Annotated in this window: 429 protein-coding genes and 3 pseudogenes (2 of these 432 only partly in view); 68 read left to right on the top strand and 364 right to left on the bottom strand. The window is 46.1% G+C overall.

Annotated features, from left to right (window positions below; all coding sequences use genetic code 11):
- From AC3ITG_RS12980 to AC3ITG_RS12965, 4 genes are all read right to left on the bottom strand, one after another.
- Nucleotide 1 carries a 1-nt sliver of a metallophosphoesterase family protein gene (locus tag AC3ITG_RS12980; RefSeq protein ID WP_413379601.1) on the bottom strand. Its footprint begins 731 nt before the window's first position, so only 1 of the gene's 732 nt is visible here; the start codon is cut by the window's left edge — 1 of its three bases falls inside, at nucleotide 1; its stop codon lies off the left edge, out of view.
- Between the two features lie 113 nt (nucleotides 2-114).
- Nucleotides 115-1,122 carry an LLM class flavin-dependent oxidoreductase gene (locus AC3ITG_RS12975; RefSeq protein WP_489253950.1) on the bottom strand — a complete coding sequence of 336 codons (1,008 nt, stop codon included), beginning with the start codon at nucleotides 1,120-1,122 and terminating at the stop codon, nucleotides 115-117.
- Between the two features lie 182 nt (nucleotides 1,123-1,304).
- Nucleotides 1,305-3,242, bottom strand: coding sequence for an LTA synthase family protein (locus AC3ITG_RS12970; RefSeq protein ID WP_489253949.1), 1,938 nt, complete (start codon nucleotides 3,240-3,242; stop codon nucleotides 1,305-1,307).
- A 104-nt stretch (nucleotides 3,243-3,346) separates the two neighbouring features.
- On the bottom strand, nucleotides 3,347-5,617 hold the full coding sequence (locus AC3ITG_RS12965) for a putative PEP-binding protein (protein ID WP_489253948.1): 2,271 nt from the start codon (nucleotides 5,615-5,617) through the stop codon (nucleotides 3,347-3,349).
- Between the two features lie 251 nt (nucleotides 5,618-5,868).
- On the opposite strand from AC3ITG_RS12965, the gene AC3ITG_RS12960 reads away from it, so the two are divergent.
- A complete protein-coding gene (locus AC3ITG_RS12960) occupies nucleotides 5,869-6,246 on the top strand; it encodes a VOC family protein (RefSeq protein ID WP_053779906.1) in 378 nt (125 codons plus the stop codon).
- 252 nt (nucleotides 6,247-6,498) lie between these two features.
- On the top strand, nucleotides 6,499-7,167 hold the full coding sequence (locus tag AC3ITG_RS12955; protein ID WP_413377879.1) for an SOS response-associated peptidase: 669 nt from the start codon (nucleotides 6,499-6,501) through the stop codon (nucleotides 7,165-7,167).
- 493 nt (nucleotides 7,168-7,660) lie between these two features.
- Here the strand turns inward: AC3ITG_RS12955 and AC3ITG_RS12950 are convergent, their stop codons facing one another.
- The 16 genes from AC3ITG_RS12950 to sbnA all read right to left on the bottom strand — a co-directional run bounded on the left by AC3ITG_RS12950 (nucleotide 7,661) and on the right by sbnA (nucleotide 27,857).
- Nucleotides 7,661-9,205: a helix-turn-helix domain-containing protein gene (locus tag AC3ITG_RS12950; protein WP_489253947.1), complete on the bottom strand. Its 1,545-nt coding sequence runs from the start codon at nucleotides 9,203-9,205 to the stop codon at nucleotides 7,661-7,663.
- A 211-nt stretch (nucleotides 9,206-9,416) separates the two neighbouring features.
- Nucleotides 9,417-10,418, bottom strand: a complete 1,002-nt coding sequence (locus AC3ITG_RS12945) for an ABC transporter substrate-binding protein (RefSeq protein ID WP_489253946.1) — start codon at nucleotides 10,416-10,418, stop codon at nucleotides 9,417-9,419.
- A gap of 180 nt (nucleotides 10,419-10,598) precedes the next feature.
- Nucleotides 10,599-10,973: a hypothetical protein gene (locus tag AC3ITG_RS12940; protein WP_489253945.1), complete on the bottom strand. Its 375-nt coding sequence runs from the start codon at nucleotides 10,971-10,973 to the stop codon at nucleotides 10,599-10,601.
- Nucleotides 10,966-11,658 carry a 3'-5' exonuclease gene (locus AC3ITG_RS12935; RefSeq protein ID WP_489253944.1) on the bottom strand — a complete coding sequence of 231 codons (693 nt, stop codon included), beginning with the start codon at nucleotides 11,656-11,658 and terminating at the stop codon, nucleotides 10,966-10,968. The genes AC3ITG_RS12940 and AC3ITG_RS12935 overlap by 8 nt, the downstream gene beginning before the upstream one ends.
- A gap of 46 nt (nucleotides 11,659-11,704) precedes the next feature.
- Nucleotides 11,705-12,292: a histidine phosphatase family protein gene (locus AC3ITG_RS12930; RefSeq protein ID WP_489253943.1), complete on the bottom strand. Its 588-nt coding sequence runs from the start codon at nucleotides 12,290-12,292 to the stop codon at nucleotides 11,705-11,707.
- Complete coding sequence (locus AC3ITG_RS12925) at nucleotides 12,289-14,598, bottom strand: class I SAM-dependent methyltransferase (protein WP_489253942.1); 2,310 nt, start codon at nucleotides 14,596-14,598, stop codon at nucleotides 12,289-12,291. Before AC3ITG_RS12925 ends, AC3ITG_RS12930 begins: the two co-directional genes overlap by 4 nt.
- A gap of 43 nt (nucleotides 14,599-14,641) precedes the next feature.
- Nucleotides 14,642-15,454 carry a phosphotransferase family protein gene (locus tag AC3ITG_RS12920; RefSeq protein ID WP_489253941.1) on the bottom strand — a complete coding sequence of 271 codons (813 nt, stop codon included), beginning with the start codon at nucleotides 15,452-15,454 and terminating at the stop codon, nucleotides 14,642-14,644.
- Nucleotides 15,455-15,530: 76 nt separating this feature from the next.
- Entirely contained in the window at nucleotides 15,531-17,129 is a 1,599-nt protein-coding gene (locus AC3ITG_RS12915; RefSeq protein ID WP_489253940.1) for a helix-turn-helix domain-containing protein, read from the bottom strand.
- Nucleotides 17,130-17,174: 45 nt separating this feature from the next.
- Nucleotides 17,175-18,182, bottom strand: a complete 1,008-nt coding sequence (locus tag AC3ITG_RS12910) for a FecCD family ABC transporter permease (protein ID WP_489253939.1) — start codon at nucleotides 18,180-18,182, stop codon at nucleotides 17,175-17,177.
- Entirely contained in the window at nucleotides 18,179-19,180 is a 1,002-nt protein-coding gene (locus AC3ITG_RS12905; protein WP_489253938.1) for a FecCD family ABC transporter permease, read from the bottom strand. Before AC3ITG_RS12905 ends, AC3ITG_RS12910 begins: the two co-directional genes overlap by 4 nt.
- 292 nt (nucleotides 19,181-19,472) lie before the next feature.
- Nucleotides 19,473-20,444, bottom strand: a complete 972-nt coding sequence (locus tag AC3ITG_RS12900; RefSeq protein WP_489253937.1) for an ABC transporter substrate-binding protein — start codon at nucleotides 20,442-20,444, stop codon at nucleotides 19,473-19,475.
- A 141-nt stretch (nucleotides 20,445-20,585) separates the two neighbouring features.
- The gene (locus tag AC3ITG_RS12895) at nucleotides 20,586-22,646 is read right to left on the bottom strand and encodes an IucA/IucC family protein (protein WP_489253936.1); all 2,061 of its coding nucleotides are present in this window, start codon (nucleotides 22,644-22,646) and stop codon (nucleotides 20,586-20,588) included.
- Between the two features lie 24 nt (nucleotides 22,647-22,670).
- Entirely contained in the window at nucleotides 22,671-24,545 is a 1,875-nt protein-coding gene (locus tag AC3ITG_RS12890) for an IucA/IucC family protein (RefSeq protein WP_489253935.1), read from the bottom strand.
- Between the two features lie 43 nt (nucleotides 24,546-24,588).
- The gene (locus AC3ITG_RS12885) at nucleotides 24,589-25,812 is read right to left on the bottom strand and encodes a type III PLP-dependent enzyme (RefSeq protein ID WP_489253934.1); all 1,224 of its coding nucleotides are present in this window, start codon (nucleotides 25,810-25,812) and stop codon (nucleotides 24,589-24,591) included.
- Nucleotides 25,803-26,822, bottom strand: coding sequence for a 2,3-diaminopropionate biosynthesis protein SbnB (sbnB, locus tag AC3ITG_RS12880; RefSeq protein ID WP_489253933.1), 1,020 nt, complete (start codon nucleotides 26,820-26,822; stop codon nucleotides 25,803-25,805). Before sbnB ends, AC3ITG_RS12885 begins: the two co-directional genes overlap by 10 nt.
- 27 nt (nucleotides 26,823-26,849) lie before the next feature.
- Nucleotides 26,850-27,857 (bottom strand): 2,3-diaminopropionate biosynthesis protein SbnA, encoded by a 1,008-nt coding sequence (gene sbnA, locus AC3ITG_RS12875; RefSeq protein ID WP_489253932.1) that lies wholly within the window; start codon nucleotides 27,855-27,857, stop codon nucleotides 26,850-26,852.
- Between the two features lie 232 nt (nucleotides 27,858-28,089).
- On the opposite strand from sbnA, the gene AC3ITG_RS12870 reads away from it, so the two are divergent.
- Both AC3ITG_RS12870 and AC3ITG_RS12865 read left to right on the top strand, forming a co-directional pair.
- Nucleotides 28,090-29,391 carry an MFS transporter gene (locus AC3ITG_RS12870; RefSeq protein ID WP_489253931.1) on the top strand — a complete coding sequence of 434 codons (1,302 nt, stop codon included), beginning with the start codon at nucleotides 28,090-28,092 and terminating at the stop codon, nucleotides 29,389-29,391.
- A gap of 24 nt (nucleotides 29,392-29,415) precedes the next feature.
- Nucleotides 29,416-31,260 carry an IucA/IucC family protein gene (locus tag AC3ITG_RS12865; protein WP_489253930.1) on the top strand — a complete coding sequence of 615 codons (1,845 nt, stop codon included), beginning with the start codon at nucleotides 29,416-29,418 and terminating at the stop codon, nucleotides 31,258-31,260.
- A 181-nt stretch (nucleotides 31,261-31,441) separates the two neighbouring features.
- On the opposite strand, the gene AC3ITG_RS12860 is transcribed toward AC3ITG_RS12865, so the two are convergent.
- Both AC3ITG_RS12860 and AC3ITG_RS12855 read right to left on the bottom strand, forming a co-directional pair.
- Nucleotides 31,442-32,032, bottom strand: a complete 591-nt coding sequence (locus AC3ITG_RS12860) for a GNAT family N-acetyltransferase (protein ID WP_489253929.1) — start codon at nucleotides 32,030-32,032, stop codon at nucleotides 31,442-31,444.
- Nucleotides 32,033-32,037: 5 nt separating this feature from the next.
- Entirely contained in the window at nucleotides 32,038-32,484 is a 447-nt protein-coding gene (locus AC3ITG_RS12855) for a RidA family protein (protein ID WP_489253928.1), read from the bottom strand.
- Between the two features lie 365 nt (nucleotides 32,485-32,849).
- On the opposite strand from AC3ITG_RS12855, the gene AC3ITG_RS12850 reads away from it, so the two are divergent.
- A complete protein-coding gene (locus AC3ITG_RS12850; RefSeq protein WP_489253927.1) occupies nucleotides 32,850-33,719 on the top strand; it encodes a glycosyl hydrolase in 870 nt (289 codons plus the stop codon).
- 242 nt (nucleotides 33,720-33,961) lie between these two features.
- Here AC3ITG_RS12850 and AC3ITG_RS12845 read toward each other — a convergent pair whose 3' ends face one another.
- The gene (locus AC3ITG_RS12845) at nucleotides 33,962-34,846 is read right to left on the bottom strand and encodes a helix-turn-helix domain-containing protein (protein WP_413377853.1); all 885 of its coding nucleotides are present in this window, start codon (nucleotides 34,844-34,846) and stop codon (nucleotides 33,962-33,964) included.
- Between the two features lie 125 nt (nucleotides 34,847-34,971).
- Between AC3ITG_RS12845 and AC3ITG_RS12840 the strand changes: the two genes are divergently transcribed.
- The 7 genes from AC3ITG_RS12840 (at nucleotide 34,972) to AC3ITG_RS12810 (ending at nucleotide 44,673) form a co-directional block, all read left to right on the top strand.
- On the top strand, nucleotides 34,972-36,261 hold the full coding sequence (locus AC3ITG_RS12840) for a Gfo/Idh/MocA family oxidoreductase (RefSeq protein ID WP_413377851.1): 1,290 nt from the start codon (nucleotides 34,972-34,974) through the stop codon (nucleotides 36,259-36,261).
- 108 nt (nucleotides 36,262-36,369) lie between these two features.
- Nucleotides 36,370-38,187: a sensor histidine kinase gene (locus tag AC3ITG_RS12835; protein ID WP_489253926.1), complete on the top strand. Its 1,818-nt coding sequence runs from the start codon at nucleotides 36,370-36,372 to the stop codon at nucleotides 38,185-38,187.
- Nucleotides 38,159-39,724, top strand: coding sequence for a response regulator (locus AC3ITG_RS12830; RefSeq protein WP_489253925.1), 1,566 nt, complete (start codon nucleotides 38,159-38,161; stop codon nucleotides 39,722-39,724). Before AC3ITG_RS12835 ends, AC3ITG_RS12830 begins: the two co-directional genes overlap by 29 nt.
- 123 nt (nucleotides 39,725-39,847) lie before the next feature.
- Entirely contained in the window at nucleotides 39,848-40,762 is a 915-nt protein-coding gene (locus tag AC3ITG_RS12825; protein ID WP_063563343.1) for a carbohydrate ABC transporter permease, read from the top strand.
- Between the two features lie 5 nt (nucleotides 40,763-40,767).
- Complete coding sequence (locus AC3ITG_RS12820; protein ID WP_063563342.1) at nucleotides 40,768-41,607, top strand: carbohydrate ABC transporter permease; 840 nt, start codon at nucleotides 40,768-40,770, stop codon at nucleotides 41,605-41,607.
- A gap of 79 nt (nucleotides 41,608-41,686) precedes the next feature.
- Nucleotides 41,687-43,003, top strand: a complete 1,317-nt coding sequence (locus AC3ITG_RS12815) for an ABC transporter substrate-binding protein (RefSeq protein ID WP_413377846.1) — start codon at nucleotides 41,687-41,689, stop codon at nucleotides 43,001-43,003.
- Nucleotides 43,004-43,026: 23 nt separating this feature from the next.
- Nucleotides 43,027-44,673: an MGH1-like glycoside hydrolase domain-containing protein gene (locus tag AC3ITG_RS12810; RefSeq protein ID WP_489253924.1), complete on the top strand. Its 1,647-nt coding sequence runs from the start codon at nucleotides 43,027-43,029 to the stop codon at nucleotides 44,671-44,673.
- Between the two features lie 162 nt (nucleotides 44,674-44,835).
- Here the strand turns inward: AC3ITG_RS12810 and AC3ITG_RS12805 are convergent, their stop codons facing one another.
- Nucleotides 44,836-45,180, bottom strand: a complete 345-nt coding sequence (locus tag AC3ITG_RS12805) for a hypothetical protein (RefSeq protein ID WP_413377843.1) — start codon at nucleotides 45,178-45,180, stop codon at nucleotides 44,836-44,838.
- Between the two features lie 120 nt (nucleotides 45,181-45,300).
- Here AC3ITG_RS12805 and AC3ITG_RS12800 point away from each other — a divergent pair, with 120 nt between their 5' ends.
- Entirely contained in the window at nucleotides 45,301-45,702 is a 402-nt protein-coding gene (locus AC3ITG_RS12800; RefSeq protein WP_413377842.1) for a hypothetical protein, read from the top strand.
- 231 nt (nucleotides 45,703-45,933) lie between these two features.
- Here AC3ITG_RS12800 and AC3ITG_RS12795 read toward each other — a convergent pair whose 3' ends face one another.
- From AC3ITG_RS12795 to pepF, 9 genes are all read right to left on the bottom strand, one after another.
- A complete protein-coding gene (locus AC3ITG_RS12795; RefSeq protein ID WP_489253923.1) occupies nucleotides 45,934-49,107 on the bottom strand; it encodes a bifunctional cytochrome P450/NADPH--P450 reductase in 3,174 nt (1,057 codons plus the stop codon).
- A gap of 379 nt (nucleotides 49,108-49,486) precedes the next feature.
- Nucleotides 49,487-50,041, bottom strand: a complete 555-nt coding sequence (locus AC3ITG_RS12790) for a glutathione peroxidase (RefSeq protein WP_489253922.1) — start codon at nucleotides 50,039-50,041, stop codon at nucleotides 49,487-49,489.
- A 259-nt stretch (nucleotides 50,042-50,300) separates the two neighbouring features.
- Nucleotides 50,301-51,026: a LutC/YkgG family protein gene (locus AC3ITG_RS12785; protein WP_489253921.1), complete on the bottom strand. Its 726-nt coding sequence runs from the start codon at nucleotides 51,024-51,026 to the stop codon at nucleotides 50,301-50,303.
- A complete protein-coding gene (locus AC3ITG_RS12780; protein WP_413377837.1) occupies nucleotides 51,016-52,533 on the bottom strand; it encodes a LutB/LldF family L-lactate oxidation iron-sulfur protein in 1,518 nt (505 codons plus the stop codon). The genes AC3ITG_RS12785 and AC3ITG_RS12780 overlap by 11 nt, the downstream gene beginning before the upstream one ends.
- Nucleotides 52,530-53,258, bottom strand: coding sequence for a (Fe-S)-binding protein (locus AC3ITG_RS12775; protein ID WP_413377835.1), 729 nt, complete (start codon nucleotides 53,256-53,258; stop codon nucleotides 52,530-52,532). Before AC3ITG_RS12775 ends, AC3ITG_RS12780 begins: the two co-directional genes overlap by 4 nt.
- A gap of 74 nt (nucleotides 53,259-53,332) precedes the next feature.
- Nucleotides 53,333-54,094 (bottom strand): DeoR/GlpR family DNA-binding transcription regulator, encoded by a 762-nt coding sequence (locus AC3ITG_RS12770; protein ID WP_489253920.1) that lies wholly within the window; start codon nucleotides 54,092-54,094, stop codon nucleotides 53,333-53,335.
- A 1-nt stretch (nucleotide 54,095) separates the two neighbouring features.
- Complete coding sequence (locus tag AC3ITG_RS12765; RefSeq protein WP_489253919.1) at nucleotides 54,096-55,589, bottom strand: rhamnulokinase; 1,494 nt, start codon at nucleotides 55,587-55,589, stop codon at nucleotides 54,096-54,098.
- A gap of 240 nt (nucleotides 55,590-55,829) precedes the next feature.
- The gene (locus tag AC3ITG_RS12760; RefSeq protein ID WP_413377829.1) at nucleotides 55,830-56,345 is read right to left on the bottom strand and encodes a DUF2500 domain-containing protein; all 516 of its coding nucleotides are present in this window, start codon (nucleotides 56,343-56,345) and stop codon (nucleotides 55,830-55,832) included.
- A gap of 109 nt (nucleotides 56,346-56,454) precedes the next feature.
- Nucleotides 56,455-58,257 carry an oligoendopeptidase F gene (gene pepF / locus AC3ITG_RS12755; protein WP_489253918.1) on the bottom strand — a complete coding sequence of 601 codons (1,803 nt, stop codon included), beginning with the start codon at nucleotides 58,255-58,257 and terminating at the stop codon, nucleotides 56,455-56,457.
- Nucleotides 58,258-58,806: 549 nt separating this feature from the next.
- Between pepF and AC3ITG_RS12750 the strand changes: the two genes are divergently transcribed.
- Together AC3ITG_RS12750 and AC3ITG_RS12745 are read left to right on the top strand one after the other, a co-directional pair.
- The gene (locus AC3ITG_RS12750) at nucleotides 58,807-59,127 is read left to right on the top strand and encodes a transposase (protein WP_489253917.1); all 321 of its coding nucleotides are present in this window, start codon (nucleotides 58,807-58,809) and stop codon (nucleotides 59,125-59,127) included.
- Nucleotides 59,124-59,987, top strand: coding sequence for an IS3 family transposase (locus AC3ITG_RS12745; RefSeq protein WP_489254457.1), 864 nt, complete (start codon nucleotides 59,124-59,126; stop codon nucleotides 59,985-59,987). The genes AC3ITG_RS12750 and AC3ITG_RS12745 overlap by 4 nt, the downstream gene beginning before the upstream one ends.
- Before the next feature lie 71 nt (nucleotides 59,988-60,058).
- On the opposite strand, the gene AC3ITG_RS12740 is transcribed toward AC3ITG_RS12745, so the two are convergent.
- The 4 genes from AC3ITG_RS12740 to AC3ITG_RS12725 form a co-directional block, all read right to left on the bottom strand.
- Nucleotides 60,059-60,418: a winged helix-turn-helix transcriptional regulator gene (locus AC3ITG_RS12740; protein WP_413377825.1), complete on the bottom strand. Its 360-nt coding sequence runs from the start codon at nucleotides 60,416-60,418 to the stop codon at nucleotides 60,059-60,061.
- 284 nt (nucleotides 60,419-60,702) lie between these two features.
- Entirely contained in the window at nucleotides 60,703-61,266 is a 564-nt protein-coding gene (gene hxlB, locus AC3ITG_RS12735; protein WP_489253916.1) for a 6-phospho-3-hexuloisomerase, read from the bottom strand.
- Between the two features lie 5 nt (nucleotides 61,267-61,271).
- A complete protein-coding gene (hxlA, locus tag AC3ITG_RS12730; protein ID WP_062324534.1) occupies nucleotides 61,272-61,904 on the bottom strand; it encodes a 3-hexulose-6-phosphate synthase in 633 nt (210 codons plus the stop codon).
- Between the two features lie 403 nt (nucleotides 61,905-62,307).
- A complete protein-coding gene (locus AC3ITG_RS12725) occupies nucleotides 62,308-63,390 on the bottom strand; it encodes a lactonase family protein (protein WP_489253915.1) in 1,083 nt (360 codons plus the stop codon).
- 216 nt (nucleotides 63,391-63,606) lie between these two features.
- Between AC3ITG_RS12725 and AC3ITG_RS12720 the strand changes: the two genes are divergently transcribed.
- Nucleotides 63,607-64,536, top strand: a complete 930-nt coding sequence (locus tag AC3ITG_RS12720) for an AEC family transporter (protein WP_489253914.1) — start codon at nucleotides 63,607-63,609, stop codon at nucleotides 64,534-64,536.
- Here the strand turns inward: AC3ITG_RS12720 and AC3ITG_RS12715 are convergent.
- The 6 genes from AC3ITG_RS12715 to AC3ITG_RS12690 all read right to left on the bottom strand — a co-directional run bounded on the left by AC3ITG_RS12715 (nucleotide 64,514) and on the right by AC3ITG_RS12690 (nucleotide 69,567).
- Entirely contained in the window at nucleotides 64,514-65,104 is a 591-nt protein-coding gene (locus AC3ITG_RS12715) for a DUF2062 domain-containing protein (RefSeq protein ID WP_063563324.1), read from the bottom strand. The genes AC3ITG_RS12720 and AC3ITG_RS12715 overlap by 23 nt on opposite strands.
- A 58-nt stretch (nucleotides 65,105-65,162) precedes the next feature.
- Nucleotides 65,163-65,621, bottom strand: coding sequence for an OsmC family protein (locus AC3ITG_RS12710; protein WP_489253913.1), 459 nt, complete (start codon nucleotides 65,619-65,621; stop codon nucleotides 65,163-65,165).
- Between the two features lie 19 nt (nucleotides 65,622-65,640).
- The gene (locus tag AC3ITG_RS12705) at nucleotides 65,641-66,408 is read right to left on the bottom strand and encodes a DeoR/GlpR family DNA-binding transcription regulator (RefSeq protein WP_489254456.1); all 768 of its coding nucleotides are present in this window, start codon (nucleotides 66,406-66,408) and stop codon (nucleotides 65,641-65,643) included.
- Between the two features lie 150 nt (nucleotides 66,409-66,558).
- Complete coding sequence (locus AC3ITG_RS12700; RefSeq protein ID WP_489253912.1) at nucleotides 66,559-67,689, bottom strand: NADH-dependent flavin oxidoreductase; 1,131 nt, start codon at nucleotides 67,687-67,689, stop codon at nucleotides 66,559-66,561.
- Between the two features lie 250 nt (nucleotides 67,690-67,939).
- Nucleotides 67,940-68,617 (bottom strand): SOS response-associated peptidase, encoded by a 678-nt coding sequence (locus AC3ITG_RS12695; protein WP_413377807.1) that lies wholly within the window; start codon nucleotides 68,615-68,617, stop codon nucleotides 67,940-67,942.
- A 110-nt stretch (nucleotides 68,618-68,727) separates the two neighbouring features.
- Nucleotides 68,728-69,567 carry a helix-turn-helix transcriptional regulator gene (locus AC3ITG_RS12690; RefSeq protein WP_489253911.1) on the bottom strand — a complete coding sequence of 280 codons (840 nt, stop codon included), beginning with the start codon at nucleotides 69,565-69,567 and terminating at the stop codon, nucleotides 68,728-68,730.
- Between the two features lie 192 nt (nucleotides 69,568-69,759).
- On the opposite strand from AC3ITG_RS12690, the gene AC3ITG_RS12685 reads away from it, so the two are divergent.
- Nucleotides 69,760-71,754, top strand: coding sequence for a beta-galactosidase (locus AC3ITG_RS12685; protein ID WP_489253910.1), 1,995 nt, complete (start codon nucleotides 69,760-69,762; stop codon nucleotides 71,752-71,754).
- Between the two features lie 104 nt (nucleotides 71,755-71,858).
- Here the strand turns inward: AC3ITG_RS12685 and AC3ITG_RS12680 are convergent, their stop codons facing one another.
- From AC3ITG_RS12680 to AC3ITG_RS12665, 4 genes are all read right to left on the bottom strand, one after another.
- A complete protein-coding gene (locus tag AC3ITG_RS12680; RefSeq protein ID WP_489253909.1) occupies nucleotides 71,859-73,823 on the bottom strand; it encodes an AraC family transcriptional regulator in 1,965 nt (654 codons plus the stop codon).
- 147 nt (nucleotides 73,824-73,970) lie between these two features.
- The gene (locus tag AC3ITG_RS12675) at nucleotides 73,971-76,520 is read right to left on the bottom strand and encodes a beta-mannosidase (RefSeq protein ID WP_489253908.1); all 2,550 of its coding nucleotides are present in this window, start codon (nucleotides 76,518-76,520) and stop codon (nucleotides 73,971-73,973) included.
- A gap of 258 nt (nucleotides 76,521-76,778) precedes the next feature.
- Nucleotides 76,779-77,804: a LacI family DNA-binding transcriptional regulator gene (locus AC3ITG_RS12670; RefSeq protein WP_489253907.1), complete on the bottom strand. Its 1,026-nt coding sequence runs from the start codon at nucleotides 77,802-77,804 to the stop codon at nucleotides 76,779-76,781.
- 203 nt (nucleotides 77,805-78,007) lie between these two features.
- On the bottom strand, nucleotides 78,008-78,955 hold the full coding sequence (locus AC3ITG_RS12665; RefSeq protein WP_489253906.1) for a DMT family transporter: 948 nt from the start codon (nucleotides 78,953-78,955) through the stop codon (nucleotides 78,008-78,010).
- Nucleotides 78,956-79,120: 165 nt separating this feature from the next.
- Between AC3ITG_RS12665 and AC3ITG_RS12660 the strand changes: the two genes are divergently transcribed.
- Nucleotides 79,121-79,996: a LysR family transcriptional regulator gene (locus AC3ITG_RS12660; RefSeq protein ID WP_489253905.1), complete on the top strand. Its 876-nt coding sequence runs from the start codon at nucleotides 79,121-79,123 to the stop codon at nucleotides 79,994-79,996.
- Here AC3ITG_RS12660 and AC3ITG_RS12655 read toward each other — a convergent pair.
- The 7 genes from AC3ITG_RS12655 to AC3ITG_RS12625 form a co-directional block, all read right to left on the bottom strand.
- Complete coding sequence (locus AC3ITG_RS12655; protein WP_489253904.1) at nucleotides 79,993-80,196, bottom strand: hypothetical protein; 204 nt, start codon at nucleotides 80,194-80,196, stop codon at nucleotides 79,993-79,995. The two genes, AC3ITG_RS12660 and AC3ITG_RS12655, sit on opposite strands and share 4 nt — an antisense overlap.
- A 47-nt stretch (nucleotides 80,197-80,243) precedes the next feature.
- Nucleotides 80,244-80,726: a tetratricopeptide repeat protein gene (locus AC3ITG_RS12650; RefSeq protein ID WP_489253903.1), complete on the bottom strand. Its 483-nt coding sequence runs from the start codon at nucleotides 80,724-80,726 to the stop codon at nucleotides 80,244-80,246.
- A gap of 183 nt (nucleotides 80,727-80,909) precedes the next feature.
- Complete coding sequence (gene cyoE / locus AC3ITG_RS12645; protein WP_489253902.1) at nucleotides 80,910-81,767, bottom strand: heme o synthase; 858 nt, start codon at nucleotides 81,765-81,767, stop codon at nucleotides 80,910-80,912.
- Between the two features lie 158 nt (nucleotides 81,768-81,925).
- Nucleotides 81,926-82,489 (bottom strand): hypothetical protein, encoded by a 564-nt coding sequence (locus AC3ITG_RS12640; protein ID WP_489253901.1) that lies wholly within the window; start codon nucleotides 82,487-82,489, stop codon nucleotides 81,926-81,928.
- A 234-nt stretch (nucleotides 82,490-82,723) separates the two neighbouring features.
- On the bottom strand, nucleotides 82,724-83,077 hold the full coding sequence (locus AC3ITG_RS12635; RefSeq protein WP_489253900.1) for a DUF3243 domain-containing protein: 354 nt from the start codon (nucleotides 83,075-83,077) through the stop codon (nucleotides 82,724-82,726).
- A 116-nt stretch (nucleotides 83,078-83,193) separates the two neighbouring features.
- Entirely contained in the window at nucleotides 83,194-83,748 is a 555-nt protein-coding gene (locus tag AC3ITG_RS12630; RefSeq protein WP_489253899.1) for an MFS transporter, read from the bottom strand.
- A complete protein-coding gene (locus tag AC3ITG_RS12625; RefSeq protein ID WP_489253898.1) occupies nucleotides 83,745-85,145 on the bottom strand; it encodes an FAD-binding oxidoreductase in 1,401 nt (466 codons plus the stop codon). Before AC3ITG_RS12625 ends, AC3ITG_RS12630 begins: the two co-directional genes overlap by 4 nt.
- Nucleotides 85,146-85,319: 174 nt before the next feature.
- On the opposite strand from AC3ITG_RS12625, the gene AC3ITG_RS12620 reads away from it, so the two are divergent.
- Nucleotides 85,320-85,508 carry a hypothetical protein gene (locus tag AC3ITG_RS12620; protein ID WP_413377777.1) on the top strand — a complete coding sequence of 63 codons (189 nt, stop codon included), beginning with the start codon at nucleotides 85,320-85,322 and terminating at the stop codon, nucleotides 85,506-85,508.
- A 134-nt stretch (nucleotides 85,509-85,642) separates the two neighbouring features.
- Here AC3ITG_RS12620 and AC3ITG_RS12615 read toward each other — a convergent pair whose 3' ends face one another.
- From AC3ITG_RS12615 to AC3ITG_RS12490, 26 genes are all read right to left on the bottom strand, one after another.
- The gene (locus AC3ITG_RS12615) at nucleotides 85,643-86,572 is read right to left on the bottom strand and encodes an NAD(P)/FAD-dependent oxidoreductase (protein ID WP_489253897.1); all 930 of its coding nucleotides are present in this window, start codon (nucleotides 86,570-86,572) and stop codon (nucleotides 85,643-85,645) included.
- A gap of 196 nt (nucleotides 86,573-86,768) precedes the next feature.
- Nucleotides 86,769-88,400 (bottom strand): S-layer homology domain-containing protein, encoded by a 1,632-nt coding sequence (locus tag AC3ITG_RS12610; protein ID WP_489253896.1) that lies wholly within the window; start codon nucleotides 88,398-88,400, stop codon nucleotides 86,769-86,771.
- A gap of 150 nt (nucleotides 88,401-88,550) precedes the next feature.
- A complete protein-coding gene (locus AC3ITG_RS12605) occupies nucleotides 88,551-89,153 on the bottom strand; it encodes a nitroreductase family protein (protein WP_489253895.1) in 603 nt (200 codons plus the stop codon).
- Nucleotides 89,154-89,293: 140 nt separating this feature from the next.
- Nucleotides 89,294-89,539 carry a hypothetical protein gene (locus tag AC3ITG_RS12600; protein ID WP_163760440.1) on the bottom strand — a complete coding sequence of 82 codons (246 nt, stop codon included), beginning with the start codon at nucleotides 89,537-89,539 and terminating at the stop codon, nucleotides 89,294-89,296.
- A gap of 180 nt (nucleotides 89,540-89,719) precedes the next feature.
- Nucleotides 89,720-90,490, bottom strand: a complete 771-nt coding sequence (locus AC3ITG_RS12595) for an acyl-[acyl-carrier-protein] thioesterase (protein ID WP_489253894.1) — start codon at nucleotides 90,488-90,490, stop codon at nucleotides 89,720-89,722.
- A gap of 54 nt (nucleotides 90,491-90,544) precedes the next feature.
- Nucleotides 90,545-91,405 carry a helix-turn-helix domain-containing protein gene (locus tag AC3ITG_RS12590; protein WP_163760435.1) on the bottom strand — a complete coding sequence of 287 codons (861 nt, stop codon included), beginning with the start codon at nucleotides 91,403-91,405 and terminating at the stop codon, nucleotides 90,545-90,547.
- Between the two features lie 159 nt (nucleotides 91,406-91,564).
- Nucleotides 91,565-92,113 carry a glutathione peroxidase gene (locus AC3ITG_RS12585; RefSeq protein WP_489253893.1) on the bottom strand — a complete coding sequence of 183 codons (549 nt, stop codon included), beginning with the start codon at nucleotides 92,111-92,113 and terminating at the stop codon, nucleotides 91,565-91,567.
- A 172-nt stretch (nucleotides 92,114-92,285) separates the two neighbouring features.
- A complete protein-coding gene (locus AC3ITG_RS12580; RefSeq protein WP_449009022.1) occupies nucleotides 92,286-93,086 on the bottom strand; it encodes an HAD family hydrolase in 801 nt (266 codons plus the stop codon).
- Between the two features lie 7 nt (nucleotides 93,087-93,093).
- The gene (locus tag AC3ITG_RS12575) at nucleotides 93,094-93,606 is read right to left on the bottom strand and encodes a DUF6886 family protein (protein WP_489253892.1); all 513 of its coding nucleotides are present in this window, start codon (nucleotides 93,604-93,606) and stop codon (nucleotides 93,094-93,096) included.
- Between the two features lie 28 nt (nucleotides 93,607-93,634).
- Nucleotides 93,635-94,147 (bottom strand): GNAT family N-acetyltransferase, encoded by a 513-nt coding sequence (locus AC3ITG_RS12570; protein ID WP_489253891.1) that lies wholly within the window; start codon nucleotides 94,145-94,147, stop codon nucleotides 93,635-93,637.
- A gap of 38 nt (nucleotides 94,148-94,185) precedes the next feature.
- Nucleotides 94,186-94,821 (bottom strand): hypothetical protein, encoded by a 636-nt coding sequence (locus tag AC3ITG_RS12565; RefSeq protein ID WP_489253890.1) that lies wholly within the window; start codon nucleotides 94,819-94,821, stop codon nucleotides 94,186-94,188.
- A 53-nt stretch (nucleotides 94,822-94,874) separates the two neighbouring features.
- Nucleotides 94,875-95,318, bottom strand: coding sequence for a GNAT family N-acetyltransferase (locus tag AC3ITG_RS12560; RefSeq protein ID WP_489253889.1), 444 nt, complete (start codon nucleotides 95,316-95,318; stop codon nucleotides 94,875-94,877).
- A gap of 64 nt (nucleotides 95,319-95,382) precedes the next feature.
- Nucleotides 95,383-95,886 carry a DUF1648 domain-containing protein gene (locus tag AC3ITG_RS12555; protein WP_489253888.1) on the bottom strand — a complete coding sequence of 168 codons (504 nt, stop codon included), beginning with the start codon at nucleotides 95,884-95,886 and terminating at the stop codon, nucleotides 95,383-95,385.
- A gap of 147 nt (nucleotides 95,887-96,033) precedes the next feature.
- Nucleotides 96,034-96,675 carry a FusB/FusC family EF-G-binding protein gene (locus tag AC3ITG_RS12550; RefSeq protein WP_489253887.1) on the bottom strand — a complete coding sequence of 214 codons (642 nt, stop codon included), beginning with the start codon at nucleotides 96,673-96,675 and terminating at the stop codon, nucleotides 96,034-96,036.
- Between the two features lie 265 nt (nucleotides 96,676-96,940).
- Nucleotides 96,941-97,798 (bottom strand): MBL fold metallo-hydrolase, encoded by an 858-nt coding sequence (locus AC3ITG_RS12545; protein WP_489253886.1) that lies wholly within the window; start codon nucleotides 97,796-97,798, stop codon nucleotides 96,941-96,943.
- Nucleotides 97,799-97,955: 157 nt separating this feature from the next.
- Nucleotides 97,956-98,402, bottom strand: coding sequence for a hypothetical protein (locus tag AC3ITG_RS12540; RefSeq protein WP_489253885.1), 447 nt, complete (start codon nucleotides 98,400-98,402; stop codon nucleotides 97,956-97,958).
- 62 nt (nucleotides 98,403-98,464) lie between these two features.
- Entirely contained in the window at nucleotides 98,465-99,931 is a 1,467-nt protein-coding gene (locus AC3ITG_RS12535) for an amidase family protein (RefSeq protein WP_489253884.1), read from the bottom strand.
- 56 nt (nucleotides 99,932-99,987) lie between these two features.
- Complete coding sequence (locus AC3ITG_RS12530) at nucleotides 99,988-100,509, bottom strand: DinB family protein (protein WP_489253883.1); 522 nt, start codon at nucleotides 100,507-100,509, stop codon at nucleotides 99,988-99,990.
- A gap of 282 nt (nucleotides 100,510-100,791) precedes the next feature.
- Entirely contained in the window at nucleotides 100,792-101,733 is a 942-nt protein-coding gene (locus AC3ITG_RS12525) for a GNAT family N-acetyltransferase (protein WP_489253882.1), read from the bottom strand.
- Between the two features lie 73 nt (nucleotides 101,734-101,806).
- Complete coding sequence (locus tag AC3ITG_RS12520) at nucleotides 101,807-102,571, bottom strand: Nif3-like dinuclear metal center hexameric protein (protein WP_163760412.1); 765 nt, start codon at nucleotides 102,569-102,571, stop codon at nucleotides 101,807-101,809.
- A 61-nt stretch (nucleotides 102,572-102,632) separates the two neighbouring features.
- Nucleotides 102,633-103,691 carry an alpha/beta hydrolase family protein gene (locus tag AC3ITG_RS12515; RefSeq protein WP_489253881.1) on the bottom strand — a complete coding sequence of 353 codons (1,059 nt, stop codon included), beginning with the start codon at nucleotides 103,689-103,691 and terminating at the stop codon, nucleotides 102,633-102,635.
- A 91-nt stretch (nucleotides 103,692-103,782) separates the two neighbouring features.
- Nucleotides 103,783-104,250 (bottom strand): hypothetical protein, encoded by a 468-nt coding sequence (locus AC3ITG_RS12510; protein WP_489253880.1) that lies wholly within the window; start codon nucleotides 104,248-104,250, stop codon nucleotides 103,783-103,785.
- Nucleotides 104,251-104,387: 137 nt separating this feature from the next.
- The gene (cysK, locus tag AC3ITG_RS12505) at nucleotides 104,388-105,323 is read right to left on the bottom strand and encodes a cysteine synthase A (protein ID WP_489253879.1); all 936 of its coding nucleotides are present in this window, start codon (nucleotides 105,321-105,323) and stop codon (nucleotides 104,388-104,390) included.
- A gap of 171 nt (nucleotides 105,324-105,494) precedes the next feature.
- Nucleotides 105,495-105,971, bottom strand: a complete 477-nt coding sequence (locus AC3ITG_RS12500; protein WP_163760404.1) for a GNAT family N-acetyltransferase — start codon at nucleotides 105,969-105,971, stop codon at nucleotides 105,495-105,497.
- Nucleotides 105,972-106,034: 63 nt separating this feature from the next.
- Complete coding sequence (locus tag AC3ITG_RS12495; protein ID WP_489253878.1) at nucleotides 106,035-106,589, bottom strand: GNAT family N-acetyltransferase; 555 nt, start codon at nucleotides 106,587-106,589, stop codon at nucleotides 106,035-106,037.
- A gap of 213 nt (nucleotides 106,590-106,802) precedes the next feature.
- Nucleotides 106,803-107,339: a GNAT family N-acetyltransferase gene (locus tag AC3ITG_RS12490; RefSeq protein ID WP_489253877.1), complete on the bottom strand. Its 537-nt coding sequence runs from the start codon at nucleotides 107,337-107,339 to the stop codon at nucleotides 106,803-106,805.
- Nucleotides 107,340-107,655: 316 nt separating this feature from the next.
- Here AC3ITG_RS12490 and AC3ITG_RS12485 point away from each other — a divergent pair, with 316 nt between their 5' ends.
- The gene (locus AC3ITG_RS12485; protein WP_063563286.1) at nucleotides 107,656-108,003 is read left to right on the top strand and encodes a hypothetical protein; all 348 of its coding nucleotides are present in this window, start codon (nucleotides 107,656-107,658) and stop codon (nucleotides 108,001-108,003) included.
- Nucleotides 108,004-108,046: 43 nt separating this feature from the next.
- Here AC3ITG_RS12485 and AC3ITG_RS12480 read toward each other — a convergent pair whose 3' ends face one another.
- From AC3ITG_RS12480 to AC3ITG_RS12295, 38 genes and pseudogenes are all read right to left on the bottom strand, one after another.
- Complete coding sequence (locus tag AC3ITG_RS12480) at nucleotides 108,047-108,508, bottom strand: GNAT family N-acetyltransferase (RefSeq protein ID WP_489254455.1); 462 nt, start codon at nucleotides 108,506-108,508, stop codon at nucleotides 108,047-108,049.
- A gap of 3 nt (nucleotides 108,509-108,511) precedes the next feature.
- On the bottom strand, nucleotides 108,512-108,976 hold the full coding sequence (locus AC3ITG_RS12475; protein ID WP_489253876.1) for a hypothetical protein: 465 nt from the start codon (nucleotides 108,974-108,976) through the stop codon (nucleotides 108,512-108,514).
- 81 nt (nucleotides 108,977-109,057) lie between these two features.
- Nucleotides 109,058-109,855 carry an aminoglycoside phosphotransferase family protein gene (locus tag AC3ITG_RS12470; RefSeq protein WP_489253875.1) on the bottom strand — a complete coding sequence of 266 codons (798 nt, stop codon included), beginning with the start codon at nucleotides 109,853-109,855 and terminating at the stop codon, nucleotides 109,058-109,060.
- A gap of 12 nt (nucleotides 109,856-109,867) precedes the next feature.
- Nucleotides 109,868-110,146, bottom strand: coding sequence for a hypothetical protein (locus tag AC3ITG_RS12465; protein WP_063563283.1), 279 nt, complete (start codon nucleotides 110,144-110,146; stop codon nucleotides 109,868-109,870).
- A gap of 27 nt (nucleotides 110,147-110,173) precedes the next feature.
- Nucleotides 110,174-110,980, bottom strand: coding sequence for a GNAT family N-acetyltransferase (locus tag AC3ITG_RS12460; RefSeq protein ID WP_489253874.1), 807 nt, complete (start codon nucleotides 110,978-110,980; stop codon nucleotides 110,174-110,176).
- A 155-nt stretch (nucleotides 110,981-111,135) separates the two neighbouring features.
- Nucleotides 111,136-111,690, bottom strand: a complete 555-nt coding sequence (locus AC3ITG_RS12455; RefSeq protein WP_489253873.1) for a GNAT family N-acetyltransferase — start codon at nucleotides 111,688-111,690, stop codon at nucleotides 111,136-111,138.
- A gap of 237 nt (nucleotides 111,691-111,927) precedes the next feature.
- Nucleotides 111,928-112,317 (bottom strand): NUDIX hydrolase, encoded by a 390-nt coding sequence (locus tag AC3ITG_RS12450; protein WP_489253872.1) that lies wholly within the window; start codon nucleotides 112,315-112,317, stop codon nucleotides 111,928-111,930.
- Nucleotides 112,318-112,325: 8 nt separating this feature from the next.
- Nucleotides 112,326-113,210 carry a class I SAM-dependent methyltransferase gene (locus tag AC3ITG_RS12445; protein ID WP_489253871.1) on the bottom strand — a complete coding sequence of 295 codons (885 nt, stop codon included), beginning with the start codon at nucleotides 113,208-113,210 and terminating at the stop codon, nucleotides 112,326-112,328.
- 13 nt (nucleotides 113,211-113,223) lie between these two features.
- Nucleotides 113,224-113,655: a GNAT family N-acetyltransferase gene (locus AC3ITG_RS12440; protein WP_489253870.1), complete on the bottom strand. Its 432-nt coding sequence runs from the start codon at nucleotides 113,653-113,655 to the stop codon at nucleotides 113,224-113,226.
- Nucleotides 113,656-113,688: 33 nt separating this feature from the next.
- On the bottom strand, nucleotides 113,689-114,111 hold the full coding sequence (locus AC3ITG_RS12435; protein ID WP_489253869.1) for a DUF1801 domain-containing protein: 423 nt from the start codon (nucleotides 114,109-114,111) through the stop codon (nucleotides 113,689-113,691).
- Between the two features lie 245 nt (nucleotides 114,112-114,356).
- Nucleotides 114,357-114,779, bottom strand: a complete 423-nt coding sequence (locus AC3ITG_RS12430) for a GNAT family N-acetyltransferase (protein WP_413377719.1) — start codon at nucleotides 114,777-114,779, stop codon at nucleotides 114,357-114,359.
- A 47-nt stretch (nucleotides 114,780-114,826) separates the two neighbouring features.
- On the bottom strand, nucleotides 114,827-115,276 hold the full coding sequence (locus AC3ITG_RS12425) for a hypothetical protein (RefSeq protein WP_413377717.1): 450 nt from the start codon (nucleotides 115,274-115,276) through the stop codon (nucleotides 114,827-114,829).
- A gap of 42 nt (nucleotides 115,277-115,318) precedes the next feature.
- Nucleotides 115,319-115,828, bottom strand: coding sequence for a DUF1572 family protein (locus tag AC3ITG_RS12420; RefSeq protein WP_413377715.1), 510 nt, complete (start codon nucleotides 115,826-115,828; stop codon nucleotides 115,319-115,321).
- A 31-nt stretch (nucleotides 115,829-115,859) separates the two neighbouring features.
- Nucleotides 115,860-116,266 (bottom strand): annotated as a pseudogene (locus AC3ITG_RS12415) (NUDIX hydrolase).
- 25 nt (nucleotides 116,267-116,291) lie between these two features.
- Nucleotides 116,292-116,789 (bottom strand): hypothetical protein, encoded by a 498-nt coding sequence (locus AC3ITG_RS12410; protein ID WP_413377713.1) that lies wholly within the window; start codon nucleotides 116,787-116,789, stop codon nucleotides 116,292-116,294.
- A gap of 176 nt (nucleotides 116,790-116,965) precedes the next feature.
- Nucleotides 116,966-117,388 (bottom strand): NUDIX hydrolase, encoded by a 423-nt coding sequence (locus AC3ITG_RS12405; protein ID WP_489253868.1) that lies wholly within the window; start codon nucleotides 117,386-117,388, stop codon nucleotides 116,966-116,968.
- A 40-nt stretch (nucleotides 117,389-117,428) separates the two neighbouring features.
- Nucleotides 117,429-117,929 carry a GNAT family N-acetyltransferase gene (locus AC3ITG_RS12400; protein WP_489253867.1) on the bottom strand — a complete coding sequence of 167 codons (501 nt, stop codon included), beginning with the start codon at nucleotides 117,927-117,929 and terminating at the stop codon, nucleotides 117,429-117,431.
- A 25-nt stretch (nucleotides 117,930-117,954) separates the two neighbouring features.
- On the bottom strand, nucleotides 117,955-118,503 hold the full coding sequence (locus AC3ITG_RS12395) for a GNAT family N-acetyltransferase (protein ID WP_489253866.1): 549 nt from the start codon (nucleotides 118,501-118,503) through the stop codon (nucleotides 117,955-117,957).
- A 298-nt stretch (nucleotides 118,504-118,801) separates the two neighbouring features.
- The gene (locus AC3ITG_RS12390) at nucleotides 118,802-119,329 is read right to left on the bottom strand and encodes a GNAT family N-acetyltransferase (RefSeq protein WP_489253865.1); all 528 of its coding nucleotides are present in this window, start codon (nucleotides 119,327-119,329) and stop codon (nucleotides 118,802-118,804) included.
- Between the two features lie 157 nt (nucleotides 119,330-119,486).
- Nucleotides 119,487-120,293, bottom strand: a pseudogene (locus tag AC3ITG_RS12385) (serine hydrolase domain-containing protein); the annotation flags it as partial.
- 242 nt (nucleotides 120,294-120,535) lie between these two features.
- Nucleotides 120,536-121,021, bottom strand: a complete 486-nt coding sequence (locus AC3ITG_RS12380; protein WP_489253864.1) for a hypothetical protein — start codon at nucleotides 121,019-121,021, stop codon at nucleotides 120,536-120,538.
- Nucleotides 121,022-121,335: 314 nt separating this feature from the next.
- A complete protein-coding gene (locus AC3ITG_RS12375) occupies nucleotides 121,336-121,977 on the bottom strand; it encodes a DEAD/DEAH box helicase family protein (RefSeq protein WP_489253863.1) in 642 nt (213 codons plus the stop codon).
- Between the two features lie 241 nt (nucleotides 121,978-122,218).
- Complete coding sequence (locus AC3ITG_RS12370; protein ID WP_489253862.1) at nucleotides 122,219-122,434, bottom strand: hypothetical protein; 216 nt, start codon at nucleotides 122,432-122,434, stop codon at nucleotides 122,219-122,221.
- An 80-nt stretch (nucleotides 122,435-122,514) separates the two neighbouring features.
- On the bottom strand, nucleotides 122,515-123,030 hold the full coding sequence (locus tag AC3ITG_RS12365; RefSeq protein WP_489253861.1) for a phosphotransferase-like protein: 516 nt from the start codon (nucleotides 123,028-123,030) through the stop codon (nucleotides 122,515-122,517).
- Between the two features lie 64 nt (nucleotides 123,031-123,094).
- The gene (locus AC3ITG_RS12360; RefSeq protein ID WP_489253860.1) at nucleotides 123,095-123,391 is read right to left on the bottom strand and encodes a hypothetical protein; all 297 of its coding nucleotides are present in this window, start codon (nucleotides 123,389-123,391) and stop codon (nucleotides 123,095-123,097) included.
- A gap of 128 nt (nucleotides 123,392-123,519) precedes the next feature.
- Nucleotides 123,520-124,629 (bottom strand): DUF3626 domain-containing protein, encoded by a 1,110-nt coding sequence (locus tag AC3ITG_RS12355; RefSeq protein ID WP_489253859.1) that lies wholly within the window; start codon nucleotides 124,627-124,629, stop codon nucleotides 123,520-123,522.
- A 264-nt stretch (nucleotides 124,630-124,893) separates the two neighbouring features.
- Entirely contained in the window at nucleotides 124,894-125,088 is a 195-nt protein-coding gene (locus AC3ITG_RS12350) for a DinB family protein (protein WP_489253858.1), read from the bottom strand.
- Between the two features lie 118 nt (nucleotides 125,089-125,206).
- A complete protein-coding gene (locus AC3ITG_RS12345; RefSeq protein WP_489253857.1) occupies nucleotides 125,207-125,773 on the bottom strand; it encodes a histidine phosphatase family protein in 567 nt (188 codons plus the stop codon).
- 157 nt (nucleotides 125,774-125,930) lie between these two features.
- A complete protein-coding gene (locus tag AC3ITG_RS12340; protein WP_489253856.1) occupies nucleotides 125,931-126,359 on the bottom strand; it encodes an NUDIX hydrolase in 429 nt (142 codons plus the stop codon).
- 237 nt (nucleotides 126,360-126,596) lie between these two features.
- Nucleotides 126,597-127,250 (bottom strand): lysozyme inhibitor LprI family protein, encoded by a 654-nt coding sequence (locus AC3ITG_RS12335; RefSeq protein ID WP_489253855.1) that lies wholly within the window; start codon nucleotides 127,248-127,250, stop codon nucleotides 126,597-126,599.
- A 266-nt stretch (nucleotides 127,251-127,516) separates the two neighbouring features.
- A complete protein-coding gene (locus tag AC3ITG_RS12330) occupies nucleotides 127,517-128,299 on the bottom strand; it encodes a nucleoside phosphorylase (protein WP_489253854.1) in 783 nt (260 codons plus the stop codon).
- A gap of 288 nt (nucleotides 128,300-128,587) precedes the next feature.
- Nucleotides 128,588-129,034, bottom strand: coding sequence for a helix-hairpin-helix domain-containing protein (locus AC3ITG_RS12325; protein WP_062330028.1), 447 nt, complete (start codon nucleotides 129,032-129,034; stop codon nucleotides 128,588-128,590).
- Between the two features lie 219 nt (nucleotides 129,035-129,253).
- Nucleotides 129,254-130,351, bottom strand: coding sequence for a Gfo/Idh/MocA family protein (locus AC3ITG_RS12320; RefSeq protein ID WP_489253853.1), 1,098 nt, complete (start codon nucleotides 130,349-130,351; stop codon nucleotides 129,254-129,256).
- A gap of 94 nt (nucleotides 130,352-130,445) precedes the next feature.
- The gene (locus AC3ITG_RS12315; protein WP_489253852.1) at nucleotides 130,446-131,618 is read right to left on the bottom strand and encodes a Gfo/Idh/MocA family protein; all 1,173 of its coding nucleotides are present in this window, start codon (nucleotides 131,616-131,618) and stop codon (nucleotides 130,446-130,448) included.
- Entirely contained in the window at nucleotides 131,615-132,529 is a 915-nt protein-coding gene (locus tag AC3ITG_RS12310; protein WP_489253851.1) for a sugar phosphate isomerase/epimerase family protein, read from the bottom strand. Before AC3ITG_RS12310 ends, AC3ITG_RS12315 begins: the two co-directional genes overlap by 4 nt.
- 231 nt (nucleotides 132,530-132,760) lie before the next feature.
- Complete coding sequence (locus AC3ITG_RS12305) at nucleotides 132,761-133,258, bottom strand: metallophosphoesterase family protein (protein ID WP_489253850.1); 498 nt, start codon at nucleotides 133,256-133,258, stop codon at nucleotides 132,761-132,763.
- Between the two features lie 36 nt (nucleotides 133,259-133,294).
- The gene (locus AC3ITG_RS12300) at nucleotides 133,295-133,729 is read right to left on the bottom strand and encodes an Rrf2 family transcriptional regulator (RefSeq protein ID WP_413377655.1); all 435 of its coding nucleotides are present in this window, start codon (nucleotides 133,727-133,729) and stop codon (nucleotides 133,295-133,297) included.
- 62 nt (nucleotides 133,730-133,791) lie between these two features.
- Nucleotides 133,792-134,169, bottom strand: coding sequence for a DivIVA domain-containing protein (locus AC3ITG_RS12295; RefSeq protein WP_024630343.1), 378 nt, complete (start codon nucleotides 134,167-134,169; stop codon nucleotides 133,792-133,794).
- A 205-nt stretch (nucleotides 134,170-134,374) separates the two neighbouring features.
- On the opposite strand from AC3ITG_RS12295, the gene AC3ITG_RS12290 reads away from it, so the two are divergent.
- Nucleotides 134,375-134,941 carry a TraR/DksA C4-type zinc finger protein gene (locus AC3ITG_RS12290; RefSeq protein ID WP_076289586.1) on the top strand — a complete coding sequence of 189 codons (567 nt, stop codon included), beginning with the start codon at nucleotides 134,375-134,377 and terminating at the stop codon, nucleotides 134,939-134,941.
- Nucleotides 134,942-135,099: 158 nt separating this feature from the next.
- On the opposite strand, the gene AC3ITG_RS12285 is transcribed toward AC3ITG_RS12290, so the two are convergent.
- The 7 genes from AC3ITG_RS12285 to AC3ITG_RS12255 all read right to left on the bottom strand — a co-directional run bounded on the left by AC3ITG_RS12285 (nucleotide 135,100) and on the right by AC3ITG_RS12255 (nucleotide 141,245).
- The gene (locus AC3ITG_RS12285) at nucleotides 135,100-135,783 is read right to left on the bottom strand and encodes an ArsR/SmtB family transcription factor (RefSeq protein ID WP_489253849.1); all 684 of its coding nucleotides are present in this window, start codon (nucleotides 135,781-135,783) and stop codon (nucleotides 135,100-135,102) included.
- Between the two features lie 110 nt (nucleotides 135,784-135,893).
- On the bottom strand, nucleotides 135,894-137,180 hold the full coding sequence (locus tag AC3ITG_RS12280) for an MFS transporter (RefSeq protein WP_489253848.1): 1,287 nt from the start codon (nucleotides 137,178-137,180) through the stop codon (nucleotides 135,894-135,896).
- 189 nt (nucleotides 137,181-137,369) lie between these two features.
- On the bottom strand, nucleotides 137,370-137,645 hold the full coding sequence (locus AC3ITG_RS12275; RefSeq protein WP_489253847.1) for a barstar family protein: 276 nt from the start codon (nucleotides 137,643-137,645) through the stop codon (nucleotides 137,370-137,372).
- 17 nt (nucleotides 137,646-137,662) lie between these two features.
- Nucleotides 137,663-138,103 (bottom strand): ribonuclease, encoded by a 441-nt coding sequence (locus AC3ITG_RS12270; protein WP_489253846.1) that lies wholly within the window; start codon nucleotides 138,101-138,103, stop codon nucleotides 137,663-137,665.
- A gap of 290 nt (nucleotides 138,104-138,393) precedes the next feature.
- On the bottom strand, nucleotides 138,394-139,401 hold the full coding sequence (locus AC3ITG_RS12265) for a Gfo/Idh/MocA family protein (RefSeq protein WP_489253845.1): 1,008 nt from the start codon (nucleotides 139,399-139,401) through the stop codon (nucleotides 138,394-138,396).
- A gap of 2 nt (nucleotides 139,402-139,403) precedes the next feature.
- Nucleotides 139,404-139,778, bottom strand: coding sequence for a replication termination protein (locus AC3ITG_RS12260; RefSeq protein ID WP_063563231.1), 375 nt, complete (start codon nucleotides 139,776-139,778; stop codon nucleotides 139,404-139,406).
- Nucleotides 139,779-140,099: 321 nt separating this feature from the next.
- Nucleotides 140,100-141,245 (bottom strand): acyltransferase, encoded by a 1,146-nt coding sequence (locus tag AC3ITG_RS12255; protein ID WP_489253844.1) that lies wholly within the window; start codon nucleotides 141,243-141,245, stop codon nucleotides 140,100-140,102.
- Nucleotides 141,246-141,306: 61 nt separating this feature from the next.
- On the opposite strand from AC3ITG_RS12255, the gene AC3ITG_RS12250 reads away from it, so the two are divergent.
- Nucleotides 141,307-141,717, top strand: coding sequence for a YidH family protein (locus AC3ITG_RS12250; RefSeq protein ID WP_310852639.1), 411 nt, complete (start codon nucleotides 141,307-141,309; stop codon nucleotides 141,715-141,717).
- Nucleotides 141,718-141,856: 139 nt separating this feature from the next.
- On the opposite strand, the gene AC3ITG_RS12245 is transcribed toward AC3ITG_RS12250, so the two are convergent.
- The 11 genes from AC3ITG_RS12245 to AC3ITG_RS12195 form a co-directional block, all read right to left on the bottom strand.
- Nucleotides 141,857-142,459 (bottom strand): general stress protein, encoded by a 603-nt coding sequence (locus AC3ITG_RS12245; RefSeq protein WP_489253843.1) that lies wholly within the window; start codon nucleotides 142,457-142,459, stop codon nucleotides 141,857-141,859.
- A gap of 564 nt (nucleotides 142,460-143,023) precedes the next feature.
- Entirely contained in the window at nucleotides 143,024-145,540 is a 2,517-nt protein-coding gene (hrpB, locus tag AC3ITG_RS12240) for an ATP-dependent helicase HrpB (RefSeq protein WP_489253842.1), read from the bottom strand.
- 178 nt (nucleotides 145,541-145,718) lie between these two features.
- On the bottom strand, nucleotides 145,719-146,525 hold the full coding sequence (locus tag AC3ITG_RS12235; protein WP_063566319.1) for an SDR family oxidoreductase: 807 nt from the start codon (nucleotides 146,523-146,525) through the stop codon (nucleotides 145,719-145,721).
- 189 nt (nucleotides 146,526-146,714) lie between these two features.
- The gene (locus AC3ITG_RS12230; protein ID WP_489253841.1) at nucleotides 146,715-147,557 is read right to left on the bottom strand and encodes a hypothetical protein; all 843 of its coding nucleotides are present in this window, start codon (nucleotides 147,555-147,557) and stop codon (nucleotides 146,715-146,717) included.
- 10 nt (nucleotides 147,558-147,567) lie between these two features.
- Nucleotides 147,568-148,320: a vWA domain-containing protein gene (locus AC3ITG_RS12225; RefSeq protein WP_064639011.1), complete on the bottom strand. Its 753-nt coding sequence runs from the start codon at nucleotides 148,318-148,320 to the stop codon at nucleotides 147,568-147,570.
- Nucleotides 148,321-148,353: 33 nt separating this feature from the next.
- Nucleotides 148,354-150,444 carry a hypothetical protein gene (locus AC3ITG_RS12220; RefSeq protein WP_489253840.1) on the bottom strand — a complete coding sequence of 697 codons (2,091 nt, stop codon included), beginning with the start codon at nucleotides 150,442-150,444 and terminating at the stop codon, nucleotides 148,354-148,356.
- Nucleotides 150,445-150,601: 157 nt separating this feature from the next.
- The gene (locus tag AC3ITG_RS12215) at nucleotides 150,602-150,877 is read right to left on the bottom strand and encodes a WXG100 family type VII secretion target (protein ID WP_017689071.1); all 276 of its coding nucleotides are present in this window, start codon (nucleotides 150,875-150,877) and stop codon (nucleotides 150,602-150,604) included.
- Nucleotides 150,878-151,070: 193 nt separating this feature from the next.
- Nucleotides 151,071-151,619 carry a WXG100 family type VII secretion target gene (locus AC3ITG_RS12210; protein WP_413377631.1) on the bottom strand — a complete coding sequence of 183 codons (549 nt, stop codon included), beginning with the start codon at nucleotides 151,617-151,619 and terminating at the stop codon, nucleotides 151,071-151,073.
- A gap of 6 nt (nucleotides 151,620-151,625) precedes the next feature.
- The gene (locus AC3ITG_RS12205) at nucleotides 151,626-152,456 is read right to left on the bottom strand and encodes a hypothetical protein (protein WP_413377629.1); all 831 of its coding nucleotides are present in this window, start codon (nucleotides 152,454-152,456) and stop codon (nucleotides 151,626-151,628) included.
- A 16-nt stretch (nucleotides 152,457-152,472) separates the two neighbouring features.
- Complete coding sequence (gene essC, locus AC3ITG_RS12200; RefSeq protein WP_489253839.1) at nucleotides 152,473-156,477, bottom strand: type VII secretion protein EssC; 4,005 nt, start codon at nucleotides 156,475-156,477, stop codon at nucleotides 152,473-152,475.
- Nucleotides 156,478-156,533: 56 nt separating this feature from the next.
- Nucleotides 156,534-156,854, bottom strand: coding sequence for a hypothetical protein (locus AC3ITG_RS12195; protein WP_090896181.1), 321 nt, complete (start codon nucleotides 156,852-156,854; stop codon nucleotides 156,534-156,536).
- Between the two features lie 423 nt (nucleotides 156,855-157,277).
- Between AC3ITG_RS12195 and AC3ITG_RS12190 the strand changes: the two genes are divergently transcribed.
- Nucleotides 157,278-157,517, top strand: a complete 240-nt coding sequence (locus tag AC3ITG_RS12190; RefSeq protein ID WP_063566326.1) for a hypothetical protein — start codon at nucleotides 157,278-157,280, stop codon at nucleotides 157,515-157,517.
- Between the two features lie 125 nt (nucleotides 157,518-157,642).
- Here AC3ITG_RS12190 and AC3ITG_RS12185 read toward each other — a convergent pair whose 3' ends face one another.
- The 6 genes from AC3ITG_RS12185 to AC3ITG_RS12160 form a co-directional block, all read right to left on the bottom strand.
- The gene (locus AC3ITG_RS12185) at nucleotides 157,643-157,795 is read right to left on the bottom strand and encodes a hypothetical protein (RefSeq protein WP_170867771.1); all 153 of its coding nucleotides are present in this window, start codon (nucleotides 157,793-157,795) and stop codon (nucleotides 157,643-157,645) included.
- Between the two features lie 247 nt (nucleotides 157,796-158,042).
- A complete protein-coding gene (locus AC3ITG_RS12180) occupies nucleotides 158,043-159,518 on the bottom strand; it encodes an aldehyde dehydrogenase family protein (protein WP_489253838.1) in 1,476 nt (491 codons plus the stop codon).
- 167 nt (nucleotides 159,519-159,685) lie between these two features.
- Nucleotides 159,686-160,225 (bottom strand): GNAT family N-acetyltransferase, encoded by a 540-nt coding sequence (locus tag AC3ITG_RS12175; RefSeq protein ID WP_489253837.1) that lies wholly within the window; start codon nucleotides 160,223-160,225, stop codon nucleotides 159,686-159,688.
- 66 nt (nucleotides 160,226-160,291) lie between these two features.
- A complete protein-coding gene (locus AC3ITG_RS12170) occupies nucleotides 160,292-160,630 on the bottom strand; it encodes a L,D-transpeptidase (protein ID WP_079346840.1) in 339 nt (112 codons plus the stop codon).
- Nucleotides 160,631-160,686: 56 nt separating this feature from the next.
- On the bottom strand, nucleotides 160,687-161,766 hold the full coding sequence (rsgA, locus tag AC3ITG_RS12165; RefSeq protein WP_489254454.1) for a ribosome small subunit-dependent GTPase A: 1,080 nt from the start codon (nucleotides 161,764-161,766) through the stop codon (nucleotides 160,687-160,689).
- Nucleotides 161,767-162,260: 494 nt separating this feature from the next.
- The gene (locus AC3ITG_RS12160; RefSeq protein ID WP_413379584.1) at nucleotides 162,261-162,854 is read right to left on the bottom strand and encodes a DUF2087 domain-containing protein; all 594 of its coding nucleotides are present in this window, start codon (nucleotides 162,852-162,854) and stop codon (nucleotides 162,261-162,263) included.
- A 176-nt stretch (nucleotides 162,855-163,030) separates the two neighbouring features.
- On the opposite strand from AC3ITG_RS12160, the gene AC3ITG_RS12155 reads away from it, so the two are divergent.
- The 3 genes from AC3ITG_RS12155 to AC3ITG_RS12145 all read left to right on the top strand — a co-directional run bounded on the left by AC3ITG_RS12155 (nucleotide 163,031) and on the right by AC3ITG_RS12145 (nucleotide 165,178).
- Nucleotides 163,031-164,029, top strand: coding sequence for a YpdA family putative bacillithiol disulfide reductase (locus AC3ITG_RS12155; protein WP_413377622.1), 999 nt, complete (start codon nucleotides 163,031-163,033; stop codon nucleotides 164,027-164,029).
- A 5-nt stretch (nucleotides 164,030-164,034) separates the two neighbouring features.
- Complete coding sequence (locus AC3ITG_RS12150; protein ID WP_024630316.1) at nucleotides 164,035-164,478, top strand: DUF441 domain-containing protein; 444 nt, start codon at nucleotides 164,035-164,037, stop codon at nucleotides 164,476-164,478.
- Nucleotides 164,479-164,662: 184 nt separating this feature from the next.
- A complete protein-coding gene (locus AC3ITG_RS12145; protein WP_063566333.1) occupies nucleotides 164,663-165,178 on the top strand; it encodes a hypothetical protein in 516 nt (171 codons plus the stop codon).
- A 124-nt stretch (nucleotides 165,179-165,302) separates the two neighbouring features.
- Here AC3ITG_RS12145 and AC3ITG_RS12140 read toward each other — a convergent pair whose 3' ends face one another.
- Both AC3ITG_RS12140 and AC3ITG_RS12135 read right to left on the bottom strand, forming a co-directional pair.
- A complete protein-coding gene (locus AC3ITG_RS12140) occupies nucleotides 165,303-165,752 on the bottom strand; it encodes an NUDIX domain-containing protein (RefSeq protein WP_413377620.1) in 450 nt (149 codons plus the stop codon).
- Between the two features lie 71 nt (nucleotides 165,753-165,823).
- The gene (locus tag AC3ITG_RS12135) at nucleotides 165,824-166,120 is read right to left on the bottom strand and encodes a HesB/YadR/YfhF family protein (RefSeq protein ID WP_413377618.1); all 297 of its coding nucleotides are present in this window, start codon (nucleotides 166,118-166,120) and stop codon (nucleotides 165,824-165,826) included.
- 531 nt (nucleotides 166,121-166,651) lie between these two features.
- Between AC3ITG_RS12135 and AC3ITG_RS12130 the strand changes: the two genes are divergently transcribed.
- The 5 genes from AC3ITG_RS12130 (at nucleotide 166,652) to AC3ITG_RS12110 (ending at nucleotide 172,519) form a co-directional block, all read left to right on the top strand.
- Nucleotides 166,652-168,397 carry an ABC transporter ATP-binding protein gene (locus AC3ITG_RS12130; RefSeq protein ID WP_489253836.1) on the top strand — a complete coding sequence of 582 codons (1,746 nt, stop codon included), beginning with the start codon at nucleotides 166,652-166,654 and terminating at the stop codon, nucleotides 168,395-168,397.
- Nucleotides 168,398-168,409: 12 nt separating this feature from the next.
- On the top strand, nucleotides 168,410-170,500 hold the full coding sequence (locus tag AC3ITG_RS12125; RefSeq protein WP_489253835.1) for an ABC transporter ATP-binding protein: 2,091 nt from the start codon (nucleotides 168,410-168,412) through the stop codon (nucleotides 170,498-170,500).
- A gap of 349 nt (nucleotides 170,501-170,849) precedes the next feature.
- Nucleotides 170,850-171,533 carry a TetR/AcrR family transcriptional regulator gene (locus tag AC3ITG_RS12120; protein ID WP_489253834.1) on the top strand — a complete coding sequence of 228 codons (684 nt, stop codon included), beginning with the start codon at nucleotides 170,850-170,852 and terminating at the stop codon, nucleotides 171,531-171,533.
- A gap of 5 nt (nucleotides 171,534-171,538) precedes the next feature.
- Nucleotides 171,539-172,321: a DUF4097 family beta strand repeat-containing protein gene (locus tag AC3ITG_RS12115; protein WP_489253833.1), complete on the top strand. Its 783-nt coding sequence runs from the start codon at nucleotides 171,539-171,541 to the stop codon at nucleotides 172,319-172,321.
- Nucleotides 172,322-172,345: 24 nt separating this feature from the next.
- On the top strand, nucleotides 172,346-172,519 hold the full coding sequence (locus AC3ITG_RS12110) for a hypothetical protein (RefSeq protein WP_162842452.1): 174 nt from the start codon (nucleotides 172,346-172,348) through the stop codon (nucleotides 172,517-172,519).
- A 73-nt stretch (nucleotides 172,520-172,592) separates the two neighbouring features.
- On the opposite strand, the gene AC3ITG_RS12105 is transcribed toward AC3ITG_RS12110, so the two are convergent.
- The 5 genes from AC3ITG_RS12105 to argS all read right to left on the bottom strand — a co-directional run bounded on the left by AC3ITG_RS12105 (nucleotide 172,593) and on the right by argS (nucleotide 177,364).
- Complete coding sequence (locus AC3ITG_RS12105) at nucleotides 172,593-173,225, bottom strand: YdcF family protein (protein ID WP_449008720.1); 633 nt, start codon at nucleotides 173,223-173,225, stop codon at nucleotides 172,593-172,595.
- Nucleotides 173,222-173,773 carry a hypothetical protein gene (locus AC3ITG_RS12100; protein WP_163760840.1) on the bottom strand — a complete coding sequence of 184 codons (552 nt, stop codon included), beginning with the start codon at nucleotides 173,771-173,773 and terminating at the stop codon, nucleotides 173,222-173,224. The genes AC3ITG_RS12105 and AC3ITG_RS12100 overlap by 4 nt, the downstream gene beginning before the upstream one ends.
- Nucleotides 173,774-173,875: 102 nt before the next feature.
- Nucleotides 173,876-174,586 carry a hypothetical protein gene (locus AC3ITG_RS12095; protein WP_489253832.1) on the bottom strand — a complete coding sequence of 237 codons (711 nt, stop codon included), beginning with the start codon at nucleotides 174,584-174,586 and terminating at the stop codon, nucleotides 173,876-173,878.
- Complete coding sequence (locus tag AC3ITG_RS12090) at nucleotides 174,583-175,626, bottom strand: ATP-binding cassette domain-containing protein (protein WP_489253831.1); 1,044 nt, start codon at nucleotides 175,624-175,626, stop codon at nucleotides 174,583-174,585. Before AC3ITG_RS12090 ends, AC3ITG_RS12095 begins: the two co-directional genes overlap by 4 nt.
- A gap of 4 nt (nucleotides 175,627-175,630) precedes the next feature.
- Complete coding sequence (gene argS / locus AC3ITG_RS12085) at nucleotides 175,631-177,364, bottom strand: arginine--tRNA ligase (RefSeq protein WP_489253830.1); 1,734 nt, start codon at nucleotides 177,362-177,364, stop codon at nucleotides 175,631-175,633.
- A 129-nt stretch (nucleotides 177,365-177,493) separates the two neighbouring features.
- Between argS and AC3ITG_RS12080 the strand changes: the two genes are divergently transcribed.
- Nucleotides 177,494-177,859 (top strand): hypothetical protein, encoded by a 366-nt coding sequence (locus tag AC3ITG_RS12080; RefSeq protein WP_489253829.1) that lies wholly within the window; start codon nucleotides 177,494-177,496, stop codon nucleotides 177,857-177,859.
- Nucleotides 177,860-177,996: 137 nt separating this feature from the next.
- On the opposite strand, the gene AC3ITG_RS12075 is transcribed toward AC3ITG_RS12080, so the two are convergent.
- On the bottom strand, nucleotides 177,997-178,332 hold the full coding sequence (locus AC3ITG_RS12075) for a four-helix bundle copper-binding protein (RefSeq protein ID WP_489253828.1): 336 nt from the start codon (nucleotides 178,330-178,332) through the stop codon (nucleotides 177,997-177,999).
- A gap of 64 nt (nucleotides 178,333-178,396) precedes the next feature.
- Nucleotides 178,397-179,533, bottom strand: coding sequence for a CobW family GTP-binding protein (locus AC3ITG_RS12070; protein ID WP_489253827.1), 1,137 nt, complete (start codon nucleotides 179,531-179,533; stop codon nucleotides 178,397-178,399).
- 166 nt (nucleotides 179,534-179,699) lie between these two features.
- Here AC3ITG_RS12070 and AC3ITG_RS12065 point away from each other — a divergent pair, with 166 nt between their 5' ends.
- Nucleotides 179,700-180,221, top strand: coding sequence for a MogA/MoaB family molybdenum cofactor biosynthesis protein (locus AC3ITG_RS12065; protein WP_489253826.1), 522 nt, complete (start codon nucleotides 179,700-179,702; stop codon nucleotides 180,219-180,221).
- A gap of 41 nt (nucleotides 180,222-180,262) precedes the next feature.
- Here the strand turns inward: AC3ITG_RS12065 and AC3ITG_RS12060 are convergent, their stop codons facing one another.
- From AC3ITG_RS12060 to AC3ITG_RS11545, 104 genes are all read right to left on the bottom strand, one after another.
- Nucleotides 180,263-180,817: a hypothetical protein gene (locus AC3ITG_RS12060; RefSeq protein ID WP_489253825.1), complete on the bottom strand. Its 555-nt coding sequence runs from the start codon at nucleotides 180,815-180,817 to the stop codon at nucleotides 180,263-180,265.
- A 74-nt stretch (nucleotides 180,818-180,891) separates the two neighbouring features.
- Nucleotides 180,892-181,911: an acrylyl-CoA reductase family protein gene (locus AC3ITG_RS12055; RefSeq protein ID WP_489253824.1), complete on the bottom strand. Its 1,020-nt coding sequence runs from the start codon at nucleotides 181,909-181,911 to the stop codon at nucleotides 180,892-180,894.
- 100 nt (nucleotides 181,912-182,011) lie between these two features.
- Nucleotides 182,012-182,302 carry a hypothetical protein gene (locus AC3ITG_RS12050; protein WP_489253823.1) on the bottom strand — a complete coding sequence of 97 codons (291 nt, stop codon included), beginning with the start codon at nucleotides 182,300-182,302 and terminating at the stop codon, nucleotides 182,012-182,014.
- A gap of 301 nt (nucleotides 182,303-182,603) precedes the next feature.
- On the bottom strand, nucleotides 182,604-184,058 hold the full coding sequence (locus AC3ITG_RS12045; protein ID WP_063566350.1) for a nicotinate phosphoribosyltransferase: 1,455 nt from the start codon (nucleotides 184,056-184,058) through the stop codon (nucleotides 182,604-182,606).
- Between the two features lie 193 nt (nucleotides 184,059-184,251).
- Nucleotides 184,252-184,821, bottom strand: a complete 570-nt coding sequence (locus AC3ITG_RS12040; protein ID WP_489253822.1) for a cysteine hydrolase family protein — start codon at nucleotides 184,819-184,821, stop codon at nucleotides 184,252-184,254.
- Nucleotides 184,822-184,885: 64 nt separating this feature from the next.
- Nucleotides 184,886-185,689: an NUDIX hydrolase gene (locus AC3ITG_RS12035; RefSeq protein WP_413377585.1), complete on the bottom strand. Its 804-nt coding sequence runs from the start codon at nucleotides 185,687-185,689 to the stop codon at nucleotides 184,886-184,888.
- Nucleotides 185,690-185,747: 58 nt separating this feature from the next.
- Entirely contained in the window at nucleotides 185,748-186,173 is a 426-nt protein-coding gene (locus AC3ITG_RS12030) for a PaaI family thioesterase (protein ID WP_489253821.1), read from the bottom strand.
- 253 nt (nucleotides 186,174-186,426) lie between these two features.
- Nucleotides 186,427-186,891, bottom strand: a complete 465-nt coding sequence (locus tag AC3ITG_RS12025; RefSeq protein ID WP_413379580.1) for a YlbF/YmcA family competence regulator — start codon at nucleotides 186,889-186,891, stop codon at nucleotides 186,427-186,429.
- 256 nt (nucleotides 186,892-187,147) lie between these two features.
- Entirely contained in the window at nucleotides 187,148-188,704 is a 1,557-nt protein-coding gene (miaB, locus tag AC3ITG_RS12020) for a tRNA (N6-isopentenyl adenosine(37)-C2)-methylthiotransferase MiaB (RefSeq protein ID WP_489253820.1), read from the bottom strand.
- Nucleotides 188,705-189,014: 310 nt separating this feature from the next.
- Complete coding sequence (pduL, locus tag AC3ITG_RS12015) at nucleotides 189,015-189,587, bottom strand: phosphate propanoyltransferase (RefSeq protein ID WP_053783855.1); 573 nt, start codon at nucleotides 189,585-189,587, stop codon at nucleotides 189,015-189,017.
- Nucleotides 189,588-189,802: 215 nt separating this feature from the next.
- Nucleotides 189,803-190,786 (bottom strand): dipeptidase, encoded by a 984-nt coding sequence (locus AC3ITG_RS12010; protein WP_489253819.1) that lies wholly within the window; start codon nucleotides 190,784-190,786, stop codon nucleotides 189,803-189,805.
- 93 nt (nucleotides 190,787-190,879) lie between these two features.
- A complete protein-coding gene (locus AC3ITG_RS12005; RefSeq protein WP_007430104.1) occupies nucleotides 190,880-191,140 on the bottom strand; it encodes a stage V sporulation protein S in 261 nt (86 codons plus the stop codon).
- Nucleotides 191,141-191,257: 117 nt separating this feature from the next.
- Nucleotides 191,258-192,052 carry a TIGR00282 family metallophosphoesterase gene (locus AC3ITG_RS12000; protein ID WP_024630289.1) on the bottom strand — a complete coding sequence of 265 codons (795 nt, stop codon included), beginning with the start codon at nucleotides 192,050-192,052 and terminating at the stop codon, nucleotides 191,258-191,260.
- Between the two features lie 162 nt (nucleotides 192,053-192,214).
- Nucleotides 192,215-193,756 (bottom strand): ribonuclease Y, encoded by a 1,542-nt coding sequence (gene rny, locus AC3ITG_RS11995; protein WP_053783853.1) that lies wholly within the window; start codon nucleotides 193,754-193,756, stop codon nucleotides 192,215-192,217.
- 310 nt (nucleotides 193,757-194,066) lie between these two features.
- Nucleotides 194,067-194,804 (bottom strand): regulatory protein RecX, encoded by a 738-nt coding sequence (locus AC3ITG_RS11990; RefSeq protein ID WP_489253818.1) that lies wholly within the window; start codon nucleotides 194,802-194,804, stop codon nucleotides 194,067-194,069.
- Between the two features lie 366 nt (nucleotides 194,805-195,170).
- Nucleotides 195,171-196,235, bottom strand: coding sequence for a recombinase RecA (gene recA / locus AC3ITG_RS11985; protein WP_053783851.1), 1,065 nt, complete (start codon nucleotides 196,233-196,235; stop codon nucleotides 195,171-195,173).
- 238 nt (nucleotides 196,236-196,473) lie between these two features.
- Nucleotides 196,474-197,730, bottom strand: coding sequence for a competence/damage-inducible protein A (locus tag AC3ITG_RS11980; protein ID WP_489253817.1), 1,257 nt, complete (start codon nucleotides 197,728-197,730; stop codon nucleotides 196,474-196,476).
- A 109-nt stretch (nucleotides 197,731-197,839) separates the two neighbouring features.
- A complete protein-coding gene (gene pgsA / locus AC3ITG_RS11975) occupies nucleotides 197,840-198,427 on the bottom strand; it encodes a CDP-diacylglycerol--glycerol-3-phosphate 3-phosphatidyltransferase (protein ID WP_063566359.1) in 588 nt (195 codons plus the stop codon).
- Between the two features lie 322 nt (nucleotides 198,428-198,749).
- Nucleotides 198,750-199,241, bottom strand: a complete 492-nt coding sequence (locus AC3ITG_RS11970; RefSeq protein WP_017689115.1) for a YajQ family cyclic di-GMP-binding protein — start codon at nucleotides 199,239-199,241, stop codon at nucleotides 198,750-198,752.
- A 152-nt stretch (nucleotides 199,242-199,393) separates the two neighbouring features.
- Nucleotides 199,394-199,564 carry a hypothetical protein gene (locus tag AC3ITG_RS11965; protein WP_157258470.1) on the bottom strand — a complete coding sequence of 57 codons (171 nt, stop codon included), beginning with the start codon at nucleotides 199,562-199,564 and terminating at the stop codon, nucleotides 199,394-199,396.
- A 67-nt stretch (nucleotides 199,565-199,631) separates the two neighbouring features.
- Entirely contained in the window at nucleotides 199,632-200,672 is a 1,041-nt protein-coding gene (locus AC3ITG_RS11960; RefSeq protein WP_413377569.1) for a RodZ domain-containing protein, read from the bottom strand.
- A 66-nt stretch (nucleotides 200,673-200,738) separates the two neighbouring features.
- Nucleotides 200,739-201,506, bottom strand: a complete 768-nt coding sequence (locus AC3ITG_RS11955; RefSeq protein WP_024630282.1) for a DUF3388 domain-containing protein — start codon at nucleotides 201,504-201,506, stop codon at nucleotides 200,739-200,741.
- A 197-nt stretch (nucleotides 201,507-201,703) separates the two neighbouring features.
- Nucleotides 201,704-201,967, bottom strand: coding sequence for a DUF3243 domain-containing protein (locus AC3ITG_RS11950; protein ID WP_053783846.1), 264 nt, complete (start codon nucleotides 201,965-201,967; stop codon nucleotides 201,704-201,706).
- 176 nt (nucleotides 201,968-202,143) lie between these two features.
- The gene (gene ymfI / locus AC3ITG_RS11945; protein WP_076289541.1) at nucleotides 202,144-202,914 is read right to left on the bottom strand and encodes an elongation factor P 5-aminopentanone reductase; all 771 of its coding nucleotides are present in this window, start codon (nucleotides 202,912-202,914) and stop codon (nucleotides 202,144-202,146) included.
- 1 nt (nucleotide 202,915) lies between these two features.
- A complete protein-coding gene (gene yfmH, locus AC3ITG_RS11940; protein ID WP_413377564.1) occupies nucleotides 202,916-204,196 on the bottom strand; it encodes an EF-P 5-aminopentanol modification-associated protein YfmH in 1,281 nt (426 codons plus the stop codon).
- Nucleotides 204,197-204,199: 3 nt separating this feature from the next.
- Nucleotides 204,200-205,480, bottom strand: a complete 1,281-nt coding sequence (gene yfmF / locus AC3ITG_RS11935) for an EF-P 5-aminopentanol modification-associated protein YfmF (RefSeq protein ID WP_489253816.1) — start codon at nucleotides 205,478-205,480, stop codon at nucleotides 204,200-204,202.
- Nucleotides 205,481-205,606: 126 nt separating this feature from the next.
- Nucleotides 205,607-206,437, bottom strand: coding sequence for a spore cortex-lytic enzyme (gene sleB, locus AC3ITG_RS11930; protein WP_413377560.1), 831 nt, complete (start codon nucleotides 206,435-206,437; stop codon nucleotides 205,607-205,609).
- Nucleotides 206,438-206,625: 188 nt separating this feature from the next.
- Nucleotides 206,626-209,361 carry an FtsK/SpoIIIE family DNA translocase gene (locus AC3ITG_RS11925; RefSeq protein WP_489253815.1) on the bottom strand — a complete coding sequence of 912 codons (2,736 nt, stop codon included), beginning with the start codon at nucleotides 209,359-209,361 and terminating at the stop codon, nucleotides 206,626-206,628.
- A 90-nt stretch (nucleotides 209,362-209,451) separates the two neighbouring features.
- Nucleotides 209,452-209,682 (bottom strand): YlzJ-like family protein, encoded by a 231-nt coding sequence (locus AC3ITG_RS11920; RefSeq protein ID WP_489253814.1) that lies wholly within the window; start codon nucleotides 209,680-209,682, stop codon nucleotides 209,452-209,454.
- Nucleotides 209,679-210,452 (bottom strand): ClpP family protease, encoded by a 774-nt coding sequence (locus AC3ITG_RS11915; protein WP_489253813.1) that lies wholly within the window; start codon nucleotides 210,450-210,452, stop codon nucleotides 209,679-209,681. The genes AC3ITG_RS11920 and AC3ITG_RS11915 overlap by 4 nt, the downstream gene beginning before the upstream one ends.
- A gap of 215 nt (nucleotides 210,453-210,667) precedes the next feature.
- The gene (locus AC3ITG_RS11910) at nucleotides 210,668-212,347 is read right to left on the bottom strand and encodes a ribonuclease J (RefSeq protein ID WP_053783840.1); all 1,680 of its coding nucleotides are present in this window, start codon (nucleotides 212,345-212,347) and stop codon (nucleotides 210,668-210,670) included.
- 476 nt (nucleotides 212,348-212,823) lie between these two features.
- The gene (dapA, locus tag AC3ITG_RS11905; RefSeq protein ID WP_489253812.1) at nucleotides 212,824-213,699 is read right to left on the bottom strand and encodes a 4-hydroxy-tetrahydrodipicolinate synthase; all 876 of its coding nucleotides are present in this window, start codon (nucleotides 213,697-213,699) and stop codon (nucleotides 212,824-212,826) included.
- Between the two features lie 47 nt (nucleotides 213,700-213,746).
- Nucleotides 213,747-214,964, bottom strand: a complete 1,218-nt coding sequence (gene dapG / locus AC3ITG_RS11900; RefSeq protein WP_063566369.1) for an aspartate kinase — start codon at nucleotides 214,962-214,964, stop codon at nucleotides 213,747-213,749.
- Nucleotides 214,965-215,386: 422 nt separating this feature from the next.
- Complete coding sequence (locus AC3ITG_RS11895; RefSeq protein WP_024630269.1) at nucleotides 215,387-215,983, bottom strand: dipicolinate synthase subunit B; 597 nt, start codon at nucleotides 215,981-215,983, stop codon at nucleotides 215,387-215,389.
- Entirely contained in the window at nucleotides 215,980-216,879 is a 900-nt protein-coding gene (gene dpsA / locus AC3ITG_RS11890; RefSeq protein WP_489253811.1) for a dipicolinate synthase subunit DpsA, read from the bottom strand. Before dpsA ends, AC3ITG_RS11895 begins: the two co-directional genes overlap by 4 nt.
- A 236-nt stretch (nucleotides 216,880-217,115) precedes the next feature.
- Entirely contained in the window at nucleotides 217,116-217,562 is a 447-nt protein-coding gene (gene dut / locus AC3ITG_RS11885; protein ID WP_170867769.1) for a dUTP diphosphatase, read from the bottom strand.
- The gene (locus AC3ITG_RS11880) at nucleotides 217,522-218,805 is read right to left on the bottom strand and encodes a M16 family metallopeptidase (RefSeq protein ID WP_072732415.1); all 1,284 of its coding nucleotides are present in this window, start codon (nucleotides 218,803-218,805) and stop codon (nucleotides 217,522-217,524) included. Before AC3ITG_RS11880 ends, dut begins: the two co-directional genes overlap by 41 nt.
- Before the next feature lie 98 nt (nucleotides 218,806-218,903).
- On the bottom strand, nucleotides 218,904-219,899 hold the full coding sequence (locus AC3ITG_RS11875; protein WP_489253810.1) for a polysaccharide deacetylase family protein: 996 nt from the start codon (nucleotides 219,897-219,899) through the stop codon (nucleotides 218,904-218,906).
- A 222-nt stretch (nucleotides 219,900-220,121) separates the two neighbouring features.
- Entirely contained in the window at nucleotides 220,122-222,224 is a 2,103-nt protein-coding gene (gene pnp / locus AC3ITG_RS11870; protein WP_489253809.1) for a polyribonucleotide nucleotidyltransferase, read from the bottom strand.
- Nucleotides 222,225-222,476: 252 nt separating this feature from the next.
- Nucleotides 222,477-222,746 (bottom strand): 30S ribosomal protein S15, encoded by a 270-nt coding sequence (rpsO, locus tag AC3ITG_RS11865; protein ID WP_056700672.1) that lies wholly within the window; start codon nucleotides 222,744-222,746, stop codon nucleotides 222,477-222,479.
- Nucleotides 222,747-222,905: 159 nt separating this feature from the next.
- Nucleotides 222,906-223,844 carry a bifunctional riboflavin kinase/FAD synthetase gene (locus tag AC3ITG_RS11860; protein ID WP_489253808.1) on the bottom strand — a complete coding sequence of 313 codons (939 nt, stop codon included), beginning with the start codon at nucleotides 223,842-223,844 and terminating at the stop codon, nucleotides 222,906-222,908.
- 66 nt (nucleotides 223,845-223,910) lie between these two features.
- Nucleotides 223,911-224,834, bottom strand: coding sequence for a tRNA pseudouridine(55) synthase TruB (truB, locus tag AC3ITG_RS11855; protein ID WP_489253807.1), 924 nt, complete (start codon nucleotides 224,832-224,834; stop codon nucleotides 223,911-223,913).
- On the bottom strand, nucleotides 224,828-225,805 hold the full coding sequence (locus AC3ITG_RS11850) for a DHH family phosphoesterase (protein WP_489253806.1): 978 nt from the start codon (nucleotides 225,803-225,805) through the stop codon (nucleotides 224,828-224,830). The genes truB and AC3ITG_RS11850 overlap by 7 nt, the downstream gene beginning before the upstream one ends.
- Before the next feature lie 19 nt (nucleotides 225,806-225,824).
- Nucleotides 225,825-226,184 carry a 30S ribosome-binding factor RbfA gene (gene rbfA / locus AC3ITG_RS11845; RefSeq protein WP_062326091.1) on the bottom strand — a complete coding sequence of 120 codons (360 nt, stop codon included), beginning with the start codon at nucleotides 226,182-226,184 and terminating at the stop codon, nucleotides 225,825-225,827.
- Nucleotides 226,185-226,209: 25 nt separating this feature from the next.
- Nucleotides 226,210-228,798, bottom strand: a complete 2,589-nt coding sequence (infB, locus tag AC3ITG_RS11840; protein WP_413377534.1) for a translation initiation factor IF-2 — start codon at nucleotides 228,796-228,798, stop codon at nucleotides 226,210-226,212.
- Nucleotides 228,791-229,120: a YlxQ family RNA-binding protein gene (locus tag AC3ITG_RS11835; RefSeq protein WP_029880929.1), complete on the bottom strand. Its 330-nt coding sequence runs from the start codon at nucleotides 229,118-229,120 to the stop codon at nucleotides 228,791-228,793. The genes infB and AC3ITG_RS11835 overlap by 8 nt, the downstream gene beginning before the upstream one ends.
- Nucleotides 229,110-229,418, bottom strand: coding sequence for an RNase P modulator RnpM (rnpM, locus tag AC3ITG_RS11830; protein ID WP_053783828.1), 309 nt, complete (start codon nucleotides 229,416-229,418; stop codon nucleotides 229,110-229,112). The genes AC3ITG_RS11835 and rnpM overlap by 11 nt, the downstream gene beginning before the upstream one ends.
- Nucleotides 229,419-229,443: 25 nt before the next feature.
- Nucleotides 229,444-230,541: a transcription termination factor NusA gene (gene nusA, locus AC3ITG_RS11825; protein WP_489253805.1), complete on the bottom strand. Its 1,098-nt coding sequence runs from the start codon at nucleotides 230,539-230,541 to the stop codon at nucleotides 229,444-229,446.
- Between the two features lie 123 nt (nucleotides 230,542-230,664).
- Nucleotides 230,665-231,126, bottom strand: coding sequence for a ribosome maturation factor RimP (gene rimP, locus AC3ITG_RS11820; protein WP_413377529.1), 462 nt, complete (start codon nucleotides 231,124-231,126; stop codon nucleotides 230,665-230,667).
- A gap of 259 nt (nucleotides 231,127-231,385) precedes the next feature.
- Nucleotides 231,386-235,705: a PolC-type DNA polymerase III gene (locus AC3ITG_RS11815; protein ID WP_489253804.1), complete on the bottom strand. Its 4,320-nt coding sequence runs from the start codon at nucleotides 235,703-235,705 to the stop codon at nucleotides 231,386-231,388.
- Between the two features lie 343 nt (nucleotides 235,706-236,048).
- The gene (gene proS, locus AC3ITG_RS11810) at nucleotides 236,049-237,503 is read right to left on the bottom strand and encodes a proline--tRNA ligase (RefSeq protein ID WP_413377525.1); all 1,455 of its coding nucleotides are present in this window, start codon (nucleotides 237,501-237,503) and stop codon (nucleotides 236,049-236,051) included.
- 62 nt (nucleotides 237,504-237,565) lie between these two features.
- Nucleotides 237,566-238,837 carry an RIP metalloprotease RseP gene (rseP, locus tag AC3ITG_RS11805; protein ID WP_489253803.1) on the bottom strand — a complete coding sequence of 424 codons (1,272 nt, stop codon included), beginning with the start codon at nucleotides 238,835-238,837 and terminating at the stop codon, nucleotides 237,566-237,568.
- 113 nt (nucleotides 238,838-238,950) lie between these two features.
- Entirely contained in the window at nucleotides 238,951-240,090 is a 1,140-nt protein-coding gene (locus AC3ITG_RS11800) for a 1-deoxy-D-xylulose-5-phosphate reductoisomerase (RefSeq protein ID WP_489253802.1), read from the bottom strand.
- 67 nt (nucleotides 240,091-240,157) lie between these two features.
- Complete coding sequence (locus AC3ITG_RS11795) at nucleotides 240,158-240,952, bottom strand: phosphatidate cytidylyltransferase (RefSeq protein WP_489253801.1); 795 nt, start codon at nucleotides 240,950-240,952, stop codon at nucleotides 240,158-240,160.
- A 16-nt stretch (nucleotides 240,953-240,968) separates the two neighbouring features.
- Complete coding sequence (gene uppS, locus AC3ITG_RS11790) at nucleotides 240,969-241,736, bottom strand: undecaprenyl pyrophosphate synthase (protein WP_063566384.1); 768 nt, start codon at nucleotides 241,734-241,736, stop codon at nucleotides 240,969-240,971.
- An 89-nt stretch (nucleotides 241,737-241,825) separates the two neighbouring features.
- Complete coding sequence (frr, locus tag AC3ITG_RS11785; RefSeq protein WP_053783820.1) at nucleotides 241,826-242,380, bottom strand: ribosome recycling factor; 555 nt, start codon at nucleotides 242,378-242,380, stop codon at nucleotides 241,826-241,828.
- Entirely contained in the window at nucleotides 242,380-243,108 is a 729-nt protein-coding gene (gene pyrH / locus AC3ITG_RS11780) for a UMP kinase (RefSeq protein WP_024630245.1), read from the bottom strand. The genes frr and pyrH overlap by 1 nt, the downstream gene beginning before the upstream one ends.
- A 229-nt stretch (nucleotides 243,109-243,337) precedes the next feature.
- Nucleotides 243,338-243,988: a translation elongation factor Ts gene (gene tsf / locus AC3ITG_RS11775; RefSeq protein WP_413377519.1), complete on the bottom strand. Its 651-nt coding sequence runs from the start codon at nucleotides 243,986-243,988 to the stop codon at nucleotides 243,338-243,340.
- 116 nt (nucleotides 243,989-244,104) lie between these two features.
- Complete coding sequence (rpsB, locus tag AC3ITG_RS11770) at nucleotides 244,105-244,803, bottom strand: 30S ribosomal protein S2 (RefSeq protein ID WP_413377517.1); 699 nt, start codon at nucleotides 244,801-244,803, stop codon at nucleotides 244,105-244,107.
- Between the two features lie 241 nt (nucleotides 244,804-245,044).
- A complete protein-coding gene (locus AC3ITG_RS11765; protein WP_489253800.1) occupies nucleotides 245,045-245,677 on the bottom strand; it encodes a hypothetical protein in 633 nt (210 codons plus the stop codon).
- Nucleotides 245,678-245,680: 3 nt separating this feature from the next.
- Nucleotides 245,681-246,253: a DUF6115 domain-containing protein gene (locus AC3ITG_RS11760; protein ID WP_063566387.1), complete on the bottom strand. Its 573-nt coding sequence runs from the start codon at nucleotides 246,251-246,253 to the stop codon at nucleotides 245,681-245,683.
- Between the two features lie 66 nt (nucleotides 246,254-246,319).
- The gene (locus AC3ITG_RS11755; RefSeq protein WP_489253799.1) at nucleotides 246,320-246,634 is read right to left on the bottom strand and encodes a hypothetical protein; all 315 of its coding nucleotides are present in this window, start codon (nucleotides 246,632-246,634) and stop codon (nucleotides 246,320-246,322) included.
- Nucleotides 246,635-246,686: 52 nt separating this feature from the next.
- The gene (locus AC3ITG_RS11750; protein WP_489253798.1) at nucleotides 246,687-248,096 is read right to left on the bottom strand and encodes a flagellar assembly protein A; all 1,410 of its coding nucleotides are present in this window, start codon (nucleotides 248,094-248,096) and stop codon (nucleotides 246,687-246,689) included.
- A gap of 74 nt (nucleotides 248,097-248,170) precedes the next feature.
- The gene (locus AC3ITG_RS11745) at nucleotides 248,171-248,959 is read right to left on the bottom strand and encodes a FliA/WhiG family RNA polymerase sigma factor (protein ID WP_072732409.1); all 789 of its coding nucleotides are present in this window, start codon (nucleotides 248,957-248,959) and stop codon (nucleotides 248,171-248,173) included.
- Between the two features lie 15 nt (nucleotides 248,960-248,974).
- Nucleotides 248,975-249,412: a hypothetical protein gene (locus tag AC3ITG_RS11740; protein ID WP_413377506.1), complete on the bottom strand. Its 438-nt coding sequence runs from the start codon at nucleotides 249,410-249,412 to the stop codon at nucleotides 248,975-248,977.
- Nucleotides 249,413-249,415: 3 nt separating this feature from the next.
- Nucleotides 249,416-249,913: a chemotaxis protein CheD gene (locus AC3ITG_RS11735; protein WP_063566391.1), complete on the bottom strand. Its 498-nt coding sequence runs from the start codon at nucleotides 249,911-249,913 to the stop codon at nucleotides 249,416-249,418.
- Nucleotides 249,906-250,499, bottom strand: coding sequence for a chemotaxis protein CheC (locus AC3ITG_RS11730; protein ID WP_090807429.1), 594 nt, complete (start codon nucleotides 250,497-250,499; stop codon nucleotides 249,906-249,908). The genes AC3ITG_RS11735 and AC3ITG_RS11730 overlap by 8 nt, the downstream gene beginning before the upstream one ends.
- Nucleotides 250,500-250,536: 37 nt before the next feature.
- Nucleotides 250,537-250,998, bottom strand: coding sequence for a chemotaxis protein CheW (locus tag AC3ITG_RS11725; protein WP_063566392.1), 462 nt, complete (start codon nucleotides 250,996-250,998; stop codon nucleotides 250,537-250,539).
- Between the two features lie 42 nt (nucleotides 250,999-251,040).
- Nucleotides 251,041-253,116, bottom strand: coding sequence for a chemotaxis protein CheW (locus tag AC3ITG_RS11720; RefSeq protein WP_489253797.1), 2,076 nt, complete (start codon nucleotides 253,114-253,116; stop codon nucleotides 251,041-251,043).
- A 33-nt stretch (nucleotides 253,117-253,149) separates the two neighbouring features.
- On the bottom strand, nucleotides 253,150-254,598 hold the full coding sequence (locus AC3ITG_RS11715; protein WP_489253796.1) for a protein-glutamate methylesterase/protein-glutamine glutaminase: 1,449 nt from the start codon (nucleotides 254,596-254,598) through the stop codon (nucleotides 253,150-253,152).
- A 33-nt stretch (nucleotides 254,599-254,631) separates the two neighbouring features.
- The gene (locus AC3ITG_RS11710) at nucleotides 254,632-255,519 is read right to left on the bottom strand and encodes a MinD/ParA family protein (protein ID WP_489253795.1); all 888 of its coding nucleotides are present in this window, start codon (nucleotides 255,517-255,519) and stop codon (nucleotides 254,632-254,634) included.
- Nucleotides 255,516-256,871, bottom strand: coding sequence for a flagellar biosynthesis GTPase FlhF (gene flhF, locus AC3ITG_RS11705; RefSeq protein WP_489253794.1), 1,356 nt, complete (start codon nucleotides 256,869-256,871; stop codon nucleotides 255,516-255,518). The genes AC3ITG_RS11710 and flhF overlap by 4 nt, the downstream gene beginning before the upstream one ends.
- The gene (gene flhA, locus AC3ITG_RS11700; protein WP_079694681.1) at nucleotides 256,868-258,901 is read right to left on the bottom strand and encodes a flagellar biosynthesis protein FlhA; all 2,034 of its coding nucleotides are present in this window, start codon (nucleotides 258,899-258,901) and stop codon (nucleotides 256,868-256,870) included. The genes flhF and flhA overlap by 4 nt, the downstream gene beginning before the upstream one ends.
- Nucleotides 258,902-258,926: 25 nt before the next feature.
- Nucleotides 258,927-260,009 carry a flagellar biosynthesis protein FlhB gene (flhB, locus tag AC3ITG_RS11695; RefSeq protein ID WP_179132114.1) on the bottom strand — a complete coding sequence of 361 codons (1,083 nt, stop codon included), beginning with the start codon at nucleotides 260,007-260,009 and terminating at the stop codon, nucleotides 258,927-258,929.
- Nucleotides 260,010-260,032: 23 nt separating this feature from the next.
- Complete coding sequence (gene fliR / locus AC3ITG_RS11690) at nucleotides 260,033-260,821, bottom strand: flagellar biosynthetic protein FliR (RefSeq protein ID WP_063566399.1); 789 nt, start codon at nucleotides 260,819-260,821, stop codon at nucleotides 260,033-260,035.
- 10 nt (nucleotides 260,822-260,831) lie between these two features.
- Complete coding sequence (gene fliQ / locus AC3ITG_RS11685) at nucleotides 260,832-261,101, bottom strand: flagellar biosynthesis protein FliQ (protein ID WP_024630226.1); 270 nt, start codon at nucleotides 261,099-261,101, stop codon at nucleotides 260,832-260,834.
- Between the two features lie 25 nt (nucleotides 261,102-261,126).
- Nucleotides 261,127-261,882 carry a flagellar type III secretion system pore protein FliP gene (gene fliP / locus AC3ITG_RS11680; protein WP_072732405.1) on the bottom strand — a complete coding sequence of 252 codons (756 nt, stop codon included), beginning with the start codon at nucleotides 261,880-261,882 and terminating at the stop codon, nucleotides 261,127-261,129.
- On the bottom strand, nucleotides 261,879-262,415 hold the full coding sequence (locus tag AC3ITG_RS11675; RefSeq protein WP_064639061.1) for a flagellar biosynthetic protein FliO: 537 nt from the start codon (nucleotides 262,413-262,415) through the stop codon (nucleotides 261,879-261,881). The genes fliP and AC3ITG_RS11675 overlap by 4 nt, the downstream gene beginning before the upstream one ends.
- Before the next feature lie 11 nt (nucleotides 262,416-262,426).
- Nucleotides 262,427-262,792, bottom strand: a complete 366-nt coding sequence (locus tag AC3ITG_RS11670; RefSeq protein WP_017689175.1) for a response regulator — start codon at nucleotides 262,790-262,792, stop codon at nucleotides 262,427-262,429.
- Between the two features lie 28 nt (nucleotides 262,793-262,820).
- Nucleotides 262,821-264,083 (bottom strand): flagellar motor switch phosphatase FliY, encoded by a 1,263-nt coding sequence (fliY, locus tag AC3ITG_RS11665; protein WP_489253793.1) that lies wholly within the window; start codon nucleotides 264,081-264,083, stop codon nucleotides 262,821-262,823.
- A complete protein-coding gene (fliM, locus tag AC3ITG_RS11660; protein ID WP_024630222.1) occupies nucleotides 264,073-265,071 on the bottom strand; it encodes a flagellar motor switch protein FliM in 999 nt (332 codons plus the stop codon). The genes fliY and fliM overlap by 11 nt, the downstream gene beginning before the upstream one ends.
- A 39-nt stretch (nucleotides 265,072-265,110) precedes the next feature.
- The gene (locus tag AC3ITG_RS11655; protein ID WP_413377488.1) at nucleotides 265,111-265,569 is read right to left on the bottom strand and encodes a flagellar basal body-associated FliL family protein; all 459 of its coding nucleotides are present in this window, start codon (nucleotides 265,567-265,569) and stop codon (nucleotides 265,111-265,113) included.
- Nucleotides 265,569-265,790: a flagellar FlbD family protein gene (locus AC3ITG_RS11650; protein WP_024630220.1), complete on the bottom strand. Its 222-nt coding sequence runs from the start codon at nucleotides 265,788-265,790 to the stop codon at nucleotides 265,569-265,571. Before AC3ITG_RS11650 ends, AC3ITG_RS11655 begins: the two co-directional genes overlap by 1 nt.
- A gap of 66 nt (nucleotides 265,791-265,856) precedes the next feature.
- Nucleotides 265,857-266,672, bottom strand: coding sequence for a flagellar basal body rod protein FlgG (flgG, locus tag AC3ITG_RS11645; protein WP_315795327.1), 816 nt, complete (start codon nucleotides 266,670-266,672; stop codon nucleotides 265,857-265,859).
- An 82-nt stretch (nucleotides 266,673-266,754) separates the two neighbouring features.
- A complete protein-coding gene (locus AC3ITG_RS11640) occupies nucleotides 266,755-267,084 on the bottom strand; it encodes a TIGR02530 family flagellar biosynthesis protein (RefSeq protein ID WP_489254453.1) in 330 nt (109 codons plus the stop codon).
- 50 nt (nucleotides 267,085-267,134) lie between these two features.
- Entirely contained in the window at nucleotides 267,135-267,680 is a 546-nt protein-coding gene (locus AC3ITG_RS11635) for a flagellar hook capping FlgD N-terminal domain-containing protein (protein WP_090895972.1), read from the bottom strand.
- 19 nt (nucleotides 267,681-267,699) lie between these two features.
- Nucleotides 267,700-269,079, bottom strand: a complete 1,380-nt coding sequence (locus AC3ITG_RS11630) for a flagellar hook-length control protein FliK (RefSeq protein ID WP_489253792.1) — start codon at nucleotides 269,077-269,079, stop codon at nucleotides 267,700-267,702.
- Nucleotides 269,080-269,120: 41 nt separating this feature from the next.
- The gene (locus AC3ITG_RS11625; protein WP_489253791.1) at nucleotides 269,121-270,056 is read right to left on the bottom strand and encodes a MotE family protein; all 936 of its coding nucleotides are present in this window, start codon (nucleotides 270,054-270,056) and stop codon (nucleotides 269,121-269,123) included.
- Between the two features lie 42 nt (nucleotides 270,057-270,098).
- Nucleotides 270,099-270,551 (bottom strand): flagellar export protein FliJ, encoded by a 453-nt coding sequence (gene fliJ / locus AC3ITG_RS11620; RefSeq protein WP_413377479.1) that lies wholly within the window; start codon nucleotides 270,549-270,551, stop codon nucleotides 270,099-270,101.
- A gap of 11 nt (nucleotides 270,552-270,562) precedes the next feature.
- On the bottom strand, nucleotides 270,563-271,882 hold the full coding sequence (gene fliI / locus AC3ITG_RS11615; RefSeq protein ID WP_413377477.1) for a flagellar protein export ATPase FliI: 1,320 nt from the start codon (nucleotides 271,880-271,882) through the stop codon (nucleotides 270,563-270,565).
- Nucleotides 271,869-272,729, bottom strand: a complete 861-nt coding sequence (locus tag AC3ITG_RS11610) for a FliH/SctL family protein (protein ID WP_413377475.1) — start codon at nucleotides 272,727-272,729, stop codon at nucleotides 271,869-271,871. The genes fliI and AC3ITG_RS11610 overlap by 14 nt, the downstream gene beginning before the upstream one ends.
- Complete coding sequence (gene fliG, locus AC3ITG_RS11605) at nucleotides 272,722-273,738, bottom strand: flagellar motor switch protein FliG (RefSeq protein WP_413377473.1); 1,017 nt, start codon at nucleotides 273,736-273,738, stop codon at nucleotides 272,722-272,724. Before fliG ends, AC3ITG_RS11610 begins: the two co-directional genes overlap by 8 nt.
- An 11-nt stretch (nucleotides 273,739-273,749) precedes the next feature.
- Nucleotides 273,750-275,333, bottom strand: a complete 1,584-nt coding sequence (gene fliF, locus AC3ITG_RS11600) for a flagellar basal-body MS-ring/collar protein FliF (protein WP_413377471.1) — start codon at nucleotides 275,331-275,333, stop codon at nucleotides 273,750-273,752.
- A 137-nt stretch (nucleotides 275,334-275,470) separates the two neighbouring features.
- The gene (gene fliE, locus AC3ITG_RS11595; protein ID WP_024630209.1) at nucleotides 275,471-275,782 is read right to left on the bottom strand and encodes a flagellar hook-basal body complex protein FliE; all 312 of its coding nucleotides are present in this window, start codon (nucleotides 275,780-275,782) and stop codon (nucleotides 275,471-275,473) included.
- A 64-nt stretch (nucleotides 275,783-275,846) separates the two neighbouring features.
- Nucleotides 275,847-276,299, bottom strand: coding sequence for a flagellar basal body rod protein FlgC (gene flgC / locus AC3ITG_RS11590; RefSeq protein WP_090895951.1), 453 nt, complete (start codon nucleotides 276,297-276,299; stop codon nucleotides 275,847-275,849).
- 5 nt (nucleotides 276,300-276,304) lie between these two features.
- A complete protein-coding gene (gene flgB / locus AC3ITG_RS11585; protein ID WP_489253790.1) occupies nucleotides 276,305-276,712 on the bottom strand; it encodes a flagellar basal body rod protein FlgB in 408 nt (135 codons plus the stop codon).
- 988 nt (nucleotides 276,713-277,700) lie between these two features.
- The gene (gene hslU, locus AC3ITG_RS11580) at nucleotides 277,701-279,101 is read right to left on the bottom strand and encodes an ATP-dependent protease ATPase subunit HslU (RefSeq protein ID WP_413377466.1); all 1,401 of its coding nucleotides are present in this window, start codon (nucleotides 279,099-279,101) and stop codon (nucleotides 277,701-277,703) included.
- 138 nt (nucleotides 279,102-279,239) lie between these two features.
- Nucleotides 279,240-279,782 (bottom strand): ATP-dependent protease subunit HslV, encoded by a 543-nt coding sequence (hslV, locus tag AC3ITG_RS11575; RefSeq protein ID WP_489253789.1) that lies wholly within the window; start codon nucleotides 279,780-279,782, stop codon nucleotides 279,240-279,242.
- A gap of 26 nt (nucleotides 279,783-279,808) precedes the next feature.
- Nucleotides 279,809-281,152, bottom strand: coding sequence for an FADH(2)-oxidizing methylenetetrahydrofolate--tRNA-(uracil(54)-C(5))-methyltransferase TrmFO (gene trmFO, locus AC3ITG_RS11570; protein WP_413377462.1), 1,344 nt, complete (start codon nucleotides 281,150-281,152; stop codon nucleotides 279,809-279,811).
- A gap of 23 nt (nucleotides 281,153-281,175) precedes the next feature.
- Entirely contained in the window at nucleotides 281,176-283,266 is a 2,091-nt protein-coding gene (topA, locus tag AC3ITG_RS11565) for a type I DNA topoisomerase (protein WP_413377460.1), read from the bottom strand.
- 120 nt (nucleotides 283,267-283,386) lie between these two features.
- Nucleotides 283,387-284,517, bottom strand: a complete 1,131-nt coding sequence (gene dprA, locus AC3ITG_RS11560; RefSeq protein ID WP_489253788.1) for a DNA-processing protein DprA — start codon at nucleotides 284,515-284,517, stop codon at nucleotides 283,387-283,389.
- A 247-nt stretch (nucleotides 284,518-284,764) separates the two neighbouring features.
- The gene (gene sucD, locus AC3ITG_RS11555; protein WP_489253787.1) at nucleotides 284,765-285,694 is read right to left on the bottom strand and encodes a succinate--CoA ligase subunit alpha; all 930 of its coding nucleotides are present in this window, start codon (nucleotides 285,692-285,694) and stop codon (nucleotides 284,765-284,767) included.
- A 79-nt stretch (nucleotides 285,695-285,773) separates the two neighbouring features.
- Complete coding sequence (gene sucC, locus AC3ITG_RS11550) at nucleotides 285,774-286,934, bottom strand: ADP-forming succinate--CoA ligase subunit beta (protein WP_489253786.1); 1,161 nt, start codon at nucleotides 286,932-286,934, stop codon at nucleotides 285,774-285,776.
- Nucleotides 286,935-287,186: 252 nt separating this feature from the next.
- Nucleotides 287,187-287,642 (bottom strand): MarR family winged helix-turn-helix transcriptional regulator, encoded by a 456-nt coding sequence (locus AC3ITG_RS11545; protein ID WP_413377455.1) that lies wholly within the window; start codon nucleotides 287,640-287,642, stop codon nucleotides 287,187-287,189.
- 512 nt (nucleotides 287,643-288,154) lie between these two features.
- On the opposite strand from AC3ITG_RS11545, the gene AC3ITG_RS11540 reads away from it, so the two are divergent.
- Entirely contained in the window at nucleotides 288,155-289,759 is a 1,605-nt protein-coding gene (locus AC3ITG_RS11540) for a YifB family Mg chelatase-like AAA ATPase (RefSeq protein ID WP_489253785.1), read from the top strand.
- 233 nt (nucleotides 289,760-289,992) lie between these two features.
- Here the strand turns inward: AC3ITG_RS11540 and AC3ITG_RS11535 are convergent, their stop codons facing one another.
- The 8 genes from AC3ITG_RS11535 to rplS all read right to left on the bottom strand — a co-directional run bounded on the left by AC3ITG_RS11535 (nucleotide 289,993) and on the right by rplS (nucleotide 297,043).
- Nucleotides 289,993-290,544, bottom strand: a complete 552-nt coding sequence (locus AC3ITG_RS11535; protein WP_413377451.1) for a nitroreductase family protein — start codon at nucleotides 290,542-290,544, stop codon at nucleotides 289,993-289,995.
- A 375-nt stretch (nucleotides 290,545-290,919) separates the two neighbouring features.
- Complete coding sequence (locus AC3ITG_RS11530) at nucleotides 290,920-291,318, bottom strand: YraN family protein (protein ID WP_489253784.1); 399 nt, start codon at nucleotides 291,316-291,318, stop codon at nucleotides 290,920-290,922.
- Entirely contained in the window at nucleotides 291,312-291,620 is a 309-nt protein-coding gene (locus AC3ITG_RS11525; protein ID WP_064639081.1) for an EscU/YscU/HrcU family type III secretion system export apparatus switch protein, read from the bottom strand. The genes AC3ITG_RS11530 and AC3ITG_RS11525 overlap by 7 nt, the downstream gene beginning before the upstream one ends.
- Nucleotides 291,617-293,656, bottom strand: coding sequence for a DNA ligase (locus AC3ITG_RS11520; protein WP_489253783.1), 2,040 nt, complete (start codon nucleotides 293,654-293,656; stop codon nucleotides 291,617-291,619). The genes AC3ITG_RS11525 and AC3ITG_RS11520 overlap by 4 nt, the downstream gene beginning before the upstream one ends.
- Nucleotides 293,657-293,686: 30 nt before the next feature.
- Entirely contained in the window at nucleotides 293,687-294,391 is a 705-nt protein-coding gene (gene rnhB / locus AC3ITG_RS11515) for a ribonuclease HII (protein ID WP_413377445.1), read from the bottom strand.
- A 402-nt stretch (nucleotides 294,392-294,793) separates the two neighbouring features.
- On the bottom strand, nucleotides 294,794-295,657 hold the full coding sequence (gene ylqF / locus AC3ITG_RS11510) for a ribosome biogenesis GTPase YlqF (RefSeq protein WP_063564655.1): 864 nt from the start codon (nucleotides 295,655-295,657) through the stop codon (nucleotides 294,794-294,796).
- A 167-nt stretch (nucleotides 295,658-295,824) separates the two neighbouring features.
- Nucleotides 295,825-296,445: a signal peptidase I gene (gene lepB, locus AC3ITG_RS11505; RefSeq protein WP_063564656.1), complete on the bottom strand. Its 621-nt coding sequence runs from the start codon at nucleotides 296,443-296,445 to the stop codon at nucleotides 295,825-295,827.
- A gap of 256 nt (nucleotides 296,446-296,701) precedes the next feature.
- Nucleotides 296,702-297,043 carry a 50S ribosomal protein L19 gene (gene rplS / locus AC3ITG_RS11500; protein WP_024630190.1) on the bottom strand — a complete coding sequence of 114 codons (342 nt, stop codon included), beginning with the start codon at nucleotides 297,041-297,043 and terminating at the stop codon, nucleotides 296,702-296,704.
- Between the two features lie 506 nt (nucleotides 297,044-297,549).
- Between rplS and AC3ITG_RS11495 the strand changes: the two genes are divergently transcribed.
- Nucleotides 297,550-298,515 carry a polysaccharide deacetylase family protein gene (locus AC3ITG_RS11495; RefSeq protein WP_489253782.1) on the top strand — a complete coding sequence of 322 codons (966 nt, stop codon included), beginning with the start codon at nucleotides 297,550-297,552 and terminating at the stop codon, nucleotides 298,513-298,515.
- A gap of 1 nt (nucleotide 298,516) precedes the next feature.
- On the opposite strand, the gene AC3ITG_RS11490 is transcribed toward AC3ITG_RS11495, so the two are convergent.
- From AC3ITG_RS11490 to AC3ITG_RS11395, 20 genes are all read right to left on the bottom strand, one after another.
- The gene (locus tag AC3ITG_RS11490) at nucleotides 298,517-299,773 is read right to left on the bottom strand and encodes a hypothetical protein (protein WP_489253781.1); all 1,257 of its coding nucleotides are present in this window, start codon (nucleotides 299,771-299,773) and stop codon (nucleotides 298,517-298,519) included.
- Between the two features lie 444 nt (nucleotides 299,774-300,217).
- Nucleotides 300,218-300,985, bottom strand: coding sequence for a tRNA (guanosine(37)-N1)-methyltransferase TrmD (gene trmD, locus AC3ITG_RS11485; RefSeq protein ID WP_413377438.1), 768 nt, complete (start codon nucleotides 300,983-300,985; stop codon nucleotides 300,218-300,220).
- Nucleotide 300,986: 1 nt separating this feature from the next.
- Nucleotides 300,987-301,499 (bottom strand): ribosome maturation factor RimM, encoded by a 513-nt coding sequence (rimM, locus tag AC3ITG_RS11480; RefSeq protein ID WP_326067091.1) that lies wholly within the window; start codon nucleotides 301,497-301,499, stop codon nucleotides 300,987-300,989.
- Between the two features lie 213 nt (nucleotides 301,500-301,712).
- A complete protein-coding gene (locus AC3ITG_RS11475; RefSeq protein WP_024630185.1) occupies nucleotides 301,713-301,943 on the bottom strand; it encodes a KH domain-containing protein in 231 nt (76 codons plus the stop codon).
- Between the two features lie 23 nt (nucleotides 301,944-301,966).
- Complete coding sequence (gene rpsP / locus AC3ITG_RS11470; protein WP_024630184.1) at nucleotides 301,967-302,239, bottom strand: 30S ribosomal protein S16; 273 nt, start codon at nucleotides 302,237-302,239, stop codon at nucleotides 301,967-301,969.
- Between the two features lie 54 nt (nucleotides 302,240-302,293).
- The gene (gene ffh / locus AC3ITG_RS11465; RefSeq protein ID WP_063564662.1) at nucleotides 302,294-303,670 is read right to left on the bottom strand and encodes a signal recognition particle protein; all 1,377 of its coding nucleotides are present in this window, start codon (nucleotides 303,668-303,670) and stop codon (nucleotides 302,294-302,296) included.
- Between the two features lie 65 nt (nucleotides 303,671-303,735).
- Nucleotides 303,736-304,086 (bottom strand): YlxM family DNA-binding protein, encoded by a 351-nt coding sequence (ylxM, locus tag AC3ITG_RS11460; protein WP_413377430.1) that lies wholly within the window; start codon nucleotides 304,084-304,086, stop codon nucleotides 303,736-303,738.
- Between the two features lie 260 nt (nucleotides 304,087-304,346).
- Entirely contained in the window at nucleotides 304,347-304,994 is a 648-nt protein-coding gene (gene trhA / locus AC3ITG_RS11455) for a PAQR family membrane homeostasis protein TrhA (protein ID WP_064639088.1), read from the bottom strand.
- 144 nt (nucleotides 304,995-305,138) lie between these two features.
- Nucleotides 305,139-306,152: a signal recognition particle-docking protein FtsY gene (gene ftsY / locus AC3ITG_RS11450; RefSeq protein WP_076289481.1), complete on the bottom strand. Its 1,014-nt coding sequence runs from the start codon at nucleotides 306,150-306,152 to the stop codon at nucleotides 305,139-305,141.
- A gap of 75 nt (nucleotides 306,153-306,227) precedes the next feature.
- Nucleotides 306,228-309,797 carry a chromosome segregation protein SMC gene (smc, locus tag AC3ITG_RS11445; protein ID WP_489253780.1) on the bottom strand — a complete coding sequence of 1,190 codons (3,570 nt, stop codon included), beginning with the start codon at nucleotides 309,795-309,797 and terminating at the stop codon, nucleotides 306,228-306,230.
- A gap of 360 nt (nucleotides 309,798-310,157) precedes the next feature.
- Entirely contained in the window at nucleotides 310,158-310,856 is a 699-nt protein-coding gene (gene rnc, locus AC3ITG_RS11440; RefSeq protein WP_024630178.1) for a ribonuclease III, read from the bottom strand.
- A gap of 13 nt (nucleotides 310,857-310,869) precedes the next feature.
- Nucleotides 310,870-312,108 carry a beta-ketoacyl-ACP synthase II gene (gene fabF, locus AC3ITG_RS11435; RefSeq protein WP_024630177.1) on the bottom strand — a complete coding sequence of 413 codons (1,239 nt, stop codon included), beginning with the start codon at nucleotides 312,106-312,108 and terminating at the stop codon, nucleotides 310,870-310,872.
- A gap of 180 nt (nucleotides 312,109-312,288) precedes the next feature.
- On the bottom strand, nucleotides 312,289-312,522 hold the full coding sequence (gene acpP, locus AC3ITG_RS11430; RefSeq protein WP_024630176.1) for an acyl carrier protein: 234 nt from the start codon (nucleotides 312,520-312,522) through the stop codon (nucleotides 312,289-312,291).
- A gap of 151 nt (nucleotides 312,523-312,673) precedes the next feature.
- On the bottom strand, nucleotides 312,674-313,423 hold the full coding sequence (gene fabG, locus AC3ITG_RS11425; protein WP_064639092.1) for a 3-oxoacyl-[acyl-carrier-protein] reductase: 750 nt from the start codon (nucleotides 313,421-313,423) through the stop codon (nucleotides 312,674-312,676).
- Nucleotides 313,424-313,460: 37 nt separating this feature from the next.
- A complete protein-coding gene (gene fabD, locus AC3ITG_RS11420; RefSeq protein WP_064639093.1) occupies nucleotides 313,461-314,393 on the bottom strand; it encodes an ACP S-malonyltransferase in 933 nt (310 codons plus the stop codon).
- Nucleotides 314,394-314,420: 27 nt separating this feature from the next.
- Nucleotides 314,421-315,410: a beta-ketoacyl-ACP synthase III gene (locus AC3ITG_RS11415; RefSeq protein WP_063564927.1), complete on the bottom strand. Its 990-nt coding sequence runs from the start codon at nucleotides 315,408-315,410 to the stop codon at nucleotides 314,421-314,423.
- An 8-nt stretch (nucleotides 315,411-315,418) separates the two neighbouring features.
- Nucleotides 315,419-316,414, bottom strand: coding sequence for a phosphate acyltransferase PlsX (plsX, locus tag AC3ITG_RS11410; protein WP_489253779.1), 996 nt, complete (start codon nucleotides 316,412-316,414; stop codon nucleotides 315,419-315,421).
- Nucleotides 316,411-316,959 (bottom strand): transcription factor FapR, encoded by a 549-nt coding sequence (gene fapR / locus AC3ITG_RS11405; RefSeq protein WP_489254452.1) that lies wholly within the window; start codon nucleotides 316,957-316,959, stop codon nucleotides 316,411-316,413. The genes plsX and fapR overlap by 4 nt, the downstream gene beginning before the upstream one ends.
- Nucleotides 316,960-317,407: 448 nt before the next feature.
- Nucleotides 317,408-317,581 carry a 50S ribosomal protein L32 gene (gene rpmF, locus AC3ITG_RS11400; protein WP_017689233.1) on the bottom strand — a complete coding sequence of 58 codons (174 nt, stop codon included), beginning with the start codon at nucleotides 317,579-317,581 and terminating at the stop codon, nucleotides 317,408-317,410.
- A gap of 68 nt (nucleotides 317,582-317,649) precedes the next feature.
- Nucleotides 317,650-318,156 carry a YceD family protein gene (locus tag AC3ITG_RS11395; RefSeq protein WP_413377417.1) on the bottom strand — a complete coding sequence of 169 codons (507 nt, stop codon included), beginning with the start codon at nucleotides 318,154-318,156 and terminating at the stop codon, nucleotides 317,650-317,652.
- A 484-nt stretch (nucleotides 318,157-318,640) separates the two neighbouring features.
- Here AC3ITG_RS11395 and AC3ITG_RS11390 point away from each other — a divergent pair, with 484 nt between their 5' ends.
- A complete protein-coding gene (locus AC3ITG_RS11390; RefSeq protein WP_489253778.1) occupies nucleotides 318,641-319,873 on the top strand; it encodes a nucleotidyltransferase in 1,233 nt (410 codons plus the stop codon).
- A 284-nt stretch (nucleotides 319,874-320,157) separates the two neighbouring features.
- Here AC3ITG_RS11390 and AC3ITG_RS11385 read toward each other — a convergent pair whose 3' ends face one another.
- Nucleotides 320,158-321,198 (bottom strand): SepM family pheromone-processing serine protease, encoded by a 1,041-nt coding sequence (locus AC3ITG_RS11385; RefSeq protein ID WP_489253777.1) that lies wholly within the window; start codon nucleotides 321,196-321,198, stop codon nucleotides 320,158-320,160.
- A 203-nt stretch (nucleotides 321,199-321,401) separates the two neighbouring features.
- Here AC3ITG_RS11385 and AC3ITG_RS11380 point away from each other — a divergent pair, with 203 nt between their 5' ends.
- Nucleotides 321,402-322,658 (top strand): nucleoside recognition domain-containing protein, encoded by a 1,257-nt coding sequence (locus tag AC3ITG_RS11380; protein WP_489253776.1) that lies wholly within the window; start codon nucleotides 321,402-321,404, stop codon nucleotides 322,656-322,658.
- On the opposite strand, the gene coaD is transcribed toward AC3ITG_RS11380, so the two are convergent.
- Both coaD and rsmD read right to left on the bottom strand, forming a co-directional pair.
- Complete coding sequence (gene coaD, locus AC3ITG_RS11375; RefSeq protein ID WP_413379574.1) at nucleotides 322,636-323,142, bottom strand: pantetheine-phosphate adenylyltransferase; 507 nt, start codon at nucleotides 323,140-323,142, stop codon at nucleotides 322,636-322,638. The two genes, AC3ITG_RS11380 and coaD, sit on opposite strands and share 23 nt — an antisense overlap.
- A gap of 1 nt (nucleotide 323,143) precedes the next feature.
- Nucleotides 323,144-323,755, bottom strand: a complete 612-nt coding sequence (gene rsmD / locus AC3ITG_RS11370) for a 16S rRNA (guanine(966)-N(2))-methyltransferase RsmD (protein WP_413377409.1) — start codon at nucleotides 323,753-323,755, stop codon at nucleotides 323,144-323,146.
- Between the two features lie 320 nt (nucleotides 323,756-324,075).
- On the opposite strand from rsmD, the gene AC3ITG_RS11365 reads away from it, so the two are divergent.
- Genes AC3ITG_RS11365 through AC3ITG_RS11355 form a run of 3 tightly spaced genes read left to right on the top strand, consistent with a single transcriptional unit; the run spans nucleotide 324,076 to nucleotide 325,439 of the window.
- Nucleotides 324,076-324,426 (top strand): hypothetical protein, encoded by a 351-nt coding sequence (locus AC3ITG_RS11365; protein WP_489253775.1) that lies wholly within the window; start codon nucleotides 324,076-324,078, stop codon nucleotides 324,424-324,426.
- A complete protein-coding gene (locus AC3ITG_RS11360; RefSeq protein ID WP_489253774.1) occupies nucleotides 324,402-324,800 on the top strand; it encodes a hypothetical protein in 399 nt (132 codons plus the stop codon). The genes AC3ITG_RS11365 and AC3ITG_RS11360 overlap by 25 nt, the downstream gene beginning before the upstream one ends.
- A gap of 39 nt (nucleotides 324,801-324,839) precedes the next feature.
- A complete protein-coding gene (locus tag AC3ITG_RS11355) occupies nucleotides 324,840-325,439 on the top strand; it encodes a hypothetical protein (RefSeq protein WP_489253773.1) in 600 nt (199 codons plus the stop codon).
- Nucleotides 325,440-325,672: 233 nt separating this feature from the next.
- Here the strand turns inward: AC3ITG_RS11355 and AC3ITG_RS11350 are convergent, their stop codons facing one another.
- The 14 genes and pseudogenes from AC3ITG_RS11350 to AC3ITG_RS11285 form a co-directional block, all read right to left on the bottom strand.
- The gene (locus AC3ITG_RS11350; RefSeq protein WP_489253772.1) at nucleotides 325,673-326,098 is read right to left on the bottom strand and encodes an Imm44 family immunity protein; all 426 of its coding nucleotides are present in this window, start codon (nucleotides 326,096-326,098) and stop codon (nucleotides 325,673-325,675) included.
- 1 nt (nucleotide 326,099) lies between these two features.
- Nucleotides 326,100-326,399: a hypothetical protein gene (locus AC3ITG_RS11345; RefSeq protein WP_489253771.1), complete on the bottom strand. Its 300-nt coding sequence runs from the start codon at nucleotides 326,397-326,399 to the stop codon at nucleotides 326,100-326,102.
- A 105-nt stretch (nucleotides 326,400-326,504) separates the two neighbouring features.
- Entirely contained in the window at nucleotides 326,505-326,810 is a 306-nt protein-coding gene (locus tag AC3ITG_RS11340) for a hypothetical protein (RefSeq protein WP_379434710.1), read from the bottom strand.
- A gap of 141 nt (nucleotides 326,811-326,951) precedes the next feature.
- Nucleotides 326,952-329,999, bottom strand: coding sequence for a beta-galactosidase, LacZ type (gene lacZ / locus AC3ITG_RS11335; protein WP_489253770.1), 3,048 nt, complete (start codon nucleotides 329,997-329,999; stop codon nucleotides 326,952-326,954).
- A 176-nt stretch (nucleotides 330,000-330,175) separates the two neighbouring features.
- Nucleotides 330,176-331,006, bottom strand: coding sequence for a carbohydrate ABC transporter permease (locus tag AC3ITG_RS11330; protein ID WP_274566358.1), 831 nt, complete (start codon nucleotides 331,004-331,006; stop codon nucleotides 330,176-330,178).
- The gene (locus tag AC3ITG_RS11325; RefSeq protein ID WP_053783937.1) at nucleotides 330,999-331,886 is read right to left on the bottom strand and encodes a carbohydrate ABC transporter permease; all 888 of its coding nucleotides are present in this window, start codon (nucleotides 331,884-331,886) and stop codon (nucleotides 330,999-331,001) included. The genes AC3ITG_RS11330 and AC3ITG_RS11325 overlap by 8 nt, the downstream gene beginning before the upstream one ends.
- A 152-nt stretch (nucleotides 331,887-332,038) precedes the next feature.
- Complete coding sequence (locus AC3ITG_RS11320) at nucleotides 332,039-333,331, bottom strand: ABC transporter substrate-binding protein (protein WP_413377398.1); 1,293 nt, start codon at nucleotides 333,329-333,331, stop codon at nucleotides 332,039-332,041.
- 365 nt (nucleotides 333,332-333,696) lie between these two features.
- Nucleotides 333,697-335,463, bottom strand: coding sequence for a cache domain-containing sensor histidine kinase (locus AC3ITG_RS11315; RefSeq protein ID WP_489253769.1), 1,767 nt, complete (start codon nucleotides 335,461-335,463; stop codon nucleotides 333,697-333,699).
- Between the two features lie 19 nt (nucleotides 335,464-335,482).
- Entirely contained in the window at nucleotides 335,483-337,030 is a 1,548-nt protein-coding gene (locus tag AC3ITG_RS11310) for a response regulator (protein WP_489253768.1), read from the bottom strand.
- A 407-nt stretch (nucleotides 337,031-337,437) separates the two neighbouring features.
- Nucleotides 337,438-340,514 (bottom strand): annotated as a pseudogene (locus tag AC3ITG_RS11305) (cellulose binding domain-containing protein).
- Between the two features lie 363 nt (nucleotides 340,515-340,877).
- Nucleotides 340,878-341,774 carry an SMP-30/gluconolactonase/LRE family protein gene (locus tag AC3ITG_RS11300; protein WP_489253767.1) on the bottom strand — a complete coding sequence of 299 codons (897 nt, stop codon included), beginning with the start codon at nucleotides 341,772-341,774 and terminating at the stop codon, nucleotides 340,878-340,880.
- Between the two features lie 16 nt (nucleotides 341,775-341,790).
- Nucleotides 341,791-342,453, bottom strand: a complete 663-nt coding sequence (locus tag AC3ITG_RS11295) for an SGNH/GDSL hydrolase family protein (protein WP_489253766.1) — start codon at nucleotides 342,451-342,453, stop codon at nucleotides 341,791-341,793.
- 98 nt (nucleotides 342,454-342,551) lie between these two features.
- Nucleotides 342,552-343,340: an alpha/beta hydrolase gene (locus tag AC3ITG_RS11290; RefSeq protein ID WP_489253765.1), complete on the bottom strand. Its 789-nt coding sequence runs from the start codon at nucleotides 343,338-343,340 to the stop codon at nucleotides 342,552-342,554.
- Nucleotides 343,341-343,540: 200 nt separating this feature from the next.
- A complete protein-coding gene (locus AC3ITG_RS11285; RefSeq protein WP_413377384.1) occupies nucleotides 343,541-344,374 on the bottom strand; it encodes an AraC family transcriptional regulator in 834 nt (277 codons plus the stop codon).
- A gap of 133 nt (nucleotides 344,375-344,507) precedes the next feature.
- Here AC3ITG_RS11285 and AC3ITG_RS11280 point away from each other — a divergent pair, with 133 nt between their 5' ends.
- From AC3ITG_RS11280 to AC3ITG_RS11270, 3 genes are all read left to right on the top strand, one after another.
- Complete coding sequence (locus AC3ITG_RS11280; RefSeq protein ID WP_489253764.1) at nucleotides 344,508-346,535, top strand: beta-galactosidase; 2,028 nt, start codon at nucleotides 344,508-344,510, stop codon at nucleotides 346,533-346,535.
- Nucleotides 346,536-346,947: 412 nt separating this feature from the next.
- Nucleotides 346,948-347,919, top strand: coding sequence for a helix-turn-helix transcriptional regulator (locus AC3ITG_RS11275; protein ID WP_489253763.1), 972 nt, complete (start codon nucleotides 346,948-346,950; stop codon nucleotides 347,917-347,919).
- 19 nt (nucleotides 347,920-347,938) lie between these two features.
- Nucleotides 347,939-348,625: an AlkZ-related protein gene (locus AC3ITG_RS11270; RefSeq protein ID WP_489253762.1), complete on the top strand. Its 687-nt coding sequence runs from the start codon at nucleotides 347,939-347,941 to the stop codon at nucleotides 348,623-348,625.
- 109 nt (nucleotides 348,626-348,734) lie between these two features.
- On the opposite strand, the gene AC3ITG_RS11265 is transcribed toward AC3ITG_RS11270, so the two are convergent.
- Both AC3ITG_RS11265 and AC3ITG_RS11260 read right to left on the bottom strand, forming a co-directional pair.
- Nucleotides 348,735-350,249, bottom strand: coding sequence for a UxaA family hydrolase (locus AC3ITG_RS11265; RefSeq protein ID WP_489253761.1), 1,515 nt, complete (start codon nucleotides 350,247-350,249; stop codon nucleotides 348,735-348,737).
- Nucleotides 350,249-351,763 carry a tagaturonate reductase gene (locus AC3ITG_RS11260; RefSeq protein WP_489253760.1) on the bottom strand — a complete coding sequence of 505 codons (1,515 nt, stop codon included), beginning with the start codon at nucleotides 351,761-351,763 and terminating at the stop codon, nucleotides 350,249-350,251. The genes AC3ITG_RS11265 and AC3ITG_RS11260 overlap by 1 nt, the downstream gene beginning before the upstream one ends.
- 202 nt (nucleotides 351,764-351,965) lie before the next feature.
- Here AC3ITG_RS11260 and AC3ITG_RS11255 point away from each other — a divergent pair, with 202 nt between their 5' ends.
- From AC3ITG_RS11255 to AC3ITG_RS11245, 3 genes are all read left to right on the top strand, one after another.
- Entirely contained in the window at nucleotides 351,966-352,847 is an 882-nt protein-coding gene (locus AC3ITG_RS11255; protein WP_489253759.1) for a helix-turn-helix domain-containing protein, read from the top strand.
- Between the two features lie 136 nt (nucleotides 352,848-352,983).
- Nucleotides 352,984-354,972, top strand: coding sequence for a GTP-binding protein (locus tag AC3ITG_RS11250; protein WP_489253758.1), 1,989 nt, complete (start codon nucleotides 352,984-352,986; stop codon nucleotides 354,970-354,972).
- Nucleotides 354,973-354,989: 17 nt separating this feature from the next.
- On the top strand, nucleotides 354,990-355,667 hold the full coding sequence (locus AC3ITG_RS11245) for a tetratricopeptide repeat protein (protein WP_413377368.1): 678 nt from the start codon (nucleotides 354,990-354,992) through the stop codon (nucleotides 355,665-355,667).
- A 169-nt stretch (nucleotides 355,668-355,836) separates the two neighbouring features.
- Here the strand turns inward: AC3ITG_RS11245 and AC3ITG_RS11240 are convergent, their stop codons facing one another.
- The 13 genes from AC3ITG_RS11240 to rpiA all read right to left on the bottom strand — a co-directional run bounded on the left by AC3ITG_RS11240 (nucleotide 355,837) and on the right by rpiA (nucleotide 367,909).
- Nucleotides 355,837-356,892 (bottom strand): phosphotransferase, encoded by a 1,056-nt coding sequence (locus AC3ITG_RS11240; protein WP_489253757.1) that lies wholly within the window; start codon nucleotides 356,890-356,892, stop codon nucleotides 355,837-355,839.
- Between the two features lie 121 nt (nucleotides 356,893-357,013).
- Nucleotides 357,014-357,640: a GDSL-type esterase/lipase family protein gene (locus tag AC3ITG_RS11235; RefSeq protein ID WP_113052683.1), complete on the bottom strand. Its 627-nt coding sequence runs from the start codon at nucleotides 357,638-357,640 to the stop codon at nucleotides 357,014-357,016.
- A gap of 194 nt (nucleotides 357,641-357,834) precedes the next feature.
- Nucleotides 357,835-361,002, bottom strand: a complete 3,168-nt coding sequence (locus AC3ITG_RS11230; protein ID WP_489253756.1) for an MMPL family transporter — start codon at nucleotides 361,000-361,002, stop codon at nucleotides 357,835-357,837.
- Nucleotides 360,999-361,457: a MarR family winged helix-turn-helix transcriptional regulator gene (locus AC3ITG_RS11225; RefSeq protein ID WP_063564696.1), complete on the bottom strand. Its 459-nt coding sequence runs from the start codon at nucleotides 361,455-361,457 to the stop codon at nucleotides 360,999-361,001. Before AC3ITG_RS11225 ends, AC3ITG_RS11230 begins: the two co-directional genes overlap by 4 nt.
- A gap of 213 nt (nucleotides 361,458-361,670) precedes the next feature.
- Nucleotides 361,671-362,108 (bottom strand): GNAT family N-acetyltransferase, encoded by a 438-nt coding sequence (locus AC3ITG_RS11220; protein WP_489253755.1) that lies wholly within the window; start codon nucleotides 362,106-362,108, stop codon nucleotides 361,671-361,673.
- A gap of 63 nt (nucleotides 362,109-362,171) precedes the next feature.
- Nucleotides 362,172-363,158, bottom strand: coding sequence for an N-acetylglucosamine kinase (locus AC3ITG_RS11215; protein ID WP_489253754.1), 987 nt, complete (start codon nucleotides 363,156-363,158; stop codon nucleotides 362,172-362,174).
- Nucleotides 363,159-363,281: 123 nt separating this feature from the next.
- A complete protein-coding gene (locus tag AC3ITG_RS11210; protein WP_489253753.1) occupies nucleotides 363,282-363,995 on the bottom strand; it encodes a class I SAM-dependent methyltransferase in 714 nt (237 codons plus the stop codon).
- A gap of 17 nt (nucleotides 363,996-364,012) precedes the next feature.
- Entirely contained in the window at nucleotides 364,013-364,363 is a 351-nt protein-coding gene (locus AC3ITG_RS11205) for a hypothetical protein (RefSeq protein ID WP_489253752.1), read from the bottom strand.
- 56 nt (nucleotides 364,364-364,419) lie between these two features.
- A complete protein-coding gene (locus AC3ITG_RS11200; protein ID WP_489253751.1) occupies nucleotides 364,420-365,397 on the bottom strand; it encodes an alpha/beta hydrolase in 978 nt (325 codons plus the stop codon).
- Nucleotides 365,398-365,452: 55 nt separating this feature from the next.
- Entirely contained in the window at nucleotides 365,453-365,965 is a 513-nt protein-coding gene (locus AC3ITG_RS11195; RefSeq protein ID WP_489253750.1) for a response regulator, read from the bottom strand.
- Nucleotides 365,966-366,140: 175 nt separating this feature from the next.
- The gene (locus AC3ITG_RS11190) at nucleotides 366,141-366,599 is read right to left on the bottom strand and encodes a MarR family winged helix-turn-helix transcriptional regulator (protein ID WP_024630132.1); all 459 of its coding nucleotides are present in this window, start codon (nucleotides 366,597-366,599) and stop codon (nucleotides 366,141-366,143) included.
- 14 nt (nucleotides 366,600-366,613) lie between these two features.
- Nucleotides 366,614-367,213 carry a GNAT family N-acetyltransferase gene (locus AC3ITG_RS11185; protein ID WP_489253749.1) on the bottom strand — a complete coding sequence of 200 codons (600 nt, stop codon included), beginning with the start codon at nucleotides 367,211-367,213 and terminating at the stop codon, nucleotides 366,614-366,616.
- 24 nt (nucleotides 367,214-367,237) lie between these two features.
- Nucleotides 367,238-367,909 (bottom strand): ribose-5-phosphate isomerase RpiA, encoded by a 672-nt coding sequence (rpiA, locus tag AC3ITG_RS11180; protein WP_076289446.1) that lies wholly within the window; start codon nucleotides 367,907-367,909, stop codon nucleotides 367,238-367,240.
- Between the two features lie 631 nt (nucleotides 367,910-368,540).
- On the opposite strand from rpiA, the gene AC3ITG_RS11175 reads away from it, so the two are divergent.
- Both AC3ITG_RS11175 and AC3ITG_RS11170 read left to right on the top strand, forming a co-directional pair.
- Nucleotides 368,541-370,283 carry a methyl-accepting chemotaxis protein gene (locus AC3ITG_RS11175; protein WP_413379570.1) on the top strand — a complete coding sequence of 581 codons (1,743 nt, stop codon included), beginning with the start codon at nucleotides 368,541-368,543 and terminating at the stop codon, nucleotides 370,281-370,283.
- A gap of 46 nt (nucleotides 370,284-370,329) precedes the next feature.
- Nucleotides 370,330-374,037 (top strand): non-ribosomal peptide synthetase family protein, encoded by a 3,708-nt coding sequence (locus tag AC3ITG_RS11170; RefSeq protein ID WP_489253748.1) that lies wholly within the window; start codon nucleotides 370,330-370,332, stop codon nucleotides 374,035-374,037.
- A gap of 106 nt (nucleotides 374,038-374,143) precedes the next feature.
- Here AC3ITG_RS11170 and AC3ITG_RS11165 read toward each other — a convergent pair whose 3' ends face one another.
- From AC3ITG_RS11165 to AC3ITG_RS11155, 3 genes are read right to left on the bottom strand one after another with little or no spacing between them, the layout of a single operon-like run.
- On the bottom strand, nucleotides 374,144-374,764 hold the full coding sequence (locus AC3ITG_RS11165; protein WP_413377345.1) for a TraX family protein: 621 nt from the start codon (nucleotides 374,762-374,764) through the stop codon (nucleotides 374,144-374,146).
- Nucleotides 374,765-374,817: 53 nt separating this feature from the next.
- The gene (locus AC3ITG_RS11160) at nucleotides 374,818-375,042 is read right to left on the bottom strand and encodes a GNAT family N-acetyltransferase (RefSeq protein WP_489253747.1); all 225 of its coding nucleotides are present in this window, start codon (nucleotides 375,040-375,042) and stop codon (nucleotides 374,818-374,820) included.
- Nucleotides 375,039-375,314, bottom strand: a complete 276-nt coding sequence (locus tag AC3ITG_RS11155; protein ID WP_489253746.1) for a hypothetical protein — start codon at nucleotides 375,312-375,314, stop codon at nucleotides 375,039-375,041. The genes AC3ITG_RS11160 and AC3ITG_RS11155 overlap by 4 nt, the downstream gene beginning before the upstream one ends.
- Before the next feature lie 209 nt (nucleotides 375,315-375,523).
- On the opposite strand from AC3ITG_RS11155, the gene AC3ITG_RS11150 reads away from it, so the two are divergent.
- The 4 genes from AC3ITG_RS11150 to AC3ITG_RS11135 are packed head-to-tail and all read left to right on the top strand — an operon-like array spanning nucleotide 375,524 to nucleotide 379,500.
- The gene (locus AC3ITG_RS11150; protein ID WP_413377341.1) at nucleotides 375,524-376,969 is read left to right on the top strand and encodes a spore germination protein; all 1,446 of its coding nucleotides are present in this window, start codon (nucleotides 375,524-375,526) and stop codon (nucleotides 376,967-376,969) included.
- Nucleotides 376,966-378,117, top strand: coding sequence for a Ger(x)C family spore germination protein (locus AC3ITG_RS11145; protein WP_413377339.1), 1,152 nt, complete (start codon nucleotides 376,966-376,968; stop codon nucleotides 378,115-378,117). The genes AC3ITG_RS11150 and AC3ITG_RS11145 overlap by 4 nt, the downstream gene beginning before the upstream one ends.
- Before the next feature lie 43 nt (nucleotides 378,118-378,160).
- Nucleotides 378,161-378,367 carry a hypothetical protein gene (locus AC3ITG_RS11140; RefSeq protein WP_489253745.1) on the top strand — a complete coding sequence of 69 codons (207 nt, stop codon included), beginning with the start codon at nucleotides 378,161-378,163 and terminating at the stop codon, nucleotides 378,365-378,367.
- A 14-nt stretch (nucleotides 378,368-378,381) separates the two neighbouring features.
- Nucleotides 378,382-379,500, top strand: a complete 1,119-nt coding sequence (locus tag AC3ITG_RS11135) for a GerAB/ArcD/ProY family transporter (RefSeq protein WP_413377335.1) — start codon at nucleotides 378,382-378,384, stop codon at nucleotides 379,498-379,500.
- A gap of 8 nt (nucleotides 379,501-379,508) precedes the next feature.
- Here AC3ITG_RS11135 and AC3ITG_RS11130 read toward each other — a convergent pair whose 3' ends face one another.
- Nucleotides 379,509-379,982 carry an RbsD/FucU family protein gene (locus AC3ITG_RS11130; RefSeq protein WP_379434652.1) on the bottom strand — a complete coding sequence of 158 codons (474 nt, stop codon included), beginning with the start codon at nucleotides 379,980-379,982 and terminating at the stop codon, nucleotides 379,509-379,511.
- A gap of 298 nt (nucleotides 379,983-380,280) precedes the next feature.
- On the opposite strand from AC3ITG_RS11130, the gene AC3ITG_RS11125 reads away from it, so the two are divergent.
- Both AC3ITG_RS11125 and AC3ITG_RS11120 read left to right on the top strand, forming a co-directional pair.
- Nucleotides 380,281-380,709 (top strand): MarR family winged helix-turn-helix transcriptional regulator, encoded by a 429-nt coding sequence (locus tag AC3ITG_RS11125; protein WP_413377333.1) that lies wholly within the window; start codon nucleotides 380,281-380,283, stop codon nucleotides 380,707-380,709.
- Between the two features lie 31 nt (nucleotides 380,710-380,740).
- Nucleotides 380,741-382,063, top strand: coding sequence for an MFS transporter (locus AC3ITG_RS11120; RefSeq protein ID WP_489253744.1), 1,323 nt, complete (start codon nucleotides 380,741-380,743; stop codon nucleotides 382,061-382,063).
- A gap of 94 nt (nucleotides 382,064-382,157) precedes the next feature.
- Here the strand turns inward: AC3ITG_RS11120 and bcbE are convergent, their stop codons facing one another.
- From bcbE to yicI, 4 genes are all read right to left on the bottom strand, one after another.
- A complete protein-coding gene (bcbE, locus tag AC3ITG_RS11115; protein ID WP_413377329.1) occupies nucleotides 382,158-383,459 on the bottom strand; it encodes a bacillibactin exporter BcbE in 1,302 nt (433 codons plus the stop codon).
- Between the two features lie 177 nt (nucleotides 383,460-383,636).
- Nucleotides 383,637-386,549: a glycoside hydrolase family 3 C-terminal domain-containing protein gene (locus tag AC3ITG_RS11110; protein ID WP_489253743.1), complete on the bottom strand. Its 2,913-nt coding sequence runs from the start codon at nucleotides 386,547-386,549 to the stop codon at nucleotides 383,637-383,639.
- A gap of 15 nt (nucleotides 386,550-386,564) precedes the next feature.
- Nucleotides 386,565-387,581 carry a phosphotransferase gene (locus AC3ITG_RS11105; RefSeq protein WP_489253742.1) on the bottom strand — a complete coding sequence of 339 codons (1,017 nt, stop codon included), beginning with the start codon at nucleotides 387,579-387,581 and terminating at the stop codon, nucleotides 386,565-386,567.
- Between the two features lie 326 nt (nucleotides 387,582-387,907).
- Nucleotides 387,908-390,226: an alpha-xylosidase gene (gene yicI, locus AC3ITG_RS11100; protein ID WP_489253741.1), complete on the bottom strand. Its 2,319-nt coding sequence runs from the start codon at nucleotides 390,224-390,226 to the stop codon at nucleotides 387,908-387,910.
- Between the two features lie 172 nt (nucleotides 390,227-390,398).
- Here yicI and AC3ITG_RS11095 point away from each other — a divergent pair, with 172 nt between their 5' ends.
- Nucleotides 390,399-391,313, top strand: a complete 915-nt coding sequence (locus AC3ITG_RS11095; protein WP_489253740.1) for a helix-turn-helix transcriptional regulator — start codon at nucleotides 390,399-390,401, stop codon at nucleotides 391,311-391,313.
- 152 nt (nucleotides 391,314-391,465) lie between these two features.
- Here the strand turns inward: AC3ITG_RS11095 and AC3ITG_RS11090 are convergent, their stop codons facing one another.
- The 20 genes from AC3ITG_RS11090 to AC3ITG_RS10995 all read right to left on the bottom strand — a co-directional run bounded on the left by AC3ITG_RS11090 (nucleotide 391,466) and on the right by AC3ITG_RS10995 (nucleotide 420,849).
- Complete coding sequence (locus tag AC3ITG_RS11090) at nucleotides 391,466-392,386, bottom strand: hypothetical protein (RefSeq protein ID WP_489253739.1); 921 nt, start codon at nucleotides 392,384-392,386, stop codon at nucleotides 391,466-391,468.
- Nucleotides 392,387-392,776: 390 nt separating this feature from the next.
- Nucleotides 392,777-394,633 carry an adenine deaminase gene (locus AC3ITG_RS11085; protein ID WP_413377317.1) on the bottom strand — a complete coding sequence of 619 codons (1,857 nt, stop codon included), beginning with the start codon at nucleotides 394,631-394,633 and terminating at the stop codon, nucleotides 392,777-392,779.
- A gap of 320 nt (nucleotides 394,634-394,953) precedes the next feature.
- The gene (gene helD / locus AC3ITG_RS11080) at nucleotides 394,954-397,329 is read right to left on the bottom strand and encodes an RNA polymerase recycling motor HelD (RefSeq protein WP_489253738.1); all 2,376 of its coding nucleotides are present in this window, start codon (nucleotides 397,327-397,329) and stop codon (nucleotides 394,954-394,956) included.
- A 240-nt stretch (nucleotides 397,330-397,569) separates the two neighbouring features.
- Complete coding sequence (locus tag AC3ITG_RS11075) at nucleotides 397,570-398,031, bottom strand: pyridoxamine 5'-phosphate oxidase family protein (RefSeq protein WP_489253737.1); 462 nt, start codon at nucleotides 398,029-398,031, stop codon at nucleotides 397,570-397,572.
- A 140-nt stretch (nucleotides 398,032-398,171) separates the two neighbouring features.
- Nucleotides 398,172-399,239, bottom strand: coding sequence for an FUSC family protein (locus AC3ITG_RS11070; RefSeq protein ID WP_064639143.1), 1,068 nt, complete (start codon nucleotides 399,237-399,239; stop codon nucleotides 398,172-398,174).
- A gap of 251 nt (nucleotides 399,240-399,490) precedes the next feature.
- Nucleotides 399,491-400,216 (bottom strand): HD domain-containing protein, encoded by a 726-nt coding sequence (locus AC3ITG_RS11065; RefSeq protein WP_489253736.1) that lies wholly within the window; start codon nucleotides 400,214-400,216, stop codon nucleotides 399,491-399,493.
- 1 nt (nucleotide 400,217) lies between these two features.
- Nucleotides 400,218-401,657, bottom strand: a complete 1,440-nt coding sequence (locus tag AC3ITG_RS11060; protein ID WP_489253735.1) for an NAD-dependent malic enzyme — start codon at nucleotides 401,655-401,657, stop codon at nucleotides 400,218-400,220.
- A gap of 281 nt (nucleotides 401,658-401,938) precedes the next feature.
- Complete coding sequence (locus AC3ITG_RS11055; RefSeq protein WP_489253734.1) at nucleotides 401,939-404,011, bottom strand: beta-galactosidase; 2,073 nt, start codon at nucleotides 404,009-404,011, stop codon at nucleotides 401,939-401,941.
- A gap of 36 nt (nucleotides 404,012-404,047) precedes the next feature.
- The gene (locus tag AC3ITG_RS11050) at nucleotides 404,048-405,157 is read right to left on the bottom strand and encodes a glycoside hydrolase family 53 protein (protein WP_489253733.1); all 1,110 of its coding nucleotides are present in this window, start codon (nucleotides 405,155-405,157) and stop codon (nucleotides 404,048-404,050) included.
- Between the two features lie 32 nt (nucleotides 405,158-405,189).
- The gene (locus AC3ITG_RS11045; protein WP_413377301.1) at nucleotides 405,190-406,068 is read right to left on the bottom strand and encodes a carbohydrate ABC transporter permease; all 879 of its coding nucleotides are present in this window, start codon (nucleotides 406,066-406,068) and stop codon (nucleotides 405,190-405,192) included.
- A 29-nt stretch (nucleotides 406,069-406,097) separates the two neighbouring features.
- The gene (locus AC3ITG_RS11040; protein ID WP_413377299.1) at nucleotides 406,098-406,988 is read right to left on the bottom strand and encodes an ABC transporter permease; all 891 of its coding nucleotides are present in this window, start codon (nucleotides 406,986-406,988) and stop codon (nucleotides 406,098-406,100) included.
- Between the two features lie 248 nt (nucleotides 406,989-407,236).
- Nucleotides 407,237-408,943, bottom strand: coding sequence for a type 2 periplasmic-binding domain-containing protein (locus AC3ITG_RS11035; RefSeq protein WP_489253732.1), 1,707 nt, complete (start codon nucleotides 408,941-408,943; stop codon nucleotides 407,237-407,239).
- Between the two features lie 103 nt (nucleotides 408,944-409,046).
- Nucleotides 409,047-410,669: a response regulator gene (locus AC3ITG_RS11030; RefSeq protein WP_413377295.1), complete on the bottom strand. Its 1,623-nt coding sequence runs from the start codon at nucleotides 410,667-410,669 to the stop codon at nucleotides 409,047-409,049.
- Nucleotides 410,670-410,754: 85 nt separating this feature from the next.
- Nucleotides 410,755-412,500: a sensor histidine kinase gene (locus AC3ITG_RS11025; protein WP_489253731.1), complete on the bottom strand. Its 1,746-nt coding sequence runs from the start codon at nucleotides 412,498-412,500 to the stop codon at nucleotides 410,755-410,757.
- 329 nt (nucleotides 412,501-412,829) lie between these two features.
- Nucleotides 412,830-413,528, bottom strand: a complete 699-nt coding sequence (locus tag AC3ITG_RS11020; protein ID WP_489253730.1) for a hypothetical protein — start codon at nucleotides 413,526-413,528, stop codon at nucleotides 412,830-412,832.
- A 122-nt stretch (nucleotides 413,529-413,650) separates the two neighbouring features.
- The gene (locus tag AC3ITG_RS11015; protein ID WP_489253729.1) at nucleotides 413,651-415,177 is read right to left on the bottom strand and encodes an ABC transporter substrate-binding protein; all 1,527 of its coding nucleotides are present in this window, start codon (nucleotides 415,175-415,177) and stop codon (nucleotides 413,651-413,653) included.
- 182 nt (nucleotides 415,178-415,359) lie between these two features.
- Nucleotides 415,360-416,268: a carbohydrate ABC transporter permease gene (locus tag AC3ITG_RS11010; protein ID WP_413377289.1), complete on the bottom strand. Its 909-nt coding sequence runs from the start codon at nucleotides 416,266-416,268 to the stop codon at nucleotides 415,360-415,362.
- A gap of 17 nt (nucleotides 416,269-416,285) precedes the next feature.
- Entirely contained in the window at nucleotides 416,286-417,281 is a 996-nt protein-coding gene (locus AC3ITG_RS11005; protein WP_489253728.1) for an ABC transporter permease, read from the bottom strand.
- Nucleotides 417,282-417,455: 174 nt separating this feature from the next.
- Nucleotides 417,456-419,075: a response regulator transcription factor gene (locus AC3ITG_RS11000; RefSeq protein WP_489253727.1), complete on the bottom strand. Its 1,620-nt coding sequence runs from the start codon at nucleotides 419,073-419,075 to the stop codon at nucleotides 417,456-417,458.
- Entirely contained in the window at nucleotides 419,050-420,849 is a 1,800-nt protein-coding gene (locus AC3ITG_RS10995) for a sensor histidine kinase (protein ID WP_489253726.1), read from the bottom strand. The genes AC3ITG_RS11000 and AC3ITG_RS10995 overlap by 26 nt, the downstream gene beginning before the upstream one ends.
- A 368-nt stretch (nucleotides 420,850-421,217) precedes the next feature.
- Here AC3ITG_RS10995 and AC3ITG_RS10990 point away from each other — a divergent pair, with 368 nt between their 5' ends.
- A complete protein-coding gene (locus tag AC3ITG_RS10990; protein ID WP_064639155.1) occupies nucleotides 421,218-422,654 on the top strand; it encodes a hypothetical protein in 1,437 nt (478 codons plus the stop codon).
- Nucleotides 422,655-422,667: 13 nt separating this feature from the next.
- Here the strand turns inward: AC3ITG_RS10990 and AC3ITG_RS10985 are convergent, their stop codons facing one another.
- From AC3ITG_RS10985 to AC3ITG_RS10975, 3 genes are all read right to left on the bottom strand, one after another.
- Nucleotides 422,668-423,258 (bottom strand): DUF4269 domain-containing protein, encoded by a 591-nt coding sequence (locus AC3ITG_RS10985; protein WP_063564737.1) that lies wholly within the window; start codon nucleotides 423,256-423,258, stop codon nucleotides 422,668-422,670.
- Nucleotides 423,259-423,279: 21 nt separating this feature from the next.
- Complete coding sequence (locus AC3ITG_RS10980) at nucleotides 423,280-423,486, bottom strand: YwbE family protein (protein ID WP_063564738.1); 207 nt, start codon at nucleotides 423,484-423,486, stop codon at nucleotides 423,280-423,282.
- A gap of 126 nt (nucleotides 423,487-423,612) precedes the next feature.
- Nucleotides 423,613-424,083, bottom strand: a complete 471-nt coding sequence (locus tag AC3ITG_RS10975) for a hypothetical protein (protein ID WP_063564739.1) — start codon at nucleotides 424,081-424,083, stop codon at nucleotides 423,613-423,615.
- A 200-nt stretch (nucleotides 424,084-424,283) separates the two neighbouring features.
- Here AC3ITG_RS10975 and AC3ITG_RS10970 point away from each other — a divergent pair, with 200 nt between their 5' ends.
- The gene (locus tag AC3ITG_RS10970) at nucleotides 424,284-424,919 is read left to right on the top strand and encodes a biotin/lipoyl-containing protein (RefSeq protein ID WP_053783698.1); all 636 of its coding nucleotides are present in this window, start codon (nucleotides 424,284-424,286) and stop codon (nucleotides 424,917-424,919) included.
- Nucleotides 424,920-424,927: 8 nt separating this feature from the next.
- Nucleotides 424,928-426,478 (top strand): DHA2 family efflux MFS transporter permease subunit, encoded by a 1,551-nt coding sequence (locus tag AC3ITG_RS10965; RefSeq protein WP_489253725.1) that lies wholly within the window; start codon nucleotides 424,928-424,930, stop codon nucleotides 426,476-426,478.
- A 137-nt stretch (nucleotides 426,479-426,615) separates the two neighbouring features.
- Here the strand turns inward: AC3ITG_RS10965 and AC3ITG_RS10960 are convergent, their stop codons facing one another.
- From AC3ITG_RS10960 to AC3ITG_RS10950, 3 genes are all read right to left on the bottom strand, one after another.
- A complete protein-coding gene (locus AC3ITG_RS10960) occupies nucleotides 426,616-427,392 on the bottom strand; it encodes a polysaccharide deacetylase family protein (RefSeq protein WP_063564741.1) in 777 nt (258 codons plus the stop codon).
- A gap of 67 nt (nucleotides 427,393-427,459) precedes the next feature.
- Entirely contained in the window at nucleotides 427,460-428,398 is a 939-nt protein-coding gene (locus AC3ITG_RS10955; protein WP_072732331.1) for an aldo/keto reductase, read from the bottom strand.
- An 88-nt stretch (nucleotides 428,399-428,486) separates the two neighbouring features.
- Nucleotides 428,487-430,511: a Na+/H+ antiporter gene (locus AC3ITG_RS10950; RefSeq protein ID WP_063564743.1), complete on the bottom strand. Its 2,025-nt coding sequence runs from the start codon at nucleotides 430,509-430,511 to the stop codon at nucleotides 428,487-428,489.
- Between the two features lie 214 nt (nucleotides 430,512-430,725).
- Between AC3ITG_RS10950 and AC3ITG_RS10945 the strand changes: the two genes are divergently transcribed.
- On the top strand, nucleotides 430,726-431,025 hold the full coding sequence (locus tag AC3ITG_RS10945) for a hypothetical protein (protein ID WP_465116016.1): 300 nt from the start codon (nucleotides 430,726-430,728) through the stop codon (nucleotides 431,023-431,025).
- 85 nt (nucleotides 431,026-431,110) lie between these two features.
- On the opposite strand, the gene AC3ITG_RS10940 is transcribed toward AC3ITG_RS10945, so the two are convergent.
- Nucleotides 431,111-431,593, bottom strand: a complete 483-nt coding sequence (locus tag AC3ITG_RS10940) for a MarR family winged helix-turn-helix transcriptional regulator (RefSeq protein ID WP_063564745.1) — start codon at nucleotides 431,591-431,593, stop codon at nucleotides 431,111-431,113.
- Between the two features lie 189 nt (nucleotides 431,594-431,782).
- Here AC3ITG_RS10940 and AC3ITG_RS10935 point away from each other — a divergent pair, with 189 nt between their 5' ends.
- Together AC3ITG_RS10935 and AC3ITG_RS10930 are read left to right on the top strand one after the other, a co-directional pair.
- Entirely contained in the window at nucleotides 431,783-432,307 is a 525-nt protein-coding gene (locus tag AC3ITG_RS10935; RefSeq protein ID WP_063564746.1) for an NAD(P)H-dependent oxidoreductase, read from the top strand.
- 251 nt (nucleotides 432,308-432,558) lie between these two features.
- The gene (locus AC3ITG_RS10930; protein WP_489253724.1) at nucleotides 432,559-433,665 is read left to right on the top strand and encodes an FAD-dependent monooxygenase; all 1,107 of its coding nucleotides are present in this window, start codon (nucleotides 432,559-432,561) and stop codon (nucleotides 433,663-433,665) included.
- 152 nt (nucleotides 433,666-433,817) lie between these two features.
- Here the strand turns inward: AC3ITG_RS10930 and AC3ITG_RS10925 are convergent, their stop codons facing one another.
- The 9 genes from AC3ITG_RS10925 to AC3ITG_RS10885 form a co-directional block, all read right to left on the bottom strand.
- A complete protein-coding gene (locus AC3ITG_RS10925) occupies nucleotides 433,818-436,394 on the bottom strand; it encodes a beta-mannosidase (RefSeq protein ID WP_489253723.1) in 2,577 nt (858 codons plus the stop codon).
- A gap of 92 nt (nucleotides 436,395-436,486) precedes the next feature.
- Nucleotides 436,487-438,070, bottom strand: coding sequence for a helix-turn-helix domain-containing protein (locus AC3ITG_RS10920; protein ID WP_489253722.1), 1,584 nt, complete (start codon nucleotides 438,068-438,070; stop codon nucleotides 436,487-436,489).
- Nucleotides 438,067-439,872 (bottom strand): cache domain-containing sensor histidine kinase, encoded by a 1,806-nt coding sequence (locus AC3ITG_RS10915; protein ID WP_489253721.1) that lies wholly within the window; start codon nucleotides 439,870-439,872, stop codon nucleotides 438,067-438,069. Before AC3ITG_RS10915 ends, AC3ITG_RS10920 begins: the two co-directional genes overlap by 4 nt.
- Before the next feature lie 29 nt (nucleotides 439,873-439,901).
- On the bottom strand, nucleotides 439,902-440,756 hold the full coding sequence (locus AC3ITG_RS10910; protein WP_413379568.1) for a carbohydrate ABC transporter permease: 855 nt from the start codon (nucleotides 440,754-440,756) through the stop codon (nucleotides 439,902-439,904).
- Between the two features lie 39 nt (nucleotides 440,757-440,795).
- Entirely contained in the window at nucleotides 440,796-441,674 is an 879-nt protein-coding gene (locus AC3ITG_RS10905; RefSeq protein ID WP_413377254.1) for a carbohydrate ABC transporter permease, read from the bottom strand.
- Nucleotides 441,675-441,818: 144 nt separating this feature from the next.
- Entirely contained in the window at nucleotides 441,819-443,132 is a 1,314-nt protein-coding gene (locus tag AC3ITG_RS10900) for an extracellular solute-binding protein (RefSeq protein ID WP_489253720.1), read from the bottom strand.
- A 225-nt stretch (nucleotides 443,133-443,357) separates the two neighbouring features.
- Nucleotides 443,358-445,451: an acyltransferase family protein gene (locus AC3ITG_RS10895; protein WP_489253719.1), complete on the bottom strand. Its 2,094-nt coding sequence runs from the start codon at nucleotides 445,449-445,451 to the stop codon at nucleotides 443,358-443,360.
- A gap of 514 nt (nucleotides 445,452-445,965) precedes the next feature.
- A complete protein-coding gene (locus AC3ITG_RS10890; protein ID WP_413377248.1) occupies nucleotides 445,966-446,526 on the bottom strand; it encodes a flavin reductase family protein in 561 nt (186 codons plus the stop codon).
- A gap of 136 nt (nucleotides 446,527-446,662) precedes the next feature.
- Nucleotides 446,663-447,478 carry an HAD hydrolase family protein gene (locus AC3ITG_RS10885; RefSeq protein WP_489253718.1) on the bottom strand — a complete coding sequence of 272 codons (816 nt, stop codon included), beginning with the start codon at nucleotides 447,476-447,478 and terminating at the stop codon, nucleotides 446,663-446,665.
- 73 nt (nucleotides 447,479-447,551) lie between these two features.
- On the opposite strand from AC3ITG_RS10885, the gene AC3ITG_RS10880 reads away from it, so the two are divergent.
- Nucleotides 447,552-448,241 (top strand): Crp/Fnr family transcriptional regulator, encoded by a 690-nt coding sequence (locus AC3ITG_RS10880; protein ID WP_489253717.1) that lies wholly within the window; start codon nucleotides 447,552-447,554, stop codon nucleotides 448,239-448,241.
- Nucleotides 448,242-448,292: 51 nt separating this feature from the next.
- Nucleotides 448,293-448,808: a peptide-methionine (S)-S-oxide reductase MsrA gene (gene msrA, locus AC3ITG_RS10875; protein ID WP_024629294.1), complete on the top strand. Its 516-nt coding sequence runs from the start codon at nucleotides 448,293-448,295 to the stop codon at nucleotides 448,806-448,808.
- A gap of 60 nt (nucleotides 448,809-448,868) precedes the next feature.
- Here msrA and AC3ITG_RS10870 read toward each other — a convergent pair whose 3' ends face one another.
- Nucleotides 448,869-449,519 carry an HAD family hydrolase gene (locus AC3ITG_RS10870; RefSeq protein WP_489253716.1) on the bottom strand — a complete coding sequence of 217 codons (651 nt, stop codon included), beginning with the start codon at nucleotides 449,517-449,519 and terminating at the stop codon, nucleotides 448,869-448,871.
- Nucleotides 449,520-449,751: 232 nt separating this feature from the next.
- Between AC3ITG_RS10870 and AC3ITG_RS10865 the strand changes: the two genes are divergently transcribed.
- The 3 genes from AC3ITG_RS10865 (at nucleotide 449,752) to AC3ITG_RS10855 (ending at nucleotide 453,972) form a co-directional block, all read left to right on the top strand.
- Nucleotides 449,752-451,512: a DEAD/DEAH box helicase gene (locus AC3ITG_RS10865; RefSeq protein WP_489253715.1), complete on the top strand. Its 1,761-nt coding sequence runs from the start codon at nucleotides 449,752-449,754 to the stop codon at nucleotides 451,510-451,512.
- Between the two features lie 3 nt (nucleotides 451,513-451,515).
- A complete protein-coding gene (locus tag AC3ITG_RS10860; RefSeq protein WP_489253714.1) occupies nucleotides 451,516-452,739 on the top strand; it encodes a YqhG family protein in 1,224 nt (407 codons plus the stop codon).
- 183 nt (nucleotides 452,740-452,922) lie between these two features.
- Nucleotides 452,923-453,972, top strand: coding sequence for a hypothetical protein (locus AC3ITG_RS10855; RefSeq protein ID WP_489253713.1), 1,050 nt, complete (start codon nucleotides 452,923-452,925; stop codon nucleotides 453,970-453,972).
- A gap of 95 nt (nucleotides 453,973-454,067) precedes the next feature.
- On the opposite strand, the gene AC3ITG_RS10850 is transcribed toward AC3ITG_RS10855, so the two are convergent.
- On the bottom strand, nucleotides 454,068-454,292 hold the full coding sequence (locus tag AC3ITG_RS10850) for a YqzE family protein (RefSeq protein WP_413377238.1): 225 nt from the start codon (nucleotides 454,290-454,292) through the stop codon (nucleotides 454,068-454,070).
- Nucleotides 454,293-454,485: 193 nt separating this feature from the next.
- On the opposite strand from AC3ITG_RS10850, the gene AC3ITG_RS10845 reads away from it, so the two are divergent.
- Nucleotides 454,486-455,226 (top strand): N-acetylmuramoyl-L-alanine amidase family protein, encoded by a 741-nt coding sequence (locus AC3ITG_RS10845; RefSeq protein ID WP_489253712.1) that lies wholly within the window; start codon nucleotides 454,486-454,488, stop codon nucleotides 455,224-455,226.
- Here AC3ITG_RS10845 and AC3ITG_RS10840 read toward each other — a convergent pair.
- On the bottom strand, nucleotides 455,201-456,148 hold the full coding sequence (locus AC3ITG_RS10840; RefSeq protein ID WP_489253711.1) for a divergent polysaccharide deacetylase family protein: 948 nt from the start codon (nucleotides 456,146-456,148) through the stop codon (nucleotides 455,201-455,203). The two genes, AC3ITG_RS10845 and AC3ITG_RS10840, sit on opposite strands and share 26 nt — an antisense overlap.
- 76 nt (nucleotides 456,149-456,224) lie before the next feature.
- Nucleotides 456,225-457,121, bottom strand: a complete 897-nt coding sequence (locus AC3ITG_RS10835) for an AraC family transcriptional regulator (RefSeq protein WP_489253710.1) — start codon at nucleotides 457,119-457,121, stop codon at nucleotides 456,225-456,227.
- A gap of 211 nt (nucleotides 457,122-457,332) precedes the next feature.
- Here AC3ITG_RS10835 and AC3ITG_RS10830 point away from each other — a divergent pair, with 211 nt between their 5' ends.
- Nucleotides 457,333-459,771 carry a glycosyl hydrolase family 95 catalytic domain-containing protein gene (locus AC3ITG_RS10830; protein WP_489253709.1) on the top strand — a complete coding sequence of 813 codons (2,439 nt, stop codon included), beginning with the start codon at nucleotides 457,333-457,335 and terminating at the stop codon, nucleotides 459,769-459,771.
- Between the two features lie 82 nt (nucleotides 459,772-459,853).
- Here AC3ITG_RS10830 and AC3ITG_RS10825 read toward each other — a convergent pair whose 3' ends face one another.
- Nucleotides 459,854-461,373: the 3' portion of an extracellular solute-binding protein gene (locus AC3ITG_RS10825; protein ID WP_413377228.1), read on the bottom strand. The gene runs 85 nt beyond the window's last position; the window shows 1,520 of its 1,605 coding nt (coding positions 86-1,605); the start codon falls outside the window, past its right edge; the stop codon is at nucleotides 459,854-459,856.

Here is a 461,373-nt window from a genome sequence, read left to right as displayed (position 1 = left end):
TGACACATCTGCGAATGTGAATCTCTCCTCTCCCTGATCACGCAAGAGTATAACCGGAACCTTGCAAGACAAAGCTCCAGCCATTTCAGAATACTAATTCCCGTTCAGTACCGATTAATCCTGCTTTAGTTTAAAGGCTTCCGCTATCAGGCTGAATGAACGCAAACGATCCTCAAATGAGTGAATCGCTGATGCAATAATAACTTCATCCGCTTCATAGCGTTCAGCCATTGCCGTAATTTTGTCCTTCACTTGATCCGGTGTACCCACGATGGAAAAAGAACGGCGTTGACGGATCTGTTCCATCTCCATGGCCGTAAATGGATAGTTATTCACCGTTTCCAGGGATGGGAATGAGTTCTGCTCCAGACCCCGGCCAAGCCGCAGGAAGAATAACTCATTGCTGCGAGCCAGTTCAGCGGCCGCTTCTTCAGTCTCTGCACAGAATGCCGACACCGCAATCATGGAATGTGGTTGGTCATTCAGGATGGAAGGTTTGAAATGTCTGCGATAATGCTTCATCGCTTCCTCTCCACCCGGCGTTCCGAAAAATTGGGCAAACGCGTATGCGGTCCCTTGTGCCGCAGCAATTCGCGCACCTTCGGAACTGGAACCGAGCAACCATACTTCGGGAACAGTTGGTACGGATGGTCCGGCTACTAAGGATGCAAAACGATGATCTTCCGGCAGCTGTTCATGAAAGTATCCACCCAGATCGGCAATCTGCTGCGGGAAGAATTGCACATTCGATGACTTTCCTTCATTCAGAGCCCTGCTGGCAATCGGCATGCCGCCCGGTGCTCTGCCAATACCAAGGTCGATTCGGCCAGGGTGTAGCGCTTCCAGCAAACGGAAGTTCTCGGCAACTTTATATGCACTGTAATGGGGCAGCATAACGCCGCCTGAACCTACGCGAATTCGATCTGTATGTGCTGCAACGTGTGCAATCATAACTTCCGGACTGGAAAATGACAGTGCCCCGCTGCCATGATGCTCCGACATCCAGAAGCGGGAGAATCCCAATTCATCTGCATGTTTGGCAAGAGTTACAGTCTCCTGAAGGGTATCCTGTACCGTCCGTCCTTCATTAATATGTCCATGTTCAAGTACACTAAGTTTCATCTATATTCATTCCTTTCGTCATCCTGCGTTAGTGGCTACATCTTCCATTGTAACATTATTGATTACAGTTTCAAAGGATATCTCCTTTTCATTACACATATAGATGTACGATGAATAAACAAATAACGCCACCAGCTCGTGAGCCAGTGACGCTATAGTATTTCATACATATAAGAATTCAATTACGGTGCACGTTTGGGCAACAGCTTTACATACTCGTCAGACAGCTTCATCAAGCTGAGTACGTGCTCATAATCGGAACGATACGGTTCAAAATCCGTGACGGGTTCATACGTTTTTAACGAGTAAGCTGTTCCATCATCAAAGCCCGCACCCGGAATAAACATAATGTCATTATTCACAAATGAACCTGTAGGCAAGTAATACCGGATACCGAACGAATTATGGTCCATGTTAAGCAAATCGTGTCCAAAGGATGTGAATTTCTCTTCCTTCAAAGAGACACCCATCAGGTTCATCACCGTTGGTAAAATATCCAATTGACCGCCAGGCTGTTCTATAACTTGACCTTTCGCCTGTTTCGGCGTGTGGATTAAGAGCGGGATGTTGAAACGACTAACTTTACCGTCATAGGGCACGCCCAGATTAGTCTGTATCTGCTGAGTAATCTCATCGTTTGCCGGCAGACCGAAATGGTCGCCATATATAACGAGTGTTGTGTTATCCCATAACCCGTTTGCCTTGAGTTCATCGATCAGTTGACCTACCGCATAATCCGTATAATTGATCGCTTGCAGATAATCATACAGTAACGTATTGGTGATCGTGGCCGGGATGGTAATTCTCGCTCGGTCCGCAGGAACCGTAAACGGCGAGTGGCTGGATGCTGTAATGAACTGAGCATAGAACGGCTGATTAGCAGCCTGATGCGCAGCCATTTTTTCCACACCTACACGATATAATTCCTCATCCGATGGTCCAAAATCATTAAACTTATCATTCTTGAAGCTAGGCTTGTCGAAGTACCGATTGAATCCAAGCGCTGGATACATTTTGTTCCGGTTCCAGAAGGTGACGTCATTGACGTGGAACGTTTCTGACTCATATCCTTCTTTCCCAAGCAATTTTGGAAGACTTGGCAGATCACGGTCACTATACCCTGCTGACATAGGTACAACTCCGGTTGGATAGATGGATGTGTTCGACATGAACTCGGCATCCGATGTATTTCCCTGTCCGATCTGTTGGAAAAAATGAGAGAAATAATAGCTTTCTTTGGCCAGATCATTCAGAACAGGGGTTAATACCTGACCGTCGAGTGAAGCATTAATCGGGAAGTTTTGAAATGACTCCAGTTGGAGGACAATCAAGTTGCTTCCTTTGGCCTGACCAAAATATTTGGTTTTAATAGCCGTGCCCTGACTCGATTTATCCTGATACGGATACTTGCTAACCAGTTGATTAATCTTGTCGATTGTTTCGTTAATGTTGCCATTCGCAATTGCTTCATTTTCTTTGCTCGTCAGAATCGCCGATGATACCTGATAATTCAGGAAACCAAGATTTTCGGCACGAACAAGTTCATTATCAATCGTTTCCCCTTTGACAATGAAGCTGCCTGACAGCACGATGCTAAATGCAGCCGTAAGGGCTACACCCAACTTGCCCCAATACCGCCTCCGGCTTCTGCCGAAATGGAGTCCACTGTCGCGATAGCTGCTGTTACGAACTGAGGCACGACGACTGCGCAAGATAAACCATACTGGTAGAGCCAGTACGATATCCACAAAAAACAGGAAGTGCTCAGGTCTTACCAAAGGTCCGATACTGCCCCTCACTTGGGCGACTTGGCCTAGTTCGCTGAGTGCCGTATATGTGGGAACCGAACTGAAATGTACGTTATAGAGTGTCGCCGCGAACAATACCAGCGAGAACAACACATTGAATCCTGCGTACACTGCACGCTTCCAGCCTTTTGGCACGATCAGATCGAGGATACATACCACTGTCAGAGCCCCCAATGCGTCAGTAACGAAACCGATGCCGGACAGACCCTGGAAAAAGAAATACCGCAAAAGCGACAGCTTCAGCAGCATAAGAATAAATAACACGGCAAATAAAGTCCGTGATGAGGTCCGCTCATTTTTGGAATTAAACATGGTCGCTTTCAACCCTTATCTGAAATTTTTACGTTCCTTTTACAAAACGCATATTTCAGTATAACAGTTTTGGGGTTGGTATTCCATGAGGGGATATGGAAACATTACGCAATCGTCGATATATCGCCGTCCTGCCTGTTTTCGTTTGGGTCCATCTTCTGAGCAAGGAGTGACGCCTGTGCGGCAGCAATACGAGCAAGCGGTACCTGTTCTGGCAGACAGCTCACATAATCCAGACCAATACGGTGGCAAAAAGCAATGGAAGCCGGATCGGCTGCATTCTCGCCACAGATGCCTGCTTTTAGATGAGGTTTCCGAATTCGGCCCTGAACGAGAGCCATCTCCACCAACTGCCCCACTCCGTCGATATCCAGCACTTGAAATGGATTGCTGGGCAGTGAGCGTTGTGGCTCAATAAAATGAAGAAATGGCTTCTCCGTATTGTGACGACTGTAACCAAACGTCATCTGTGTCAGCTCATCAGTGCCAAACGAGAAAAAGTCCGCATGACGGGCGATAGGAGCTGCGGTCAGTGCCGCTCGAGGAACTTCAATCCGTGCTCCAACTCTGTAAAGACAGTGACGCTTCTCCTCTCCAAGCACCTGGTCCGCAACATGATCCACCAGATCTCTCATGACCTGAAGTTCATTGGCATGACCTACCAAAGGAATCATAATCTCAGGCCTCACCCACTGCCCTTGGCGGATGCCCTTCACCGCTGCACGAAAAATGGCTTCAAGCTGCATATCGTAGATTTCCGGGAACACGGTTCCCAGTCGACAGTCCTGCTGTCCTAGCAACGGATATTGTTCATGCAATTCCAGCACCCTGCGGATGACACGCTCAAGCTCCTTCACTTCGGTGTTGTTTTCCTCCAATTTCCAGAGAGCCAACTGCTCACGTCGTTCGTTTAACCTTTCAATATCAGGCAGCAGCTCATGCAGAGGCGGATCAAGCAATCGAATGGTTACCGGATAACCATCCATCGCTTCAAAGAGTTGTTCAAAATCAGCCTGCTGCATTGGCAGCAGACGATCCAGTCCACGTTTGCGCTCAGCTTCGCTGTCTGCCAGAATCATTTTCTGTACAAAAGGAAATCTCGAAGCAGACAACAACAGTTGTTCTGTTCGACACAATCCAATGCCCTCAGCCCCTAACGAGCGGGCCTTCACGGCGTCCTTTGGATGATCCACATTCGAAAGTATTGTAAGTCCCTTCATTTCATCAGCCCATTCGAGCAGAAGCTGCAGCTCTGGTGATAAATTTGAAGATGCTTTCAGCAATTCCGTCACATGCCAAGGCTGGATACGCAATATTGCATCCTCTTTGGTGATTACTCCTTCATCCACGAGATCTACAGTACTCCTCAGCGTCGCCTGCGAGGTTAACCTCGCTTCACTGATTTCCACAAGATACAGGGTCCCAGAATCCACAACAAATTGGATCTCCTGTACCTCTCTCGTGTGGGACTCCAGATAACCGCAAGCATCCTGCAAAAGACCATACAGTTCAGACTCTTCACTCCGCAGTTGATCCAGTCCTTCATTTGAACGCCAGGAAGCAGCAGATGAAACGTAATCACCTGTCATGCCTCGTTCCCCAGTACCCGGATGACGAGAATATACCGTTCCGATTCCGCTGCGGTCACCACTCTCGCCATTGACCATCACCTGTATAAGAACAGTTGCTACTTGAGTTTCATCGGAGAAATGAGAAGGCTTGCGAAGAAGTTCTTGTTGGGAGTTGGGCCGTAGAACACGCTGTGAATCAGAAACTACACGCATCGCTTCTTTTAACTGTAACTGCACATCCTGAGGGAAAGGCTGATGTCCTCTCTCTTCAATTAAACGTTTATATTCCGCGATGGCGAATTCTAGCTTCGCTTCATCGAGTATCGAGATATCACCCAATTTTTCTTCAAATAGGGCATACGGAATGTCGTGTACCAGTTGACCATAATCCTGCAATAAAATTCGATAACAATTAAGGGCATACTGACGATCATTCGTTTGCCTCGCGAAGCCCTCCACCGTCACATCATTCAGTCCTACATGAAGCAAAGCATGGGATGCTGTACCACGGGAACACGATTCACTTGACCGGACGGCAAGCAGCAGCGGTACTGAGGAATCGCCGAAGAATTTGCCGGATTGCTTCTCAAGATGCTGAATTGCCCTCCCAATCTCTTGGGCTCCTTCAGCTGAAAGATGTGCAAGACGGGTACAGAACGCGCGACAGCCTTCCTTTGTTACAATGAACCCGGCCGGAACGGGCCAACCTGCCTGGAGCAATGCTGCAAGTCCAGCCCCTTTACTACCCATCAGCCCTTTCATCTCTGCCGTACCTTCTTCCAATAGAACTACCCGTTTCGTCATTACAGCGCTCCCATCTGCCATTACATGGCTGTGCTTAAAAGGTAATTCGGTCGCTCGAATTGTCCTTTATCTAATGGTATGTCGCAATGCGGCAGTCAAGGACATTTGCTTCCTCTTTTTGTGTTTGAATTGAAGTTGTATGTTGGGCGCTCGTATATGGTAATATAAAGCTTGACTCAATCTAAATAGCTACATCCAAATGCATACCTGCTTCAACCATGATCAACTACGTATATAAGGAGTGTAAATCAATGTTTACTCAAGTCGGGCAAATTATGTTGTATGTAAACGATCAGGACAAGGCTCTTCAATTTTGGACGGAAAAAGCAGGTTTCCATATCGTTAACGAGGTGAATGGGAATGGCATGCGCTGGATCGAGATTGCTCCTGTGAAGGATGCTCAAACTACCATTATCCTGCACGACAAAGAATTCGTTGCCAAAATGTCCCCTGAATTAAACCTTGGCACACCATCTCTTATGCTTTTCACAGATAATCTGGATCAACTTTACACTCACTTATCCAATAAACAAGTTACGGTTGGCGAGATTGTAACGATGCCTGGCGGAAGAGTATTCAACTTTGCAGATGACGAAAACAATTACTTTGCTGTTATGGAGAAAAACTAAATCTCCTGGATCACCTGAGTAATACCACACCAAAAAGCCCGTTCAGTAATGAACAGGCTTTTTTTCTATATTTTGATCTTATGCAAACCTGCTTGCATACGTTGCTGTTTTCCCATGTTGTTTCGCAGTAATTCCACGTGATTTATTGCATAATTAATTTTAATTGGTTATGCAACTCCACATATTACCCGTTTCTAACGTTAAAGATTTGAGTTAAATTACAGACTATAGCGTTTTAAAGGAGGCTTCGATATGTGCGGAAGATTCACGATTACAGATCCAATCGAAGAAATTATGGACAGGTACTATGCTTCTATTGCTGAAGGATTTGAGTACAAACCTAATTACAACGCTGCACCTATGCAATTCATCCCGACAATTATCGGTAGCAAAGACGGTAATCGATTGGGGGCGCTCCGATGGGGTCTAGTTCCTAATTGGGCAAAGGATGAAAAAATAGGAAATAAGATGATTAACGCCCGTGCAGAGACACTCACAGAGAAACCAGCCTTTAAACGCCTGATCAGTTCCAAGCGTTGTATTATCCCATGCTCGGGATTTTATGAATGGAAAAAGGATGGATCCGTAAAGCAACCAATGCGGATTTTAATGAAAGATGACTCCATCTTCTCGCTTGCTGGCCTATACGATACTTGGATTGATCCAGAAGGTAACAAGCTTTCAACATGCACTATCATTACTACTGAACCTAACAGTCTTATGGCGGACATCCACGATCGTATGCCAGTCATTCTCCGGCCGCAAGATGAAGCAGATTGGCTAAACAAGGAGTCGGACAAGGAAAGCGTTTTGAGGCTTCTCAGGCCACATGAGGCCGATGAAATGATAGCATACAAGGTGGATTCTGCAGTAGGTAATGTGAGAAATAATAACGAGGAATTGATCAAAGAGGTCAGTTAAGAATAAAAAGGAGCAGCGAGGTCATCCCCGCTGCTCCTTTTCGTAATGAATTAATTGAGATATATCATTAAGCTCTAATGCTTTCATAATCTTATTCAGGTTGTCAGGCGATCACGCCTATGATTTATTCTCAGCCATGTCAGCGACTGTGTGCGATCGAAAACAAGACGACGGCCTTCGTCAATACGCTAAATGACGCTAAGAGCAAGAAAAAGAAAAAAATGAACCAAACGCTACAGGCCACGCAAGTTCCCGAGTAATGGCTAACACAACGCCTGTTCACCCCAATCTTAACATAAACAGCAATTAAATTTTCATTAGAAGGGCTCAGTATGAACATCGCAATTTGGATAATCTCTTTAACGGGACTGTTTATCTCAGTGGCTGCTTTAATACTGACTTTCAGAAACTTCCAAAAGTAATAGAAGGATTGGGAATGCAACTACCTTGGAAGTATAATGGTTCAGGAGATTTTACATTACTCAAGTATAATTCAGGCCATAAACCGCAATATATCATCGATCTTCTTCCCATGGGATATAACACCATAATTCATCCAAGTCATAAAATCCACCTCATATACGTGACCGCTTTTTACGGCAGGCATTCGTTTCCACTCCTCTCTCTCCAGGAGCTTCCGCTCCTCTCCGGAATAGGCAGAATCCATATTATCAAATGTGATAAAGAGATGATCTGCCTCAAGCTGACATAGCTGCTCAAGCCCAATACCGACTCTTCTACTTTGACTCGCCCATTGCTGAACACGAACATGCGGGGTCAATCCGAGATCCTGATACAGCACAGGTCCTACATAACCGTATTGATTTCCATAGAGTGTAATTTCCGATGCAGAAATACGCAAAAAAGCGACGGTTTGGCCACGCATATGACGTGTCAAACGTTTCTTGGCTTCCTGTGCCTTTTCCTCATAATCACCTATTACATCCTGCACCCGACTTACCTTTCCCAGCACATCCGCTGTGGATTTCAAAATGGAACGCCAGTCCTCACCCTCGTGCTCCATATAAAACGTCGGTGCTACTTGCTCAAACCGATCCAGATTCCAGCGTTTATACCCGTCGTTCAACATAATAAATTCAGGCACATTCGTTTCATTAAAACCTGCATCTATCCGAGTAACATCGAATTCAGGGATATCTTCCATTCCCAAATAATGCTGCCTGCCCCATGAGCGATGGGAGCACTGCAACACGGGTTTTATTCCAAGAGCCAGTACAAAATCCTCTAGATACGGTGCAAACACACGTACTTCTTGACGGTAATGGCGCCGATATACCCCTGGTGAAACACCTGCATATTGCTTGAATCGGCGGCCGAAATAATACTCGTTATTAAATCCCACATTCTGTGCAATATCATGCAAGCGATCATCGGTCATCTGTAACAGCAGTTTGGAATGCTCCAATCGTACAGCATTTACATAATCAAGCGGAAGCTTGCCTGTGATCTCCTTGAATTGTCGGGTATAACTGGATCTGGTAAGCCGGATCTCTGCTGCCAGATCATCAACTGTTATGGGCTGATCGTAGTGTTCGCGAATATAACGAATCGAGCTTTGAAGCCGGGCACGGTCATCCGGCGATTCAATCTCGGGATCATTTTGCCGAAGCAGCACTCGGAACCACTCCTGGAAACGCAGTTGCATCTCCCATTGATCCAGCCAATCATGAGCAGTCTGCCCACGCGATATCTGTTCTACCGATTTCAGACAGGAACTCCATGGACTATAATTCAGCTCAATAAGAGGCAACCGATCTTGATCTGAAATCAAGACTGGAAGCCCTTGTTGCGCCGTTTCGTCTTTTATACTCAACCTACTGGACGTATCTTCTTTTACCTCAGCTACCATCAGTTCAAGTCTGTAATATTGCAACTCACTGGAGCCTTCAATCACAATGGTACGTCCAGCCGGAACAAACAGAATCATCCCTTTTTCCAGGCGAGTGTCCCTATTGTCCAAAGAGTCTATTGAGCCATGCCCACCCGTCACTACGAAAAGAGCGTGTGATGTTGTCATGTTATATGTCTGCCTTTTGGGGATATCAACTTGGCTATAATCCATGTATTTCATATGTTGTAGCATGCATAACCAGGGCTTGGAAATCAGTTGTACAATCGTGGGACACATATTCATCTTCCTTAATTGAGAATTGTTATCATTTACAACAGTGTAAACGAAAAAAGAAAGCTCTTCAACCCTGAGGGAAGAACTTTCTTATGGAAAAGGCTTATGGCGTCATTTTTTGCAAGAGATCATCAATCTTCAATGTGTTTGCCGTAATCGCACCTGATTGCCAATAGGATCTTTCCATCATGTACACATGGTTGTTTTTGACTGCCGGGAGAGATTTCCACAACTTGCTATCCAGCACCTTCAAAGCTTCCTTGTTCTCTGGAGATGACCACTCTCCATTGGATGGAAATACAATAATGTGATCCGCATCAAGCTCTGGAAAAGCTTCTTCGGACAGGATTTCCTGATATTCTTCCATGTTGCCGACCAATGGATGAGGTGTTAGACCAAGCTCCGAATAAATAAATCCGGTAAATCGATTTTTCACACCGAACAATGCCAATGTATTATTGCTGATATTCAGTCGGACAACCGCTACGGTCTCATCCCCAACGGCTTCCTGAAGCTTCGCCTTAGCGTCTGCAATCTTGGCTTCAAATGCCGCAACAACTTCTTTACCCTTGTCCGGTTTACCAACAACATCCGCAATGGTCGTTAAAATTTTATTGGAATCCTGTAGAATATCTTCAGGCAGGCGATACGTCGGTGCCACCTTTGAATACATCTCATATTTCTCCATGTCCACTCCGCCATCCACAATGATGAGATCTGGATCATATTGCAACAAAGCCTCAATGCTTCCTGTAGTATCAAATTGAGGCACATCCAGATCCAGATATTCCTGCACTCCCCACAACGGGTGATACCATTGAACTACAGGTGTAATATCCAGTGCTTTCAGATAATCTTCCACATAGATACCAGCAATCCGCTGCGGATGCACCGGGATCGTCACATCACCGAATTCATCCTGAATGACACGTGTCTCAGGTTCTTTTTCTGTTGTTTCAGATGTACTGCCATCCGATACTGCGGTCCCAGATGCAGGAGCCTGTTCTGCTTTTGACTCAGAATTTGCACTACAGCCCGATATTACTACAACCATGAGTAGCAGTATGATCGTCCACCCTTTGAAGCCTTTACTGAACCTTACCATGATACCCTTCACCCCTATGTAATCTGTTGTTGTATCGGTGAGAACATGCTTTATAAATAATGATTATCATTCTCACTCAATGCTTAGATGAATTGTACCTTATGCTGTGCAAAACTCACAATACACATTCGAAACTATTTTTTTATACAAACGAAAAGAATATACAACCGTCACCCCCGCTTAACGCAGGGGTAATGTACCTTGTTGATAACGTTCAAGTAATTGCATAACAAATGAATCTTGCATTTCATCCTGTAATAGAGCAGCACCAATCAAACCAATATCATCACTGACATATCCCGCTAGTTCCGGATCGCCCGCAAGAGCAATCGTTCGTTTGAAAGCCAGTTCCCTGCAAACACGAAGCACTTCTTCTTCCACGACGTCAGAATTCTGAGCAAACCGTTCAATTGCCTGCATCCACACATCGGCAAATTCGGAAGCATCCCGTTGATCCAGATAGGCTTCCACTTCCAGTCCTTCGAATGTCTGCTGATTAATCATCAGCCCCTCATTCAAATCAGCCAGCAATTTATCTGCATCCACTCTACTCATCTGGCTTCCCTCCTCCATTCGACGCTGTCAAATACATCTCAGGAATCACAAAACGCTTCATCACATGTTTCCGATCCGCAGTGAAATGATCCAATTCAAGAGCCTGATATTCATTCAGGACATGTTCGAAAATACGAGCAATCACACCACAATCGGCCAAGGCATTGTGCCTGTGAATTTCGTCTGTATTCAGTTCATAATACCGGATCAGGAAATCGGTAGAGATGACCTCGGAGATTTCAGGATGAATATATGTAAACATCGCTTTTGTATCCAACACCGGATTGGAAAACATCATCAGCCCATTCATATCACAATGTCGTTTCAATATGGGCAAATCATACTCATAACCCGCCTGCGTGACTAATACCTTATCCCCGATGAATTCCAGAAAAGCCTGGAATGCTTCTGCAAATGAGGGAGCCTGGATCATATCCTCATTTGAAATACCCGTTAACTTCGCGACCGCTTCTGGAATCGGCCTAGAGGCGCGTACAAGTGAAGTGAACGTTGAATCTAATGTTTCTCCTTTTTTGTAGTTCATTGCACCAAATTGGGTCACACTCTCCTCTGCCGGGTTAATTCCTGTGCCCTCTAGATCAATTATGCAGTACATCCTATCTTGCAAGTTAGGGACTTTTAGCTCTTCAACAGTGTACGTATCCGGCATAAACGTAATCTTCATTTGGCGCTTTTCCCCCTTTCACCTATAGAACGCATATCTCAAAGAACTACACCTGTTCTTCCCACAATCGTGTTACCTGAACCAGCCTACCATCACGATCAAACTCCAGTTTGTATATGTCCGGCATCGTTGTGTTTGCCCAGAAGTCATAACCATAGGACGGATCATAATAATTGAAAATCAGGGTCATGATGTCCCCATGGGTGCCAATCACTATTTTTTGTCCCGCATGCCTTTCCAGAATTCGCTGTATAACAGCGATTGCCCGCGCCCCAGCGACTTCACCGGATTCTCCACCTGAATAAGCAAATGCAGGATCATCATAGAGCCTTTGTTTGGCTTTCCGAAAATGTTCATGCTTCACTTCAGGACCTGACAGCTCACGCTCACGTAAATCCTCTTCGGTGATCACTATGCCACCTGACACTTCAGCCAACCCCTGAATCGTATCCACGGCCCGTCTATACGGGCTGGAATAAAACGATTGTATCTGCTCCCGGTGGAGCAGACCCGCGACGGTCGCCGCATCCCTTTTTCCTTGTTCCGTCAGACCTCGCTCGCGTTCCTGCCCTTCCATATATTCAGACTGCGCGTGCCTTACAAAATATAAAGCCGTGTTGGCTTCATTCGTCATCTGTCCGCCATTCCTTTCTTCTTTTCAATCACAATTAGGCAAGTGCTGTCTGGCAAAGGTGCAGGTTGACCCTGTTCATCCATAAATATAATTCGTTCTCCAAGCGCCTCCGTATATCCTTCCTGAAGAAAGTGCCTGAATGTAATAATCTCGGCTTGCTCACCTAGCGCTTCGCGAATACAGTGCTCATATGCCGATGGGGTAAATATGCCGAATTGTTCCTGAATCTCATGGACATATGCTTCTTCGCCCCATGTATAGGTGTACAGAAATTCCATCGCATCGTTGATATCCAGTAGTGCCTCGTTATCGGAAATCCGCTCAAATTCAATGCTGCGTCCCTGGAAATCCTGCGTATACCGCTCTAGCCATCGCATCCCATCCGGTTCAAGGAAACGAATTCGACGCTTCTGTGCTTCGGGTTCAGTCATGATACCATCCCTGATCAGAATCCGGCCCCCGGGGGACAACACGTTAAACGAACTTCTTAGCGCAGCAACAACCGTATCCCTATTAAATCTGCGTCCGTCACGCTCAATATACGAATACAGTTCATGCAGAATGGATGAAAAAATAACCGTATCCACCGTGCCTGGCTGCACGTATTGATCCAGTTGGAGAGCATCCCCCTTCAATACTTGCCAGCGATGTGCCTCCCGCTGCTTTTTGCGCTCCAACGCCTCAATGACATTCGCTGAAATATCAATGCCGATTGGTTCCATCTCAGGTCGTTCCTGTTCAATCAGATCGAGCAATATTCCACCGCCGGGACCGATATCGAGCACACGTTTGCCAACCATGTAATCCAGTAGTACTTTCTTGTAATCACCTGAGCTGTTCATGTCGGCCAGATACGTCTCTTCATTATGGAACCGATCATACGCATCCCGACGCAATCCAAATAGGTCAAATAACAACAGCACAGCCTTCTCGTATAACGGAGACTTTTCTGCCTCAATACAGAAAGCAATCAGCTTCTCCGCCGCCGGGGAAAATTCAAATGTCACAAATACCGTATCCCGCAAATCCGGATGCCGTTCAATTCGATGTGTCAAATGAGGGTAAGTAATCGTCTCACCTGCTTCAATCTGCTCCCACGAATATTGCTCCAAATACTTTTCAATCATTCGTTTCTTGTAAATATTCAGTTTCTTGACACCCTTGTAGTCGTAATACATCGTGTTCATTAATGGTTCGAAGCTGATATGCCTTACCACATCCATTTGTTGTTCCTGCGAAGTCAAATTCAAGCCCACTGCTTCTTCGTCGGCTACTATGCCTGTACCTGTGCTGTTCATAATCAAATCATCTACAGATAACACCATAGCTTCACTATGCAGTGTCAAAAGGAAGATCTTAACCATCTCCTGCAACGAAAAATCATGCATCGCTGACTCCACATACCATAAGGTCCGATGAGCCAGAGGAGCGAGAAGTTTCTCTATCTCAAGCTGGGCTTGAAGTTTGGCATATGCTTCATCCATCGCTTCTCCCTGACGTATAGACGAGCTCCGTAAGCGTGACAGCCGCTCCTTCACATTCCAGTCCGTATGATGCGGCTCTGTAATGATCCAGCCTACGATACGCTGCACTTCAGCCTGAACTTGATTCCACAGCGATGGATCAACGCCAGCAATGATGCATTCATTTAATGCGATCAGGATGGCCTGCAATTCATCTGCGGTCAGCCACCCTTGCGTTATGAACGAGTGCAGTGGGGCATTTTCGGCAAATGGGATTTCCCCTCTTATGTACTGACCAATAAGTCCGTGTGTGGCAATAAGGGTACGAATGATCTCATACCGAGGTGTGAGTGAACCATATGCTGTTTGCACAATTTGTGTACTACCACTTGGATCATCATTTGATAAATCACTCGGGGATTCCAATCGAGATGAATGTTTCTCCTCACGATGTCCTTGCTTGCCATGCAAATGTCCAATACTTCCGTACATTTCATATACCTGTGCTGAACCAACATTGTGCACGAACAGGTTAACCCCCTGTTTCTGCCATTTTCGCCGCTGTTTCGGTGATCCTGCCTTTGCCGTTTCCGACCAGACCAGCACATCCTCCAGAATTTCTCGCATCCAAAAAGAAACTTGAAGCTGCTCCAGCACCTGGAGTGTGCGTTCTACGTAATCCAGTACCGGATTCGTGCCTTCCAGCTCAGCTATAGAATGAATGCGTTCCAGGTTAATATTCGGCTGCTCTGCCGCTGCCAGTAGCTGCAGCCACAGCGGTTGCTCCCCTTCCGGGAGATGGCCTGATTTGTAAGATTGTATGGCCTTTAATGCGTTCAGCATGGATTTCTTCACCTCGTTATCCTTGTTAGTTAAACTAAAAATGTCATTTCAGCAGACGAATACGATCCTGCACAAGCTTGATTAACTGATCCGCTTCCACTGCAGGTAACCTCTCGTCTAAACGTGCAGCCGCGACAGGCAGAATCCAGGCATCCAACTCCTGGCGGGATATCCCGGAAATCTGGATGTAATGTTGGATATAATGATCCAGCATTACATTGCGAGCCAATTCAAATCCCTTATGAACAGCCGGGTCTGTATCCTCCGGCAACGTTCCGCTCATTAATATTACCCAGCTGCGTGCCACATCACCCGCTGGATCACCCGACATGCCTGTCATCCAGTCTATAACCCAATATTGATCTCTCATTTCATTTAACATGACATTATCGGGATGAAAGTCGCCATGACAAATTTGCTTTCGCTCTGGAAGAGACGACAAATAAGCAATTACCTGTGTCTTATCCTCTTCCGACAACAGAGAGGTATTTCGAATGGCTCCAGTAAGAATCTGCTTTTGTGTGGGGAATGCTCCTTCATCATCCTGTTGGGCGTGAAGGCTATGATGACAGACTGCCATTTGACGCGATAGTTCTTCGATCAACACGGGCTCCTGAATCATGAGGGATAACATCGTGGTGCCTTCAATACGTTCAAATATAATCCCTTTACGCGATACATCATCCATAAACAACCTCGCCTGTGGCACAGGCAAGCCCTTTTGGAATACTGCCTCGGTAATTCGAAACTCATTCTGGACAGCTTCGGTTGGAAAATCCGCATGGTATAATTTCATAATCTGATTTGAGGGGTACTCATAGATCTCAGCCGTTCTTCCTTGCCCAATTCGTCTCATTCTTCACTCTCCCTAACATGAGTAGACTACCTATTGCAGTACGATCCCTGTTGAAACGCTACCAGTTCAGCGCTGTTTATCGCTGTTGATGTTCACCCACGGCTGCCATTAATTCATTCATGATTCGTTGTCTACCCAACGGAGTCCAGCTCATTACAAACCAATTGGGAATACGCTTAACCTTTCCATCCTTCACCGCCGGAATTTGGGGCCATACAGGCGTTCTGGTCAACTCGTCATACATTTTGTCGCTACCGGCGAGAATATGATGATGATGAATCAACAGATGTTCCGTCTCCAATACAGGCATGGCCTCCGGTTGCAGCTCCATTCGCCACAGTTCTGCTGGAGCCTGATTGCTCGGACGCAGACCAAGTTCGCCGTATATCAATTCATTGAGCGGATGATTCACCCTGCCCTGAATGCCAATCGTCCTGTGGCTCACTTGCATGATGGTGATCCGCTCATGGCCCAGCATCCGGCGCAATGTCTGGCCTGTTGTCTCAATCTGCACATCCAGACGTGTCAGCATCTCGGAAGCCTCGCGTTCCCGGTTCACCAACTCGGCAATTTTCTCAAAGTTTCCTTTCCAGTCCCACACAGAGAAATCCAGAAATACAGGCGCAGCCGTTTGTTTGAACTGCTCTCTGAACTCTGTATGATAATGATCGGCGATGATCATATCCGGATTGGACTGCTCCAATTCCAGCAGTTGTCTGTGCAATTGTTCCGCATACTGCACATTGCTCTGACCTGGATACTGGAATAAATCCACCACACAGACCGGCTCGATTCCAACTGATTTCAGATGGTCGTCGAATCCGAGCGAGGATGCTACAGCCACCTTTAATTTGCCTCGCTTCATATATAATGTAGGGGATACACCCACCATGCGCTGAAACATGCGACTAAAGTAAAATTCACTTCGAAACCCGACCGCCGCTGCCACTTCCTTCACTCGACTGTTCTTCGTATTCAGCATCTGCTTCGCCCGGGTCATGCGCACATTGCTCAGGTACTCGACTGGCGGCAGACCTGTTTCACTTCGGAACAAACGTGAAAAAGCAACCGGTGGCATGCCACCTGCTGCTTCAGCCAGCTGTTCAATGCTTACTTTGTCCGTATAGTGCTGCTCCATATAAAGGATGCTCCGTTCAACCCGTTCATCCATTACGGTACTCTGCTGTTCCGGTTCATTCTTCATAATATTCTGGATCAATTGCTCCAACTGGACTCTCAACTTCAATGAATCCCGATTTCGTTCCTGCCCACTGTGATGATACAACTGCACGATCTGTTGGAGGATCTGTTGTGGATGATGCACGGGAATATGTCCTGGTGAGAGTGCACCGGATAAGGACAAAGAAGGCAATGCTTCATATCTACCTCTGGTCTTGGTAAGCCGGATCGGTTCAAACCATACACCATAATATTCAAACGTACTACCTTGTTCCGGGAATTCTACAATCATGCCGGGTACAAGCAAATATAACTGGAGAGGACGAACCTTCTGTAGCGCACCATCCAGTACAACAACACCTTCGCCCTCTGTAATAAAGCATAATATGTATACAGGAACCCGAACATGTTTGGCTTGTCGGGTCATGGGAAACTTTCGTTTACGTACTGAAGATAAAAGATAGATTAGATTGGCTTCGTTCACATATGATGGCATGAAAAAATGCACCAGCCTTTCTTGCATTCTGAATCCTTTTCTTCATTATATCCCTCTGCGTCGTAACAGCAAATACATCATATATGGAGCCCCGATAATCGCCGTAATTAATCCAGCTGGAATCTCATACGGAGCAAACCATATCCGTCCAGCGAGATCTGCGAGCATGACGATCAGTCCTCCTAGCAACGCCGCAATCGGCAAGCGAACCAGACTCCGGCTACCTGCCAGATGTTTTGCCATGTGAGGGGCCATTAAGCCAACAAATCCAATCGTTCCTGCCATCGACACCGCAGACCCGGCGAGCCCTACGCTCATCAGAAGGAACAACACCCGCATGGTCTCCACCCGCAGACCCAGTCCAGCAGCCGACTGGACATCCAGCAGAAACATATCCAGCCATCTGGACATCCATATTAATAGAAGAAACAGGATCAGCAGCCACGGCATTAAAGGCCAAAAGTGTTCCCACGTTCGTCCGTATAGACTGCCTGCCATCCACACGGAAGCCTGGGAGACCCGGAATATTTTGCCCACCGTCAGCAAATACGTGATTAATGCGCCAGCCATTGCAGATATGCCCACACCAATCAGCAGCATGCGAACCGTGGAACTCGCCTCTCCTTTTCTCCATGACAATCCATAGATTACCGTGGCCGCGAGAAAGGCTCCAATGAATGCAATCCACGGCATATGCCTCATCGGAAAAGTAGGAACCAGCACCATGACGGCAACCACCGCAGCAGCCGCACCCGAATTCAGCCCAATCACGCCAGGTGATGCCAGAGGATTTCTCGTAATGACCTGTAGGATTGTACCCGCCAATGCCAGACCGCACCCAACCAGAAAACCGGTCAGTACCCGGGGCAGCCTTAACTGATGAATGGTGAAGTGATATTCCTGATCTCCCCTGCCCATCAGACTGCGAAATACTTCTCCCGGAGGGATGGAGCGATCTCCTAACATCACATTAAGCACAAGTGCCCCCACATTCAACAGCAAGAGGATCAGAATAATGGTGAATGCACGTCTCTTTATAATAGAAGAAATCATATCGATCTCTCCTTTCTTTGGGCCAGATAGATGAGGAAAGGAGCACCGAAGAAGGCTGTAACCACCCCAACAGGAATTTCCTGCCCAGGCAACACAAATCTCGCCCCAATATCTGCTGTGAGCAGCAGTAGTGCCCCTAGAACAGCAGAGTACGGAACTACCCAGCGATAATCACTGCCTGTTATCGATCTTGCAATATGCGGAACGGCCAACCCGATAAATCCGATTGGTCCTGCAAGTGCGACTGCACTGCCAGCCAGCAGAACAATCGCGATAATACAGATGACCCTAATCATCTTCATTCGCTGTCCTAATCCTTGAGCCACTTCATCTCCTAAGCCAAAAATGTTCAATTGACTGCTTAATGCAAACGCACAGATGATGCCAATGATTAGATAAGGCAGAATTTGAATAAACAGATCCAGATCCCTGCCTGTTAATGAACCCGCCAACCAGAAACGCATCGTATCCAAAGACTGCTCATTCAGGATAAGAATGCCTTGTGTCAGTGAAGCAAATAACAAATTTAATGTAGCCCCTGCCAGAACTAGTTTTACGGAAGATAAGGGTTGTCTGCCCGTGGAACTGAGAAGGAAAACCATCACGCCTGCAACCGCGGCCCCCAACAGCGCAGACCATGCAAATAATTGTAGAGACGTCGTTCCCAGCCAAAAGGAAGCAAGCACCGCGGTAAGTGCCGCGCCATAATTAATACCGAACAGTTCAGGGCCTGCCAGAGCATTGCGGCTAATCGCCTGCATTAGGCACCCGGCCACAGCCAGTGAGCTGCCAACCACTGCGGCAATAACCGCTCTTGGCAGCCTAACGGTTTGAATGATCAGGTGTTCACGCGAGCCATCAAAGGCATAGAACGTATCAACAACAGAACGAAATGGAATCTGTACGATGCCATACATGATGCTGAATAGAAACGCGAGAAGTGTCAACACGATGATGGTTGCTAAACCAGTGATTTTAAACCTGATGTTTGTGTTCATTTTTACGCCTCCGACCTGCATGCTGCTTGATTTATGTACTTCAATATGTTGTATAAATCATTTTAAAAAACGGACTGTAACAATTTTTTCCTTCTATATATATAGGATCAAATATAGAGCACGAATATAACGTGGCACGAGCCATATGCAGAAAAATCAGAAAAATTGGATCGTCACATTCGACGACCCAATTTTACAGTTAAGCTATGACCACTTGGAAGCATAATTGCAATTGATAAAGTGCAGATTTCCCAATCCATTGTCTCTGGAAAAGGTGCAGCATATTTTGCGTTTAGTTGGCTACATAGGTATTCAAGTCATCCACGACCTTGTTCACAGCCTGAATGCCCAGACCACTCATCCAGTACTCCCAATCGACCGGGTGCACAGCTTGGTTTTGGACCCCTTTCAACGTCGCCCACAATTTACTTTTCTCCAGCTTGGCGAATGCATCCGGCTCACGGTTAAACCAGAAGATTACGTCACCATCGAGATCAGCAATCTGTTCTTCCGTAATATCCTTGGAGAAGTCTGCATCCTGCTGTGCTGCGGGACGAACAATTCCGGCATCCTCCATAATCGTACCTGCAAAGGTTTCTTTCAGATAAACCTGAATTTTGTCTTCACGGGGACGGAACAGCGATACTTCCTTGGCATCTTTGCCTGCAAGCGTGGATTTCAATTCCTCAATGCGCTGCTGATATGTATCCAACAGCTTCTTGCCATCTTCCAGCTTGTTTACAGCATCGGCATGAAGCTGCAGATTTTCTTTCCAGGTTACCCCGAGTGTTTCTACAAACACCGTAGGAGCGATTTGTTTTAACTGATCATGGATGGCATCATGTGTATCTTTATTTCCAATGATCAAGTCCGGCTTCAGTGCATCGATAGCCTCCAGGCTTGGTTCATTCACCGATCCGATATTCTCAATGCCTTCTGTGCCTTTCAGATAGGCCGGGTAAGGATCGCCTGCTGCCAGAATGGAAGGTGCGCCTACAGGTTTAATGCCCAACTCGAGCAAATTATCCAAGGCCCCAATGTCCAGTACCACAATTCGACTTGCATTTGCCGGAACCTGAACCTCACCATATGCATCTTTGACGGTACGTGTATCTCCAGTATTGGCTACGGTTTCTTCTTGCTTTGGTTCGGTTGGAGCTGTTTCCGCTGCTGAACCGTTGGCGGCACCCGATCCCGAATTCCCACAACCCGCGAGCACCAGCATCAGTACCGCCAGCATAACAAAATGTACCCATGGTTTCATTCCAATCCTCTTTCTCTCTACTTGCATTCCATCCAACCCCCTGATCCTATTTAATAACCTAATCAATAATGATTATCATTATTAAAACAATATCCCACAATTCCAGTTTCTGTCCATGCAATATTCTTTTGATCTCATATACTATTTTTTATCCTCATTCGACCCATATTTATCCATAATCGAGTGCGTCAGTGGATTCGGAACTTGATGAATACGCAATTCATCATCTGGAAACAAGCGACGCTTCGTCAATTGCTCTACTCCGATCTCGGGATCAAACAAGGAATACAGTTCGTAACGTTCATGAAACTCAGGGAAACGCTGTTGATAGTCAGTAATGATCTTACGAACACTGTTCCAGAAGGTCTGCTCTCTGATCTGGTAATGCTCCTGCATGAACAAAGCCAGCTCTCCAAGATTGATAAAGAAAAAGGCATCGTGTATGAAATCCCGCACTTCTGTCGGTGCGTCCGTCTCCAGGAATGAATTACGGTTCACACGGCGGTGATATTCCGGTACCTCAACAAGCGCTGGACAGAGCCTTGGATCGGCAAGTGCCTCTCTTGTAAATCGAATTCCATCGTGAAAATCCTTCAGCGCAATGCGCGAGGGCCTGCCTTCCCGGTGAATGAGCAGCATATTCTGTGCATGAGACTCCAGCGCAATCCCATGAGCGAACAACCAGTGAATGAGCGGTCGTACCGAAGTCAGTAGCAGCTCGGACAACCATTCATCAGCACCCAGCTTTTTCACCCAAGGATCAATTACCGGGCGGCCTGCATGGTCCAGTGTAGCCAATGCATTAAACGGAATCGCTGATTCACCCGGTTCCAGCCGGGAATGTACACTTTCCCTCCAAATGCAGGACAGCACACCATACGAGAGGGGCTTTAAAGCATCCGGAATCTGGTGATTGTCGTATGCAACGCCAGCAATCTCTCCCAAAAGAATGACACGCAGCTCATCTCTCAAGTAGGGATCTTGCTTGCGAATCCCCTGCAGCCAGTCGGTAATGAGAGGTGCATTCTCCACCGTATGTGGGGCGATCACCCTGCCTGTTGACGTATTGATCACGCTGAGCGACAGCTTCAAGTACGGTGAATGGGGACGTGATCGGTTAGCTAGCGTGCGAATCGATTGTTGAGCAGTATATCGATCTTCGCTGCTACCAAGCGGTACGATGCTCCCGTTACGAATGTCTTCTGCAAGAACGGAACTAATCGTTGTTCGCCATTGCCACGGATGGACTGGCATCATCACATACTCTGCCGGATCAGCACCCATTTCCTGTAGTGCCGTGAGGAAGCGTTCCAACACTTGTTCGCCAAGCTGATCCTGAATCCATTCTCTTGTAGCCGGTCCATGTTCATTCGTTCCATGACTTACCCGTGCATTTTGCTTATGAATTCCCACCCATATCGGTGTAATCCATTCACCGAACTCGGGTCCATATTCAAGCTGATCTTCGATTCGGAAGCCGATACGGGACTTATAACTTGGATGGTATGGATGACCCTCGATAATTCCACTTTCCCAGTCTTCATCGGGAAGAGAATGTAAATCAGTCTGCCGCTCAGCCCGTACATATCGCGCCAGTGTGTCATTGATCAGCGTCTGTTCCAGTTCTTTAACGAAATGCCGTAGTTTCCCTTCATCCGCGCCTATAGCTGGTCCAACTTCCAGCAAAAATAGAGAAATCGACTCCGCTTCTTGGCAGGCTGTAGTTCCAGCCTGAATACGTTCTCCCTTTTGAATGCTGCTACTTTCCGAAACCCAAGCCGGAGTCTCATCCACACAGACAAGTCTTGTAATTGGTTCATGGTTTAACCGCAAACGACCAAAGGTTAAATGCCTCGCTCCCCTGCATGCGTAGATGACCCGTTCACCGTTCAGCCCTATACCCTCCATTTCCCAAACGTTGAACCCCTGCTCCTCCCTTGAGGTATATTCCATAACACCTTCGTACATCAAGGATTCAACCAACTGTCTTAATATGCGTCTGCGTGCATCGGTATAGTGGTGTGAAGACAGCGCTGCGGTGTACAGTTTTCTTTGTTGATTTTGCCAATGCTCCTTCTCCACTCCAAGTCTATAACTTGCAACAACATTTTCTGGATGGCTAGAGGAGTCCTCTTTGCAAAACGGTTGCCTCTCCTGATCCTCATCATGGCTCTGATATTCAGATATTCTCGTGCTTTCCATGTGCATGCTCTCCTCCCCTCCTGATTAACTCTGCCGTACTGGCCTGTAGACATGCAGTGGATTACTTACCCGATGCACACAATCCCCCGGCCCTTCATGAATTCGCCGTCTGGTCAGTTGTTCCACTTCGATCTCGGGTGCAAAAACGTCAAACTGTTCAAATCGCGCCTGTAACTCCGGGAACCGCTCCTGGTAATTCAAAATCACTTCGGCAGCCATGCGCCACCATTGCTTTTCGCTCAGGCCAAAGTGCTTCTCCAGGAAAAATGCCACTTCGGTCAGATTGATAAAAAGTAACGCGTCCAACATAAAGTCTTTCACCTCGGAAGGGTCTTCTTTCTCCACAAACGAATTGCGATTCACCCGCTGATGGTTGGCAGGCGGATGTTCAATATCCGGGTATCCAAACGGGTGAGAAATGGATGGGCAGTAACGGATACCGTCATGGAAATCCTTAAGCGCAATCCGGCTGGGCCATCCTTCTTTCAGCACAATGATCATATTTTGCGCATGTGATTCCAGCGCCGCCCCATGTGCGTACAATAGATGTATCAGCGGTACCATCGCAACATTCAGTAATTGGCGGGTCCAGCGATCCAGGCCATATTCATTTATCCACGGTTTAATGACCGGAGTGCCCTGCTGATCGAGATGACACAGAGCATTGAATGGCAAAGCCTCTTCTCCTGCCATTAAGCGCGGATGCAGACTTTCCCGCCAGATAGCCCCGAGTGATCCGTATATTTTTTGCTCCAGCATATTGGGCAGTTTCTGGTGATGGTACGATACCCCCGCAATCTCCTTCAGCACAATCAGACCAAGCTCATCCTGTAAAAACGAATCTTCTGCCACCACGCGACCAAGCCAATCAGAGATACGGGCCGCATTCATGATTGTGTGCTGTGCGAGAATTCGACCGGATGACGTATTCACCATATTCAGCGGCAGTTTGACATACGGTTTATCACGATGACTCACATTCGTCAATGTGCGAATGGATTGTTGAGGACGGTAGGTGTCACCTGCTTGACCCAGATACACAATCTCCCCTGTTCGAAGTTGCTCCGCACACGCCACCGATATGATTCGCTCCCACTGCCAGGGATGCACAGGAACAAATACATATTCGTCCACACTTGCATCCCCATCCGTATTCAACTTCACCTCGGCATCAGCAACCGAGTTCAATTTCAAGTTCGCAGATGATATAACTTCCTGCAAAATCAACTTGAATGTCTGTAGCTCCTGCCCCAGCTCGTTATGGATAAACTCAGCATACATGTCCAGTGAAGACGAAATGGATATCTGGACTGAATCCTGTTTAATCGCAATCCAGACCAGCTTGAATTCGGGTCCGAACTCCGGTCCATAGGCTTCATTGTCAGAGAGCGTGAATCCAACTCTGGATTTGTAACAAGGATGATACGGGTGCCCTTCAATCAGGGCAGATTCCCACTCGTCATATTCCGATACCTGAGGTTCGGGCTGACCAGCACGCCATCGCACGGACAGCGTGTCCTTCAGATGGGTTTGCTGAAGCTCATCCATGAATTGCCCCAGCTGAGCTTCGGATGTGGGAATATGCGCAGCCATTTCTAGTAAAAAACGAGGAATGGAATCTGCTTCCGCTCGATCTTTCGATGTTATCCGCATGATCGGTTTATCTGACAACCGAATTCGGTCAAAGCTCTCTTTTCGTACAGCCCAAAAGGTATATTCCACCTTCTCTCCTGTCTCCGTCTCTCCTCGCAGTGTATACTCTGCCTCCGCATAAGGCCCGATCACCGGTTCACTCAAGATTTGCTCATACAGAAACGACTCCACCAATTGCCTGAAAATACGTCGCCGCACCATTATCCACTCTTCGGACCTGACCAATGTTGCTGTTAGACCATTCATATGACACCTCCCATGATTGCACTGCCTCAAACCATTTCATGTGTTACTGCAAATAAATGTGCTGCGGGTGCGGATGACTCAAAAAGTCATGATGCGAGATCGCCCAGCCATAAGCGCCCGCATATTGGAACAGCAAAATGTCTCCTGCCCGAACCCCGCTTGACGTAATATCACTTGCCAAAATATCTTTCGGAGTACATAGCTGGCCTGCCACTGTAAAAGCGGTTTCCTTCACCTCGGGTCTGTCATACGGATGTGTCCAGTTCTCCACCTCAATCACCTCGAACGGATGACTGTGCTGCCAGGAAGCGGGTAGGCGAAAATGATGTGTACCGCCACGCACGATGACATATGTTTTGCCGTGGTTGACTTTAACGTCCAGCACCTCGGTTGCATAATACCCGCTCGATGCAGTAAGGTAACGCCCACATTCGAACAACAAAGTCGTTTCCGAAGGCAGTTCCTTTTGCAATACCGGTGCAATACCATTCACAAATGTGTTCCAGTCGAACTGTTGCTCCAGATGCACATAGTTCACACCAATTCCACCCCCGGCATTCAAATACCGCAACGTGAATCCATATTGCCTCGCCCAATCCCGCGAGATCGTGCAGTAATACTTAACCAGTTTCACATGTTGCTCCGCATCCAGATTGTTCGAAAGGGAGTGAAAATGAAACCCTTCCACCTGAATATATGGCAAGTGTCGGAGCTGGTTCATGACTTGTGGCAGCATGACCTCGTCGATTCCGAACTGGGTCGGACGACCGCCCATCGCCAGTGTCGCTTGCGGCAGTGGACCTTTCAGGTTAATCCGCAGCAATACGGATACCCGAACGTCGTTTTGACGGGCAATTTCGTTCAGCTTGTTTAGCTCGTGCATACTCTCCACATGAATAAGCTGCACTTTATGCTCTATCGCTCCCCGAAGCTCGGCTTCCGTCTTGCCTGGTCCACCAAACAGAATCGGAATATCCACTGAGACTTGTCTCACCTTCACGATCTCGCCCAAAGATGCCACTTCAAAGCCATGAACTACAGGGGCCAGCGCTCGAAGCACCTCTTCTTCCGAGTTGGCTTTGATGGCATAGAACAGCTGACTAGATTCCGGCATGGATTGTACACGTTGATGCACATGAGCGACGAGTGCTGTTACATCCCGGATGTAGGCACATACCGGTTCGGTCTGCTGTTCTTTCAGTGCCAATAGGTGCTCACGAACTCTTGCAACCTGAGGCGTACGCCCTGTCTTCAGTTCTATAGCCATAAACGTGTGCCCTTTCCTTGTTCAACGGCTCTTGCGTACATCTCTGCCGCACTGGAAATATCCTCAATCGCCATCCCCATCGGGTTCAGCACAATAATCTCATCCTCATGTTCGCGTCCTGGCTTTTCCCCAATCAGGATCTCGCCGAGTTCAGCGTGAAGCTGCTCACGGGAGAACTTACCCTCCAGCACCAGCTGATTAATAATCTTTTTCTCCCGGTTGGACTGATCCCAATCGTCCACGACTACTTTGTCTGCCTGCGTGTATACATCCTTCTGCAAATCCATAATCGAGATGTTGCTGACAAATGTACCTTTGGCAATCCATTCATACGGAATATGCGGCGATGACGCTACCGTAGCTGTTACGAGTACTTCCGCTTGTCGTACCGCTTGTTCTGACGAATCTTCCACCAGCACTTCAACCTGATCAAAACGCGAACCAATTTCATCGGCAAGCTGGCGGGCCGTATCGGCATTCAGGTCATACAGATGGATGGTCCGAATGGAGTCAAATTGTTCAAGCAGCGAGGTGATCTGCATTCTGGCGATCACTCCGCAGCCAATCACGCTCACTGTGCGGAAACCTTCTCTGGCTAAATACCTTGCCCCGATGGCTGTAACTGCCGCCGTACGCATCCCACTGATCACGCTGCCTTCCATCACCGCCACCGGATAGTTGCTTTCTGGATCATTGAGGATAATAAGAGCGCTCGCACGTTCCTTATGACGCTTAGCCGGATTATCATGTTTGCTCCCAATCCACTTGAGACCACTGATCGCTACATCGCCACCCACATACGCAGGCATAGCAATAATGCGATCGGCAATATGGCCGCTCTCCTCGTTAACCCGCAGATAAGGCTTCAACGGCTGCACGATATCCCGCTTGGCATGAAGCTCCAGTGCACGGGTTACTGCTTTGACATATGGCTCTGAATACAGCCCTCCCAGATCTATAATATCCTGTTTACTCATATACAAAAGGCTATGATCCTGAACGGTACTCATATCTGATCTCTCCTCCGAGATAATTTTTTATATACTCTTGATCGTTTGGCTTGGCGGTAATTGATTAACCCATTGCTCGTCATACACACTGTCCAGATAACGTTCTCCACGATCTGCGAAAACAGTAACCACCTTGGCTGAAGGCCGCAAGGTTGGAACCAGTTTTTCCAGTGCAGCAACCAGTGATCCGGACGAACCTCCTGCAAAAATGCCTTCCCGTTCCAGCAACTTCTGGCAGCCCAGCACAGATTCCCGATCGTCCACATGAATAACTTGGTCAATCTCGTTCGGGCTGAATAACTCAGGGACACGGTTGGCGCCGATACCCGGCAATTCACGCTGACGTGATGGTGTACCAAAAATGATCGAGCCAACTGCATCAACGGCTACGATCCGCGCATGCGGATTTGCCTCTTTCACACGGCGGGATATGCCCAGAATGCTTCCAGTCGTACTCACTGCACACACTAGTACGTCTATCTGTCCATCCATTTGCTCCACAATCTCGTGACCTGCACCATGATAGTGAGCTTGCCAGTTCAAAGGGTTGGCATACTGGTTGATCCAGTAACCTGCCGGGTCCTGACTGGCTAACTCCTTGACCCTGCGAATGCGGGATTGCAAATAACTTCCCTGTTCGTCCGGTTCAGTCACCATGTCAACCTGTGCCCCGAGGTAGGTTATCATTCTCAGATTGGTCGATGTGATTTTTGGATCAACCACACAGGTGAATTTCAGGCCATAACGTTTGGCGGTTAATGCGAGACCGATTCCCAAGTTTCCTGAAGTGCTCTCGATGAGATGCGTATCCGGTTTGATCGTTCCGTCTCGCAGACCCTGCTCGATAATGTATCGTGCAGGTCGGTCTTTCATGCTGCCGCCAGGGTTCATCATTTCCAGCTTGGCATACACCGACGCTCCTGAAGATCCGAACAGAGAATTCAAGCGAACCAGTGGTGTTTGACCGATACAATCGATAATGGAATCCGCAACTTTAAGCGAGCGATCCTTGATTTGCAGGGTACTTTGTTCCATGTGTTTACACCAGCTTTCTGGGCATATTGTTGTCCAAAATCACTTTATTGATAATGATTATCATTTTCAAAATTGGACACAGGGCCTATTATGCATATCCTTTTTTTTCCTGTCAACACTAAAATTTTTGGAAAGTTTTTGAAAAAATTAAGATTGACATTGAGAATCATTCTTGATAATCTGATCAGCAATTGGTTTCAAATTTCCAAAATCAAGGTGGTGAAGTGGACACATGATGTCGCAAATGGCATGGAAACAGAGCGTCCGCATTTTGTGGGGTGGACGCTTTCTTTCCAGTGCCGGGCTGACTGGAATTAGCCCTTTTATACCGTACTACATGGAGCATCTGAACGCAGGAACGCCGGAAGAAGTGCTGATGTGGACAGGTCTGTCCGTATCTGCACCTGCTCTATCCTATGCACTTCTGACCCCTTTTTGGGGTAAGATCGGAGATCGTTGGAGTCGAAAATGGATGGTTGTCAGAGCGCTGGTCGGACTGGCCCTTAGCATGTTTCTGATGGGCATTGCCCAGACGCCCTTTCAATTCTTTTTGTTTCGTCTCTGCCAGGGGGCTTTCGGTGGCATATCTGATGCGAGTAGTGCGTTTGTGGGAACCCATGCCCCTGACCAAAAGCAGGGTTCTGAGCTCGGACAGTTGGAGCGGGCATCGGCAGCAGGCCTGCTCGTGGGACCACTGCTTGGAAGCATATGTGTAAACACGTGGGGAAGTCGTCCGCTATTGTTCATTACGGCCTCGTTGACATTGAGCTTTGCTGTGCTTGCCGCAATCGTATTAACGGGAGCGACGACGCATAGGACTCGTACGGCCAAGAACAATACTCAAGTATCTCCTGTGGAACAGCACCAGCCTTGGGTCGCTATGTTGAACAACCATAGCAAAAACAGAAACAAGAGCGGAATTATCCATGCCTTCGTTTCGCTGATTACGCATCCTATTGCCCGAAGACTCGTTATCGCAGGCATCATTTTCAAGCTCGCAGATTTTGCAACATTTACGATGTTTACTCCGTTTATTCGTGAAATCGTCCCTTCCTCAGGTGCAGCTGCGCTTACCGTCGGGGTTCTGCTCGCGATGTCTTCGGTTGGTGAACTGGTTGGCGCATCGTGGTGGGGTAAGCGAAACGATCGTTACTTACCCGAACGCAATCTCCGGCTGGCTGGTTTGTTATGCGGCTTGTGCCTGCTTGCACATACACTTCCACTTGGAGTGGCCTGGCTGCTGGTTGTACGTTTTCTACAAGGATTCTTCTACAGTGCCCTATTGCAGACGGTCATGCTTAACGTGCTGAAATCCTCCACCGATCAGGATCGGGGCGTGCGCATCGGAGCTACCAACAGCATGTTAATGGCTGGTCAGATTGCCGGACCGTCCATCGGGGTCTTAATCGGAGGTGTTTGGGGAATTCCGGCGGTATTTCTCGTCATGGGGACAGTCATGCTCGCCGCTTCGCTTGCTGTACGCCGTCCAGCGGTTCATGAGCCAAAAGCTCCCGTACAACTGCCACTCCAATAATTTGTGAAAGGATGATAATCCATCATGACCAAGGATAACGTCACCATCGATCCATTCCAGCATACTGTTCATCCCTCTTTAGTTTCCCCGAGCGGACTTGCCCGTCAGGAGATGTTAAGCCGTATGTTGAACGCCTATCTCCGAGAGACCGAGCAGCATGATCCTTATGTTCGACTTACCAATAAGTCAGATATTTCGTTGGTTATTGAGCTTCCGCGTACAGATCAGAGGATATATGGAAATCTGCTTCATCGTTCCGCCGCTGGACATCATGTCTATGGCGACAAGTTTCACATTGCAGAATCAGACGAGGCACAGCCTGATGGTTGGAGAGAGGTTTCTTTTGAACAAATAACGACGCTGTTACTCGATGAAATATCATCCGTAGAACCCAATCTTGAAGCCCGAATGTTGAAACGAGCAGAGCTGGAGCAGATGGTTTACAACAGTTTGGAGCATATGACCTCCTATCTGGAGCACGCCCTGAATACAACATCTCCTGTAACATTGGATTTTCGCTATTTGGAGCAGGCACTGCTATGTGGTCATCCATTTCATCCAACTCCGAAAAGTCTGGAGGGCTTCAGTGCTTCGGATTCGTATGCCTATTCGCCAGAATTTGGCGTTAGCTTTCCTCTCAGCTGTTTTGCGGTCGCACCTGAACTCGTGTTGGAGGATTGGCTGGATACCGTGGACTATGGCAGTGAAGCACCCTGGGTTCCTGCGGAAATGGCCGAGGCCGCCTGGAAGCACCTCCCTCTGGAAAGCAAACATTATGTTCTCCTCCCTTGCCATCCTTGGCAGGCTGCCTATTTGCGGACACTTGGACCTGTAAAGTCCTTATTACAAGAAGGCACATTGATAGATCTGGGCTCTACCGGACCTTCCGTCTATCCTACCTCATCGGTGCGCACGGTTTGGAATCCGAAAGAAGGCTGTTTCTGCAAGCTGTCTCTTCATATTCGAATTACAAACTTTATTCGCGAGAACAATGAAGAGCAGTTGCTGCGCACACTGGATGCATCCAGAATTGTACAGCAGATTCAGGATCGCTGGACGTCAGAGAAATTTCAAATTTTGCTGGAAAAAGGCTACCGTAGCTTGAAGGTGCCAGAGATACCTTCGTCTACTCAGGATGCGCTGATCTCGGGATTCTCCATGATCCTGCGTGAAGCACCAGAGTCTTGCCTCTCTGCTTCAGGGGCGCCTTATGTTGTGGCCTCTCTCATGGAGGTGCTTCCCGGAGAAACTGAACCGCTGTTGTTCCGGGCTGTCCGGGAAAGTCTTCAATCCTCTTCGTCGCCGGATCATGTACATGATCCGAGGGTGCAAACAGACTGGTATGAATGGCTTCGTCAATATCTGGAGTTGTCCATGGTTCCACTTGTGCAACTGTATGCCGAGACAGGCATTAGTCTGGAAGCTCATGTACAGAATTCCATGTTGCGTCTTGAAGATGGCATGCCTGTCGCTTTTGTGGTTAGGGATCTGGAGGGCATCAGTGTCAATCGAGCCTTAGCGGAACAGCAAGGTTGGATCGATCAGGTAGTCAACGCCAACAGTCCTGTCCTGTATACAGAGGAAGAATCACGTCATCGATTGAAATATTATTTCTTTGTCAATCACCTCAGTCATGTGGTGCAGCGTCTGGCATACTATACTGGTCAACCGGAGCAGCCATACTGGAGGGTGGTGAGAAATACGTTGGAGGAGCTTCGAAACAAGACAACCGAATCCTCGCACATCAACGACGTCATTCGTGATCTGTTGACCACCGAGACCTTACCGGCCAAAGCCAATCTGCTCAGCCGATTCCACCAGCGTGGTGAGACGCCGTTATACGTCAACATTCCCAACCCGATAAGGTAAGGAGATTGCTCTTATCTGCTCCAGTTCAATCAGCAGTCCATTAAGCATTACATCCCAACCTCCAATATTTGCATACCAAAAAACAGCCCTGGAGAACAACACACCGTGTTCTTCCAGGAGCCGTTTCTTTCTTTCTTTGAAATCATTTTCCGATTCATTCCTTATCTCAGCTCAAACTATTTTATTCAAACTCATCCCCTCTTACTTTGGCAAACACCATCATATCTACTAACGTACCTGTACTGTCACGCCGCATCTTGCGCAGTACACCTTCAAGCGTATAGCCTGCACGCTCAGCCACTTTGGCACTTCGCACATTGCGGGCATCACAGCGGATTTCCAGTCGATTGGCCTCCAGATAGGTTATTGCGAACTGCTCAATACCTCTGACCGCTTCCGTCATGAGACCCTCACCGGCACGCGAAGTTCTAATCCAGTAACCGATCTCGAAACAACGCGCATTCCAGTCGATTCGATGCAGTCCGCTGCTGCCCACGAATTCATCCGTAAATCTGTCACGTAAATGAAGCATCATGTCGGTACGCTCCAGAAATTGCAGTCTGGCTTTGCGAGCATTCGCTTCCGATTCCTCCAGTGAAGGTATGTTCTCGGCAAAAGGCAGCCACAAACGTAATTGCTCCGCACTTTCACGAATTGCCTCATTCACTGCCGCTCCATCTCCCCACTGCGGTGCGCGAATAGTCAAACGCGGTGTATCGAAACTTTCGGGAAAGGACAGCATTAACGGATTAATTGAAGTGGGATTGGTCATGAACTCTACTCCTCCACCTGAAATATCGAGTCAATGATCAGTGGCAAGTTATCTCTCACGGATACAGCACCAAATACGGAACGGGCGTGCGCGCCCTGTTCTCCGAACACATCCAGCATGAGATCCGAGAACCCGTTTAACACTTTATGGTGCTCCTCGTATGAGGCGGTGGCATTGATGAACCCCTGCACTTTAACCACCCGCTTCACCCGATCCAGCGAACCAAGCACTTCCTGAACAACAGCTAACACCTCGACGGCAGCATTTCGGGCAAATTCATATCCCTGCTCCGTCGTAAACTGGTCCCCTAGTTTGCCACGCTCTCGCGTATCCGGCCCTTTACCGGACACATACATGATTCCATTTACGATCACCGCATTGGTATACTTTGCTGCCGGCGTACTTGCTTGGGGCAATACAATGCCCAATTCGTCCAATCTCCTCTGTATCATCGGCTTCTCCTTTATGTACAAAATGTCCTTACAAGCTATCAATCTTTCAATTTATTCCTAATTTAGTTAAATCTCAATATACGCCGGTTGCTCTTGAACCGCAAGATGCAAATTGGGCTGAACGGATATTTTCCTTCTATATAAGTAATTAATTACATTGCGAATGTCGATCTGTATCAATTGCACCAAACTACATTACAAGGGTACTGTTTACGATGTTAGATTTAATTGAAAGATAAAAGAATTAATAAATATATAATTCCTTAAATACTGAAAACGTTATATTGTAATTTCAAATCATTTCTTTTACGATAGAAGCAATGACTCTCAAAATCAATGGAATTGAATATAAGGAGGAATCAATCATGAGTGCACCATTGTTTCGTGATCCCATCTTTGATGGGGCTGCTGATCCGGTCGTTGTGTGGAATCGTTCCGAACAAACCTGGTGGATGATTTATACCAATCGCAGAGCCACAGCCGGAGGGCCAAAGTTCGCCTGGGTGCATGGCACGGATCTGGGCGTAGCTTCTTCGGCTAATGGTGGACAGACGTGGACATATCGCGGTACGTTAACCGGGTTGGAGCATGAATGGGGACATAATACGTTCTGGGCACCCGAAATTTTCTGGCATGAAGGCACGTATCACATGTATGTCAGTTACATTCAAGGGGTGCCTCATGACTGGGCGGGCCATGATCGGCACATTTTGCATTACACCAGTATGGATCTGCTCTCTTGGACATTCCACGGCAAACTGGAGCTTAGCTCGGATCGTGTGATTGATGCATGTATATACCCGCTTCCGAACGGAAAATTCCGGATGTGGTACAAGGATGAAGCTAATTCGTCCCATACGTATGCAGCAGACAGCCCAGATCTCTACCATTGGGAAGTCATCGGTCCGGTCATTACAGGACGTGCACATGAAGGGCCGAACGTATTTCGTTTCAATGATTCGTATTGGATGATTGTTGACGAATGGAGAGGACAGGCCGTTTACAAATCGGATGACCTGGAGCATTGGGAATGGAACAGTCTGATTCTCGATCAGCCGGGGAATCGTGAGGATGATGGTGTAATTGGTTTGCATGCAGATGTAGTCGTACAAGATGATGAAGCCTATATCTTTTATTTTACCACCCGGACCGGAGCGAAGGTATCGATCATGCCAGCGAACCTGCACGTCGTTCCTCCATTCAAGCCGCACGCCTTGATGTCATTGATGGTGTGATGGTCTGTCCACGAGATGAAGAGTTACAGATGAAGTTGCGACCGGAGAACGATACAAGTCAAATTTCGGTTTGAGCGGCGTTGTCCATGATGTATAGCAAATAATCAAAGTGTAATAGCCAATCATTGAATTCTCCTAAAGGACTTGAGCATATCCCTGTTTCAACAGGGCCTGTCAGGTCCTTCTTCTATTCATTAAATCTATCTTTTCATATCTATACTATATCTATATCGCAGTTCACCCTATTTCAGCACTCTCATCGAACTTGCTTCTCTATACTCCTGACGATATGTCCTTGGTGACACCTGAACCGTCCGCTTGAACATCTTCCCGAAATGTGAAAAATTGCTGAATCCCGCTCGCAGAGCGATCTCCGTTATGGAATCCTCGCTTTCACGCAGTAAACGCTGCGCCTCCTTCACGCGAAGCAGGTTGAGATAATCGCTGAACGTGAAACCTGTGGTCTGTTTGAACAGGCGACTGAGATAATGGGGACTAATTCGAAATAATGCAGCCACCTCAGGCAGCGCTAAAGCCTGCTGATAGTTATCGTTGAGATGGCGCACCACCGCCTGTGCCTTGGGATGCAGAACCGGCTCACTGTCGGCCGAGTGCACGGTGCCCAGATGTTTGTTACGGTAAGCAAACAACAGCAGTTCAACGGATCGATGACGCAGAAGCAGACTGCTTCCAGCTCTGGTATGGACCATCTCATCAATCATTTCACTGACCATTCGGTCCGCTGTTTCACATTCCTGTGAAGGAAGCCTCAGAATGGGAATATTCCAGCCGAATGGCTCCTTCAGTCCCTCAGCCAGTTCAGGTAAAATGGCCAGTTCGGTGAACAGCTCTGGCTTGATATACAGAACAATTCGATCATGGTCTGGCCTTCCACTCTCCATCGTTTTATGAACGGTATTCCGGTTAATGAATATGAAATCTCCGGCTTGGACCCGGTAAGTTCGATCCTTGATGAAGTATATGCGCTCACCCGATAGCAGGTAGTACAGCTCGTAATGGTCATGCAGATGGTCATCCGTCATGGAAAAATATCCAATGCGGCGATCATATTCGATATTCAAATATCCGGTGGGATCATTGTAATCCGCTCGAAATGTCTGTATCATGCAGCTGCCCCCTTTAGTTGAATTATAGCAAAATAAGCGGCATTTGAAAGCGATTACGCACAAAAAGCGGCGAAAGAAGTGCTTCCTTGTTATAGTCTAGAGCTATATTCAAGGAGGCGATAGACATGAGTAACAAAAAACGCTACGTATTGGTCGGAACAGGCGGCCGTGCTGAATTTTTCTATGGAGCATTAGCCCAAAATTTCAGGGAAACATCCGAACTTGCAGCTTTTTGTGATATTAACCAGATCCGCATGAATTACGCCAATCAGCTGCTGAGGGAAAAATATAAATACAATGAGGTGCCAACCTATCCTGCAGATCAGTTCGATCAAATGATTGAGAACGAGAAGCCGGACTTCGTCATTGTAACCAGCATCGACCGCACCCACCACAAATACATCATTCGGGCAATGGAGCTTGGCTGTGATGTTGTGACTGAGAAGCCCATGACCATCGATGAGCACAAATGTCAGGATATTCTTGATGCCGTCAAGCGGACTGGACAAAATATACGCGTCACCTTTAACTACCGCTATGCGCCGCACCATACCAAGATACGTGAACTGATTCAGAATGACACGATCGGAAAAGTGACTTCGGTCCACTTCGAATGGCTGCTAAATACGCGCCATGGCGCAGATTACTTCCGCCGCTGGCACCGGGACAAGCGTAATAGTGGCGGACTGCTCGTGCACAAATCCACGCATCACTTCGACTTGGTCAATTTCTGGATCGGTTCGCAGCCTGAGACCGTTTTCGCATTTGGCGATCTCATGTATTATGGTAGAGAAAACGCTGAGGAACGAGGCGTGACCCAGTTTTACACTCGCGCAACAGGCAACCCGCTTGCGCAAGAAGATCCTTTTGCCCTGCACCTGGATTCGGATGCACATCTCAAAGCCATGTATCTGGATGCTGAGCCGGAAGACGGCTACCAGCGGGATCAAAGCGTATTCGGAGATGGCATCAACATTGAGGATACGATGGGCGTTCTTGTCCAGTATCAGAATAAAGCCATTTTGACCTATTCACTGGTTGCATACCAGCCGTGGGAAGGCTATCGCATCGCCATTAACGGCACTAAAGGCCGGATCGAAATGAACATTGTGGAACAATCCTATGTTAACTCGCTGGGTGACAAAAATCTTGAAGGTGCATTGATTGGGAAAACACTGCGGGTCCTTCCCATGTTTGATGCCCCGTACGAGGTTCAGGTCGAGGAAAAAGAAGGCGGCCATGGCGGAGGCGATCCTGTACTTCTGAATGATCTGTTTGGAGAGCCAGCGGAAGATCCATACCACCGCGCTGCCAACCAGTTGGATGGAGCGAGATCCATCCTCACCGGAATTGCAGCCAATCGCGCCATAGCAACTGGTTTACCTGTTCGCATCAACAATCTGGTTCGTTTCTAGGAACGCAAGGCCGCTCCAACCACATTTAATTAAAGGCTGCGTATATTACGCAGTCTTTTTTCACATTTTGACGACGGCATTCAAGTCTATTCGCTTAAGGAGGAACCCATGTTTTTCTCATTAAAAAGCCGCCTGATCGCCTTTATCGTTGTGCTCTTCGTTCTCTGTTTTGGCACACTCTCCTTCCTACTCTTTAAGGAATCACGCACCGTAATTCGTTCCTACATTGAATCCTCTGCTCTTGAGAAGATGGAGGAATACGGCTCCTATGTCGATATGGTTCAAATGCAGATCTATGATGTAGCCTCTCTTGTCTTCAACAGCGATATCGCCAAGAACTGGGATAACGCGATAACTGATCCCAACCTACCTGAAGGGGAAAAGATGCTTGTCAGTCTGGCGATGAGCCGCTTTCTGACCCAGGCTACGAACAGCTACACCAGTATCTCCGATGTATCCATCTATCGACGAAATGGACTGCGGATTGGCAGTGAGAATCAAGTAACGACTGACCCTCTCTTTTTGCAAGAATCGTGGTACAAAAATTTCTTCATCTCTGGAAATCACTGGTTGCCTGCACATACCGATCAACATGAAAACATAAGGGATCATGGCAACCCGGTAGTTAGTCTGCTGATGCCCCTCGGGACTTTTCACCATGCTACAGCTCAGAATGTGATGAAAATTAATGTCAGCGAATCTTACTTTCTGGAACCGCTTAACCGAATCCATCTGGCCGAGAGCAGCACTATTTTTCTGCTGGGCGAACAAGGAAGCCCTATTCTTTCACAACAGGCCAATCAGCTTGGTGCCGAAGCTTTAGCAGAAATCGATAAGATTCGGAACAACTCGCTCAAATCGGGTGTGATGTACCTGAACAATGATGAAGGACAGCGTGACATTCTGGTATACAAAAAGCTGGGGCGTACGGGCTGGATGCTGGCTGGTCTGGCACCGGAAAAAGAGCTATATTCTTCTCTTCACAAACTTCAGAGTACTATCCTGGTGGTCACCATTGTTCTCATTCTCGTCTCTTTGTTTGCCGCTGCATGGCTCTCTTATGGCGTCACCAAACCTTTAACACGACTAGTACTGGCTATGAGACAGGTACAGCGCGGCGCATTCGATCAAGCAGAGTCCCTTCTACCTCCAGATAAAAATGTAAAAAGCGAAGTCAGTTATGTCATCTCCACTTTCCGCTACATGATCAGCCGATTGCGACAGCACATCCAGAATGAATTCGAGTTGAAGCTGCTCCGCCAGCAAGCTGAGTATAAAGCGCTACTCATGCAGATTAATCCTCATTTTATGTTTAACACGCTGGAACTGGTGAGCAGTCTCGCCATGCAGCGCCGAACAGATGATACAATTCAGGTCATTGAGGATCTGGGCAAAATGATGCGATTCTCCATGAATACAAGTGAAGACAGGGTACAGCTTGCAGAGGAACTGGCTTATATCCGGCACTATATCTCCATTCTGCAAACCCGTTTCGGTCATAAGCTGGACATTACTCTGACACAGGAAGGCAGGCTGGATTCCCTGGTCATCATCAAATTTATTCTTCAGCCGCTTATTGAGAATGCCTTCAAATACAGCTTCCAGCATCAGACGACGGCAGAAGTACACATCCGGATCTCCAGACGGAATAACCGCCTGCATTTCAACATTTCAGACAATGGGCCCGGGATTCCAGCCGAAATCATTCAGAAACTCCATGATCCTATTGAAACATCTCAGCTGGAACCCCTATTGCGAAGCCAAAGCTGGCACATTGGACTGGGTAATGTGGTTGCACGCTGCCGCTTGCATTACGGAAGTCTGTTTGCCATTCAGATCGAGAACGGAGAACATAACGGCACGTCTATTGAACTGATTCTACCCGCACAGGAGGAATATGATGTACAACGTATTGATCGCAGATGACGAGATCGAGGTTCGCGAAGGACTAAAATTGAAAGTGAACTGGCAAGACCTGGGCTTTGTCATTTCAGGTGAAGCGGCAAACGGCATCGAAGCGGAAGATCTTCTGAAAGCTGAACATTTTGACTTGTTAATTACAGACATGAACATGCCTGTCATGGATGGCGTCCAATTGCTGGACGTTTGCCGAAGCCTTAATCCTTCCATTCAAATTATGATCATCACTGGATATGAAGATTTCCACTATGCCAGAGCAGGTGTGCGCAGCCAGGCCATGGACTATTTGCTGAAGCCTGTAACCCGGGATGAACTGAAAACCACTTTAAATAAAATCAAAGATGAGTTGGATAAAAAGACACAGCTGCACGGCGATTCCGAAATGATGCAATGGCGTCTCTCCCAGTATTACAAAGAAATGAAGCAACGTTTCCTGCTTGATCTTGTTAGGGGACACCGCCTCCCACCTTCTTCACTGCCAGAGCGGATGCGGCTGTTTCATCTGGAATCCTGGCAGGATCACAGCGTCTGTTTCATCACCGCTGGCATGCGAAACTCCGGTATACAGACTGCCTCAGTGGAACGTGTTCCCGAAAAGCTCTACCTTCCCTTTGAGCTGCTTTGTCACGAAATGGCTCAATCCTATCCAGATAACGTGCAAGTATTCCATGACGGAGCCCACCCTGGAATCATGCATTTCATAACATTGGAAGGTATTCAGCACGAATTTGCTCAGCAGATCACAGCACAGACCCGCTCTGTCTTAACGATGGATGTACAAGTTGGATTGGGATTGTCCGTGTCTGGGTTTGAGCGCTGGAAAGAAGGCTATATTCATTCCCTATTGGCATGGAACTCTGCTGGACGCAAAGGTGCACAGGACCGTGTGCCCGTAGTAGATCATAGTCCATTACTGCCTGAGGAAACCAGTCGCATGCTGCATCGTTGCCTCATTCGTGGAGAGCTGGATTCCTTCCGCAGCGTGATTCGAAAGGAGCTTGCTGACTCATTTCGGATATCCACTTCCCATATGATCCGAAGCCTTTTTCAAATTTCATTATTGTTCGAACAGGAATCCTCGTGGATTTCCCCGGAATGGGTGCTTTGGCTAAAGACTCCAGACCAGGCAGAACTGCTGCTGATGCATTGGGCGGAAGATTTTGTGAATCAACAGCAGCCATCCGAGGTTGGAGAAGATACGGTTATTGAATCGGCCAAACGATATATCGAGGAAAATTACATGCTGGAACTGACATTAACTTCGTTAGCTGAGCAATATAACTACAACTCTACCTATTTTTCAGAGATATTCAAAGAAGCTGCCGGCATCTCTTTTATTCAATATGTAACCGAGGTGCGAATGAAACATGCCATACGTTTACTTAAGGAAACCCAACTAACCGTTTGGGATGTTACAGAGCTGACAGGCTTCCGTTCCCCAAGCTATTTCAGTTCAAAATTCAAAAAAATGTTCAACATAAGCCCTTCGGATTATCGTTTGCTGCATTCCGAAAAAATTGATAATCATGATCCGAAGAAATGAGATTCCAGCTTCTCCCCCTCCCCGGTATGATGAATTTACCAAGAGAATCGCCGCAAATATTGTAAGCGGATTCAATTCTGCGGTGATCACGAATTCACATCCAATCCTGAAGGGAGGCCTATGATGAGAAAGCTGTCCAAGCCGTTATACGGCCAGCAGAATATGACAGCCTATTTGTTTCTGCTGCCCTGGCTCATCGGACTTTTCTGTCTGACACTCGGACCGATGGTTGCGTCGCTCTACCTGTCCTTGACGAAATTTAATTTGTTAACATCACCAACGTGGACGGGGCTCAGCAACTATGTCCAGATTTTTACCGAAGACGATACCTTTCGCAGATCTTTGGGGCTAACGTTTTATTATGTATTTCTATCCGTTCCGCTAAGGCTTGCCTTCGCCCTACTTGTAGCGATGGCGCTGAACAAAGGGATTCGGGGACTCGGCTTATACCGGACCGTGTATTACATCCCTTCCCTATTGGGAGGCAGCGTCGCTATTGCGATCGTCTGGCGTCAGATTTTTGAGGGAAGTGGTTTGGTCAATCAGTTTCTGAGCTGGTTCGGAATTACCGGACCCGCCTGGATTGCCCATCCCGATTATGTGGTCTATACGATCGTCACACTCTCTGTATGGCAGTTTGGTTCGGCCATGGTTATCTTCCTGGCTGGCCTAAAGCAAATTCCAGCCGATTTATATGAAGCTTCGGACGTCGACGGGGCCGGAAAGGTACGCCAGTTCTTTGGCATCACACTACCGATGCTCTCGCCTGTTATTTTTTTCAACCTGATCATGAGCATGATCAATTCGTTTCAAGCCTTTACACCCGCTTATGTGATCGGGGATGGACGCGGAGGCCCGCTCGACGCTACAATGTTCTATACCTTGTACCTGTATCTGAAAGGCTTCTCGTTCTTTGATATGGGTTATGCTTCTGCCCTGGCGTGGATCATGCTGGTCATTATCGGGGTATTCACCGCAATCGTCTTTCTCACCTCGAAATTCTGGGTGTTCTACGGCGACAATCAGGAAGGGAGATAGTACACATGCCACTAAAGCGACGTTTGGTTCAAGCCGGGAGGCATGCCGCCATTATCCTCTTCGGTCTGCTGATGTTGTATCCGGTGTTATGGTTAATTCTCAGTTCATTTAAACCGAATCATCTCATCTTCACCAATAGCAGCCTGATTCCAACCAGCTTCACCCTCGATCATTTTGTGAATGGCTGGAAAGGATTGCAAGGGGTGTCGTTTGGCCGATTCTTCGGCAACTCGGCGCTGATCTCAGTCATGAGTGTGTTGGGAAATGTGATTTCTTGTTCCCTTGCAGCCTACGCCTTTTCCAGATTGAAGTTCAAGTTCAAAGGCCTGTGGTTCAGCATTATGCTGGTCACAATCATGCTTCCTTACCATGTAACCCTGGTACCTCAGTACATTCTGTATAACGAGCTGCATTGGATTAATACGTATTTCCCGCTCATTCTGCCCAAGTGGCTGGCACAGGATTCCTTCTTCATTCTGCTCATGGTTCAATTCATCCGTGGTATCCCACGGGAGCTGGACGAGAGTGCAACTATTGACGGTTGCGGGCAATCGCAGATTTTTTTCAGAATCGTGGTGCCTCTTCTCGTTCCTGCCCTGATCACAACAGCGATCTTCACCTTCATCTGGAGCTGGGATGACTTCTTTAGTCAGATGATCTACCTGAGCAAAATTGATCTGTTTACCGTACAGCTTGGGATTCGGTCATTGTTCGATCCATCGGGACAATCGGATTGGGGCGCACTGCTCGCCATGTCCACGCTTTCTCTGCTTCCTGTGACCATCATCTTTCTGGTATTTCAGCGTTATTTTCTAGAGGGGATTGCAACGACTGGGCTGAAGTGATTACGAAATACCTCTCCAGACGCAATACGTGTACAACAGATATTATGTTTTTCATTATCCATTGTCAGGGGGATTTCTCATGTTCAAACGATTAATGATCACTGTTATAGCTTCACTCCTGTTATTGGTGACTGCCTGCTCTGGAACGGATCATACCGGCGCTGATGAGCAGACAGGAACAAAGACCGCGGAAGACGGGCAAGTCGAACTGCGCATGATGTGGTGGGGCGATCAAAAACGGGCAGATATTACGAACGAAGCCCTGAAGGTTTTTCAGGAGAAACATCCGAATATTAAAATTGTAGGTGAATTTGCGCCTTCCTCCGGATATTTCGACAAGTTGAATACACAGCTGGCGTCAGGTACGGCACCGGATATTTTCTTCCTTGGGGGTAATGTGGTTGACTACGCCAAGAAGGATGTGCTTTTGAACCTGGACCCTTATGTCGGTAGTGAACTGAATCTGGATGGCATGGATGCCACCATGGTTGAGTATGGGCGTCTTGATGGAAAGTTGCAGCATATTTCCGCTGGTGCGAATGCACGGGGTATTGTCGTTAATCAGGCGCTATTCGATCAAGCGGGAATCCCTTTGCCAGCTTCGGATTGGACTTGGGAAGATTATGCTGCGATCAGCAAAGAACTGTCCGACAAACTCGGCAAGGGCTATTATGGAACCTATAATTTCACGGTTGACGGTATGGACATCTTTTTGAAACAACGCGGCAAACAGCTATATGATATGAAGAATGGCACGCTCGGATTTGCAAAAGAAGACATTTTGGAATGGTTCACTTACTGGGAGCAAGCTTCCAAATCCGGAGGTGTGGTCACTCCTGAATTGCAGGTTTCCAATCCACCGGATGATACGAGTAAATCCTTGCTTATTACGGGCAAGGCGGCTATGAGCCTACTTCCTTCGAATCAACTGGCTGCTTTCCAGAGTCTCACGGAAGATAAGCTAATTCTTTTGCCTGTACCAAGAGGTCCAAAAGGAACTGGGGTTGTATTTGAGTCCAGTCAGGGGTTGTCCGGTTATGCGAATACCAAACATGCAAAAGAAGTTTCGATCCTGATGGATTTCTGGATTAATGATCCGGACGCAGCCAAAATTCTCGGCAACGACCGCGGCGTGCCCGTTACGGAAGCCAACCGCAATCTGCTTCAGCAAGAAGCGGGACCTGTTGAGGAGATCGTATATAATTACACCAGCTTTGTATCTGAAGCTACGAAAACGGAGCCTTTTGACGTGAGCTATAATCCTCCAGGATTCGCTGAATTCTCCAAGCTGGCCCAGACAACCAACCAGGAAATCGGCTTTGGCCGAAAAAGTGTGGAGCAAGCTGTGACTGACTTCTATAATGGCACCGTTCGAATTTTTGAATCCAATCAATAAATAACCGCTACAAGGAGGTCGACATGACAGAAGCCCTGCTGAACAAGCTGCGGCAGATCTCGATCCACGATCATGTGCAGCCAGGTAAACCGGAAGATCAAAAGTTAATACAGGAATGGCAGGCGTCGGGTGTTCGATTCTCGGCATCCGGCGGAAGACTGGAAGCGACTTATTATTCCGCATTGGAGAAGTTACTGACTTGCATTGTGCCCCTGAACGGCAGTGAGCCCATCCTTCAGGAAGGTGGCATCTATCTGGGTTGCTGGCTGGAGAGTACAGGCACCATTAATGCGGAGCTGCTGTCACGTCTGATTCCTTCCGTATCGGAAACGACCTATCTCGCTTTTGCCCGACACCAAAGAGAAGATGGATTGCTGCCTTATAAGCTAACGGAGAACGGTCCATCCTTTCGCCAGATTCAGCTCGTTACACCATTGGCACGAAGCGTATGGAACCACTACCAACTTCATGGAAAGAACCGCTCCTTCCTGAAGACCATCTACAAGGCCATGGTACAATACGACGAATGGATTGCAACGTATCGCAATACCCGAGGGACCGGCTGTGTGGAGGCATTTAGTACCTTTGATACCGGGCATGATCTGTCCCCCCGGTTCTGGCATGTCCCGGATACACCATATATGAATGATGCCGCGTCCTACCATCCGGACTCTCCAGTTCTGCCTTTTTTGGCACCAGACTTAACCGCCAATATGTATTGCCAGCGCATGTATTTATCCCGAATGGCCGAGGAACTTGAGGAGTCTGGTGGTGAATGGAAAGCAAAAGCTGAAGCCAGCCTGGAAAGTCTCTTCCGCTACTGTTATGACGAAGAGGATATGTTCTTCTACGACCGGGATCGCAATGACGAATTCGTCAGGGTACAGTCCGATGTGCTGCTGCGCGTGATGGCCTGCGAGGTGGGCGACCGTGAATTGTTTGATAACATGCTGCGCCGGTATTTGCTGAATACAAGTAAGTTTTTTGCCAAATACCCGTTTACCTCCATGTCGATGGATGATCCACGGTTCGATCCGTTCTCCTCTTATAACAGCTGGGGTGGAGCATCCAACTTCCTGAGTCTGATCCGTGCACCACATGCATTTGAATATCACCATCGCTATGTGGAATTGACCTGGGTACTGCAACCCATCTTGTCGTCCCTTTCCAAAGCAACGCGCTTTGCGCAGGCTTTAAGTCCATGGACTGGGGAGGAAGGTTTTACCGAAACCTATTCCCCCTCCATTCTTTGCCTGCTTGATTATGTGGAACGGTTATGCGGCATTATGCCGGTTGGAACGGACCAACTGTGGTTTACCGGTCTTCTCCCCATCGACATGGATCATGGCGAAGAAGTCGCTGGTCATACGGCGTATAGCCGCACGATGAATGGACTGCATTTTGAATTGGTGAACACGCCAGAACGGGTAACGGTATATCAGGATGGTAAGATTCTTATGGAGGGGCCAGCAGGAATTCGGTTAATTACGGATCAGGGTGGACATTTGGAAGGCGTCATCGGAATGAGCGTGCGCACGATTGAGGGTGAACTGATCTATCGAGGAAAATCCATTCCGATTCGAATCAAAGGAAATGAACTCCAGCGGTATGCTGAGGGAAGCTTAAAAACAGAACGGGATATCGGCATCATCTATCCTTCCTATCGCTAGTGCGTTGAAGTAAGTAGTGCGCTCGCCTCAGGAACAATAACAAGGCCATTCCCGATGAATAGTTGCAACGCCAAAAGCGCAAGTGGCAAGGGTAGCTCCCCTGTACTTGCGCTTTTACGATTTTACTATCCTAATGGACTGTCCACGAAAATGAACCTTCGCTTATGCTTTCCGCTCCCACGCAGGGTGGCGATAGAACTCAATCGTATCTATATAGTTCACCGTGTACTTCTGTTCAACTTCCGACAGCTCCAGCAGCTTTCTGTCAATTTGTTTCAAACCCATGACCACATCATGCCGGAGAAGATCCATTGCGATTTTGCCTACAAAGCCGCCTTCCATCTCTTTATGTTTATTCCGAAATTCTTCATTATAGATCAGTTCCGGTGTAAACGATGCTTCAACAAATGCGTTGACAAGCGTAAGCTCATTACCCTCTATCTGTACCGCGATATAATAGTTGCCACGTTCATCCCGAATGAGGTCTTTATACATTTCCACGTCCATCTGAATCACTCCCTATATCTTAAGTTGTACCTTATCATGAGTAACATGGGCGCCATTTTGCTCACCTCTTGCCCTCGTCCATTCATATAGTAGGTATAAATGGCGAACGGAGGATTGCTTATGAATTGGCACCAACTTCATACAGGAAAAACACTTCAGCAGCGTCTGGCCGAGTTCCAGGGACATCTGGCAGAACTGAATGCTCCATTGTCCGGTCTGGAACCTGGAATCATTAGCAAAGTATTTCCGCGCAATTTCATCAAAGTCAATCGGCAGCTATTTATTCCACTCAGCTTGTTTTCCATTCGTGTATTTGATGTACCACGAGCACGGCGAGGCATACGGGTAGGCATCCGCACGGTATTCCCATCCGGAAACGCATTTAACAATATCCGACTTGTTGGTGTTGGACTGGATTACATTGAGCTGCAGGGAAAAGGTAAATTCTCCTCACGTATTCTCTTTCCGCTAACTCAGGTCGAATCGATCTATCGTCCAACGAATAAAAAGAAGAAATCATGAGACCAGACATAGCTGAACTCATATCTGTACCTGCAATCGCCCGATTAGAGTTACGATTCATACCTTGGGTCAACCCCATGTCATGATATGCATATTTCTCTTTCCTAGTATAACTCATACGTGCATGGATCTGCTCGGATATTGTGCCATAGCAAAAAGCGGTGAGCACAGAACCCCTCTGTGTCTCACCGCGCAGATGCCTATCCATCATTGGAATCAGGAACGTATCACTCAGATACCTGTCCACACATCTTTGGCATAACGACCTTCCTGCTGCAAACGTTCTAACCACGCATCGGCTTGCTCCGTGGAGTTGCCGCTTACTTCAGCGTATGCTTTCTTGAGTGTTGCTTCAACATCAGGTGCCATCTTGCTGCCATCGCCGCAAACATACAGATGTCCACCCTGTTCCAGCAGAGGAATCAATTTGTGGGCATCATCTCTCATTAGATGCTGCACGTAACATTTCTCTTCCCCGTCCACGCGGGAGAAGGCGGTATGCAGCTGGACAAGACCCTCTTGCTCTGCTGTTTCGAGTTCATTTTTATACAAATAATCATGTTCAGGGTTGCGACATCCAAAATACAGATGGGCCTCACCAACCTGCTGACCCTGTTCCTTCAGTACACGTCTTGCCTGCAGGAAACCACGGAATGGAGCCACGCCCGTCCCCGGACCAACCATAATGATCGGAGCCTCTGCATTTTCTGGCAGTTCGAACCCGGACTCAGGCGTGCGTATGAACATGACTACCTCTTCACCCGGCTTCAAGTTTGCTAGATAGTTAGACGCTATGCCTTTATATTCTCCCTGACCACTCCACGCCGGAGCACGCACTACGCTGACGGTTATGCTTGCCTGCTCTGGCTGCACTCGTGGTGAACTGGAGATTGAATAATATCGGGCTTTCAGGGAAGGCAGCAGTTCCAAGAACCGTTCGAAAGGCAGCTCACATGCTTCGTATTTCACCAGATAATCCAGCATAGATATGCGTTTCTTACGCACTTCTTCCATGTATACAGACTCATCAAGAAGCGCTTCGAGCTCCTTCTTATGCGGTGGACACACTGTGTACGCCGCGAGTTCCCTCAGTTGGGCCCGAGTTGCTGCTTCCTGAAGTTCCACACTGTGACTGAGCAGATCGACCAAATTAACCGGTTGGTGCAATGGCAGATGAGCTGCGCTGCGACCAGAGGCATCAAGAACCAGATGTTCCGTACCTGTGAATCCATATCGTTTCAGTACTCGTTCTACGAGCTCAGAAGGGTTTTGCGGTAAAATGCCCAGGTGATCGCCTTCCTTATACGTTGCGCTTTCCGGCAGTTTAATCTCCAGATGACGTGTGCTTCGTTCACTGCCCGCATCATGAAGTTCCCGATTCTCAAGCACTTCAGCAACGTGTGCATCATACGTATCCGCGAGCGGCGTTACCGCCAGTCCGCTGACAAACTGTACTGACAAGGAACTGCGCTCACTACCTGAGCTTGTGTTCAACTTGAGGCCCAGAGTTCGTGCCAGATCCGGCCATAGTTGCTCAGTCCAGTCTCCAACCTGTTTCTCAAAGTCCCCGCTGGCATCACTTTCTCCGATGGGTGATAACCGTTCTGCTCCTTTGGAAGATAACTGCTCATCAATCAAACGCGGGATACGCTGGTACGTGCTGGCCCAGTTGTGATCCCCACATCCGAGAACGGAGAATCGAACGCCTTGGAATTCCCCTGCATCCGCATGTTCAATCCACTCGACGAAATCCTTGGCATTGCTTGGTGGCTGACCATTGTAGGATGCGCTCACAATGATGACGACGCCTTCCTTCGGAAGTTTGCCTACACGATCATCCAGGGTAGCCACCTCACTGCGGAAGCCCTGATATCTTGCGGTATCTGCGATTTCACGCGCAATGCCTTCCGCAGTCCCGAGATTGGATCCATACAGGACAAGCATCGGGGTGTGATGGGCATTTGCTGTATCCGGCTCTTGTCTTTTGGCAACCGGAGTCGGTTCCTCCACGGCAGCACCCGGCACAGCCATGACCGGTTGACCCCCGCGTGCACGAACACGGATCGTGAAGTTATCGGGTTTGAGCGTCAACGTTTCTTTCACTTTCAACTGATAGTCCGCATGATCGATGAATTCAAAATGCTTCAGGACCATACCTAGCACAAGTGTTGCTTCCTGAAGGGCGAATTGCTGACCAATGCAGGCCCGTTGACCATTACCAAATGGTTTATAGGCGTCATGTGGCACCTTGCTCGGATCTTCGAACCGTTCCGGACGGAATTCCTCCACATCGTCTCCCCAAGCGTCGCGGTCCCGGTGCAGCTTGGGAATGAGTACACTGACACTATCCCCTTTTTGCAAAGGATATTTCCCGTCCAGAACAAGGTCTTTCTTCGCGTATAAGGAGAATGCTGGAGCCGTAGGCCACAACCGCAATGCTTCGTTCAGAACCATGCGAACATATTTCAGATTGCGGACCTGATTGTATGTTGGAACCGGATCTTTTAGAATCTGATCTGCTTCAGCTTGAGCCTTGGCGAGTGTATCCGGATTTTTCATTAAATAATAGATGGCAAAGGACAACAAGCCACTCGTCGTCTCATGTCCAGCAATCAGGAAGGTGATGATCTGGTAACGGATATTTTCATCGTCCAGCGTTTCCCCGGTTTCCGGATCCTTGCCACTAAGCATGTGGGACAACAGATCGTCCGCCCCTTCCTGGGGCTGCTCCTTACGCTCCGCAATAATATGATCCACCAGTGAGTACATCGAACGGATATCCTGCTCAAACTGTTTCTTTTTGGTGATCATCAGCTTGTCTTGCAGACGCAAACGCTGTAACGAACTCATCGATTCATCCAGCGCTCGAACCATGCTGGTAATGAAGGGATGCGGTTCTTCCCGGTAAAAGCTGTTAAATCGGTAGTTGAATCCACACAATCCAATCGTATCCAGGGTGAGACGAGTCATATCATCAGGTACGTTAACCGTCTCATCCGGGTTTAATCTGGACCATTTCTGCACCAGCTGTACAGCGAGATCAATCATTTTGTTGTGATATCCCTGCATCGCACGCTGGCTGAAGCTGGGCAGCAACACATTGTGAGCTTTTTTCCAATTAGGTTCTTGAGTCCAACTCGTAAACAGGCCATCTCCGGCAAATGCACGTACCTTCTCCAGCGGTGCCCATACCCGTTTATCGAATTTGGATTCGTCGGTTACCTCGGCTACCAGTTCGTGACCTGAAATATACAATTCACTTCGGCCAGGATAATCCATTCGAAAAATGGGGCCATACTCTTCAGCGAGTTTCACCAGGGATTGTACAGGCTCATCGGTATTTAACTGTGGTAAGTTTCCTAAAGGCCCAAAAGTTTTGGGTTGGGGAACTGAAATTTGCGCCATAATACTCACTCCTCTTCCAAGTAATACGTTCGACTAAGAAATAATACCTTCGTTCAACTACGACTTCAGATCAATAGACATGACTTCATTTTCTGCAAATTTTCATATTTCATCCAGATAACCTGAAAATTATACCGGAACCAACTGACCAAAATGGTATATTGGTCAGTTTAGATTAAAAAAAATGGGTTCCTTCGTTATCTTTCTTTTACCCTAACATTTCCAGTCCTAATCTTCAACAGTCTCAAAGTCGTAGGACCAATGGGTATCCATCCGAATTGGCATGAGTAAATTCCCCCTTTGGTCCCTACATATAGAGATTATTTTGCTCTGAACGAATACTAGAATTTCGAAGATACACAGTTCACTCAAACTCAAACTAGGCCTGTCTCAGTAGGTTCCGAATCGCAGACTCCATCTCTATCGGTGCAACCGTAGTCTCATTGCGACCACTCACTTCCCCGGTTCGATTAATCAGAAATTTGGTGAAATTCCATTTGATCCCGTCTCCCCGGTATAATTCGGAATGTTTCTCCTCGAGGAATTGATCCATCCACCGACCTTCTTCCGATTCCATATCATAACCCTCAAATGGGGCCGTATCGACCAGATAGCGAAATAAAGGATGTATGGATTGTCCGGTAACCTCGATCTTCTCAAAAATCGTAAAGGATATATGAAAATGATTCCTGCAATACTGAGCTATCTCATCATTACTGCCCGGTTCCTTGTGATTAAACTGATCACAGGGAAACGCCAGGATCTCCAGCCCTTGATCACGATACTGCTCATACAGGTGTTGAAGCTCCGTAAATTGTCGAGAGTAACTGCACTTGCTGGCTGTATTCACGATAAGTAGCACTTTCCCCTCAAAAACAGATAAATCGCCCGTGTGTCCATCCATGAATGGAACCTGATAAGTAAATATACTCATTCATAACGCCTCCTTGGTCGGTTCTCACATGAACCCTCTCTTGAAATGGATTATACCGCGCTTATCTTAATAGGTTAAATATATAATAATTATAATATTAATAGTTTTTATCTATAAAATATTTTATCTACTGCCATATGATTGAATGGCTCATTATCCCTTTCATAATGGACATACTAGAAATAGAAAAAACTGCCCTTCGCAGATAAAAAGCTGCTTTTGGACAGTCATTCGTGATGATATGCATTTCGAAATGCAGTTACCCCATAATAAGACCATATACAATCCCCGGCCCATGTACCCCAATCGTCAAATCATTTTCAATATCAGAAGAACGACTAGGACCGGAAATAAAATGAATGCCTGCCGGAAGATTCTCTCTTCCCGCTTCATCGAAGCGATCAAGCGTTTCACCAAGTCTGGTGTAGAGCCGTTCAATTGGAATAATAATGATGAGTACGGTGGGCAATAGACTAACTGAGCGTCCCTTTTCTGGCGAAGAAAGCACCGTGACGGAACCCGTATATGCTGTGGCATAATCCGCCATCACTACACCGATATCTGCCTCGGCTGCCCGTGCCTTCCAGTTCTCCTCTGTTTGGCTGTTCCATACAGAAATCTGCACATCGGGAAGTTGCTCTTCCAATCCAAGATCCGTCAGCGCCTGTTCATTCTGACGTATGATATATTTCGCACTCAATTCATGAGATTTATTAGCAATAAAGTCCGAAGCTTCGCTAATGTCTCTTACCCGCGCAATATGAGCACCTACACTCACAAAATTATCAGTGAATGCCTGTATGCGCTTATCGATGTCCCACTCCAAATCCGTCCAGAACGCGGGTGCACCGCGAAAAGGTTGAGTCGGAGCATGGGTCTGCCGTGGTCTTCTCAATTTGGAGGCGATTTCATTCATAAAATGCTCCTGCTTCGCACGGGACTTCTTCTCCAATTGCTCCAGCCATTCCTGATGTTCAGTGTTCATGTTGGCCACCGCCCCCCTCACGCTCACGAAGAATCCGTTCCATTCGGTCCCTAACGGAAGAATCCATCTCTTTCTTCTCCTGATTCAGCTCCTGATCCAGCTTGTTCCATTGCTGCCGGAAGGAACGCTTCGCGAGGCTTGGCGCAACCCGATAGCTGTTCCAGCCTTTGAGGGGCCCAAGTTTAAGTGAAATTCCGTTATTCCGCACAACGGCTTTCTGACCAATCTGTCCGAGACGTATAGCCGCACCGAAGCGTTTAGAATTGGATACAACCGCTGCAAAACCTTTCATGCCAGCGCTCTCAAGCTTATTGCCATGGCCCTCTTCCACCTTGCGTCTGCGTAAATATACGAGCATATCATGCAGCGGAATTTTGACCGGACAGGCTTCATAACAGGCTCCGCACAGACTGGATGCACCCGCGATGTCGTTCCATTCATCGATATTGCCATTGAGTGCAGGTGTAAGTACCGCTCCGATCGGTCCGCTGTAGGTTCCACCGTAGGCATGCCCGCCGATATGACGATACACTGGACAAGCGTTCAGACAGGCACCGCAGCGAATACAATTTAAAAGCTCTTGAAATTCGGGATCACCCAACTGAAGTGAACGTCCATTATCCACGATAATAATGTGCATTTCATCTGGCCCGTCCCCGTCTTCTGTTCGGCGAGGGCCGGTAATGCCTGACATATACATCGTCAATTTTTGACCTGTCGCGGAGCGTGGGAGTAGAGTCGCCATCACCTCGAGATCCGTCCAGGATGGAATGATACGCTCCATGCCCATTAAGGTAATCTGTGTTTTTGGCACAGTGGATACCATGCGGGCATTGCCTTCATTTTCAAATAGGACCATGGAACCCGTCTCCGCAATGGCAAAATTGCAGCCGGTCATGCCAATATCGGCTTCAAGAAACTTCTCACGCAGTTTTTTGCGTACAAATCCAGCAAGTACGGTGGTGTCCGGTTCCAGAGTTTCACCCGCTTCCTTGGATAACAGGTCCGCAATCTGGTAACGGTTCTTGTGGATAGCCGGAATGACGATATGAGATGGGGCTTCACCCGCCAATTGAATAATGTATTCACCCAGATCGGTCTCTATCGCTTCAATGCCTGCGGATTCCAATACATGGTTGAGATGTACTTCCTCGGACACCATGGACTTGGATTTCACCACGGTTGAAGCCTGCTTGTGAGCCGCAATATCAAGTGCAATCGCTGCTGCCTCTACCGAAGTATCCGCAAAATGAATATGAACCCCATTGGCACGTGCATTATTGACGAATTCATTCAGATAATAATCCAGATGTGCGATCGTATGCAGACGAATCTGACGTCCACGTTCGCGCCATTCTTCCCAGTTGCCATGTTCTTCGGATGCGGACTTCTTGCCATTACGCAATCGCTCTGTCGTAAACTTGACGGCTTTCCGCAGGAAGTCATCATTCAAAGCCAGTTCTGCACGTTCTTTGACGGTAACATCCATTACACCGGGTTGACTCATCCTGTTTGCACCCCCTCATACAGCAGTTCGGCCAAATGCATCACTCGCACTGGTTCATTCCTATACCGCAGGTTACCTGCGATATTCATCAGACAAGCCATATCCAGTCCTACCAATACTTCAGCTTCCGTCTCTTTGATGTGATCTACCTTTTCTGTGACCATGGCACCAGATATATCCGGCATTTTGATAGCAAAGGTACCGCCAAAGCCGCAGCAATCCTCTCCGTAAGGAAGGGGAACAAATTCTAAACCTTTTACTGCCGAAAGTAATGCCATAGGCTCATCCTTTACGCCTAATAAACGGCTGCCATGACAGGAGGGATGGTATGTAACCTTATGCGGAAAATGTGCACCCAAATCCGTGATGCCAAGCACCTGAACCAGAAACTGCGTGAATTCGTAGGCTTTGGTTTCCAAACGTTTAGCCTTCTCCAGCCATACAGGTTCATCGACAAACAGCTCGGGATAATGATGAATCATGTACGTACAGGAGCCGGAGGGACAGACGACAAAATCACTATCATCAAAGGCTTCCAGAATCGTTTTGGCGGCTACCCGTGTCTCATCCCAATACCCGCTGTTGTAGGAAGGCTGACCGCAGCAGGTCTGCACGGGCGGGAAATCCAACCGAACGCCATGAGCGGCGAGCAATCTCACCATCGCCTCCCCCACACGGGGATATATAGCATCGCTGAGGCAGGTAATGAATAAGGAGACCTTCATGATTACACGCTCCTATAACTGATGAATTGTTGTTTTAACACATATAAGTATCGAATATCGTATCGTTTATCGTTTTATACCCTTGTGATTGAGATATCATAGCTGTTCAGACGTTCTATCAAATCATCATCAAGCGACTGATCTGTGATCACCGCATGAACCGCATTTAACCCGGTTACCCGGGCAAATGCACGAACCCCAAACTTGCTCGTATCTGCAAGTAAAATGACCTGGTCGGATATGCCGACCATTTTCTGCTTCAACCGTGCCTGAAGCTCATTGGATTCACTGATTCCGCCGCCTTCCAGATGCACACCTTTACAAGACAGGAATAATTTATCGACATGATATGTCTCCAGAGAACGTTCGGCGAGCGGTCCAACAAAAGACAGCGATCTCTGAGCCAGCTGGCCCCCAGTCGAGATGACTTCAATCTTGTCCCTGCTGCTCAGTTCAGTGGCTACCTGTATAGAGTTGGTCAATACAGTCAGTGGCATATCCGGCATATTGGCCGCCATGTAGCCTGCTGTTGTGCTGGCATCCAGTAGAATTCGATCACCCGGATGAATCATGGATAGAGCCGCTTGGGCAATTCTTTTCTTTTCCTCAGCATGTGTTGTTTCCCTTACCCGGTAAGGGATCTCCGGCTGCTCTTCCTTCACGCTGACAGCGCCGCCATGGGAACGACGCAGTCGCCCTGCCTGCTCCAGCCGGTCCAGATCTCGCCGAATGGTCTCTTCTGTTACCCGGCAGTGCTCACTAAGCTCGGATACACGCATGCTGCCCTTAACATTAACCATCTCCACAATCCGGTCATAGCGCTCCGCTGCCAGCATGTTACACCTCGCTCCCGGCTTGTGATTTGGGCGAAGCCGTCAACCTTTGGAATCTACCATAGGCCTCTTCCCAGATTGGTCTGTCCTTTGGTTCATAATCAGTAACTGAGAATGAATCACGAATGACCTTGCGGGCTTCCCATATATCCTTAAAAGCTCCGCTTGCCATCCACTGTACAGCCATGTTCCCGATCGCACTACCTTCTGCTGGCCCCGCCCATACCGGTTTGCCAATAGAATTGGCTGTCCACTGACATAACAGGCGATTCTGAATGCCACCACCGACCATATGCAATCCATTAAAAGACTGTCTGGACAGTTGTTCTGTCCATTCCAGCACTCTCCGATACTTCAGTGCAAGGCTCTCTAGAATGGAACGGGCAATGGCCCCCTGATCTTGCGGCTCAGCCTGCCCTGTATCACGGCAATATTGTTGTATACGAGAGGTCATATCCCCTGCTGGCATAAACCGCTCATCATCGGGATCAAATAGACTCGCAAATGGAGGAGCAAGTTCCGCCCTGCTCAGTAACTCCGCATAGCTGATCCCCTGTCCCTTCCGTTCCCATTCACGCATGCATTCTTGCAAAATCCACAGGCCCATAATGTTCTTGAGCAAACGGAACGTACCACCTGCCCCACCCTCATTCGTAAAGTTCAGCCCCAGACTCTCGGAACTGATGACGGGGTGATCAATCTCCGTGCCCATAAGTGACCAGGTTCCACAGCTCAGGTAAGCAAATGAACGCTCTGTTGCCGGAACAGCCACGACCGCTGAACCTGTGTCATGCTCTGCAACAGCAATAACCGGAATGGCAGACAAGCCAAGATCACTGCAAATGCTGCTGCGCAGCTGTCCCACACGAGTACCTGGCATGACCGCATCTCCAAACAGTGTCTCCGAAATACCGATATGTGCAAGCAGTTCACCGTCCCAATGCCCTGTGGTTGGATTGTATAGCTGTGTTGTGGTGGCGTTGGTAAACTCATTCACCGCTTCACCGGTCAGAAAGTAACGAAGCAGATCGGGGATCATGAGTAAACGCTCCGCTTCGTTAAGCAGTGGGGAGCCTTTCCGCTTAAGCGTAGCCAACTGGTACAGTGTGTTAAAGCTAAGAAACTGGATGCCCGTACGTTCGAATATTCGCTGAGAGGTCAATTCCTTACGCACCTGATCCATCATGCCGTTAAACTGTGCATCACGGTAATGATATGGATTGCCCAACAATTCACCATGACTCCCAAGCAGTCCAAAATCAACCGCCCAGGAATCAATCCCCAGACTTTCAGGCTGCTCTCCTTTTTGTTTAACAAGGTTCAGCCCTTCCAGCAATTCATGGTGCAGCCTCAATATATCCCAGTGCAGCCGCTCCCCCGCTTTTACCGGTTCATTCTTGAACCGATGGATCTCCATCGTTTCCATTCCCCGATCATTCAGATGACCCAGCAGTGCTCTCCCGCTTCCAGCACCCAAATCATACGCCAGCACACTCACCGCTCTTCACCAGCCCTTCATCCCATACTATATTTCGCCCTTGAATATTTCTTGATTTCATTGATGACTGCTCTGTACTTTATTCTTTATTTTTTTGTTTGTTTATTTTTGTTTTATACTGTTTAGCTTTATTTTACGAGTATATCATCATTGTAAGCGTTTGAATACCCTGTGATTGGTTTCTTTTACCCATACCAAAAACGACTCTCTCCACTCGGGAGGAGCCGCCTTCCTGTTATTTCACGTATAAAAGCTGTTTTTGCTAACACCGGACTGGGGCTGCACATCTCTTTCAAAATGCTTAAACCTTGTCCCCTGATACGTCAGCATGCCTCGGTCATGTTCCACAAGCATACCGTAGTCACTCCCATCGACATTCAGTTCTACCCGTTCACCGTTGTCGAGCTCAAATGTAATGTAATAGTAGGTGGAAGCACTGCTGTCCCCTGATCCTCCACTAACTCTCGTTCGCTTTGCCACAATCGTTGAATGCAAGGTTAACAGCGCTGATGCATTATTCGATGACCATGTGCGTACCCCTGAAATAATGGCATAAACAATGACACCAGCAATGATGAGAAAAACGCCACCGATAAAAATGGATCCAAACGCACTCATTGCACCAAACTCATTGAATCCAGCAAAAAAACCACCCTGATTGCCCTCAAATCCCGGAACATCATTCATGTCATCAAAAATACCGAAGCCATCCATGCTTAACCAGCCCAGTGATGAAGATATGCTCAATGACGTCATTCATCATCGTTCCCTTCTCCCTGCAAATTAAGATGCACCGCCCCCCTGCCAAGGAGACGGTGCACGTAGACAACCCTACAAGCCTTGTCCGTATACTATATGAACCTGATTACGAATACAGACGTTCAAGTTCATCGACCAGACTACCAACATAGGCCACAGCAGCACGAATCGGCTCTGGCCCAGACATGTCCACACCCGCAAGCTTCATCAGCTCTTGCGGATCAAGGCTTCCTCCCGCTTTCAATGCGTCAAGCCAGCGGTCTACGGCAGGCTGCCCCTCTTCCCGAATCAGCTGTGCAGCAGCGGTAGATGCCGTCAGACCTGCTGCATAGGTATATGGATACAATCCCATATAATAATGAGGTTGTCTCATCCAGGTCAGTTTCGCCCCTTCGTCAATAACCAATTCAGGCCCCCAGAACTCGGAGAGGATGTTGCCTTTCAGCTGACTTAACGTCTTCGCTGTGATAGGTTCATCCTTGGTTGCGAGTGCGTACACCTGACGCTGCAATTCACCTTCAAGCAGATGCGTAACAAAGTTATGGTAGTACGTATTGAGCAATTGCAAAATGACCCAACGACGCATTCTCGGATTATCAGAACGTTTCAACAAATGATCTGCCAGCAGCATTTCATTCATTGTTGAAGGCGCCTCTATGAAATAGAGGGACGGTCGTGTATTCGTAAGACGTTGGTAATGCCCGGCAAGCATGAAATGTCCAGCATGTCCCACTTCATGGGCAAGTGTAAATGCTCCGCGCATATTGTTTGCCCATGAGATCAGGATATAGGAATGAGAACCATATATGGACGAACAAAAAGCTCCTGTCGATTTGCCCGCATTATCTGCGTAATCTACCCACCGCTCACTAAATGCACGTTCCACAATGTCGCCATATTCCGGTCCCATCACGGCAAGAGCTTCACGAATGAGCGTGCAGGCTTCCTCATATGTAATGGCAGGGCTGAATTCAGGGTCCAGTGGTGCTTTCAGATCACAGAACATCAGCTTGTCCAGACCTAACTCACGTTTCTTGAGAGCTGCCAGTCTGCGCATATGAGGTGCAAGTTCCTGCTGGATGATGTCAAGTACATTGTTATACATCTCTTTGCTTACCTGCTGCGGGCTGAGCAGCATATCCGTTACATCATCATATCCACGCAGCCTGGACATGACGACCTGCTTCTTCACTTCGGTTGCGTAACCTTCAGCAAACGTATTTTTGTAATCGTTCAGCTTGGAGCTGAATGCAGCATACGCAGAGCGGCGCAGCTTTGTATCCGATGACATTTCATAATTGTTCTCATAGAATGACCAGGACAGCGGGCGATTATTGTCATCGCCATCAAGTGCATCGTCGAACGTCATGTCTGCCAGTTTACCGCGCAGATAGATCCGATATGGCGAATCCAGTACTTCCCCAAGCGAAGCGAGTACTTTCTCCGTTTCGGGCGAAAGACGATGTGCCTTTTCCTGAATTAGACGATCCAGACTGCGGGCATACGGCTGCAAACCCGGAAGTTCTTCAATATAACGTTTAACCGTTCCGTCGGGAAGATTCACGATCTCGGAATTCACAAAAGACAAGGACGACGACAAATTCGATAAGATGTCTCCCGCCTTGGCTGAATTTTCAATATTCGCGGGATTGGTACTGTCCTCCGACTGTTTCAGCCGGGCATATGAAGCCGTTTTGCTAATGCGTTCCTGCAAAGCTTCGCGGGCATCCAGACAGGCGAGCAACTGCTCAGGGCCTTCGCCCAGATGTCCTTTGAATGTTTCAATATGGGCAGCAGCTTCAGGCAGTGATCTAAGCTCCTGCTCCCACTCTGCGTCAGTCCCAAACAAGTCTCGCAAGTCCCAGGTAGTCTCTTGGTTTACTTCATCGCGTGTACGTATTTTTTCCATCGTTAAATGTCCTCCTCCTTGCATTTCCAATATCTCTCATCGTATCATATTCGGAGCATTTATACCTTACATATCCTAAAATGAGCCTTTTGGTTCAGGGGGTTCACAACCAAGTTGAAAATTTAGTTTGCTCGCGTCACTCCGCCGGCAGAATAACCTTCCGATCGCTGTTATCCCCAGATTTTTTGATCCCTTTTTAAAGGGGAAATCCGGGGATAAAGGCGAACGCTTCGCTTCTTCAGGCTATTTCTGCCTTCTACGTTCTCGTGTGAACGTTTAGTTCAATCCAACTTAAGGGGGAGAATCCAGGGATAAAGGCAAAGCGCATGCTTATGATGTAGTTTTCTTTCAGAAAGCTTTTAGCTCTACTTCTTCAAGCCATTTCTGCCCGCTTCGTTTGGAGTAAACTGTTGGTACACTGACCAAAATTTAAAAATATATAAAAACCGCCGGGTAATGGAAGTATGGTATTATCCCCTTTAAGTAGACACTTAAAAAAACCTTCATGTTATCATGGGGGTTCAAGTGACACTTGGAGGGGATATTTTTATGGCGAAAAAAGGGCAAACATTTCAGACGTATACCGAAGAATTCAAATTGAATGCAGTTAGATCATATGTCGAAGGTTCTTCAAGTTACAAGACGGTTGCTGAGCGCGAGGGGATTCGAAATTGTTCACAACTGAAGGTGTGGGTGAAAAAGTGGAAAAACGGGGAAGCGTTCGATGAGCGAAAAAACGGTGTGCCCAATCCACTGAAGGGGCGTCCCCGTACAGCCTTTGGCAGCGTGGAGGAAGAACGAGACTATCTTCAAGCACAGGTGGATTATTTAAAAAAGCGGTATCCAAATCTAGTAAAGGAGAAGCGCTGAGCCAACGGGAGAACTACAATATCCTAGATGAACTGCGCTGCTTGCATGGCATTACACGTCTATTAACGATTGCAGGAATACCCCGATCCAGCTACTACAAATGGCGAGCAACCCAGCCGCAGCGAGACGCAAGACAAGACCGTGACCGTGAGATCAAAGAACACATGATGGATATTCATTTTACAAACCGAGAGTTTGGTTATCCTCGCATGACAACGGCGTTGTGGGAGGCTGGTCTGAACGTCAATCACAAGAAAGTATGGCGAATCATGCGGGAACTATCGATCCAATCGGTGATTCGCAAAAAGCGGAAGAAGTCCAGCTACACGCCATCTGTCATCTATCCGAATCGCCTGAAGCGCCAATTTCATGCGACAGCACCCCAGCAAAAAATGGTGACGGATATTACCTATATTTCGGATGGGAATGCATTTGTTTACCTGTCCGTGATTCAAGACTTGTTCAACAACGAGATTGTAGCTTGGCAGTTGTCTAAACGAAACGATGTTCAGCTCGTATTGGATACGGTGGAACAATGGACACAAAAAAGAGACGTTTCAGAAGCCGTGCTCCATTCGGATCAGGGCTTCCAATACACGTCTCAGGCGTACAACACACGATTAGAAGCATTCGGCATTAAGGGCAGCCACTCTCGCAAAGCAACCTGCCTGGATAACGCATGCATCGAATCCTTCTTTTCGCATCTCAAGACAGAGAAGCTGTACCTTAACCAGTGTAATTCAGAGGCAGAGATTCGACAAGCCGTGGAAGATTATATGTACAATTACAACTACCGACGCTTTCAAGCCAAACTCAAACAGCGCGCACCGATTGAATATCGATGCGCACTGGCAGCATAGCTTTTTTCATCTGTCTACTTGACAGGGGTATGACCAGTATCCATTACCCGGCGGTTCGTTTTAACTTAAATTTATTCTGATTTCCAAATCACATTTTCACCATAGTTCTTGCCCCAATCATACATGGCATGCAGAACCGGCATCAGACTTTGACCATGATCGGTCAGTGTATATTCCACACGAGGAGGTACTTCTGCATACACCTTGCGCTCAATTAGCTTGTCTTCCTCCAGCTCACGCAACTGGTTGGTCAGCATCTTTTGGGTAATATGAGGAATTAATCGCTTCAATTCACTGAAACGTTTGGTGCCTTCAAGACCCAGATGCCATAAAATAATCAGTTTCCATTTGCCGCCAATAACAGCAAGGGTCAATTCTTTCTCACAGTTGATCTCTTTCAAGTTGATGCGTTCCTTGACTTCGGCTGCCATGGCTCCGAGCCCCCTTTTCTTCCAATCAATCTTATATCGCTAAAATGCATTTCGCATATCACAAGAACACTCCGCAACAGGAGAACTTGCCGCTCCCTTGTATCATATAACGGGTTCATTGGTTCGATACAGCTTGTATACATTCTACTACAGCACGACCCTGATGTTAAGCAGACCCGAATTAGACTACAGACAACGATAGCAGAAAAGACCGGCACTCCCTCTCGTTTGAGGGAATTCCGGTCTTCCATCTATTCTAATTCATAAAGTTTATGACATATGGACTATTCCAGGTTGGCATGACGTCCAAACATGTCTGCGCCAGACATATTCTTCATTTCCATCATGGTGAGCACCAGTGCATCCATGCTCAGCAGTAGCCCCTGTTCAAACAAGGAGCCCATCGGCTGAATGGTCACTGCTGCTCCGGCGGTCGCCGTATCCTCTTTGGCGGATGCCGGAAGACGAACGACAGTGTCCGCCAGTTGTCCGATCGTGGACTCGGGCTTAATCGTAATCAGACCTACAGGTGCACCTGCTTTACTGGCCTTCTGAGCCATCGCTGCCAGACTGCCTGTCTCCCCTGAGCCTGAGCATAATAAGAGGAAGTCTTTCGGAGAGATCCCTGGCGTAACGGTCTCTCCAACTACATATACCCGAAGACCCATCTGCATCAATCTCATGGCAAAGGCCTTTCCCATCAGACCGGATCGGCCTGCTCCTGCTACAAAAACCTGTTCGGCAGCCAGAATATGTTCCGCCATGGCCTGCATCTCCGAGTCGTCGATCTGGCTCAGCGTACGTTCCAGCTCCTTCAAGATGTCCACTGCGTATTGTCGGCTGCTCATCTGTCTTACCCTTGTTGAACCAAACGTTGCATCTCAGCTGCAACTTTAGCTTTGTCTGCTTGTCCAGTGATACCGCCACCCACAATGACCAGATCCGGTTGTGCTTTGATCACTTCTGGCAATGTTTCCAGCTTAATCCCACCAGCTACAGCAGTCTTCGCGTTTTTCACAGCGCGTTTGATTGTTTGCAGATCTTCGAACGGGCTTTGTCCTTCAGCTTGCAGGTCATAACCTGTGTGTACACAGATGTAATCTACGCCAAGCGAATCAACTTCACGAGCACGCTGTTCAAGATTAGGCACGTTGATCATGTCCACAAGAACTTGTTTGTTTTGTTTCTTCGCTTCTGCTACTGCACCTTTGATCGTACTATCATTCGTTGCCCCAAGCACAGTGATCAGATCCGCACCAGCTTCAGCTGCTTTCATGATTTCATAACCACCAGCGTCCATAATTTTAAGGTCTGCAAGAACTTGCAGATTAGGGAATGCTTCTTTCATCGCTTTTACCGCGTGCAAACCTTCATTAATAACGATTGGCGTACCAATCTCAACGATATCGATATATTGTTCAACTTCTTTAACAAGTGCAATACCTTCAGGGATGTTTACCAAGTCCAATGCCAATTGCAATTTCACGATTCATTTCTCCTTTGTTGTTCGAGTACGAGTATATCCTGAAAAGGATGTTAAAATATTTAGCCTGCACCGTTCAGCCAGTTCAGATGCATGCAATGTTTGTCATGGCTACTCATTCATTGTAGAACCTGACTATCTATTAAGGAAGTACGCACTTTGAAGTCAGGTAGTTACTTGCACGATACTATTGATTGAATTACATTGTTATATGAACCGAATACCTGAAAATAAGTTTTCATTCACAATCCACATATGAGGTGATCTGCAAATCCCTGTGCTCTTCTCATCAAAAAAGACCCCGCCACAAGGACAGGATCTTTCCAAAGTTTCAGGTCAACAAGATCATACATATTGATCCCGAAATCTAATTCAAACCTCTCGGTGAATCATTCAAATCCAGGTTTTACAGATAAACAGGCTTCACGCATACCGGCTTGGATACACCTGTGCTGTGACCTGTGTATTTCAGACGTCCGCTCTCCTGATCCACTGTAAAGGAAACGATATTGTTTGTATCACGGTTAGCTGCAATCAGCAGTTTGCCATTCGGAGTCAATGCAAAGTGACGTGGGTGTTCACCCTCAGCAGATACATGCTCAACCAGTTTCAAATGTCCTGTTTCAGCGTCTACTGCAAATACCACGATGCTGTCATGCCCACGGTTCGAACCGTATACGAAACGACCATCGTTTGATACGGCGATTTCAGCTGTTGTGTTCTCACTGCCGTCATAGCCATCAGGCAATGTGGACACGGTGGAAACTTCTGTCAACGTACCTGCTGCTGCATCATAACGGAAAGACGTAATGGAGGAATCCACTTCGTTAATGACATAGGCGAATTGACCATTCGGATGGAATGCCAGATGACGAGGTCCTGCACCTGGATGTGTTTTGGTTTCACTGTGCAGTACGAGTTCATTCTTGTCTGCATCAATGGAGTAGATTGCGATTTTGTCCGCACCCAGATCCTGTACCATCATGTATTTGCCATCCGGGCTGAAGAATGCAGAATGCACATGTGGCTTGTCCTGACGCTCAGGGTGCGCACCTTTGCCTTCATGTTTCTTCTCATCCAGAAGTGCTCCAACTTCACCGTTATCTGTCAAGGCTTGCAGTCCTACCAGACCACCATGGTAGCTGGACAGGATCAAGTAACGTCCTGAAGGATCACGTTGGATATGACATGGTGGAGCCGAAATGGAGTCATGACGATTCAGCAATGACAATTTTCCTGTAGAAGGATCAATGCTCAGAGCTACAGCTTCAGACATTTTATTGCCTTCGGCAGACGCCGTTTCACCGATCGCATACAGTTTGTTACCTTCAGTATCCACGTTTACAAACGTTGGATTTTTCACGCCGGAGATGCCATCAAGCTTGGAGAGGTTACCTGTATCCTCATTCAATTCATATGCGTAAATGCCCTCATTTTCCGTTTCGGCATAAGAGCCGACCAATACGAGCAAGCGTTTTGATTCACTCATTACAGTTTCCTCCTCTATGTGTATGTAATCTGGTTGCACCTCTTCTATAATAAATCTGCCATATCAAAATAGCAATCCACCGCCCCTGCGCATCCCATCAAAGAAGCGGCCTCAAACATATGTTCATTACGCAAGTCAATACCAAAATCCATTCCCGACAAAGGTCAACTTCTGCTATGATAAAATAGGTTTTTCATCCAGAAAGGACTGAATTCGTTGTTTAATTCACTTCTACTCACGTTATATCATGTATTTCTGCCCATATCCCTTCCGGTGATAGGAGGCATTCTGCTAAAACAGTTCAAAAATTGGGATACTCGGCCGCTGTCGACCTTTTCCCTTTATATTTTGAGCCCTGCACTTATCTTTGATACACTGCTGCATGCCGAGATTACATGGACGGACGTAACGGGCACGTTCTGGTTTTCTATTATTAATTTAATCGCCCTGTGGGCACTGGCTGAACTGTTGAGCCGTATATTCCATCTTGGTGCAAGCGAAAAAGCGGGACTTACCCTTGTCTCCACGTTTACAAACTGCGTGAATTATGGGCTCCCGCTTGTGTTGCTTGCCTTTGGACAGCTTGGATTGGATAAGGCTTCGGTATATGTCATCGGACAGATGATCATTGTAAACACAGTAGGTATCTTTTTTGCCGCCAGATCCGAATTCACCGTCAAAAATGCGATTCTGTCCGTCTTCCGTATGCCTTCCATCTATGCTGCTGCGATAGCCATCATCCTGCGTGCATCCAATCTGAGCTTGCCAGTGGCACTGGATGGAGGCATCTCCATGCTCGCAGCCGGTTACTCCCCTGTCGTACTGGCCATTCTCGGTGCACAGATGCTAAGACCGCGCGGTTCCTCCGAACCTTGGAAACCCAACGTTCGCAAAGCGTTCTGGACGGGGCTTCTAGTACGACTGGCCGCAGCGCCAGTACTCTCATATCTAATCCTGACTGCACTTCAGATTGAAGGAACGTTATTCAGTGTACTGCTGATCCTGGCGTCCATGCCGACCGCAGTGAACGCGGTAATTTTAGCCGAGCAATTCAATGCTTCTCCGCAGTTTGTGTCCCGCTGTATTCTGTGGACAACCGCTGCGTCCATGGTCATTCTGCCGATCATGATTGTGATGTCTTCCTGATCAGCACGGAAGCTGAAGTTGGAGACATCGCTGCTTGCTTGCGTTTCTCCAACCGACGTTCAAAGCGGCGTTTGAGTGCTCTGACATAGAAGAACTTGACGACAAAGTAAGAAATCACACCCAGGATGACTCCAAAGACGGACATGCCTGCCAAAATATCCAGACCACCCCGCAATAGTTCACTTAGCGCGGACCAGTTGCCGCGAAACAGCTCCATAAAGGCACTCTCATGAACAAGCCCCTGCCCCATGCTGTGCGCCGGCAATATCCAGGAACCAATTTGCTTGGCAAGCGGCATCAATATAATGGGCAGGAAAGTTAGCTTGCCGACCACGTTGCCCACAATAGCCGCTGGCAGCGAACCACCGGACAAACGTACAATCGGATAGAACACGAGATATACCAGTGATGCTGTGGAAATGACGATCAATTCCAGACCAAAACCCAAAGCAAATCCGGTTGAAACTTTATGTGCCCCGCCGGGAGCACGTAACAATTTGAGAAAATTAAGCTTCAAAGCACGTGTTAAACGCGCAAAACGTGAGTTTTTGCTTTTCTGTAGGTTCATACCGAACTTCCCCTTATCTTACACAAATGACGGCTCAAGCCGCCTACTCTTTAGTATATCACACCGCGTTAACGCCTGCTGTTATAATCACTGGCTGTGTCTCGATGGCGACGTTACCTGCTACCGCTCTGGAGATCATGCAGGACTCTTCTGCTTTAAGTGCCAGGCGCTCTGCCTTCGTTACATCAGCATCAGATGCATCCGCTTTGAGCACAATGCGAGGTCTGTGTATGATCCGTTCGTACGTAAATACGTTATTGGTAACATCCACCGTCGCTTCAGACTCCAGTGTCAGATCATCCGGTGTAATATCTGATCGCTCCAGCATTGCTGCCAGCGTAATCAAATAACAGGTAGACGCTGCACCCAGCAGCATTTCATCCGGATTGGTACCGGTACCCGGACCACCCATCTCCTGTGGAATCGAAATGACTGTTTTTAACCCACCTGCATCAATATGCCCTTCACTGTTACGTCCACCATTCCAAGTAGCTTTCAGGTGAAAAGGATGTTTCATTATATTCATTCCTTTCTATTTAGACACGGACACATGCTATAGATTGTTCATTCAGTGCGGTAACCTGCTCTTCATCTAGGCCCAGATCAGTTATTACTTTTGCCACACTGCTGAGTTCCGCCACTCTTGTAAAAGCCTGTACGCCAAATTTGCTCGAATCCGCCAGCAAAATAACTTCATCAGCTATGCTGATCATCTTCTGCTTCACCAGTGCCTGCAATTCATTCGACTCACTGATGCCCTTGGTCAGATGTACACCTTTGCAGGATAAGAAAACTTTATCCACATGATAAGCATCAAGCGACCGTTCAGCTAGCGGCCCCACAAACGATAGGGACTTCGAAGCAAGCTGCCCGCCTGTCGCGATTACACGGATCTGTTCCTTGTTACTAAGCTCCGCCGCGACCTTAATGGAGTTGGTCAACACGGTGAGTGGTATGTTCGGCAGTCCTGCCGCCATATACCACGCAGTTGTACTGGCATCCAGCGCTATCCGGTCACCAGGCTCTACCATTTTCACCGCTTCGTCCGCAATTCTGCGTTTCTCTTCTGCATGAGTTACAGCCCGCTCCGGATAAGGGATTTCCGACTGCCCCTCTTCTTTATATTTTACGCTGACAGCCCCGCCATGGGAACGTCTGAGCCTTCCCGCCTGCTCCAGCTTGTCCAGATCACGACGGATCGTCTCTTCCGTCACACCGCAGCGCTCACTAAGCTCGGTTACGCGCATACTTCCCTGCGCATCTACCCATTCCACAATTTTCTCATAACGTTCAGCCACGAGCATCTTCATTCACTCCAAACCGTTGATTATCCAAGATGAATCCTGTTCATCCCATCATACCACAGTGCCCCCGGAAGGAGAATTTCATCGAGGGCGCAGAAGGTGCAAAAAAGAGGGAGCTTACGCTCCCTCCATTTCGGATGAAATTGTGTCTTATTTATCGTCAGCCATAGGGAACCAGCCCGGTGTGTGAATGATTGCATTCCACAGACCGTCAGGGATAACCAGACGTTCCTGATCCGATTTGGTGAGAATCGTCTCGATATCTTCTTCACGTCCGCTTTCGATTTTCTCAACCCAGTCAGGCTCGATAATCAGCTCACGGCCGATCGCAAGCAGTGGCACACCACTCTGAAGAGCTTCGGCTGCCTCATCTGCGGTATGGATGGCACCTACGCCAATGACAGGCAGTTTACCGTCCACGCGATCAAGGATAAATTCAATTCTGGAGCGAGTATCTGCTTCACCTCGTCTTGGCTTGGACCAGAACTCGTTGACGGATACATGCAGGTAATCCAGATTTTTATCTTTCAGCGCATCCACCAGTGCATACGTCTCTTCCATGGTCAATCCCGGTGTTTCCGGCTCTTCTGGTGAGAAACGGTATCCTACGATAAACGGCAGTTTCGTATGTGTAGCTACAGCCTTCTGGACTTCATCCACCACAGCCAGTGGGAATGTGAGACGTTTCTCGATGCTTCCACCCCAACGATCTTCACGTCGGTTGGAATGCGGAGAGAAGAACTGCTGGATCAAATAACCGTTCGCACCATGAATCTCAACACCGTCGAAGCCAGCTTCAATGGCGCGGCGGGTTGCTTCCCCAAAGTCTTTGATGATGGACGTAATTTCGTCATCAGACAGCTCTCTTGGTACAGGAGATCCCGGACGCTCACTGGCAACAGCGCTTGGAGCAGCGACTTGACCCGCTGGTACCGCTTGTTCTGGCGTGAGACGACCTGCATGGAAAATTTGTAGTACGGCTTTGGAACCTTGCTGCTTAATGGTATCGGCCAGACGTTTCAGACCGGGAATAAAGCTATCGTCATAACTACCAAATTGAGCTGGAAAACCAATTCCATTCGGAGTTACATGAGTTACCGCTGTAACAGACATACCAGCACCGCCGGTACGGCGTGCATAATAAGCAAGTTCAGCGTCTGATACAGTACCATCGGGATTCGAGGACATATGAGTCATGGGAGCGAGCACGATCCGGTTTTTCAGCGTAATGCCGCTTGGCAGTGAAACTTGTTCAAACATCGGGCTATACTTTGGATTCATTCGTGGTCCCCTCCTGATTAAATATCTCTTTTAATAGATATATGAATATATGCTTTCGCTTACTGTAATGATTATAGTTACGTTTCACTCACATTGCAACTTTTCATTTTTCACCCATATCCATTCCATGCTTAAAGCTCGCTGCTCCATTCACTTCCCGCCTTTTGTCCATTACACTTGTTTCTTGTTTCTCAACCCAAAGAGACGGAGTGTCCTATGACTCTCCGCCTCATAAAACTGCTTGCTCAGCTTAGAAACTGCGTACGTATGCTAGCTTCTGATCCATCTCTTCCACACATTCATAGCAGTCATGCTCATCATTGGCTACCATCGGAGTAACCGGATACAGATTCATCTCTGTACTGTTGTAGGATTTCAACAACGGCAGCAGTTGTGTCACACGTGTGTTCGCTGGATCCAGCCAGGTATTAATCTCTTCTTCAGACAGAATCGCCGGCATTTTGCTGCCAAACTCCCGTGTAACCATGTTCGCCCCCGCCATCAGCATCGTGCAGGTACGCAGCGGCTGTTTGCGCGTATCTTTCCAGACCTCGTATAATCCCGCAATGCCAAACAATCCGCGATCCGGCATAACCACACGCACCGCACAGCTTTTCTTGCCTTCCTGACGCCAGTAATACAAACCATTGCATGGAATAACACAACGCTTCGTCTCTACCAGCTTGTAGTAGGCTGGGTTCTCATGCACCGTCATGAGATTGGCGTTAACTGCATCGCGTCCCCAGAACGGAATGAATCCCCATCGGAACTCGTCCAATACCCTCTCACCATCCTGATGCAAAATAATCGGTGTATGCTGGGTTGGGCTGATATTGTAACGGTTTTTGTAATAATACATCACCCGTTCAATCTTAAAATGATCCCTGACCTCATCCAAATCGGCTGCCAATGAAAAACGGTTACACATGCTTAGGCACTTCCTTTCCCTGCTTGAATTGAATTTGATTGTATTGTTTGTTATTGCAGGGAAATTATGCATGCTTGCATAGAAAGCATCAGTAACCGTGTGAAATCTTCCTATTTCTCACTGCCTGAGCTATAGAGAAGCCTGAACTGCTGCGGGGTCATCCCGATATAGTTCCGAAACATGCGAATAAAATAACTGCTGTGTGTAAATCCCCACTGAGAAGCAATTTGTTTCACGGATAGTTCCGAGTCTGCGAGCATTCTCTTCGCGGCCAGAATGCGGCAGTCCAGCAGATACCTGCCGGGCGGAACACCCATGATGCTCTTGAACATGCGATTAAAATAATACACGCTGTATCCCGCTGTATCCGCCATTTCAGCAAGACTTAGCGGTTGTGTGCAGTGACGACGAATATAATCGGCCGTAGAGCGGATTGTATCCTGATTGTTCAGTAAAGACGCACCTTCGATTGACTCCGAATTCCGTGCCAATTCAACTAGCAACTCATACAGTACCGCCGACAATTTCGGTTCATGCACACTCTCATAACCTGCACCGAGCTGGCATAATTGTTCATGCAACTCCTCGAAACGGTCCTCTCCAGAGAAAGAAAAGAGCCACACTTTATCCGGATTCCGCAAGCCCAGCAACCGCTCCAGATCGTGGGCTTGCAGATGAATCCATCTGATATCCCAGGGATCAGATGGATTGGCATAATACTGCTGTGCTTGTCCAGGCGCATATAGAAAACCTTGTCCAGCCGTTAATCGGACGCTGCCCTGCTCGGTTCTCACTTCACCCTGTCCGTTGAAAACCAGATGCAGATTATACTCCCGTATTCCGTCCGGACGATGTTCCCTGTGCTCTGGATCGAGATATCTTCCGTAGGCTACCGGATAACATGTATACCCTGCATGCCCGGGCTCCGGCATAAACCAATGTATTCGCATGTGCTCAACCTTTCAGAATAGCAAGATCATGATATCCTATCGCAACATGTTATTATATTCCCCTCTCATTATCCATTATAAAATGAAATAGACTCGACACTCTTCCACAAGATGATGATAGTGGATTCATTAAGCACGGGCTTGACCGTGCATGAAAATCATTATGTTCCAGACCGAAGGAGAGTAACATACATGAACCAAAACCGACCTATACAAATGGGCGTTGATTATTATCCTGAACATTGGGACCCTAACCTGTGGGAGCAGGATGCCCGATTAATGGCCGATAGTGGTGTACGTATTGTACGTGTGGGTGAATTCGCCTGGAGCCGAATGGAGCCTGCCGATGGACAATTCGATTGGACATGGCTTGATCAGGCGCTCGATACCCTTCATCGCAATGGGCTTCAGGTGGTGATCGGTACACCAACGATGACACCACCGCGCTGGCTCACCGAAAAATGTCCTGATATTCTGCCGGTGTTGGCAAGTGGACAGTTGTACCATGAAGGAGTCCGCGGCCACCGCTGTTATAACAGTCCGAGCATGCGGACGTACAGTGCACGAATTGTCCAGAAGCTGAGCGAACGATATGCAGGACATCCGGCTGTGATTGGCTGGCAGACTGATAATGAGTTCAGTTTCACGGATTGTCAGTGTACTGCTTGTTCAGAGGCTTTTCGCGAGTGGGTTCGTGCCCGTTACATTACACTAGGGCAGCTCAACCAGACTTGGGGTACTGTTGTCTGGAGTGGAGAATACAGCGATTGGGAACAGGTGACGCCACCATATGGCGGCTCTCCGTTTCAGAATCCTTCGTTCCTGCTGGACTACTCCCGTTTTCAGTCGGATTCCATTGTGGCTTTTCAAAGCATCCAAATCGAGATCATTCGGCATAACTGTCCCGATCATTTTGTCACTCATAATTTTCACAGCTATCCGCAAAAGGCAGATCAATATAAAATCGGTCAGGACCTGGATTTCGCTTCTTTTGATTACTATCCCAACCCTTCACCGAACAAAACGGACACCGCACCTTACAGTGGCGCATTGTCGCTAGATCTGACACGTGGTATCAAACGCCGCAATTTCTGGATTATGGAGCAGCTTAGCGGACCTCCGGGATGCTGGTTTCCGATGTGGCGTACACCCCAGCCCGGCTTCATGCGTGCTTACTCATGGCAGACTATTGCCCGAGGAGCGGATGCGGTCGTGCATTTCCGCTGGCGCAGTGCCACTATAGGAGCAGAACAGTTCTGGCATGGACTGATTGATCACAGCAATGTTCCAGGGCGACGGTTCAAGGAGTTTCAGCAACTATGTACCGAAGTGAACAGTCTGGGTGAACGCCTTCAGAGCTCCACCTTACAGAACGAAGTCGCCATTCTGCATTCGCATGATCAGTTAAACGCTCTACGAATTCAGCCACAGGCGGAAGGACTGGAGTACTACGAAAATATTAAAGTATGGCATCGTGCCTTGACCAAAGGGGGAATCAGTACAGATGTTATCCATTCCTCGGAAGCGCTGGATGGCTACAAAATCATCATCGCCCCGCACTTATATTTGCTGGACGAGAACACCGCCGAACGTCTGCAAGCTTTTGCAGCGGATGGTGGCATATTGGTCTTAACGAATCGCACCGGTGTCAAAAACGATAACAACGTCTGTGTCATGGCGCCACTTCCAGGTATGTTATCTGCTTGCTCGGGCGTGCGTGTTACCGAATATGATCCCATCGGTAGTGACCAAATTCAGATTCGGGATGAGAGGAGCAACACATATGCTGCCTCACAATGGGCTGATGTGTTGGAACTGGACACGGCACAGCCGATTGCAGTTTATGCGGATCAATTTTATGCCGAAAGTGCAGCTGTCACTCGAAACAACTGGGGTAAGGGTGAAGTCTATTATGTAGCGACCCAGCCGGAAGAAACTTATTTGAGCCAGTTATTGCGAACTATCGCTGAACAATGTGGCCTGTCCGAGATTCAATCCCTGCCAGACGGTGTCCAGGTGACAACCCGCTCAGGACCGAATGGAACGTTTCGTTTCATCCTGAATTTAAGTCCTGAAACTGTCTCCATTCCATTGCAAGCATCCTACACCAGTGCATTGGATGGAACTTTGAAAGGACCTCGATTGGAACTGGGGCCGTATGATATCGAAATCTTGGAGATTCAATAATATGTAACATCTCTGCAGCTTAAAATAAAATGAACCATGAAAAGGCCCGGGTATGCACATCAAGTGCATCCGGGCCTTAAAGAATTGGCAGAAACAGCCTGTCCTCATTGTGTTTCTTTATTCATTTTAATAATCCATTCAGCCAAATCCTGTGTCTGTTTCAGGAGAGCAATTGGGTCACGGAACCAGGACTGCTCCTCCGTCCATATGTACACTCTTCCATTTTTGACAGCAGGCAATGACCCCCATACAGGGTCTGCCTGTAAATCTTCAAGCTTTGATTCACTGGTCAGAATGATGTAATCGCCCGCGTATTTGGAGAGCAGCTCAATTGAAAATTCATGATAGGCGCCTTGCATTAATTCGGCAGGTACAGCTGCGGGTGCTTGCAAACCAAGCAACTCGTAGATGTTACGCCCGCCACGGCCCGATTGATTACCAAAAACAAATACTTGGCGATCGTATTCCTGCATCACGGAGAAAGTAGTATCAGCTGGAACGACGGCCTGCACTTCCTGCTTTATATTAGCAATCTCTTGATCGAATTCCGCAAGCCATTGCTTCGCCTCAGCCTCTTTGCCAAGTACATCGCCAAAATAAGTGACCTCTTCCTTCAGTGTTGGGAAAGTAATGGATGCAATAGAGACAGTTGGTGCAATCTTGCTGTATTTTTCAAAAGCCGCTTTGTCTGGATTCAAGGTAATAATAAGATCTGGTTCCAGCTCCATCAGCTGTTCAATGGAGTCACCGATCGTTTCTAGTCCATCCAAATGCCCTTCCAGATAAGGGCTATTCATGAGAAATTGTCCTCCAGCAATGGGTTTGACACCAAGAGCAAGAACCGTTCCCAAATAGTCAATGGCAGCGACTCGCTCTGGATGTACAGGAACCTCTACCTCTCCAAAGGTTGTATTTACGGTTTTTGTTTCCACCGTTGCCGGTTGTTCGGGTTCAGCCGCAGTCTCTGGTGTTCCTGCCTCTTGCCCGGTTGTCCCACAAGCACTTAATGTAAACACAAGCACAAGTGACATGATGGCTGATCTTAACTGGTTAAACATGTTGATTTCCTCATCTCCATTGTATTGATAATGATAATCATCATCAACAAAAGGATAACGTTCTGTTCCTCCTGTTACAATGGATTCATTTGTTGCATTTACTGTACTATTTGAAACTCCATTCGTGTTTTCCCGCTGCTTTAATCGATACTGCCCTGGGGTGATGCCCATCTCTTTCTTGAACATGCGATTGAAATAAAAAGGGTCCGTATAACCCACATACATTGCAATCTCTTGTAGTGAAGCTTCCGTTGCAGAGAGCAGTGACCTGGCCTCTCCAATCCTCAACCGAATCAAATATTCGGTCGGTGTAACGCCGGTCTGTTCTTTGAATTTTCGTGACAAATATTGCGGGCTATAGTTCAACGACTGAGCGAGCGAATCAAGCGAGATTGATTCACGAAAATGAGTTGTGATATAACGCAAAACCTGATCCGTTAATGAGAGTTGCTGACCTTCATTTTCCACTCGAATCTGCTGGTTCAACACAAGTTGTATCAGTTGAAAGAAGTACCCTTTCACCTGGATTTGACCCAGTTGGTCCTGTCCGGTCCAGCAATGATGTATACTCCGAACAAGTTCATGCAACTGAAGCGCAGTGTCCGGCTCTAGTCCCCAGGAACGTTCAAAGGGATTGCTCTGTAACAGCATCATCCGGTAGTCCAGAAGAACGTTGGAGGGCAGCGTTGATTTGTAGAAAATCAGATATACCTCTATAACTCCGGTTGCTTCAAGAGTCAGACGCCTTCCTTTGCCTCCATGCACCAATAGAAATCTGCCTGTAGACCACACCTCTTCATCCAACCAAATTTGACCCTTGCCATGTACATACACAAACGCACTGGTTGGTAATACATAATTTCGATAACTTTTGTTTGTGGTTAATGATATAAGACGGACATCAAGCACCCGTACCTGAACCTGATCCCACAGCTTGATATCATCCTGAATCCCCATATAGACTTCCTTTCCTAAGCGATATAACACGCCCATGCCCAACCATTGTGACAAAGAACTCACCTATAATTGATAATGATTATCAATTATAACAATCTTGTTCATAACTTTGAAGTCCATTTCCCTTTTGGCACTGGAAAATAAAAAATCGCCGAAATCCCCCTATGGGAGATCTCAACGATTTTGCTGCTTCGTCTATAATTACAATTTGATAAAGTCAGCCATGGAACGAACCTGGATGGCCCCCGCCTTGGAGACAGCACCATCAGATCCTTGCAATTCCTCTCTGGATGTATACTTGACCTTCAACGGAATGCCAGGAATGAGGTCGAAGAAATTGTCCGAGAACACCCCTTCTGCCTCAGTAGAAATCCATACTTGTTTTGCAAGCACATCACTTTCCAAGACCAGATGCACGCCATCGTTCTCGGTAACTTCGGTTACTTTAATTTGCGCTGGTTGCAGTGCAATGTCCTTTGATGGTGCAAAATAATGCTCCTGTGTGATGTCGGCTGCCCCATCCTGCTTCAAATCAATACGCAGCAATGTTGTTGCAACATCGCGACCTTCCAGCCATTCCGCCTGGCTCAATGTCAGCACCTGTTGACCAGAGTTGGATGCTAGAGCGACTTCATGCTCTTCCTCACGATATACCGTGCCATCAAAGCCAATCAGGCGTACCTGGAGTTTGCCCTTCACAGGTTCAAGCTGATCCGAGATTAAATAAATATCCGTCACGTCATCCTTCGTACCATCTACCGATACCAAGATATCGCTGAAGCTGCGTTTCGCGTAATATTGCAATGCTTTCCAGCGTCCAAAGTAATCCATCCCCGCCCATGAAGCCACCGGCCAGCAATCGTTCATCTGCCAGTAGAGCGTTCCCATACAGAACGGTTTGCGGCGACGGTGCGCCTCAATCGCTGTTTTCATCGCTTCAGCCTGAAGCACTTGGCTCATATAGAGGAAGGATGGGAAATCCTTCGGTTCATGCATGTACATGTCCATGTATTGCTTGATCAGACGATTACCTGCCCCGTTCTTCTGATGCGCCAGCATGACTTCGGACTCCAGTGCCAGCTCCTCTTCCTCCGCATACTTGCGAACCGAATCATACTCAGGGAAGGACTGGAAGCCATACTCACTCATGAAGCGTCCAACATGAACGTTGTAGTTCTCAAATGGCTCTACATTATGCCACACACCCCAATAGTGGATATCCCCTTCTGACGTGGAGGGGTGAGCATGCTGTTTCTCGTCTCCCGACAGTGATACCAGTGGTGAAGAAGGCCAATAATCCACACCAGGAGCATAGGTTTCCACCACTTGCGGCAAAAGATCATGGAAAATAGCTTCGTAATCCGCCCAAATGCGTTCTCTTTGCTCTGCGTTGTAATCTTTTTTCCAGCCCCAGCCGCCATCCTCAATGTAATGCGCCCACGCTGAATCAATCTCGTTATTACCACACCACAGCACGATGCTTGGATGATTACGCAGACGTTTCACATTATCAATCGCCTCATGCTTCACACTGTTCAGGAAAGCCTCGTCTCCAGGATACATGCTGCAAGCAAACATAAAGTCCTGCCATACGAGCAAACCATATTCGTCACACAACTCGTAGAACACGTCTTCTTCATAGAAACCACCACCCCATACACGGAGCATATTCATGTTCGACTCGGCAGCAGACACAATCTCATGCAGATAACGCTCACGTGTCACTTCTGTTATGAAGCTGTCATTGGGAATGTGATTTGCCCCTTTAGCAAAGACAGCAACTCCATTTAACTCAAAATAAAAGGATGCTCCCGCTTCATCTTTGTCACGAACCAGACGAATGGACCGAATACCCGTTTTGACTGTGGACTCAGCCACAGCCTGTTCACCCTGGATCACTTCCGTATGGAAAGAATACATATGCGGGTCACCCAATCCGCGACTCCACCACAGCTTCGGCTCAACAATCGAGATTGGAACTTCCACAGTCTGGACGCCCGGTTTCAGGGTTACAGCCTGCTCCCAGCTCTGTTCATCCGTTCCTACTCGAATAATCGCTTCTATGGATTGCGAAGTCTCTACTTCCACGATCGCAGTGAGCGAAGCGGAAGCAGCGGTTACTTCATTTTGCTGAATGAATACATCATTAACTCGTACGTCCTTCCAGCCTTCAAGGCGTACTTCACGCCAGATTCCGCTGGTTACAAAACGTGGACCCCAGTCCCAACCATAGTGATACGGGGCTTTCCGTGCAAAAATACTCACTCTTTTGTCGCCTAGTCCCCCTACGTCAGATTGATCATTCGATGCAGGCAGGGCATATCCGAGCTTCTCCAGCTTCGGCAGATCTTCATTGATCGGAGAACGAAAACGTATTCGGATTACGTTGCCACTTGCCTTTACAACCGATTTCACATCGACTGTCCACACCCGGAACATATTGTCTGCCGACAACACATGTTGTTCATTCACATACACATCTGCATACGTATCCAGACCATCAAAGACCAGTTCCAGATGCTGCTGCGATAGAAGTGCTTCATTCACATCAAATTCAGTGCGATATTCCCAGTCTTTCTTATCGACCCATTGAATTTCTTTTTCGTTAGTTCCATAGAAAGGATCCGGTATTTTACCCAGTTTCAGCAAATCCGTATGCACACAGCCGGGTACGTGAGCCGGCATCCATTCCTGATCCTCACAAGCCTTGAACATCCAATTTTGAAAAGTCTGCGATTGTATTTTGCTCATGACAGCCTCCGTTATCATTGAAGTAGTTTAAAGAAAACACTTTGTTATGTTTTGTTATTAAAAAAATGGATAACTTACAAAACAAAATTAACATGATATGCTCAATTCAGTCAATCTGTTTTGTGAATTATTTCTAAAAAACTTATCCGACAAACAAAAAAAGACATGAAGCTCAATCTCTCCATGTCTTTTCACCCCAAGTTTATAGCGTACTTGTGTGTGTTATTTTTAACATTTCTAAATTCTCGTTCGTTAGCTTCACGTTAAAATAGCATTGTACTCATTACGAATGATTAATTCCGAATAGATCAGCTTTCTTTCAAAAGGCCCGTCCGGATGCTCCATGCGCCACAATAACTGGTCCACCGCACGTCTGCCCAGATTCTCCTTATCGATATGCACCGTAGCAAGAATAGGCTCTTCTGTACGGGTATTATCGAATCCGGTTACTGCACAACGCTCCGGCACCTCGATGCCCCTGCTTTGGAGTGCACCAATCACAACAGCGGCCATGTGGTCGTTGGCACAGACCATCACTTCGGGGATATCCTCCATCTTCATGCCCACAATGGATTCCCGAATGTGATCCAGATCAGGTCCCAGCAAATCTGCTTGCTGCGAAACCTGCAGCTGTATCTCTTCCAGTACCGAACGATAGCCGAGCCATCGCTCTCTAAAACTGGCTGCATCAGGCAATTCGCCAGCAAACTGTAGCCGTCTATAGCCCTTTCCAACGAGCATCAACACGAGTTCCTTCATGCATTTCATGTTATCTGTAAACACCGTATCTCCATGAATTGCCGGGTCTTCATGATCAACCATCACAAGTGGAATGTGCAGTCGATAAATCTCGAGCAATACGGATGTGGAAATGGAACCGACAGTAATAATTCCGCTGATAGCTTCTGGATTAAGGACCGAAAACATGCGATCCGAGGAAGGTTCCGTCAATGTCAGAATATCCATGCCCTTCTCATTCAGGCGTGCAGATATTCCGTCAAAGATGGGTCCCCAGTACAGGGAGGAACGATTCTGCGAACGAATGTTAGGAAACAAGATCAGAATAGTTCCCTGTCTATCCATCTTCATCTCCTGTTCAGCAGAGGATTCCACCAGATAACGTTTCGGTTCAGCTTTGAAATATCCGAGCTGTCCTGCCGTCCTAACAATCATCTCCCGGGTATGTTCACTGACGCCAGGTTTGCCGGTCAACGCACGAGAGACTGCGAATTTGGATACCCCCGCAGCATCAGCAATTTGCTGCATGGTTACTCTTTTGGCCATCCTTCTCACCCGTTTTTCCTTTATTTTTTCATTTAGTGTAGCATAAAAAAAGGGATTCAACAAAACAAGTTATGCAAAAATTCATTTTGTTAGGTTGATGATTTGCTAGGAATTCTGAAACTCTCTCGGATAAATAACAAAAAAAGTTCTTCCACCACCTTCACAACCTGAAGATGATAGAAGAACTCTTGATTTTTTCAGAATTATACGCCCGGTGCTCCCTGATCTCTCAGTTCGGTCTGTAATGCCGTCCGCTTTCTGCGCCAGAATAACGGATAAGGAACTCTGATCTCCGTAATCAGAACACCAATGAGCATCAGTACTGCACCCGCATACCCTTGCAGCGTAAGGGACTCCCCTTGAAAGGTAAACGCAAATGCTGCCGCAAACAACGGTTCGAGCGAAAAGATCAGACTCGTTCTCGTTGGTGATGCATGCCGCTGCGCGAGTATCTGCAAAATGTAACCAATGCCGCTGCATAGTACCCCCAGACCCAGAATGGCTGCCCAAGATTGTGGTGTGTCAGGCAGACGTGGTGTCTCCAGCATAAATGTAGCAGCCAGCCCCCACAGGGCTGCAACGCCCAGTTGAACCGTACCCAGGGTTAGTGGATCATGCTTCGGCGTATACTTGCCAGCAATCATAATGTAGATCGCGTACATTAATGCTGCGAGAATGCAGAGGATATCCCCCATATGCAGGCTAAGCTCATGTTGAAGTGTCAACAATGCGAGCCCGGTTACCGCCACGAGAATACTTATCGTTAACCGCAAGTCTGGCATTCTGCGATGCAGAATTGTCGTCAGGATGGGCACAAAGATCACTGCCAAACTGATCAAAAATCCTGCCTGGGAAGCCGTTGTGCGCTGTACTCCATAAGTGATAAATACAAAGGCCGCGAATAACGCTGTTCCCATAATAGCCCCTGCTGCAAGCGTTCTTCGATCCATTCTGAACAGTCGCTGATGGAAAAGGACAGCTGCCGCAATAAAGGCAATTCCAAACCGGAAAGCGACCAGATTCAATTCCTGCATGGACTCCAGTCCTGATTTCATAAACAGATAGGATGATCCCCATATTACCGTTGCGAGCAGCATCTGCAAATCCGCTCTTCTAGATGCCTGACCTTGTGGTGCACGTACTCCGTTCATCTTGCTTCTACCTTCATTCTATGTATTGTAATCTATCCGAGGCTCTGTCGAACTAACTCGCCTTGGCAAGTATAAACGATCTCTTTGCATTATAAAAATGAATATTTATAATAGTTAATATGAAATAAACTCATGCATTAAACGAAGAGAGGAACGAAATCTTTCATGTCATTGGTCAAATACGAAATTTTGAATGCCGTAGTGGAATACGGCAGCCTTACCAAAGCAGCAGAAGCATTGAATATTACCCAATCAGCGGTCAGTCATGCGATCGCTAGTCTGGAGACCGAGTGTGGTTTTTCACTGCTGAATCGCGGCCGCTCCGGTGTACGACTAACTGCCGAAGGGGAACGGATTCTGGGCTATACTCGTGAAATTCTGCGCTGGACGGAACTGATGAACCAGGAGATTTCGTTGATTCGCGGCGCCGAGATTGGAACCGTGCGCATCGGCACATTCGCCAGTGTATCCACACAGTGGCTGCCTGGCATCCTGAAGCAATTTCGCCTCGGTCATCCCGGAATTGAAATTAAGCTGTGGGAAGGGGACTACGCAGAAATTGAAGGCTGGCTGGCAGGAGGTGCTATCGATCTTGGCTTTCTGTCCCTTGGCGATTCTTCGCCTTTTGAGACGATTCCATTACAAAAAGACAGGATGATGTGCATCCTGCCTCGGGAACATCCACTCGCTACGGAGAAGTCTGTCTCATTTGATGTATTGCTGGAACAGCCCTTTATTTTACCTAAATGGGGTGGTGATAACGAGATCGAACGGTTGATCCGGCAGCATGCGGCCAAGCTGAATGTGGTCTATGAAGTCGCCGAAGATCAGGCCATCATGGCGATGGTTCGAAACGGTCTTGGCATCAGTCTTTTGCCTGAAATGGTTCTTCAACACCATACGAACGAGCTCTCTCTCGTTTCACTCACTGGAGATCCTTATCGTACAATTGGCATCGCTTGCCCGTCTCTCACTAACCTGTCCCCTGCTTCGCGTCGTTTCATTGAAGCGGTACAGGAATGGCTAGCTCCATCGTTCTAACCGACGTTACTTACAAATTGTATGATACCAATGACCAGCATGAGAACAAATACGATGGCAATCACAATTGCAAAACCAATTAGAAAGCGTACACCGGGTGAGCGTCTGTTCGCCTGTTGAGCTTCTGCCAGGTAATCCAGCTTCTGCTCAAGCCGGTCAAGTCTTTCGTGCACCTGTTCTTGTTCGTGATTCGAATTCATCCAATCATCTCCTTTAGATTAGGTGTTATCGCTCGAATACATTAGGTTTACTCCCATACCCGATCCAACTGATCTGCATAGAAACGGATTGCTCTGCTGTAGTCGGTTATTCCCTTATCCCTTGATGTATCGGCCAGTTGTACCAGCAGCCGCTTCATTGCCTCCGCATGCTCGCCCAGATTGTAGAGCACCATGGCAAGAAAAACTTCAAATTCCCGGTTCTCCGGGAATTCACTTAACCCCTTTTCAAACCAGGCCTTCGCCTGCTCATACTGCCCCAGAGTCCGATATGTGCTGCCAAGTCCGAGTATGGCACCTGTCCTGTCCTCAACCGGAAGCCCTAGACTTAGAGCCTTCTCATAATGCGGTACCGCTGCACGCTCCAGTCCAAGTGAATCATGAGCCCAAGCCAGCTGGTACCAGACCTGCGCATTGTCCGGTTCCTGTAATGCCAGCTCCTGCAGCAGCTCTATCGCCTCCTGCATTTTCCCCTCCGTCCTCAAGAGGATAGCCTGCTGTAAATCATTCATCTACTCCACTTCCCATTCTTCCAAAATCATTTTCCAAAGTATAATTATAGCAAAAAAACACCCCGAGAAGTATGCCGGAACAACCAGAGGTTGTCCAAGCCTATTCTACAGCGTGCTTTTTCGTAAGGTGCCAGCTAACTTGGCATCTTCATATTCGAATATTTTACAAAAGTGATGAATCGCTCAGGACCAGGTTGTGTTTGCCACCATTACAATGAATACAACCATGAGATAATTGACGGAGATCAGAAAGTTAACCTTAGCCCATTTCTCATTATCCTGAGTTTTCAATCCGCTTAGTGTATGGACAAACCAGATCAGACCACCAATGACGGATACAAGCAGAAACACAAGCCCAACATAGTTGTAGTAATACAACAGAAATACAGCAGGAAGCAACAGAAACACATAAGGAATCATCTGCACCTTTGTACGCTTCACACCTTTGACTACCGGCAACAGTGGGAAACCGGCTGCACGATATTCTTCCACTCTGCGAATCCCGAGTGACCAGAAGTGAGGTGGCTGCCACAGAAATAACAGCGCAAACAGCAACCAGGCACCTACATCAATCTGATTGGTTACCGCGCAATAACCGATTACAGGCGGCATCGCCCCCGCAATTCCACCTAATGACGTACTCCAGGTCGAGCTGCGTTTGAGCCACATCGTGTAGATCACGATATAAGCAAACCATCCGAGCAGTGCCATCCAACCGGATAACGGATTGACCAGGAAGTACAGTAGCGCAAAACCAACCACACCAAGAACAATTCCATACCCGAGTACAAACTTTGGACTGAGATGGTTGATGTAATCAATCCGCTTTTTGGTGCGCTCCATCTTCTGATCCAATTCACGATCCCAGTAGTTGTTAATTACACAAGCCGAAGCGATGACCAAGGTTGATCCAATCAACACCATGAGCAGAGATATCCACGAGATATCCCATTTTGAAGCGACCCAGAACCCTACCGCTACCGCAAACACATTTAGCCGCAAAAGTCCGGGTTTCGTTAATGCAATCATGTCTTTATGCATGAGAAGCCTCCTGAACTATGTAAAAACACCATTCCTATAATGATACATGTACATACCATGAATTACAATCTCCTTCATGAATTTGTCATAACCAAAAAGCATCCCAACCGGTTCAATGGAACCGGAGGAATGCTTAACCGTTTAATTTTGATTTACTTTTAAGGAATGTACTGCTGTACAATTTTGATCACTTTTCCGTCCTGCACAGTGAGGTGATACGGGAATACGGACAGATCAAGAATATTGGTATTGTCATACAAGGATTCGAATTTGCTGAGCGCCACTGACTCATTCCATTGAATGGTGGTGCCCGACACTGTACCATCACGATCATACAACTGCATCAACACTTCAACATTAGCACTTACTTCTACCTTTTCCTGCTCTTTGCTGTCATTGACAATATAATAACCATCAGGAGCACCATCTATACCAGAGCCCGGATTACGTTGTTCAAAAACTTTATCAGCCTCTGCACCTTGGTACCAGCCAATCTTGTCTACAATCAAGTACAATTTACCATTCTCATGCTGTATGTCTTCCACATACGCTGTAAACATCTCGGAGTTTGCAGCTTGCGCTTTGGCAGAAGCCTGTACAGAGTCCGTGCTCTCCTCAGCGTTCGCTGGTGTAAGCAAATATGTAGCAAGCACAATCATGCCAAGCAATGCAACAGCCGCACCCAGCATTCGTAATTTCCATTGTTTCGCCGCGTTCTTCATAGGCAGCATCTCTCCTTATTATGAACGTTACTATTCCTTAACCGGAAGGCTTTCTCTTCAAACGCTCATATGAATATTTAATCTTTCTTTTACTCTCCCTATCATACTGGGTGTACACACTGCAAAAGTATCAGCCAGATGAAAAATAGTTACAATAGGTGTCATAAAAAAGAAACCCTGAATGCCATGGCATCCAGAGTCTCTATTGGCTTAGCTTTTAGTTTCAGCTCGATCTTAATGATCCGGGGTTGAACCTTGTGCCAGACGCACAAGCATATGTGCCAGCATATGGCGTTCTTCCTCTTTCCCAACATTCCACAGTTCTTGGAGCAACTTCTCTTCACGGTTACGCGGCTCTTCACGGGCTGCCAAATAGTCGGCTACTTTCTCGGCGATTTTGGCTATCTGTTCCTCACCCAGTCCAATCGATTCTCCCATTGCAATTCGTTTGCCCAGATATCCTTTAAAGGCATCAAAGTTCTGTAAAATCTGTTCCCGTTCCTCCGGCGCAATCTTATCAATCGCATTGTCTACCTTGTCGGTTGAAACTTGGCCATCTTTATGGATAACATGATTTTGTTCATTCATCTGAAAAACCTCCTTGAGAATACTCGCTTTGTGGAATGTAAGCAAAATGCTTAATCATACCAGGTTATCTATAATATAAACTTCTCGCTGGAGATTAATCAGACCATTTCTATCCTTTAGCCATCAACTGCTTCCTCAGAAATGCTTCCTAATCGCCATACTGCCAGACCTCCCCACATATACAGCATGGCACTCAGATAAAATAATACATCGATCGTCAGCCAATCAATCAGCACACCGCCAACAATAACCGCAAATCCAGACGCGGCGGATGTCCAGAAATGATAGTTACCTATAGCCGTGCCACGTTGCCCAGCCACCGTATAATTGGCGAGTAGCACCCGTTCACTCATTCGCTGCATCGCATTGCATGTCCCCATCATAATTTGCAGCAGCAGCACCCAGATATAGGAAATGACCCACGGAAATGCAATCATGGCTGCGGCCATCCCCACCGAACTTACAATGAGCCACTGCTTGGCGTGTCGATCCATTCGGGGAGCGAGCCATTGCGAAGCAGCAGCCGAACTGATTGTAAATACGGCAAAGGCGAGCCCATATTTGGAGAAGCTGTTACCCAGATTTTTGAGAAACAAAAGATAATACGGATAAATCATGCCCGAAGCGAGCGTAACAATACTTTGAGATCGAACAAGCCACTTGATATTCATGGATGATTCCCTCCATACTGCTCCATAAAATAGTTCATAAAAAGATGATTGGGATCAACCTTTTCTTTGTCTGCAAAAAACTCATTCTTTCGTGGATAGGCCTGTTCGAATTGCTCTAAAGTTGCATAACCTGCATAGGGAAGATAATATGTTCCGTTATATCGAAGGACGGCATCTAACAGTTGCTGCATACTGCCCTTAAACTTCTCTTGTTCTGCCTCGGACAACGAAGCGTGAAATAAACAGACGAGTCCGAACATATCCTGCGTCGCATATGAAAGCACAGCTTCTTCATCATGTTTCACATGCCTGACTGTAATGTTAAGCAGATCCAATTGCTCCTGAGATACAATCTCTCCCATCTCCTGAACAAATGCGGGGAAGGCATCAACCGGAATAAAATATTCCTGCAGCAGATCATTTTCACCCGGCTGATGATACTCCATGAAGGCAGACGCAGAAGCCATCGCATTGTTGCGGCTGAGCCTCTTGCCATCCTGGGACTCGAAGTACCGCTGTTGCAGCGGCCAAAACCAGGCCCGCCCCCATTCTAACTCACGGTTCAGGTTGAACAGGAGTTTGCTGGGGAGCACGCCCCTTTCACGTTCATCCAGATGATTATAATCATCCAGTGAAGCCGTTGGATCAAGAGCATAATTCAATGCGTACATCTCGCGAAAGTAGCCTTCACCGGGCTGAACTGAAATTCGGGCCAGATGCATACGCATCATCGGGTCTCCCAGGACATTCTTTTGAAAATAAGACGGGTAGTCCCCAACCTGCACCTGCTCAGTTGTGAGACGATAGACTTCATCATCCGTTAACGTCAACGTAACGTCCAGAATCACGCCAAACAGTCCGTAACCCCCGAGTACAAGCGGGAAAAGCTCGGCATTCTCGGTGCGACTCACTTGCCGAATCTGACCATCTGCCGTCAAGAGATGAAAGGAATCGACACTTTCAATCAAGGAACCTTGATGAAGCTCTCGACCATGTGCATTTACACTGATAGATCCGCCTACGGTGAAAATATTTTGGGACTGCATATTTTTGACCGCCAATCCATAAGGATTAATGGCTCGCTGTACGTCAGCCCAGGTCGCCCCTGCCTGTACACGCACCTTTTTGGCATCGGTATTGACTTCCAGCACTTTGTTATACGAGGTCATGTCTATGACAATGCCATCTTTATAATAGGTGTGTCCTCCCTGACTATGCCGCTGTCCGGCAATGGAAATTGTCAGATTCCGCTCTCGGGCATCCTGAAGCAGTTCAACGAGTTGCTGCTCTTCATGTCCTTCCACCACACGTTCAACCTTAACCGGATGAAGGCGGCTGTAGTCGGTAATCAGATATGGATTCTGATCATCGCTATCTGTTCTCCAATATGTCCACACACATAAAATCAGAAGTAACAGGAGCATGCTCGTTTTTTTGAACAGATGAACTCCTCCTCCCCTAACACATAGCGTTTCAATTTGATTTGATTGGTTAATCGTTTACATATAGATTACAAGGATTGGATATGTTAAGGAACACCTTAAACATACCTGAATAAGGAGGGATTTTCCATGAATGAATATAAAAAAGAGCGAAAAAACAAGGATCTTGAGCCTGGTGTGAATGCAATTATTGAACCCGATCCGAACAATCCCGGCCCAACCGACATGATTGAAGAAGCCGTAGGAGAAATCGTAGACAACATCACTCATCCTCACAAAGCCAAAACGACCGAGATCCGCAATACAAACAGCAAATAAATTCTGACCATCCTTTTGCAAGCAGTTTGCGTACAATGCAAAAAGTCCTCCAACCTTAATCATAACGGTCGGGGGACTTTTTAATTTCTTTTTTTTACAAATGGGATGTTCACCATCAGCATTTTAATTTACGTTTAGAGCTGCTTCACTTTGTTTTCCTTTTTCATCTGCTGCAATGCCTTGTGAATCCAGATCGCGGCAATCGAACCTTCGCCCATAGCAACCGTAGCTTGTTCCGCGTGCAGACCCAGATCCCCGGCAATCCATACATTAGGCGCTGCCTGCATGCTTCGTGCGTTGGCTTCCACGTGTTTATTATCCGAGATGACGGCTCCAAGCTGCTCTGCCAGTTCATAATGTACACGATTGCCTCCAAACGCGATAAATCCACGCTCTGACTCAAAAATCTGTCCATCTTCCGTCAGCACACCCGTAATATGGCCATCTTCCATCTGTTGCACTTCTTGGACGGCCGCCTCAAGGTAACGAACTCCTGCCTCTTTCATGCTTCGATGAAGCTCAGCGGAGATTGGCGACTGCTCATGGTTGATGTACAACAACTCATTGGTACGTTGAATCAAAACCATAGCCATGTTTGCACCGGCTTCGCCTGCACCCAGCAATATCGTGCGCTGATCCTGAATCTCATATCCATCGCAATCCGGGCACACATATACTGTTCGTCCTAAGGTAGGCGTTAATCCCGGAATGGCCGGTATCCTGTCCGTTAGTCCAGTTGCCAGTAAGACTGTTTTTGCCATATATTCAGAGCCGGAAGAGCCGAACAATTGAATCTGTTCCCCCCGGCGTCCTGCCTTAATGATACGGTCTTTCTCAAAAGACACTCCAGTTCGCTCTGCCTGCATTCTTCCTTTGGACCGCAACTCTTCACCGGAGACTCCATTGGGAAAACCAAGAATATTATGATAGGTTCGGCATAACGTTGATCTGCCTTCTCCTGCGTCCACCACCAACACCCGATGGGAAGAGTAACGCCCCATCTGAATGGCTGCCTGAAGTCCTGCGAGTCCTCCACCTACTATAATGCAATCATACTCTCGCATGCTCCATCTCCCTCCTATGCTTCTATCTCTTATATGTTATTGGACAGTTCACTATCCTTCTATCCATTTACACCGTTCAACCAGAATCAAACGTAATCCGTTACAACTTAGCTTTTACCAAAATAAAATAACCCAAACCATCCGTCTGAATAACGGTGCGTTTGGGTCGGTTTAAGAAAGGATTATAATTCCGAATTTAGAAAATGTATGATTCAAATCGTGAAGCGTTCGAAATGGCATTCCATACATCTGCCGTCTCTCCGCCCATATACCAGTAGGCCAATCCGGCAATATTACGCTCTTCGCTCATCATTACTTTCGCGGATAATGAACGGCTGTCCTCTGCCCATATATATCTCGGCGTCCCATTACTGTTGTAGCCGATGACATATTGGACCAGATCTGCATCCCATCGTCTCACAGAACCTGAAGCTCGTGCACGTGTTCCCTGTTCTGCCAAAGTGATGTCCCATGAACTGGCTCCCGGATTAACGGAAGACCAATCCCGTGTATATAAAGGCAGGGCCAGAATTGTTTTGGCGCGAACTACCTCAGAGAGCATGGTATCCAGAGCCTTTTCAACCCAAGGAAGAGATGCCACAGACCCTGCTTGCGGGTCGCCGTTCCAATGTTCCTCATATCCCATTAGTACCATGTAATCCGATACGGCACCCAATTGCGCATAATCAAATGCATCGGTCCAGTCTGTCCCCAGATCTGGTGATACATCTACGGACACAACAGCGCCCAGTGCATGCAGAGCCGTTGTCAGTGAAGTAATAAATGCGGTCATTCCTTCACGATCAGCTGGCAGTACGTTCTCGAAATCCACGTTAATGCCATCCAGTTTATATGTTTTCACAAAAGATGTGACCTGTGAGATCACGGCTGCCCGGTTGGCTGAACTCGATAACATCTGGTGGGTAAGGTCCGGGTTCGAACGATTGCCAAGCAACGGCCATACCTGTCTGTCTGTAGCAGATGCCCAGGATAATAGAGACGTGTCCGTGAGATCCGTGACTTTCATGCTGCTATTTAGGAAGAACCAACGGGGAACCAGTGTGTTGGCTTCCGACTGTTCAATCTGTTTCTTGAACTCAGCTGTAGAAGCGTTATATTGCCATCCTAGCTGAATACCGAGCTGATCCTCGCTTTTCAGCTGATCTGACCAGGTTTTCTTTTGCAAAATGGCATCCAGCATAACTGCTGCCTCTTCTCTGGTCACTTGGTCATGCGGGCGAAACTTGCCATCACTGCCGCGCATCAAGCCAAGCTGATATACGGTCTGCACATAAGGACGCGCCCAGTCGGATATCTCAGCTGCATCGTTATATGTGGATGAAAGGAGGTTCGTTGATTTGGAAGATTGTTTCAGCATCCTCACCAGCAGTGCAGCCGCTTCTTCCCGAGTAATGGAGGCGTTTGGCTGGAACACTCCCTGACTCTTGCCCTCAAGAATGGAAAGATTGGTCATGGCTGCAACGTTGCCGTAATACCAAGCGTTTATGCTGACATCGTTATATGGATTAATATTGTTTTTAACGGGCTTCAAACCTAGCAGTCTCACAGCAAATGTTGCAAATTCAGCACGAGTGACTGCCTTTTTGGGCTCAAACGTATTCTCGGAGGTTCCGGCAGCAATTCCCGCCTTGACCAGGTGTGCAATGGCATCCTTAGCATAACTAGAGGTTGTATCATGGAACACCTGCTGAGCCGCTGCTGCCTGAGCTGTGGATGCACCGATGGAGATTGATCCTATGGTCAGTACGCCGCACAAAACAGCATTCCATAGCTTTCGCCGGGTACGTTTGTATATTCTATTATTCACATCAAAAAGCCTCGCTTCAATGGAGTACGATCTACATCATCGTATCAAATTGAAGCGAGGCCGTATGTGCTTAAATATTGGGAAATTCGCTGAGCGATGTCACCTCAATTTTTTATGAATCGAGGTCACAATCGGGTTCAGGCAAAAGTCTTAATTGTGTACTTTTACACGTTGTTCAATCGGTTGGAATTCTTTCTCGCCTGGTGTTGCTGTTGGTTTGCCGAATGGCATTTGAGCGATCAGTCTCCAGTTCTCGGGAATGTTCCATTCCTGTTTGACCTTCTCGTCAATCAACGGGTTATAGTGCTGCAGGGAAGCGCCAAGACCTTCTTGTTCCAAGGCAGTCCAGATCACCAGTTGCAACATACCGTTGGATTGGTTTGCCCAGATCGGGAAATTATCCGCATAAGATGCAAAATTTTGTTGAAGCTGTGCGATCACATTATTATCTTCGAAGAAAAGCACTGTACCATATCCGCTACGGAATCCGGCCATTTTCTCAGCTGTAGATTTGAAAGCTTCTTCATTGCCAACCACTTCACGCAAAATTTCTTCGGTGTGATTCCACAGTTTGTCGTGTTGTTCACCGAGCAATACTACGGCACGAGATGTTTGTGAGTTGAATGAAGTCGGAGTGTATTTTACCGCTTCTTCCACGATTTCCTGGATTTTAGCATCCGAGATTGTGGATTCCTTGCTGATTCCATAATAAGATCTTCTGTTTTTCAACGCTTCAAAGAAAGATGTAGACATAAATATTCGCCTCCCAAAATGGTATTTCCTAAGTTCCAACACAGTAACTATAATATAGTAACATACATTAGTCAACAAACTATTTTATTTTCACTAAATGTACATTATATTTATTTCAAACAGCTATTACATGAATCTGATCACTTCGACTCGCGATAATCTGCTCGATATTTCTCTTCCGATGACGAATTGCTCTTGGTTTGATCCTTATTCTTCTCTTCCTGCTTCTCCATATTCAGATCTTCCATCGGAATGGGGTCCACCGTCTGCTCTTCTTCATACCGGTCAAGCAAACTTTCCTGCTCTGTTGGATACTGTTCGGGATTATTATGGGAACGATCCTTATGTGTATCCTTGTTATTTTGATCCGGTGTGCGCTCTTTCATTCGTGATTCCTCCTCAGTTTTTCATTTACCCTTCTTTTACCTTTTCTGTCTGGCTTCTAAACACGAGCGAATTATGAGATGAACGTAACAGATGCATCTTTGTCTGCAGCAGGAGGTAAAATAGCAAAAAGCCAACCAGAACAAACTGGTTGACTTCATCTACTTGTATTCTGTTCCATTTCATTGATCACTGGGCGAAGCAATGAAATCTCCGAGAGTCAATTTGGCTTCAAAAATAATGCTCTCATTCTCTTCAGCCAATCTTCCTCGGACCCACACAGCTCCCTCTGTAACCACTGAACGCTCAACAATCATTTGCTCCTGCATACGAATCTCACGATGATATGAAATTTGCAGACGGATCATACCTGAAGCCAGTTCATCCAGTGTTAATGCATCACAACATACGTCTGCATACCGGGCGTTGTTCATATGACCATTACTGTCTGTGCTGCTGTATTGTACAGTTAAACGATATTGTTCCTGCAAGCTGAGTTCAGAGGGAACTGTCACTTTAGCAGGGGCTTCACCTAAGGATAAATCAGGATGCGATTTCACTTCAAAAGGTAAAGCTGATGGTCTGACGACTCTGCGTCTCTTTAGATCGACCAACGCCCAAGCCGTGCGAGCCTCAGACAGAGGTGTTCCCTCTCGATCTGTGAGGATATAATCCCTTAACCATGTCACACCTTTATTTTCTTTATGCCACGTCTGCAAGGATACTTCTTCTTCCAATCGGGCTGGGCGTATGATTGTGACATCTGTCGTTAATAGCATCCAGCCCAATCCCTGATCGAGCATCTCCGATACGGTAACTCCCATGCCTGCTAAATCACGGTCTGCTGCCAACTGCATATGTTCCAGTAAAGCAGATGCACGACATTGTGATCTGTAATCGGCATCGGCTGATCCAATTCGGTAATCAAGCTTGAATGGTTGTTCAGATTGCATTCAGTAACCTCCTCAGGCTGTGCAGCATGTAAAATCTTGATCCGTGACACTACATTAATCAAACGATCGATGTAATCGACTGCGGTACAGATCAGGTGCACACCCTACACTTTGTTTGAACATTCGACTGAAATGGGATAAACGTTTGAACCCGGCCAACCGGCTAGCCTCTGTCACACTGATATCCGGCTGATATTGGAATAACAGCTTGGCCTGATTAATTCGGCGGTCATACACATATTTAAATATGGTACTGCCTGTCATTTCTTTAAATAATCCTGCCAAGTAAGGCTTGGATAGATGAAGCTCACTTGCCAGATCATCCAGACCAATGTCCTCCATATAATGGGTTTCGACATATCCAATAATATGCTGTACATGCCGCTCCTTCTCGGAAGAAGGAAGGTGGTCCTCGACCCTGCCTCGGCAGATTCCAGCTATAACATACAGCAGGTCACATAAGCGAACGTTCATGCGTTCCTCTTTGAAATCACCCGGATTCACCGTAAGCTGATGCAAACTCAGCAGCAAAGCTTCGAAATCGGAACGAATATTGCCTGTCAGATTGATTCGGCAGTTTCTCAGTTCTTCGAACGGCTTTAACACTTCGCTCACCCGGTCCGGGTGCAGACTGCTGCGGATGGCCGAGGGATCGAAGTGCAGCGTCGTTCGCACATACGGTCTGCCTGGCATGGGATGTGGCCTATGAAGGGTCATGCCATGCATCAGGACCAGATCACCCGGTTCAAGGTTGTAGACTCGATCTCCAATCAGATAGGTGCATTCGCCATCATGAAAATAGTACACTTCATATTGCGGATGCGAATGAAATCCGTCCGATGCTCCAGGGTCGTACGTGCTGGTGGAGCGATAGCTATATTCCAGTGGTCCACTAAATTGCATTACACTTGGCACGTTCAAGTACCTCCTGTTCTGGAGAGGTTTCTTACCATTTTACCCGTTTCACATTATGTCGGATAGTACTGGACAGACTTTTGAAATATAGAAGGCCATGCACATATCCGTTTGTTTGCACGGTACGTGTCATGGCCCTTTAGGATTGTGAAAGATAGCTTACAGTAGCTGTTCAATACTCGCCTGGATCTCGTCAATCGAGTCAACAGGTTCAAAACGTTTAACCACATGCCCTTCGCCATCAATCAGAAACTTCGTGAAGTTCCACTTGATTGCATCACCATGCAACCATTCCGGGGCTTTGTCCGCCACCATTAGCTTTAGCAGTTTCGCTTGCACATCTGACTCATCAAAACCTGCAAAAGGTCCCGACTTTTTCAAAAAGTCATACAGCGGATGCGCCGCTTCCCCATTGACATCCATTTTGGAGAACATAGAGAATTTCACGCCATAGTTGATCTGACAAAAGGACTCCGCCTCTTCGCTGCTTCCCGGCTCTTGCTCCGCAAACTGATTACACGGGAAACCAATGATCTGAAGCCCTTGCTCTTTATACCGATCATAAAGCTTCTGCATATCGTCGAACTGATGCGTGTACTTACACTTGCTCGCTGTATTCACGATCAGTACAGGTTTTCCTTCGTATTGATAGAGTGGGAAACGTTCTCCACTCGTTTTGATTACGCTAAAGTCATAGATGGTTGGCATGAAATTGGTGCACCTCGCGATGTTATGTAGTTATATAGACTCATATGAATTTCTATTATATACGAAATAGAAGATTCTGTATCGTAAAAAGACCTCTATAACTCCCCTAGCGTTACAAGTGCATCCATCTCGTTATCGAATTGAAATCGTTCATCCCAAATTTTATAATCATTCATCTCAACATCCGTTCCAACACTCTCGCAACTCCGTCAGAATCATTCGTATCAGTGATCTCTTTCGAGAGAATCTTCAACTCTTCAATTGCATTACCCATGGCTACCGACCAGCCACATATTTCAAAAAGCCCGATATCATTAAAATCATCACCAAAAACCATTACGTCTTCAACTTTTATTTTCATTGCCTTACATAAAATTCTCAATGCATTCTCTTTGGAGGCTTTGATAGATGAGATTTGAACAAGGTTACCACCGTCTGTAACCAAAACATTTAATCTGGATGCAAACTTCTCTCTGAGAAAATCTATATCCTTCAATCCCGTTAAAAGTACTTTTGTTGCAGCAATACCTTTGAGCTCTTCTAATGATTTTAACGTTGGGTTTTCTTTAACTCTCATTAGCGTTGTATAATCATATTCTTTTAAACTAATCCATTGATCCTCCACTTCAAGGCTTAAACCCAGTTCATTGATTTCCATGCCATAATTTATTAATTCAGCAGTGATCGCAGGGTCTATGTGTTCATATTGTTGAATACCAGTGTAATTGCAGTGGATATAGGCTCCATTGTAATATATAAAAGAACCGCGATGGAGCAACTCCTCAGGTAAAAGCAACCTTACTGCCCTTGGTGGACGTGCTGTAGCATAGATAAATCTGATCCCTTGTTTAGAGCATTTCACCATTGCCTCATAATTCCGTTTCGAAATTTGTTTATCTGTGTTGAGTAATGTTCCATCCAAATCTAATACTACTATTGGATACTGTATAGAAATCCCCCCTATGCCACTCAAGTTCTCTCTAAACTTTCGTTGCGTTATTGAATCTATGTATTCCAAATTCTTTGAAATCCGATGTAAGTATCGCCTCTCTCAGTGGGTACAGATTTGGAGTAAATCTGAGTTCAATTCCTTTCTTAAATAATCTCTCTATTAAACCATCCATGCGGTCTACAAGTAGAGGCTTTGTAACCTGATAAGAAATGTAGTATCCCGCCGTTGGATCAAAGCGTTCAAAGTTAGTGTCATCGAAATGGTACCTGTATATGATCTGATTCATAATCCTCGGATACCATGAACTTTCAACCGTAACGATGATATCCGCATTAGAATGTTTGAAAAATTTCTCGTTATTCTCAGCACTTAAAGTGTCTGTCTTTTTACAGATGATTCTCGGGCAATCTCTTGGAAAGTAATATGAATATTCATGCTCTTCATCAATAGCCCACACCACTGCAGGAAATTCAGCTCTGTTTTGTTTCTCTCTTGGAATAAAAACTTGGATATCTGAAACCTCGCTAAAATGATAAAGCATTCAGGCACCTCCCATCATTTAGTGATTATTAAGCCTCGGTAAAGATACTCTTACATTCCCACTTCCCGTCACATAAAACGACAGAGGTTTCGATTTGTCTTTCGGGGACGTTCCAGTATCGAGTTAATAACTGCTTCTTCTCATCCGATGAAACTAGGGTGAAACCATTTTTCAAATAGAATTTTATAGCCCATTCTGCTGAATCCCAGGTTCCTATTAATATCGGTTTATCGGTTGATGCCACCAGATGAGCCAACAACTTTGTGCCTATTCCGCTACCGCGTTGGTGAGTTCTTACATATGCGTGCCTGATTAAAGTAACATCACCTTTATCCTGAATTCCCATAACGCCCCATAATCTATTATTTTCTTCAAAGCCCCAGAATACGACGCCATCACGGATTTCCTGATTCAATTCTTGCAATGGCATATAGGGTTCATGATAGCGATCCTCAGGAATTACACCCTGGTATGCCTTTGCTGCATCATTAATGATCTCAACCATTGCATCTGCGTCCATACTGTTGCACAATCTGATCATGGAATAAACCTCCTGAAAGTTATAGTCTATTAATTGAACTATCGTAATGGATATACCAATTCAATAGGTTCATTAATCAATTCCTCTTTGAAAATATAATTATGATCTGCTCCCACAACACATAGAATTTTCTTACCCGGATTCGAATGATAAGCATTCTTCACACGTTGAATCATAATCTGATTTCGTACGATCCATCTAAAGTTATTTGCTTTTGGATTAATCTGATCCAACCATTCATATTTTTGTTTGGTCATAGTATCAAACGCATCCGAGTTAAAGGGAATCGACCCAACGTCATGTGTATTCATTTGTTTAGCAAACCATTCATCATCGATCTTCTCCAACGCTTTACGCTGCTCTTCCGAGAAGCCGTTAAATGGATCAAAATCATTCCAGACATCTAACTCAAACCAGTCAATAGGCACAAACTCTATATTCCGTTCTTCACATAATGGAAAGATAAGCTCCCAATACTCACTGGCTGGCTCCCCCCAATATCCCTTATCCTGTTTATCCTTGATATACTTCTTCCAACTCTGGGGATGCACTTCACCGCAGATAATATCCGGGTTGAATTCTGTAATCAGATCCTCATACAGGATAAGTGAACTATTATATTTCTCTCTTAATTCTTGATTATGAATTGTCCCTAAGATTCCAACGAACGTCATATCATTTCTCCTTTGTAGATGTTATATAATGTTGCTGAGATTCCTATGTAAGTCTATAATCTTTTCTTCAAGAAGTACTGAATAATTCCTTCCGGGTATTCATCTATCATTCCAAATATTTCATAACCCATCTTCTTGTAAAATTCAGGAGACTGATAAGAAAATGTACTTGTATGTGAAAGTTTGCAGCCCTCACTAACAGCAATACTCTCTGCTTGCATGATTAATGATTTCCCATACCCATTTTCCCTGTATTCTTCATCAATCCAAAAGTTATCAATATATAAAGTATAACAGTACGTAGCACAGAAGATCCCACCTACTGCTTTGCCTGTCTTATCCCTTAGAAACAAATTGATGCTTTTGCCAGGTTTCTTTAACAGACCCTTTGTTTCTCTTAGATTGTAGTGATATAGATTGCTACAGACAGCATGGTAATCCTCCTCATGATCTTCAAATACAATTTTCAATTCATCGTTAACAGCAGGGGTATTCATTTTTAACGTCCTCACGATTTCATAGTATTTGTCTTCACTTCTTCAATAGAGCACAGTCCCAACTTTATTTGAGCTTAAATGATCTGTATATAAAGAAACCTATAGAACTAAATAAAACGATAATGAATATGACAACGGGCAACCAATTATTATGAGTGACTTTATCCGCACTTGAAAACTCAATGATCATCCAACTGATATAAATAAAAAACATGGATATCTCCGTCTTCATCAGATTAATCATGAGCCGTGCATTTTTATATTGTCTCTCGGCATTCTCCATATTCAAATTGAGGTAATTATACGTATGAGGATACTTCTCCAGTTGCGAAAGCCCAATCCATAAAATAAGGCCAATGACTAAGGGCAGCCATACTCCCCACTTTCCTCCCCAGCCATCAGGTTCCCCCTTCATATTAAAATGAATTGGTATCTGATCCTGTAAGGTCATCCATTGTTGTAAGCAGTAGATAATGCCAATAATAAATAAAATGATGGTTGTGATATCTAAAGTTTTTTCCAGTAACGTTTTGGGGATTGTTATCTTTGGACGATCTTTGATTTCCAATTTCCCACTCTTCTCCGTATACACACCGTATGATTACATGTTAACAATTATCAACCTCTTTTTCCAATGATTTCTGAACACCCTTTAGGAATGAAATCATAAGCAAAAAAGGCCGCCTTTGCAGGCAGCCCTTTACTTAATATAACCTTATTTACGAACGGAGAGAATGAACTTCTCCAGCGATTCTGTATTGGTAATGCTGTGATTACATCCTTGGTTCTCCATGCATACGTATTGACCAATCGCAGAATAATTATCCGGTAAAGCGTTCTTGGTCTTGACCGTGAAGAATGCAAGCTCTTGATGCCGATTACAGAATAGGCAGTACCCCTTCTTGTGTGTCGGCGTTATTCTTCCCTCAATACCGATAAACTGTCCTTCGAACGGATACACAACGAATAATTTGTTCGTTGCAATATCTACCCAGCTCAGATACGTTACATATCGAAAATCAATGGATTGTAGATCAGGCATTTTCATCTTTTTGTTCTTCGGAAATAACTTCTGAATATGTTTCAACGTAATCGGTGGATACAACTCCAGGTATGGTTCTAGTGCTTTCATATACCGTTGAAAATCGTCTGTTGTCTCCAGCGACGAGATTTGCTCCAGCATTTGCTGCTGATCCTCTGTCAGATCCGTAAATGCATCAATGATGTTTGTTGCAGCACTGTATCTTACAGTCTCCAGGACCCTGCGATCCGCGGCAGATTGCACGGTTTTGCGAACAAATTCAGCTTGTCTTTTAATCAAATTATATTGGTGGTTTCTAATAAATGGTGTACTCATAGCTTTCAGCTCCTTATTTTTCGTAGAAAAAAATCAATAAGGGCAAAGCCTGTTATTAGAAACGATAATATTAAGTATGGGCGAAAGAATCTAAGCTATCGCGCCCCACGCAAAGTATCGCCCCCGATCAGGCTTTGCATGAGTTATTTCTAGCTAACGAGCAATTCAGCATTGCCATCTGAGTAACCCCCAATCAAATATCATGCGAAAAGTATATCAGAGAACTTCACATGGATCAATTGAAATGAGTTTTCATGGATGTCTTTTATTCCGTTGCTTTTGATTGTAATATCTGATCATTCACGAATCCTTGTAAGAAGAAAAGCTCATTGTCATTTGCTGTTCGATCATTGGCTGCTTCAAATCGCTCGATTGCTTCCTCTAAGGATGTGGATTTCACAGCATTATTGGCCGAGATGAGCTCTCTCCAATACGTAGCCATCTCCTCCACGTCACAGATCGACTCATGACCAAGCAAGAAATGAACGGCATCATATTGCTGAATGTCCTCAATCATAGGCAATAACTTGTCTTGCTTGATATGATATAGCGAATTTGTAGTTGTGTTGTAAGCACTATCGCCCAGAAAAATGACCTTTTCATCCGGAATATATACAATGGTTGAATCATCGGTATGGGTGCTGCGAATGGTTTCCAGAATACACACTTTATTTCCTAAATCCACATGAAGTGATTCTTCAAAAATGATATCCGGCGAATTTAGTTGAAAGTTTTCTCTGTCCGGTATTTCATTTTGTATCGTTTCCATGCAATGTGAAGTCATCTTCTTGGAATCCACATACTCCTGAAGAGAGCGGTCATCATAAGAATAGTTCCGCCAATCATTCATCTTTTGGCTAGTTAGACTATTCATAATAATCGTAGCTCCGTATTCATTCATTCCTAAAAAATGATCCCAATGGGCATGAGTAATGACCACATATTTAACGGGCGGAACGTTTAACTTCTCTATCTCATGTAAGAAATCCCTTGCATGTTGAACCGAATTTCCAGCGTCAACGACAAGGCTGTATTTATCACCGCAAACTAACCCCAATGTCGGTCTTTCTTTATCATTTTGGTTAGATAGATAATAGATGGTTTCACTTAATTGATTTAGCATGTTCATTCTCCTCTATAATAAATTCTATATCCATAAGAGAGAAAATCTACATGCTTATTTAAATCAACATTTAGATTTTCTCATTTTATTTGTTTACCAATGGAATCACCTCCTTTGTTTTTCACATGAACTGAATGTTCATCATCTCACCAGATGCTCATTCTTCTTTTGCATTAAAAAATGTATCATTATTGATCTGAATTATTCTGTCTGTTGCCTCATGGTTTATCGGATCCCTGACCAACATACTAAATATTTCTCTAAGTTCTTCTATTCGTAATAAGACTTTGTCTTTGGATCTTTCCTCTCTAAGTGCGATATATAATTGATACAAACTAATATCTAAATCATCATTCAGTTTCTCAAAAGAAGTTAGTTCCGATATCGCAGCTGCATTAGACACACTTGATATCATTGACCTATACGTATAATCATTAACTTCCATACTAAAGCTGTGCTGGACATTACTTATTTCATATCTGAATGAATTATCAATAGAGTTCTGAAGCTCTTTTCTTTGATTTTGAGATTCAACAAATTTAAAACCCAGAATGATTAAGCTCAATGTTAATAAAACTATAATATAGGTACTTATTTTCCTCATTATTGAATAGCTCCTAAAAACCGAAATTTTAACGATGTTATATATTAGACGCTCTTCAAATGTTATAAGTTCGGCTTTTTTCTATGCACTGTTAGCTGTTCAAAGGCAAATGCAATACGAATCAGCACTGATTCACTAAAGGCTTTACCAGCAAACGTGATTCCGAATGGCCTTCCACTTTCCTTATATCCTGCAGGTACAGCAATCGATGGATACCCAGCTCTTGCACAAAGATCAGCACCTACATAAGAGGGGAAAACAATGGCGTCCAGTCCAAACTTATGTACAGCATAATCTATGCCGTTATTTTGCGAATGATATAGATCCGTTATTAACTCTAAAATGTAATTCGAATTATTCAATGGATTATTCAACTGTTCTCTATATTCAAGATGATTTTGCCCATATTTTAATGCCCTTTCTGCATTTTGCTTGTTCCATTCGATTAATTCATTGAGAGTATGGACAGGTAAATGTGATGGAAGACTTTGCAGATAATGTTCAACGCTATGCTTAAATTCATTATTCAACTTGTTCCACTCCCACTTCCGGTCAAACGATGGGATGTCTATATCTTCAATAATATTAGCCCCAGCTTCCTTGATCTGAATTACAGCGTTCTCAAATAGAACTTCATCATATTCTTCCTTATCACGATATCGTGTAAGGGGGGCTTTCCGGAAGATGCCTATGTTTGCATTTTTCAACCCATTAAGGTCTAAACATGTTGTATAGTCTATTGTAGAATACGAATTTTTCCAAGTAGCAGGGTCATCCTCGTCTTTTCCAGAAAGTATCCCTAGTAGGATTGCTGCATCTGTCACAGTCCTTGCCATTGGACCAGCAGTATCTTGCGAGTGTGAGAACGGTATTATACCAGCACGACTTATTAAACCTACAGTTGGCTTGATACCAACAATAGAGTTCTGAATGGATGGACTTAATATGGAACCAGATGTTTCCGTTCCTACGGAAACCATCGTAAAGTTAGCAGCTACCGCAGCAGCGGAACCTGTGCTTGAACCCCCTGGAAAAAAATCGCCATAAGGATTCAAAACTTGTCCACCTCTAGCACTGTACCCTGCCCACATATCCGAAGACATGCCATTTGCCCATTCTGTCATATTAGTTTTTCCAAGTATGATTGCCCCGGCTTCCCTCAGTTTACTAACAAGAAAAGAATCCTTAGAACTAATATGGGTTTCCAAAGCCAGTGCTCCAGCAGTTGTATGCATTCTGTCGTTGGTTTCTATGTTATCTTTCAACAGAACGGGAATCCCGTGTAGAACTCCTCTCGCTCCCACTGATTTCCTTTCAGTATCCAAGGCCTCTGCAATAAAAATCGCATCCGGGTTTATTTCCAAAACAGAATTGATCTTTGGCCCATTTTGGTCATATTGTGCAATACGATATAAGTAATACAGAACCAGGTCTCTTGAGCAAAGCTCTCCCTTTTCCAGGGCAGCCTGTATTTCAAAAATCGTGTTTTCTTCAACATTAACATGGCTCAGTTCAGATAAATTTTCCATACCCTCACCTCTTCTTTGTGCCTCAACTTATCACCACAAGGCTTTTTCAATGTTCTTTAGTGAGCTTCATGATACCATCTTCGAAGTTGATTAATGTGGGCTTGATGATAACGACTGTGGTCAGCGATATGCCAAATACCCCAGCGTATGGTCGCTTGCTTCTCATTCTCATGTCCAAAAGTAACAATCCTCGCTAGATCATCATCCGTTAATTGTGTACACGCGTCCTTCAACATGGTTATGACACCTTCATATGTCGACATAAGTGTACTCAAAGATATTCCTTGAACCATAGGAAGTCTGCCATTTTCATCAATCATGGGGCCATGTTGCTCTCTTAAGTTTTGAGGAAGTGGTAGTCCCTTTATTCGAAAAGCCCAATTCAGATCGACGTAGGTGATATGTGTTATTAATTGAGCGGTACTATTGAAGTTGTTATTAGGTCCTTTATAATCTATTTCTTCTTGCGACATACCTTCCGTGATTCGTTGGAGTCGTTGACTGTTTTCTATAACCGCAGCAAATAACAACCCAACAACAGGTGACATATTGGCTTCGCCTTTTAAATCATAAAGCACCCTAACGCCTCCTTGAAGTTGTCTTCATCGTTCTTCCCTTAGAATCTCCTTGATTTCTCTTAATTCTTGCAATATTTCTTTGGTGTACTGGTTACTCTTGGAATTATCCATTCCGATTTTCACAACAAAAATACCAAAAAACAAAGACACTACCAACATTAATATAGTCCCAATAATAATCATCCTTTCCTCAAGCAACAGAAACCCGAGAGATTAGAAACAGCGATGCTGCCCCATTCAAAAAGATCCACTCGGGTTAATAGTTAATTAATTTAACCGTGACTACTCATGTACTGGAACATACATCGTTTGTATCTCTTGAACGCCAGGAACAAATCCAAGATTAAAATAAACTGATTCGGCATCATTGCCTTCCATGACATATAACCTTAGAACTGGATACTTGTCTTTAAGAGAAGTCAGGGCTCTTTGCAGCATGCGTGTAGCAAGTCCTTTTCCTCTGTAAGCAGGGTTGACTCCGATGCTATATACTGCTGCTTGATTGTCCTGCAAACAAAGGCGACAGTTGGCTACGAGCTGTCCAGTAACCTTATCATATACAAGTGTAGAAGCTTGAGTTAGGTTCTCATTGGTATAATAGATTTCTTCGTTCGGGATAAAGTCTTCAAGGGATGTTTTCTTTCTGCGTAAGGCTTCAAAACCGTCTACAAAGCTGTCAAAGTCACACTGAGCAATTTCATCTTCATTAATGTATTGCTTAGCACCCGTTTCATTCTCGATAATTTCGGGGCTCTTAACTATAAATTCATGATCCCAACGCACATTGAAATGATCTGTCGGGCGCTGCATCCAGCGACATCTGAACTCATCTGGCCAGAATCCAGCCCTCGTAAATAAATGTACTTGATCGGGGAGAACTTCATATATCTTGATACGTTGAGTTGCATCAGACCATTTTATGAGTATTCTTTTAAGAAGTTTCAGTACCTCAAATGAATCATTGAATGGGGGCATAAAGAATAGATGATATAACGTATTGGGTGCCATCCTTACCCCACCGATTTTTGACTCTCCTTTATAAATCCAAAAAGAGTTATTCCGCGAAACATTGAAGTAGCCTTCCTCTCTAAAAAATCCAGTATAGGCCATATTATAATAGACAGAACAGTACAGTCCCCATTCTTCGGGCTCAGCCTTTTGAATGGAATATTCATTTGATAAATCATAAGAATTAAGTTCCTCAGGCCAATTATTTAATTCCACGCGTTATTCCCCCTCGTTCAAACTAACCCCATTTAATTTCTACCCTGTGTTAAGTGATACATTTGACTGTTAACTACTCCATTACTTCAAAATGTTCTTCATATAGTTGCAATATTTCTATACCTTTAAATTTCTCCTGAAGTTTTTGAGCTAAAGACTTTACTCCGAAAATTTCAGTATAGGTGTGACTTCCCACAATGATATTCATTTTTATGAACTTAGCATATTGCACTGTATATAATGTTTTTTCGCCAGTAATGTAAACGTCGCAATTACTATTCATAGCATCTCTCAACTGGTCAGTCCCATTTCCTGCTCCTGTAATCATGCCTATTCTTTTAATTTCTTTATTATTATTATTTTGAAAGTAGACTCTTTCACCCAATAATCTGTTCATATCCCCGACTAGTTGTTTCAATGTTATTGGAGATGCAAACTCCCCAATACCTATTACAGTTTTACTATCTAACTGATAAGGTTGTTGAACAATATTACTAATTCCTAGTAGATTAAGCAAAGAAATACACGTACCGAAACTAACATAATCTAAAGGTAAATGAATATAGAAATGTGCAATATTATATTCTTCTAATAGCTCTATGCAACGTTCCTTCATCCCATAAACAAAATCCCATGCATCATGATGGGTCACTATTAAATCAACATTCATCTCAGCAGCCTGCATAACAATCTCAGGAGTAATGTTTGTTGCAAAACCAATTCTCTCGTAATTATTTAATGAGAAATTACAGAAGCCATACTCTTCATCTTCTTTAAACTCTAAAAGTAATGGACCAAATAATTCTTCGATTTGCGATTTGAATTGTTGAACATTCATTAAAGTGCCCCCCAATTAATCATAATTGTTGTGAACGATTTCAATATTATCTTGAATCCCCTTAAATAACATGTCCTTTACTATTTACTTGATCAATTCCATCATTAATCTTATTTTTCAGCAGCCCATGAAATTTATTTTCTTCCTTCTTTAAATGCTCCTCAAGGAAAGCAGAGATATACTTATTAATAGTGGAATGCTTGTGTTCTATCCCATCTTCCTTGTAATGTATCGGGATATCGCTAAAAGTCATATGATGAGCACCGTTTAATTTAATAAATGAACTATTGAGTTCATTCGAGTTAAACAAAGACTCATACCCACTTAGTAACAAAGGTAATAGGTCTGGAGAGATTTCATTTTCCAATTCTTCAAACGAGCATTTCTCTTGCCGAGCTACCAATAAAGGAACAGATATTCCCTCTTCCTCATTCGTCGTCATTAAATGGAAACTAGGATCTAATAGAATGCTAGCCTTAATTCTCTTTTCTCTTTTAAGCAATTCATAAGCAGCAGCCCCACCTAATGAATGACCAATGATCCCCATTTCATTCACATCGACTATGCCCCTAATATCCTTATCTGAATCCAAGACCTTATCTACATTTTTCAAAACCCAACTGATATCTTCAACTCTAAGCTTCAATAATTGTTTCCAAGAATGAATATCTAAACTTTCTATTTCGGATATCTCTTTGGATTGCTGGACAAAGCGACCGTCAGGAAAAATGGAAAATATAGATTCATGAGTGGCCCCTATAGTAATGACAACAAATCCGCACTCCACTAAATGCTCTACACAAAAGGAATACATATCTCTAACGACACCAAAAGCCGGAGCTATAAAAATAATGGGACAGTTTTTAGCAGTAATATCAACACTCTCATCATTATGTATTTTTGTATCCAGATTACAAATATAATCTTTATTTACTCCCATACTAGAGAGCATATCAACAGCGGAAGAGATATTAGGTTCAAATAACGAAATATACTTCGACTCATGCTCCACTGGATTGGAAGGATAGTATATACTAATGAGTACTTCTCTGGTTTCCTTACTTATCGGATCAATACGTGACTCATCCTTTAAAACAAAAACCTTTTTTCCAACAGTCATTGCATTCACCCTTAACTATTTTTTCGTCACTACGACTTATATAGATTGAATTGAATGTACGCTTCCATAACTTTATTGATCAGCCTTAAATTCATTGAATAATTAACTCTTTAGGCATTATCCAAAATTGATTTGTTTCTTTATTAAGTTTTAAGTGAATTGTTTGTTGTTCACCTTTCTTCAATCGTTTGTAACTTGTGCCCATACTGAAGATACTTCTTCCTGGGGTCCATTGCAGTCCACTCACTTGTCTATTATGATGCACTACTAAATACTCATTAGCTTCAATTTCATTTCCCTCAACAAGATTATTGGAGGTATTATTAAATAAGATGTTTACAATTTTTATCTTGGTAGAGACCCTGTCTCCTAGTATATTTTGTTTACCTGTTCCTTCAACAAAAACCTCCACATCAGCTTGGGATGAAACGAAATCATAATTGCCTAATTCTTGACTCGTTCGATCAAGCACTATATATTGATTCAATATTAAATATACACCAATGATTCCAGATACAATGAGTGATAAAGCAACTACTATTTTCCGCTTTTTCGTCACCGAACCTACCTCCAAGACCCTTATCGATTTCCGAGGTTGCATATTACGTTTGTGAATCCATGCCCTCACCAGTTTAAATTCTTCAAAGAAACGGCAACGATGCTTTTAAGCGGTGAGGGCAGCTTAATATTTCCATCTTATGCTTCTGGATAAAGATCTGTTGATAAATATCGCTCACCTGTATCCGGAAATAGAACAACTATACTTTTGTTTTTATTTTCTGGCCTTTTGGCAATTTGCACTGCTGCATATGCAGCAGCACCAGACGAAATACCAACTAATAACCCTTCGGATTTAGCTAAAAAACGTGCTGTTCCAAATGCATCTTCATTGCTTACCTGTACGATCTCATCAACTACAGATCTATTAAAATTGTCGGGAACAAAACCGGCACCAATTCCTTGAATGGTATGCACTCCTTTAGTACCTCCAGAAAGTACCGGGGAATCCGAAGGCTCTACAGCTATAATTTCCACTTTTTCTTTTCTTTGTTTAAGTGTTTCGCCAACTCCAGATATGGTTCCACCTGTACCAACACCACCAATAAAAATATCCACTTTGCCTTCGGTATCTCTCCAAATCTCCTCTGCGGTTGTTACCTTATGTACTTGTGGATTTGCTGGATTTTTAAACTGTTGAGGTATATATGAATTAGGGATTGTAGCCGCAATTTCTTCAGCCTTTTTGATGGCTCCAGACATTCCTTCTGTGGCAGGTGTAAGAACTAGTTCTGCTCCCAGAGCGATCAACAGCTTCCTACGTTCTACACTGAAACTCTCAGGAAGCGTTATGATTAATCTGTATCCTAATGCTGCAGCTGCAAAAGCAAGCCCAACACCTGTATTTCCGCTCGTCGGTTCTATTATCACTGAATTTTGGTTAATTAACCCCTTCTGTTCAGCGTCTTTTATCATTCCATATCCGATTCTATCTTTTACGCTACCTGCTGGATTAAAGTATTCCCATTTAGCAATGATCTTAGCTTCAACTTGATACTTTCTCGCAAAATTAGAAAGCTCCAAAAGTGGTGTATTACCAATCAGCTCTGTGAGATTCTTCGCGATATTAGTCATAATTATACCTCCAAAATACATTTCCAACTAAAATAGTTGGTTTTAATATCACGTTATCATGTATGGTAAAAAAATACAACTATTGAACTTCTACTTTATAACGTAGGAAAGCAAGAGTTATTAAACTGAGCGTGAAACCTTTGTTATAAAATTCTCATCTAAAAATAGAGATCAAAGTTCCAATACTGTTATGAGCTCGTCATGGCACACTTCACCGTTTTCATGGAATCCAAAGCTCTCATATAGCTTTTTGGCAGCCAAGTTATCAGGACTATATGGTATCCAACAATAACGTGCAGGACCAGCTGGGAAAGTTCGAATAAACTCCAATATTTTCTTTAATGCTTCCCGGCCATAGCCCCTGCTCTGGTGCTGTTTGTCAATCATCAGTCGCAAAATACAATAGCTATTGTCAGCAATAACAGGAAGATCATAACCCGTGATTCCGTAAGTTATCATTACAAAACCTACAGGTTGCTCATCTGCGTAAATCGCAAGTGGGAATGGGGAGCCGCCATTGGTTGCAAGAACATAACACGATGCTACACTTGATAGGTTTGATGCAACATATTGTCGCTGCTCTTCTGAAACTTCCAAGTTAAATATAGATCGTCGGTTATCTAGTGTTATTTTTCTGAGCGTTATCATGCAGACTCTCTCCTCACCAAACATTATAGATTTAAGCGGTTTCAAGGTAATACCCAGTTACTCTTATTGGATCTTCTTTCTCATATACAAAGCTATTTCTTCATTTTGGCTATGATTATTTGAATATAGTGATACATCAATTCCTTCAATTTGATAACCACATTGCTTGTAAAAATGAATGGCAGGAACATTCGTATTTTGGGTTTCTAACGTGATCGCTCTGAAGCCTTGTTCCTGGGCAATCTCATTCACTTTATTGATCAACAGTCTCCCGTATCCTTTTCTTATGTATTTTTCATTCACCTGAAGATGCCATATCATCAGCGTATTATTCCAAGCTTGTGGTTCGGAAATTGCGAGCGCTATGATTTTCCCATCTATATATATTCCATAAGAAAATCCCAGTTGTATGATTTCTTCATATCGTTCCAAATCATCTGTACTGTTCAATTCTTCTTTTTCGTAGATGTCATCCAAATTTATCAACGTTAAATTCATACTAAAGGAATCTTGTGTCTCTTTTCTGGTAAGCTCATATTTTTGAGTGGATTCATATCCAAAGCTTCCAAGTTGAAGCCATTCTTCATTCGATAGATTCTCTATTTTTTTGATCTCCATTACATCACCTCAGAATTAAAATACTTTACGATTTGCTTATAACGTTGTTTCATTCTTGCTTATATCTCTTCTTTCGACCTTAATTTCCATATTCCTGCATCCCTACTTATTGTTTCCTATCTGCAAAATTAATAATTCTCAAAAGAAAATAATAATAATCCCGACAGGACAAACCTGGCGGGATTTCGTTTAAATAGATATCGAAATTAGTTATTAGGTAGCAACCACATGATTCATCTCTTCATTTGCCATAAAGTCAGAACGATTCACATAATACAAATCATAAATTTGTTCCGTATTATTTATCAACTTATACACTTCGTGGTATATCTCATTGGCTAATTTGACATAAGGCAATTTTTCAACCGCCTTCTTGGATCTAATGTTTTGTTTTCGAATTTTAAGAAATACCGTTTCAATTTCACGTTGAAGAAACACCTCAGCGAAAAAGGCTTCCTTTGCTCGTTGATTGTAACCTTTTCCGAAATATGGGGCTCCAATCCATGTTGCAAGAAAACCTGTCTTATGTTCCATGTGATATAAATCAATGGTTCCGATGGGATGTCCCAGCTCATTAAGGATCGTTCTGGAAATACATGTGTTTTGCTCTTCTTCATCAATCACCTGTTTAGTTGCAAATAAATATTCTTCATAAGATCGGCACTTATGACGAACGTATGGAAAAACAGCGGGGTCGACCATCAAATCATGAAGTGAGTGGCATTCGTGCAAGTCTCGTTTTTTCAACATTTAAACGACCACCTAGTCCTTTTAGTTCGCTGAGTCAAACAAACTAAGTATATAAAAGGACGTGTGGAATTTAATGAATTCTACATTGCTTTTATGTAAAATTCATCATAGAAATGTTTTCCAGATCACTTGACTGAACATAACGAATATCGCCTGTTTACAGTCTGATTTTCAGAATCATTGACCCGCCGAAACATCCTCACTATCATCGGTTTAGCTGGAACCCTCATCTTCGCTAACAGCACTTCATGCCCATGGATAAAATTTTTGGTTCGAGGAAATATTAATCATACTACTTATCCTTGGGAGTGATGTTATGCTATACCTTATCAGCTTTGTGCTCATGTTTGCTGGCTTAGCCTGTATCAACATTATTTTTTCATATCAAAGCAAGCATATTGACACTCAGTTCTGGTCCACATTCAAATTCCATCTTTGGATGCTGCCTCTATTTCTCGCCGCTAATCTGAGCGTAGGATACGGTGTCAAATTTGGAATGAAAGCTGTCAGCCAACTGGGCTATGTCCTGGTCATTGCCAAATGCATAGAAGTGCTCATCTCCATATGGATGGGATACTGGTTCATGAAGGAAGTCCCTTCTTGGAAAACGTGGATTGGGCTTGTGGTCATCATCATAGGTGTTGTACTGGTTAAACAGAAGTAGGAGTCTTCCTCCGATATATCATCACTGCACCTCTTTCGTTAAATTAAAAAACGAATCGATATACAATTTCATCATCATATACGTCACCGGTCTCAGTAAACTTCATTTTTTCATAAAGCTTTCTGGCAACTTCATTATCTGCACATACAGTTAAATTCAGACACTTGCTATGGACATAGTTCTCTTTTATATAGCTAATTACCGAATCTATCGTCGCTCTTCCATATCCTTTACCTTGGTAGCTTACATCGATCATAAAACCATTTAACCAATAGGACCAAGCTGTTGTTTCATCGACTGTGATCATAACAAAACCCACTAAGGTATCCTCCGTGTTATATATGCAAAATGGTAGATACTTGTACTCATCCCCATCTGGACGAATGTGCACCTTCGCTAGGGACACGGCTACTGATGGAACATAATGATTTTGATTGGCTTGAACTTGTAAGTTTAATGCATCTTTCCAGTTCTCTCTTGTAGTAGGTATTAATCTGATCACAATATATCACTCGTTTCGTTTCGTTTTTATATCCAATGGAAGTTCATTTCCAGTTACATTTTGAACAGGATAATCAAGGCCGGCCCACAGCCTGTTAATGATGTTGTCACTGGTTATTTTACCTTTAAATCCGGTCGAAGTTGTAAGTGTCCCGCTCTCATACATATATACAAGTCTGGAGCCATCATTCTTATTGAATACAATAGAATAATCTCCATCCAAAGATAATCCTTTGCCCTTCGACTTTATTTCACTTAAGTTGGTTAATACGTAGGCGATATCTTTTGTCTCAGTTAAATTAATCATTTGGAGATCACCTTCGTTAGAAGGTAAAACAAAATTATATATTTCAGCATTAACAACTTCGTCAGGCTTTATTGATATAGTGTTTTCCTCTCTTACTACAATTAAAGAAACAATGAAAACAACAATAACAATACTTAAACCAAGTATTAAATAACGCTTTTTCATACTACTTCACCTCTAACGACCACAGCTTGATACAAGCTGAATCATCTTCCCCATAATTACTTCTTAGCATAAAACGTTCAATTAACTCCAATCACCGAAATGTTTCTCAAGGAACCTTACTTCCTTCTCATAATGAGCCAGATGACCCTCTTCAATCATTTTGATAAAAGCTATTTCTCCAGACGCTGCCCGATCAGATAGTGTGGTACACATGAAATGAATTCGAGAAATCACCCATTCCTTCAGATCTGTCGGCACATCCATACCATAAGCGTTAAAAAATAACGCTATACGTCTTTTCCGCTCAGATGCATGATCCTGTTTATTATATGGAACGACTTCTCTTTCATCTTTACCCGGTGAAAAACCTGCTAATGGGACAGAGGTATACAAGCTGTAAACGATATCCCATAGACGCGGACCAGGCCCTGCCATGTCAAAATCGATGATTCCTACAGGCAGCCGATCTTTAAATACAACGTTATACAATGCAAAATCGTTATGGCAAACTACTTCTTCCTTTGAAGAAATCAATGGGCAATTATTTAAAGAAACCGTAATTGTAACAAAATCCACTGTAGCATCATGAAAGCTTTTTAAAAGCTTCGCTACTTTGTCTAAGATCTCATCAGACCACATATAACTTTCAATCTCAGGATAGTCATTTCCCGAAACCACACCATCCAGGTAAGAAAGGATTTCTCTGTCCTGCTCATCTACTCCCAAATATCTAGGGGAATGCGCATAGCCCACCGTTTCAAGGTGCTTAAGCAATTCATATACATACGGATTCGGTATAGCGTCACGCCGAACTGTGCTACCTACTTTTACAACCTTATTCACATTGCCTCCGGTTAGGGCTTCTTCGTACTCAGGCAAAATGAACCCCTCCTAAGATCGGTTTTGTGTGTACCTATTTGTTTTATCCTTTCTGGGATTCCCAGGGAATCCAGCAATCAATAACACAAATCCGACGAAAAATAAGAAATATACGAGAAAACCTGTGAAACCATTATCACTTGCTGGGATTATCTCGCGTGTTTTCCCACCTGAAGCGTATCCCGCTTCCACTATGGCTGTAGATATTCTCACGGAAATTCTATCTAAGGTTGAAATAAAAATACTGCTAATCATGAGAACCGCACCAAGGATTTTATTTGTATTGTTCATGAGCTGCCTCCTAATTCAATCTGGTTCTTATCTTTCAGTCCATGCTGTTCGGATATATCCCAATTTCATTCCAACATGCTCCATATTTCGATGGCTTTGAGATAAAAATGAACATTGCCCTACCACCAGATTACATCCCTTAATCGTGGCTTCCGTTATTCTTCTATTCAAAAGCTGCTGATGTACACCCTGACTTCTAAACTCAGGTAATGTTGCTGCAAAGGTTAAGGATGCCTTTTGATTTTTAATAAACAGAACACTTACCGCAGCAGGGATGTCATTGACATATGCGATGTAAAATTTCCAACCTGGACGATGATAAAGAACCTTATTATTCTGGGCGACATAAGGTATACCGTCATCCGACAAACCGGTGCCCCTGCAATGGATGGTTGCATATAGCTCGAATTGGTCCTCTTCAAGTTCTTGAATTCGGATATGATCTGAGTGATTCTTTTTTTCTTCAGGGTTGATGATCAGAGATGAATGAAATCCCGATGCATACACGCCTAAGTTGGTTAAACGTTTCAAGAAGTTCTGATCCACCACAGATGGAATGACTTCGAACTGAACCTTTCGATCACGCTGTCTATAAAAATCAATGATAGCATCCATGTGTTCCAGATCGTTATTTGTTAAACCCTTCACCGTATTGAAATTGGGCCATGGCATGGTCTTACTGTAGAAACAGATGGCATTTCCAAATTGCTGGATCTCAATTCCTTCTGGATTAGAGTCCCGACCTTGTATAGCAAGCATGCGATCTGTCATATAATCGATTTCCGAGATTTCAATTTCTTTAATCAAATCTAAGGATGGAATCAGTGGATTCATATCTTTACCTCCATTAAAAATAACAATAGAATTTGCATATGGTTTTATAAAAAACAGAAAGCAGTCAGGCGATCTCTAACAATCCATCAAAAAAGTAAAACTTTTTTACCCGGTTTAATTTTCAATATGTATTCCTTCCCCATTTGGTTTGAAATTTATTTTTTCATCTTATTTCTCACTACTCCGTAGTAAATCAGATCCTCATACAGGTCTTCTTTCTTGACATGATCCATCAGTACTCCTTCTTTTAACATGCCAATTTTCTGTATAACTTGTCCGGATGCCGGGTTAGAAGCAAAGTGTCGCGCATATACCTTATGATATTTTTTCACATCAAAAGCGAAGTCTAACATGGCTTTAGCAGCTTCCGTTGCATAACCTTTTCCCCAAAACGGCTGACCTACCCAATAAGATAACTCACCGTTATCGTAACGTTGTTGATTAGATAATGCTATTGCCCCGTATAAATCACCTGTTTCCCTATCACAAATAGCAAATTCATATAATTTATCCGCATTAAAATTTTCGTTATGGTGCTCTATCCAAGACACTGCACATTCTAATGTATATGGGTAGGGTAATGTCAGGGTACTTTTATAAATGTTGTAGTCATTACATAGTCTGGTAACGGTTTCAGCATCTGCTTTCATAAATAATCTTAACAGCAACCTCTCGGTGGTCATCGTTTTATTGAGATCGTCGTACATCATACTATCCCCACCTTTTTTTATTAAAATGGATCATTGCACCTTCAAAATGACTGATTTCTGCTTATTTCAATTTCATTTTATATACCACTTCACCATCCTGATTTTCCATTTCCTGATCAATAAATCCTATCTTCTCATATAACACTCTTGCATGAGCAAGATTAATGAGTTACTTGAGGTCATATTGTTTAGCTATGATTTCAACTGTATCGATTACGTTATATTTTTTAAAATCATTTAAATAGTTTGTGGTAAATAGTCATATAACTCTGATCGGGTTGCCCACATATACTCGCTATGTTCTTCTGAAAGTATCACTTGATCATCTATTGCTCTGCAAAAATATGTAAGTAACACGATCTGTCTATGCGGATCCGTAAAAAAAGTAGTAGAAAATAGTAACTTCTCAACACTCACTTTAAGCCCAGCTTCTTCTTTCACTTCACGAGTCAAAGCTTCTTCTAGTTCTTCTCCAAAATCGATCTTTCCACCAACGGTTTCCCAACTTTCCGCCGCAACTTCATCTGCACCTGAACGTTTTAATATCAATATCCTGTCTTTATTTTCAATGACTCCCTTAACCACAACAACGATGTTGTTTTTCAAGATACCTTCATGTGAACCCACAGTTCTTATCACCCATCTCTACGGACCGTTCCAAATGAAATCTTCATGCTGGCTGCATAAGTCAACCAAGATTCATCATCAAATACCTTGGATAGTGTTAATTCAGCTTCATACTGTGCCTTTGCTTCATGTTGGGTTAAGCCCCGAGTTGATAAGCATTCGGTTACCTCTACTGAATCTCCAGGGTCCTGTCCTATACCTTCTTCTTTCAGTGAGTGATAGAGAATGTTTTTTCTGGCAGAGTCCATGTTTTGATCTAGAAAGTTGACCTTATCACTCATTCTACATTCCACATTCGTTAATCCTAATTGACTCATTAATATGGGCAACCGCATTCCAATATTTCCATCTTTACCTGTACGTATATGATCTTGTTCAAATAATCTCTGTAAAACGCCTAGTTTAATGATTTCACTTTGTTCAACGCCCTCCACATGATAGTTCGCCATATTTCCAATCCAATGAGGTTCAAAACAGATGATTCTTCCACCCTCCAGCACACTTTCAATCATCCTTTGGAGTATTTTCACAGAGTCATCCATATGTAATAAAAAAGCATGACTCAATGCAATGTCATACTTTTTCTCCAATACAACGTCTTCTATATCACAAGTAATAAATTCTGTATTATAAGGAAGTTGGGAGAAAATCGTCTTAGCTTCATTGATTAAAATTTCACCCTTATCTACTCCAGTGTAGGTTGACCCTTTTGGTAACAAAGGGAGCAGTTTAAGACCCAAATAACCAAACCCACACCCATAATCGATAACGCTTACAGGTTTATCTATCTTCCAAACAAAATGCACTAAAAATTGCAGGTAGTCGTCATTGTAATAAAGCCATCTCGTATTTCTTAGGTATTCAATTTTATTATCCCAATAATATTCAGACATTCGATGATGCTCCTTATATTTTCTTTTGTAGCAATACTTCTTCTGTTCTCACATAGTTTGATTTTACGTATGTCTTTATAGCCATTTCATTTCTTTGGCCTGTCAGAATCTTTACACTGGTAACACCTCGTTCTCTGAGTTCCTCCTCTATAAAAGCAATTAGCAACGTAGCCAATCCTCTTCTCCGGGCAACTTCAGCAATATACATTTCTGTGATCTCTCCCTGGAGACCACGATAACAAAAAGATTTAAAATATTGAGCACAAGCAAATCCAACTGTCTGGCCGTCAATAACAGCTAGAGCAATCAACTCATTAGATAAAGCAAGGCTCTCTTTTACTTCTTCTATGGATGTACCTACTCCATTAAAAGCATCATTGAGCTTTAGAAGCTTCGCTGCATCATTTTCGTTCGCCCATCGTATATGAATGTTCTCTTCTTTCATCACGTGACCTCCAATAATAACAGTGAATAGGAATTAATGATTCGGATAGGTTTCTTTCAAGAACTTGATGGATTGGTTGATCAACGCTTGTAATACATCTAGATTGATATCTGCAACTTTATTGACGTATACACATGCTTTTCCTGTCGTATGTTTTCCAAAGTCTTTTAATAGATTCTCTCGCTCGGCATCACCTGTCGCAAAATACAAACTGATTTTTGCTTTTCGAGGAGAAAAGCCCACCAGTGGTGCATCACCTTCGTGACCAGATTCATATTTATAATGATAAGCGCCGAATCCAATAATACTCGGTCCCCACATCTTTGCTTTATACCCTGTTGTTTCAGTGAAAATATCTAATAGCTGATACGCGTCTTCACGTTTTTTGGGACTATCAACACTTTTAATAAATTCAATGACGCTGTTGTCTGTTTCTTTTGTTTTAAGTTTGTACATTGATAAAATCTCCCTTTATATCTTTCGTAGTTGTAACACGTTAAACAGACTTAATATCAGACCAACAATCAGAAACAATATCCATTGTTCGTAACTAATGATTAGAATCAGTTCCCAAAAGCTTGCCGGCCCGGAGTTTGGTTCATCACTGAAGGGATAGGCAAAAATAGCTGGTAGTACTCCAAGGGCTATAAAAACTATTCCAATGATCAAAGAAAGAAAATAAACAGCTCTCTTCAAAGTCATCACGCCCTCAAATAATCAGGAAGTCTTATCATGAAGCGTTCACTATTTCTATTAAATTGATATTGTTCATATAATTCATGTGCATCCAATGTTCCGAGTAACCCCATTAAATCTTTAAAGCGATCCGATTGTGTTATCACTTCAATTAGTTTCTTACCAAGTCCTTGGCCCCTATTTTCCTCATGAATAAAAACATCACAAAGCCAATACATTGTCGCATCATCTGTGACAACTCTTGCAAAACCAACTTGAACTTCTTCTTTATAAATCCCAAAACATATTGAAGAATGGATGGACTTCTCAATTTTTCCATCGGATCTCCTATTGGCCCAATAGCTTCTAGATAAGAAACCCTTTACCGCATGGATGTCCATAAGCTCTTTGTTGTCACTGATAAGATATTCTCCATATATAAAATCCATCAATCCAACTCCTATCAAATATTTTTGTTAATGATTTTCGTTGATTTCTACTCATGGTAATATATCATTATGCCTTCGATTTCCCTTATCATTAGTATTTCTTGATGATCTGTTGTTTTTATAATCCCCTGTTTTTCATGAGCAATTGTTACTAGCCATTCTTTATTATTTTTATAAAAGCATAGATCTTCTAGTAATTCTGGTTGTAACCATTCATATAGTCTATCGACTTTTTTTAATACGATCTGTTTCAATTCCTCGTTACAATCAAAATAAAAAACATCTGCGTAATGGCCAAATAATTGCGTCCCGGGCCAGCCCTCCTGCTTTTTAATCTCTTTAATATAAGGCTTTATTTCTTCAATAAATCTTTTTCCATCTACATTTAATTTAATTTGATCTCTTTTGACCAATATGAACTCATCACACAAGCTAAAAGCCAGAGATACCAATTGTTTATATGTTGCTCCTGTTGGTTCTTCTAGGATTTGTATCATTTAATTCTCCTTTTTTCAGATCATTATTACTTTGTGTTGATATCAATCGTATTGCCAAACTAGCTGTCCTTTCCTGACTTTGGCTGCATATATGATTTGACCAGTGTGATAGTGAATTTCTCTTACCATTGCTATCATTAGATTCAAAACCGTTGTTTCATTATTTACTTGACTGAATGTAAGAGGGGGACGATTAGTGAACGGTTGAGATAACAACAAATTTGGGTTGAAACTGAGGTGTTCGAGATATTGAATGATAATATCAAATGATTCCTTAGTCATGTTATAGGCTTCTTCTATCGACATTTTAAGCCCATGTTCAAACTCCTTATCCCTGTCTCTTGAATCAGCAATATCATAAAATATCGTTTCTATTCTTGAGTGAACACAACCTCTTATATGTGCAACCAGATTTGCAATACTATTACTTTCTTGATTTGGTGACCAGGTGATATCTTCTTCTGATAATTGTGAGATTGCTTGGAGAGTCCATTTACCTTCAGACTTAAATTTAACTAACATACTCTGAATTACTTCTAATTCAATTTCCATGAGCACACTCCAGTTTTATCGTAATCTTGTTTTAGAATTCAATATAAAATGGTTGCAAATCTGGCCTTAAACAATATTCAATTCGTTGTTTGAAGTTCTTCCAAGTCACCTTATTTAATGCTTCCTCTATTGGAAAACATCCTGTCTCCAGGCTTTCACTAGTTACTATGGGTTCTCCCCCAATCGGTCTTGCTAAAAATAATGTATTCACGATTGAACCATCTACATTCTGAAATATTCCACAAAATCGAATAATCTCTATATCAATCCCTGATTCTTATTTTGTCTCCCTGACTGCCGCAACCTGTAAGGATTCTCCTTCTTCAACTTGCCCTTCAGGCATTTCCCATCCTCTTCTAGGTCCCCGGATTAGCAAAATTTCATTGTTCTCATTCATTACAATCGCTGCCGCCGAAACGATAGCTTAGGTGGATTCATAGATATAGATAGTCCTCTCTTAGGGTTATTCGTTTACTTTATCCTTTCCATAATAAAATCCCTTGAGTTGTTCATCAAAAAATGATTTTAATTCGTTTTGTACAATGGAATACTTCGTATCTTTATTCTTTATATCTGTTCGTGTGATATATATTTGCTCAAGATCATATTGGATTGTAATATCTCTTCTTGAATGAAGTCGAAATGCTATTCCAGCACTGATGTTTGAAGGCGTTTGATGAAGTTCGATAATTGAGGATTCAGGCACAGAATTGATCCAGCCAACAATTTTGTTAATTTGTTCATTTGTCAATTTAATATCCACAAATGTAATGTTAGGTGTTTTGTGCGAGTAGACTGCTTTTGTCATTTGGGTACTTTTGATTTGATTAATAGAAATCTCCTTATTTAACTGTTCATTTTTTTGATTTAGATATTGATAAGAGAAATAAGCTACAAGAAGAAGTACTACCGTGATAATGTGCGTTTTCTGTATTTTAATAATAGTATTCCCCCATCTCATATAACGTTTTATGTACTCATCATGACGCCCCTCACGCTTGGATAGCTCTTAAATCTCTTATCTTAAGAAGCTGAGCGTATCAGGTTAGTTCTCCTAGTCTTAGAACATGTACCTGTCAAACCAGGGGGGCGAACGCCACAGTACGTATGTTTTTATCAATTCACTTTATATGTTAGTTACTTAGTTCCTTCATTTAAATATGTTATTTCATTACCGACAATTAAGTTCCTTATCCCGCCTTTATAAAAGGGCATTAATTTATCCGCCTCCTCTATATCCTTCCAAGCAATTTCGGAGATTTCATTAGGTCTTACAATTTGTTCAGTACCTCCAGTAATTTCAGCCCTGAAGACTATAAAAATTGCATGTTCATTTAAATGTTCAAATTTACATTCATTTATAGCCACGATGCCATAGACTTTAACATCAAAACCGGTCTCTTCTTTGGCTTCTCTGATAGCAGCTTGCTCTAATGATTCATCTGGTTCTACTGCTCCTCCTGGTAAAGACCAGCTCGAACGTCCTACATTTTTGACAATTAAGACTTTCGATTTTGATTCGTCTGTAATTAGAGTGTATGTTACGTTGACTCGTTTCATTGTCCCCTCTCCTTTCTGAATATGAGCTGCTTGTCTATCCCTACGAGATTTCCAATTCATATTTAACTTGCGTTTTGCTGTGCCCTTCTATTGTTTCGATCATCTCTTCTATTTCTTTAAATCCACTTTTCTCATAAAATGCTCTTCCTATATGATTCTCTTTCCCTACCCAAGCAAACAGTTTATTTATTGGCTTTAAAACTTGAGTGAATCTCTGAATGAACTCTTTACCTATCCCCTTTTTGTGATATTCAGGTCGTATATAGATTCTTAGCAATTCGTATTCTTCTTCTTTCACTTGTCTTGTTTGAGCATATCCAACGACTTTGCCATTGAATTCAGCTATTAAAAAACTCCGTTTGGCACTTTGAACATCTCTCTCGACAGATCGACTTAAATTCTCAACTGAATATGCTCTACTTAAAAAATTTTGTATGTAGCCTTCGGAGTAAATGCCTTTATAAGTATAATTCCATGTTTCTTGAGCTATGGATTGAATGTGTGGGATATCCTCATTTGAAACAAATCTAATTGTAATCATCTGGTTATCCTTCTTTCGTTAGTTATTAATGAACTTTATAATCTTTCTTAAGAAATGCATAAATGGCATTATCAACAAATCGATTCTTCCAATAATAATTATCCTTTAATATGCCTTCTTCTATAAAGCCGATTTTCTCAAGAACCTTTCTTGATCCCACATTCGCTGGTTCTACAAATGCTTCAATTCGGTTTAAACCAAGATTATTGAAGCCATATTCAATTACCTTTTCAACCACCTCAGTCATATAACCTTGATGCCAATATTCAGGTGTTAGTTCATATCCAATGACAGCTTTATAATGATTTTTCATCCAGCCGTGAAAGCCACATGTTCCAATTACTTTGTTTTCCGACTTCAAAGTGATTCCCCAACGAATGGCTTGTCCTGTTTCAAATCTTTCATTCCATCTTTGAATTAAATCTTCTGCTTGTTTAATATTTGTAAAACTCTCCACATCATAAAACTTCGTAACCTCATCTAATGAAAAGCATTGAAATATATCTGAGGAATCATTCTTTGTTAGCTCTCTTAATACAAACCTTTCTGTTTCTAACTTAGGAAACTGAGACATTTTAGTTCTCCTTAATGGTTTAAGTAGTTTCACTCAGCGTCTCTAGGATTCAAATAAAGATAAATCCATAGAAATTAGTCATCTATCATTCCCTTTAATCAGGAAATTATATGCACTAAGTACCAACCCATATTATTACATATATGAAGTAAATCAAGCAAAAAAAGCAGATGGTCTCACATCTGCCCCGAACTATGGAGAAAGCCATGCAGCTGATTTAAAGTTTTCTCCATGCTCTTGATCTTAATTCCCAAGTATCAGTAACAACTGTTTCGAGGGCTAGGATAAGCCAGAGCTATTATTTATTTTCCTCGAAGGCCATTCTCCAGTCATTACATCGTATGTTAGTCCCAATAGGGTATTCAAAATCACACTCACCAATATACGAAAAGCCTAGCTTGCGACAAATGGCATTCGAAGCGGGATTTTTGGTTTTAGGGAAAGCGTGAATGAATTTATGTTTCTTCTTTTCAGAACGGATGGAAGCTATGGCCTTCGCTGTTGCTTCTGTCGCTATTCCTCTACCTTGAAATTCCGATAAAACACTCCACCCTATCTCGTAAATAGATTCTTCATTCCAAGTCTGATTCCAATATCCCACACTACCTACGACTTCAAGATGCGGAAGCAAAAGGATCTTAAACATTTTCCCTGTTCCATTTTGGGCGATTTCATAATAGCGCTTATGGCGAGCTAGAATTTTCTCCTCAGTCTCTGGTCCTCCGAAGTGTACTGTCATCTCAGGCGAATTTAATTGGCGAAGCAAACCTAGATCTCCTTCGTCCCATAGTTCAATTCTTACCTCTGGCGCATTCCTTTGTTCCATCTCACTCACCTCACTGTTTTTATTTGTAACCAAATTTAGAGGAAGAGATTTACTATTCTTAGTTCAATTATATCAGAACATATATTCTTATAAAGTAAAAATTTATCATCATCATTTAAGATGGAATAACTGATATCATTTAAGCCAAGTTCACGGTTTATAGATCTTCTATGTACTTACAGACCAAATTCCCAAATGTTTTGATATCCTCAAGATAATCGTACCCCAACGGATTTTGTTCAGTCTGATTATACATTCTTACCGCTACAGTTTTACACTTAGGAATGACAAGACAGGCACATCCAGTGGCACCCAGAGACTGAAAAGAACCATGTGGTAGTTTATCACCTAATTCTGTATTAGACCGCGGCTCATCTTGCACAAACCAAAAAAAACCGTTTTTCGGCAATTGTTGTTCCAGGTCAGGAGGACTAATAATAGTGGTTGTTTGTTCGAATATTTCTTTAGGAAGTATCTGCTTCCCGTTTATAGCTCCCTTATTCAAATGCAGATAACCCCAATATGCCAGTTCCTTTGTGCTCATAAATAAGTTAGCTTGGTTACCTTGATCATCCTTATATTGCTCATTAAGCCATACTAATTTTTCATTATTTTCCTTTCTCCATCCTGTTTGGCTAAAGCCCATAGGTGAGAATAAACGCTCTGCGAGTAATTGTGATAAAGGGATTTTATATAATTTCCGAATAATCTCAATTAGCAGATTAACACCAATATTATTGTACTTCCAGCCAGTTCCCTGAAGAAACAATCTATTATGCAGATCACCTAAACCATGAGTGTGGGTTAACAAATGTCGTATTGTTATATGCCTTAGTGCTTCCCTATCTAACTCATTCAAGTAGTCCACAACAAGATCATCTATACTTCTGACCTTACCTTCATGTAATGCAAGACTAATAGCAAATCCTAAAAATGTTTTTCGAACTGAAGCAACATTAAATTGTGATTCCTCATCATCTCTTACTCCCCAAGTTCAGTGGTAAAGATCAATTTAAACCCCGGAGGGGTTTACTCCGCTTACTAGCGTAAATGGTGACTATTTCATTTAACATTCCCGTATTCACGCTAACTAGTAAATGAACTCCAGTTGTAGCCGCTTAATTCTCCTTCCTCGAAATTCTCCTGCAAGACCTTGGGCAAGTGCGCCAATGTGTAATATGTTGTTAGTAGAGCCTTCTTCCTGAGTTACTCACGCTTCTTGTAAATTTCTTTACCGTTATTATCGAAAATTATTAAGTTCTCTACTTCATTAATTTGAGTATTAGGAATCAAATAACCCTTTTTTTCCGTAATCCCTCTTGAATATGACTTACCATCAGTATAAGTAATTAAAATACGATCAGCTCCAGAGCTTAACATCTTGTTATTAATTATAACTGCTATATATGGATTTCCGTTTCCTACAGTCACAGGATCTGAATAATTTATTCCCCACGATAGTTTTTGGTCATATACCTTCCCATGTTGATCTGTATAAAGGGTAATTAATGAATTTTCGAGCAAAATGATTGCTGAGTCCTTAATCCATATACTATCTTGTAAGTCTAAACGATGACTATTTACATAATCAGTGATTTGTTCATTGGTTGGGGCGTTATATATTAGCTCGTTCTTGTTACACCCCATTAATAAGGTTGAAATGAATAATATAAACACTATACATTTTTTCATTTTTCGCTCCTTGTATATATATCCGGCATTTCACATAACGCTCCTGTATTAACGATGTCCGACGAAATCGAATGTTTTACTGAGCCAGCTTCCCTGAAATCCATTCCGCAGACCAAGGTTCCGTAAGGAGCCGCTGCGCGAACATATTGTTATCTGATTTCGGCTCATATCCTTGACTAAAGACAGGACGTCAGGAGCCGCATGATTTTTATAATTCACTATGACCAAACTATCATGCCCTGTTATTTAAACAGGCTACCTTATATCGGTAGCCTGACCCGTAATACATATAAAATTAACAAAGGATGCTCATATCATAATTCAAAATGCTCACAAACTAATCTGAATTGTTCTTCTATACCCAAGTCAGGTGTTCTTTCAAGTGTTTTGATATTGTTATTAACGCAGGCATTTCTAATTTCATGGGAGAATTTCACCATAGTTTTGTTGCCATGTTTAATCGTTTCCGCTGGGTTTGATGTAAGGTTAATAACGTCCAAAATCATCTTATGATCTTCTCTAAAGTAATATAGCCTTTCTATTTCTTCATCAGATGTATAAAGACACATCATTCTTTCTTTAGGAATAAAGGGTAAAATGTGTTCAGGCATTATTCCTAAATCGATAATGATTGGTTTATCCGTTGGCATCTTCAATAAATCAATAACGAAAAATTCCATCATCTCTACAACAATTTCACAAAGCCACCGAAATACCACATCAGTTGGCCTATTAAACCACTCCTCCCAGTTTAAACCGGGATGGGGATATTGAAGAGCAGGATATTCAATCGGATTAGTGAATGGTCTATACTTCAAGACATCATCGCTCAATGTTTGAAATCCTAACTCTGCAACAAATTTCTTTGTCATCGTTGTCTTTCCCGCGCAACAACCACCATTTAACCAATACACATGCCTTAATTGTTCTTTTAAATAATTGTTATTTATTCTCATTTTAATCCTCCTCAATTTTTAATATTGAGGGAGATTACGGATTCTTATCGGTTTTTTATACACACAACAAAACCACATAATATAATCCTCCTTTTCTTATTTATACCTAAATAGTATTCGGCGAATTATAGTTTACTCCTTCATTTACCATTAATCTGTCCGTTAGATTAATTATTAAATTTACAACTTCGAGCCACATGACATTGCGATTGACTTTCTTTCATGTCTTTAGACCGAGCAGCTACCATTCTGCCTGTGATCGATACTTATGTAAAAATTCTTTATAGTCTACGTTCCTTGAATAATCCTGAATTTCACCAGCAAAAAAATGTGATGAATCTTTTGTTGTGACAGCATCCGGTGCAATATTCCCAAGCAAAAAAGGCGTCTTATCTACATTAGATAAGGAATCTGCAATTCTATTCGCCACAATCAGATGCATTATTCTTGAACCCATACTTCTTCCTCCCTTCAATGAAAGTTTGAAGTGTGTTTTCCTTATTCTGCTTCCTTGAACTGATATTTTCTAACATTAAATTATTTTTTGAATACTGATGTGATAATCATTTCTGCACATTCTTCCGGCGTATTCAAACTCGTATCGACTGAAAAGCTATAGCGAATGTGTTGCGACATTATTTTATTTTGCTCATCGGATTGATCTTCTCTTCTGTCACCACGTTCTATATTTCGCTTACGACAAAGATCTAACGGGCAGTACACCTCAACGATATCCAAAGGATATCCATCAAATATATCTTGGACTTTGTCATAATTCGGCTTCAATTCCGGTCTTTCAACAAGTACCCCATCGATTAAAACATTCTTTCCATGATCCGAAAATAATTTTGCTGTATGATACATTAGAATGATGGCTTCACTTAAATACTTCCAGTAGTCTGTTTGCAAATGTTTATCACCAATCGTATTTTCAAAAAGATCATTGGCCACAACATAAAAAAAGGGTTCATCGTAATTTTGCATCGCTTCTACGATTGAAGTTTTACCTGAACTGGTTACGCCATTCAAAAATATAATTTTCCCTTTATCCATTTTCTCATCTTCCTCTGCATGGGTTATGTTTGAGTGTCTACGACTTCTTCGAATTGCTAAATATCTAAAACTGTACCTCTTTTAATTTCAATTTTTTTATGAACTGTTCAATTAAGTTGAATATGAGGGCACTACACATACCAATTTCGTAAAAGATGATAACTTCGTGCGAAAAGAATAGATCTATTCCATGTTCAGCTCCTGTAATTGCTAACAATAGTATTGTAATTATTAACCCACCAAATAGATGCACTATTAAATCAATTAGGTTGAATTTATAAGAAACTCTTGAGGTTTTTATTATCGCTGATGCTATTACTGAAAATGGAATGCCCCCAATACCATATAACAGCATGAACATTATTATCCCCAATAAAAATGTACTTCCGAACTCGTCAGGAAAGAATATCGTTGCGCACATAAAAGACATAATAATCGTTGATAATACAGCACTTGTTAATTTTATTAATAATGATTTCTTCAGTAGAATCATCCTTTATACAGCTTATCAATCGATTTACCATATCGAACGAGTATATGCCACATGTATTTTAATTCCTGAAGCACTTCTTCGTAATTACCTCTGTCAGACCAGAGATCAGGATTGTGCTTCAAATCGTTGACAGCATTCCCGATCACATTAGCGTCAATGTTACCGTTGCTTGCAATTTGCTTCGCTAATGATGGCATGGTTGGACCCCTAAAATCAGAGGGCACTTCCTCTGCACGCATCGCAAATCCCATATGCCAAAATAGTTCAATGGAATATTTGATGCAGATTTGCTCTAAATAATTCCCTATTTCCGTTCCTTTGAACGATGGGTCAGCTACTAAAATTTCCACATCATCTTCAAGATATATATCTCCATGAATTTGAGTTTCGATAAAATGGTTGAGATTCCGATGTGGGGCCAGTTTTGACGGATCCTCTAACGGACGTTCTAGATTGTACAATAGCTGATCTATCAATTTTTTAGGAGTAAGATCTTTTTCTCCAATAGCATAATCCCGAAAGAAAGCATCCGTAAAAAGCGCAGATAAAATATCGTCTAATTCCTCATATGTTCCCTTTTCCTTTGGAGCATCTTGAGAGCCACCGTAAGTGAACGTACAGCGATGTGAAGCATTCGGTTTTAAAAGAAAATAACAAGAGCCGAATCGTGGAGACGGTCCATCCGGATGTAACAACAAATGAAGAGCACCATACTTTGGCCGTTCAAAGTTGGTTGTACCTTCTAACTGATATGCTCCGCCAAATAGTTTTTCCTCCCAAAGATCTCTTGCACCACCTGAATAAGCCGATACGCTCCCATTGGATATGAAAGTCTCGAACTGACTTTTATAGATCCCCTGCTCTAATAAAGATTGAGCCACACTTTTCATATCTAAAACCGGACGATCCGGATGAAAATGCAAAGCCACCCTTGCATGGGATTCAATCTTATGAACTGCTTCTTCAAAGGTATTCCAAGGAATATTTGAAAACTGAAAAATTTCTTTGAGTGATGTTTGAGCTGCTCTTTTTTGGGATCTTGCGCAATTACTTATATATTCAATTGCTGCGTTCTGAGATCTTGTAAGTTTTCTGTTGTTCGACACAAGAAACACCAACCTCTTCTAAAATTGAGATCTCAATCTACTCTATAATATAGTTTTTGACTAGATATAAAATTGCAAATATTTCGTTCGCTTTCTGATTTTCATGACGTCCTACCGATTTAAGGCTGCGTTTAAGAGCCGACCACGATGCGGTTAGTCGGTTCAGAGGTATTTGCTGAATTCGCTTCACAGCCGATTCGCGGACCGAGGGCCGATGATGTTAAGCGTAGTTGTTGTCTTCTTTGAAACTTACAATATACCACCTTACCAACCTTTTGATATTATTAGTGATTCAATTTGTGCAGTGTGATGGAGGTTATGCCACATAAACCTTTGAAGTGCTACATCTAATGTTATTACGCCTAGAACTTGAGTTCTTAGCTTCCTCTGAAAGTCATCAGGGGTTAGATTATTGAGAAGAATAATAAAGCGTTCGTGGAGTATTTCTAGCAGTCGCATTGAATTTCAAATAGGTATCTTCACCGAATTGCTTAGGACAGACCAAAGGGACTTGTCCCTCGCAGCGTGAATACGCTGTCATGTAATGCCACATTCCTCCTTGATGACCTTAGGAGATCTAATCATTCCACATTCTTGTTACTTTCTTTAATTCTAAGTCCTCGAATTGCATTTTATAAATATCTGGTTTCTTTAATTGATTCAAAAACTCCAAACCAAAAGCTGAATCAAAATGATTCATCATCAAAGTCATCACAAGACCATGAGTCCCGATTGCTATTTTCTTCCCTCTGTTCTCTTTTAGTAAGGGTTTTAGAACTGAGATTGCTCTTTTCTGACAATCAGCATTGGACTCTCCACCCGGCAAAGTATAATTATAATCACTAAAACTATCTTTGATACTAGACATTAACTCTGCATTTTCAATATTATAAGATGCAAATTTTCGTTCTCTGAGATCTTCAAATACTTTAATATCTAACTTTAAGTGCTCGGCCAATCCCTCAACACTCAGAATTGCTCGAGTATAAGAACTTGATATAATCATGTCTATTCCTTCACCTATAAGTAACTTCGTTACTTTTTCAATATCGATCTTTCCTTTTGGGGTAAGCCCTCTTGTTCTTTCATTTCCTTCGTTGTATGGTGATTCTCCATGCCTAACCATATAGATAATTGTCTTCATATAAGCCTCCTTTAGATGCTTTCATTAAATGTCACACTATGATTTCACATAAAGTTGATATTCCAAAGTTTCAAATAACGTTGGTGTATTCGCGACGTCCATTCCCCTTAGATAGCTCTTATCTTAGGGGAATGGACGTCGCGAACAACTAACAAAATTACTTATTGCCTTCGTTAAAATATGTTATTTCATATCCATCTATTAATCTTCTTAATCCATCTTTATAGTAAGGCATCAATTGTTCAGCCTTCTCTATATCAATCCAAGCTATTTCAGAAATTTCATTAGGTCTAACTATTTCTTCATTCCCACCGATTACCTCACCTTTAAATGTTATAAATATTACATGTTCTTCTTTTTCCGGAAATTTACATTCATTTACTGCCACTATTCCATGAACTTTAATATCTAGTCCAGTTTCTTCTTTAGCTTCCCTTATTGCTGCTTGGTCTAATGATTCTTCTCTTTCAACAGCTCCGCCTGGAAGTGACCATCGGTCACTAGAATCATCTACATTCCTTACCATTAATATTTTGGAATTGGTTGGGTCAGTAATTAAGGAATAAACTACATCAACTCTGATCATTATGTTTGGCTTCCCTTCTGATTTAGATCTGAATATCTTTCACATAACGCTCTTGTATTCACGAAACGACCCAGCCTTAGATAGCTCTTCACTTAAGCTGGGTCGTTTGTTGTCTGTGTTCTTTCATGATTATACATCTGATAACCAAGGGTGGTAGCCCCGCAACATGAATACATTGTTATGCGCCGTTACTGTCTTCGAAGCATCACCTTGAAACCTTTGATCAAGATTCCAACTCTATTTTTCTCTTTGGTATAAAAACTCAACTTCACTATCTAGCAAATATCGATATTCAAATAATTGCATTGTTCTTTCCCTAATTCTCTCCCGTATAACCGTGCCTAGGCTTACCGATCCTTTTGATCCAAGGTAACCATTATTAATAAATGTCTTCTCTACAAATTTTGTTTCCCTTAAGTGATACTGTAACCATTCTTTCTGCGATTCGATTAGTGCTTCTCTTGGTTCTCTATCCAACTTAGAAAGAAGCTTTTTATATATTTGATTCAACTCTTTATCCCAAATTTCTGTATATTTGCTTTCCAACGCCCCCCATCCCATTGTTGTAATAATCTCTTTGGAATTTTGAAATTCATTAAATTCTACTTCATAATCATGATCTATAGGATTTCGAAGCATTTCATCATAAAATTCTCCTTTCAAATCGTAGTTCCCAATTCTCATGGATAACACTTCATTGTTAGAAGGCTCTGATCGACCTTCAGTTATTTCTTTCGATTCTGTTCCATTACCTGTACTCTCTACATCAGGAGGCAGTTCAGAATTCATTATTGATTTAGTTTCGCTATTCAAAGTAGTCGATTGACTAATATTTTGACAAGATGAAAACATTATCGTAATAAAAAATAAGAAGAGTATCTTACCTTTCATAAATTATCTCCTTAAATATTATCTTTAATATTTACTGGTAATGGCGCATAACGTTGTTGTATTCACGAACCCTTCGAGGCTTAAGGTCCGCTATGACCGGGTGGCTCCGCCACTTAGCCTCGCAAGGGTTGTCTGCTGAATCCACTTCTCCGAAATGCCCCTTGCAGACCAAGGCCCCATCAGGGGACGCAGCGTGAATACGGTGTTGTCTATTTAGCATTTCCCTTTTAATAAATGCATTAATAAATGGATTATAGCTATTTCAGTTATAAAGAACTGCATATCCGCATTGATATTTGAACAAGGTTTATTCTTATTTCTGATCTGCTATTCCAACTTCGACTATCCCATTCGACACCACTTAAATCATCACCGCCATACAAGATAATACCTAATTTTACATTTCTAAATTGTGAAACAGCCATAAATGCTGCTGCTTCCATTTCTACAGTTACACACCCTTCTGCTTTCCGCAACTCAACCTTTTCTTTAGTCTCTCTATAAAATGAATCTGTCGTCCAAGTTTTGGCCTTTATATACCTGATATTATGTATATTAAAATCGTCCTCTATGATTTTTAATACCTCTAGATTACATTCAATTTCTCTTGATGGCTTAATGTAATGGTATGATACTCCTTCATCTCTCACTGCAGAAACTGGTACTATTACATGTCCAACAGAAATGTCTTTTTTTAATACACCTGCACCACCACAAACTATAAATTTCTGAAAACCATAGGCTATCAGTTCTTCTAAGAACCCTGCTGAACCTGCAGCTCCTAAATACCCCAAAGTAATATGTACTTTTTTTCCTTGATAATATGTTTCATATATTGGCAAATCTACAGTCTCGCAATGTAGACAGGCAACTTCTTTCAACTTTCCCTCCGTTTTCATTTTTTCAATTACATCTCGAAAAAATGTTATTACACAGTATTCAAACTCTTCTTTTGGCTTGATAAAATTAGTTGCCTCTATTATTGCAACTCGCGATTCATCAAATTCCAATATCGGGAATTCATTACTATCGATTTTTTTGCTCTCCATCTCGACTTACCTCCAAAGTAATTTAAATTTTTTTTATTATTTCTTTGCGGCTATTACATATAACGTTGTTGTATTCACGACGTCCTTCTACCTTAAGCCCGAAGGGCGGCCGCGATGCGGTTAGGTGGAGGGATGTGTCCGTCTGAATTCGCTACCTCGCTACTGAAATGCCCCTCCGAATCCACATCTAACTTCGGCCGGACCGAGGGGCGGATGCCCCGAAGCTTGAATATGGTGTTATCAGATGTCATATGCCTTTCCGATTTATCTTATATACTTCAATAGTCATTATTCAGGTCTTTCTTTAGAATATCCATAAGTATCCCTGTAATGTTTTCTTTCCTCGGTGAAATCCCACCATTGGTTCCCACAGTAACTATTATTAGCGCAATATATAACGAATCTAAATTGATCTTCAACACAAGGATCAATTCTTTCCCCATACAAATGTTCTAAATCATCAAATAATCTGGCGCCATCTTTATCTCTTATTTCATTCAATGAATAATAACCTAACATTAATAAATCCTTTGCAAATTTAGGTCCAATTGAAGGTAAACTTTGAAACTCAGATAAAGCCTTTATTTCCTTGGCTCTATTTTCTGAAACATTCATAATTAAGCAAATCTCGTTATTTGTTAATTTATAAATTTCACTAATTAGTATTTTATTTTTTCTTAACTCCTTTCTCTCTTGAGTAGTTAATTCTAGTATTGGAGTCTTGTTCTTTTTCATTCTCTTACTCCTTTTAGAGGCTTCTATACTTGCAAATGATTTCTGATAACATCTAATTTATGTACTTCATAAACACCACACATTCAGCTCAGTTTCTGAACTACTTTCATAATAAACCATATTGTTCCATTTGCGAAGTTACTACAACAAACAAAAGAGCAACCTACACCAGGCTGCTCTTCCTTTACATAATCTAACTACTATCTTATATAAAAGCGTTTACTTCGCACCACTACTCCATACCACTCTCTCACTCATTGCCTTATGCTGCGCAATCAAGCAGAGTTCTGCCGCTTTAAACGCATGCTCCTGTGTCATCGCATTCTCTGTTCGATCGAGACAGTCCCGGATCAGTTCACCGAAGAATGGATAACCGACCTGTCCTTTGACGCTATAACGGTATTCCCCTTCATGGTTAACCAGATATACCTGATCGCCTTCAGGCTCTCTGGCCACGTCGATATACTTGCGCAGCTCAATGTATCCGTCCGTTCCCAAAATAACCGTTCGCCCATCGCCCCAGGTACCCAAACCATCCGGTGTAAACCAGTCTACGCGGAAGTAACCGGAAGCCCCGTTGTCGCCGATGAGTGATGCTTCGCCAAAGTCCTCCAGTTCCGGGAATTGTGGATGATTGAAATTGTTCACCCGACTGAACGCCACTTCTGCATCCGTACACGAAGCAAAGGTCAGAAACTGCTCGATCTGATGACTTCCAATATCACAGAGGATGCCGCCATACTTTTCATGCTGGAAGAACCATTCAGGCCGACCTCCCGCGTTTAATCGATGCGGCCCTGTCCCCATAACCTGAACAACCTTGCCGATGGCTCCCTGTTCGATCAGTTGTCCGGCATAGATCGCACTTTCCACGTGCAGACGCTCACTGTAATAGACCATATACTTCTTCCCAGTGCGTCTAACCTCTTCACGTGCAAGGGACAGTTGATCTAATGTAGTAAAAGGGGCTTTATCCGTAAAATAATCTTTGCCTGCGGCCATGACTCTCATGCCGAGTGGCGCACGTTCCGATGTAATGGCTGCTCCGGCTACGAGCTGTACTTCATCGTCGGCAAGTACATCTGCTTCAGATGCCGCAATCTGTGCCTGCGGGAACTGTTTCCGAAAAGCCTCGACTTTAGCTGGGTCAGGATCATATACCCATTTAAGCGTTGCCCCAGCTTCCACCAGCCCGCCAACCATGCCGTAGATATGTCCATGGTCCAACGCTACAGCAGCAATGGTAAACTCACCTGGACCGCATACGATCTCTTTTTTCAGACTCTTTGGTGCATAAAACATGCCGTCTTTAGCCATACCTTCTCCACCTTTCCAATTCAATTGGATTTTCCGTTTATCGGTTCAGTTATCCTGTACACGCCTTAAGTTCAGCTTGGTGTATAAGTTCCACTTACTTAAATGTCTTTGACAGATCAGCAGGTTGACTGCTGCTGCCTACCTTGTCTTTCTTTGTATTTGAACTGGCAATCCGCTGCTGCAAATGCTCATAGAACAAATCCTCATTGATCGGCAGATCTACCCAGTTATCCGTCCAGGTTGACAGCAGCATAGCATTAGACAAAGTCAAACCATGGATACCCTCTTCACCGGGAGCAATGAGCGGTGTCCCGTTCAGGATGGCATCGATCCAGTTGCGAATCAGGCCAGGATGTCCGGTTTCCACACCCGTAATTGGCACCTCGCATTTCCAGCATTCCGGCTGTCCAAATCCTCCGGTAAATCTCTGATTGAATTCAGGCTCGGGTTCACGAAGACGCCAGAAGGTCAACTGACCATCTTCAATGACAATTTTCCCACGATCCCCATTGACTTCGAATCGGTTGGTGCCTGGTGCTTCACCCGTTGTGGTCACGAATACACCTGTTGCTCCATTTTCATATTCGACATATGCCGTTACATCATCTTCCACTTCAATGTTCCGGTATTTGCCGAATGAACAGAAGGCACGCATACGCACCGGCATCATGCCGATGGTCCATTGCCACAGGTCCAGTTGATGAGGGTCTTGGTTGATCAGGACACCGCCCCCTTCACCAGCCCACGTTGCCCGCCAGCCGCCTGAATCATAATAGCTCTGAGAGCGATACCAGTTCGTAATAATCCAGTTGGTACGCCGTACCTCACCCAGTTCTCCCGAGGCAATTAGATCTTTTAGTTTGATATATAAAGGGTTGGTTCGCTGGTTATACATCATGGAAAACACTTTGCCGCTGGTAGCCGCGGCTTCATTCATCTTGCGTACCTGTTTGGTGTATACTCCGGCAGGTTTCTCAATCATGACATGCAAACCATTCTGAAAAGCCTGAATGGCCTTTTCGGGATGGTCATAATGCGGGGTTGCTATAATTACCGCATCAATCGTCCCTGATGACATCATCTGCTCCGCATCCTGCCAATAAGTGACTGAAGCCGGAAGATTGCTGGATACCCAGCTCTCCATTTCTTGTCTCACATCACACACAGCCACCAGTTCTGCACCAGGTACCTCTCCTGCTACCAACGTTCTGGCATGGGCTGCACCCATATTCCCAATTCCAATAACGGCTACTCGAACCAAACTCATACCTGTACCTCCTCGTCCACACGACGTTCAATTTCGGCAAAAACATCTGCAAAATGCTGTAACATCGCCTTCGATTTCAAGACCCCGCTAAAATCCTCAATCCCGTAATATCCATCATACCCAACGGATTTAAGGTCACGGAATACTTGCAACCAGTTCACCACGCCTTCAGTCAAGGGGGCCCACTGACAATGCCAGTTTGATGTTAGCAAGATTTCTGTATTTTGTTCATTCACACTGGAATTCGAATTCTTGTTTGATTCATCCTTGAACCAAGCCGCATTCTTCACATGCACATGTGCCAGATAAGGTCCCAGTAATTCCAGTCCCATACGATGGTTCTCATATCCTTCATGGACCATGTTGCCTGGATCGTACAACACCCCTACATGCTGTGAATCCAGCGATTGCACGAGCCGATAAGCTAGTGATGCAGTGGGGGCAATCGTTTGATGATGGGTTTCTACTACAGCTTTTACCTTATACTGTTGGGCCATCTCTTGAACCTCGTTCAGATAATGCACAGCTTGTTTGTATAATTCAGGATAGCTGGTTTTACGATCATAACCGGGAACCCCAACACGCATCATGGATGCTCCTAAGGCTTGTGCAGTTTGAAATGCTTGCTCCGTGGCAAGCAGATCTCCACAGCTCAGATATGGCACCAATGCAATCGACTGTCTGCCATGCTTTTTTGCCGCTTCACGAAATTCCGGTACCTGTTCCTCCCATTGATCCGGATCTATCGAGCAACGATTATGTCTCCAATAAGAAGGTTCTTCGGACAAAGCATCCGCCGGTATTCCACGATATCTCCATTCGATCCCTTCAATGCCTGCTGCGGCTGCAGCAGAAGCCAATTCTTCTGCGGTCAAGTCCGGTGTGGCAACAGTGAATACAGACAATTTCATCAACATTCATCTCCTTATGTAAACGTATTCAATTTATTGTTGTAAACGCATTGTATCATTCATACGAAGGCCACCATAGGGGGCAACGAGAAGAGATGAATGACAGATAAACAGCGGACCATATTCCCCATTCAGAGATAACTTGCAAGTTCCCTTTTGAATGCATACATAACAAAAAGCACCCCGAATAACAGAAGATCCTTCTGATTCGAGATGCCTAGTTTGCAACTTCTATTTTACATCATAAAAAACATGTTCCGCCTGCAATTTCCCTAAATTTGTAGTCATGATACCAAAAGAATATTGGGGCTGAAAGCGCCGATCCGTAGGAGAGCCCGGATTAAATATCAGCACATCATTGACCGTATGCATCACCGGAATGTGCGAATGTCCAAAAATCACAGCATCCACCTGCTGCCCTGCAAAAGTGTGGATCGCATTCTGCTCGGTAGACTTCGTTCCCAGATGACCATGTACAAGACCAAGACGCAAACCGTCTGCCTCAACGATGCGGGAGAACCCGAGTTTTTGACCTATTTCTGGCGGGTCTGTATTACCTGCAACACCTTCAACTGGTGCGTAAGCGCTGAGCAGCTCGTATACACTCCAGTCCGACCAGTCCCCCGCATGGAGAATCAGATCGGCATCTGATAGCGCCTCAACCAAGGGATCGGGTAACTTACGTGCTCTTCGAGGTAAATGAGTGTCCGAGATGACAATAATTTTCATAGTACAGCACACCTTCCCTTTCCCTTACATTACGCTTTATTCGGCATGTGATGGAAGAACTTCAAGCTGGGAACAGGAACGCTCCATATCTTCAAGAGTAATGGATGCGAAGAACTGTTCCACCTTTGATTCAGCAACCTGATACAGGTTAGTCAGAAGGCTGTCAATACGAAGGCCAACATCACAATTTGGATTACAGTTACCGTGAATCGGAAACAATGGGCCTTCATCCTTGGCAGCCTGATAGATCATGGCTAATGTGATTTCACTTGAGGGCTTGGCGAGGTAAAATCCTCTCGTTCCTGGTGAGGAGTCCACAAGTCCTGCCTTTTTCAATCCGCCGAGAATACGTCTGACCACGACAGGGTTGGTATTCACACTACCTGCAATCAGTGCCGAAGTGATTCGTTCAGGCGCGCTGAAAGACAACAACAACAAACAATGCACACTGACCGAAAAATGAGTACTCATGATTAACCACCTTTTATTTGAGCATTATAATGCTGATTTTATATAATCCCAGATGTGTAGACTTACTCGGAGAACAGGTCCTGTTCAGGGCGTGCCCGAATTTTTAACTGCCGAACGCTGTATTCCAATTGTTTCACAATATCATCCAGTTGTTTGCGATCAATCTTCGTTGGATCTTCCACTGGCTTCGCCGATGACTTCAGATCCCGAATCGTTAACTGCTGCTCTTGCCACTTGTCCATCAGATCCGCTATATTGGCATAGAAACGTTCGTAATCTTTAATAACCAAATCAAGATAAGCATCCACCTCATCCGGATCATAACCACGAAGTTTATAATTGAATTGTTTTTCATGAATCGATAAAGCGTCTAGCTGCACGCCCAATTGTTTGAACAATTGTCTTTGTTTGTCCAATCTTCGTTTCATATGCTCATCCATATTGACAACCCTCCATTATCAAACGCGCCGCGGTAAGCACAAGAAGATCTTCGATACCGCCGCATTTTCTCTCTATATTTTTTATAACACATTATCCGTCAGATATAAAATCGAACGACCCTCTTTACACACGAAACTGATTGCTACTTATGAAATTCGGGTAAGGACTGACTACAACCCCATTGCGGGAAAGGAGCATGTCCTTATGAGTACATTAACCAAAGATCAACTTCAAGAGCTGAAAAACGCTCTTTTGGAACAACGTGAAAACCTACAGCGTCATTTTGAATCCAGCATGGAAGACGGTGCTCCAGCCGAGTCCCTGAAAGATTCAACTGGTGAGCTGTCATCATACGATAATCACCCAGCAGATGCTGGTACGGAGACGTTTGAGCGAAGCCGTGACCTGGCGATAGATGATACGTTAACCGACGAGTTCAACCAGGTGAATGAAGCGCTGGAGCGAATCGAACAAGGAACGTATGGCTCCTGTGTGACCTGTGGTAAGGATATTCCCTTTGAACGACTCGAAGCGATCCCTTACACAGCCTACTGTATCGATGATACGCCTAACCGCGAGTTAAGCAACGAACGGCCCGTTGAGGAGGAAGTCATGACGATGCCGCCAAGCGGTGCCGGTGAAGTAAGACAGCGCAATGCTGGCAAGTTCGATAACGCTGACGCCTGGGAAGCCGTCGAGGAATATGGCACATCGAACTCCCCCGCAACCGCAGCCAAACGTGACGTGAAAGATTATGATGAAAACATGTAGTTTATGAACGAATTAAGGTCGTTTACGCTAAAATAGGTATATGTCTTCCATCATGCCAAATTACGCATGAAAAAGCCGCCAATGGCGGCTTTTTTCTTGGTCCAGCATATCATCTTTACACAGACGGAACTTCAATAAAGCCGATGAATATGCTTCGGTTACTCTTCCGCCTGTCCACCAGACGAGGATTCCTTCTGCTTTTTAGCAGGTCTTGACGTTTTGGCAGCGGGCTTGCCCTTATCGGGTGAAGCCTTCTTTTTTAATTTCCCAGCGGTTTTCGAAGCGGGCTTATTCACCGTATCTTTGGATAGGGAACTGAATAAATGAAAGACCTCTTGGTCCGCATCATGCCTGTCTTTCGTTAAATAGGGTTCACACATCTTCGTAATGTTGTTGTACAACTGCTCTACTTCTTCCCGGCTAGCATACAACGTCATATCCGAGATAAACATACGGTCCCCGTTTTCCGCCTGATTCATAAATCGCCTACGGCTCTGCTCAAACATTTCATTTAACAATTTGAAGGTTTCGGAACGAAATACCTCCTTCAAAGGTGAATTCTCTTCATCTTCGTTACGGAGCTGGATTTCTCCCTTGAAGGGCTCATAATATTTGGCGATGATTCCATTAATTTCACGAGTGGATACGATGGTGAGCAGACCGATTTTCTCCAGTTTCTTCACATGATAATGTACCTTGGCTGGTACTTCGCCCATCTGGTCTGCGATCTCTTTAACCGTAGAGGGTCTGCCCTGTTTATTAAACATATTCATGATCTGTATCCGATACGGATCGGAGTAGACCTTAATTTCTTCAATCGTTGAAAGTACTTTGCGCTGCATACCTGTATCCTCATTTCCGGGGTACCTGTTGCTCATCATGTGTATATTATACCGTCAGAACAGGGCTTCGGTCAAAACAGGCTGAAGATAACAGGCTTCAGGAAGCCCTATTATAGAACAGTGCGGAAAGTCTTGCTCAGAAGCACCAGAGCGGCTGACATAGCAAGCAAAACACCAAACACGATAAACAGAATCGGCACTGCTACCCAATCGGCAAGAGCTCCTGAAACCAAGCTGCCTAATGGAGCAACACTCACGACGAGCATACTTTGAAGGGCATACACTCTGCCAAGCATATCGGAAGGCGTAACTTCCATCAGATAGGATGCAAGGGGTGTTGTAGCGAGTGGAATCCCCATGCCCATCATCAGACAAAAGACAGCAGCAACAGGCAGCTGGTAGGACGTCATGTAAGCCGGGAGTGCAGTCATGGCATAACTGAGCCCCAACATGACAATGCCTACGATGACCAGCACACTTTTACGGTAATTCGATCCTCGGTGAGACAGCCACAAGCCGCTCAGTACCATGCCTGCCACAATCAGCCCACTGAGTAGACTTAATCCTCCCGCGCCGGCGTGCAACGTTTCAATGACATATGGCGTGCGAAGGACATTGAATGGCATCAGACAGAAGTTGACGAAGGCAAACAGAATCGAGACGATTAGTAACAACACATGTTTACGCATAAAATGAAAGGCTTCTGTCATTTCAGAGAATATACTTTTTCTTGCTGGAGGAGAATCAGATGAATCTAGTGATGTATTTTCATTGTTAGATGATGTTGATGTTTTCGGGTACCCCACACGGCTCATCAGGAGTGCACTTAAGGCAAACAAGCCCGCATCGATCAATATCGTCCATGTAATCCCTGCCGTTGCAATTAACGTTCCCGCCACTGCAAGTCCTGCGAGTTCTGCAACCCGGGTTGCAGATGAGGCCATGGCATTACCAGACAGCAGCATCGATTTGGGAAGTAATCGCGGTACACTGGATACCTCTGCGGGTGACGCGAAACATTCCAGAAGGGAATTCAAAATGGTGATGACGAACAGATGCCAGACTTGCAGCTCACCCAGACCAAACAATAGTGCTGTAATGCCAACAAATAATCCTCGACCAGTATTCGTGAGCACAATCACCTTTTTGGGCGACATGCGATCAACCAGTGCACCGACAAACAGCCCCAGAAAGATACTCGGCAAAAAATTAACAGCCAGCAGTGTTCCCATCAGCAGCTTTGAACCTGTCAGAATGTACACCATCCAGCTATAGGCAATGGAATCAATCGAATCGCCAAATCTGGATACAACCTTGCTCACCATAAACTGCACATAAGGTTTAATCCGAATTAATTCCCCGATCCCTTGTTTGCGTGCGACTGTACCTTCGCTCATGATTACTCCGCCTCTCAACGTGAAAATATTTTTAATGTTAATTTTATTTTAACGTATGATATGCGAAAATCAACCCTTTCGTGAAAATATTTTTAACGATGTGTTCGTCCCCATAAAACACAAAAAAACAGACCGAAGGGTCTGTTCTCTTTGCACCAAAATTTGCTGTTATGATTCGTAGTTCATCTACTAGTCCTCAGTCTTGAATTGAAATCCAATACTCTCTTCTTCCGCCTCCAGCATCAACTGGTACACCTTCTCTGCCTCACTACCCAGCCGTTCCTTGCTGATCTGGTAGTTCGTCCAGGTTAATTCAAGCGGCAGCTCAATCATGCCTGTAAGGCAGTCCCACAAGGCGTCCAGATTTACACCGTAAAAGTCTGGCAGTTCAAGCTTTTGCTTCAACAACTCATGCAGCTCTGTCGTGCTAGAAAAGTCCTCACCGTTAAGCACTACCCTCTTCATGTCGGTCATGTCCTTCCTTATTTCAAGCGAGTAAATGATGCATAGTGGTCTGTCGTTTTGTAAATCAAGCCGTCATTGGAGTACAGGATGCGGTCAGAATTACGGAAACCGGAAGTGTAGTTGATATCCGCTTCACGCCAAGTGCGGCCACTCGCTGCTGGAAGCAATCCTCCCCGGTTGCTAAACACGTCTCCACCGATACTTTTGCCCGGAGCAACCGTAGCGAGGTTACCTTGCGACGATACCCAGCCCAGTGCCGTTGCCTGTGCTTTGGTAATGTAATTGCATGGCAGTTGTCCATTGGCGCTGAGATAGTTGGCCACACCAGTAAACGTATTGATGATGGTACACGTTGCCGCTGCAGCCTTCTGCTGTCCAACCGGAGCGAACTGTGAACCTGTGAAGAAGACAATCGTTAACATAACCGCGAGCAGAGCTGTAGACAAAAACTTTTTCATAAATCCAGCCTCCCAATGACTTAAAATGGATGAACGTTGCCACTATGTAAGTAATATGAGATGTGAATAATTCTGCCTGGATGTACGTTCTGCTAGATTATAGTGAACAAGCCATCTATTTACTATTTATATCACATCATTTTGGAGTAAATATCAAATTTAACCGTTATTATTGTAAAAATATATAAACACAACAATTAATTACAACAAAAGACTCACATCCCGGGGGATGGAGTCTACCATTTCGATCATGTCCTATCATCTATCATGCTATTATGTTAGCTCCTGTTTTAATCCACTAATTGCACCCGTTGACGGGTTCGTGCCGATTCCAGGCATGCATCAATGACACGCATATTCTCAATGGTATTTTGCGGACTGAACGGCAATGCTTCTCCCTCAAGCACCGCGGCTGCAAATGTCTCCACCTGCAAAACATAGGAGTTGGATACCGATACACGTTCCTCTCGGCTGACGGAATCGGTGTGCACGATAATCTGTGGTGGAATATCACTGTTCTCCCAGCCGAACACCTTGGGCAGTTCAATCCGACCATCGGTACCGAGAATCTCCATCTCAGCTCGTCCAGAGGCCCACATGCCACAGTCAAACGTTAACGCTACTGAATTGGGAAACTCCACAAGTCCTGAAGCCATCATATCGACGCCATCATGTTCTTCGGAAAATAGAGCGTGTACCGTTACCGCTTCCGGCTCCTGCCCCAGATACATGCGGGCTGCCGAGATTGGATATACGCCAAGATCAAATAATGATCCTCCGCCCATCTCCCTTTTGAATCTTACATTGTCTTTATCGTCAGCGGTATTGCAGGTAAAGTTGCCGTGGAGGGCTCTGACCGTACCAATCTCCCCACTGGCTATAATTTCTTGCACACGTCTATGCTTGGGGTGGTATCGATACATAATGGCCTCTGCAAACAGTACACCGTGCTGTTGACATACCTCAATCATTTCCGCCGCTTCATCTGAATTCAGAGCAGCCGGTTTCTCACATAATACATGTTTTCCAGCCTGAGCAGCCTTAATCGTCCACTCCTTATGCATGTGGTTCGGCAGAGGAATATACACAGCTTCAATATCCGGGTCCGCAATGAGTTCATCATAGCTGCCATACGCTCTGGCAATGTCGAGTTCATTCGCAAGTGCTTCAGCCTTCTCTTTGCTGCGGCTGGCTATCGCCAAGACCTCACCACTTTCGGATTGTTGAATCGCCGGAATGACTGCATTTTTCGCGATTGTAGATGTACCAAGTACACCCCACTGTAAGTGTCTGTCCATGCTTATCTTCCTTTCACTCCGTAATTGTCCTCTTCTGCCTTGTGTAACATGCCGAGACAACGATCGAGATCGGCTTTAACCTGTTTTTTATATAATTCGGCTTTCTCCGCACCATCATCCGTGAAGTGATATAAAACGATTTCCTGAAAATCGACTTTGGGATCACTGCCCTTCAGCTTCTTCGTACGATAAAAGACACCCTGTTGAACCAATTCATGCAGCGCCCGGTAGATCTCGCTCTGGGGTGGTACATAACCGTAGGCTTTGAATTCCTGCTTCATTGCCTCCAGCATCTCATAACCGTATCCCCTGTGCTGTTCGACCATCGTAATCAGATACAGCTTAATAAATGCCCGCTGCGCAATCATAAAAGCCACGTTCATTCCCCTCCTGTCAGCTCTATATATCTAGTATTATAAAACTTATGTTCCCCTTCTGCCATCTTTATCCGTCTTTCTCCCTTTAATCCATGGGCGTTGGAAGGCAAGAAGGAGAAATGATGGATAGGCAGGAACGTAAGGTAGAGCGAGAATTTGGGTTTTCTATTATGAATTTTTCATGTAATGAAATTTTTAAATTTATTTCAAAAAGTGTTAATCATGGTATTGGCGTCACTTTTTTTCAGGTTGTTGCCTTCATTTTATTGGCCCTCAACTCACTGTTGTTCTGAATTTTTCATATAATGATGTATTCACCTGTTAATCAGGTTTTGACTTCGGTACGGTTCCCACAATCCACTTGCCCCAGCTTGCGCGAGAGATGAGCCATGTGAGTACGCAGGATAACGTAAGCGCCAGCAACCAGGTGATGATCATGCGAACTACGGGGTTTAAACCCAATGCCACATAAAACTGTTCATCCGGAATGTAGCTGTAGCGCAACATCAGCATGTGCATCAGGTATCCCCCGTACGAAACCCCGCCAATCCACGCCAGCAATCGTGTTACTCTGATATTGTGAAGCTTGCCAGCCAGTTGGTACATCACCATGATGGAAGCAATGAGGAATAAGATCATATCCGGCCGGATGAGACTGACGGTATAGAACGTAATCTGTATGCCCTCCGGCTTCTGGAACTCCTGCATTAACTTATATATAAACCGAAGACCAAGTACAATAAACACGGTCCAATATCCCCAGCGCAAACGTTGAATCCACTCATTCCAGCGTTGAACCGATAGCCCGGCTGCCGCACCAAGCACAAAATAAAAAAAGAAATACAGGAAATTTCGATCCGCATAGGTTGTAAAGGCATCGGTCAGCACCGGGATATTCAACCATTCCATAAATTTGGCGATATTTCGCAATTGATCCGCGAGCACAAGGTACACCACACCCGAGATCAGAAGAGCTATTGTGCGCCCCTTCCCCTCATATCGATTATAGAAATAACGGATTGCTCGAAGAAAAAGGGGAAACAACAGATAAAACTGAATAAGCATAATAATGTACCAAAAATGCGAGGTCGTTTTACCCGTGATTAATTTTAAACCAAGGTCAGGAATATCCTGCCAACCAAATCCGTTCCAGCCGCGAGGCGCGAGTGTGAAGTAGATCAGTGACCAGATAATATAGGGGACGATTACATCGGTTAATCGCTTTTGCATGAAACGTCCATAATGCAACTTGTCTCCTGTATTATAGAAAAGCACCATACCTGTGATAAAAATAAACAGGGGTACTGCAAATTTGGACAGCATCAGCAGGATCGCGAGCAATACGCCGTCTTCCAGTCCTGCTTCCGGGACCACGGAATAATGAGCTATGGAGTGCTGAAGGACGACTGCCGCAAAAGCAATTCCCCTCAGACTCTCAATTTCTGTAATTCGTCCTTTACGAGGCATAACAGACAGCCTCCTTTCTTGGTTTTGCCATGAAAACGACGTACAATGAAGCCATATATTGATGAACGGGGTGATTCACATCTCAGATACAGACCAAGACATAACTACCATTGACTCCAAATATGTACAACAGCATCTGGCTAACGAGCGGACCTTTTTGGCCTGGGTTCGTACCGGCATTGCCATGGTTGGGATCGGCTTTCTTGCAGCCGGCTTCGGCTTCAGTTCAACGGCCTATGATCGGATGGCCCATATCGCGGCAATCATCATTGGTATTACTTCCTTGGTCAGTGGTATTCTGATCATCCTGTGCTCTGCTTCCGCTTATCACCGAAAACGCAATCAGATTAATTCACAAACATTCCAGGCATCCACGAAATTGATTCGGTTCCTGACGCTGATGCTGCTGGTGATTGGACTGGCCCTGGCGGTATTACTGTATGTATTGTTATTCCCTGCCTGGCAGGTTTAACACCTGAACCTCTGACGTTCATTTATGCATCATACACAGGTATAAAAGCCGGCTTCCTCTAAGGAAACCGGCTGATGACCACCTCTGGTGGTTCACATATATCATTCCAGTTGAAGAATCCTGTCTTTGGTGATCCAAATTATAGAAAAGTATTGTTGCCAAATCGAGCGGCCTTATCCCGAGCTTCCAGTCTGCGCTCTTCCATATCGAGATCCGTGCGCTCAGTAGGCACCTCTTCTCGATGGACATCGATACTGTCCCGGTTCACATAACTGTTACTGCTGAACACGTCATAAACATCAGTATCCCGATCCGTAGAGTCCACGAGCAACAGAATTTTACCACTTTGCACGTATTCCTCATACTGTCTGGCGTCCTCTTCCGGAATGCCCAGACCGACGAGTCCACCTACAAGTCCGCCTGCTCCTGCACCTACAGCGGCACCCGTAAAGGCTGCGGCAATTGGGCCTGCGGCCAGAATAGGACCGATGCCCGGAATCGCCAATGCTCCAATACCAGCGAGCAATCCAGCTACTCCACCTAGCACTCCGCCTGTTGCCGCACCTGCAGCTACACCTTCGGGTGCTTTTGTACCCGTCTCTTCGCGAATGGCCTTCAGTTCATCCCGATCCTGTGTCACTACCGAGATTTCATCTGAAGTAAATCCTTGCGCTTTCAGTCCCTCGATTGCGGATGATGCCTCACGTTCTGTATTAAACACACCTACGATTTTCTTCTGCATAGTGAATCCCTCCTCATCTAATTGAGTGGTTCGCTATGTTATTACCCGCCTTGTTTTCTTTCAAACCCTTCCACCGCAATATCATAACCTTGAAGGCCTAGGAGAATGACCGACCATTGATATTCAGCGAGTCACCGCGCTAGGAGCTGCACGTGGTGTGATACGAAGACGAACACAGAAAATAAACTGTTGATATGCCAAGCCTGATCTGGAGTTGGCTCCTATTTCGGAGCAATCGGGCAGAAGAGTCCAAGTGGGCTCAGCATGCTTTTTTCTAAAGAACATAGGACGTCTTAATTGGACCCTATGCTCTAATTTTCAATTGTAAGGAGCACCAGACACGTTATTCCCCTAAAACGCCCTAAATAACGCCACAAACAGCTCCAAATTCCGATATAACGTGTCTCAGGTTCGCTATCCTTCTGTAGTCGCTTCAAACTCATGTATAACACGTCTCATGTTCGTTAGCGCCCAAGACGCCTAATCTGCCCATCGTCGCATACTATCCCGTTCAGGGCATGTCCAGATCCAACTTTCAGACCGAGGTTTGAAAACCCATTCTAACTAAACTCGCGGTTTGGCCCGGTTAGTCGCTATCGCTTCGAGCGGATCATCCGGCCAATAATGTTTGGGATAACGTCCTTTCAAGTCTTTCTTGACCTCAAAATAAGTTTCCCGCCAAAAGTTGGCAAGATCTCGTGTGACCTGTACAGGCCTCTGTGCAGGGGACAGCAAATGTATGGTCAGTGGTACTAGACCACTACCAACACGCGGGGTCTCCTGCTGCCCAAACATCTCCTGCAGTCTCACTGCGAGCGTAGGATCTTCAGGACGACTGTAATCCACCGGAATGCGCGAACCACTAGGCACCTGAATATGTGTAGGAGCTTCACGATCCAATTGCTGTCGCTGCTCCCAGCTTAGTCCGCCTAGCAGCACATCCTGCATCGACAATCTCTTGAGATCCGCAGCAGATCTCATGCCTGTCAGAAAAGGGCTGAGATATTCTGCCAGTTCTTCGGTCAGATGATCTTCGATAAGATCAGGCCATTCCGGCAAATGATGATGTAAAAAGCGCATCCTGTCCGCCAGCTGTCGCGATGATTTTGTCCAGGGCAGACAATCCAGCCCCTCGATACGTATTCCTGAGAGTAATGCTTCGAGCACCTGGTCTTCGGGTGGCTGTGCAATGCTGCTCTCTTTCAACGTAATGGCTCCAATTCGCAGCCTTCTATGTGCACGCACACTGCGGGTGTTTCGGTCCCAGGCTACCTGAACCTCTTCATGGAGCATATGCGGACCAAAGTCCAGCAATCTCTTCTCCTGCACTGGCGCAGCCAGCAGGATGCGCGCATCCGCGCCCTGGTCGTCGGCTTCGGCTGCGACCAGATAGGCTGAACGGCTCAGCGATTCTGTCGCTGCGAGCCGTACCCCGCGGCCGCTGCTCAGCAGATACCGGCCGTCCTCCCGGCGTTGCCCGATCCGGTCCGGATAAGCGAAGGACAGCAGCCATCCGCAGCTGTCCTCATCCGGCCGTACCGGATCGGCCGCCGGGCCGAGCGCCGAGCGCAGCTGGCGGCTCTCCTGGAGCATGCGCCGCACGGCAGCACTGTCTGCGACAGACGCTGCCGCTTGCGGCATGCCGCTGCTGTCCGCAGTCAGCAGCGCTTCCACGCGCGGGCGCAGATCGGTGCCCGCGCCTGCACTACCACTGCTGCGGAGGCCGGCAGGCTCCTGCAGCAGTGCCGCCAGCATGCTGGCGTAGCTGGCCAGCCCAAGCTCCGCCGCGCGGAGCAGCATGCTGGCCAGTCGCGGATGCACGCCAAGCGTGTTCATCCGCCGCCCGAAGGGCGTGATGCGGCCTGCCTCGTCCAGGCCGCCCAGCTGGCGCAGCAGCGCCTGTGCCTGGCCGTAGGCTGCGGCAGGCGGGGTGTCCAGCCACTGCAGCTCTGCAGGGGACTGGACACCCCAGGCGGCAAGCTCCAGCGCCAGCGGCGCAAGGTCCGCGGAGGCAATCTCCGGCTTTGCTGCATCAGGCAGCACGCCATGGGCCTCTTCGCTCCATAGCCGGTAACACACGCCCGGTGCAATCCGCCCCGCGCGCCCCCGCCGCTGATCGGCTGACGCCTTGGACACCGGCAGGGTGACGAGCCGACTCATGCCCGTCCGCGGAGAGAATACCGAGGCACGGCTCAATCCCGCATCCACCACGACTTTGACTCCAGCCAAGGTAAGACTGGATTCAGCAATGGACGTGGACAGCACAACCTTCCGTTTACCTTCATCTGCGGGTCGCACGGCTTCATCCTGCCGTTCTACAGGCATGCTGCCATATAGAGCATGTACCTCAACATAAGCAGGAAGCATGAGGTTTGACAGCTCTCGCTCTGTGCGATGGATTTCTTTTGCACCCGGTAGGAAAACCAGCACATCCCCTTCCTGTTCTGCCAGTGCCTTAACGACGGCCTGAGCCGTAAAAGTCTCGATCTGCTCGGATGCCGGTTTGGATACGTATCGAGTTTCCACCGGAAACGTTCGTCCAGGACAGTCAATCCATTTGGTCCCCTCACCAAGCAGTGCACAGACAGGAGCGGGGTCCAGCGTGGCCGACATCACCAGCAGTTTCAGATCCGGACGCAGCATGGCCCGGGATTCAAGTGCAAGCGCCAGACCAAGGTCACCATGCAGATGCCGCTCATGAAATTCATCAAAGATGATCATCGCCGTGTCCTCCAGGCCCTGGTCCTGTTGAAGCATCCGGGTCAATACACCCTCCGTCACCACTTCAATGCGAGTGGACTGACTTACACGCGTATCCATCCGCACCCGATACCCTACGGTCTGTCCCACCTTTTCACCTAGTGAAGCCGCCATTCGTGCAGCTGCCGAGCGAGCGGCGAGTCTGCGGGGCTCCAGCATAATGATTTTCCCTCCAGCAATCCATGGCTCCTCCAGCAGTGCCAGCGGTACCACGGTCGTCTTACCCGCACCCGGCTCCGCAATTAACACACCTGTATCCTTCTCCTGAAATAACTGCCTCAGCTCAGGAATAATTGGTTGTATCGGTAAATCCGTCTTCATCTCATCTCTCCTAATTGATGTTTCACGTGTCTATTCGAATGTTAGCATTATAACAAAAAAAGCCGTTCCAGAGGAACGACTTCATAGATACATCCATTTCAACATTTTGCATCCTTCAATTTAACTCGCTCACGACGCTGATTGAAAATCGCTCTATGGATGGATACAAAATGCTCATTTAGCTAAGCAGAGATTCTGCACCATCAATGACAATTTCCGCACCTGTAATGTGTCTGGACTCCGCAGAAGCCAGGAACGCTACCAGATCAGCGACATGCTCTGGCTGACCCGGTCCGTCCGCAAGCGGTTGCTGGCCTTCCGGGAATTCCATCGGAATGACAATTTGCTGCAACTCATCCGTTTTGACCGTACTTTGGTCAATATTCGTTGCAATCGCTCCAGGACAGATGACATTGACACGAATCTTGAACTTCGCCAATTCCAGCGCAGCCATCTTCGCAAAAGCAACTTGCCCCGCCTTAGATGTACTGTACGCCGACATGCCGAAGCTGGAGAAGCGCTGATTACCGTTAATGGAGCTCGTGATAATGATACTGCCGCCACCACGTTTCTTCATATGAGGCAGTGCATATTTGATCGTGAAAAAAGTCCCGTTCAGATTCGTCGTAATAATCTGCTGCCAATCCTCAACCTGAATTTCCTCAATTGGTGCCGATACGCCATTAATACCTGCGTTGGCAAAAACGATATCCAGACCGCCGAACAATTCAATGGTCTCCAGAACTGCTTTTTCCACCCGGGCAGGATCGGAAATATCTACATCGAATGCTCTTGCCGCACCTGCACGCAGCTTATTAATTTCGGCTTCCGTCTCCGAGATCCGATCATTAACCAGATCGAGCAGCGCAACATGTGCTCCCTCACTCGCCAGTTTAAGCGCTGCCGCTTTGCCAATCCCCGAACCAGCCCCTGTAATAATGGCGACTTTGCCTTCGAACCGTGACTTGCCGTTATGTTGTGTCATTATCCATTCCACTCCTTCTCGCTCAGTAATTATGTAAGAATGTACGTTCATGCAATATCTGTAAGTAGATTCTTCACAAGATTACCCAAAAAGAGTCTCTTTTAAATCAACACGGACAAGTTTTTTCGTGGGTGATGCTCACCATTTTCAGCAGCATGATCAGATCATCCTGTAATGCTTCACCCGACCTCACCATTCCAGCTCAATGAAAGCGGCATCATCTTCAAGCCCGCCCGTATGTCTCGCATCCAGCAGCACCTGGATGTGCTCATCCGGAATATAAGCCTGGATCGCATCCAGGTCATTCAGGCCATCCGTGTACATTTGCAGACGAATCACTTCATTCGCAGACATTTTCGCCTCATAGATATGCGGTTTGCCACCAACTGGCCCCTCTAATGTAGACCAACGTTCATTTGTACGGCAGTTCACCTGAAATGCTGCCGATTGTTCCTGAGCGTTACGCCAGAGACGGATTCGCGAGTCTCCTTGCCAGGCTAGCCACACTTTGCTTTTTCGATTGCCTGCCGAGAGCTCGATGCGTCCACACACATACATGGCCTGACTTCCCTTGCTCCGCTTCTCCATCAGCACTTCCCGAAGCAGTATAGGCGAGTTCTCCAAAGGCTGCAACTTCTCCAGCTGTTCGGATGCCGGACTGGTTAAATCATGAAGCAGACGTTCCATAGCATCCAAAGAAGGATGCTGAGTCGTTTCCAGCCATTCCAACAAGGCGTTCCCCAGAAAGCGTGCAGCAAAATCACCAAGGTAACTCATGCCTACCCCATCACATAATACGAAAGTACACACATTACCATTCATGCGAACAGCAGCAAAATCCTGTCCGGTGTCTCCCTGATTAACGGTCTCCGCCGCTCTTCCATAACCGTACCTGCACTTGAATGTACCTTGATAACGGGTCAAGGGCTGTTCCCCCGTCTGGACACTCACATAGCGAAAGTTGCCCTGATAATGGTCCGCACGGCTTCCCTTATCTTCAGCAGACAATGTTGCCAAACGCATCGCTCTCATGATTCCCCTCCTATCTCACAGGCGTAGCAGCGGACATCTGAAACCCGATGGATACCAGTTCTGCACAAGTACCAGGAAGCATCATCAGTGCACCAGGTGAAAGCAGATAATCCGCCTCAACCAGCATTTCACGATAACTTTCCGGCAGAACCGAGGACATATTGCGCAGCTTCTCCCCATGTTCATCCTGAAGGACCGTTTCCTGAGATATTCCCTTCCATCTTCGGGGCTCCGGAATAGGGCCTTCCAGCAGATGATCGGATATAAAAATATTCTCAACGAGTACATTGCCATCAGGCACACTCATACCCATGATTCTTTTGGCAATGGGCTCCGGATCTTCGCCTGTAGCTACCCCATCGGTCATATGACATACAAGCGGCGCAGGACAATCCTGCATATTTGGAATTTCAGCCTGTAGAATTTTCTCGGCCTGCAGGAAAGCCTTCGCTGAATCCGAGAATCTTTTCGGCGTTAAGTCGGGCAAGGAACCCACAGCAGCGATTTCGTCGATGCCCTTAATCCCGTTCAACAGATCGTACACATCGTCGCTGTATGCCAGAATCGCGATCCTGTAACGGGGTGTCAATCTGTTCCCCTTGGTCGAACGAAACACCATTTGGCGAATAGCCAGAGATAAGGCATCATAGACGACATCAATCCGCCGACGGTTGTCCAGAACCATGTTCATGGAGGCGCTAATATCAATTAAATAGATAATCAGTGCGGGTGTGCGCTGGGATGCTTGAATTGTGTAGTTCATCTGGGATGTGTCACCTCCGTCGTTTACGTTATTTTACAAGTTGGGTAATGTATAATCCGTATTGCTTAGGAATTTATTGATTGCATTCATTCGTGCTGCCACTTTACCGACACCTTTGAAATAGGACGCGTCGGTGTTGTACAGATTTTTGAAATCACGCGCGTATGATTCGGCATTCTCAATTTTTCTGCCTTTTTGCGCATTATACGTTTTATTGTAATGGGCAATCAGTGTGACGACATTCTGGGCCCGTATTTTCTTGAGCGCAGCTTTCTGGGACGCCTCCTGTTTGCGCTGAGCCTCGGCTGCTGCCTTACGCTCGGCTTCCTGCTTCGCAATTTTGGCGTCATTTTCTTTTTTCCACACCAGATAGGCTTCATATTTTGCCTGTTTGTCGTACTTTTCCTGTTCAGCCTTCTTGGCTGCTTCAAGCTTCTGTTGTTTCTGCTTGGCAAGATAAGCCTCATATTTCGCTTGCTTATCATACTTGGCCTGAAGCGCTTTACGCTCTTCTTCTTTCTTCTTGGCCTCTGCCTGCTTTTTCTCCGCTTCAGCCAGCTTTTTCTTTTCCTCTGCATCAAGTTTCGCCGCATCTGCTTCTTTTTGTTTCTTTTCTTCTTCCTGCTGCTTCAGAGCAGTCACCCTCACAGCTTCGGCCTCTTCCGCAGCCTTTAGTTCGGCCTGTTTGGCAGCCGCCTCCTGCTCCTTCTGTTTAACCTCAGCCTGATCGGCCAATATTTTAACCGTTGGCACGCTTCCAGCCAGCAGAACAATCAGCACCGCCGAAGAAATCATAAACTTTTTGGATCGGTAAAAAGGAATCTTGGCTGGCTGAGCTGCATCATCATGCTTGGGATTTAGCTTCGCGTCCAGCTCTTGAATCGCAGCCTCAACTTCCATCTGCATCGCACTGTTATCCGGAATGAAATGATGTAATGAACGATACACTTCCAACGCCGCGGCCGGTTTGCCTTCATCCTCCAATGCTCTCGCCTGAAGGAAGAGGCGATTCACTACCGCTTCCTGACCAGGAGAAGGTTCCACAGCGGGCACGTTCTGGTCCGTATTTCCCTGCTTATCCGATATACCGCTTGCTGCTCCTGTCCCTTTAATCTGGTTCGTCTCGACTGAATTTGTCTGGTCTGAAGCCATGACTTCAGATTCTTCAACAGATGCTGCGCTTGCCAGATGGATGTCCACAGCAGCCAGCGCCACAAACCATTCGCCAAACGTAGGGCAGCTGCTGAGATCATGACTCTCCCAGGCACGAATAAACAGATCTGACACCTTGGAGCCCCAGCGCTTCTGGAGCGATTCTCTCATTGCATAATAACGTTCATTTACCGTCTGCATTTCGTGCTGGTCAAAATAACTTTCTCCCCATGCTTTCTCCACAATCGCTGCATCAGACCAACTTAACATCTCAGCAATGATAACTGCTCCGGCAAAACGATCGGCATACGCACTCCACAAACCGCTGTGCACTGTCCGATGGGCCGCATACCCTGGTGAACCGGCAAGCAATGCATCCGGACGATCCATTCTGGAACCGTACATCTGCTCTACATCTACCAGTTCAACTGCTGAAACCCCTCTCAGGTTCTCCACTTCGGAAAAAAACGGAATCATCACATTGGGTGCGGACAAATCACAATGAGCCAGTCCACGCTGTTCCATGGCCGAGCCGATCCCGGCCAGGGCTCTCGCCAGCTTCAGACTTTCCTCTGCTGTCAGCTGCTTCTGATCGCTGATTACATCGAACCAGGTCAGACCATGCACCCACGGCATCAATACCGCATACAACAGATCAGGATGTTCTCCAATGAGCGCTCCGTTTCTTTCCGGAGTGAGCACATCACGCTTGCATACCTGCAAACCTGGCAGTTCACTATAAGACTCCATATGCTCAGACTGATACACCATAGCCGGGATACGGAATTTAGGGAAAAATACTTTTAGTGCTTTGGCCCCACTTATGGAACCGTTACGGGGTAACAACTGATAGACGATACCCTGCCTTCCAGCTTGGGCGTAAGCCAGACCAGGTGCAGCCGGATGCTGCCCAATGATATAGGCAATGTCGTTAATCACCACTTCATCCCCGGGATTTGGTTGAAAAGACATGCTCATCCCTCTCTCTGTCATTCTGTTATAGTGCAACAAAAACCGGGTGTTGTGAAAACGCCCGGTTTTTGCTGTAGTTGTAAATCTTCAGCTTGCTTCCTGCATATGATTCTGGGCGAATTCGGATATGGAACCTGCCCGAACTATGTATCGCAGATTAGCGAGCTTGGTCTGCCGTACGGAATTTGTTGGCAATAGCCGTCAGTTCCGCGCTGATGCTATTCAGCGTTTGAACGAAAGATTGCATTTGTTTGCTGGCTTCCTGGAATTCCTGGAAGAAGCGTTGTTTCGTCATACCTTCCCATTGTCCTTCCATGCTTGTGATGGATTGAGTCAATGTAGAAACGATTTGCTGACTTTGCTCACCGCTTTGTTTAAATTGGTTGGAAACCTGATCAAGCTGTTCTGGGGTAACTAAAATACGTCCTGCCATTTGTAATTCCTCCTTGGTTTGTGCAATTAAATTCACTTGTTCAAATTGTACTATACAAGGATCGATCGGACAAAAGCCGAAGGACCTAATCCTATTTACCCCATTTTTGGCATTCGAAACTTCGCCTAACAGCCTATTTATAAAAAAATTCACTTTCTGCTGTCTTGCTTATTCAGCCTTGTACCCCGTGAGCTCAGGAAACCACAGGTTCGGTTCCTCTTCTCCCACGAAAGGAGGGATCTGTGAATCTCCACGCCACAGGTTCAGGTTGCATGGCCTGAATCAGGGTCGCCGGTGAGCCATCAGGCGGTGCGGCATCCTGTACACGGTACACTGCCGCTACCGCGGAAAATGGATCGGATACAACAGCAGCAGTTGCCGAATGCGCAGGCATAATTTCTCCTGCACGCTCCGTCTGAAGAACATTCAACATATTGACCGCATTGCCATAGGCTGTGTTCACATGACTCAACACTGTACGATACTCCATGTCCACCTGCTGGAATAACAAGGCCTTGCGTCCCAGCTGTACGCTCAAGTCCATAAAACGAAGTACTGCTGCTTCGCAGAGTCGCTTGCTGTGATTCCATTCATTCATGATCGCGGCGCGGGCTTCAATATCCCACTCCAGCGAATGAATGGCCTGATCCAATACTGTCATCTTTTGCTGTATTTGCTCCGCCGCATACTGAATCTGCCTGCTCAGTGCCCGAAGCACATCCGGTTCCACACGAATGCGCATTTACCATCACCTTTCCTCTTCCCCTGCAGGCTGTTTAAGCCAGTCCAGCAGCATCTCGTGAAACTGTTCTCTTGTCGTCAGTGCTGCAACAAGCCAATCATCCGAAGCCGCAGTACTCATGCGGAACAGCCAGTTGGATATCGTACTTGCAGCGAAAGCCGCAGACTGTGATTTCCATCCTTCTCCGTTCCATACGAGCAACCGCAGTTCCCCTTCAGATTCCTTGTTCACCAGACAGCGCGCAAGCGCAAGTGACCCCTCGGGATCGCTTGTCTCTTGTACTAACTCATCAGCCACTGCCTGTAATTCTTTGTTCTTCAGATCATTCATCACATCATAGAATTTTTTCTTGGAGCACATCAGAGCCGGCTTTTCCGCCGGAGAATGACCACTCCAATTCATTCTTTGAATCAGAAAATCAATCGCTTCACGAACATTCCCCAAATCACTCAGCCGGAACGAGTCCGGTTCGTCTGCAACACGGGATACTTCAACGACACGTTCATCCGTGCAGTGCACATAACTTTCATACGACTTGCCGCTGTGCGTGTAGCGAATCCAGCAAGCCCTGTCGGACAGTCCCGCAATGGCTACCCTGGAGAAAACGGTCGGTGTCATGATCAGCTCATTGCTGTCCTGATCCTGAATCAGATATCCTTTGTCGAGCAGGGAGGTCTTTACACGCTCCCACTCCAAAGCAATGTCTTCCGCCATATACCCGCGGAACGGATCTTCCACGCCAAGCAATCGGTCTGAACCGAGAATACCGGCCAGGAAAAAAAGCTCTTTTATTTGCAAAGTGACTACCTTTTGCTTGGAATCATGAACCGTCAACATTATGAGCCACCTCCCCTCAAACTACAACATGCCATCGGTCACGAATTTCAGAAATCCAATCGGTCATTTTCCAGGTGCCATCACATGGAATTGCACCTTTAACCCTGGAATATTTACGTTTAACATAATAACCTTGACCCGGAGGCAGTACCTTCAGCCCAGTTGAACTCCCTCCGGACTCCGAATAAGGTATACGGAAGAACGAGAGATCATTAGGGTCTAAAGTCCCGAACAACAATCCGCTCTGGGAAGCCTTCACATCGTTCACCCAGTCAGAACCAAAGGTTGGAAAGTCTGCCGGAACTCCTGACAGAATCACATGTATGCCTCGATCCCTGCCTTGACGAACGATCGCTCCCAATTGATCCTTCACATTAAAATCATTTAATTGCTTGGATAACGTATCCGCATCGTCGATAACGAGAACGATCTCCGGTCCACCGGTTAACTCGCCTCTTTTTAGAACTTCATCGTACAACTGTTGGATCACAGGTGCAAGCTGTTCTTCACGGGATACATGTCCACGGACATGGGGCAAACTGCTGATTTCCCCCAGTCCTCCGGAACCATACCGCATATCTACCGTGTATATTTGCACGTCTTCAGGAGACGCATGATAGGCAAGGGATAACATCCAGGTCAGCAAAAATGTCGTTTTGCCACCTTCCATCGGACTCGTAACCATGAAATGTGGCCCTTCACGCAAATTTAACTGGAAGGGTTCCAGATCATCAGTCAGCAAACCTACGGGTACTGTTAAGGATGATACGTCTCCGACTTGCCCGAAGGTTCCTGTACGGATAAGCACATCTTTGAGCTTAACCTCTTCCGGGAGCGGCGCAATCTGCGGTGCTTCTTCTCCGTTCCAGTTTTCTCTGATCTCTGCAATCGTGCGCCGCAGAGCGGAAGAACGTTTGCCTTCATCTGCTCCGGATGACGGCAATGCCGCCTGGAACATCAATGGAGGAACCTGTCCTTTGACCAGTCCTCTTCCAGGTGGAAGCTGGCTAGGTGCCTTGGACGGCCGACCCACTGCGTAATAATAGTCGCTTGGATCAGATAATTCAAACGAAACCGCATTGGGAATATTGCTTCTGAATTTCTCAAATACATCCGTAACACGGTTGGCCGTGAGGATAAATGTGATTCCCAGACTACCGCCTTCACGAAGGATCGTTTCCAGAAGTTCATTCTCCTCGGGATACGCATTTCGGAAAGAAAGATAACCATCGATAACAACTACAATTTGCGGCACGGCTGCATGGGCTGTGCGACGGTAGGCTGATATTGTCTTAACCCCGGCTTCCGAGATCATGTCTTTGCGTTGTGCAGACAGTTTCAGGATGTATCGGAATAACCGCTTGATCCGATCTTCCTCTTCAGACATCATTACCGCACCGATCTGAGGCAAGCCTGCGAAATCCTTCATCATCCGGCCCATATCAATAATATAGCCATGCCAAGGTTCAGTCCGCTTAGAACGTGCCAGTGACATCAGCAAGGTTTGCACAAACGTCGTTTTCCCCAGACCAGGCATACCGTATACAACCAGATGTCCCTGATCCACCGGAAGTGCGAGCGGCTGCTGTCGTTGATTAGGCAGATCATCCAGCAGGCCAACTACAGGTTTCAGGCCAGAGGCACCGCCGTCAAGCAATACTTCACGATTCTCTTCTTCCTGCCAGTCGTTAAGGCATTCCCATTCGAGTGTCTCAGGCAACGGTGGCAACCAAGGTCCCGGTAATCGGGTGATCCCCGCCTCTGCTGCCGCTTCTGCCACATAATCAATAAATACCTGAAGCTGCTTGGGCACATCCTCACCTTTGAGCACAGCTCTGCGCTCTCCAGTCAAGAGTGGCTCCCGTTTCCCATTCAAACGAACTTCCATAACAGGCAGTACCGTCGTTGTATCTTCCTGCTGATTATACGGCGCACCGCTCCAGGCGAATTGCATTTCCTCAAACACTTCATCACTGCCTACCTGGAAGTATCCACGACCCGGCTTGGTGATCCAAGCCGCATTCGGAATTTTGATCATATCCCGACTATCCCCTTCGCTTTGAACGCGAAGACAGATACGGAAACGCGAATTGCTCCATATTTTATCATCAACCACACCTGCAGGCTTCTGGGTTGCCAGTATAAGATGTACACCTAGTGTCCGGCCGATGGCCGCTATGCTGATTAATTCATCCATGAACTCCGGCTGATCCCGCTTTAATTGCGCAAACTCGTCAATGATGATAACTAAGTGCGGCAACGGCTGTTCATGTCTGGAACGCAGAATTTTGTAATACTCATCAATGTGCTGGAGATTTCCAGCATCATTTAATATTTTTTGCCTTCTGACCAGTTCGGCCCGCAGTGAGATATTGGCTCGTTCAATCAAATTCCCATCCAGATTGGTGATCGTGCCGACAACGTGAGGTAAGCCCACAAATGTATTGGACATCCCGCCGCCCTTATAGTCAATCAACATAAAGGCCAGATCATGTGGATGGAACTCGGCAGCCAGAGAGGCCACAATCGACTGGATAACTTCACTTTTGCCTGAGCCCGTTGTCCCTGCGATCAGACCATGCGGGCCATGACCCTGACGTTCAATTTTATCATGTAAGTTAATCGCAATTTTCTTGCCGCCAGCTCGCACGCCCATTGGTACGGGAAGTGTGTCCGGGTATCGTGTCTGGCTCCAGCGTGTGACCACATCCAGATCCTCTACTCGTGATGTACTTAACATGTCGAACAACGGAAGCACCTGAGGTATATCCGAAGCGGATGAACGTTTCAGACGAATCGGTGACATATAACGCGAGAGCGCCTCTGCGGATTCTCTGGAGATCACATCTGGCGTGTATGTTTGCCTGATCACGTCGGCATCCTCGGTTTTTTTGATATAAAGCCCCTTGCCTTTGGAAGCCTCCATAATTAACTGACAATGCATGGGTAGCGATTCCTTACGGTTTGCCAATATGATGGTACATACATCGATCTCCTGAGCTGATTCCAGCAGCAGGGGAAGTAGCGGCTCTTCTTCTATTAATTGCGTATCCGAGAGAACCACCACATAACATGGAGTTTGCACGGTTTTCTTGTAGCGATCTTCCTTATTATTGCGCCGTCGGTTCAACACGGAAAACAAGCTGTCCGCCAATTGATGCGCACCGCTGTGCCTGTCGGCCATATAGCGTTGTCCCTGATCTTCATCCCAAATGTGGGGCAACCAGCGCAGCCAATCCCATTCCTTTGATTCCTTTTCTTCATAAAAGGCAGCAATCTTTAATTCATCCGGTGAATGACGGACGGTCAGTTGTGAAATAATTACGCGCAATGAAGCGAGTACTTCCTCACGATTGCCGACCAACCCCATCACTTTCGACTGAAATAAAGGCAGTGTAATCGATGCTTCGGGCACCGTCTCGAACTCAGCTGCCAATTCATGAGCCGCTTCAATTAACTCATCCTTTTCATAACCGTCCACACGAGGAACCTGAAGTTTGATTCGAAACGGAATTTCGCCTGTGCCGATTCGCACCTGCAAGAAGTCATCATCTTCCGGGGAACGTTCCCATAACGAACTGTTGCGATTCTTCACCAACTGAAGACATACATTGGGATCCCCATGAATTTCATACAGACTCTTCACTTGCTCCGCTTGAGCTTCCTTCAGCTCTTCACGATGTTTCTCCAGTTGTGCACGATACATGGTAGTACGCTCTTCCAACTTTTTGCGATAGGACTTCTTGTTGCTCAGATATACAAAAAACGGAATCGTGTATGAAGTAAGCATCATCATAACCGTCATCATCTGAAACATCATATAATTGGGATTGTTCATTTTGCCGCTCATATTGATATATACGTAGAAACCGATGCTGACCATCGTCATCATGATCGGTACAATAATAGAAATCATTGAAAATGTAGGTTTGTTTGGTTCTGCAGGAGGCCTTAGAATTTCCAGCCTTTCTTCCTTGAGAACCGGTGTCATTCTTGGAGAACGCTGATATAACACATTCACGAAGAGAAGACCTCCTTATATTTCATTGCCGTAAACAATATATACGTTCAGATTGTTCATTCGTTGCTGTCCTGCTGAAACAATGAACGTCTTCCATACACCGGCGCTTCTTCAGAAGTGGTGGAAAACGCCCGCTGGACCCGTACACAACTTCCTTGACGCAGCCCTGTTTCCATTAACTGTTGTGAGTTTTGTGGCGAGAACCACAATCCTTCCGGAAATTTGGCTTCAAGGATGTACTGAATGCCCTCTCCCGGTGCCTGACCGAAAATACGGACTCCCAGCAATGTCTTCAGATGTTCAATAGTACATTCATCCGGTACCTCGATGTCGAACCACTCGCCTTCCTCCCGACCGGAATACACGGTAAGAATCAAAATAATCCCTCCCATGGTCTCATATGTAAATTGTCCTAGTGTCAAATTAAATCAAAAAAATGCAGATGAAACGCTATTCCATCCCTATTTTCTTACATAAACACCCTGTTTGCAATGTGCAACCTGTAATTTTGTTACATATGACCCACGTATATATTAAAATATCGTCCATTCGACTCAGAACTTTCGAGGCAGTAGTCACGTTAATTATTGCAAGGATGCGAAACTACATGTCTTTCTTCCATATAAATGGAAGCTGTAAATTGATTTTTCGGGACTTTTTAATGCTTCGCCCACAATTGAATTGTGAACACTTTTCAAACATTGCCCACCTTTATGTTTTCATAAGCTGATTTTAAGGTAATTTTAAGCATTGGAATTTAATATAACCAGTAAGAAATAACTCTCGTGAGGTGATTTCTAGTGAGAACACTAATAACTTTTCAAAACAAATCAATCCCTGTATATTTCAATCAAGAAAACAAACAACCTGTGCAAAAGACACTACGATTGCTTAGCAGTGCCCTTGAGAACAAGATTAGCAATGGTAAACGTGCTTTACAGAAATGTCTGCAATCTTTGATTAGTATTGAGATTGTCGGTGGTGAAGCCATTCTTCACAGCCGTAGCGAAAATGACTCCCTCGCCTTATCGCTTTATTAAGATGAGTCAGTTGTTTAATTCACCATGGAAACTGCGAATTCATTCATTCGCGAACATAAGGAAAAGGAAGCTTGCCGTTAAGGACAAGCTTCCTTTTTTGTGTACAGAATCTCTTTTATCTATTTCTAATGCAATCGGCTGACGACATAAGCATTTTCGTGTTCTTCTTCCATCTCGGCCTTTTGGATTCGAATGACAAACAACCGAACCAGATTATCACGTGTATTTTCTTCCTGACAGGTATTCAGCTTTCTCAGAATGAAACGGTCAATGGACATGAAGTTCAGCCCCTTTACCTATTGGATTTACGGATCTGTTCTGCCCGTGTATCCATAAATAACCAGATTACAGGTATACCAAACAGCTTTTTCACACCATTTCCTCACCTGTTTTTCAGACGTGTAAAAACATGCAAAATACCGCCCCATCAAGCTTGAGGCGGACTCTGCGCAATCTTTGTCACTCTTTACCGAACCCTATCTGATTATAAAATAAAGTGTTTTCTAAACCATGCTCACTGTCGAACTATTGCACTCCAGGATAATCCCGATATTGATGCTGAATGCTGATCCAGCGAGTTCGCGTGAACTTTTCAATAGCCCAATCGCCACCGAAACGTCCAATACCCGATGATTTCTCACCACCAAACATAACATGAGCCTCATCGTTCACGGATTGATCATTTACATGCACCATGCCCGATTCAATCTGCTGGGCAATTTGATACCCTCTTTCCAGATTTCCGGTGAATACGGAGCCGCTCAATCCATAAGGCGTATCATTTGCCAAACGCACGGCCTCCTGCTCATCCCGGGCTTTCATTAATACCGCGACAGGTCCAAACAGTTCCTGTTGCACAATATGCTGCTCCGGTTTCACATCCGCGAGCACGGTGGGCTCCAGCATACTGCCTTTGCTAGTACCACCCAGTAGCAATCTTGCTCCTTCCGCCTTGGCTCCCTTAATCAAGTCCAGCAGGCGCTCCACTTCCTTCTCACGAATGAGCGGGCCCACCAACGTTTGGGCATCAGTAGGATCACCAGCCTGAATTTTTTTCGTTTTGGCGACAAAGGACTCCACAAACTTATCGTAAATACCAGCATGCACAATAATTCGATTGAGTGCCATACAGATCTGCCCCTGATGCAGAAATTTACCGAACACCGCAGACTCTGCAGCACGTTCGATGTCCGCATCTTCCAGGACAACCATCGCATTGTTGCCACCAAGTTCAAGCGCAGTCTCTTTCAAATGCTCACCCGCCAGTTTGCCGATGCCCTGCCCCACCTCTGTGGAGCCTGTAAAGGAAATGACTTTGGGTACCGGATGCGCTACAAAATAATCTCCAATCTCACTTCCGCTTCCAGCAACCACATTCAGTACGCCTTCAGGCAATCCAGCCTGCTCAAACAGATCAGCAATAAGCCAGCCTGCCGTAATCGGTGTGTCGGAAGCAGGCTTAATAACAACTCCATTACCCAAAGCAATAGCCGGGGCTACGGAACGTAGACACAGGTGCAAAGGAAAGTTCCATGGGCCGATGACACCGATAACTCCTTTGGGCTCACGCACAACACGATTCTCTTTCCCTGATGTATTTGAAGGCAGAATTTCCCCCTTCATCCGATAAGGGAACGAAGCAGCTTCATCCACAATCCGTTTCGCAGAAGCAAACTCTGCCTCGGCCTTGATGCGTGTGCTCCCGGATTCCGTAATCAGCAGTTTTACAATTTCATCTTTTCGCTCTACCATTAGAGCCGAAACTATGCGGAGTACACCCTCTTTTACCGCCGGCAGAGACTTCTTCCATTCCACCGAGCTCTTTCGAGCCGCCTCATATGCCTGATCTATATCTTCCTTGTTCGAGGATCGCCAGGTTGCGATGACCTCTCCCGTGTACGGATTTTTATTTTCCACTGTTTTCTCGCCGGAGCCTTCTACCCATTCGCCATTAATAAATTGTTTCGTCCATGTTGTATGTTCTGTCTCCATTAAAGTCATCTGAATAACGCCTCCCAATCAAGATTGAATGTCACACCTCAAAGCGGTGTAGTAGTTCATTAACCTTGTTAAGGATTGCGCAAACGTGAAGAACAGATGAATCCTTTCATCCTCTGATGGGAAAATACTCCTCAATGCTCAACACATTCAGCCAAATTCTCATTCATTCAACTACCGGGCACCGTCTTTTCTCCAAAAAGAGCCAGGTCCTCCCAACCATAAGCAACCTCTAACAGATCTTGACCGCCAATCCGGATTTGCTGGGTTTGGACAGGGATTCCGCCCATTTTTTCATAGAAACGACAAGCTGAATTTTGCTCCAGTGCCCAGATCAGCAAGTTTCTCATGTCCAGAGAATGGAGATAACGAACGACGTGTCTCGCCAGTTGCTGGCCGATACCCGTTTGTTGCACTTCTTTCAGTAAATAAATAGCATACAACTCAGCATCGTAAGGCAATTTGCCTTCACGTTCCTTTCCACCGCAGGCGAATCCGACAATTTTACCATCTTCCTGTTCAGCCACCACCAGAATCTGATCCTTTTCGCCAGAACGGATATTTCGCTCCCATTGGGATAACCTTGATTCCGTAGTCAGATTGTCCAAAAAATCATCTGGCACGATCCCTCGATATGTCGTCTTCCAACTCTCTGTATGTACATGGGCTACGGCTTCCGCATCCCCTTCACGCGCTGGTCTGATTCGCATGTTATTACGCCCTTTCTCTCGGCCACGCCGAGACTTTAGAATCCCCTTCTTCAGATAAATCCGGCCCTAAGGCCGGATCGTTACTTGTGTGCCCACCGACACTTTGGAAGACAAGTCCAGTACATCCGAGTTATACATGCGTATGCATCCATGAGAAACGGACTTGCCAATGGATGAAGGATCATTCGTTCCATGAATCCCATAATGCGGCGCCGATAACCCCATCCAAAGAACGCCAAATGGCCCTCCAGGATTCTCTTGTTTGTTAATAATCGTAAACACGCCGTTAGGCGTCTGCGTAAGCATCTTACCTATAGCCACAGGATAGCCCTTAACCACCTGTGAGCCATCCAAAAGATATAACATATGATCCGACAGGTCCACGATGATGCTGTAATCTGGCATGATGACATCCCTCCTGACCTATCCTATGCAGGATACAGAGGGATGCCCACCTGGTCTCAAGCCTCTTCCCAGTCTTTTGTACTGCGGACATGTTTCGGTTTGCGGGAACTGACGGGTTTGCTTGAAGCGGTCCGTCGTTTAGATGCGGCCTCTTCCTTGCGCTGCTGAAACTTCAGTTCCTTTTGCATTTTCAAGTAGTTGCCCAGCCTTTTTTCATCCAATGAACCATCCTGAATGGCCTCCTTCACTGCGCAACCGGCTTCCCGGGTATGCGTGCAATCCTGAAACCTGCATTCCGTTGCAAGCTGCTCAATTTCCCCAAAGGCATGTGACAAACCATCCTGACCTTCATCCCACAGATTAAGTTCACGCATTCCCGGCGTGTCAATCAATACCGCTCCCTGCGGCAGTACAAATATTTCCCGATGAGTGGTCGTATGTCGTCCACGGCTGTCGTCCTCACGAACGGCCTGCGTGAGCTGTACACTCTCGCCCATCATCCAGTTGACAAGGGTAGACTTGCCACTGCCGGAAGAACCCGTTAAGGCAACCGTTATGCCTGGAGACAGAAATTTTTCAAGTAAAGATTTGCCCTGATCCTGAACAGCTGATAGTGCCAACACTTCAATCCCAGGAGCAATGCCTTCCACCAGCGAAATTTGTTCTTCCACATCTTCGCTCAGATCACTTTTGCTTAGAATGATGACAGGTCTGACTCCACCATTCCAGGCCATCATAATGTATCTTTCGAGCCGTCTCAGATTAAAATCATGATTAAGAGCGGCAACAATCAGCAATGTATCCACATTCGCCGCAATCAATTGCTCTTTGGTCACTGGACCAGCGGCTTGTCTAGATACCCTGCTCTGACGTGGCACAATGCTGTGAATGATGGCTTCTTCTCCAGCTTGCCCTGTAACAGCGACCCAATCCCCAACAGCTGGTACAATGCCAGTCTCCTCATTATCATGACGCATCCGCCCGGATACCCGTCCCCAGCATTCTCCCTCAGCCGTAATCAGGCGAAGCAATTGCCCGTGATCCGCAATAATTCTTGCCGGTTTTCTTAATTGTTCTTCCATACCAGTCTGCTGCCACAACTCCTGCCACTTAGCAGACCAGCCGTATTTCTCCATCGTGTTATTCAAAATAAAAATTCCTCCCGATAAATGGTGTGTTATCCTTCATTGACATTGACAACAATCAACAATGAACGCTCCGGTCCGGCATCAAAACCAAATAAGCCACGAGCAGCACTACACCCGCGGCAATAAGAAGTTAGCCGAATGGATGATTGTTTGTATGGCTTTCATATCGGACGCATCATTACGACAATCCGATACTCGTTATCCAGAAACAACCCATTTTCGGCATACAAAAAGCCACGGGTACGTCACCCGTGGCTTCATCTGTGCATGTTATTCTGTGTTACGTACATATGGACAATATTGCGAACAATACTGCCCAACTGCCGTAAAATCACATGCCTTGATCCGTTCCGGAGACGCTGTTCATATTCAAATTAACGTATACTGCCATTAGTTTTGTCATTTAACATCGCCTCCCTTGTAGAATTATCCATCATGTTACACAGCTTCAACCGCTTTTGTCAAGTCTAATTATTTTTCACTTATTTTACTTGATCCCACCGAGTCCACATCTCCTTCGGATTCAGTTCATAGATCCCATCTTCCCGAAACATGAACTGGTGCATGATAAACTCCCGACGAATGGTGGCAAAATCCTCATGATAGTTTTGAATGAATGCATTGATCTCTTTCTCCGTATATTTCCGTCCGGATTCAAGCTGCTCCACCAAATGACCCAGTACAATCAACTTTTTCTTATATTGAGCCGGGATCTGACGCAATCGTCCATCCTTCGAGAAGAAATTCCGCATCACGGATGCCTTCAGCGTCTCATTCACATCACTCATATCGGCAACCTCCTCTTGTCTAAAAATAAAATCTACTGAAGCCTGCGCGTGCTCCCGGATAAAATAAGGATTGAGCGAGAAAAACACCGTATTTTTCTCTCTGCGTTCTTTGATTAGCGCTGCTTCTCTTAGCTTGGATGCATGATGTGTAACGGTTGGCTGAGACAAGTTAAGCTTCTCGGCAAGCGCTTGACCATGAAGTTCTCCCTGGGATAACAGCAGCAGCATCCGAAGTCGGGTCGGATCAGCCAGGGCTTTATGGTAAGCCACAATCTTCTCCAGTTGCATTTCGTTCAACTCACTTTCGTTTAGATGATCATCTAATTTGATATTAGTCTTTTCCCTCTCTTAAGTCAATTCCCCAGGATCAAGATCATTTCTTTACGTCCGTATCCTTCTTGAACTGGCATTGAACCTATATTTACGGTAGGATTATAGTGCTTGAAATAAGGAGGATTAAGAACATGGAAGATGTCATTATTATCGGCGGAGGCCCATGCGGTCTATCTGCTGCCATTGAATGCGAGCGGCTGGGACTGTCCGCTGTAATTGTTGAGAAGTACAATATCGTCCAATCTATTTATCTGTATCCAACCCATATGCAGTTTTTCAGTACAGCGGAATTGCTTGAGATTGGGAATGTTCCGTTCAGCACACCGAACGACAAACCTTTTCGTTACGAGGCACTCGCCTATTATCGCAAGGTAGCCGAACGTTTCGGCCTGCGTGTTCATAACTATGAGGAAGCCCAAGAAATCAAACGCAAGGACGATGGCACGTTCGAGGTACATACGGTCAATCGGCGTGGGCAGGCAATCGTTCATGAAGGACGAAATGTCGTTGTTGCTACAGGTTATTTTGACCACCCTAACTATCTTGGCATCCCTGGAGAAGACAAGGATAAAGTCACTCATTATTTCCGTGAAGCTCATCCTTACACACGTACACGTGTCGCCATTATTGGAGGCAGTAATTCAGCTGTTGATGCTGCCATGGAGCTGGTTCGTGTCGGTGCACATATTGACATGGTTTATCGTGGTAGCGGTGTTTCGGAACATATTAAACCATGGGTTCGTCCATTATTCGAAAGCATGGTGCAAAAAGGCAGAATCTCACTTCACCTTGGCTCACGTGTAAATGAAATTTTGGACGATTCCATTCGTTTACTCCATTCTGATGGATCCACAAGTGAACTCGACAATGACTTTGTGCTGGCCTTGACCGGATTCCGTCCTGACCGCAAACTACTTTCTTCCGTAGGTGTCGAGATGTCCGAGGATATGGATAAACCGGTATATGACCCGCAGACAATGGAAAGCAGCGTACCAGGCATATACGTTGGTGGAGTAATCGCATCAGGACGCAATGCTAATGAAGTATTTATTGAATCCGGGCGCTGGCACGGAAGATATATTGCAGAACATATCGTAGGTCGTCATCGCGGGCAGACCGAAGGGGAATGAAATCGATGGATATGACCTCACTGCTGTTGCTTGTGTTCGCCGCGCTAGGTATTATCAGCAGTAATACACCCGTAACCGTAGCCATGGTATTTCTGTTGTTGCTGCGGGTACTGAACCTAAATCAGGCTTTTCCCTGGCTGGAAAAGTACGGACTTACGATTGGTATCATCATCCTGACCATTGGTGTTATGGCACCACTCGCCAGCGGAAAAATCAGTCTGCAGACAATTGGAGAGTCTTTTCTGCACTGGAAATCGCTGCTCGCCATTGGTGTGGGATTACTTGTCGCCCATCTCGGAGGACGAGGAGCTACGCTAATGAGTACACAGCCTACCGTCGTTGCCGGGCTGCTTATTGGTACGGTGCTTGGGGTTGCCTTGTTCAAGGGTGTACCTGTCGGTCCCCTGATTGCAGCAGGAATTTTATCCTTACTGCTCGGAAAATCATGATCAAAGTTGGGACTTGACATCCTTCTGCTGACTGGCTGTTTTTCCCACCGTTGTATGATATACTTCTATTCATGCAATTCAAGCATCCAAGTCCATAGCAGAGAAATCAATTTGATGTTCCTTCATACAAAATAAATTGATTCACCTCGCAACTATTAATGGCCGCAGGAGGATTCAGGAACCCATGTCACGTCAGTTTGTTACAGAAGCCGTGATGGTGGCAATTTACGGTCAATTGCTCGCGCCGCCGGCGCCTGTAGAATATATTGTTCCTTACACCACCATCCTTGAGTTATATGAATTTCAGACCAGCCCTGACCCTTTGATGGATAATCCGGCGGATGACCAGCATGTGAAATCCAAGATTAACGAAATGATTTCTTATTTTGAAGAACCTTTGAATAAGAAAAAAATAGAGCGCGCCCTGGCTGTTCCCTGGGCCAAAAGTCCGTCCATTCTGTTTGGTGATCAGGTCTCCATCGCCATCATTAATGCGGTTGATACCGCACAATATGGTGAATATTTTGATCCCATTGAGACCGAGCTGCTTCTCACTTCACAGCGCCTGGATACCCCCATACTTACCGATCAGGTCGAATTGATCGCACGTATTATTGAATCGGCATCTCCCGTGCAGGTCTTCGATATTGACGATTTTGATTTTGCGATGGATGATGAAGAACCGCTTGATCAAGTCTAGTTAGGACAGGAACCTGCTGGTTCACAAGAATAATCATTGTACTCATGGATAATGGTCCATAGATTTTGATTGCCACAACAAAGAAGACGCCTTCCCGACAGGAAAGGCGTCTTCTTTGTTGTGTTTATTCTATTTCGGAAGACCTGAGCAGCAAGCGGCTAAAATCATTCAGCCTGGGTAATGATTTGAGATCAAAAAACTTCAGCCCTGCTTCGCTATTTACTCGTGATTCTACGAGCGAATTCTGGACAATTTGTGCCCTGAACATAGCAATGACATAATATTCTTCATCCCCACTGGCATGCAAATGTCTCAGATTCGGACCGGAATGCAATCCTTCAAGTGTCATATGATTGGTGGTCCACCCCGTTTCTTCCCACAGTTCCCTGTGGGCGGTGTCCTCAATGGCTTCTCCCGGGCGCATCTGTCCCGCAGGAATACGCCAATGTCCGTGTTCAGCATGCTGGATAAGCAATAATTCACCTTGTTCATTCTCGGCCCGAACCGCCGCCTTAACAACAATATGAGAGCGATTCGCGATATACTGGGCCAAATCTCGGGCTGGCGGATTCATGTCGTATCTCCTCCTGTTCGAAAATCGGTGCGACCGGTGATGAGCCATTCTATATACGCAGAGATATCACGTTAAATCTCAGTGTAGCGATATTCGATATCCTGTCCCTCTTCAACGACATCTACATGAAGTTGATGACCCTTCAGATACCAGTAATCATGATCTTCCATAAAAAAATGGATACCCGATACCTTCGTTTGATCAGCAGGATGTCTCGGTTCCTCCACGGCGATTCCGAGGGAAAAGCCAGGATGAAGACCTCCGCCGGAGCTATAACGGGCGAAGAATCGAATGCTGTCTCCTTCGTTCAAATTCAGTTCTTCCTTATACCAGCGAGCAGCGCGGTCAGATACATGTATGGTACTCATTTGGTGTCAGCTCCTTCTCTATATATATGTTCCATCATATCGCTACAATGGCCTGATTACAAACCTCAACCACCCCAAATACGCAAAAAAAGTTCATTCACTTGTCATAATTTCATCACAATGCGCAGCATCCTCTGTTTTGGAAAAACGTTTGACAGATTGTAAAACTCGGTGTTAAGATGCAAACATACGAGATCCACATGCAATTTATTACCAAAAAAGAAAGGGTGGTTACGGTGTTTAACAATGACGATCTACATCAATTTAGCATACAACTAAATACCGGAGCACCCATGAAATCGTTATTCCGTTCATAAGACCGCATCACAGAAGCCTCTAATCAGGTTTGCTGTTTTGTACTCTCACAATCGAACTTTATCTACGGTGGTGGCTCTGCTCTCGGAGCCATGCTGCCGTATGAATGATACCCAAGACATACCGCCTGCGTGCGGTATGTCTTTTTTTGTGGGCTCAAATGGCTAAACATGAACGGAACATGCATTTCACGAACTTGAAAGGAAGGGATACCACTTGTTCTCTGTACTTAAAAATCTGGCCTGGTTTTTCCGGCTGGAACGCAAACGATACCTCATCGGTGTCACCTTGCTTATTATGGTGGGCATCATTGAATTGCTGCCACCTCGTCTTCTGGGCAATGCCATTGACGAGATTGTACGCGGTTCCATCACCGGCGCCTCACTTACACGTTACATTTTACTTATTCTTGGATCGGTCATCATTATTTATCTGACAACGTACATATGGATGCACAAACTGTTTGGCGGTGCCAATCTGGTTGAACGCTTGCTGCGGTCACGCTTTATGGACCATTTGCTGCGAATGACCCCGCCCTTTTTTGAGAAAAACAGAACCGGCGATCTGATGGCGCGTGCCACAAATGATCTTCGTTCCATTGCTACCACAGCAGGCTTCGGCATGCTGACGTTAACCGACTCCACTGCTTTTCTGGCAACTGTATTATTCGCCATGGGTTTTCTAGTTAGCTGGAAACTGACATTGGCCGCAATTCTGCCTCTGCCTTTTATCGCCATCGCCATGATGATCTATGGTAAAGCCGTCCATCAACGATACACATTGGCACAGGATGCATTCGGGGATATGAACGATCAGGTGCTTGAATCTATTGCCGGCATTCGAGTCGTGCGTGCCTATGTTCAGGAACGTATGGACGAGAAAAGGTTCGCTGATGTCACCGAAGATGTGTACCGCAAAAATCTGGCCGTTGCCAAGATGGATGCACTGTTCGAACCTACCATCCGGTTATGTGTCGGACTCAGTTATGTGATTGCACTTGCCTACGGCATTTATCTTGTTTTTCATAATGAAATTACCCTAGGGGATCTCGTATCGTTCAATATGTACCTGGGGATGATGATCTGGCCAATGTTCGCCATTGGAGAATTGATTAACCTGATGCAGCGTGGTAGTGCCTCACTGGATCGTGTTAATGAGACTCTATCTGTAGAACCTGCCGTGAAAGATGTTGATCAGCCTGCTCATATTACTAATCCTGAAGAAATCGCCATGCAGGATGTTACCTTCCGTTATCCTAGTTCTACTGTAGACAATCTCAGTCATGTCAGCTTTTCACTTCGACGCGGGCAGACACTGGGTATCGTAGGACGTACAGGTAGCGGCAAGTCCACCCTGCTCAAACAATTGCTTCATGAATACCCGGCCGGATCGGGTAAGTTAAGCATCTCCGGTCATCCGATTCAGGATATCGCCAAAGATGACCTGCACAGCTGGATTGGATATGTTCCACAAGAACAGGTGCTGTTCTCCAAATCGGTTCGCCAGAACATTCAATTCGGCAAGCCGGGTGCAGATGATAGTGTAATTATGGAAGCGATTCGCACTGCAGCCTTTGATGGAGATCTGGGCACATTATCCGATGGACTGGACACACTCGTTGGTGAAAAAGGAATTGCGCTGTCCGGTGGACAGAAACAGCGGGTATCGCTGGCGCGTGCCTTTATCGCCGATCCGGACATTTTGATTCTGGATGATGCTTTATCTGCCGTCGATGCACGAACCGAAGCCAAAATTATTGAAAATATACGCAACAAACGCTCGAGCAAAACAACGCTGATCTCGACTCACCGCCTGTCCGCTATTGAACACGCTGACCGAATCATCGTACTGGAGCAAGGGAAAATAACGGAAGAAGGAACCCATCAGGAACTGCTTGCTATGAACGGCTGGTACCGTGAACAGTATGAACGGCAACAGGTGGAGTCTAATTTGTCCACGTAGGAGGTCAACGCTTTGAAGTCTAATACAGGCAAACGGCTGCTTCAATATGCTCTAAAAGCCAAAGGTACGTTTATTGCCGCTTTAATTATGCTTACGATTGGAGTTGCGGCTGAACTTGCCGGCCCTTTCATCGCCAAGTCCATGATCGACAATCATTTGCTCGCTATTGAGCAGCCTTTCTATGAGACTACAGCTTCAAGCGAAGCGGCGGTCTACAATGGAAAGAACTACAAACGTGAAGGCCGGTTTGCAACGGATGAAACGAAAGGTACCCAGGTGCGCGTACTGCAAGCCGGAAGAAGTTTTTATTTTGTCAATGAACCCGTTAGTGCCCCCAATGGGGATCGAACCTATGCGGACGGAACACTGACGGTTACACGCGCAGGGGAAGTGACGGGTCAATATGCGGCGGTGCCTTTATCCGCTGGTGAACTCTTTGCCTTTTACAAACCCGAAATGCCAAGCATCTATCAATTGATTGTGTATTACATGATCTTCCTTGTCATCTCTGTCATTATGGAGTTTGGTAAAACATACTGGCTGCAATCATCTGCCAACAAAGTCATCCAAAGACTTCGTAACGATGTGTATGCACATATCCAGCGATTGCCTGTACACTTTTTCGACAACCTGCCTGCAGGTAAAGTGGTCTCTCGGGTCACCAACGATACCGAAGCCGTAAAGGATTTGTTCGTTGCAGTTTTGTCGAACTTTTTCTCAGGGATCATTACAATTACTGGAGTGTACATTGCGCTCTTCCTGCTGGATTTCCGTCTCGGATTGATCTCGCTGTTCGTTGTACCGATGCTGGTTCTGTGGATTGTGCTCTATCGTAAAATCGCTACTCGTTACAATACGATTATTCGTTCACGTCTGAGCGAGATTAATGCGATTATTAACGAATCCATTCAGGGGATGTCCATTATCCGGGTATTCCGTCATCAGAAACAAACCAAGCAGGAATTCGAGGATCTGAATGATGATTATATGAAACACCAGAACAAAATGCTCAACCTGAACGCTTTCACCTCACACAACCTGGTTAACGTCCTGCGGAATATCGCTTTTGCGGTTGTTCTGTGGTACTTCGGCTCTAGTGTGCTGGACGGCACAAGTATCATCTCGCTGGGTGTGCTGTATGCATTCGTTGACGTTCTCGGACGTTTGTTCCAGCCGATTACAGGTATGGTGAACCAACTCGCGAACCTGGACTCCTCCCTGGTATCCGCCGGACGTGTATTTGAACTGATGGATGAACCAGGTGAACCGGTAACCGATGGATCGATGCCGAGATACAAGGGGAATGTCGTGTTTGACGATGTATCCTTTGCTTATAAAAAAGATTATGTGCTGAACAATATCTCGTTCAAAGCATCACAAGGTCAAACGGTCGCGCTGGTGGGCCATACCGGTTCCGGTAAAAGCTCCATCATCAACCTGCTGTTCCGGTTCTATGATCCACAGAAAGGCAAGATCACGATCGACGGTCAGAACGTCAAGGATCTGCCTAAACAGTGGATTCGCGAACATATGGGCATTGTATTGCAAGATCCGTACCTGTTTACGGGTACCGTGGCGTCCAATGTCAGTCTCGAGGATGAGCAGATTACTCGTGCACAGATTGAACAGGCGCTGCGCGACGTAGGTGCAGAGCGAATTCTTGCCCATCTTCCACAAGGATTCGACGAGCCGGTTATCGAAAAAGGGAGCACCTTATCTGCCGGACAACGGCAATTGATCTCCTTCGCTCGTGCACTGGCATTCGATCCAGCCATCCTGATTCTCGATGAAGCTACTGCGAACATTGATACCGAAACAGAAGCATTAATTCAAAATGCGCTCGAAGTCCTCAAAAAAGGACGGACCACCTTCATCATCGCCCACCGTCTGTCCACGATTCGTTCAGCAGACCAGATTCTAGTCCTGCATCGCGGACGAATTGTTGAACAAGGTGCTCATGATGAGCTGATGGAACTCAAGGGACGCTATTATCAGATGTATCAGCTGCAACAAGGTGCTCAAGCAGCACCGGATACGAGTGGAAACAACCCATTGGGTGAGGCCATTCGAACCACTTCCTCCTTTGCTGGAGGCGGCGTGTAGTAGCACGGGAATGAATGCAAATATAATTCAACACCAACCGATATGCCCGCGGACCTCTTGGTCTGTAGGGATATCGGTTTTTATTTTGTCCACCATGACCCAAAATCCGAAAGAACGTTGAGTCCTCTAATCTACTCTAATCTACTTTACTCTGCTCCACTCCACTCTACATTTCTCCGCTCTTGTTTATCTCTCCTGATCTTACCTTTTTCTCAATCAACTCAGGTTTAATTAATTTAGATTTCCTTTCGTGTAATTCACAACTTCTAATTTCCTCTTATTGACAATGGAGAAGTCACCCTGTATTATACATACCAACGGTCGGTATCTAAAATATAAGGAGGTTATTATGGCCAGAAACAAGCACCCTGAACAGACGGTACAGCAGATTCTGAACGTCGCTGCGCAGTTGTTCACAGATAAAGGATTTGAAAAGACGAGTATCCAGGACATCATTGTTGCCCTAGGCATGTCCAAGGGAGCTGTGTATCATCACTTTAGATCCAAAGAGGAAATACTGGACGCGGTCATGGAACAACAGTTCAACTATTCCGCTCAGATGCTGGATCAATTAGTTACAAATACAACGACTACACCAGCACGAGAGAAGTTAGTTCAGATTTTGGAGTATGTCGTCTCTGATCAACAGGCCCATTCTCTGGATCACGTACTTCGAACCCAGATCAAAAATCCAGTATTCATTGTACGAGGGATTCAACAGGCTGTGCGGATTGATGCCCCGGTGATTGCAGCGATTTTGCGTGAAGGCATTACAGATGGATCTATTCATACCGAAGATCCCGAAGCTTGTGCAGAAGTATTCATGATGCTGGTCAATATATGGATTAATCCAACACTGTTCGGCCGCAATTCAAGCGAAACAAAGCAACGTCTTTATTTTTTACAGCGGTTGATGAACATGCTTGGTGCCGATATTGTGAGTGAATCACTAATTGAACGTATTCTAGACCAACATGCTGCGATGGATGCTTATCCTATTCTGGATGAAGACGTTGACAGAAATGAGGGATAACCATTTTGAAACCTAATAGACACATGATTTGCAAAGAATGGTTGTCCGAAGAACCCCTTCTCGCCCTTTCTCTGGAATGGATGCAAGGTGAAGTGCATATTAGCCGGGGCACAGAAGCGGTTATTCGTGTTACTCAATGGGGCTCCGCTCGTTTTCCAAGAACTCGATGTTTTGAAGCTAACGTCAGCCACGGTTTATTACATCTGATCGATGGACGAAAACAAGCTTTTCCGCTGGGCATTAACTTCCACCGCACATCGCTCCACATTGTACTGCCGATTACAGTCTTGAAAAGGCTGTCGATCAACGGAGTTGGTTCCCACTTTCTTGTAGATAACGTTTCTTCGGAACAATGGAATTGTGACTGTACATCCGGCAAGCTCACCTTAACTGGCCATGCCCAGCATATCCGTCTACGATCAGTAGGCAGTCGGGTTACAGCAACAGACCTCCATGCAGAACAAATGCAACTGCAATCCACTTCTTCACCTGTTCAGTTATCCGGTCAGTTCACCCATATTCAATCTAAAGTGATAGGCAGCCAACTCACTATTCACTCCTCAACGATGCTTCAATCTCTGGATATTCGCTCCACAGGTTGTAACGTTGAAGTGCGAATCCCAGCAGATAACGATGGATTCAAGTTAGACTTCAAGCAGGCTGGGGGCCGATTCAACAGTGATCTCCCGCTTCACTCCGATCATAATCAACATACGTATCGTAACGGTACTTATCCATTTCAAGCAGAGGTCAGAGGTGGGAAGCTCACCATAGGGAGCTCTTCTTAACATTCCATATAGAGGAGGTAACATATGAGCATTGGCTGGATTGTTGGCAGCAGCTTGGCTACCGTGGTATTACTTGCGGGGATCATCAGTTTGTTCATCGGTATACGTAAAAACAATCATCGGCGCTGGCCTTGGTGGTTCATCGGTTTTGGGGTGGCTGCACTCGTTAGTGCAGCGATTAATTATCCCGGAACATAGTAACGCCGCATCAACATGCGCAAAAAAAAGACAATCACGCAGACCAGTCACTTTCCGTGCTGCTGCGGATTGTCTATCCATCTATCCATCCTTTGACCATATATCCCATATATAATATCGTTTCTCTTGCCAGAAAAGGAAATTGGCTGCGCCAGGTCTGGTAAGCCGTCGTTCGTGTTGGGGACGGAACAGCATCCATGCCGAGTCCGCTAGCGAGCTTCATCGCCCGTTTCATATGTAACGGGTCACTTACAATGGTGTAGGTGTGAAACCCCGCCTGTTTCCCAACGGAAAGCGAGTTCACCAGATTCTCCTCCGTAATTCTCGACTCTGTCTCCATTTGAATATCTGAAGGATCTACACCATGTGCAACAGCATAATCTCGTCCTACTTCAGCTTCGGTTCGTTCTCCTGCACTGCCAGAACCACCAGTAAAGAGCAGATGGCTGATCGTCCCCTGGCGATATAATAAAATGGCATGCTCAATACGTTCGCGAAATACGGGTGAAGGGTTATCCCCATCTACGGCTGCACCGAGGATAATAGCCGCATCACTCTGTCTGGATGATTCCTCATCGGTGTAGGTCCAGATGAGCGAGGCCGTAGTTATCGTCCATATAACCCCAAGCAACACGAGCAATGTAATGGAGATTACAAGCCAGCGTCTGCTTTTTATTTTACGTATCCGGGACTTGCCTTCTATCACAATGATTCATCCTCTTCCAGTGCCCGGGCGTGCATGCTCTCTGCATGCATACGTTCGAGTGTCTGCAACGCCGCCGCGGATTCAGCATCCAACCCCAGCTCTGCAATCCAGGCACCTGTGTACTGCTGAAGACTAATCTCCAGTTTCTGTGCACGGTCTTTGAAATCTTCCAGCTCCTTGATCATGCGTGATCGTCCTTCAGGACTGAATGTCTCATGAATTCGTTCCTTGAAATAGTGATGTACAATGCTATTACGCTGCTTCCATAGTTCATTCAACTGACGAGTCTCTTCCTCCGAAAAAGTAAAATGATGACGCACCTCATGAATGAGTTGCCCGAGTGAACTGCTCATCTTCCGTTCGTACAGATCTTCCAGATCTTCTTCGGAAACAACTTTGCCCTGAGACATTTTCATTAATAAAATCAGATTGACCAGTTGCTGTTCAAGCGCCTGTCCATAATATACAGCCAATCCGTAATATGCAAACAATTCTCTGGAGTGTTCGCTGTCCAGCATGTCACCATGCTGCATGTCTGTATTTTGCATAAGCGAGCGCCCCCTTTATCTCCGTACAATACATTCCATTCTAACGTCCCTCTATGGTAACGAAACATGGACCAACATTCAAGTTAAGCAGAATAATAGCATCTAACTCCGTATATCCCTTCTTCCCGATAACCATACATGAATGATAAGTATAACTATGGCATAGAGTACAGCCCACACTGTCGTCAGCACAACGGCCCCCAACTTCAAATCTTCAAATAACATCATCTCACGCACGAGATAAAATGCCGGTGGCAGAATCTTGACAACCCACTGTATGGATTCAGGCAAACGTCCGCTTAATGAACCTTGGACAAACGATAATAACATCACCACAATGAAAGGCGGCATGCTGCGGCTCAGCATGGGAATGTATGATTTTTGGAAGAAAACACTGAGCCCCAGACCCAGGAGCGACAACGCCAAATGTCCGGCCCAAGCCATAATCCACTCCCCAGTACTTGGTACCCTTCCAAACATGCCCGTAACAACCGGATATAACACGGTAATTGCAGTCAGACCAAACTGCATGATCAACGCACAGATCAGTTGTGCGAAGACAGCCTTGCGTTTGCTTCCTGCATGCAGAACAAGCAATTGATACTGACCCGCAGGTTCCGTATTCATTACCGTCAGGCCCAGCCAGGCCGCACCAAAAAAGAGCAGCATGGCCGTAACGCTGTAACTGTCCGCAACCGGATTAGGTTTGTAGGAATAGATAAGCAGCATCGTAATGATATAAAAGATCACCGGCGCAACATATTTCTGTGAACGTATGTAATGTTTTAACAAATAACGAGTCAAGTAGATCATTGGAGGTCGCCTCCTACCGTAGATATAGAGGAAAGGTTCTCAGCAAATTCCCTGCTTATAGCCTCACCTGGGTGCCGCCCCTCCATCAACCCTTCCATATTTAATCGGCTCTCTTCCGGCTGTACAGACACAATGGAACCGCCAGCTGCCAGAATCATTCCAATAATCCGATCTGCCGAACTGCGTGACACCTTCCAATCCCATACTTCTCGACCATAATCCTGACGAACCATACTGCGATGGGATGCAATGATTCCCGGTTGATCAACAAGCAGCGCATCGATAACGGATTGTTCCAGCCCTTCCATCACACTTTGAATACTCAGAGCGGGCTCACCAGCTTGCTGCAAATCTTCCTGGCTCCAGCGACGCAGCACCGTTCCCTTCTGTAACACGATGACCTGATCCGCGAGACGTTCAATCAGCAATGGCTCATGGCAAGCTGTAACGATCTGGCTTCCTTCCTGTTTCCACTGTCTGAGCAAAGCTACAATTGCTTCCTGTGCCGGAACGTCCAGTCCGGACAATGGTTCATCAAGCAGCAATAACCCATCAGGTCCAGGCAGTAAAGCCTGAATCAAATTCACCTTCTGCAAAGTACCTTTGGATAACTGAGGCAGGTTCTGATCCAGCGCCGCGCCCACGAATAACAGCTCACTTAATTCCCCTATCCGTTGACGCAATATCTCAGGTCGCATGCCACGAATACGTCCCATTTCCCAAAGGTACTCTCTTGATGTGAAGGGCAGGCGTGACAGTCCATCCAGTGCATACATAATCCGCCCATGCCTGTGCTTGCGCAGCGAGCCTGAGTCAGGCAGTAACATACCCGCCAGCACACGCAGCAATGTGCTTTTGCCTGATCCATTCCTGCCCACCAGGACGATGCACTCCCCCTGACCTACTTCCAGATTGATATCATTCAATACCTGCACATCCCCAAGTCGTTTGCTCACCTGTTGTAGCGATATGATTCGTCCGTTTGAGCCTGCTGCTGCTTTTCCTGTTTTATCGAAGAATCTACTTGTCCTCCATCCCATAGAATCACATCCGTTCAGGAGCCTGAACGCCCAGTAAATATAGGCTGTAGGCAAGACGCTCCGCCGTACGCTCTGTTAACGCCACCCGGAAGGGTTTGACGTCAGCCGGCGCATCCGCAATCCGTTCCGTATGGTAAAAGCGGTTGAACGCTTGGGCAACATCTATCGCGTACTTGGCAATGACCGAAGGCTCGTTGCGATGAATTGCTTTTTCCAGATACTGCGGATAATCCGCCAGCAGTTTCAGCAATGCCCATGAAGTGTCACCGACCATGACCGGTTTGTTCTCTGAGTTTGCCGCAGCATTGTTACTACTACTAACATGGTCCAATTGATTTTCATTTTCCACACGCTCTGCCTCTGCCGCCTTGGCAAGCACGCTATTAATCCGGGCATGCGTATATTGCACATAAGGTCCTGTCTCTCCTTCAAAGCTCACCGCATCTTCAAGCGAGAAATCGACGTCGTTCAACCGGTTATTTCGCAGATCTCCGAATACAATCGCACCTACACCAACCGCTTCCGCAACCTCCTGCGAATTCGGAAGATTCGGATTTTTCTCCTGAATAATCTGTAATGCCCGAGCAACCGCCTCATCCAGTACCTCCTGCAAAAAGACGACTTTCCCCCGGCGGGTAGACATCTTCCGTCCTTCGAAACGCATCAAACCAAACGGAATATGTTCACAAATCTCAGACCACGCATACCCCATCCGGGATAATACCGCAAATACCTGACGGAAATGAAGCTTCTGCTCACCCCCAACCACGTACAGCATCTTATCCGCCTTCATCACATCATGACGATAAACGGCTGTTGCCAGATCCCGTGTTGGGTAGATGGTTGTTCCATCGGTTTTGATAATCAGGCAAGGTGGCATATTCTCATCCTCCAAACGTACCACCAGTGCGCCTTCACTCTCTTCCAGCAATCTTTTGAATTTCAGTTCTTCAACTACAGCACCCATCTTGTCGTTATAAAAGCTCTCACCCAGCGTATGGTCAAACTGTACATTCAGACGCTCATACATCCGGTTGAATTCTTTCATGCTCACTTCTACAAAAAAGGTCCATAACCGCTGTGCTTCTTCATCCCCTTGCTCCAGCTTGCGAAACCAATCTCGTGCTTCAATCTCCAGAGATGGATCACTCTCCGCCTCATCGTGAAACCGCACATACAGTTCCAATGATGTACGAATCGGCTCAGCCTGTAGCGCTTCATCATTACCCCAACGTTTGTAGGCTGCAATCTGTTTACCGAATTGCGTTCCCCAATCCCCCAGATGATTCACACTGACCGAAGTATAGCCTGCCTCGTTATATAACCGATACAATGCTGCCCCAATCACGGTGGAGCGCAGATGACCGATTCCGAACGGCTTGGCAATGTTAGGCGACGACATGTCGATTACGACGCGTGCACCTGCCCCCAGCTGCAGCTTGCCAAATGTTTTATGTCCCAGTTCTTGCAGCAGCTTCGGCGCCAGATCTTCCCGATTGAAACGTATGTTTACATAGGGTCCTGCTGGTGAAGCATCCAGCCCAACTGTCTGTAATTCGGCTGCAATATCAGCAGCGATGATCGCGGGTGCTTTTTTCAACGACTTGGCCAGAATAAAGCAGGGAAACGCCGCATCTCCCATCTCCACCTGTGGTGGAACCTCCAATAATCTCAACACCTCGTCTTGCTTCAATCCCGTTAAGGGAGCAATATGTGCTGCTGCCTGATTCATCAACATGTCAAACACTCCTAATCATTATCGTATTTAGCCATGCTATAGAAAACAAAAAAGCCCTCGTCTCTATATCAGAGACGAGAGCTGATCTTCACAGTTCCCGCGGTACCACTCTAGGTGAACATGTAGCAAATGTACATCATAGTACATTCACAGCCTGCTCCGCTCGGTGCGATTAACGGCCGCCTGCCGGATTGCCCTCTAGCCCATGCACTACACCCTCTCAAGGGTGTAAACATTCCTTCGGACAACCATCTCACGGGTGCGCTTCACTCAGGTCATGTCATACCGGCTTCCACCTGCCCCGGCTCGCTGTCATGCATGGATTCTGGCTACTCTCCCGATCACGGATATTCATCGTTTCAATTCATTGCCATCATTATACAGATCAAGCTCTGCTTTGGCAACCTGTTACATGCATTTCCCCATGGAGAACCTGCTTACAATAGAAGTTCTCGCCTGCTGATGGTGAAGAATTTTACTATGCTGTATCCATAAAAAAATCCCCTCCAGCAGACAACGTTGAAAAACATCTTATCGGATGCCTTATTTCGTTGTCTTCTGTGAGGGGATTAGCCTGGCATCTTGCATATGCCCAGGCTTTTTATTTTCAATTTAATTCAATGGAGTTATATTTACGCTACTGCGGCCATCATGCGGCAAGCCTCTGCACATTTGCGGCACGCTTCTGCGCAAGCCTGGCAGTGATCATGTTGATGTTTGCCACACTCAGCAGCACAAGCTTCACACGCTTTCACACACAGTTCGCAAATTTCGTCAATGAAATCACTTCCGCGTGTCATTGCTTGGGCAGCAAAATTGCAGATCTCTGCACATTCCCGATCCAAACGAATGCAATCACGCAGCATCGCCAGATCATATTCTTTCAGACTCGATATGTAACATACATTGCAAGCATTCATACACTCCAGGCAAGCATCGATACATTGTTGATATTGTTGTTGTGTCATTTAAAGTTACCTCCCAGACTAAGTTTGCTATGCTTCTTAATACCCCGTCTGGAGGAACCTTGAATCATTTAGCCTGATTTATTGCCTCTAATTCCAGCAATTGGTTGCGAATGACCGACTGATCGAAATGCTCACCTATAAACACAGCTACGTTAGGCACATCCCCCTGAGGCGTGATCTTCATATAATCCGATTCCCGGTAAGCATATTGGAACCAGAACCGACTGGACGTATCGCTAAAAGATAAAATCCCTTTTGCCCGATACACGTCGCGTGGTAACTCAGCTATCAAACGCTCAAAGGCCTCACTGTTCACCGGCTGGGTGAAATAGTGCGTATACACCATGACATGTTCATGCGAAGCATGGGTATGGGCATGATTATGGTCATGATCATGAGGAGAACCATGGACATTCTCCTGGGATTGTTGATGGGCTTCGTGATCATGATGCACATGCTCATGGTATTCATGACCATGACTGCATCCATGCTCCGCACAAGCTTCGGAATGAACGTGATGTGCCTGTTCTGCATTCTTACTCGCTTCTTCTACAGATTGATAGGCATGCACATTGTCTCCGCTACGAAGCAGCATATCCATGTCGACTTCACACTTCACCGTAGGCAGTACCGGAGCGAAACCGTTCCAGCGTGCCAACAGGTCTCGCAAATCTGCCAACTGCTGCTCATTCACCCGGTCCGTTTTGTTCAGGAGAAGTACAGACGCACAGCGAATCTGTTCCTGCATAAGCTTGAAGGTTTGGCCCTTCTGCTCCTGGTACAGCCCTGACAGATGAGCGGCATCTACCACAGTGATCAGGCTTTTCAGTTCCAGTCGCATATAGAGGGAAGTTTCCGTTACTGCATCCAGAATCTCCATCGGGTTTGCTGCTCCCGTTGCTTCGATGATAATCACATCAGGCGATTCCTCCTGCACAAGATCAGTAAGTTGCAGCCCCAAGTCACCGCGAACAGTACAGCAGATACACCCTCCTAACATTTCCGTCATTGGCACGGAAGCATCCACAATCTGACCATCCAGATTCACTTCACCCAATTCATTCATGACCACTGCGGGCCGGAGACCTTGTTGCTGCCAATGTTCAATCAGTTGAACAAGCAGTGTCGTTTTGCCACTACCCAAGAAGCCTGACAATATATATACAGGTATGGATGATTCATTTGTTTTTAATTCACTCATCGTTGTTCACCTCTCTATTTGTCCAATGAAACTGGTCTATCTCTATCCTAGCGAGTGTACACTATCCTGCAATCTTTGCGCAATCCTGGCCTTCTATTTGCAAGTCCATTGCCTCACTCTTCTTAATGGTCTATGCTATGAGAACGTGTTGATTGGAGGAGGATGCATGATGAACAATTCAGTGGAACAACATCGTCAGGAAGCCCCTGACACGGTATCCTGCATGATTGTAACCGTATCGGATACCCGCACCAAGGACACCGATACAAGTGGACAACTTATGCACAAGCTGCTGACCGATTCAGGCTACCAGATCGTCGATTATATCATTACACCGGATGAGACCGAAACTATTCAAAGCATCCTGCAAGATGCAGCCGTTCGTGACGATATCGAAGCCGTACTGCTCAGCGGCGGAACCGGAATTGCACCTCGTGATACAACATATGAGGCAGTATCCTCACTCCTCGATAAGGAGTTGCCTGGCTTTGGTGAAATCTTTCGCTTCCTTAGTTATACCGAGGATATCGGTTCTGCTGCCATTCTTAGCCGGGCGGTTGCCGGAACGATTGGTCGTACAGCCGTATTCTCCATGCCAGGCTCCAAGGGAGCTGTCAAGCTGGCAATGGAAAAACTCATTTTGCCAGAGCTGAGGCATGTCATGCGTGAAATATATAAACCCGTCTGAATAATCAGACGGGTTTTTCGGATTTATTTTAGTGGAGTCGATTACTTCAGTTGCTCAAGCACTTGCTGGAATACCTGCATAACGTCTTCTTCATAATCGTCCTTTTCTCCACCTGAAGCCGTATAGACCAGTGACACGTAGTCTTTGCTGCGAATCGTTGTTTTGCCAAGCACATTTTCCATCACAGCCTCATCGCCATCATTACCGTACATTTCGTTCATCTGGGCTGCTCTTGTAGGGGCATCACTGAAAATGTGGACCTTTATAATATGTCTGCCACTTCCATTCAGCAAGTACATGTAAGAGATTCCACCCTCACCATCATCAGCGGACATATTATTCATCAACTTCATGCCTTTTGCAGCAAAAGCTTCATCCAACTTCTGAATTAATGGACCATTTAACCCGTGACCCTGACTCTTTGCCCGAACATTTCCTTCATCTGTCGCTTGTCGGGTATATATTTTCCGTTCCTGCTCAACATTCGATGCCGAACACGCCACTGTAGATATTGCACATAGCACCACAATCATACTGACCAGAACAGACTTCACACGTCCAGATCTGTGATGCAATCCTTTTCCGTTAACACGCATACTCATCCTTCCTTTCCCGCCACATGCAGGGTGACGCTCTCAGGTAGAGTTAGCATGTCTAGGAGAAAAGAATCTTATTCGGCAGGCGTTTCCGACAGCGTATTAACTACAGTACGACCTACAGCACCGCCCTTGAGGATCGTTTCCAGTGTCTGAGGCAGTTGTGCCCATGAGATTTCCTGAATCCCCAGCTCCAGTGCCCGATCCGGCTTCCATTCTCCGCCAAGCAGCTTCCATATCCGTTCCCGCCGTTCCATCGGGCAATAGACTGAATCAATCCCAATTAATTGGATTCCTCGCAAAATAAACGGAAATACGGTGGACTCGAACGCAGCTCCTCCGGTTAAGCCTGATACGGCGACAGCGCCTCCGTATTGAATCTGTTTCAGACGTTCGGCCAGTGCCGGACCTGCTGCCGGATCAATTACACCTGCCCAGAGCTGTTTGCCCATTGCACCCTTGGCTGGCGCATCCGCTTCTTCACGTGAAATGACATGTGAGGCTCCCAGATTCCGAAGCAGCTGCTCCTGTTGATCTTTTTTGCCTGTACTTGCTGTCACTTCAAATCCCAGCTTCGCCAGAATAGCCACCGCCATACTGCCTACCCCTCCAGTTGCTCCCGTCACCAGAATATTGCCCATCTCCGGAGTCACTCCAGCCCGCAACAAAGCATCTACCGAAAGTGCTGCCGTGAACCCTGCCGTACCAATCGCCATCGCTTCCTTCTCACTGAGTCCATGCGGCAGAGGAACAAGCCATTCGCTGCGCAGACGCGCATATTGACTATACCCTCCAAAATGAGACACACCCGGCTCGAAGCCTGTGCTGATCACCCGATCCCCCGGTGCAAACCGGCCGCTCACGGATTCCTCAACAATCCCTGCAAGATCGATTCCCGGTACGATCGGATATTCGCGAACCACACCGCCCTTTTCTGTTGTGGCGAGTCCATCTTTAAAATTGACGCTTGAGTATTGAACCTGTAGGGTTACGTCACCATTAGGCAAGTCCTCTTTCGTCAGCTGCTCCATAGCAGCCTTCACGCCACCTTGTTCTTCTTTGCGCACGACATACGCAGGAAAAGTGTTTTTCATTCGTTATCCTCTCCTTAATTATGATTTACATATTTTTCTATTCACATCATGAATTGTTCGTCTTCAAATTAAATAAGTATAAGGGCGGCATCCGTCAAACTCAATCTCTCCGGCTTGTCATTAAATAAATGAGTGGGCCTATCAATGGGATCACCCCTGCAACGGCCCACCCGCGAGATCCTCTCGCTTTCCCTGACCTCCTTAACAGCAGGCAAGCAAAAATGGCCGGATAAATCCCAAGCCACGAAAATACGGTTAGCAGCCAGGGTTCCTTACTTTGCAGTGTAACCAGCTCTTTAAACACAGGGTCAATCCCAAGCGGCTGCCCAGGTACCCAAAACCAGGCATACACAATGAAGGCCAGCCAGATCAGTGCCAAAATCCATCTCATGGTTGCACCTCCTCTTTCATTCATCCCCGGCAGATACGCAATTGAAACAGACACAGAAACGGATCCTGTCGAAAGGCAAGCTCTGAAAGATGCAGCATTTGACGTCTCCTGCGCTTTCCCGAGAAATAATTGCTTCATTTCCCTGTAGACCTGCGTCCGTTGAAGGTATAGTATACCGCAGTTCATGGACTGTCTGTCCATGATGTTTCACACACCATCCGTCGTCCTTTGAACACAATGGTGGAAGAGCAAAAAGGCATAACCCGGTTTACTTCCTTCCGGTTATGCCCCTTTATTTGATTTATTCTTCGGTGGATTGCACGTGCTCAGCAATGAGCTTCTGCTTCATATTCCAGGCCGCAGGGCTGATATTTACACGGTAAATCTCAGGATTGAGTTTACGCAAATATTCCGGCCAGAAGAGATCCATCTGCTCGCGGTGATAACTGCGAATCTCATCCAGGGTAGGCAGTTCATACACTTTGCGTCCATTCACAAAGATCGGTTCCAGCATGTTCACTGCTTCGTAGCGGGTTACCGTCTTTTTCAGATAAGGGTGTAGCGGGTTGAACAGCTTGAGCGGCCCGCCCTGTAGCGGTTGCTCTTCTCCTGGATAGCAGATATAATCTGCAATCGCCTTGCCATGTTTCGGATCAATGATCCGGAAAACTTCTTTTTTACCTGGTGTGGAAACTTTTTCGGGATTCGCCGAAATTTTGATTGTAGGCAGCATGGCACCGTCCACTTCACGCTCCACCAATTTGTACACGCCACCCAACGAAGGCTGGTCAGAAGCGGTAATTAGCTGTGTACCCACTCCCCATGTATCAATGCGAGCCCCTTGCGCCTTAAGGTTAAAAATCGTATTTTCATCCAGATCGTTGGAAGCTACAATCTTGACGTAATCCAGTCCGGCGTCGTCCAGCATCTGCCGAGCTTGAATGGATAGATACGCAAGGTCCCCGCTATCCAGACGAATGGCGTTCATCTTTTTGCCTTGGCTCTCCAGCTTCTTGGCGGTCTTGATTGCATGAGGAACACCACTGTTCAATGTATCAAAGGTATCCACAAGCAGTGTCACTTGATCTGGCAGCACTTTGGCATAGACGTCAAACGCCTCCTGCTCACTCATGAAGCTCTGCACCCATGAATGGGCATGTGTCCCTGCTGTCGGAATTCCGAAGCGCTCTCCAGCCAGCATATTGGACGTTGCATGGAAACCTGCTACATACGAGGCACGCGCTCCCCAAATGGCCGCATCCGCTTCCTGTGCCCGTCGTGTCCCGAATTCGAGCAACGTGTCCTGACTTGCCACCTGTTTGATCCGGGAAGCCTTGGTTGCAATTAACGTCTGATAATTCATGAAGTTAAGTATCGCCGTCTCCACCAGTTGTGTCTCCATAATGGAGCCTTCTACCCGAATGAGCGGTTCATCAGGGAAAACGAGCGCCCCTTCCTTCATGGAATGAATCGTCCCCTGAAATGAAAACTGGAGCAACTCTTCCAGAAAGACCGGATCGTAATTCTCCTCTTGTTTGGATAAATATTTGATGTCCTCCATCGTAAACCGAAGCTGGCTGATATAATTCACAATGCGTTCCAATCCGGCAAATACGGCATATCCGTTGCCAAAAGGAAGCTTGCGGAAATAGGCTTCAAACACCGCTTTCCGTTTGTGAGTTCCATTCACCCAATGGGCGTACATCATATTGATTTGATATTTATCCGTATGTAAAGCCAGGCTAGTCGTCTGCATTTGTCTCATCCTCTCTGACTTCCGCTTGTGCCGGCAGGTCTAGCCTGCAGACACGGGTCAACATGTGGAGACTCATTGCTCATGATTCATGATTCTGGTTAACGTACCATTGCATAAGTCTCCGGTTTATTCCTATTCACCATATTCCCCAGCAACATAACTCTCGTTAAACAGGATATGATCACAGGTTCATTTACAGATTCAAGCCTGCGAGAACGGTATCGCTCGCTTTGACTACCTGAGCCCCAAGGCTAGAACGAAAATGTCCAAGCGCCCAATCATGTCCCGGTTGATTGAAGCTCGCCACGGCGTCTTCATATACCGTTATGTGAAAACCTTTATTATAAGCATCCACTGCCGTGTGCAGTACGCAAATATCTGTACATACCCCGATCAGTGCAATGTCTGTTATTCCACGTTCACGCAGCCGCAGCTCCAGATCTGTACCACAGAATGCGCTGTATCTTGTTTTATCCATCCAACGAATCTGAGATTCCCGTTCTTCCATAACCTGGGCCAGACGACCATAAAGCTGTCTTCCCTCCGTACCCCTGATGTTATGGGGCGAAAAAAGGGCAGTTTCCGGATGGTAAGGATCATTCTCGTCATGCGAGTCCACAGCCATAACAACCTCATGCTTGTTATTGCAATAAGCCTCCGTTATCGCTGCAATCGTCTCCTCAATCTCCACAGCAGGCTGGCCTACAGGCAACGAACCTGTCACAAAATCACGTGTAAAATCGATTACAATCAGTGCTTTCATCGTCCACACTCCCTTTTTGAGAATAGGTTGATCCTGATTCAATCCATCATGATTCGCTTGCGAATTAAGTATAGATGGAAAGACGAGGTACAAGCTCGGTAAAACGGTACAACTGCGCCGGACGCTGTGAGTATTGATTGGAGCTTAGCAGGTTGCCCTCCTCATCCCGAACCTCTTCCACAATGCCTTTGCGGCTGCGTGTTGAAGTGATTTTCCGAATGAAATTCGGTTCTTCAAAGTCAGGTACAACACTCTGAATCACTTGGTATAACTCGCTTAGTGTAAAATCACGAGGCAGGAACTGTCGTGCAATTGTCGTTTCCAGCATTTGCTGCTGAATACGCCGGTACGCATCTTCTATAATCGTGCGGTGATCAAAGGCAAGTTCGAGCTCCTGCAATGCTTCCTGAATCGTAAACAATCCAACATCCTCAGCATCATCCGCCGCCTGACGGTGTTCCAGCATCCATTCCTCTACCAGTGCAAAAAACGCATGTGAGATAATCCATCCTCTGGGGTCACGCCCAGGCTGACTATATACATTCAAATACTCCAGATGTCCGCCGTCCACACCTGTCTCTTCCATCAACTCGCGCTTTGCAGCACCATAGATGGATTCATTTTCCTGACAAAATCCACCTGGCAACGCCCATCTTCCCGCAAAAGGCCAACCTTTGCGTTTGATCAGCATGACCTTCAACTCCCGGATGGGGAGTGTCTTGGTTACGGTCTTGCGCTCCCGCTTGGTCAAGGTGAACATGACGATATCCGCGGGAACACCATCGGGGGTACGATATTTCTTGGAACTATAGGCACGTGCTGCCTGTTCATCGCTTTCAGTATTGAATTGTTCGTAGTTTTCGCTCATGGGCACCACCGACTATTCTCATTTTGATATTTTCATTATGACATAATAATATCTTTTGTCAACCTTGAGATTCCGTGTTTTGCGCTTTTACTCGCGCTATACGGAATGTAGCTGTTGCCATGCACCCCAACGTACCAGATGCATCCCGGACCTCAGATTGTGCCGTCACACTACGCCCCGCTTGATGCAGGATCGTTGATGTCACGATTAATTCCCCTTGTTTCATGGGTGCCAAGAAATGCACATTCAGATTGGTGGTCACACAACTGTCTACTGCCATTGCGGCTGTAGCTACCATACCCATCGACTGATCCATGAGAGATGTCAGCACACCACCATGAATAATCCCCATGGAGTTGGTGTGATGTTCACCCGCTGTCAGCGCGATCTGTACTTCTTTTCCGTCGCCTTTAATATAACGACAACCGAGAAAGCCCCAAAATCTTCCGTTTCCTTCTTCAACCATTTTGTCCAAAATACCCATTATTGATTTCCCCTTTAGTGCACTTTAAGTATAAAGCCCATGATGTATGTTGTTTTTAAATAATGATATTTCCAGCATTGCTTCTCTTCGTAGTTGATTTAAAGTGCTTCGTCATTATATAAAGCCTGCTCTTACGGAACAGGTCTTATCCAGTGAAGTTGTCTTGATCAATCCACCACAGAAAATAACCCCACCAGGTCGAGTCTTAGATGATCAAAAAAGGCGCGGACTGCGTCCGCACCCTTCCGTTCACTTACCCGCAGCTGGTTGGAGGTGAATCCGTACCTGCCTCCACGTTCACTTTCTCGGAGACGGTATCCCGAATTACAGAAATAACAAGCTGAAGCAAATAATTGATATCGCTTTGACTTTGCTGGAATTCCGTAACCAGTGGAATGCTGTCCATCTCTTCCTGCAGATCCTCAATTTCCTGTTCGATTTTGCTGACCATATCTGCATTTTTGAAGCTTTCAAAAGCAACGATTTCCTTTTGTTTTTTCTTGATCGTTGCAATCAATTGCTGGATGCGTTCATGATCACGAATTTTGGACTCAGCCTGTTGGAACTGTTTAACTTCCTCGCTCGTTCCAAGCATATCAGCCAATTCTTTGGCTTTTCCCATAATGTCGTCGCGTATAACCAGATTGCGCGTATCGTAGGTAGGCATTCCATAATCGTTGTACTGCACTTCTTCCTGCGCCACTCGAAATCGCTCCATTCTATGAGATGATATAAGATGAAACGGATGAATAATATTAGAGTCGGACAACTGCTCCATGCCCGCTACGGCTACGGATCGTTCTTTCGATCGCTGTTGTCCCCAAATTTTTCTGATTGAATTTTAACGGTTAAAATTTGGGGACAAAGGCGAACGCTACGCTTCTACAGAATCGATTCCGTTTCCTTCGCTACTTTCGCTGTCATTCCAAATTCTAATATCCCAACATCCGATTTCATCTTATTAGGTTTGTGTATTACTGATTGGCGGCTACTGGCTCTGAGAGCAGATTGCCCCGAATATAGAAAGTCATTGGATCGGTGATTTCCACATGCACAAAAGTACCGATCAAGTCTTTAGGTCCTTCAAAGTGTACCAGCTTGTTGCTGCGTGTACGTCCTGCCAGAACATTGGAATTCCGTTTGCTCTCACCTTCGACCAGCACCTCAACAACCTTGCCGCGCTGCTTCTCATTGCTGCTATGGCTGTATGCATTGATCGTCTCGTTCAAGCGTTTCAAGCGTTCCTTCTTCACGTCCATCGGCACGTTATCCTCCATCACCGCAGCAGGTGTACCTTCACGCGGAGAGTAGATGAATGTATAGGCAAAGTCGTAGCCGACTTCCTTGACCAGTGACAGCGTATCTTCAAACTGTTCTTCCGTCTCCCCCGGGAAACCAACGATAATATCAGTGGTTAACACGACATCTGGAATTGCAGTTTTAATTTTGTCAGCAAGCTTCAAGTAGTGTTCCCGACTGTACTTGCGGCTCATACGTTTCAGCACTTCCGTGCTGCCAGACTGCACAGGCAGATGGATATGTTCCACTAGGTTCCCGCCCTTTGCAAGCACCTCAATCAGATGATCATCGAAGTCACGTGGATGACTGGTTGTAAACCGAACCCGTGGAATATCGATTTTTCGAATATCATCCATCAGGTCACCGAAGCTGTACTTCAGATCCGTGAAGTCCTTGCCATAAGCATTGACGTTCTGGCCGAGCAGCGTAATTTCCTTGAAGCCTTGTCTTGCCAGTTCGCGAACTTCGGCAATAACATCTTCTGGACGTCGACTGCGCTCTTTCCCCCGTGTGAACGGGACGATACAATATGTACAGAACTTGTCGCAACCATACATAATGTTCACCCAGCCGCGCATGCCCTCACGTTTTTTCGGTAGGTTCTCAATGATGTCGCCTTCCTTGGACCATACCTCAACAACCATTTCTTTACTGAACAGCGCTTCCTGAATCAGATGTGGCAGCCGATGTACGTTGTGTGTACCAAAAATCATATCCACAAAGCCATGCTTCTGCATGATCCGGTTCACGACGCCTTCTTCCTGCGACATACAACCACACACACCCAGCAACAAGCCTGGACGTTCGGTTTTCAGGGTTTTCAGATGGCCCAGTTCACCAAACACTTTATCTTCCGCATTTTCCCGAATCGCACATGTGTTTAACAGAATGATATCTGCCTCTTTGCGATCCTCGGTAGCCTGATAGCCCATCGATTCAAGTAATCCTTTAATAGTCTCCGAATCATGCTCATTCATCTGGCATCCATACGTATATACGATATAGCGTTTGCCTTTCCCCACGTTTTTCAGTTCAGCGGGTACGGCCGTTTCGTAAAGCACCTGAACGTCTTCCTTGCCCCGTTGTTTCTCCTGACGATGATTGGGTTCCGACTTGATGTTAATCTCCCGGCCCCGGATTCTTATCTTTTTGCTGAATTCATCTTGCGAAATTACTTTGGCATCGGAGAAATCAAAATATTGGGAGTAATCCTTTTTTGAGTCTTTAGCCATTTCCTTCGGTCACTCCTTACAGCCTCTATTAATAAAAATTCGTTTTTTCATCTTGTTTCACGTGATTTGCACGCTTTATACATCAAAAGAGCATTACAGCAAATTATAACATGAATTGGGCTGTAGTTCCACATCCAAAGCCGCTGCCCCTTCACCTATCCCGAAATCTGCGCAGGTCTGCTGAACACCCCAAAAACACACAAAAACCTGAGCTTACCCTTAGGTCGATTGTAGTCGACGCTGTGGATATACTCAGGTTTATAGGTTCATTCAAGCCGCTAGGATCGCGCCTGAAGATTGTTCCATGTGATTAGTCGATGATTTCAGCAGTATCGCCGTTACGAGCGCCAGCTGCATTAGCTTCATCCGTATCAATATGCATGTCCAGTGCAAAGGAATCCGATACACGAGCCAGTACATTTTCCAGTACCAGACCACGATCTCCACCCAGACGGACTTTCAGCAATTGTTTGTCCTCAATACCCCATTTAGCAGCATCAGAAGTATGGAAGTGGATGTGACGAGCAGCAACGATAACACCTTTATCAATTGTAACTTCGCCAGCAGGTCCTTTAATCGTGATACCTGGAGTACCTTCGATGCTTCCGGATTCACGTACAGGTGCCTTAACACCAATAGCGAAAGAGTCTGTCATCGAGATTTCCAGTTGTGTTTCCGGACGAACAGGTCCAAGGATACGCACTTTATCAAACTGTCCTTTCGAACCAATAACCGCTACTGTTTCGTTAGCAGCATATTGCCCAGGTTGGGACAGAGGTTTAAATTCAGTCAATTCGTAGCCTTTACCAAACAAAATTTCAACGTGCTCTTGAGATACATGAATGTGACGGGCAGATACGCCCACAGGTACTGTTTTGCTCATTTTGAATTTCACTCCTTGTTTATCTATGGCCTGTAGCCAGGCTCTTAACAATCCTATGGTATTATACCCCTTTTTGAAGTGAAATGAAAACGAACTGCTGAAAATTCATGAAATACACTTATTTTGCAATCATTAATCCCCTGCATTTGGTAAATTCGTCTGAACATGTGCGACTTTTGCTTCCATCTCGTTTTCTTCAGGGACCTACAGCTTCATCATTTTAAATGTTCCATCTTCAAATTTTTCTCCGGCAAGTTTTCTCCTAAATAACTCATCGCATTACCCCACATCCAACCACGAACCAGTGATTCGTCGTAGTGCTTGAGCAGAGTATTGATCAGCTTTGGATACTGCCCGGTATGTTCAAGGTTATGGATATACGTAGGAATTCCGTCAAAATCAGACCCCATCATCAGATGATGCTCCCCACCCAGAGCACATATCCGCTCAATATGAGGCAATAGATCTTCAATACACACTTCGCCTTCCTGCTTCACAAACCAAGGTACAAACGTCAGTCCGATACGACCTTCCCGAGCAATAATGGCCCGAATCTGATCATCTTTCAGATTACGCACATGCGGGCATATGGCGTAACTGTTGGAATGCGAAGCGATAAAAGGGCGTTCACTAAGGTCAGCAAGCTCCCAGAAACCTTCCTCGGTCAGATGTGAAACATCCAGCAGCATGCCGATTTGGTTACAAAGGTGAACCAGCTCCCTGCCCTTCTCGGTTAGTCCCGCCCCACGTTTCTCCAAAACACCATCAGCTGCCCAATTGGCATAGTTCCAGGTAAGTCCAACGATCCTCACACCCATTTGATAACACAACTCCAGATAAAAGAGGTTGCCTTCCAGTCCATCGACACCTTCAAGTGTAAGTAGCCCCCATGGTCTGTCCGTCTGCTCTACCTGCGTAAGCTGTTCCCGCCATAATAATGTATGTGTACCTTCAGATCGTTCTTTGGTTATCTCCACTCGTTTGCGGTAGATGTCCAACTGCCCCATCACATGTTCAAACTTGCCTCTGCCAAGCACTTCGGGCAAATAGATTGCAAAGGCCTGTAAACCAATGTTGCCTTCCCTCAGGCGTTCCAGATTCACATTCAGTTGTGAAGCATTTTCAAATGAAAGGCTAGGGTTCATCAGCATTTTACTCAAAGCATCACAATGAAAATCGGCTACTCGCCAGTTGTGCATCACAATCTCTCCTTCTACACGGTTATGTTATGTAATAAAACGCAAAAAAAACCTGTCTACTTCGTAAACAGGTTCAATGCATAAGTGCATGTATTATCTGGGCTCCACAATCAGCTTAATGGCCGTTCGGTCCTCGCCGTCGATCACAATGTCTGTAAAAGCTGGAATACAAATCAAGTCAACTCCGCTTGGTGCTACAAATCCCCGGGCTATCGCTACCGCTTTAATGGCTTGGTTCAGTGCTCCCGCTCCAATTGCCTGCAGTTCAGCATTTCCACGTTCACGAAGAACCCCTGCAAGAGCGCCGGCTACAGAATTAGGATTGGACTTTGCTGAAACTTTTAATACATCCATGGTAAGTACCTCCCTGGGAATGTTGAATGTTTGTTTCCACTTAATAGATGTTATTCGCGGGAGGCAAAAAAATTCCTTCTTTTTAGACGGGTTTCCCTTCAAATTGGGACAATACCCCTATTCCATGCGCCACTCGTCCTCCATCAGACGAATTTTTTCAATGCGTGTTGCAGCACCTGTGGCTTCATCAATCTCCACAAATACACCGTGGAAATGCCATTTGCCATCATCCACAACAAATCGTACCGGAAGCTGGGTGTAGAACTTGCGAAGCACCGCTTCACGCTCCATGCCTAATATGCCGTCACGCGGCCCTACCATGCCTGCATCAGTTAAATAAGCTGTTCCTCCTGGCAAAATACGATCATCGTTGCTCTGCACATGTGTATGTGTACCTACGACCAGCGATGCACGTCCATCCAGATGCCAGCCCATGGCAATCTTCTCTGACGTTGCTTCGGCATGCATATCGACCAGAATGCATTTATGGTCTTGACGCAGTTCATCCACAATTTCATCAGCAACGCGAAATGGACAATCCAGAGCGGGCAGGAACGTCCGCCCTTGCAGATTGACAATCGCTAGCTCCTTGCCTTCTCCTTTGACTACGGTGTATCCACGCCCTGGTGTTCCTGGAGGAAAGTTCGCAGGACGAATCATACGTGGCTCATCATCTATAAAATCAAATATGTCCTTATTGTCCCAGGTATGATTACCAAGAGTGATGCCATGCACACCCCAGTTGAAAAATTCATTCGCAATTGCCCCGGTGATTCCCCGGCCTGCCGCTGCATTTTCCCCATTTACAATGACCACATGTGGCTTATACTTCGTTTTGAGGTAGGGGAGGTTCTCCTTCAATGCCTTACGCCCCACGTTCCCCACAATATCACCAATAAACAAAACTTTCATGTTACTGCCTCCTTAATCCCTACCAAGCGGAACCTTCTTCAAAGCATCCGAAACTTCGCAGGACCTCTATCTCTTGCTCACCAATTTTATTATGAAAATGCCTTTTAACAGGCTATCAACAGGAAAAGTGGCCCACTACTGCGGCCACTTTTCCGTAATGCTCTATTTTGCGTATTCAACCGCACGGGTTTCCCGGATGACGGTGACCTTGATGTGACCCGGATAATCGAGTTCGTTCTCGATCATCTTCGTGATGTCACGCGCGAGGCGGAATGCTTCAGCATCATCGATTTTCTCAGGCTGTACCATAACGCGAACTTCGCGTCCGGCCTGAATTGCATACGATTTCTCGACACCTTCGAACGATTCCGAAATCTCTTCCAGCTTCTCCAGTCGTTTGATATACGTTTCCAGCGTTTCGCGGCGTGCGCCTGGTCTTGCTGCGGAAAGCGCATCTGCTGCACCAACCAACATGGCAATAACCGAAGTCGCTTCGCAATCCCCGTGATGGGACGCGATACTGTTGATTACAACCGGATGTTCTTTGTATTTCTTCGCTAGTTCCACGCCGATTTCGACGTGTGATCCTTCCACTTCGTGATCCAGCGCTTTACCGATGTCATGCAATAGACCTGCACGTCTTGCCAGGGTTACGTCTTCTCCGAGTTCGCCAGCCATCAATCCAGCCAGATAAGCGACTTCCATCGAATGTTTCAAGACGTTTTGACCATAGCTTGTACGGAACTTCAACCGGCCCAGAATTTTAATTAAGTCCGGATGCAGACCATGCACGCCCACTTCAAAGGTAGCTTGCTCACCGTATTCACGGATACGCTCATCCACTTCTTTGCGGGATTTCTCCACCATCTCTTCAATCCGTGCCGGGTGAATACGTCCATCAGCCACCAGTTTTTCGAGGGCAGTACGGGCGATTTCACGACGAATCGGGTCAAAGCCCGACAGAATAACAGCTTCTGGCGTATCATCAATAATGAGGTCAATCCCGGTAAGGGTTTCAAGCGCACGGATGTTACGTCCTTCACGACCGATAATCCGGCCTTTCATTTCTTCATTTGGCAAAGTAACAACGGATACCGTTGTCTCCGCCACGTGATCAGCCGCACAGCGTTGGATGGCGAGTGTAATAATCTCGCGGGACTTTTTGTCCGCTTCTTCCTTCGCTTGCTGTTCAATGTCCTTGATCATTTGAGCCGTCTCATGACGAACTTCCTGTTCTACGTTGGACAGTATGATACTGCGTGCGTCTTCCATAGTGAGGTTGGATATGCGCTCCAGCTCCGTCACCTGGTTTTTGTAGATCATCTCGATCTGCTGCTGTGTCTCATCAATTCGTTTCTCTTTGTTAGCCACTTGCTCTTCTTTACGTTCGAGTGATTCCAATTTTTTATCCAGCGACTCTTCTTTTTGCAACAATCGTCTTTCTTGTCGTTGAATTTCGTTCCGACGTTCACGAGTGTCTTTTTCAGCTTCGGCGCGAATGCGATGGATTTCATCCTTCGCTTCCAACACCGTTTCTTTCTTCAGTGCTTCTGCCTCTTTCTTCGCGTTCTCCACGATTTGTACGGCAGCTTCTTCCGCACTGGAGATCTTAGCTTCTGCAAGAGATTTGCGAATAAAATATCCTACTCCGAACCCAATGAATAGCGCGGCTGCAACGAGAGCGATCGTGATTGCAGGATTCATACTGTTCACCTCCTCGTTGGTTCCTCCAAGGCATTCCTTGGGTCAATTTGCAGTTTTCAAGCCTAACATATTTTTGGGAATAACGAATACTCACGGCGATCCCCCGCCGATTTTCATTTCAAGTGTACATGTTGCCACGTACTATTCACCGTCTCCAGCGAACCCATAATCATGAATGGTATAAATCTTAAAAAACAGAAACCGCTTTTTTGGAAGGAAAAAGGGTTGTCCATTTCTTACAGACTCATGTCCATTTTAGTATTTGACGAAAGAAATTGTCAAGAGAATGCAGTATAGTGAGTACAGTCTGCTAATCCCATAACAACGCTTCGTCTTCTTCGGGGTCCCCCGCCTCGTCTTCTTCAATTAAACAATTCACGACCCGACGCACCATATCCATGGAAAAACCTCGTCGCATCAAGAAGGGAAGCGTTTTACGTTTCTTCTCCTTGATGTCTCCTTTGACCTGATTCCATTTTTTTCGTCCGGCGGTTAGAGCTGTCTCAAATTCCGTATCCGTACTTACACCTTCCAGTGCTTCAGCAATCAGCTCATTGGCAATGCCCTTCTGACGCAGCTCTTGCCTTATCCACAGTTTTCCCTTCCGCTGGCCCTCCATACGCTGACGAGTCCATTCCTTCGCAAACAGTTCGTCATCGACCAAATTCTCCCGCTCAAGCCGATCCATGGCCTCTTCAATCAACGGTGCAGCAAACTCTTTCTGACGAAGCTTCTGACTTAATTCGTGGCGTGTGCGGGGTTTATGCTCCAGAAATCGCAAAGACTGCACATACGTCCGCTGTCGCTCGTCAGCTACTATGATATCTTCCAAGTCCTTTTTCAGAAACGTATTTCCCCGGGTCATCCGATATTTAATCATTACATCTTCAAGCACCGTGATCGAATATAAACCAAAGGTAATTCGGTAACGAGCTTCCCTGCTCTTCGTTCGTTCAACTCGTGTAATGGTAAGTTCTTCGTTATCCGGGAATTGGGAGATTCCCTCCAGCTCGGCTTCTTCATATAAATCATCTTCATGTTGATCCATTTCGGTCTCCCCTTCCATGTCATTTTGTGTGTCTGTGAACTGCACGGCCTAACTGACAAGTACATAGCAAATTAAAAGACTTCCTCGGATACGATTAGCACATCTCCGACGGAGATAACACAGCTACACTGAATACGTTTAGCGTATCTTCATAGAGACATCAGACGCTAATACAAAAGGCCGGAAACAATATCCGGCCTCTCCCTAACAGTAAACGTGCCAACAGCCCCTGCCCATTCGGACAGAGGCTGTTGGACAGCGCGAGCGCACACACCATACCCCAAGCTAGATCGAGCCAAGCTCAATCAGACAAGCTTTGGGAGTTCAGAGGGCAACGCCCTCTAGGGCCCTTCCTACAAGGGAGGGTTACTCGTTAATTTCAAATAGTTCTTGTTCTTCTGCTGCTTCTTTTTGTTGCTCTTCGCTAGTTGGCGCAGGAACTGCAGTAGTCAAGTTACTGGCTACACGAATTTTTTGTTCAATGATTTCAGCAATATCTTTATGCTCTTTCATGAACTGCTTCGCGTTCTCACGGCCTTGTCCTAAACGCTCACCTTCGTATGAGTACCATGCACCACTTTTATTGACGATGTCCAGCTCTGTACCAATGTCAATGATACTGCCTTCTCTCGAAATACCCTCACCGTACATGATATCCACTTCCGCTTGTTTAAACGGAGGTGCTACTTTGTTTTTCACCACTTTAATACGCGTACGGTTACCAATCATGTCATTTCCTGATTTGATACTCTCAATACGGCGTACATCCAGACGTACCGTGGAATAAAATTTCAGGGCACGACCACCTGGTGTTGTTTCTGGGTTACCAAACATAACCCCGACCTTTTCACGAAGTTGGTTGATAAAGATCGCGATCGTTTTGGATTTACTGATTGCACCAGACAGTTTACGCAGTGCCTGAGACATCAGACGCGCTTGCAAACCGACATGGGAATCACCCATTTCGCCTTCGATTTCTGCTTTTGGTACCAATGCAGCCACAGAGTCAATAACGACAATATCCACAGCACCACTACGTACAAGAGCTTCTGCAATTTCAAGCCCTTGCTCACCCGTATCTGGCTGAGACAGAAGCAATTCGTCAATGTTAACACCAAGTTTGCTTGCGTATTGTGGGTCAAGAGCATGCTCGGCATCGATAAATGCAGCTTGTCCACCCACTCTTTGTACTTCAGCGATAGCATGCAATGCTACGGTTGTTTTACCAGAAGATTCAGGTCCATATATTTCAACAATACGGCCTTTAGGCAAGCCGCCTGTTCCTAATGCAATATCCAAAGCCAAGGAACCGCTGGGTATAATTTCCACATTCATGTGAGTCGACTCACCCAGTTTCATGATGGATCCTTTACCAAATTGCTTCTCTATTTGACGGAGCGCCATATCAAGCGCGGCACGACGGTCTGACAATAAGCTCACACCCTTTACTGTTTATAAGATAATGATACCTTGTTTTAACACGTTTGCCAAGCTTTTTTTCGAACATACATTCGTTTTTTTTGCAAAGGCCGAGGCGCCTCTTCCTCAAGGAAACTTTCCATTAAACAGAAAAAAGAACCGTAAACAAGGCTGTAGAGCCTGATTCTACGGTTCTTCCGTCTTCCTTTATTATACTTGTTTGCCATGGCAAATGCAATCCGAACTGTGACTAGTCCATCTCCACAAGCTTGCGCCACAAACGGTAAAGAATCGCTTTCGCTGAACGGATCCGAACCGTCTCCCGATTGCCATTAATGCGCAGTTCATGAATTTCTGTCTCTTTACCACGTTGGGCCAGAGCGATGAAGACAAGTCCTGGCGGTTTGCGTTCGGAATAACCAGGTCCCGCTACACCTGTCACTGACAGACCGAAGTCGGCATCCCCAATCATGCGAATCTGCTCTGCCAACACTTTGGCGACTTCCGGACTCACTGCGCCCGGTGCATCTTCACCTTCCAGATAGGAATGCGGCACATGGAGCAGCTTTTCTTTAATTTCATTGGAGTAACATACAATTCCGCCCTTAAGCATCGACGCACTGCCAGGAACTGATGTCAGACTCTGCATGACGAGCCCTCCTGTGCAGCTCTCAGCCGCGCTAAGGGTCAAACCCATATCAGACATCATGGTAACAATTGTGTACTCTATAGGCACATCCTCGTTCGCGTAGAGATGCTCTGGCAATCGTTCCCGAATCTGAACTTCCATTACATCCAGCTTCAGCTTTGCCTCACTCTCACTTGGAGCCTTTGTAGATACACGTACCGTAACTTCTCCCTCACTTGCATAAGGAGCAATGGTAGGATCTGTCTGTGTATCAATCAGATCAAGGAGTCGGTCTTCCAATGCCGATTCGCCAATTCCTGCAAACTTCAGCATTTTCGAGTAGATCGGCATTTCTTCTGTCAGTACATGCTGGAACAACCAAGGCTTAACTTCCTGTTCAAACATAGGAATTAGCTCTTTCGGTGGTCCAGGCATCACTACATAATGCTTGCCATTGTCGGAAATTGCATTTCCTGCGGCAAGGCCTGTTTCGTTCGCCAGCGGTGTCCCGCCTTCTATAACGATCGCCTGACGACGATTGTTTTCGGTCATGTCTACATTGCGATCTCGGAAGAAGCTCTCGATTTTGTCCATGGCCATTCGATCTATATGTAGCTTGCGGTTCAAGACCGCCGCAATCGCATCCTTGGTCAGGTCATCCTGTGTAGGACCGATGCCCCCAGAAAATAAAATGACGTCTGCACGACCCTGAGCGATGCGAATGGCGTCACTAAGTCGATTTAGATTATCACCAACCACCGTTTGGAAATATACATCAATCCCGATCGCAGCCAATTCACGGGATAGATATCTGGCATTGGTATTCACAATTTGTCCAAGCAACAATTCTGTGCCAACTGCAATGATTTCTGCCTTCATTCAGCATCCTCCTGTACACGTGGTGAGTGATCAAAGGGCAATAGGATAATTTCCTATTGCCCTTCGTACAAATGATTTCTTCATGCTTCCCCATTTAACCTTAAAAACGTTACGCTTTTGATAAATGAAGCAAATTTTTGTTTTTGATAAAGTAATCAATGCCTGACCAAATCGTAATAATCGCTGCAGCCCAAACGGCGATAACGTCCATGTGAATACCCGTGAATGAGAACGGGAAATTATTCAACAACAGCAGCACAATCGCCACAATTTGCACGACGGTCTTCAGTTTGCCCCAGGCACTTGCCGCAACAACCGAACCATCCAATAATGCAATCTGACGCAAGCCAGTAACCGCAAACTCACGACTAATAATGACCACAGCAATCCAGGAATCCAACTTGCCCATTTCCACAAGCGAAATCAGCACCGCAGTAACCAACAACTTGTCAGCCAGCGGATCAAGCAATTTCCCCAGGTTGGTGACCATATTATTTTTCCGCGCCAGATAGCCGTCAATTCCATCCGTGCTTGCTGCAATGATAAAAATGACAGCAGCAATCAATTGATTATACGGAAGCGATAAGCTTCCCAATTGCAACGGCTCTGGATAGAACGGAAAATCTACGAGCAGGAACACCATCAAAAAAGGGATTAAGCAAATTCGTGCAAGCGTAATCCGGTTGGGTAAATTCACAAGACGCCCTCCCTCTTATCCTCCATTACTCCAAACATTCATCTTAATCCCGTATTCATCATCCGGAACATGAAATTTACAGTTTCACTGTCAATCAGCACTAAAGTGCTCTCACTATGTAAAAACGCAAAAAATAAAGTCAACCGTTCAAACGCAAAACCGTTTTAAACGTTCCGGTGACTTCAGAAGATGTACTGCTTTTCACAAAGTCAGCAAACGATGATGACTGGACTTTGATGCTTATCTGCCAGCAATGCACACTTAGTATAATATACGCCAATTGCAGTGTCAAAAAACATGCCTAGCTACAAATGAGGAGATATTACTTAAAGTTTGTATATTGAAGATCCAGAGGTAGATTGGCACCGTTCAACAACTGCATAACTGCTTGCAAATCATTCTTACTTTTACCTGTTACCCGGAGCTGATCTCCCTGAATCTGACTCTTCACTTTCATCTTGGAGTCACGAATCAGAATATTAATTTTTTTAGCGATATCCTGATCAATCCCCTGCTTGAAATTCAAACGCTGGCGGACTGTACCTGAAGAAGCCGGCTCTACTTTTGCATAATCAATGTTTTTTAAAGGTAAACCTCGCTTAGCCATCTTGGATTGCAGCACATCGATAACAGCCTTGAGTTTGGTCTCATCATCAGATACGATCGTTAACGCATCCTTATCCAGTTTCAGACTGCTCTTGCTGCCCTTGAAGTCATAACGCGTGCCAATTTCCTTTTCCGTTTGTGTAACGGCATTTGTCAATTCCTGCAAGTCCATTTTGGACACGATATCAAATGAATTTTCTGAACTCAAACCAGTCACCCTTTCAGTTAATCATATGTTCTGTAACATTATAGAGGATACGCCAAGCAAAAGTCTAATTTTATGAGGTTTTTCAAAATAAAAAAGCATTTTTGGCTGCCACTGAGATGGTTGCCAAAAATGCTTGCCGTGCGGCTGCCATTCTAATAACGGCTGCGATTAGGCTGTCTGAACATGTCGAGCACACCCAGAAGCACATGTGCAAGTCCAAAACCCAAAATTCCGTAACCCCAGGCAGTTGGAGTCAAGTAATAACCCAGGAGGCTGACAATGATCCCCAAACCTGTTACGATCCAGCTGACTGTCACAGCCATCCACCTCACTTCACCAAAAGTTGACTGCAAGTTAAGACAAGGTTAGTGTCTCCCGCAGAAACTTTGGTTATTCGCCGCTAGTGCCGGTGTTTCCTTCGGTAGTGCTTCCTGTTTCATTCGTCGTAGTGCCTTCAGTACCTGTGGAGGACGTATCCTCACCAAGTCTTAACCGAATGCGGTTTGTCGCTTTCCCGTCTGTCACAACCTGCCCTGCAACCTCAATCGTGGTCGCTGCAGCGTAACCGGACTTAATGTACATTCCTGCACTGTCCAATTCAAAAGTATAACTGTCTCCCTCAGCGGTGTTGCCGTACTCCAACTTTTCTCCACTAGAGTTCTCACCCTTGTATACTTCCAGCCAACTATGCCCCGTTGCTTTAATCGTAACCGTCACAGGCTGCCCTGCACTGCCGTTTACTTTGAAGTTCGTAATATTGCCTGATTTTCCGTCTTCAGCAACAGTTACAGAAGCTGGCGGATTATCCGTTGGATTCTCTTCATTTTCACCCGTCGTTTGCCCATCCGTCTGTCCGTCAGTCTGCCCCTCTGCTGTTCCGCCACCGTTACCGCCTGCTTCGCCTTCATTCGTTTCTCCGCTACCTGATTCATTGGCTGGAGGATTAGAAGCTTGGCCATTATCTGTAGGCTCATCCGGTTTATCTTGAGGTTGCTGCTGGCTGTCTGTGATCTTCGTCTGATCCAGCCCTTGTGTATCCGAATCATCCCTGTTCATCACTACATACACGTACAACAGCACAAGAATTAATACCGGAAAAGTCCACATCAGCGCAACAGACATCCAGCGGTTACTGCGCTCTACCGGGCGGCTTGAACGCTTTTGAATAACCGGCTCCATGGTTGCTTCCGTTTCTTCTGCAGGTACATCTTTCTTATGTCCCTCCAGCAGCTCATCAGGATTTAGTCCCACCGTTTCCGCATAGGTTTTGATAAATGCACGCACATAGAAGCTACCAGGCAGCACTTTGTAGTCTCCTGCCTCTATTGCCTCCAAATACCTCTTGCGAATTTTAGTCATTTCCTGTACATCGTCAAGACTCATCCCTTTTTGCAGCCGGGCCTCTCTTAACTGCTGACCCAGTTCAGACATGCCATCTCCTCCTTATGTTTATCTCTATGGTTGTTGCTTATCTATTTCATGATCCCGTACGGAGCGTTACAGTTCGTCGGTGTAGCTGGCCGTAAACGTATCATAAATAATTTCTTCATTCGGATTGTTGCGCAGTTCAATAATAATGTCAAAATCATTAAAATCATATTCAGACTCCTGCACAAAAATATCCGGATGTTCAATAACCTTGGTGCTTGGCATCGTCATGATGTCCTGTAACAGATTATAATGCCGTTCGCTTGAACGAATCGTACTGACAATTCCGTCAATGATAAACACATTGTTTGGATTCAATTCGTCCTCGGACATCTGGCTTCTTATGGTCTGACGAAGAAGTGTGGAGGAAACAAACGTCCAGCGCTTCATCGCACATACACTGCCCGCAATAATGGATTCCGTTTTGCCTACACGCGGCATTCCACGCAAACCAATGACTTGATTGCCTTCCCTCTTAAATACTTCACCCAAAAAGTCCACAAGTAACCCAAGTTCGTCCCGCGTAAAACGAAATGTTTTGCGATCATCCGAATCACGATCAATATAACGACCATGACGCACAGCCAGAATATCTACCAGTTTCGGTTGGCGCAAAGCAGACACAGTTATGCTGTTCACTTTGCCAAGCATTTCACCCAGCAGACGGATCTTCTCATCATCGTCCGATTCCAAAAGCATCCCCCGGGTTTTGCCTTCAACACCGTTGATGGTCAATATATTTACTTCAAGCATCCCCAGCATAGAGGCAATATCCCCTAAAAGGCCGGGTCTGTTCTTATGTATTTTATACTCCATATACCATTGTTTAGATTCCATTTAAACACCCCGTAAAGCATTATTCCACATTATTCGACAGTAACAGAACGCGTCCAATGGACGACAATCTGAGATATCTTCTAAAAATGGGTCACGTTAATGATATATAAAAAGAAAATGAATTACAAGAACAGGTCTGTAATCAATGTGTAATCATTAGAGAAAAGCCCCCTTGCGGGAGCTTTCCATCTGTAATCTTATGCGTTTTGTTTGGCCAATTTGACCATCAGGCACGCAATCGTACGACGTTCATTCTCGTCGCCGACTTCCCATAGTTCTTTCAATGCCCGGTTGGAAGGGTTCGCCGGATCTACTTTCTCATCCAGGAAGTCACCGATTTCATACGCAAGTTTGTTGATGGTTTCTTCATTCATCCCCATCTTCTCTGCTTGCTGTACGCGATCACCCAAAAACTTCTTCCAAGTGTCAAAACTCGTGAGCACCGTTTTGTCTGTTGACATGATAAATCCTCCTTTGCTTGACGCATGAGATTTAAAATCAACAGTTGTAATATGTGCTTCCCGGACATTTTATATACGAGCATTTTTGAATTAATCGAAGATCATCTACGAATCATTAATTTCCATCAAGAAACTACCCCGAAATTAAAACAAAATTGAATCCGCGCCCCCATATATTACGTGAGCCAGCCACCATTTGGACTTATAATCTGCCCATTAATGTATCCAGACTCGGGAAGTGCAAGGAAGTAGACCAGCGATGAGATTTCATCTGGCTGGGCGAGTCTTCCTGCCGGAATTTCCTCTTCTAGCATTTTTAGTTCATCTTGGTCCAAATGATTCAACATGGATGTTTGAACCGCACCGGGAGCTACAGCATTCACCGTTACGCCAGATGGAGCCAACTCTTTGGCAAGAGCTTTGGTGAATGCATTTACACCGCCTTTGGTTGTAGAATACAACACTTCACAAGAGGCACCCGACAGTCCCCAGATAGACGACACGTTAATGATTCGACCATATCTTTGGGAGATCATGTGAGGCATCATTTCCTGTGTACACAAGAACGTGCCTTTCAGGTTGATCGCCATCACTTCATCCCAGATTTCTTCCGTAACATCGGACAGCATTCCATAATGAGATATCCCTGCATTATTCACCAGAATATCCGGCATCAGCCCATGTGATTCCAGCTTCTCACGCATACGTTCAATTTGCTCCCGACTGCGAAGATCAGCAGACACCGTCATAACTTTACCACTGCCTTGTTCCATGCACCTTCTCGCAGCTTCATTAGCTGCTTCATGCGATTTCATATAGTGAATCACTACATTCATGCCCACCTTGGCAAAACGCTCTGCGATGGCCGCTCCAATGCCTCCGCTTGCGCCCGTTACAAGTACCGTCATTTCTCCAATTGGCTTCAATTGTCCTGTTCCCCTCTCCATATTAAGGACTCACGACAAGCGATATCGCCAGTTGATCCCAACGAATATGCTCTTTCAATCTGCGGTTTACCTCTTCCAGTGTAAGCGATTCATATAACGGGAGCATGTTGAAAAAATCACCACCACGGAATTGCTGCCGCGTGAATTCATTTGCAATGTTTTCTGGGGAATTGAGCATACGCAAATATCCACCTATTTTCTTTTTGCGTGCGCGCTCAAAGTCGGTTGCATCAAATCCTTTTTCCACAATAGCATCGACTTCTTCACGGATGCGGGCAAGCAGTTGATCCGGGTCTTTGGTGTCCCCGCCAATAGCAGAAAAAGCATATTGCGGCGAACTGTTATATTCATGTCCAAAGCTGTCCGAAATTAGGTCTTCATCATACAATTTTTGAAATAGCGGGGTACTGGAACCAAATAACAGATCCATCATTAGTTTGGTTGTCATATCTCGGCGCAACAGTTCTTCTCCGGTAAGTCCCACATCCGTTTCCTTAAAACCAAACAAACATTTGGGCAGGGAAACGGCCAATTTGGATTCACGTCTGGCTTCCCCCACTTGCTTAGGTTCCGGTTCAAATATCCGCTCGATTTTCCCTTGAGGCTTGTAATTTTTCTTTGCCTGGTTCGAACGAACCATATCGATCACTTCCTGCGGGTCTACTCCACCCACGACAAACAGAAGCATGTTGCTTGGATGATAAAAAGAGTTGTAACACGTGTACAACGTTTCTTTGGTTATGGTACCAATGGATTCAACGGTTCCTGCGATATCAATATGCACGGGATGTTTCTGATACATCGCCTCGATCAAGCCAAAATAAACGCGCCAATCCGGATTATCAGCATACATATTAATTTCCTGAGCGATGATCCCTTTTTCCTTTTCCACATTCTGATCGGTGAAGTAAGGATTTTGCACAAAATCAACTAATGTTTGTATATTTTCATTGACATGCTCCGTTGCCGAAAACAAATAAACCGTCTGGTCAAAACTGGTAAAGGCATTGGCAGAAGCTCCATGAGAAGCAAATGTTGCAAAAATATCGCCAGTTGGTTCTTCAAACATTTTGTGTTCCAGAAAATGAGCAATTCCGTCCGGAACCTTCACTTCTTCCTGTCCTTCAACCCGAAAATGATTGTCAACCGAACCGTATTTGGTTGCAAAAGTGGCATATGTTTTCTGGAATCCCGGTTTAGGCAAAATATAAACATGCAACCCGTTATCCATCACTTCGTAATACAGCGTTTCCTGCAAACGATCGTATGTTATGCTCTCCACCGACTATTCCCCCTTCTCATCACGCAAGAAATAAATCGTATCCAGACGGAATTTCTCTGCCGCCTCACGAACATTTTCTTTGCTGATCTGTTCTACCTGGGCCAGCAGTTCCTCGGCGGTCCGCTCTTTGCCGGATAACTGTCGATTGAAATCATAAGCAATCAGTTCAAATGCAGAATCCTGCATTTCCTTGAGCAAATTACGGATCATCGCTTTGGTCTGGGACATCTCCAGGTCAGTGATATTCCCGTTCTTCATTTCATCCAGCTGCTGCTTGATAATCATGACGGATTTTTCGTAATTGGGGATTTCTATCCCGGATTGGATCGTTGCAATACCCTTGTGTCCGTCATAACGCGAAGAGGCATAGTACGCCAGACTTTCTTTTTCACGAACATTAACAAACAGCTTGGAATGAGGATATCCTCCGAGAATGCCGTTATACATCAAAGCTGCTGCATACTGAGGGTCACCATATGTGATCGACGTGCGAAGCCCCATATTGAGCTTACCCTGATTAACATTAAGCCGTTCTACAACGGTTTCCACTTCTTTATCTCCACGAATAGCTTCCTGTGTGTGATAGTCGGAAGAGGTCGCACGTTCTACATTGAAATAACGCTGCACCAGATTCTCTACCTCTTCCAGCGTGGTGTCGCCCACCACATACAAGTCCATACTTGCCTGCTGTAACCATTCCTGATACGAAGCTGTCAATGTATCTGGATCAATGCCCGACAAATCCTTGCGCTCACCAAGTGGGTGCAAGCGGTATGGTTCGTTTTTACACATCTCCTCAATACTACGTTCCGCAGCATAACGCATTTTGTCATTGACGATGGACTCCAGCATTTTGCGAACAGTCTCCCGCTCAGCATGCACATAAGAGGTTCGGAAATGTCCATCCTCCTGTGCAGGACGTGTTAGTACCTCTCCCAGAAAAGCAAAAGAACGATCCAACAGTTGCTCGTCCCCGCCAACAAAGGAATCATTAATGGTGTCCATACGGAACTGTACGATCTGGTAATCGCCACGTTTATAGACGTCAAAGCCAAAACCCGCTCCATACAAATGTTCCAACTGTTCACGAAATTGCGTTGTTTCCGGATAGGATTCGGTCCCGCGCCGAAGCACGAAAGGTGTTAAGGCTACTTTGGTAACCGTATCTTCCTGCAGGGGAACCCCTGCGTAAAGTGATATCGCAAATGTCTTAAAACGTTTCGTAGGAAGAACATGTATGCGGAATTCTTTTCGGTTTCCTCGTTCAAATCCTGATGTATTCAAATGTCAAAACCCCTTTACGGCGTCATTTGTCGTGCAATAAGTGAAGCTTAAACGTAACAACCATTTTAACCCATTCAAAAGGCAAGAAGCAACCGAAGTCACGCCTTCTGGTTGCTTCCAAGATCATCACATACAGAATATATGCTGCCCGATTGTTTTCACCTGAGGACGTGTCCAGATCCATTTGGATGTAGCTGTCTTCGGATTAAAATAATAGAGGCATCCACCGGATGGGTCCCAACCATTCATCGCCTGTTCAACTGCTTTTTTAGCTTGTGCATTCGGTTCCAGATAAATCTGGCCATCTGCAACGGCGGTGAACGCACCCGGCTGGAAAATTACTCCTGACGGTGTGTTCGGGAAACTCGGCGATTTAACGCGATTCAGGATAACTGCCGCTACAGCCACTTGACCTTCAAACGGCTCTCCGCGAGATTCACCATATACGGCGTTAGCCATAATTTTGATTTCGTTCTCCGACAAACCCATGGAATTGGCTGAGCCCATATTGTCCTGCTCTTTATCCGCAGTATTGTTATTTTTTCCACTATCTCCTGAAGTTTGATCCTTGTGCAACGGTGTTTCTGTTGGCGACCATTGTTTTGAAGCATTGTAAAGTTTCAGCTTGGTTTTGGCTCCAACGACACCATCTGCCTTCATGCCGAATTCCGATTGAAACCATTTTACCGATTTCAATGTAGTGCTGCCGAAATTACTGTCAATTTTACCATTGTAAAATCCCAAATATTTCAGCCGGCCTTGAAGCTCGTATACATCCTGACCGTAACTTCCATATTTCACAGCATTGGTGCTAAAGGTGGGTAACGACTTCTCTTCGACTTGCGGGGTACTTGGGTTTGGACTTTCGGTTGCTGTATTCCCAGGAAGCAAATAACGAATTCCCAATGCGGACATCAGCAAAATAGCAGTGAAAAGCCATATGTTCATTTTTCGCATCGACTGTGCTCTACCTTTCTCTTGTGGGATTAACAGAATCGCTAAGGTTATTATGACAAGCATACTTCGTTCCTATGCACCAAATCCTCCGATCATTGGACATCATGGCAAATCTTCAGTCAAATGGCATGCAAAAAGCCCTCAACCAATAAGGTTAAGGGCTTGGATCGTTTACACATGCTGTGTGTTTACGAGCTTATTTTATTCTGTTGATACTGTTCCAGCGAGATCAATACTTCCCTTGGTTTGCTACCCTCGTAAGGACCGATTACGCCTCGGGCTTCCATGGAGTCAATCAAACGTGCTGCACGGGTATAACCAACTCGCATTCGGCGTTGCAGCAGAGAAACCGAGGCTTGCTTCGCCTCCAAAATAATCTGCACCGCCTGTTCGTATAACTCATCCTGCACTTCATCTGCTGCCTGAACGGAATCATCCACCTCAGGCACAATGGATTCGTCATACTGCGCTTCACCTTGACCACGCACGTAATTCACGATATTTTCAACTTCCTCATCACTCATGAAAGCGCCTTGTACACGAACCGGCTTCGAAGCTCCCATTGGCATGAACAGCATATCTCCACGACCCAACAACTTCTCGGCCCCACCCATATCCAGAATGGTTCGAGAATCCACTTGAGAGGATACACCGAAGGCAATCCGGGATGGGATGTTGGCTTTGATTACACCAGTGATAACATCCACAGAAGGACGCTGCGTGGCAATGATCAGATGGATACCGGCGGCACGCGCCATCTGAGCCAATCGGGCAATCGCATCTTCCACGTCACCCGCGGCAACCATCATGAGGTCAGCCAGCTCGTCCACGATAACAACGATGTAAGGCAAAACCGCCGCTGGGTTGTCTTTCATTAGATTGTTGTAACCTTCAACGTTACGTGTACCGGATTTGGAGAACAGCTCATACCTTTTCTCCATTTCAACAACGATCTTTTTGAGAGCAAGTGAAGCCCTTTTAGGATCAGTTACGACCGGTGCCATCAGATGCGGAATACCATTATATACGTTCAGCTCGACCATTTTGGGATCGACCATCAAAAATTTCACTTCATCCGGCTTCGCTTTGTACAGAATGCTGGTAATAATGCCATTGATACATACGGATTTACCTGAACCCGTCGCACCAGCCACCAGCAAATGGGGCATTCGAGCCAGATTACCGATGATCGTCTGTCCAGAGATATCTCGTCCAAATGCAATGGTTACTTTGGATTCGGCTTCCTGGAATGTGGCTGTCTCCATAACCTCCCGCATTGTTACTACGGATACCTCTCCATTAGGTACCTCAATACCGATAGCGGATTTACCGGGAATTGGAGCTTCCATTCGGATATCCTTTGCCGCCAGGGCTAATGCAATATCGTCTGTCAGACTTACAATTCTGCTGACCTTCACACCAATATCCGGTTGAATCTCATATCGTGTAACAGCAGGTCCTCTGACTACTTCAAGTACTTTGGCGCGAACACCGAAGCTTTCCAGCGTAGCTTCCAGCTTGCGTGCAGTCTGCATATAATCCTTCTGGTCGCCACCCTTGCCTCCATTGTTCGGCTTGGAAAGAAGCCTGAATGACGGAAGTTTATAAGGTTTCGGAGGTGGTGATGGAGGCTTAACAGGCTGCACTTCCTGCCCCTCCGTATCCGAAGCAACCGAACCTTGAGCCGAATTGCTCAACGTAGATTCAACGCCTGAAATAGCCTCACCAGCATCCATCACATCTGTTCCAGCATCCGCCACTCCAGTCAACTCATTGTTATCCACAAGTTCATCTGAAATCTTGATTGAAAGCTCTTCTCCCTGCATGTTATCCGTTAGATCATCTGGGAAAGGATACGCATCATCCAGATCATCATCTTTACTTGCATCCTCGGATCTGACATGCTCAAAGAAGTCACGGATAATTGGAGCTGAATTAGGTCTTGATTGCGCAGGAACTGCTGCGGGAGCCATAACATCGGATGCGATGTTTGGCTCGTCATGCCATGAATCTGCGAGCGTTTCCTGCTCGGCTCGGTAGACGATATGTTCCGTATCTAAAGAATCATCCTCGTCCACTCCACGCTCAGCCTTCGTCCGTTCCCGATCAGAACCCCATTTTCCAAAGAGTTGGAAAAATATCGGTGCTTTTCGTTTCGGTAGTTGCTGATCCTGCATATCATCGTCATCATCTTCCTCGTCGTCCACTGGAACAGGCACCACTTTACGGACATTCCCGTTTTTCTTGCCCGCAGAGCTTGAAGTGGCACGTGCTGCTGGTCTAGCTTCCAGCTTTTTGTACATCGCACTTCCTGCATCCCATATCTTGGTTCTGAAAATGCGAATTAGATCGACATAAGAAAGATTGGTAATCAGCATGAAACTGATAACGAACATGACGATCATAATTAATCGTGCCCCCAAGCTGCCAAACAACCACAAGAACAAGGCAAACTGCGCCGCTCCAATATAACCGCCGCTAATGTCCTTATTGAGCATCGAATCCCGTTCGCCCGGCGCAGCAGGCGTGAGCAACTCGGTTTGCATATCATTATGTATCTGTGTAAGTACAGCACCAGGCTCAAGAGCTCCAACCGGTATAAGCTTCTGGTGCATGGCAGAGACGGTACTCATCAGGGTTAAAGCAAACACCAGCAATACGAGCCCTGTCTTACGCGTTGTCCAGCCGCTTGGCCATTTTCGATGAATCATCACCATTAAGCCATAATAAATCCCTATAAGCGGAATCGCAAAATAGAACTTGCCAAGCATCAATCCAAACATCTTGGAAAGCGAGCGCCCTACGGTTGCTTCACCCGACAAAGCAATGACAGCAAGGGTAATAAGCACAATGCCGTAAATTTCATATTTTAAAACGCCGCTAAATGCTGCGGCCTTTTTTTTCCTCTTTTTTCTTCTGGCCAAAATCAGGTCACCCCCAGAAGAATATTATACCATACAAATATAATCCGTACATATGTTCTTTTTCTGCTCAATTTGTCTTATTTGGTCACGTTATGTTGGTCCCGGGTTACCCGAAAGTGGAACGATCGATCCGGGCATATTGGCGGGATTCAGATAAGCTTCCAAGGGGCATTCAAGTAAACGTACAATGACAGCTTCATTTTCATTAACAGGTCTGACCTGCATCAATAATCCGTTCATCTTGATCTCCCGGGTGTCTTCTCCCTCATTCCACATCCCTGACCACATCAGTTCAGGTGGCATCACTGTGTAGAGTGTCATTGGGTATAACCCCCTGCCTGCAGCGTCTGTCTTTTGTCTCCTATGAGCTGATTCAATTGAGCGATGGCCTGGCCGATCCCGCCTACGGCATCCATCAATCCATATTTAACCGCATCTGCGCTACCCACAGCTGTTCCGATATCGCGGTTGAGTTCACCTGTCTTAAACATCAGTTCCTTAAACATTTCTTCAGAGATATTGGAGTGCGACGTAACAAATCTTACGACACGTTCCTGCATCTTCTCCATGTACTCAAACGTCTGAGGCACGCCTATAACGAGTCCGTTCATACGGATCGGATGAATGGTCATTGTTGCACTACCCGCGATCAGGGAATAGGTTGAGGCTACTGCGATTGGAACCCCGATGCTGTGCCCTCCTCCAATGACGACGGTAACCGTAGGTTTGCTGAGTGAAGAAATCATTTCAGCAATAGCCAAACCCGCCTCTACATCTCCTCCTACCGTGTTTAAAATGATCAAAATGCCTTCGATTCGTTGGTTCTGCTCTGCTGCAACCAGCTGCGGAATGAGGTGTTCATACTTTGTTGTTTTGTTTTGCGGAGGTAAAATTAAATGCCCTTCCACCTGACCGATAATGGTCATACAGAAAATGTTCGATTCAGCTGCGGGTGACTGCGTCTGTCCAAATTGCTGAATAGCCTCCGTTACAGGTGACATGGCCTTTTCCTCTTGTGCAGGCACTTCCGGTGCCTCCGTGCTCGGTTGTTCCGATTTCGGTGTTTGCTTGTTTTTCATGTATTCGCTCATTCGATTACTCCCCTTCTCCAGAAACATGTAATGTATTTCCTTAGTATGGGGAATGTTCCAGCTGACTTATACCCGATTACTCATCTATTTCTCCATAATCTGGTGTAGGGCCAGAAAACAACAAAAAAAGCCCCTTCTCTACGAGGAACCGTCCAATATTACTCGTAGAGAAGGGGCGACTGTGTGCCTGAATTTATGTTTTTGTTTGATTTATTTTAAACTTCCATAATGATTGGCAAAATCATCGGTCTACGACGAGTTTGCTCATACAAGAAGCGTCCGAGTGCATCTTTAACATTCGTTTTGAGTGAAGCCCATTCGTTAACGTTCTCACTCATCAACTTCTGCAATGTGCTGCTGACGATACGATTGGCTTCATCAAGCAGTCCTTCCGATTCGCGTACATAGACAAATCCACGGGAGATGATGTCCGGACCGGAAACAATTTTTCCATCCTGTTTGCTCAGTGTTACCACGACAACCAGAATGCCATCCTGTGACAGCAATTTACGGTCACGCAATACGATGTTACCTACATCGCCTACACCCAAGCCGTCGATCAACACGTTACCTGCAGTAACTTTACCTGCCTTGCGTGCTGCTCCGCCTTGAATTTCAACCACTTCACCGATATCCGTAATGAAAATGTTGTCTGGATCAATACCTACAGATTCAGCCAATACCGCGTGGCGGCGTTGCATACGGAATTCACCGTGAATCGGCAGGAAATATTTCGGTTTCATCAGGTTAAGCATCAATTTCAGCTCTTCCTGGCTACCGTGACCGGATACGTGAACGCCACTGTTTGCACCGCTGTAATGCACGTTAGCACCTAGACGGAACAGTTCGTCAATCGTACGGCCTACATATTTCTCATTACCTGGAACTGGAGTTGCAGCAATAATTACTGTATCTCCAGGCAAAATATCTACTTTACGATGAGTAGAACGAGCCATACGTGTCAATGCTGACATCGGCTCGCCTTGGCTACCTGTGCAGAGAATTACTACACGGTCAGCAGCCATTTTGCCTACTTCTTCCGGCTCAATGATCATGCCGTCTGGAATCTCAAGGTAACCCAGTTCAGAAGCAATACCCACCACATTTACCATACTGCGTCCAATAACTGCAACTTTACGTCCAGTTACTTCAGCTGCATTGATAACCTGTTGAATCCGGTGTACGTTGGAAGCAAATGTTGCTACAACGACACGTTGGCTTGCTTTGCGGAAGATATCTTCCAGAACGATACCCACATTTTTCTCCGAAGGTGTAAATCCAGGTTTCTCTGCGTTGGTACTATCGGACAAGAGGGCAAGTACGCCATTGGTTCCGATCTGTGCCATACGCTGGAGATCTGCATATTGACCATTGACTGGAGTGTGGTCAAATTTGAAGTCACCTGTATGAACAACAGCGCCTTCCGGTGTTTCGACACATACGCCGACGGAATCCGGAATACTATGGTTAGTAGCGAAGAACGTTGCTTTCAATACAGAGCCGAGTTGGATCTCGGAATCCGCATCAATCAGGATGCGTTTTGTTTCACCCAGCAAATTGGCTTCTTTCAGCTTGTTCTCTACAAGTCCGAGAGTGAGCTTTGTTCCGTATACAGGAACATTCAAGTGTTTCAGAACATATGGCAGACCACCGATATGATCCTCATGTCCGTGAGTCAAAATAATACCTCTTACTTTGTCACGGTTTTCAGTCAGATAAGAAATGTCAGGAATGACAATATCGATTCCAAGCATATCTTCTTCCGGGAATTTAAGACCAGCATCTACGACTACAATGTCGTTCGCGTATTGGATGACGTACATATTTTTACCAATCTCGCCTACGCCGCCCAAAGCAAAAATCATCAGTTTATCGTTGTTATTTTTCTTAGACAAATGAATCTAAACCTCCTATGGTAGTTGGACGTCGTACCTTATTATTTTATTGTAAGTTAAGAAAAGCAGTCCATCACACCCATGCCCGTAAATAGGGATGAATGCAAAAGAGCACCTTTATTCACGATATTTGGAAGAAGTTCTTCGAAGTTATTCCCCTTCACCAACAAAATGGATTTTGAAATGATCCTTCTTAGCCGTTCCTTCCTTTTTCACCACAAAGCTACACCAAGAAACGATGTCGCTTTCAATTTCAAAAAAATACCGCACCCAGTCACTTGACATCATTATACATGATTAAAAACAAAAAAAACAAGTCACTCTCTCGTTAACCTCTAGGTTTGCCTCCAGTTGTGAAAAGAAACCTAACAATCATCGTCAAAAAAAGAACCGCCTCCTCTTTAATGAGGAGCGGTTCTTCTGCAATTTCTATGGGTTTATAAAAGTTAACAAATCAGTTCAATATCGTACTATTGCTAGTTGAACAAGGCACGAATAAAGCCTTGCTCATCCTCTGTTGCGGCTATAAGCGGAAGGCGTACAGATCCGACGTTCAGACCGCGCAATGTCAGAGCGTATTTCACCGCTACAGGGTTCGGTAAAGGCTGCGGGCACTCGAATAGACCTTTGAACACCGGAAACAGCTTCTGATGTATCTGAGTTGCCTGTACAGGTGCACCACCGAAGTAGGAATCAATCATTTGTTTCATCTCAGCGCCTACCACATGGCTAGCAACACTAACGATCCCGTAAGCACCTACAGCAATGGCTGGCAAGCCAGAAGCATCGTCACCGGAATACACCCTGAAATGTCCCGGTGCACCCGCAGCAATCTGCGTGACTTGCTCCAACGATACACATTCCTTCGTAGCTACAATGTTAGGAATCTGTGCCAAACGAAGCGTTGTTGCAGCCGAAAGGCTGGCTGCAGTACGTCCAGGAACGTTATACAACATAATCGGCAGTTTCGTCGCGTTCGCGATCGCTTCAAAGTGTCTAAACATTCCCTCTTGACTTGGTTTGTTGTAATAAGGAACAACCAGCAAAACACCATCTACACCAGCACGTTCAGCGTCCTGTGTCAGATGGATTGAATGAGCGGTGTTATTGCTACCCGTTCCGGCAATGATTTTGCACCGTCCAGCCGCATGTTTTACTGCGAATTCGAATAGTTCTACTTTTTCTTTGTCGCTAAGCGTAGGAGATTCTCCAGTTGTTCCTGAAATAACGAGCGTCTCTGACTTTTGATCTTCAATCAAATAGTCTATCAGACGTGCAGTTTCCTCCCAATGGATCCCCCCTTGTTCGTTGAACGGAGTGACCATTGCTGTAATCAATCTTCCAAAGTCCAATTCGATTCCTCCTTCAAAACAGGTCCGGCTCCGCTGACTTCAAAGTACTACAAGTGAAGTTCGAATGAGGCGTGAAGTGCCCTCAGAGCTTGAACCATATCTTCTTTTTTCACAAGTACCCAAATCGTTGTATTGGAATCTGCAGATTGCAGGATCTGGATGTCCGCCAGTGTCAAGGATTCCACGATCCGTGCCATAATACCTGGCACTCCGTTGATACCTCCGCCGATGACGGAAACTTTGGCACATCCCGAAAGACTTTGCGGTTTAAGACCAATTTCCTGCAGTACCTGTATAGCTTTCTCGGAATCACTATCGAAAACGGTATAGACAACTCCCAGGGGGGTAACATTAATAAAATCTACGCTAATCGAATTTTCAGCCATCGTTTTGAACACTTTTAGCTGCAAACGATCTGCACCGCCCGGCACTTCCACCGTTATTTGCGTAACATTACTTACATAGGCAATCCCTGTTACATATCGGTCGACAATGCCTGTCTGCACATCCTGGAATCCTTCTGGATGCGTTACCAGCGTCCCTTCACTATCTGCAAAAGTAGACCGTACACGCACTGGAATCTGGGATTGCATCGCAATCTCGACTGCACGTGGGTGAATTACCTTGGCTCCTTGATGGGCCATATTACATATCTCGGCATAACTTACAACAGTCAACGGACGAGCGTCCTCCACGATACGTGGATCTGCTGTCAGTATCCCATTTACATCCGTGTATATGTCCACCATCTCAGCGTGTAATGCTGCACCAAGGGCTGTGGCTGACGTATCACTTCCTCCACGACCAAGTGTCGTAAAGTCACCATTCTCGGTCTGCCCCTGGAAACCTGTAACAATAACAACACGCCCACTCTGAAGCTGCTCCAGCACACGAACAGGACGGACATCCAAAATTCGGGCATTCCCGAAATTGTCGTCCGTCACAAAACCTGCTTGTGCACCGGTCAGCACTGTAGTTGGAATGCCTTCATGTTCGAGCAGACTGCTCAAAGTCGTCGCAGATATAATTTCACCACAGCACAGCAGTAAATCCTTTTCGCGTGCAGATAGTGCATTTCCGTTCTGTGCAGCCCAGTCCAGTAACGTATCAGTAGCATAAGGCTCGCCGCGGCGACCCATCGCTGACACAACAATGACCAGACTCAATCCTGCTTCAAGTTCACGTTTAACATGACGGAGCACATGCTCTCTCGCCTGAACGGTAGAGAGAGACGTACCTCCGAATTTTTGTACCATGATGCGCATCTTTATTCCTCCATTTGTGTACGCAAGAAGACTGGACACGGGTCAATCAACAAATGGATCACCCTAGGGAGCGTTCCGATGCGATAATTTCAGCATTTTATACGGCATTTCATGCCGCTCCTCATCAATGATTGTGTGAAACAATCCCATATGAAGGCCGCGGTTGTTATCGAGATCATGACGCACACGTTCCCCGTGCACTGATCCCGCTTGCCTGACCTAATCGTTGCAAGCAGGAATTCCCTTTTAATGAAAGGAACGTGGACACAGGTAGCTGTTTATGCCAGCATAACGTCCCTCATGATTTTCTTTGTCTCTCGAACCATCATCATTTCTTCAAGCGAATAACCGTTATCCCCGTAACTAAGTCTGTACAGAACCATGTCTATAACAAACTAATGTTACGGCGGACCCAAGAACTATCAAGCCTGTGCAGAGCGCTGCACAATCATTGGCTGTAACTGTTTGCCTTCAAGCGCACTCCAGCATGCCTCCGGAATGAGCTCCATTTTGGCCACTAACGAGTTCGGTTTTTTCACTGGATCATCCTGCCCAAATGGCACAAAATACAGATATTTGGCCACCAGCAGTTTGGCGATGTTCGCAGCATTCAACCCAAGGCCGTCATTGGTGGAAATGGCGAGTACCAGCGGACGCTGATTTCGCATCTGGGCTTTGGCTGCCATTAAAACCGGACTGTCCGTCATCGCGTTAGCCAGCTTACTCGTCGTGTTGCCTGTGCATGGAGCAATTACGAGCACATCGAGCAACTTGGAAGGACCTAACGGCTCTGCCTCAACAATTGTAGAAATGATATCATTCCCCGTTATATCTTTCAACTGTTTTTGCCAATTTTGCGCGGTCCCGAAGCGTGTATCCGTAGTCAGAACCGAATTGGAAATAATCGGGACAACATTGGCACCTTCGGCCACGAAGCGGCTAATCACCGGCATAACCTCTTCAAACGTACAATGAGAACCTGTAATTGCGTAACCTACCGTTTTTCCCTGCCAGTTCATTGTTCAACCTCCCGTGCGTTTTGTTCTTCCAAAAGCAAACGGATTAACACGTCGGCAATAATGCCGCCAGCCGTTTTGGGAGCAACAATGCCGGGGAGGCCAGGCGCAAGTAGCGCTTTGATACCGCGTTTTTCGGCATATCTGAAATCACAGCCGCCAGGAGCGGATGCGAGGTCGATAATGACTGCTTTTTGCGGCATTTTGGACAGGATTTGTGCTGTGATCATCATAGTCGGTATCGTATTAAAAAGCAAGTCAACTTCCCCGGTTTGAGCGGCCAAATCCGTTGTCATGAAAGGCTTCCAGCCCATTATTACTGCTCGAGCAGCATCCTCTTCGCGCCTGATTCCCACCCTTACATTTGCCCCAAGTCCCTGAAGCGTTTTGGCCATTGTGAAACCTGTTCGACCCAAGCCAAGCACAATGCATTCCGAGCCGTGGATCGTGAAGTCCGTCTCCCGAATCGCCATGGCAATGGCGCCTTCGGCTGTCGGAATGGAGTTGTAGAGCGCGATGTCATCACGATCGAGTACTTCAACAAGCCGTAGACCATTTTCCCGGCACAAATCACGTAAAAAAGGCTTCGCCATACCCGTGAATACAATACAATGCTCCGGCAATGCCGCAATATGTTCCTTTTTCAGAAAAATCGGTGTATCACTGAACGAAGTGCTCACTTTCCCCTGATCATCACACCCAACCACAGGAAGCACCAGCACATCTGCCGAAGCAAATACATCGTCCTCCAATTCCTGGTGTTCGATACCCGGAATGGAACGCTCCAGCTTGTCGAAGCCCACCACACTTACCGTAGCATCCAGCTCTGCGCATTTTTGAATGACTTCAAGCTGCCGCGCATCTCCGCCCAGGACTATAATCCGGACACCGGTCAGCATCGGGACGTCACTCCTTTCACCACATGTATGCCTTATCGTATGCAGTGGCCCACAGGGGGGTGAAACATTAAAATTGAAGCATGCAAAGAAAACATTGTCTCTATTGTCTCTATCGTTAAAAAAAGAAAAAGAGCCGCCCCCCTCGGGGACGACTCTTCGAGAACATGCTCAGTAAAGCAAACTGTGAAGCTCTAATTACAGAGGATGCTCCTATTTACAGCTTGGTTTCGAATCCTTTATTTCCCGGTATGACCGAATCCGCCTTCTCCACGTACAGTTTCCGACAGTTCAGCTACCTCTGTTAATTCAACTGCTGGAACCGTTTGAAAGACGATTTGGGCAATACGCTCCCCACGTACAATCGTGAATGGCTCCTGACCCAGATTGATCAGAAGGACCTTAACTTCCCCGCGATAATCGGCATCAATGGTGCCCGGTGTGTTCAGACACGTAATCCCATGTTTGAAAGCCAGACCGCTACGAGGGCGAACCTGTGCCTCCAATCCAGCTGGCATAGCCATCGCGAGTCCCGTAGGAATCAACGTACGCTGTCCCGGCTGCAATACAACCTCTTCTTGTAATGCCGCAACTACATCAAAGCCGGAGGCCAGCTCTGACATTTTTTGAGGCAACTTAATATCTTCATTGCCCGGTAACTTTTGAATTTGAACGTAATGCAACAAAATCATCCCTTCTTAATCCAGCGATCGTACGATCCGAAGCACCGACCATAGCGAGCGCAAATGGCTCGGCAAACATCAGGTCCAGCACAGCATCGACATCGTCCATCGTTACTTCTTCAATTTTGGCAATCATTTCGTCCAGCGTGTGGTGTCTGCCCAGCATCAGCTCGTTTTTGCCCAGACGGTTCATGCGGCTGCCCGTGCTTTCCAAACTGAGGATCAAACTGCCTTTCAGCTGTTCTTTTCCTTTGCGCAGCTCATCTTCTGACAATCCATTTACAGCCAGATCGTTCAGAACCTCTTTGGTCAGATCCAGAACTTCTTTCGTCTGTTTCGGCGCTGTACCTGCATAGATGGTGAAGAGTCCACTATCCGCATGGGAACTATGATACGAATAAACGGAATAAGCAAGGCCACGTTTCTCCCGAATTTCCTGGAACAGTCTGGAGCTCATACCTCCGCCAATCGCATTATTCAGCACGACCATCGCGAACTGAAGCGGATCTCCGATCTTACATCCCGGGAACGAGATACAGATATGATTCTGTTCCGTTTTCTTTTTGTGAAAGAGTTGTCCGCTCTGGAATGCAGGCAGCGTGACTTGTTCAGATACACCATTGACATCAAAAGCACCAAAATGCTTTTCCATCAAATCGATCACACTGTCATCAATATTCCCTGCAATACTAATAACGGTATTCTCAATCGTATAGTGCTCCTTCATATATGCACGCAGATGGCTGGAGTCCATCGCCTTGAGACGCTCTTCAGTACCCAGAATTGGGTAAGCGAGCGGATGCTCACCATAGGCGGCCAAAGCCATAAGATCATGCACCATGTCATCCGGCGTATCCTCATACATCGATATTTCTTCCAGAATGACGTTTTTCTCCTTAAGCAGTTCACCATCATCCATTTTAGAGCGGAAGAACATATCGGATAACACATCGACAGCTATTGGCAGATGTTCATCCAATACTTTGGCGTAATAACAAGTGTATTCTTTCGAAGTGAACGCATTCACGTTACCACCAATGGCATCGAATTGCTCCGCAATCGCTTTGGCATCATAACGATCCGTTCCTTTGAACAGCATGTGCTCAATAAAGTGTGACACTCCGTTGCTTGCAGGCTGCTCATTGCGAGAACCTGTCTTGACCCATATTCCAAATGACACGGAACGACAGGTCGGAATCTGTTCCATGACAACTCTGAGGCCATTGCCCAGCTGAATTTTTTTCACGGTTGGCCCTCCTACATCTCTATAATTGCCTGGATTTCAACGCGAAATTGAAATCGACATTTGGTTCCAACTGTTTGATAGTAACAAAAAAACATCATTCACTCAACCGCTGATCCCTTCACGCGCTCGGATGACAACGTTTCGCTAACGGTTCCAAGCGTCAAACCCTTGGCCCGTATGGAATCAATCATTCCTTTTAAAGCTCCTGAAGAAGCAGCCGTAGGGTGCATCAGAATTAATGTACCGGCTTCTACGTTTTTTGCGATCTTGGCTACAACAGAAGCAGAACTTGGTTTGCGCCAATCCACCGTATCCAGTGTCCAAAGTACCGTTTGAAGTCCCATGCCGGAAGCAATGTCAACTGTTTGTTGATTAAAATCACCGGAAGGTGGAGCAAACCAGTGGTTCTCCACACCCAATTTTTCTTTGAGCAGGTCCTGGGTTTTGCTGATTTCCAGCTTGGCTCGCTCCGTACTCAACCGACTCATATTCGGATGTGAGTATGCATGATTTGATAACTCATGTCCACGCTTTTGGATTTCCTTGGCCAGTTCCTCGTTTTTGCTCAACCAGCTTCCATCCAGAAAAAAAGTAGCTTTGACTTTTTCGGCGTCAAGCGTATCTAGCATCGGGATAATGAATTCATTGCCCCACGCTACATTAATCATGAAAGACACCATTGGTTTCTCGGCATTCCCCCGGTAAATCGGGTGTGCACCCAAATCTTTAAGCTGGATTTCAGGTACAGTTTGCCGATAGACATACGCTATCTTAGTATTCAGCGTGCCACCAAGTGCTTTGCGATACGTGGCTTCCACATCAATTTCTATTCCGTTATACCCGGGTATCGCTTTCCAGACCCGATCCACTCTGGCATTTACCGGAGCGATTTTCGTTTCGACCGCTTTATCCCGGATCGCCGACAACAGCTGATCTTCTCCGGTTGCCTCTTTGAACATATCAAATGCATTTTGCGTGCCTGGCCCATCACGGATTTCCGTAATGTATGTACGTACACTGCCCACTTGTCCGACCAGTATGACAGCTGCCATACCTACCAGAACAGCCGCCAGCTTTTTGGATTGGTTTCCCACAGCTCCATCCTCCCGCCGTCTTTGTCCCCATCATATGAGGACAAGTGCAAGAATATGAATAAAACAAGCTGTTCATGTAAAGTATCTTCAAAGCTGGATTCAGAGGCCTTATGGGTAGACAATCGATTTCATATAGGTATTTAAACGTTAAAAAAAGAGCCAGAAATTCACATTCTGTCTCTTCATTCAATCTATCTTTTCAAAAAAACGATGGCACGCAACCTATGATTGAGCTGGAGCTTCAGCAGTCAATACGGCTTTGCGGGACAAGTTGATACGGCCTTGTGGGTCAATTTCCGTTACTTTTACTGTAATGGAATCACCAATGGCAACAACATCTTCCACTTTAGCGACACGCTCTGTGGACAATTGTGAGATGTGTACCAGACCTTCTTTGTTCGGCAGCACTTCAACGAATGCACCAAACTTCTCAACACGTTTTACTTTACCTACATAAATCTCGCCGACCAGTACTTCACGTACGATGCCTTCGATAATCGATTTGGCTTTATCATTCATCTCTTGGTTGGAAGAAGCGATAAAGACACGTCCATCTTGTTCAATATCAATTTTAACACCGGTTTCCTCGATGATTTTATTGATAATTTTACCACCTGCACCGATAACATCACGGATTTTGTCCGGATTGATATGCATGGTTGTAATTTTAGGTGCATATTGTGACAACTGCTCACGTGGAGTTTTCATCACTTCGGTCATTTTGCTCAAGATGTGCATACGACCTTCTTTGGCTTGAGCCAATGCTTCGGACAAAATTTGACGATCAATACCATCAATTTTGATATCCATTTGAATAGCTGTTACACCATCAGGTGTTCCTGCTACTTTGAAGTCCATGTCACCAAGGTGATCTTCCATACCTTGAATATCACTCAGGATAGATACATGATCTCCGTCTTTGATCAGACCCATAGCTACACCCGCAACTGGAGCTTTGATTGGTACACCTGCATCCATCATAGCCAATGTGCTGGCACAGATACTTGCCTGGGAAGTTGAACCGTTGGATTCCAATACTTCGGATACCAGACGAATCGTGTATGGGAAGTCTGTTTCGGAAGGAATTACTTTGGAAAGAGCACGCTCACCCAGAGCACCATGTCCGATTTCACGACGGCCTGGAGCACGCAATGGACGAGCTTCACCTACGCTGAACGGCGGGAAGTTGTAGTGATGCATGAAACGTTTCGTTTCTTCAAGACTGATTCCGTCCAAAATTTGAACATCACCCAGTGCACCAAGTGTACAAATGCTGAGCGCCTGTGTTTGCCCACGAGTGAACAGACCTGAACCGTGAGTACGTGGTAGCAGGGAAGTATCACATTCAATTGGGCGGATCTCAGCGAGTCCACGTCCATCCGGACGAACTTTATCATGTGTGATAAGACGGCGCACTTCTTCTTTGACGATATCGTGCAGCACTTCTTTCACATCTTTGAGCAGTTCTGGAGTCTCAATATACTTCTCTTCAAAGTGAGCAACGGTTTCGTCATTCACGAGATCGATTGCATCCTGACGCGCATGTTTCTCAGCGATTTTAACAGCTTCAACCAGACGAGCACTGGCGAACTCACGTACACTGCTGTTAACTTCAGCATTAACGGCATGCAATTTCACAGCCATTTTTTCTTTACCAGCCACTTGTACGAGCTGTTCAATTACTGCAACAATATTTTTGATCTCATCATGTCCGAACATGATTGCTTCCAGCATTACTTCTTCCGGAACTTCGTTCGCTTCCGCTTCAACCATCATGATGGCATCTTTGGTTCCTGCAACAACGAGCTCAATCTCACTTACTTCAAGCTGTGCAATCGTTGGGTTAATGATGAACTGGCCATCAATACGTCCAACTTTTACGCCACCAATCGGTCCGCTAAATGGAACATCCGAAATGCTCAGTGCAGCCGATGTACCGATCATGGCAGCAATTTGCGGTTCGCAGTCCTGATCCACACTCATAACGATATTCAGAACTTGTACATCATTACGGAAACCTTCCGGGAACAAAGGACGAATCGGACGGTCTGTCAAACGGCTCGAAAGAATCGCTTTCTCACTTGGTCTGCCTTCACGTTTAATAAATCCACCTGGGATTTTACCTACGGCATACAATCTTTCTTCATAGTTTACCGTTAATGGGAAAAAGTCCAGATCTTTAGGCTCATTTGATGCTGTTACGGTACACAATACAACGGTATCCCCGTACGTTACCTTAACGGCAGCATTAGCCTGCTTGGCCAAACGCCCTGTTTCAAGCGTAAGCGTTCTTCCACCAAGCTGCATTTCAACACGCTGTTCCATGAAATCCCTCCTTTTATTCGTTCCTAACACAATGGATTCTGCATTTTCACAGTATTTCCTGCTTGTCCTGCATTCATTAACTCCACAGCAACATGCTCACTTGCAAAACAAAAGCTCCTTGCGGAGCCAGCAGCTACAAATATATGGCAACATGTTCATCTACAAAACAACCCGGCTGTAAGCTCCGCTTGTCCTTTTAGACAAAGGAATGACGGATAACAGCCAGGTTGATTTTGAAAACATGTACGATAATTAACGACGCAATCCGAGTTTTTCGATCAGTGCGCTGTAACGTTTAACATCTTTGTTTTTCACGTAAGCCAAAAGCTTACGACGTTGACCTACCATTTTCAAAAGTCCACGACGTGAGTGGTGGTCTTTCTTGTGCGTACGCAAGTGGTCTGTCAAACTTCTGATGTTTTCCGTAAGGATAGCAACTTGCACCTCAGGTGATCCAGTATCGGACTCATGAGTTTTGTGCTCGTCGATCAGTTGTTGTTTACGTTCTTGAGTCAATGCCATCCTATTCACCTCCTTCATTATAATCGCCATTAGCCTCGTCACCGCCGGTGAGAGCAAGTAACCAAGCCAAGGTTATGTGTTGCCTCAAACGACAACGTAGTACATTATATCATAGTTGCCCAGACAAAGTAAATGTAAACCTATATTTTATCCTGAGACTTAAGATAACAGGCGGGCAGCGGTTAATGCATCTTCACGAATCTGACTGATCAAGGCATCAATCGAGTCAAATTTTCGTTCTGCACGAATGTAGTGAACGAGATCAACCTTTAATTCCTGGTCATATATCTGCCCATCAAAATCAAGCAAGTGCACCTCAAACGTAGGTTTCATCCCGTTTTCGTGAAAGGTAGGTTTCACACCAAGGTTCATGACGCCACGCAGTTCCTGCTCCCCATACTGCACACGAACAGCGTAAACGCCTTTCGCTGGCGTAACATAATGATCCGTAAGTTCAAGGTTAGCGGTAGGAAAACCAATGGTCCGTCCACGTTTCTCCCCATGAATTACGGTTCCCCTGATGCTGTAAGGTCGTCCGATCCATTGACTGGCTTCGTCGATTTCTCCACGCTTCAACAGGCCACGAATGAGAGAACTGCTTACCTTCTCACCATTTAACAGGAATGGAGGCACAGTCTCCACCGTCATTTCGCCTTCTCCCAATGTGCGAAGAAGCTGCTCATCCCCTGCTCCCTTGTGACCGAAGCGGAAGTCAAAACCAACTACCGCTGTTCGAGTCTGAAGCGGGAGCAGCAGATCATGTGCGAATTGCTGCGGCGTCAACCTTGAGAACTCCTCATTGAATTCGACCACGTAGAGCACGTCTACACCCATGCCTGCCAGGATGTCTTCTTTATCTCTCAAGGGAGTTAGATAACCCTCGTAATCCCCTTTGCGCATAACTTCCTTCGGATGAGGATGAAAGGTCATCACCGCTGCCTGCATGCCCGTTTCGCGTGCAATGCGGACAGCTGACAAAATGACACTTGCATGTCCGAGATGCAGCCCGTCAAATTGACCGATCGCGAGCACTTGGGGATGTGTGCCCTGAACAGCCGATTGTAACGTCTGCGGATAGGTTAGCATTACGGTTTTCACAATCATTCACCTGCATTTCACTTGATAGGCCAGGCTTGAGTACCACCACTCAAACCAGGAACCTCTTTATTCCGGCAAAAAGACTTTAACAGCTCTCACCGTTGCTTTCAATTCATCCCGCTCAAATATCCCCAGAAACGTCCCATCCTGATCATATAACCGCAGTAGACCCGGTTGCTCTGCAGGCGGTTCGAGCAAACGCGCCGACAATTTCTGGCCCTGAAGTGCTCCCTTGGTCTGATCCGCACCCACCGTATGTGCCGGAATGGAAGCGATGGCTTCATCAACCGGAATCAACACCTCGGCTAACGTTCCATCGATCATGCGTTGTTCCACTTCTTCGAAATGAAGGCAATGATCAGCAGAAATCCCTGCCGATATCGTGCGTTCCAAGTGTAGCATTGTGGACGGATATCCCAATTTTCTACCGATATCCACACATAACGTTCGAATATATGTCCCTTTGGAACATAAAGCACGGAACGATATATCCGTAGAGTCGCCTTGATTCTCAATTCCTGTCAATTCCAGCTCATAGATCGTAACTTCACGACTCTTGCGCTCTACCGTTTTGCCTTCACGAGCAAGCTCGTAGAGTCGCTTTCCATCCACTTTAACCGCAGAGTACATAGGCGGAACCTGTGAGATGGTGCCCAGGAATTGCTCCAGCACCTGCTGAACCTGTTCCTGTGTCACCTCAACAGCCGTCTCCGACCGCTCAATAACTTCACCCGTCATATCCTCCGTGTCAGTAGACAGACCCAGTCGTAGCGTTGCCAGGTACTCCTTGGGAAGCTCCTGCATGTACTCTACCACACGTGTTGCCCGTCCAAGGCAGAGCGGAAGTACACCAGTAACTTGCGGGTCCAATGTGCCTGTATGACCAATACGTTTCATTTTGAGAATGCGACGCATTTTGGCCACAACATCATGAGAAGTAAATCCCGCTGGTTTGTACACCGGAAGTACGCCTTCAAATGGTTTTACCATTGAGCATTCACCTGCTTCAGCACTAGTTCGACAATATCTTCCAACTTACCCTCAACGCGACATCCAGCTGCGAGTACATGACCGCCTCCACCAAAGTTCTGTGCAAGCGAAGCAACATCAACCTTGCCAGCTGACCGAAGAGATACCTTCACCGCATTGTCATTGATCACTTTAAAAAAGATGCCCACTTCCACACCTAGAATGTTACGCGGGTAATTGACTACCCCTTCAAGATCTTCATTGGCCGCACCACAAGCGATCATATCTTCTGGTGTAATGACTACCCAAGCAATCTTGCCATCGTCAGTCATTTGCAGACTTGAGAGTGCCTGATTCAATATACGGACTTGGGGAAGCGTAACCTGCTCAAGCAAAATCTGTGCGAGATAAGGTCCATCCACACCATGTTCAAGCAATTTGGATGCGGTGGTCATCACATTAGGACTCGTATTGGCATAGCGGAATCCACCTGTGTCTGTTAACAATCCCGTGTAGACTGCTGTAGCCACATCCTTGTTCCATTTCACTGGGAAAAGGTTGAGGAAATCAAACAGAATTTCAGCCGTTGCTGCAGCGTCTGGCTTAATGATGTTTACTGTTCCATACGCGTCATTGGTCGGATGATGATCAATATTTAAAATGACAGCATCTTCTTCGAAATAATGACGAGTCAGGCCTACTCTGGAAAAGTCTGCACAATCCACACAGATTATCGCTTTGTATTTCCGCGCCGGTGGTTGTTCGGTCATGTTCACGATCTTACCAGCTTCCCACAGAAAATTCATGCGTTGTGGAATTTCACCTTCATTAATCATCGTGAATGTCTTGCCCAGACATGACAGCAGCCAGCCCACCGTTACCGTCGAGCTGACTGCGTCACCGTCCGGCTGTACATGCGACACGACCAGGTAATCATCATGCTCCAGCAGAAATTGCTTTCCGTCCTGAAGCGCCTGTTCATAAGTGTGCATTGCCGTCTCCTTTATTCTGTTACTCGGATTCGTTCTTGTCGGTACCGATATCACCAAGCAGCTTCTCAATTCGGCTGCCATATGCAATAGATTCGTCAATCTTGAATATCAACTCGGGAACATGTCGAAAACGGATACGCTTGCCCAGTTCTGAACGCAAAAATCCATTTGCTTTTGCCAGCGCTTTAAGCGAGTTATCCTTTTGTTCCTGTTCACCGAAGACACTCAGATAAACCTTGGCTTGCGACAAGTCGCCTGTCACTTCGACTCCCGTTACGGTAATAAAGCCGATACGAGGATCTTTCAGTTCAGACTGGATGAGCAGACTTAATTCTTTCTTGATCTGCTCGCCCACTCTACCTGTACGAATCTTAGCCATTGTTGTTCACCTCATGCTTCCTTGCTTATCGTTGTACTGTCTCCATAATGAAGGCTTCGATAATGTCGCCTTCTTTGAGATCATTGTATTTATCCAGCGTGATACCGCACTCGTAACCTTGGGCTACTTCTTTGGCATCATCTTTGTAACGTTTCAGGGAATCCAGCTTGCCTTCGTAAAGGACGATGCCATCACGAATCAGACGTGCTTCCGCGGAACGCGTAATTTTACCCGAGGTAACCATACATCCAGCAATGGTGCCGACTTTACTGATGGAGAACGTGCTACGAACTTCAGCATGACCGATTACTTTTTCTTTGTAAATCGGATCAAGCATACCTTTCATTGCTTGTTCAATTTCTTCGATAACACTGTAGATAACGCGATGCAGACGAATGTCTACTTGCTCTTGATCTGCAGTCGCTTTCGCCTGGTTATCAGGACGAACGTTGAAACCAATCACGATGGCATTGGATGCTGCAGCCAAAATGATGTCGGACTCTGTGATTGCACCAGCGCCGCTATGAATGATTTTCACGCGTACACCTTCAACTTCGATCTTCGCAAGGGAACCTTTTAATGCTTCAACCGAACCTTGTACGTCACCTTTGATGATTACGTTCAGATCTTTGATTTCGCCGTCTTTGATGTGTTGGAACAGATCATCCAGTGTCACACGTGTGTTTGTACCCAGATCGGATTCACGTTGTGTGATGGCACGTTTGTCAGCGATAGAACGCGCTTTGCGCTCATCTTCAAACACCATAAATGGATCTCCCGCACCTGGAACTTCAGTCAGACCGGTAATTTCTACTGGTGTTGAAGGTCCAGCTTCTTTTAAACGACGACCTTTGTCATTCACCATCGCACGTACGCGACCGAAGCAGTTACCTGCAACAAATGCATCTCCGACTTTCAGTGTACCGTGCTGAACGAGGATACGAGCAACTGGGCCACGTCCTTTATCCAGCTCGGCTTCAATCACTGTACCGCGAGCTCGTTTGTCCGGGTTTGCTTTGTATTCGTTTACTTCTGCAACGAGCAGGATCATTTCAAGCAGACCTTCCAGACCCATTCTTTGTTTCGCTGAAACGTTAACAAAGATGGTGTCTCCGCCCCACTCTTCCGGAACGAGTTCATAGTTGGTCAATTCTTGTTTAACTTTATCCGGATCTGCACCCGGCTTGTCAATTTTGTTGACAGCTACGATAATTGGCAGCCCAGCAGCTTTGGCATGGTTAATCGCCTCAACCGTTTGTGGCATAACACCGTCATCTGCAGCTACAACAATAATCGTCATATCCGTAACCTGTGCTCCCCGTGCACGCATGGCGGTAAACGCTTCGTGACCCGGAGTATCGAGGAACGTAATTTTTTTGTTATTGATTTCAACTTGATACGCACCGATGTGCTGCGTGATTCCGCCTGCTTCTCCGCCGGTTACATTCGTGGAACGGATCGCATCGAGCAATGTTGTTTTACCGTGGTCAACGTGACCCATGATCGTTACAACTGGAGGACGGGATTGCAATTCTGCAGGATCATCATTTTCTTCCAGTGTTTCGAAACGGTCATCTTCAAGCACGATTTTCACTTCAACCTCAACACCGAATTCACCCGAAAGCAGAAGGATCGTTTCGATATCAAGCTCTTGGTTAATCGTTGCCATAACACCCATGGCAATGAGTTTTTTGATAACTTCGGAAGCATCTTTATGGAGCAGCTTCGCTGTTTCACCAACAGTCATGTCACCACGTACGATGATTTTCTTAGGTGTGTTATCAATTTTCTCACGTTGTTGGTACTGTTGTTGATTTCTGTTGCGATTGTTCTTGCCACCACGATTACCGCGGAAGTTGCCGCCACGGTTGTCGTCATAACGACGTCCACCGCCACCGCTGTTCGAACGGTTGCCGCTATTGTTGTTGTTGTTGTTGCCGGAATTACCTTGGCCGCCTCTGCGTTGGCCTTGTCCTGAGCTCTGTCCTTGGCCACCAGTACGGTTGCCGCCAGTGCCAGTGTTGCCACCGCTGTTCGGGCCTGCACTTCTTGCTTGACCGCCACCGCTGTTCGATGGACGTTGTCCCGTACTTTGCGGACGGGATGCTGTACTACTTTGTCCACCTTGAGCTGGTCTTGGACGATTACTTGATTGTCCTCCTTGGCTTGAGCCTTGGGAAGAGTTCGTTCTGTTGCGGCTGTCTTGGCCGCTAGGTCTTTGGGAGCCATTGTTATTGTTGGAATTTGGTCTATTGTTCATACCTACCTGCTTTTCCTGTTGTATTTTTGTTTGTACGGGACTACCGGATGGGTTGCTGCTATTCGGCGTGTTCACTCCGCCGGCCGGCTTGTTGCTGTCCACTGTTTTGTCACTGCGCACTGACGAAGTAGCAACGGATTTTGCTTCGTTACTTTGTTTGGAAGCGGCAGTGGATTTTATATCTTTAAAAAATTGTTCCACCTTACCGACTGAACCATTCTCCATGACACTCATATGATTGTTTACGGGAATATCCAGCTTTTTAAGAATGGTTATAATTTCTTTACTACTCATATTAAGGGACTTCGCATATTCATAAACTCGCAATTTATCCTTGTTTTCCTGTTTACTCAATATACTCCACCTCCGACATTATACCGACTTGCTTGGAGATCATTTTTGCAAACCCTCGATCCGTTACTGCAAGAACAACCCGCGTTTCTTTACCGATACTTGAACCCAGACTATCCCGGTCAAATCCGATCACCAGTGGAACTTTATATGTCCCGCATTTGTCGCGAAATTTCTTTTGTGTATTGGCCGAGGCGTCACCCGCAACAATAACCATTTTAGCTTCGGAAGAACGGATCGCTTTAAGTACAATTTCTTCACCTGTCACAAGTTTGCCTGCACGCATGGAGAGTCCCAGATAAGACAATGTTTTATTATTCATCATGTTCACGCTCCTGTGCTGCTATGAATTCGTCCTCTACCGCAACGAAATCAGCTGCCAATTGCTCATAAATTTCCGGTGAGACTTTGCCCTTTAGCGCCCGATCCAAAGACCGGTTTTTGAGTGCAAGCTTAAAACAGGACTCTTTGCCGCATAAATAAGCACCACGTCCGGACTTTTTGCCAGTCAAATCGATCAGCACTTCATCCTCTGGCGTTTTAACGATACGGATCAGCTGCTTTTTGGGCATCATTTCCTGACACGCCACACATTTGCGCAGCGGTACTTTTTTGGTTTTCATACGTTAGCGCCCCCCGTGCTTTACTTTAGTCGACGGAGACGGAATCTTGGTGCATTTCCAAAGAAGAATCTTTCTCTCTGCCGAATTCCTGTTCCGCCTGGCTCTCGCTCTTAATGTCGATTTTCCAGCCGGTCAGTTTGGCTGCCAATCGGGCATTTTGGCCTTTGATCCCAATGGCGAGGGACAGCTGATAGTCAGGAACAATAACCCGAGCCATCTTTTCTTCCTCGAATACTTGAACTTCCAATACTTTGGAAGGACTAAGTGCATTAGCCACATATTCGTCTACCTGATCGGAGAAACGAACGATGTCAATTTTTTCACCGCGCAGCTCACCCACAATGGTCTGCACGCGGATTCCCTTAGGACCTACACATGATCCAACCGGATCAACTTCCTCATTGCGGGAATGAACAGCAATCTTGGAGCGGAAGCCCGCTTCACGTGCGACGGAGCGAATCTCAACCACACCATCGAAAATTTCAGGTACTTCCAGTTCAAAGAGACGTTTCAACAAGCCCGGATGTGTACGGGACAAAATGATTTGCGGCCCTTTGGTCGTATTCTCGACCTTGGTGATGTACGCTTTAATACGGTCACCATGAACAAACTTCTCGTTCGGCATCAATTCGGTCAGCGGCAATGCCGCTTCGATTTTGCCCAGATCGATGTAGATATTGCGCAAATCCTGACGCTGCACCACTCCCGTAACGATATCTTCTTCCTTATCAACGAAAGCGTTGTAGATCAGGCCGCGTTCGGCTTCACGAATCCGCTGGGTCACTACCTGTTTGGCAGTTTGTGCGGCGATACGTCCGAAATCACGCGGCGTAACTTCAATCTCCGCAATATCTTCCAGCTGGAAGTGTGGGTTGATCTCTCGTGCAGCAGGCAATGAAATTTCGGTACGTGAATCCAGGACTTCTTCCACGATCAATTTGCGGGCATACACCCGGATAACACCCGTATTGCGGTTCATGTCAACACGCACATTCTGGGCGGTGTTGAAATTACGCTTGTAGCTGGAGATGAGTGCTGCCTCGATCGCTTCAAACAGCACATCTTTGCTGATCCCTTTTTCCCGCTCCAATTCATTCATTGCTTCAATAAAATCCATACTCATGAATGTTGATCCCCCTTTCAAACATGGCATCTCATACGTAAAACGGCGAAAGGCTCTAGACTCATGAGCACCTTGCCGTTATCGTGAGATGTGTCTTTTTTCATTAATAAGTGAACAAGGCACTTAAAACAGAATGGCCAGGCGCGCACTCGCAACCTTGTCATAAAGAATGGCATGCTGTTTCTTGCCTGCTTCGATCACAAGTTCCCCGTCATCAAAGGAAAGCAGCTTGCCTTCAAATTCCTTTATTCCATTTACCGGCTCGTAGGTTGTAACAAATACATTTTTACCTACGGATTTGGAAACGTCCTCTGGTTTTTTCAGTGGACGCTCCGCACCGGGAGAAGACACTTCAAGGAAATAGATGGTCGGAATCGGATCGTTCTCATCCAGCTTGGCGCTTAGCTTTTCGCTGATCAAGACACAATCATCGATGTCGATGCCACCCTCTTTGTCGACATACACCCGTAAAAACCAGTTGCTGCCTTCTTTGACGTATTCGATGTCAACCAGCTCGAAGCCTTGTTCGTTCAAGTAGGGTTGGATCATTTCTTCCACGGTAGATTTAATGTTCGTTGTGCTCAAAACCGATAACCTCCAACTTAGGTTACACCAGCAAATAATGACTGGCAATTTCTTCATTACCCAAGATTCTTGTATACCAAAGACTAAAGAGTGGGTTTCCCCACTCTTTAGAAATTCGTACTATCTCGTTCACTTCAAAAATTATAACATAGTCTGGTAATAGTGACAAGTAAGCGATCACTCAGCCATTTTAACCACTAATGAAGAAAAATTTACGTAATCACATCACAGACCATAAATGGATACTCAAAATGCCATTTTAGAACAAGGATAATTGATTGCTTTCCGGCAAACCTCGGAAGCATCCCATACCCGTCAGCAATTCAACAATTGTTTTACTTGCTTTGGACTTCTGCTGAAAATCTTCGATCGAAAGGAATTCTCCATGATCTCTTGCCGCAGCGATATTGCGTGCAGCATTATCCCCGATTCCTCCCAGTGCCGAAAACGGAGGAATAAGTGAATTTCCGTCAACGATAAACTTCGTCGCTTCCGAACGATACAGATCAATCGGCTTGAGCGAGAATCCGCGTGCTGCCATTTCCAATGCCATCTCAAGAACAGGCAGCATGTTTTTTTCTTTTGGCGGTGCCTGGAAACCTAATTGTTCGATCTCTACGATCTTGCGATAGATGGGCTCATAGCCCTGACATACCAGTTCAATGTCAAACTCATCCGCACGAACTGTGAAGTATGTCGCGTAGTATTCAATTGGGTGATACAGCTTAAAGAAAGCTGTACGCACTGCCGAGATAACATAAGCGGCCGCGTGGGCCTTCGGAAACATGTACTGGATTTTAAGACAGGAATCAATGTACCATTGCGGCACCTTGCAATTTTTCATCTCATCAATCCATTCTTGCGGCAAACCACGTCCCTTACGCACACTCTCCGTAATTTTAAAGGCAAGACTGGCGTCCATGCCCGCCTTATAAATTAGGAACAACATGATATCATCCCGGCAACCAATCACCGTTTTGATGTTACATGTTCCATTTTTGATAAGATCTTGTGCGTTACCAAGCCATACCCCCGTACCATGAGACAATCCGGAGATCTGGAGTAGATCGGCAAAAGACGAAGGCTGGGATTCGATAAGCATCTGACGTACAAACTTCGTCCCCATCTCTGGTACACCAAAAGTGGCAACTGGTGAACGAATCTGCTCCGGTGTAACACCGAGTGCCTCCGTAGAGTTGAACATGCTCATGACCTTAGGATCATTCATCGGAATGGTCGTTGGATCGATACCCGTCAAATCCTGCAGCATCCGCATCATGGTTGGATCATCGTGCCCCAGAATATCGAGTTTTAGCAAGTTCTCTTCGAAGGCGTGATAGTCAAAGTGTGTTGTTTTCCACTCCGCATTAACGTCATCCGCCGGGAATTGTACAGGCGTTACATCTTCTACTTCAATATAATCCGGTACAACGACAATACCACCGGGATGCTGTCCTGTGCTACGTTTAACCCCGGTACAACCGGAAGCCAAACGGTTCAGCTCAGCCCCACGCCATTTCTTATGATGTTCTTCCTCATATTTCTTGGCAAAACCAAACGCCGTCTTTTCAGCCACCGTACCAATCGTCCCCGCACGGAACACACTTTTTTCGCTGAAAAGCACCTTCGTATAGTTATGGGCATGCGGTTGATAATCACCCGAGAAGTTCAAGTCGATATCGGGAACCTTGTCCCCTTTAAAACCAAGGAAGGTCTCAAACGGAATATCCTGCCCTTCGCCTTTTAATCGGCCCCCACAATCAGGGCATTCTTTCTCAGGAAGGTCAAATCCACTCGGCACACTGCCGTCTAGGAACCACTCACTGTGCTTGCACTCCGGATTCACACAAATATAGTGTGCTGGCAATGGGTTAACCTCGGAAATACCCAGGAAAGTAGCAACTACAGACGAACCAACTGATCCCCTGGAGCCGACAAGGTAGCCATCCTGATTCGACTTTTTAACCAAACGTTCCGAGATCAGATAGTTCGCAGAAAAACCGTATTTGATAATTGGATTCAATTCTTTTTCCAGTCGTGCCACAATTACTTCCGGTAGTTCCTCACCATAAATCGACTTGGCGGTATTATAGCAGGTATTACGGATTTCATCGTCCGCGCCTTCCAGAATCGGAGTGAACAACTTGTCCGGGAACAGTTTGATTTCCTCGAATCGATCCGCCAATTCAACCGTATTCGTAACGACAACTTCGTAGGCTTTATCCTGGCCCAGATACTTGAACTCTTCCAGCATTTCATCCGTCGTTCTTAAGTGAGCATCCGGTTTACGTTGATCTTTGAGCGGGCTGAACCCTGTAATGCCATGAATGGTGATATCCCGATATAGTTTGTCGCGCGGCTCCAGATAATGCACGTTACCTGTGGCTATTACCGGTTTTCCCAATTTTTGACCAATGTCAACAACTTTACGAACAGCGAGCTTCAATTCCTCTGGCGTAGCCACCAGCCCTTTGTCCACCAAATGCATATACATTGTCAGAGGCTGGATTTCCAGAATGTCATAGAAATGCGCTATCTCTTCCGCCTCTTCAAGCGATTTGTTTAGCACAGCCTCGAAAAACTCACCTTTTTCACAACCGGATAAAATAATGAGGCCTTCACGTAAATTGATCAGCTTCGATTTTGGAATACAAGGTACCCGTTTGAAATGCTCCGTATGGGAAAGAGATACCAGTTTATAGAGATTCTTTTTGCCGACATCATTCAAAGCATAGATTCCACAATGGAATGGTCGCGTATTTGAAAGATCAACTCCGACATAATCGTTTAGCCGATCAAGCATTGTCAGGCCTTTCATCTGGGCGGCATCATTAACCAATCCATTTAGTATCCCTGCGAGCGCAATCGTATCATCAATCGCCCGGTGATGGCTTTCCAGTGCTACTTTATATTTATCCGCCAGCGTATTCAGACGGTGATTCTTCATTTTTGGATATAACAACCGTGCCAGTTCCAACGTATCGAGTACAGGGTTCTGAAGCTCAGGCATGCCAAGCTGTTTCAGCGAAGCCTGAATAAAGCCCATATCGAATCGAGCATTATGCGCAACCAATACGCCATCTCCGGCAAACTTTACAAAATCACGGATAACCGGTTCTAGCTCAGGTGCATCCTTCACCATTTCATCGTTAATGTTAGTCAACTGCTGAATGTTATATGGGATGCGCTCATGCGGATTTACAAACGTAGCAAAGCGGTCAATTTCTTTACCGTCCTCTACCTTCACTGCCGCAATTTCGATGATTTTGTTCTGGGTTACAGACAGACCTGTGGTCTCAATATCAAAGACGATATATGTCGCTGATTTGAGTTCCAACGGCTGTGGTGCCAGTACAACAGCAACCGAATCGTTCACCACATTGGCCTCAAGGCCGTAGATCATTTTAATTCCGTTTTTCTTGGCCGCTTTGGACGCCTCCGGATACACCTGCACACCACCATGATCACTTACGGCGATTGCCTTGTGTCCCCATTCCGCTGCAGTCTTTACGTATTTGTCGATCGAAGTTACGGCATCCATTGTACTCATTGTGGAGTGCAGATGGAACTCAACCCGTTTCTCAGCTGCATTATCTTTACGGGATGGCGGTGCCTTTACCTCAACCAAATCTGACGGAATCATGGCAAGTTCCGGTATTTGCATGAACCGATCGTATTCTACACGGCCACGCACTTTCACCCATTTTCCATTTGCCAACAAACTCAAGATTTTGACATCCTCTTTTGTTTTGGCAAACATCTTCATTTGCATGGAATCCGTGAAATCCGTCAGATAAAAAGTAAACAAGGTATTCCCGTTCCGCAATTCCTTGCGATCCAGACCGAAGACCGTTCCCTGCAACGTAACCTTTTTCTCTTCATCTTGAATTTCCTGCATAGGTACAGGTGGTTCCTTGATCTCATATCCCATCTGTAAGCGAACATCGCCCTGATCTTCCTCTTCAGGCATTTCTGAGTCCACTTCACTCATCATTTGTTCGATAACTTGAAGCTCTTCTTCACGCTTCTTGAGCTGGAATTGTTCCATCGCCTCTTTGTTGCTTTCAACCTCACCAACCAGTAATTTGACCCGCAAGGGTAATTGGAAATACTTATCATAAAAAGTGGTTATAGCCTGATCGATCTGCTTCTTCTTCGCGAGCTCCATCGACATTGCATCACTCATGGTCAATTGCAGCAGATCCGCTTCACATTCAAACTTGGTACGATTCATCCAACCATTAACGGATGGAATCTCCCGTGTAACCCACTCAAGGAACAAGTTCCAATACTCACTGACAATATCACCAATCTCGACCTGCTCACTATATTTGAAACCAAACGTAATCTTAGAGATATGATTCATTTTATCCTGGATGTGCAGACAAAATGTACGATAGATTGGAGCAGGAACCAAGGTATCCTTTGCAATCACAATAGTCCAGTCGCGGTTGCTACGACTTGTCTCCACCCGTTCAATCCATCCATCCAAAAAGTAGGGCTCTATTAGGCCAGCCGGAAGCTCCGTCTGTTTCAACAACAACTCAAACCGTTTTCTCTTCTCCTCGAATCCACTCATCGTGTTCCTCCTTGTACCCCCTTAAAACAGGAAAAGCCTCTGCATTCAAAAATGTCCCCGATCCGAACCCGCACCGACTCATTTTATCCGACAGAAGCTCTCCATTCCTTACTCTTACAGTCCGTATGTGCCGTTATATAAATTGAACAAAAAGATATTTACACTTACCACTCCGATAACAGAACAACCTTCCGATCGCTGTTATCCCCAGATTTTTTGATTCCCTTTTACAAAGGGGAAAATCCGGGGATAAAGGCGAACGCTCCGCTTCTTCAGGTTATTTCTGTTCTCTACGTTCTCATGTAAATGTTTAGTTCAATCTATATAGTCAGGTTATCCTGACTTAATACGCTCTTGCAAACACTACCGTGTGTTTCGCTTCTTCACCACAAGCCAGACACGTATGCTTTTCTTCCGCAGGCTGGAACGGAATGTTCCGGCTTGTTGCACCTGTTACTTCTCTTACTTTATCTTCGCAAGCATCTGAACCGCACCATCCAGCCAGTGTGAAACCGCGTTTGTTTTCCATCAATTCCTTCATCTCATCAAGCGTATCTACAGAGTAGAAGTTGTCCGACATAAACGTGCGAGCACGTTGCAGCATATCGGCTTGCACTTGAGTCAGCATAGTCTGGATTTCTTCCACTAGATTTGCTTGTTCAACAACTTTCTTCTCTCCAGTAATCCGGGAAACGAGAACACATACACCGTTCTCCATATCACGCGGACCAATTTCGAGACGAATCGGAACACCACGCATCTCATATTCGTTGAATTTCCAGCCTGGACGAACATCACTGCGATCATCCATTTTCACACGAATTCCCGCTTGTTTCAGTTCAGCGAACAACTCGTCCGCACGACCTACAACGGCCTCACGCGTTTTTGGCGGTCCAATTGGAATCATAACCACTTGTGTTGGTGCAACTTTAGGAGGAAGCACCAGACCACGGTCATCCCCGTGAACCATGATTAACGCACCGATCAGACGTGTGCTTGTTCCCCATGAAGTGGTGTGAGCCAGTTCCAGCACGTTGTTGCGGCTAAGATACTGAATCTCAAATGCTTTTGCAAAATTCGTACCCATATAATGAGAAGTTCCGGCTTGTACCGCACGTCCATCTTTCATCATCGCTTCGATGGAGAAGGTGTCTACAGCACCTGCAAACTTCTCGGATTTTGTTTTTTGACCTGTAATAACGGGAATTGCCAAATATTCTTCCACAACTTCGCGGTAGATTTCAAGCATTTTCATCGTCTCTTCACGTGCTTCTTCTTCTGTTTCATGCGCCGTATGGCCCTCTTGCCACAGGAACTCTGTTGTGCGAAGGAAAGGCAATGTTCTCTTCTCCCAGCGAACCACGTTAGCCCACTGGTTGATCAATACCGGGAGATCCCGGTAAGACTGAATCCACTTGGAGTACATGTGACCAATGATGGTTTCCGAGGTTGGGCGGATCGCCAGACGCTCTTCCAGCTTTTCTCCGCCTGCTTCCGTTACCCAAGGCAATTCGGGATTGAAGCCTTCAACATGTTCTTTTTCTTTTTGGAAAAAGCTCTCGGGAATGAACATCGGGAAGTAGGCATTACGATGACCCGTTTCACGGAAACGACGGTCCATCTCATCCTTAATGTGCTCCCAGATTTCGAAGCCGTCTGGTTTGAAAACAATACAACCGCGTACGGGTGAATAGTCCATGAGATCAGCTTTTTTAATAACATCAATGTACCAGCGTGAGAAATCCTCTCCCTGAGGTGTAATTTCAGTCACGAACTGTTTATCATTTTCCTTTGACATAAGACTCCAGCGTCCTCCCATAACGACTATCTCTGAATAGTCAGAGTGTAGTCAAACCATAATTATCCGTTAATTAATCGTAATATATCATTGTATGTTACAGCTAGCATCAGTACAAACAACATGGCGAATCCGACAAAATGAACCATGCCTTCCCGGTTGGGGTCAACGGGTCTGCCTCGCAGACCTTCAATTCCGAGGAACACAAGACGGCTTCCATCCAGTGCAGGAATCGGCAACAAGTTGAAAATACCCAGGTACAGGCTCAAAATAGCCGCCCATCTCGTCAACTGTTCAATCCCCTGCTTCGCAATTTGGCCTGTTACTTCAAAAGTACGAACAGGACCTCCAATATCATCCATGTTAAACTGATTGATCAGATGTTTGAAGCCTTCAAAGATGACTCTGGTTGTATCGACCATTGCAATTCCCGAAACCTTAAAGGTCTCCACAAATCCAACAGATCGGGTTGGGAGCGTAGGTACAATTCCAACTTTTCCACCCTCTTGTCCTTCTACGGCACGAGGTGTAATCGTTATATTAAACGTTTCATTCCCCCGACGCAGTGTCCATTCCATCGGTTTGTCTTTGGAATCGGCAATCATCGTCACCATTTTTTGCGAATCCGTACCAATAGCAGTACCATTGATCGTCTCAATGATATCTCCCTTTTGCAGGTTCGCTTGGTAGGCAGCTCCACCTTCAAGCACTTCACCAATCTCCAGATTTTTCGAATTCTCAACTGGAACCCCAGCCATCTGTGCATAGACTGCAAACAAAACAAATGCCAGAATGAAATTCATGAGTGGTCCGGCAAAAATCGCCATTGCCCGCTGACCCACCGTTTTACTGCCAAATTGGCGATCTTTCGGTGCAATCTGGGTTTGTTTTCCACGGCTTACCAACATCGCTTGCGGATGTATCCGGTACTGCTGAATTTCGCCATCCACATCGAGTTGCAATTTCAATGCATTCTCCATATCAATGGAGATCACTTCACCACGAATTACATTTTTGCGATTATCCAATTGATCGAGGTAGATCATTTTGACTTGGTCATCAGCCGACCTTACTGCAATGGTCTGACCTTCTTGAATTTCTACCAGTTCCGGGTCTTCCCCAGCCATACGTGCGTACCCGCCAAAAGGCAGCAGACGCAGTGTGAACTGGGTCTCGTTTCTTTTATATGAGAACAATTTGGGACCAAAACCGATCGCAAATTCCCGTACAAGAATACCGGCGCGTTTGGCAAAATAATAATGTCCCCATTCATGAACCGTCACGATGACAAAGAACATGAGCACCGTTAGAAATACCACTTGTATGGTTTCCAATCCCTATCCATCCTCCTTCACGGCACGAACCGCAGTCTGTCCCTTTAGATTATCATTATTCTCTGATGCCGCACAAGAGAATCACTTCTTCCATTTTATCTTGAAAAAAGAGATTACAGACTGAACGCAAGTTGACGGCTCTCCTGATCACATCTTGCGATTTCCTCCAGATCAGGCTCGTCCACATTGCGGTGTGCTTCCAGCACAGAAGCAATAATATCCTCTATTTTAAGGAACGAAATCTCTTTACGCAAGAAACGCGCTACGGCAACCTCGTTGGCTGCATTAAACGCCGTTGCTGCGGTTCCTCCCATTTTACCACACTCGTATGCCATTCTTAAACAAGGGAACCGTTCCATATCCATCTCACGGAAATGCAGCTTGCCCACTTGCGTTAGGGATAGACGTTGTGAAGGCGATGGTAAGCGGTCAGGATAGGTCAGTGCATACTGAATGGGAACACGCATGTCCGGATTGCCAAGCTGGGCAATAATGCTTGTATCATTAAACTCCACGTAGGAATGAATGATGCTCTCCGGGTGAAGCAACACATCAATCTGATCATAACTTAGTCCAAACAGCCAATGCGCTTCAATAACTTCCAGTCCTTTATTCACCATCGTCGCCGAGTCTATCGTAATCTTCGACCCCATCGACCAGTTGGGATGTTTGAGTGCATCTTCTACGGTAACTTCTTTGAGCTGTTCACGAGTCAAATCACGGAACGATCCTCCAGAAGCCGTAAGTGTAATTCCCATCACACTTTCACGAGGTTCACCATTCAAGCATTGGAAGATAGCCGAGTGCTCGCTATCCACAGGAAGAATCGGTACCCCCTTCGCAGCCGCTCTGGCAGTAACAATATGTCCCGCTGTAATTAGCGTCTCTTTGTTAGCCAGCCCGATCTGTTTGCCTGCATCAATAGCAGCCAGGGTCGACTCAAGCCCAACACTCCCCATTACAGCAGTAACAACCGTATCTGCATCCGTTCCGGCAGCAACCTCCACCAGTCCTTCTTTGCCATAAAAGAGCTGCGTTTCCACAGGTAAGTGCGGTGCCACGGTCTCTGCTAGCTCCTTTGAGCCAACTGATACCTTTTTGGGTCGATAACGCTTCGCTTGATCAATCAGCAGCTCTATATTGCTCCCAGCAGCCAGTCCCTCTACTTGAAAGCGTTCGGGATGCATATCGACTACATCCAGTGTCTGAGTTCCAATGGAACCGGTTGACCCGAGAATCGCAATTTTTTTCATGCTGCACCTCATCTTTATTTATCCAATGCCTATGACGAATAGTTCGTCATATGGCTTGTGCTCATTTTTAATAGGGCAGAAGCATTAGTATATGTACGAATGGAAAAACGACAATCCAGCTGTCGCATCGATCCAGAATACCGCCATGCCCCGGTAACAAAGTGCCGGAATCTTTGATGTTATACACACGTTTGTAAGCAGATTGAATCAGATCTCCCATCTGTCCTACAACCGCGCATGCAATCCCAATCCATACCGCTCTTTGCCAAGACAACAAGCCGTCTGACACCCATGCAAAAACAACAGAAGTGACTATCGCGATCACAATACCACCCAGCGCACCTTCCACCGTTTTGTTAGGGCTGATCGAAGGCCAAAGTTTGTTCTTCCCGATAAGTTTCCCTACAAAATAGGCACCAGCATCACTTGCCCATATGGAACCTAGCAGCAGAAACGTCCAAAACAACCCATGATGCAAATTTCTGGATTCCGCGATGTAATAAAAACCGATTCCAATATACATTACTCCCAGAAAGAGCATGGCTACTGTATTCACAGGAATCTTGTTTTTAGTTACAACAGAGGCCGTCATTAACAAAAGCATCACAAGCCAGCCGATCTGGAATAACGTTAGCGGTCTGGCTTCCCAAACCATTTCCCAAGGAAACACAATCGCAAAGATACCTGCATAACCGATTAGGGCTACACCTGAAAAAGGCTGTACCCCGGTCATTTTCACAAATTCATAATAACCGATGAGAGCCATAAGCAATACCAAGCCATGGTACCAGGGTCCGCCCAGCATGCAAAAACCCAAAAACAACACACCTGCTATGATTCCTGTCGTTAATCGCTGTTTCAACGGCTTCATCCTCCATCTATTTCAAACCGCCGTAACGCCTTGTTCTGCGCTGATATTCGGCTACTGCTTCAAGCAAATGCTTTTTGCCAAATTCGGGCCAGTATATATCCGTAAACCATAATTCGCTATATGCAAGCTGCCAAAGCATGAAATTGCTTAATCTCAACTCTCCGCTCGTCCGGATCAGCAAATCCGGATCAGGCATATCCCCAGTGAGCATATGTCTGTCAATGAGTTCAGGCGTAATGTCGTCTGCCGATAGTTCCCCCGACTTTACCTGCAGAGCGATCTGTTTGACACAGTCCGTCATTTCGCGACGACTTCCGTAGTTCATTGCAAAATTCAAAACAAGCCCTGTGTTATGTTCCGTAAGACGAATAGCTTCACGCAAAGCATTAATGGTATGGGAAGGCAAGTGCTCCTCCTGGCCCATCATACGGATGCGTACATTTTTTTCTATAAGCTCATCCAGCTCTATCGCCAAAAATTCCTGCGGAAGCCGCATCAGAAAATCCACTTCTTCTTTTGGACGCGTCCAGTTTTCTGTCGAAAAAGCGTACATCGTCAGATATTTGATGCCCAGTTCATCCGCCGCGATGGTCGCACGTTTGACCGCCTTCATCCCATTCTGGTGGCCAGCTATTCGTGGGAGACCCAAACGTTTCGCCCATCGTCCATTGCCGTCCATAATGATGGCGACGTGCTGCGGGATATTATCCTCGGATATAGTCAGCGTTTCCTGCTTGTCAGCCCCATTCCACCACGACCGAACCCGTTTGATCATTCCTGTTCCTCCAAAATCCCTGAAGTTTCTTCACCTGAAGCTTGGAAAAAGAGACAAAACCCCACCGTATTGGAGGGGCTGCGCTTGTCTTACACTTCCATGATTTCTTTTTCTTTGGCAGCGAGTACCTTATCGACTTCAGCAATAAACTTGTCGGTCGATTTTTGGATGTCGTCTTGATGTCTCCGGGACTCGTCCTCGGAAATGTCTGACTTCTCCATTTTTTTAATATCATCATTCGCATCACGGCGAATATTACGAATGGCTACTTTACCTTCTTCACCGAACTTTTTTGTCAACTTCACAAGTTCTGATCTGCGTTCTTCCGTAAGTGCTGGAATGGACAGACGAATCATGGTTCCGTCGTTCGCTGGCGTAAGGCCAAGATCGGATTTCATAATCGCACGCTCAATGTCCCCCATGGAGGATTTATCCCACGGCTGGATCATCAGTGTCCGGGAATCCGGTGTACTGATATTAGCCAATTGGTTGAGCGGAGTCATTGCACCGTAATACTCCACTTGAATCCGGTCTAGAAGAGCCGGAGTTGCACGACCTGCACGCAAAGTGGCAAGATCACGTCGTAACGCTTGAATCGCTTTGTCCATACGTTCTTCGGCATGTTTTTTAACCGCTTGTGGCATTAATCTACACTCCCTTTAACGATTGTCCCAATGCGTTCACCAAGAACAACACGTTTGATGTTACCTTGTTCCGTAATGGCAAATACGATCAACGGAATGTTGTTGTCCTTACACAGCGAGGACGCCGTTGAGTCCATTACACCAAGATCTTTGTTAAGTATATCCATGTAAGTCAACTGATCAAACTTGACAGCCGTGCTGTCTTTAAACGGATCTGCTGAGTATACACCATCAACTTTATTTTTGGCCATCAAGATGACTTCTGCTTCGATCTCTGCTGCGCGCAGTGCTGCTGTTGTATCGGTGGAGAAGAACGGGTTACCTGTACCTGCTGCAAAAATAACGACCCGGCCTTTCTCCAAATGACGAATAGCTCTACGACGAATATAAGGCTCTGCAATTTGTTGCATGGCAATCGATGTCTGTACGCGTGTAGGCACTTCAATCTGTTCCAGTGCATCTTGCAGGGCGAGCGAGTTCATAACCGTCGCCAGCATCCCCATATAATCGGCAGTTGCTCTGTCGATGCCGTTTTCGCTACCGGCAATTCCGCGCCAGATGTTTCCGCCGCCGCACACGATAGCAACCTGTACACCTAGTTCAACTACTTCTTTTACTTGCTGGGCAATCGACGAGATCGTCTCTGCATCAATACCGTAGCCATTTTGACCGGAAAGAGACTCTCCGCTGACCTTTAAGACAACACGTTTAAATACTGGCTGTTCCAATTATTCACCCTCCACTTTGAATTGAACACCCTCGGCGTTCAACCAACAAAACTTCTCGCGCATGGCCTCCTGCTTAAAAAGAAAGGAACACAGTTGTGTTCCGCTCTTTTAGGAAAAACGTTCAACCGGTAAGGCATTGTTTTCCTGGGATATAAGGGAGTAGCGCTTCGAAGTTTCATCATTCTTATATCTTCGAAAATCGTTTTTCTTGCCGGTTTGAAAAACCGTCTTATTTGTTTACTTGGGACATAACTTCTTCTACGAAGTTGTCTACTTTTTTCTCAAGACCTTCACCCAGTTCGTAACGAACGAAACGACGGATGGAGATGTTTTCACCGATTTGGCTAACTTTTTCGTTCAACAGTTGGGAGATCGTTTTGTCTGGATCTTTAACAAAAGGTTGCTCCAACAGGCAGAACTCTTCGTAATACTTACCGATACGGCCTTCAACCATTTTCTCAACGATTTTTTCTGGTTTGCCTTCGTTCAGAGCTTGAGCTTTCAAGATTTCTTTCTCTTTTTCCAGTTCTTCAGTGGAAACTTCTTCACGAGTAACAAATTTCGGGTTCGCTGCTGCGATTTGCATAGCGATGTCCTTAACGAACTCTTTGAATTGGTCTGTTTTACCAACGAAGTCAGTTTCACAGTTAACTTCTACCAGTACACCAATACGGCCACCAGCGTGGATATAAGATTCTACAACGCCTTCAGTTGCTGCACGGCCAGCTTTGCTTGCTGCTGCTGAAAGACCTTTTTCACGAAGCAATTCAGCTGCTTTCGTGATGTCACCGTTCGCTTCTTCCAGTGCTTTTTTGCAATCGAGCATACCTGCGCCCGTTTTTTCACGGAGTTCTTTTACTGCACTCGCATTAACTGCCATTATTAATTCCCTCCAAAAATAAGTAATTGTACGTACACTCTAAAAAAAGGGCAGTGAGAGGTTATCCACCTACCAACCACCCTTTTCATTTAATTTATTAGATATGTTCGAATCTATTAAGCGGAAGTTTCTTCGCCTTGGTTAGCTTCGATAACGGCATCAGCCATTTTACCTGTCAACAGCTTAACAGCGCGAATTGCGTCGTCGTTACCCGGAATAACATAATCGATCTCATCCGGATCGCAGTTAGTATCAACGATACCTACAATTGGGATACCCAATTTGCGAGCTTCCGCAACAGCGATACGCTCTTTGCGTGGATCGATGATGAACAGGGCGCTTGGCAGGCCTTTCATATTTTTAATACCGCCGAGGAATTTCTCCAGACGATCTTTCTCTTTGCGAAGCAAGATTACTTCTTTTTTAGGCAATACAGCGAAAGTACCGTCTTCTTCCCAAGCTTCCAACTGTTTCAAACGATCAATACGTTTTTGAATAGTTGAGAAGTTAGTCAGGGTACCGCCAAGCCAACGTTGGTTAATGTAGAATTGACCAGCGCGTTCAGCTTCTTCTTTAACGGAATCTTGAGCTTGTTTCTTAGTACCCACGAAAAGAATTTTACCATTCTCTCCTGCGATTCCTTTAACGAAGTTGTAAGCCTCTTCGACTTTTTTCACTGTCTTTTGCAAGTCAATGATATAAATTCCGTTTCTTTCAGTGAAGATATAACGATCCATTTTTGGGTTCCAACGACGAGTTTGGTGACCGAAGTGTACCCCAGCTTCGAGAAGCTGCTTCATGGAGATTACTGCCATCTTCACACACCTCCTAATATGGTTTTATTGTGTCCTCCGCCGGCATCATTTTTCGCCAAGACTCTCCATCAGGAAAGCACCCTCAACAAAATTAGCACATGCGTGTGTTTTAACACCGTTATCTAATATAGCATAACTGATTGCCTGATGCAACAGTCTTTCAAAGCAAATTTCCGTTCCTTCATGGCGACACAAAACTTGTCATTATTTATACAAAAAAAACCGCCCTGCCTGAGCGCACTCAGTTTGACGGTTCTTTTGTAATCTTGGCAATAATGGATTTGAAACTTTCGCCTTTTTCCAAGTCATAGGTGCCGACTTGTATTTTGGTATTAATTCGCTCTGCTCTGCCCGCCTTTATAAAAGCTTGCGCGCTATCGACAATACCGGCTTTCTCCAAATTCCCCGCCACAATGGCCAGACTGTTGCCTGAACGTACTTTGAAAGATACGGTAGCCGCAACTTCGGGACTGTTAGGAGTTGACGGCTCGATCGTCTCTGGCTGAGTGACTTCGTTCTGTTTGTCGTTTTCATTGTTGACAGGTTGCTTTGGATTGTCGGGTTGCTCCGGTTTCACAGCAGACTCTGTGGCTTCAGGTGCCGTTGCCGTTTTTCCCAGTAGTTCACTGCTTTCCTGTTTCTTCTTATTTACCCACTCAGCCTCTGTATACAGCTCATCATCAGAAGCTACAAGCTTCATATCCATGCTCTTGGCGGCCGCTTCCAGCTGTTCCTTCGTCAGGTTGGCTGTAGCCAGCTCGGGGTCGAGACTACTCTCAGACAATGCGTTTTGTCCAACCGTTGCCAGCTGCAGCAATACCGCACCAACAATCATGCCACTTCCAAGTCCAATCCATAAGGAGCGCTTGTCCATCTGTTAGCTCTCCTCCCGTTCTGCCAGCTGCAAAATCAGCTGTACTTCTCCACGTTGTATGCCCGTCTGCTTGGCAATAGCATCCACTGACTTTCCTTCGGCATATAAATTAAACAACTCTGCATATCGGTCCTTAATGGATTCACGTAGAGGCGTAGATTCTTGTTCAGAGGTCTGCTCTTCTGCTTCTGAAACCTGTTGGGCCGAATCTGCTCGCACACTGTCTACAAGCGCTTGAGCTTGCAATCCGCTTGTGCTATGTACCGGAATTATATTGGAGGATGCGTCTGCTTCTGTCGTTTTACTTTCTTCCAGTTGATCCAGCCTCCGCTGTAATTCCTGAAGCTGTGATTGCATACGCTGATCTGCCGCCGTCGCCTCACCCTTCATTTCAGCAACACGCTGAATGAGAGCATCATTGTCGTTTTCTATCTCAGCCATATAATGTTCAAGCGTAGATTCCATCTCTTGCACCAGGTGATGCCCAGGCTCCTGCACTTTGTTTTTCTTGGGCATGATAAGCGCATATGCAATTGCGCAGGCTCCTAATATGACAATAATGATCCATGGTGACAAATTGGGTTCTCTCCTTTTAATGCAGCCATCGGTGCTCAAGACTACATGTGAGTCACATGTCATCCATTACAACGACAGGTCAATATGTTTTCCTTTGTATGGATGCTCGGCAGGTTTGACAGTTTCCAGCGCTGAAGTAGCTTCAGGTTCGTTGGAGCCGCTCTGCTGCTCTTTGTTTCTAGATTGACCATCGCGTACATCTGTGTGCGCTGTTTCATCCAGTGCCTCGCTTCGTTGCCTTGCTTCATTTGCTTCTTTGGCCGTTTGTTCCGCTAGCAGGTTCTGGTCAATGACCGGTCTCTGCTGAGCTTCACTCTGATAACGCCCCGCCTCACTTGTTCTAGGTACGGCAATCTGCAACTCAACCGCTTTGAAACTCATACGCTCACCTCACGGTATCGAATGGATTTCTTCATGTGCTTGAATGCTGTACTTAAACGAATGGGACCATCGATATATCCCCATCATGATAATAAAAAGATATTCGACTCACCGGATCTTTAATAAATTTGGTGTATCTGCCGATAACTATTCTAGAGCCACCATAAATCATCTTATGAATATCGACGCGAGCCCTGCTTGTATCTTCAAGTACCTTCTCAATTTCAAAGATACGTGTTTTGGTTTCCTCGCTAAGACGAAGGGCAGATTTTTGTGTAGCACTCAGTTTGATCCGCATGGACATTTTATCCGGGCTCAGTTGGCCTGCAGCAGCTAACTGATCCAGTAATGTCAAAGCTTTTTTTGTTTTATCCAAAGCATCCATCTGCTCCCTGACTTCCTTACGCAAGTCATTCAGCTCATTACGGAGCTTAGGCAATACGCCTACTTCAATGGAAGTCACAGTAGACATGCTGTTGCCGACGACGCGTGCTGAGACGTTTTCACCAGCCTGGATCGACCCGCCAACGATAAGTCCTTTTGTGCCTTCACAGATTACTGCATTACCTGCACGAATCGTGGAATGCATAATACTTTGAGATACAAGGACATTTTCAGCCGCATCGACGTTACCTTCTTGAATAAAGGTACATTTCACGTTATGTCCAGCTTGTATAAGCCCTTTGTTATAACCAATAATACCGCCGGTAATTTCGACAGAGCCACCTGCTTCCAGCTCCGCTCCCTCGACACCTCCGACGACACGAATATCCCCCGCCGCTTTTACTTTAAATCCGGTAAGCACATTGCCGCGAATGACAACTGTACCCACAAAATCGATGTTACCGGTGTTATAATCCACATCGCCATTGATCTCGTATACCGGAAACACATTCAATTTGTTGCCGTCTGTTTTGGTAACCAATCCATCCAGAGCGGCATACATCGCAGATCCATCAGGGTTAACGACAACATTTTTCCCCACTTTGAAGCGTGCTTCTTTCCCTGGACGAAACGGTATTTCTTCACCTGTTACAGCCCTACCCACCGTGCCATCCACAGGAGGAATTCGTTCGGCAATAATTTGACCTGTTCTAACATTGTTTAAGCGAGTCACTTCTTTGTAATCAACTTTTCCGTCCTCTGCCTCCAGAGGGCGCCGTTCATTGGAATCGTCCATGCCCACCAGCACTTTAATAAAGCCATTAGTTCCCGGTACTGGTTTAATACCTTCGGCAATCTTGTATCGATCCTTCACATACCTCTCAGGATGACTCACAAAAACAAGCAACGCTTCGCGCAGCACACCAAACTTAATACCCTGACTCGCTATATATTTCTCGAGCTCATCCGGTGTACTGGCAAAACCTTCTTCCTGTTTGGAAAATTCAAGGTAGGCCGTACTTTTATCATCTGATAAAACAATGCTCAAACTCTGTTCCAAAACAGTCCGCTGTGTCAATGCATTTCTTCCCCCTTTTAGACTTTCCACTCCCCAATATCCCAGTTAAAGCTCTCTATTCATATATTAATATATTAATCTTTACGCATAAGCAAGTCTTTTTGTTTATCCAGCGTTCCACGTAACCGTAAAATGGCCTTTGAGTGCAGCTGCGAGATACGTGACGGAGAAAGAGACATTACCTCAGCAATTTCACTAAGAGACAGATCTTCATAATATAATAGTGAAACAACTGTTCTCTCTTTGACCGTCAATTTCTCAAGCCCTTGCACCAAAGCTTCTTTTAAATAGAATTCATTTACTTTATAATCCGGGTTTTTGGCTTTTTCGTCGACCATTAATGAGAGTCGAGTCTCGGACTCTTCTTCCCGGATCGGGTCTTCAAGAGAGCAAAGCGACATAACTGCCACTTCCTGAAGCATATGTTGAAAGTCTTTCGTCGACACGTCGAGATACTGACTCATTTCTTCATCACTAACAGAACGCAAATACGTCTGCTCCAGTTGCTGGTAAGCATCTTCAATCCGCTTTGCTTTCTCCCGCACGGAGCGAGGCACCCAATCTCCCTGACGCAAACCATCAAGGATCGCACCACGGACCCGCCAGGATGCGTACGTCTCAAATTGCAGACCACGTTCATAGTCAAATTTCTCCAACGCATCAATCAATCCCATGACTCCATTGCTCTCCAGATCATCTTTCGGGACATTTTTGGGCAGACCGACAGCCAAACGCCCGGATACATAGTTTACAATATGAAGATACTTTTCGATCAAACTTTTCTTGGCTTCAAGATCGCCTTGTTCTTTCCACTTTTCCCACAAATCAGCGTGGTTCAAATGTGAAGCTTTACGCTCGTTCAATTGCTTTCACCCTCCTTATTTGTCTGTCAGGTGACGAACGGCCTGCGCCAACTCCTCCGGATCCTTGGTCCGGACAAGTTTAGGCGGATCCAAAGGGGCAAATCCCGTTGGAGCTTTCGTCTCAGATGGTGGAAGGTTCTCCCCAGAGGAGGCGTTCTGTCCATGTTTGAGCAAGTCGTTCAGCTCTTGTCCATCGTCTTCGAGTTTAATGTCCACCTGTGAACCTCTTAGTTCTTCAGCGCCCGGTGAATCATACCCAATCCCCTCTGCCCGAGGGATTAGCAGCAATCCCAGTCCCCAGCGTAAACCATAAGCAAGGACAAACCAGGCTACAAAGCCGATTAACCCACGAATTAAACTGGTCATCAACACATTGCTGCTGTATGCTACAAAAAAAGTCAGAATAAATCCGACTATGCCTGCTCCAAGATTAATGCGGTAGTTTCCTATCATGTCTTATAGTTCCTTTACACCCATTTGGACACTTCGAATAGTCAAAAGTCCAGTTTCACAGTCCATTTCAATCGTTCGTCCGTAATTCCCACCGGTATCTTCGGCAAGAAGTGGAATCCCAAGCTTTTCTAACCATTCCCGACAAGAATCCGCATTCCTCGGTCCGATACGCATCGTATCCCCTGCCCCAGCGAAGGCAAACATCTGAGATCCTCCAGCCATTTTGGACACAATACGTGAACGAGATGCACCGAGTTGTATCATTCTTTGTAACAATTCCGGCAATGCCGTATCCGCATATTTGGCTTTGTTCAAAGTTCCTTCACGAGCAATCTCTGAAGTGGGGAGCATGACATGCGCCATTCCGGCAAGCTTCAAATGCGGATCATACATCGTTAATCCTACACAAGATCCCAAGCCAGTCGTACGGATTACGCCGGGTAGATGAGCAATGTTCAAATCCGCCATACCGACTTTAACGACGCTTTTGTCCTCAATCATGATCCAGTGGCACCCCTAGAGATTCAAATATCTTAGCAAATGAGGGTGGATCCGGAATCAGGAAAAATTGACCCTCTACCTGATCTTCGCCTTCAAAGAAGGAAGTGTCAATCAATAATGCATCGTCGCCCATTTCACCAAACTGCAATAAACCATAACTCAAAATAGCTCCTGCCATATCAATAGCAAGTCCAGGAACGGTCGGATACATAGATAGTTTCGTGAAATCTGCCAAAGAAGAAAGGTATGAACCCGCCAAAATATTCCCGATTTCGGATAGAGCCGATTGTTCCATTTCCGTGAATGCAAGGCCTTCCTTCAGATCAAAACCGGCAAGCCGGTTCAGCAGCATTTTGGCAGCCTCAGGTGCCATCATAAAGAACAGATTGCCTGGTGCTTCGCCTTCAACACGAAGAAATACGGTAACAACAATACGTTCATCTCCGCCCACTTTTTCAGCAACTTCTTCAAAAGGAAGCATCTGTACTGTAGGTACACCCATGTCAATCGGTCTATTGAGAAGCTGAGACAACGCCGTTGCGGCGTTGCCTGCTCCAATGTTACCGACCTCTTTGAGCACATCCATTTGGAATCCCTCAAATCGGTTGAACAGTTCCACGGTGTTAGCCCTCGATACTTTCCAGCTGTACAACCTCGCTTTTATTTAATACTTCGTTCAGGTTAAGCATAATCAACAAGCGCGCATCCTCCAGCTTAGCTACACCGCGCAGGTATCTTGCTTTAACTCCACCTACCACTTCAGGCGGACTATCAATAGCGTCACGCTTGATGTCAATAACATCATTGGCAGAGTCAACGATAAAGCCCACTTGCATATCGTCCACACCTACAATGACAATACGAGTTTGATCGGTGTATTCTGTTTCTGGCAAAGAGAATCGACCACGTAGATCAATGACAGGAATAACAACACCGCGTAAGTTAATAACTCCTTTTACAAAAGAGAAGGTCTTAGGAACACGGGTAATAGGCATCATACGCTCAATCGTCTGAACCTTGTCTACTTCAATACCGTACTCTTCGGAACCTAATTTAAAGACAATGACTTTCAACTCTTCTTCCATGGAAAAAACCTCCCTATTAAATGTAAGACTTATCTTATGTGCTTATTTAATAAATGCATTAGGGTCAAGAATCAGAGCTACTTGTCCATCTCCCAAAATCGTTGCACCAGAGATCCCTTCAATGGAAGGAAGATAAGTACCCATCGATTTAAGAACAATCTCACTCTGTCCAATAAATTCTTCAACGGCTACAGCTGCAAGACGTTCACCTTTGCGAATGACCACGATTTCAGTTTCCTGTTCGTCCGCATCATTGAAATCAGGCACTCCAAAAACTTCGCTCAATGACAGGTACGGAATTAGAGACTCCCGGAACGTAATCATTTTATTGCCATGAATGTTGCGAACCTGTTCGCGCTGTACAATGGCTGTTTCCACAATGGAAGACAAAGGAACGGCGTATTTCTCGGATCCAAGTCGAACAAGCATCGCAGCGATAATGGACAGGGTCAATGGTAACTGAACAGAGAAGTTGGTTCCTTTACCCGGTGTCGAATGAATGGTTACATTACCACCAAGAGAAGTGATTTTGGATTTCACAACATCCAAACCTACTCCACGGCCGGAAATATCCGAGATTTTATCAGCGGTACTGAAGCCTGGTGCAAACAACAGCTGGTTCACTTCATCATCGCTCATCTTGGCACCTTGTTCTTCGGTAACAACTCCACGTTTGACCGCTGTTCTCAAAAGGTTATCGCGGTAAATGCCTTTACCGTCATCTTCGATTTCGATAAATACATGATTTCCGCTGTGGAAAGCCCGAAGATTAACTGTTCCCAATTCAGGTTTACCTGCTGCCACACGTTCTGCGATCGATTCAACACCATGGTCAACTGCATTACGCAGCAAATGTACCAACGGATCGCCGATCTCATCGATTACCGTCCGATCAAGTTCCGTTTCGGCACCCGTAATGACTAGATCGATTTTTTTGTCCAGTGTTTTAGCAAGGTCACGAATCATACGCGGGAAACGGTTAAATACCGTATCCACAGGAACCATCCGCAATTTCAGTACAATATTTTGCAAATCTGTACTGACTCTACTCAGATGAGCTACCGTATCTGATAAATCATTATTACCCGTCTCGCTGGCCAACTGCTCCAGTCGTGAACGATCGATCAGTAACTCGCTGAACAAGTTCATCAGTACATCCAGACGTTCTATATCCACGCGGATGGTACGTGAAGGTGCAGCAGCTTGTTTTGGTGCAGCTGTTTTGGTGGCTATCGGTTTCTTTGGTTCTTCTTTCGATGAAGAACTCGGTTCCGAGGATGCTTCTACTGGAGCAGGAACAGGTGCAGCTTCCACTTCAGCTGTTGCCGCTGCCTGATTGGTCATCTGCTGAAGAGTCTCTTGATCCAGCTGAATGACTTTGGCACTCTCAATTTCAGAGATGCTCATAATGCCTTTTTCAAGTTCCTGCGCCTCTTTGGTCGTTATGTAATACAACGAGAAACTGCGCTCAAACTTCTCTTGCTCGATATCCTGAACTGTTGGGAACGATTTAACAACCTCACCCGAGCGTTCTAATAGATCGAAGACCATATAAGCACGTACGCCCTTCAGCTGGCTCTGCTCGCTGACAAGAACTTCAACATAGAGCACACGGTGGCCTTCGGCTATGGACTGATCCAATACGGAGTACTGGAATTCGTCCAGTTCAACCGCACTTGGTGTCGCTGTACTTGGTGATTGGTTTACTGCGGCTACGGGAGCAGTACCTCTCGTCCATTCACCACTCTCAATTGCTTGGAGAGAAGCTACGATGGAGGAGACATCCGCTTTACCCTCTCCACCTTCGGTAATATCCTGAACCATTGTTTCCAAAGCATCCAAACTCTTGAACAGGGTATCAAAAATGAAATCCTGCATTTTCAACTTTTCGTTGCGCACCAGATCCAGCACATTTTCCATTTTGTGCGTCAATGATGCCAAATCCTCAAAACCCATTGTAGCAGCCATACCCTTCAACGTATGAGCAGAGCGGAATATGACCTGAACAATTCCCAGATCCTCCGGACTGCCTTCGAGTTGAAGCATATTTTCGTTAAGGGACTGCAGATGATCATTAGACTCATCAATAAACATAGATAAATATTGATTCATGTCCATTGTGAGGCACCTCCTCCATGAGTTACACTCCGTTTATTTCACAGCTTGAACAAGTTTAGGCGCAATCTCCTGCAATGGCAGAAGATGACGCACGCATTGCAGCTCTACAGCAGAACGCGGCATACCATACACAACACAAGTTTCTTCATTCTCTGCAAAGGTTGATGTGACACCCGCTTCATACAATTCTTTCATCATACGAGCGCCATCACTGCCCATCCCTGTCAGCAAAACCAGATGTCGTTGCAATGACGTGTACGGCAGCAGCGACTCAAACATCGTATCTACTGAAGGCCTGTGTCCATTGACTGGTTCTTCCTCTGTCAGCTTTATGGTGAACCTTCCATCTGCAGTTTTGTTGACTTTGACATGAAAGCCACCAGGAGCAATATAGGCCGTTCCTTTTCGTAGAACCATGCCTTCCTCAGCTTCAACCACATGCAGTTCACTGAACGTATTCAATCGCTGGGCAAGGGATCGGGTAAAGTTGGGCGGCATATGCTGTACAATAATGACTGGAGCAGGTAAATCACCTGGCAGTTGCTCCAGCAAAGTCTTGAGGGCTCTCGGTCCTCCAGTTGAACAACCAATAGCCACAAGTTTGTTAAATGATCCTTCTGGTCCTCCTGCTCCCTTATGAGACGGAATTACCTTGGCAATATCTTTGGATGGTTCAGCTGAAGCTGAAGCTGCAGCTGTCTCCTGTTCTGCCAATCGAGATATATTGGACAAACGGTTTTCCTTGGGAGGCTGCGTTGGCTTGTTTGGCTTTGCTAGGTTGTCAGTGCTGGCATCCGAAGCTCGATTTGCATCTCTCAAAGGCTCCATCTTTTTGTCCAGACGTCCCGTATTCTGCTTCGTCAGTGGAACAGCAGGTTGCTTCGGTTTTGCTCGTAAGGATTCAGTTTGTCCGCTACCAAGTCGCGTTCCTGGCTGCTGGGCAGGTTCTATTGTTTTCCTCAAAGCACCTTTGCGGTCTTGTAAGGGATGATCAACCTGAACTCGCTGGGACTGTTGCAGGAATTTGCTCTGTGCTTCATCCCGTTTCTTCATCGATGCTTCACGATCGGCTTTTCGCTTAATTTCATCCATAGCTGCTCGCATCCGCTCAACCAGCGCTTTACCTACTTGGGCAATATCCTGATCATGCACAATCGATGGCTTACGAATAAAGTCAAACGCACCGGCCTCGAGCGCCATGATGGTCTCCTTCATGCCTTGTTCATTGATACCCGACAGCATAATCACCGGAACGAAGGATTGCTTCATGATCGATTTTAATGCGTCCAACCCATTCATTTCAGGCATCTCAACGTCCATTGTGATGACATCGGGCTTCAAATCTATTGCTTTTTGAATAGCTTCTTTACCATTTGAGGCTGTTGCCGTAACCTTAAACTCCGAATCTGCTTCAATTAAATCTGAAACAATTTTACGCATAAAAGCGGAATCATCGACAACCAATACTTGATACACCGCCATGTTGTTTCCACCCCTGTTTCCTTTATTCAGAAATCATGTTGTCCGCTTTAGCCACTTTTTCATAAATCCTCTGATTCCTGTCAAGGTTTCGGATCCCGGAGCAGCAGGTGCAGCCAAATAGTGATGTGCGAGTTTCTCTATATCCCTGGAAGCTTTTGCATTCGGATATGCCAGACTGTATGGCACTTGCCTTTTAACTGCCTTTACAACCTGGGCATCTTCGGAAATATATCCAAGCAGCGGGATATCGATCTGTAAAAACCTCTTTGCCACTGCAGCTATTTTATCCGCCACCCGTTCCGCCTCTTGTTGGTCTTCAACCCGGTTAACGATCATCCGAAAGGGTGTGGTATTTTCCTGGCCATGCATAACTTTAACTAAAGCATAAGCATCGGTTATTGAAGTCGGTTCAGGTGTGGTGATGATCAGGCATTCATCGGCTGCACCGATAAATTTCATGTTTTCTCTGGAAAGTCCTGCCCCTGTATCAAAAATGACATAGTCCATCTCCTGTGCGATCTCTTCAACTTGTCCAGCAAAAAACTCCAGATCTCGATCTGACAATGAGAACAATTCTTTCATCCCCGAACCTCCGGCGATATAAGGCAACCCGCTTGCACCGAGCTGTATGATTTCCTGTATGGATTTCTGTCGGTATAACAGATGGTACAGATTATAGGGAGATGAGGTTCCCATTAGGACATCGATATTAGCCATCCCTATATCTGCATCAAACACCAATACCTTTTGCCCCATTGCCTGTAAGCTCAGTGCAAAGTTAAGTGTGAAGTTTGATTTACCCACCCCTCCCTTTCCACTGGCAACGGTTATGATTTTGGAGGAGCGTGAATCACGTCCCCTTCCCTCCACTCCGTTAGGCATGGAGACCATACTTCTGAGTGAGGCTGCCTGGTCCTTCATCGTACAAGCTCTCCTAACAATTGTTTGGTCAGAGAATTCGCATCAGGCTTGAGTAAATCATCCGGCACATTTTGTCCGTTAGCCACATAAGCAAGTTTAAGTGGAAAACGATGCAGCAGGTTAAACATCGGGCCGTAGCTTCCGGTCTCATCCATCTTGGTAAAAATGACCTTATCCAGCCCATATTTGCTGAAATGCTCCGTAATTTGAACCATATCAGCACTTTTGGAAGTCATGCTCAAAACCAAAAAGGTTTCACTATTTTCCACAGGCGCGAGTAAACTTTGCAGTTCTGAAACAAGCAACTCATTTCTATAGTTTCTTCCGGCTGTATCCATGAAGATCAGATCACATTCCTCGAGACGGGAGATCGCTCGTTGTGTGTCACCTGGGGATTGTACGACCTCAAGCGGGACATTTAAAATGGATGCGTATGTTCTAAGTTGTTCTACCGCTGAGATACGATAGGTATCCGAAGTAATGAACCCTACCTTTCGCTGATTGTTGAACATCTGTTCAGCAGCCAGCTTGGCAATGGTCGTTGTTTTACCAACGCCAGTTGGCCCAGCTACATATACAATGCGTGTGGTCGGCAAAATGCCCACGTCAATACGTTTCTCCAAAAAATGTGATATTTCTAATTGAACTGCTTGAACAGCTTCTACTTCATTTAATCCTTTTTCAGAGAGCTTCGTCAGAACAACGTCAAACCAAGATTCCCATACTTCTGGCCAAATATCTTGCTCCATCAACCTTTCTCGAAGAGCATAAAACTCCTCTGGTAACGGGTCTGCCGAAGCTCCTTGCTTAGACAACTTGGTCATCATCAGTTTGAGCTCCTGCAATTCAGACATCAGTTGGCCCTGCTGCGGATCGGTCGCCTGCTCCTGCTGCCCTCTGGCTGATGTTAAACCCGAAAAATCCGCCCCTTGCGGTCGCGGTTTATGCTCGATACTCAAAGAAGATCTGCCGTTGCTCATGTCTGAACCGAGTTTACTCGATTCAGACACAGCTGTGGCATCCGTAGTTTTCTCTTGCACATTTTTTTCAGCGATACTCGCAGCCGATTCGTCAGAAGCAACGACAAACGAACGAGCCGTTTGTCGATATGCTTCAGGTACAAATGCGCGAGGTACGGGTGTAAATTGGTTTTGCACTTGCTTTGTTGCCTGTTTTTTTTCTTCCTTATCCACTGCTGCTACAACTTCGATCCTTTTCTTACGGAACATCCCCAGCACACCGCCCACCTTGATTTCCTTGGTGGACAAAATGACGGCATCACTTCCCAGGTCTTTGCGAATTTGAAGCATAGCTTCGGGCATGGTCTCAACGACGTATTGTTTTACTCTCATAAGTTCACCACCCCGACACTTTGGATTTCAACATTCGGCTCCAACTCACTATAGGAAAGCACTGGTATATCCTGCATGGTGCGTTCAATCACCTGGCGCAGATACATACGAATGGTTGGAGAAGTTAATACAACAGGCTGCTGTCCCGACTGGATCAATCGATTAACTTGTTCAGTCAACTTTTGATATACACTTTGTGTTGAAGCCGGATCCAATGCAAGGTAACTGCCTTGATCCGATTGCTGTACACTTTCCGCAATTTTCTTCTCCAGACCTGGTCCAACAGTGATTACTCTAAGCGTCTCTCCTTTTTGGGAGAATTGCTGAGTAATCTGACGAGATAGGGATTGTCTCACGTATTCCGTCAGTACATCGGGGTCTTTGGTATACGTTCCGTAGTCCGCCAGTGTCTCGAAGATTGTAACCATATCACGAATGGAAACTTTCTCACGCAACAACTTGGCGAGTACTTTCTGTACATCTCCGATGGATAAGACGGATGGGATGAGTTCATCCACCAGCGCAGCATAATTCTCCCTGAGATTATCCACAAGTGCTTTCGTTTCTTGTCTGCCAAGTAACTCATGCGCATGCTTCTTAATCAATTCAGTTAGATGTGTGGCTACTACTGAAGGGGGATCTACAACCGTATATCCTGCAAGTTCAGCTCTGTCTTTGGTTACTTCATCAATCCATAAGGCTGGAAGTCCAAAAGCTGGCTCTGTCGTTTCGATCCCTGTAACAGATTCTTCTTCATAACCCGGACTCATAGCCAGATAATGATTCAACAACAGTTCTCCGCCGCCAACAACATTACCCTTAATCTTGATGACATATTCATTCGGTCTTAATTGGATATTATCCCGAATCCGGATGACGGGAACGACTAACCCCAGTTCAAGAGCACACTGCCTACGAATCATAATGATCCGATCTAATAAGTCCCCGCCCTGCTGATTGTCAGCAAGAGGGATCAAACCGTAACCAAATTCAAACTCGATAGGGTCCACCTGAAGAAGATTAATTACGCTCTCCGGACTTCTAACTTCTTCAATCTGCTGCTCCTCTTCCATTTGCTCCTCTGCCTCTTGCTTCTGATTCAGATTGTTCTGCATCCTCCATCCGGCAAAAGCCAGCAAACCTGCAAGGGGCAACGTTGTAATAATATGAATCGGCGTGAAAAAACCAAGCATTGCTATTACAAAAGCTACAATATAAAGGAGCGTCGGGTATGTAAACAATTGCCCCGTGATGTCATCGGCCAAATTCCCTTCCGACGATGCTCTTGTTACAATAAGACCTGCTGCTGTGGATATCAGGAGTGCTGGAATCTGGCTGACCAGTCCATCCCCGATCGTCAACACAGAATAGGTGGATAACGCATCAGCAAAAGCGAGACCATGTACCGTCATCCCGATGATAAAACCACCAATAAGATTGATCAGGAGAATAATGATACTTGCAATAGCGTCCCCTTTTACAAATTTACTGGCTCCATCCATGGCTCCGTAGAAATCAGCCTCACGTTCAATTTTGGAACGACGTTCACGTGCTTGCTGCTCGTTGATCAGGCCTGCATTCAAATCTGCGTCGATACTCATCTGTTTACCAGGCATCGCATCGAGGGTGAATCGCGCTGCAACTTCAGCTACTCGCTCAGATCCCTTCGTGATAACGATAAACTGAACAACGACGAGAATCAGAAACACTATAAATCCGATGGCTATCTGTCCGCCAGCAATCCAGCTACCAAAGGTAGCGACTACCGATCCTGCGTTTCCTTGACCCAAAATCAGTTTTGTTGTTGATATGTTGAGTGCTAACCGAAACAACGTCGTGATCAGCAGCAATGCAGGAAAGATGGAAAATTGCAGTGCCTCTTTGCTGTTCATCGCAACAAGCAATATCATCAATGCCAGTGAAATATTGATGACAAGCAGTATGTCCAACAACCAGGTTGGGATCGGGAGAATCATCATCAACACGATGCCGATGATACCCGCAAGGACAGCTATATCTTTAATTTTCAATGGATGTACGGCCTCCGATCCCTTTTTATTTCGTTCTGCCCTTTAATTTATATACATAAGCCAGCACTTCGGCTACCGCTTGAAACAAATCAGCCGGTATGGCGTCACCAATCTCGGCTCTCTGGAACAATGCCCGTGCCAGCGGCTTGTTTTCCATTGTAATGACACCGTGCTCTTTGGCAATTTCCTTAATACGCAAGGCGACGTAATCCTGACCTTTGGCTATTATCTGCGGCGCTTCCATCTCCGAGCCCTCATACTTAAGCGCAACGGCAAAGTGAGTCGGGTTGGTGATAATCACATCCGCTTTGGGAACTTCCTGCATCATGCGCTGAACAGCCATACGACGCTGACGCTCCCTGATTTTCCCCTTGATCAGTGGGTCACCTTCCATTTTTTTGTATTCGTCCTTGATGTCTTGCTTGGACATCCTAATGTTTTTCTCGTAATCATACTTCTGGTACATATAGTCGAGTACAGCAAGTACTAACAGGGCTACTGCAATCTTGATTCCTAAGTTTAAGGTGATTGAAGCAGCAAAATGCAGAATCGCATCCAATGAAAAATGGGACAGTGAAGCAATATCTGACTGATAACCTGTGATGGTACTGTAAACCAGAAAGCCGATAATCGACATTTTCATAATTGATTTAGCAAACTCCACCAAAGAACGAAGAGAAAAAATGTTTTTGAACCCTTTAATCGGATTCAGCTTTTCCAGTTTCGGCTTTAAACCCTCTCCTACAAGCAGGAAACCTACCTGCATGTAATTGACGATTAACGCAACAAGTACTGCACCGAGCAAAACAGGAGCAAGCAATAGCATCACCTCGATGCCGTAACGCATCATTAAGGCTACGACGTTCTCCCCGGTGACCTCCATACTCAGCCGATTAATGAAGATGTCTGTAAACAGTCGAACCATACGTTCTTTGTAAAAGTTACTGAACATCATCATGATCAAAAAGGTGAATAGGAGAATGGATGCGCCGGACAGCTCCATGCTTTTGACAACCTGTCCTTTTTTTCGCGTATCCTGCCTCTTTTTCGGGGTAGCCTTCTCTGTTTTTTCCCCTGCGAACATCTGGAGGTCGAGTTGATATTTCATTCGAATCTTGTCCTCCGTTTCACTCAGCCTGGCCTTTGTCCAATGGTCCCAAGCAAGTTTTCCATGGATCTGAACATTACTTCGAACAATTGACTAAACACAAAGGCAAAACTGGGAACCAGCAAAAGCAAAATAGCAAGCCCAACGAGTACCTTAAGCGGCATTCCAACGGCAAATACGTTAAATTGAGGAGCCGTCTTCGCCAAGAATCCCAATCCTACATCCGTCAAAAACAGAGCAACTACAATCGGCGCAGACATCTGAAAAGCCAACATAAATGATTGGCCTAATGTACGAACCAAAAATTCAGCAATACTTCCATCTGCCAATCGTAGAAAGAATACATTCGACAACGGAATCCAGCGATAACTGTATACAATGGCATCGAGCAGATAATGATGTCCGTTCATTGTCAGAAAGAGCAATACCGCAAAAGCATATTTGAAGTTACCTGTAAGCGGTGCAGAAGCGCCTGTCATTGGATCATATACGTTGGCCATACCAAAACCAATCTGAAGATCAATAAAGGTTCCTGCGGTCTGTATAGCCGTCATTAACAGATAAGCAACAAAGCCTAAGAGCAAGCCAATCAATATCTCTCGGATAACCAGCAGGATATAACTCAGATCTGTAGGTACAACCTGGTCAATGCCGTATACCATATACACAGTAAAGGTTACAAATGCCGATAAACCAATTTTAAGAGAATTCGGCACATTCCGAGCCGAGAAGACCGGCGCAGTTACAAAAAATGATGCTATTCGACAAAACATAAGCAGAGCGACAGGAAAACTTTGCAATAATGTCTCCATCTGCAACAGTCTACCCTATGTATCTGTATAAATTATCGAGAATGTTATACGTGAAATCGACCAGTATATTCAATATCCAAGGACCAAACAAAAGTACTGCCAGAAGTACGGCAATGATTTTAGGCACAAAGGCCAGGGTTTGCTCCTGAATTTGAGTGGTTGCCTGAAACACACTGATAATGAGTCCTACAACCAGAGCTAGAATAAGCATGGGTGCGCTGGCCAGCAGTGAAGTATAGACCGCTTTCCCGGCCAGACCGATAATAAACTCCGAAGTCATGACCGTCCTCCTTTAATATTCCGGCTCAAGTGTTAAAACTCAGCAACAGTGACTTCACGACCAGATACCAGCCATCGACAAGTACAAATAACAGTATTTTAAAAGGTAATGAAATCATGACAGGTGGAAGCATCATCATCCCCATAGCCATGAGTGTACTCGCAACTACAATGTCTATAACCAAGAATGGAATAAAGATCATGAATCCCATCTGGAACGCTGTCTTCAACTCACTGATTGCATATGCCGGTACCATCACAGTAATTGGAATATCCTGGTATGTGCTAGGCTTTTCGGTTTGATTGTACTTCATAAACAGCAATAGGTCTTTCTCCCTAGTGTGGGAGAACATAAACTTCTTCATGGGATCCGCAGCTTTTTCCAACGCTTCGGTTTGTGTGATGTCACCCTTGAGATAGGGCTGAAGCGCTACCTGATTGATGGACGACAACGTCGGTGACATGATGAAAAGTGTCAGAAAAAGTGCTAAACCGACCAGCACCTGATTGGGTGGCATTTGCTGCGTGCCCAAGGATGTCCGCACAAAACCGAGAACGATAACAATCCGGGTAAAACTGGTCATCAGTACCAGCAAGGCTGGTGCGATACTAAGTACCGTGATCAACAGGATAATGGAAAGTGAACTCGTGCTTGGTGTGCCCCCATCCCCGTTTCCAATTTGAATATCAATATTCGGAATCGGTTCGGCAAAGGCAGCAGTGACGGAGGCCAGACTGATGAGTCCTATGAAAAAACACGCTAACCAAATCTTTTTCTTCATGAATCCCTCGACCGATCTGTAGTATTGTCTTCTTCCAGGACCTTCTCCATCTTCTCTTTACGGTTAGGCATCTGCCGAAGTTTAGATTCAAACAGTTCGTGAAAAGAGGTTGTATCCTCGAGTTCCATTTCTTGAGGCGGTTCATCTTTACGCAAGCGGGCTGCAAGCTTTGCAATAAGAGGCGAAAGGCTTCCCTGTTGCGCTGAAGCATCCCGTTCAAATGAATCAATGATTCGTTGTGCCTCTTCAAGATCCGAAACCTTATCCACCAGCTGTATGTCATCACCCACACCGAGTAGATAAACGCTACCGCCAATTTCTATAATTTGCAGCGACTTGTTTGGTCCCAGTCCGACCCCACCCAAAATACGAATTGTGCCGTTCCGGAACCATCGCTGATTCCGTTTGTTTAGAAAACGAATCAGATAGACTATAAGAACCAGAATGACGGCCAGGACAACAATCACCCATACAAGCTGAAAATAATAATTGACTCCCGCGCCCACATCATCTGGAATCTTATCCTGAGCCATCATCATGTCTCTTAAACGCCCAGCGTTTTGCTGATTGCTTCGATAACCCGGTCAGATTGGAACGGCTTGACGATGAAATCTTTAGCTCCGGCCTGGATTGCATCAATAACCATCGCTTGTTGACCCATTGCAGAGCACATAATCACTTTTGCATTGGCATCAATTTTTTTGATTTCTTTCAAAGCTGCAATACCATCCATCTCAGGCATGGTAATATCCATTGTGATCAGATCAGGACGAAGCTCCTTAAACTTCTCAATTGCTTGTGATCCATCCTGTGCTTCGCCAACGACCTCGTATCCGTTTTTGGACAAAATGTCCCGGATCATCATTCTCATAAATGCAGCGTCGTCCACGACTAAAATTCGGTTTGCCATCTTGATTCAAGTCCTCCCTAAATTGTGCTTATTGTAATTTCTGAATTCGGTCCCATTGGCTTACGATATCTATAACACGAACACCAAAGTTTTCGTCGATTACGACAACCTCACCTTTGGCAATCAACTTGTTATTCACCAAAATATCGACAGGTTCACCGGCCAGTTTGTCCAGCTCGACAATTGAACCTTGTGACAGTTCTAAAATATCCTTAATTTGCTTCTGGGTCCTTCCTAATTCTACGGTGACTTTAAGGGGAATGTCCATCAATAAATTCAAATTGTTTTCGTCTACCTGGCCGAACGCCCCATTTTGCAAATTGGCGAATTGAACCGGTTGTACGTTTACATTCCTATTCGGCACACCGCCGTAATGCTGCGGTACACCATAAGGTTGCTGCGGAGGCATGCCATAAGGCTGCTGTGGCGGCATTCCTTGCGGCATCCCCATTGGAGCCTGTCCATAGCCATTATAATCTTGAACAGGCTGCTGCTGCGCCTGTGGCGGTATCTGTTGCTGAACCGGAGGTTGCTCAGGGGCAACCGGTACTGCTGCCGGTGCTGGCTCTGGTGTAGACGCAACTGGCGCACTAGCAGTAGACTCTTGGGCTCCGCCAATCAACATCTCTACCATTTCTTTCGCAAAATGTACGGGAAGCAGCTGCATGAGATTGGAATCAATCAGATCGCCAATCAACAGACGGAACGATACTTGAATTAAAGTCTCATCATCTGGAAGATTGCTGACTCCCTCGCCACTTTCCATATTGAGAATATCAATTCCCGGAGGAGAAATATTCACGAAACGGTTAAAGATTGTAGACATGGATGTAGCAGACGAACCCATCATCTGATTCATCGCTTCCTGTACTGCACTGATATGGATTTCATTCAGTTCTTCATCAACCGGATTTCCTTCACCGCCAAGCATCAGATCGGCTATGACTTGAGCATCCCGTTTTTTGATGACTAGCGAGTTGATTCCTTCAAATCCATCTACATAATTCACATGGACTGCAACATGGGGCTTAGGAAATGCTTCATCAAACTGTGTACGGCTGATGATGGACACCTTAGGTGTTGTAATATCTACTTTTAGGCCCAATAGCGTGGACAAAGCTGTCGCCGCACTACCAAATGTAATGTTACCAATCTCCCCCAAGGCATCCTGTTCCAGCTCGGTCAAAAAATCATCAACTGTTTTCTCAGCCGGTTCCGAACTGTTCATCGATTCCGATTGTCTGAGCAAAGCATCGATTTCTTCTTGGGATAAATAATCCTTACTCGTCAAATTCTTCAACTCCTTCGGTGACAATCTTGTCTATTTGCACAGCCACACGATCCTTGATGGTTCCCGGGCTACCCATATACTTCAGCCTATCTCCAACTTTAATGGACAGTCCCTCATCAACGGGCTTGTTCAACGTAATGACATCGCCAACAGACAGACCCAAAAATTCAGCAATCGAAATCCTAGATTCTCCCAACTCCGCAACGACGGGCAATTTGGCTTTGTTCACACGCTCTTTGAGAGCATCATATTCTTCCGGAGCTCTCGTCTTTTTCTCCGAAACAAACCACTGATGAGTCGACAACCGGGACATAATAGGTTCAAGAACGACATGCGGGATACACAAATTGATCATGCCTGTGGTGTCACCGATTTTGGTACTCAGTGAGATCAAAGCAATGGTCTCATTGGGGGAAACAATCTGCATAAATTGCGGATTGGTCTCCAGCGCTTCCATCCTTGGAGAAATATCCAACACCGTCTTCCATGCTTCCTGCAAACTCTCAAACGCACGGCTGAAAATCCGCTCCATAATCGTCGTCTCAATTTCCGTCATCGATGCGATCTTTGTCGGTGCATTTCCTGTTCCGCCAAGCAGGCGATCCAGCATTGCATAACCCACGTTGGGATGAACCTCCATCACCATCCGTCCCTGTAATGGCTCCGCCTCAAATATGTTCAATATCGTCATCTTCGGAATAGAACGGATAAACTCGTCATAAGGCAACTGTTCAACCTGAACGACATTGATCTGAACGAACGTCCGCAGTTGGGCTGAAAAATAAGTGGTGAGAAAGCGTGCAAAGTTTTCGTGAATACGGGTCAAGCTTCGAATATGATCTTTGGAAAAACGAACCGCCCGCTTAAAATCGTACGATCTAATTTTCTTTTGAGTTTCTTCCTTTTTCAATTCCTCAGCATCCATCTCACCAGAGGAAAGGGCAGCTAATAGGGCGTCAATCTCATTTTGTGATAATACATCCACCATGTTCTCACCCCCTTACAGATTTACAGCGTGTCCTGTTCATTACATTGGCGCCATCACAAAAGCAGAAAAACTAGTGCTGGCCAGCTTACCTTCTGGTAAAGCTTCATTAATAAGTTCAGTCAATTTTTTATTAAATTGAATGCGACCTTTCGCTGTAGCCAGTTCATCAGACTTGGTATCCGCAAAAGTCTGGATGATAATAGGCTTCACCGTGATTTCCTTGATTTTCTCAAAATCTTCTTTAGCCTTTTTGTCGGATAATTTGAAAGAAAAACTTACAACTACAATATGGTCTATATCAGCCAAATTAGTTTTAATTTCTCCAAGCTCTGAGGAAACTGCAACAATCTCATCCGCAGTCATCTTCTTCTCTGCAGCGGATGCCGTATGTGTATCAATCTTATTCCCGTTCTGTCCTTGCATAAATACAAACACAACCACCACAATGAGTGTTATAGCTAGCAAGCTTGTTGCAAGCCAAGGCAACATCTTTTTCATCAGGACTCCTCCGTTTGCTGCACTTTAATAGTGGCTGCCTGAACCCCGATTTCACGGTTGTAATCTTTAATTTTGGAAATAACCTCATCGGCTTTCTCAAGCACAATAAGTCTCTTTCCGGTTACCAGAGTAATATACGTGTCTGGTGTCTCTTCCACAATTTCAACCATCAGCGCATTTAACCACATGGGAGAACCATTTAACCGCGTAACCGAAATCATGCTAAGCCCCCTCGATCAGAGTGGAGGAGCAAGCTCCCCCACGCATTAAAAATTGCTAATCAGTTATTAACGTTTCAGGTTAACAACTTCCTGAAGCACTTCATCGGACGTTGTGATAATCCGTGAGTTCGCCTGGAATCCACGCTGAGCCACGATCATCTCTGTAAATTCACCTGTTAGATCCACGTTGGACATTTCAAGTTGTCCTGCAATAACGGAGCCTGTACCAAATTCAGTACTATTGGCAGTGACAATTTCGAATTCCCCGTCAGCATTGGCATTGGCAGTAATGCGATACAAGTTACCACCGATTTTTTCTAGACCTTCTGGATTTGTTACTTTCCCTATGCCCAGTTGTGCTCCAGCTTCAGTTGTTCCATCATCCATCGTCTGGTTGATAATTCCATCTTGACCAATAGTGAAAGAAACTACTGCTTCATCCAAAGTGATAGGTTCTCCACCACTATCAACAACGAACAGACCATCGGATGTCACGAGGTTACGGTTAGCATCCACATGGAAATCTCCTGCACGGGTTAAAAAAGGAACTTCTTGTTCCCCGCCTAGGGTCACCAGGAAGAAACCATCACCATTGAGACGCAGGTCGGTTGGATTATTAGTTGTCATTGGGCTGCCCGCAAGATGCAGCGTATCAATCGATCCTACTGATACACCCAAACCAATCTGCTTTGCATTTACACCACCGTTTTCATCTCCAGGCGCTGTTACCCCCGCCGTTGTTTGGCTCATAATATCTTTAAACATGACACGGCTACCTTTAAAACCAACCGTATTCACGTTCGCAATATTATTACCGATAACATCAAGTTTCGTTTGAAAACCCCGCATCCCGGAAACGCCTGAGTACATTGATTTCAACATTTTTTAAAAATCCTCCCAGCCTTAATTTGGTTACCGCGTCAGTCGGTCAGCGGCATTCCGGCTCCCGAGAAGGGCCAGCCGGTCAAGAAATGATTACAGCACTATCAATCTGGGTGAATACATTATTCTTCATGCTTTCACTATCCATGGCTGTAACAACAGTACGATTTTTGACATTAACGATAAAAGCCATATCTTTCATCAAAATCAAGGATTCCTTGGCTCCTTTGGCAGCAGCCTTATCCAGTGCAGTTCCAATCTGCTGCATCTGCTCAGTCTTGAGTTCAATACCGCGCTGTTCCAACCTTTTGGCAGCATGATTACTCAATTTCAGGAGGTTGTCTTCCAATACCTGTGCAAAAGGGCGTTCAGGTACATTCGATGCTTCTCCCGCTTTGGAGCGGTTAAGCATATTGGGTGTAATTGGACCTGTGTACAGTTGGCCTACTGTTATGCGGTCACTCATAACATGTTTCCATTGTCTTCAGGCTGTGCTGATGGTTCTGGTTCCTTGGTTTCGTTCGTTACAGTTGAATCTGCAGCGTCCTGAACTGGAGTTTCATTTTCCTCAGCCTGTGTTGGGTTAGTTACCTGAATAATTTCATCCAACTTGATTTCGTCATTGCCCACTTTTGCGTATTGAACACCATCTCGTACGATGATGGAATCCACAATTCCTTGACGTAGGGTTCCGTTATCCTCTTTATTAGAAGAAAGCCAACTGATCTCGCGGCCAATCATGCCAGAAACTGTCCCAAGAGACTGATTCAAAGTCTTAAGCTGAGACGAAATATTCACCAGTTGTTCTACCGAACTGAACTGAGCCATCTGAGCGATAAATTCCTTATCTTCCATTGGCTGCATCGGATCCTGATTTTGTAGCTGAGTGATCAATATTTTAAGAAACTGATCCTTGCCCAGCTCCTTGGTTGCAGCGCTTGTTGTGGCTTTATTCGCTGCCGAATAGTTAGGCCAGGTATTATTGGTAGAAATCGCTTCATTAGCCATATTTTCACCTCATTTCTGTTTAAGCTTCTGCTGTAAACGTGTCTCTCCGCAGGTCGTTGCCTTCCTCATGTTCACTGCGCCAGTTGCGCAATTCTTCCTGGAGAGTTGCTGTAGTTACAGCATCATCCGATTGTTCTTCACGTTCACGTGAGCGACGTTGCTGCTGAGAATTGCTTCCTGGCTGGCGTCCCCCATCCTGGTACATTTGTGAACCAAGTGAGCTGTTCTGAGTAACCTCAAGTCGTTCCACTTGAATGCCTTGAGCTTGAAGCGAGCTACGCAGTTGCATCATTTGCTGTTCCAGCATGTCTTTCGCCATCGTATGCTCGGTCATAAAACGTGCAACCAATTGTCCGTTTTGCAAAGTAATCTGCACATCCAGCTTACCCAGATGCTCCGGACGTAGTGAGATAGTCGCTTCCGAAAATCCCTTTTGTTGCACAATATCCAACTTATTCACAACAAACTGTGTCATCTCTTTTGCAAACTGGGATGTTTGCATGACAGGTTCAGCCGGTTTACCTGCTGATGTACCTGATGAACGTAAGGACAACTCTCCTGCCGTAATGATACTTGAATGGTCCACTTCTCCAACTTCATTTGCAGTAGGTGTTGAGTCCGTTTCAACTGAAACTTTAGTTCCATTATTTGAAGCGGCCGCAACAAGAACTTGTGATGCCACTGAGTCTTGCTTGGACGTTTGAACGGTATTTGTTGGAGCCACTTGCACAGCCTGATCCTTAGCCACTGCTAATGTATCCAGAATGGATTTAAGTTCAGTCCACCCTTTGTTAAGACTGGTGTCAACGCCAGCATCTTGCAGCTGACTTTGAAGAGATTGAAGCAGGTGCTTGAATTCTGGAGCGTTTTTAACAACGGTACTATCCGGCTCATTCATACCCGCAATTAACTGTGTAAGCACATCCTGTAATACAAAGCGCACTGCTGCTGGATGTTCCGTCAGATCAATTGCTGATGCTGCATTTCCTGTTTCACTTGTAGGCTCATCAGAACCTTCGGCTTGAATACCAGAATTAGCATCTAATTGAGCGTACATCTGCTGAATCAGACTTTGTAAATCCCCAAGCAGTGACGGATCATTTTCCAAAGCTTCATCTAGCGAATCCAAATCTGCGAATAACGAACTCAAGATATCGGTGATCGATGTTTGTTCTCCATCTTCACTAGCTGCAAAGGTAAACATAAGCGGATTCGCTGTTAAGCTCCCTGCTGCAGTCGAGCTGTTCTCCGCCGTTGCACCACCATTCAATGATTGGGCAAGAGTTTGCAGAAAATCACCGCTTCCAGCAGTTGCACCTTTGGATCCAGTTCCAGCTGTTTGCGCTGCTCCTGTTGTCTTGGCGGATGATGTGGATGTCATTTGATATACAATAGACATTTGTTTTCACCTCCTCTCCTTAGTAAACAGACGCTACTAATCTACTTGTTACCCATTAATTTATTTAATATTTTTGCAGTTTCTACCGAATTTTCAGTCGACATATTCTCAAGCAATTGAGACCGTGTAGCATCATCTACAGAATTCAAAATGGTCAAGGTTTTGTCCGGACTCAGCTTGTATGTTTCGAGTAACAGCTTGGCTCCACTAGAGGCCGACATGGAAGCAAACGTTTGACTAAGTTGGTTTTTATCCAAATTTTTGGAGTTAGCTGTAGACGCCGTAGATGTCGTTGCAGTCTCTTTCTTTAAGCGGGATTGCAGTGCATCCAGGGCCAGATCACCGGATGGTTTCGCATCCTTCATCATCATCGTGACATCAGCCGCTGTTTTTGGGTCCATCTTTTCCAGCACCTTGGTCCGTGCAGCCGATTGCATCGCATTCAGAAGCAATACCATCTCTTCATTCGTCATATTTTGCAAAATCGGAGCGGCTTTACTGGGACTCATGTCCGCATACATCTTAGCCAAATCTTTAATTTGTTTCTGATAATCAGACTCGGTCTCTGGATTCTGCGCAGCGGTTTCAGCAGCTTTTTCCGCATCATCCAATTTCTTTTGCAAATCACTTGCTTTCTTCGCTTCTGTGGTTGTGGCATCCTTCGCTACTTTGAGCTCTGTTTCTTTTTCGCTTACTTGTGCCTTCAGCTTATCTATTGTCGCTTCTGCACTCTCGACCTGCTGCTCGCTCTTCTCCAGTTTCTTTTTCTCCGGATCTAGAACAGGATCAGGTACCCAGTCCTTTACGACAGGAATTTTGTTAGCTACTTCAAGCAGGTTGTTGCGAATATCTACATTAAATAGAGTGAGCAAAACACCCAACAAAACCACAGTGAACACAATTGGGATTGAAATCATCAGAAACTTTTCCCAACCGCCGCTCGACTCTTTTTCCATATCTGTGTCTTTAACAGCCATTGTTCTTTCCTCCTTCACGAGACAACTTCGCGTCCGGCCACATCAATTCGCGCGTCCGACTTTGGCAGCGAAGCGTACAGTAGCCATCTCGTCCAGATCGTTCTGTTCCCGGAGGAGCATCTCCTGCTGAAATTTGATTTTGGCCTTGTCTCTCGCCCCAAGCCATACTTTTTCGTCCATCATTTTGCCGTTCAGAAACGTCTGATTCCGTTGCACATTGACCTCAGCATGTCTGACATCACTACTTTTGCGTGAAATGCACTCGTCAAGGTGATGTACATACCGCTGTATCTCCTGCAAGCTGGATACGGAAGCCGTACTTTCCGTAGCGGATTGAATGACATCAATCAGTTCCTTTTTATCATTCAATAGTTGTAAAAGATGCTCTTCCTCAGTCTGAAGTTTCCCGATCGCTGTGGATAACATCCACTCCGCTTGCGTTTTTTCATTGCTTTTCAGGTCAACAACCTTCTGGAAATGATATCGAAATTTCATCGTTTACCCATTCATCTCCTTGCAAATTCAAGAATCAAACGTTCCTGCACTTCACTCAACGTTACTTTTTCATCGACTTTCTGCCTTGTAAAATTCCAGATGCTATCAATCTGTTCTATCGATTCATCAATGGCAGCATTTGAACCTCTTTGATAAGCCCCAATGTTAATTAAATCCTCTGATTCCTTGTACACAGCCATGAGTCTCTTCATATTATTAACGGCTTCCAGCTGCTCTTCAGGAGCAATATCCTTCATAACCCGGCTAATGCTCGCAAGCACATCAATGGCTGGGAAATGACCTTTGTTTGCGATGGACCGATTCAGTACAATATGACCATCCAATATACCTCTCACCGCATCTGCAATCGGTTCGTTCATATCATCCCCGTCGACAAGGACGGTGTAAAAAGCCGTAATCGAACCTGTGGGTCCAGTCCCCGCTCGCTCAAGCAGCTTAGGTAAACTTGCAAAAACAGAAGGAGTGTATCCTCTCATTGCAGGAGGTTCTCCCACGGCAAGTCCCACTTCCCTCTGTGCCATGGCATAACGTGTAACGGAGTCCATCATCAACATGACATTCATGCCTCTGTCTCTGAAATACTCCGCAATCGTAGTTGCGATGACCGCGCCTTTGATTCGAATCAGAGCAGGTTGATCAGAGGTAGCGACAATAACGACGGATCGTTCCAGTCCTTCCGGACCCAAATCTCGTTCAATAAAGTCACGAACCTCACGGCCCCGCTCCCCCACCAAAGCAATTACATTGACATCTGCTGCTGTATTGCGGGCGATCATGCCCATCAGCGTACTTTTACCAACACCCGATCCGGCAAATATGCCGACCCTCTGTCCTTTGCCAACCGTCAACAGACCGTCAATGGCTCTCACACCTACACCCATCGTTTCGAGTACCCGTGGACGGTCCATCGGATTCACTGGCGTATTGGATGTAGAGTACATCGGCATTCTGGAAGGTAACAAGGATCCGTCCAAAGGTTGTCCCAATCCATCTAACACCTTACCAAGCAATTCTGATCCAACCTGAACCCCAAGTGGTTTACCCGTTCCGACCACATCACATCCAGGACCAATGGATTGAAGTTCACCGAGTGGCATGAGCAAAACTTTGTTATCCCGAAACCCGACAACCTCTGCCTGAAGTGGCTTGGCAGCTTTTCCGGGGTAGATGTAACATACATCACCAATGCTAGCATCCGGACCTTCCGACTCAACCATAAGACCAATGACCTGAGTGACCTTACCGTTAATGCGAACGGGATCAAATTGCTTAAGATGTTCCATGTATCGCTGTGAGCTAAGAATCTTCATGTTGATTTTTTCGCCCCTCATCCTCAAGTGCTATGCGGATCAGTTCTTTTTTAATTTCAGCGAGCTGGGTATCAATTCTGGCATCTACGCTTCCAAACGACGACCGTATAACACATCCCTTGTCTTTTACCGTAGCATCAGGCAAAATCTGCAATTCTGCCTGAGAGTCAATTGCCATAGCCAACTCTTCACGTGCGGCCTGCACAAAAGCAAATTGATCAGGTGCCACACATAAGGTGATCATCCCCTGTTCACGTTTGCGAGACAAACTCTGACGAATCAGTTCAAGCGTGTGTTCTGGTTCAACCGAAAGTTGTTTGTCAATCACCTTCTCAGCAATACCACAGGCGAGATCCACAAGGAAAGGCTCTGCTTCCTGAATAATCTGATCTTTGGCAACGTAAGCTTCTTCAAGCACCCCACGGGCTTCCTTCATCATCTCTTCGATCTTCACCTGGAGATCCAGTTCGGCCTGTACTTTGCCTTCTTCAAAACCCTGCTGGAAACCTTGTGAACGAAGCGCTTCAGTCAGATGTTCATCCTGCTGACGCTGTCCCTGCCACCAGCTATCAATCTGTTCACGGGCTTCTTGAAGCAATCGCTCCGCTTCCTCCGAAGCTTCACGTACCTGCTTTTCTGCAAACTCCTTGGCATCCTCCAGCATCTCCGCGGTAAGACGTTGTGTTTCTTCGTCCACTCGTGCTTGAAGCATCTCAGCTTCGGAACCTTCAGCACGTTCACCATCTAACTCCGCATCAGACTCCGGTCCACCATAATGATGATGATTTTCGAGTCGTTTGCGGTCATCGACCGGTACATACTGGAAAGATTTAATCAAATTAGACAATGATATCATCTCCTCCACCGCGAGCAATAATGATCTCACCGGCTTCTTCCAATCTACGGATCGTTCCTACGATACGAGTCTGAGCTTCCTCAACATCACGCAACCGAACGGGTCCCATGAATTCCATTTCTTCCTTGAATGTCTCGGACATCCTTTTCGACATATTCCGGAATATAGCATCCCGTACTTCTTCGCTTGCCACTTTGAGTGCTAACTGCAAATCTCCGTTGTCGATATCCCGGATAATACGCTGGATCGAACGATCGTCCACATTGACGATATCTTCGAATACAAACATGCGTTTTTTGATTTCTTCTGCAAGTTCCGGATCTTGAATTTCCAGCGAGTCGAGAATAGTACGTTCCGTACCACGGTCGACGCCGTTCAAGATCTGAACGATGGATTCGATACCACCCGCATTTGTATAATCTTGCGTAACAGTAGAAGATAATTTCTGTTCGAGCACCCGCTCCACTTGAGAAATGACTTCTGGAGACGTACTGTCCATAACAGCAACTCTGCGTGCTACATCGGCCTGCTTCTCTTGTGGTAACGAGGACAAGATTGCTGCTGCCTGCTCAAATTGCAGATACGATAATACCAGAGCAATCGTTTGCGGGCTTTCGTTCTGAATGAAGTTCAATATTTGATTCGGATCCGCCTTACGCGCAAAGTCAAATGGTCTAACTTGCAGCGTAGCCGTCAAACGGTTAATAACTTCAAGTGCTTTTTGCGACCCGAGCGCTTTCTCCAAAATTTCTCTCGCGTACGTAATACCGCCCTGAGAGATATATTCCTGTGCCAGACAGATCTGATGAAACTCAGACATAATCATATCTTTTTCAGAAGCATCCACTTTGCGAACATTGGCAATTTCCAACGTCAGTTGTTCGATCTCCTCATCCCGCAAATGTTTGAAGATTTGCGCGGATACTTCCGGACCTAATGTAATCAACAAAATTGCTGCTTTTTGTCTTCCAGTCAGACCTTGACTGCTTGCCTTCGCCAATGCGTTCACCTCTATTCGTCAGCCAGCCACGTACGCAGCAGATTGACGAATTCGTCTGGCTTTTTCTTGGCCAAACTCTCCAATTGTTTGCGCACTTGACTTTCGTTCGTTACACTGTCCAACGTAATGGACGGAAACTCTGTTGCTACCGGAAGAGGAATATCCTCTTCTTCTATTTCGTTTTGTTTGCGACGACGGCGTACTAACAAAATAACAACCGCTGCAATCAGTGCTGCCACCAGTGCTCCTATACCCCACATCATTCCGGTGGAAAGCTGGAAGCCTGTATTGGTTGCCGCAGCAGTTTGGAAACCTTGAGACATTACTGAAACTTTTTTGGCCAAGTCTGCGTCACTTGTTACAGTGCCTGAGTCCGCCAATGATGCACGAACAATGTTAACCAAAATATTTTCAATTGCATCCTGAACCGGCGCTTGTAATTCTGTTTGTCCTGCCGGTGGTTCAACCGCAACGTTAATGGTTAAATCTTTTACAGTATATGGACTAGAAACGATATCTTTAACAATTCGGTTGACATCGTAGTTTTTGGTGCTAGATGTTTCTTCCGAGGTTGAGTTACCTGATGCATCCGATGATGGATAACCCGGAACTTCCTCTTGACCTGTGCCAGCAACACCGCCTGTCGGATTGCTTGCCCCAGTGTAGCTCTTTTGAATCTCTTGTACACTGATCTCGATGCCTTTCATATTATCTACATCGACCGGTGTAACCAGGTTTTCTTTCCGCGTTTCCTTGTCAAAATTAAGCTTGGAAGCAACCAGAACATTGACGTTCTCGTCACCCACAATCTGGGAAAGAAATTGTTTCACGTTATTGCGAACATCATTTTCGAATTTCTTCTGTAACGCCATGTTCTCTTGAACTTCAGAAGATAATCCCCCGCTACCACCTCGGGCCGTCGGAATCAGTTCCGCTTCATCCGTGTTAGTAATCGTTATGTTTTCAATAGGTAGATTGGGAATGGCTGTCTTGACCAAATTAAAATATCCATCTACCGCAGCCTGATTAGGGTGATAACCCGGTTTAAACTGCAGGGCCACCGATGCAGATGCTTTATCCTGTTCTTCTAGGCCAGCAAAGATATTATCTTTGGGCATATTGACCAGTACTTTAGCATCCTGTATGCCTTGCATCCGTTGAAGCAACTGCTCCACTTCTCCGTTCAATGCATTGTTATACTTCACATCGAACTCTTTATCCGTCATCCCGATTGGAGATGATGACTCCTCGAATGACTTATATCCTAATGAACCATTCTGAATAATTCCTTGTGATCCGATATTTACTTTTGCAATAGCAACATCCGTGCTCGGTACAGATATGGTCTTGCCGTCTGCACTTAATTTGTATGGAATACTGGATGAATCAAGATAACTAATGACGCCTGCAGAGTCACTTGCATTCAAATCCGTGAAAGCAACTTCATATTCCGTCTTTGACAATTGCATGGTTAGTACAACTGCAGCCAAAATTAAAAACAGGAAGGTGGAAATAAATAATACTTTTTGCTTTTTGCTAAAACTATTCCAATACTGGGATGCCTTATCCCTGTACTGGGCAATTCTCTCATTCACTCTGTCACCCCATCCGAAACTTTGCTTGGTCTGTCCTTCCGCAATCTCTATATGTTCTAAAGTTTAACGGTCAGGAGCAGCATCGTAGCTGCTTGTTGTAGTAATCAGCGCTGTTGTCGAAGCGCATTTAAGCCAATTTACAATTGCGTACGCATAATCTCCTGATATGCTTCGACTACTTTGTTTCGGACTTGAGTCGTAAGTTGAAGACTCAACAGGGCCTGTTCAGAAGCGATCATCACCTGATCAACGTTCACTTTTCCAACCAGGAATTGGTTTGACATTTCATGTGCTTGGGTCTCCTGTGCAGCTACAGACCCTAGCGCATCCTGTAGGTATGTACCGAAGCTCTGAATGGTTTCGGCTGGTGTAGATGGTTTACTTTGTGCCGTACTTTGCATCTGAAGCGGTTGAATCCCCTGTGTGCTAAACATGTTGTTCTGAATCATTAATGTCCCTCCCTTTCATTTCTGTTCTTTGGTTTTATGGATATTTCCACCTTTAAGCCATTAACTAGGCTCTTCCTATCTCCAATGCCTTGGATATCATTGCTTTGGTTGAGTTCAAAGCTGTGACGTTTGCTTCATATGAGCGTGAAGCCGAGATCATGTCCACCATTTCTTTCGCGATATCCACATTAGGCATGTACACATATCCCTCAGCGTTGGCATCCGGATGTGAAGGGTCATAGACCGGTTTCAGAGGTGACTGATCTTCACGAATCTCCGATACTCTTACTCCCTCTCCAGACCCACTGCTTTTCATCTGATTTTGAAGCAAACTGTTGAAGGAAGTCTTGTTGGGTTCAAGCACAACCATCTTGCGCTTGTAAGGAACTGCCTCGCCATTGGTTACACTTGCGCGCGTCGTCTCCGCGTTGGCAATGTTGGAAGATATAACGTCCATCCGCAAACGCTGAGCCGTTAGAGCCGATGCACTGATACTGAAACTGTTACTGATGTTCACCTAAGTTATCTCCCTTCGACTCCAACACGCATCATTTTGATCTGTTCATTCACTTGCTGAATATAAGCGTTGTAACGCAGCTGGTTCTCCGCCAGAAGACTCATTTCTTTGTCTACATCGACGTTGTTCTGGTTGTTATTCATAGAAGTTGACTGGTCCATATTAACTACTGGTGTAGGTATGGAAGAGGAAGGACCTATGACAAAATGCCTTGAATCCGTTACTTTCCCTTTAAGAACAGGCATATCTCCATTCATTTGTTCCTCTAGCATTTCTTCAAAAGAAACGTCCGAACGCTTGAAATACGGGGTGTCCGCATTCGCAATGTTGTCAGCAATCGTTCGTTGTCTAATGTTAGAGGCATCGAGTGCACCTTGTAACCTTTGAAAACTAATATCATTCAAAAGATTCATAATCGCCCTCCTCTCTTTAGAAATTATGGAAATAGATTCAATCTTTTTCCGTCAGGATGCTTATGTTTTTTCGACAAAAAACATTCACTTTTACACGGTTTTCTAGGACTTAAGTAGAATTAACTCTGATGTTGTCGTATAACATAAGTTTCTTCGAGATTGGGATATATTACAATAAGAAAAAAGCCCTATCTTTTCTGAAAGACAGAGCTTTTTGTGTATTTTCTGCAAATTATGAATTTTTCCGTAAATGTTGGGGCCCAAAACAAAAATAAGCTTAAGTGCTCTATCTGAGCTCTTAAACATTCTTAAAATTTATACTATGCTTCTATACGTTTTGGCATATCATAATAATACAAACCTGAAATACATTGAGATGCTTCAATCTGTTTTTTATTAGAAATATTTACCGATATAATAAGCTTTCTTATCAATTCAACTACACTCTTTGATCTTCAATGAAATAGATAATTGACAAAATATCCATATTGAATTATTTGATTTTACTGAATTCCCCCAACACTTTTTTAACATTTATCTCTCGCATGCAAATTTTGATGAACCGATATTTTTTTGTCACATCTGCAATACAATCAAATTCATATTTTGCGCATTTACGCAATTTTATCTTCTCTCATTGATTAAACCGATATCCAGACTTGGAAAAAATAAATCCTTTTATTGGAATTTTTAGAATTATAAATTATTAGCTCCCACCATGACGACAATCTTAAATACATTATATCTGCGGCACAAGTCCTAGAATATCTCTAGTCTTATACAACTCCAACTCTTTTATCGGTTATAATACTAGATTATATTAGGCAAAAACAAAAATAAACGGCATACACGTGGATTGAATAAAGTCTACTACAGTCGGAACCAGGACCGAATATCCTATTTCCGTGTAGTCGTGTGATCTTTATTCATCCATTGTATACCGTCATCCATACTTCAAACACGCACTGAACAGAGCATTATACCTATATTACAAGATATATTGACTTAAATCACGATCAAGTGCAATGTCATTCAATTTCTCACGTACATATTCCGGAGTGATTATCATACGCTCCAGCGTAAGTTCTGGTGCTTCAAAAGACAGATCCTCAAGAAGTTTCTCCAGAATAGTATGCAGGCGCCGTGCACCGATATTTTCGGTATTCTGATTCACGGACTCAGCCAGCTTGGCAATCTCACGAATAGCATCATCGGAGAACTCAATCTCTATATTCTCCGTACGCAGCAAATCCACATACTGCTTGGTTAACGCATTTTTAGGTTCAGTAAGGATCGATACAAATTCATCAAGTGTCAGGCTGTTCAGTTCTACACGGATCGGGAAACGCCCCTGGAGCTCTGGAATGAGATCCGAGGGTTTTGCTACGTGAAATGCACCGGCTGCCATAAACAGGATGTAATCCGTTTTGACAGGGCCATACTTCGTCATTACCGTAGACCCTTCCACGATTGGCAGAATGTCACGCTGTACACCTTCACGGGATACATCAGGGCCGCTACCGCGTCCTTGACTGGCCACTTTATCAATTTCGTCAATGAATATGATACCTGTCTGTTCCGCCCGGCGAATGGACTCCTGAGTAACATCATCCATATCGATCAACTTGCCCGCTTCTTCCTGAATCAACACTTTGCGAGCTTCCTTAATCGCCAGTTTACGTTTTTTGGTACGACGAGGCAATAAACTGCCAAACATCTCCTGCATGTTCATCCCCATCTGATCATTTCCTTGACCTGCGAACATGTCCATCATGTTAGGCGTGGTATCTTCCACATCGATCTCGATAATGTCATCTTCCAGCTTGCCAGATAACAAATCGAATTTGATTTTACGTCGCCGCTCGGTTACTCCCGTATCCGGTTCTTGCTCATCGGTTTCAGGCGTGTTGTTGCCATTATTGCCAAAAATCATTTCGAACGGATTCCGCTGATTTTTGGATTTGGATTGTGAAGGGGCCAAAATATGTACGATTCGTTCATTGGCAGCCTCTTCCGCTTTGTCCTTGACTTTTTCTGTACGCTCCAACTTGACCATCCGCAGCGATGTTTCAATCAGATCACGAATCATAGATTCCACGTCACGGCCAACATAACCCACTTCCGTGAACTTCGTAGCCTCCACCTTTACGAATGGAGCTCCTACCAACTTAGCCAGTCGGCGTGCAATCTCTGTTTTACCAACACCAGTAGGTCCAATCATCAGAATATTTTTAGGTACAATATCATCTTGGGTATGTTCGGGCAAAAGGCTACGGCGATAACGATTGCGAAGGGCGACCGCTACCGATTTTTTAGCCTGTTTTTGACCTACAATGTACTTATCAAGCTCTGCAACGATTTGTCTTGGCGTTAATGCTTGAGTATCCATATAGCTTCCCTCCTACCAGTATGCGAACCTTGTTTACGAGATAGAATATTATAAATCTTACCTACAAGGACAAAGAATCTCCACGAAGTAACTGGAGCCGATTTAATCATCATGCCCCATCACGGGAGATTGCTTTCCTTACAACTCTTCAACAATAATATTATTGTTGGTATATACGCATAACTCTGAAGCAATCTGGAGTGATTCACGAGCAATATCTTTCGCTTCCAGTCCCACTGCATGACGTTTTAACGCACGCGCAGCAGATAAGGCGAAGTTTCCACCCGAGCCAATGGCGATAACGTCATCATCCGGCTCGATAATTTCGCCCCCACCAGAAATCAGCAGCATACCCGTTTTATCCATAACAATCAGGAGTGCTTCCAGTTTACGCAAAATCCGATCCTGGCGCCAATCCTTGGCAAGCTCTACCGCTGCTCGCTGCAGATTGCCATGGTGCTCCTCCAGCTTGCCTTCGAATTTCTCAAACAAGGTTATGGCATCCGCTACGGAACCTGCAAAACCAGCCACAACCTGTCCACGATATAAACGTCTTACCTTTTTGGCTGTATTTTTCATCACAACACTTTGCCCCATGGTCACCTGACCATCACCGGCAATGGCTGCTTTGCCATTATGACGAACTGCACAGATCGTTGTAGCATGAAATGACATATCCATGATATCAGCCTCCTCCCACGATTAATTTACACGCGTTCCGGAACGGTTAGACCTTCTGCTGCTGCAAAACGGGCAATGCCATCCAGTGCACGCTGCGCAAGTGCTTCATTCTTTTCCTTTTTGTTGCGTATTTTAGTTTCCAGCTTCGGCAACAATCCGAAGTTTGCGTTCATTGGCTGGAAATGTTTGAAATCAGCTGTTGTAATATACTGTGCCATACTGCCCAGCGTGGTCTCTACCGGCAATACCACCAGTTCCTGTTCAAGCGCTGCTTTGGCTGCATTCATACCCGCGATTAAACCGGATGCCGCAGATTCTACATAACCTTCTACTCCCGTCATTTGTCCTGCAAAGAACAGGTTCGGACGCTCTTTGAACTGATACGTTGGACGAAGCAGTTTGGGAGAATTGATAAATGTATTACGGTGCATCACGCCATAACGAACAAATTCCGCATTTTCAAGTCCAGGTATCAAAGAAAAGACACGCTTTTGTTCTCCCCATTTCAGATGCGTCTGAAATCCTACCAGATTGTACAGCGTTCCTGCCGCATTGTCCTGTCTAAGTTGAACAACAGCGTGCGGCAGTTCTCCAGTATGCGGATTGACGAGACCTACAGGTTTCATTGGACCAAACAAAGCCGTTTGTTTACCACGCTTCATCATGACTTCAATCGGCATACAGCCTTCGAAATAAATTTCTTTTTCAAACTCTTTCAGTTGAGCAACTTCCGCTGTGATCAATGCTTCATAGAACACATCGAATTCCTCTTCTGTCATTGGACAGTTCAAGTACGCTGCTTCGCCCTTATCATAACGTGAAGCAAGATAGACTTTATTCATATCAATGGAATCTTTTTCGATAATTGGCGCAGCCGCATCATAGAAGTAGAAGTATTCCTCACCCATAAGGGCCTTGATTTGCTCTGACAATGCTGGTGAAGTCAAAGGCCCCGTTGCAACAACAACGATTCCGTCTTCCGGCAAAGAAGTCAGCTCTTCATTTACAACTTCGATGAGTGGATGCTGATGAAGCGTAGATGTGATCTCGCCTGAAAATCCGTCCCGGTCCACAGCAAGTGCTCCACCTGCTGGAACGGCATGACGGTCTGCTGCACCCAAGACGAGAGAATTAAGCATTCTCATTTCTTCTTTCAATACACCGACTGCGTTGGTCAACCCATTGGCACGAAGCGAGTTGCTGCATACCAGTTCTGCAAATTTATCTGTATGGTGAGCCGGCGTTTTCACAACCGGTCTCATCTCGTATAATTTTACGCGTACACCGCGACTTGCGATCTGCCAAGCTGCTTCTGTTCCTGCCAACCCGGCACCAATAACGGTTACTTGTTGTTCATTCGTCAAAATCATTTACCCCCATTATGCTAATCCGCTCAGTCTTCTTCCGGTTCCTCTACCGGCTCTTGATGATCACATGAAGTACACTGCAATCGTGTTCCCTGCTTGTTCCGTTTCTCAATCATTAGTGATCCACAACTTGGACATGGTTTCGCTGACGGTCTATCCCATGATACAAAATCACATTCAGGATACTTGTCGCAACCATAGAAAATACGTCCTTTTTTACTGCGGCGTTCAACAACATGCCCTTCCTTACACTTCGGACAAGTTACACCAATATCCTTGATGATCGGTTTGGTATTCCGGCAATCCGGAAATCCGGAACATGCGAGAAACTTGCCGAAACGACCCAGCTTATAAACGAGCGGTTTGCCGCACTTCTCACATATTTCATCCGATACTTCATCTTCAATCTCGATTTCTTTCATTTCTTCTTCTGCAAACTCAAGGCGTTTCTCAAAAGATTCGTAGAATTCTGCGAGTACTTTGACCCAATCCTCCGACCCTTCCTCCACATGGTCAAGATCACCTTCCATGTTCGCGGTGAACTCCACATTCAGGATCTCCGGGAAAAACTCCTCCATCTGTTCGATGACCAGTTCGCCCAATTCCGTTGGCATGAATTTCTTCTCTTCAATGGCAACATATCCGCGCTTCTGAATGGTCTCCAGCGTTGGCGCATATGTACTCGGACGCCCTATACCCAGTTCCTCAAGCGTTTTAACCAATCTTGCTTCCGTATAACGTGGTGGCGGCTGTGTAAAGTGCTGTTTCGGCTCAATTTCCCGATTCTCCAGCACATCTCCACTTTTCAGTGGAGGCAGCAGACGATCTTCTTCCGTTGTACCGTCATCATTACCTTCTACATATACCTTCATGAATCCCTGGAAACGAACCTTTGAACCCGCTGCCCGGAAAATCGTATCTCCTGCAGCAATGTCCACGGATAGTGTATCCAGAACGGCAGATGACATCTGGCTCGCTATAAAACGTTCCCAAACCAGTTTGTACAACCGGAATTGATCACGACTCATAAACGATTTAATGGAATCCGGATCACGCAAAATCGAAGTTGGACGAATCGCTTCATGCGCATCTTGAGCATTGGCTGCTTTTTTGGAATAGTTTCTAGGCGTCTCTGGTGCAAATGGCTCACCGTACTTACCAATAATGTATTCCTTGGCTTCTTCCTGAGCCGATGCTGCAATTCGGGTAGAGTCTGTACGCATATACGTAATCAGACCTACTGTGCCTTCTTTTCCGAGGTCTACCCCTTCATACAGCTGTTGGGCGACAGACATCGTCTTGGAAGCTCTGAAATTCAATTTACGTGCGGCTTCCTGCTGCAAGGAACTCGTTGTAAACGGAGCAGAAGGGTTACGACTGCGTTCCTTCTCTTTAACTTCTTTGACTGTAAAAGAAGCGCCCTCGATCTGTTTTAAAATGGCCTGTACTTCTGCCTCACTGCCAAGTTCGGTTTTGGTACCGTTCAACTGATGGAACTTGGCTTCAAGCGGATTTCCGTCCGCTGTCAATTTGGCAGTAATGCTCCAGTACTCTTCCGGTTCAAAATCATTAATTTCATTTTCACGATCCATAATGATTTTGACAGCCACGGACTGAACGCGGCCAGCGGACAATCCTTTTTTGACTTTCTTCCATAATAACGGACTAATTTTATATCCTACAAGCCGATCGAGAATACGTCTTGCCTGCTGCGCATTAACCAGATCCATATTGATCTTACGCGGCGTTTTGAACGCATCTTTGACAGCCTGTTTCGTAATTTCATTAAATACTACTCGGCAATCCGCAGTTTCATCCAGTTCAAGTGCATGGGCCAAATGCCAAGCAATAGCCTCACCTTCGCGATCCGGGTCAGCTGCGAGATACACTTTTTTCACTTTCTTTCGTGCATCCTTCAGTTCTTTCAAAATTGAACCTTTGCCGCGGATCGTAATATATTTCGGATTAAAATCATTCTCCACCTCAACGCCGATCTGACTCTTTGGCAAATCGCGTACATGTCCCATCGAAGCTTTTACGATGAACTTGCTGCCTAAATATTTGCCGATCGTCTTCGCCTTTGAGGGCGACTCCACGATTACGAGTGCATCCGCCATAGGTTCATCCTCCTCTCAGTCATGAAACTGCTGCTTGTTTTTATGATTCATACTTCATTTGCAGCAGGACTAACTTCCGCTAATAATCTATTTTCACATGCTGCCTTGATCGCAGCATTGTCATACCCTCGCGTATTTGGTTCCAGGTAATTGGCTAATCTGCTTTTTTATGATTAAAGATAACAGAACTGAATGCAAATGTCCAAAATCCCAGTTGAGCTGTTCCACAAGTTGATCCAGTGATTGCTCTTCCTGCTCTAGCAGATAAATAACACGTTGTTCATCTGAAGATAGTTTTACGACAGGGAATATTCCTTCATTGGAAGTTTCACTACTTTCCGCCGAACGTCCTCTATTGTAAGGAAGTTGCTCGGCATTTGGCAAGTCCAATCGAAACTCTTCCAATAAATCTGTGGCGCAAGTCACCAATTTTGCCCCCTGACGAATCAGATTGTGCGAGCCTCGGCTTTTGGGAGATGTAATGGGACCTGGGACTGCAAACACGTCTCTTCCCGCTTCGAGTGCAGCATCTGCTGTAATGAGTGATCCGCTTCGGATATCAGCCTCAACGACTAGCGTACCGAGGGTTAACCCTGCAATGATCCGATTACGTTCCGGGAATAATCCCTGACGCGCACGTGTACCCGGAGGATATTCTGACAAAAGCAACCCTGTTTCGGCAATTCGTTCGGCAAGACTTGTATTTTCAGGCGGATAGATGTTATCAATTCCTGTCCCAAATACCGCAATAGTCTTGCCGTTTGCACGAAGAGTCGCATCATGGCACACACTATCTATTCCTCTGGCAAGCCCGCTTACAATGGTCAGGCCGGCCTTGCATAGTTGCTCTGCCAGCTTCTCACCAATTTTACGTCCGTATACAGTAGGCATACGTGTTCCTACCATTGCAATGGATTGAGAGTGCAACAGATTCAGATCTCCGCGACCGTACATTACCCAGGGTGGCTGAACGGCTTCCTTCATTAATATGGGGTAGTCCTGATCCAAATAGGTAACGACTTCAATTCCCTGTTTATAAACACTCTCTTGTCTCTGCTCAATCCAGTCGACATTGAATTGCTTAGTTAGACGCGTAGCCTGATCCCTGCGTAAACCCGCGGCAATCCAATCCCCTTCTTTATAATCCAGAAAATCCGTCAGTAGATGTTGTCCTGATAGCAGTTTGGAGATTGTTTTCTTACCAATACCATCCGTTTCATGCAGTCCAATCAAAATCCATCTCTCTTCCATAATCAGAAACCTCCCATAACGGGAAGAAAATCTTCCCTCATATTGTGTGATAAGTGACAACGGAATGCAAGCGTTTACTCTTACAGGCAGACAACAGCTCCCTTTTACAACCCGTAAAAAAACGCAAAAAAGCAACCCTTCGCCCTGTTCAGGACAAAAGGTTGCTTACCTTTTCCGCATTATCAATAGTCGGTTCACCAGAAAAATAAATTTCCAGCACCGTTTCTTCTATTATAACGGAAAAGAATTAATGTGTCGTGCACAAATTCAGAATTCCGCGTTCTTCAAGTACACTCACAAGAGTCGAGCCCATTTCAGCCGGCGTTGGAGCAACTTTGATTCCGCAAGATTCCAGTTTCGCAATTTTTTCTTTGGCTGTACCTTTACCACCAGAGATAATAGCGCCCGCATGACCCATGCGTTTGCCTGGAGGCGCCGTAACACCACCTATGAAGCCAACTACCGGTTTGGTCATGTTATCACGTACCCAATCTGCAGCATCTTCTTCAGCCGTACCACCGATTTCACCGATCATGATGACCGCATGTGTCTGCGGATCTTCATTGAACCGTTTCAGGATATCAATGAACTCGGAGCCTTTAACCGGGTCGCCCCCGATTCCCACAGCAGAAGATTGTCCAATTCCACGCACAGACAATTGATGAACAGCTTCATACGTGAGCGTTCCACTACGGGAAACCACGCCAACATGACCAGGCATATGAATATAACCCGGCATGATGCCGATTTTGCATTCACCTGGTGTAATAACGCCCGGACAGTTTGGTCCGATCAGAACGGTATCTTTGCCTTCCATGAAACGGTCAACCTTGACCATATCAAGTACCGGGATACCTTCGGTAATACAGATCACGAGATCCAGCTCTGCGTCAACAGCTTCCATGATGGAATCCGCTGCAAATGCCGGAGGAACGTAGATGACGCTCGCTGTTGCGCCAGTAGCTTCCTTCGCTTCCTGTACTGTATTAAACACCGGGAGACTAACTACTTTGCCATCTTCCAGCGTAATATCAACATTAGTTCCGCCTTTACCCGGTGTAACGCCGCCTACCATCTGGGTTCCGTAGTCCAATGCGCCCTTCGTGTGGAACATTCCCGTTGAACCCGTAATGCCTTGCGTAATGACTTTTGTATTTTTATCAATCAAAATACTCACGTTGCTTCACATCCTTACGGTTATTTTTCAAGTGCCGGACAGCTCCGGAACTAAGGCAGCAATTTGCCCAGGAATGAACTTATTTTACGAGGGCAACAATTTTCTGTGCACCATCAGCCATGGAATCAGCAGGGACGATATTCAGGCCGGATTCACCCAAAATACGTTTACCAAGCTCCACGTTAGTTCCTTCAAGACGAACAACCAGCGGTTTAGTCAGGCCAAGCTGCTTCGCAGCTTCAACAACACCATTGGCAATGACATCACAACGCATAATGCCGCCAAAAATGTTAACGAAGATACCCGCCACTTTGGTGTCAGACAAAATGATTTTGAAAGCTTCGGTCACTTTCTCTGTTGTAGCACCGCCCCCAACATCGAGGAAGTTAGCCGGGTCGCCGCCATAGTATTTGATGATATCCATCGTCGCCATCGCAAGTCCCGCACCATTGACCATACAGCCGATGTTGCCATCAAGTGCTATGTAGCTCAGGTCGTATTTGGAAGCTTCGATTTCTTTTTCATCTTCTTCATCCAGATCACGCAGTTCCAGAATATCTTTGTGACGGAACAAAGCGTTGGAATCAAAATTCAATTTTGCATCCAGCGCGATAACGTTTCCATCTCCGGTAACAACGAGCGGATTGATCTCGGCAATGGAGCAATCTTTTTCGACAAATGCTGTGTACAACGCAAGCATAAACTTAACTGCTTTGTTCACCAACTCATTCGGAATACGAATGCTGTACGCCAGTTTACGTGCCTGGAACACTTGCAATCCAATTGCAGGGTCAATAATTTCTTTAAAAATTTTCTCAGGTGTAGCTTCAGCTACTTCTTCGATCTCTGTACCGCCTTCTTCGGAAGCCATCATTACGACGCGGCCTGTGGCACGGTCCACAACAACACCCACATAATACTCTTTGCGGATATCGCATCCTTCTTCAATCAGAAGACGCTTCACTTCTTTACCTTCAGGTCCAGTCTGGTGTGTTACCAATACTTTTCCCAAAATTTCGGATGCGTAAGCACGAACTTCGTCGATACTTTTCGCTACTTTCACGCCGCCGGCTTTCCCCCGGCCACCTGCATGAATTTGCGCTTTGACTACAGTCACCGGACTGCCCAGTGCCTCTGCGGCCGCAACCGCTTCATCGACTGTATAAGCAACCTTTCCGTTTGGAACGGTGACTCCATACTGTTTCAGTACTTCTTTTCCTTGATATTCATGGATATTCATTCTCGAATCCTCCTATCAACATGACTGCAACAAGGCGGGTTGGTAGACTAACAAAAGACAAATGTTGACTATTTTCACTTAAACCCAATTCATTGTAACATGTTTTTAAAACGCTTTCCTTAAAAAAGTAATGGTTAATAGACAGTATTTTGATATGGGTATGATCCCATATTGTGAATGCTTGGATATTAATGGAAAAAACCTCAGCTAATAAGCCAAGGTTCTTGATTGATTGTAATACGTTGATGCATTTTATTTTCTGGTTTCTTTGGTGTTAGTTTGATGTACTTTCTCAAGCAGGCCCTTAAACTGCCCCAGTAAAGATTCGAACTCAGTACTGTTCAGACATGCATCCTCCTGGATCGCTTCAGGTATAGACAAGGCTTTATGGCGAAGTTCCCGCCCAGCGTCTGTAAGTGTAATCAATACTTTTCGTTCGTCCTGAGCTGAACGTTCGCGATGAATAAGTCCTGCTGACTGCAAACGTTTCAGAAGAGGCGTCAAAGTCCCTGAATCGAGGTAAAGTGCCTCTCCGATTTCCTTAACCGTACATTCTTCACGTTCCCACAATACCATCAAGACCAGGTATTGAGAATAGGTTACCCCAAGCACCTCAAGATAGGGCTGGTACATCTTCGTAATTTCACGTGAACAAGCGTATATGGCAAAGCATAATTGGTTATCCAGCTTCAAACTTTCATTCTGCATATAACTGTCTCACCTACCTATTGTGCATTCTATATTCCTTATAATAGAGGCTTACAAATGTTATAACCGCTAGAATTTGCGAATTATAAGGAGCCTTTCATCTATCTTAACATAAATTAGAAGAAAAACAGAATAATTGAGCACAAATGATTTTACTATTCTATTTAATAGCGTTAAATTTAATTGTATAAAATATACTATCGAGCTTAGATGTTCGAAAACATATGACCACGTGACAAAAAAATTCTTGATATGTTGAAACAGCTCACCACTCGTCTACATACTCCTCCACAACAGCGCGACATTGATTTGGAACTGAACTTTCTTTAATCCTGCGGTAAACTGTTAACAATCCAGAAGTCAGGGATAGATCTACAGCAGCTATGACGATGACGGGTTGACGCCCTGATTTCTTTTATATAAAATGCTTGTTAGAAGCTGAGGAAGCACCTTAATTCGTAGACTGGCCTGTATTATGCGCGCCAAGGACGAAGTGAGGTGTTTCTTTTATTATGTACGGAAAACTGCATAGTGCCTGTTTATATGGAATTGATGGAGTATTAATTGAAGTGGAAACAGATTTGTCGAATGGTTTACCCCAGACGTCTATTATCGGATTGCCGGATTCGGCTATTCGTGAAGCGGTTGAACGTGTTCGTGCAGCTATAAAAAACTGTGGTTACCAGTATCCATTGCAACGGATTACGATTAATCTGGCCCCCGCTGATCTGCGCAAGGAAGGATCTTCTTTCGATATTGCCATTGCTATTGGTTTACTTACGACAAGTGGTCAGCTAGTACTTCCTGTGCAGGAACGGACATTGGTGGTGGGTGAGCTGGCATTGGACGGTTCAGTGAGATCTGTACCTGGCATTTTGTCCATGGTAGATTTGGCAAAACGGCAAGGCTTCACCTCCGTTCTTCTGCCCGCCGATAATTTGGAAGAGGCTTCGCTGATCCGGGGTATTCAGGTATATGGCATTCGTCATTTGCAAGATATCGTTCCTGAACAGGAAACGAATTCAAAGAACAAGGGAGGAATATTGCAGAATACGGGGCCTGTTGTTTTAAAAGATTACGCCCATCTTTCTGCTCTGAATCCCAATGTCGGTGATATGGAGCGCCATGAGGGCCCAATGCGCTCTTCATTCCTAGAGGATGATTATAGTGATGTTCTGGGACAGCATCACGTAAAGCGTGCACTCATGATTGCCGCAGCTGGCATGCACAATATTTTGCTGGTCGGACCTCCAGGAACGGGGAAAACCATGTTAATTAAACGGCTGCCTACGATTCTCCCACCATTGTCCGAAGACGAAGCGCTGGAAGTAACCAAAGTGCTAAGTGCCGCAGGAAAGCTGAAAGATAACTCGAATGGTCTCATCGCAGACAGGCCCTTTCGCTCACCACATCATACGATCTCCACTTCAGGTCTAATTGGAGGCGGCGGAATCCCCAAGCCGGGTGAAGTAAGTCTTGCCCACCGGGGTATATTGTTTCTGGATGAGCTGCCTGAGTTTCAGCGGCAAGTCCTTGAAGTGTTGAGACAGCCATTGGAGGATCGTAAAGTCACCATTAGCCGTGCTAGAGCCGCGTTCACATTTCCTGCACAATTTATGCTCGCCTGCTCTATGAATCCCTGTCCTTGCGGTTATCTCTCTGCCCAATCGGAGGATCAAAGATGTATATGCAGTCCTGCACGCGTGGCCGCGTACCGTGCCAAAATTTCCGGACCCTTGCTGGACCGAATCGACCTTCAGGTCGAAGTTCCTCCCCCAGGCGAGTGGCGCAAGGCTGGCGCTTCTCCTTCATCAGCGGAAATGCAGGCCAAAGTTATTCATGCTCATCTAATTCAGGCTGCACGATATGCTAATAGTTCAGTTCGCTGGAATAGCCAGCTATCAGGAACCCTTCTGCGTCGAACGATCCGTCTGCCTGAAGAAGCAGATCAACTGCTCCAGCAGACACTGCAAGCACTGAACCTGAGCATGCGTGCACATGATCGAATTATTAAGATGGCCCAGACGATCGCAGACTTGGATCAAGATGGCGTCATTTTGACAGCTCATGTGGCTGAAGCGATACAGTATCGTCAACTGGATTTAAATTTATTTTGAGCGAGGGTCATCAAGGCAATAAAGACTATAAGGGCTATAAGGGGAAATACGTGCCTCACCCTTCAGCATCATGATAGGTTCAAACGAGATATCTGTAGATTTCAAATTCATAGTTAAATAGTTTTACAAATCAAATACCCCTGCATATATATCCTCTTTATAAAAGAAGAGGCATACGTGCAGGGGCTTTGCATAGAGCATCACGTTCGAATGAATAGCGAACAAGATATCAATTATTCAAATATAGTCAGCTTGTCCTTGGCTGGTGTACGTTCTTTGGCAGAAGGAATAACATCTGGATACCCCATGTAAACCATGCCTATAATTTTTTCCCCAGCCTGAATGCCAAGGGACTTACGGAATTTTGGTCCATAAAGGAAAGGCTTGGTTACCCAGAACGTGCCAATGTCTTCACTCCATGCCGCGAGTAGGAAGTTCTGTACCAATGCACTCACTGCTGCAAAATCTTCATCCCAGATATTCTGGCGCGGATCTTCTTCCATAACAACAATCATGACGGCAGGGACCTGCTTAATATTGGCAGAGAACTTATTATCCTCTCCCATCTCTGCATCAATAGCGTCTGCCAGCTTGTTCAGTCCATTTCCGCTAAACAATAAAAACCGCCACGGCTCACGCAATTTATGATTGGGTGCCCATACGGCTGTGTCCAACAAATCAATAATCTGCTGTGTGGGAACAGCTTCTTTTTTGAATTTTTTGACGGTACGACGATTTTGAATGGCTTCTCTTACGGCGTTACCCGTTTGGGTAGATTTACTCATGACCATGCCTCCCAGATTATAAAAATTATCCGTGACCGCAGTTCAAGCCTGCGATGTGAATCAACTCATTTATGAAAAATCAAACGGTGCAGCAAAACTGGATTACCATCTTGATTATACACTGATCGGTTCATAGGATTCAAAGGAATGCTGACAACATTATTTTGTTCTAGTTATTTCGGATGCAAAAAGACGACTCCGACTTTTACCTCTCGAAGGGATTTATAGAATAAACCTTTCTTCATTATAAGTAGCTATTTAATCAATACGGGTATGATCCTGCTCAAAATAAAAAACAACCCACAAGAGAGTCACTTTTTCAAGTGACTTTCTCGTGGGTTAACCCAGCTGAAGAATCGCGTATATAGTAGGAACTCAAAACGCATTTATAATATGATCAATCGAAACGGTTCCGCCTGCTTTATCTAGCATGACAGCAATCACATCGAAACGGATCTGATGATTCGTCTCTCCCGTCATTTGCAAATATACAGATGCAGTTGCACGCACCTGCTGCATTTTACGAATATCTACCGACTCCTGGGGTGTTCCATACTGTCCAGTTCCGCTTCTACTGCGGACTTCAATAAAAATAATCATGCCTTCATGGGAAGCAACGATATCGATCTCTCCGCTTCGGCAACGCCAATTTTGACGGAGAATCCGATAATCATGTTCTCGAAGACAGTCGCAAGCAGCTTCTTCACCCAATCGTCCTTTTTGCTGACGTGTCAGTTTTGAAGCTGGCCCCTGTTCTGATCTGCGCTCTACCATGATTCATCTTCCTCTCGTCCAGAAGCCAAACGGTCAGCACGATAAATATAGGTCAACACTTCGGCCACTAGTTGATACAGTTCCGACGGGATCTGTTCATCCAAATCCAGTTTGGAAAGCACTTCGACAAGTGCAGCATCCTCCTGAACAGGCACACCATTTTCCTTGGCTTTATCCAGAATGGCTTCTGCCACTTTGCCACGGCCTTTGGCTACGACTACTGGCGCTTCGCTCTCACCAGGTACATATTTTAAAGCAACGGCCTTTTTGGATATCAGGTCCGGTTGCGAATCCTCTTTCATACCCGCATGTCCACCCCTTTGTATCGTTCAGGACTGTAGTCCGAGGCAGTCATCTTTCGTTCGGCACCCGGTTCCTGGCCAACAGGCCAGGGTTCCGCCTTGAAAGTCAGCAACTGATAACCCAGCTTGTCCAGCGCCTTATGGATCTCTTCGCGCCCACTTTCCAGGAGCGGCCCCATTCCTTCGCCGTCATTAAGTACACGCAAACTGACGATATTATTAACAACATGCACATCCACCAGCGTTGGACCAAGACTTTTCATATCCAGATCAAACCACAGGCGGCAGTTTGATGCATCCAATTCACCGCGTTGCCCACGGCGGGACTGAATCTGAACGGAAGCCGTCTCTTCTCCATCGGGTCCGGTAATCGGGATAAACCAGTGCATCTGGGCAAAGGTAGCACTGCGATCCGTTGTCAGCAATAACTGCTGACCTGTTAGAAATTGCACGGCCTGTCCGGCGGCATCCTTAAGCGCCGCCGGTGCACCATCGCTGCTGGCAAGCTGCAGCAGCAAGCCCTTGAGCGTGTCCGTGGTTCCCGGACTCGCCACATCGCTCACGCGCGCCTGCGCAGCCGCGCCGTGCACTGCCTGCTGCTCGTGCTCCGCACCGAGCAGCTTCAGCACGCGCCCCACCCACGGGTCCCCCTCGTGGGTGACAGGCGCCGCCGCAGCTCCCGCAGGTGCTGCGGCACTACCGCCAGCCGGCAGCGCATCCGCGCCGGCTGGCAAAGGCTGCGGCGCGCCTCCGGCAGCCGCAGCCGCCTGGCCGCCCTGCGATGCAGGTGCGGCCTGTGTCGCCGCACCCGGCTGTGCCGGTGCGGCTGTGGACGCGCTGCGCAGCGCGTCCAACAGCGCCAGCAGCTTGGGCGCCAGCTGCGCTGCCGATGGAGCTGCTGGCGCCGCCTGCCCTGCTGCGGAAGCGGTAGGCCCCGCAGCAGCAGGCGTTTCACCGCGGCCGTCAGTTCGCCCGGCCGCGCCCCCTTCAGGCTGGCCTGCTATCACTCGGCCAGCCGCAACATCCACAGCCGCCCCCAGCATGCCCGGGCGGCTCCCAGCAACGCCCGCGTCAGCTGCACGCGGGCTCTCACCAGGTATTCCGGTTCCTGCCGGAATACCTGTACCCACCTTGCCAGCAGTTTCAACATGGCTGGCCCCTGCTTTTAGCCCAGCAGTCTCGGCAGTCCCTGTTCCAGTCTGCCCATTGCCTTTAACCGCACCGCCAGCAGTATCCCTCAACCCATCAGCCATTGGAGCATCACCAGCGGCTGCCCCAGGCATGAGTTGCCCGGATAAGCCAGTTGTGCCTCCTACCTGACGGTTACCTCCTGATGCAGTTAAAGCTTCCCCTGTCTGCTCTCCGTTTAACGGTACAGGCACTCCAGCCATATTTTTCACCGTAGCTGCCTGTTCACCAGTCGGCAGCGTTTTACCCGCGGTTTGGGTCAGCATAGACTCTAGCTGTTCAGCCAAACCCTTCAACAACTGATGTAGTGGCGGGCCAAAAACAGCTTGATGCAGACCCTTTACCGTTTCCGCTGTAACCGGAAGACCACGCTGAAAAGCAATACCTGTCGCCTGCACCCATTCTTCAACAGGCACTTGTGCAGGTTTGGCTGTTATCATATTTTGAACCATGGCTACATTATCCTTGGTTAAAGGTAATCCGCTTCGCTGCATAGCTAACAGCAGTTCCCGATTCCCCTTGGTATCCGGTAAACCTACCTGCTGAAGCAAATTGTTCAAAGATGCCTGTGGCAGTTCTGCTAATGTACCCGTCAGTGGTTTCATTACCGTTACGCCATTTTCACCTGGAGGCTGAACCTGAAGCAGTGTTGTTTCACCTGGGCGAAGCGGGGTTTCCAGTTTTGCACGCACCTGTACACCCTGAATCTGAAGAACCGCATCTGCTCCATCATCGGATACACTAACCACAGAACCCCGTACAACCTGACCTTCCTTTAACTCCAGTGGTTTGGCATTTCCCGGTTTACTATCTCCCAGCAACCCACGAATCACGGAACTTATATTCATACCCTTCACCCTCCCTCCATGTATGGTTAATTAAAATAAAGTGTGCTGTTCTCCGAGCAGATTGCTGAGAAAACTGCGACGATGCATGGGTGTAGCACCACGAGCCATAATTTGTTCACGATGAAATTTCGTTGCATATCCCTTATGTATCGATAAACCATATTCCGGATATAACGTATCCCAATCCTCCTTGCAAAGCCTATCCCGGGTAACCTTCGCAATAATGGATGCTGCCGCAATGGATTGACTGTTTGCATCACCTTTAATAATGGACAACTGCGGTATATTCACATCTACCTTTTCGGCATCCACCAATAGATAATCTGGCACGCCCTCAAGCGCTTCTACCGCACGTTTCATGGCAAGCCTTGCAGCCTGCTTAATATTCAGTTGATCAATCGTTTCCGCATCCGCATAACCAATTCCCACTGACAACGCCTTTTCCATTATGATGTCATATAATGCGTCGCGCTTTTTCTCCGTTAATTTCTTGGAATCATTAACCCCTTCCAGAATCAGATCACGAGGTAAAATGACGGCTGCCGCTACTACATCTCCAAACAAACAACCGCGTCCCACTTCATCAATTCCGGCAATACGTTCAAATCCACTTTCCCAATATTCACGCTCATAGATCAGCAGATCTTTGGGCTCCACCAATTCTTTTTTCTTCTTTTTCGGCTCAACCAGGGCATCCAGTTGCGTCAATTCAATTAACTCATTCATTTCATTCATTACGGTGTCATCTCCTCTGCCCACTCTTGCTTCAACGCTTCACTTTTATATCATTTTATTATATAGACGTAGATTCCCGATTTTTGTTCTACCAGATCCAATTAAACAAGAAATAAACTTCTGTGAAGCATGTATGATAATACGATGGTGAGTTATTATTTTATCGGTATCTGATGGCTTAAATTGAAGATATTCAGCATTGAGCAGGCTAAATCTTCATCACTCATCATAGCATGATTTAAGAGACCCAGATATACGTACAATACAATCCCATAAAGTGCAATTTTCTAGAATCTCCTTCCAGATCAATCAAAGTTCCTCTATTTTAAATTCCAGTATGACAAAAAGCGACCGCTCCCGGTAATCCGGTAACGGCCGCTTCTTTCGGCAGTTGTCTCTTATTTAATAAGGAGCTTCCATAGAGAAACGTCCCATTTTGCCCGCACGCAGTTCACGCAGAAATGCTCGCGATGCCTTTTCCAAATCGATACGCCCACCACTTACCACACAACCACGTATACGACCAACCTGTTCCATGATCGCAACAACGCTGTCAGAATCATCCGCATCCTTGGAGAACTCCTGAAGACCATATCGTTCTTCAAGAGAATCCCAGTAATAACGCATCAGATAACTGATGCCAAAAAAGGCGATGTCTTCTGCATTTAGAATCTCTTCCTTAATTGCACCTGTTACCGCAAGACGATAACCCACGTTTTGATCTTCGAATTTCGGCCAAAGAATACCCGGGGTATCCAGCAGTTCCATCTCTTTACCCACTTTGATCCACTGTTGTCCCTTCGTCACACCAGGACGATCTCCCGTTGCCGCAATGTTCCGTCCAGCCAGTCGGTTAATTAGCGTGGATTTACCCACGTTTGGAATACCAACAATCAGTCCACGAACCGCTCGAGGGTTAATCCCTTTAGCTATTTGACGGTCAATTTTTTCTTTTAGGAGAAGCTTCGCTTGGGTTGGGATGTCTTTCACGTTGGTACCTGTTGAAGCATCTACAGGAAAAGCAGTGATTCCCTCTTTTTTGAAATATTCAATCCATTCTTGCGTCACTTTCGCATCCGCCAAGTCGGACTTATTCAACAAAATCATCCGGGGTTTGCCCTGTAAAATCTCGTCAATCATCGGGTTGCGGCTGGAGACAGGCAGACGGGCATCCAGCAGTTCGATGACCACGTCAATCAGCTTTAACTTATCCTGAATCTGGCGTCTGGCTCGGGTCATATGACCTGGAAACCATTGAATCGTCACCTTGTCTTCACCTCATTATTTGTTGATATACAAGCTTTATCTATAACATCCACACCGCATCACTTCGCTGACAAAACAATCTTCCGTTCTCTATTATCCCCAGATTAGTTCTGCCCTCTACGTTTTAGTGTACATTTTATATTTTGCTTATATATCATGCATTCATATTAATGGTTAATCCACTTGATATCGCCGATCGGCCAGAAAATCACATCTGCACGACCTACAATATCCGTCAGTGACACATAACCGATCATACGGCTATCCGTACTGTTCGGACGGTTATCCCCCATTACAAAAACATGACCTTCAGGTACTTTCCCATCCGGGAATTGCTCATTAGGGAAGTCCTTCACGTTATAGGTTCCACCGTTCGCTTCAGCAGCATCGATTGCTCCCTGAATGTAAGTCTCATCGACTTTTTTACCATTGACGAGAACTGTATCGTCCTGAACCTCAACAGTATCACCAGCGACAGCAATGACACGTTTAATGAAATCACGGCCTTCGGTTGGAACATGGAATACGATTACTTCTCCGCGCTGTGGTTCCCTAATATCATATAAAATTTCATTGACGATCACACGTTCACCTGTATGAAAATTCGGCTGCATGGAAGGCCCGTCCACAACAAACGGTTTGAACAGTAACCACCGAATCAAAATGACAAGTACTAGTGCGATCACGATGGCTTTGAGCCATTCGAAAATTTCATTTTTGGCTTTTTTGGATCGACTGCCTTTCTCTTCAGCAGTATTGCCCTGGTCCTGTTGAACTTCCTGTTCCATTAATGATCTTCCTCTCTTCACAGTACATGTTATAGCAGTTTTTACACATCATCAGTTATGTAATCTTACACGCAAGCATTACCAGTACATTTAATCCACAATTCAAATGTCCTTCAATAACTGATTCCACAAGCCTCCCGGACTATTCGCGCGTGTGCCGCCATACCATTTTACTCGGAAGTGCACCTCCGGTTCAACTTTTCCCGGACAAAAACGAAAAGGGCTTGTCTCCAAGCCCTTCCCGGTATCCGTTATATTAACGAATTTCTTTAATTCTCGCTGCTTTACCGCGTAGTTCACGAAGATAATAAAGCTTCGCACGACGAACTTTACCACGGCGAGCCACTTCGATTCTATCGATTTTAGGGGAATGAAGCGGGAAAGCTCTTTCCACACCTACACCGTAAGAAATTTTACGAACTGTAAAAGTCTCACTGATTCCACCACCACGGCGTTTAATCACAACACCTTCGAACAATTGGATACGCTCACGAGTTCCCTCGATTACCTTAACGTGCACTTTCAAAGTGTCACCAGGACGAAAACTCGGAATATCCTTACGAAGTTGTTCTTGTGTAATCGCTTGAACGATATTCATCTATGACTCCCTCCTTCCGTACAGGCGTTCATACTTCTTCCAGAGAACACCTTGTCTCCTTCATTATCCATAGAGGACCGCCGTATTCCACATAACAGACTTATTGTATCACGCACCATAACAAAACACAAGGAAAAATAAACAAATTGCTGCCGGAACTCCTTAGTTCTTCAATCCCCTTTAATTCCCTTTACTCCAATTAGTCGTTATCCCCTATAACGATCATCTTAAGCACGTCGCTGAATTCTATTATAGTCATATTACAATCACATTAAAATACCCTGTCCATCCGCTTTTCTGCACGATTCCTTTATGCACATAGAAGCTCCGCCCTATGGATTGTCGTAATTAGTATTCTTGGATAAGTCAAGTATTAGACGGAAAAAATACTGTAACTTTCTGTCAAGAAAGATCGTCTATGATATAGCTTGTTGGATTACGTGCTGATGCATCTAAAATGTAATTCCACGAAGAAATGAAATGGCAAAAGGAGAACCAAACGAATTATGAAATACTTCAAAAAAATTGCTCTTGCTGCACTCGCATTACTCACTTGTACCATTACAATGTATGCGTATGCGGTAACTCATCCTACCAATGCAATGTCCCACAAAGCATGCACGTCCTGGGATATGGTTAAACGTAAGGCATTTCTAATGTCTCACTCCGATTATTCCAGCAAACCTGCACTTGATCTGGCTACCTTTCACATCGCACAAGGTTCGGCTACTGAAGTACCTGTACTGATGTATCATTACATACAGCCCAAAATTAATAATCATGAAACAAACAACAAATCGATCATTAATCTGGAAGACTTCGAAGAAAACATGAAATATTTGCATGAAGAAGGCTACAATACAATTACACTGGAGCAGCTTGAACAATACGTGAATGGACAGATCTCCCTACCCAAAAAGTCGATTGTCATCACCTTTGATGATGGGTATCAGAACAATTATACTTTAGCCTACCCTGTGCTCAAAAAATATAATTTCCATGCTTCCCTGTTTGTAATCGGCAGCAAAATTCAGGATCAGCCTTCGGCTTTTGATCCAGCCAAAAATACATTTATCTCCAAACAGGAGATGCAGGCCGCTAAAGACGTCTTTGAGTTCAATAGTCATACCTATAATCTGCATCACAAGGGATATATGCGTTGCGGCGACAACGTGCCAGTCGGACTCGACACAAGTCTTCTGAATGATGACGTCAAGTTAATGAAAGAAACCGGTATAGATACGCCGTATCTTGCCTACCCTTTCGGTTATACCAGCACGCAAATGATCTATCAGCTGCAGCAAAATGGGTATCGCATGGCCTTTTCCGTACGCTCAGGATTTGTTCGACCTGGGGATAATCCTATGAAGCTCCCACGATTAACGGTTACAACAGGAACTGATTTGGCTGCATTGCTCCATCCCGAATCAGACCAACAGGAAATCCTTCCTGTCGTAGAGATCAGTCATTAAGCTAGATTGATACTTCCCCGCCTGGATAAAGAGTCGAGCTATACAGCCTTTTTGGCTGAAGCTGGGCTCTTTTTATGTCCAAAGAGGTTGGAGTGGTTACATCCATCACTGAGCTGGAATAGATTACGGCTTCATGTGCATCATAGATAATGATCTGTTCCCTTCCGCTCTGACACAAGTCGGCATGTACGGCGTAGCCCTCTTTTCCGAAATCTGCAACCGTTTGCATGTTACCATTGACCAAAGCTGGCAGGACGCCCCCACCTCGACGATAAGCCAGGATATAGTCAAGCCCGCTGTCATCCCAGTTGCGTACAGGCTCAATAATGGTTAACCACCCACGAGTTTTACGATCTTCTTTCCACAGTTCTTTTCCGTCGCTATCCAACATAAACATTCCATCCTTGCCATTCTCATCTCCACGAATAATCCGATCCAAGCCTGCAATCTGTAATCCTTGTCTTTCTCTATAAAATTTCCCCAATGCAATATGCTGTGATTCAATCGAATCCTCATAACGCCATATTTCATTACCGTACCGATCCATCATCACCGTGACACTGCCACCGATAACAATTTCAACTTCCCCGTCCTCGTCCACATCGCCAAACCATATACAGTCTGCGTGATCATCAAGATTCTGACAGGACCATAATAATGTCCCATCATGATCCAGCATGTCATAGCCGGCCATCACTTCATCCTTGCCATCACCATCGATATCGTATACCCACGGAAAATGACCTATATTACCCTCATGCTTCCACAACAAATTGAAATCATGGTCTAAAGCCCATAACGTCTTATACCGATCCTTCAGCAGGATATCCATTGTGTGTTGGTCACCAGTCAGGTTTGCAAGAATAAGACAGTCATGCGCTTGCTCTTCAGGCAACTCATGACGTTTCTTTATCTCTCCGGTTCTTCCGTCTAGAATAAGAAATTGTTTGTTCATTACACACAGCACTTCATTATTTCCGTCCCCATCCCAATCTACAATTTGAGCAGGATAGTCTGATCCTGGACCGCCTGCATCCGGATCCGGTGTTCCGACCTGCCACATTAATGTTCCATCCAGATCATATGCCGACAAACAGCATACCTGATGTGGAACGTAACGGTCATCTATGCCCCCATCTGCCTGCACCAACAGCATCTCAAGCCTGCCATCTCCATTCAGATCTCCTAAAAGCATCTTGCAGCGCTCTCCAGCTTCGCTAATATTCACTCTGCCAACTTCATAAGGCTGATGATTCATATTCTTCCTCCTCAGCATGTCGTGTTCATACGCTTCTAAATAAGTTGAACTAAAGAATATTTACACTTGCCACTCCGATGACAGAACAACCTTCCGATCGCTGTTATCCCCAGATTTTTTGATTCCTTTTTTAAAAAGGGGAAATCCGGTGATAAAGGCGAAGCGTATGCTTCCGATGTAGCTTTCTTTCAGAAAGCTTTTAGCTCCGCTTCTTCAGGTTATTTCTGTCCTCTCCGTTCTCGTGTAAATGTATAGTTCAACTGATAAAGCTGAGATCACCATAAAGAAATTCTTCAGTTTATACAACCCTATTTCGGAACATGCAAAAATGTTCAAAGCGGCAAAAGTGTTCAATACAGAAAAAGACCAACCTATATATCACAAGGCTGGTCTTTAAAGCTTTTGAATGAGATTATTTTACGTGCTCAAACGAAATATATCAAATTACTCTGCATTCTTTTCACGGTCGGAACGAATCTTATTTAGCCAAATCCGTTCTTTATCCGTCAAGTCCGCCGTCTCCAGCATATCTGGTCTACGTTCCAGCGTACGAAGCAAGGACTGCTCCCTGCGCCATGCATCAATATTCAGATGATGTCCGGATAATAACATATCGGGCACCTTCATACCTCTGAATTCCGGAGGACGTGTGTAGTGCGGGTATTCGAGCAATCCGGTACTGAATGAATCCGTTACAGCACTTGTCTCATTACCCAGTACACCCGGAATAAGGCGTACAATACTATCAATCGCCACCATCGCAGGCAGCTCGCCACCCGTCAGCACGTAATCACCAATCGACAATTCGTCCGTCACGAGAAACTCACGGATACGCTCATCATAGCCTTCATAATGACCGCAAATAAAAATCAGATGGTCTTCTTGTACAAGCTCCTCTGCTTTTTTCTGTGTGAACGTCTCACCTTGCGGACACATTAGAATAATACGTGGCGGTTTCATCGTTGCCGCAGCTTCCCCTCGCTGCTCTAATACATCCTCGACAGCAGCAAAGATGGGATCTGGCTTTAATACCATACCTCCACCTCCACCGTAAGGTGCATCGTCAACTGTATTATGTTTATTGGTCGCAAAATTCCGAAAGTTTGTTGCTCCCAGAGATACAAGTCCTTTGGTTTGGGCTTTGCCCAGAATGCTGGTTCCGAACACGCCGTCAAACATTTCCGGGAATAGGGTTAATACATCCACTTTCATGTTACAGCAGCCCTTCCATCAGGTGAACCTTGACTTGCTTCTCTGCAACGTCCACGTCAAGAACAACATCATCAATAACCGGAAGCAGAATTTCTTTGCCTGCCGGCGTTTTGACAACCCATACATCATTCGCTCCAGGAGTCAAAATCTCAGAGATGGTTCCAAGTGTTTCACCCTCTTCGGTGATGACAGAACACCCAACGATTTGATGGAAGTAGTATTCACCTTCCTCCAGCTCTGCCAGATTCTCTTTTAACACTTTGGCCATGCCGCCTTTAAACTTCTCTACTTCATTAATGTTGCCATACTCTTTCAGACGAAGAATATACATATTCTTATGCAAACGTGCAGATTCCACGTTAACCATGACTGGATGATTATCTGGTGTAAAGAAAAACAACTCTGCATTTTTCGCAAAACGCACTTCCGGGAAATCAGTTAAAGGCATGATTCTCACCTCGCCGCGAATTCCATGCGTATTGACGATTTTACCTACATTCATAAACTCTGCCATACTTTCCTCCTACAGTCCATTCATATTGGTACTCATATGTGATGATCTTCCTGCGGCCGCTCCGGTTACGGATCGTTCTTCAAAATCGATTCCGTACCCTTCACTACTTCCGCAGATAATCATACTTGACGAGCTATTTCAATCCTATTATTTAAGTTTCAGCATGCACGAAAAGGGGCTAGGACATGCATCCTAACCCCCTTTCGTATATCTTTAAGATATGATATCAACGGTTACCCGTTTATCCATCTTAACTGCTGCTGATGTGACGACTGTACGAAGAGACTTTGCGATTCGCCCCTGTTTACCAATCACTTTCCCAACATCGTCAGGATGAACGGTTAACTCATATACGACAAGCCGGTCTTTCTCAACCGTCCGAACCGCCACATCTTCCGGATGATCGACCAAAGCCTTAGCAATTATGCTTACTAATTCTTCCATAGAGGACCCTCCGAATCAGCACCTTATTTAGTCAATTTAGACTCGTGGAACTTCTTCATCACGCCCGCTTTGCTCAGCAAGTTGCGGACAGTGTCAGATGCTTGTGCACCGTTTTGAAGCCATTGCAATGCTTTATCTTCATCGATCTTAACAACAGCCGGTTGTTCAACCGGGTTGTAGTAACCGATCTCCTCGATAAAACGACCGTCACGTGGGGAACGGGAATCCGATACCACTACGCGGTAGAAAGGAGCTTTGTGAGCACCCATACGTTTCAGACGAATACGAACTGCCATTTGAAAATTCACCTCCTTCAATGAAATCTGTATATCGTTCAGCTGCTCCCAGAATCAACGGAAAGGAAACTTCATTCCTTTGCCCAAACCTTTGAGCTGCTTCATCGCTTTGTTCTTGCCGCCTTTAGGTCCCATCATATCTGAGAACTGTTTCATCATGCGGCGCATCTCATCAAACTGCTTGATCAGACGGTTTACTTCGGCCAGGGATGTTCCACTACCTGTAGCAATCCGCTTCCGGCGGCTATGGTTGATCATATCAGGGTTACGTTTCTCCTCGGTCGTCATGGAGTACACGATCGCTTCGATCCGGCCCATCTGTTTATCATCAACCTTCAGGTCCTTGGCTTGTTTCATCTTGCCCATACCAGGAATCATATCCATGATCTGATCGATTGGCCCCAGCTTTTTCACTTGATCCATTTGCTCCAGAAAATCTTCAAACGTGAATTCTGCATTACGCATCTTCCGTTCCATTTCCTTGGCTTTATCGGTATCAATGTTGGACTGTGCCTTCTCAATCAGAGAGAGCATATCACCCATACCAAGAATACGTGAAGCCATACGCTCCGGATGGAAAGGTTCCAGTGCATCAAGTTTCTCACCAAGGGAAGCAAACTTGATTGGGCAACCGGTGACTGCTTTAACGGAAAGCGCGGCACCACCACGAGTATCTCCATCAAGCTTGGTCAGAACGACACCCGTCAGATTAAGCTGCTGGTTAAAGTGTTCTGCCACATTAACTGCATCCTGACCTGTCATGCTGTCTACGACAAGCAATACTTCATCGGGATTTACTACGCTGTGAATCTGACGAAGCTCTTCCATCAGTTCTTCATCGACATGCAGGCGTCCAGCTGTATCGATAATGACATAGTCATTGCCGTTGTCCTTGGCGTGCTGTAGACCCTGACGTGCGATCTCTACAGGGCTTGTCTGATCTCCCAGTGTGAATACCGGCGCTTTGATCTGCTCGCCGAGCACTTGCAACTGTTTAATCGCTGCCGGACGATAAATATCTCCTGCAACAAGTAACGGTCTACTGTTCTGCTTTTGCAGCATTTTAGCCAGTTTACCGGATGTGGTCGTTTTACCTGCACCCTGCAAACCAACCATCATCAGTACCGTAGGCGGTTTGTTCGCTTTAGCCAGCTTCGACTGGCTTCCACCCATCAAATCCGTAAGTTCCTTGTTTACGATGTCGATAATGACCATTCCTGGCGTGAAGCTCTCCATCACTTCTTTGCCAACAGCCTTCTCTTTCACCTTGGCGATGAATTCCTTGACCACTTTGAAGTTTACATCCGCTTCGAGCAATGCCAGACGTACCTCGCGCATAGCTTCAGCAACATCTTCATCAGACACCTTGCCTTTGCCACGCAGCTTGCTGAACACATTCTGCAATCGGGTCGTTAATCCTTCAAATGCCATGATCCCACCTCCTTAAGCTGTAATACTGTTTTCAGGACCGATACGTTTCGTTCAACTCTTACGAACTATTCTCTGAGCTGATGAATAATATCGTTTATTTGTTGGTTGTTATCAATGGAAACGCCTGCGCGCTCCAATGCATTTTGCAAATCTTCAAGATTACGGTTACGCCGTTCGTGCTTCTCCAGCAAGCCAAGCTTGCTTTCGTAATTTTCCAGCACTTGTTCGGCACGCTTGATATGCTCGTATACCGCCTGGCGGCTGATCTCGAACTCGGCTGCAATCTCGCCCAGCGAGAAATCATCATGAAAGTAATACTTTAGAAAAGTCTGCTGTTTCTCGGTAAGTAACAGTTCATAGAAAGCAAACAGCAAGTTAATCCGGTTTGTCTTCTCAAGCCGGTTTTCTTGACTCATAACGGGGCACTCCCTTCGTCAAGGAAAAACACTTTACACTCTTGCAACGTTCCTAATAATACCTAAAACAAATCAGGTTGTCAAGCAAAAATACTTGTCACAATAAAAACGTTCATTTTGCACTCATTTTTCTTTCCCATACGGTTGATTTTAGCCATTCCTCTACAGTAGAATACGACCTGCTGTATCCTTTATATAGAACAAAAAACGAATGGGTCTCCACAGATGGAGCCGATTCGTTTTACGCTATCTACCGTGGCCTAGCGAAGTGGTGTCAGGTACAGCAGTACCATAAAGAAATGAAGAATACTGCCTGCCAACACAAAGAGATGCCAAATCGCATGGTGGTACGGAAATCCACGCCACACATAAAAAAGTGTACCCAGTGTATACATTAGGCCTCCAGCAACCAGCAGCACGATTCCGCCTGTAGGAATGGCAGCCATAAGCGGTTGCCAGGCAATAACGATGAGCCAGCCCATCGCAATATAGAAAATCGTGGACATGAATAGAAACCTTTTCGTAAAAAACGCCTTAAAGATCACGCCGAATAATGCGATTCCCCAGATTACACCGAACAGGGTCCAACCAAGTGTGCCGCGAACAGCAATAAACAAAAGCGGAGTGTACGATCCCGCAATAAACAAATAAATGGAAGAATGGTCGAAAATCTCAAATAAATCTTTCATTTTTCCATCTTTCCATGCATGCACGAGTGTAGAGCTCGTATAGAGCAGTAGCATGGTGATCCCGTAGATCGTGAAACTGACCACATGCCAAGCCGTGCCTTTCATACTCGAAAATACAATCAATAGCACCAGTGCAGCTACACTGAGTGCAGCACCGATTCCATGTGTAACCGCATTGGCGACTTCTTCACGGCGAGAATAGGTATAAGTATTGGCCATATCAACCGTCCTTTCTAGCCCTTTAGCCTTGCCTTCTTTATTCCCATTATACACGTATTGCCAGTGACATTACACGTGACACTTATCACGTCTATCACTGGCAATACGGTTAACGCTATTAATTCATCCTATTTATTAATGGTTCTAGGAATTAGCTTCCTCTTCTTCAGCACTTTCAGCTGGCTGTTCTTGGATCAGTCCGGCAAACAACGCATGCACAAATTGCTCCGAGTCGAATGGCTGCAGATCATCAATTTTCTCACCAAGTCCGACCAGCTTCACAGGCAGATCCAACTCCTGACGAATCGCAACAACAATACCACCTTTGGCGGTACCATCCAGCTTCGTCAGTACTAATCCGGTTACCCCACTCTTCTCTCCAAAGAGTTTGGCCTGATTCAGTGCATTCTGACCTGTAGTTGCATCCAGCACCATTAATACTTCATGAGGTGCTTCTGGAATTTCACGTTGAATGACACGATAGATTTTGTTGAGTTCGTCCATCAGATTGGACTTATTCTGCAGACGGCCAGCTGTATCACAGAGCAATACATCAGCACCCCGTTGCTTCGCAGCCTGTACCGCATCATACATTACAGCGGCAGGGTCAGAACCTGATTGTTGCTTGATGACTTCCACACCAGCACGTTGTCCCCATACTTCGAGTTGTTCAATCGCTCCGGCACGGAACGTATCGCCTGCTGCCATGATGACCTTTTTACCCTGCTGTTTGAAGCGATGGGCTAGCTTACCTATCGTTGTTGTTTTACCCACACCATTAACACCGACAAACAAAATGACCGTAATGCCATCCGGATTCATTTTCAGTTCATTATTCTGCTCGCCACGAAGCAAATCCGTCAGTTTTTCGGACAATACAGGCTGTAGTTCAGCCGCATCCTCAATTTTACGTTTTTTGACTTCTTCACGCAGATCTTCAATCAGTTTCATGACCGTATTGACACCTACGTCGGCTCCAATCAGAATCTCTTCCAATTCTTCATAGAATTCCTCGTCGATTTTTTTGCGACGGATAACGAGATCCGACACTTTCTCCACAAGGCCTTTACGTGTCTTCTCCAACCCGTCCTTGAACTGTTTGGTAACTGACTCCGTTTTGCTTGCAATGCTGTCTCTCAGCTTTTTAAAAAAACTCATAAAGCCCCTCCATCGTGTACATTTCTTAGTTTAAATGATATTAGATGAGTTCATGCGTGACAACCAACTCAAAGATTAGGCAATGACAGCTTCCTCATCTTCCAGTTTAACCGAAACGAGCTTGGATACTCCGCCCTCTTCCATCGTAACGCCATACAGCACATCCGCTTCTTCCATTGTGCCTTTGCGATGTGTAACAACGATGAATTGTGTTTGTTCCGAGAACTCACGCAAATACTGGGCAAAACGCACCACGTTGGCTTCATCCAACGCCGCTTCCACTTCATCCAGTACGCAGAACGGTACCGGCTTAACATGCAGAATAGCGAATAAAAGTGCCATCGCGGTCAACGCTCGTTCCCCACCGGATAATAGCTGCAGGTTTTGCAGCTTTTTGCCTGGTGGCTGTGCGACGATATCAATGCCCGTATCGAGCAAACGCTCAGGGTCCATCAATACAAGATCCGCGCGCCCTCCGCCAAACAGCTTGGTGAAGACAGCGCCAAACTCCCGGCGAATCGCATCAAATGTTGCCTTGAATCGTTTGGCCATCTCGTCTTCCATTTCTCGAATAACCTGATACAACGTTGTTTTGGCTTCAACCAGGTCATTCTTCTGCGTGCTGAGGAACTCATACCGTTCGTTAACCCGCTGGAATTCTTCGATGGCTCCCAGATTGACGTCGCCAAGAGCTGTAATGCTGCGCTTCAGTTTCTGAACCTCAGCTTGTGTGCTCTCCACATCTTCCGGTACTGGATAACGCTCTTTGGCAAGTTCATAGCCGAGCTCATACTCATCCATCAGTTTGCGCAAAATATTTTCCAACTCAACATCAAGTCTATTCACGGAAATTTCCGTTTGTCGCATCTGCTCCTCCACAGCTTTCAGCTGTGTACGCTGTTCCTTCGTTTCATTCTCGGCAAGCTCAAGCTTCTTCGACAGCTCGCTTCGGGCAGCACGCTTGAAGTCCAGCTCCTGTGCAGATTCCGCTTTTTTCAGCTTGTATTGGTTAAGATCTTCAATCTGTTTAACACTCTCAGTCTCTGTTTTCTTCAGATCGGCTTCCATGGAGGCCAGCAACGTACGATTTTGACGAAGCTCCTTCACCAGTGAATCCACTTCGCGCTCCAAACGCCGTAATTGCTCCTCGTTGGAGAATCGCTCCTGATCCAGTTTTCCCTCTCGCACTTTCAGTTCGGTGAGCTGGGTCTGCAATTCCTCCTTCGCGGATTCATTCGCTTTGCGCGCAAATTCTGCGGCATGAATGGCCCTATGAGTTGCCTTCTCTTCTTCCTCAAGCTGCTCCAGCTTCTTCACGGCGACATCGCGAGCTGTATCCATCTCTTTGATTTCTTCGGTAAAGCCACTCTTCTCCTGCCCGGCTACGGCAACCTGTTCCAGCACGTGACGCAGCTCATGCTCAACCTGCTTCATTTCCATTGAAGCCTGCTGTTCTGCATTCCGGGTGTCGTCTCCAGACTGACGCAGCTCGTCCAGCTTGTCCTGGCACTGCTCCAGTTGAGTTTTTACATCATCCACACTGCGATGAAGTTTTACGATCTGATTTTCGGTATCCAAAATATCCTGGTCCAGCTGGTCCAGCTGCCGTTTGCGACTGAGCAGACTTACATTTTTCTTGTGCTGGCTACCACCAGTCATCGAACCACCCGCGTTAACCACATCGCCTTCCAGGGTTACGACCCGGAAACGATATTGGCAGCGAGCCGCGATCTTATTGGCATCCTCCAACTTCTCCGCAATAATGACATTACCGAGCAAACTTCCAATGATCGCAGCATAACGGGATTCGTATTGTACGAGATCCGCACCAATTCCCACAAAACCATCCATGCCTTCGATCATCGAACGTTCACCCGCACCAATGGTACGTGCACGAATAACATCCAGCGGGAGGAACGTAGCTCTGCCCAATTGACGTTGTTTCAGAAAAGCGATCGCCTGTCTGGAAACCGATTCATTCTCCATGACGACATGCTGCAGGGAAGCGCCCATCGCTGTCTCTACCGCAAGTTCGATCTTCTCAGGCACTTTAACGAGCTCTGCAACGGCTCCATGAACCCCGTTCAGTGTACCTTTGCGTGATGCCTTAAGAACTTCTTTGACACCCAACATGAAACCGTCAAAATCATCCTGCATCTCTTTCATTGTATCGCGACGGGAGACCTGGGCTTCACGCTTCTGCTCCCATTTACGGACAGTTCCCCGGCTTTCTTCGAGCAGCTTCTGCAACGACTGGAGACGTTCACTTTCCGTAATATATCCACCGCGCAGATCACTGATTTCCTTGCCCAAGCGAACAACTTTTTTCTCCATCTCCGTTTTGCGGGCTTCCAGCGTTTCCTTCTGGCCTTCCCACTTGCCGGATTCCTCAGTCGCGCGATTCATTCGCCGTTCCAGCGTTTCTTTCTGTTGGTCCGCGTAACGAATTTCATTTCGTGTCTGAGCCATCTGATTCATCAGTTCCAACAAGTTGCCCTTAAGGCTTTCCTCCTGCTGTTGGCTAATGCCGCCAGTAACACCGATGAGTTTGGCCTCTTCCTCAGACAGGCGGTTTCTTACGTCGCTCAGTTCCAGCTCAAGTTTGGCAAACTTTTCGCGTAATGCAAGTAACTCGGCTTCACGCTCCCGATGTCTCTCTTCACTCGCTGAAAGCGTCATTTTAAGCTGTTCCTGGTTCGTCTGCAGATGACGCGAACGCTCCTTGAGCAGTTCCCCAAGTCCTTCGCTTTTCTCCGTTGCTTCACTGAATTGCAATAAGGCCGATTGCAGCTGTTCCGTCTCTGTTTCCAGAGTACGCAGGGCATTCCGGTCACTTTCCAGCTTGGCATCATGAGTGGAGACGATGGCAGCCAATCCAACTTCTTCCTGTTTCAACGATTCAAGTCGTTGGTTTGCTTTGCTCCATAAAGCGTGGATCTGTTCAATCTGGTACACATACATGGAGATTTCCTGTGACTTCAGCTGTCCACGCAATTCCTTGTAGTGGATCGCTTTTTCCGATTGATCCTTTAACGGACCAATCTGGTCTTCCAACTCGGTGACCAGGTCATGAATACGCAATAAATTCTGTTCCGTCTCATCCAGTTTGCGAGTAGCATCCCGTTTGCGAGATTTATATTTAACAATACCTGATGCCTCTTCAAAGATCCCCCTGCGATCCTCTGAACGGGTACTCAGAATCTCTTCGATTCGTCCCTGTCCAATAATCGAGTAAGCTTCCTTGCCGATCCCGGTATCCATAAACAATTCCGTAATATCCCTCAACCGACACGACTGCTTGTTGATAAAATATTCACTGTCTCCGCTGCGATGTACACGACGCGTTACCGTCACTTCACCAAAATCCAAAGCAAGCGCATGATCTTCGTTATCCAGCGTCAACGAAACTTCACCATAATTAACAGCCTTCCGTGCATCACTGCCAGCAAAAATAATATCTTCCATTTTGCCACCACGCAGTGATTTGGCGCTTTGTTCCCCAAGAACCCAGCGTATGCCGTCTGAAATGTTACTTTTGCCACTTCCGTTCGGACCTACAACAGCGGTTATGCCACGAACGAATTCCATTTCCGTTTTGTCGGCGAATGACTTGAATCCACCCAGTTCAATCCGTTTCAAAAACATAGGGCTTCCCGTCACCTCCTCTTGCAAATTTCAAATGTTGCATTTAGCGCCTATTTTACACTTGCCACTTCGATGACAGAACAACCTTCCGATCGCTGTTATCCCCAGATTTTTTTGATTCCTTTTATAAAGGGAACATCCGGGGATAAAGGCGAACTCTACGCTTCTTCAGGTTATTTCTGTCTTCTCCGTTTTGGTGTAAAACTCAGGTTCAACTTCTATAGTTAAACTAACAGGAGCAGCTAGCCCTGAACCCCTTTACAAAAAAAAGAGCAAAAAGCAGTCCGGCCGATAAATTCCGCCAGGCGGACCCGCGGGCTGCTCTTTGCTCTTCGTTTGTCTATGCGCTTACGGTAAAGCTCAGGCTTCCGGAAGCTTCAGTCGATCCAGCGCTGCGGATGCAGCCTGTTGTTCGGCTTCCTTTTTGGAACGTCCTGTACCTCTGCCAAGCCGTTCTTGACCCATATGGACCTCGGAGACAAACTCCCGTTCATGGGCAGGGCCCCGTTCCTCAACAATACGGTATTCGAGAGCTCCCATATTGTGATGCTGAGTGAGTTCCTGCAATTCCGTTTTGTAATCGCTCATCTGCAACTTGCTGCCCAGAACGATCAACGGAAATACATGCTGATCCAGAAATGTCCGGACAGGCGCCAATCCCTGATCCAGATACAATGCACCGATGAAAGATTCAAACACATCCGCTAGTAAAGCCGGTCTAGTTCGTCCTCCCGTCAGTTCCTCACCTTTACCAAGAAGTACATACTGCCCAAAACCCAACGCTTCAGCAAATTTGACGAGGGAAGGCTCGCAGACAATGGATGCCCGCAGCTTAGTTAGTTCACCTTCCGGCCGGTTAGGAAACAAGTGATACAAGTATTCCGACACAGTCAGTTCCAGTACCGCATCGCCCAGAAACTCCAGACGCTCGTTATCCTGATGCTGACTGAACCGGTGTTCGTTTACATAAGAAGCATGGGTAAACGCTTGTTTTAAAAGCTGCCTGTTGTCAAATTTGATTTGAAGTTTGTGTTGTAACTGCTTCAGATCTTCACTCAAACGAACTAGCCCCTTATGCTTCAAATTTTTTGAGAATAATGGTGGCATTGTGACCGCCGAACCCAAATGAATTGGACATGGCAATATTGACTTTAGTTTGACGTGGAACGTTTGGAACATAATCCAAATCACATTCCGGGTCCTGATTTTCCAGGTTGATTGTTGGAGCAAGCGTCTGATGTGTCAACGACAATCCGCAGATTACGGCTTCCACGCCACCAGCAGCACCAAGCATATGACCTGTCATCGATTTGGTTGAACTCACCGCAAGCTTGTACGCATGATCGCCAAACGCTTTTTTGATCGCAAGCGTTTCGGATCTGTCACCTACAGGCGTAGATGTTCCGTGTGCATTGATATAGTCCACTTCTTCTGGTTCGATACCAGCATTACGCAGAGCCATCTTCATGCAACGAGCTGCTCCGTCCGGATCAGGCTCAGTCATGTGATGTGCATCGCCAGTGAGACCGTAACCAATCACTTCACCATAAATACGGGCACCACGTTTTTGAGCATGTTCAAGGGATTCAAGGATCAGAACACCCGCGCCCTCGCCCATAACAAACCCGTCACGTTCCGTATCAAAAGGACGGCTCGACTTAGCCGGATCATCATTACGTGTAGACATGGCACGCATTGCACAGAACCCAGCCAGACCAGTTGGTCTAATGGTTGCTTCCGCACCGCCACAAATCATTGCATCCGCATCACCGTTTGCAATCAGCTTGAAGGAATCTCCAATGGAGTGCGTTCCTGTAGCACATGCCGTTACCACGTTGATGTTAGGACCTTTCGCCCCGAGAGAAATCGACATCTGGCCAGAAGCCATGTTGGAGATCATCATCGGAATGAAAAATGGACTTACGCGTTTAGGACCCTTTTGCAGCAATGCATTATGTTGGTCCTCCCAAGTACCCAATCCACCGATACCCGATCCGATCGACACACCAAAACGCTCTGCATCAATGTTCTCGTCAATTTTCAGACCACTGTCTTCAACGGCTTTGAAACCAGCTGCTACAGCGAACTGAACAAAACGGTCCATTTTACGTGCATCTTTGCGATCCATGTACTCTTCCGGGTTGAAATCCTTGATCTCGGCTGCAATTTGAGTGGTGTATTCACTTACATCAAACGCCTCAATCTGAGAGATTCCGGACTTGCCTGCCATTAAACTGCCCCAGAACGTTTCTAAATCTTTTCCGAGCGATGTCATTACGCCCATTCCGGTAATTACAACTCTTTGTTTCAAACCGACTCACCTCTATATCGACTGCATTACGCAAGTATTTTGTGGGAATATCCGCAAGCAGACGTCTAGCCAAGCAGGATCCGAAGATCCGTTTGACCAGCGCCGCTTGCGGAATGAGAATAACCAATGAATGATGAGAAGTCCCGCCTGTTCGAAAACAGGTGCGGGACTGAATTGACTTTAGGTATGAGATTGTATGTAGTTTACAACTTCACCTACGGTCGTGATTTTTTCTGCATCTTCATCAGAGATTTCCAAATCGAATTCATCTTCCAATTCCATGACCAATTCCACTACATCCAAAGAATCAGCACCCAAATCTTCTTTGAAAGATGCTTCAAGTGTAACTTCAGCTTCGTCTGCGCCCAAGCGGTCGACGACGATGCGTTTTACACGCTCCAATACATCGGACATCCGGTTCACCTCCTCCTTGGTATTATACGAGAATCGCAGGCAAAATGCCATAGAAGACATATGCGGCTCCCGGCCGGGGAACCCGGCCTTTTTCCGGCATTTCGGATCGTCCAGCGCCTGTTCCCCGACTATTGTTCAAGTCCGGGAAGAATTACATGTACATGCCACCATCAACATGCAGTGTCTGCCCTGTCATATAAGATGAAGCTTCTGAAGCCAGGAACGTGACAACACCGGCGATTTCATCCGGTTGGCCCAGACGGGACAATGGAATACCGTTCAACATGTTGTCCACGATCTCCTGGGACAATTCCTTCGTCATATCGGTCTCAATAAATCCTGGTGCAACGCAGTTAACTGTGATGCCGCGGGAGGCAAGCTCACGTGCAGATGCCTTCGTCAAACCGATAACCCCTGCCTTGGCAGCAACATAGTTTGCTTGTCCAGCATTTCCGAGCACACCCACAACAGAGGAGATATTGATAATTCTACCAGACCGTTGCTTCATCATTGGACGCGTAACCGCCTTAAGACAGTTAAACACCCCTTTGAGATTGGTTTCGATTACCTGATCAAATTCCTCTTCTTTCATACGCATGATCAGATTATCACGGGTAATGCCAGCATTGTTAACAAGAATATCAACATTGCCCCACGCTTCAATCGTAGCTTTGACCATTTGCTCGGCTTCGTCCATCTGGCCCACATTCGCTTGAATCGTAATTGCCTGGACACCTTTGGCACGAATCGCTTCCGCTACTTCCTCAGCTGCCGCTTGACTGCCCGCATAATTCACGGCCACGTTGGCGCCAGCCTCGGCCAAAGCGAGTGCAATACTGCGCCCAATACCACGGGATGCACCGGTAACAAGCGCATTTTTGCCGTGTAATGGTTTAGACATAATCATTCCTCCTTTCCCCAAATCTAATCATGGTTAATCAAATTAGTGCAGCTGCAGTTGCTTCAAGCGTCTCAAGACTGTTCACATTGTACAGTTTAACGGTTTTATCTGTTTTTTTAATCAAACCTGTTAACACACTACCAGAACCAATCTCGATAAAGGTATCCACACCTTGCTCAATAAGCCATGTCACACTGTCTTCCCATAAAACCGGAGAATAGACCTGAGCTGTCAATAAATCCTGAACCTTACCGTCCTCCACAGGTCTTGCAGTCACATTCGCAACTACAGGGACATCCCCAGGTGAGAACGAAACAGTTTTCAGTTTCTCAGCCAGCTTCTCTGCTGCATCCTTCATTAAGGAAGAATGGAACGGACCGCTTACTTCAAGTGTGATGGCACGTTTGCCGCCCGCTTCTTTGACCCGTTCAGCGACAGCAGCTACCCCTTCCTTCACACCGGAAATCACGATTTGTCCCGGACAGTTGATGTTGGCAAGTTCAACCGCATGACCACTTTCGGATACGTCTCGGCAAAGCACCCCCAGCGCTTCCCGATCCGCACCCAATACCGCAGCCATTGCACCCTGTCCACCAGGAACAGCCTGTTCCATATATTGACCGCGTGCCCGCACAATGCTTACCGCGTCCGCGAACGAAAGAACGCCCGCCGCGACCAGTGCACTGTATTCACCCAGACTGTGTCCGGCCGTATAATCAGGCTGAATTCCTTTTTCTTTAAAAGCCTCAAGCAATGCAATACTTGCTGTCAACAGAGCCGGTTGCGTATTCGATGTCTGTTTCAACTCGGTCTCTGGTCCCTCAAAAACAAGATTGCTCAGCGCGAAACCTAGCGTTTCATCGGCTGTGCGAAAAATCTCTGTTGCCGCAGGCACAGACTCATACGCGTCCTTGGCCATGCCCACAGCCTGCGATCCCTGTCCGGGAAATACAAATGCTATTTTACCCATCCAATTCATCTCTCCCAGCTGTCTAGTTTACCAAACGAGTACCGATGCGCCCCACGTCAATCCGCCACCGAAACCAACCATAAGCACGGTATCTCCGGCTTTCATGCGGCCTTCTTCAGCAGCTTCTACCAGAGCAAGCGGAATGGAGGCTGCAGATGTGTTGGCGTATTTATCCACGTTGACTACAACTTTCTCTTCAGGAAGCTCAAGTCGCTGCATTGCAGATTGGATAATCCGGATATTGGCTTGGTGAGGAACAAACAGATCCACGTCCGTACGTTCCAGGCCAGCCTTGCGCAGAACTTCGATTGTCGCTGTACCCATCACCCGTACTGCAAATTTAAACACTTCACGGCCATTCATGTAAATGTAATGTTTTTTGTTCTCAACCGTTTCTACGGATGCAGGTAGACGGGAACCTCCGCCCTCCATTTGAAGCAGGCTTCCGCCCGCACCTTCAGCTCCGAGATCGAATGATTTAAATCCACGGCCTTCCGGCACTTCACCAACGATAACCGCACCCGCGCCATCGCCAAACAGAACACAGGTATTACGGTCGGTATAGTCAGTAATACGAGACAAGCAATCTGCACCAATAACAAGTGCATTGTTGTACATGCCGCTTTGGATAAAGCTCGTTGCTGTTGCCAGACCGTATACAAATCCGGAGCAGGCAGCAGACAAGTCAAATGCCGCAGCGCCCTTGGCACCAAGCTTATCTTGCAAAATACAAGCAGTAGAAGGGAATGAAGAATCCGGTGTAATAGTTGCCACAATAATCAGATCAAGATCACTGCCAGTCATGCCAGCAGACTCAAGTGCTTTAATAGCTGCCTCGTATGCCAGATCTGAAGTCGCCTGATCCGGTGCGGCGATGTGACGCTCCTTGATTCCTGTACGACTGACAATCCACTCATCATTCGTATCGACCATTTTCTCCAAATCGCTGTTTGTCAAAATTTTCTCAGGTACATATTTACCTGTACCGATAACCCCTACCGGGCGCAAATTATTCATGTCGTCACTCACTTCCCGCTAATTTCCTTAGATATGCTCTCCACCAGCTGGTTCTGTACTGCAATCCGTGCTTGACGCACAGCATTTTTGATGGCATTGCCATCAGCTGATCCATGACTTTTCACCACAAGTCTGCTCAAACCGAGGAGTGGTGCACCACCATGCTCGGTATAATCTAGTTTCCGTTTCAAACCGCGCAGCTCAGGCATGAGCACCGCAGCAGCCAGTTTGCTTTTGAGCGACGATGAGAATTGTTCCTTAAGCAGAGCGAAAATGGCACCTGCTGTGCCTTCGAGCGATTTCAGCAATATATTTCCGGCAAATCCATCACATACAAGCACATCACACGCACCTGTAAGCACATCGCGAGCCTCTACGTTACCAACAAAACGAATCGGAAGTTGCTCCAGCAAAGGATAGGCATGTTTGGTCAACTCATTTCCCTTACCGGGCTCCGTTCCCACATTGAGCAGGCCCACTCTTGGTGACGCGATTCCCTGTACTTTTTGCCGATACAAGCTCCCCATCAGACCATACTGTGCGAGGTGTTCCGGTTTGGCATCCATATTCGCACCAAGATCAAGTGCAAGTACACCCACATCATCGATCGTTGGAATCATGGGCGCAAGCGCCGGGCGCTCAATACCTTCCATACGACCTACCACAAGCAAGCCGGCAGTCATCAGCGCTCCGGTATTGCCCGCAGAGATCATTGCGTCTGCTTCACCTTTCTTAAGCATACGACCTGCAACCACCATGGAGGCATCCTTCTTGCGACGGACTGCCTTCACCGGTTCATCATCCGAACCGATCACTTCGGAAGCATGCCGAATAGTCAGATTAGCAGGTTTCGCACCTGACTGACTCAGAAGAGGTTCCAGCTTGGCTTCATCGCCGACCAGGACGATCTGTGTATCCGCCCATTCCGTAGCCGCGGCGATCGCACCTTCTACTGTTGCCGCAGGTGCGTTATCGCCTCCCATGGCATCAATGACGATTTTCATCCCAAATGACCTCCTTCTACGATGTCTTCTCCACCTGAATGGTAGATTACAAAGTTGCCTTGAAACACCATTTCTTCACCAACATAAGTAAACACTTCAACTTTTGCTTTACCCTTTTGACCCGGGATCGATCTCACATATGCCTTTGCAATACATTTCTCTGCCAAATGAACCGAACGAACAAAACGAATGTCTGCGGACGCCGTCAAAGCAATCTCGTCATTAATAACGGCTACAGCCAACGAGTTAGCCTGTGCAAAAACATAGTGTCCCCGAGCAATGCCCGTTCTCGAAAATACGTGTTCTTCCTTAATCTCAAACAAGGAGATCCCGCTCTTGTCCAGTTGCAAGTCCACAATATCACCGATAATCTCATGCAGGGGCAAGGAGCGCACCTGATCATAGGAACGCTCCGCCATCAGTTTCATCCGCTCCCGAAGCTCGGGAATCCCAAGCTCCAGTCTGTCGAGACGAATCGTCTGAATACTCACCTTCAATTGGCGTGTAAGTTCCTGATCCGTCACAAACGGGTTGTCTTCGATCATTTTGGTTAACTGCTGCTGCCTCTGTCTCTTCGGTACACGTTCGATGCCTGACACCCCCCGCTGTATCGTTTAAGGAACCGCCCAATCCGGTCAGTTCAACATTCTTAACATTGCTTCTATAATTGCATCCCTGATTAGCAGGGGCGTTCTCACACGAATTATGGTTCATGTTTATGTAACGTCAAATCTTAGAACCTGGTACTAAACTATAGTATATCTCATCCCGTGTCAAAAAGAAAGGCTGGCTGAACAAAAACAATCCTGCCTTACGGAGCCTGGCTTCACAGTCCCGAACATAACCAGTAACGAGCCTTAATAAAATATCAAAAACGTATATTGAACTATATTCACGAAGATAGAATACAGGTAAAGGTAGTCATTTTTGCGATGTTATAGTCTAAAAAAAGTAGCACCTCATCGAAATGAAGTGCTACTTGATGTCTAGCTATTATTGAGAGATGATCTCTCTTGCTTTGTACGTTCCGCACACTTTGCATACGTGGTGACTAAGCTTCAGCTCGCCACATTGTTCACATTTCACCATACCCGGTACTGCCAATTTAAAGTGAGTGCGACGTTTGTCGCGACGCGTCTTGGATGTTCTCCGTTGAGGTACTGCCATTATTCCCACCTCCTTATCAAAATAAACCTTTGCAGGTAGTTGTTACAATGTTCGATTTTCAATCATGCTCATTTAAAAAAATCCTTGAGCCCTGCAAGCCGCGGATCGATAACTTGGTTATCACAACCGCAGTCACCTTCGTTCAGCTCATGGCCACACTTGGGGCATAACCCTTTGCATGTATCGCTACACAGCGGTATAAACGGAAGATTCAGCAGAAAAGCTTCCTCAGCATAACCCTTCAGATCAACGCTATCTCCATCCACATAGAAAGTATCGTCGTCTTCGTGCAATTCCTCTGGCTGCTTTCCCTTCTTGAATTGCTCATGAAAATCAATATGAAAATGTTCATTAATCGGCTTAAGACACCGGGAGCACAACATGTCCACTCCTGCTGTCAGCTTGCCATGAACATCCACAACGTCTCCCTCTCTGAACTCTGCAGATAAATCTGCGGTCAGCGGGGTAACGGCTGTGATATCTTGTCGGTTAGAAACCAGTTCCTTGATATCCCACTGTTCATTAAACTGCAGGGGACCATCACTGGTAGCCACTTTGCGAAATGGCATTAACATTTTCCATCACTCCAAACGAAACCAATCTCATAATTAAAGTTAAACGCCTAACGACAGTTATACAGGTCAAGCCTGACTCTTGCAACACATCATATTCCTGACTGTATGTATTCTGACGATTCCTCGTTAAAAGTATTATGAAATTGACTTAACAAACAAAAATCATTATACCGATTTTTCAAGACGTTTGTCAACACTTTTAACTTTACACCCTTTTTAAAAATGACGATCCTAATCCGCATTCGATCTCTGATACATTATAGGCTTACTGTAAGTTAAACTACAAGTCATGCATTTTGAAGGCGGGTTCCGGCTATATCGACCTGAAGGATTCTTTTCTTTTTCCTCGTATACACTGCGATATGATTTGAACAAAGGTATATCCATGTCCTATTATGGAACAAGATGAGCTCGCATATTATCGGGCTAGGAAGAGAAAGATTGATCCCCAATTGAACATTTACCGAAAGGAGCGCATTCTCATATGAAAGCCGTTGGCGTCATTGTTGAATATAACCCTTTACATAACGGACATGTCTACCATCTGAGTGAAGCAAGGCGGCTCAGTGGAGCAGACGTTGTTGTGGCTGTGATGAGCGGCCCTTTCCTCCAGCGCGGCGAACCCGCCATCGTGGGCAAAAGGGTACGCACTGAGATGGCGCTGCATGCTGGCGCCGATCTGGTGCTTGAACTGCCGGTTGCCTATGCTGTACAACCGGCCGAGTGGTTCGCCTTTGGTGCGGTGTCACTGCTGCACCGCACAGGCGTGGTGGGCTCGCTCTGCTTTGGCAGCGAGTCCGGCGACCTGGACAGCCTGCAGCGCATTGCGCGCGTGCTGGCTGTGGAGCCCGCAGGGCTGCGCGAGGATATCGCGCGCCGCCTGCGGGAAGGCGCCAGCTATCCCGCCGCATACGCAGGTGCGGCGGCGGCACTGGCGCCTGGCGGCGTCGATGCGGACGACGCCGCTGCACTGCTGGGGCAGCCCAACAATTCGCTTGGGCTGCATTACCTGATCGCGCTGCAACGGCTGGGCAGCGCGATCAAGCCCTTTACGGCGGCACGTACCGGTGCCGCGTATCATGAAGCGACGCCCGGACCGGGGGCGATCGCCAGTGCAACCGCCGTCCGCCGCCTGCTGATGGCGGACGGGCCCGAAGCCGCCGCACCATACGTGCCGGCGGCAACCCTTGCCATTCTGCAGCGCGAATGGCAAGAAGGGCGCGCTCCCGTACACTGGGAGCGCTTTGCGCAGCCGCTGCTGCACATCGCGGCCACACGCCGTGCCTCCGAGCTGGAGCAGATCGCCGAAGTCACGGAAGGACTCGAACACAGGCTGAGCCGTACTCTTGCTCAGCTCCCGGAGCCTTCAGTCGAGGCATTGCTGAACGCACTTAAAACGAAACGGTACACACACACAAAGCTACAGCGCATGTTGACCCATATCCTGCTGAATCATACCAAGGCAGAATGTTCGCCCGAAAAGCTGGCTGAAGGGCCAGCATATCTTCGAGTGCTGGGGTTTAATGCACAAGGACAGAGCCTCTTGAAACAGATGAAAAAGACGGCTTCTCTGCCCGTTCTGCTGAAACCATCAACCTTTGTCCATAACCAGTTGGAGCTGGATGTACAAGCTCAGGCAGCATATGCACTCGCCTGCGAACATACCGATACACGCATGATGTACAGCGACTACTATGACCCACCTGTGAGGCTCTGATTCTACGTTCAGTCATATCCATAGCTGGTTGAATATAAAAGATTTCGACGTCTTCAGTGTTGTTCAATTGGATCGACTCACAAGTTTTTGCCGGAGCCAACGCTTATGATGCAATCCTGATCTATTGGTTATAAGATTGATCAGACTCCGTTGATGATGCGTTATTTAATATCGATTACTCAAACAAAATCCCCCTATTGCACACCGATTCGGCATCGTTGCAATAGGGGGATTTTACATCATCCTCATTCATTCAACCATTCTATTTATTGAGAATAATTGTGTTAGGATTTGACAGACAAGGTTTTCAGATAAGCCAGCGCATCATCCACCGTGCTGACAGGGATGAGTTTCATTTTGGTACCAATCTGTTCAGCCTTGGCTTCGGCTTCTTTATAATTGTCCTTTGGCACAAAGAAAAACTCCGCTTCTTTCCGGTCCGCCGCAACAATTTTGTGCACAACGCCACCAATTGCGCCAACTACACCTTCTTTGGTAATCGTGCCTGTGCCAGCAATCCGGTGACCTTTCGTCAAATCTCCAGGGGTCAACTGATTGTAAATCTCCAGGGTGAACATCAGTCCGGCAGATGGACCACCTACCTGAGTATCCGTGAAGGATATCTGTTTATCCGGATCTTCTGCTTTCACTTTCTGAACCGCACCGATCATGACACCCAGTGCCGGGCGAACTTCACCGGTTTTGCTGTCTTTTACTTCAATGAGTTGAACGTCGCGGCTGATGGTCTCCCCACCTCGCTCCAATTGCATCTCGACCGTATCTCCGACCTTTTTGTTCTTTAACTGCTCAGACAGCACCGTATTGTCGGGAGTCGCCGTTCCGTTTACACCCAAAATAATATCTCCGGGCTCAATATCTCCCTTAGGTTTTGGATCTTCGGACAACCCAAATACAAAAATATGATCAGGAACAATGGAGTATTTCACTCTCGACTGCTCATAAGCCGCCTCCATTGCCGAGGATTGTGAATCACTCATGAACCAGACCTGTTCGGCAGAATATTCTGCTTCGCTTTTGCCGCGCAGCCGATCTTCTTTTTTGTCTACTTGAGCATTTCGATTAAACAAGGAGGTTCCTAGCAAAAACACATTGGCATATGTTGCCGACACTGTCGTCATCATAAACACACCGCGTTCTTCCTTATCCCCCTCTTTCACGGTAACCATGGGTTTTACTTCGTCGGCACTACCAGGCATATAAATGATATATGGCGTTGGCATATATACCGCAACATAGACGACCAGAGCCACCACGATCACAAAGATCGAAGCTCTGAATCCGCCAGATTTCCGAATCCGATTCATTGCATGAGCCCCCGTTCTTTGCGTATCTTTCAATAATTATAAGTCTAACACTCTCATGCTTTTGCATACAATGGTACAGGCCGGATAGGCCGCTGTTTACAGTAGCTTATCCGGTCAAGGCCGAAGCGTCCACGGACGTCATTCGGCCGTCCACAACTAATCCTGGCCGAGTGTATGCGGCACTATCCATATGAGGTGAAACAATGACAATGCAGAGCGAAGTTACGGGCTCTGGACCGTTACGAACGGTACTTATGAGTACAGGCGCTTTATTGCTGGTAATTGCAGTAGTTGTATCTCCAAAAGATGCATTCGATGCCTCTATTCAAGGTTTGGATATCTGGTGGAAAATCATCTTTCCTGCCATGCTTCCATTCCTGATGTTATCCCAAATGCTGACTGCATTCGGCTTTACCCACGCACTTGGCGTCTTATTAGGGCCATTAATGCAGCGGTGGTTCCGTCTGCCGGGCAAAGCCGGACTGGCTGTTGTTGTCGGCATGTGCGGTGGCTTTCCGGCAGGAACAGATACCGCCTCCCGCTTAGTGCAGGATCAACAAATTACCGCCAAACAGGCGGGTATTGTCGCATCAGCATCTCATTTCGCCAATCCATTGATGATTATACTTGTCATCGGTGCTGCTTTTCTTCACCAGCCTGCTGCCGGATATTTCCTTCTGATCGTTCACTGGGTTAGTGGCTGGATTGCCACCATGATCGGAGTACGTCTCCTACCCAAGGAATCAAAAGGGGAAAAACACTCAACTGCAAACCCTTCTTCGTATAAACGACGGAGCCTATGGTCCCAGATGATGTTTGCAGCCCGCGAAGCCCAGGAACGTGACGGACGCGGGTTCGGCAAATTGCTTGGTGACACGGTCTCCCAAGCTGTACAAACCTTAATGATGACCGGAGGATATATGATTGTATTTGCCGTGTTTGTTCGGCTGCTCACCCTCTATATCACCCCCGGTACTTCAGTTGCTTTTTGGCCCTCACTGCTGGAACTCCATCTGGGAACCTATCACCTGAGTCAGAGCCCACTGACATCCGTTATGCTAATGTCCTTGCTTGCGGCCGTCCTCGGCTGGGGAGGTCTATGCTCTCATCTGCAAGTCTCCGCCGTGCTGAAAGCTGCGGGACTTGCCACAACGTCCATGTTGTATTTTGCCGGAATCCGCCTGCTTCATGCATTGGTTGCATTTTTCATCAGCTTGCTGCTGTGGCTGCCATTCAGCCGTTACAGTTCCGAGGTCTGGGTCACGTTTCAGAACAATCCGGGCAATGGTTTGTCACCATTCCTAACCAAGCAATCCCTGGTAGGCATGAACACCTCCGACATCATCGATGCCGTCTGGATTGGATTCCCTGCTGCCTGTATCGGTCTGGCATTGCTGCTCACCGTCATGATCTGCCTATCTGGGCTGACCTTCTGGTTTAACCGCCGGTTTTCTCGCTAATTTTCTGACGCAGCGCAACTTCCACTTCAGGTGAGACCAGATCGGTGACATCTCCGTGGTAGTGGGCAATTTCCTTGACGATGCTGGAGCTCAGATAAGAATATTTTGGATTGGTCATCATGAAAATGGTTTCCGCATCCGGATTTAACTTGCTGTTCGTCGAAGCCAGCTGAAGCTCATATTCAAAATCTGTCACCGAGCGGATACCACGGACAATGACCTGAGCATCTTTTTGCCGTACATAATTTGCCGTCAGATCACGGAAGCTGTCCACCTCCACATTAGGCAGATGACTCGTGACTTCTGTAATGAGACTCTTGCGTTCTTCCACCGTAAACAATGGATTTTTGCTCATATTATTCAATACAGCCACGATGACGCGATCGAACTGCTTGGACGCCCGGGCAATAATGTCCAGATGGCCCATGGTTACGGGATCAAAACTCCCTGGATATACGGCAATTCGTTCCTGACGATGTATCATTTCACTCATGAGGAGCCTCCTCTTCCGCTGTGCTAGGTTCTCCATCTTCTGTTGTTGCAGCAGGTGCATAATAATAGATGGATACAGCTGTCTCCCCATACAATGCCTTGCGCGTTTGTTCAAACGGGCCGAATTGCTCAGGGTAACTATATTTGGATTCATATTCAAGCACGATGGTCGCTTCCGATTCAAGCAGATCCAGTTCATGCATTGTAAGCATTAACTCGTCCCCATTTTTCATACGGTAGGGCGGATCAAGAAATACGAGATCAAATTGTGTGCTTCGCTTGGCGAGCGCCTTCAATGCACGACTGGCATCATTCCGGTATATGGCCGCCTGATCTTCCAGCTTGGTTGCCTTCAGATTTGCACGGATCACTTCAATGCTTTTCGATTCCAAGTCAACAAAAACAGCCTTGTCCATGCCGCGGCTCAGCGCCTCAATACCGAGACCACCACTGCCTGCAAACAGATCCAATGCTGTACCGCCCTCAAAATAAGGGCCAATCATACTAAACAACGCTTCCTTCACCTTGTCGGTGGTCGGCCGCGTTCCTGTGCCAGGAACAGCCTTCAGCGGTCTGCCTTTCGCACTCCCAGATACCACTCTCACTGATGAGTCACCTTTTCTCTCTATGTAAGTTTATTGATAAAGCTATCGTACCACAATCGGGTTCAGTTTGAAAAAACTGCACTTTCAAGTAACGTTTTAATTTTAAATTTGAATATTTTTTATATAAATAACAAATAAAAACAAGCAATTTATTCACAAAAAAAAGCGTGCAAGAATTATAATCAATTTAACAGATTCTTAGACAGGCTAAAAATTAGTGAAGAATTGACAATTGTAATTTACTTGTCTTTTTCAAGTACATAGTAAATTTATGATCTATCATTAAATACTTTAGCTTAGGTCCCAGCAATCTGATTAATTTGAAAAAAGCCCTTATTTCTTTAGTATTAATTATGTCAATTTCATCGACTACTGTGTCTGCGAGTCAAATTGATTTATCAAGTACTTCTCCCAGCAATTCTTATGAAGATTTGCAACGATCCAAAGATAACAACTACATTATCAAAAATGATCCCCAAGATGTAGCTAAATCAAGAATTATTAATGACAGTACAGTCATCTCTCCAAAAGCTGAAAATCCTGGTGAAGGTGCAACTAGAGTCAATTTGGTAACCTATGGATCCTATGCGGTTCTTGAAGAACAAGACAAAAATCTGGAATATTTGAAACTATTAAGAATAATGCGATGTGGATCATTGGAAACTTTGTAAAAACAACTGTAGGGACTGTTGTTTACAATGTTGTAGATTTATTGATAGATAATATTGATGTTAAGCAGTATGCTACCGCTCAAACATTAGTGGGTTATTCGTATCCAACCAAACAAGGACAAGTCTGGTATAACAATACTTGGAATACTTTGTTCGAAACAACAAATAGAAATACGTATAAATATTACTATGCTTTATTCTGGAATACAAATCACGTTCAAAGACAAGACACAAAAGACTTTACTCCAGATAAGGGTTTTAGCCCAGAACGCATTCAAAAATCTACAAATTACGATAATAATCAGTATATACTAAATAAAGCTAATACTAACTATTTGCAAGGTAAGAAATATACATCTGAAGAGTGGAATTGATTTATAGCAAATTATAATAAACTTTGGAGGACAACTTGAATGTCTCATCGTGTTTTAGTCTGCATATTATTTGTTGTTCTACTTTTTACCGTCTCTGCTTGTACTCAATCACAGTCAACGAATCAATTCCAAAAAAGAACCGACTCAGCTACACTCCAGACTGAGAAAGAAGATTTAGATCAAAGATTAGAAAATGATCAAAAATCTTTTCTTGACTTCAAAGAAAAATTATATTCCCTCAGCGCTACTGTTACCTTATCTAAGGAAAAGGATGCTTTTCGGATTAAATATGAAATATTAATGGATGATGTACAATCCGAATTCAAGAACGTTATTCAATCTTTTACGTTAAGCCCTAGTATGATGAACTATGTTGATACTCCAGATTTAATAAATACTAATGCTCATAATGAAATAGTGACCGACCTGAAACCCAATGAGGATCCAGTGGGATTGAGTCTAAGCCGGGCTTATGTTCTAAAACCCGCAAGTGATTGGTCCGTCAACAACCCTTCATACCTTGAAGACATGTATATTAAAATATCTTACGGGCCTGATGATAAACGTACAGAGGATTACTGGCATATTCGTGCTGTACCATCACCAGAATTAACCCAATACCTCAGTTCAAAAAAGTAATAATTTAACGATGCAACATGTATAAACAGGAAACTTTCCGGCCATCCTGTAATTATCGACATCACAAGTGTCGTAGACAACCGCGGAGAAGACTTACGTTTCCCCATAAGCTCTTCGTCCGGTTTCTCCTCTCCCATGAAAAGTAGGCCCTCGAAAGAGGGCCTATTTTTGTTATCATTATTATGTAACATAACCGCATCGACCAATTATAAAACCGTTGCCCTCAGACAACACTATTCCCCATATTCATCCATACTGGCCTCGAATTCGGATTGTAACCATTCAATTTCTTTAAGCCATTCTTCCATGTCATTCATAAATTCCGTATGATCCAAGTGTTCGATCTTATATTTCTTCAGTTTGTCGCTCAGAAAAGCATAGAAATAATGACTCAATTCATACCGCTGTCTGCTTTTGCTAAACGTTTTATACTGATCCTCACTTACCGTCATATCCAAATAAATGGTATGGTCCTTCTTTGCATATCTGACCGTCGATTTTCTCTCATATTCTTCAGGAAGACATCTGAAAACAAAGAACAGCTCAATGTCACACGCTTGATACTTACTTTCTGCTTTATCAAACACAGGCTGCAATTCATCCGAAAGTGCGGCAACCTGTGTTAACCCTGAGGTGTCTGTCGACTTATCCAGTATCATATTAAAGTCCCTCTTTGTTCATCTCTTTGCTCATCTCACTGTATTTCCGATTTGAACGGCGCAGGTTAATCATTGAAACCATAAGGAGAACTACAGGCAACAACATATTCCATGACTGATTCTTAATCATCACGATCGCGAAGAACACCATTGCTGCCCATACCACTATTTCAATTGCTTCATACTTGGTTAAGATGCGCTTGAATGCTTTTCTGGAAATGAGGCGAATTAGGAAATAAGCGATTAAGCAATAGAATGCGCCCATTCCCAGTATGGCAATCAGGACCATCAACATCCCCATGAACATGCCTCTAATCACCTCTCAACTTCATTCCCTTAATTTTACCATATGAGCGAAAGAGTGTCATCGGAATGCTCCTGCCTGAACTCTCCATATCACCATCATTTATTTCTCTTCACTAATCACTGTCGCGTTATAAATCACAATCCGTTTGCCATTCAGATCAAAAAGCACTTTATTTCCATACTCCGTATCCTGCAAATCAATCTTCCCCTCATACGTATGAATCAATTCCCCCGAATTACTGTATACGTTAACCACACGCTCCAGACCCCCGGAGTTGTTGGACCGCATCGTTTTCAGCGCACGTTCACCTGAAGCCGTGTTGAAATACCAGATGAAGCATCCTACGATGATACCTAGTATGACGAGAATCGTTACCCATACACCTGTCTTTGCTTTTCTGCTCAAAAGAAGCCCCCCCTTTATCCATGTCCAGTACAGTACGAAACAGATACGGTAGCGGTTTCATAGCTCACCATCTGATAACAACAAACAGAGGCCCCCAGTGTTGGAGACCTCTATCCTTTAGCTACATCTTATACAGCGCTATTACAACGCACGAATGATAAATTCAAATTGCAGTTCGCCGTCCGAGGCGATGCGGTACTCAGGATGAACCGGCGCTCCCCAGCTATCGTCACCACCTACGCCCATTTGTTTGCCGGCTACCGTTACAACCGTATAATGCACCGGAGGCAGCTCATACGCATGTTGTGCATTCTCCAGCTCAAATGCCGTATATGGGGATACATTCAGCTCGACTGGAGCTGCAGCAGATTCAATTTTAAAGCCACGTCCTGCGTTGTCGGTCAATTTTGCCCAACGTACACCCGTACGGTTGCCCGACTCCTGCGGTACAAGATATGGAGCAACGGTATCCGCTACCTTGCTATCATGGATACCCAGTCGTGCGCCAAATGCACGGTCCGCATAGTTTTCTTCCGGTCCCATCGCCAGCCACTCCACGTTTTCAAACTCCGGTGATGTCTTGAAGGAAAGAGCATGAATCGGAAGATCTGGCAGACCTGCCGTTCCTTTATACGTATTATGCACATGCACACTACCATCTGCACGCACGGTATAAGCCACTTTCACTTGTACATCTGCCGAAATATTAAGCTTGTACGTGAATTCGATCCGATATTGATCCGGGTTTTGTTCCGCTTTCCAGTTCACACATCTAGGCAGCAGACTTGCAGCATACCAAGCCCCAAGCTCGAAGCCCATAGCAGTACCCTTATCATTATCGGTGGTCGCACGCCAGAACAATGGCACAGGAGGCTGAGCAATCGTCTCCCGGCCTGACAGCTTCAGGGATACCAATGTTCCGAAAGCCTTGGAGAACAGGACATGGGTTTGGCCTACCCTTACCCCGATATTAACGTCCCCTTCAACGACCTGAATTTCATTTGTCAGGTTCAGATCCGACGCCACAGTTTCCGACTTGCCCTGAGCGAATATAAACTGTCCAAAGGCAACTTCCTCGCCTTTTTCTGCCCACAATGTTGCTGCTTTTAATACAAACGCGGTATTCACTGCATATTCCCCACCAGCAAGAGATTCCACATCAAGTGGAAGTTTCACAACGGTCTCGCTTTGTGGGCCCACGTTTACCTCCAGCGTTCCACGCAGCACTTCATGACCTTCACGATCCAGACTATATACCAGTTCGAATTCAGACGTGTCCGCAAACAAATTATCGTTAACGATTTTCACACCTTCCCGATCCGGGAACAGCTTGATGTTTTGGTACAGGAATTTGACTTCCTGCATCTTGGCAGACACTTTGCGGTCTGCGTGCACAATGCCGTCTCCACAGAACGAATAGTCCGAAGGTCGATCACCGAAATCTCCGCCATAAGCAAGGAACTCTTTGCCGTAACGGTCTTTTTTATAAATGGCTTGATCAATGTAATCCCAAATGAAGCCGCCCTGGTACATCGGATACTTGTCTTCCAGTTCCGTATACTTATGCATACCGCCAATGGAGTTACCCATGGCATGCATGTATTCACAGCTGATATATGGCTTTTCCGGATTCGCGTTCAAGAACTCCTCAATGTCCGCAGGTTTGGCATACATGCGTGATTCCATATCACTCGTATCGTTAAAGCGACGATCGTGGAAAACCCCTTCATAATGAACAAGACGTGTAGGATCAGCCGATTTGAAATATTGTGAAACTTTATAGATCACTTCACCACCATGAGACTCGTTACCACAAGACCAGATCAGAATGGACGGATGGTTTTTATCCCGCTCTACCATCGACACCGCACGATCCATAACGATATCATGCCACTCTGGAAGGTCACCAGGAATAACCCACGAAGGCTCAACCGCACCTAGTTTCTGCCATGATCCATGCGTCTCCAGGTTCATTTCATCAATCACATACAATCCATATTCATCACAAAGTTCATACCATAGGCTTTGGTTTGGATAGTGAGATGTACGAACAGCGTTCATATTGTTTTGTTTTATAGTCTGAACATCCCACAGCATGTCTTCCTTGGTTACAGCACGTCCGCGACGCGGATTGAATTCGTGACGGTTTACGCCTTTGAAAACAATACGTTTACCATTGATGTGCATCACTTTATCGATCATTTCAAATGTACGGAAGCCAACGGCCTGAGGTACAACCTCCAACAGCTCGCCTGATGCATCATATACTTGAATGTACAGACGATACAGGTAAGGAACCTCAGCGCTCCACAGATTTACTTTTCCAATCTCCTCACGAAAACTCACCAGACCATTGGTAACTTCAATACCACCAAATGTTTTCACCGTGTTGCCTTCTGCATCCCGCAGTTCAGCCTTCACTTTGGCTCCAGCAGCAGCTTTTCCTTCAAGCTTGAGATCCACGTTTAACGTACCATTGGTATAAGACTTGTCCAGATCCGTCACAACCCGCACATCGCGAATATGCGCAGCCGGCACAGTATACAGATACACATCTCTGAAAATGCCGGAGAACCGCCAGAAATCCTGATCCTCCAACCAACTGCCTGTGCTGCGTTGATACACTTCCACAGCCAGTTTATTCTCTCCGTCCTGAAGGAATGGTGTCAGATCAAAATCGGATGGTGTAAAGCTGTCTTCCCCATATCCGACAAATTGTCCGTTAAGCCATACATAGAATGCAGATTCTACACCCTGAAACGAAATATATACCGGACTGTTCTGCCAGCCTGTTGGCAAATGGAATGTGCGAATATAACTGCCTACTGGGTTTTGGTCCTGCGGTAATGCAGGTGGACGCAATTCGTTTAACCCATCCCAAGGATACTGAGTATTTACGTATTGGTTCTGACCGTATCCTTGGAGCTGAATATGCCCCGGTACTTCAATATCATCCCAACCGCCACTGGAGAATTCCTGCTTGTAAAAAGCTTCGGGGCGGCAATCCGGACGGATCGCATAATTAAATTTCCACGTTCCGTTAAGGTTATAGCGCATAGCCATTGCACCGGATGCTTTCGCTTCTTCCATAGTACGGTAATAGCGATGATCCGAGTAAGCGTTAAGGCGGTTTACTTCAAAAACGCTTACATCGCCCAGCCAGTTAATATCTGCTTGTGTTGCTTTCATTCGGCTCTCTCTCCCTCTTGAAACAAATATATTTATTACTTATTCAGTACAGATTCTTATTTTCCTTTTACGAAACAAACATAAACAAACAGAAAGACAGAGGCACGCCATGTCTGGCGTCCTCTTCTCTCTCTTCTACATTGACGTCCATTCAGACGGTTTAATGATGATATGCATTACTTAACGGAACCAACCATACCTGCGACAAAGTGTTTTTGCATAATGAAGAATACAATGGCTGTCGGTAATGTCGCGATGACGATGGCGGTCATGATGACACCATAATCCGGTGAATAACTGGAACCGAGGTTCGAGATTAACAACGGAATCGTCTGTTGGTCTGGCGTTTGCAGCACCACGAGAGGCCAGAGGTAGTTATTCCAGCTGCTCATGAATGTGATGATCGCAGCGGCTGCATATGTTGTTTTCATCGTTGGCATGTAGATCTTCAGGAAGATACCAATTTCGCTCAGACCATCAATCCGGCCTGCTTCAAGCATCTCTTTCGGAAACATTTTGGTGTTCTGACGGAAGAAGAAGATCAGGAACGCCGTTGTGATGGTTGGCAGAATAACTGCAGCCATGGTGTTGATTCCGATAAACGGTGCAAAACCGGAAATCGTAGCAAACATCCGGTATAAAGGAACCATGAGCGCTGCGAACGGTATCATCATGGACAGTAACAGAATGTTAAATACGATATCACGTGATTTCGTCCGGTATACTTCGAATCCATAACCGGCCAGGGAACCAATCAGCAGAGCAAGAATCGTGGAAATAACGGAAACAATCGCCGAATTTCCAAGTGCCTGTACCAGATTGGTCGAATCCAGCAATTTGTTGAAGTTATCAAGGAAAACCGATCCAGGAAGCAGTCTGCCTTTGGTGACATCTACAGAAGCATTGGTTGAACTGACAAGCATCCAGAAGAACGGGAAGATGGACACAAATGCAACGATGGACAAAAAGACATATGTGAATATACGTTTTGCTTTTGCTTTAGCCATTTCTCTCACCTGCCACTTTGAACTGGATAATGGACAATACGATAATCATCAGCACGATGGAATACGAAACGGTTGCCGCATATCCGAAGTCCGGTGAATATTTGAACGAAAGGTTATAAATGTACTGGGAGATGGACATCGTCGCATTACCCGGACCACCTTTGGTAATGTTCATAATCTCATCGAAAATTTGCAATGTACCAATCGTCGATGTAATGGAGGTGAACAGGATAATCGGTTTGAGCAATGGAACGGTAATTTTGAAAAATTGCGTGAAAGCATTTGCGCCATCAATCCGTGCAGCTTCATAGATCGACTGATCAATGTTCTGAAGAGATGACAGATAGAAAATCATGTTATATCCGGTCCAACGCCAAGTAACGGCGATTATAATCGTAATTTTAGCCCAAAACGGGTCAGTGATCCATTGAATCGGTTCAGCAATCACGTGCAGATTCATCAGGAATTGGTTAACCATTCCATCAGAAGAGAACAGATATTTGAATACGACAGAGTAGGCAACCAATGAGGTTACGCAAGGTAGGAAGATAGCAGTACGGAAGAAGCTGCGGAAGCGCAACGTACTATCATTCAATAACACGGAAATAAACAAACCGAGAATAATCATGACAGGCACTTGAATGATCAAGTACAGAAATGTATTGGATACAGCAGTACGGAACGTTGTATCAATGAATAATCTTTTATAGTTATCCAGGCCCGTAAATTCAAGATTGGCTCCTACACCCGACTTGAACGATAAGAGCAGCGCTTGCAGCATCGGATAGAAGTAAAATGCAACGATCCCGATAACAGCGAGCGAAATAAAAGCCCATCCAGTCAAATTATTTTTCTTTTGCAGACTGTCTCCTGTATTCATGGCTTTGGCTTTCACAGTATGGCTCCTCTCTCTCCGTGTAACATGGATAGAACCCAGGGAGCCTCCACCATGTCCGGGTCGGCTACTGCTTGTGCCAGACAGTGGAACGGCTCCGATGCTTCCTTGGGTTCTATAAGTTACCGTGGATCATCTTAGTTTAATTGTGCTTCAGCTTGTTTCTGTGCATCAGCCAGAACGTCATCAATCGCTTTGCCGTTCAGGAAGTTTTGCATTTCAACAACCAGAATGTCCTCGATGGCATATGTGTTGATACCGTAATTTACGCTAGGGATTTCTTGCGTCCATTTTGCAAAGTCAGCAAACACTTTTTGTCCACCGAAGAACTCGTCGGCTTTATCAAACGCTTCGCCTTCTGCCGCCGGTTTGTACGTGCCGATCGCACCAATGTTGTTCAACAAATCTTGATACAATTGTTTATCAGAACCGAATGTTTTACCCATGAAATCAGCAGCTTGGTCTGCACCAGCAACATTATTCATGACGTACCAAGAGCTACCACCCAAGTTGGATGCGTGTACAGAATTCGATTGTCCAGCCATTTTAGGAAGTGGTGCTACCGCCCATTTGCCGGATTGGGATGCTTCTTGACGAACGGATGGTGTAATCCAGTTTCCTGTAGGAATGGTAGCAACATCACCATTGTTGAATGCTGCCACGAATTGGCTCCAGTCGGAGTTCAACTTAACGATATTTGCATCCATCATTGCTTTGTACGTTACAAATGCTTCTTTCAACGCTGCATTGCCAGCCAGATCAGGTGTTTTACCATCTTCTTTGGAATACCATGAACCTGCGGATTGAATCATCATACGGATCAGACCCAGATCATTAGGATCAAGTGTGATCAGATCTTTGCCTGTTTTGGCTTTTACATCTTTACCGATTTTGATGTAATCATCCCATGTGATGTCCTGAAGGTCAGCTGCTTTGTAGCCTGCTTGCTCCAGCAAATCTGTTCTGTAGTAGAGACCTGTTACGCCAGAGTCAAACGGAACTCCGAACTGTTTGCCATCAAAAGCGGTTGGTCCCAGTTTGTAATCTGCGAAATCGGAAGCAGTGATTGTAGAGGACATATCTTTAAACGCATCAGGGTAAGCGTTCAGGAAACTTTGGGAACGGTAATCTTCAATCAGGACAATGTTCGGAAGGCCGCTGCTTGTTCCCGAGTTCAAACCTGTATTCAGCTTTTGGATAATGTCAGCTTGAGCATATTCAATGATGTTGATTTTCAGATCAGGATTTTGTTTTTGATAGGCTTCTTTTGCAGTTTCTAATGCAGCGACGTTAAACGCTTTATCCCAAGCCCAGATCGTAATTTCATTAGAGGTTTTTTCACCCTCACTTGCCTTGTTCCCTCCACCACCGGAAGAACATGCAGACAACAGCAGGACAGTAACGAGCATCAGTACCCACATTTTTTTCAAACGATTCAACTCCCCTTCGACCTCTTTGTGTGTAATTTGTTTGCGTTTTCTGAAAGCGTTTGCTCTCGATGAATTCATCTTATCATTCCCAAATCTTCATTCGTTAGTAATAATTTTGTGTTGATTTGTCATCTTATTGCCACAATGAAAACCTTTACAGAAACCGCTTGCATTAAATTTGTTTTTTTGTAATTTCTTTTGATTTTGTACTTTTTGGATCTGAATATTTTACAAGACAGACTGCATTCTTAGGCTCTGAACACCAAAAAGGCCCTCCCGTGTTGTCATCGACAACCTAGGAAGACCTTCTATTAAAGCCACCTTTTCATAAAAATAACGACCTTGCATTCACTCAAAAGCTATTATTAGCTCGTAATCAACGGGAGTGTAACAGTAACTCTTGTTCCCTCTCCCGGTTTGCTCATTATGGTTACACCATAAGGTGCCCCGTACAATAGCTCTATGCGATCATGTACATTCCGGATACCAATACCACTAAACAATTGCCGATTATTCTTCGGATTGGGCAGCGACTCACCCATGGAGAACCCTTCGATCCCGTCCCCATTATCCATAATCTCGCATATCAATGACTCTCCTGCTCTGGAGACCATCACATGGATGGTACCTGTTTCCTTGGAGATGAATCCATGGAAGAAGGCATTCTCGATAAAGGGCTGAATCACCAGTTTGGGCACATGATAATGGGTACAATCCGGAGCTACGTAGAAGGCTGCTTTAATACGTCCTCCGTATCGGACATGATTAATGAATACATAGTTTTTCAGGTTTTCGACTTCTTGCTCCACCGTTATTGTCTCACTCACATTACTAATCGTATTTTGCAATAAGGAGATTAACGCATTGATGGTTTCGGCAGCCCTATCCTTATTGCCTTGCTGAACCAGGACTTTGACGGAAGCCAGGGTATTGTACAGGAAATGAGGATTAATCTGGCTTTGCAACGCCGCTAGCTCGGCATTTCGTTGTTCCCGCTGTGTAAGCACCAACTGATCCACATAATCATGCAGTTCGTCCAACATGTAGTTATAGGCGTGACCTAACTGTCGACTCTCGTAACTTCCACTGACTGGAATATAGTTGTCCAGATCACTTTTCGTTATATTGGACATCTGCTTCACAAGTCGGCGCAGCGACTTGGTGATCTGATTCGTAATAAGGAATACGAGTATGAGCGCTCCGGCTACAATGGCTGCACAGATCAGAGCAACCGTCTTCATGTCAATCAGCTGCCCCATCGCGAGATCCTTATCGACGACGTTTACGATATAAAACCGATAAAAGGGCAAGTACTCGGACAGCACCACACTGTCCTGATCCATGACCCGTGCATTTACACCTTTTACACTTTCGTTATTCATTTCTCTGGCATAAGTCAGCAATTCGAGTTGAGTGGTACCGATCCATTCTTCACGATTGGACGATACAATCTCACCTGCATCATTCAGAATAACCACATCATTGCCTCTGCTCGTGAAGCTGCTGTAGAACTGACGAAATGCGTTCTCTCTCATGGTGACATACAACGTACCGTAAAGTCGGTTTTGGGCACGATCCGTCAATGCCTTGGTCGCTGAGATCATCTGCTGGGCAGTCCCATCATTCGTCTGATAGTCGTCAAAAATGATTCGATTCGGACTGGCCGCTGCTTCCAGCGTAATCGGTTGTTCTTTCAATTCATCCGCTGATAAACGAAGGTGAGACCGATCGGTTGAATACGTGCGTCCATTAATACCGCTAATCGTTATACCAACTTCATAGGACTCTGTTATCGACTGAATCCGGTCCATCGTTTCCCTCATATTATAATAGGATTTTGCCATCGTGAGGGAGTCCCCCTCCCCTTCAGACAGATAACCCCGTATTGCCCCGCTTTGGCTAACATTATTGGATACAGCAGCAATCGCATCGTTAAAAGATTCAAAGTTCGTTTTGATCTGGCTAAGTACCTTGGAGTTCGTAATACTGAACGTCTCGGTAAACAGCTTCGTCGACATATGAATCGATGTCCATAGGATGAGCACGGAGACAAGAATGATGCTAACGAACATAACGAGGAACAGTTTAGGGAAAAGTCCAAGCCTTGAAAATGCATTCATCCATTTCTTCATTTATTTCTTCCTTCTGACGTTATGCCCAGAATTTTCGCCGGTATCGGCTCGGTGATAGTCCGGTAAATTTTTTGAACACCTTGCAAAAGTAACTGTGGTCGGAATAACCTACCATACTGCTAATTTCGGAGATAGTGACATCGTCTGAGCGGAGAAGTTCCTCTGCCTTTTCAATCCGAATTTTATTCAAATATTCGTTAAAGCCTTCTTTTTTGTGTGAAGAGAAATAACTGGACAAGTACGATGGATTAAAATGAAAATGCTTGGCTACTTCGGCAAGTCCGAGTGGCTGATCAAAGTGCTCATGCATATATTCCAGCAGCATTTTCATATTCGGATCACTTCGTTTTGCGCCCTCTCCAGTCGTGCACTCCTGTACCTCAGCCATGAACTGATCCAGCACACTCATCGCTTCTGTTAGACTAGAGGCGCCATCCACATGTTTGAAATACTCATACTTGCTCTCTTCCAACGCAGCAGACTGCACATCCATATCTGCCAACGTAATGGTTACGTTAAAGATCAGATTGCCCAGAAAAGACTTAATTTCAAACACATCCGCAATATAATCCCGTCCCAACGTAAGGGCATGCTCCTGCAAATATTCTCTTGCCGCTTCAGTTCGATTTCTCTTCACATGCTGCAAAAACATGTTCACATTGAACTGATACCCGGCAGGATGAAGAGGCGGAAGTTCGCCATACACCAGAATAGATCGCTCCTCATAATAAAAGCGATACTCCATTAACTTGATTAGACGTGTTCGATATACGTCCCCCATCTCTTCAAATGAAGAGAAACTGTCGCTCAGCACCCAGCAATGTCCGTCCTGCCCATCCTTATTCTCGCTCGCCAACTCCTTAATTCGCTGCACCATCCATTCATCCTTCGCAGGCTCAACATTAAGAAGCACCACGGGCGACGTGCCTTCGGCCGGAACGATTGCGCACTCCACATCAGGGAGCAGGTCTCGTAACCTGGACTCCAACTGCTCGTTATCCAGCTTGTGCACATGTACTTGCGTATCCTGCGGCTTATATACGAGTAGACGGAAACATCGGTGAGGAAACGTCTCCCTTATCATATGCATCTCGTTTTCTTCATCCAACGTAAAACCGGACAGCATCTTCTCCATCAGTTGTCCGAGCTTCCACCCATCATGTGAAGGCTCAAACTGCAATTCGGGAATTTTGCCAGCCGTACGCTGAAGTACTTGTAATAATTCATTGGTATCCAGTTTAGGTTTCAAAATATAGTCTGCTGCTCCATTTTGGAGCGTTGAACGTACATATTCAAATTCACTGAAGCTGCTAAGTACGATAACCTCAATCTGCGGGTGACTGGCTTTTAACGTCCGGACAAATGTTTCCCCATCCATCACAGGCATCACGATGTCCGTAATGACAATATCCGGCTGTAACGATTGTACCTGTGCAAGCCCTTCTTCCCCGTTGGAAGCTTCACCTACAATCTGAAAACCTTCAGTTTCCCAGTTCATATGGTGCTTAATGCCTTGCCTTACAAGAAACTCATCGTCAACAATCAGCACCTTACACAACCGGTTCATGACCCTTGACCCCCTTGTCTAATCTCTCTTCTATGTCTGTTCAGGTTACACCATCATATATCGGATAAAATGGCCTCCCCGTGTTAGCGGTTACATTATTTTAAAAGTTTTGTACTTCTTTTTATATCTCAAAACGAACGTTTAAGCAATGGTAAGCATTTTGTATAAATCCAAAGAGCGTCTTTCAATAAGCAAGATATAGATCGAAATGCATCTATTCGTCTATATCTTGTACCCGGAAGCGAGATGATTCGAATTATGCAAAATGCTAATGGAAACTCTCTCTAGTGTACACTATATTTCGACAAAATAAGAAGCCCCGGCCCGCCATGAATCATTTTCGGCGAGCCAGGACTTTTTATCAATGTACGTTTAGATTAACTCCAACTTTCATTTCAAATTCAGGTCTAAGGTTCGATCCCCCATTGAAGACTTCCGGCAATATATCCAGTTACCTTGGTCCAGTCGGCGTAGACTGTGTGACTTGGAGCAAACGAATAATCATCCGTCTGAGTGTAGTTAGTCCAGTCTGTTTTGGAGAAACGGGCCTGAATTTCAGTACTTTGCCCCGCTGCCAATGAACCGGCAGAAGTTTTGAAACCAATCTCCAGCATGGAATCCGTTCCGGTCACTGGAGTCGACAGCGCACTAAACGTGCCTGTAACGTTTTCGTTTCCGGCTGTTGCCCAGTCACAGAAAAAGTTTTGGGTTTGAACGCCATTGATCGTATAATAGTAACGAATTTTGACGTCGGAAAGATTAATGGCCGAAGTACCTGTATTCGTTAATTTGATCTTGGGATTAATGGAGTTCCCCGTTGCTGAAGTCGTTCCATTAAACATCTCAATTCGAATGGCTCCTGCTGGTACAGCCGTCGTGTCTTTGATAGTCAGATTCAGGATCGCATCATTGCCTGCACTGAAATGAAAGGTTAACGCTGCGCTTCCCTTGGGCAAAGAAGCCAGATAGGTTTTACTCAACACAACCTGATTGCCGGATAATGTGTAATCCGTCCCTGAAACCAGCGTTGTACTTCCATTACGTATTGCACTAAGCGTGTTTCCGTTCAGTGTCAACGTGACAGGAATATCTGCCTGATTGCCTGTATTCTTGTCAAATTCCACATTCACTGGTGTGATGGTCGAACTGGTCACCGGAGTCTCGCCTCCACCTTCTCCACCGCCATTGTTCCCACCAATACGGTCAGCATATAAAATGCCTCGTCCATTCGTACCCAGATACACTCTTCCATACAAACGTGGATCACCTGTAATCGTGGTCACACGTGCATATTGATGCTGATTATCGTTTATCCGTACCCAATTCGCCCCGCCGTCATCGGAACGGAAAAATCCACGTGTTCCATCAATCTTAGCAATCGTGTACAGCGCGACCACGTTCTGCCCAGGTGCCGCTTTACCAAAACCGATGCTGTCCGCTTCCTCCACATTCGCAAGCTTGGTAAAGGTCGCTCCTGAATCGGTGGAATGCCACAGACCATATGGCCCTTCCTCTTCACTGCCACCTGCAAACCAAAGTTCGCCTTCCGTACCTGGAACAGCGTCCAGATCTGCATTTCCTTCTACCGGAAGCCCGATAGCCGCAGATGCAGTAAAGGAGGCCCCCCCATTGGTGCTCACATAGACTTTACCGGCAGCAAATCCATAGAATTTGTTCGGATTTACCCGGTCGGAGATCACTTTTGCCTGTGCGGGTATACCTGAACTCGCTGTCCATGAATTGCCGCCAGTGGAATAATGCACACCCTTGTCTGAGGTGCTCCATACAAGTCGGTTACCATTTGCCGAGATAGCTACGGTTCCTCCTCCGGTTGTACCGGCAGGCTCTGCGTTCGCCTTATACCACGTGGTCCCACCGTCGCTGGATAAACCAATGGATTTTGCATTCGGATCAGCAGTATAGTCTGCTTTCCCTACACGAACCATGGTATTTGGACTTAACTCTGCAAAATCCAGACTTTCCGTAGAAGAGTAGTTGGGGCTGGTAAACATGGTAGCTGGTGCCTGATCCAGATCGTTATGACGGAATCCCGAGACATCCCCTACTCCACTTAACAAATGTGCACCGCTTGGCGGGCTGATCAGATCCAGAACTGCGATTTCCTCGATCCCTTTGGCCATCACTGAAATATTGATTTTGTTCCCGTCATCCCAGTCTGTCAGATTTTTCGTGCCGTAGATGGTCGCACCTGTTCCATACATCATGCGGTCAGAGTCAAACGGGTCAATCTCCAGATCGCCAATCATCCAGCCTAGCTTTGGAGAAACTTCAGGCGGTGTAGGATTCGTCCCAAAGGTCAACCAAGGAGCGGCCGAAATATCCTGTGTATAGCGCATTTTGCGGTTTGGATATCCTTCAAATTCCCAAATGCGGGTCCAAGTAGCTCCACTGTCCGTACTGCGGAACAGATTCGCGTCAGGCCACCAAGAGTTGAGGGTTGCCACCATCAGTGTACCAGGATGCTGAGCATCTACAGCCAGTCCGCCGTATCCAAAATAATTGTCCGAGCTGCTGCTCGGCACTGGACTAATGTTGGTCCATACCCCTGTAGACGTATTTAATTTCCAAAGGTCTCCCTTTTCCCCATCATAAGGGCCTGCACCATCGCTATAAGAGATATAGAGATTTCCATTGGCATCCAGTTCTCCGTGATGAGGTAAATACCCTGTAGGCTGTCCAGTAACAGCAGTCCACGTTGCGCCTCCATTTGTACTGCGGTATATGCTTTGATTTTTGTCGGCTACCCCGACATAGATGGTCTGTGTTGCCTGTCCAGCAGAACCTGTTGATTTGTCAAACGTGATCCAAGAAAGACCCACGATGTCACTGGTATATTCATAAGACGGGTCTTCCACATACGTACCCGGATTCGGGAAGCTCGTTACTTTGTTCCAGGTTACGCCGTAATCTGTACTTTTCCAGAGTCCGTTGCCACTACGTGTACCAAAATACAAAATGCTATTTTTATTCGGATCAACGGTCAGGCGTTCCCCCATGGAACGTCCCGGCATGTTACCGCCGACTTTGAACGGAAGAGTGGTGGTCTGCCAAGGCGGTCCGTAGAGCGCAGGATGGAACCGTTGTTTTTATCCCATGAATTCGTGTACGTACCGACAGCCATATACACTCGATTCGGATCAACCGGGTCTGTTGCAAGCGCATCGACACCGTTTTTGTTCCAGTCATCCCAGCCGACAAAATCGGTGAGCGGGATCCAACTCTCATTCGCAGGGTTCCAGCGAAAGGCTCCCCCGATATCCGTCCGGGCATAGATCAAATCTTTCTCTGACTCATTGAAAATAATCCCCGGCACAAAACCGCCACCAGCCCCGGTTACTACATTTTCCCACTGGTATGAATCACTCGGTGCCGCATCTGTTGTTCCAGTGAGCACGCCCAGTGAAACTGCTGCAACGGCAACTGTCAAACTCATCACCCGCAGCTTTCCCAAAAACGTTTTCATAATTACTTAGCCTCCTCTTCAATATGTTCATCGCATCCGGTAAACCCCGCTGTGTCATCATGTTGATGAGTGCAGTGTCAGACATTTAATGCATTGGAACAGGCAACCAGCCCCACCTCCTCTCCATTTTTATAAAACGCTTTCATAAATCAATTTCGATTACCATTCATTGGATTAACCTTGCAATAAATAACATTCGATGGCAATTAAAAAACCCCTTCTGCCCAAATTTTATTTTTTGTATTTTTTTCTGCATATCGCTTTTGAAAACATAAAAAAAGGATGCTGTTTAAAACAGCACCCTTCTCCATTGATAAATATTTTATAGACGAAGAACAAAGTTCTAGTAACACGGTCCTTCATTTATTTTGCATCCGACTGTGCTCCCCCGCCAAAAGCGTAGGTTTTCTGCCCTTTCACACCCGGTCTGACTACAAATAGAGATCCAGCATTCGGCGTCTCCGTCAGCCGTTCTTCTTGAATACCAATTCGCGCAGTCGTAATATATAAGTCCTCCAAATCAGGTCCTCCGAAACAGCAGGATGTCACCTGATCTGCAGGTACCTCAATCTGTTGCATCAGCTCTGCTGTATGCGGATTCCAGCGAGTGACTCTTCCTCCACCCCAGTGGGCAACCCACAGCATTCCCTCACTGTCTACAGTCATTCCATCCGGATAGCCAAATTGCTCCGGTATAGCAATTACACTTGTCCGGTTCGTTATTTCTCCAGCAGCCAGATCAAAATCAAAACGGTCAATGGATCGTGTCGGCGTATCAATGTAATACATCTTCTGTTGATCCGGGCTCCAGCCCAAACCATTGGATGTAGATACATCCCTGAACAACGTTCGAACAGGCTGTCCTTCCTCCAGGCAATAAAATGCCCCCGCTTTGCTTTCATTGTTCATGCTCATCGTCCCTGCCCAGAAGCGTCCAAGCGCGTCACACTTCCCGTCATTGAAACGGTTATTGTCCTTGCCTTTCTCCGGATCTTCAATCGGCTGTAACACTCCCGTGAGCAAGTTGTAGGTGTGGAATCCACTGCGCAAAGCAACGACAACCTTATCATCCTGGTATGGCACAACCGCACCTACATGCTCGCCAACATCATAAGTCCGATCTTCTCCTGTAGCCGGAACGTATACATGGATCTTATAGCTTTCAATATCCACCCATAATAATCGATTGTGTTCAGCATCCCAGCTTGGACCTTCGCCCAACAGTGCCGGGGTATGTACTGCAATGTTCAAATTGCTCATGCCATCACGTCCCTTTTTAAGATTTGACGCCGCCTGACCATTCGAAACCAATGGCATCCAGGAACGCTTTGGAAAGCACCATATGGCCTGTTGCATCGGGATGAACCCGATCGTAAGTCAGCACGGACGTATAGAAATGATCCCAGAATGGAGTAAATGCGGCCTGTGTATCCACGAAAATGGCATCATATTCAGCCGCTACTCTACGAACAGCTTCACCGTATATATCCATCGTAGCCCGCATCGGATCTTCCGGATTGGCTTCCAAATAATAAGGAGACATCAGAACAAGTCCTTTCAAGCCAGGACGAACAGAAGCAACCAGATCACGCAGTGTGGATTCATATTCCTCCAGAAAAACTTGCGAGTCTGTGGATAGTGAATTGTCAAATTGACGCCATACATCATTAATCCCGATCATGATGGTTAGCCAATCTGGTTTGAGATCAAGCACATCACGGTCCCAGCGCTGCTTCAAATCACGGATCGTATTCCCACTATTACCCACATTTTGAATCCGTAACATCAATTCCGGGTAGATGGAACGCAGCAAGGCATACACTTGCGCCACATAGCCATGCCCCAGTCCAGAACTACCTTCACCAACAGGATGTTTACGGCCACAATCAGTGATTGAATCTCCGATAAAAAGCAGCTTATCATTCTTTTGCAATTTCATTGTCGTTTCTCCTTCGCTCTCATAAGCGTTAAAATATGTGAGATCACTCGTGTTCATTTTTCATATTCAGGAAAGACATAGATCAGCCAGGTGCCGCATTACCACCCTTGATTCTTAAGCCAGGTCAGGCACAGATCAGACCAAGCCCGAACGGCATGGTCATCTTCTGCCAATCCCAGACCATGTGAACCTTTTTCAAATACATGCAAGTCATAAGGAATGCCGTGTGCACCCAGGGCAAGCGCGTAACGCAAACTGTTTTCTACAGGGACCGCCTGATCATCACTCGTATGCCAGATGAATGCTTCAGGAGCGTCGCCTTTCACCTGCTGCTCTGCACTGAAAGCCTTGATCTGTTCAGCAGACACATCTGACCCAAGCAGATTTTCACGAGAACCGGCATGTCCGTAGGACTCCATCGTAATTACCGGATAACAAAGAATAACCCGATCCGGGCGTGAACTCTCCCTTTCAATAGGGTCTTCGTGATCTGGTTGACCCTCGTCATACAAGGTTCCCAACGTGGCTGTAAGATGACCGCCCGCCGAGAAACCAAGCACGCCAATCTTGGAAGGCTGAATGCCAAATTGCTCGGCATGAGCCCGTACATAACGGATCGCACGCTGACCATCTGCCATGGGTGCCGGATGCTGGTGAGGCGCCACACGGTACTTCAACACAAATGCGCTAATTCCCGCACGGTTCAGCAATTCAGCGATTGGAGCTCCTTCATGATCGGCCAAAAATCCATAGCCCCCACCCGGACATATAATGACAGCGCTCTCGGAACCGGGCTGAATAAATGGAATCAGATGGGGCATTTCATCCTCATGACCCTTAGCCGCATAAGGTGCTGCATGGTCCCACAATGGTACAGTTGATGTCACTTCTATCATCCTCTCTAAGTTGAACGGATACGTTGATCCGTATAGTCTTTTTCCAATCTAAGGAATCGATATCATCATAACGGGTAGCACCCTTGCGCATCAATACCTTCCTGGCATCACTTTTTGTTCAATTTGTAACAGGTTACACGGAATCATCATGCTTGAACAGTGTTTTATAGCACATTTATACCTCAGAATGATTAATATAACGTTCGATACTGCTCCGGAGTTACGCCCTCAATCCGCCGAAATGTAGCCACAAAATGACTCGCATCCCGAAAACCAACCTTCGCTGCCGTTTCCTTGACGGTTAGTTTGCTGTCCCCTGTCATCCATTCTTTCGATTTGCGAATACGGAGGAGAATGAAATAACTATAGGCGGTCATGCCAAAGGATTGTTTGAAAAGGGTATTCAGGTGCCTAGGCGTAATGCCTGGTATGGCGGCCATCTGTTCAAGACCGATTTCGGGATCGGCATAGTGTTCATTCATAAATGAAATTAAAGGAGCCAGCCGTTCCACGGCATGGGAAATCGAAGAACGACTGCCTGTCATGCCATGTTTTTTGAGCAAAATCAGAAATCGGTACATGTCCGCTGACGCTTCCAAGCCGGATAAATCCTGGTCACTGCTGATGGAACCCAGCACTTCCCTGCCATAATATTCAAGCGGGCTCTCTGAGTCCCACTGGTGAAGGGCTGCCTCCCCCAAACCAAGTGACTCCGTAATGGCCGGGCACTGAGAGCCTCCAAATGTAATGTAAAGTGTCTCCCATTCTCCTTGCGAGCGTACATACTCGTGCGGCTCATTCGGCGGCAGCAAAATGCCGGATGTCTCTCCCAGCAGTACAGTTGAACCTGCAAATCTGAACTCTCCCGTTCCCTTCACCGTCTGAAGCCAGTGATAACAAGGATATCCGGCAGGTCTGTACACATTCTCCTGATTGCCGTTATACCCTATACTTTCGATGTAGAGCGGAAGCGGCTGATCCCGTGGGGTCATAAAATAGCGCTGATAGTGAGGTGAAACAAGCATAGCATGCTCTCCTTTGGGCATAAAGTTTAATAATATATTTCCGTATTCTTATACTCATCATTACTTTTCTTATATTTTAAAAGTCATATGAATCATATAATATAAAATTATTCTTATACAAGAGGTGAACACATTGATTAGCAGCAAATTACCCAAAATGTTCTATGGCGGTGACTACAACCCTGAACAGTGGGATCACGAAACCCATATTGAAGACCTGCGCATGTTCAAACTGGCAGGTATTGATATTGCCACCATCAACGTATTTTCATGGGCACTGATTCAGCCTGATGAAGTGACTTATAATTTTGAAGGTCTTGACCAATATATTAATAAACTTTATGAAAGCGGTGTCTATACTTGCCTCGCAACGAGCACTGCTGCCCATCCTGCATGGATGGCGAAGAGATATCCGGATGTGCTCCGTGTAGATACTAATGGGCGTAAGCGTAAATTCGGCGGACGCCACAACTCCTGTCCGAACAGTCCAACATATCGCAAATATTCTGAGAAGATTGCAGAAAAACTGGCGGAACATTACAAAGATCATCCAGCTGTTCTTGTATGGCATGTTTCCAACGAGTACAGCGACGACTGTTATTGTGAAAACTGCGAGAAAGCCTTCCGCGTGTGGCTGAAAGAGCGCTATAAGACATTGGATAATGTCAACAAAACGTGGAACACCAATTTCTGGGGACACACGTTCTATGATTGGGACGAGATTGTACTTCCAAGTAATCTGAGCGAACACTCGGGGGACAACAACTCGACCTTCCAGGGAATCTCGCTAGATTACTCTCGCTTTAACTCCGACAGTATACTTGATTGTTACCGGCTGGAGTATGATGCGATCAAAAAACATATCCCGGATTCGGTGGTTACAACCAATCTAATGGGATTTTACAAACCGCTGGACTACTTCAAATGGGCTAAGTATCTGGATATCGTTTCTTGGGACAGCTACCCGGGTCTCGCAACTCCGGTCAGTTACACGGCTATGGCTCATGATCTGATGCGTGGAGTGAAAGATGGTCAACCGTTCATGCTTATGGAGCAAACACCCAGCCAGCAGAACTGGCAACCCTATAACTCACTGAAACGTCCCGGCGTTATGCGCCTGTGGAGTTACCAGTCCGTTGCCCATGGCGCCGATACCATCATGTTCTTCCAGCTTCGACGTTCCATTGGCGCCTGCGAGAAGTATCACGGTGCAGTAATTGAACATGTAGGTCATGAGAATACCCGTGTATTCCGTGAAGTCGCGGAGCTGGGCAAGGAATTACAGCTGCTGGGCGATAAAACGCTGGATGCTACTGTTGAAGCCAAAGTGGCAATTGTGTTTGACTGGGACAACTGGTGGGCGATCGAGAAATCCAGCGGACCTACCGTTGCACTGAACTATGTAGATCAAATTCACAAATACTACGCTGCCTTCTTCCGCCGCAACATTCAGGTGGACATCGTTAGTGTGGATACCGATATCAGCAAATACGACATCGTGCTCGCTCCGGTACTCTATATGGTTAAACCAGGCTTTGCGGCCAAACTGGAGAAGTTCGTTGAAGCAGGTGGTACATTCCTGACAACCTTCTTCAGTGGTATCGTCAATGAGAGTGATATCGTAACAACCGGGGGTTATCCTGGCGAACTTCGCAAACTGCTCGGTATCTGGGTCGAAGAAATTGATGCACTGCTGCCTGAGCAAAGAAACAGTATTGTCATGAAAGAGGCTTATGGCGATCTTCAAGGAGAATATGGTTGCGGCATGTTGTGTGACTTGCTGCACAGTGAAGGTGCAGAAATCATTGCCGAGTATGGAGACGACTTCTACAAAGGCATGCCTGTGGTAACCCGAAACACGTTTGGTCAAGGTGAAGCCTGGTATGTAGCTTCCGATCCGGAAGATCGATTCCTGGACGGCTTGCTGGGACAACTGGCTGCAACCAAAAATATTGATTCTCTTCTAGATACTCCGGAAGGTGTTGAAGTGACTGCTCGTACCAAGGATGGACAACAGTACCTGTTTGTCATGAATCACAATGCTACCGCTCAATCCTATGATTTGGGCAAAGCTGAGGCTAATGATTTGCTCACAGATCGGTCCCTTTCAGGTACGATCGAGATTGAAGGACGCGGTGTGCAACTGCTTGAAATGAAATAATATTCGAAAATTGATGATACAACATGTTACATGGAAATCGCATTGATCTATATTTGCAGCTTAAAAGGGTGTCAATTGTTAAAATTTAAAGTATTATATGATTGAACTTGTTTCAATCTGCTACTTCCCGTATCCGTTTAGACCGGATACGGGTTTTTGTCATTATTTGTGAGGCTATCGGTTAGAAGGAAATACCGAGAAGCGAAGCGAATTGGACGAGACACACAATTTAACGACGCACCGCCGGGAAAAGGAAGCGGCCCTCCGAAAGTAGTCGCTGCACTGTATAGAATAAATAATATAACGTGCGAAATATTGGTGACAATCATGATGTCACTTATACACTGCTACAATGGGAGGAACACTCCAGCATCCTTTCCGGCGGCGCAACCCTCGAAACGGAGTGGCTGACATGAATAGAACAAATCGGCTTGCCGCCATCGTTATGGCATTGCAGCACGGTCACGAAACGGCACATTCACTTGCAGAAAAGTTTGAAGTTTCCCGCCGTACCATCCTGCGGGATATCCAATCTCTCTCAGAGATGAATGTCCCGATCATTGCTATCTCCGGTCCCGGAGGCGGCTTCAGACTTATGGAGGGGTATGTACTGCCCCCACTGCAATTAGACCCGGTTGAAGCAGCTACTCTCATCTTTGCTCTCGAAGGCCTAAGCCATTATGCAGATACCCCTTTTCAAGAGAAACGCTGGACATTAATGGACAAAATCAAAAGCATTATTCCGGATGATGTCAAAGCAAGGATGGATCCCATGCTCAAACAACTGCAGCATGATGTTCCCGAGCGAAACTACATCCTTCATCATCTGGAACCGCTTCTGGCTTGTATCCCGGAGCAAGGGTGGCTGCGTATGTTATACCGCTCTGCTTCCCTTCAACGCTGGCTAACGATCTGCCCCATTCGAATCTATGCTTCAGCCGGTTTCTGGTATTGTGAAGCGTATTCGGAGGAGCATGGTGAACAGCGCCTGTTCAGGGCAGACCGTATTCTGGACGTTACGCCAGTTGAGCTACTTGAATCACAACAGCTGGCAGAACAGGCAAAGCGACAGCGCAGCAAACCGAAATCTCCCGAACCTTCTCCGACACGTGTTACCGCACGTCTGAGTTACAGCGGAATGATCGAGGCAGAACAGGACAAGCATATTGGAGAACGGATGACCGAGATTGCTCCGGATGTATGGGAACTGTCCTTTCTCTGCCCTCCCGGTGAGTGGGCCTGGGCCGTACGATTTTTTTATCGACTTGGAAGTGAAGCAGAAGTACTTGAACCCGAGAACCTTCGCTGCGAGATTCGCAAACATGCCGAGGAAGTATACCAGATGTATCTTACTTCCAACAATAATCGTTGTAGCACACGCTAAAAAGGAGCTTGCCAAAATCATGATAAATGAGCATGAATCGATCGTAACTTACGAAGAAGCTGTGCAGCGAATAGAGGCTGTGGGACTGCTCCCACTCGCCCCTTTATTTCCTGAATACCCTTCACTGTCCTCCATAACGCCTAAAGAAAACTGGCACAAGGATAACGAGTTTGATCCCTGGTTGTGGCGTTCACGTCTGGCTGAGGAAGAGATCGCTGCCTATGGCAAATTTCTCAAAAATAAAGCCATTCTTGTCTCACGCGAATATTTCCCATGGGTGCACCGTCTGCTAGCGGACTCCAGAGTCATGAAAGAACAATATGACGCGGGTTTGCTCTCTCGAGAAGCATTCAAACTGTATGAGATAATCGAGAAGCATGAGGGGATTGATGGACGTACGTTGCGTTCACAGGCAGGTTTTGGGGCCAAAGAGGACAAAAAAGCATTTGACCAGGGGCTGCTGGACCTTCAAGGCATTAGCGCTATTGTCATCTGCGGCACCAAAGAAAAAGAAGGCCTCGCTGAAGGCAAAGTTGCTTGGAACAGCTCTGCTTATGAGACCTCAGGCTGCTGGATGAAGCGTCAAGCTATTAAGCCGTTTGAGGGCAGCGTTGCAGATGCGAGCGAACTCCTGGTACAACAATTGGAGAAACATACTTCTGCTGCCGCACTCACCAAAATCAAAAAATCCTTTGCGATACATTGATTGAAATACTTGTAAACGACAAATCCCGGAAGCCGAAAAGGGCTACCGGGATTTGCTGTATATACGTTTATCATACATGCAACTGATATAAAGCAACGAACGAATACCATTACAGGATGACTCCATCCTTGAATATTGCAATTTCCCGAAATCCATGCTGCTCGCTGAGCGTATGCGCCCGTCCTGAAGCAATATCGATCAGTTGGCTGAACAGCTCTACTTTCACGTCTTCCATCGTCTTTCCTTCCAGCAGTTGACCTGCGTTAAAATCGATCCAGTGCTTTTTCCGATTTGCGAGGTCAGATTGGGTTGCAATTTTGACGGTAGGTACCGGGCCTCCAAAAGGCGTTCCGCGACCTGTCGTGAAAAGAACAATGTGCGCACCCGCAGCAGACAGTGCCGTAACAGACACGAGATCATTCCCCGGAGCTTCCACAATGTTCAGGCCGGTTTGAGTGACACGTTTGCCATAACGAAGCACATCAACTACGGAAGAACGTCCTCCCTTTTGCGTACATCCCAAAGATTTTTCTTCCAGCGTGGTAATCCCGCCTGCTTTGTTCCCTGGTGAAGGATTTTCATATATATTCTGACCATGGTTCACAAAGTATTGCTTGAAACCGTTCACCAAGTCTACCAAATCATCAAATACCTGCTCATTGGCCGCCCGATTCATCAGAATGGTCTCTGCACCAAACATCTCGGGAACTTCGGTCAATATGGCCGTACCTCCAGCAGCAACCAGCATATCCGCAACGGAGCCAACGAGCGGGTTCGCCGTAATTCCGGACAGACCGTCCGAACCGCCGCACTTCAATCCAATTTTGAGCTTGCTCAAAGGTAGCGGCTGACGCTGTTCATGTTCGACGAGCTCCACGAGCTCTTCCATCAGACGCAGTCCTTCCTCAAGTTCGTCATCTGTTTCCTGCGCTTTGAGAAAACGGACTTTTCCCTGATATTCCGGTGCGATACATTCGCGGAACTGGTCTACCTGATTATTTTCGCAACCCAGACCAATGACCAGCACGCCGCCAGCATTCGGGTGTTCCACCAGGGAAGCCAATACCTGCTGCGTATATTTCAGGTCATCTCCCAGCTGCGAGCAGCCGAACGGGTGTGGGAAATGATAAACACCATCCACCCTGCTGCCGAACTGCGACTGGCCCATCCGAGCCAAAGCCTCACATACTTTATTAATGCAGCCGACCGTATTTACAATCCAGATTTCATTACGGATACCTGCTTCACCGTTAGGGCGCAGATACCCATCAAATGAACGCAGATGTTCCGGAGGCATGTCCGTCTGAACAGGTGGTCCTGGCTGATACTGATATTCAAGTAATCCGTGAAGTCCTGTTTTTAGATTGTGACTGTGAACCCAGCTCCCCTGCTCAATCTGTTCTTTGGCTATCCCAATGGAAAAACCATATTTCATCACATCCTCGCCCGGTGCGAGGGTACGCACAGCAATTTTATGGCCTTTGGGTACGTCATCCCTTAATGTAAAAGCGCTGCTGTCTGGCAGGGTAATGCTTTCCCCTTTTACATAATCCCGAAGGGCTATAATGACATCGTCCTGCGGTTGAATCGCAATCCAGTCATTGACTGTACGTGTTGTGTTCATTAACTCTCACCTTCCAGCAAACCAATTTCGTAAACGAGTGCTTCGCGAAGCCCCTCTCGATCATCCAGATTCTCCCCCCAGATCGATACATCAGACAATACAGCAGCTACACTCTGCTCTAATTGCTGCTTATCCCTCTTCAGAGGATCATAACTATCCCAATGCTTGGCGAGTGCAGCCAATACATCCACATCATCCCGAAGCAGGACGGACTCACCGTTCAGACGCTGTGCCATATAACCATCTGGCGTAGCCACTGGACGATATAGACACAATAGTCCCGCAAATCCCTTTACGAGCCGTGCAGGCCAGCTCCCCTGATTTTGCTCATAGGCCAAAAGTGTAGGCAGCACACGGACCTTGAACTTTCCTACTGTATTTAATGCAATATCCTGCAGCTTGTGATTAATATACGGATTGAGGAAACGTTCAAACACTTCAGCTGCGTACTGATCCAGATTATGATCCGGCATATCCAGTGCAGGTACGATCTCCTGATGTACCGCTTCTCTGACCCATGAGCCAAACTGCGGGTCTTCCATCGTCTCTCTTACATGTTCCTTGCCTTGCAGAATGCCGAGCGAAGACATGAGGGTATGAGCACCATTCAGAATACGAACTTTGCGCAGTTGAAAAGGTTTCAAATCCTTCACCCAATGTACGTTGAGTCCCGCCTGTTTTAGGGGGAGTTTCTTGTCCAGTGCTTCATCTGCCTGAATGGCCCAGAAATGATACGGCTCTGCCGTATTGACCAGTAGATCCTCGTATCCCCAGCGATTGGTCAGGGAATCGGCTTCTTCCGTAGTCGGTGCACCCGTGACAATCCGGTCAACCAGATTGTTCAGGAACAAATTATGGTTCTCAACCCATGAACGGAAGCCTTCAGAATAACCGAAATCTTCACTATGCCGCAGCACACAACTGCGCAGTACATCCCCGTTGCCCTCAAGCAACTCACACGGCAGGTGAATCAATCCTCGGGATGGATCCCCATCAAAGCGCAGATAACGTTGATGCAAAAAGACCGTCAGTTTACCCGGAAATGATTGTACCGGTTCACCCTGCGTGTACTCTGAATACGTATATTTCAATCCCGATTCAGTTGTATTGGAGATGACAAACTCCAGGGAAGGCAATTCCGCTAGCTTCAGAAAATCCTGCCATTCTTCGTATGGATTAATACACTGTGAAAAAATCGAGATCATTTCCGTACGTTCCACTGCTTTTCCCTGTGATAGCCCCCGGGTAATCATCGTGTACAATCCATCCTGATCACGAATTTGTTCCAGCTTCGCCTTTCCCCCAGGCCGAGGTTGGGTCACCGCAACACTGCCATGGAATTTGCCTTGTCTGGCACTCTCATGAAGCATCCAGTCTGCAAACCCACGCAAAAAGTTGCCTTCCCCAATCTGTAGTACCTTTACGGGACGTTCCATCACTTCTTTGCACTTGCGCTGGCTATCACTTCCGAGCAGATTCAGCTTTAGCCTTGGTCTTTTCGTGCTCGCCGACATGAACACTCACCTCATCGTTTTATTTGTCAACATCAGATGCCCGCTGCACGACACACAGCCGCTTACACTTCCATTGAAAACGCTTTAAATCCATTGTATCATCAATAAAAGGAAATTTAATTGCTTATATTGCGGTAAATGTACTCTTTCATGATCAGGTGTATTCTCTTTTTTTGTAGCCACTGTTTCGAAAGGAGATCGAATGGAACGTTCACCCGTTCGTACAACCATTCAGGCGGAATCGGGGATTCCCTTTCGTCTGGTGTATGCAGATACCAAGTCCCCCCAGAACGAGTTGCCGGATCATCTTCATGACTGGCATGAAATTATTTATGTATACCGGGGTCAGGGCACCATTTTCATTGATACCGGTCTTGAGGACATGCAGGAGGGCGATTTGTTCATCATTCCTGGCAGCACGGTACATCGCGCATTGCCGGATGCCGGGAATCCGGTGACTTCGTCGGCTTTGTTCTTCAGTCCAGGATTACTGGCCTCCACAGCGGGAGGCAATGCGTCAGCCATACTCTCTCTATTTGAACGCTGCCGCAAACGCAGGGTGTACAAGAGGCATCTGCAGGCCAAGGAGCAAGCCCAGGTTGCCGCGTTAATTGACGACATTCATGCAGAATTCCAGTTAGAACATCACCTGAGTGCCCACGCCGCTCTGCTGCGGTTGCAACTCTTACTTATTTATCTGGAGCGATTGGAGGCAGTTGGTCCTGCAAGTCCTGCCAGAAGTGTTCCTGGACCAGGCTGGCTCTCCTCTACGCTGACTCATATGGATGAAGAGCTGCGCAGTGGCCTTTCCTTGCCGGAACTGGCACGGCAGGCGGCCGTATCCCCGGCGCACTTCAGCCGTGCGTTCAAAAGGTATACCGGCATGACGCTAACTGACTATGCATTGGCCCGCCGGGTCATTATGGCGAAAGAGCACCTTCTTCGAAGTGATGAGACGATGGCCGTTGTTGCCGATGCCTGCGGCTTTGAGAGCCTGCCCCATTTTTATCGTCAATTCAAGAAACTGACGGGTACCACACCCGCTGCTTACCGTAAAACCATGAAGAGTCAGGATCAAACGTGATTGTCACGACATCCTGAAATGTAGAGATTTGTCTGTGTGTAACATATTCTTCCATACTATTCGTGTGGTATGTTATAATACTGAATTACAATGTCGGAAACGATGCGTTTCTGCTGCCAGAGGAGCCTTACATCCCATGTTAAACGAATTGAATCGCAGAAATATCGGCATCTTCGCACACGTCGATGCAGGGAAAACAACAACAACAGAACATATGTTATTTCAAAGCGGTGTCGTACGTAGTCCAGGTCGCGTAGATGACGGAACAACAGCCACAGACTCTCTGGATATTGAAAAGGAACGAGGCATTTCCGTGCAGGCGGCTATGACCTCTTTGATCTGGAAAGATACGATTATCGATCTGATTGATACGCCGGGACATATCGATTTCAGCTCTGAGGTAGAACGATCCCTGCGTGTTATGGACGGAGCCGTTCTGATTGTGTCCGCCGTGGAAGGGGTTCAATCCCAAAGCGAGACCATCTGGCATGCTCTCCGCTCGCTTGGAATTCCTACCCTGATTTATATTAACAAAATGGATCGGGTTGGCGCCTCTGCTGAGACGGTTATCGATCAGATCCGCTCCAGTCTCTCTCCCTTCGTATGCGAGATCCAATCCTTTCGTATCAATGAAGATGTGTTCGAGGGCATTGACTCCTTATGGAATGAGAGCCAAACGCAAGTGAAGGGTTCTTCTTCATCTATCCCCGGCCTTTTTGAATTACTGGCCGAACTCGACGAAGATCTGATGGAAGCCTACATTAATGGTGAAACGCTGCCTGTTGACCAGCTAGATGCAGCATTTCGCAAACAAGTGCATCAGGGAGAAGTGTTCCCCATTTGTTATGGTGCTTCTGGCAAAGGGATCGGCGTAACTGAGCTGCTGGATGCCATCATCGAATTTCTTCCTGCACCTGCACAGCCTCAAGAACCTTCAGTATCCGGGGTTGTATTCAAAATTGAACGGGATAAAACGATGGGCCGTACAGCCTATGTTCGTATGTATGGTGGCAGCGTGCATAATCGGGATACGATCTATAACTCCACTCGGAAGCTGGAAGAGAAAGTGACACAGATTCGCCGAATGGATGGTCGGAAATGGGCGGATACCGGTGCTGTTCATGCCGGACAGATCGCCGCACTGTACGGACTAAGCGAAACCCATGTTGGTGATATTATTGGCAGCCCCGAAGGTGTGCCTCCTGTACCCCAGCTGGCTGTTCCCTTGTTGACTGTGCAGGTCCATGGTAAAGACACGGCTCGTTATCCTGACCTTGTAGCAGCATTGCAAGAGCTGACGGATGAAGATCCCCTGCTCGATTTGCAATGGTTACCTGAGGAACGGGAACTGCATCTTAAAGTTATGGGAACCATTCAGCTTGAGATTCTGTCCAGCCTGTTGATGAGTCGTTTCGGACTGAATGTCGTATTCGACCCGCCGTCCGTCATCTATAAGGAAACTCCTCGTTCTTCTGGGGAAGGCTTCATCGCGTATACGATGCCCAAGCCCTGCTGGGCCATTCTTCGATTCAGCATTGAGCCATTGCCGCGTGGCAGCGGTCTGGTCTACTCATCCACCGTCCGCACGGATCATCTCCTGCTTCGTTATCAGAATGAAGTGGAGCGCCGCATTCCCGAAGCGCTATCTCAGGGGTTGTTGGGATGGGAAGTTACCGACCTGCGCATCACGCTAATTGAAGGAGAGCACCATGTCTGGCATACCCATCCACTGGATTTTGTGGTAGCCACGCCGATGGGGATCATGGACGGATTGGCAAGCACCGGTACAACCCTGCTGGAACCCATTCTGAATTTTCGGTTAACCGTCCCTGAGGAGTACGGTGGCAAAGCGCTCAGTGATCTGGTACATATGAGGGCAACCTTTGAAGCGCCGATCATCGGAGGCGGACGATGTATCGTTGAAGGACGTATGCCTCTGGCAAGCTCCATGGATTATCCTGTGAAGCTGCGTTCAGAGACGAGCGGACGCGGGGTGCTCACGACTTCTTTTGCCGGGTATCAGGATTGTCCTTCGGAGGTGACCCATACGCGGAAACGCAGAGGAGTTAACCCGCTGGACCAATCCAAATATATTTTAAGTGTTCGAAATGCGATTACATCATAATTGGAGTTGACTTTGTCGTGCTGATTAAATTTCTAATCTTTGGCCTGCTGTGGCGGATTGTAGGCAATCCGTTCTTGGCTGTTCTTATTTTCCTCATTATTCTGTATTTCCTGGATCGTCGCTATGTTGGGGTGATGCCAAGCTTCATGAAGCCACTTAAACGTATGCGTAACATCTCACGGCTCCGGCAACAGCTTGCCATGAGTCCGAATGAAGTCTCTTCCAAGCTGGATCTGGCACGTCTGTTGATTGAACGCAAACGTTATAGCGAAGCTCATGCCTTGCTGCTGGAACTGGAACGTCCTTACGAGCAATCAGCCGAATACTGGGAGGAGCTGGGCACAACTGAGCTTCATCTGGGCCAAACGGAAGAAGGAGAGCGTCATATTTTGCAGGCACTGGATATTAATCCAAGGGTGAAATATGGACGTCCTTATCTGACACTTGCAGGTGCATTCAAGGATACTCACCGGGACAAAGCGCTGGCATACGTTCAGCAATTCCAGGAGATTCATTCCTCATCCAGTGAAGCGTATTATCTGCTCGGCTCGGTGTACCGCTCCCTTGGACGTACTGCTGATGCAAAGCAAGCCTACGAGCAATCACTTAACGTATATCGCTCCCTGCCAAAATATAAGAAGCGCCAGGAACGTCGCTGGGCTGTTCGCAGCTGGTTCCGCAAGCGTGGACTGTAAAGCTGTTTGATTACGTTAGATTGAGCATTGGATTCGACGTCGTGAATTTGAAATGTACGCATCCATCCATTCATTCATGATAAACGATTTCACCAAATAAAAAGTGCACTGATTCTTGCCCCAAGGCAGAAATCAGTGCACTTTTGTTATACATCCACATGTTGCAGAGTTAAATCAGCAGCTTACGCAGCCGTTCCTCATTACCTTTCATCCAGTCTACCCGTTCTCTCAGCTTCCTGATTTGCTGCACAGCCACTTCAGGCTCATCTATACCTTCGAACAATCGACTGATAAAATGCATCACCACATCCAGACTTCGAAGCAAAATAAGCGCTGGAATCACGCTCAGCTCCTCTGGTTCCAGGTTGACCTGTTGCCTGAATCCCTGAATCATTCCCTCCAAAGCCTCCCACATCCATGCCTGCTCCTTGTCCATCGTCAGAAAGTCAGACATGGGCACAGCAAGCTCCATTATCCGCAGATCCCATGTGGCAAATTCAAAATCCAAAATGGCACATATGATATCCTGAGAGTCTACCAATACATTGGATGCATTCAAATCCCCATGGACCAGTTGATGTGGCAAAAGCTCCATGCCTCGCAGCGTATTGAATAAGTCTGGCAATACAACCTTCAGCTTCTGCAAGTCATCCGCACATGCCATCAGCGTATCCAGGGGTGAGATGCACAGTTGTAACAGTTTCTCCGGTGAACAGAGCGGGTAAGCTTCCTGAATCTGATAATAGGGCGGATAAACGGGAGCCAGGGATATGGGAAGGTGCGCCATAACGGAAGACAGCATGCCAGCCGCCCTGCCCAGCCCACTCAGCTGATCGGGTGTATTCCACACGGGATTATGGCCCTCACGATAATGGAACAACGTCACGATTTTGCTCCGGCCCGAGGAACGATCCTGCACAGCAAGAAATGTTGCATGCTTCTCATCAGGAAGGCTAACGGGCGCAGGCACATCAAGCTCAAACTCTGAACGTGACAAGGCAGACAGCACCTCGTGTTCAAAAGCAATTTTCATTTGATCATTATGCGTTTCATACTGCCTCAGCACGTAACATTCTTCGTCTACATCTACCATGAAGGTAGAGTTGTTCATGCCTCCCTTTCCACGCTGAGCTTTCCAATTGGACGTGAAGCCATATGAGGATAAAACTGTGGATATGAGCTGCTGTTCTGAATCGTTTAGGGAACCTGAATCGATGATGTGCACCAAAAATAACTCCTTTATCTCACGTAATACAACCTCTATATGTCCTCATCTTAACGGAAGTATTTCTTTCGGTCTAGTCAGCTTCGAGGTAATAGTCATTATAAGCTTCACTGCCTGCTGATCAGGCAAATGGATAGTATCCTGTACGATTCAATTGTTCTGCAATCACGCGATAGCCTTTTGCATTTGGATGAACCCTGTCCCAAAATAATAGTTCACGTTCACGCCCTTCAAACCGGTCATAGACCTGAGCACAGGCATAGTTCCCCGATCCTGCACCATTCAGAAAGGAATTATATTGCCGCACCCAGTATGCAGCTTCTGCCGCTTGCGGATACGGGTTGTACAACCCAATCGTACGGACCATATATACACTGTTTCCTTTCAACTGCCGGATGTGCCTCATAATCTGTGACACGTTACTGCGAGTATCCCCAAGCACCTGTGTCATCTTACTTGCATTCGGGATCCCGCCGCTCGCTTTGAATGTACGGATCAGATCATTCCCACCAATCGACAACGTAATAATATCCGCCTCACGCAGCGATTGCCGTACTCTTGGATTGTTGGATATCATCTGCAGCATTTCCCCTGACGTAAGTCCATTCACTCCCAAATTATCCATCGATACAAACGTACGCACATTCATTTCTGCCATTCTCCGATATAAAGGAACAAAGCCGGTGCCCAGCAGCGCTCCTGTACCTACCGTTAATGAATCTCCTATAGCCACATATCGATATACCATCCCGCCGCCCCTCTCTGCTGTGTTATAAACTACTCCATATACAATTCCTATATATCGTATGAGAGGAACGGAGACAAGGCGCGGGATGGTGTCCGTAGGCATACACATTTATTTGTTCGTTTCACCAATGGTTTGCACAAAACCATACAAAAAACCCGCCGGGAATCCAGCGGGGCTGTTCATATATCATTTGATTACATACCTATGTTACGATCCGAATCAACGGAATCTGCCTGTTCCTTGTTCGGGAATGGCCACCAGTTGGCACGGCCAAACATTTTCACCATTACAGGAACGAAGAATGGCAGGAACAACAGAGAATACAAGATCAGTCCGCTGAGTACAACCGTCGCAATCTGCATCATCGAAAGAACTCCCGATGGATACATTGCGGCAAAGGTTCCACTCAGAATGACGGCTGCAGACAGGATAACCGTACCCATGTTTTTCATGGCATATAGCATGGCATCCTGTACTCTCATGCCTTTGTTCTCATTGAAACGGTCCATCAGGAAGATGCTGTAATCCACACCCAGTGCAATCAGCATGACAAAGCCGAAGAACGGTGTAACCCAGCTGATACCCGAGAACCCAAGTATATTCACAAAGATCGCTTCAGTCAGGGCCATGGATGTGAAATAAGCCAGCAACAACGAGACAATCAGATACAGCGGCATAATAACCGAACGGAGCAGCAGGACCAGAATGATAAACGTTCCTGCAAGCATCAGCATAACTGTGCGTGTGTAGTCGTTGTTGGAGACTTCCTGCAGATCTGCAAATGTACTGGTTACCCCGCCAATTGCAATATCCGCTTTTTCAAGTGCACTACCCTGTACGGCACGATGTACAGCAGCTTCAATATCCGGAACACGATCAATCGCTTCAGTTCCATATGGATTCTCGGCAAAAATAACGTCAATCGTCATCGTTTTCCGATCTTTGGACAGATACGTATCGAATACCTGCGTGAAGTCCTTACTATTCAGTGCTTCTTCAGGAACATACCAGCCTGCCAGATCGGAATCAGGAGAGTTTTGCAATTGTGTCAGGTAGTCCTGTGCTGAATCGAGTCCACCTGATACCTGTTCGATTCCATCTACACTCTGATTAAGACCATCTGTCAATTGAGTCAGTTGACCACTCAGATCCGAGAAGCCTTGCTGAATTTTCTCCTGACCCCCCTGAAGCTGACCAAGTCCATTCTGGATTGAAGGAATTTCACTAATCACTTTACCTTGACCGTCAGCGGCCTGTTTGAGACCGGATTGTAACTGACTGATTCCCGTCACAATCTGACCCAGACCATCGGCAAGTGCCTTCTGTCCGGATGCTGCGGACGCAAAGCCAACGTTCGCCTGATTGATTCCAGCCGCGGCTTCGCCCAGCTTGGTTTGAATTTGACCCAAACCTTGAGCGAGCTGTGCCGTGCCGGTACCTGTTTCACCAAGGGTTCCTTTGACCCGCTGATAATCGGCATCTTGCAGCAACTCAGGATAGCGCTCTTCAAGCGCTGTAAACGAATCATTCAAGCTGGTCAACGCTGTAGATACACCTTTGAGCTGTTGTTGCAGTTCACCTACACCATCACCCAGCGCAGCGACACCTGCTCCTGCCTGACGATAGGCTTGAAGCAGCTGATTGTTTGCCTGTGCAAGTTGATCCGCACTCGTTTTGGCTTTCTGCAGACCTGCTTTTAGATCACCGGCGCCCGAGGAGCCGTCACGAATACCTTTTTCAATCTGCTGAAGTCCTTCCGACAACTGTGTAATACCAGACTGCAATTGGGAAGTACCTTTGGTCAGTTCTCCAGCCCCATCCGCAGCTTCTTTAAGTTGGGGTTCATTTTTGCTTAACTGACTGCTGGCTTCGCTCAGACCATCACGGATTTTATCCAGACCCGTTTTACCTTCGCCCAAACCATCAGACAATGTGCCTACTTGTTGTGTCACTTCAAAATCTTTGATCTCATCACCGGTTGGACGTGTCATACTGCGGACACCAGAGATCCCTGGCACCTTCTCCACTTCCCGGCTGATCTTTTCGGCGAGCGCCATATATTTGGCATTATCCATGGCTTCATCATTCTGGATAACGACCTGACCCGGCAAGGATTCACCAGGACCGAAGCTGTCGGAAATGATATTGAATGCTTTGACCGAATCATATTTCTCACCAATCTCATCAAGACTGTTAAACGACAATTTGCCGTCGTAAGTTGCCAGCAATGGCACACATACCGCTGCAACGATGAGCAGGGCTGCCCATGGACGTTTTAGGGAGAAACGACCGGCTGCACCATAAATCTTGCTCTCGGCATGCTCCAGTGAACCCTTGGAAGGCCAGAACAGCCTTTTGCCCAGCACTGCCATGAAAAATGGAACAATCGTGACTAATGCCAGCATCATCACGGCAATACCAACAGCAACTGCTACCGCGGAACGATACAACATAAACTGTGCAAAACCAATGGCAATGAATCCAACCAGCACGGCGAGTGCGGAGAAGAATACCGTTTTGCCTGCAGTTCGATAAGTAGCAATAATGGCATCCCACGTATTTTCATGATGAGCCAATTCTTCCTTGAACCGGCTAATCAACAGGATGCAATAGTCCGTACCGATCCCGAACATGACTGCCACCATAAAGATCTGCGTAAACGTCGATATAGGGAAGTCTAGTCCGTCCACAAGGAACGCAACAATCTGCTGTGAAACAATGTAGCTGATCCCCACCGTAAGCAGTGGAACAAATGGAGCGACAAAAGAACGGAATACAAGGAACAGGATGAGCAAAATAAATACTACGGTAATGTACTCCGATTTTTTGAGTCCTTCTTGGGAACTTTCCACCGTATCCTCATCAATTAAGCCTTTACCGGTTATGTAATGCTCCACATTGACCGATGACAAAGCTTCATTGAGATCTTCGCGCATTTCCTTGACTGTACGATCTCCCTGATCAATGGAAAGCGACGTTAGGATCGTCTTGCCATCGGCAGAGATCATTTTGTCTGATAATTCTGGTTGAGAGAACGGTTCCAGTATGGACAGAATGCCCAGTTTCTCTTTTTCGGCCTCCAGTTTCTTAACGGCCTGTTCTGCCTCTTCTTTACCCTCGGCACCCAAACCATCCGGATTATAAAATACAAGAGCCAACTGGCTGCCCTGCTGCTCTCCCTTTTGTGCTGCGGCTTCTTCCAGAATCGCCGCTGCCTGGGTGGAAGAGTGTCCTTCAGGAACCGAAAACTGTCCCTTTTCCCGAATCAATTCACTCATGTTAGGGGCGGTGAACATTAATACGGCAGCCACAACGACCCATAGCCCCATCAACCACCATCGCGCTTTCAAAATCGTTCTCATTCGTTCTCCTGTCCTCCTTCATGCGTTAGCAAAGCTGCGAGCTTCTCAAAAGATTCAATGAAATTCTGAACCTCTTCCGGTTTGAAATGGACCAAATACGGCTCCAGAAGCTGCTGTATTTCCTGTTCCGTTTCCCTGTATACTTCACGTCCATTGTCCGTCAGGGTCAAATAAACAACTCTGCGGTCACGCTCATCCCCGGCCCGATGGACCAGATCCCGATCCACCAGCTTGTTGACCAGAGCAGTGATACTGCTCTTGCCTACACACAAAAGCTCTGCCAGATCAGAAGGCGTACATAAGGGTTTCTCCTCAATCATACGAAGTGCACAGAACTGATCTGTGGTAATGGTTTGGCCCAGGCGTTCACGTATCTGGGTATCAAACCGTTTGGTTACCAGGAAAGAAGCATCCAAATAGCGGTTAACCAAACTTCTAGCATCCGGTGTGTTCATTCTTCATTCTCCTTCCTTCGAAATATAGTTCACTCATAGAACTATTCTTCAATGAAACTATTCTATAATGAAACTATATTGCAAAGCAATACGTTTTTCCTATTTTTATTAAACAAACGACAAAAAAACAGGACGTCCGACTCAGCTGCTTCGCCAAATCCAACATCCTGTTATGATTATGCTCTCTTTACGTTACACAGTAGTAGACATCTACTAGTCTTCGTCTTGCTCCTCGTCCTTCTCCAATACACAGCGGAAGCGCTCCACACCCGGAACCAATTCACCCAGGCTATACACCACGAATCCCGTATTTCGATAAAACTCTACCGCTTCCACATCGGTCTCTGCGATCAGTCTGTCGGGGTTATATTTGGCCAGCACCTGTGAAATCATGCCACGACCATAATTTTTAAAACGGTTCTCAGGCAGGACTGCGATGTGATGAATAGTGATCTCACTCGTTCCTGTACTTTCATATCCAATCAGACCGATCAGCTGGCCTTCGTCTTCATAACCGTCCAAATGCAGCTCGTCCTTATTAACATACTGTTGTAACGCACGATTCAGGTGATCCGGGTCGGGAAAGACCGAGTAGGACAACAGCTCCTGCACTTCCGGCTCCTGTATGCGTGATTTCAATTGAATTAACACCCTGATTCCTCCTATAACTTGCTTGATTCCGTTATCGTATTGTAGTCGTTAGCCTTTAAAAGTTCAAGTCGTATGCCGTTTAAGCTCCGATTGGAGTTCAGACGTGATACCTTCAGGCACCTGAATTCCTGCCAAATGATATGCATCCAGCAGCGCACCTCCGACTGCCGGCACATTGCTGGTAATGTAATGAATCTGTTGTCCACCCGGTTTATAGGCTGTATCCAGCCCCTTTCGAACGGCCTCCACCATATAAGGTGTACTCAGACAACTTCCTGTAAGCGTCATGCGCACCTGCTGATCTTTAAAACACGATGCAAGCATGAGAATACCCACAACGGCCGTATCCGCTGCTGAATCACATACTCTGACCGCAAGGGGAATATTTTCGGCTGCTGCTTCGGTAACCAAAGGAGCCATTTGCCCAAATATCCGATTGATCGCCTGTCTATTTTCAGCAAAACCTGATACGCCCAGTGCAGCAAGCTCCGGAATCGAAGTTACATTCCAATAGGCTAGTATCTGCTCGATCCAGGGTTGTTCCTGTGGACCATAACGTCCCGCAAGGATGGAATGCACCGTGTCATAAGCCAAAAAACGAGCTGCTGTTGGCGCATAGTGGCCGAACTGGTCATTGCGGAGCCAGGTCCCCTGTTCCGTTTTACCCAGAATCAGAGAGCCTGTGCCTCCAATAGCTACAATGCCCGGCTCACCACCAAAGGCTGCCGTATGTGCAATATGCGTGTCATTTACCGCGCTGATTCTGCCCAATATACCGGTTTGGGCGAGTAAAGCTTCAGCCCAGACCGTATCTTCAGGCCGATCCAGGCCTGCCATCCCCGCCTGAATGGAAGCAATCTGCTCCACTTCTAGCCCAGCTCCGCGAATGGCTTCAGCGATGCCCTCCAATACATGCTGCTCTGCATTGGCATCATGATAGCGGTTGCAACCACCTTTTTGCACATAAGACAAAACCTTTCCGTCCTCATCGGCTAATGCCACACGTGTATGGCTTCCCCCGCCATCCATCCCAATCACATATGTACTCATTCTGATCCCCCATGTTCTGGTGTGATGATGTCCCCTATCCCATGATGCTTCTCGTGATGTTCCTATTAAGCTACCGAGTAATACGAACTGTCGGGACCTTACTACGCGATCCCGGCAGAGCTGCTATTGCTTCTGTGCAGCGAAACGAAGCAGTTCACAACGGAACTGTGTCGGTTCATCATATTTTTCCTCTTCGATCGTCTGTGTTACATGTTCCTGAAGCAGAATGTTCCAATTAGCATAAGCCTTCTCCAGTAATGCGATAGCCTCCGCTGTGGGCAGATTCAATTCAATCAACGGCTCAATCTCCCGGCCTGTGTTGATTTCCTTTTCCTCTACACTCGTACTCATCGTGATACAATGAATGCCGCCTGTACGGGTTCCCGCTTGCAAACGTTCAATAGCTTCCACTAAAGCTTGTTTATTTGAAACATGTTCCAGACAAGAGCAAGCCCCAATATAATCAAAATGATCCGGCTCGATAGCGTAATGCTCAACATCTGCTTTCTCTGCTTGCACGATATGATCAACCTGATATTCTTTCGCATATTTGCGAAGTCCATCTACAGCCTCATCCAGCAAATCCACCCCGATAACTTCACTATTTGTTTGCCCGAGACGCTGTGCAATAGGTATCGTATGTCTGCCTACACCACATCCCAAGTCGAGAACTCGCAGTTCCGTCTTATGGGCAAGGAGACGCTCCAGCATATCCATAACCATAGGCATGGGCCTCGCCATCCAGGTACCGGACGCGAATAATTCATTATTCTGATAGAAGTTAGAATGGTAACCTGCCTCTGCTTTCCGTGCAGCCTCAAATTGTTCATTTGCCATAAAAGCACCTCCATAGATTAGATATTAATCGTCAATGTCCCCGAACCTGCAAACAGAATAATGGTGAGAATTACCATCACTACAAATGCCCCAGTTACGAGTAATTTACCTGTATCCTGCTTATACGTATTGTCATTAAATAACATCACGCCGCCGATGGTCATGGCTATCGGAGGAAGAAACAGTGTCATCAGAACAAGCAACACAATTGAATATCGATCCAATATAAATTCATCATTTTCAATCATGTACGGTTGTTCAGGCTGAACCGTTTTGGTAGTAACCAGATTGCCGCAAGATTTGCATTTGAACTCATCCTCTGCCATTTTTTCATGACAATATGAACAAACTCTAGGTGTATATGGCATCTCGCACCTCCCCTTAAGGACATCTTCTACTTAATACCCAGGTTGCTTTATTGGAATCAGATGAATGATGATACTACAGAAGAATTCGATAGGTTCTTTGTCAAAAAGGATTCAAGTACATCTTCGTATCGGGGACGATCCACTTGAAACGCTGTTCCATGACCCGCACGGGGGATAGTCAACAGTTCTTTTTCTGTCGGACAAGCTTCATATAGTCTGTAAACCATTTCCGTCGGAACAAACGTATCTGCCTCACCATGAATAAAAAGAACAGGAACAGGAACTTGAACTTTGGTGAGTTGATTTAGTGCCGATGCCTCCCCAAAGAAGTAGCCTGCCTTCCATTTAGAGATAAGACTGGTAACGGGTATAAACGGATATGCGGGCAACTTGTATAGCTGCTTGAGCTGGAAGGTCAGTTCATCCTTCACGGAGGTATACGCACAATCCGATACGATGGCCTTCACCTGATCAGGGAGAGCTTCACCACCTGTCATCAATACTGTAGCGCCTCCCATCGAAATTCCATGCAAGATGATCTCCGTCTCCGTACCGACCTTGCCCAGAACCCAATGGACCCACTGAACATAATCTCTACGGTCCAGCCAGCCGAATCCGATGATATTGCCTTCACTTTGACCATGACCCCGATCATCCGGCATGAGCACGTTGTAGCCCATCTTTTCAGCATAAAAGCGCGCAAAACCTGCCATCTCTCTGCCTTTTCCCGAATAACCATGAGCCAGGATAACTGTTGGTTGCTGCGATCCCCTGTGGGAAGGAAGCCATGTTCCATACAGCTTTAATCCATCATGGGATTCAATATATATATCTTCGATTGGCTGCGTATTAAGCCACGTCAAGTCAGACGCACTGCTGATAATTTCGTTATCCGGTTCTGGCATGAGGTTCGGATTATCAACCAGAAATGATTTTGGAGCACGCCTTATGGCGGTTTTGAAGAAGTAAAGTCCACCTAACCATAGTAAGGCAAGAACGATCAGCACCAGAACGGCAAGGCTGTATAATAACATGAACATTTCCCTCTCTTTCAGTCGATCTTCCACGTGAAACATGTATGTATACTATCTATCGTTTCGTAATTTCTCCGGACAAAGATGCTTGTTGCCACTTCTGAATCACGTTGTTTAGAGCTTCAAGCGTGAAGGGTTTACCAATAAAATCATCCATTCCGGCTTCAAAACATTTCTCTTTCTCTCCATCCATAACATTTCCTGTCATCGCAATAATCGGAATGGGATGCCACAACTTATCCTGTTCTATGGCTCTGATATGGCGTGTCGCCTCCAGTCCGTCCATTACAGGCATCATGTTATCCATCAGGATCATACTATATTTATTGCTGAGAAAAGCCTCGCTAGCCTCTTCCCCATTAGAGACGGCATCCACCTGCGTCATGCCCAGCTTTTTGAGTTGCATTTGCACAACTTGCCGATTTATGACGTTATCGTCTGCCAGCAAGATTGATATCGGAAGAGATGTACGATTCTGCTCCTGGTTCTCCTTGCCGTGAACCATCTGATTGGATAACGATTCATTCGTTCTGTGCGATGATTTCATCTCGCCATGTTCATTAGACATCACATGATCACTCTCCTAATCGCGAATTATGCCATACTGCTTATACGAAGGCTTCACTCAATCTTTTGCAGCAACTTCAACAGCCTCGATCGTCCCCGTTCAAATACAACCTATTTATTCATTATACATGAACGACGAATGGCATACATTCATATAAAAAAACTGACCTGCGTTATTAACGCAAGTCAGTTTTCCCCTCTGCGGCGAGTCCAAGCTTTTTTAACAAACGAATTGCATCTGCCTTTTCCGAAGGTTCCAGTCCATCCACCGCATCAATGATCACCTGGTGGTGCTGAGGAAAGATTTGTGTGAACAGATGTCTTCCTTCCTCCGTCAATTCAGCGTATATGACACGCCGATCTTCCTTGGATGCTCGACGAATCAGCAGATTTTTGTTCTGAAGCTTGTCCACAACATACGTGATATTGCCACTGGACATTAACACTTTCTCACCGATCTTTTGCAACGCCTGCGGCCCTTTATGGTATAACAAATCAAGCACGCCAAATTCTGTCGTATTCAGTCCATGACTCTGGATATCCCGGTTGGACCTGGATGTAACGGAATTGTATGCGCGAGCGAGAACCACAAATAATTGTAAAGACAGTTCCCGATTGTCCTCGTTGTTCGGCATTTCTTAATCCTCCATCAGTTGTTTACATTTCGACCTGCGCCTGAAGATCGTATCTGCTCCCACTCTTCGCGCAGCATTCCCATACGAATTGAATCATAATGTTTGCCATCCACGATGCGGCATTTGCGCATACGTCCTTCCACTTGCAGTCCAGCCTTCGAAGCTGAACGCATCATCCGTTCATTGCCTGACCAGGTTGTCAATCCAACCCGGGCCAGGGGCAATTGCTCGAATAAGTGACTGGACCACATCTGAATTACTCGCGTGCCGATCCCGCGCCCCCATTGGGCTGATCGATATAGCACTATTCCCATTTCCAGCCACAAGGATGGACGATGTTCCCAATAATAGCTGATTGTACCGACGATTCGGCCATTCAACTCAATAATTCGAATGGATTCCGGATCAGCATTGCTCTGAGTTGCTTCAAGTCTTCTTAACATGCTCCGTTCGAAGTCTTCGTAGCTCTCATGTTCAAGGGCATAATATGGCGCATCCCATTGTTTCCATTCCGGTACGTCTTCACTGTAGATCAATTCATAGAGTTCAGTCAGAACCTCTTTCTCCACACATCGAAGAACAATCTCACCATCCACTAACGGGTTTTCCCTCATCTATGCAATGACCTCACTTTCCGTTCATGAACGATGACGCTCATCGATGCTGCCATCATCCTTCGCAAGAATGACGGTGTCCGCCATTTTAATAAACAGTCCATTATCGACAACACCTGGGAGCATATTTAACTGAACGTTAAGCTCCGCAGCATGTTCTATGGCTTCCATGCGGCAATCTGCAATGAGGTTTCCATTATCCGTAAGATAACGTTGATCCCCATCCATGCGCCATTCCGGGTGACACCCAAGTTTCTCCAGCGCCTGGAAGGTCCATTCTGAAGCAAACGGAACCACTTCAACTGGCAACGGGAATTTTCCCAGCTTTTGTACGGCTTTGCTGCCATCGGCCACAATAATCAGTTTGTCGCTGTTTGCAGCTACAATTTTTTCACGCAAAAGCGCACCGCCGCCACCTTTGATCAGGTTAAACTCGGGGTCAACTTCATCTGCACCGTCAATGGTCAGATCCAGACGTCCAATTTGATCAAATGGAACGATCGGAATTCCCCACTCTTTGGCGAGCTTGTCCGATGCTTCCGAAGTAGCTACAGCCTGAATGTTCAACCCTTCGCGTACCCTCTCACCAATTCGACAAATAGCGTAATACGCCGTTGACCCTGTACCCAATCCAACCTTCATTCCATCTTGAACATATTCTGCCGCGCGCTCAGCTGCTATCTGTTTAAGATTCATCTATAAACCCCCGCCTGCTCATGATTTGAGAAATGCATACTGTAGTTATTATAGATAAAACCGCTTCCGATGTATATCTGTGCATGACGTGTTCAACTGGGAGACTTGGCCTGTTTCTCTGCTTCACATGTATCATTGATGTTGATTATGTACATTCTTGGTTAGATTCTCCTCCCTGATATCTTATTTGTGTGGCAGAAGAAAGTCCGTTTTCTGTCGTTTTCACTATTTTTTCAATGTTTTAGGATGTTTTTTAACCCACCATGTTATAGAATACAGAATGAAACTAAAAAATGGGAATTATTTTAAATAAACAGTTCTAAATACCTACATCTTACTTTCATATGTCCATAAATACGTAAAATATTAAAAAAGTTTTAACAAAACTATTCAATTTGACGACATTTTATACGACATATTAAGTATAGATGTGTTTTAATAATTAGACACCCATGGGTATCTAGGTAAAAATATCTCTACATAGCGACCAGGAACCCAAGACCATGGTCTCATATTATGCCTTTGGAGGGGATACGGGAATGACTTAATTTGCATCATGAAGACATCAGCATATTATCAATTCAAAGAAGATCAGGAGTGGACTTTAGTGAAATCATTAAGTTGGAAAAGCATGTCTTTTTTCTCCAAAAATCTGTTGCTTTCATTTACTAACATTATTATTATCGGCGTGGCACTTATTGCCAGCAGCTATTACTTTCAAAAAACGATTCTCGTCGACCAGCTACATGGTCAAGTAGAACAAATTACCAAGAAATGGGCAGAGGGTATTGATTCCACCGAAGTGCAGGCTGCTATTGCAGAAGGCAATTATGATGGAAAAGCACAAACCAAATTGCGTGCCTATTTCGATGAAATGCAGCAATATTATCCTAACATTGCACAAGCCTACATCTTTGGCGTCGAGCTGGGTGGAGATAACAAGCGGTTAACTTCCCTTGTTGCTATGCCAACCAATCTAAAGGAAGCCTTCCAGAGTGAAAATGTAAATATCGGGGACATGTATGAACAGCCTGTCGTTGTGGCAAATGCACTGAAAGAAATGCTGAATACTGATCGCCCGACGTTCACCACATTTTATTCCGACGATTTCGGTACCTGGACAACCATTGCTTATCCTATCAAGGATAGTAACGGCAAGATCTACTCTTACTTTGCAGTCGATGCAGACGCATCAGCAGTACCTGCCGGACTGAACAAATTGCTTAAGAACGGAATTATCATCCTGGTAGCGTTCCTGCTGTTGTTCCTGATTATCCAATATCTTGTTGTCAAAAACACGCTTTCCCCTATTCGTCACCTGATCAAAGGGATTGATGACGTAAGCCGGGGTAATTTGAATGTCAAAATTCCGACAGGCAAAGACGATCTGGGCATTGTGAACGAAAAGTTCAATACCATGGTTCGCAAGATCAACGACACCATTGTCAAAGTGCAACTCACTTCGCAAGAAGTTAACGAGTCTGCCAAGGAATTGTATGAAGTCTCCGAAAGAAACAGCGAGAATGCTGATTCTATTAATAGCAACGTTACTCAGATTACATCCAATATTCGTGCACAGGAACAGGCAACCCGGGATAGTGCCCGTGCGATGTCCGAGATGGCTATCGTCATTCAGACTATTGCCAGCAGTTCAGCGAGCGTAGCTGATGAGGCCTATGAGATGGAACGTCGATCCCAACAAGGAAACAGTGTGGTTCGTCAGGTGTCCGAACAGATGAATCTGATTACGGAATCTGTTAAAAACACCGCTTCTGCCATTCAGGTTCTGGAGAGCCGCTCTCAGGAAATTGGCGATATTCTGAACATCATCTCAGGCATTTCCAGCCAGACGAACTTGCTTGCACTCAACGCATCCATTGAAGCAGCACGTGTTGGTGAAGAAGGCCGAGGATTCGCGGTTGTAGCAGGTGAAGTACGTAAGCTTGCCGAGCAGTCCGAACAATCCACGAGCCAGGTTGCTGTACTGATCCAGGAGATTCAGGCAGAAATCAGACAAGCCGTTCGTGCGATGGAACAAGGAACGTCTGAAGTGGACACCGGGCTAAGTGTAGCTGATCAAACCGGTCAATTGTTCGAAGAAATTCTTGAAGCAGCCAAGAAAGTATCGAATCAGATTCAGGAAGTATCCAGTGCTACAGAAGAAATTTCTGCAGGTACAGAAGAAATGACCGCAACTGCGGATGATTTGTCTGCGAGTGTGAGTAAGACAGCTGACAACAGTGAACGGATTTCTTCATCCGTTGATGAACAAAAAGCATCACTGATTACACTTGTTGATTCCTCTACCCGTTTGAACAGCATGTCTGAGGAACTGCAAGAACTGATTTCGCATTTTAATGTAAGCAAACAATAATTCAACCCACAACTTGAACAGTTTGAACCAAGGAGGAACAACTGAAGTGGTCGAAAATCAATCATCATCTCCCCAAACAGTGGAATCTGGCCTGCCGGTTCTTCAGATTCCACTGGATTTTGGGCGCCGTCAACAATCATTCACTTATGAGTCTACTCATATTTCACTGGAATCGTCCCTGGGTCGGGAACTGAAACAAAAATTCGGCTCAGAGGGCGTGTATCCAGCTTTATTGTCTGCCTACGCAGCCTTGTTGTTCCGTTTATCAGCTGAGCAGGAACTTGCCATCGGCACGCTGGCTCCCGATCAGGCAGCTTCCCATGTGTTATTGCAGATTCAAGGCAAGTTAACCTTTAAAGATCTAATTCATCAGATTTCAGATCAACTCCAGCTTCATTACACGCTCCAAGCGGGAGGTAATCCGGAAACGCTGTTCATGTTTAACAGTGTACAGCTGCCTAAAGCTCCTCAATTGTTAAATTGGAATATTCGTGATGATCAGAATATGCTCACGCTGGATCTGTTCTATGACAGTTCACTTCTAAATGAATCTACGGTCACAAGATATGCAGAGTACTATCAGACTCTTCTTCTGGCTATGTTGCGTGACCAAGACAAGGCCATCGGCACAGTGGACATTTTATCCGCTTCAGACCGGCTGCTATACCGAGAAATGAATGATACCGCCGTTATCGAACCGGAGCATCAGACGATTCATGGCTGGTTCGAAGCAACAGCAGCCGAATATCCGGAATCGCCAGCAATTACGTCATCAACTGGTCGGTACACCTATAGAGAATTGAACGAACGTGCCAATCAGGTTGCCCGTGTGCTGTTATCCAACGGATTGCAAAAAGGAGAATTCGTCAGCATCTTTATGGAGCGGAGTCTGGAAACGATTATTTCTTTGCTCGGTATTCTCAAAGCTGGCGGAGTCTACGTTCCTGTCGATCCTGAGCATCCACAAGAACGCAACAGTTATATTGTCGAAGATACAGCTTCATCATTTGTCCTGACCAAAGAGTCCTCTTTACCTGAAGCATCACGGTTATTCTCAGGAATTACTACAGTTCGCCAAATCCTGGCCGTGGACGGACGCCTTGCCGGATTTGCAGCAAGCAACCCCAATCTGGATATTCAGCCAGACGACCTGGCGTATATCATCTATACCTCGGGATCTACCGGCAAGCCCAAAGGTGCACTTATTGCCCATCGGGGTGTTGCCAATCTCGGTAGTGTGGTGCAACGGGATTGCGATATTCAACCAGGTGACGTATTAACCCAGTTTGCTACATACAGCTTCGATGCATCAGTGTGGGATACGATTGGCGCCTTGTTCTACGGAGCAGAACTGTACCTGTTGTCGGCGGAAGAACGTGTATCCGTTGAAGAATTTGCAAGTGCAATTGAGCGCACAGGCACAACGATTATTACAATACTGCCAACCATCTTTTTCAACCAGCTTGCTTCCTTCCTATCTGATGAAGGCTTCCACAAGCTGGCCAAAGTCAAAATCATTACCGTGGCTGGAGAAGCACTGTATGGTGAGCAGGTTCGTGCCTTCCAGCGCAAATTCGGCAACCAAATTGATATCGTCAATGTATACGGACCTACGGAATGTACGGTAGCAACAGCGACCCATCGAATTAGTGAGCAAGTTCCGGAAAGTGTCGTTAACATTCCAATCGGCAGACCGATTCATAACTATAAAGTGTATATCGTCAATGAAGAACAGCAGTTATGCCCGGTAGGCGTTCCTGGCGAGGTATATATAGCAACACCCGCCCTGGCCAAAGGTTATCTGAACCAGCCAGAGCGTACAGCGCAGGCATTCATTGAAAATCCATTTGCCATCGATGAGAAAATCTATAAGTCTGGCGATATTGCCAAAATGCTCGATAACGGACAGCTGGAATATGTCGGACGCAGCGACTCCCAGTTAAAAATCCGAGGTCACCGAATTGAGATTGGTGAGATTGAGGACCATTTTGCCCGTCTTGATCAAGTTCAGGATGTTGCCGTGATTCCGAAAAAAGAATCGGATGGTCAAAACATGCTCGTAGGGTACTTTACATCCAAAGATGGCAGTACACTTTCCGTTGCAGACATTAAAGCCGAGCTGACGGTTAAGCTTCCTTCCTATTTTGTACCTAAATGGATTTGTCAGCTTGATGAAATGCCGATCGCACCGACAGGCAAAATAAATCGCAAAGCGATGGTATCTCTGCCACACGTAGAGCGTCATGAAGATCGACCTGATCGGGTACTACCGGAGACGAAAACCGAAGCGATTATTCTGGAATCCTGGAAAGAAATTCTTCAGCACGATGACTTTGGTGTGGAGGATAGCTTCTTCGCCATTGGTGGCGATTCTCTTCGGGTCATCCATATATTGGTCATTCTGAAGCCGCATTATCCACAGCTGAAAATTGCCGACTTTTTTGCCGAGAAAACAATTCGTGCCCTGGCACAACGCGTGGAGACGCTGGCTCAAGCTAAAGAAGAAACTGCCCATTCCTCTGTGAATGACGGCGTAATCACCCAATTGTCAGAACATCCTGTAGAGCTGAAATCCCAGATTGGATATCCGGAAATTCTGAATCCCGAGCATGTGCTCCTGACAGGAGCTACCGGATATCTTGGATCCCATGTGCTGCAACAGTTAATTCTAACTTCGAATACACGCATCTATACTCTTGTTCGCCGCCCCGCAGACGGAAGCTCTGCGATGGAACGATTGAGCAGCGTCATGAAAGATTACTTTGGACCGGAACTGCTACCTCTCCTCGCATCCCGCGTCGAGATTATCGAAGGCGATCTGGAGCAACCGAATCTTGGTCTTTCAGTCGAGCAGACAACTTACGTGCAAGAACGAATTGACCGTGTGATACACTGCGCTGCGGATGTACGACATTTCGGGGATGTAGCACAATTCGCCAAAACCAATGTGGATGGAACCACCGCATTGCTTAAGCTCGTTCGCAGTAAACCAGGTGCCTCCTTCCACCATGTATCCACGATGGGGATACCGGAAGATCTTGCACTCAGTGGACAGTGGGAGTCTTCATTGCAATATGATCGCTTCCCAGCGGACCTGCACGTGGACAACCTGTACTCGGACAGCAAGCTTGAAGCCGAGAAAGTGCTTATGATTGCTGCTGAAGAAGGTGTACCTGTGAGCATCTATCGTGCAGGTAACCTGACCTGTCATTCCGAGACGGGACGTTTCCAGTCTAATATCGATAGCAACGCCTTTTACCGTATGATTAAAGCGATGTTATTGCTGGGCAAAGCTCCGGCAGCCGACTGGATGGTTGATTTTACACCTATTGATTATGCAAGTCAGGCAATTGTACATCTGGCATTACGTCAGGATACAGCAGGACGTGTATTCCATATCTGTAACCCGGAACCTATCAGCTATGATGATCTGATCCGATCTGTAAATCGGGCTGGATATGAAGTGGAGACTCTGCCTTTTGCAGAATACACCAGCTGGTTGTTCGATGGCAGTGTGAGCAAGGACCCTGAGGCGCTTCAACTGGCTATCGCCCAGCTTGAAGGAGACGGTGCCAAGGATTCGGCATATGTGTATGCTTCTCCTGTAACAACCGCTTATGTGGAACCAGCCGGCATTACATGCGCCAAAACAGATGATCATTTCATCTCAAAAATGCTGGAACATGCCATCGAGATTGGTTATTTCCCTAAGGCCGTCCGACCGCAGTTTGGTACTTCGCCAACAATGGAATAACTCCAATAAAGTGAATGCATATATTGCATCCATTAATGAATATAAAGAAGCCACCTCAACGTCAGTGATGACGGATAAGGTGGCTTCTTTTCTTCATGAAGGCTTCTCAAATCAAGCGGATCAAGGCAATGGCAGCCAAATGTGCAGGATAAAAATAACGCCAAATCCAACGCGGACCTTTCAGACGGAAGCCTGCGTTATAATACTGGGCCATTGCAATTCCTGCCGTAGCAATCACGCTGTACATCTGAATAGAGCTGCTGTGCAGAAAAATATACAACACATTTAAGAGTAGATGAGCCACTACCAGTACTGGACCCTGGAAGTAACGGAATAGCAATACAAGCAGTAAGCCATACATACCGTAATCCATATGGGTCATTTCCATGATCAAGCCTGCACCGACGACAATCGGGATACTCAGCATACGTACCGGAAGTTTATCGAGCACGATCAATACAAGCAGGGCAGACCACAATGTCCATACCACATTCAGCGAAAAATGATTAAAAGCCGCCATAAACGGCAATTGAGAGATCACTGCTATCCAGAACAATCGCCATATGTATTTTTGTACGTTGCGCGTATGTTTATAACCGATATAAACGGCAAAAGCATAGATTGGAAAAGCTATCCGACCAATGATCCGCAGCTCACCCACCTGTGGATAAAAGACGGCTCCTATATGATCGATCAACATCGTGATCATGGCTATCCATTGCATCATTTTGTGCTAATCCCTCCTGCTTATCCTGAACTTTAGGGTTCTCCAAGTCTTTCTTATATATGAAGTTCATAATACATGAACTTGGTGTCCAGCGTATAGCCTTCCGACTCATATAATGCCTGAGCCTTCTTGTTGCTTATCGCCGTAGAGAGCACTATTCGTACAGCCCCACTCTCATTTCCCCATAGTCGTGCAGCTTCCAGCAGCTTACGCGCAATTCCTCGCTGGCGATGATCCGCATGTACGTACAGATCATTTAGTACCCAGATTGGCCTCATGGCACTGAACTAAAGCTAGGATACAGCTGTATAAATCCACCAAACTCACCCGCTAAGGGTCTATTCGTCAAACTGCACTCCTCTTCCTTTTCTGTCTCCAATTCCGATTCTGCAATCAAAATTACGGATTCATTGCGTTCCATTCGTTCTTTTATGTATTCACTTGCTCCCTCCAGATCGGTACGCTGTTCGTAAAACATTCTATAGTCATTTAACAACTGTGCCACTCCGTTAACATCGCTAAGCTCAGCACGTCTGATCCGATACGCCATCTTCCCTCATCTCCTTATGTAAAACGTCTACCTACTTCATTCCATCCTCTTATTTTAAGGCAGATCCGAAAATCTCCCCATTCATCATCTGCATCAAAGTTTGTAATATATTTCGATAATCCAAACTTAAAAGTATATTTCAGTGGAAGCGTCGCACACTATAGTCAGATTACAGGCTCGGCATTACAGCATAGGGAGGCGAAACTGAAATGGAAAAAGACAATATCTATGAACAGGTTAAAGCTAATCTGTTGGGTGTTGCCGACATAATCTATCAGCCTTTTCAAGTTGGACCTTTCCATTGTGAACTCATCTATATTCAGTCCATTGTGGATACCCCTACCATGCGGGAAGCCATCGTCAAACCATTGCTTGAGGAAGCCTCACGAAATGAAATAGATCATCAATTCATTACTCGTGTCGTGACCGGATCATTTTTCACTCTTAACAGCCACCACTCGAATTCACCAGAAGCAATAGTGGATAATATCGTGTCAGGTAATGCAGCCTTATATATCGAGGGTATTTCGGGAATGATCCATTTTTCACTTCAAAATTATCAAAGACGTTCCGTACCGGAATCAACCAACGAAGTCGTGATTGTAGGGCCCCAGGAAGCCTTTATCGAAGATATTCATGTGAATATGTCTCTGCTTCGGCACAAAATTAAACACCCTGATTTGAAGATGATCAAATTCACCATTGGAAAATATACTAAAACCGAGGTGTTCGTTGTATATATTCAAGGGTTATGCAAAACGGACATTCTGGAAAATGTGTTGGAAAGCCTTGGTAATATTGATATGGACAGCAGCCTGGGCGTGAGTTATTTATCTGAATTTCTGGAGGATCATCCGCTCTCTCCTTTTCCGCAATATCAATATACCGAACGGCCGGATACGGTGGCTGCTGCACTGGTTGAAGGACGGATCGGGGTCATGCAGGACGGAACACCGTTTTCCCTGCTCATTCCGGTAACCTTTTTCTCTTTAATGCAGTCTTCGGAGGACTATTATCAACGATTTTATTCCGCCTCCTTTATCCGGCTTATTCGTCTGTTGTTTGCCTTTATAGCCTTCCTGCTGCCATCCTTTTATGTCGCCGTTACTACATTTCACCCGGAAATCATTCCGACCAACCTGCTGATTACGATTGCTTCTGCGAGAGAAAACATTCCCTTCCCTGCCTTGATTGAAGCGCTCATTATGGAAGTAACTTTTGAAGGTTTGCGCGAAGCGGGGATTCGTATTCCGAAGCCGCTGGGCCAAACGGTGTCTATTATCGGTGGGATTGTTATTGGTCAGGCGGCTGTACAGGCTGGGATAGTCTCAGCACCACTGGTTATTGTCGTATCCATCACAGGTATTGCCGCCTTTATCATCCCGCACTTCGAGCTCGGACTGGCCTTCCGGCTACTTCGTTTTCCGGTACTGTTTATGGGCGGAACGCTGGGTCTGTTCGGCATTGTGATCTCGATCTATCTGATCTATTGGTACATGGTTAGTCTGCGTTCATTTGGCGTACCATACATGCAGCCCTTTGCCCCCCTCGTGCTGCGTGATATCAAGGATACTATCGTTCGTGTGCCTTGGTTCCTGATGAAGAAGCGACCAGCAGCCTACGAAGATGCTAATAAGAAAAGGCAAAAAACATGAAAACGTTGATGGTTACAACCAAACTGAGTGTCGTTATGATATGCGTTTTACTGTGCAGTGGCTGCTGGTCCAAAGTAGAGATAAATGAACGTACGTTTATTACAGCCATGTATGTTGATAAAGGTGAAAAACCGGGTGAAATCGATATTTCACTAAGTATGCCACTGCCCAACCGTCTCTCTCCGGAAGGAACGGGGGGGCCCGGAAAAAATCCATATGCTCTCGTTTCGGCTACCGCATCCACCATCGCTGACGCCATGGAGAAAATCCAAACAGATCTCACACGAAAGATTTCCTGGGGGCACACACGGGTAGTGGTATTCGGTGAGGCATACGCCAGAGAGGGAATTCAAGATGCGATGGAATGGATCTCACGTGAACCTTTGTTCCATCTTAGCAGTTACGTCATGGTTTCGAAGGGCAGAGCCAGAGACGTGGCTGATCTGACTCCGGTTTTCGAAGAAACACCCAGCGATGTGTTAAGAGAATTTGCAACCGAAGAAAACATGTTAAAGACGCAAATGCTCAGTGTACTTATGGCTGACAAAATGAATCAGGGCTTTGCCGCCCCCTTGCTGGAATCAAAAGGAACCGCGATGGCAAGTGAGGATAATAGACGAAAGCAATGGACCAGTCAGAGAGGTGGCGCTCTTTTCAAACAGATGAAGATGGTTGATTCGATCTCGCCCGATGAAACAAGGACCATCGCCTGGGCCAATCGCAAATTGGATACCTTGGCCGTCTCCGTGGAAACCGATGATGAGAAAGCGAGCATGACGGTCTATAATATGAATTCCAAAATCAAGGTCAGGCTTGTCAATGGACAACCTTTCTTTGACATCACTTTGCGGGGGCAAGCAGAGCTGAATTCCGTGATTCCGATTCTCAAGGTAAAAGATATTGTGGGTGTGAAACAGATCGAGCAAAAGGCCAATGAAAAAGTGAGCACCTTTCTAACAGACGCAATAAGGACCGGCCAACGTAAGAAAGCCGATATTCTGATGCTCGGTTATCGCCTAGAATGGGCTTATCCTCGGGTCTGGGAACAGTTGCGCCCCGTTTGGAATGATTATGTCAAAAACGAATTGCAGTTTAATGTGCATGCCCAAATCAACATCCAGTTCGTAGGTTCGGAATCCAGCTACTGATAGGAACAGAGGAAAGCTTCAGGCCACTTTAGGAGGTAAACCAATGATTGCTGTTGTTTTGTTTGCCGTACTGTACATACTCGAGTGGCCCATGATTAAGTCCAGCAAAAAAGGAATGAAACGGACCTATTTCGTTCTGCTGGGGATATTTCTGCTGTGGAATACGTTGGCTGTCTCTGTACCGGGCTGGCCTAATCCCAATGATGTCATCAGGCTGGTCTTTGGCTGGGCAGACCGCTTGTTTGGCTAAGAAAGGAGCACGCCATGATCAAATTGTCAGCCGGACAGGCGTACCGTTTTATGTTTGTCTACCTATATTCCGAACCCATTGCTTTCCTTCTGCAGCGCTTGTTCAAAATGAGCGGTTATCAAGGGTGGATATCCATCCTTGGCGGGTTTGCGATTAGTCTGATTCTTCTCTTTTTCACATACAGATTGGGAGCCGTTCACCCTGATCGACCCTGGATTGATTTTGGTGAAGAAATTGTGGGTAAGGTCATTCACAAGCTGTTCCTCGGTCTCATTGTGTTGCTGTGCCTGTATTTGATATCTGTTGACGTAGAGAATTTCATCGTTTTTCTGCAATCCATGTATTTACCCGAGACACCCATATGGCTGACAGCAACTATAACCATTTTATGTATCAGCCTTTCAGCACGCTCGGGTTTAATTACCATTGTCTATTTATCAGAAGGGATATTTCTGGTGCAAGTCTTCACGTCTACTTTTCTCATGCCTGCTGTAATGGGTGGAGGAAATCCTGACGTCCTTCTTGCCATGGTAACTCATCATGATCTGAAAGAAATATTGACAGGCTCGATTTCAACCATGCCTTGGTTTTCAGAATGGATGATGTTCCTATTCCTCGCCCCTGCCATTGCTTTCAGGCGGCCGCTTCTACGAAGTATGTTATTTGCAGGCTCTACACTTGCATTATTCATTATCGTGTTCTGGATGTTTACTTTAATGAATTTTGGACCTTACGAAGCCAGCAGTCTTCGCTACCCTTTGCTGGAGATGATACGTTTTGCCCGTTACGGCGATTTTCTGGATAACCTGGATCCCTTCCTGATTGCCATCTGGTCTACGACCATGTTTACGCGCAGCTCGTTTCTGTTATACGTCGCATCCATTTGTCTTGCTAAACTTACTGGGGTCCGGAAGGATAGGACGGTCGTCTATCTGCTGGCAGGAACAGCGGCTTCATATGTACTTCAGTATGCAAAAGACGCGGCTTCTTATGAATTAGCCATTCGTTCTTTCGCCATTGCTACATATGGCGTACTTATCGAATGCATGCCTATATTGTATGTTGTTGTTTACTGGCTGCGTTTCGGGAAAGGCAAAAAGACGAGCGAGGCTTCTTCCGCCCCGTCGCCTTGACTTTGAATTCAGTTCAGTTCAACTTTTTTCGCTTGTGGGTAAGGATCTGTATCTGGGAAAATGACCCCTTTTTTCAAAATCAAATTGGCATACTGCGCACGTTCACCGGTTGCAACAATGACATAGGCGCGAGAAGCTCTCTCATAAAACGCGAAACGCTCTTCATGATCAAAGGCATCCGTTATGCCCTCATGGTCAAGAATCAGCCTGCGATAGTCTTCCCAGATGATGGGCACCACTTGATCCCCCTTGACGACCTGCATAACGGCTGCCGGACGCTCAGCGTACGTATCGAGTGGATACAAACTTAAAATGGCATCCAGTAACTCCACTGTACCGAGCGCATCACAGCGAATCAGCCGCTGGGCATGACTAGCTGCGGGGAAGTTGCCATCAGCCAGTACCAGCTCGTCTCCATGGCCCATTTCAGACATGATCTTTAGCAGTTCCGGAGGTATTATTGCGGGAATGTTCTTCAGCATACTCAGCTCTCCTCAGTCAGCTCCAGAATTAGCTGGAGCAGATTCGTCTTCGTAACCTCACCATCATGTAGCCCAATTACCGCGATACAGCGGCACTTCCATTTTATCAGTAATTTCCAACGTTTGCATATTTCAATGTTCGCATAACGGTTATTCCAATGTGAATTCACATATGAACGGATCTTATCACTGCGCTGATATTCATAAATCCGTTTTGACAAAATTAATTGTTTAGCATATAGTTGTTATAACAAGTAAATGAATTGAGGCTATTTTGCTTAAAGAAAGAGAGGATTATATGGGGAACGACTATTCGCTCGATCAATCCATTGGATTCATGCTGGGCATGACACATCGCAAGGCGTCGGCTTTACTAGCCATACGATTCAAACCCTATGATATTACGACAGAGCAGTTTTCCGTTCTGTTCAATATCGGCAGAGGCGAAGGCGTGAATCAGAAGGAAGTCGCTACTCGCGTTTATAAGGACCAGCCCACAACTGCCCGCATTATTGATCTGTTGGAAAAGAAAGGCTGGGTCGAGCGCCGGACCAGTGAACAGGATCGCAGAGCCTACTTGCTCTATTTGACCGAAGAAGGAAAAAAATTGCTTGACCAGCTTGTTCCGCTCGAAAGAGAAATGAATAAAAATCTGATTGAAGGTATACCCGAAGACCAGATGGAAGCATTTAGACATACTCTTTCCCTCATGAACAGCAACCTGTAACGAATTTTACACCAGGGGGAATGAACAACTAATGAAATCACAATCATCGCAAGTCAAACTATGGACCACCGATTTTATCCTGCTCATGTTATGTAACTTTCTACTCTTTCTACAACTTCACATGATTGTATCCCCACTGCCTTCTTATGTGCAGGACCGTTTTCACGCCAATGCCTTTGAAGTCAGCCTCTTTACCTGTCTTTTTGCCCTTAGCGCCATTGCTGCCCGGCTCTATTCAGCCAAAGCATTAGAGAAGGGTCTTCGTAATGCCATGATCTATATTGGCCTGACAGTTGCCTCACTCGCTACACTTGGATATTATTTTGCTGCTGGGATTGCGGTCCTGTTGTTGCTGCGGATGGTGTTCGGTATCGGATTCGGTATGAGTAGCACGGCTTTCCCGACTATGGCGTCGGATATTGTGCCTGTGAAACGGATGGGTGAAGGTATGGGCTATTTCGGTCTGTCCACAAGCTTGGCCATGTCCATGGGTCCCATTATTGGGGTCACCGTGCTTCAGGGTGCCGGGTTCGTGACACTCATGTTATGTACGGCAGGTGTTATTGTGGTCATCTATCCGCTCAGCTATTCACTGACACGCAAGAAAGCTCGTAGGGTCAATGATGAGGCGATACCAACGCCACCCGTTGGAACTGCTGCAATATCAGGCACCAAGGTAAAGACACCTTTCAACCGCAAACTGATTCTGCCAAGTGTATTGAATTGTTTGCTGTCCATCACGTATGGCGGACTGGTCGGATTCATCGTTTTGTACGGAAAGGAAGCCAACCTGGCTAACCCTGCATTGTTCTTTTTGTTTAATGCTCTCGCTGTACTGCTGGTTAGACCGTTTGCAGGTCGGATCTATGACAGTAAAGGTCCAAAAGCGTTACTGATTCCCGGAGCGATATTCATCGCTGCTGGACTGATCATGCTCTCTTACGCTTCGTCGATGTCCATCTTGTTTGTCGCTGCATTTTTATATGGAATCGGATATGGTTCGATACAGTCTTCCATGCAGACCTGGATGATTCAGATTGTATCCCCCTCACAGCGCGGTATGGCTAACGGCATGTTTCTGAATACGCTGGATCTGGGGATTGCTCTGGGAGCACTTCTGCTGGGCGCTATTGCTTCCATAACAAGTTATACCGATATGTACCGTTATTCCACTGTGTTCATGATCCTATTTCTCCTGATATACCTGATTCAAGGGAAACGAAATGGAGGTTTTGCGGTGCCTGTGCATCCGCTATTGTCTCATACACATATCGCTGCGCAGGATTCCGATCGGCATGAGCATACCGAAACTGCATCTGAAAATAACACAACTACTCAGCAAAAAGATAATTGATGCAAATACACTGCTATCCTTCGATTCATTAAAACGCGTTTACTCTGTGAGGAGAGATACATCCCTCAGAGTAAACGCGTTTTTATATTTTAAATCAGAGTGGACTTTTCTTTCTCCGCCCTGGCAGATAACCACCGGGCTGTTTCACTTCATCATAATCATGTTCACGTTGATTTTGACCACTGCCTGATGTAGGCTGATTTCCCTGATCTGGCTTGACTGCCAATAACGTGAGTAGCCCTCCCACTGCCCCGGATGCGGCGAGAATACCAAACAGAAGGAAATGGTGGGAAGAAATCAACAATGACACGACAGGAGGACCGAGAGACACACCGATAAAACGCATGCTGCTGAATAACGCCGTAATGGTGCCGCGTTGTTCCTTGTCCACCCCTTCAGTAACCATAGCATCCAGACATGGCAGTGTAGCGCCTATTCCCGCTCCACCAAGGGTGAACAAACCAACAACTACATAAATGTTGTCAAAAAGCCCGATCACGCCAAGAGATACAGTTAAAACAGCAAGTCCGATAAAACCAAGCCATTTCATCCGTGTCTTGTTCTTTCCTATCCATTTTCCAGCAAAGAAAGACGCCAGACACAAGGCTGCCAGTGGTATAGCAAGTACAAGTCCTTTAAGTACACCCTTTAATTTGAACTCCGATTCCAACGTCTCCGACAGATAAAAGAGCACACCAAAGAGAACAAACATGCAAATACCGCCGATCGCAAAAATCGCATACAGCCAGCGGCCCTTTTCTTTCAGCACACTGCGGATGGAAGCAACAAATTCGGGAAAGCTCTTTGGTTCTTCCTTCCTCTTGGGTGTTTTCACCAGGAAAATAACCAGGACCAATGAAAGCACACAAAGTACCGGAATAGCCATAAAAGGCAAATACCAAATCCATACAGCCAAAGCTGCACCCAAAATCGGACTTAGTACCTTGCCGAAGGTATTCGAGGTTTCAATAATGCCAAGGCTTTTACTCACCTCATTTTCATCATCGAACATGTCACCCACCAATGGAATGACAATCGGGAATGCCCCTGCTGCCCCTATCCCTTGCAAAAGTCTGCCACCGAGAATGCTCCAGTATGCCGCATTTCCATTCAGCATCCAGGCTGCTCCTCCTGCTACCGCGCCTCCTGCGGCTGCAATGATGAGACTGGGGATAATAACGGCTTTCCTGCCGAATCGATCCGACAGATATCCTGCAAGTGGAATGAGCAGGATTGCGACGACCGCATAAACCGTAATTAACATGCTGACCTTGAATGAGGACACTTTCAATTCACGCTCAATCTGGGGAAGGATGGGGATCAGCATAGAGTTACCCAGTGTCATAATAACCGGGATGGAAGCGAGTGCGACGAGGTCCCACTTTTTATCTTTCATACCTCAACCACCTTTACAGAATCAGAAAACAACAACGTTATTGTGGGTTGTTCTGCAGCTGAATATACGGCCTATGTAAAAAAGGTCACTTGGGATGACAGCGCAAAAAGGCTGTCGCACTAAATTCAGTGTCAGGACAGCCTTTTCGCTATGCATTATGAAGATCAACAAATCAACTTATTTCAACACAAATTGTTGAAGGGCTGCACCGCCCCTGAAAACAATGCAGAGCTGCTCGATCTCACGCTCTGCCTTCAGGGAACAGCGAGCTGTGTTCCACTGAAGATTCTTCCCGTTAACTGTTCCAGCGGAACCAGGAACGACACAAGTGCCGAGCAGTGGGCCTTCCGGACCTTCCGCCCGAATCTCCAATTCGCCACCCTCTCCGAAGGCAGCCACCCGACACTCAAACTCACTAGCTTGCCGGAAAGCATTGTCGTGGAATGAAATCCAGGAAGAACGACCTTCATGATACAGCGGTTCGCTTGAAGCAATGGCTCGGACGGCTGAACGACCTTCCAGACACTCATCCAACAGAACACCTGCATATGCATCGTAATTTTCCGCAAACGTAGGCAGATTCAGCGCGCGTGCAGGAATAGTTTCACCCTCGATTTGGATTTCTGCGGTCTGACGAATATCTGCCGAGGAACGTCCAGCCATGATCGACCAGGTGGCTGTTTCAAGACAATATCTGTCACGAGTGACATCCCAGAAGGCCAGTTTCTGAGCAGGAATTTCGAAAGAAACATTTTCCACTGCGCCTGGCGCAAGATGAATCCGCCGGAAGCCGATCAACTGACGTTGTGGGCGCTTCACCCGTGAAGTTTGAGCGTGCCCATACAGCTGCACCACTTCATCGCTGGCACGCTCCCCTTTGTTCTCGACCTGCACTTCAATCTTCAGCACATCATCTCCAAAAGATCCCTGTGCCCGCTCCACTCGAATCGCCTTATACTCAAATTCCGAATAGGTCAACCCATGACCAAAGGGATACAGGACTGGACCTTCATGATACATATAGGTTGTATTGTTATGAATAATGTCGTAATCCATGATGTCAGGAAGCTGTGATTCATCCTCATACCATGTCATGTTCAGTCTGCCAGCAGGAGCATAATTTCCGAGCAGAACATCCGCAACCGCATTCCCCAATTCTTGGCCTGCATGCGTCAGGTATACGATTGCCGGAGCCACATCTTTCAACTCTTGCAGTGCAAATGGATAACTGCCAACAATGACAACGACCGTATTAGGGTTCACTTGGCAGACCTCTCTTACCAGTCGGGCCTGCTCAGGCGGAAGCAGCAGACTTGGGCGATCGATCTCCTCTTTGCCGTTAATATATGGACTATTACCTACAACAACGATAGAAACGTCACTATTCTGAGCAGCTTTTTTCGCCTGCTCTATTCCGTTAGCAATAACGTCCAGCTTGAACACAGCAGGTTTCTGTTTCCCTTCTACGGCATCCGGATTACCAGATGAACTCAAGTCCTCGGCTGTTTGTTCCTGCGTTGGGGACAGCACCAGTTGCCCCTGACGTTCATTCAGCGCCAATGGCAATCCGTTCCATGTACGCAACGTACTGTTTCCATCCGCTTGTGAATCAATCTGTACCACTTCCTTGACGAACCAGCCACCAATCTCAGGTGCATTCGCCTGATAGATGCCCTGTTCGGTTAACGAAACATAGCGATTGTTTTTCACACTGCGAAGCGTGTGACTTCCCCAGCCCCAGTCCTGATGGATGAACTCGGCGTCCTCCGCACTGCCTTCCGGCACGGCTACAAGCTTTCCTTCCGCACCGAGCGTGATCACCTTTCCATCGCCTGTCTTCAGGGTGATGCGATCATTCCCATCTGCAAAAGATACTTCCGCACCGCCAAGCTGCTTGCGCAGTCCTTCCAAAGCGGTAACACGATAAGGCAGTGTACCGCTGTACCAATCGGTATAGACCACATCCGCAAGGGGGCCAATTACACTAACCTTCTTCAATCTTTCCGATTGGAGAGGAAGCAGTCCGTCATTTTTGAGTAAAACGATAGACTCGGCTGCTGCTCTATAACTTAATTTGGCATGTTCAGGCGCACACAATACAGATTCCGATATCGAAGCATATGGGTTAAGTCCCGTCTGATCCAGTTGTCCAAGCCGCATCCGCACGCCAAAAATATTGCGAATGGCCCGGTCAAGATCCTCGACCTCCAGCAAGTTACGCTCAAGCGCCTCTTCCAAGGCAGATACGACTAAGTCAACCTCGTCTGTCAGACAGTCCACACCTGCTTTTAATGCCCCTGCCGCCGATTCCGCATGCGTGGCATGATAGCCGTGATAATTGACCGTCTGGGACAAGTCTCCCCCATCACACACGATAAATCCAGGCATGGCCCACTCACCCTTGACCACATCATTCACATATGGACTTTCAATGGCTGGTGTGCCGTTGATCGAATTGTAGGCTGTCATCATAGACAATGCCCCACCTTCTACGAAAGGCGTTTCGAATGCTTTTAAATAATATTCACGCAAGTTACGCGGATCGATGCTGGATGAACAATTCAACCGATCCTTCTCATTATTGTTGGCAAAAAAGTGCTTCAACGTCGCTACCATTTTAAGATAGAAAGTATGATTACCCTGCATACCCTTCACAAGAGCTGCCGACATTTCACCTGTCAGTACGGGGTCCTCACCATAGCCTTCTTCCGTTCTCCCCCAACGCGGATCTCGTTCCAGATCGACGGTTGGCGCCCATAAGGTCAAGCCGTGACGCTCGGGTGCACGATTGTGGTATGCTCTGGCTTCATCTCCGATGACGGAACCAATTTCGCGCATGAGCTTGGTATTCCAGGTGCTCGAAAGACCGAGCGGCTGCGGGAAAACGGTAGCCTCACCTATCCAGGCAACCCCGTGAGCCGCTTCGCCTCCCACATTATAGCCGGGTATTCCCAATCGGGGTACTGCGGCTTCGCGTGTAGGGATTAATCGGATTTTCTCCTCCGTTGTCAGACGCGCAATCAAGTCATTTAATCGTTCTTCCAATGGCAATGTTGCGTCCCACATCGGATATTGAATATACTCTTTCATACTAAACCCTCCTACTTATTCGTTAAGTTTGAGTACCTTCCATTCTTCCAATAGATCCATTGTACGCTTGCGATACTTTTGCCCTGCCTCCGGCTGATCAACCTGATGTTCATGCACATATGCGTTAAAGTAAGAGGATAGTATGCGATAGGCAAGAAGGCGTGCCTGTCCCTCATCGGACATATCCTGTGGACGGCCATAGCCTTCATGAAAACCAGTTGATGATTCTGTCGATAAAATAGCCTCAAACTGCCTGTCCGCAAACATGGAACGATCCCCATCAATGATGGCGGCAATGTTTAGCTCCCCGTTCTCCTCATGGACAAGCACGTTGGCTTCCCACAGATCGTTATGAACAAGAACTGGAACAGTAACCTGATCAAATAAATCCTTATTGGTTATGAACATATCTGCGATTTCTTCTCCCACACCTGGCATATACCCGACTTGTGACGCTTTGAGTGCCGTCTCTTCTGCAAAAGAGTTCAGCACCTCGGACCAATGATCCGAGCCTCTAATCGTCCCATCCCCTTGCGGCCAGCCAAACGATGCACCCTCAATCTGATGCATGACAGCGGTATAAGCGCCGAGCTGATGATATAACCGCTCTTTATCTGACTCCGAAATCGATGGATGATCCAATTGCTTACTGGGGATAAACTCCATAAACATGTAGGTTCTCGGAATGATCGATCCACTGTCATCACAAGCAATAATGTTTGGAGCGGGAATGCCTGCTTTACGGTAATATTCATAAACAACAGGTTCAGCAGACATCATTGTACGTTCAAATGAAAATAACGGATCGCCAGCAGATCCCAGCGGTATCTCTACCCGTTCTGGAGCCAAACGTAATATCACATCCGCGTAGGAAGCATGTTCAAGCTGAATTCGATACGTAGTATTAAAAAGTCCACCCTGCAACAGTGCAAAACTCTTCACAATGGTAGCGGTTCCAAAAGTATTTTCTACCAACTTATGCAGCATCTCTGCAGTAATGGTTTGGTGTAAACCTGAATTCGTTGTACTCATTTGGTATAGTCCCCTATCTTTATCTGTCGCTTTATAAATTGAACTAAAGAATATTTACATTTACCACTTCGATGACAGAACAACCTTCCGATCGCTGTTATCCCCAGATTTTTTTTGAATCACTTTTACAAAGGAGCAAATCTGGGGATAAAGGCGAACGCTACGCTTCTTCAGGTTATTTCTGTCCTCTACGTTCTCATGTAAAAGTTCAGTTCAATCTATAAATGATACTACCATTTCTTTGCTAGAACCATACTTCCAATGGCACGACAGTAGACAAACAGACGGCACCTTGCGGTACCGTCCTTCTGTTTATCCAATAAACATTACAGTTGAATTGTAATCGAGCTAGCACCTGCTGCTGCCGTAACGACAACACCATTTGCACCAGACGCTTGGGAACCGCCCTCTACGTCGGATACACTCTCGATGCCACGCAGCACGATATTCCATGGTTTGCCTGCACCTTCAGCACGAACTTCCAGAACAGAGCAGTTACGTGATACGTTAACAACCAGCTCCTGCTCAGCACTTTGGTTCACAACCACCGCTTGAGCGGAGTTGCCGTCAGCCAGTTCGAACAAGTGCAGGGACACATTATCCGCAAAGTCATAATCCGGTTTGCTATCCACAGCACCAACAGCAATCAGGCTGTTTGGCTTAACCATCATTGGCAGTGTTTTGAAGTCATGGTTTTCGCTAATCCAGCGTCCACCTTCAACTTTAGCACCTGTCAGATAGTTGGTCCATGTACCTTCAGGCAGGTAATAACGCACATCACCCTCCTTGTTGAAGATTGGAGCCACCAGGATCGAATCACCAAACATGTATTGTGTATCCAGGCTGTATGTTGTTGGATCGTCAGGGAAATCCAGCAGCATAGCGCGCATCATCGGAATACCTTTTACAGTCGACTCCACCGCAGAATTGTAAAGGTACGGCATCAGGCTGATTTTGAGTTTGGTAAAGTCACGAACAACATCCACGGATTCCTCGTCAAACAACCAAGGCACACGATACGAAGTGCTTCCGTGTAAGCGGCTGTGAGAAGATAAAAGTCCGAACTGTACCCAGCGTTTGTATACGTCAGGGGTCGCTGTACTTTCAAAGCCGCTGATATCATGGCTCCAGAATCCGAAACCGGAAAGTCCAAGCGAGAGGCCGCCTCGAAGTGATTCAGCCATGGATTCATAAGTAGAAGAGCAGTCTCCGCCCCAGTGAACCGGGAACTGTTGACCACCCGCTGTTGCAGAGCGTGCAAACAGGGCAGCTTCATTTTTGCCAATCTTATCTTCGAGCAATTCAAATACAGCTTTGTTATAGAGCTGTGTATAATAGTTGTGCATTTTAACCGGATCAGAGCCATCGAAGTACACGACATCTGTCGGAATTCTTTCACCGAAGTCTGTTTTGAATGAATCAACACCTTGATCAAGCAGGACTTCCAGCTTACTCTTATACCAATTAACAGCATCCGGATTCGTGAAATCAACCAGAGCCATACCTGCTTGCCACATATCCCATTGCCATACGCTGCCATCCGCTGTTTTTACCAGATAACCGTTCTCCATACCTTCATCAAACAAGTAGGATTTTTCTGCAATGTATGGATTGATCCACGCACAGATTTTGAGTCCTTTGTCTTTCAGACGTGCAAGCATACCTTCCGGATCTGGGAACATCGCTTCATCCCATACGAAATCAGACCATTGGTATTCCTTCATCCAGAAGCAGTCAAAATGGAATACAGAAAGCGGAAGATCACGTTCAGCCATGCCATCTACGAAATGGTTAACCGTTGCTTCATCATAATCCGTTGTGAATGATGTTGTCAGCCACAGACCAAACGTCCATGCTGGTGGAAGCGCTGGTTTACCTGTTAATTTAGTATAATTATCAAGTACATCCTTTGGATTATCACCGCCGATAATGAAGTATTCCAAAGTCTCTCCTTCTACGCTGAACTGCACTTTAGATACATTTTCAGATGCAATCTCATACGATACGCGTTCAGGATGGTTTACAAATACGCCATATCCTTTGTTGGACAAGTAGAAAGGAATGTTCTTATATGACTGCTCACTGCTTGTACCGCCGTCCTCATTCCAAGTGTCAACCACTTGGCCATTCTTAACAAACGGCGTGAAGCGCTCACCGAGTCCGTAAACGTATTCACCAATGCCGAGATCAAGCTGCTCGCGGAAGTACGCTTCTTTACTCGGACCTGTAATATAACCAGCCGCTCTTTGACCACTGCCTGTAATCCGTTTTCCTCCATACAGGAAGCTGACGTCCCAGCCGTTCGTTTTGTCGATTTGAACTTCGAGATTGCCGCTTTTCAAAACAGCACCTTGTTCATTTTTCGAGATGTCAACGTTTGCATCTTGAGTGTTAAGCTCAAATACAGGCCCTTTTTTTACTCCGCCTTTATGGTGATTCAAAGTTACACGAATAACGTTAGGCATAGGTGAGCTGTACGTTGCTTTAAGCAATGTACCGTTCAAAGTGTCGCCTTTGGTGCGAATATATTTAGTTGCCGCATATACGGTCAAAGAATCCTCTTTTTGCACAATATCACGAATGTCAGTCGGGTTTTGAACCTGGTACCCTTCACGAGTCATCCAGAATCCATCAGTAAATTTCATGTTTTCTTTCCCCCTTCAGTTATACTATAATAATATTGACATTAATAACGAATTTCTTCTCATATTTTGACCAAATATATCACGATTCTGATATTTCATATCCGATTCTTTATAAACACCACCAATCTATGGGAACGTTTACATTAATAATGATGCAAAAGGAGATTCTCATATGGAACGTGAACGATTACGGGAAGACCGGATTCACGGCAATGCCATGTATCCAGTCAGTGTATACCCGGATATTCAACAATTGAATGGCGACAGCATTCTCGATTGCCACTGGCACGATGAGATGGAGTTCACCATGGTGACTCAGGGCAGTGCTGTTTTTCAAATTGATATGAATACGGTAGAAGTCCAGGCAGGAGAAGCCATCTTTATCAATCGGGGCGAAATTCACGCCGGCTATCTAAAAGGCGATGTCCCTTGTGTTTTTTCATCCATTGTGTTTAACCCGGAGCTGTTAGGCAGCCGTACGTTCGATGCTGTACAGGAGAAATTCGTTGGCCCGCTTGTACACAAAACGGTAATCCCCCCTTACCACATCCAAACAGATGAAGCGTGGGGCCAAGAAATCATTTTTCATTTGAAACGAATTTTCGCTGATCATGCCGCCGGGACACCAACCTGCGAAATGACAACCAAAGCTTATCTCTATCTAATATTTGCACAAATGTTTGAACATATGAGACCTGCTGCACTCAAAGGGACCGTTCCGTCAGGCAGTCATGATAAAGTGGAGCGTCTGAAATCAGTGTTAAGCTATATTCACAAGCGTTACCCCGAACCACTTAAGTTAAAAGAACTGGCAGATGAGGCCAATATGAGCGAAGGACACTTTTGCCGCTTTTTCAAACAGATGGTGCAGAAAAGTCCGGTCGACTATATCAACTATTATCGCATCCAGCAGGCCTGTGTTCAGCTTGAGAATACTGATCACAAAATTGTGGATATTGCCATGGACGTCGGGTTTGAGCATTTGAGCTATTTCATTACAACATTCAAAAAACACAAGAACATTACCCCGTCCCAATATCGCAAAATGTTTTATGAAAAAGTGGCGATGGAACCTGCACTGGTCTAAGCTTAAACCCCTTTCGGTGCGGCATTCAGCACATTGAACTGACGATTGTTTAATGTTCTCCACTTATATTTAGATAGCAGACGCAAAGAAGGTGCTATAACCTGGTCGGTCGTAAGCACCTTCTTTATCATTCTGATGAATGGAATTAAATTTTACTTTTTCAATGTTTCCCATGAGCTGTACTCATGCACTGAGAATCCGTTAAAGGACGAATGCACACTTGCCATTTTCTCGACCAGCTTAAGCTGTGCTTCCATATATGCTGTACCCTCTTCATAAAAGGTAATAAAATCGCCTTCCTTGCTTTGCTTGGTCTCCACGGCGATCGATACCGTTTTACCCAAAAGTGACGCTTCCTCAAGCTCATCCTTCGCTACATTATAGATGGCCGCAGCCGTATCCCGGTAAGCCATAATGGTAATCGAGTCAAACTTGCGGATCATCCAGCTGCTTACATTCATCGTGGAACCCGGAATTTTATAACCATCCAGCCAGAAAGGCAGGTCAGCGGCTACAGGCACCTTCATCCGTGCAGCCCGATCGACGATGTATTGAACGTTCCCCTGCCACTGCGTAATCACACTGGCCTGATTGGTTTTCCACTCTGGATGTACATGAGGTTCAATGTCCAGATGAATGCCGGCAAATTTCTCATTGGGCTCTACTTGATTTTGATACGCTTCAACCCAGTCCAGAAAATCTGCAATTTGACCCCGGCTCTCCGTCAGTCCCCAGGCAGGTCTTCCATCCATAACGTCCACAGCAATATTTTTCTCTCTGGCTTGACGAATGAAAGATGTATAGTACGGAAGCTTTACATCCCGATTCATTTGTAGGTAGATCGTATTGATTTTGTTCGTTGTGGCAAACTTCAGCACTAGCTGAGGGTTATTTTGAATCTGTGTGGTATCCCATACCCAGGTTGCTCTTACCGATCCCTGAACTGTTCCATGGATGGTTTCATAACTGTCGACTGAGCCAAGTGCAGTGGCCTTGCAAACATAAGTATTCCCCGTAAACAGCATGAAACAACTAATTAACAAAATGAATTGGTATCTCTTTTTGCTTTTCATATTTGTACACTCCCTTTGATGTTATTCAGCTCTAACGTGCAAATCCGGATGAAATTCTGTCGTTTTATATTCATTCTTTGGATACTATTTCGAAGTACGACTATTTACATTGCTTTTATATGCAACATCATCTCTGAGACTCACGACGAAAGAATCATATATCATTATTTCGGGTATTCACACTTCTGTATTTATAGTTCTAAAGTCTCATTTATGAAAAACTTTTTAATTTAAGCTTAATTTCACCTCAACATGGGTCATTTTTTGCATATGTACAACAGACGACTCAAGACCTAGTAAGCGTTTTCCTGTGAAAATAAAAAAAGGCCGCCCAAAGGCGACCTATACTTCTCTCCCCGTTTCAAGGAAGAATGGACACGCTATTATTCGTTAATTACCAGCTGGAGCAGCTGGCGTATTCTCCACCATCTCATCAAACAGGGATACCAGCTCAATGCCTTCTGCCGAAATGCGTACCAGTCCTTTATCAGACAAGCGCAATTCCGGAATAACAACAAGCGCCAGCAGAGACAGCGTCATAAATGCGTTATTTAACGTACAGCCCGCAGACTGTAACGCTTCACTTATAGCCGCAGATTGAACTGCTACCACTTCAAAAGATTCCGTGGACATCAAGCCTGCAATGCGCAACGGGAATTCGGTCACACCAGAGGCAGTCACGACGGCTACACCGCCCTGCATTCCAATGACCCGGTTGCCCGCCTCAGCCATCAATGCGTCATCATTCCCGATAATGAGCAGATTGTGGCTATCATGTGCAACGGTCATCGCAATGGCCGCAGGACCTGTGAAGCCAATCCCTCCAACAAGAGCAACGGCGCGATTCCCCGTTTGTTTGTGACGCTCCAGCACCGCAATTTTGCAGATTTCACCTGATGTTGAGATGACTACATTGCCATGTTCCACCGTGACATTAACATGCTTCTCCTTGGTATCCACATGATTCTCCGTCACATGAATGACTTTTGCTCCAATCGTACCTTCGGTAATCGGCGCAGACAGCTCCATGTCCTTCGGCTGGATGTTGGCTTCCAGCTTTACAGTGTTCAGCGCCTCTTCCGGGTATGTGAAGCTGTCCCAGACCGCTGTCATTTTTCCGTTCTCTGCCACGACATGCCCTGCGGCAATCGTCATGCCTACACGGACATCAGCCAGGCGTCCATCCAGCAAAATAATATCGGCGATATTCCCCGGAATAACCGCACCAATGTCGCGAGCTACACCGAAACGTTCAGCCGTGTTAATCGTCGCCATCTGGAAAGCGGTAACTGGCTTCACCCCTTGAGAAATGGCCAAACGCACAACAAAGTCCATATGACCTTCTTTGAGCAGCGATTCTGAACTTCTGTCATCAGTCACCAGCATCATGCGACGTGTATCCAGGCCAAGCTCTGTACAGGCTTTGATCGTTTCCGCAACGTCATGCCATGCGGAGCCCTGACGCATTTTGGCGTACATGCCAAGCCGCAGGCGTTCCACCACATCTTCTTTCGTAACACATTCATGATCCCCCGTAACTCCGCTTGCTGCGTAGGCTGGCAGACGCCAGTCATCCGCTGCCCAGGTGAAGTGACCGTCTGCCACCTTGCCTGCTCGGAGCGTCGCCTGAATCTCACCGATCATCGTCTCGTCCCCGTACACGACCCCAGGGAAGTTCATTACTTCACCGAGACCAATCATATCCGGACCCCAGGAGAGGGCTTCCGCCACTTCTTCCGGTCCAATATAAGCGCCTGTTGTCTCCAGTCCAGGATGTGTGGAAGGAACACAGGAAGCCACCTGCATATAAGCAGCCATTGGCGTCGTCCGAGCTTCATCCAGCATCAACCGCAGACCTTTGAGTCCAAGCACATTGGAGATCTCATGCGGGTCAAAGAACCCTCCCGTTGTACCGGAAGGCAGAACGGCTCTCGCAAACTCCGTTACTTTCATTTGTGTACTTTCAATGTGACAGTGCCCATCCAGCAATCCGGGAGCAATGTATTTGCCTTCAGCCTCAATAATGCGTGTATTCTCTCCAATTGTATGGCTTACATCTTTGCCAACATATGCAATCCGGGCTCCCTGTACCGCTACAGACATGCCAGGCAAAATTTCACCCGAAACCACATTAACCAGCGTTCCGCCCCGAATGACTAAGGTCGCAGGCAGGTCTCCCCGTGCTGTTGCCACCAGATCCGGTACGCAATCCGCCATTAATGGGCGTTCAAAAGATGGTGTGTTCATGCTGCTGCCTCCTTCATTAAATAAACGATCCAAAAAAAATAGATTGTTACGATTATATGAGTCTCGCCGTCATGTGTAAAGAAAATTCACACCTATTGTACATGATCACAAAGGATGGATCATTTTTTATCCATGAAACCTAATCCGTCTGATCTCATGTCAGAAGAGATGAAATTACTATGTCCAGTGATCTCCTCCATACTTCTCACACCAAAGGCCAACCTCTTGAACTTCTTATTCCCCACATCGTATTCCGCAATACACAGAAAGACTCCCGTCCCATCGAACGGAAGCCTTCTTCATGAACATGAAAGACGAAGTCAATCGGCTTGAGCCGCAGACACCTTGCCCATATCATACAATTCTTCGGACTGGGACGTAATGAACGGGCTCGGTTTATCCATGCAATAGACATGCAGTAAATGCATCGCACGGGTACATGCCGTATAGAACAGCTTACGTTCATGTTCCTGCGCATATTGCGATGCAGATCCGTCATAGATCAGAACCGCATCAAACTCCACACCTTTAGCCAAATACGCCGGTATAACATGCACACCCCGTTCAAAGGCCAGTGTTGTTTTCTTGATCAGCTTCGGTGCCGCAGGCAGTACTTTGCTTAACGCTTCGTGTACGTCCTTGCTCTCTTCCGCCGTTTTGCAGATGACCGCAACCGATTCATACCCTTCCTGAATCAGATGCTTGAGATCGGCTGTAATGACATCCAGATGCTCCTGTTCATTGGAGGAAACGATCACTTTCGGCTTCTCCCCGCCTCGGTTAAATGGAACAATCTCTTCTCCACCCGGAACCATGCCGCGTGTAAACTCCACGATCTCTTGTGTTGAACGATAACTTCTCGTCAGCTCGATCACTTCCGTATTTTCCGGTCCATAGAGGTTAGTCAGCGGCCCCGTACCACTTAATACCGAAGAGTGTGCATAGATGGCTTGATTAAAATCTCCAAGTGCGGTGATTTTCGATCTCGGGAACAATCTCTTCATAAAGGCCAGCTGGAAGGCAGAGTAATCCTGTGCCTCGTCAATGATCACATGGCGGATATTGGAGTTAATATGGAAACCGAGCAGCAACTCACGCAGATACAAATAAGGTGTGATATCCTCATAGGCCAGCTCTTGTACTTTCAGTCTGCGAAGTGTCATCTCACTAATCTCTTCCCAATGTGAAGGCAGTTCTTCCTCTCCCAACAGGCGAACCATCTGGGACCGGTCGTTGAATAAGTGCGCGTACAGTTGACGGACATCGACAAAACGTAATGATTTGATCCATTTGCGCAAAGGCTTGAGCCGATCACTGACCACCATCCGGGCAAGGATCTCTCGTTCCTGCTGGAAATCATCGAACGTATCCGACTTTCCTTTTTGCTTGCGTTTCAAGCGCTGATAGGCCCGCTGGAGATCCTCCGGCTCCATTAGATCCAGTTGTTGATCTACCCAAGGGGCTTCCAATTCGCCTTTACCGAATGCAGATAATTCTTTTAGCATCAAGTCCCGTAATATTTCCAGACGATTCACCAGCTTAACGGATGGCTCAAAACTGTAAAATTTCTCGGCCATGGCCTCTGCCGTAACAACAGCCCGTCCCTGGAACCGAACTGGCTTGAATTTCATACCTTCAGTCATCATGCTGTCCTTATAACGTGTTATCACCTTCAGGAAAGATTCGGATGACTTGAATCGAATGCCGGACATACGCGCTTCGTACTGAGGATCTTCTGTTCCAGTAAGTACGTATTCAAGTTGAATGAATGGGTCTTCCAGCTGATATTCACGGCCCAGACGGCGTTCCAGATACTCCTGGAAGGTCGTTTGCAGCATATTTTCCTCCCCAAGTTCAGGCAGTACGGTGGAAACATAGCTGTTGAACATCGGGTTTGGCGAAAAAAGGACCATCTGATCCGCTTGCAGATGCTCGCGGTATTTATAGAGAAGATACGCCACACGCTGAAGTGCAGCGGATGTTTTACCACTGCCAGCAGCTCCCTGCACGATCAGCATGCGGGTCCGGTCATTACGGATAATCCGGTTCTGCTCCTTCTGGATGGTCGCCACAATGCTTTTCATCTGTGCATCTGAGGTTCGACTGAGAACAGCCTGTAACAGTTCATCCCCAATCGTAACCCCGGTGTCGAACATAAAGCGGATACGTCCATCCCGAATGACAAACTGCCGCTTCATCTCAATGTCGCCACGGATCTCACCACTCGGTGTATGATACGTGACCGGACCTGGCGCACCATCGTAATACAGGTTCGATATGGGTGCACGCCAGTCATAGACAAGGAAGGACTCCTCCTTCTCATCCAGCAATGATGCGATCCCCAGATAGATTCGTTCTGCTTTTGGATCGCCATTTTCCTTAAAATCAATGCGTCCAAAATACGGTGAATGATGCAGCCGTTTCATTTTGTCCAGCGCTGCTGCCGTATTCAGATGGCTGCGTTCCCGATCCGATAGAACCTGTGATTGCTGCCTCATACTGGTGGAGGTCTCACCCACGTCATCCGCTTCGCCAAAGTTCATGGTGACTTCGTCCCAAAAATCTTTTCTCATCCCTACAACTTCGTCCCTGAAGGAACCTACCTCTTTTTCTAGGATGTCGATTTTCCGATCAATCTGTTCTGTTACAATGTTGACCCGCTGTTGCTCCTCGCTCCATTGCTGGTCTGTACTCATATGTTAATACGCCCCTCTTTCCCCGGATTGTGTCCTCAAAAGCCCATTTGACAAGCCCGAAAAGGCTATGGTATAATTAATTAGAAAGTAAACATTTTTATTTTATGTTAATTAGTTCTAATTTTCTGAAAACCATTTTTTATTGTACCAGTGACAACGTCCCGATGCAAGCGGAGGCGTTTTTTGTTGTTTTCATTCTATTATTACCCTCGAATGGGATGAATATAGAACGATCCCATTCTATTGTCGTAATTCTTCAATGGTCTCTCTCCAGCGTTTAATAGCCCCAGATTCGTCTTTCAATTGAAATGTTATCCCTGAAGTAATCTCCGCATAGGGTGCATGATCTACACGAACGTTTAACACCTGAGCCTCGAAACGATCTCTCGGATGCACAGCTTCCATGAGTTGTGGCAGTGAAGTCACATCCAGACGAATAGATAACAAGCTTTGCTGATGAACAGCAATCAAGGTAGCCTTGCCTGTTCGTCTCATATTCATACTTGTCTGCGTTCCAGGCCATAAAGCCAGTCTCAGCAAGTTGGGCGAGATAGCAATAACTTCCCCCATACTAATCATCGCCTGATGCGGCCAGCCATCTTCGGACACAGTCAGCAATTGCATCGCTTCGTGCTGCTTCTGCTCCAGATCCTGTCCATTGAACCACTGCATCCATTCAGGGCCAAGCTGTGTTAAATTCATACGTATCTACCTCGGTTCGATTGAGTTGGTGGCGCAAGGTTTGCGCTATGTATGCAAAACAACCCGGACACGCTGTCCGGGCTGGTTGTGGTTCCATTGTATATGATGAAACCACATTACCGCAAACTGTACTACCATGTTTACGGCCATTTAAGCCAATTCAGAATTTTATCCTGTGACTCCTTGTCTTCACTGGCACTATGCACATGTTCGGCAAGCCGGTTCAATCGTTCCAGCTGATAGCCATAGTCATAGATGGCGGCAGCTACGATGGACAGTCTCAGCATCCCTTCCTGATCAATATCAAACTGGGAAATGGCCTGCTCCATGAAGCGATCATTATCCAAAATGAACTGTGCCGCCTCTTCCCCGTTCGGTTTTAGCTTATCCTCGAATTTAAGCAGCGCATGTTCATGGAATTTGATAACAAGCTCCAGATGTGTATCAAAGAACTGATCCATTTCCGGTGTTCGCGATGCCTGGAAATAATGGCGTTCTACCGAATCCAGCACGTCGAATCCTTTTTGCAGACTCAGCAGCATCTGTTTGTATACGACCATCTGCCGGGTCTCGCTGAATTTGGAACGTTTCATCTTCTTCTGTTCTTCTTCAAACAAATTATATTTATCTGACAAAGATTTAATGGAACCGCCCAGATTGTTTTTCTCATCCCGGAACACCACTTCCTTGATCTCATCCGAGATCGATGTACGCAGCAGCAGTGACATGCCACTGAACACACTCTGAATCTGCTTCACGAACTGAATCTTTGGCTTGGGTGGAAATACCGTAATATTAATAAGAAAAGCAGATACAATGCCGACAAGTGTCAGCAGGAAACGGTTCAATGCAAAATGCCAGTCACCCGACGCTTCCATAATCGATACAACGGTTACCAGCGTCAGGCCAACCGTTTCGCCCATATTCAATTTAAGACAAATCATAATAACCAGCACAATAATTAACCCGACGGCGATGGGCTCATTGGACAGCACCATGCCTCCCAGCAGGGCCACAATTGCCCCAAGTGTGGTGGTCTGCAGCTGATCCAGGAAATACTTCCAGGAACGATAAATGGATGGCTGCATCGCAAAGATGGCCGCAATCGCGGCGGGAACGGGAGATTGCGGGTTCAGGAACATGCTGCTAAGGTATAGGGCCAGCGTGACCGCAATGCCTGTCTTAAGTACACGTGCACCAAATGACATGGTGACCCCTCCTCTTTTTCGAAACTGATTTCATTCGTTGGATGATCATTATCATTATTACCCCATATTTCTTTTTTTGCCCGAATCAATTCAGGAGAACGATTTATTGTATCATGGAAGCCTTTGGGTTACCATGCCCTGTATCCTGTTGATGAGTTAGATTCCCTATTACTTCTATGTATACACAACAATACCCCACACTCCACTATCGGAAGTAGGGGGTATTGTATGTTTAACTCAAACGGAGAAAGTTATGAGAACCTTCCTTCCCATTCACGCTTAAATTGCTCCACAAACTGCACCATAAAGTCATGACGCTGCTCTGCCAGTTCCTTGCCATAGGATGTGTTCATCAGATCTTTTAGCTTAAACAGCTTTTCGTAAAAGTGATTGATCGTTGTACTGCGTCCATTCCGGTATTCCTCTCGCGTCATCTGCTCTCGTGGCGGAAGGGCAGGATCATACATCTCACGGCCTCTCGCGCCGGCAAAAGCAAACGTACGCGCAATACCAATAGCGCCCAGCGCATCCAGGCGATCCGCATCCTGCACCACCTGGGCTTCCAGAGATGAGACGGCAGGTCGCTGCCCTCCTGCATAGGAAATGGAACTAATGATGTGTACCACAGCTTCCTGTGTACCCGCTTCAAGCGGCTGGGTATCCAGCCATGCATTCAGCTTTGCCATTCCGGCTTCAAGACTTTCGTTAAGCTTCTCATCCGGCACATCATGAAGCAATGCAGCGAGTTCACAGATAAAGGGATCGGCACCCATACGGTGTGCAAGCTCGACCGCAAGTGCGGTCACCCGCTCGATATGCGGCCAGTCATGACCATCCGTATGTGCGGCCGCATCTCCCTGTACAAAAGCACGAGCCGCTCGAAGAATTGCCTCTCCTGTTAACGTTCCATCAACCTGATCCCCATGCCCTAATCGTTGCGTGCTCAGGTTCAGATGTTGAGGGGAATTCTCTTGCATCTTACACGTCCCCGCCTTCGCGAGTTTGTTCACGCGGTATACGTCTTGCCACACCCGTTTTGACCGCTGCTTCAATCACGCGATTGCGCATCGATTTGACGATTTTATCGTTAAACACACTCGGAATAATATAATAGCGGGTGCGCTCTTCATCGGAAATGGCTGAAGCAATCGCCTGAGCTGCTGCGAGCTTCATCTCTTCATTAATCTCACTGGAACGGCAATCCAGAACGGCTCTGAACATACCTGGGAAACACAAGACGTTATTGATCTGATTCGGATAATCCGAGCGGCCTGTCGCCATGACAGCCACGATGTCTTCCACCACAGACGGCATAATCTCCGGTACCGGATTCGCCATGGCGAAAACAATTGGATCAGCGGCCATGGTTTGCACATCTTCACGGGTTAACAGGTTACCGCGCGACAGACCGATGAAGACATCTGCTCCGCGAATCACGTCACGAAGTGAACCTGTCTCCAGTTCCGGATTGGTACGAGCCGCATAGTCGCTCCATACTTCATTTTCATAGGTATTCGTCCGTACCAGCGCACCATCACGATCGACCCCGACAACCCGACTCGCACCCGCGGACAGCAGAATATTACTGCATGCCACACCTGCTGCACCGATACCACAGACGACAATTTTCACATCCGTGATGGATTTACCAACCAGCTTGAGCGCATTGATCAGACCTGCATACAACACAACTGCTGTACCGTGCTGGTCATCATGAAATACCGGAATGTCCAGTTCCTCATTTAGGCGACGCTCAATTTCGAAGCAACGTGGTGAAGAAATATCCTCCAGATTAATCCCGCCAAATGCTGGTGAGATCGCTTTCACAGTTCGAATGATTTCCTCGGTATCCTGTGTATCCAGGCAGATCGGGAAAGCGTCCACTCCTGCAAACTGTTTGAACAACATCGCCTTACCTTCCATGACTGGCATCGCGGCACGTGGTCCAATGTTGCCAAGTCCAAGCACGGCACTACCATCGGATACTACGGCAACCGTATTCCGCTTGATTGTTAGCGAAAATGCCTTTCCAGGCTCTTCTGATATAGCCGAACAGACCCGGGCCACATCCGGTGTATATACACGTGACAGGTCTTCACGGTTATGAATCGGGACCTTCGGAGTAACTTCAATCTTGCCGCCCAAGTGAAGCAGGAACGTCCGATCCGATACGTTTATGATGGATGCTCCTTTGAGCTGGCGCACCCCTTCTATAATTTTGCTGTTATCTTGTGCATCCGTTACAGCGACAGTTAAGTCGCGCACACTTACATCCTGATTGGTCGAAATTACGTCGATGGCGATAATGTCTCCGCCAGCTTCCGAGATAGCCGAGGCCACTTCACCAAACTTGATGTCTTTTGTTGTCATTTCTAGCCGAATAATAAAGCTGTTACCGTCTAAATTCCTTTGATTCATTCCAATTCCTCCCAGACTGAAAGTCATGAGTTGCAATGTTACCTGTTTGTCTTCGCTGCGCGGACACGTTTATCCTTTATCTTGCCCAGAAAAAGTACTCAGTGTGATCTAAATACGACAAAAAGGACTACCCTCTCCGTCTGATCGAGACGTTAAGGGTGGCCCTTCTGCACACTATATAAGTTGAACTAAAGAATATTTACACTTGCCACTCCGATGATAGAACAACCTTCCGATCGCTGTTATCCCCACATTTTTCAGCCAAATGAGTAACAAATATATTATTTACGCTCAGCCGCTCTGCGCAGTACTCGGATATCATATGATTGCAAATCCAGGCTGCCCTCAACAGCATCACCACTCAGCAGATCACGATAGGACTGATTGTCCAGTTGTACTTGCTTCGGCTCCGGTGTGTAGTTCTGCACAAATACATAATCCGCTGTGCCATCTGTACGGATGTGTGCCGTAACTCCAGCAGGAAGCCGGGTTTCAAGAGCACGCTCTATACCCAGATCAGCGATTAGACTGCTATAGAAATCATCGTAAAATGGAGCTTTGAAACGTGTAGCCATATAATAAGCTTTACCTGAACCAAGACGGTTAACGGTCAAAGCAGGCCGTCCAGCATAGAAGTCGGAGCGATATGTCGCTAGCGCTTCTGCACCTTCCAGATGAATCAGGTCGCATAATTCGATTGCATCATACTCGGCATTCAGTTGAAGCCCGTTGTCCTTCACAGGCACAACCCCATTCAGATCACGGTCATGCAAGCCGTCGATCTCTTCCGACCAGATCCCCAGCGTCTTGCGAAGCGGCCCAGGGAATCCTCCGAGGAAGCACAGATCATTCTCATTTACGATACCTGACCAATACGTGGCTACAAATGTACCGCCATTTTCCACGAATCGCTCAATGCGTTCGCCAACCCCTTCACGTACCAGATAAAGCATAGGTGCGATGAGCAGTTTGTACTTGGAGAGATCAGCATCCATGTCGATGACATCCACAGGCACACCTTTTTTCCAAAAGGCATCATAATGCCATTCCACCGTCTGCTCGTACTTTACTCCGATGTTACGCGGTCCTTGGGAATCCTTTACCGCCCAACGGTTTTCCCAATCGAATATGATGGCAACTTCGGCCGGAACGGACGTTCCAACCACCGCCTGCATTCCTTCCAGTGCCACTCCTACGTCAGTAACATCCTGGAACACACGGGTATGTTCATGCCCAACATGATCTACAACCGCTCCATGAAGCTTTTCACTGGACCCCCGACTCTTTCTCCACTGGAAGTATTGTACACTGTCCGAGCCGTGCGCCACAGCTTGCAGAGATGCCAGCAAATGCATACCAGGACGTTTCAATTTGCTTGTCTCTTGCCAATTGGTTGAGCTCGGTGTGCTCTCCATCAATAGAAACGGCTGCCCGCCCTTGATTGAACGAACGATATCATGCATCATCGCCACTCTGGATGCCAGCGTATCTTCTTCGTCCGCATCATGCCATGTCGGATAACTATCCCAAGACAAGAAATCCAGAATGTCAGCGAACTTCCAGTAGTTCAATCCTTCATAAAATTCCATCAGGTTGGTCGTTACCGGCAGATCGGGATTTTTGGCCTTCAGCGGTTTCGTTTCGTGCACGATAAAATCAGCGGTCTGATCTGTGACAAACCTGCGCCAGTCCAGATTCATCGCATGGACCTGTGTCTCTCCGTGCGGCGCAGGAGACTCCACTTGACTCCATTCCGTCACGGTATGGCTCCAGAATGTCGTCCACCACGAGTGATTCAACTCGTCCAGTGTGCCGTATTTGTTTTTCACCCAGCCGCGAAAAGCGTCCTGGCAATAATCACAGTGGCAATCCCCGCCGAATTCATTGGAAATGTGCCAGCCAATTACTGCGGGATGATCCGAGTAACGTTCTGCAAGTTTTGTATTGATTGCAGTAACCTTCTCCCGGTATACCGGAGATGTATAGCAATGGTTGTGACGGAAGCCATGCAGGTTGCGAACGCGATTGACTCCAACACGCAACACTTCGGGATACTTGGCCGACATCCAGGCAGGTCTTGCACCGCTCGGGGTAGCCAGGAATGCATAAATTCCATTGGCAGCAAAACGATCCAGTACTTGATCCAGCCATTCAAACGTGTACACGCCTTCCTCCGGTTCAAGGGATACCCATGAGAAGATGCCAATGGACATCACATTACATTTGGCAAGCTTCATCAGGCGGATATCATCTTCAAGTACTTCAGGGTAGCGTAGCCATTGCTCCGGGTTATAGTCTGCACCATGTAACATATGAGGTGCTTTGGAACTTACGGGTGGATATTTGTATGTCATGCTGACAACTCCTTCATTCATTTCATTTTGAATCATCTATTTGATCAATGCAGCACTCGGCTGCTCATCCAATGCAGTGTCATTTTCCTCTCCAGCCTTCAGCGCTGAAAACGATTGCAACTTCTGACCCTTGAAGTCAAACATCGTCAGGTTGCCCCAGTTATTCGGATGTCCAACAGACCACTCTTCCTTGCTAGGAATCCAGGCAGGCTCCCAGTAATAGAATCCCGCTCCGAGACCGCCGGGAACTTCACGAATAATCTGCAGCAGATCCTTCAGATAACGCGTCTGTCCTTCCACGCTTGCCGGATATCCTGGCAACAACAGTTCTTCCTGATTCAGAATCCACTCGTGGCCTTCAGGCTGCTCCAATGTCCAAGGATAAGCGGTTTCAACAACATTGATTGGTTTGCCGTAGCGTTCAGCCAGGTCATGCAGATTATCCCGCAGCGCCTCCAGTGTTCCATGCCACCAAGGGTAATATGAGAGCCCAATGATATCGAACTCCACACCTAGTGCCTCAAACCGATCATAGAATTTGCGACTCTCCGCATTATCACCACCGCGGTCTATATGAATCATAATCTTGATTTCCGAATCAATCGATTTAACAGCAGCGATGCCATACTTCACAAGTCCAGCAAAACGCTCCCACTGTTCGTCGGTATCATGCTCTTCCCCACCAACACGTCCTTCATCCCATAACATGCCCGGTGTAATTTCATTCCCCACCTGCACCATGTCCGGCAATGCATCATGCTCCTTGAGTGTTCTCAGTACATCTGCCGTATAAGTACATACCTCACGTTGCAGTTCCTCATATGACAGCTTTTCCCATGCCTTTGGCTTCCATTGATTGGCTGGATCAGCCCAGCGATCGGAATAATGAAAATCCAGCAAGAATTGCAAGCCTTGTTCCTTGATCCGTTTGGCTACCGCTACCGTCCGCTCCAGATTACAGAATCCGCCTACAGGATCATTCCAGATTCGCAATCGGATTGCATTGGCATCACCCAGCTTGAGAAGGGTCAGCAAGTCCGCCTGCTGCCCATCCTCGTCACGATAGCTCCCACCATGCTGCTCAATTTCATCCATAAATGACACATCCATTCCGAGAATGAATGCCTCTTCCTTTAAATTGCCCACTTCATCAACCTCCGTTTAATTTAGATGCAGGCTCAGCCTTTAACCGAACCCAAGGTCATACCTTTGACAAAGAAGCGCTGTAGGAATGGATACACAATGAGGATTGGCGCACTTCCAATAAAAATTTGTGCCGCTCTTACTGTGGTTTGGGAGATCGCTTCCATTTCCTTCGGATCCATGCTCATCGTGCTCATATCACGTCCAATAATGACGGTCTGTAGGAATGTCGCCAGTGGGTAATCCTTGGCATTGTTCAGATAGAGCAAGCCGTCGAACCAGGAATTCCAGTGGAACACCATACTGAACAAAGCGATCGTAGCAATGGACGGCATCGAGATGGGAAGAAATATACTGAACAATGTGCGGAAATGACCTGCTCCATCAATCAATGCCGCTTCCTCCAGCTCCTGCGGAATGCCGCGGAAGAAATTCAGCATCAGGATGACGAGGAACGTATTCACCGCACCCGGGAGTACAAGCACCCAGAACGAGTCCATCAATCCGATTTTTTGGATGACCATGTAGAATGGAACCAGGCCCCCGTTAAAAATCATACTGAAAACGAACAGCCATGAATAGATGTTTCTTCCTTTAAAAACAGAATTTTCTTTCGACAATGGATAGGCTGCCAAAAAGGTAATCAATAGCGTAATGCCTGTACCAATGACGGTCCGCAGCAACGAGACCCAGATCGAATGCAGGAAGATCGGATTATTCATCGTTTTCTTGTAGGCTTCAAGCGAGAACCCTACGGGCCACAGACTGACCAGATTGGCATCGGCGGCTGATTTGACACTAAAGGATACAGCCAGAACATGTATCAGCGGCACAATACAGAGAATGGCCAGTAGAATCAGGAAGCAGGTATTGAATATGTTAAACACACGATAAGGCAGCGATTTGTGATACATGTTGGTCCCTCTTTTCCCTATGAAGTCGGTTAAAAAATACGATATCCGGCATATTTCTTGGCAAGGCTGTATGATACGAGAATCAGAATCATGCTAATGACGGATTTGAACAATCCGATTGCTGTAGCAAAACCCATCTCTCCGTTCACCATCGCGGATCGGTATACAAACGTATCGATGATATCCCCGGTTTGATATACGAGCGGGTTGTACAAGTTGAAGATCTGATCAAACCCGGCGTTCAGTACGTTACCCAGCGCCAGTGTACCGACAACCATCAACATGGGAACAAGGGAAGGTACTGTAATGTGCAGCGTTTGTTTCCAGCGTCCTGCACCATCAATCTCCGCTGCTTCATACAGGGACGGGTTGATGCCAGCCAGTGCAGCGAGAAACACGATCGTGTTATAACCGAACTCTTTCCATACATCGGAAATGATAATCGTAAATCGGAACCAGTCATTATCTCCAAGGAAGAAGTAAGGTCCAAGCCCGAAGGCACCCAGCGCTCGATTCACCAGCCCCTCGTTGGAGAGCAGATCTATCAGAATACCACCGAGAATAACCCAGGACAGGAAGTGAGGCAGATAAACCAAAGTCTGAATGGTCCGCTGAACAGCAATTTTCCGAACCTCATTCAGCAATATCGCAAATACGAACGGGATAAATAAATTGAATATCAGCTTGAGTACAGCAATGATTAATGTATTCCAGATGACTTGCAAGCTGTCTTCACGTTCAAACAAATATCGAAAATTATCCAGCCCTACCCATTCCGAGCCGCTGATGCCCATCCATGGCTTATAGTTTTGAAATGCCATGACAATGCCGCCCATGGGAATGTAGCTGAATATGATCAGAAAGATGATGGCTGGCAGCAGCATTACGTGGAATGGCCAAGTTCGTTTTAAAGTTCTCATGATTGCTCCCCCTGTAATTCTTCCTACTCAAGTGCTCCCTGAGTGGCTTATACTGCGATTATATCAACCGTTTGCATAGGTCAAACAGCACATAAAAGCAATATAAATGGTACAAAAGCAACCAGTTTGGACTCGCTGTCTTTTCATTCATTCATCCACCGCTGACCCGAACCTTCCCGAAGCAAATCAGGCTCTCATAACGACAAAAAAAGCGCGCAGACCTGGTTGGTCTGCACGCCCCTGTATCCTTATTTTTTCACACTTTCATACCATTCGTTGACCTCTTGTGTGATTTGGTCACCGCCACCCGATTTCCATGTTTGTACAAATGTATCGAACGCATCTACCGGATTTTTGTTATAAATGATTTCATTGAATGCTTGATTTTCAATTTTGTTCAGGTAGTCCAGCTTGGATTTCATTGTCGCTGTTGTAGGACCTGTGAACATATTTTTATAGGAAATTTCTTCCTGACCGAGTAACACTTTCGCTGCGGCAGGAGTCTCTTTACCATAGTTGACAGCAACATCCTTCTCAAGCTTCGTCTCAGGCTCTTTGCCATCTGCCAGATTCAGCAGGGCTTTCATCTGAGCATCCGGAATACGAGCGCCGTCACGAACGAGCAGATAACGTACAACATTCACATATCCGCCTTCGATTTGGTCAATCGGCATTTGTTTTCCATTGGCATCCAATTGATAGTCATACTTTGCAAACAGACCGTTATCATACGGGCTACCCGGTGCCGGGTCTGCATAATTGTCGAACAGGTAGTTCTGATAAGTAAAGAAAGCTTCAGGATGTTCCATGTCTTTCTTAATCAGAATAACACCGTTAACAAACTGTGTACCGTGACGCATAGCTTTGCCTTCTGGACCGGACGGGATTTCAATCGGTTTCCAAACGGCACTTGGCACATTTTTCACCGTATCCAGAAGCGGCCATCCGCTCATCCAGTATGGACCTGGGATAATACCGGCTGTACCTGCCACTGCTGGCTCTGCTGTTTTGTTTTCATCCCATAATGCTGCTTCCTGCGGGATATATCCTTTTTTGAGCCATTCGCTCAATTTGGTCAGACCTTGCTTCATGCCAGGATTGATGGAACCATATTCCAACTTGCCATCTTCAGCTACATTCCATTGGAACGGCAGTGTTCCGTATGCACCGAAGATCCAGGATGGATCTCCCATCCATGTGTTCATGGATGTTTTGAAACCGATGCTGAGCGGAATGACCTTATCCGGAGCTAAGCCATCCGGATTTTGATTTTTGAACGCATCCATGACTTTTTCCAGTTCATCGATTGTTTTTGGCGCCTCCAGATTCAGCTTGTCCAGCCAATCCTGACGAATCCACAGCAGGTAATCATTGTTGTACGCATAGTCCAGTACGGGAATACCCATTCTTTTGCCGTCACGGCTATACTGGTTCCATACATTGGGGTCCTGCTCCATCGCTTTTTTCCATGTGTCGGAAGCATATTTGTCGAACAGCGGACCCGCTTCCTGATACATGCCTGAATCAATCAGATCCTGAGCAAGCAGGTTGTCCCCTACCGTTACCACATCAGGCATCTCCTGGCCAGAAGACATCGCTAGACGAAGCTTCGTCGCAAACGCACCGTTTGTATCCGTTACAGACCACAATGATTTGATGTCGATGCCGAATTTCTCTTTGGCCCACTTGGTTGACACGTTATTTTCCATCGATTCGCCATTTTTGAATTTTAGCTCAGGATCAATTCCCCATGCTGTTGTAAGGGTCACTGCCGGATCATATTTTTCTTTGTATTCGTTTTCAATAGCTGGCGTACTTGATGCCTCACTATCTCCTCCGCTATTTCCTCCTGTACAGCCTGCAAGGACGCCGGTCAGACACACCGCCGTTGCGAGAAGCGACAGTAATCTCTTTTTCGTGGATTTCGCTCTCAATGTTGTTCCCCCTTCAATCATTTTGGTTACCCTTTCATTATAGGCCTGCCGGGTCTTTCAGCCTATGTCACGAAAACAAGATTTCTGCACCTTTGGCAACCTATATATTGGAATGATGTTGAAATTATGCCTGATCCCGATATTCATTCGGTGTCATTCCGTAATGCTTTTTGAACATTTTGCTGAAATATTGCGGATTTTGGTACCCAAGCTCACTGGTAATCTCGTATATCTTTTTATTCGTGTTTTTGAGCAAATACAATGCACGCTCCATCCGCATTCGAATCATATAATCGCCCAGCCCCTCACCTGTCTCGGCTTTGTAGATCTTGGACAAATACACGGGGTGCAAATAAACTTTGTCTGCGATCATCTTCACGGATAGATCCTGTCCTGCGTCTCTGGTTACCATCTCCTGAACCTGCTTGATGACGTGTCTTCGACTCTGTACGCCTTCCTGATCCGACAGCTCCTCCTGCAACTTGGCGAGCATCTCAGTCGCCCAGCGGCGAAGCTTGTCAGGCGATTGAATCAGCTGATGCGCCAATAGCAGGTCAAATCCTGCATGATCGATCTCATGCACGAGATGCCCCTGCTTATGCGCGATATACATAAAAGCATTCGTCACAGACAAATACATCTCATATACATGTTCTCTGGAGAGACATACACGGTCCGCTGCATCAAAGACGGCATTCAGTTTGCGTGCCGCAGCCTCCCACTGTTTGGTTTCAAGCAATTGAGGCAGCACGGGTGGCTTATAAAGCTCTTCAAGCGCTTGTGCCGCATCGTTCTCCGGCCGTTTGGACAGCTCTTTATCCATATAAATGATCGTATTTTCCTCTGGACCCGACAGTACCAGTGATCCCAAACCTTTACGATAAGCGGTCGTCAGATCGGCAAAATGAAACGGTGCTGTGACCACCATGGACAGATCGCCTTGCAGATATCGAATGACATGCTCACGGAAGGTTCCAGCCGGCTGCTTCAGTTCTTCCATGTTCGTTTGCTCAGGCTCCGTCAACCCCTGATTCTGTATTATCATGACCAGACACTCATGGGGGCCACGTGAAAACCAGACGTTGAGTTGCGGTCCAAACACCTCTTCGGCGATATTGCCAACCGCAAACTCCATCAAATCCAGTGATTGCTGATCCATTGCCGAGAACCGGCCTGTCAGGCGAATTAGCATCATGACCGCCGGTTGATCCGGCTGGAGCACTATCTCATACTTCTCAAGCTGTTCACCCAGTGCCCGTGCTGAAATCTCGCGGCCCAGCAACAAATCGTGCATCAGATTTTCTCGCAAAATTTTATAATCTGACTTCCGGCTATATAACAAACGATGGTATTTATCAAATTCATCCCAATCATCCCGAAGGGACGTGATGGCAGCGGAGATCGAAGCCATGAATTCCTCATCGTTCACCGGCTTGAGAATATAATCGGCAGCCTGCAGCTGAATGGCTTTCTTGGCATATTGAAAATCACTGTGCCCGGTCAGCAGGATGCAGCGGATATGCGCCCATCGATTGCTTACCTCCTCAATTAGCTCCAGTCCGGACATGCCCGGCATTCGAATATCGGTCACCACGAGGTCCACTGCATTCTCTTCCAAAATCTGCAGCGCTTCCTTACCAGATCCTGCACGCAAAACCGTCGTAACCCCGAGCTCTCCCCAGGGAATGGTCAATTCCAGACTTTCAGTCACATACGTTTCATCATCCACCAGTAAGATATCAATCAAGAAAGTCACTCCCTATCTGCATAGTTATGCAATGCATGCCACGGTCATCATGCTGTAGTCATATGGCGTCTCTATTTCTTTCCTTCTATTCAAGAAGATGTTCCTCGTCAGCAGGCCAGGACAAGGTAACACGCAGCCCCCCAAGCGGTGATTCCATAACACTAAGTCCAGCCCGCTCCCCATACCTGAGCTGAAGACGCTGGTTGACGTTCCACAGCCCACACCCCATATCTTGATCCATACCCCCTGTAAGTTTGTGGAGCAGCATCTGCCGGGCCAATTCATCCATACCTTGCCCGTCGTCATCTACGGTAAGAATCATCATGCCATCTCTTTGTTCTCCCGACACCCGTATTTCCCCAGCCTCGGCATCGGCTTCAATACCATGAATAACCGCATTCTCCACCAGTGGTTGAACGATTAGCGGAGGCACCTCCTGCCTCAAGATGTCTTCCGATAAGTCAATTTTGAAACGTATTCGGTCCATACGCATCTGTTGAATCTCCAGATAACAGGTGACGAACTCAATTTCCTCCGTGAGCGGTACCACATCACGCTCCTGCCTCGTCGTGTACCGATAGTATCGGGACAGATTATGCGACATAGCAACTACGGCATCCACACGCTTCAGCTTTGCCATGCTCGTAATGAACGAGAAACAATTATAGAAAAAGTGTGGATTAATCTGCGATTGCAGCTGTTTCAGCCGGGCTTCACGCACATGAATCTGTTCCAGGTACACGTGTTCAAATAACTGCTGAATTTGCGCCACCATGGAGTTGAATCGTTCGGACAAAAAGCTGAATTCATTGCGGCCTTTGGGGATGATTCGAACTGAATAATCCTCCTGCTTCAATCGTTGGAATCCACGAATCAACTGTTTGACAGGGACTTGGACCTGTACATATAACAGATAGGCCACGGCAAAGCTCATCAATAGTAGACAGATCATAGCTGAATAAAACGTTATATTGGATTGATGAATCGGCTTCAGAATAGCCGATAGCGGCATGTAATCGACCAGATACCATCCTGTCGTGCTGGACTTTACCGTATTAACCATGTAAGGCTCGCCGTCAATGACTACTGTTCGGTTATCCACATCCTTAAGCTTATCAATGGCCAGCTTGTCCATCAGCTGACCTGTCAGGGCACGATCCGAAGTTCGGTTATAGATAACCCCCGTCTCTTCCCGGTAATAAAAGGGATCATGGCGACCATCGTCCTTGAATTTATCCAGCATATCTCGAATGTTGTCACTGTCGAATTCAAGCTTAATCACGGTTTGCGCATTGGCTGCGGGATCACTAATACCGTATGGAGATACGGTGATCCAGCTGAAGATGAATCGATCATCTTCCCCCTCCTGAATCTTTCGAACATTCCATCCAGATGACATGTTGCCTCGCAGCGTCTCCTGATCGTAAAAGCCAGCATCTCGTTCAGAGATGACCCTGCCCAGCGTCGGCGAATAGAGGTACAATTTCGTTGTCCAGTTGGATGAACTTTCCTGGATACTCAGCTTGTTCTGAATACGTTTAACCAGATTGATCGTATCCAGATCGAAATATTTACTGTCAGCGTAGATCCGTCGGAAGCTCGCAATATCGGGATCATGGATGAGCAGATTCGGCCACGAGGATAACAACTCGATGTGTGTATTCACTTGATTTTGAAAAAATTCCAGTTGGTTGCTGTTGGAGCGATTGAGTTCATCCCGCAGAACTGCTGTCGTTTTATGATTGGAATACCAGTACAGCAGTACGACTGGAACCAGCATAATTAGAATTAAAATGACCATTTTGGAAAATAGATTCGTCCGGTATGACATCTTCTTACCTCACCTTGCCTTCATTAGTCAGTGAATCTAATTTTAACGATGAAAGCGTTAAACATAAACTATTTTTTCTGTTCTAATCCGCTCCACAGCTCATCTGTTATTCCTGACTTAATCTCTTTAAAGAGACTCTCTATATATCGTAAGCGTTACCATATACATGCATAAAGGTGACAAAACCAACTTTTCTGCACTAATTGCAACTTCCACGCAAAAAAGAGCCGACAACCGTCAGCCCTTTCTAAACGTGTATATTGGTTAATTCCCTTCTAACTCGAAAAGATCTTCTTATGTATTCATTCTATCTTGCTAACGCAAAATCTTTATGGAATATCGTAGTCAAATACAGTGTTCTCTCCATCTACGGCGACATCCATTACAATATCGGTTAGCTTTCCTTTGACTCGCAGCGGGGAGCCAGCCAAACCGGAAAACGCCAGCTGACCTTTAAATGTTCCATGCGGCTCAATCTCTATATGCACAGGTTTCAGCTGGACAGATTGCAGGGATTCATAGAGCGGATCATCCTGGTGGTTGTAACTGCGGGCCAAGTCAGGCAAGAGCACAGCTGCTACAGGCTCTCTGGTGTAATTTTTGAGTGTCAGGTTACAGCTTACCCGTGTAATACCATTGTCCAGTACATCATAGGTACAGGAGCTATCATTTTGGACATAGGAAACACCATTGATACCGGAAGCCCCCCATTTGGCTACATACATTAATTTATCCGTCATGTAGGAATAACTGAGAACGATAGCGAGAACGACCAGCCAGAGCCGTTTGGCCAGAACCGGATATAATGGCATGATTTCTTTGCGTGTAAGATAGTAGCTGCACGCTAATATACCCATTCCAAAAAATAACGTGATGTGCACGCCACTTACATAGGATGTGGTATAAGGCGACATACCAATAGCAGACAACAGCGTGTCCCCCACAGAGAAACCAAGGTGATGCTTAAACGTAAAAATGATGCCAAACAGCAATAACATCGCAGAGAACACAAGTCTGGTTCTCGACACACGAACACCCCCTAATCAACCACCTGATTATATCATATTTTTCCTTATTATGGTTTGCGATCCAAATAAAAAAAGACGCTCCGGTTTTTAACCGAAAACGTCTTTTGTTTTGCAACTCAACTCTACTTTTTCGACAGGAATGCGTCGAGCTGCTCTTGTTTGGCTGCAATGATTTTATCAATACCTGCGGCTTTCAGCTTCTCCAGATATTTCGGGATCATCTCGTTCGGATCTACTGCACCCGAGGTCATGCCCGGTTTGAACTGTTTGTTCACGTTGTTGACCGCAGCAATTTCGTTTTTGACGGATTGACTGTTGAAGGTAAAGCCCAGTGCAGGTGATTTGACGCCTTTGGCATTAAACTCCTTGAACTTTTCCCATTTCTGTGGATCTTCATTATCCCAGAGGTAGTTCAGGAACTGGTTACCCAGCTGCCATTGTGCGCCCGGATTGTATGTGCGACTGTTGGCATCCACCCCTTGCGGGAGGGTAATAATGTTGTCCTCCCCGTCTTTTTTCACATAATGAGTGCCTTCAATTCCGAAGTTGAGCAGGTTGTTGATTTCTTTGTCGGAATGCAGCAGGTTAATGACTTGCATTGCCTTCTCCGGCTGCTCAGAGGAACGGGAGATCGCGAGCATCGCACCGGAAGCATCCCCGGTTGTAATCGTAGGCTGTGTCATCTCAATCTGGGTTAGTGGATATCCGACATAACCTTCTTCTTCCTTATCCTTGCCCGGCTTCATGCCATCGGTCCACAGGAAAGCCTTACCTGCCTTCGCCTGATCTTTCGGGAATACATTGGAAGTTGCTGCATCACTGTTAATGTATCCAGCCTGATACCACTTGCGTGCAAGCTCAGCCGCTTCCTTGAATTCAGGGGTCTCCACTTCATTCAGTACCGTCGTTGTACCCGCTGTTTTGGAGATGACGCCTGGAACGGAGGCATCACCAAGATAATCCCAGTCCAGATTTTCTAACAGCCCGTTACCATTGGTATTGGACATATAGAATGGAGTGATGCCTGGTTCGTTTTCCTTGATTGTTTTGAGCAGCGGCTCCAGGTCAGCCCATGTTTTTACTGCGGTCAGATCGAGCTTGTATTTGTCAGCCAGATCTTTACGTACCAGTACACCACGCGTCGCTGCCAGCTCCTTGTTGGTAGGAACGCCATAGTTTACGCCATCCACCTGAGAACCTTCCAGAAAGGCTGGATCGAGATTTTTCTTGATATCCTGCCCATACTTGTCAAGCAGATCATTGAGCGGCAAGAAAGCACCTTTTGCCACATTGACGGTATAATTTTGCCAAGCCGCCGTGAAAATAATGTCTGATTTTTCGCCGGAAGAGATCATAAGATTCAGCTTGTTATCCCACTGACCCCAGTCGATCGCATTAATCTTGAGTGTTGCCCCAATCTTTGGCTCCATCTTTTTGTTGATCTCGGCTTCCACCAGAGCTACATCTTTCTGTGGTGTCCCTGGATAATACAACGTCACTTCATAGGGCTTGCCCCCAGTCTCCGCTCCACCGCCACCCTGTGCTTCCGGTGTTGTTCCGCCTTTGTCTGATGAGCAACCTGCCAGCACCAGGCTCAGCGCCATAACTGCTGCCGCGAAACGCGGCCATACCTTAAACGTTCTAACCAAGTGAACCCCTCCCGTCATATGTTGGACCCTGCAACCGATTGCCCCAATTCGCAATGTTCCCCAATCTACAAAAGTCCGTTCGCTTACCGGCCCTCCGGCGTGTCTGTACTCGCTGCTTTTTGTATATGCCCTCTCAGGTCCATCTTCAATTATCCGTTGCCCTCTCCGCTAACCGGCCGGAGTTATCCCTTCACTGCGCCTACGGTTAGGCCTTTGATGAAATACCGCTGGAAGAATGGATATGCCAGTACGATTGGACCAATACCGACAACAGCCATCGCCATCTGCAGTGTTTTATTCGGCAGATTCAGCAATCCGCCCTGTGACGAAATCTGTGAAGAGACATTGGAGTTGGATGTTAAATATTGAATATCGAGCAGCGTCCGGTACATAAGGTACTGAAGACTGATCGTCCGGTTATCAGATATAAAAATCATGCTGAGATACCAGTCGTTCCAGTAATTCAATGTGCTGAACAGTGCAACAGTCGCCATCACCGGAAGGGAGAGCGGAAGCACGATACGTGTAAACGTTCTCAATTCACCCGCTCCATCAATCCGTGCCGATTCAAGAATCGATACCGGAATGGAATTGGCGAAGAACGTACGCATGACCAGTACGAAGAACGGTGACAGCAGCAGCGGCATGATCAGTGCCAGTACCGAGTTTTTCAAATCCAGTACGTTCACATAGACGAGATACCAAGGGACCAGACCGCCATTGAACAGCATGGTGAAAAAGATGAAAAAGGCGAACCACCCGCGATACGGCAAATCCCTCCGGGAAAGCGGGTACGCGTACAATGCAGTCAGTGCTACACTCGTTATTGTACCTATCACGGTTACGATAATTGAAATGCCATAGGAATGGATGATCTGATCCATGTCTTTGAACAGAAACTCATAGGCAGTCAGGCTAAACTTCTCCGGAATCAGCTTATACCCGTTCGCAATGACCGTCGTCTCGTCCGAGAATGAGATCGCGAAGACAAGCAGGATCGGCACGATGCAGGCAATGGCATAGAATATAAACATAGCGTGTATGATAGACGCGGAACGCCGCGACACGGCTAATGGATCACGTGATTTCACAGCTGGCTTGCCTCCTCTCAAAATAATGCATTATCTTTGTCCATTCTCCTTACGATGGTATTGGATACGAGAACAAGCACAAATCCGACAACAGCCTGATACAGCCCGGCTGCTGAGGACATCCCGATATCGCCCCCAATGAGGAAGGTTCGGTACACATACGTATCCAGAACGTTCGTGACCGGGAACAATGCGCCCGATTCAAGCGGAACCTGGTAGAACAGACTGAAGTCCGCGTAGAAAATACGACCGATTTGCAGCAGTGTCATAATCACGATCAGCGGTACGAGAAACGGAACGGTAATGAAGCGAATCTGATGCCACTTGCTCGCGCCATCCAGCACGGCTGCTTCATAATATTCCTCATCGATACCTACCACTGCTGCCAGATAAATAACGGCATAATAACCGATATTCTTCCATGTATTCACCAGCGGCAAAATATACGGCCAATACTTGGGTTCCGAATACCAATCAATTGGTTGTCCGCCAAAGAGCTGAAGAATCGTCGAGTTCATGAAACCCGAATCCTTGCCGAGAAACGCGAGCACCAAATAGCTGACTACAATCATCGACAGAAAATACGGAAGCAGCATGAGTGACTGATACAATTTGGACATTGCCTTGTTCTTCACTTCATTCAACAAAATCGCAAGCCCTACACCTACAAATAAATTAAGCGCAATAAATACGGTGTTATATGCGAGCGTATTACGTGTGATCTCCCAAGCATCGCTGGTGGAGAACAAATACTTGAAATTATCCCAGCCGCTCCACGGGCTGCCCCAAATACCGTCGGCATAGTTTACATTTTTGAATGCAATCAGAACGCCGAACATCGGCATATAGTTGTTCACCAGCAGAAACAGAATGCCTGGCAAAAACATGAGATACAAAACCTTGAATTTACCTAGATTGTACAGGACAGACTTTCGTTTTCGAACTGGTATATCCGGTATGTCCCTTGCATCCGATAGACGTGCTCCCTTACCCACCTGGGGTTGTGTCTTCATAACTTGTTCTCCCTCACTCCTCTTGAATTTCATCCTCAGGATGAAACACCGCTGTGTCTCCTGTGGTTCAAGTATACGGCGGGGCGTTCAGGTCCACTATCTGCTGTGGTGACCTGTTCACTTATCAAATTATGACTTTAGGGCACAAAAAAACAAAAGACGCAGCATGCTGCGTCAAATCTGTACCGTTCGGGACTGTTTGCGAAACTCCTGTGGGGTAATGCCCGTGCACTTTTTGAACATTTTCGTAAAATGAGAGTAATTGTAGTACCCGACCTTGCCTGCGATATCCGTCACCTTCACGGTAGACTGGGACAATAAGGCCTTCGCTTTGGCTACTCTGCGCTGGAGAATGAATTCGGAAAGCGACATGCCCTTTTCTTTACGAAACAGGCGGGATAGATAGGCCGGATTAAATCCGGCAAAGGATGCAAGTTCTTCTCGCATCAGCTCTTCACCAATATGATTTTCAATGTAAATACATAACTGGTCCACAATCGTCATTGGACTGTGATCGTCCGGGTACAATACCGGGATCGCACGACTGATCAGGTCTAATGTCCACTGCTTCAGCTGGGGCAACGAACGTGTCACAACGTTTTCTTCCGGCTCCCGTTCTCCGGGATACAGGCTGCGTACGGATACATTTTTCTGATGAAGTAACGGGTAGATTACATGCAGCATGGCATGATAATACAAGCGCAGAATTTCGGGTGACAAACGCTCCTGTGAGGCCAGTAATTCAAAGATTTCATCCACACGCTCGCGCAGGTCGTCAAACTTTCCCGTTTCGAACAGGATGGACAGCTCGGAAAACCATGGTATTGGCAGAAAGCGATCCTCCGTATCTCGGCCCACCTCGTCATAGATAAAGACCCCTTCAAGCTCGTTGATATTGCGACGCTCCATGTCCATCAACTCATTCAGCATCCCCTGTAAATCTGTAACAGCAACCGGGACTCCGACGTAACAGGACAATCGGCAATAAAAGTAGGTGCCACACTCCTGGATATAGCTCTGACATCCTTGTGCCACTTCACTCGCCGTGGGTACGATACCATCCAGTTCGTATGCAAGCACAATATTTAGTCCACTGTGGTCCTGAAACACTTCGCCAGGTTTGTCACCAAGCAGCATTTCCTTGGCAGCATTGCGAAGCGCATATTCCAGGACCTCCTCATCACGCAGATCGAAGTCTCGCACCCATTCTTCGACGGATATAACAATCGGCAACACGCGCACTTGCGGATCAATCTCGGCTCCATAGACCTCGGCCAGCTCCTGAAGCTTTTGCTGGGTTAAGGTTACGCGCTGTGAGATGGCGTCTTTCCAGAAACGCTCGGTCAACAGCGGTTTATGCGTTTGCCAGCGTTTGTACACAGTCTCATATACTTCATTGGTGCGGGAACGCTGCTCCCCATCCTTGATTTTGTCAATCGCCTGGCTCACAACCTTGAGCAGCTGGTCTGCGGGAGCAGGCTTCAGCACATAATCGAAGCTGTTCAACTTAATTGCCGTTTGGGCATAATCGAACAGAGCATGACCTGTAAGGAAAATCGTCAGCAGGCCGGGATCATGCTTTAACACCCAGCTCTGCAGATCTAGTCCCGTTTCACCCGGCATCTCAATATCACAGATCATAATATCAATGGGATGGGCTTTCATCAACATTCTCGCCTCTTCCGCATCACCAGCACTGAATACCTGGTCAATTCCGGCCAGGCTCCAGTCCACCCCTTCCACCATCGCTTGCAGGGCGTATACTTCATCATCCACGATCAACAGGTTCCGCATAGGCTCTCCCTTCTTCCTCTTCCGTCTGGGCGGGCATATGAATATGGACTGCTGCCCCTCCTTCAGTCTGATTGCTGAACTGCAATCCGGCATGTTCGCCGTACTTTACAATCAGCCGATGGATAACGTTCCAGATGCCAATGTGTTGTCCACCCGGATCTTCGGCGTATTGCCCCTGTTGCAGGCGCTCTAGTATTTCTTGCTCAAATCCAACACCGTTATCCGTAATCGAAAGTTGAAGAACCGAAGACAGCGTAGGATCAGATAACGTTTTCGACTTTCGTGCTGTTATGCAAATAACAAAAGGCTCTGTGCGTCGCTGAAAGCCATGAATGATGGCATTCTCCACAAAAGGCTGAATCGTTAAAGGCGGCAGCACATAGCGCCCAAGATCCGGTTCAACATCCAGAACGAAATCCAGCTTGTTTGGAAACCGCAGCTTCTGGATCTCCAAATAATGACTGATATGTTCCAATTCTTCATCCAATCGAATGACACGTTTGCCTGCACGCAGGCTGAACCTGAAATAATCTGCCAGATGACCAGCCATCTGCTGCACCAGCTCATGCTTTTGCAACGAAGCCAGGCTATGAATGATATTCAATGAATTCAGGTAAAAGTGAGGATTGATCTGCATCTGCAATTGTTTAAATTCTGCTTCTCTCGTTCGTAATTGCTCCTCATACACATCTATCTTCAGATGCTGGATCTCACTTGTCATCTGATTGAAACTGTGCGTGACAAACTCCAGTTCAGATGAAGCCGGCGTCTCAAGCCTCACATCAAGTTCTCCTCGGCTAACCCTCCTCATCCCACGTATGAGCACATTCATTGGACGGAACAGGAGTTGCCTGAGAAAAATCATAGCTGTGATCAGAATGACCGCTGCACCAATCGGAAGCAGGCGAATGATCTGCTGAAAAAATGGCAGGTTTCGCATCATATCCTCCTCGGGCAGCAGGACAATATAATTCATCTCAGACATGGCTGAAGGAATGCCAAGCATCAGATACTGACGTGCACTTCCTGTGGATGTCACTTCAGAGATCACCTGGTATGGATTATTCAATCCAGTGATATGGGCAGCGGCTAGTTTGATTTGTGCCGAGTTGAGGGCTGAATCGGACAGGGCCCCTCCATCTGCTCCCACGATGACTGCGCCACCCCGGTCACCGGACTCCGTAAATTGCTCGGGGTGATTCAGTGCATTCATGTCCACAAGCGCCCCCGCATAGAACTGGGCGTTGATCCGCACTGTTTTGACCAAGGCGTTCCAAGTGCCCCCCCGAACGATACTCCACTCTGGCTTCTGGATTTCCCCCTCCAGCTGCTGCATTTGTACCGGCATGCTCTCCTGCACAATCGACATTTTGACATCATAATTGCCCGAGGTAGCGAGTAACAGATCATCATTCACGGCATCGTACAGAAAAAATGAATCGATCAGATTATAAAATCCGATATCGGTCATGAATTTGTTCATAATGCGCTGTTTCGCAATAATATAATCGCCGCTACCGTATTTGAGAAAAAACAGGGAAATAATGTCCGGGTCTCGCTCGCCCAGACTGTATAAATACCGATTGGTCTCCTGCAGCACACGCTCGTTCTGCTCCACACTCTTTGCAAGATGATTCATATTGGTGAGAGACACTTGATCACGTACAACTTTCATGGCATATACGTTGTTGTAATATAGCAGCATGAATAGTGGCAGCATGATCAATGTCAGACCCACGATAAACTTAAAGCGCAGTGAACGGATGAAGTTCATGAATTCCCGCCCTTTTGTGTAATCTGAATTTCAGTTCTGTTGCACATTGTTGTAACCGCTATCAAGATCAAGCGATTTCTCCTGTTTTTTTGATGCTCTAACACTGTATTTCTTCCATCTTCTTCCTTATAATGGCATGTTTATTGTAGTCATACTTGCTTGCATCTGTCTATGTGGTTCCGTGACCTGTCAGTGTCAATTCTGGTGACTTGCTCTTGGCTTACAGTACGTGTTCGAGGGTCCATGCTCTAATTAGTTCTCCATCTGTAAAAAAAATCCTGCTCCACACTCCACGAACGCCCGGTGATGACATGCATACGATATATCACTCTTTGGATTGACATCAAGGATGTAAGGAGGCATGTCCGATGAATATACAACTCGTCCCATTGCATTATGTATATCTGGCTTTTATCGTCTTGATTATCGCCGTCATGGTTCGGCGTAGAGACACAACCATCATTTGTGTCGCAGGTATCATGACCATTGGACTCCTGGCGACTGAAACATTAAGCGGATCGGTTTCCGGAATCTTCAGCAGTTTTATCTACGCAGCCAAGGAGCTGCTCAGCACCATTTTTATCATCTCGATCATTGTCGCCATGAGCCGGGTATTAATCCGGACGGGGATCAATGAAGTCATGGTGACACCACTCACCCGGTTCATCCGTTCTCCACAGGTCGCCTATTGGGGAATTGGATTCATTATGATGATCGTATCATTGTTTTTCTGGCCCTCTCCTGCCGTTGCCCTGGTTGGAGCTGTACTTCTTCCGGTAGCAGTACGAGTCGGACTTCCTCCCATCGGCGCTGCCATTGCCATGAATCTGTTCGGTCACGGCATTGCCTTATCAGGGGATTACATTATCCAAGGGGCACCCAAACTGACAGCTGATGCAGCTGGCCTTCCCGTTACCGCTGTTATGACTGCAAGTATCCCACTTGTCATAGTGATGGGGACGGTGTCTACCGTAACGGCATTCTGGATGCTACGCAAGGAGATGAAGTCAGGTTCCCCCGTTAAACTCAGTGATCCGATCTCTGGTGAAGCAGTAACCGTTCATCCACCTTCGTCAGACTCTGCGCCGATCTCCGAGGAGCCAGCCGTTCAACGTCAAGCAATGCCCCCACGTTTGCAAAAGGCATTCGCTCTGATCATCCCATTGTTATTCTTAGTCGATGTCATTCTGATGTTTTTACTTAAATTACAAGGCGGTGATGCCACAGCACTAATTGGTGGAACGGCCGTGCTCATTCTGATTGCCGTATCACTTGCCGCGCATCGTCATACAGGTCCGGAAGAAACAACAAACTATTTAATTGAAGGATTTCAGTTCGGATTCAAGGTGTTTGGTCCTGTTATCCCGATTGCCGCTTTCTTTTATCTTGGGGATGCTGCGATCACAGAACTGTTCAACAACCCGCTGCCTGCTGGATCACACGGGATTGTGAATGATTTAGGGGTTGCTCTTGCAGGGCTAGTGCCATTGAATAATACGGTAGGTGCTATAACGATGACTGTGACCGGAGCGGTCACGGGAATGGATGGTTCGGGGTTCTCTGGAATATCCCTGGTCGGCTCCATTGCGTCCATGTTTGCAGGCTCGGCAGATTCCGCACCTGTATTGACGGCACTGGGTCAGGTCGCCGCCATATGGGTAGGCGGTGGGACCTTAATTCCATGGGCCTTAATTCCAGCTGCTGCCATCTGTGGAGTCAGTCCATTTGAACTGGCACGACGCAATCTGAAACCGGTACTGCTGGGATTAACAGTTACTACTATCGTTGCTATCTTTCTAATCTGATTACTTAACCGTGCTATTCGAACTGAAAAGACGTACGCAAGCGGGCCCATTGCCAAAGCTCATCCTTACTCATTGCGGCCAGATGAAGCATTTCCTCATACGGGTCTCCCTGAAGTCCTAATACAGTAGCGAATGCAGGCTCCGTCTTCAAGCCTTCCAGCTTCAGTTTGCGAATTTCCCGATGTCCTGCTGCACCCCAGAGTTGCAACAATCCCCACTCTACCAGCATGTGAATATAAGCATTCTGCCTGCGTACAGATAGGGACTGAGCGAAAATCTCTACAGGCCAGTTTCCAATTTCCACACTACAGGTCACATAAGGACGCTGGCCAGCACGGCCATCCCCCCTGTCGCATCGAAAACCCTGCATTCCGCCCAGTTGTTGGTGCACCAATGTTTGGAACGCCTCGAGATCCGCTGCCTCACATAATAGATCAAGATCACTTCCAGGAATATCAATATCAATCGGCACTGTTCCAGCCGGATAAGGCTGATAAGCTGCCAATATGCTTAACAATCCACTGGATTGCAACACCTTATACGCATCCTGCTGACGCTCGTTCCCCGAGGCCAAATGTGCCATTACATCTGTAGTTGTAATCATGTCACACCCTCGGGTAGCGGTTCATTCTGACGCTCCTGTAACGACTTGTTTCACTCGACCCACCTGTCCACTGGTCAAACGTACTTTGATCCCATGCGGGTGTGTGGGCGATTTGGTCAACAAATCCTTCACGATACCGCGTGTCAGTTTGCCTGTCGGCTGATCTTGCTTGAGCACGATATCCACTTCAAGACCCGGTTTGATATTTACTCGTTGTTGTCCATTCATGGGTTTCCCTCTCCTCTTCAACGTATTCCATGTCATGTAGCCATAATTTACAAAGCTTCATCTATTGTAGACGTTTTGGATTGAAAACGAAAGCCATGACCAATGTTCAAAAACATAACTGAACTGTTATTTCCGCTTTGAAGAGGGATCAGAAGATTTGCTTTTCATCACTTTCAGAGCCGATCGATAGACTTCATCTGCACTCTTTTCAGGTTCTTTTGTCTCCGTCAGCACCGTTTCGTCTTCCACTTCGGCAGGTTTACGGAAATGAAGCAATGCTTGGCGATAAGCTTGATCACCATCTGTAGTCTGCGTCTCTCTTTTCTGTGGTGAAGGGGTCACTTCCGATGTAGAATCCATCTGATGAATTTCTGTTTGCCTACGATCCTCATGTTCCAAAACTTCTTTATGCTCTGCCTGTTCGTAAATTCTGTCTTCCTTCCGGGCTCGATCTTCTTCATGCAGCAGGACAGGCCCTTCATCCATCTCTGTTATTTTGGAAGCTCTTGCTTCTGCAGCCTTGCGGGACGATCTGGAGTTATAAATCATCAGAAACACAACCCCAATAACAACAATTACCACCAAAATGATCAACATATGAGCATCCTCCTTATCATCCGCCTGTAGGCAGCCTTAATCAATATATTGGTGCCCTATTCTGCGAATAATATTTCACCTTGTTTCGTATAGAGCGACAAAGTAGCGGGAATGCTCCAAACAGGATTGTCAGCAGAAGACTTTCAGCACCAATCAAAGAGAAGGTTTACAGAAAACCGAATTGAGGAGGAATGATCAGCATGAATTCACGTGCCATTTTGATCAATATCATTGTTATACTGGTGATTTTGGGAGCCGGGGCTGCCGGGATCTACTATTACAACCAATCCACCAGCTACGTTAAAACCGATAATGCGCTTGTTACCGGGCAGCCTATCTCCGTGGCTTCCGCAGTAGGCGGTGAGCTTCGATCCTGGAAAGGCAAGGTAGGTACAACATTTAATGCAGGCGATACCGTTGCCACCGTCACCGCTGCGGGAAAATCAACATCCGTGACGATGCCTGTTGATGGCACCATTGTACAACAGACCGCCGTCGAAAATTCACTAGTATCTGCAGGTACGCCCCTCGCACGGGCCTATGATTTCAATAACCTATACGTGACGGCCAATGTAGACGAGACCGCGATTGATAAAATTAAAGCAGGTCAGATCGTCGATGTATATGTCGATGCATTTCCAGACACCACATTGACTGGCAAAGTAGACCAGATCGGACTTGCCACTGCGTCCTCCTTTTCACTACTGCCGTCGTCCAATACCAATGCGAATTACACCAAAGTAACACAAGTCATCCCGATCATCATTACGATCGAAGGATATAAAGGACTGGGTGTGGTTCCCGGCATGAGCGCTACCGTGCGCGTTCATATCTAAGGCTGCTGATGGATAATCAAAAAAACCAACTGCCACTTGGAAAAACCATCGCTGTCTTGCTACTTGGCGCATTTATCGCCATTCTGAACCAAACTTTGCTCAATGTAGCCATCCCCCATCTGATGAATGACTTTAACGTCTCAGCAACGACCGTGCAGTGGCTGTCCACAGCTTATTTGCTGGTGAACGGGGTACTCATTCCGATTACCGCCTACTTGATCGAGTCTTACGGGACTCGCAAATTGTTCGTAACAGCCATGCTGCTGTTTACCGTCGGTTCGTTAATTTGTGCCATCAGTCCAGGATTTACAGTCATGCTTATAGGACGAATTGTACAAGCCAGTGGGGCCGGTATTATTATGCCTTTGGTTATGAACGTGTTTCTGACGGTCTTCCCTCCAGAGAAACGGGGAACGGCCATGGGGACGATGGGGATTGCCATGATGTTTGCTCCAGCCATTGGTCCGACCTTATCTGGATGGATCGTGGAACATTATACATGGCGGATTCTGTTCTATATGGTCATTCCGCTCGCCTTGCTTGATATTTTGTTTGCCTTCATTTGGCTGAGAAATGTGTCCAAGCTTACTTCGCCGAAATTTGATGGTTTTGGCGCATTATTCTCCACCATCGGTTTCGGCTTTCTGTTATATGGATTCAGCTCTGCCGGAGATAAAGGCTGGACCAGCGCGACAGTGCTGTTGACACTCATTATCGGCGTGCTCTTCATCGTCTTCTTTGTACTCAGAGAAACGGCTATGAAGAACCCCCTGCTGGAATTTCGTGTATTCAAATACGACATCTTCACCATCTCGACGCTGGTCAGTGCAACGATTAACATGGCACTCTTTGGCGGGATGCTGCTGCTACCGATCTATCTGCAAAATATAAGGGGATTCTCTCCCCTGCAATCCGGGTTGTTGCTACTGCCTGGTGCATTGCTAATGGGCGTCATGTCTCCCATCTCAGGAGCGCTGTTTGACCGGATTGGCTCTCGCCCCCTAGCCATTGTCGGTTTGATCATTACTGCCATCACCACCTTTGAGTTTAGTAAGTTGACGGGGGAGACGCCTTATGGTCACATCATGATGCTATACACGTTCCGGAGCTTCGGCATGTCCATGCTTATGATGTCTGTACAGACAGAGGGGTTAAACCAATTACCGCCTCATCTCACCAGTCATGGTACGGCCATGTCTAATACGGTCAGACAGGTCGCAGGTTCAATCGGGACCGCCCTGCTCATTACTGTAATGGCGACACGTGCAGGCATTCATTTGGCGGATTACAGCAACACCGTGACTACAACCAATGTAGCACTGACAGAACAAGTCGGTATGCTTGGCACGCAAATGGCTACTGCGGCGGGAATGCCGCCTGAACAAGGCACCAGTCTAGCATTACAGCAGCTCTATGGTATCGCTGTTCAGACGTCAACGATCGAAGGCATTAATGATGCTTTCATTGTAGCGACCTGGATTTCGATCATTGGTCTGTTTCTGTCGTTATTCCTGCGGCGGGCTCGCTCCCGTCCTCGTAAAGTCAAAACTGAACGCTAAAATGGCGTTGGGCAACCCTATATCCTATATACAACCCCTGTATCACAGATCAGATCCGCAAGCTTCACTTAGATCAATTGAAACAATAAAAAACCGCAAGTCTCTTTAATCCAGAGACCTGCGGTTTTTGGCTTGCGCTATGGATGCTGGGGTAAGGATGAATTGTCATCCTTGGCAGCCTCTCTCGCCTTAACGGCAAGCAGTTCCGATACAGTTACAAAACGATAACCTTGCTCCTGCAACTTAGGCAGAATCGTTTTTAGCGCAGCAACCGTCTGGGACTTGCCCTCCACCTTGTCATGAAACAGAACAATGTCCCCGTTACGTGCGTTCTTCAGCACTTTGTTCACAATGGCTGATACGCCTGGTGAAGCCCAATCACGTGTGTCCTGATGCCAGGACCATAGCACAATCGTATAGCCTTGCTGCTTGGCGACCTGAATGACCATGTCATTGTAATAGCCTCCCGGGGGTCTAAACAACGTCGGACGCTGCGCCCCTGCTCCAACAATGGATTTCTCCGCTATGTTCATTTCATGGCTGTACTTATCCGCCCTTGTTGACCTGACCGCGTACGTATGTGCATACGTATGATTGGCGATTTCATGTCCTTCCCGCTGCTCCTGTTTAATCAGGTCAGGAAACTTTTCCGCCCATTTGCCAAGCACAAAAAAAGTGCCTTTGGCCTGGTACTGCTCGAGTAAAGCCAGAATTTGCGGAGTCTGGACCGGATCTGGCCCATCATCAAAGGTCAGTGCGATGAGTTTGTCATGTGTGGGAACCTCCCACACAATCTCTCCCCGTTCCTCATAATACTGTCGGTTCTTCTGCACAGGTTTGGCGTAGGCAGAACTGCTGCCAAGCAAAAAAACCAGCGTACACAATCCGATGCATCGGGCTGCCTTCAGGTTCATGTTTATGTCCTCTCTTTATCTTCAAACGTAAACTCCCTGTTAGCATTTCCCGATTCACCAGAACTATTTAACGAAATATTTGATCAATGACTGCAATTTCCTCAGCTGTGAGCTCAACATCCAGTGTTTTCAGATTGTTGATGACCTGCTCTGGTTTCTTGGCACCAGGAATGAGCGCATCAATGGACGGCTGAGTCAGGTACCAGGCCAGAACGAGATGGGCGACTTCAGCGTCCTTGGACTGTGCAATGCTACGTAGTTGTTCCACCTTATCCAGATTCTGAATAAAGGCTTCTCCAGTGAATAACGGGTTCTTCGCCCGTCCATCCTGGAAGGTTGTATCACGATTATATTTGCCACCCAGCAGACCTGCTGCCAGAGGGAAGTAAGGTACAAAAGAAATATCATGCTCTGCCGTATAAGGCAGCAATTCCTTCTCCGCTTCTCTTTTGAACAAATTATATTCAGACTGCAGCACATCCACATCTCCATTCCGATTTGCCTCACGCAGCTGATCAATGGAGAAATTGGAAACTCCGATGGCACGGATTTTACCTTCGTCCTTCAAACGTTTCAGCGCACCTACAGCCTCATCCTTCGGTGTAAGTTCATCCGGGAAATGAATATAGAACAAGTCAATATAATCTGTCTGCAAGCGTTTCAATGCCTCATCTACAGAGGTTTTGAGGAAAGCAGGCGAGTTATCAAAGACTACGTTACCATCCACGAATTTATGTGCAGCTTTCGTTGCTATGATAGTATCTTGGCGCTGACCCGTTTCTTTCAGCACTTCACCAATTAAGCGTTCTGAATGCTCAGGTCCATAGATGAAAGCAGTATCCAAAAAGTTAATGCCCTGTTTCAAAGCTGTACGAACGACATCCTTACCTGTCTCATCATTCAGCATATTCGGATAGATGTTATGTCCTCCTACTGCATTAGCCCCCAATCCAATCGGGTTAACAATCAGATCGGTTTTGCCCAAGCGAGTACGTTGTTCTGCCATGTCTCATCCATCTCCTTTTCTGAGCGTTGGTAACTCACATATATTATATCAGAGGGTTAAGCATATTTAAAATATCGGGTTTATCGGATTAGGTGTTTTTCAGCGCTGTAGCTTCCACATCATTGATGAAACGGCGGAGTTTTGCAGCCACATCGCGGTTAATTTCGCCATTTTCGTATAGCTGCTGTATGGTATTGCGCTGCTCCTGCATCGCCACCATTTGCAATTCCAGCTTTTCCTGATCAAATGGATCTTCCGTTTTGCCCTGATTCCAGGTGCGTAATTTGGCAATTACCCGCTCATATCTAGAGATGACCGACAGAGCCACAATCCGGTTACTATCGTTCATATGAGCACGAATCGCCTTGATCGCTGCTTCAGAGGTACGCATCTTCACTTGACGGAACAGATCTGCATTTTCAATCATAAATGGCTGATCCGGCTTCCGTGAACGATTCGTAAACACATGTCCAAACAATCGTCCAATTTCACTGAGTGAGAACATCATCTGTGTATTCGTTCGGTTTGCAAGCATCATTTCCTTTCGATCCAACCAGCTGTTACATCTAAAGGCGGCTTCCGAAGCAATTACATTTTCATCCATCATATTCTCAATTTCTTTGCGTTCAGCCCGTGTACCGATGAGATTAATGGCTGTTTCCTGTTTTAAAATGTCCTTGCGCTTACCGGCAGTAAGCTCGCCAGCCGCCTGCCTGATATACTTCGACAGATCGGAAACAACCGCAAGCGCAGCAGCTTTATTCTGGTCGTTCATTTCCGACTTCACTGCACGAATGGCAGCATTAAGCATAATATCCTGTGCTTTTCGTTCCGTCGTTTGCGGTGTACCTTCTTCCGCTTTATCTTCGTTCTTCGCAAGAATAGGAAGGAACACACTTGCAGCAATCAGAGTGAACAGTATCACACCTGCGGCCAGGAAAATGATCAGATCCCTTTCAGGAAAAGGAGACCCGTCTTGGAGAACATAAGGAATGGAGAATGCCCCCGCCAGCGTTACAGCCCCTCTCACACCCGAAAGAGTAATGATCGTAACTTCTTTCAGCCGAGGCTTCCCGCTCGACAACGCCTCACCGGAATTTTCATTTCCTTTCCAGAACAGATAGATCCAGACAAAACGAAGTACCAACAATAGCACTGAAATGAGGCCCACATATCCGAGTACTTGAAGGTTATCAAACGAGACATTCTCGAAGATGGTACTCAGCACATCCGGGATCTGTACCCCCAGAATGACAAAGACCAATCCGTTCAAAATAAATAAAATGACAGACCAGGTACTGGCAGATACCACCTGCATCTTCAGTTGTACAGACTCGGTCCGATCACGCTCAATTGCATGAATGATCCCGCCAGCGACGACCGCAAGAATGCCCGAAACACCGACCTCTTCACTGACCAGATAAATGACGAAGGGCGTTAGAATTTGCAATAACATATGAATCGTTACATCTTCCATCCCCAGACGCCGAATCCAGACACCCAATCGGATCAACAGGAACGATAATAAGGCACCAATCAGCAACCCGCCAATCGCGATAAGTATAAAACTAAATGACGCCTGAGCCAGGGAAAATACCCCTGTAACCGTGGCGGCAATCGCAAATTTGAATGCAACCAGACCGGATGCATCATTCATCAATGCTTCTCCCTCAAGAAGCCTATGTATGCTCTTGGGTAAATGCACACGACCTGCCATAGCGCCTACAGCCACAGCGTCTGTCGGGGACAGAATTGCCGCAAGTGCAAAAGCCGCAGGAAGCGGAATGGTTGGAATAAGCCAGTGAATGGCATATCCTGCCACGACAACCGTTACAAATACAAGGCCCAGGGCCAGCAGAAGGATGGGCGCTCTTAGATTCCACAGCTCGTGCCTCGGTGTTCGCTTCCCGTCGTTGTACAGCAACGGAGCGATAAAGAGTACGAAAAACAATTCCGGATTCAGTGGCAGATGCACACCCGCAGGTAATAGTGCAATGGCTACACCGAGAACAATCTGAATCAACGGAATGGGGATAAAGGGTACAAATCGGTTCAAAATATTCGATAAACCGATCAGTACCAGCAAAACAAGCACGGCGATAAATAGTTCCATGATGACAATCCCTTTCCGAATAATGAAGTGGTGAAAACCATTTTGTGTACCTTATTTTAACATAAACCAAAGTTCATTATAAAAATGTTGTCATATTCAATACCCTTCCAAAGCGAATGGACAACAGTCCGATTGCAGATTTCTGATTGGTTCTGTTTATAAGATGTTACAATATGCTCAGGACAATACCCGTTTGGAAAGGAACTTGGTGTCTATGGCATTTGGAATTAAACGACAGGAGCTGGCCGAGTGGAAAGAACGTGTATCTCGTGGCGACCTTGCCTATCTCACTCATTTCTGGATCGACAACCGTTTTCCGGACATTACCAGTGTGACCAAAGTGGGCTGTTCGGATCTGAAACGGCTTGAGGACTGGTGTAGAGAGCATGGACTCGACCCACGTTACATCCATCGGCGTCAGCCTTTCCCCCATTTTGACCTGCTCGGTAAAAAACAGAAGGAAATTCTGATCCAGGAAGGTCTGACTGATCACATTCAACGTTTCCATCTCTGATTGAAAATTAAAACGCCAGCCTTCAAGATTCAAGTCCCAAAGCGGGCTTAAAATCTTGAAGGCTGGCGTTTTACACACCATATATTTAGCGATGCGTTTGTTCCAACGTTTTCATTTTTTCCAGCAGTTTCAGCTCAATCTTCTTCAGCATGCCAAACATCTGCAGTTGTTCCTCTTCGGTAAGCGCCTGCAAAAGTTCCCACGTCATCCGACCGCGATTATTAATCAACGTTCTTGCAAGCTGCTTCCCATCTTCAGTTAAAGACAACCATACAATTCTTCGGTCCTCTTCACTGCGCACCCGCTGGATCAAACCTTCGCTCTCAAGTTGATTCAGCACAATTGTGGTTGCTCCAGAAGATAGACTAAGTTGTCTGGCCACATCCACAGCCATACAGCGTTCTTCACGCAAAATCATGCCCAATATATGACTTTTCGTCGGATTCAATTTGCAGTTTGTTTCATTTCTTTGCTGCTGATCCAATACTTTATTTTTATATCTGAAGAAGGCCTCCAACAATTGATCGACATTTGCCAATTGAGAGTTTCGCTCCGTATCCGGGCTCATAAACGTTCCTCCTACCTTTGATCATAACCTACCTTATATTGTAACATATTTGTACTATTTTGTTTGTGAAAAATGCGCTTGTTTCCCAAAACCCTTTACTTGTCTGTAAAGTTCATGCTTATTTTGCCGTTTCATGTGACAAGCTACCTTATAGCATGAACAGATAACCACACAAGGAGGAATCAAGCAATGAACATTTATATTGTTTTCGATAGTGAAGGCGGTCATACACGAGCGCTTGCCGAGTCGATTGCTGCTGGCGCAGCCAGCGTGCATGGTGCAACCGTTCATTTGCATTCCACAGAAGAAGCCGACATCTACAAGCTGGTGGAAATGGACGCCATTATCTGGGGCTGCCCCGGACATTTTGGCTCCATCAGCTCCGGGTTGAAAAATTGGATCGACAAGCTGGGCTACCTCTGGGCAGAGGGCAAGCTTGTAGACAAAGTCGGTGCGGTGTTCTGTACCATCGCGACCGAGCATGGTGGACTGGAGTCAACGTTGATTCATCTGCTGACACCCATGCTCCATCAGGGCATGATTATTACCGGGCTACCTGGCAACTTTGCAGATAATGCATTATATGGCTCCTATTATGGTGTTGGGGTGACTTGTCCGGTGGACAGTGATGATCTGCTCAGCGAACAGGGCATAGCGTTGGGTAAAGCTCTGGGAGAACGCGTGGCTCGCATAACCAACCGACTGATCACATAGATATCAGAGTATTTCCCTTAAAAGAATTTGCTGTTCTTATCAAGCCTGCGCTCATAAGCTGAAAAGCAGTACCGCAGGCTTGAACTCCCCTTCCTTTAAGAAATAGAATGATTCTATTGCATTATTGGATTGAATTTGTTTATAATAACGTATACCTTTAAAGTTACTTTTAGTTACTTAATGATTTTTATAAATCTGTTATTATAAAGTAATACGATATTCATCCATTATATTGCAAGGGAATTTTACACATGAATCAAAATATGCATTTAAAAACTGACGTTTGTATTGTAGGAGCTGGTCCTGGAGGGGCGCTACTCTCCTTCCTGCTGAAACGGCAGGGAATATCCACCATTCTGATCGAGCGCCAGCCGCACCTGCTTAAGTCGTTTCGTGGTGAGGTGCTTAATACAGATGGTGAGAATGTACTGAAAAAGCATGGATTATACCCTTCTGTCACCCAGCGTGGCGTGCTGCCCCTGGAGCAAATTCAATATTGGGAGAATGGTCAGATCATTCACACCATTTTCCCTGGAGAGCAAGAATCCCATGTGGGCATTCATGTGCCGCAGGATCATCTGCTGGAAGTCATCGTGTCACAATCACAGCACCAGGAAAACGAGCAAGTCCTTTATAATACGGTTATGACTGGATTGTTACGGAATAAGGCTGACCAAACGATTGGCATCAACATTCGGCAAGAAGGGCGCCCCGCTTCCATTGAAGCAGCGGTTATTGTTGGTGCGGATGGCAGATATTCAGCTGTACGCAGAAACGCTGGTCTGACCCCGGATACCCGCAAACATGGATACGACCTGTTATGGGCTCGAATTCCTGCTCCAGCAGGCTGGGAACCTGCTGTTCGGATGGCCAGTATGGATGGTCAACAGTTGGCGCTATTCTCACAATTCGGAGGTTACGTGCAGATCGGATGGAACATTCCGCAAGGGTCCTTCTCCAAGCTGCGTGAACAGCCCTTTGCTCCCTTTGTACAGAAACTCGTGGAGGCCTTCCCCTGTCTCGCTGATTCAGTAGCTGAACATATCCAGACATGGAGTGATTTTGTTTTGTTATCCGTTGAGAGCAGTTTCGCCGATTCGTGGGCGCAGGACAATGTGGTCTTGCTTGGTGATGCTGCTCACACGATGACTCCAACGGGCGCTTTTGGATTGAATGCCGCATTGGAAGATGCGGACGTGCTTGCTGAGCTGCTCATTGATATGGCAGCCGATCAATTCACTTCTACAGAACGGCTGCAAGAGCTGCAGGCCCGACGTGGAGAAAAAGTGAAGCAGCAGTTGGCTAGACAACTGGAGATGGAGTCTTCGTTCCAGCAGCGGTACGAATCTTTTCAATAATGATGCGTGTATTCACGCACCGCGTAATCAACAAACAGCCGATGACTCCCAGTTGGGGAAGCATCGGCTGTTTTGTTCTTTTATGGAGTTAACCTTAATGTCACCATCTGTGAACCGGATTCGCAAAGGCTTTTTTGATACACAATTAGGGATCAGGCTTCACTACCATTCATTGCGCTTACCCGTAGCTCAGTCATAGGCAGAGACAACTTATCGGGATGACGCAATCTCACCGTACGGCTCTCACCAGGGAGAAGATCGAAATAGTTATCACTAAAACGAACGCGACCGAGGGGCAGCTCGAGCTTCACCAACCGTGCAATTGCACCAATGGCCGTAACCGACACGGATTGCTCCTCTTCGTTCACATGCACACTGAGCTGAGATTGAGGCAGGTTAACATCCTTCGGATCACGTAAGAAATATCGATTGAGTGGTGCAGTGAAACCTTCGGCTACCAATTCAACCATCACTTCTTCTGCCAATCTGCCTCCCAATACTTCCGCTTCGCTCAGCTCTGCAATACGAGTAGCGGATTGCGAACCTGTCTCCACATGATGCGAGCTGGAGTATACTTTTTCCCCATTCAGTCCATAGACATTAAATCGAAGTTGTCCCTTCAGAGTCTCCCGTGTATCATTCACAACCCATAACGTAAGCGGCTCACCCGGTTCATGTTCCAGAGACAGCAGTATCGGATGAAAGAATACTTTTCCGTAATAAAAGGAGGCCTTCGGCAGCAGCTCGTAGTCAATCATGGACCAGCTTGTACCTGGCCAGCTGTCATTCAGCTGCCACACAAGGGCTCCACTATTGCGATGATTGATCCGCCGGAAATGTTCAATGCCATACCGTAATCCTTCCGCCTGTGTCAGCATCGAGTAGTTCATGTACTCTTCAATATTTTGCGGAATGCCCGTATATCCTTCCATTAGAAGAATGCCTTTCTGATGATTGGTATCCTTATTCCGATAGGCCATTTCGGGGCTGCCCCAGTAAAATTGCCCTCCAAGCATGTTTTTCTCCAGTGTGTAGCGGTTGGCGGAGGCATGCATGCCGAATTCACTACTGAACAGAGCATTGTCTTTTTTATAGTTTTTGAAAGTCACGCCCTCAATACTGTAATTCAGCAGTGGCGGCTCGCCGTGTTTTCGGGGATAGACGGAACCATGCCATACCTGCCAGTTATGACGATCCCCCACATCCGGATCATTGGCATCATTGCCGTGACTGTCCCCATACGGTGAGGAAGGCCAGTATGGACGAGACGAATCCAGACGCTCCAGCACTTCCGGGATCAGCTCATGGTAGATCAGCTCTCCATAGAAAGGGCTGGTAATATCTCCACTGGCGGACTTCATGTCATATAGCCAGTCAATTTCGTTATTGCCACACCAGAGTGCAAGCGAGGCACGATTGCGCAGGCGCAGGACATTATTTTCCACCTCATCCCGTACATTGTTCATGAAGTCCCGATTGAAATCAGGGAATAAGGCGTTGGCAAAAGCAAAATCCTGCCATACCAGTACGCCTTGCCGATCACATTCATCATAGAAGACGTCCTTTTCATATATACCGCCTGCCCAGACACGCAACATATTCATATGCCCTTCCACGGTCAACTCGATCAGCTCACGATACCGGGAGGCCGGGATGGCACCAATCAGATGGTCGGCCGGAATCCAGTTAGCTCCCTTCGCGTACACACGCACTCCGTTCAGGATAAACGTAAAAGCATCCTCACCCTGCTCATTATGAAGCGCCAGTTCAATGGTTCGGACACCATAAGGCTCGTTGTATTGATCCACTTCCACCCCATCCGCAAATAGTGTAACTTCCAGCCTATACAAGTAAGGTTCACCCAGATCATGCGTCCACCATAATTGCGGTGAATCCAATTTTAGTATTGTATCTGCGAGACCATTTTCCACAACTGCTTCGGCTGACCGTGCCACTTCATGTCCACTCGCGTCCAGTAAACGGATATCACAAGACAGGGCCACCGCTTTTTCACGTTTCTGTCTGCTACGGAAAGACAATACGGACTTCACATCCGCAGTGACATGGACAACTGCTTGCTGCTTGCTGGCTGATTTGGTACGTGCAAATACGTTCTCCAGCTTTGCAATCGTTCGTCTTTCAAGGCGTACCCCTCCCCAAATTCCTACGGTGACCATCCGTGGACCCCAGTCCCAACCGAAATTCATCGCAGCTTTGCGCAACCATGGCCGTTCCTTCGTATACGAAGACCAGTCGAACGTTTCCTTGTCTCTGTGATGCAGATAAAGGGGATCGAACTTGACCGCTATGGCGTTCCAGCCATTACGAACTAGTGTAGTCACATCGAAATCATGGGACATGAGCATATTAGCCGTTTGCCCCACTTCATGTCCGTTCACATATACGGTGGCGAACGTATCCAACCCGTCGAATACTAACTCAAAGTACTCCTCTGCTTCCCCATCCTTCGACAGGTTGAAGCTAGTACGATACCACCATTCCTTCTGCTCGATCCATCGACTCTTGGCATCGTTATGCCCATAGTAGGGCGGATCAATGATGCTGCGTTCCACCAGAGCGGTGTGCACATCCCCTGGCACCTCCGCTCCGATCCAAAATCGATCATCGAGCGCTGCCGCTGCAACATCCATGGCCCGCTTTTCCCCAACCTCGAAATGCTGTATTTTCCATTGCCCTGACAAATCCTGACTTGAATTATTCATCTTCATCCTTGCCTCGCTCTCCAGTTTCCTTGGTAATACGATATCGAAAACGTTTGCAATAAAAACATGACTTCATTCGTTGTTTTGTCTGCTCACCTTTAATGTCCGGAAGGCTTGTACGACACAGCCTCCTCGCGATACTCACTCGGAGTCTTGCCTGTATGTTTTTTGAATAGCCTGCTAAAATACTTAACGTCCTCATATCCGCTGATAGCCGCCACTTCACTTACTTTTGCGGGAGAAACCACCAGCATGTCCATCGCGCGCCTAATTCGCATACCTGTTACAAAATCACCAAAAGTGACGCCCGTTTCCTTCTTAAACAGTTCACTGAGATGACCCGGATGCAGATGAACCTGACCTGCGACATGTTGCAAGCTAATATCCTGTACCAATCCGGATTCCATATAAGCAATAGCCTTCTGTACATGCGTAGTCCGCCCTTGCCCCATCTGGCTGTGATAGGTATGCATCAGTCCATATAAATGATGAAACAGCAGATCCCGGAGTTCACCAGCATCGGCATCCGGGTCTGGCCTCCATGGTTCGAACCGTTCCGGTTCGTCTCTTCCAATAGCTCGCATGGTACGAATCAACCAACGCTGTCCGGCGTTCACCGCAGCATGCAGACAGGCATCAAAAGACTCTGGCGTTACTTCGGGGTCCATCAGGAGTTCATCCACCAGTTCTCGCGTCCATGTGGTCAGCATAATCGAGTCGTTATCCATTAACAATGTCCCCAGGGTGGTTTCTTCCTCATGTTGAAGGACGGTTTTACCTCCTATGCGGTGGAAGACATCTTCATATTGCCAAATCCTGTCCTCAAGTAACCCGTGATAACGGTACGCGATCGACGCCGTTCGGTAGCTCTCATGCAGAAGTTGAACCTCCATGCAAGGTTGACCTGCTGCTGCACGCAATATACATTTTAACAATTGCTCAATCCGGGTTAATGCAATGCCCAAAGTAAATTGGAAATCCTGCTCATCCAACGGTAGCTCTACAACACAGATAATCCGGTCCTTTTGAATGTGCGCAACTGCGCCTGGCAGGACATCCTCCAGCATATTTTGCACGGCAAAGTTTAGCAAAGTAGCCGAAGAACGATTCCACCCCGCAGCTTTCAAGATCAGAATCTGTCTCTGCACTTGCTCCTTGTCTGAGGAACATTCCGATTGCACATTTATTCCCGACTGGAGAAATACAGGACAAGGGCCAGATTCTACGTCTCCATCAATGATCCATCCAGCGAACAGCCGCTGTTTGTTCTCTCGCAGCAGCTGCCCTTCTCTTGATTTCTCAACCCATCGTTCGGTAATTCGTTGTTTGGCCTGAAGCACCGTCTTGATAATTTCTTCCGGCTTACTCGTCTTAAGCAGATAATCTGTGACACCTTGACGAATCGCTTGCTGAGCGTATGAGAAGTCATCGTATCCCGATAAAATAATGACCTCTAGTTCCGGCAGCATATGTAGCCCTTCCTCTGCCAGTTCAAGCCCCGTCCTTCCCGTCATCCGAATATCAGTCATCAGAATATGCGGCCTCTCTTCGTCCATGCGTACTAACGCCTCTTCTGCCGAGGCTGCTGGCGAAAGCAGCTCAATCCCCAGTTCATGCCAAGCGATTACACTGGCGAGCCCTGTACGGATAATCACTTCATCATCAACAATCAGTAATCTCATGGCGATTCCTCCAAGATTGGAATAGAAAATGAAATTCGGGTTCCACCTCCGACCCGGCTGTCCACTTCGAGCTGCGCCTCAGCTCCATAATGAAGCAGTAGTCTCTCGTTCACATTGCGGAGCCCGTAACCACCTTGGGATGTTTGCTTCATTGGCTCTTTTTCCGTCCCATGGTGGTTTGAATGATGTTGCTCTTCCTCATCCGATGACACAAGGCTGCTTCTGACATGCTCCTGTCTGTCCCGTTCCATGCCAGCACCGTCATCCAGAACCAGCACATTCATTCGTTCCTGTTCCTGACGAATCATGATTGTAATTGTGCCCATACCCGCTTTCGGCTGAATTCCGTGAATCATGGCATTTTCGACGAGCGGTTGAAGCAGCAATTTCAGCATCATTCGCTGTTCAAGTGCCGGATCCACAATATAATGTACGGCGAACTTGTCGGGAAAACGGATGGACTGCACACGAACATAATGGCGAATGTGGGCAATCTCCTGCCCTACAGGACAATAATCCCTACCCTGATTCAAACTGATACGCAAAAAATCACTCAATCCCTCGACCATCTCTGCGATCCGCTTTTCCTCAGACATCAAGGCAATCCAGTGAATGGATGAAAGTGTGTTATACAGAAAATGAGGATTGATCTGCGCCTGAAGTGCCCTGAGATCAGCTTCCTTCTTGCGGGCTTCACCACGGATAACCTCTTCTTTCAATCTCTCAATATGTGCACCGAGCAGATTATAACTTTCTCCCAGCTTGCCAATTTCATCATCACTTTCCGATCGGAATAGGGGCAGCGGTCGATCCGGATCCATTCGGGACAGATGTCTCGTAAGAACTCGCAGCGGCCTTGTGACTCGACGCACCGTAAACCAGACAAGTCCTGCACTGATCGCAGCAGACAGGCTCACTGCAACAGCAGTGAGGATGAGAATATAACCGTTTTCGGACTTATACTGATCGTAGGGAACCGTTCCGGTCAGCGTCCAGCCTGTCAACAGTTCCGGGTAATAGAGCAAAGTACGTTTCTCATCGCCGCTGCCATACGTGGCTGTTCCGCTTCCTTCCTGTTGGATCAGCGTATGTACTTCAGGCTCGATCTTCTCCAGTGACTGTCCAAGACGGGATTTGTCCATGGAAGACAAAATCTCTCCAGTGGGACCGATCAGTTCCAGTCTACCTTCGCCCATACCCAGTCCCAGCGCTGCCCATCCTTTCGAGATTGCCTTCTCGTCTAGACTGATCGCCAGCCATCCGATGGGCCGATAATCATGGATGCTGCGAATGGGTCGAACCAATGTTATTACATTTTGGATGCCCGCATAATTCTGAACCGGATATACGCCAGTCCATGCTTTAACCGCATCACCACGCGGAGCAGGAGGATAAGATACATTGGATGATTCATACCATGTAGCCGTGGACAAAGCCGCATCGAAACGTTCCGGATAGATGGCAATGTTGGCAATATATTTTTTGGAAGCGGCCAAATTGGTCATCCTGCCCAGAATATCCACACGCTCCTGCACATCGTCCTCATCGCTACTTAAATACTGCTGAATGTCCCTTTCTCCAATCAGAAAAATCGATAGCGTCTCGGCATCCTGCAGCATATAGCGCAAATTCGCTTCAACCTGCTTCAGTGTGTCCATGCCCGAAAGCTTTGTTTTTTGTTCTGTGATGCGGGAAGAGATCAGAAAGGCGAACAGCCCCAGTGCCAGCAGCGGCACAATCATGGAAGCCGTAACAACGACAGACAGCTTCCGTTGCAGTGAAGATGTTAGCCAGCGTCCCACACCTTTCCCTCCTCTGGATGCGCTTTCGTTTAACCTTTGACTGCTCCGGCCGTCATGCCTTTCATGACTTGTTCCTGAAATACCAGGTATAGAATGATGGTCGGGATTACGGACAAGGTCATGGCAGCAAGAGTCAGGCCGTAATCGGTCTGATATCCGTCGGCAAAATTGGCGATCGCGAGCGGTAACGTTTTCAAACCTGTTTTGTTAATAAACACGAGTGCGAACGAAAAGTCATTCCACGCGTGCAGAAAACTCAGAATAGTGACCGTTGACAAGGCAGGCACAGACATGGGAAGCATGATCCGGGTGAACAGCCCCCATAGACCTGTTCCATCAATAAAAGCGGCCTCTTCAATGTCACGTGGAATGCTAGTCAAATAAGCTGTTAGCACAAATATCGCGGTCGGCAACGCAAATGCGGTATACGGCAATATCAATGCCCAATACGTATTCAGCAGAGACATCTGTTTCATCAAAATAAATAACGGAACCAATGTGCTGTGAATGGGAATCAGCATGCCTACAACGAAGAAAGTCATGATCAACCCTTTCCAGCGAAACTGGAAACGTGCGAGTATAAATGAGGCCAGCGCTGCAATAAACAGCGTTATGATAAGCGAACCTACGGATACAATCAGGGAATTGCCAAATGCGGTTCCCAGCTTGGAGCTTTCCCAAGCATTACTGAAATTCTCCACGTTCCATTTCTCCGGAAGCCCGAAGGGCCTGCTATAGAAATCTTCATTTGTTTTGAATGCACTGATCACAAGCCAATAGAACGGATACAATGTTAAAATACCATAGACCGTCAACAGCGTCCAAACAATTCCACTACTGAATCGGCGAACCGGATGGCCTGAAGTATTCCCCGGTGTTGGCATCGATAAAGGTGTAACACTCATTACATTCCCCCCTCTCTCCTAATTCTCTTTTCTCTTACGGCTTGTCGCCCACTGGCTTGTTCCGATAAGCAGCAGGGAGATTAGCACGATGGTGGTCGAGATAGCACTCCCGAAGCCATAGCGATACGTTGTGAAGGTTGAATTATACATATACGTTGCCAGCAGCTCTGTCGCATGTGCCGGGCCGCCTTTGGTCATGATATACACCAGATCGAATGATTTCAGGCTGCCCGAGATACATAGAATGATCGCCACCTGAACCGTCCCCCAGATCATGGGCAAAGAAATGGAAACCAGCTTGCGGATTCCGGAAGCACCGTCAATCTTGGCAGCGTCATGAATTTCGCCCGGAATATTCTGCAGCGCCGAGATGAAGATAATCAGGTACAAACCGACAAAACTCCAGAGTAACGGTGGCACCAGGGAGAAAATGGCGATTTTGTCATCCGAAAGCCACTGCAGCTTCCAGCTTTCCAGCCCCAATGCATCCAGCAGGAAGTTCAGTATCCCGATCTGCGGGTGATAGATATATTGCCAGATCATACCGATAACTACTGTGGATAATACCATCGGCAGAAATACGGCTGAACGCAGAAAACGCTGTAACGGATTGCTTTTGTGCAAAATGACCGCCAGCATCAACGCTAACGGAATTTGCCCAAATACCGAGGCTAGAACAAAAATGACGTTGTTTTTCAGTGCCCGCCAAAATACGGAATCATGCCATATTTCCACATAGTTATCCAGTCCGATATATTTTGACTCTCCGATTCCCGACCAGTTGAAGAATCCATAGTACGCTGACCATACAACCGGCACAAATACAAATAACGCGTAAATTAGAACTGCCGGAGCGAGCCCCAGCATAATAAAACGTCGACTGCGCAATGCGTTCATTTTGCTCACTTCCTTTCATCAAACCTTTGGTAATTACAACCCTTGATATCAATGCAAAACCCCTCCCCTACCGGGAAGGGGTCTGAATCTTACCGCAAAGCATCTTTCAGCTCATCCAGATCTGGATCGGAATGACCTATGGCCTTAATTTCCCACTGCACTGGCTTGCGATGCCTGAATTTTATTCGCGATATCTGCGGCTTTACCACCCATCAATAGCTCCTGCAATCCATTGTTGATAACCTCGACGGTTGCAGATCCTAGTTTGGAATCATACACCGGAGTAATCTTTACTTCCTGCATTAAGTCATAGAGCTCCACAAACAATGGATGGGCTTTTGATTTGTCCAGATCAATTTTGTAGCTGACGAGTGTGCTGCTATCCAGTGTTGCTTTCTGACCGTCAGGGCCTGCCAAAGCGTAGAATAGCTCCATGGCCGCATCTTTCTGGGCACCGCTTAACTTTTTGCTTACACCCAAGCCTGTCCCTACAACGCCAGATGTCGTCCTGGCCTCACCCTGGCCTCCATCTACTGCTGGTAAAATCGTAATGTGTGTATTGTTCAAAATGTCTTCCGGTGCGTTGTTGACGAGGTTGGCCAATGCCCATCCGCCGTTCATCACCATCGCTGCTTTTCCCTGGAAGTACAGCTGCATCATCTGTGTTTCGTCAATACTGTTGAAACCATCCTGAAATGCTTTGCTGTTACCGAGTTCCTGCATTTTGTCCAGCGCCTGAATGAATTGTGGGTCTGTAAAGCTGGCCCCATCCTGCGTTGTTGCTTTTAAGAACCAGTCTGTGCCGGTTACCCGGTCAGCCAGTGTACTGAAGATCGTGGATTGAGCCACCCAATTGGCCTTGTTCCCCAGTGCAATCGGTATTATTTTGTTCTCATTAAATGTAGCAATGGCCTGCTCCAGCTCAGCCCATGTTTCAGGTACTTTCACGTTGTACTGCTTAAAGAGTGCTTCATTGTAATAAATAAAGGAAGTGGGTGCGAGATTCATCGGTACCGAGTAGATATCCCCGTCCACCGTATATCCATCCAGAGCGTTCGGAATAAAGTTGTCTTTCCATTCCGGCTTCGCGTCCAGCTCAGCATTGATCGGCTGCAACAGATCTCCTTTCACAAACTCCTTGGTCATCGCATCCGGCCACATGACGAACAGATCCGGCATTTCATTGGCCGCTGCCACCGTCCGGAGCCTTGTTTTGAGGCCATCTGTCGGCAGACCTTCATCCACGACTTCAATATCCGGGTGCGACCCACGGAAGTCTTCAATGATTTTGCGCATCGCCACCGCTTTAGCGTCCTGTCCAGTCCAGTTGTGCCAGATGGTGACGGTTACTTTATCCTTGCTGTCGCTGCCTTCTGAGTTGTCCCCGCCGCCGCAACCAGCCAGAACGATGGAAAATAGCGTCATTGCCAACATTCCCGAAAGCCATTTTTTCAACATCTCTATAGTCCCCCTTGGCGATTTGTATACACTTATTGTAAATGGTAACGCTATCATTCTGTAAGGTGACGATGCACGGATGCAGGGGTGAAAAATATCGGATTCCCTGTTGATGCTGCAATCTTTGCTACATACAGAAAGAGCCCTCATCATGAGAGCTCTTTCTGTATGTGGATTCGGGAACCATTCTTGAATTTATAAATAAATGAATAGATAAGTTCTGATTTATTTCATACTGTCTTTCACAAGTGCTGCAAAAGCTTCCGAACCTTCCTTCGTTAGATGTACGCCATCTTTTTCGAAATATTCGTCATGCCCTTCACTTGCAGTGTGCCAGTCAATGAGAGATACATTGCTATAATCGGAAGCCGCTTCGTTCAGTGCTTTATTCACGGTTCGTTCCCATGGGCGAGGGACTCGCACGGTAACCAGATAAACATGTTCTTCATCTTTCAAGTAATCCAGCACAGAATTCAGACTTTTGGAATTGAAGGAACCGTTCGTTCCAAGTTCCAATACGACCTGACTGCCCATTTGGTTATTTCTCTTCAGGCCATCCAGTACATCGGCAGCCTCCCACATCTGACGGCCGATATGACCGTCCACGTGCACGCCCGAAATGGTTTGTTCAAGATAAGGTTTGGCGTCCAGAATAACCGAATCTCCAATGACCGTATAATGAATCTTGCCGTCTTTGGCTGGAGGGGCTGTTTCCTCTTGCTCTTTGGAGGAATCTGACGTATTGACAGGATCCTCCGGTTGTTCATTACCGTTGTCTTCTGGATTTCCCGGATTGTCGGTGCTTCCTTTGGGTTTACCAACAGCGTGGTTCGAGTCGCCAGGAGTTGATCCTTTCTGCTCACCTGAAGTTGGTTCCTCAGATTTCGGAGCTTTACCTGGCTTCGTCGTTTGCTGTACTCCTTTGCCTTGTGGATCTCCAGCGTTCGCTGTTGGTTTATCGTTTTTCTGTGGCGCAGGTTGGTTGTCCGCCCCGGAAGTGCTTACTACCGCTGGAAGAACGTCCTGCCCTTTTTCCTCCGTTACGGAATGATCTCCATTCAGCGTGGCCGACATCGATACCGAATGAGAATCGGAGTTCGCTGCGGACGTAATCATCATCTGTGACACCGTAAAACACATCAACAGTATACTCATCAGCAATCCAGCGCGCTTCCACCATACGTTGCGAATACCTGTTGTATTGCGCCCTCTTCCCCATAACCGGGACCAGGAATCACGAAATCCGTTATGACGAATTGGATTTTCAATATATTTAAGTGACAAGGAGGCCAGTGCAACCGTTGTTGCAACCTGCAAAACCATTCGTACAGGATGTGCTCCACCCGTGTCTACCGTTGGACTCGTCAGAATAATGACAGGATAGTGCCACAAATATAATCCATAGGATCGTTCCCCGATCCAGCGCAATGGCTTGGCGCCAATGAGCCGTGCCAGGAAGGATGATGGATGAGCCAATACAGCTACGAGCAATGTCGTCGCTATGGCCTGAAGTACCATTCCTCCTCGATACAATGAAGGGTCGTACTCACTGCTATTCAGCATCATGTAGATTAACCAAGCCAGCGCAGCTAAACCTAACACGTCCAGGACAAGGCGATTGATGCGGGCAAGGGATGACGATAGTTTGCGACTCGGCCAAACCACGGCCAGTGCAGCGCCAGCCAGTAAGGCGAATGCTCTTGTGTCTGTTCCATAATAAACACGGCTCGGGTCCAGATCCGGATTATACATGATGGCCATTGCACCAGCAGACAATTCAGCTGCCACGACAATAAAGACGACCAGCCATCCCTTTCTTTTGAACAAAACGATTGCTGCGACCAGTAGAAGGGGCCAAACAATGTAAAACTGTTCTTCCACAGCCAGCGACCAGAAATGTCCAAAGGGTGATGGAGGACCGAAACTTTCGAAATAGGAAACGTTATGAAAGATATACCACCAATTGCTTATGTATAATACTCCCGATACAATGTCACCACGTAACGCAGCCAGTCGAGATGGATCTGTGCAAAGCAGCCAAATCATCACCACTGCAGTCATCGTGATCATGCCAGGTAACAAGCGCCTTACTCTTCGCACCCAGAAATCACCGAGCGAAATCCGGCCATGCTCCTGCCATTGTGTCAAAAGAATGTCTGTAATCAAATACCCTGATAGAACAAAGAAAATGCCTACACCGAGCAAACCGCCCGGAATAAAACCTAAATTCAGATGATACCCTATAACTGCAAGCACAGCGATGGCTCGCAAACCATCCAGTCCGTTCATATGCCGCTTGCTTTTCAATGATTGTGACATGCGAGCCCCTCCTTGACAATGTGAGTCGACATCATCCATGTCTGGGGCGTTCGAGAACTCCTTGTGGTTCTGGTTGTCATTAACATACGTATTGCACCTTCCATCATTCATTTACAACATAAAGAAGACGTGTTACTTAACCATGATGTTTTATGATTACGATTTCTTTATATCTTTGTCGTTATGTCCCGTTTAGCATTATACGCCCGAAAGATTATTCACAAATTACAGTAATAGTTACAATCCAATGAAACGATGTAACCTTTCCTGCCAAGCATATATAGCTGTAAAATCATACTCTAATTTTATTGTTAAATACAGCATTTTTCATAGAATGGCTAATATTACCTTACCTTTTATTTCATATATGAGCAGATCCCTCTGAGGGTCTGGAGTGTACACTTGAGCCAATAGGAAAAGGCTGCCGACTTGCTCAGCAGCCAATAACCATTATAAACCTATCTCTTGCCGGATTGAAAGTTTTGCTCATAATTGCATCTTGGTGCCTAGGACCCTAGAGGTAAAACGGATGAACCTTCTCTTCCGCACTCCCATCGAGGATCCGATAAGAGGATCGTCCTACGTACATTGGAATCTGCAATTTGTCCAGATTAACCATTCCATTTTCCAGGAAGTATTCCGGGTCTTGATACCGCTGTAACACTTCACCTGCAATCCATTCATGATCCCCATACGTTGTGATATCGATAACCTTGCACTCGTAAGCAAAATAAGCTTCAGTTAAAAGTGGTATGTTCACTTTGATTCCTTCTTCGTATGTAATCCCGAATTTCGAGAATTTGTCTGTGTCTCTTCCACTGAAGGTTCCCGCAGCCTGAATCCACTCCGAATGATGACCCGGAAGGAAGTGTACCCCGAATACTCCACTCTGCTCAATCAATTCATAAGAGTACGTTTCCTTCCTCAGCGATATCCCATAAATTCCGGGAGACGATCCAATATAGGTATGCCAGCCTGAGGCCATCACATTCTGCATTCCCTTATGACGGGATGTCACTACCGCCACCATGCCGGGATACGAATAAAACATAGGTTCATCTATCGGTTTCCGCATCTGATCACCTCTTCGTTTTCAATTGACCCAAAGCTGTACCAAGCCGTTTTCTCATTCATTATTATACAATATAAGTAAAGGATGAGAAAGAATTACTTCCTCCATGCCCGTCTCTAATGCTCAAATTCGATAGTGATCATCCTGTCGCAATGTCTTCGACTTTTACCCTCGCTTCGCCAAATACACTGCTCTCTTCTTCCAATCTTTCTGCAATTTCAATGATTTTGTCGATGACATCCTTCTCCTGATTAGCCACCGTTCCACTCGCAATCTGAGCAAGCTTCTCATGTTGCCCAACGCAAATGGAACGACTGGCATACTCAAACATCGGAATATCATTCGCATCATTCCCAAAAGCAATGAAATCATGGGGAGAGACCCCAAGTGCTTGCAAGCCTGTCCATTTATTCACACCCTCAGGACTAATATCAATGATATTCTCTGTTCCATGCATGTAGGTCACCACAGGAAGGTTGTACAACGCCTCCAACATCTCCTGGTGATTGCGGCTGCTTAAGACCACTACCTTCACAATCTCGGTTAATTCCTCCAGCTGCACGTTCTTCGCTCTGCACTCGGGGTCCAGATTTCTTCGAATGGGATGCTCCGGGTTGCCTGAATAACAGTAATCCCATTGACAATCAATTAGATACTCTGCTTCATGCTGCTTCAATAACGCCAGTATATGGTCAGCAATGGATGCTTCCAAATAAACTGTGGAAATCTCAAGTCCACTGCGATACACAAACCCTCCATTCCCCCCTACCAGCGGAGATTGTTGCATATGGACGGGCAGTATAGGCAATAAATCACGGATCGGTCGTGCAGATGCAAAAATAATTTCATGACCTTTCTCCACGAGAAAGTCCAATGTCTGAACCATTTCTCTGGTTAACGGTTTCCCCTGAAAACAGATTGTTCCATCCAGATCAAACACAAACTTCATCATCATTCCCCCTCGTTTTTCTAATCATATCAAGTTCATATATAATGAAAAGGACCGATGTCCATTCGAGGTGAAAAAAATGAAAATGTACAGGGGATACGAAAAAATACAACCTTATATGTCCCTTTTTAATTTGGAACAAATCTTTGCTGACGCTACTTCGCTTCCCATTCAGCTTCGGGAGTATGATTCAGATGAATATGTTCTTACGGAAGGCGATGAGCTGGATGGGCTTTATTTCCAAGTGAAAGGTCTGACCAGAGTCTCCTCAAGTGTCGAGACTGGCAAGTCTCTTTTGCTGCGTTTCTGCCACCCTTTATCCATCTTTGGTGATATTGAATTGATTCAGAAAGTGGTTGTACAGTCACAGGTGCAGGCTGTGCAGCCCTCCAAATTCTTGTTTATAGACATACAAACCGTTGAACGAAGCTTAATGCAGGAGTATCGTTTTTTGAATGAACTTCTTAAACATCTGTCCTATAAATTGCAGACATGTACAGCGGCATCCCGAATCAACTCACTTTCCTCCGTTGAAGAACGGTTCGCTATCTATTTGATGTCTACCCGTCTGCCCAAAGAGTTTGGCAAGGAAATTAGCACGCCTCACATTCCGGAAATAGCATCCGTGATCGGTACAACGCCACGACACTTAAATCGCCTCATTCAGAAACTGTCCGATCTGGAAATCCTGTGCAAAAAAAGAAAAGGTTTTATTGTGCTCGATTGGGAGCGGGTGGATGAACTATCAAATGGATTGCGTTATGACTAGCTTTCATAGTAATCTTGATTAAACACAACTGAGAAATGGGGAATAGCAGTGATTGAAAAAGCAACGTTTGCCGGGGGATGTTTCTGGTGTATGGTAAGTCCTTTTGAAGAGCAGCCCGGCATTCACGGGATTATATCCGGATACATGGGTGGAACCGTAGAAAACCCTACATATGAGCAAGTATTGACCGGGGAGACAGGGCATTTGGAAGTTGTGCAAATCTCGTTTGATCCAGCCATTTTCCCATATGAGAAATTGCTTGAGCTGTACTGGCCGCAGATCGATCCAACAGATGCCACGGGTCAGGGTAATGATCGCAAGAGCCAATATCGGGCCGCCATTCTGTATCACAATGAAGAGCAACGCCAATTGGCCTTGAAATCACGAGAGGAACTCGGCAAAACAGGCCGATTCGATAAACCTGTCGTTACTGCCATTGAGGAAGCCTCCGTATTTTATCCGGCGGAAGAATATCATCAAAATTTCCATCGCAAAGATCCAAAATATTATAAAGAATCCCGGATTTATTCCGGACGCGACGAAATTATCAAGAAATATTGGAGTTAATCTTTTTAAATAATTAATTAATAAAGCGGCCACATGGGCCGCTTTTTTGTCGCATCCATTTTACAGTACACCGATTAAAGTCTTCAACTCCTCGAAGCTATCAATAACCCGATCCGCCTGAGCTAATTCATCGGCTTGAGCAAAGTCAAAATTACATCCAATGGAGATTAAATCATTATCCTTCGCAGCTTTAATGTCAGACAATCGATCCCCGATTACCATCCCTTGAGTGATCTTATATTTCTCCACGATGGAGCGTACGAGATCAGACTTATTTTGTGATGAAATCTGCTGTATGCTGAATGTTTCCGTTACCCACTCATTCAAATGATAATAGTTTACGATGGCATTCAAGTATTCGATTTGTCCATTACTCGCTATGTATATCGGTATACTCTTCTCTTTGCAGTATTGAAAGAACTCTTCTACGTACGGGTACAGCGCACCATGGCCTGCCTCGATATTCGCGATCAACTTCTCATGAAACCATTCATTTGCTTGTTGTCTAATCTGGTCCGAGTATCCGGGCAACAAATTCTCCCAGACGACGGGTAGAGGAACTCCCATAATTTCACGGTACTTTTCTATTGGTGTATTCTGCTCCCAGAGTCCCTTTGATCTTAGATGATTAAAAGTGTCATGCAGAGAAGCTTCCAATATTCGATCTGTCTGAAATAGCGTACCATCCATATCAAAAATCAGTGAAAGCATAAACAGATTCTCCTCCTTTAAATTCAGGATATAGTTTGAGATACAATGGTCACTCTGCTTAGGTAAAGTTACTATTGATCAACATACGTGAATACCTATCATTTTACAACCCTTCCAGATTACACGACTGAAATCATCCCTTATTCCAAATAAGGTTATGAACTGCCTCTCATTCGACCATACTATTACCTACGAATAAACCGTCATCACGAATGGCAGGGGAGGAAGCACTATGAACCGGAAAAACCCGCATCAAATCAATCAACCTGCAGCAGAATTACCCGTTCCGCTTGAATTCGATCGTAGCTGGCTGACCCAACTGGAGTCCAGACTCGATAAAGGCGGCCCTTGGGGCGATTACAGACTCTTTCAACTTGGCATTCAAGCCGAAGAGACAAATCTGATTCCCAACTTTGATGAAATCCAATGTCTGAAGCATTTACAGGGACTCACCCCCCTTCCTCACCAGATGGATACTGCACGCAGAGTACTGTTTGAAATGTCAGGCCGTGCCATTCTCGCCGATGAGGTGGGACTCGGCAAAACGATTGAGGCTGGCCTGATTTTGAAAGAATATATGGTCCGTGGACTCGTATCCAAAGTCCTGATTCTCGTGCCTGCGTCCCTTGTACTGCAGTGGGTCCGGGAGCTGAATTCCAAATTTGGTATCCCTGCAATTGCACAGAAAAAGGCGTATTCCTGGCAAAACGAAATCGTGGTTGCCTCGATGGATACAGCCAAACGTGACCCGCATAAGGATATGCTGCTGAATACGGATTACGACATGATTATTATCGACGAGGCTCATAAACTCAAAAATAAAAAAACAACCAACTATCAATTCATGCTGAAATTGCGGAAAAAGTACTGCCTGCTGCTTACGGCTACACCGGTGCAGAATGACATGAGCGAGCTGTTCAACCTCATTAACCTGCTCAAGCCGGGACAGCTTGGTCGTCAGGGTGATTTTGCAGCCAACTTTGTCGTCGACAAACGCATCCCGAAAAATCAGGAGCAGCTCAAGGATGAGTTATCCAAAGTCATGATCCGTAACCGTCGCGGTGAAGGGCCTGTTCAATTCACCAAACGGAATGTGTCCAATGTGAATTTGCAGCTTTCGCCCGAAGAACAGGCCCTTTACGATGGGGTGACTTCCTTTGTGAAGGATCAATACCAGGAAGCGGGCGGCAACCTGAGCAGCATGCTTTCCCTAGTCACGTTGCAGCGAGAAGTATGCAGCAGCCGGGATGCCGTGTTTGTGACGTTGGTCAATCTGTCGAAGAAACTTCCACTGGACTCTCCACTGCGGGATAAGATTTGGGAGCTCGTTGCTCATATTAAAGCGATCAAGGAAAATACCAAAGCGGAAAAAACGATGGAACTCGTTCGTGACATGAATGAGAAGGTTATTATTTTCACCGAATACCGTGCCACGCAGGAGTACTTGCTCAATTATTTTCGCAACAACGGCCTGACCGCGGTTCCCTACCGTGGCGGTATGAACCGAGGTAAAAAAGACTGGATGATGGATCTCTTCCGCGGCCGCGTGCAGGCAATGATTGCAACCGAAGCGGGCGGTGAGGGCATCAACCTGCAATTTTGCCATCACATGATCAACTTCGACCTGCCCTGGAATCCCATGCGTGTCGAGCAGCGGATCGGTCGCGTACACCGACTAGGACAGCAACATGATGTGAACATCTACAACCTTTCGACGACAGGTACAATCGAGGAGCATATTCTGAATCTGCTTCATGAAAAGATTAATATGTTCGAGATGGTCATTGGTGGATTGGACGTCATTCTGGAACGGCTGGAGAAGAAGGAATCGATCGAAAAGAGTTTGTATAAAATCATGCTTGAATCACAAAACGAAGAGGATATCCGCCGTAAAATGGACTCGCTTGGACAATCGCTGAACTCCATTCAGCGCGAAGTCGCAGATGAGGCACCAGCCGTATCTGGGCTTGACATTCGTAAAGGAGGCCTCTGATCCATGACCATGTCACCCCATGAAGTGCAGGCGTATGTGCTCACTTACCTGGAAACACTCGATTGTCAGATTATGGAGCGTTCCCCTGCCCATGTTACGGTAAAGCTTTCACCTGAAGCCGACAAGGCGTTAACCAACCGTCCGTATTATTGGGGATTTGTGGAGCGAACCGGGGCACCTGCGGAGACAATGTCCTTTACATTCGTCTTTGATCCGGATACCCATCAGCAAGCGTTGGAAGCTGAGGAAGCAAAAGCTGCACAGTTAGCTCCTCCAGCCTCACCAGGTGCCGGTCCCGGTACCCCCGAAGCTCCCAAAGAGACTATTCTAGGTCGGTACTTCGGTATTGTCCCTTCTCTGCCTCAGCTGGGACCCGGACGAATTTTGAAAGAAGATGTTGTATATGGTAGCCGCAGGTTGCAGCAGATCTTCAATGCAGCGCGTGAAGGCGGCGCATTCGTGAACCTGTTCGAACAGGCTGCAAAAAGGCAACTGCGAGCTACCGCACCAGCAGTATATGAGCCATGGCTTGGTGTGTGTTTTAAAGTGGAATTCGCCTGTGATCTGAAAAAAGAGGAACTTCATTTTATCGGTATCTCCCTCAGAACAGGGGAAATTGTCGAGAAGTTCGGCTCGAAACTGAACAGGCGTGACCTTAGCCCAAGGCTGGCTGAGAATATGCACGTACAGACCGCCAAAGTATCGCTAGCCGATGCCGGGGCAGCTCTGGAATCGCATTTGACAAACCGCTTGCTGGAACTCGATTATAGCTGGGCAGAGAAAGCCAAAGAACGGCTTGATCTGGAACTTGCTGTTGTGGATACGTACTATGAAGCGGTTCTTAGAGAGGATACCCCTGAGGTTGACGTAGATACAACCTCTGCCTCCGGCACAGGCGGGGTTTCTAATGATCAGGATCAGGCAGGGGCTGGGCCTTCTGCCCATATTCATACTTCTCGCTCCGGCTCTACTCGTATCCAGAAAGCACATCTACAGCCCGTCGAACCAACTGGCGTGATGATTGGATCAGATGTCGAACTCGCGGCTGAAGCTGCTGTTCAGGCAGAACCAGAAACGGACCCGGAACAGGATAAAGTCCGCCAAGCGGTCATGGATCGGGAAGCTATGAAGCTGCAATACGAAACACGCCGTACCGAGATGATCTGGCAATATGAGCCCAAAGTGAAGGTGACCGCGATTAGCAGCGGCATGTTTCATTTAAGATAGACGACGAAGACACTACTTTTCTCGCAAATGACGGCAAAAGTAGTGTTTTTTCATGAGTGGCAGCCCGACAGGTTGCAGCAACCTTTGCACAACCTGTCCTCTAAAATGGAACTAGAAACGATCACGCAGCGAAAATGGAGTCCGTTTTGTCATGATATGTACCCCAGAAAAGTAGGTGTTAACATGAAACGACCCTTCCACAAGGGATGGAACGTGATTCGCCGAATAATCGGAATTGTAATGTGCCTTCTATGTGTAATCACCCTGCTCCCCTTACTGCAAGCTGAAGGTGCTGGAATTCAAAATGCATTTAGGTCCATACTACCCTCTACATTGGCCAAAAGTACGGCGGAACTTCATTCCGACACACTGGCTCCTGATGCAGTACGACAATTTGCTCGCGAGCAAGCCATCATTCTAAGTACTGAACATGAAGGGAACCATTGGGATCATGCTCAATTGGACTTTTATCCCCTCGGTCCAGGCACACACAGCTGGCTGGTATACGCTAATGTTGGAGAGTCACCCGTTGGTTATATGATTATTTCAGCTAACGATCAAGGACAATTTCAACTTAGCGAGTACGGTCAGGGAGAACAACGACCGTACAACATTTCCTTGTTGGCTCAAGCTCTGGATCGACAGCAACTGGACTTGAAGAAGATGATTAATGACGGAGGAGGGCTTCAATTACGTTATGCGCCTCCCCTGCTCGCTTATTGGAAAGTGGAAAGACCTAACGATGATGCAATCTATATTGACGCAACCAATGGCGATACCTTGCCAACGGGTATTTTGAATGCACTGGATACGGACTCACGGCAGGCTACGAAAAGAATGAAGTCCATAAGGTCAATATCTGTACAAGCTGTCGTGATGACGCCCGAAGATTCACCACAAGTCTCCTCGTTGTCCGTTGACTCCATGGATCTGCAACCTCTGTTTGATCCCGAGGACAATCTGTTATGGATCACGTCAAAAGCACTTTCGATCAGCGGCGTGAAGACATTGAATCAGCAATGGAAAGAACATAAAAAGATCGTTTTCTCTGCGGATCAGCAAAATGTCTTGTATGGCGGGCCTCTGCCTGTCACTGGTTATCACATCTGGCGTGACGACCGTGGTACAGTTCAAAATCAGTATGTAGCTATTGGCGGGAATACTTCGGTAAGACGATATGTACCTCTTCAGACCTTGCTGCGGGACGGACATTTCTATGCCGTGAAACCGTGACCGATCCTCACAACAAATAAGACGCCTTCCTCTGGTTCTTCATAGGAATGCGTCTTTTTCTTTGGAAGAAGCTACTACCTACGTTGGTTCTTGATTTACCCTTTACCCGAAGAGCTTCGTTTCTGCACTTCCCCCTGCGAATTCATCGCTTTTTCCTTTTTCCCAACCCATAGAGATACGGCAAAAGGAATCATTCCAAACCACTTCATTGTCCACGGCTCTTTGGCTTTGGTGCGTCCTTTACGCTCATCCTTCGGAGTGTCGATATAATGAACGACTCGCTCTGTAATGTATTTCACCAACTCATCACTTTTGGCCATAACCTCTGCCTCCCTTAGCTCCGGCAAAGCCGGGGCTTATGTTATCTCTATTGTGTGCAGAAGCGATCCTCAATAAACATTTTTTTGCTGCAAGGAGTATGAAAAACAGAAGAATGCACAGTCTAATGCCAAAGGTATCCATCCACTCACTTATTGCATAAGATGCCTATTTCAAGAAGGAGCGTGTATTCTCATGTATAAGCTGCTGGCCGCATCGATGGCTTTGCTAATCAGCATCAGTTCTATCCCCCTGACCGACCTGCCTACATTGCATTCACAACGATCGCCCATAAGCCCATCCATGCTGCCGGTAACCGATGGAGATGCCTATCACTCCACTCATCATGCGTTTGCAGCACCTGTCATCCTTCTGGACGTTGGTCACGGCGGCATTGACGGTGGAACAACAGACCATGGAATACTGGAAAAGGACATCAACCTAGCCATTAGCCAAAAGGTGTATCTCCTGCTTCGCAGCAAGGGTTATTCAGTCATAATTAACCGACTCGGCGACTATGCGCTGAGTGACGAGAATCGCTGGTTAAACAGTCGCTCACGTCATCGCAGAGATTTGGCTCAACGCAAAAGCCTTAGCGAAGAGGTCAGTACCGACATCGTCGTCAGTATCCATGCCAACTGGAGTCCAAGATCCTCTGCACGAGGCCCGGTTGTTTTACATCAGAACGAAGGACGAAGCTACATGCTCGCAAGTTCCATTCAGAATCAGCTTAATCAATTGTACGAGACGGAGCGCGATGTTGTATGGGGCAAGCCCTTTTACCTGTTAAATCATGTGAAGCAACCCGCTGTAATTGTTGAAACCGGATTTCTGAGCAATGCACACGATCGCGCAATGATCAGCGACCCGGGCGAACAGAAACGGATTGCACAGTCCATTGCTAATGGCATTATTTATTATCTGTCGGCAGTTTAGGTTCAGCTTGCCAATGCCACACATCTCGGACCAGATCGCTAATACCGACGAACTCAATCTGACCTTTGAGCCGAGATACGGATTCATGGACGACAGCAGAGGTATTTAATCCGGTATGGCCAACATGACCGATCACTACACACACATCTTTGTCGAGAGCACGTTGGGCTGCCAAATCCATTTGTTTGCGTATTTGTTGTTTGGAATTGTGGTCATCTAGAAAAATATCGTTGCCGACTGGTGGCATGTTTTTGGTGATGGCCAATTCCCCTACCACAGAGCGAAAATTGGTACGACTATCCACAAAAAACAACCCACGCTCTCGACATACATCCAATACAATGGACATGATGCGTTTATCAGACGTAATTTTGGAACCCATGTGGTTATTCATGCCGACGGCATAAGGAACTTCATCTATGGCTTTCTCGACTCGCTCACGCACTTCCTCATCCGTCAGATTGGATGTGATCGCTCCTGGACCGAGCCATTCTGGTCTGCCCTTTTTGGGCTCCATTGGCATGTGAACAATTACATCCATTCCTTTTTCATGTGCCGCAATCGCATCTTTCTTCGTCGTTGGCAAAAATGGCATCACGGCCAACGTGAGCTTAACCGGGGTCGCCAAAATTTCAGATGTACCTTTCATGTCATTCCCTGCGTCATCAATGATGATCGCCATTCGTTTATGCCGCGATTTGTCTGCCGGAGTTTGTGATAACTGACCTGAAGTTGAACCAGGCACTTGTGTTGAGGTTTGCTCCGTTAAAATTTGCTCGGGCGTCTGCCCTGAAGGAATCTGTGGTTCCGCACTGCTGGCAGAGAGGCCTACACCGTAAACCATGAATATCGTACCTGTGAGTACCACTGACATTTTAAATTTCCAGGTGCAGGACCACCCTTTTCGTCCGGCCTTATTCATCCATCGTTCCCTCCTTTGTTCTGTCCCATCATTATTTGAACAATGAAGGGGGAATATGTAGACAAAAAAAGCCTGTTCATTCCAATGGAGCGCTTGAGGCCGCAGTGTTGGACTGACTTAAGCGATATTGGCGCGGAGCCTGACCTGTCAGTTGATGAAAAAGGCGGGAGAAGTAATGAACTGAGCTAAAGTGATATTTTTCAGCAATTTGAGTGATATTTAATGTGGTGTGAAGCAAATCGTACTTCGCCCGTCCAATACGAAAGTGATTCATATACTGGATGGGAGAGTATCCAGTAGATCTCCTGAACAGCTCAAAAAAATGTCCACGGCTCATATTGAGACTTTTGTAATAGCTATCCAGTGGCTTGGGCGCTCCGTGAAGTAAGTCCTGCTCTATAATTTTAAGCATATGAGATATCCGGCGATCAGGGATTACATAGTCATTTCCCATGCAACAGTTCAGAAAATAGTCGATAAACGTCTGGAAATTACGCTGAATCATCAAGCTCCACATAAAAGTCTGCTCATTGGTATATGACCCGCTTTTATAAAAATCCTGGAAAAGATCCTGCCAAATCTGCAGAGATTCCACCTTTGATATTTCTTTAAGCGCATATGGAAAAGTCGGGCCCACAAAGGCTTGTTGTAACACCTGCGGCGGATAACAGACCGGACAGGCCGTATCAAATACATCTTTTCGCTCCACATAATGCCAATCAAAATAACAACACAGGTGAACCATAGGGTTATCCGAATCAGCCACCCATTCATGCAGTTGCCCTGCTGGAATATAGATCAGCGAACCGGGACCAAGTCTGCTGCTCTTTCCATTTGTACTTAATACCCCATAGCCTTCGCTGATCAAGTAAATGGAGCTGGTATAACAAATTCGCGGAGAACTCGACTGTCCCTTCGCAAAAGGGTATCGGGTCGCCAAGTATACATAGGGATGCAAGGAAGCAAAATTCATTGGAAGTTTCCTTTCCGACTCCGTTTTTCTCGATGTTAACCTTTCATTTCCATCACCGAAAGGTACAATTGGGGACTAGAGGTACATATCAGCAGAGCACCAATTGATCTGACGATCGTGCAAATCATGGACGTCTTGCTAAATACAGCAAACTGCTGTTCAGATACAGTAATAACTGTACATCGCAATGACTTCATGAGGAGGATGACTTGTGCAGAAGAAGGATATGCAAACGAAGAGAAGGAACGAGATAAATAAGAACAGAGGCTATGAACGTGCCAAAAAGCATCCCATTCCCTTCAATGGTCCTGCGCCTGATTTTTTTGAAGGCGCACTATTGGGAAATGGAGGACTGGGCATTGTCGTAACAACCCGCCCTGACGCTGTGATGCTCCATTTTGGACACAACAATGTATGGGATATTCGTCTCGCCGAAGAACACCGAGACGAGCTCATGACTTTCCAAGAGGTATATGACAGATTTGCTGATCTGCCAGCTGATTTGGTGCAATTAACGGATCATCCGTGGTACAAACAATATTGTGAGCTGGCCGGCCAAAATTACAGTAAAGCTTATCCCAAACCCATGCCCTGTGGATCGCTGCTGCTGCGATATGATCGGAGAAAAGCCGAAGTCATCGGCCATACCATTGATATTGCCAATGGCCTTTGTACAATTGATTTCCTGATAGATGGCAAACCTGCTGTATTCGAACTCTTTATAGAAGGAGAGCACGACCGGGTCTGGATGAAAGTAAGAGATGTCGCGACGGGTGCTCTGGTTCCCTTATTCGAGGAGATCAAGCTTATTCCTGATCCCGAAACACCGCCTGAATTTCCTCAAACAGCAGTCCTAACCAGCGAAATTACGGGTAGACAGTCATTTACGCAAATTTTGCCGCATGTTGAGCATCCCGCTGTGCCCTATATCACACATGAAAAAGATAGAGCTTTCCGGCTCGCTGTTAACTCGTCTGGATTAACTGCAATGAAAGAACATCCTTTGCATAATCAGACGCCCGCAGTCAACGGCTCTCCTCTGGGAGAACCTGAACACGGCTTTTTGGCCTGCGCAGAGCTATGGGAAGGCCTTTATAGCCAACTCAATAATGAGGCTCACCCGCCAGAACTATCTTCCTTTAGTCAAGCTAAGGAAGAATCGAATGCAATGTGGCGTGATTATTGGAGCCGCTCCTCCGTCTCTCTGGAAGATGAACTTCTGGAGCGTATCTGGTACCACAATCTTTACTTTTTTAATTGTTCCGTGAGAGAGGGTGTTACCTGTCCAGGTCTATTCGCCAACTGGAGCTATCGTACCATCGGTGCAGACTGGCATGGGGATTACCATATGAATTACAACACGCAGCAGCCATTCTGGCTCGCATTCTCCAGCAATCATCTCGATAAACATCTTCCCTACGTGGATATGGTTGATCATGTACTTCCCGTCAGCCGAGCGTGGGCACGTGATTATTACGGACTGAACGGTGCTTATTTCCCCCACTCAGCTTATCCTGTTGAAATGTCCATGATGCCCTACCCTGTCCCGCACTGGGGATGGGAAATCTGTGAGACGCCTTGGACCGTGCAAAGTCTATGGTGGCACTATCTATATTCCATGGACGAGACGTTCCTGCGTGATCGTGCATTTCAACCCATGAAAGAAGCCGTGCTGTTCATGATCGATTACATGAAACGTCCAGAAGCACAGGGTGAACGCTGGGGAGATGACCATTATCACATTTTTCCGACGGTGGTGCCGGAGCTGTATGAGATTTCACCCGGATTTGCCAAAAACAAAGACTGCCTGATCGACCTGACACTGACACGATTTCTGCTCAATGCGTTCACCCAGGCTTGCGGTGTCCTTGAAAGGATAGAATCCGAGCAGGAACTGCTAGAGAATGTAAAAGAGATTTTGAGCCATTTCCCTTCTTATCCCACAGCCGAATCCCGCAACGGTCCAGTCTTTGTGTCGGTGGAGGGCGAGGATCCTGACGTGGTGTATAACGTCCCGATTCCTATTACGACCGTATTTCCTGGTGAAGATCACGGGCTTCATTCGCCAGAGGAGGAATACCAGACCGCAGTAAACTCTTACCTTAACCACCGCAACGAAGGTGGGAATGAACTGGTTTTCTATCATCTTGCCGGAGCCCGGCTTGGGGTGTTGGATCTGGAACGCTTCAAGCGTCAAATCCAGTATTGTCTGCTACCAAACGGCACTTGCACAGATCGGGTCCTGATGAGCGGTGGTCGCTATGCTGACACGGAGAACTTCGATTTCATGTCCCGCATGGGCATCTGGTTCGAAAATTTCTCCCTACCTGCCGTTATCAATGAATGCCTTCTTCAAAGTTATAATGGAAACCTGCGCTTCTTTCCCAACTGGCCGAACGGACAGAAGGCAGAGTTCCATACTCTCCGTGCCGTGGGTGGTTTCCTTGTCAGTGCGGCTATCGTTGATGGGGAGACCGATTGGATCGAGATTGAGAGCGAAGCTGGTACTTCCCTAACCTTCTATATCCCTTGGGCAGAAGGGGCATTGTGCACAGTTTCTTCTGGCGAGCAATATATGCTGTCTGGTCAGGTTGGCAAGATCTCGACAGTAGCAGGGGATATCATCTCCATTGTTAAAGCAACGGTTTAGTTCATCTTGTAGAATGTGTCCATAAATAAGAAGCGTCCCGGACTATCCCGGGACGCTTCTTATTACCAAATTTACTCTTCAATTATTTCGAAGACCACAGTTCCATACGCTGAGCATATTTCTCGTTAATGATATCTTCCACTTTCTCATCGCCGGCCTTTTTCATATCCTCCAGCATCTTGTCAAATACGGAGTTGGCTTCAGCTTCACTTGGAGCAATAATGGCTCTCGTAATGCTCTGATCCATAATATCCTTCACCTTCTGGGCCGTCAGTGCTTGAGGTGTTCCCCCATCCGGATTCAGGTTGTCATACTGTGCTGTATCCCATACGGAATCGCCAAGACTCTTGAGGGCCAGTTCATCCACTTCACTGCGCTGGAATTTAACCGCCATGTCATACGGCTGTCCATTCGGATCCAGACCATTTTTGACAAACCATAACCATTTACGAACGCCGCTTTTCTTCACCGTGTCATCCCAGTTATCCTTGAAGCTCTGCAGGAATGCAGGGTCCGGTTCTCGCTTGCCATCCACCGTGGTGTATTGCTCGCCTTCCTTGCCCCACAGCAGCAAATGCTGTCCTTCATCACTCGCCAGATAATTAAACAGCTTAATTGTCTCTTCCGGGTGCTTGTTATTTTTGGTAATGGCGATCGCGTCCCATCCAAGCGAGCTTCTTGGGCCAAATGTTGTTTGAGCCGGATCTACACCTGGAGCAACAACTTTGTATGCGAATAACTGATTCTTTTCTCCGCCATCCTTCTTCAGGGCCGCATTGCCGTTACCTGGGTCCCAATATGCACCTGGGGTAGCGAATACCGCGCCAGTCGTCAGCTTTTGAATCCATGTTTGCGTTTTGCTAATGGCAAATTCCTTCTCAATCAGACCTTCTCTATATAAGCGATTGATATATAACAGCATCTCGCGATATTTGGGGTCCTTGACATCATATTGCAGACGCCCGTTGTTGTCATAATACGTTTTTAGGCCCCACATGCCTTTGAATGTTCCCAGATTCGCGCCCATGTTCTCACCGTTCATGGTCATGGGAATGGACTCTTTGCCATCAATCGTTTTGTATTTTTCTTTAAAATTTTTCAAGAGTGCTTCAAACTCGTCCGTTGTGAGGGCCTGTGAACCATCAGCTTTGTCTGGAAGAAACTCTTCCAACAGGCTCTGTCTCATCAGCATACCGAAGACAGGATCACTATCGAGACCATACCAGTTTGCCAGATAGTAGTTCTTGCCGTCTGTATAACGTGTTTTGGTCAATGTTTCGCCATACATTTCTTTCAAATCAGAACCATATTTCTCAATTAACTCATCCAGTGGAATGAATGCGCCGCTTGAAATGTACTTATCGAGGGAAGCATCTCCCCGGCTCATGACCACCACATCTGGATAGTCACCACTGGCGAGCATCAGGCTCAGTTTTTCTGTTGGATTACCCGTTGGCTGTTGGATGGAAATCTCTATGCCCGTCTTTTTGGTAATTTCCTGGGCAACCGCATCGGTAAATGGTTCTCCTTTGGTATTGCCATCAAACCAGGTCAGCGTAATCGGCCCTTGTTCCCCATCTTTACCCGCTGTATTGTTCTCCC

The sequence above is a fragment of the Paenibacillus sp. GL_099_B genome, assembly GCF_057835695.1.
Note: the sequence above shows the minus strand (reverse complement) of the source record. Positions and strands in the feature narration are given on the sequence as shown.

Bases quoted from the DNA above. Each gene is read 5' to 3' on its own strand.
- AC3ITG_RS12975 (WP_489253950.1), bottom strand. From the start codon at position 1,122: ATGAAACTTAGTGTACTTGAACATGGACATATTAATGAAGGACGGACG.
- AC3ITG_RS12970 (WP_489253949.1), bottom strand. From the start codon at position 3,242: ATGTTTAATTCCAAAAATGAGCGGACCTCATCACGGACTTTATTTGCC.
- AC3ITG_RS12965 (WP_489253948.1), bottom strand. From the start codon at position 5,617: ATGACGAAACGGGTAGTTCTATTGGAAGAAGGTACGGCAGAGATGAAA.
- AC3ITG_RS12960 (WP_053779906.1), top strand. From the start codon at position 5,869: ATGTTTACTCAAGTCGGGCAAATTATGTTGTATGTAAACGATCAGGAC.
- AC3ITG_RS12955 (WP_413377879.1), top strand. From the start codon at position 6,499: ATGTGCGGAAGATTCACGATTACAGATCCAATCGAAGAAATTATGGAC.
- AC3ITG_RS12950 (WP_489253947.1), bottom strand. From the start codon at position 9,205: ATGACAACATCACACGCTCTTTTCGTAGTGACGGGTGGGCATGGCTCA.
- AC3ITG_RS12945 (WP_489253946.1), bottom strand. From the start codon at position 10,418: ATGGTAAGGTTCAGTAAAGGCTTCAAAGGGTGGACGATCATACTGCTA.
- AC3ITG_RS12940 (WP_489253945.1), bottom strand. From the start codon at position 10,973: ATGAGTAGAGTGGATGCAGATAAATTGCTGGCTGATTTGAATGAGGGG.
- AC3ITG_RS12935 (WP_489253944.1), bottom strand. From the start codon at position 11,658: ATGAAGATTACGTTTATGCCGGATACGTACACTGTTGAAGAGCTAAAA.
- AC3ITG_RS12930 (WP_489253943.1), bottom strand. From the start codon at position 12,292: ATGACGAATGAAGCCAACACGGCTTTATATTTTGTAAGGCACGCGCAG.
- AC3ITG_RS12925 (WP_489253942.1), bottom strand. From the start codon at position 14,598: ATGCTGAACGCATTAAAGGCCATACAATCTTACAAATCAGGCCATCTC.
- AC3ITG_RS12920 (WP_489253941.1), bottom strand. From the start codon at position 15,454: ATGAGACGAATTGGGCAAGGAAGAACGGCTGAGATCTATGAGTACCCC.
- AC3ITG_RS12915 (WP_489253940.1), bottom strand. From the start codon at position 17,129: ATGCCATCATATGTGAACGAAGCCAATCTAATCTATCTTTTATCTTCA.
- AC3ITG_RS12910 (WP_489253939.1), bottom strand. From the start codon at position 18,182: ATGATTTCTTCTATTATAAAGAGACGTGCATTCACCATTATTCTGATC.
- AC3ITG_RS12905 (WP_489253938.1), bottom strand. From the start codon at position 19,180: ATGAACACAAACATCAGGTTTAAAATCACTGGTTTAGCAACCATCATC.
- AC3ITG_RS12900 (WP_489253937.1), bottom strand. From the start codon at position 20,444: ATGAAACCATGGGTACATTTTGTTATGCTGGCGGTACTGATGCTGGTG.
- AC3ITG_RS12895 (WP_489253936.1), bottom strand. From the start codon at position 22,646: ATGGAAAGCACGAGAATATCTGAATATCAGAGCCATGATGAGGATCAG.
- AC3ITG_RS12890 (WP_489253935.1), bottom strand. From the start codon at position 24,545: ATGAATGGTCTAACAGCAACATTGGTCAGGTCCGAAGAGTGGATAATG.
- AC3ITG_RS12885 (WP_489253934.1), bottom strand. From the start codon at position 25,812: ATGGCTATAGAACTGAAGACAGGGCGTACGCCTCAGGTTGCAAGAGTT.
- sbnB (WP_489253933.1), bottom strand. From the start codon at position 26,822: ATGAGTACCGTTCAGGATCATAGCCTTTTGTATATGAGTAAACAGGAT.
- sbnA (WP_489253932.1), bottom strand. From the start codon at position 27,857: ATGGAACAAAGTACCCTGCAAATCAAGGATCGCTCGCTTAAAGTTGCG.
- AC3ITG_RS12870 (WP_489253931.1), top strand. From the start codon at position 28,090: ATGATGTCGCAAATGGCATGGAAACAGAGCGTCCGCATTTTGTGGGGT.
- AC3ITG_RS12865 (WP_489253930.1), top strand. From the start codon at position 29,416: ATGACCAAGGATAACGTCACCATCGATCCATTCCAGCATACTGTTCAT.
- AC3ITG_RS12860 (WP_489253929.1), bottom strand. From the start codon at position 32,032: ATGACCAATCCCACTTCAATTAATCCGTTAATGCTGTCCTTTCCCGAA.
- AC3ITG_RS12855 (WP_489253928.1), bottom strand. From the start codon at position 32,484: ATGATACAGAGGAGATTGGACGAATTGGGCATTGTATTGCCCCAAGCA.
- AC3ITG_RS12850 (WP_489253927.1), top strand. From the start codon at position 32,850: ATGAGTGCACCATTGTTTCGTGATCCCATCTTTGATGGGGCTGCTGAT.
- AC3ITG_RS12845 (WP_413377853.1), bottom strand. From the start codon at position 34,846: ATGATACAGACATTTCGAGCGGATTACAATGATCCCACCGGATATTTG.
- AC3ITG_RS12840 (WP_413377851.1), top strand. From the start codon at position 34,972: ATGAGTAACAAAAAACGCTACGTATTGGTCGGAACAGGCGGCCGTGCT.
- AC3ITG_RS12835 (WP_489253926.1), top strand. From the start codon at position 36,370: ATGTTTTTCTCATTAAAAAGCCGCCTGATCGCCTTTATCGTTGTGCTC.
- AC3ITG_RS12830 (WP_489253925.1), top strand. From the start codon at position 38,159: ATGATGTACAACGTATTGATCGCAGATGACGAGATCGAGGTTCGCGAA.
- AC3ITG_RS12825 (WP_063563343.1), top strand. From the start codon at position 39,848: ATGAGAAAGCTGTCCAAGCCGTTATACGGCCAGCAGAATATGACAGCC.
- AC3ITG_RS12820 (WP_063563342.1), top strand. From the start codon at position 40,768: ATGCCACTAAAGCGACGTTTGGTTCAAGCCGGGAGGCATGCCGCCATT.
- AC3ITG_RS12815 (WP_413377846.1), top strand. From the start codon at position 41,687: ATGTTCAAACGATTAATGATCACTGTTATAGCTTCACTCCTGTTATTG.
- AC3ITG_RS12810 (WP_489253924.1), top strand. From the start codon at position 43,027: ATGACAGAAGCCCTGCTGAACAAGCTGCGGCAGATCTCGATCCACGAT.
- AC3ITG_RS12805 (WP_413377843.1), bottom strand. From the start codon at position 45,180: ATGGACGTGGAAATGTATAAAGACCTCATTCGGGATGAACGTGGCAAC.
- AC3ITG_RS12800 (WP_413377842.1), top strand. From the start codon at position 45,301: ATGAATTGGCACCAACTTCATACAGGAAAAACACTTCAGCAGCGTCTG.
- AC3ITG_RS12795 (WP_489253923.1), bottom strand. From the start codon at position 49,107: ATGGCGCAAATTTCAGTTCCCCAACCCAAAACTTTTGGGCCTTTAGGA.
- AC3ITG_RS12790 (WP_489253922.1), bottom strand. From the start codon at position 50,041: ATGAGTATATTTACTTATCAGGTTCCATTCATGGATGGACACACGGGC.
- AC3ITG_RS12785 (WP_489253921.1), bottom strand. From the start codon at position 51,026: ATGAACACTGAACATCAGGAATGGCTGGAGCAATTGGAGAAGAAGTCC.
- AC3ITG_RS12780 (WP_413377837.1), bottom strand. From the start codon at position 52,533: ATGAGTCAACCCGGTGTAATGGATGTTACCGTCAAAGAACGTGCAGAA.
- AC3ITG_RS12775 (WP_413377835.1), bottom strand. From the start codon at position 53,258: ATGAAGGTCTCCTTATTCATTACCTGCCTCAGCGATGCTATATATCCC.
- AC3ITG_RS12770 (WP_489253920.1), bottom strand. From the start codon at position 54,094: ATGCTGGCAGCGGAGCGCTATGACCGGATTGTGGAGATGGTTAATGTT.
- AC3ITG_RS12760 (WP_413377829.1), bottom strand. From the start codon at position 56,345: ATGACGTCATTGAGCATATCTTCATCACTGGGCTGGTTAAGCATGGAT.
- pepF (WP_489253918.1), bottom strand. From the start codon at position 58,257: ATGGAAAAAATACGTACACGCGATGAAGTAAACCAAGAGACTACCTGG.
- AC3ITG_RS12750 (WP_489253917.1), top strand. From the start codon at position 58,807: ATGGCGAAAAAAGGGCAAACATTTCAGACGTATACCGAAGAATTCAAA.
- AC3ITG_RS12740 (WP_413377825.1), bottom strand. From the start codon at position 60,418: ATGGCAGCCGAAGTCAAGGAACGCATCAACTTGAAAGAGATCAACTGT.
- hxlB (WP_489253916.1), bottom strand. From the start codon at position 61,266: ATGAGCAGCCGACAATACGCAGTGGACATCTTGAAGGAGCTGGAACGT.
- AC3ITG_RS12725 (WP_489253915.1), bottom strand. From the start codon at position 63,390: ATGAGTGAATCAAAACGCTTGCTCGTATTGGTCGGCTCTTATGCCGAA.
- AC3ITG_RS12715 (WP_063563324.1), bottom strand. From the start codon at position 65,104: ATGAACCTACAGAAAAGCAAAAACTCACGTTTTGCGCGTTTAACACGT.
- AC3ITG_RS12710 (WP_489253913.1), bottom strand. From the start codon at position 65,621: ATGAAACATCCTTTTCACCTGAAAGCTACTTGGAATGGTGGACGTAAC.
- AC3ITG_RS12705 (WP_489254456.1), bottom strand. From the start codon at position 66,408: ATGCTCGTGGCTGAACGTTATGAGAAAATTGTGGAATGGGTAGATGCG.
- AC3ITG_RS12700 (WP_489253912.1), bottom strand. From the start codon at position 67,689: ATGAATCCAAAGTATAGCCCGATGTTTGAACAAGTTTCACTGCCAAGC.
- AC3ITG_RS12695 (WP_413377807.1), bottom strand. From the start codon at position 68,617: ATGTGTAACCGTTTTTCATTGGCAGCCGATTTGGATGAGGTCAGGGAT.
- AC3ITG_RS12690 (WP_489253911.1), bottom strand. From the start codon at position 69,567: ATGCGAATACATTGGTTTATGCCGGAGCCCGGGCATGCAGGGTATACA.
- AC3ITG_RS12685 (WP_489253910.1), top strand. From the start codon at position 69,760: ATGAACCAAAACCGACCTATACAAATGGGCGTTGATTATTATCCTGAA.
- AC3ITG_RS12675 (WP_489253908.1), bottom strand. From the start codon at position 76,520: ATGAGCAAAATACAATCGCAGACTTTTCAAAATTGGATGTTCAAGGCT.
- AC3ITG_RS12670 (WP_489253907.1), bottom strand. From the start codon at position 77,804: ATGGCCAAAAGAGTAACCATGCAGCAAATTGCTGATGCTGCGGGGGTA.
- AC3ITG_RS12665 (WP_489253906.1), bottom strand. From the start codon at position 78,955: ATGAACGGAGTACGTGCACCACAAGGTCAGGCATCTAGAAGAGCGGAT.
- AC3ITG_RS12660 (WP_489253905.1), top strand. From the start codon at position 79,121: ATGTCATTGGTCAAATACGAAATTTTGAATGCCGTAGTGGAATACGGC.
- AC3ITG_RS12655 (WP_489253904.1), bottom strand. From the start codon at position 80,196: ATGAATTCGAATCACGAACAAGAACAGGTGCACGAAAGACTTGACCGG.
- AC3ITG_RS12650 (WP_489253903.1), bottom strand. From the start codon at position 80,726: ATGAATGATTTACAGCAGGCTATCCTCTTGAGGACGGAGGGGAAAATG.
- cyoE (WP_489253902.1), bottom strand. From the start codon at position 81,767: ATGCATAAAGACATGATTGCATTAACGAAACCCGGACTTTTGCGGCTA.
- AC3ITG_RS12640 (WP_489253901.1), bottom strand. From the start codon at position 82,489: ATGAAGAACGCGGCGAAACAATGGAAATTACGAATGCTGGGTGCGGCT.
- AC3ITG_RS12635 (WP_489253900.1), bottom strand. From the start codon at position 83,077: ATGAATGAACAAAATCATGTTATCCATAAAGATGGCCAAGTTTCAACC.
- AC3ITG_RS12630 (WP_489253899.1), bottom strand. From the start codon at position 83,748: ATGAATATCAAGTGGCTTGTTCGATCTCAAAGTATTGTTACGCTCGCT.
- AC3ITG_RS12620 (WP_413377777.1), top strand. From the start codon at position 85,320: ATGAATGAATATAAAAAAGAGCGAAAAAACAAGGATCTTGAGCCTGGT.
- AC3ITG_RS12615 (WP_489253897.1), bottom strand. From the start codon at position 86,572: ATGCGAGAGTATGATTGCATTATAGTAGGTGGAGGACTCGCAGGACTT.
- AC3ITG_RS12605 (WP_489253895.1), bottom strand. From the start codon at position 89,153: ATGTCTACATCTTTCTTTGAAGCGTTGAAAAACAGAAGATCTTATTAT.
- AC3ITG_RS12600 (WP_163760440.1), bottom strand. From the start codon at position 89,539: ATGAAAGAGCGCACACCGGATCAAAATAACAAGGATACACATAAGGAT.
- AC3ITG_RS12595 (WP_489253894.1), bottom strand. From the start codon at position 90,490: ATGCAATCTGAACAACCATTCAAGCTTGATTACCGAATTGGATCAGCC.
- AC3ITG_RS12585 (WP_489253893.1), bottom strand. From the start codon at position 92,113: ATGCCAACCATCTATGACTTTAGCGTAATCAAAACGAGTGGAGAACGT.
- AC3ITG_RS12575 (WP_489253892.1), bottom strand. From the start codon at position 93,606: ATGCTTTATCATTTTAGCGAGGTTTCAGATATCCAAGTTTTTATTCCA.
- AC3ITG_RS12570 (WP_489253891.1), bottom strand. From the start codon at position 94,147: ATGATCAGATTGTGCAACAGTATGGACGCAGATGCAATGGTTGAGATC.
- AC3ITG_RS12565 (WP_489253890.1), bottom strand. From the start codon at position 94,821: ATGACGTTCGTTGGAATCTTAGGGACAATTCATAATCAAGAATTAAGA.
- AC3ITG_RS12560 (WP_489253889.1), bottom strand. From the start codon at position 95,318: ATGAATACCCCTGCTGTTAACGATGAATTGAAAATTGTATTTGAAGAT.
- AC3ITG_RS12550 (WP_489253887.1), bottom strand. From the start codon at position 96,675: ATGAGTACACCATTTATTAGAAACCACCAATATAATTTGATTAAAAGA.
- AC3ITG_RS12545 (WP_489253886.1), bottom strand. From the start codon at position 97,798: ATGCTAAATCAATTAAGTGAAACCATCTATTATCTATCTAACCAAAAT.
- AC3ITG_RS12540 (WP_489253885.1), bottom strand. From the start codon at position 98,402: ATGAGGAAAATAAGTACCTATATTATAGTTTTATTAACATTGAGCTTA.
- AC3ITG_RS12535 (WP_489253884.1), bottom strand. From the start codon at position 99,931: ATGGAAAATTTATCTGAACTGAGCCATGTTAATGTTGAAGAAAACACG.
- AC3ITG_RS12520 (WP_163760412.1), bottom strand. From the start codon at position 102,571: ATGAATGTTCAACAATTCAAATCGCAAATCGAAGAATTATTTGGTCCA.
- AC3ITG_RS12515 (WP_489253881.1), bottom strand. From the start codon at position 103,691: ATGACTGTTGGAAAAAAGGTTTTTGTTTTAAAGGATGAGTCACGTATT.
- cysK (WP_489253879.1), bottom strand. From the start codon at position 105,323: ATGACTAATATCGCGAAGAATCTCACAGAGCTGATTGGTAATACACCA.
- AC3ITG_RS12500 (WP_163760404.1), bottom strand. From the start codon at position 105,971: ATGATAACGCTCAGAAAAATAACACTAGATAACCGACGATCTATATTT.
- AC3ITG_RS12495 (WP_489253878.1), bottom strand. From the start codon at position 106,589: ATGGAGATCAAAAAAATAGAGAATCTATCGAATGAAGAATGGCTTCAA.
- AC3ITG_RS12490 (WP_489253877.1), bottom strand. From the start codon at position 107,339: ATGTTGAAAAAACGAGACTTGCACGAATGCCACTCACTTCATGATTTG.
- AC3ITG_RS12485 (WP_063563286.1), top strand. From the start codon at position 107,656: ATGCTATACCTTATCAGCTTTGTGCTCATGTTTGCTGGCTTAGCCTGT.
- AC3ITG_RS12475 (WP_489253876.1), bottom strand. From the start codon at position 108,976: ATGAAAAAGCGTTATTTAATACTTGGTTTAAGTATTGTTATTGTTGTT.
- AC3ITG_RS12465 (WP_063563283.1), bottom strand. From the start codon at position 110,146: ATGAACAATACAAATAAAATCCTTGGTGCGGTTCTCATGATTAGCAGT.
- AC3ITG_RS12460 (WP_489253874.1), bottom strand. From the start codon at position 110,980: ATGAATCCACTGATTCCATCCTTAGATTTGATTAAAGAAATTGAAATC.
- AC3ITG_RS12455 (WP_489253873.1), bottom strand. From the start codon at position 111,690: ATGATGTACGACGATCTCAATAAAACGATGACCACCGAGAGGTTGCTG.
- AC3ITG_RS12445 (WP_489253871.1), bottom strand. From the start codon at position 113,210: ATGTCTGAATATTATTGGGATAATAAAATTGAATACCTAAGAAATACG.
- AC3ITG_RS12440 (WP_489253870.1), bottom strand. From the start codon at position 113,655: ATGAAAGAAGAGAACATTCATATACGATGGGCGAACGAAAATGATGCA.
- AC3ITG_RS12435 (WP_489253869.1), bottom strand. From the start codon at position 114,111: ATGTACAAACTTAAAACAAAAGAAACAGACAACAGCGTCATTGAATTT.
- AC3ITG_RS12430 (WP_413377719.1), bottom strand. From the start codon at position 114,779: ATGGATTTTATATATGGAGAATATCTTATCAGTGACAACAAAGAGCTT.
- AC3ITG_RS12425 (WP_413377717.1), bottom strand. From the start codon at position 115,276: ATGATACAAATCCTAGAAGAACCAACAGGAGCAACATATAAACAATTG.
- AC3ITG_RS12420 (WP_413377715.1), bottom strand. From the start codon at position 115,828: ATGGAAATTGAATTAGAAGTAATTCAGAGTATGTTAGTTAAATTTAAG.
- AC3ITG_RS12410 (WP_413377713.1), bottom strand. From the start codon at position 116,789: ATGAGATGGGGGAATACTATTATTAAAATACAGAAAACGCACATTATC.
- AC3ITG_RS12405 (WP_489253868.1), bottom strand. From the start codon at position 117,388: ATGAAACGAGTCAACGTAACATACACTCTAATTACAGACGAATCAAAA.
- AC3ITG_RS12400 (WP_489253867.1), bottom strand. From the start codon at position 117,929: ATGATTACAATTAGATTTGTTTCAAATGAGGATATCCCACACATTCAA.
- AC3ITG_RS12395 (WP_489253866.1), bottom strand. From the start codon at position 118,503: ATGTCTCAGTTTCCTAAGTTAGAAACAGAAAGGTTTGTATTAAGAGAG.
- AC3ITG_RS12390 (WP_489253865.1), bottom strand. From the start codon at position 119,329: ATGGAACAAAGGAATGCGCCAGAGGTAAGAATTGAACTATGGGACGAA.
- AC3ITG_RS12380 (WP_489253864.1), bottom strand. From the start codon at position 121,021: ATGAAAAAATGTATAGTGTTTATATTATTCATTTCAACCTTATTAATG.
- AC3ITG_RS12375 (WP_489253863.1), bottom strand. From the start codon at position 121,977: ATGAGAATAAATAACAATTATTTAAAAGAACAATTAAGGCATGTGTAT.
- AC3ITG_RS12370 (WP_489253862.1), bottom strand. From the start codon at position 122,434: ATGGGTTCAAGAATAATGCATCTGATTGTGGCGAATAGAATTGCAGAT.
- AC3ITG_RS12365 (WP_489253861.1), bottom strand. From the start codon at position 123,030: ATGGATAAAGGGAAAATTATATTTTTGAATGGCGTAACCAGTTCAGGT.
- AC3ITG_RS12360 (WP_489253860.1), bottom strand. From the start codon at position 123,391: ATGTTCATGCTGTTATATGGTATTGGGGGCATTCCATTTTCAGTAATA.
- AC3ITG_RS12350 (WP_489253858.1), bottom strand. From the start codon at position 125,088: ATGCGACTGCTAGAAATACTCCACGAACGCTTTATTATTCTTCTCAAT.
- AC3ITG_RS12345 (WP_489253857.1), bottom strand. From the start codon at position 125,773: ATGAAGACAATTATCTATATGGTTAGGCATGGAGAATCACCATACAAC.
- AC3ITG_RS12340 (WP_489253856.1), bottom strand. From the start codon at position 126,359: ATGATCAGAGTTGATGTAGTTTATTCCTTAATTACTGACCCAACCAAT.
- AC3ITG_RS12335 (WP_489253855.1), bottom strand. From the start codon at position 127,250: ATGAAAGGTAAGATACTCTTCTTATTTTTTATTACGATAATGTTTTCA.
- AC3ITG_RS12330 (WP_489253854.1), bottom strand. From the start codon at position 128,299: ATGGAGAGCAAAAAAATCGATAGTAATGAATTCCCGATATTGGAATTT.
- AC3ITG_RS12325 (WP_062330028.1), bottom strand. From the start codon at position 129,034: ATGAAAAAGAACAAGACTCCAATACTAGAATTAACTACTCAAGAGAGA.
- AC3ITG_RS12320 (WP_489253853.1), bottom strand. From the start codon at position 130,351: ATGGCTAAAGACGGCATGTTTTATGCACCAAAGAGTCTGAAAAAAGAG.
- AC3ITG_RS12315 (WP_489253852.1), bottom strand. From the start codon at position 131,618: ATGAGTTTGGTTCGAGTAGCCGTTATTGGAATTGGGAATATGGGTGCA.
- AC3ITG_RS12310 (WP_489253851.1), bottom strand. From the start codon at position 132,529: ATGAAATTGTCTGTATTCACTGTTGCCACACCGGACTTGACCGCAGAA.
- AC3ITG_RS12305 (WP_489253850.1), bottom strand. From the start codon at position 133,258: ATGAAAATTATTGTCATCTCGGACACTCATTTACCTCGAAGAGCACGT.
- AC3ITG_RS12300 (WP_413377655.1), bottom strand. From the start codon at position 133,729: ATGAGTACTCATTTTTCGGTCAGTGTGCATTGTTTGTTGTTGTTGTCT.
- AC3ITG_RS12295 (WP_024630343.1), bottom strand. From the start codon at position 134,169: ATGGATGAGCATATGAAACGAAGATTGGACAAACAAAGACAATTGTTC.
- AC3ITG_RS12290 (WP_076289586.1), top strand. From the start codon at position 134,375: ATGAGTACATTAACCAAAGATCAACTTCAAGAGCTGAAAAACGCTCTT.
- AC3ITG_RS12285 (WP_489253849.1), bottom strand. From the start codon at position 135,783: ATGCAGCGCAAAGTACTTTCAACGATTGAAGAAATTAAGGTCTACTCC.
- AC3ITG_RS12280 (WP_489253848.1), bottom strand. From the start codon at position 137,180: ATGAGCGAAGGTACAGTCGCACGCAAACAAGGGATCGGGGAATTAATT.
- AC3ITG_RS12275 (WP_489253847.1), bottom strand. From the start codon at position 137,645: ATGAAGAGGGTAGTGCTTAACGGTGAGGACTTTTCTAGCACGACAGAG.
- AC3ITG_RS12270 (WP_489253846.1), bottom strand. From the start codon at position 138,103: ATGAAAAAGTTTTTGTCTACAGCTCTGCTCGCGGTTATGTTAACGATT.
- AC3ITG_RS12265 (WP_489253845.1), bottom strand. From the start codon at position 139,401: ATGGACAGACACTTACAGTGGGGTGTACTTGGTACATCTACAATCGCG.
- AC3ITG_RS12255 (WP_489253844.1), bottom strand. From the start codon at position 141,245: ATGCCTCGTAAAGGACGAATTACAGAAATTGAGAGTCTGAGGGGAATT.
- AC3ITG_RS12250 (WP_310852639.1), top strand. From the start codon at position 141,307: ATGAACGGGGTGATTCACATCTCAGATACAGACCAAGACATAACTACC.
- AC3ITG_RS12245 (WP_489253843.1), bottom strand. From the start codon at position 142,459: ATGCAGAAGAAAATCGTAGGTGTGTTTAATACAGAACGTGAGGCATCA.
- hrpB (WP_489253842.1), bottom strand. From the start codon at position 145,540: ATGAAGACGGATTTACCGATACAACCAATTATTCCTGAGCTGAGGCAG.
- AC3ITG_RS12235 (WP_063566319.1), bottom strand. From the start codon at position 146,525: ATGACACAACATAACGGCAAGTCACGGTTCGAAGGCAAAGTCGCCATT.
- AC3ITG_RS12230 (WP_489253841.1), bottom strand. From the start codon at position 147,557: ATGAGAGCGATGCGTTTGGCAACATTGTCTGCTGAAGATAAGGGAAGC.
- AC3ITG_RS12225 (WP_064639011.1), bottom strand. From the start codon at position 148,320: ATGAACTACACAATTCAAGCATCCCAGCGCACACCCGCACTGATTATC.
- AC3ITG_RS12220 (WP_489253840.1), bottom strand. From the start codon at position 150,444: ATGTCTTTTCAACCAAATCCCGGGGATGAAGTGGTGATTAACGACATT.
- AC3ITG_RS12215 (WP_017689071.1), bottom strand. From the start codon at position 150,877: ATGGCAGGACGTATTTTAGTTACCCCAGAACAGCTTGATCAGGTTTCC.
- AC3ITG_RS12210 (WP_413377631.1), bottom strand. From the start codon at position 151,619: ATGCGCATTCGTGTGGAACCGGATGTGCTTCGGGCACTGAGCAGGCAG.
- AC3ITG_RS12205 (WP_413377629.1), bottom strand. From the start codon at position 152,456: ATGTTGACGGTTCATGATTCCAAGCAAAAGGTAGTCACTTTGCAAATA.
- AC3ITG_RS12185 (WP_170867771.1), bottom strand. From the start codon at position 157,795: ATGTCCATTGACCGTTTCATTCTGAGAAAGCTGAATACCTGTCAGGAA.
- AC3ITG_RS12180 (WP_489253838.1), bottom strand. From the start codon at position 159,518: ATGACTTTAATGGAGACAGAACATACAACATGGACGAAACAATTTATT.
- AC3ITG_RS12175 (WP_489253837.1), bottom strand. From the start codon at position 160,225: ATGCGAATCAGACCAGCGCGTGAAGGGGATGCGGAAGCCGTAGCCCAT.
- AC3ITG_RS12170 (WP_079346840.1), bottom strand. From the start codon at position 160,630: ATGCCAGATTACAGCATCATCGTGGACCTGTCGGATCATATGTTATAT.
- rsgA (WP_489254454.1), bottom strand. From the start codon at position 161,766: ATGGAGAAATACGGCTGGTCTGCTAAGTGGCAGGAGTTGTGGCAGCAG.
- AC3ITG_RS12160 (WP_413379584.1), bottom strand. From the start codon at position 162,854: ATGCAACTGGAGAAGATTGTGGCTTACCATAAAGCCCTGGCTGATCCG.
- AC3ITG_RS12155 (WP_413377622.1), top strand. From the start codon at position 163,031: ATGGAAGATGTCATTATTATCGGCGGAGGCCCATGCGGTCTATCTGCT.
- AC3ITG_RS12150 (WP_024630316.1), top strand. From the start codon at position 164,035: ATGGATATGACCTCACTGCTGTTGCTTGTGTTCGCCGCGCTAGGTATT.
- AC3ITG_RS12145 (WP_063566333.1), top strand. From the start codon at position 164,663: ATGTCACGTCAGTTTGTTACAGAAGCCGTGATGGTGGCAATTTACGGT.
- AC3ITG_RS12140 (WP_413377620.1), bottom strand. From the start codon at position 165,752: ATGAATCCGCCAGCCCGAGATTTGGCCCAGTATATCGCGAATCGCTCT.
- AC3ITG_RS12135 (WP_413377618.1), bottom strand. From the start codon at position 166,120: ATGAGTACCATACATGTATCTGACCGCGCTGCTCGCTGGTATAAGGAA.
- AC3ITG_RS12120 (WP_489253834.1), top strand. From the start codon at position 170,850: ATGGCCAGAAACAAGCACCCTGAACAGACGGTACAGCAGATTCTGAAC.
- AC3ITG_RS12110 (WP_162842452.1), top strand. From the start codon at position 172,346: ATGAGCATTGGCTGGATTGTTGGCAGCAGCTTGGCTACCGTGGTATTA.
- AC3ITG_RS12100 (WP_163760840.1), bottom strand. From the start codon at position 173,773: ATGCAAAATACAGACATGCAGCATGGTGACATGCTGGACAGCGAACAC.
- AC3ITG_RS12095 (WP_489253832.1), bottom strand. From the start codon at position 174,586: ATGATCTACTTGACTCGTTATTTGTTAAAACATTACATACGTTCACAG.
- AC3ITG_RS12090 (WP_489253831.1), bottom strand. From the start codon at position 175,626: ATGGGATGGAGGACAAGTAGATTCTTCGATAAAACAGGAAAAGCAGCA.
- argS (WP_489253830.1), bottom strand. From the start codon at position 177,364: ATGTTGATGAATCAGGCAGCAGCACATATTGCTCCCTTAACGGGATTG.
- AC3ITG_RS12080 (WP_489253829.1), top strand. From the start codon at position 177,494: ATGTACATCATAGTACATTCACAGCCTGCTCCGCTCGGTGCGATTAAC.
- AC3ITG_RS12075 (WP_489253828.1), bottom strand. From the start codon at position 178,332: ATGACACAACAACAATATCAACAATGTATCGATGCTTGCCTGGAGTGT.
- AC3ITG_RS12070 (WP_489253827.1), bottom strand. From the start codon at position 179,533: ATGAGTGAATTAAAAACAAATGAATCATCCATACCTGTATATATATTG.
- AC3ITG_RS12065 (WP_489253826.1), top strand. From the start codon at position 179,700: ATGATGAACAATTCAGTGGAACAACATCGTCAGGAAGCCCCTGACACG.
- AC3ITG_RS12060 (WP_489253825.1), bottom strand. From the start codon at position 180,817: ATGCGTGTTAACGGAAAAGGATTGCATCACAGATCTGGACGTGTGAAG.
- AC3ITG_RS12055 (WP_489253824.1), bottom strand. From the start codon at position 181,911: ATGAAAAACACTTTTCCTGCGTATGTCGTGCGCAAAGAAGAACAAGGT.
- AC3ITG_RS12050 (WP_489253823.1), bottom strand. From the start codon at position 182,302: ATGAGATGGATTTTGGCACTGATCTGGCTGGCCTTCATTGTGTATGCC.
- AC3ITG_RS12045 (WP_063566350.1), bottom strand. From the start codon at position 184,058: ATGCAGACGACTAGCCTGGCTTTACATACGGATAAATATCAAATCAAT.
- AC3ITG_RS12040 (WP_489253822.1), bottom strand. From the start codon at position 184,821: ATGAAAGCACTGATTGTAATCGATTTTACACGTGATTTTGTGACAGGT.
- AC3ITG_RS12035 (WP_413377585.1), bottom strand. From the start codon at position 185,689: ATGAGCGAAAACTACGAACAATTCAATACTGAAAGCGATGAACAGGCA.
- AC3ITG_RS12030 (WP_489253821.1), bottom strand. From the start codon at position 186,173: ATGGGTATTTTGGACAAAATGGTTGAAGAAGGAAACGGAAGATTTTGG.
- AC3ITG_RS12025 (WP_413379580.1), bottom strand. From the start codon at position 186,891: ATGGAGCGATTTCGAGTGGCGCAGGAAGAAGTGCAGTACAACGATTAT.
- miaB (WP_489253820.1), bottom strand. From the start codon at position 188,704: ATGGCTAAAGACTCAAAAAAGGATTACTCCCAATATTTTGATTTCTCC.
- pduL (WP_053783855.1), bottom strand. From the start codon at position 189,587: ATGAGCAAAACAGTACCTGTGGGCGTATCTGCCCGTCACATTCATGTA.
- AC3ITG_RS12010 (WP_489253819.1), bottom strand. From the start codon at position 190,786: ATGCACAACTGGCGAGTAGCCGATTTTCATTGTGATGCTTTGAGTAAA.
- AC3ITG_RS12005 (WP_007430104.1), bottom strand. From the start codon at position 191,140: ATGGATGTATTAAAAGTTTCAGCAAAGTCCAATCCTAATTCTGTAGCC.
- AC3ITG_RS12000 (WP_024630289.1), bottom strand. From the start codon at position 192,052: ATGAAAGTTTTGTTTATTGGTGATATTGTGGGGAACGTGGGGCGTAAG.
- rny (WP_053783853.1), bottom strand. From the start codon at position 193,756: ATGAATCCTGCAATCACGATCGCTCTCGTTGCAGCCGCGCTATTCATT.
- AC3ITG_RS11990 (WP_489253818.1), bottom strand. From the start codon at position 194,804: ATGGATCAACATGAAGATGATTTATATGAAGAAGCCGAGCTGGAGGGA.
- AC3ITG_RS11980 (WP_489253817.1), bottom strand. From the start codon at position 197,730: ATGAAGGCAGAAATCATTGCAGTTGGCACAGAATTGTTGCTTGGACAA.
- AC3ITG_RS11965 (WP_157258470.1), bottom strand. From the start codon at position 199,564: ATGGCTGTGACAGTCAGCTGGATCGTAACAGGTTTGGGGATCATTGTC.
- AC3ITG_RS11960 (WP_413377569.1), bottom strand. From the start codon at position 200,672: ATGTCTGAACTGGGTCAGCAGTTAAGAGAGGCCCGGCTGCAAAAAGGG.
- AC3ITG_RS11955 (WP_024630282.1), bottom strand. From the start codon at position 201,506: ATGGAATCTAAACAATGGTATATGGAGTATAAAATACATAAGAACAGA.
- AC3ITG_RS11950 (WP_053783846.1), bottom strand. From the start codon at position 201,967: ATGTCAACAGACAAAACGGTGCTCACGAGTTTTGACACTTGGAAGAAG.
- ymfI (WP_076289541.1), bottom strand. From the start codon at position 202,914: ATGGAGAGGGGAACAGGACAATTGAAGCCAATTGGAGAAATGACGGTA.
- sleB (WP_413377560.1), bottom strand. From the start codon at position 206,437: ATGCGAAAAATGAACATATGGCTTTTCACTGCTATTTTGCTGATGTCC.
- AC3ITG_RS11920 (WP_489253814.1), bottom strand. From the start codon at position 209,682: ATGACACTCTACACAGTGATGCCACCTGAACTGATGTGGTCAGGGATG.
- AC3ITG_RS11915 (WP_489253813.1), bottom strand. From the start codon at position 210,452: ATGAGCGAATACATGAAAAACAAGCAAACACCGAAATCGGAACAACCG.
- dapG (WP_063566369.1), bottom strand. From the start codon at position 214,964: ATGCGCATCATGGTACAAAAATTCGGAGGTACGTCTCTCTCTACCGTT.
- AC3ITG_RS11895 (WP_024630269.1), bottom strand. From the start codon at position 215,983: ATGAACTGGCAGGGAAAAACGGTAGGTTACGCAATTACAGGTTCTCAT.
- dpsA (WP_489253811.1), bottom strand. From the start codon at position 216,879: ATGCTGACCGGTGTCCGGATTATAGTCCTGGGCGGAGATGCGCGGCAG.
- pnp (WP_489253809.1), bottom strand. From the start codon at position 222,224: ATGGAACAGCGTGTTGAAATGCAGCTTGGTGGAAGAACGCTTACGCTT.
- rpsO (WP_056700672.1), bottom strand. From the start codon at position 222,746: ATGGCATTGACTCAAGAACGTAAACAACAACTGATCGACGAGCACAAA.
- truB (WP_489253807.1), bottom strand. From the start codon at position 224,834: ATGGTAAAACCATTTGAAGGCGTACTTCCGGTGTACAAACCAGCGGGA.
- AC3ITG_RS11850 (WP_489253806.1), bottom strand. From the start codon at position 225,805: ATGCACACTTATGAACAGGCGCTTCAGGACGGAAAGCAATTTCTGCTG.
- rbfA (WP_062326091.1), bottom strand. From the start codon at position 226,184: ATGGCTAAGATTCGTACAGGTAGAGTGGGCGAGCAGATCAAGAAAGAA.
- AC3ITG_RS11835 (WP_029880929.1), bottom strand. From the start codon at position 229,120: ATGATGAATAATAAAACATTGTCTTATCTGGGACTCTCCATGCGTGCA.
- rnpM (WP_053783828.1), bottom strand. From the start codon at position 229,418: ATGAAAACCAAAAAAGTACCGCTGCGCAAATGTGTGGCGTGTCAGGAA.
- nusA (WP_489253805.1), bottom strand. From the start codon at position 230,541: ATGAGTATGGATTTTATTGAAGCAATGAATGAATTGGAGCGGGAAAAA.
- AC3ITG_RS11815 (WP_489253804.1), bottom strand. From the start codon at position 235,705: ATGAGTGGATTCGAGGAGAAGAGAAAACGGTTTGAGTTGTTGTTGAAA.
- proS (WP_413377525.1), bottom strand. From the start codon at position 237,503: ATGTCAAAGGAAAATGATAAACAGTTCGTGACTGAAATTACACCTCAG.
- AC3ITG_RS11800 (WP_489253802.1), bottom strand. From the start codon at position 240,090: ATGAAAAAAATTGCGATTCTCGGGTCAACCGGTTCCATTGGAACTCAG.
- uppS (WP_063566384.1), bottom strand. From the start codon at position 241,736: ATGATCAAACGGGTTCGGTCGTGGTGGAATGGGGCTGACAAGCAGGAA.
- frr (WP_053783820.1), bottom strand. From the start codon at position 242,380: ATGCCACAAGCGGTTAAAAAACATGCCGAAGAACGTATGGACAAAGCG.
- tsf (WP_413377519.1), bottom strand. From the start codon at position 243,988: ATGGCAGTTAATGCGAGTGCAGTAAAAGAACTCCGTGAAAAAACGGGC.
- rpsB (WP_413377517.1), bottom strand. From the start codon at position 244,803: ATGGCAGTAATCTCCATGAAGCAGCTTCTCGAAGCTGGGGTACACTTC.
- AC3ITG_RS11765 (WP_489253800.1), bottom strand. From the start codon at position 245,677: ATGGACAAGCGCTCCTTATGGATTGGACTTGGAAGTGGCATGATTGTT.
- AC3ITG_RS11755 (WP_489253799.1), bottom strand. From the start codon at position 246,634: ATGAGTTTCAAAGCGGTTGAGTTGCAGATTGCCGTACCTAGAACAAGT.
- AC3ITG_RS11740 (WP_413377506.1), bottom strand. From the start codon at position 249,412: ATGATAGGAAACTACCGCATTAATCTTGGAGCAGGCATAGTCGGATTT.
- AC3ITG_RS11735 (WP_063566391.1), bottom strand. From the start codon at position 249,913: ATGATTGAGGACAAAAGCGTCGTTAAAGTCGGTATGGCGGATTTGAAC.
- AC3ITG_RS11730 (WP_090807429.1), bottom strand. From the start codon at position 250,499: ATGGATGTGCTCAAAGAGGTCGGTAACATTGGAGCAGGCAACGCCGCA.
- AC3ITG_RS11725 (WP_063566392.1), bottom strand. From the start codon at position 250,998: ATGGAAGAAGAGTTGAAAGTCATTGTCTTTAAATTAGGTTCCGAAGAG.
- AC3ITG_RS11720 (WP_489253797.1), bottom strand. From the start codon at position 253,116: ATGGACATGAATCAATATTTATCTATGTTTATTGATGAGTCTAATGAT.
- AC3ITG_RS11715 (WP_489253796.1), bottom strand. From the start codon at position 254,598: ATGGCGGTGTATCAAGTATTGGTTGTCGATGATTCCGCTTTTATGCGT.
- AC3ITG_RS11710 (WP_489253795.1), bottom strand. From the start codon at position 255,519: ATGAAGGACCAGGCAGCCTCACTCAGAAGTATGGTCTCCATGCCTAAC.
- flhF (WP_489253794.1), bottom strand. From the start codon at position 256,871: ATGAGAGTAAAACAATACGTCGTTGAGACCATGCCCGAAGCTATGCTT.
- flhB (WP_179132114.1), bottom strand. From the start codon at position 260,009: ATGAAATATCAACTCGACCTCCAGATGTTCGCAGGGGAAAAAACAGAG.
- fliR (WP_063566399.1), bottom strand. From the start codon at position 260,821: ATGGAGACATTATTGCAAAGTTTTCCTGTCGCTCTGCTTATGTTTTGT.
- fliQ (WP_024630226.1), bottom strand. From the start codon at position 261,101: ATGACTTCGGAGTTTATTATCGGTCTGGCCGGGAAAGCGGTCTATACT.
- fliP (WP_072732405.1), bottom strand. From the start codon at position 261,882: ATGAAGAAAAAGATTTGGTTAGCGTGTTTTTTCATAGGACTCATCAGT.
- AC3ITG_RS11675 (WP_064639061.1), bottom strand. From the start codon at position 262,415: ATGGCTCAGGATAAGATTCCAGATGATGTGGGCGCGGGAGTCAATTAT.
- AC3ITG_RS11670 (WP_017689175.1), bottom strand. From the start codon at position 262,792: ATGGCAAACCGAATTTTAGTCGTGGACGACGCTGCATTTATGAGAATG.
- fliM (WP_024630222.1), bottom strand. From the start codon at position 265,071: ATGGTGGATGTATTATCACAAAATGAGATTGACGCCCTATTAGCTGCC.
- AC3ITG_RS11655 (WP_413377488.1), bottom strand. From the start codon at position 265,569: ATGAAAAAGATGTTGCCTTGGCTTGCAACAAGCTTGCTAGCTATAACA.
- AC3ITG_RS11650 (WP_024630220.1), bottom strand. From the start codon at position 265,790: ATGATTTCGGTTACGCGGTTAAATGGTTCTCCCATGTGGTTAAATGCG.
- flgG (WP_315795327.1), bottom strand. From the start codon at position 266,672: ATGTTGAAATCAATGTACTCAGGCGTTTCCGGGATGCGGGGTTTTCAA.
- AC3ITG_RS11640 (WP_489254453.1), bottom strand. From the start codon at position 267,084: ATGCTTAACCGCTCCAAAGCGGGAGAAGCATCGAATGTACCTGAACGC.
- AC3ITG_RS11635 (WP_090895972.1), bottom strand. From the start codon at position 267,680: ATGGCTAATGAAGCGATTTCTACCAATAATACCTGGCCTAACTATTCG.
- AC3ITG_RS11630 (WP_489253792.1), bottom strand. From the start codon at position 269,079: ATGTCTATTGTATATCAAATGACATCCACATCATCCGCCAAGACAACA.
- AC3ITG_RS11625 (WP_489253791.1), bottom strand. From the start codon at position 270,056: ATGGCTGTTAAAGACACAGATATGGAAAAAGAGTCGAGCGGCGGTTGG.
- fliJ (WP_413377479.1), bottom strand. From the start codon at position 270,551: ATGAAATTTCGATATCATTTCCAGAAGGTTGTTGACCTGAAAAGCAAT.
- fliI (WP_413377477.1), bottom strand. From the start codon at position 271,882: ATGAAGATTCTTAGCTCACAGCGATACATGGAACATCTTAAGCAATTT.
- fliE (WP_024630209.1), bottom strand. From the start codon at position 275,782: ATGATTCAGAACAACATGTTTAGCACACAGGGGATTCAACCGCTTCAG.
- flgB (WP_489253790.1), bottom strand. From the start codon at position 276,712: ATGAATCTTTTGAATGATATTAGTTTTCAAAGGTTACAAGGTGCACTC.
- hslU (WP_413377466.1), bottom strand. From the start codon at position 279,101: ATGGATACTCAAGCATTAACGCCAAGACAAATCGTTGCAGAGCTTGAT.
- hslV (WP_489253789.1), bottom strand. From the start codon at position 279,782: ATGGATATGTCATTTCATGCTACAACGATCTGTGCAGTTCGTCATAAT.
- trmFO (WP_413377462.1), bottom strand. From the start codon at position 281,152: ATGATTTTGACGAATGAACAACAAGTAACCGTTATTGGTGCCGGGTTG.
- topA (WP_413377460.1), bottom strand. From the start codon at position 283,266: ATGGCGGATGCACTCGTAATCGTGGAGTCGCCCTCAAAGGCGAAGACG.
- dprA (WP_489253788.1), bottom strand. From the start codon at position 284,517: ATGGAAGAGAGATGGATTTTGATTGGACTGCATGAAACGGATGGTATT.
- sucC (WP_489253786.1), bottom strand. From the start codon at position 286,934: ATGAATATCCATGAATATCAAGGAAAAGAAGTACTGAAACAGTATGGA.
- AC3ITG_RS11545 (WP_413377455.1), bottom strand. From the start codon at position 287,642: ATGCAGAATGAAAGTTTGAAGCTGGATAACCAATTATGCTTTGCCATA.
- AC3ITG_RS11540 (WP_489253785.1), top strand. From the start codon at position 288,155: ATGTACGGAAAACTGCATAGTGCCTGTTTATATGGAATTGATGGAGTA.
- AC3ITG_RS11535 (WP_413377451.1), bottom strand. From the start codon at position 290,544: ATGAGTAAATCTACCCAAACGGGTAACGCCGTAAGAGAAGCCATTCAA.
- AC3ITG_RS11530 (WP_489253784.1), bottom strand. From the start codon at position 291,318: ATGGTAGAGCGCAGATCAGAACAGGGGCCAGCTTCAAAACTGACACGT.
- AC3ITG_RS11525 (WP_064639081.1), bottom strand. From the start codon at position 291,620: ATGAAAGAGGATTCGCAACCGGACCTGATATCCAAAAAGGCCGTTGCT.
- AC3ITG_RS11520 (WP_489253783.1), bottom strand. From the start codon at position 293,656: ATGAATATAAGTTCCGTGATTCGTGGGTTGCTGGGAGATAGTAAACCG.
- rnhB (WP_413377445.1), bottom strand. From the start codon at position 294,391: ATGAATGAAATGAATGAGTTAATTGAATTGACGCAACTGGATGCCCTG.
- lepB (WP_063564656.1), bottom strand. From the start codon at position 296,445: ATGGAACAGGAAGTTCAACAGGACCAGGGCAATACTGCTGAAGAGAAA.
- rplS (WP_024630190.1), bottom strand. From the start codon at position 297,043: ATGAATATCGTTCAAGCGATTACACAAGAACAACTTCGTAAGGATATT.
- AC3ITG_RS11495 (WP_489253782.1), top strand. From the start codon at position 297,550: ATGAAATACTTCAAAAAAATTGCTCTTGCTGCACTCGCATTACTCACT.
- AC3ITG_RS11490 (WP_489253781.1), bottom strand. From the start codon at position 299,773: ATGAATCATCAGCCTTATGAAGTTGGCAGAGTGAATATTAGCGAAGCT.
- trmD (WP_413377438.1), bottom strand. From the start codon at position 300,985: ATGAAAGTGGATGTATTAACCCTATTCCCGGAAATGTTTGACGGCGTG.
- rimM (WP_326067091.1), bottom strand. From the start codon at position 301,499: ATGGCAGAGTTTATGAATGTAGGTAAAATCGTCAATACGCATGGAATT.
- AC3ITG_RS11475 (WP_024630185.1), bottom strand. From the start codon at position 301,943: ATGGAAGAATTAGTAAGCATAATTGCTAAGGCTTTGGTCGATCATCCG.
- rpsP (WP_024630184.1), bottom strand. From the start codon at position 302,239: ATGGCAGTTCGTATTCGTCTGAAACGTATGGGTGCTCACAAAGCTCCT.
- ffh (WP_063564662.1), bottom strand. From the start codon at position 303,670: ATGGCATTTGAAGGATTAACGACCCGATTGCAGAATGTGTTCAGCAAG.
- ylxM (WP_413377430.1), bottom strand. From the start codon at position 304,086: ATGAGTCAAGAAAACCGGCTTGAGAAGACAAACCGGATTAACTTGCTG.
- trhA (WP_064639088.1), bottom strand. From the start codon at position 304,994: ATGGCCAATACTTATACCTATTCTCGCCGTGAAGAAGTCGCCAATGCG.
- ftsY (WP_076289481.1), bottom strand. From the start codon at position 306,152: ATGAGTTTTTTTAAAAAGCTGAGAGACAGCATTGCAAGCAAAACGGAG.
- smc (WP_489253780.1), bottom strand. From the start codon at position 309,797: ATGTTTTTGAAACGGATTGAACTGGGTGGATTCAAGTCATTCGCCGAC.
- acpP (WP_024630176.1), bottom strand. From the start codon at position 312,522: ATGTCCGATGTATTGGAGCGTGTAAAACGCATCGTCGTCGACCGCTTG.
- fabG (WP_064639092.1), bottom strand. From the start codon at position 313,423: ATGTCTAAACCATTACACGGCAAAAATGCGCTTGTTACCGGTGCATCC.
- fabD (WP_064639093.1), bottom strand. From the start codon at position 314,393: ATGGGTAAAATAGCATTTGTATTTCCCGGACAGGGATCGCAGGCTGTG.
- AC3ITG_RS11415 (WP_063564927.1), bottom strand. From the start codon at position 315,410: ATGAATAATTTGCGCCCGGTAGGGGTTATCGGTACAGGTAAATATGTA.
- plsX (WP_489253779.1), bottom strand. From the start codon at position 316,414: ATGAAAATCGTCATTGATGCCATGGGAGGCGATAACGCACCTGCGGCA.
- fapR (WP_489254452.1), bottom strand. From the start codon at position 316,959: ATGATCGAAGACAACCCGTTTGTGACGGATCAGGAACTTACACGCCAA.
- rpmF (WP_017689233.1), bottom strand. From the start codon at position 317,581: ATGGCAGTACCTCAACGGAGAACATCCAAGACGCGTCGCGACAAACGT.
- AC3ITG_RS11395 (WP_413377417.1), bottom strand. From the start codon at position 318,156: ATGTTAATGCCATTTCGCAAAGTGGCTACCAGTGATGGTCCCCTGCAG.
- AC3ITG_RS11390 (WP_489253778.1), top strand. From the start codon at position 318,641: ATGAAAGCCGTTGGCGTCATTGTTGAATATAACCCTTTACATAACGGA.
- AC3ITG_RS11385 (WP_489253777.1), bottom strand. From the start codon at position 321,198: ATGAATCGGATTCGGAAATCTGGCGGATTCAGAGCTTCGATCTTTGTG.
- AC3ITG_RS11380 (WP_489253776.1), top strand. From the start codon at position 321,402: ATGACAATGCAGAGCGAAGTTACGGGCTCTGGACCGTTACGAACGGTA.
- coaD (WP_413379574.1), bottom strand. From the start codon at position 323,142: ATGATACATCGTCAGGAACGAATTGCCGTATATCCAGGGAGTTTTGAT.
- AC3ITG_RS11360 (WP_489253774.1), top strand. From the start codon at position 324,402: ATGTGGATCATTGGAAACTTTGTAAAAACAACTGTAGGGACTGTTGTT.
- AC3ITG_RS11355 (WP_489253773.1), top strand. From the start codon at position 324,840: ATGTCTCATCGTGTTTTAGTCTGCATATTATTTGTTGTTCTACTTTTT.
- AC3ITG_RS11350 (WP_489253772.1), bottom strand. From the start codon at position 326,098: ATGATACTGGATAAGTCGACAGACACCTCAGGGTTAACACAGGTTGCC.
- AC3ITG_RS11345 (WP_489253771.1), bottom strand. From the start codon at position 326,399: ATGGGGATGTTGATGGTCCTGATTGCCATACTGGGAATGGGCGCATTC.
- lacZ (WP_489253770.1), bottom strand. From the start codon at position 329,999: ATGAAAGCAACACAAGCAGATATTAACTGGCTGGGCGATGTAAGCGTT.
- AC3ITG_RS11330 (WP_274566358.1), bottom strand. From the start codon at position 331,006: ATGGCTAAAGCAAAAGCAAAACGTATATTCACATATGTCTTTTTGTCC.
- AC3ITG_RS11325 (WP_053783937.1), bottom strand. From the start codon at position 331,886: ATGAATACAGGAGACAGTCTGCAAAAGAAAAATAATTTGACTGGATGG.
- AC3ITG_RS11315 (WP_489253769.1), bottom strand. From the start codon at position 335,463: ATGAAGAAATGGATGAATGCATTTTCAAGGCTTGGACTTTTCCCTAAA.
- AC3ITG_RS11310 (WP_489253768.1), bottom strand. From the start codon at position 337,030: ATGAACCGGTTGTGTAAGGTGCTGATTGTTGACGATGAGTTTCTTGTA.
- AC3ITG_RS11300 (WP_489253767.1), bottom strand. From the start codon at position 341,774: ATGAGCAATTTGAACATTGCAGTACATACCCCGGCACTGTTGGGCGAA.
- AC3ITG_RS11295 (WP_489253766.1), bottom strand. From the start codon at position 342,453: ATGAAATTGCAAAAGAATGATAAGCTGCTTTTTATCGGAGATTCAATC.
- AC3ITG_RS11285 (WP_413377384.1), bottom strand. From the start codon at position 344,374: ATGCTTGTTTCACCTCACTATCAGCGCTATTTTATGACCCCACGGGAT.
- AC3ITG_RS11275 (WP_489253763.1), top strand. From the start codon at position 346,948: ATGAATAGAACAAATCGGCTTGCCGCCATCGTTATGGCATTGCAGCAC.
- AC3ITG_RS11270 (WP_489253762.1), top strand. From the start codon at position 347,939: ATGATAAATGAGCATGAATCGATCGTAACTTACGAAGAAGCTGTGCAG.
- AC3ITG_RS11265 (WP_489253761.1), bottom strand. From the start codon at position 350,249: ATGAACACAACACGTACAGTCAATGACTGGATTGCGATTCAACCGCAG.
- AC3ITG_RS11260 (WP_489253760.1), bottom strand. From the start codon at position 351,763: ATGTCGGCGAGCACGAAAAGACCAAGGCTAAAGCTGAATCTGCTCGGA.
- AC3ITG_RS11255 (WP_489253759.1), top strand. From the start codon at position 351,966: ATGGAACGTTCACCCGTTCGTACAACCATTCAGGCGGAATCGGGGATT.
- AC3ITG_RS11250 (WP_489253758.1), top strand. From the start codon at position 352,984: ATGTTAAACGAATTGAATCGCAGAAATATCGGCATCTTCGCACACGTC.
- AC3ITG_RS11235 (WP_113052683.1), bottom strand. From the start codon at position 357,640: ATGGTATATCGATATGTGGCTATAGGAGATTCATTAACGGTAGGTACA.
- AC3ITG_RS11230 (WP_489253756.1), bottom strand. From the start codon at position 361,002: ATGAGAACGATTTTGAAAGCGCGATGGTGGTTGATGGGGCTATGGGTC.
- AC3ITG_RS11225 (WP_063564696.1), bottom strand. From the start codon at position 361,457: ATGAACACACCGGATGCTAGAAGTTTGGTTAACCGCTATTTGGATGCT.
- AC3ITG_RS11215 (WP_489253754.1), bottom strand. From the start codon at position 363,158: ATGAGTACATATGTGATTGGGATGGATGGCGGGGGAAGCCATACACGT.
- AC3ITG_RS11210 (WP_489253753.1), bottom strand. From the start codon at position 363,995: ATGGCAAATGAACAATTTGAGGCTGCACGGAAAGCAGAGGCAGGTTAC.
- AC3ITG_RS11205 (WP_489253752.1), bottom strand. From the start codon at position 364,363: ATGCCATATACACCTAGAGTTTGTTCATATTGTCATGAAAAAATGGCA.
- AC3ITG_RS11200 (WP_489253751.1), bottom strand. From the start codon at position 365,397: ATGTTATTATACAGCCTTGCCGTTCTGGTGCTGATCGTTCTTGCCTTA.
- AC3ITG_RS11195 (WP_489253750.1), bottom strand. From the start codon at position 365,965: ATGTCTAATGAACATGGCGAGATGAAATCATCGCACAGAACGAATGAA.
- AC3ITG_RS11190 (WP_024630132.1), bottom strand. From the start codon at position 366,599: ATGCCGAACAACGAGGACAATCGGGAACTGTCTTTACAATTATTTGTG.
- AC3ITG_RS11185 (WP_489253749.1), bottom strand. From the start codon at position 367,213: ATGAGGGAAAACCCGTTAGTGGATGGTGAGATTGTTCTTCGATGTGTG.
- rpiA (WP_076289446.1), bottom strand. From the start codon at position 367,909: ATGAATCTTAAACAGATAGCAGCTGAGCGCGCGGCAGAATATGTTCAA.
- AC3ITG_RS11175 (WP_413379570.1), top strand. From the start codon at position 368,541: ATGTCTTTTTTCTCCAAAAATCTGTTGCTTTCATTTACTAACATTATT.
- AC3ITG_RS11165 (WP_413377345.1), bottom strand. From the start codon at position 374,764: ATGATGCAATGGATAGCCATGATCACGATGTTGATCGATCATATAGGA.
- AC3ITG_RS11160 (WP_489253747.1), bottom strand. From the start codon at position 375,042: ATGAGGCCAATCTGGGTACTAAATGATCTGTACGTACATGCGGATCAT.
- AC3ITG_RS11155 (WP_489253746.1), bottom strand. From the start codon at position 375,314: ATGGCGTATCGGATCAGACGTGCTGAGCTTAGCGATGTTAACGGAGTG.
- AC3ITG_RS11150 (WP_413377341.1), top strand. From the start codon at position 375,524: ATGGAAAAAGACAATATCTATGAACAGGTTAAAGCTAATCTGTTGGGT.
- AC3ITG_RS11145 (WP_413377339.1), top strand. From the start codon at position 376,966: ATGAAAACGTTGATGGTTACAACCAAACTGAGTGTCGTTATGATATGC.
- AC3ITG_RS11140 (WP_489253745.1), top strand. From the start codon at position 378,161: ATGATTGCTGTTGTTTTGTTTGCCGTACTGTACATACTCGAGTGGCCC.
- AC3ITG_RS11135 (WP_413377335.1), top strand. From the start codon at position 378,382: ATGATCAAATTGTCAGCCGGACAGGCGTACCGTTTTATGTTTGTCTAC.
- AC3ITG_RS11130 (WP_379434652.1), bottom strand. From the start codon at position 379,982: ATGCTGAAGAACATTCCCGCAATAATACCTCCGGAACTGCTAAAGATC.
- AC3ITG_RS11125 (WP_413377333.1), top strand. From the start codon at position 380,281: ATGGGGAACGACTATTCGCTCGATCAATCCATTGGATTCATGCTGGGC.
- AC3ITG_RS11120 (WP_489253744.1), top strand. From the start codon at position 380,741: ATGAAATCACAATCATCGCAAGTCAAACTATGGACCACCGATTTTATC.
- bcbE (WP_413377329.1), bottom strand. From the start codon at position 383,459: ATGAAAGATAAAAAGTGGGACCTCGTCGCACTCGCTTCCATCCCGGTT.
- AC3ITG_RS11110 (WP_489253743.1), bottom strand. From the start codon at position 386,549: ATGAAAGAGTATATTCAATATCCGATGTGGGACGCAACATTGCCATTG.
- AC3ITG_RS11105 (WP_489253742.1), bottom strand. From the start codon at position 387,581: ATGAGTACAACGAATTCAGGTTTACACCAAACCATTACTGCAGAGATG.
- yicI (WP_489253741.1), bottom strand. From the start codon at position 390,226: ATGAAATTTACTGATGGATTCTGGATGACTCGTGAAGGGTACCAGGTT.
- AC3ITG_RS11095 (WP_489253740.1), top strand. From the start codon at position 390,399: ATGGAACGTGAACGATTACGGGAAGACCGGATTCACGGCAATGCCATG.
- AC3ITG_RS11090 (WP_489253739.1), bottom strand. From the start codon at position 392,386: ATGAAAAGCAAAAAGAGATACCAATTCATTTTGTTAATTAGTTGTTTC.
- AC3ITG_RS11085 (WP_413377317.1), bottom strand. From the start codon at position 394,633: ATGAACACACCATCTTTTGAACGCCCATTAATGGCGGATTGCGTACCG.
- helD (WP_489253738.1), bottom strand. From the start codon at position 397,329: ATGAGTACAGACCAGCAATGGAGCGAGGAGCAACAGCGGGTCAACATT.
- AC3ITG_RS11075 (WP_489253737.1), bottom strand. From the start codon at position 398,031: ATGAATTTAACACAGCTTGGCCCTGAATGGATGCAGTGGTTCAATGGA.
- AC3ITG_RS11070 (WP_064639143.1), bottom strand. From the start codon at position 399,239: ATGTCATTTGGTGCACGTGTACTTAAGACAGGCATTGCGGTCACGCTG.
- AC3ITG_RS11065 (WP_489253736.1), bottom strand. From the start codon at position 400,216: ATGCAAGAGAATTCCCCTCAACATCTGAACCTGAGCACGCAACGATTA.
- AC3ITG_RS11060 (WP_489253735.1), bottom strand. From the start codon at position 401,657: ATGAATCAAAGGAATTTAGACGGTAACAGCTTTATTATTCGGCTAGAA.
- AC3ITG_RS11055 (WP_489253734.1), bottom strand. From the start codon at position 404,011: ATGACATACAAATATCCACCCGTAAGTTCCAAAGCACCTCATATGTTA.
- AC3ITG_RS11045 (WP_413377301.1), bottom strand. From the start codon at position 406,068: ATGTATCACAAATCGCTGCCTTATCGTGTGTTTAACATATTCAATACC.
- AC3ITG_RS11040 (WP_413377299.1), bottom strand. From the start codon at position 406,988: ATGAGAACTTTAAAACGAACTTGGCCATTCCACGTAATGCTGCTGCCA.
- AC3ITG_RS11035 (WP_489253732.1), bottom strand. From the start codon at position 408,943: ATGATTGAAGGGGGAACAACATTGAGAGCGAAATCCACGAAAAAGAGA.
- AC3ITG_RS11025 (WP_489253731.1), bottom strand. From the start codon at position 412,500: ATGTCATACCGGACGAATCTATTTTCCAAAATGGTCATTTTAATTCTA.
- AC3ITG_RS11005 (WP_489253728.1), bottom strand. From the start codon at position 417,281: ATGAAGACACAACCCCAGGTGGGTAAGGGAGCACGTCTATCGGATGCA.
- AC3ITG_RS11000 (WP_489253727.1), bottom strand. From the start codon at position 419,075: ATGCGGAACCTGTTGATCGTGGATGATGAAGTATACGCCCTGCAAGCG.
- AC3ITG_RS10995 (WP_489253726.1), bottom strand. From the start codon at position 420,849: ATGAACTTCATCCGTTCACTGCGCTTTAAGTTTATCGTGGGTCTGACA.
- AC3ITG_RS10990 (WP_064639155.1), top strand. From the start codon at position 421,218: ATGAATATACAACTCGTCCCATTGCATTATGTATATCTGGCTTTTATC.
- AC3ITG_RS10985 (WP_063564737.1), bottom strand. From the start codon at position 423,258: ATGATTACAACTACAGATGTAATGGCACATTTGGCCTCGGGGAACGAG.
- AC3ITG_RS10980 (WP_063564738.1), bottom strand. From the start codon at position 423,486: ATGAATGGACAACAACGAGTAAATATCAAACCGGGTCTTGAAGTGGAT.
- AC3ITG_RS10975 (WP_063564739.1), bottom strand. From the start codon at position 424,083: ATGTTGATCATTTTGGTGGTAATTGTTGTTATTGGGGTTGTGTTTCTG.
- AC3ITG_RS10970 (WP_053783698.1), top strand. From the start codon at position 424,284: ATGAATTCACGTGCCATTTTGATCAATATCATTGTTATACTGGTGATT.
- AC3ITG_RS10965 (WP_489253725.1), top strand. From the start codon at position 424,928: ATGGATAATCAAAAAAACCAACTGCCACTTGGAAAAACCATCGCTGTC.
- AC3ITG_RS10960 (WP_063564741.1), bottom strand. From the start codon at position 427,392: ATGAACCTGAAGGCAGCCCGATGCATCGGATTGTGTACGCTGGTTTTT.
- AC3ITG_RS10955 (WP_072732331.1), bottom strand. From the start codon at position 428,398: ATGGCAGAACAACGTACTCGCTTGGGCAAAACCGATCTGATTGTTAAC.
- AC3ITG_RS10950 (WP_063564743.1), bottom strand. From the start codon at position 430,511: ATGGAACTATTTATCGCCGTGCTTGTTTTGCTGGTACTGATCGGTTTA.
- AC3ITG_RS10945 (WP_465116016.1), top strand. From the start codon at position 430,726: ATGGCATTTGGAATTAAACGACAGGAGCTGGCCGAGTGGAAAGAACGT.
- AC3ITG_RS10940 (WP_063564745.1), bottom strand. From the start codon at position 431,593: ATGAGCCCGGATACGGAGCGAAACTCTCAATTGGCAAATGTCGATCAA.
- AC3ITG_RS10935 (WP_063564746.1), top strand. From the start codon at position 431,783: ATGAACATTTATATTGTTTTCGATAGTGAAGGCGGTCATACACGAGCG.
- AC3ITG_RS10930 (WP_489253724.1), top strand. From the start codon at position 432,559: ATGAATCAAAATATGCATTTAAAAACTGACGTTTGTATTGTAGGAGCT.
- AC3ITG_RS10925 (WP_489253723.1), bottom strand. From the start codon at position 436,394: ATGAAGATGAATAATTCAAGTCAGGATTTGTCAGGGCAATGGAAAATA.
- AC3ITG_RS10920 (WP_489253722.1), bottom strand. From the start codon at position 438,070: ATGAGATTACTGATTGTTGATGATGAAGTGATTATCCGTACAGGGCTC.
- AC3ITG_RS10910 (WP_413379568.1), bottom strand. From the start codon at position 440,756: ATGCCAACACCGGGGAATACTTCAGGCCATCCGGTTCGCCGATTCAGT.
- AC3ITG_RS10905 (WP_413377254.1), bottom strand. From the start codon at position 441,674: ATGAACGCATTGCGCAGTCGACGTTTTATTATGCTGGGGCTCGCTCCG.
- AC3ITG_RS10900 (WP_489253720.1), bottom strand. From the start codon at position 443,132: ATGTTGAAAAAATGGCTTTCGGGAATGTTGGCAATGACGCTATTTTCC.
- AC3ITG_RS10895 (WP_489253719.1), bottom strand. From the start codon at position 445,451: ATGTCACAATCATTGAAAAGCAAGCGGCATATGAACGGACTGGATGGT.
- AC3ITG_RS10890 (WP_413377248.1), bottom strand. From the start codon at position 446,526: ATGCGGAAACCGATAGATGAACCTATGTTTTATTCGTATCCCGGCATG.
- AC3ITG_RS10885 (WP_489253718.1), bottom strand. From the start codon at position 447,478: ATGATGATGAAGTTTGTGTTTGATCTGGATGGAACAATCTGTTTTCAG.
- AC3ITG_RS10880 (WP_489253717.1), top strand. From the start codon at position 447,552: ATGAAAATGTACAGGGGATACGAAAAAATACAACCTTATATGTCCCTT.
- AC3ITG_RS10870 (WP_489253716.1), bottom strand. From the start codon at position 449,519: ATGCTTTCACTGATTTTTGATATGGATGGTACGCTATTTCAGACAGAT.
- AC3ITG_RS10865 (WP_489253715.1), top strand. From the start codon at position 449,752: ATGAACCGGAAAAACCCGCATCAAATCAATCAACCTGCAGCAGAATTA.
- AC3ITG_RS10860 (WP_489253714.1), top strand. From the start codon at position 451,516: ATGACCATGTCACCCCATGAAGTGCAGGCGTATGTGCTCACTTACCTG.
- AC3ITG_RS10855 (WP_489253713.1), top strand. From the start codon at position 452,923: ATGAAACGACCCTTCCACAAGGGATGGAACGTGATTCGCCGAATAATC.
- AC3ITG_RS10850 (WP_413377238.1), bottom strand. From the start codon at position 454,292: ATGGCCAAAAGTGATGAGTTGGTGAAATACATTACAGAGCGAGTCGTT.
- AC3ITG_RS10845 (WP_489253712.1), top strand. From the start codon at position 454,486: ATGTATAAGCTGCTGGCCGCATCGATGGCTTTGCTAATCAGCATCAGT.
- AC3ITG_RS10840 (WP_489253711.1), bottom strand. From the start codon at position 456,148: ATGAATAAGGCCGGACGAAAAGGGTGGTCCTGCACCTGGAAATTTAAA.
- AC3ITG_RS10835 (WP_489253710.1), bottom strand. From the start codon at position 457,121: ATGAATTTTGCTTCCTTGCATCCCTATGTATACTTGGCGACCCGATAC.